The 461,373-nt window shown below is 63.2% G+C and carries 354 protein-coding genes, 12 tRNA genes, 8 pseudogenes and 2 riboswitches (2 of these 376 cut by a window edge); of the genes and pseudogenes, 210 read left to right on the top strand and 164 right to left on the bottom strand.

Annotated elements, in window-relative coordinates:
• Together PMI20_RS21830 and PMI20_RS21825 are read left to right on the top strand one after the other, a co-directional pair.
• Positions 1-345, top strand: the 3' portion of a protein-coding gene (locus PMI20_RS21830) for an excinuclease ABC subunit UvrA (RefSeq protein WP_007932363.1). It extends 2,316 nt beyond the left edge of the window; only the last 345 of its 2,661 coding nucleotides appear in the window; its start codon lies off the left edge, out of view; the stop codon is at positions 343-345.
• Between the two features lie 200 nt (positions 346-545).
• Positions 546-779, top strand: coding sequence for a DUF465 domain-containing protein (locus tag PMI20_RS21825; RefSeq protein WP_007932361.1), 234 nt, complete (start codon positions 546-548; stop codon positions 777-779).
• A gap of 175 nt (positions 780-954) precedes the next feature.
• Here the strand turns inward: PMI20_RS21825 and PMI20_RS21820 are convergent, their stop codons facing one another.
• From PMI20_RS21820 to PMI20_RS21810, 3 genes are all read right to left on the bottom strand, one after another.
• Positions 955-1,092: a PA0050 family protein gene (locus PMI20_RS21820; RefSeq protein ID WP_007932359.1), complete on the bottom strand. Its 138-nt coding sequence runs from the start codon at positions 1,090-1,092 to the stop codon at positions 955-957.
• Positions 1,093-1,231: 139 nt separating this feature from the next.
• Positions 1,232-2,341: an SMP-30/gluconolactonase/LRE family protein gene (locus tag PMI20_RS21815; protein WP_007932356.1), complete on the bottom strand. Its 1,110-nt coding sequence runs from the start codon at positions 2,339-2,341 to the stop codon at positions 1,232-1,234.
• 25 nt (positions 2,342-2,366) lie between these two features.
• The gene (locus tag PMI20_RS21810) at positions 2,367-3,536 is read right to left on the bottom strand and encodes an SRPBCC family protein (protein WP_007932354.1); all 1,170 of its coding nucleotides are present in this window, start codon (positions 3,534-3,536) and stop codon (positions 2,367-2,369) included.
• Positions 3,537-3,630: 94 nt separating this feature from the next.
• On the opposite strand from PMI20_RS21810, the gene bsrA reads away from it, so the two are divergent.
• Positions 3,631-4,569, top strand: a complete 939-nt coding sequence (gene bsrA / locus PMI20_RS21805; protein ID WP_007932353.1) for a LysR family transcriptional regulator BsrA — start codon at positions 3,631-3,633, stop codon at positions 4,567-4,569.
• Between the two features lie 124 nt (positions 4,570-4,693).
• Complete coding sequence (locus tag PMI20_RS21800; RefSeq protein WP_007932349.1) at positions 4,694-5,320, top strand: thiol:disulfide interchange protein DsbA/DsbL; 627 nt, start codon at positions 4,694-4,696, stop codon at positions 5,318-5,320.
• A gap of 108 nt (positions 5,321-5,428) precedes the next feature.
• Here PMI20_RS21800 and PMI20_RS21795 read toward each other — a convergent pair whose 3' ends face one another.
• The 8 genes from PMI20_RS21795 to PMI20_RS21760 form a co-directional block, all read right to left on the bottom strand.
• Positions 5,429-6,841 carry an amidase gene (locus PMI20_RS21795; protein WP_007932347.1) on the bottom strand — a complete coding sequence of 471 codons (1,413 nt, stop codon included), beginning with the start codon at positions 6,839-6,841 and terminating at the stop codon, positions 5,429-5,431.
• Complete coding sequence (locus tag PMI20_RS21790; RefSeq protein WP_007932344.1) at positions 6,838-8,118, bottom strand: Zn-dependent hydrolase; 1,281 nt, start codon at positions 8,116-8,118, stop codon at positions 6,838-6,840. The genes PMI20_RS21795 and PMI20_RS21790 overlap by 4 nt, the downstream gene beginning before the upstream one ends.
• A gap of 13 nt (positions 8,119-8,131) precedes the next feature.
• Positions 8,132-8,827, bottom strand: coding sequence for an ABC transporter ATP-binding protein (locus PMI20_RS21785; RefSeq protein ID WP_007932342.1), 696 nt, complete (start codon positions 8,825-8,827; stop codon positions 8,132-8,134).
• Entirely contained in the window at positions 8,827-9,579 is a 753-nt protein-coding gene (locus PMI20_RS21780) for an ABC transporter ATP-binding protein (protein ID WP_007932340.1), read from the bottom strand. Before PMI20_RS21780 ends, PMI20_RS21785 begins: the two co-directional genes overlap by 1 nt.
• The gene (locus tag PMI20_RS21775; RefSeq protein ID WP_007932339.1) at positions 9,576-10,586 is read right to left on the bottom strand and encodes a branched-chain amino acid ABC transporter permease; all 1,011 of its coding nucleotides are present in this window, start codon (positions 10,584-10,586) and stop codon (positions 9,576-9,578) included. The genes PMI20_RS21780 and PMI20_RS21775 overlap by 4 nt, the downstream gene beginning before the upstream one ends.
• A 2-nt stretch (positions 10,587-10,588) precedes the next feature.
• Positions 10,589-11,449, bottom strand: coding sequence for a branched-chain amino acid ABC transporter permease (locus tag PMI20_RS21770; RefSeq protein WP_007932338.1), 861 nt, complete (start codon positions 11,447-11,449; stop codon positions 10,589-10,591).
• Positions 11,450-11,530: 81 nt separating this feature from the next.
• On the bottom strand, positions 11,531-12,733 hold the full coding sequence (locus PMI20_RS21765) for an ABC transporter substrate-binding protein (protein ID WP_007932337.1): 1,203 nt from the start codon (positions 12,731-12,733) through the stop codon (positions 11,531-11,533).
• 112 nt (positions 12,734-12,845) lie between these two features.
• Positions 12,846-13,616, bottom strand: a complete 771-nt coding sequence (locus PMI20_RS21760) for a FadR/GntR family transcriptional regulator (protein ID WP_007932336.1) — start codon at positions 13,614-13,616, stop codon at positions 12,846-12,848.
• Between the two features lie 216 nt (positions 13,617-13,832).
• On the opposite strand from PMI20_RS21760, the gene PMI20_RS21755 reads away from it, so the two are divergent.
• A complete protein-coding gene (locus PMI20_RS21755; RefSeq protein WP_007932335.1) occupies positions 13,833-14,237 on the top strand; it encodes a DUF488 domain-containing protein in 405 nt (134 codons plus the stop codon).
• A gap of 12 nt (positions 14,238-14,249) precedes the next feature.
• Here PMI20_RS21755 and PMI20_RS21750 read toward each other — a convergent pair whose 3' ends face one another.
• Entirely contained in the window at positions 14,250-14,711 is a 462-nt protein-coding gene (locus tag PMI20_RS21750) for a hypothetical protein (RefSeq protein WP_007932333.1), read from the bottom strand.
• 164 nt (positions 14,712-14,875) lie between these two features.
• Between PMI20_RS21750 and PMI20_RS21745 the strand changes: the two genes are divergently transcribed.
• Positions 14,876-17,563 carry an MGH1-like glycoside hydrolase domain-containing protein gene (locus tag PMI20_RS21745; protein ID WP_284169207.1) on the top strand — a complete coding sequence of 896 codons (2,688 nt, stop codon included), beginning with the start codon at positions 14,876-14,878 and terminating at the stop codon, positions 17,561-17,563.
• Positions 17,564-17,623: 60 nt separating this feature from the next.
• Here the strand turns inward: PMI20_RS21745 and PMI20_RS21740 are convergent, their stop codons facing one another.
• Entirely contained in the window at positions 17,624-19,342 is a 1,719-nt protein-coding gene (locus PMI20_RS21740) for a hydrogenase maturation protein (protein ID WP_007921827.1), read from the bottom strand.
• Between the two features lie 300 nt (positions 19,343-19,642).
• Here PMI20_RS21740 and PMI20_RS21735 point away from each other — a divergent pair, with 300 nt between their 5' ends.
• The 8 genes from PMI20_RS21735 to PMI20_RS21700 all read left to right on the top strand — a co-directional run bounded on the left by PMI20_RS21735 (position 19,643) and on the right by PMI20_RS21700 (position 33,171).
• On the top strand, positions 19,643-20,155 hold the full coding sequence (locus tag PMI20_RS21735; RefSeq protein WP_007921828.1) for a sigma-70 family RNA polymerase sigma factor: 513 nt from the start codon (positions 19,643-19,645) through the stop codon (positions 20,153-20,155).
• Positions 20,152-21,105: a FecR domain-containing protein gene (locus PMI20_RS21730; protein WP_007921829.1), complete on the top strand. Its 954-nt coding sequence runs from the start codon at positions 20,152-20,154 to the stop codon at positions 21,103-21,105. Before PMI20_RS21735 ends, PMI20_RS21730 begins: the two co-directional genes overlap by 4 nt.
• 105 nt (positions 21,106-21,210) lie before the next feature.
• Positions 21,211-24,150, top strand: a complete 2,940-nt coding sequence (locus PMI20_RS21725) for a TonB-dependent receptor (protein ID WP_007921830.1) — start codon at positions 21,211-21,213, stop codon at positions 24,148-24,150.
• Positions 24,151-24,452: 302 nt separating this feature from the next.
• The gene (locus tag PMI20_RS21720) at positions 24,453-27,347 is read left to right on the top strand and encodes a TonB-dependent receptor (protein ID WP_007921831.1); all 2,895 of its coding nucleotides are present in this window, start codon (positions 24,453-24,455) and stop codon (positions 27,345-27,347) included.
• A 273-nt stretch (positions 27,348-27,620) separates the two neighbouring features.
• On the top strand, positions 27,621-29,474 hold the full coding sequence (locus PMI20_RS21715) for an extracellular solute-binding protein (protein WP_007921832.1): 1,854 nt from the start codon (positions 27,621-27,623) through the stop codon (positions 29,472-29,474).
• Positions 29,461-30,525: a microcin C ABC transporter permease YejB gene (locus PMI20_RS21710; protein WP_007921834.1), complete on the top strand. Its 1,065-nt coding sequence runs from the start codon at positions 29,461-29,463 to the stop codon at positions 30,523-30,525. The genes PMI20_RS21715 and PMI20_RS21710 overlap by 14 nt, the downstream gene beginning before the upstream one ends.
• On the top strand, positions 30,525-31,547 hold the full coding sequence (locus PMI20_RS21705) for an ABC transporter permease (RefSeq protein ID WP_007921835.1): 1,023 nt from the start codon (positions 30,525-30,527) through the stop codon (positions 31,545-31,547). The genes PMI20_RS21710 and PMI20_RS21705 overlap by 1 nt, the downstream gene beginning before the upstream one ends.
• A 1-nt stretch (position 31,548) precedes the next feature.
• Positions 31,549-33,171, top strand: coding sequence for an ABC transporter ATP-binding protein (locus PMI20_RS21700; RefSeq protein ID WP_007921836.1), 1,623 nt, complete (start codon positions 31,549-31,551; stop codon positions 33,169-33,171).
• An 81-nt stretch (positions 33,172-33,252) separates the two neighbouring features.
• On the opposite strand, the gene PMI20_RS21695 is transcribed toward PMI20_RS21700, so the two are convergent.
• Together PMI20_RS21695 and PMI20_RS21690 are read right to left on the bottom strand one after the other, a co-directional pair.
• Complete coding sequence (locus PMI20_RS21695) at positions 33,253-33,567, bottom strand: SCP2 sterol-binding domain-containing protein (RefSeq protein WP_007921837.1); 315 nt, start codon at positions 33,565-33,567, stop codon at positions 33,253-33,255.
• 50 nt (positions 33,568-33,617) lie between these two features.
• Positions 33,618-34,328: a histidine phosphatase family protein gene (locus PMI20_RS21690; protein WP_007921838.1), complete on the bottom strand. Its 711-nt coding sequence runs from the start codon at positions 34,326-34,328 to the stop codon at positions 33,618-33,620.
• A gap of 204 nt (positions 34,329-34,532) precedes the next feature.
• Here PMI20_RS21690 and sohB point away from each other — a divergent pair, with 204 nt between their 5' ends.
• On the top strand, positions 34,533-35,555 hold the full coding sequence (gene sohB, locus PMI20_RS21685; protein ID WP_007921839.1) for a protease SohB: 1,023 nt from the start codon (positions 34,533-34,535) through the stop codon (positions 35,553-35,555).
• Positions 35,556-35,718: 163 nt separating this feature from the next.
• On the opposite strand, the gene PMI20_RS21680 is transcribed toward sohB, so the two are convergent.
• Together PMI20_RS21680 and PMI20_RS21675 are read right to left on the bottom strand one after the other, a co-directional pair.
• A complete protein-coding gene (locus tag PMI20_RS21680; RefSeq protein ID WP_007921840.1) occupies positions 35,719-36,213 on the bottom strand; it encodes a DUF934 domain-containing protein in 495 nt (164 codons plus the stop codon).
• Positions 36,197-37,855 carry a nitrite/sulfite reductase gene (locus PMI20_RS21675; RefSeq protein ID WP_007921849.1) on the bottom strand — a complete coding sequence of 553 codons (1,659 nt, stop codon included), beginning with the start codon at positions 37,853-37,855 and terminating at the stop codon, positions 36,197-36,199. Before PMI20_RS21675 ends, PMI20_RS21680 begins: the two co-directional genes overlap by 17 nt.
• A gap of 497 nt (positions 37,856-38,352) precedes the next feature.
• On the opposite strand from PMI20_RS21675, the gene PMI20_RS21670 reads away from it, so the two are divergent.
• Positions 38,353-39,450, top strand: a complete 1,098-nt coding sequence (locus PMI20_RS21670; RefSeq protein ID WP_007921854.1) for an ABC transporter substrate-binding protein — start codon at positions 38,353-38,355, stop codon at positions 39,448-39,450.
• A 7-nt stretch (positions 39,451-39,457) separates the two neighbouring features.
• Here the strand turns inward: PMI20_RS21670 and PMI20_RS21665 are convergent, their stop codons facing one another.
• Complete coding sequence (locus tag PMI20_RS21665; protein WP_007921856.1) at positions 39,458-39,676, bottom strand: DUF2970 domain-containing protein; 219 nt, start codon at positions 39,674-39,676, stop codon at positions 39,458-39,460.
• Between the two features lie 173 nt (positions 39,677-39,849).
• Positions 39,850-43,560, bottom strand: a complete 3,711-nt coding sequence (gene metH, locus PMI20_RS21660) for a methionine synthase (protein WP_007921858.1) — start codon at positions 43,558-43,560, stop codon at positions 39,850-39,852.
• Positions 43,561-43,716: 156 nt separating this feature from the next.
• On the opposite strand from metH, the gene PMI20_RS21655 reads away from it, so the two are divergent.
• Positions 43,717-46,008 (top strand): fatty acid cis/trans isomerase, encoded by a 2,292-nt coding sequence (locus tag PMI20_RS21655; protein WP_007921860.1) that lies wholly within the window; start codon positions 43,717-43,719, stop codon positions 46,006-46,008.
• A gap of 203 nt (positions 46,009-46,211) precedes the next feature.
• Positions 46,212-46,796: a Fe-S biogenesis protein NfuA gene (nfuA, locus tag PMI20_RS21650; protein ID WP_007921862.1), complete on the top strand. Its 585-nt coding sequence runs from the start codon at positions 46,212-46,214 to the stop codon at positions 46,794-46,796.
• A 98-nt stretch (positions 46,797-46,894) separates the two neighbouring features.
• Here nfuA and cobM read toward each other — a convergent pair whose 3' ends face one another.
• From cobM to PMI20_RS21630, 4 genes are all read right to left on the bottom strand, one after another.
• Positions 46,895-47,641: a precorrin-4 C(11)-methyltransferase gene (cobM, locus tag PMI20_RS21645; RefSeq protein WP_007921863.1), complete on the bottom strand. Its 747-nt coding sequence runs from the start codon at positions 47,639-47,641 to the stop codon at positions 46,895-46,897.
• An 81-nt stretch (positions 47,642-47,722) separates the two neighbouring features.
• The gene (locus PMI20_RS21640; protein ID WP_007921864.1) at positions 47,723-48,136 is read right to left on the bottom strand and encodes a cobalamin biosynthesis protein; all 414 of its coding nucleotides are present in this window, start codon (positions 48,134-48,136) and stop codon (positions 47,723-47,725) included.
• Positions 48,133-48,840, bottom strand: a complete 708-nt coding sequence (locus PMI20_RS21635; RefSeq protein ID WP_007921865.1) for a CbtA family protein — start codon at positions 48,838-48,840, stop codon at positions 48,133-48,135. Before PMI20_RS21635 ends, PMI20_RS21640 begins: the two co-directional genes overlap by 4 nt.
• An 11-nt stretch (positions 48,841-48,851) precedes the next feature.
• A complete protein-coding gene (locus tag PMI20_RS21630) occupies positions 48,852-49,040 on the bottom strand; it encodes a CbtB domain-containing protein (RefSeq protein WP_007921866.1) in 189 nt (62 codons plus the stop codon).
• Between the two features lie 98 nt (positions 49,041-49,138).
• Positions 49,139-49,360: riboswitch (cobalamin riboswitch) on the bottom strand.
• 105 nt (positions 49,361-49,465) lie between these two features.
• A riboswitch (cobalamin riboswitch) is annotated at positions 49,466-49,664 on the top strand.
• Between the two features lie 96 nt (positions 49,665-49,760).
• Between PMI20_RS21630 and cobW the strand changes: the two genes are divergently transcribed.
• The 4 genes from cobW (at position 49,761) to PMI20_RS21610 (ending at position 56,464) form a co-directional block, all read left to right on the top strand.
• Positions 49,761-50,828, top strand: a complete 1,068-nt coding sequence (gene cobW / locus PMI20_RS21625) for a cobalamin biosynthesis protein CobW (RefSeq protein ID WP_007921868.1) — start codon at positions 49,761-49,763, stop codon at positions 50,826-50,828.
• 3 nt (positions 50,829-50,831) lie between these two features.
• Positions 50,832-54,605: a cobaltochelatase subunit CobN gene (gene cobN / locus PMI20_RS21620; protein ID WP_284169185.1), complete on the top strand. Its 3,774-nt coding sequence runs from the start codon at positions 50,832-50,834 to the stop codon at positions 54,603-54,605.
• A gap of 177 nt (positions 54,606-54,782) precedes the next feature.
• Positions 54,783-55,790: a magnesium chelatase ATPase subunit I gene (locus PMI20_RS21615; protein ID WP_007930467.1), complete on the top strand. Its 1,008-nt coding sequence runs from the start codon at positions 54,783-54,785 to the stop codon at positions 55,788-55,790.
• Between the two features lie 53 nt (positions 55,791-55,843).
• Positions 55,844-56,464 (top strand): vWA domain-containing protein, encoded by a 621-nt coding sequence (locus PMI20_RS21610; RefSeq protein WP_007930469.1) that lies wholly within the window; start codon positions 55,844-55,846, stop codon positions 56,462-56,464.
• A gap of 104 nt (positions 56,465-56,568) precedes the next feature.
• On the opposite strand, the gene PMI20_RS21605 is transcribed toward PMI20_RS21610, so the two are convergent.
• Entirely contained in the window at positions 56,569-57,792 is a 1,224-nt protein-coding gene (locus tag PMI20_RS21605) for an NADH:flavin oxidoreductase/NADH oxidase family protein (RefSeq protein WP_007930472.1), read from the bottom strand.
• A gap of 77 nt (positions 57,793-57,869) precedes the next feature.
• Here PMI20_RS21605 and PMI20_RS21600 point away from each other — a divergent pair, with 77 nt between their 5' ends.
• Complete coding sequence (locus tag PMI20_RS21600) at positions 57,870-58,283, top strand: MerR family transcriptional regulator (RefSeq protein ID WP_007930473.1); 414 nt, start codon at positions 57,870-57,872, stop codon at positions 58,281-58,283.
• A gap of 20 nt (positions 58,284-58,303) precedes the next feature.
• Here PMI20_RS21600 and PMI20_RS21595 read toward each other — a convergent pair whose 3' ends face one another.
• Both PMI20_RS21595 and PMI20_RS21590 read right to left on the bottom strand, forming a co-directional pair.
• Entirely contained in the window at positions 58,304-59,842 is a 1,539-nt protein-coding gene (locus tag PMI20_RS21595; protein WP_007930474.1) for an MFS transporter, read from the bottom strand.
• Positions 59,839-60,336 carry a GlcG/HbpS family heme-binding protein gene (locus PMI20_RS21590; protein ID WP_007930475.1) on the bottom strand — a complete coding sequence of 166 codons (498 nt, stop codon included), beginning with the start codon at positions 60,334-60,336 and terminating at the stop codon, positions 59,839-59,841. The genes PMI20_RS21595 and PMI20_RS21590 overlap by 4 nt, the downstream gene beginning before the upstream one ends.
• Before the next feature lie 103 nt (positions 60,337-60,439).
• Here PMI20_RS21590 and PMI20_RS21585 point away from each other — a divergent pair, with 103 nt between their 5' ends.
• From PMI20_RS21585 to PMI20_RS21545, 9 genes are all read left to right on the top strand, one after another.
• The gene (locus tag PMI20_RS21585) at positions 60,440-61,315 is read left to right on the top strand and encodes a LysR family transcriptional regulator (RefSeq protein ID WP_007930478.1); all 876 of its coding nucleotides are present in this window, start codon (positions 60,440-60,442) and stop codon (positions 61,313-61,315) included.
• 80 nt (positions 61,316-61,395) lie between these two features.
• A complete protein-coding gene (locus PMI20_RS21580; RefSeq protein WP_007930480.1) occupies positions 61,396-62,118 on the top strand; it encodes an Imm52 family immunity protein in 723 nt (240 codons plus the stop codon).
• A gap of 400 nt (positions 62,119-62,518) precedes the next feature.
• Complete coding sequence (locus PMI20_RS21575) at positions 62,519-64,081, top strand: TerC family protein (protein ID WP_007930482.1); 1,563 nt, start codon at positions 62,519-62,521, stop codon at positions 64,079-64,081.
• 262 nt (positions 64,082-64,343) lie between these two features.
• Positions 64,344-66,455 carry a type I secretion system permease/ATPase gene (locus PMI20_RS21570; protein WP_037035666.1) on the top strand — a complete coding sequence of 704 codons (2,112 nt, stop codon included), beginning with the start codon at positions 64,344-64,346 and terminating at the stop codon, positions 66,453-66,455.
• Positions 66,455-67,837 carry an HlyD family type I secretion periplasmic adaptor subunit gene (locus PMI20_RS21565; protein WP_007930486.1) on the top strand — a complete coding sequence of 461 codons (1,383 nt, stop codon included), beginning with the start codon at positions 66,455-66,457 and terminating at the stop codon, positions 67,835-67,837. The genes PMI20_RS21570 and PMI20_RS21565 overlap by 1 nt, the downstream gene beginning before the upstream one ends.
• 2 nt (positions 67,838-67,839) lie before the next feature.
• Entirely contained in the window at positions 67,840-69,981 is a 2,142-nt protein-coding gene (locus PMI20_RS21560; RefSeq protein ID WP_007930488.1) for a type I secretion system permease/ATPase, read from the top strand.
• 121 nt (positions 69,982-70,102) lie between these two features.
• A complete protein-coding gene (locus PMI20_RS21555) occupies positions 70,103-78,064 on the top strand; it encodes a TcdA/TcdB pore-forming domain-containing protein (protein ID WP_007930490.1) in 7,962 nt (2,653 codons plus the stop codon).
• A 79-nt stretch (positions 78,065-78,143) separates the two neighbouring features.
• Positions 78,144-79,601: a TolC family outer membrane protein gene (locus PMI20_RS21550; RefSeq protein ID WP_007930492.1), complete on the top strand. Its 1,458-nt coding sequence runs from the start codon at positions 78,144-78,146 to the stop codon at positions 79,599-79,601.
• Positions 79,602-79,719: 118 nt separating this feature from the next.
• Positions 79,720-83,289 (top strand): PAS domain-containing hybrid sensor histidine kinase/response regulator family protein, encoded by a 3,570-nt coding sequence (locus PMI20_RS21545; RefSeq protein WP_037035676.1) that lies wholly within the window; start codon positions 79,720-79,722, stop codon positions 83,287-83,289.
• Here the strand turns inward: PMI20_RS21545 and PMI20_RS21540 are convergent.
• From PMI20_RS21540 to PMI20_RS21520, 5 genes are all read right to left on the bottom strand, one after another.
• Positions 83,286-84,203 carry a LysR family transcriptional regulator gene (locus tag PMI20_RS21540; protein WP_007930496.1) on the bottom strand — a complete coding sequence of 306 codons (918 nt, stop codon included), beginning with the start codon at positions 84,201-84,203 and terminating at the stop codon, positions 83,286-83,288. The two genes, PMI20_RS21545 and PMI20_RS21540, sit on opposite strands and share 4 nt — an antisense overlap.
• A gap of 20 nt (positions 84,204-84,223) precedes the next feature.
• Positions 84,224-85,198, bottom strand: a complete 975-nt coding sequence (locus PMI20_RS21535; protein WP_007930498.1) for a response regulator — start codon at positions 85,196-85,198, stop codon at positions 84,224-84,226.
• A 93-nt stretch (positions 85,199-85,291) separates the two neighbouring features.
• Positions 85,292-86,368 (bottom strand): GGDEF domain-containing protein, encoded by a 1,077-nt coding sequence (locus PMI20_RS21530; protein ID WP_007930501.1) that lies wholly within the window; start codon positions 86,366-86,368, stop codon positions 85,292-85,294.
• Positions 86,369-86,475: 107 nt separating this feature from the next.
• Positions 86,476-86,928, bottom strand: coding sequence for a YccF domain-containing protein (locus PMI20_RS21525; RefSeq protein WP_007930508.1), 453 nt, complete (start codon positions 86,926-86,928; stop codon positions 86,476-86,478).
• 67 nt (positions 86,929-86,995) lie between these two features.
• Positions 86,996-88,762 (bottom strand): hypothetical protein, encoded by a 1,767-nt coding sequence (locus tag PMI20_RS21520; protein WP_007930510.1) that lies wholly within the window; start codon positions 88,760-88,762, stop codon positions 86,996-86,998.
• 315 nt (positions 88,763-89,077) lie between these two features.
• Here PMI20_RS21520 and PMI20_RS21515 point away from each other — a divergent pair, with 315 nt between their 5' ends.
• On the top strand, positions 89,078-89,881 hold the full coding sequence (locus PMI20_RS21515; protein ID WP_007930512.1) for a hypothetical protein: 804 nt from the start codon (positions 89,078-89,080) through the stop codon (positions 89,879-89,881).
• A gap of 153 nt (positions 89,882-90,034) precedes the next feature.
• Here the strand turns inward: PMI20_RS21515 and PMI20_RS21510 are convergent, their stop codons facing one another.
• The gene (locus PMI20_RS21510; protein WP_007930514.1) at positions 90,035-91,033 is read right to left on the bottom strand and encodes a bile acid:sodium symporter family protein; all 999 of its coding nucleotides are present in this window, start codon (positions 91,031-91,033) and stop codon (positions 90,035-90,037) included.
• Between the two features lie 84 nt (positions 91,034-91,117).
• Between PMI20_RS21510 and PMI20_RS21505 the strand changes: the two genes are divergently transcribed.
• The 3 genes from PMI20_RS21505 (at position 91,118) to PMI20_RS21495 (ending at position 92,521) form a co-directional block, all read left to right on the top strand.
• Positions 91,118-91,906, top strand: a complete 789-nt coding sequence (locus tag PMI20_RS21505; RefSeq protein ID WP_007930516.1) for an AraC family transcriptional regulator — start codon at positions 91,118-91,120, stop codon at positions 91,904-91,906.
• A gap of 95 nt (positions 91,907-92,001) precedes the next feature.
• Positions 92,002-92,250, top strand: a complete 249-nt coding sequence (locus PMI20_RS21500) for a type II toxin-antitoxin system Phd/YefM family antitoxin (protein ID WP_007930518.1) — start codon at positions 92,002-92,004, stop codon at positions 92,248-92,250.
• On the top strand, positions 92,240-92,521 hold the full coding sequence (locus PMI20_RS21495) for a type II toxin-antitoxin system RelE family toxin (protein ID WP_007930524.1): 282 nt from the start codon (positions 92,240-92,242) through the stop codon (positions 92,519-92,521). The genes PMI20_RS21500 and PMI20_RS21495 overlap by 11 nt, the downstream gene beginning before the upstream one ends.
• 186 nt (positions 92,522-92,707) lie before the next feature.
• Here PMI20_RS21495 and PMI20_RS21490 read toward each other — a convergent pair whose 3' ends face one another.
• The 3 genes and pseudogenes from PMI20_RS21490 to PMI20_RS21480 form a co-directional block, all read right to left on the bottom strand.
• A complete protein-coding gene (locus PMI20_RS21490) occupies positions 92,708-94,357 on the bottom strand; it encodes an FMN-binding glutamate synthase family protein (protein ID WP_007930525.1) in 1,650 nt (549 codons plus the stop codon).
• A gap of 33 nt (positions 94,358-94,390) precedes the next feature.
• Positions 94,391-94,892: pseudogene (locus tag PMI20_RS21485) on the bottom strand (acyl-CoA thioesterase).
• Between the two features lie 465 nt (positions 94,893-95,357).
• Positions 95,358-96,149, bottom strand: a complete 792-nt coding sequence (locus PMI20_RS21480) for a class I SAM-dependent methyltransferase (protein WP_007930528.1) — start codon at positions 96,147-96,149, stop codon at positions 95,358-95,360.
• Between the two features lie 87 nt (positions 96,150-96,236).
• On the opposite strand from PMI20_RS21480, the pseudogene PMI20_RS21475 reads away from it, so the two are divergent.
• Positions 96,237-96,342 (top strand): annotated as a pseudogene (locus tag PMI20_RS21475) (AAA family ATPase); the annotation flags it as partial.
• 698 nt (positions 96,343-97,040) lie between these two features.
• On the opposite strand, the gene PMI20_RS21470 reads toward PMI20_RS21475, so the two are convergent.
• Positions 97,041-97,313, bottom strand: a complete 273-nt coding sequence (locus PMI20_RS21470) for a hypothetical protein (protein ID WP_007927368.1) — start codon at positions 97,311-97,313, stop codon at positions 97,041-97,043.
• Positions 97,314-97,728: 415 nt separating this feature from the next.
• Between PMI20_RS21470 and PMI20_RS21465 the strand changes: the two genes are divergently transcribed.
• From PMI20_RS21465 to PMI20_RS21455, 3 genes are all read left to right on the top strand, one after another.
• Positions 97,729-98,115, top strand: a complete 387-nt coding sequence (locus tag PMI20_RS21465; RefSeq protein WP_007927369.1) for a RidA family protein — start codon at positions 97,729-97,731, stop codon at positions 98,113-98,115.
• Positions 98,116-98,350: 235 nt separating this feature from the next.
• The gene (locus tag PMI20_RS21460) at positions 98,351-99,115 is read left to right on the top strand and encodes an IclR family transcriptional regulator (RefSeq protein WP_007927371.1); all 765 of its coding nucleotides are present in this window, start codon (positions 98,351-98,353) and stop codon (positions 99,113-99,115) included.
• A 37-nt stretch (positions 99,116-99,152) separates the two neighbouring features.
• Positions 99,153-100,370: an amino acid deaminase gene (locus tag PMI20_RS21455; RefSeq protein ID WP_007927373.1), complete on the top strand. Its 1,218-nt coding sequence runs from the start codon at positions 99,153-99,155 to the stop codon at positions 100,368-100,370.
• 78 nt (positions 100,371-100,448) lie between these two features.
• On the opposite strand, the gene PMI20_RS21450 is transcribed toward PMI20_RS21455, so the two are convergent.
• A protein-coding gene (locus PMI20_RS21450; protein WP_238543459.1) for an IS3 family transposase occupies positions 100,449-101,584 on the bottom strand; the annotation gives its coding sequence in 2 pieces (ribosomal slippage) (positions 100,449-101,335 and positions 101,335-101,584; 1,137 coding nt in all).
• Positions 101,585-101,776: 192 nt separating this feature from the next.
• Here PMI20_RS21450 and PMI20_RS21445 point away from each other — a divergent pair.
• On the top strand, positions 101,777-102,694 hold the full coding sequence (locus PMI20_RS21445; protein ID WP_007931044.1) for a sugar kinase: 918 nt from the start codon (positions 101,777-101,779) through the stop codon (positions 102,692-102,694).
• A 187-nt stretch (positions 102,695-102,881) separates the two neighbouring features.
• Here PMI20_RS21445 and PMI20_RS21440 read toward each other — a convergent pair whose 3' ends face one another.
• From PMI20_RS21440 to PMI20_RS21385, 12 genes are all read right to left on the bottom strand, one after another.
• Positions 102,882-103,157, bottom strand: a complete 276-nt coding sequence (locus PMI20_RS21440) for a peptidylprolyl isomerase (RefSeq protein WP_007932676.1) — start codon at positions 103,155-103,157, stop codon at positions 102,882-102,884.
• A 52-nt stretch (positions 103,158-103,209) separates the two neighbouring features.
• Positions 103,210-105,747, bottom strand: coding sequence for a PAS domain-containing hybrid sensor histidine kinase/response regulator family protein (locus PMI20_RS21435; protein WP_037036280.1), 2,538 nt, complete (start codon positions 105,745-105,747; stop codon positions 103,210-103,212).
• Positions 105,748-105,925: 178 nt separating this feature from the next.
• Complete coding sequence (locus tag PMI20_RS21430) at positions 105,926-107,881, bottom strand: acetoacetate--CoA ligase (RefSeq protein WP_007932991.1); 1,956 nt, start codon at positions 107,879-107,881, stop codon at positions 105,926-105,928.
• Positions 107,882-108,038: 157 nt separating this feature from the next.
• Positions 108,039-108,824 carry a 3-hydroxybutyrate dehydrogenase gene (locus PMI20_RS21425; RefSeq protein ID WP_007924463.1) on the bottom strand — a complete coding sequence of 262 codons (786 nt, stop codon included), beginning with the start codon at positions 108,822-108,824 and terminating at the stop codon, positions 108,039-108,041.
• A gap of 7 nt (positions 108,825-108,831) precedes the next feature.
• Positions 108,832-110,223, bottom strand: coding sequence for a GntP family permease (locus PMI20_RS21420; protein WP_007924461.1), 1,392 nt, complete (start codon positions 110,221-110,223; stop codon positions 108,832-108,834).
• 285 nt (positions 110,224-110,508) lie between these two features.
• The gene (locus tag PMI20_RS21415; RefSeq protein WP_007924458.1) at positions 110,509-111,927 is read right to left on the bottom strand and encodes a sigma-54 interaction domain-containing protein; all 1,419 of its coding nucleotides are present in this window, start codon (positions 111,925-111,927) and stop codon (positions 110,509-110,511) included.
• A gap of 275 nt (positions 111,928-112,202) precedes the next feature.
• Positions 112,203-113,777 (bottom strand): ABC transporter ATP-binding protein, encoded by a 1,575-nt coding sequence (locus PMI20_RS21410; protein WP_007924455.1) that lies wholly within the window; start codon positions 113,775-113,777, stop codon positions 112,203-112,205.
• A 17-nt stretch (positions 113,778-113,794) separates the two neighbouring features.
• A complete protein-coding gene (locus PMI20_RS21405; RefSeq protein ID WP_007924453.1) occupies positions 113,795-114,817 on the bottom strand; it encodes an ABC transporter permease in 1,023 nt (340 codons plus the stop codon).
• On the bottom strand, positions 114,817-115,878 hold the full coding sequence (locus PMI20_RS21400; RefSeq protein WP_007924452.1) for a microcin C ABC transporter permease YejB: 1,062 nt from the start codon (positions 115,876-115,878) through the stop codon (positions 114,817-114,819). The genes PMI20_RS21405 and PMI20_RS21400 overlap by 1 nt, the downstream gene beginning before the upstream one ends.
• On the bottom strand, positions 115,878-117,746 hold the full coding sequence (locus tag PMI20_RS21395) for an extracellular solute-binding protein (RefSeq protein WP_007924451.1): 1,869 nt from the start codon (positions 117,744-117,746) through the stop codon (positions 115,878-115,880). The genes PMI20_RS21400 and PMI20_RS21395 overlap by 1 nt, the downstream gene beginning before the upstream one ends.
• Positions 117,747-117,881: 135 nt before the next feature.
• Positions 117,882-118,163: a peptidylprolyl isomerase gene (locus PMI20_RS21390; protein ID WP_007924449.1), complete on the bottom strand. Its 282-nt coding sequence runs from the start codon at positions 118,161-118,163 to the stop codon at positions 117,882-117,884.
• 212 nt (positions 118,164-118,375) lie between these two features.
• Entirely contained in the window at positions 118,376-119,467 is a 1,092-nt protein-coding gene (locus PMI20_RS21385) for a 3-deoxy-7-phosphoheptulonate synthase (protein WP_007924442.1), read from the bottom strand.
• Positions 119,468-120,108: 641 nt separating this feature from the next.
• Between PMI20_RS21385 and PMI20_RS21380 the strand changes: the two are divergent.
• Positions 120,109-120,866: pseudogene (locus tag PMI20_RS21380) on the top strand (carbon-nitrogen hydrolase family protein).
• Positions 120,863-121,309 carry a GNAT family N-acetyltransferase gene (locus PMI20_RS21375; protein ID WP_007924439.1) on the top strand — a complete coding sequence of 149 codons (447 nt, stop codon included), beginning with the start codon at positions 120,863-120,865 and terminating at the stop codon, positions 121,307-121,309. The pseudogene PMI20_RS21380 and the gene PMI20_RS21375 overlap by 4 nt, the downstream one beginning before the upstream one ends.
• Positions 121,310-121,366: 57 nt before the next feature.
• On the opposite strand, the gene PMI20_RS21370 is transcribed toward PMI20_RS21375, so the two are convergent.
• Positions 121,367-121,597, bottom strand: coding sequence for a DNA-binding protein (locus PMI20_RS21370; RefSeq protein ID WP_007924438.1), 231 nt, complete (start codon positions 121,595-121,597; stop codon positions 121,367-121,369).
• 81 nt (positions 121,598-121,678) lie between these two features.
• On the opposite strand from PMI20_RS21370, the gene PMI20_RS21365 reads away from it, so the two are divergent.
• From PMI20_RS21365 to uvrC, 3 genes are all read left to right on the top strand, one after another.
• Positions 121,679-122,044 (top strand): helix-turn-helix domain-containing protein, encoded by a 366-nt coding sequence (locus tag PMI20_RS21365; RefSeq protein WP_007924437.1) that lies wholly within the window; start codon positions 121,679-121,681, stop codon positions 122,042-122,044.
• 145 nt (positions 122,045-122,189) lie between these two features.
• Positions 122,190-122,831: a response regulator transcription factor GacA gene (gene gacA / locus PMI20_RS21360; protein ID WP_020295157.1), complete on the top strand. Its 642-nt coding sequence runs from the start codon at positions 122,190-122,192 to the stop codon at positions 122,829-122,831.
• A 2-nt stretch (positions 122,832-122,833) separates the two neighbouring features.
• A complete protein-coding gene (gene uvrC, locus PMI20_RS21355) occupies positions 122,834-124,657 on the top strand; it encodes an excinuclease ABC subunit UvrC (protein WP_007924433.1) in 1,824 nt (607 codons plus the stop codon).
• A gap of 8 nt (positions 124,658-124,665) precedes the next feature.
• Here the strand turns inward: uvrC and PMI20_RS21350 are convergent, their stop codons facing one another.
• Positions 124,666-125,085, bottom strand: coding sequence for a hypothetical protein (locus PMI20_RS21350; protein ID WP_037034347.1), 420 nt, complete (start codon positions 125,083-125,085; stop codon positions 124,666-124,668).
• Positions 125,066-126,220 carry a polymorphic toxin type 44 domain-containing protein gene (locus PMI20_RS21345; protein ID WP_007924432.1) on the bottom strand — a complete coding sequence of 385 codons (1,155 nt, stop codon included), beginning with the start codon at positions 126,218-126,220 and terminating at the stop codon, positions 125,066-125,068. Before PMI20_RS21345 ends, PMI20_RS21350 begins: the two co-directional genes overlap by 20 nt.
• Positions 126,221-126,539: 319 nt before the next feature.
• Between PMI20_RS21345 and pgsA the strand changes: the two genes are divergently transcribed.
• The 3 genes from pgsA to PMI20_RS21330 all read left to right on the top strand — a co-directional run bounded on the left by pgsA (position 126,540) and on the right by PMI20_RS21330 (position 127,764).
• Positions 126,540-127,100, top strand: a complete 561-nt coding sequence (gene pgsA, locus PMI20_RS21340) for a CDP-diacylglycerol--glycerol-3-phosphate 3-phosphatidyltransferase (protein ID WP_007924430.1) — start codon at positions 126,540-126,542, stop codon at positions 127,098-127,100.
• Between the two features lie 63 nt (positions 127,101-127,163).
• Positions 127,164-127,239, top strand: a tRNA-Gly gene (locus PMI20_RS21335).
• Between the two features lie 225 nt (positions 127,240-127,464).
• Positions 127,465-127,764, top strand: a complete 300-nt coding sequence (locus tag PMI20_RS21330) for an Arm DNA-binding domain-containing protein (RefSeq protein WP_007924429.1) — start codon at positions 127,465-127,467, stop codon at positions 127,762-127,764.
• 206 nt (positions 127,765-127,970) lie between these two features.
• Here PMI20_RS21330 and PMI20_RS21325 read toward each other — a convergent pair whose 3' ends face one another.
• Entirely contained in the window at positions 127,971-128,327 is a 357-nt protein-coding gene (locus PMI20_RS21325) for a type II toxin-antitoxin system RelE/ParE family toxin (RefSeq protein ID WP_007924428.1), read from the bottom strand.
• A gap of 2 nt (positions 128,328-128,329) precedes the next feature.
• Positions 128,330-128,620: a type II toxin-antitoxin system ParD family antitoxin gene (locus PMI20_RS21320; RefSeq protein ID WP_007924427.1), complete on the bottom strand. Its 291-nt coding sequence runs from the start codon at positions 128,618-128,620 to the stop codon at positions 128,330-128,332.
• Positions 128,621-129,814: 1,194 nt separating this feature from the next.
• On the opposite strand from PMI20_RS21320, the gene PMI20_RS21315 reads away from it, so the two are divergent.
• Positions 129,815-130,429 (top strand): sensor histidine kinase, encoded by a 615-nt coding sequence (locus tag PMI20_RS21315; protein ID WP_037034345.1) that lies wholly within the window; start codon positions 129,815-129,817, stop codon positions 130,427-130,429.
• 184 nt (positions 130,430-130,613) lie between these two features.
• On the opposite strand, the gene PMI20_RS21310 is transcribed toward PMI20_RS21315, so the two are convergent.
• The 4 genes from PMI20_RS21310 to PMI20_RS21295 all read right to left on the bottom strand — a co-directional run bounded on the left by PMI20_RS21310 (position 130,614) and on the right by PMI20_RS21295 (position 135,376).
• Positions 130,614-131,615: an AraC family transcriptional regulator gene (locus PMI20_RS21310; RefSeq protein ID WP_037034343.1), complete on the bottom strand. Its 1,002-nt coding sequence runs from the start codon at positions 131,613-131,615 to the stop codon at positions 130,614-130,616.
• Between the two features lie 16 nt (positions 131,616-131,631).
• Entirely contained in the window at positions 131,632-132,729 is a 1,098-nt protein-coding gene (locus PMI20_RS21305; protein WP_007924423.1) for an AI-2E family transporter, read from the bottom strand.
• A gap of 606 nt (positions 132,730-133,335) precedes the next feature.
• Entirely contained in the window at positions 133,336-134,007 is a 672-nt protein-coding gene (locus tag PMI20_RS21300) for a DUF3313 domain-containing protein (RefSeq protein WP_007924421.1), read from the bottom strand.
• A gap of 67 nt (positions 134,008-134,074) precedes the next feature.
• Positions 134,075-135,376, bottom strand: a complete 1,302-nt coding sequence (locus PMI20_RS21295; protein WP_007924419.1) for an OmpP1/FadL family transporter — start codon at positions 135,374-135,376, stop codon at positions 134,075-134,077.
• Positions 135,377-136,126: 750 nt separating this feature from the next.
• On the opposite strand from PMI20_RS21295, the gene PMI20_RS21290 reads away from it, so the two are divergent.
• The 3 genes from PMI20_RS21290 (at position 136,127) to PMI20_RS21280 (ending at position 140,973) form a co-directional block, all read left to right on the top strand.
• Positions 136,127-137,137: an HAD family hydrolase gene (locus tag PMI20_RS21290; protein ID WP_007924416.1), complete on the top strand. Its 1,011-nt coding sequence runs from the start codon at positions 136,127-136,129 to the stop codon at positions 137,135-137,137.
• Positions 137,138-137,221: 84 nt separating this feature from the next.
• On the top strand, positions 137,222-138,802 hold the full coding sequence (locus tag PMI20_RS21285) for an arylsulfatase (RefSeq protein ID WP_007924414.1): 1,581 nt from the start codon (positions 137,222-137,224) through the stop codon (positions 138,800-138,802).
• A gap of 1,244 nt (positions 138,803-140,046) precedes the next feature.
• Entirely contained in the window at positions 140,047-140,973 is a 927-nt protein-coding gene (locus PMI20_RS21280; RefSeq protein WP_007924412.1) for a LysR family transcriptional regulator, read from the top strand.
• Between the two features lie 472 nt (positions 140,974-141,445).
• Here PMI20_RS21280 and PMI20_RS21275 read toward each other — a convergent pair whose 3' ends face one another.
• The 5 genes from PMI20_RS21275 to PMI20_RS21255 all read right to left on the bottom strand — a co-directional run bounded on the left by PMI20_RS21275 (position 141,446) and on the right by PMI20_RS21255 (position 146,191).
• The gene (locus PMI20_RS21275) at positions 141,446-142,375 is read right to left on the bottom strand and encodes a catalase family peroxidase (RefSeq protein ID WP_007924408.1); all 930 of its coding nucleotides are present in this window, start codon (positions 142,373-142,375) and stop codon (positions 141,446-141,448) included.
• A 113-nt stretch (positions 142,376-142,488) separates the two neighbouring features.
• Positions 142,489-143,598, bottom strand: a complete 1,110-nt coding sequence (locus PMI20_RS21270) for an alkene reductase (RefSeq protein ID WP_007924407.1) — start codon at positions 143,596-143,598, stop codon at positions 142,489-142,491.
• Positions 143,599-143,755: 157 nt separating this feature from the next.
• Positions 143,756-143,887 (bottom strand): hypothetical protein, encoded by a 132-nt coding sequence (locus tag PMI20_RS21265; protein WP_007924406.1) that lies wholly within the window; start codon positions 143,885-143,887, stop codon positions 143,756-143,758.
• Between the two features lie 92 nt (positions 143,888-143,979).
• Positions 143,980-144,930 carry a LysR family transcriptional regulator gene (locus PMI20_RS21260; protein WP_007924405.1) on the bottom strand — a complete coding sequence of 317 codons (951 nt, stop codon included), beginning with the start codon at positions 144,928-144,930 and terminating at the stop codon, positions 143,980-143,982.
• 394 nt (positions 144,931-145,324) lie between these two features.
• Entirely contained in the window at positions 145,325-146,191 is an 867-nt protein-coding gene (locus tag PMI20_RS21255) for an alpha/beta hydrolase (protein WP_007924404.1), read from the bottom strand.
• A 650-nt stretch (positions 146,192-146,841) separates the two neighbouring features.
• On the opposite strand from PMI20_RS21255, the gene PMI20_RS21250 reads away from it, so the two are divergent.
• Positions 146,842-149,115 carry an FdhF/YdeP family oxidoreductase gene (locus tag PMI20_RS21250; protein ID WP_007924403.1) on the top strand — a complete coding sequence of 758 codons (2,274 nt, stop codon included), beginning with the start codon at positions 146,842-146,844 and terminating at the stop codon, positions 149,113-149,115.
• A 319-nt stretch (positions 149,116-149,434) separates the two neighbouring features.
• Here the strand turns inward: PMI20_RS21250 and PMI20_RS21245 are convergent, their stop codons facing one another.
• The 19 genes from PMI20_RS21245 to PMI20_RS21155 form a co-directional block, all read right to left on the bottom strand.
• The gene (locus PMI20_RS21245; protein WP_007924401.1) at positions 149,435-150,244 is read right to left on the bottom strand and encodes a DUF2092 domain-containing protein; all 810 of its coding nucleotides are present in this window, start codon (positions 150,242-150,244) and stop codon (positions 149,435-149,437) included.
• 148 nt (positions 150,245-150,392) lie between these two features.
• Positions 150,393-151,700 carry an OmpP1/FadL family transporter gene (locus PMI20_RS21240; RefSeq protein WP_007924400.1) on the bottom strand — a complete coding sequence of 436 codons (1,308 nt, stop codon included), beginning with the start codon at positions 151,698-151,700 and terminating at the stop codon, positions 150,393-150,395.
• Positions 151,701-151,978: 278 nt separating this feature from the next.
• Positions 151,979-154,333, bottom strand: a complete 2,355-nt coding sequence (locus PMI20_RS21235) for a tetratricopeptide repeat protein (RefSeq protein WP_007924399.1) — start codon at positions 154,331-154,333, stop codon at positions 151,979-151,981.
• Positions 154,334-154,439: 106 nt separating this feature from the next.
• A complete protein-coding gene (locus PMI20_RS21230) occupies positions 154,440-156,965 on the bottom strand; it encodes a fused MFS/spermidine synthase (RefSeq protein ID WP_007924398.1) in 2,526 nt (841 codons plus the stop codon).
• Positions 156,966-157,245: 280 nt separating this feature from the next.
• Positions 157,246-158,598, bottom strand: a complete 1,353-nt coding sequence (locus PMI20_RS21225; protein WP_007924396.1) for a BatD family protein — start codon at positions 158,596-158,598, stop codon at positions 157,246-157,248.
• On the bottom strand, positions 158,595-160,172 hold the full coding sequence (locus tag PMI20_RS21220; protein WP_007924394.1) for a VWA domain-containing protein: 1,578 nt from the start codon (positions 160,170-160,172) through the stop codon (positions 158,595-158,597). The genes PMI20_RS21225 and PMI20_RS21220 overlap by 4 nt, the downstream gene beginning before the upstream one ends.
• Position 160,173: 1 nt before the next feature.
• Positions 160,174-161,163, bottom strand: a complete 990-nt coding sequence (locus PMI20_RS21215) for a vWA domain-containing protein (RefSeq protein WP_007924393.1) — start codon at positions 161,161-161,163, stop codon at positions 160,174-160,176.
• Positions 161,150-161,650 (bottom strand): DUF4381 domain-containing protein, encoded by a 501-nt coding sequence (locus PMI20_RS21210; RefSeq protein ID WP_007924391.1) that lies wholly within the window; start codon positions 161,648-161,650, stop codon positions 161,150-161,152. The genes PMI20_RS21215 and PMI20_RS21210 overlap by 14 nt, the downstream gene beginning before the upstream one ends.
• On the bottom strand, positions 161,647-162,582 hold the full coding sequence (locus PMI20_RS21205; RefSeq protein WP_007924389.1) for a DUF58 domain-containing protein: 936 nt from the start codon (positions 162,580-162,582) through the stop codon (positions 161,647-161,649). Before PMI20_RS21205 ends, PMI20_RS21210 begins: the two co-directional genes overlap by 4 nt.
• Positions 162,579-163,568, bottom strand: a complete 990-nt coding sequence (locus PMI20_RS21200; RefSeq protein ID WP_007924387.1) for an AAA family ATPase — start codon at positions 163,566-163,568, stop codon at positions 162,579-162,581. The genes PMI20_RS21205 and PMI20_RS21200 overlap by 4 nt, the downstream gene beginning before the upstream one ends.
• Positions 163,569-164,015: 447 nt before the next feature.
• Positions 164,016-164,393 carry a RidA family protein gene (locus PMI20_RS21195; RefSeq protein WP_157173146.1) on the bottom strand — a complete coding sequence of 126 codons (378 nt, stop codon included), beginning with the start codon at positions 164,391-164,393 and terminating at the stop codon, positions 164,016-164,018.
• A 177-nt stretch (positions 164,394-164,570) separates the two neighbouring features.
• On the bottom strand, positions 164,571-167,753 hold the full coding sequence (locus PMI20_RS21190) for an efflux RND transporter permease subunit (protein WP_007924383.1): 3,183 nt from the start codon (positions 167,751-167,753) through the stop codon (positions 164,571-164,573).
• A complete protein-coding gene (locus PMI20_RS21185) occupies positions 167,750-168,979 on the bottom strand; it encodes an efflux RND transporter periplasmic adaptor subunit (protein ID WP_007924382.1) in 1,230 nt (409 codons plus the stop codon). Before PMI20_RS21185 ends, PMI20_RS21190 begins: the two co-directional genes overlap by 4 nt.
• Before the next feature lie 42 nt (positions 168,980-169,021).
• Positions 169,022-169,690 carry a hypothetical protein gene (locus PMI20_RS21180; RefSeq protein WP_007924381.1) on the bottom strand — a complete coding sequence of 223 codons (669 nt, stop codon included), beginning with the start codon at positions 169,688-169,690 and terminating at the stop codon, positions 169,022-169,024.
• Positions 169,687-170,253, bottom strand: coding sequence for a DUF2165 family protein (locus tag PMI20_RS21175; RefSeq protein ID WP_007924380.1), 567 nt, complete (start codon positions 170,251-170,253; stop codon positions 169,687-169,689). The genes PMI20_RS21180 and PMI20_RS21175 overlap by 4 nt, the downstream gene beginning before the upstream one ends.
• Complete coding sequence (locus tag PMI20_RS21170; protein ID WP_007924379.1) at positions 170,253-170,951, bottom strand: HAD family hydrolase; 699 nt, start codon at positions 170,949-170,951, stop codon at positions 170,253-170,255. The genes PMI20_RS21175 and PMI20_RS21170 overlap by 1 nt, the downstream gene beginning before the upstream one ends.
• A 49-nt stretch (positions 170,952-171,000) precedes the next feature.
• The gene (locus PMI20_RS21165) at positions 171,001-171,807 is read right to left on the bottom strand and encodes an AfsA-related hotdog domain-containing protein (RefSeq protein WP_007924378.1); all 807 of its coding nucleotides are present in this window, start codon (positions 171,805-171,807) and stop codon (positions 171,001-171,003) included.
• Between the two features lie 117 nt (positions 171,808-171,924).
• Positions 171,925-173,103, bottom strand: a complete 1,179-nt coding sequence (locus PMI20_RS21160) for an MFS transporter (protein ID WP_238543415.1) — start codon at positions 173,101-173,103, stop codon at positions 171,925-171,927.
• 162 nt (positions 173,104-173,265) lie between these two features.
• Positions 173,266-173,784, bottom strand: coding sequence for a MarR family winged helix-turn-helix transcriptional regulator (locus PMI20_RS21155; RefSeq protein ID WP_007924376.1), 519 nt, complete (start codon positions 173,782-173,784; stop codon positions 173,266-173,268).
• A gap of 307 nt (positions 173,785-174,091) precedes the next feature.
• Here PMI20_RS21155 and PMI20_RS21150 point away from each other — a divergent pair, with 307 nt between their 5' ends.
• Positions 174,092-176,974 carry an ATP-binding protein gene (locus PMI20_RS21150; RefSeq protein ID WP_007924375.1) on the top strand — a complete coding sequence of 961 codons (2,883 nt, stop codon included), beginning with the start codon at positions 174,092-174,094 and terminating at the stop codon, positions 176,972-176,974.
• On the opposite strand, the gene PMI20_RS21145 is transcribed toward PMI20_RS21150, so the two are convergent.
• Positions 176,944-178,305 (bottom strand): OprD family porin, encoded by a 1,362-nt coding sequence (locus PMI20_RS21145; RefSeq protein ID WP_007924373.1) that lies wholly within the window; start codon positions 178,303-178,305, stop codon positions 176,944-176,946. The two genes, PMI20_RS21150 and PMI20_RS21145, sit on opposite strands and share 31 nt — an antisense overlap.
• A gap of 253 nt (positions 178,306-178,558) precedes the next feature.
• On the opposite strand from PMI20_RS21145, the pseudogene PMI20_RS21140 reads away from it, so the two are divergent.
• Positions 178,559-178,684 (top strand): annotated as a pseudogene (locus tag PMI20_RS21140) (hydrolase); the annotation flags it as partial.
• A gap of 672 nt (positions 178,685-179,356) precedes the next feature.
• Entirely contained in the window at positions 179,357-179,761 is a 405-nt protein-coding gene (locus PMI20_RS21135; RefSeq protein ID WP_007924372.1) for a DUF3077 domain-containing protein, read from the top strand.
• 210 nt (positions 179,762-179,971) lie between these two features.
• Here PMI20_RS21135 and PMI20_RS21130 read toward each other — a convergent pair whose 3' ends face one another.
• Positions 179,972-180,694 carry a pirin family protein gene (locus PMI20_RS21130; RefSeq protein WP_007924371.1) on the bottom strand — a complete coding sequence of 241 codons (723 nt, stop codon included), beginning with the start codon at positions 180,692-180,694 and terminating at the stop codon, positions 179,972-179,974.
• Positions 180,695-180,916: 222 nt separating this feature from the next.
• Here PMI20_RS21130 and PMI20_RS21125 point away from each other — a divergent pair, with 222 nt between their 5' ends.
• The gene (locus tag PMI20_RS21125; RefSeq protein ID WP_007924370.1) at positions 180,917-181,867 is read left to right on the top strand and encodes a GlxA family transcriptional regulator; all 951 of its coding nucleotides are present in this window, start codon (positions 180,917-180,919) and stop codon (positions 181,865-181,867) included.
• A 152-nt stretch (positions 181,868-182,019) separates the two neighbouring features.
• Entirely contained in the window at positions 182,020-183,516 is a 1,497-nt protein-coding gene (locus PMI20_RS21120; protein ID WP_007924369.1) for an ATP-binding protein, read from the top strand.
• Here PMI20_RS21120 and PMI20_RS21115 read toward each other — a convergent pair.
• A complete protein-coding gene (locus tag PMI20_RS21115) occupies positions 183,463-186,279 on the bottom strand; it encodes an ATP-binding protein (RefSeq protein WP_007924368.1) in 2,817 nt (938 codons plus the stop codon). The genes PMI20_RS21120 and PMI20_RS21115 overlap by 54 nt on opposite strands.
• Positions 186,280-186,668: 389 nt before the next feature.
• Between PMI20_RS21115 and PMI20_RS21110 the strand changes: the two genes are divergently transcribed.
• Together PMI20_RS21110 and PMI20_RS21105 are read left to right on the top strand one after the other, a co-directional pair.
• Entirely contained in the window at positions 186,669-187,244 is a 576-nt protein-coding gene (locus tag PMI20_RS21110; protein ID WP_007924366.1) for a flavodoxin family protein, read from the top strand.
• Positions 187,245-187,277: 33 nt separating this feature from the next.
• A complete protein-coding gene (locus PMI20_RS21105; protein WP_007924364.1) occupies positions 187,278-188,102 on the top strand; it encodes an alpha/beta fold hydrolase in 825 nt (274 codons plus the stop codon).
• A gap of 94 nt (positions 188,103-188,196) precedes the next feature.
• Here PMI20_RS21105 and PMI20_RS21100 read toward each other — a convergent pair whose 3' ends face one another.
• Positions 188,197-188,622: a helix-turn-helix domain-containing protein gene (locus PMI20_RS21100; RefSeq protein WP_007924361.1), complete on the bottom strand. Its 426-nt coding sequence runs from the start codon at positions 188,620-188,622 to the stop codon at positions 188,197-188,199.
• A gap of 320 nt (positions 188,623-188,942) precedes the next feature.
• Here PMI20_RS21100 and PMI20_RS21095 point away from each other — a divergent pair, with 320 nt between their 5' ends.
• The 6 genes from PMI20_RS21095 to PMI20_RS21070 all read left to right on the top strand — a co-directional run bounded on the left by PMI20_RS21095 (position 188,943) and on the right by PMI20_RS21070 (position 195,422).
• A complete protein-coding gene (locus PMI20_RS21095) occupies positions 188,943-189,866 on the top strand; it encodes a LysR family transcriptional regulator (RefSeq protein ID WP_007924360.1) in 924 nt (307 codons plus the stop codon).
• 126 nt (positions 189,867-189,992) lie between these two features.
• Positions 189,993-190,409 (top strand): DoxX family protein, encoded by a 417-nt coding sequence (locus tag PMI20_RS21090; protein ID WP_007924357.1) that lies wholly within the window; start codon positions 189,993-189,995, stop codon positions 190,407-190,409.
• A complete protein-coding gene (locus tag PMI20_RS21085) occupies positions 190,402-191,031 on the top strand; it encodes an antibiotic biosynthesis monooxygenase (RefSeq protein ID WP_007924351.1) in 630 nt (209 codons plus the stop codon). Before PMI20_RS21090 ends, PMI20_RS21085 begins: the two co-directional genes overlap by 8 nt.
• Before the next feature lie 118 nt (positions 191,032-191,149).
• The gene (locus PMI20_RS21080) at positions 191,150-192,988 is read left to right on the top strand and encodes an amidohydrolase (RefSeq protein ID WP_037034354.1); all 1,839 of its coding nucleotides are present in this window, start codon (positions 191,150-191,152) and stop codon (positions 192,986-192,988) included.
• A gap of 68 nt (positions 192,989-193,056) precedes the next feature.
• Positions 193,057-193,683, top strand: a complete 627-nt coding sequence (ycaC, locus tag PMI20_RS21075) for an isochorismate family cysteine hydrolase YcaC (RefSeq protein WP_007924341.1) — start codon at positions 193,057-193,059, stop codon at positions 193,681-193,683.
• Positions 193,684-194,516: 833 nt separating this feature from the next.
• A complete protein-coding gene (locus PMI20_RS21070) occupies positions 194,517-195,422 on the top strand; it encodes a LysR family transcriptional regulator (RefSeq protein ID WP_007930389.1) in 906 nt (301 codons plus the stop codon).
• Positions 195,423-195,496: 74 nt separating this feature from the next.
• Here the strand turns inward: PMI20_RS21070 and PMI20_RS21065 are convergent, their stop codons facing one another.
• The 18 genes from PMI20_RS21065 to tssA all read right to left on the bottom strand — a co-directional run bounded on the left by PMI20_RS21065 (position 195,497) and on the right by tssA (position 214,749).
• Positions 195,497-196,753, bottom strand: coding sequence for a TIGR02270 family protein (locus PMI20_RS21065; protein ID WP_007930388.1), 1,257 nt, complete (start codon positions 196,751-196,753; stop codon positions 195,497-195,499).
• A 61-nt stretch (positions 196,754-196,814) separates the two neighbouring features.
• The gene (locus PMI20_RS21060; RefSeq protein ID WP_007930387.1) at positions 196,815-197,729 is read right to left on the bottom strand and encodes a hypothetical protein; all 915 of its coding nucleotides are present in this window, start codon (positions 197,727-197,729) and stop codon (positions 196,815-196,817) included.
• A gap of 103 nt (positions 197,730-197,832) precedes the next feature.
• Positions 197,833-198,840 (bottom strand): PAAR-like domain-containing protein, encoded by a 1,008-nt coding sequence (locus tag PMI20_RS21055; RefSeq protein WP_007930386.1) that lies wholly within the window; start codon positions 198,838-198,840, stop codon positions 197,833-197,835.
• Positions 198,840-199,880, bottom strand: coding sequence for a 3-oxoacyl-ACP synthase (locus PMI20_RS21050; protein WP_085985113.1), 1,041 nt, complete (start codon positions 199,878-199,880; stop codon positions 198,840-198,842). Before PMI20_RS21050 ends, PMI20_RS21055 begins: the two co-directional genes overlap by 1 nt.
• On the bottom strand, positions 199,877-200,989 hold the full coding sequence (locus PMI20_RS21045) for a DUF2169 family type VI secretion system accessory protein (RefSeq protein WP_007930377.1): 1,113 nt from the start codon (positions 200,987-200,989) through the stop codon (positions 199,877-199,879). Before PMI20_RS21045 ends, PMI20_RS21050 begins: the two co-directional genes overlap by 4 nt.
• Positions 200,990-201,004: 15 nt before the next feature.
• The gene (locus PMI20_RS21040) at positions 201,005-201,451 is read right to left on the bottom strand and encodes a DUF6484 domain-containing protein (protein WP_007930364.1); all 447 of its coding nucleotides are present in this window, start codon (positions 201,449-201,451) and stop codon (positions 201,005-201,007) included.
• Positions 201,452-201,581: 130 nt separating this feature from the next.
• Entirely contained in the window at positions 201,582-203,807 is a 2,226-nt protein-coding gene (locus tag PMI20_RS21035; protein WP_007930359.1) for a type VI secretion system Vgr family protein, read from the bottom strand.
• Positions 203,808-203,837: 30 nt separating this feature from the next.
• Entirely contained in the window at positions 203,838-206,561 is a 2,724-nt protein-coding gene (tssH, locus tag PMI20_RS21030) for a type VI secretion system ATPase TssH (protein WP_007930358.1), read from the bottom strand.
• Positions 206,554-207,588, bottom strand: coding sequence for a type VI secretion system baseplate subunit TssG (tssG, locus tag PMI20_RS21025; RefSeq protein WP_502945111.1), 1,035 nt, complete (start codon positions 207,586-207,588; stop codon positions 206,554-206,556). Before tssG ends, tssH begins: the two co-directional genes overlap by 8 nt.
• On the bottom strand, positions 207,570-209,429 hold the full coding sequence (gene tssF / locus PMI20_RS21020; protein WP_007923474.1) for a type VI secretion system baseplate subunit TssF: 1,860 nt from the start codon (positions 209,427-209,429) through the stop codon (positions 207,570-207,572). The genes tssG and tssF overlap by 19 nt, the downstream gene beginning before the upstream one ends.
• Positions 209,426-209,941: a type VI secretion system baseplate subunit TssE gene (gene tssE / locus PMI20_RS21015; protein ID WP_007923472.1), complete on the bottom strand. Its 516-nt coding sequence runs from the start codon at positions 209,939-209,941 to the stop codon at positions 209,426-209,428. Before tssE ends, tssF begins: the two co-directional genes overlap by 4 nt.
• Positions 209,929-210,057 (bottom strand): hypothetical protein, encoded by a 129-nt coding sequence (locus PMI20_RS21010; protein ID WP_007923470.1) that lies wholly within the window; start codon positions 210,055-210,057, stop codon positions 209,929-209,931. Before PMI20_RS21010 ends, tssE begins: the two co-directional genes overlap by 13 nt.
• A 46-nt stretch (positions 210,058-210,103) precedes the next feature.
• Positions 210,104-210,547, bottom strand: a complete 444-nt coding sequence (locus PMI20_RS21005) for a hypothetical protein (protein WP_007923469.1) — start codon at positions 210,545-210,547, stop codon at positions 210,104-210,106.
• Positions 210,544-210,975 carry a type VI secretion system amidase effector protein Tae4 gene (locus PMI20_RS21000; RefSeq protein WP_037005248.1) on the bottom strand — a complete coding sequence of 144 codons (432 nt, stop codon included), beginning with the start codon at positions 210,973-210,975 and terminating at the stop codon, positions 210,544-210,546. Before PMI20_RS21000 ends, PMI20_RS21005 begins: the two co-directional genes overlap by 4 nt.
• 75 nt (positions 210,976-211,050) lie before the next feature.
• Positions 211,051-211,539, bottom strand: a complete 489-nt coding sequence (locus PMI20_RS20995) for an Hcp family type VI secretion system effector (protein WP_007923461.1) — start codon at positions 211,537-211,539, stop codon at positions 211,051-211,053.
• A gap of 97 nt (positions 211,540-211,636) precedes the next feature.
• Positions 211,637-213,130 (bottom strand): type VI secretion system contractile sheath large subunit, encoded by a 1,494-nt coding sequence (gene tssC, locus PMI20_RS20990; RefSeq protein ID WP_007923459.1) that lies wholly within the window; start codon positions 213,128-213,130, stop codon positions 211,637-211,639.
• Positions 213,131-213,145: 15 nt separating this feature from the next.
• Positions 213,146-213,661 carry a type VI secretion system contractile sheath small subunit gene (gene tssB / locus PMI20_RS20985; protein ID WP_087092181.1) on the bottom strand — a complete coding sequence of 172 codons (516 nt, stop codon included), beginning with the start codon at positions 213,659-213,661 and terminating at the stop codon, positions 213,146-213,148.
• Positions 213,662-213,726: 65 nt separating this feature from the next.
• Positions 213,727-214,749, bottom strand: a complete 1,023-nt coding sequence (gene tssA / locus PMI20_RS20980; protein WP_007930432.1) for a type VI secretion system protein TssA — start codon at positions 214,747-214,749, stop codon at positions 213,727-213,729.
• A 380-nt stretch (positions 214,750-215,129) separates the two neighbouring features.
• Between tssA and tagH the strand changes: the two genes are divergently transcribed.
• The 16 genes from tagH (at position 215,130) to PMI20_RS20900 (ending at position 238,849) form a co-directional block, all read left to right on the top strand.
• A complete protein-coding gene (tagH, locus tag PMI20_RS20975) occupies positions 215,130-216,530 on the top strand; it encodes a type VI secretion system-associated FHA domain protein TagH (RefSeq protein WP_007930434.1) in 1,401 nt (466 codons plus the stop codon).
• Positions 216,531-216,637: 107 nt separating this feature from the next.
• The gene (tssJ, locus tag PMI20_RS20970) at positions 216,638-217,108 is read left to right on the top strand and encodes a type VI secretion system lipoprotein TssJ (RefSeq protein ID WP_007930436.1); all 471 of its coding nucleotides are present in this window, start codon (positions 216,638-216,640) and stop codon (positions 217,106-217,108) included.
• A gap of 21 nt (positions 217,109-217,129) precedes the next feature.
• The gene (tssK, locus tag PMI20_RS20965; RefSeq protein ID WP_007930438.1) at positions 217,130-218,464 is read left to right on the top strand and encodes a type VI secretion system baseplate subunit TssK; all 1,335 of its coding nucleotides are present in this window, start codon (positions 217,130-217,132) and stop codon (positions 218,462-218,464) included.
• Between the two features lie 6 nt (positions 218,465-218,470).
• Positions 218,471-219,838 carry a DotU family type VI secretion system protein gene (locus PMI20_RS20960; RefSeq protein WP_007930440.1) on the top strand — a complete coding sequence of 456 codons (1,368 nt, stop codon included), beginning with the start codon at positions 218,471-218,473 and terminating at the stop codon, positions 219,836-219,838.
• Positions 219,835-223,347 (top strand): type VI secretion system membrane subunit TssM, encoded by a 3,513-nt coding sequence (gene tssM / locus PMI20_RS20955; RefSeq protein WP_007930442.1) that lies wholly within the window; start codon positions 219,835-219,837, stop codon positions 223,345-223,347. The genes PMI20_RS20960 and tssM overlap by 4 nt, the downstream gene beginning before the upstream one ends.
• Positions 223,344-224,036, top strand: a complete 693-nt coding sequence (gene tagF / locus PMI20_RS20950) for a type VI secretion system-associated protein TagF (RefSeq protein WP_007930443.1) — start codon at positions 223,344-223,346, stop codon at positions 224,034-224,036. The genes tssM and tagF overlap by 4 nt, the downstream gene beginning before the upstream one ends.
• A gap of 34 nt (positions 224,037-224,070) precedes the next feature.
• Positions 224,071-224,796 carry a PP2C family protein-serine/threonine phosphatase gene (locus tag PMI20_RS20945; protein WP_007930444.1) on the top strand — a complete coding sequence of 242 codons (726 nt, stop codon included), beginning with the start codon at positions 224,071-224,073 and terminating at the stop codon, positions 224,794-224,796.
• Between the two features lie 28 nt (positions 224,797-224,824).
• On the top strand, positions 224,825-227,890 hold the full coding sequence (locus PMI20_RS20940) for a serine/threonine-protein kinase (protein WP_037035647.1): 3,066 nt from the start codon (positions 224,825-224,827) through the stop codon (positions 227,888-227,890).
• Positions 227,890-228,606 (top strand): ABC transporter ATP-binding protein, encoded by a 717-nt coding sequence (locus PMI20_RS20935; RefSeq protein ID WP_007930446.1) that lies wholly within the window; start codon positions 227,890-227,892, stop codon positions 228,604-228,606. Before PMI20_RS20940 ends, PMI20_RS20935 begins: the two co-directional genes overlap by 1 nt.
• Complete coding sequence (locus PMI20_RS20930) at positions 228,606-229,793, top strand: ABC transporter permease (RefSeq protein ID WP_007930447.1); 1,188 nt, start codon at positions 228,606-228,608, stop codon at positions 229,791-229,793. The genes PMI20_RS20935 and PMI20_RS20930 overlap by 1 nt, the downstream gene beginning before the upstream one ends.
• Positions 229,794-229,866: 73 nt before the next feature.
• A complete protein-coding gene (locus tag PMI20_RS20925) occupies positions 229,867-231,531 on the top strand; it encodes a formylglycine-generating enzyme family protein (RefSeq protein ID WP_037035649.1) in 1,665 nt (554 codons plus the stop codon).
• Positions 231,532-231,674: 143 nt separating this feature from the next.
• Complete coding sequence (gene tagQ / locus PMI20_RS20920; protein WP_007930449.1) at positions 231,675-232,616, top strand: type VI secretion system-associated lipoprotein TagQ; 942 nt, start codon at positions 231,675-231,677, stop codon at positions 232,614-232,616.
• Between the two features lie 462 nt (positions 232,617-233,078).
• Positions 233,079-234,854, top strand: a complete 1,776-nt coding sequence (locus PMI20_RS20915) for a type I secretion system permease/ATPase (protein WP_007930452.1) — start codon at positions 233,079-233,081, stop codon at positions 234,852-234,854.
• Complete coding sequence (locus tag PMI20_RS20910) at positions 234,847-236,160, top strand: HlyD family type I secretion periplasmic adaptor subunit (RefSeq protein ID WP_037035651.1); 1,314 nt, start codon at positions 234,847-234,849, stop codon at positions 236,158-236,160. The genes PMI20_RS20915 and PMI20_RS20910 overlap by 8 nt, the downstream gene beginning before the upstream one ends.
• A gap of 3 nt (positions 236,161-236,163) precedes the next feature.
• Positions 236,164-237,561 (top strand): TolC family outer membrane protein, encoded by a 1,398-nt coding sequence (locus PMI20_RS20905; protein WP_037035653.1) that lies wholly within the window; start codon positions 236,164-236,166, stop codon positions 237,559-237,561.
• Between the two features lie 571 nt (positions 237,562-238,132).
• Positions 238,133-238,849 carry a response regulator transcription factor gene (locus PMI20_RS20900; protein ID WP_037035655.1) on the top strand — a complete coding sequence of 239 codons (717 nt, stop codon included), beginning with the start codon at positions 238,133-238,135 and terminating at the stop codon, positions 238,847-238,849.
• Positions 238,850-239,093: 244 nt separating this feature from the next.
• Here PMI20_RS20900 and PMI20_RS20895 read toward each other — a convergent pair whose 3' ends face one another.
• From PMI20_RS20895 to PMI20_RS20865, 7 genes are all read right to left on the bottom strand, one after another.
• A complete protein-coding gene (locus PMI20_RS20895; protein WP_284169038.1) occupies positions 239,094-247,913 on the bottom strand; it encodes a T1SS-143 repeat domain-containing protein in 8,820 nt (2,939 codons plus the stop codon).
• A 342-nt stretch (positions 247,914-248,255) separates the two neighbouring features.
• Positions 248,256-252,845, bottom strand: coding sequence for a T1SS-143 repeat domain-containing protein (locus PMI20_RS20890; RefSeq protein WP_284169036.1), 4,590 nt, complete (start codon positions 252,843-252,845; stop codon positions 248,256-248,258).
• Between the two features lie 272 nt (positions 252,846-253,117).
• Positions 253,118-255,946, bottom strand: coding sequence for a DUF5801 repeats-in-toxin domain-containing protein (locus tag PMI20_RS20885; protein WP_284169034.1), 2,829 nt, complete (start codon positions 255,944-255,946; stop codon positions 253,118-253,120).
• Positions 255,947-256,219: 273 nt separating this feature from the next.
• A complete protein-coding gene (locus PMI20_RS20880) occupies positions 256,220-260,884 on the bottom strand; it encodes a T1SS-143 repeat domain-containing protein (protein WP_284169032.1) in 4,665 nt (1,554 codons plus the stop codon).
• A gap of 172 nt (positions 260,885-261,056) precedes the next feature.
• Positions 261,057-261,521, bottom strand: coding sequence for a VOC family protein (locus PMI20_RS20875; RefSeq protein ID WP_007923400.1), 465 nt, complete (start codon positions 261,519-261,521; stop codon positions 261,057-261,059).
• A gap of 171 nt (positions 261,522-261,692) precedes the next feature.
• Positions 261,693-262,199 (bottom strand): hypothetical protein, encoded by a 507-nt coding sequence (locus PMI20_RS20870; protein ID WP_007923402.1) that lies wholly within the window; start codon positions 262,197-262,199, stop codon positions 261,693-261,695.
• A 318-nt stretch (positions 262,200-262,517) separates the two neighbouring features.
• Entirely contained in the window at positions 262,518-264,272 is a 1,755-nt protein-coding gene (locus PMI20_RS20865) for a dipeptidase (protein WP_007923409.1), read from the bottom strand.
• A 428-nt stretch (positions 264,273-264,700) separates the two neighbouring features.
• Here PMI20_RS20865 and souR point away from each other — a divergent pair, with 428 nt between their 5' ends.
• The gene (souR, locus tag PMI20_RS20860; protein ID WP_007923411.1) at positions 264,701-265,717 is read left to right on the top strand and encodes a transcriptional regulator SouR; all 1,017 of its coding nucleotides are present in this window, start codon (positions 264,701-264,703) and stop codon (positions 265,715-265,717) included.
• Positions 265,718-265,792: 75 nt separating this feature from the next.
• On the opposite strand, the gene PMI20_RS20855 is transcribed toward souR, so the two are convergent.
• The 4 genes from PMI20_RS20855 to PMI20_RS20840 all read right to left on the bottom strand — a co-directional run bounded on the left by PMI20_RS20855 (position 265,793) and on the right by PMI20_RS20840 (position 268,080).
• Positions 265,793-266,173, bottom strand: coding sequence for a c-type cytochrome (locus PMI20_RS20855; RefSeq protein ID WP_081502423.1), 381 nt, complete (start codon positions 266,171-266,173; stop codon positions 265,793-265,795).
• A gap of 52 nt (positions 266,174-266,225) precedes the next feature.
• On the bottom strand, positions 266,226-266,522 hold the full coding sequence (locus tag PMI20_RS20850; protein ID WP_502945121.1) for an immunity protein Imm33 domain-containing protein: 297 nt from the start codon (positions 266,520-266,522) through the stop codon (positions 266,226-266,228).
• Between the two features lie 98 nt (positions 266,523-266,620).
• Positions 266,621-266,743, bottom strand: coding sequence for a hypothetical protein (locus PMI20_RS20845; protein WP_007923415.1), 123 nt, complete (start codon positions 266,741-266,743; stop codon positions 266,621-266,623).
• Positions 266,744-267,030: 287 nt separating this feature from the next.
• Positions 267,031-268,080, bottom strand: coding sequence for an NAD(P)-dependent alcohol dehydrogenase (locus PMI20_RS20840; RefSeq protein ID WP_007923417.1), 1,050 nt, complete (start codon positions 268,078-268,080; stop codon positions 267,031-267,033).
• Positions 268,081-268,247: 167 nt separating this feature from the next.
• Between PMI20_RS20840 and PMI20_RS20835 the strand changes: the two genes are divergently transcribed.
• Positions 268,248-269,156 carry an AraC family transcriptional regulator gene (locus PMI20_RS20835; RefSeq protein WP_007923419.1) on the top strand — a complete coding sequence of 303 codons (909 nt, stop codon included), beginning with the start codon at positions 268,248-268,250 and terminating at the stop codon, positions 269,154-269,156.
• 64 nt (positions 269,157-269,220) lie between these two features.
• Here PMI20_RS20835 and PMI20_RS20830 read toward each other — a convergent pair whose 3' ends face one another.
• A complete protein-coding gene (locus PMI20_RS20830; protein ID WP_007923421.1) occupies positions 269,221-269,664 on the bottom strand; it encodes a helix-turn-helix domain-containing protein in 444 nt (147 codons plus the stop codon).
• Between the two features lie 79 nt (positions 269,665-269,743).
• Here PMI20_RS20830 and PMI20_RS20825 point away from each other — a divergent pair, with 79 nt between their 5' ends.
• A complete protein-coding gene (locus PMI20_RS20825) occupies positions 269,744-270,259 on the top strand; it encodes a DUF2938 domain-containing protein (protein ID WP_007923423.1) in 516 nt (171 codons plus the stop codon).
• A gap of 272 nt (positions 270,260-270,531) precedes the next feature.
• Entirely contained in the window at positions 270,532-271,032 is a 501-nt protein-coding gene (locus PMI20_RS20820) for a GNAT family N-acetyltransferase (RefSeq protein WP_007923425.1), read from the top strand.
• 84 nt (positions 271,033-271,116) lie between these two features.
• Here PMI20_RS20820 and PMI20_RS20815 read toward each other — a convergent pair whose 3' ends face one another.
• Positions 271,117-271,788, bottom strand: a complete 672-nt coding sequence (locus tag PMI20_RS20815) for a class I SAM-dependent methyltransferase (RefSeq protein WP_007923427.1) — start codon at positions 271,786-271,788, stop codon at positions 271,117-271,119.
• Between the two features lie 102 nt (positions 271,789-271,890).
• Positions 271,891-272,874, bottom strand: a complete 984-nt coding sequence (locus PMI20_RS20810) for a TerC family protein (protein WP_007923428.1) — start codon at positions 272,872-272,874, stop codon at positions 271,891-271,893.
• A gap of 426 nt (positions 272,875-273,300) precedes the next feature.
• Between PMI20_RS20810 and lptA the strand changes: the two genes are divergently transcribed.
• The 8 genes from lptA to PMI20_RS20770 all read left to right on the top strand — a co-directional run bounded on the left by lptA (position 273,301) and on the right by PMI20_RS20770 (position 282,503).
• Positions 273,301-273,852 carry a lipopolysaccharide transport periplasmic protein LptA gene (gene lptA, locus PMI20_RS20805; RefSeq protein WP_007923429.1) on the top strand — a complete coding sequence of 184 codons (552 nt, stop codon included), beginning with the start codon at positions 273,301-273,303 and terminating at the stop codon, positions 273,850-273,852.
• Positions 273,853-274,338: 486 nt separating this feature from the next.
• A complete protein-coding gene (locus PMI20_RS20800; protein ID WP_238543408.1) occupies positions 274,339-275,301 on the top strand; it encodes a fimbrial protein in 963 nt (320 codons plus the stop codon).
• Positions 275,302-275,523: 222 nt separating this feature from the next.
• Positions 275,524-276,849, top strand: a complete 1,326-nt coding sequence (locus tag PMI20_RS20795) for an LLM class flavin-dependent oxidoreductase (protein ID WP_007923433.1) — start codon at positions 275,524-275,526, stop codon at positions 276,847-276,849.
• A gap of 187 nt (positions 276,850-277,036) precedes the next feature.
• The gene (locus PMI20_RS20790) at positions 277,037-277,558 is read left to right on the top strand and encodes a sigma-70 family RNA polymerase sigma factor (RefSeq protein WP_007923435.1); all 522 of its coding nucleotides are present in this window, start codon (positions 277,037-277,039) and stop codon (positions 277,556-277,558) included.
• Positions 277,555-278,514 carry a FecR domain-containing protein gene (locus PMI20_RS20785; RefSeq protein WP_007923437.1) on the top strand — a complete coding sequence of 320 codons (960 nt, stop codon included), beginning with the start codon at positions 277,555-277,557 and terminating at the stop codon, positions 278,512-278,514. Before PMI20_RS20790 ends, PMI20_RS20785 begins: the two co-directional genes overlap by 4 nt.
• A 103-nt stretch (positions 278,515-278,617) precedes the next feature.
• Complete coding sequence (locus tag PMI20_RS20780; RefSeq protein ID WP_284169019.1) at positions 278,618-281,098, top strand: TonB-dependent siderophore receptor; 2,481 nt, start codon at positions 278,618-278,620, stop codon at positions 281,096-281,098.
• A 209-nt stretch (positions 281,099-281,307) separates the two neighbouring features.
• Positions 281,308-281,802, top strand: coding sequence for an Hcp family type VI secretion system effector (locus tag PMI20_RS20775; protein ID WP_007929110.1), 495 nt, complete (start codon positions 281,308-281,310; stop codon positions 281,800-281,802).
• Between the two features lie 35 nt (positions 281,803-281,837).
• The gene (locus PMI20_RS20770; protein WP_081502458.1) at positions 281,838-282,503 is read left to right on the top strand and encodes a DUF4225 domain-containing protein; all 666 of its coding nucleotides are present in this window, start codon (positions 281,838-281,840) and stop codon (positions 282,501-282,503) included.
• A 467-nt stretch (positions 282,504-282,970) separates the two neighbouring features.
• On the opposite strand, the gene PMI20_RS20765 is transcribed toward PMI20_RS20770, so the two are convergent.
• Positions 282,971-284,623: a hypothetical protein gene (locus PMI20_RS20765; RefSeq protein ID WP_007929112.1), complete on the bottom strand. Its 1,653-nt coding sequence runs from the start codon at positions 284,621-284,623 to the stop codon at positions 282,971-282,973.
• 56 nt (positions 284,624-284,679) lie between these two features.
• Here PMI20_RS20765 and PMI20_RS20760 point away from each other — a divergent pair, with 56 nt between their 5' ends.
• From PMI20_RS20760 to PMI20_RS20710, 11 genes are all read left to right on the top strand, one after another.
• The gene (locus PMI20_RS20760; protein WP_007929116.1) at positions 284,680-286,053 is read left to right on the top strand and encodes a hypothetical protein; all 1,374 of its coding nucleotides are present in this window, start codon (positions 284,680-284,682) and stop codon (positions 286,051-286,053) included.
• 177 nt (positions 286,054-286,230) lie between these two features.
• On the top strand, positions 286,231-286,716 hold the full coding sequence (moaC, locus tag PMI20_RS20755) for a cyclic pyranopterin monophosphate synthase MoaC (protein ID WP_007929119.1): 486 nt from the start codon (positions 286,231-286,233) through the stop codon (positions 286,714-286,716).
• Positions 286,713-286,958: a MoaD/ThiS family protein gene (locus PMI20_RS20750; protein WP_007929122.1), complete on the top strand. Its 246-nt coding sequence runs from the start codon at positions 286,713-286,715 to the stop codon at positions 286,956-286,958. The genes moaC and PMI20_RS20750 overlap by 4 nt, the downstream gene beginning before the upstream one ends.
• Before the next feature lie 4 nt (positions 286,959-286,962).
• Positions 286,963-287,406, top strand: a complete 444-nt coding sequence (locus PMI20_RS20745; RefSeq protein ID WP_007929123.1) for a CopD family copper resistance protein — start codon at positions 286,963-286,965, stop codon at positions 287,404-287,406.
• Positions 287,407-287,498: 92 nt separating this feature from the next.
• On the top strand, positions 287,499-288,857 hold the full coding sequence (locus PMI20_RS20740; protein WP_007929124.1) for an oxygen-independent coproporphyrinogen III oxidase: 1,359 nt from the start codon (positions 287,499-287,501) through the stop codon (positions 288,855-288,857).
• A gap of 142 nt (positions 288,858-288,999) precedes the next feature.
• Positions 289,000-289,791 carry a CbbQ/NirQ/NorQ/GpvN family protein gene (locus PMI20_RS20735; protein ID WP_007929125.1) on the top strand — a complete coding sequence of 264 codons (792 nt, stop codon included), beginning with the start codon at positions 289,000-289,002 and terminating at the stop codon, positions 289,789-289,791.
• A complete protein-coding gene (locus PMI20_RS20730) occupies positions 289,775-290,374 on the top strand; it encodes a cytochrome c oxidase subunit 3 (protein WP_007929126.1) in 600 nt (199 codons plus the stop codon). The genes PMI20_RS20735 and PMI20_RS20730 overlap by 17 nt, the downstream gene beginning before the upstream one ends.
• Before the next feature lie 10 nt (positions 290,375-290,384).
• Positions 290,385-290,651 carry a cytochrome C oxidase subunit IV family protein gene (locus PMI20_RS20725; RefSeq protein ID WP_007929127.1) on the top strand — a complete coding sequence of 89 codons (267 nt, stop codon included), beginning with the start codon at positions 290,385-290,387 and terminating at the stop codon, positions 290,649-290,651.
• Between the two features lie 97 nt (positions 290,652-290,748).
• Positions 290,749-291,189, top strand: coding sequence for a c-type cytochrome (locus tag PMI20_RS20720; protein ID WP_007929128.1), 441 nt, complete (start codon positions 290,749-290,751; stop codon positions 291,187-291,189).
• A gap of 3 nt (positions 291,190-291,192) precedes the next feature.
• Complete coding sequence (locus PMI20_RS20715) at positions 291,193-292,617, top strand: cbb3-type cytochrome c oxidase subunit I (RefSeq protein WP_007929129.1); 1,425 nt, start codon at positions 291,193-291,195, stop codon at positions 292,615-292,617.
• 393 nt (positions 292,618-293,010) lie between these two features.
• Complete coding sequence (locus PMI20_RS20710) at positions 293,011-294,846, top strand: nitric oxide reductase activation protein NorD (protein WP_284169002.1); 1,836 nt, start codon at positions 293,011-293,013, stop codon at positions 294,844-294,846.
• Positions 294,847-294,976: 130 nt separating this feature from the next.
• Here PMI20_RS20710 and PMI20_RS20705 read toward each other — a convergent pair whose 3' ends face one another.
• On the bottom strand, positions 294,977-295,171 hold the full coding sequence (locus PMI20_RS20705; RefSeq protein WP_007927472.1) for a hypothetical protein: 195 nt from the start codon (positions 295,169-295,171) through the stop codon (positions 294,977-294,979).
• The gene (locus PMI20_RS20700) at positions 295,168-295,851 is read right to left on the bottom strand and encodes a Crp/Fnr family transcriptional regulator (RefSeq protein WP_007927475.1); all 684 of its coding nucleotides are present in this window, start codon (positions 295,849-295,851) and stop codon (positions 295,168-295,170) included. Before PMI20_RS20700 ends, PMI20_RS20705 begins: the two co-directional genes overlap by 4 nt.
• 572 nt (positions 295,852-296,423) lie before the next feature.
• Between PMI20_RS20700 and PMI20_RS20695 the strand changes: the two genes are divergently transcribed.
• Together PMI20_RS20695 and PMI20_RS20690 are read left to right on the top strand one after the other, a co-directional pair.
• A complete protein-coding gene (locus PMI20_RS20695; RefSeq protein WP_007927477.1) occupies positions 296,424-297,614 on the top strand; it encodes an NnrS family protein in 1,191 nt (396 codons plus the stop codon).
• 29 nt (positions 297,615-297,643) lie between these two features.
• The gene (locus PMI20_RS20690; protein ID WP_007927478.1) at positions 297,644-298,084 is read left to right on the top strand and encodes a hypothetical protein; all 441 of its coding nucleotides are present in this window, start codon (positions 297,644-297,646) and stop codon (positions 298,082-298,084) included.
• Positions 298,085-298,125: 41 nt separating this feature from the next.
• Here PMI20_RS20690 and ytfE read toward each other — a convergent pair whose 3' ends face one another.
• Positions 298,126-298,842 carry an iron-sulfur cluster repair protein YtfE gene (gene ytfE, locus PMI20_RS20685; RefSeq protein ID WP_007927479.1) on the bottom strand — a complete coding sequence of 239 codons (717 nt, stop codon included), beginning with the start codon at positions 298,840-298,842 and terminating at the stop codon, positions 298,126-298,128.
• 152 nt (positions 298,843-298,994) lie between these two features.
• Between ytfE and norR the strand changes: the two genes are divergently transcribed.
• From norR to ubiT, 7 genes are all read left to right on the top strand, one after another.
• Positions 298,995-300,521: a nitric oxide reductase transcriptional regulator NorR gene (gene norR, locus PMI20_RS20680; RefSeq protein WP_007927481.1), complete on the top strand. Its 1,527-nt coding sequence runs from the start codon at positions 298,995-298,997 to the stop codon at positions 300,519-300,521.
• 220 nt (positions 300,522-300,741) lie between these two features.
• The gene (gene pdxH / locus PMI20_RS20675) at positions 300,742-301,389 is read left to right on the top strand and encodes a pyridoxamine 5'-phosphate oxidase (RefSeq protein WP_007927482.1); all 648 of its coding nucleotides are present in this window, start codon (positions 300,742-300,744) and stop codon (positions 301,387-301,389) included.
• Between the two features lie 98 nt (positions 301,390-301,487).
• Positions 301,488-302,054, top strand: coding sequence for a molybdenum cofactor biosynthesis protein B (moaB, locus tag PMI20_RS20670; RefSeq protein ID WP_007927485.1), 567 nt, complete (start codon positions 301,488-301,490; stop codon positions 302,052-302,054).
• The gene (locus tag PMI20_RS20665) at positions 302,051-303,286 is read left to right on the top strand and encodes a molybdopterin molybdotransferase MoeA (RefSeq protein ID WP_007927486.1); all 1,236 of its coding nucleotides are present in this window, start codon (positions 302,051-302,053) and stop codon (positions 303,284-303,286) included. Before moaB ends, PMI20_RS20665 begins: the two co-directional genes overlap by 4 nt.
• A 110-nt stretch (positions 303,287-303,396) precedes the next feature.
• On the top strand, positions 303,397-304,392 hold the full coding sequence (gene ubiU / locus PMI20_RS20660; protein ID WP_007927488.1) for a ubiquinone anaerobic biosynthesis protein UbiU: 996 nt from the start codon (positions 303,397-303,399) through the stop codon (positions 304,390-304,392).
• Between the two features lie 10 nt (positions 304,393-304,402).
• Complete coding sequence (locus PMI20_RS20655) at positions 304,403-305,293, top strand: U32 family peptidase (RefSeq protein ID WP_007927490.1); 891 nt, start codon at positions 304,403-304,405, stop codon at positions 305,291-305,293.
• Positions 305,287-305,769: a ubiquinone anaerobic biosynthesis accessory factor UbiT gene (gene ubiT, locus PMI20_RS20650; protein ID WP_087092108.1), complete on the top strand. Its 483-nt coding sequence runs from the start codon at positions 305,287-305,289 to the stop codon at positions 305,767-305,769. Before PMI20_RS20655 ends, ubiT begins: the two co-directional genes overlap by 7 nt.
• A 153-nt stretch (positions 305,770-305,922) precedes the next feature.
• Here ubiT and PMI20_RS20645 read toward each other — a convergent pair whose 3' ends face one another.
• The 3 genes from PMI20_RS20645 to PMI20_RS20635 form a co-directional block, all read right to left on the bottom strand.
• Positions 305,923-306,600, bottom strand: a complete 678-nt coding sequence (locus PMI20_RS20645; protein WP_007928737.1) for a Crp/Fnr family transcriptional regulator — start codon at positions 306,598-306,600, stop codon at positions 305,923-305,925.
• A gap of 113 nt (positions 306,601-306,713) precedes the next feature.
• A complete protein-coding gene (gene narL, locus PMI20_RS20640; RefSeq protein ID WP_007928738.1) occupies positions 306,714-307,361 on the bottom strand; it encodes a two-component system response regulator NarL in 648 nt (215 codons plus the stop codon).
• Complete coding sequence (locus PMI20_RS20635) at positions 307,358-309,172, bottom strand: HAMP domain-containing protein (protein ID WP_007928739.1); 1,815 nt, start codon at positions 309,170-309,172, stop codon at positions 307,358-307,360. Before PMI20_RS20635 ends, narL begins: the two co-directional genes overlap by 4 nt.
• A gap of 313 nt (positions 309,173-309,485) precedes the next feature.
• On the opposite strand from PMI20_RS20635, the gene PMI20_RS20630 reads away from it, so the two are divergent.
• The 11 genes from PMI20_RS20630 (at position 309,486) to PMI20_RS20580 (ending at position 325,405) form a co-directional block, all read left to right on the top strand.
• Complete coding sequence (locus tag PMI20_RS20630; protein WP_007928740.1) at positions 309,486-310,781, top strand: MFS transporter; 1,296 nt, start codon at positions 309,486-309,488, stop codon at positions 310,779-310,781.
• On the top strand, positions 310,768-312,165 hold the full coding sequence (locus tag PMI20_RS20625; RefSeq protein WP_007928742.1) for a NarK family nitrate/nitrite MFS transporter: 1,398 nt from the start codon (positions 310,768-310,770) through the stop codon (positions 312,163-312,165). The genes PMI20_RS20630 and PMI20_RS20625 overlap by 14 nt, the downstream gene beginning before the upstream one ends.
• Positions 312,166-312,234: 69 nt before the next feature.
• The gene (locus PMI20_RS20620) at positions 312,235-316,002 is read left to right on the top strand and encodes a nitrate reductase subunit alpha (protein ID WP_007928744.1); all 3,768 of its coding nucleotides are present in this window, start codon (positions 312,235-312,237) and stop codon (positions 316,000-316,002) included.
• 9 nt (positions 316,003-316,011) lie between these two features.
• On the top strand, positions 316,012-317,550 hold the full coding sequence (gene narH, locus PMI20_RS20615; protein WP_007928745.1) for a nitrate reductase subunit beta: 1,539 nt from the start codon (positions 316,012-316,014) through the stop codon (positions 317,548-317,550).
• Between the two features lie 2 nt (positions 317,551-317,552).
• Positions 317,553-318,308: a nitrate reductase molybdenum cofactor assembly chaperone gene (gene narJ / locus PMI20_RS20610; RefSeq protein ID WP_007928746.1), complete on the top strand. Its 756-nt coding sequence runs from the start codon at positions 317,553-317,555 to the stop codon at positions 318,306-318,308.
• Positions 318,301-318,981 (top strand): respiratory nitrate reductase subunit gamma, encoded by a 681-nt coding sequence (gene narI, locus PMI20_RS20605; RefSeq protein ID WP_007928747.1) that lies wholly within the window; start codon positions 318,301-318,303, stop codon positions 318,979-318,981. Before narJ ends, narI begins: the two co-directional genes overlap by 8 nt.
• A 10-nt stretch (positions 318,982-318,991) precedes the next feature.
• Positions 318,992-319,957, top strand: a complete 966-nt coding sequence (locus PMI20_RS20600) for a peptidylprolyl isomerase (RefSeq protein WP_007928749.1) — start codon at positions 318,992-318,994, stop codon at positions 319,955-319,957.
• A 10-nt stretch (positions 319,958-319,967) separates the two neighbouring features.
• Complete coding sequence (moaA, locus tag PMI20_RS20595) at positions 319,968-320,960, top strand: GTP 3',8-cyclase MoaA (RefSeq protein WP_007928750.1); 993 nt, start codon at positions 319,968-319,970, stop codon at positions 320,958-320,960.
• 1,534 nt (positions 320,961-322,494) lie between these two features.
• Positions 322,495-324,513 carry a ribonucleoside triphosphate reductase gene (locus PMI20_RS20590; protein WP_007920482.1) on the top strand — a complete coding sequence of 673 codons (2,019 nt, stop codon included), beginning with the start codon at positions 322,495-322,497 and terminating at the stop codon, positions 324,511-324,513.
• Positions 324,514-324,545: 32 nt separating this feature from the next.
• Entirely contained in the window at positions 324,546-324,713 is a 168-nt protein-coding gene (gene nrdD / locus PMI20_RS20585; protein ID WP_007920480.1) for an anaerobic ribonucleoside-triphosphate reductase, read from the top strand.
• Positions 324,710-325,405: an anaerobic ribonucleoside-triphosphate reductase activating protein gene (locus PMI20_RS20580; protein WP_178081074.1), complete on the top strand. Its 696-nt coding sequence runs from the start codon at positions 324,710-324,712 to the stop codon at positions 325,403-325,405. Before nrdD ends, PMI20_RS20580 begins: the two co-directional genes overlap by 4 nt.
• 54 nt (positions 325,406-325,459) lie before the next feature.
• Here the strand turns inward: PMI20_RS20580 and soxR are convergent, their stop codons facing one another.
• A complete protein-coding gene (gene soxR, locus PMI20_RS20575; protein ID WP_007923596.1) occupies positions 325,460-325,945 on the bottom strand; it encodes a redox-sensitive transcriptional activator SoxR in 486 nt (161 codons plus the stop codon).
• A gap of 96 nt (positions 325,946-326,041) precedes the next feature.
• Here soxR and PMI20_RS20570 point away from each other — a divergent pair, with 96 nt between their 5' ends.
• The 3 genes from PMI20_RS20570 (at position 326,042) to PMI20_RS20560 (ending at position 330,742) form a co-directional block, all read left to right on the top strand.
• Positions 326,042-327,238: an efflux RND transporter periplasmic adaptor subunit gene (locus tag PMI20_RS20570; RefSeq protein WP_007923597.1), complete on the top strand. Its 1,197-nt coding sequence runs from the start codon at positions 326,042-326,044 to the stop codon at positions 327,236-327,238.
• Between the two features lie 12 nt (positions 327,239-327,250).
• The gene (locus PMI20_RS20565; protein WP_007923598.1) at positions 327,251-330,394 is read left to right on the top strand and encodes an efflux RND transporter permease subunit; all 3,144 of its coding nucleotides are present in this window, start codon (positions 327,251-327,253) and stop codon (positions 330,392-330,394) included.
• A gap of 132 nt (positions 330,395-330,526) precedes the next feature.
• On the top strand, positions 330,527-330,742 hold the full coding sequence (locus tag PMI20_RS20560) for a DUF3079 domain-containing protein (protein WP_007923599.1): 216 nt from the start codon (positions 330,527-330,529) through the stop codon (positions 330,740-330,742).
• A gap of 29 nt (positions 330,743-330,771) precedes the next feature.
• Here the strand turns inward: PMI20_RS20560 and PMI20_RS20555 are convergent, their stop codons facing one another.
• Positions 330,772-331,533, bottom strand: coding sequence for an alpha/beta hydrolase (locus PMI20_RS20555; RefSeq protein WP_007923600.1), 762 nt, complete (start codon positions 331,531-331,533; stop codon positions 330,772-330,774).
• Positions 331,534-331,872: 339 nt separating this feature from the next.
• Here PMI20_RS20555 and PMI20_RS20550 point away from each other — a divergent pair, with 339 nt between their 5' ends.
• Entirely contained in the window at positions 331,873-333,468 is a 1,596-nt protein-coding gene (locus PMI20_RS20550; RefSeq protein ID WP_007923601.1) for a serine/threonine-protein kinase, read from the top strand.
• A gap of 129 nt (positions 333,469-333,597) precedes the next feature.
• On the opposite strand, the gene PMI20_RS20545 is transcribed toward PMI20_RS20550, so the two are convergent.
• The 6 genes from PMI20_RS20545 to PMI20_RS20520 all read right to left on the bottom strand — a co-directional run bounded on the left by PMI20_RS20545 (position 333,598) and on the right by PMI20_RS20520 (position 339,054).
• Positions 333,598-334,410 (bottom strand): enoyl-CoA hydratase/isomerase family protein, encoded by an 813-nt coding sequence (locus PMI20_RS20545; RefSeq protein ID WP_007923602.1) that lies wholly within the window; start codon positions 334,408-334,410, stop codon positions 333,598-333,600.
• A gap of 124 nt (positions 334,411-334,534) precedes the next feature.
• Positions 334,535-335,821, bottom strand: a complete 1,287-nt coding sequence (locus PMI20_RS20540) for a cation:proton antiporter (protein ID WP_007923603.1) — start codon at positions 335,819-335,821, stop codon at positions 334,535-334,537.
• A 12-nt stretch (positions 335,822-335,833) separates the two neighbouring features.
• Entirely contained in the window at positions 335,834-336,277 is a 444-nt protein-coding gene (locus PMI20_RS20535) for an acyl-CoA thioesterase (protein WP_007923604.1), read from the bottom strand.
• Complete coding sequence (locus PMI20_RS20530) at positions 336,267-337,055, bottom strand: glutathione S-transferase family protein (RefSeq protein ID WP_007923605.1); 789 nt, start codon at positions 337,053-337,055, stop codon at positions 336,267-336,269. Before PMI20_RS20530 ends, PMI20_RS20535 begins: the two co-directional genes overlap by 11 nt.
• The gene (locus tag PMI20_RS20525; RefSeq protein WP_007923606.1) at positions 337,052-337,996 is read right to left on the bottom strand and encodes a DMT family transporter; all 945 of its coding nucleotides are present in this window, start codon (positions 337,994-337,996) and stop codon (positions 337,052-337,054) included. The genes PMI20_RS20530 and PMI20_RS20525 overlap by 4 nt, the downstream gene beginning before the upstream one ends.
• Positions 337,997-338,025: 29 nt before the next feature.
• Positions 338,026-339,054, bottom strand: a complete 1,029-nt coding sequence (locus tag PMI20_RS20520) for a cupin domain-containing protein (RefSeq protein ID WP_007923607.1) — start codon at positions 339,052-339,054, stop codon at positions 338,026-338,028.
• A 276-nt stretch (positions 339,055-339,330) separates the two neighbouring features.
• Between PMI20_RS20520 and PMI20_RS20515 the strand changes: the two genes are divergently transcribed.
• Positions 339,331-339,891, top strand: a complete 561-nt coding sequence (locus PMI20_RS20515) for a TetR/AcrR family transcriptional regulator (RefSeq protein ID WP_238543412.1) — start codon at positions 339,331-339,333, stop codon at positions 339,889-339,891.
• A 14-nt stretch (positions 339,892-339,905) separates the two neighbouring features.
• On the opposite strand, the gene PMI20_RS20510 is transcribed toward PMI20_RS20515, so the two are convergent.
• Positions 339,906-340,829, bottom strand: coding sequence for a LysR family transcriptional regulator (locus PMI20_RS20510; protein ID WP_007923610.1), 924 nt, complete (start codon positions 340,827-340,829; stop codon positions 339,906-339,908).
• A gap of 94 nt (positions 340,830-340,923) precedes the next feature.
• Here PMI20_RS20510 and PMI20_RS20505 point away from each other — a divergent pair, with 94 nt between their 5' ends.
• Together PMI20_RS20505 and PMI20_RS20500 are read left to right on the top strand one after the other, a co-directional pair.
• Positions 340,924-341,319: a GlcG/HbpS family heme-binding protein gene (locus PMI20_RS20505; RefSeq protein WP_007923611.1), complete on the top strand. Its 396-nt coding sequence runs from the start codon at positions 340,924-340,926 to the stop codon at positions 341,317-341,319.
• A gap of 35 nt (positions 341,320-341,354) precedes the next feature.
• Entirely contained in the window at positions 341,355-342,134 is a 780-nt protein-coding gene (locus PMI20_RS20500) for an SDR family oxidoreductase (RefSeq protein ID WP_007923613.1), read from the top strand.
• A gap of 67 nt (positions 342,135-342,201) precedes the next feature.
• Here PMI20_RS20500 and PMI20_RS20495 read toward each other — a convergent pair whose 3' ends face one another.
• Entirely contained in the window at positions 342,202-342,978 is a 777-nt protein-coding gene (locus tag PMI20_RS20495; protein ID WP_007923301.1) for an NAD(P)H-dependent oxidoreductase, read from the bottom strand.
• A gap of 85 nt (positions 342,979-343,063) precedes the next feature.
• Here PMI20_RS20495 and PMI20_RS20490 point away from each other — a divergent pair, with 85 nt between their 5' ends.
• Complete coding sequence (locus PMI20_RS20490; RefSeq protein ID WP_007923304.1) at positions 343,064-343,957, top strand: LysR family transcriptional regulator; 894 nt, start codon at positions 343,064-343,066, stop codon at positions 343,955-343,957.
• Between the two features lie 6 nt (positions 343,958-343,963).
• Here PMI20_RS20490 and PMI20_RS20485 read toward each other — a convergent pair whose 3' ends face one another.
• Together PMI20_RS20485 and PMI20_RS20480 are read right to left on the bottom strand one after the other, a co-directional pair.
• The gene (locus PMI20_RS20485; protein WP_007923306.1) at positions 343,964-344,902 is read right to left on the bottom strand and encodes a LysR family transcriptional regulator; all 939 of its coding nucleotides are present in this window, start codon (positions 344,900-344,902) and stop codon (positions 343,964-343,966) included.
• 58 nt (positions 344,903-344,960) lie between these two features.
• Positions 344,961-345,935, bottom strand: coding sequence for a quinone oxidoreductase family protein (locus tag PMI20_RS20480; protein WP_007923309.1), 975 nt, complete (start codon positions 345,933-345,935; stop codon positions 344,961-344,963).
• A gap of 496 nt (positions 345,936-346,431) precedes the next feature.
• On the opposite strand from PMI20_RS20480, the gene PMI20_RS20475 reads away from it, so the two are divergent.
• Positions 346,432-346,505, top strand: a tRNA-Cys gene (locus tag PMI20_RS20475).
• Positions 346,506-346,604: 99 nt separating this feature from the next.
• Here PMI20_RS20475 and PMI20_RS20470 read toward each other — a convergent pair.
• A pseudogene (locus tag PMI20_RS20470) lies at positions 346,605-347,045 on the bottom strand (tyrosine-type recombinase/integrase); the annotation flags it as partial.
• Between the two features lie 20 nt (positions 347,046-347,065).
• On the opposite strand from PMI20_RS20470, the pseudogene PMI20_RS20465 reads away from it, so the two are divergent.
• The 5 genes and pseudogenes from PMI20_RS20465 to PMI20_RS20445 all read left to right on the top strand — a co-directional run.
• Positions 347,066-347,488: pseudogene (locus PMI20_RS20465) on the top strand (phage tail protein); the annotation flags it as partial.
• Positions 347,463-347,669 carry a tail protein X gene (locus PMI20_RS20460; protein ID WP_007923313.1) on the top strand — a complete coding sequence of 69 codons (207 nt, stop codon included), beginning with the start codon at positions 347,463-347,465 and terminating at the stop codon, positions 347,667-347,669. The pseudogene PMI20_RS20465 and the gene PMI20_RS20460, both read left to right, overlap by 26 nt.
• Positions 347,670-347,726: 57 nt before the next feature.
• Positions 347,727-348,779, top strand: a complete 1,053-nt coding sequence (locus PMI20_RS20455; protein WP_284168957.1) for a phage late control D family protein — start codon at positions 347,727-347,729, stop codon at positions 348,777-348,779.
• Between the two features lie 23 nt (positions 348,780-348,802).
• Positions 348,803-349,354: pseudogene (locus PMI20_RS20450) on the top strand (glycoside hydrolase family 19 protein).
• The gene (locus PMI20_RS20445) at positions 349,354-349,893 is read left to right on the top strand and encodes a lysis system spanin subunit (RefSeq protein WP_037035322.1); all 540 of its coding nucleotides are present in this window, start codon (positions 349,354-349,356) and stop codon (positions 349,891-349,893) included. The pseudogene PMI20_RS20450 and the gene PMI20_RS20445 overlap by 1 nt, the downstream one beginning before the upstream one ends.
• A gap of 206 nt (positions 349,894-350,099) precedes the next feature.
• On the opposite strand, the gene PMI20_RS20440 is transcribed toward PMI20_RS20445, so the two are convergent.
• Both PMI20_RS20440 and PMI20_RS20435 read right to left on the bottom strand, forming a co-directional pair.
• Complete coding sequence (locus tag PMI20_RS20440; RefSeq protein WP_157173166.1) at positions 350,100-350,402, bottom strand: hypothetical protein; 303 nt, start codon at positions 350,400-350,402, stop codon at positions 350,100-350,102.
• A 444-nt stretch (positions 350,403-350,846) separates the two neighbouring features.
• Positions 350,847-351,053, bottom strand: coding sequence for a hypothetical protein (locus PMI20_RS20435; RefSeq protein WP_037035324.1), 207 nt, complete (start codon positions 351,051-351,053; stop codon positions 350,847-350,849).
• 369 nt (positions 351,054-351,422) lie between these two features.
• Here PMI20_RS20435 and PMI20_RS20430 point away from each other — a divergent pair.
• Positions 351,423-351,709 (top strand): annotated as a pseudogene (locus tag PMI20_RS20430) (DUF4113 domain-containing protein); the annotation flags it as partial.
• A 489-nt stretch (positions 351,710-352,198) separates the two neighbouring features.
• Here PMI20_RS20430 and PMI20_RS20425 read toward each other — a convergent pair.
• Positions 352,199-352,447 (bottom strand): hypothetical protein, encoded by a 249-nt coding sequence (locus PMI20_RS20425; protein WP_162136177.1) that lies wholly within the window; start codon positions 352,445-352,447, stop codon positions 352,199-352,201.
• 301 nt (positions 352,448-352,748) lie between these two features.
• On the opposite strand from PMI20_RS20425, the gene PMI20_RS20420 reads away from it, so the two are divergent.
• Positions 352,749-352,901 (top strand): hypothetical protein, encoded by a 153-nt coding sequence (locus PMI20_RS20420; RefSeq protein ID WP_157173167.1) that lies wholly within the window; start codon positions 352,749-352,751, stop codon positions 352,899-352,901.
• Positions 352,902-353,608: 707 nt separating this feature from the next.
• On the opposite strand, the gene PMI20_RS20410 is transcribed toward PMI20_RS20420, so the two are convergent.
• Entirely contained in the window at positions 353,609-354,247 is a 639-nt protein-coding gene (locus PMI20_RS20410; protein WP_007928808.1) for an FMN-dependent NADH-azoreductase, read from the bottom strand.
• 94 nt (positions 354,248-354,341) lie between these two features.
• Between PMI20_RS20410 and PMI20_RS20405 the strand changes: the two genes are divergently transcribed.
• The gene (locus tag PMI20_RS20405) at positions 354,342-355,196 is read left to right on the top strand and encodes a LysR substrate-binding domain-containing protein (RefSeq protein ID WP_007928810.1); all 855 of its coding nucleotides are present in this window, start codon (positions 354,342-354,344) and stop codon (positions 355,194-355,196) included.
• Between the two features lie 51 nt (positions 355,197-355,247).
• Here the strand turns inward: PMI20_RS20405 and PMI20_RS20400 are convergent, their stop codons facing one another.
• Positions 355,248-355,736, bottom strand: coding sequence for a hypothetical protein (locus PMI20_RS20400; protein ID WP_007928812.1), 489 nt, complete (start codon positions 355,734-355,736; stop codon positions 355,248-355,250).
• 257 nt (positions 355,737-355,993) lie between these two features.
• Between PMI20_RS20400 and PMI20_RS20395 the strand changes: the two genes are divergently transcribed.
• Both PMI20_RS20395 and PMI20_RS20390 read left to right on the top strand, forming a co-directional pair.
• Positions 355,994-357,556 carry a sensor domain-containing diguanylate cyclase gene (locus PMI20_RS20395; protein ID WP_007928819.1) on the top strand — a complete coding sequence of 521 codons (1,563 nt, stop codon included), beginning with the start codon at positions 355,994-355,996 and terminating at the stop codon, positions 357,554-357,556.
• A 271-nt stretch (positions 357,557-357,827) separates the two neighbouring features.
• Entirely contained in the window at positions 357,828-358,664 is an 837-nt protein-coding gene (locus tag PMI20_RS20390) for an arylamine N-acetyltransferase family protein (RefSeq protein ID WP_007928820.1), read from the top strand.
• A 12-nt stretch (positions 358,665-358,676) separates the two neighbouring features.
• Here PMI20_RS20390 and PMI20_RS20385 read toward each other — a convergent pair whose 3' ends face one another.
• Positions 358,677-359,099 carry a DUF4952 domain-containing protein gene (locus PMI20_RS20385; RefSeq protein WP_007928821.1) on the bottom strand — a complete coding sequence of 141 codons (423 nt, stop codon included), beginning with the start codon at positions 359,097-359,099 and terminating at the stop codon, positions 358,677-358,679.
• A 61-nt stretch (positions 359,100-359,160) separates the two neighbouring features.
• Positions 359,161-359,580: a hypothetical protein gene (locus PMI20_RS20380; protein ID WP_007928822.1), complete on the bottom strand. Its 420-nt coding sequence runs from the start codon at positions 359,578-359,580 to the stop codon at positions 359,161-359,163.
• Positions 359,581-359,818: 238 nt separating this feature from the next.
• Here PMI20_RS20380 and PMI20_RS20375 point away from each other — a divergent pair, with 238 nt between their 5' ends.
• Positions 359,819-361,357: a nucleobase:cation symporter-2 family protein gene (locus tag PMI20_RS20375; protein ID WP_007928824.1), complete on the top strand. Its 1,539-nt coding sequence runs from the start codon at positions 359,819-359,821 to the stop codon at positions 361,355-361,357.
• A gap of 52 nt (positions 361,358-361,409) precedes the next feature.
• Here PMI20_RS20375 and PMI20_RS20370 read toward each other — a convergent pair whose 3' ends face one another.
• On the bottom strand, positions 361,410-362,567 hold the full coding sequence (locus PMI20_RS20370; protein ID WP_284168944.1) for an MFS transporter: 1,158 nt from the start codon (positions 362,565-362,567) through the stop codon (positions 361,410-361,412).
• Positions 362,568-363,129: 562 nt separating this feature from the next.
• Positions 363,130-363,205 (bottom strand) — tRNA-Asn (locus tag PMI20_RS20365).
• 270 nt (positions 363,206-363,475) lie between these two features.
• On the opposite strand from PMI20_RS20365, the gene PMI20_RS20360 reads away from it, so the two are divergent.
• The gene (locus PMI20_RS20360) at positions 363,476-363,709 is read left to right on the top strand and encodes a hypothetical protein (protein WP_007923734.1); all 234 of its coding nucleotides are present in this window, start codon (positions 363,476-363,478) and stop codon (positions 363,707-363,709) included.
• A gap of 6 nt (positions 363,710-363,715) precedes the next feature.
• On the opposite strand, the gene PMI20_RS20355 is transcribed toward PMI20_RS20360, so the two are convergent.
• Together PMI20_RS20355 and PMI20_RS20350 are read right to left on the bottom strand one after the other, a co-directional pair.
• Positions 363,716-363,910 carry a hypothetical protein gene (locus PMI20_RS20355; RefSeq protein WP_007923732.1) on the bottom strand — a complete coding sequence of 65 codons (195 nt, stop codon included), beginning with the start codon at positions 363,908-363,910 and terminating at the stop codon, positions 363,716-363,718.
• A 123-nt stretch (positions 363,911-364,033) separates the two neighbouring features.
• Positions 364,034-365,230 (bottom strand): amino acid aminotransferase, encoded by a 1,197-nt coding sequence (locus PMI20_RS20350; RefSeq protein ID WP_007923727.1) that lies wholly within the window; start codon positions 365,228-365,230, stop codon positions 364,034-364,036.
• A gap of 336 nt (positions 365,231-365,566) precedes the next feature.
• On the opposite strand from PMI20_RS20350, the gene uvrB reads away from it, so the two are divergent.
• A complete protein-coding gene (gene uvrB / locus PMI20_RS20345; protein WP_007923725.1) occupies positions 365,567-367,582 on the top strand; it encodes an excinuclease ABC subunit UvrB in 2,016 nt (671 codons plus the stop codon).
• A gap of 126 nt (positions 367,583-367,708) precedes the next feature.
• Here uvrB and PMI20_RS20340 read toward each other — a convergent pair whose 3' ends face one another.
• Both PMI20_RS20340 and PMI20_RS20335 read right to left on the bottom strand, forming a co-directional pair.
• Positions 367,709-369,259 carry an MDR family MFS transporter gene (locus PMI20_RS20340; RefSeq protein ID WP_007922018.1) on the bottom strand — a complete coding sequence of 517 codons (1,551 nt, stop codon included), beginning with the start codon at positions 369,257-369,259 and terminating at the stop codon, positions 367,709-367,711.
• Positions 369,249-370,310, bottom strand: a complete 1,062-nt coding sequence (locus PMI20_RS20335; protein WP_007922016.1) for an HlyD family secretion protein — start codon at positions 370,308-370,310, stop codon at positions 369,249-369,251. The genes PMI20_RS20340 and PMI20_RS20335 overlap by 11 nt, the downstream gene beginning before the upstream one ends.
• Before the next feature lie 236 nt (positions 370,311-370,546).
• Between PMI20_RS20335 and gltX the strand changes: the two genes are divergently transcribed.
• From gltX to PMI20_RS20275, 12 genes are all read left to right on the top strand, one after another.
• On the top strand, positions 370,547-372,028 hold the full coding sequence (gene gltX / locus PMI20_RS20330; RefSeq protein WP_007922014.1) for a glutamate--tRNA ligase: 1,482 nt from the start codon (positions 370,547-370,549) through the stop codon (positions 372,026-372,028).
• Positions 372,029-372,253: 225 nt separating this feature from the next.
• Positions 372,254-372,329: transfer RNA gene (locus PMI20_RS20325), tRNA-Ala, on the top strand.
• Positions 372,330-372,407: 78 nt separating this feature from the next.
• Positions 372,408-372,483: transfer RNA gene (locus tag PMI20_RS20320), tRNA-Glu, on the top strand.
• 53 nt (positions 372,484-372,536) lie between these two features.
• Positions 372,537-372,612: transfer RNA gene (locus PMI20_RS20315), tRNA-Ala, on the top strand.
• An 80-nt stretch (positions 372,613-372,692) separates the two neighbouring features.
• Positions 372,693-372,768: transfer RNA gene (locus PMI20_RS20310), tRNA-Glu, on the top strand.
• Between the two features lie 182 nt (positions 372,769-372,950).
• Positions 372,951-373,490, top strand: coding sequence for a TetR/AcrR family transcriptional regulator (locus PMI20_RS20305; RefSeq protein WP_007922012.1), 540 nt, complete (start codon positions 372,951-372,953; stop codon positions 373,488-373,490).
• Positions 373,491-373,519: 29 nt separating this feature from the next.
• Entirely contained in the window at positions 373,520-374,353 is an 834-nt protein-coding gene (locus PMI20_RS20300; protein ID WP_007922011.1) for an alpha/beta fold hydrolase, read from the top strand.
• Positions 374,354-374,401: 48 nt separating this feature from the next.
• Positions 374,402-374,839: an acyl-CoA thioesterase gene (locus tag PMI20_RS20295; protein WP_007922008.1), complete on the top strand. Its 438-nt coding sequence runs from the start codon at positions 374,402-374,404 to the stop codon at positions 374,837-374,839.
• A 100-nt stretch (positions 374,840-374,939) separates the two neighbouring features.
• The gene (locus tag PMI20_RS20290; protein WP_007922006.1) at positions 374,940-375,899 is read left to right on the top strand and encodes a tRNA dihydrouridine synthase; all 960 of its coding nucleotides are present in this window, start codon (positions 374,940-374,942) and stop codon (positions 375,897-375,899) included.
• A 120-nt stretch (positions 375,900-376,019) separates the two neighbouring features.
• Positions 376,020-376,466: an Hsp20 family protein gene (locus tag PMI20_RS20285; RefSeq protein WP_007922004.1), complete on the top strand. Its 447-nt coding sequence runs from the start codon at positions 376,020-376,022 to the stop codon at positions 376,464-376,466.
• Between the two features lie 184 nt (positions 376,467-376,650).
• Entirely contained in the window at positions 376,651-377,349 is a 699-nt protein-coding gene (locus PMI20_RS20280; RefSeq protein WP_007922003.1) for a DUF1266 domain-containing protein, read from the top strand.
• Positions 377,346-380,030, top strand: a complete 2,685-nt coding sequence (locus PMI20_RS20275) for a DUF805 domain-containing protein (protein WP_007922002.1) — start codon at positions 377,346-377,348, stop codon at positions 380,028-380,030. Before PMI20_RS20280 ends, PMI20_RS20275 begins: the two co-directional genes overlap by 4 nt.
• On the opposite strand, the gene PMI20_RS20270 is transcribed toward PMI20_RS20275, so the two are convergent.
• From PMI20_RS20270 to PMI20_RS20260, 3 genes are all read right to left on the bottom strand, one after another.
• Positions 380,027-381,718, bottom strand: coding sequence for a molecular chaperone HscC (locus PMI20_RS20270; RefSeq protein WP_007922001.1), 1,692 nt, complete (start codon positions 381,716-381,718; stop codon positions 380,027-380,029). The two genes, PMI20_RS20275 and PMI20_RS20270, sit on opposite strands and share 4 nt — an antisense overlap.
• A gap of 106 nt (positions 381,719-381,824) precedes the next feature.
• A complete protein-coding gene (locus PMI20_RS20265; RefSeq protein WP_007921999.1) occupies positions 381,825-385,103 on the bottom strand; it encodes a sensor domain-containing protein in 3,279 nt (1,092 codons plus the stop codon).
• Between the two features lie 81 nt (positions 385,104-385,184).
• Positions 385,185-386,075 (bottom strand): LysR family transcriptional regulator, encoded by an 891-nt coding sequence (locus PMI20_RS20260; RefSeq protein ID WP_007921997.1) that lies wholly within the window; start codon positions 386,073-386,075, stop codon positions 385,185-385,187.
• Positions 386,076-386,220: 145 nt separating this feature from the next.
• On the opposite strand from PMI20_RS20260, the gene leuC reads away from it, so the two are divergent.
• The 6 genes from leuC (at position 386,221) to PMI20_RS20230 (ending at position 394,773) form a co-directional block, all read left to right on the top strand.
• Positions 386,221-387,639, top strand: coding sequence for a 3-isopropylmalate dehydratase large subunit (leuC, locus tag PMI20_RS20255; protein WP_007921995.1), 1,419 nt, complete (start codon positions 386,221-386,223; stop codon positions 387,637-387,639).
• Positions 387,640-387,649: 10 nt separating this feature from the next.
• Positions 387,650-388,294 (top strand): 3-isopropylmalate dehydratase small subunit, encoded by a 645-nt coding sequence (gene leuD, locus PMI20_RS20250; RefSeq protein WP_007921993.1) that lies wholly within the window; start codon positions 387,650-387,652, stop codon positions 388,292-388,294.
• A 228-nt stretch (positions 388,295-388,522) separates the two neighbouring features.
• The gene (gene leuB / locus PMI20_RS20245) at positions 388,523-389,605 is read left to right on the top strand and encodes a 3-isopropylmalate dehydrogenase (protein WP_007921991.1); all 1,083 of its coding nucleotides are present in this window, start codon (positions 388,523-388,525) and stop codon (positions 389,603-389,605) included.
• Positions 389,606-389,659: 54 nt separating this feature from the next.
• Entirely contained in the window at positions 389,660-390,772 is a 1,113-nt protein-coding gene (asd, locus tag PMI20_RS20240; protein ID WP_007921989.1) for an aspartate-semialdehyde dehydrogenase, read from the top strand.
• A gap of 183 nt (positions 390,773-390,955) precedes the next feature.
• A complete protein-coding gene (locus PMI20_RS20235) occupies positions 390,956-391,966 on the top strand; it encodes an aspartate-semialdehyde dehydrogenase (protein WP_007921986.1) in 1,011 nt (336 codons plus the stop codon).
• 203 nt (positions 391,967-392,169) lie between these two features.
• The gene (locus PMI20_RS20230; RefSeq protein WP_007921985.1) at positions 392,170-394,773 is read left to right on the top strand and encodes a motility hub landmark protein FimV; all 2,604 of its coding nucleotides are present in this window, start codon (positions 392,170-392,172) and stop codon (positions 394,771-394,773) included.
• Positions 394,774-394,851: 78 nt separating this feature from the next.
• On the opposite strand, the gene PMI20_RS20225 is transcribed toward PMI20_RS20230, so the two are convergent.
• Positions 394,852-395,511, bottom strand: a complete 660-nt coding sequence (locus tag PMI20_RS20225) for a M24 family metallopeptidase (RefSeq protein WP_007921984.1) — start codon at positions 395,509-395,511, stop codon at positions 394,852-394,854.
• Between the two features lie 232 nt (positions 395,512-395,743).
• Here PMI20_RS20225 and truA point away from each other — a divergent pair, with 232 nt between their 5' ends.
• The 12 genes from truA to PMI20_RS20165 all read left to right on the top strand — a co-directional run bounded on the left by truA (position 395,744) and on the right by PMI20_RS20165 (position 405,182).
• A complete protein-coding gene (gene truA / locus PMI20_RS20220) occupies positions 395,744-396,568 on the top strand; it encodes a tRNA pseudouridine(38-40) synthase TruA (protein ID WP_016704910.1) in 825 nt (274 codons plus the stop codon).
• Positions 396,569-396,632: 64 nt separating this feature from the next.
• On the top strand, positions 396,633-397,256 hold the full coding sequence (locus PMI20_RS20215; protein ID WP_007921982.1) for a phosphoribosylanthranilate isomerase: 624 nt from the start codon (positions 396,633-396,635) through the stop codon (positions 397,254-397,256).
• A 269-nt stretch (positions 397,257-397,525) separates the two neighbouring features.
• Entirely contained in the window at positions 397,526-398,446 is a 921-nt protein-coding gene (gene accD / locus PMI20_RS20210) for an acetyl-CoA carboxylase, carboxyltransferase subunit beta (protein WP_007921980.1), read from the top strand.
• On the top strand, positions 398,443-399,750 hold the full coding sequence (gene folC, locus PMI20_RS20205; protein ID WP_007921979.1) for a bifunctional tetrahydrofolate synthase/dihydrofolate synthase: 1,308 nt from the start codon (positions 398,443-398,445) through the stop codon (positions 399,748-399,750). The genes accD and folC overlap by 4 nt, the downstream gene beginning before the upstream one ends.
• On the top strand, positions 399,734-400,411 hold the full coding sequence (locus PMI20_RS20200; RefSeq protein WP_007921977.1) for an SPOR domain-containing protein: 678 nt from the start codon (positions 399,734-399,736) through the stop codon (positions 400,409-400,411). The genes folC and PMI20_RS20200 overlap by 17 nt, the downstream gene beginning before the upstream one ends.
• A gap of 98 nt (positions 400,412-400,509) precedes the next feature.
• Positions 400,510-401,067, top strand: a complete 558-nt coding sequence (locus PMI20_RS20195) for a CvpA family protein (RefSeq protein ID WP_007921975.1) — start codon at positions 400,510-400,512, stop codon at positions 401,065-401,067.
• Between the two features lie 41 nt (positions 401,068-401,108).
• Entirely contained in the window at positions 401,109-402,614 is a 1,506-nt protein-coding gene (gene purF, locus PMI20_RS20190) for an amidophosphoribosyltransferase (protein ID WP_007921973.1), read from the top strand.
• Positions 402,615-402,648: 34 nt separating this feature from the next.
• Positions 402,649-403,860: an O-succinylhomoserine sulfhydrylase gene (locus PMI20_RS20185; RefSeq protein ID WP_007921971.1), complete on the top strand. Its 1,212-nt coding sequence runs from the start codon at positions 402,649-402,651 to the stop codon at positions 403,858-403,860.
• A gap of 5 nt (positions 403,861-403,865) precedes the next feature.
• Positions 403,866-404,633 carry an SDR family oxidoreductase gene (locus PMI20_RS20180; RefSeq protein WP_219733791.1) on the top strand — a complete coding sequence of 256 codons (768 nt, stop codon included), beginning with the start codon at positions 403,866-403,868 and terminating at the stop codon, positions 404,631-404,633.
• 159 nt (positions 404,634-404,792) lie between these two features.
• A tRNA-Val gene (locus PMI20_RS20175) sits at positions 404,793-404,868 on the top strand.
• 59 nt (positions 404,869-404,927) lie between these two features.
• A tRNA-Asp gene (locus PMI20_RS20170) sits at positions 404,928-405,004 on the top strand.
• A gap of 101 nt (positions 405,005-405,105) precedes the next feature.
• A tRNA-Asp gene (locus PMI20_RS20165) sits at positions 405,106-405,182 on the top strand.
• A 212-nt stretch (positions 405,183-405,394) separates the two neighbouring features.
• Here the strand turns inward: PMI20_RS20165 and PMI20_RS20160 are convergent.
• On the bottom strand, positions 405,395-406,678 hold the full coding sequence (locus PMI20_RS20160; RefSeq protein WP_007920568.1) for an NAD(P)/FAD-dependent oxidoreductase: 1,284 nt from the start codon (positions 406,676-406,678) through the stop codon (positions 405,395-405,397).
• 183 nt (positions 406,679-406,861) lie between these two features.
• Between PMI20_RS20160 and PMI20_RS20155 the strand changes: the two genes are divergently transcribed.
• From PMI20_RS20155 to PMI20_RS20125, 7 genes are all read left to right on the top strand, one after another.
• Positions 406,862-406,938: transfer RNA gene (locus tag PMI20_RS20155), tRNA-Val, on the top strand.
• 423 nt (positions 406,939-407,361) lie between these two features.
• Positions 407,362-407,829: a DUF3757 domain-containing protein gene (locus PMI20_RS20150; RefSeq protein ID WP_177323769.1), complete on the top strand. Its 468-nt coding sequence runs from the start codon at positions 407,362-407,364 to the stop codon at positions 407,827-407,829.
• A 171-nt stretch (positions 407,830-408,000) separates the two neighbouring features.
• Positions 408,001-408,363 carry an NUDIX hydrolase gene (locus PMI20_RS20145; protein WP_007920559.1) on the top strand — a complete coding sequence of 121 codons (363 nt, stop codon included), beginning with the start codon at positions 408,001-408,003 and terminating at the stop codon, positions 408,361-408,363.
• 156 nt (positions 408,364-408,519) lie between these two features.
• Positions 408,520-408,870, top strand: a complete 351-nt coding sequence (locus PMI20_RS20140) for a hypothetical protein (protein WP_007920558.1) — start codon at positions 408,520-408,522, stop codon at positions 408,868-408,870.
• Between the two features lie 323 nt (positions 408,871-409,193).
• Positions 409,194-409,823 (top strand): lytic polysaccharide monooxygenase auxiliary activity family 9 protein, encoded by a 630-nt coding sequence (locus PMI20_RS20135; protein WP_007920556.1) that lies wholly within the window; start codon positions 409,194-409,196, stop codon positions 409,821-409,823.
• A 117-nt stretch (positions 409,824-409,940) separates the two neighbouring features.
• A complete protein-coding gene (locus PMI20_RS20130) occupies positions 409,941-411,347 on the top strand; it encodes a carbohydrate-binding protein (RefSeq protein ID WP_492571593.1) in 1,407 nt (468 codons plus the stop codon).
• Between the two features lie 135 nt (positions 411,348-411,482).
• Entirely contained in the window at positions 411,483-411,944 is a 462-nt protein-coding gene (locus PMI20_RS20125; protein ID WP_007920552.1) for a DUF2214 family protein, read from the top strand.
• 64 nt (positions 411,945-412,008) lie between these two features.
• Here PMI20_RS20125 and PMI20_RS20120 read toward each other — a convergent pair whose 3' ends face one another.
• Both PMI20_RS20120 and csrA read right to left on the bottom strand, forming a co-directional pair.
• Entirely contained in the window at positions 412,009-412,257 is a 249-nt protein-coding gene (locus PMI20_RS20120; RefSeq protein ID WP_007920551.1) for a hypothetical protein, read from the bottom strand.
• Between the two features lie 347 nt (positions 412,258-412,604).
• Positions 412,605-412,799: a carbon storage regulator CsrA gene (gene csrA / locus PMI20_RS20115; RefSeq protein WP_007920550.1), complete on the bottom strand. Its 195-nt coding sequence runs from the start codon at positions 412,797-412,799 to the stop codon at positions 412,605-412,607.
• 270 nt (positions 412,800-413,069) lie between these two features.
• Here csrA and PMI20_RS20110 point away from each other — a divergent pair, with 270 nt between their 5' ends.
• The gene (locus PMI20_RS20110; RefSeq protein ID WP_037033551.1) at positions 413,070-413,426 is read left to right on the top strand and encodes an SPOR domain-containing protein; all 357 of its coding nucleotides are present in this window, start codon (positions 413,070-413,072) and stop codon (positions 413,424-413,426) included.
• 102 nt (positions 413,427-413,528) lie between these two features.
• Here the strand turns inward: PMI20_RS20110 and PMI20_RS20105 are convergent, their stop codons facing one another.
• From PMI20_RS20105 to PMI20_RS20095, 3 genes are all read right to left on the bottom strand, one after another.
• Positions 413,529-414,218 carry an endonuclease gene (locus PMI20_RS20105; protein ID WP_007920548.1) on the bottom strand — a complete coding sequence of 230 codons (690 nt, stop codon included), beginning with the start codon at positions 414,216-414,218 and terminating at the stop codon, positions 413,529-413,531.
• A 4-nt stretch (positions 414,219-414,222) separates the two neighbouring features.
• Positions 414,223-414,459 carry a DUF1654 domain-containing protein gene (locus PMI20_RS20100; protein ID WP_007920547.1) on the bottom strand — a complete coding sequence of 79 codons (237 nt, stop codon included), beginning with the start codon at positions 414,457-414,459 and terminating at the stop codon, positions 414,223-414,225.
• A gap of 234 nt (positions 414,460-414,693) precedes the next feature.
• A complete protein-coding gene (locus PMI20_RS20095) occupies positions 414,694-415,782 on the bottom strand; it encodes an asparaginase (protein WP_007920539.1) in 1,089 nt (362 codons plus the stop codon).
• A 323-nt stretch (positions 415,783-416,105) separates the two neighbouring features.
• On the opposite strand from PMI20_RS20095, the gene PMI20_RS20090 reads away from it, so the two are divergent.
• From PMI20_RS20090 to PMI20_RS20055, 8 genes are all read left to right on the top strand, one after another.
• A complete protein-coding gene (locus PMI20_RS20090) occupies positions 416,106-416,555 on the top strand; it encodes a hypothetical protein (protein WP_007920537.1) in 450 nt (149 codons plus the stop codon).
• 246 nt (positions 416,556-416,801) lie between these two features.
• The gene (locus PMI20_RS20085; RefSeq protein ID WP_007920535.1) at positions 416,802-417,758 is read left to right on the top strand and encodes a sugar ABC transporter substrate-binding protein; all 957 of its coding nucleotides are present in this window, start codon (positions 416,802-416,804) and stop codon (positions 417,756-417,758) included.
• 57 nt (positions 417,759-417,815) lie between these two features.
• Positions 417,816-419,369 carry a sugar ABC transporter ATP-binding protein gene (locus PMI20_RS20080; RefSeq protein ID WP_007920533.1) on the top strand — a complete coding sequence of 518 codons (1,554 nt, stop codon included), beginning with the start codon at positions 417,816-417,818 and terminating at the stop codon, positions 419,367-419,369.
• A complete protein-coding gene (locus PMI20_RS20075; RefSeq protein WP_007920531.1) occupies positions 419,366-420,343 on the top strand; it encodes an ABC transporter permease in 978 nt (325 codons plus the stop codon). Before PMI20_RS20080 ends, PMI20_RS20075 begins: the two co-directional genes overlap by 4 nt.
• 3 nt (positions 420,344-420,346) lie before the next feature.
• Positions 420,347-421,366: a LacI family DNA-binding transcriptional regulator gene (locus PMI20_RS20070; protein ID WP_007920529.1), complete on the top strand. Its 1,020-nt coding sequence runs from the start codon at positions 420,347-420,349 to the stop codon at positions 421,364-421,366.
• A gap of 22 nt (positions 421,367-421,388) precedes the next feature.
• Complete coding sequence (gene rbsK / locus PMI20_RS20065) at positions 421,389-422,306, top strand: ribokinase (protein ID WP_037033547.1); 918 nt, start codon at positions 421,389-421,391, stop codon at positions 422,304-422,306.
• Complete coding sequence (rbsD, locus tag PMI20_RS20060; RefSeq protein ID WP_007920525.1) at positions 422,303-422,707, top strand: D-ribose pyranase; 405 nt, start codon at positions 422,303-422,305, stop codon at positions 422,705-422,707. Before rbsK ends, rbsD begins: the two co-directional genes overlap by 4 nt.
• 40 nt (positions 422,708-422,747) lie before the next feature.
• Positions 422,748-423,776 carry a nucleoside hydrolase gene (locus PMI20_RS20055; protein WP_007920524.1) on the top strand — a complete coding sequence of 343 codons (1,029 nt, stop codon included), beginning with the start codon at positions 422,748-422,750 and terminating at the stop codon, positions 423,774-423,776.
• A 34-nt stretch (positions 423,777-423,810) separates the two neighbouring features.
• Here the strand turns inward: PMI20_RS20055 and PMI20_RS20050 are convergent, their stop codons facing one another.
• Complete coding sequence (locus tag PMI20_RS20050; protein WP_007920523.1) at positions 423,811-424,023, bottom strand: hypothetical protein; 213 nt, start codon at positions 424,021-424,023, stop codon at positions 423,811-423,813.
• A 163-nt stretch (positions 424,024-424,186) separates the two neighbouring features.
• Between PMI20_RS20050 and PMI20_RS20045 the strand changes: the two genes are divergently transcribed.
• Positions 424,187-424,492, top strand: a complete 306-nt coding sequence (locus PMI20_RS20045; protein WP_007920522.1) for a hypothetical protein — start codon at positions 424,187-424,189, stop codon at positions 424,490-424,492.
• 161 nt (positions 424,493-424,653) lie between these two features.
• Positions 424,654-424,965, top strand: coding sequence for an I78 family peptidase inhibitor (locus PMI20_RS20040; RefSeq protein ID WP_007920521.1), 312 nt, complete (start codon positions 424,654-424,656; stop codon positions 424,963-424,965).
• 73 nt (positions 424,966-425,038) lie between these two features.
• Here PMI20_RS20040 and PMI20_RS20035 read toward each other — a convergent pair whose 3' ends face one another.
• Together PMI20_RS20035 and PMI20_RS20030 are read right to left on the bottom strand one after the other, a co-directional pair.
• A complete protein-coding gene (locus PMI20_RS20035) occupies positions 425,039-425,251 on the bottom strand; it encodes a cold-shock protein (protein WP_003179963.1) in 213 nt (70 codons plus the stop codon).
• 292 nt (positions 425,252-425,543) lie between these two features.
• Positions 425,544-425,843: a hypothetical protein gene (locus tag PMI20_RS20030; RefSeq protein ID WP_007920518.1), complete on the bottom strand. Its 300-nt coding sequence runs from the start codon at positions 425,841-425,843 to the stop codon at positions 425,544-425,546.
• A 385-nt stretch (positions 425,844-426,228) separates the two neighbouring features.
• On the opposite strand from PMI20_RS20030, the gene thrS reads away from it, so the two are divergent.
• The 14 genes from thrS to PMI20_RS19960 all read left to right on the top strand — a co-directional run.
• Positions 426,229-428,151, top strand: coding sequence for a threonine--tRNA ligase (thrS, locus tag PMI20_RS20025; protein ID WP_007920516.1), 1,923 nt, complete (start codon positions 426,229-426,231; stop codon positions 428,149-428,151).
• Entirely contained in the window at positions 428,151-428,702 is a 552-nt protein-coding gene (infC, locus tag PMI20_RS20020; RefSeq protein WP_169914426.1) for a translation initiation factor IF-3, read from the top strand. The genes thrS and infC overlap by 1 nt, the downstream gene beginning before the upstream one ends.
• 60 nt (positions 428,703-428,762) lie before the next feature.
• On the top strand, positions 428,763-428,957 hold the full coding sequence (gene rpmI, locus PMI20_RS20015; protein WP_002553160.1) for a 50S ribosomal protein L35: 195 nt from the start codon (positions 428,763-428,765) through the stop codon (positions 428,955-428,957).
• Positions 428,958-428,987: 30 nt separating this feature from the next.
• Entirely contained in the window at positions 428,988-429,344 is a 357-nt protein-coding gene (gene rplT, locus PMI20_RS20010; RefSeq protein ID WP_007905879.1) for a 50S ribosomal protein L20, read from the top strand.
• Between the two features lie 109 nt (positions 429,345-429,453).
• Positions 429,454-430,470 carry a phenylalanine--tRNA ligase subunit alpha gene (gene pheS, locus PMI20_RS20005; protein WP_007920512.1) on the top strand — a complete coding sequence of 339 codons (1,017 nt, stop codon included), beginning with the start codon at positions 429,454-429,456 and terminating at the stop codon, positions 430,468-430,470.
• Between the two features lie 36 nt (positions 430,471-430,506).
• Complete coding sequence (gene pheT, locus PMI20_RS20000) at positions 430,507-432,885, top strand: phenylalanine--tRNA ligase subunit beta (RefSeq protein WP_007920510.1); 2,379 nt, start codon at positions 430,507-430,509, stop codon at positions 432,883-432,885.
• A 3-nt stretch (positions 432,886-432,888) separates the two neighbouring features.
• Positions 432,889-433,191 (top strand): integration host factor subunit alpha, encoded by a 303-nt coding sequence (ihfA, locus tag PMI20_RS19995; RefSeq protein WP_002553164.1) that lies wholly within the window; start codon positions 432,889-432,891, stop codon positions 433,189-433,191.
• Complete coding sequence (locus tag PMI20_RS19990) at positions 433,172-433,528, top strand: MerR family transcriptional regulator (protein WP_007920509.1); 357 nt, start codon at positions 433,172-433,174, stop codon at positions 433,526-433,528. The genes ihfA and PMI20_RS19990 overlap by 20 nt, the downstream gene beginning before the upstream one ends.
• Positions 433,529-433,619: 91 nt before the next feature.
• A tRNA-Pro gene (locus PMI20_RS19985) sits at positions 433,620-433,696 on the top strand.
• A gap of 1,559 nt (positions 433,697-435,255) precedes the next feature.
• Positions 435,256-436,089: a helix-turn-helix transcriptional regulator gene (locus PMI20_RS19980; protein WP_037033539.1), complete on the top strand. Its 834-nt coding sequence runs from the start codon at positions 435,256-435,258 to the stop codon at positions 436,087-436,089.
• A 271-nt stretch (positions 436,090-436,360) separates the two neighbouring features.
• Positions 436,361-437,002, top strand: a complete 642-nt coding sequence (locus tag PMI20_RS19975) for a hypothetical protein (protein WP_007920507.1) — start codon at positions 436,361-436,363, stop codon at positions 437,000-437,002.
• A 307-nt stretch (positions 437,003-437,309) separates the two neighbouring features.
• Entirely contained in the window at positions 437,310-439,058 is a 1,749-nt protein-coding gene (locus tag PMI20_RS19970; RefSeq protein WP_157173126.1) for a fatty acyl-AMP ligase, read from the top strand.
• Positions 439,059-439,216: 158 nt separating this feature from the next.
• The gene (locus PMI20_RS19965) at positions 439,217-449,953 is read left to right on the top strand and encodes an SDR family NAD(P)-dependent oxidoreductase (RefSeq protein ID WP_007920504.1); all 10,737 of its coding nucleotides are present in this window, start codon (positions 439,217-439,219) and stop codon (positions 449,951-449,953) included.
• Positions 449,950-461,373: the 5' portion of a non-ribosomal peptide synthetase gene (locus PMI20_RS19960; protein ID WP_037033536.1), read on the top strand. The gene runs 3,336 nt beyond the window's last position; only the first 11,424 of its 14,760 coding nucleotides appear in the window; its start codon is at positions 449,950-449,952; the stop codon falls past the right edge of the window. The genes PMI20_RS19965 and PMI20_RS19960 overlap by 4 nt, the downstream gene beginning before the upstream one ends.

Genomic DNA, 461,373 nt, shown 5'->3' with positions numbered 1-461,373 from the left:
ACCGAACTGTCCGGCGGCGAAGCGCAGCGGATCAAGCTGGCCACCGAGCTGCAGCGCAACCCCCGCGGCGCCACCCTGTATGTGCTGGACGAGCCGACCACCGGCCTGCATCCGCGGGATGTCGATCGCCTGCTGGAGCAACTGGACAACCTGGTGCGGGCCGGCCACAGCGTGGTGGTGGTCGAGCATGAAATGCGCGTGGTGGCCCAGGCCGACTGGGTGATCGATATCGGCCCGGGCGCTGGCGACCAGGGCGGTAAAGTAGTGGTCAGCGGGACGCCACAACAGGTGGCCAGGCACCGCAAGAGCCGCACTGCGCCGTTTCTGGCCCAGGCGCTGGGGTGAGTCGCGGCACCCTCCGCGGGGCTTCGCTCGTGGCGGGTTGTGAGGCGGGCGGTGGGGCGCGGGAAATGTCGCTGAAGGCGACGAACGGTTAGCGCTGTGGTCTGATTGACGGTCGACAGACAGCGGTGGTGGAGGTCATTCTGGTAACTGGCGAGTGCCTGTAAGTGCGCTTGCTACCGATCAACAAACGGAGGTGTTTCATGCCGGTGCCCCATGACCTGTATCAGGACCTGAGCTACAGCAAAGAAGACATTCAACAGCGCCGGGCCAGTGACCCGCACTTGAATGCCTTGTTCGACAAATACTCCAGCATTGATGATCAGGTGCTCAAAGCGGAGGCCGCGGCGGCCGCTGACGAGGAGCTGAAACGACTCAAGGAAAAGCGGCTGCTGATCAAGGACGAAATCTCCGAGAAGCTGACCGCCCGCTTCTGACCCCGACCCTGTCCTGAGCGAGATGTCCCGAGGCTTCGGGCGTCTCGCCAGGTTCTACGCAATCCAGAGCATTGGCTGCTCTTTCCGCTATTTGCCCGTTTACTCCCCTGTATCGACCCGCACCCTTGGCGAGACGCGCCCGAGTCGGGCGCGCCTGTTTCAGCGCCTGCCTGCCTCAAGGGCACTCGCAGGTGCTCGGGCCGAATACCGGGCCTGCGCAGGGATCCTCGGACGGTCCGAACACCGGGCACGCGGCCAGCGCCGACAGGGATGAAGTGAGCAGCAGGGAAGCCAGGAGGATTTTGATTTTCATGGGGGATCCACTCTCAATGTGATGGGAATCAATCGGATTCGATTGTTTGTCTTTCCTTGGTGGGCGCCGGTGACGGCGCCGCGCGGGACAGCTTAGATCAGAATCTGGCGAGCATGCCGGTGCCCATGCCGTTATCGCATCAAGGCGCCTTTGACAGCGCGACGCTCAGCGGCAGGCGCGCCATGTGCGTGGCCTTGAGCGAGCCGAAGTACAGGGCGTCGCCGTATTCGCGCACCGTGGTGATCGGCGCGTAGTTGCCGGCGCTGGCGTCCTGCAGGTTGGCGATGACCTGGCCCTGGGTATCCAGGCCGAGGGCGAAGCCGCGTTTTTCCACCGGCTTGGGCAGCACGGTCATGGCCCGCACGATCATCTTGCGCACCAGCGGGTAGGGCGCGGTACCGTCCAGCAGGACATTGCGCGGGGCGTAGAGCGCCACCCAGAAACGCCCCTGGCCGTTGAAGCTGAGGTTGTCCGGCAGCCCCGGCAGGTTGTCGATGAACAGGTCGTGGGTGCCGGCCTTGGCGCCGCTGAGCCAGTAGCGGCTGATCCGGTAGGCGCCGGTTTCGTTGACCAGCACATAGGCTTCCTGAGGCCCGAGGGCCACGCCGTTGGCGAACTCCAGGCCGTCCAGCAACTGCTCGGTCTGGCCCGTCTGGAAGTCATAGCGCAGTAAGCGCCCGTCGCCGCCGTGCTCGATCACCGCCTCGCCATCCTGGCCGTAGCCCCAGCGGCTGGTGGCGTCGCTGAAGTAGGCATAACGCCCGGTGGCGTCCACCGCCACGTCGTCGGTAAAACCGAAGGGCAGGCCGTTGGCGGAGGTGGTGAGGGTGCTCAGTTGGCCCTTGGCGTCCAGCGCCAGCAGGCCCTTGACCGCGTCGGCGATGATCAGCCGGCCATCCGGATGCCGGGCCAGGCCCAGGGGGCGTCCGCCGGTATGGGCCAGTACCTGCAGGGTGCTGCCGTCCAGGGCGGTGCGGATCACCCGCCCGTCATGCAGGCCGCTGATCAGCGAGCCGTCTTCCAGCAACAGGGCTTCCGGCCCGTCGATATTCAGCGCGCCCACCGTCTGCACGCCCTTGAGTTTCTGGTTTTCGGCGTACAGGCCGCTCTTCAGCGAAGGCGCCACCGGCGGGGTCCAGGCCAATGGCTGGACCTTGGTCGGCATCAGCAGCAGAAAGGCGCCGATGGCGATGACCACGACCAACAGCAGATGGCGAAACTTGATCCGACGGGGTGCGACGGGCTTCATTGAGGGCGGCTCCTGGGTGATAGGTTCAGGTCGCGCTCTGCGGCGCGACGTCGGCGCCCCGGGGAATCGCCCGTTGCGCCATCTCGCACAAGGCTAGCAGGGAGTCGGCGGACTCCCGTTCTATCCGCCTGCTGAATAGCAGGCGATTGCCCAGGCGCATCAGCAAGCCGTCGAAGCGGTATTCCAGGGTGCGGATAAAGCGCGTGCGGTGGGCGTCCAGCGCCTGGCACTCGTAGGTGACCACCAACTCCAGGCCATGATCGCCCTTGGCCGCGGCGCTCCAGCGATGCCCGGGCAGGTACTCGTCGACCCGCCAGCTCAGGTGCCCGCTGCGCCCGCCGGCGTGGATGTCTTCCTCGAAGCGCGCGCCGGCGGGCAGGGCCCCGGCCGGACCCTGGACCTTCAGCGACGAGGGGTGCCACTCCGGCCAGCGGCTGGAGGCGCAGGCGTAGTCGAGCAGGGCCACCGGGTTGCGCGGAATATCGATCTGATGCTGCATGCGGGTCATGGACGAGGACCTTGTCGATAGAGAGGAGGTGGTGGGTTCCGGCTCCCAGTACAGGGTGCCGAACAGGTAATCCATCAGCGGCAGGACGATGTTGAAATTGCGCTCTTGCATCAGCTCGCGACGGTGATGCAACTCATGCAGGCGGCGCATCTGGCGGATCCACGGCAGCCGCGCCAGCGGGTGCTCGGCCGGCAGGTGTTCGCAGGCATGGAACACCTCGTAGGCCAGGTAACCGATCAGGGTGCAACTGGCGAACAGCGCCGCGACATTGGCATTCCAGAACTTCAGCAGCCACCACAGCGGCAGGGCGAACAGCAGGCTGTGGACCACGATCAGCCAGGCCGGAAACAGGATCACCCGCCAGTCCCGGGGGCCGTCGTATGTCATGTGTCCGGGCACGAAGAAACTGTGGTGATCGCCGCTGTGGCGGGCGTAGAACATCCGCGCGAAGGCCTGCTTGTGGTGGCCCAGCCAACGGTGCACGACGTAGATGCACAGGTTGAAGAACAGCAGCGCCACTGGCACCGCCAGCCACTCCAGGGGCTGTACCTGGTGCAGGGTGCTCCACAGCAGGGCGATGCACGCCATGCCATAGGCCAGCACGAAACCGCCGTGCAGCCACGGGTTGTAGCGCGGATGAACCGCGGCGCGGTAACGCTCGCGAAATGCCAGGGTGGTTTGCCTCAAGGCCGTTCTCCTGTGGGTTTTATTGTTCTTGTTGACAGAAGATTAGTCCTGCTCGAATTATCCAGCTAATGGATATTCGGAATGGGCATTATTCATGAAGCTGAATTTGCGGCACCTGGATCTCAACCTGCTCTTGGTGTTCGACGCGCTGATGCAGGAGCAGAACCTGTCCCGCGCGGCGGTGCGCCTGAACCTCAGCCAGCCGGCCGTGAGTAACGCCCTGGCGCGCCTGCGCAGCCAGCTCGACGAGCCGCTGTTCATCCGCACCGCCCGGGGCATGCAGCCCACGCCGCGGGCCCATGTACTGCACGGTTCGGTGCGCCAGGCCCTGCGGCTGCTGCAGGAAGGCCTGGACCCGGGCAGCGAGTTCGACCCGGCGGCGGCCGACCAGACCTTTACCCTGTCGATGAACGACTACGCCCAGGCGCGCCTGTTGCCGGCGCTGTCGCGGCGCCTGCAAAGCGCCGCGCCCAAGGTGCGCCTGGCGGTGCGCAGCGATGCCGCCGACTCCCTGCCGGCCTGGCTGACCACCGGGATGCTCGACCTGGCGGTGGACTACCTGTACTTCGACGACCCCGACCTCTGCTACCAGCCGCTGCTGGAAGAACAGCTGGTGGTGATCGGCCGTATCGACCACCCGGCCTTCGAGCCGCAGCTCGGCCTCAAGGCCTATGAGCAGAGTCGGCACGTGGCGATTCCGGACCGGGGCGGGCGCGGCTCGCCGCTGGAGATCGTCCTCGGTTCGGCCAAGGTCCAGCGCCATGTGCAGCTGTTCGTCCCGCATTACCTGAGCATTCCCTTGATCGTCGCCCAGTCGGATTTGCTGGGCACGGTGCCGCGGCGCCTGGCGGAGCACTTCTGCGCGCTGATGCCGATCCGCATCGCCGAGCTGCCCTTGGTGGCGCCGCCGGTGCAGGTCAGCCTGATCTGGCATCGCCAGCAGGAGCGGGTGCCGGGGCATCGCTGGCTGCGCGAGGAAATCATCGCCCTGGCCGCCCGGTTCGCGCAGCAGCCGGAGCTTTCCGGGCGTTGATGACAAAAAACCAACAAAAGATTGGGATTGGTCCGATTGGCACCGTGGACACCGCCTGTATCCTTTGGGGCCCGCTTGACGAGCAGCCGTGCTGACTCAGAGGCGTCAACCCATTGGAGATTGCATGCGTCACTCGATTCTGAACATTGCCCTGGCAGCCAGCTGCCTCTTTGGCTTGGCCGGGCAGACCGCCATGGCGGAGGTGGATGCCAGCCAGTACGTGGAACTCAAGGATGCCGTGCCGCAGGTCGTGCCCGGCAAGATCGAAGTGGTGGAACTGTTTTCCTACGGCTGCGGCCACTGTTACAACCTCGAAGCTTCGATCAACCCCTGGGCCGCCCAGCTTCCCGAAGACGTGAACTTCGTCAAGCTGCCGGCCATGTTCGGCGGGATCTGGGATGTCTATGGCCAGCTGTACCTGACCCTGGCGACCATGGACGCCAAGCCCGAGGCGCATCACGCGGTATTCGAGGCGATCCACGGCGGCAACCGCCTGAAAACCCCCGAGGCCATGGCCGAGCTGCTCAAAGGCCAGGGCATCGAGCCGGCGAAGTTCCTCGCCACCTACAACTCCTTCGCCGTGCAGGCCAAGGTGATGGACGCGAAAAAACGCACCGCGGCCTACCAGGCCACCGGCGTGCCGTCGCTGGTGGTGGACGGCAAGTACCGCTTCGGCATGACCAACGACGGCGCCAAGGGCCTGTTCGCGGTGGCGGACCAGTTGATCGCCCAGGTGCGGGCAGCAAAATAAGCCCTCGATCCCTTGGCCGCTGTCCAGCCGGCGAGGCTCGGCAGCGGCCCAAGGGCATCGAGCGGTAGTCAAAAAGGGCATCGCTAGCGATGCCCCTCATGAGTGCTGTCAGTCCTTGATCCGCGGCGCCTGCGGATGCGGGCTCGGGAACGCCTGCTCATAAGCCCGGCACAGGCGCAGCACCTGATCATCGGCAAACCGCGCGCCCACCACCTGCAGGCCCACCGGCAAACCGTCCTCGGCGAAGCCGCACGGCACCGAGGCGGCCGGTTGCTGGGTGAGGTTGAAGGGGTAGCTGAAGGGCGTCCATTCCATCCATTCGCCCAGGCCGGAACCCGGTGGCACGTTGTGCCCGGCGGCGAAGGCGGTGAGCGGCAGCATGGGCGAGACCAGCAGGTCGTAGCGCCTGTGGAACCCGGCCATGTGCGCCACCAGCGCCGCGCGGGCTTCCAGGGCCAGGGTGTAGTCGTGAAGGCTGATGCCTTCACCCTGCCGGGCAATGCGCAGCAGGCCCGGGTCGAGCTGCTGGCGTTGCTCCTGGCTCAGTTGCCCGGCCAGCCGCGCGGCGCCGGCGAACCACAGGGTATTGAACAGTTCCAGCGGGTCGCTGAACCCCGGGTCGACCTGCTCGACATCGGCACCCAGTTGCGCCAGGCGTTCCACCGCCCGGGCCACCACCCGCGCCACCTGTGGCTGCACCTTCACGTAGCCGAAATCGGCGCTGTAGGCGATACGCAGGCCTTTGAGGTCAGTGCTCTGCGGCAACCAGGGCGTGCTGCGTGGGGCCCCGGCAAGGCCGTCGCGGGCATCCGGGCGAGCGACGGTTTGCAGCATCAGCAGCGCATCGTCGACGGTGCGGGTCATCGGCCCCAGGTGCGAGAGGATAGTCATGGCGCTGGCCGGCCACTGCGGCACGTAGCCGAAGGTCGGCTTGATCCCGAAGGTGCCGGTGAAGGCGCAGGGAATGCGGATCGAACCACCGGCATCGCTGCCCTGGTGCAGCACGCCGAGGTTCAGCGAGGCCGCGGCGGCCGCGCCACCGGAGGAGCCACCGGCGGTGGTGCGGGTGTCCCAGGGGTTGCGGGTGATGCCGTACAGCGGGTTGTCGGTCACGCCTTTCCAGCCGAACTCCGGGGTGGTGGTCTTGCCCAGCAGCACCGCGCCGGCGTTGCGCATAAAGGCCGGGAAGGGTGCATCGACGTCCCAGGGGCCGCTGGCGGAGGTGGTTTTCGAGCCCTTGCGGGTGGGCATGCCACGGGTCAGGGTCAGGTCCTTGATCGAGGCCGGCACGCCGTCCAGCGCACCGCAGGGCTGGCCCTTGAACCAGCGCTGCTCGGAGGCTTTTGCCGCGTCCAGCGCGCCTTGCGGGTCGACATGGCAATAGGCGTTGACCTGCGGGTTGAAGCGCTCGATGCGCGCCAGGGCGTCCTCGGTCGCTTCCACCGGCGACAGGCGCTTGTCACGGTAATGGGCGAGCAGTTCGACGCCGCTCATCTCGGCGATTTCGCGGTGTCGGGTCATGCCGTCGCTCCTGCTTGCGCCGCGTTGACCATGGCCCGCAGCAACACGGCGCAACCGTCGGCCAGGTCCTGGGGCGCGGCGTTTTCGATTTCGTTGTGGCTGATGCCGCCTTCGCAGGGCACGAAGATCATTCCGGCCGGGCCCAGCTCGGCGATGAAGATCGCGTCGTGCCCGGCGCCGCTGACGATGTTCATATGGCTCAGGCCCAGCTGTTCGGCGCCCTGGCGTACCGCGGCGACGCAGGCGGGGTCGAAGTCCAGCGGCGGGAAATCGGCGGTGGGGGTCAGCTCGAAGCCCAGGCCGTGCTGCTGGCAGGTGTCCTCGATCACCTGGCGCACCTCGTCGACCATGGCTTGCAGTTTGTCGGCATGCAGGTGGCGCAGGTCGAGGGTCATCTGCACCTGGCCGGGAATCACGTTGCGCGAGCCCGGGTGCAGGCTCAGGCAGCCGACCGTGCCACAGGCGTGGGGCTGTTGCTCGTGGGCGATGCGGTTGACCGCGCTGATCACCTGGGCGGCGCCCACCAGGGCATCCTTGCGCAAGTGCATCGGCGTCGGCCCGGCATGGGCCTCGACCCCGGTCAGGGTCAGGTCGAACCACTTCTGGCCGAGGCAGCCCATGACCACGCCAATGGTGGTCTGGCGGTCTTCCAGCACCGGGCCCTGTTCGATGTGCGCCTCGAAATACGCGCCCACCGGATGGCCGAGCACCGCCCGCGAGCCGGCATAACCGATGCGCCGCAACTCGCTGCCCACCGACAGCCCCTGTTCGTCCTGCTTGCGCAGGGTGTCGTCGAGGTCGAACTTACCGGCAAACACCCCCGAGCCCATCATGCACGGCGGGAAGCGCGAGCCTTCTTCGTTGGTCCAGACCACCACCTCGATCGGCGCCTCGGTCTGCAGGCCGAGGTCGTTGAGGGTGCGGATCACCTCCAGGCCGGCCATCACCCCGTAGCAACCGTCGAACTTGCCGCCGGTGGGCTGGGTGTCGATATGGCTGCCGGTCATCACTGGCGGCAGCTGCGGGTTACGCCCGGCGCGGCGGGCGAAGATATTGCCGATGCCGTCGATGCTGACGCTGCACCCGGCCTCTTCGCACCAGCGCACGAACAGGTCGCGGGCCTGGCGGTCGAGGTCGGTCAGGGCCAGACGGCACACGCCGCCCTTGGCGGTGGCGCCCAGCCGCGCGAGGTCCATCAGCGATTGCCAGAGGCGTTCGCGGTTGACCAGCGGGGTGCTGTCTTGCAACGGGGGTACGGACACAATCGGACGGTTCATTTCATCTCTCCCCTCAGGCGCTCAGGGCCAGGTAGCGGTTCTTGATGCTCGGGTCGGCGCGGAAGTCGGCGGCGCTGCCCTGGTAGACCACGCGCCCCTGTTCGAGGACGTAATGGCGGTCGGCGAGCTTGTCGCAGACCATCAGGTTCTGTTCCACCAGCAGCACCGGCAGGCCGTCGTCCTTGATCTTGCGCAGGATCTTCACCAGCTCGTCGACGATCACCGGGGCCAGGCCTTCGGTGGGTTCGTCGAGAATCAGCAGCTTGGGATCGTTGAGCAGGGCACGGGCGATGGCGAGCATCTGCTGCTCGCCGCCGGACAGCGCGTGGCCGGCGTTTTTGCGCCGCTCCTTGAGGCGCGGGAACATGCCGTAGACATCCTCCAGCTGCCAGCGGCTGCTCTTGCGCTGGGCGATGCGCAGGTTTTCCTCGACGCTGAGCAGGCGGAAGATGCCGCGGTGTTCCGGCACCAGCGCCAGGCCCTGGCGGGCGATCTCGAAGATCTTCTTGCCCACCAGTTCCTGGCCGTTGAAGCGGATCTGCCCCTGGCGCGGGCAGATGATCCCGAGGATGCTGCGCAGGGTCGTGGTCTTGCCCGCGCCGTTGCGCCCCAGCAGGGTCACCAGCTCGCCGGCGTCGACCTGCAGCGAGACGCCTTCGAGGACGTGGCTCTTGTCGTAGTAGGAATGGATATTCTCGACGGTCAGCATCAGGCGGCTTCTCCCAGGTAGGCGATGCGCACGCGCTCGTCGGCGCGGACGAATTGCGGTGTGCCCTCGACCAGGATCTGGCCGTGGCTCATGACGGTGATGCGTTGGCTGATGGACATGACGATGCTCATGTTGTGTTCGATCAGCAGCACCGTGTGGTCGCGGCCCAGGTCGCTGATCAGCTGGGTCATGATCGGGATGTCGTCGATGCCCATGCCGGAGGTCGGCTCGTCGAGCATCAGCAGCTTCGGCCTGGAGCAGATCGACATGCCGACTTCCAGCACCCGCTGCTGGCCGTGGGACAGTTCGCCGGCGAGGGTGTCGGCGCGTGCCGTCAGTTGCAGGCGTTCGAGCACCTGGTCGGCCATCTCCAGATGTTCGCGGCGGCTGTCGACGTGGCGCCAGAAGTTCAGCGCCGCCAGGCCATCGCGGCCCTGGGCGGCCAGGCGCAGGTTTTCCCGCACGCTGAGGTTCTGGAACAGGCTGGTCAGTTGGAACGAACGGGCCATGCCCAGGCCGACCCGGCCGTGGGCCGGTTTCTTGATGATGTTCTTGCCGTTGAACAGGATCGCCCCGGCGGTGGCCTGACGTTCGCCGGTCAGGCAGTGGAACAGGCTGGTCTTGCCGGCGCCGTTGGGGCCGATGATGGTGTGGATGGTGCCGGCCTCGACCTTCAGGTTGACGCCGTTGACCGCGTGGAAGGCGCCATAGGCCAGCTCCAGGTCCTGGGTTTGCAGCAGGTACTGCGTCATGACAGTTTCTCCTCGGTCGGCAGGGCCGCCTTGCGTGGCCCCCGGATGCGTTCGAACAGGCTTGACAAGCCGCCCCACAAACCGCCGCGCATGAACACCACCACCAGGATCAGGATGATCCCCAGCAGCATCAGCCAGCGTGGCCAGAGGTCGGACAGGAACTCGCCGAGCAGCACGATGGAACCGGCGCCCAGCAGGGAGCCGAACAGCGAGCCGGTGCCGCCGACTATGGTCATGATCAGGATGTTTTCCGACATCGCCAGGTCGATGTTCGACAGCGGCACGAAATGCAGGAGCATGGCGTACAGTGCCCCGGCGATCCCGGTGACCGCGCCGGACAGCATGAACACCAGGATCTTGAAGTGCCGGGTGTCGTAGCCGATGGCGGCGGCGCGGGTTTCGTTCTCGCGGATCGCCATCAGCGTGCTGCCGAACGGCGAGGCGATCACCCGGCGGGCGCCGATGAAGATCAGCAGGAACAGCACCGCGACAAAGGCGTAGAAGTAGCGCGCGTCGCCGAGCGACAGCAGCACGCTGTCGCCGAGGCGGATCTCCGGGCGCGGCACGCTGAGCAGGCCGTTGTCGCCGCCGGTCCAGTCGCTCAGGGTGTAGGCGATGAAGTAGGCCATCTGGCTGAAGGCCAGGGTCAGCATCACGAAGTAGATGCCGGTGCGCCGGATTGCCAGGGCGCCCACCAGCAACGCCAGCAGCGCGCCCACCAGGGCCGCGCCGAACAGGGCGCTGAACAGGCCCAACTGCAGGTGGATCATCAGCAGCGCGGCGCAGTAGGCCCCGGCGCCGAAGAAGATGCCCTGGCCGAACGACAGCAGGCCGGTGTAGCCCAGCAGCAGGTTACAGGCCAGCGCCGCGAGGGCGAAGATCAGGATCTCGGTGGCCAGGGTCGCCGACGGCAGCACCAGCGGCAGGCCGATCAGTACCGCGACCACCAGCCACGGCAGGGCGCGCGACTGGGTCTTGGCGAACGGCAGGGGATTTTTCTCGCTCATGTTCATGCTCTCCCGAACAGGCCGTAGGGACGGACCAGAATCACTGCCGCCATGGCGCCATAGATCATCAGGCTGGCGCCTTGCGGCCAGAGGGTGGTCATCAGGCTCTGCACCACGCCCACCAGCAGGCCGCCCACCAGCGCGCCGCTGAACGAACCCATGCCGCCGATCACCACCACCACGAAGGCCACCCCGAGGATTTCCGGGCCGACAAAGGGCTGGGCGCCACGCAATGGGGCGAATAGCACCCCGGCGATCCCGGCCAGGGCCACGCCGAGGGCGAAGGTCATGGAGAACAGGCGAAAGATGTTGGTGCCCAGCAGCGACACGGTCTCGGTGCTTTCGCTGCCGGCGCGCACCAGGGCGCCGAAGCGCGTGCGCTCCAGCAGCAGCCACAGCGCCAGCCCGACTAGCGCCGAGAAGACGATGAGGAACAGGCGGTAGTAGGGGTAGACGAAGTCGCTGACGATCAGCACGCCGCGCAGCAGTTCCGGCACCGCGACGCTTTTGCCGACGGGGCCCCAGATCAGCACGCTGGCTTCCTGGATGATCAGCGCGATGCCCAGGGTCACCAGGATCTGGAAGGTGTGGGGCAGGTGGTAGATGCGCTGGATCAATAATCGCTCGATGGCCCAGGCCAGGGCCGCGACCACCAGCGGCGCGACCAGCAGCGCCAGCCAGAAGCTGCCGGTGAGGCTGACGGCGGTGTAGCAGATGTAGGCCCCGAGCAGGAAGAACGCGCCGTGGGCGAAGTTGACGAAGTTCAGCAGGCCGAAAATGATCGTCAGGCCCACCGCGATCAGGAAGTAGATCATCCCCAGGCCGAGGCCGTTGAGGATCTGGAACAGGTAAAGATTGAGCATGCGGGTACCCTCGGCAGGGGGCCGGCGACTGTCGTCGGGCGGCCCGCTGCCTCTAGCCAGCGATGAAAAGGTCGGTCGGGGTCAGGCCAGGTTGCAGCCGGTGGCGCCGACATCCGGGAACGAGCGCCCGGAGCTGAGCACTTCGGCCAGGTCGTCCTTGTCGCGCATGTTGGCCGTGGCCTTGCCCTGCAGCAGGTAGTAATCCTTGATCACCTGATGGTCGCCGGCGCGGATGCTTTCCTCGCCGGTCGGGCCCTGGTACGTCAGGCCTTGCATGGCCTTGGCCACGGTCGCGCCGTCGAAACTGCCGGTGGCGACTATGGTGTCGAGCATGATCCGGGTGCCGATGTAGTCGGCGGCCAGCGGGTAGGTGGGGTTGATGCCGTACTTGGCCTGGGTCAGCTTGACCAACTCGCGGTTGAGCGGGGTGTCGACCTGGTGCCAGTACTGCGCGCCGAGGTAGACGCCTTCGAGCACGTCGCTGCCCAGTTCCTGGAACTGGTCGAGCCCGGCGGACCACACCAGCAGCACTTTCATGCGTTCCTTGATGCCGAAGTTGACCGCCTGGCGCAGGGCGTTGGAGGACTGGCTGCCGAAGTTGAGCAGCACCAGCACGTCGGGCTGGGCGGCGATGGCGTTGGTCAGGTAGCCGGAGAACTCCTGCTCCTGCAACGAGTGATAGCTGTTGCCGACGTGCTCGATGCCATGCTCGGCGCAGACCTGTCTGGCGCCTTCCAGCAGTGCTTCGCCGAATACGTATTGCGGGGTGATGGTGTACCAGCGCTTGGCCTCGGGCAGGCGCTTGATCAGCGGCACCATGGTTTCGCGAATGGCGCCGTAGGTCGGCACCGACCAGCGAAAGGTCGAGGCATTGCAGTCCTTGCCGGTGACTTCGTCGGCGCCCACCGGGGTCATGAACACGCCATTGACCTTGCCCACCTCCTTGGCCACCGCCAGCGCCGAAGACGACAGGGTGCAGCCCTGGAAGAATCGCGCGCCGTCCTGGGCAATCGCCTCCTGCACCTTGCGCACCGCCTTGCCGGCGTTACCTTCGGTGTCGATCACCTTGTAGTTCAGCGGGCGGCCGAGCAGGGTCGGGTACTGCTCCACCGCCAGGCGCGAGCCCATGTCGGCGAACTTGCCGTAGCTGGCGAAGGCCCCGGACATCGACTTGAGCCCGTAGAAGGTAAAGGGTTCGGCGGCAAAGGCGTTGCGCACCCCCAGCGGAAGGCTGAGGCCTGCGGCAACGGTCAGACTGGCTTTCAACAACGTACGACGCTGCATGGGGTAACTCCCTGGTTTAGTTATTGGCAGGAGTGGCAATGGCAAAACGGCGCAGCAGCCTGTGTTCAGGCTTTGTTATTGGCGAAGCGGTGTGTGGCGGGTGCGGCGGTTATCAATGGTGGTGGTCGAACTCCAGCAGGAAGTGTTGGGTGACCTCGCCCTCGAGGGCGCTCATATGGTGTTCGGCGTCGCACATGTGTTCGTGCATCAGCTGGCGTACCGCGGTTTCGTCCTCGGCTTTGAAGGCCAGCAACAGGCGCTTGTGGTAATCGAGGTTGGCGGCGTCGAACTGCTTGCGCTTGGGCTTGTAGGCTTTCTTCAGCACCACCAGGTCGCGCAGCAGGTCGTTGAGGAACTGCGCCATGAAACTCAGCAGCGGGTTGGGGCAGGCGCGGCCCAGCAGGTTGTGGAATTCCAGCTCGGCGATGCGCTGTTCGCGCTGGCCGGCCTCGCTGTCTTCCGGGGCGCTGCAGAAGTCGATATTGGCCTGCAGCGCTGCAAAATCGTCAGCACTCAGGCGGCCGATCACCGACACCGCCAGCTCCACTTCGATGACCTTGCGCAGCTGGTACACCTGCTCGCCATCCATGTGCTGGAAGTGCAGGTAATTGCGCAGGGCGCGACTCGCCGGCTCGGTGCCGGCCTGGTTCAGGTAGGCGCCGCCGCTGGGGCCGGTGCGGGTGTTGACCAGCCCTTCGACCTCCAGCGCCTTGAGCGCTTCGCGGGCCGAACCCTTGGAACACTGAAAGCTTTCCATCAGCTCGCGCTCGGTCGGCAAGCGATCGCCGGGACGCAGGGCGTTGATCACAATGGAACGCTTGACCGACTCGACAATCACGTCGGAAAGCTTCTGGCGTTTGCGGCGAACAGGTCGTTTGAGCATGTTTTCGATTTATCGTATTAATGCGGATAAATAGTACTTAATAGGGCTGGGCCCGCTGCGTCAATCGTCCGGGAGGCGAGCTGTCGTTTTCAATGTGGGAGGGTCGTAATCAGAACCAGGGTGAGTGGCGGCGGGGCACTTGTCGAAGGTCATCCACCCTGTGTCCAGTCACTAAGCTGATGGCAGGCCATGCGCTGCCATAGACGGGAGGAAATCATGATTCTGTGCAAACGCGCCTACGAGCCGGCAAGCCCTGACGACGGCTATCGGGTGCTGGTGGACCGGCTGTGGCCGCGCAACTGTCGCAAGGACCGGTTGCCGCTGGATGAGTGGTTGAAAGACCTGGCGCCGTCCAGCGGATTGCGTCGCGCCTTCAAGTCCGGCGAGCTGGATTTCGCCACCTTCCGCAACCGTTACCGCCAGGAACTGGCGGCCCGCCCCGAGCATTGGTGGGCGTTGCTGGAACGCGCGCAAAAGGGCCGCCTGACCCTGGTGTACTCGGCCCACGATGAAGCGCACAACAATGCCCGGGTGCTGGCCGAGTGGCTGGAGGACGAGCTGGACCGCCAGGGCGAGGGCAGTTCGCCGGTGTGCTATGCGCACCTGTCGCCGCCTGAGTGAAGGTGTTGCGCTTCAGGGCTGCTTCAACATCACATAGGCCTCGCCGCCGCGCCGGTCGTGCATCAGCAGGAAGGTCTGCTGGTCGAGGGTGATTTTCGCCGGCAGGTGCTGCGCCACCGGGGTGCTGGAGAACTGCTCGGCCAGCTTGAGAAATTGCGCGGTCAGGGTCTTGTCCCGCTGCGACGGCGTGGTCACCGCGCATTGCTTGCCTTTCTGCACCTGGACCCCAAGGCTGTGGTCCGGCCTGAGCCCCATCCGCGCATACCCGGCATTGTCCAGCCTGGCGATGCCATAGGCCTTGGCCGCGCTGTCGGCCCCGGCGAAGGAGGGCGCGGACTTCAGGCAGATATCGCGAAAGGCCAGCACGCCTTCGGCGATGGCCGCCGCTTCCTTGTCGATGACTTCGGGCGGACTGGCGCAGCCGGCCAACAGGGCCAGGGCCAGGCTCAAAGGGCTCAGGATCGCGCGGTTCATCGGACCTCCCAGGCATTCACGGGGCATGCTTATAGCCTAGCCAAGCTTCTGCCTGCGGGAGGACCTGGGTGATGGGCGCCTCGCACCATGAAACATTTGTCATGGGCCGCCGGCGCCATCAGCCCCTACACTGGCTTTCACCTCCATGGCTCACGGACACCCCCATGACGGCAGCAGCGGCGGCAAGCATCCTCGAAACGGTCGAAGGCCAGCGCCTCAATGGCGAGGCCTGCGAACCCTGGCGCGAGTGGGGGCCGTACCTGAGCGAGCGGCAGTGGGGCACAGTGCGCGAGGACTACAGCGCCGATGGCGATGCCTGGGCCTACTTGCCCCACGACCATGCGCGCAGTCGTGCCTACCGCTGGGGCGAGGACGGGCTGGCGGGGTTCTCCGACAAGGCCCAGCACTGGTGCCTGGGGCTGGCCCTGTGGAACGAGCGCGACAGCATTCTCAAGGAGCGCCTGTTCGGCCTGAACAACGCCGAAGGCAATCACGGCGAAGACGTCAAGGAGCTGTATTTCTACCTCGATGGCGTGCCCAGCCATGCCTATATGCGCATGCTCTACAAATACCCGCAGGCGGCCTTTCCCTATGAGGACCTGCTGCGGGAAAACGCCCGGCGCGGCCTGGACGATACCGAGTACGAGATCCTCGACACCGGGGTATTCGAGGACGATCGCTACTTCGACGTGACCGTGGAATACGCCAAGCACGCGGTCGACGACATCTTCATGCGGGTCACGGTGCACGACCGTTTTCATCAGCCGGCGCGTTTGCGGGTCTTGCCCCAGGTATGGGCGCGCAATACCTGGAGCTGGGGCGGCGACTCGCGCAAGCCGAGCTTGCGCCTGGAGGGCGAGCAATTGTTGGCCCGGCATCCACGGTGCTCGCCGATGCAGGTCAGCGCCTGGGGGCCGGAGCGTTGCGAGTGGCTGTTCTGCAACAACGAAACCAACTTCCCGAGACTCGATGGCCTGGCCGCGCCCGGTCCGTTCAAGGATGGGATCAACGACTACCTGCTGGGAGGTTCCGCCAGCGCCATTGCCCGTGACGGCGGAACCCGCGCCGCCGCCCACTTCACCCTGGAGCTGGCCGGGCTGGAGAGCAAAAGCGTATACCTGCGTTTTGCTCCGGCTGGCTCGCCCCAGGTCAGCGCCCGGCGCCTGTTCGAACAACGGCGGGCCGAGGCCGACGCGTTCTACGCCGCGCTGCAACAGGGCATCGCCGATGCCGACGCACGCAATGTGCAGCGCCAGGCCCTGGCCGGGCTGCTGTGGTCCAAGCAACTCTACGATTTCGACGTCAACCGCTGGCTCGATGGCGACCCCGGCCAGCCCGCGCCGCCGGCGTCACACGCCCATCTGCGCAACAGCCATTGGCGGCACCTGGCGAACTTCGACATCGTGGCCATGCCCGACACCTGGGAATACCCCTGGTACGCCTCGTGGGACCTGGGTTTCCAGGCGGTGGCTCTGGCCTTGATCGATCCGGGCTTCGCCAAGCACCAGCTGTTGCTGCTGGTCAAAGACCGCTTCATGCATCCCAACGGGCAGTTGCCGGCCTACGAGTGGCGCTTCGACGACGCCAACCCGCCGGTGCATGCCTGGGCCAGCTGGCGGGTGTACCAGCGGGAAAAAGCCCTGACCGGCCAGGGCGACATGGACTTTCTCGAACGGATCTTCCACAAGCTGCTGCTGAACTTCTCCTGGTGGGTCAACCGCAAGGACGCCGAAGGGCGCAACCTGTTCCAGGGTGGTTTCCTCGGCCTCGACAACATCGGGCTGTTCGACCGCTCGGCGCCCTTGCCGCCGGGCTACACCCTGGACCAGGCCGACGGCACCGCCTGGGTCGCGGCCTATGCCCTGGACCTGATGCGCATTGCCCTGGAACTGGCCAGGCGCAACCCGGTGTACGTGGACATCGCGGTGAAGTTCTTCGAGCACTTCCTGTACATCGCCGGCGCCATCAACCGGCTGGACAACGGCGACACAGGGCTGTGGGATGAGCAGGACCGGTTCTTCTACGACGTGCTGCATCGCCCCGACGGTGGCAACGAACCGCTGCGCCTGCGCTCCATCGTCGGCCTGATGCCGCTGTTCGCCGTGCAGGTGCTGGAGCAGCATGAACACGAATGCCTGCCGGGGCTGCGTGAGCGTTTGCTGGAGTTCATGCACCATCGGCCGGACCTGGCCAGCCTGGTGTCGCGCTGGAACGAGCCGGGGCAGGGCAATCGCCTGTTGCTCGCACTGCTGCGCGGCGAGCGCACCAAGGACCTGCTCAAGCGCATGCTCGACGAGGCGGAGTTTCTTTCCGAGTTCGGTATCCGCTCGCTGTCCAGGGTCTTCGCCGAACACCCCTTCGCCCTGCAGGTCGACGATCATCAGTTGCGCGCCCGTTACGCGCCGGCCGATTCCGACTCACGGCTGTATGGCGGCAACTCCAACTGGCGCGGGCCGCTGTGGATGCCGATCAACTACATGCTGATCGAGTCGCTGCGCGAGTTTCATCGCTACTACGCCGACAACTTCTCGGTGGAATACCCCAGCGGTTCCGGCTACCTGGCGTCCCTGGAGGAAGTCGCCGACAGCCTGAGCCAGCGCCTGACCCGCCTGTTCCTGCGTGACGAGGACGGGCGCCGCCCATCGATGTGCGCCTACGCGCAGTTGCAGGCCGATCCCCGGGACCGGGATCTGCTGCTGTTCCATGAATACTTCCACGGCGACACCGGCCGCGGCCTGGGGGCCAACCACCAGACCGGCTGGACGGCGCTGGTGGCGTTGTTGTTGCAGCCTGTAGCCGCTGCCGAGCCTGCGAGGCTGCGACAAGGCCCGCAGGGCCTTCAGCGATCTTGAAAACGCCGCGCCCCTGCGGGTCGATCGCAGGCTGCGCCAGCGGCTACAGGGGCGGGGGGATCAGGCGCTCAAGGTGTCTGGCTGTGGCACGGCCCAGTCCTCGATCAACCGCTGCGGGGTGCAGCAGGTCTTGCGCTTGTAGACGAAGCCGGCGCATTTCTCGGCGAAGCCGTGGCGGTTCTGCACCATGTCCAGGTGCATCTGTTCCAGCTCGGCGTTGCGGCAGTGCTGCATCAGTTGCGGGTCGGCGTTGGCCTTGCGCTCGCGCAGGGCCTGGTATTTCGGTTCGGTCAGCACGGCGTTGGCCCGCTGCAGCAGCCACAGGCCGAACTCGTCGGGGCAGCGCGGGCCGACTTCCTGGACCATGCCCATCTGCAGGGCCTGGAAAGCGTTGATCGGCAGGCATTGGTCGGTGAGCTTGTGCGCCATGGCCTGGCCGACCGCGCGGGGCAGGCTGTAGGTCCAGTATTCCGAACCGTACAGGCCCATGCTCTTGTAGTGCGGGTTGTAGACGGTATTGGCCCGGGCCAGCACCACGTCGGCCGCCAGCGCCAGCATCAGGCCGCCGGCCCCGGCATTGCCGGTGAGGCCGCTGACCACCAGCTGGCGGGCGCTGAGCAGCTCCTTGCAGACGTCGTCGATGGCCTGGATGTTGTTCCAGGCTTCCAGGCCCGGCACCGGCGCGGCCTGGATTACGTTGAGGTGCACGCCGTTGCAGAACGCGCCACGCCCGCCCTTGATCAGCAGCACCTGGGTGTCCCGGGCCTTGGCCCATTGCAGCACGCTGACCAGGCGCTGGCAGTGTTCGGTGCTCATGGCGCCGTTGTAGAACTCGAAGGTCAGCTCGCCGACGTGGCCCGACTCGCGGTAGCGGATCGGCTGGTAGGCCTCGTCGCTGAACGGCTCGCTGGCGACCGACCAGTGCAGGTGAGGCACGCCGTCCAGTTGGCCGGCCAGCACATGGCGGGCCGGTAGCTTGAAGTGTTCCGTGCCCGGCCGGGCCTTGCGCTTGAGGGAGCCGATCCACAGGCTGCGGTCGCCGCAGGCCACCAGCACCGCATCGTCGTGCACTGCCAGCAGTTCGCCGGGGATGCCGCTGCGGCTATCCAGGTGCGCGTCATACAGGTAGTACTGCCCGCCGGCGAGGCTGGCCAGGACCCCGGGCTGGCCGTCGGCGGCGTCGATGCAGCGCTTGATGAAGGCGGCGCTGTCGTGCCAGCTGAAGCTGCGGTCGTCCTGTTTCATGTTCGGTTGCAGGCGGCCGCGCACTTGCGGCTGGCTGTAGTCCAGGGGCACAGGGACGAAGTCGCTGCCGAATTTCTCCACCACATCGCGGATGCAGTAGATCGCCGCGTCGGCCACCGGCCCGTTGTACAGCTCGGACTTGCGCACCTGCACGGGCACCTTGAATTCCCTGGTGGACCAGACCGGTCCGGCGTCCATTTCTTCCACCGCCTGCAGGGCGGTGACGCCCCAGCGCTCGAGGTTGTTGCTGATGGCCCAGTCCAGGGCGCTGGCGCCGCGGTCGCCGACGATGCCCGGGTGGATGATGATCACCGGGCGGGTCGGGTGGCGCCACAGTTGCTCGGGCACCCGGTCCTTGAGGAAGGGGCAGATCACCAGGTCGGCGTCCGCCTGTTCGATCTGCCGGCAAACGTCTTCTTCGTTGGTGAACAGCACCACGCTGGGACGATGGCCGGACTGGCGCAGGTCCAGCCAGGCGCGCTGGGTGAGACCGTTGAAGGCGGTGGACAGCAGAATGATCTTCAGCGATTGCATAGCGACTCTTCCTTGAGGATGAAGCGGGGCCGGCCGTTCCGAAAGCCGTCCCTGGCCGATGGAGGCGCCAGAGTAGAGAGGACCTTTGGGCGTCCTGCTGACCGAGATCAATCAAGTGCGTCGGGCGGCGCCGCGAGGCGCCGGATTACATATATTCGTTAGTTAGCCTGGGTAAATTTTTAATTACTTCCAAATGGATTCAGCCCTGTTGCACAGTCGCTCCCCTAATCCTGGGTCGGCAATGTCCCGAACCAGCCAGACGATTTCGAGAGGGGGAGCTGTCTTGTGAGGGAGCCAGGCATGGGTGCGAATCGGAACCCTCATTACTCACTGATCGGGCAGATGTTCAAACGCGACTATCAGTGGCTGTGTGCCTCGGTGGGTCGCGTCCTGGGCTGCCATCACAGCGCCCAGGACATTGCCTCGGAAACCTTCGTGCGGGTGCTGGCCCTGCCGGACCCCGCGGCCATCCGCGAGCCCCGGGCACTGCTGACCACCATCGCCCGGCGCCTGGTCTACGAAGGCTGGCGGCGCCAGGACCTGGAGCGCGCCTACCTGGAAAGCCTGGCCCTGGCGCCAACGCCGGTGCACCCGTCACCCGAGGAGCGGGCGCTGGTGATCGAAGCGCTGCTGGCTGTGGACCGCTTGCTCAACGGTTTGTCCGCCAAGGCCAAGGCGGCCTTTCTCTACCATCAGCTCGACGGCCTGACCTACGCCGAAATCGGCCAGCAGCTGGGGGTGTCCACCAGTCGCGTGCAGCAGTACATGGCCGAGGCGTTCAAGCGCTGTTATCAGGCGATGGTCGACGCATGAGCCGGCCGCGCGCGAACGAGGCGCTGGTGGATGAAGCGGCGCAATGGATGGCCCTCCTGCAATCGGGGCAGATGAACGCCCAGGAACGCCAGGCATTCCACGACTGGCGCGCCGCCGACCCGCAGCACGAGCAGATCATCGCGCTGATGGGCGGCGGCCTGGGGGCGCTGCGCAGTCAGGCGTTGCGCAACCTGTCCCGGGACAGCCTGCTGCACAGCCTGAATGCGCCGTCGAGCCGTCGGCGTTTTATCGGCGGCAGCCTGAGTGTGATGGCCCTGGCCCTGGCCGCGACCTTGCTCGGCCGACGCTACAACCTGCTGCCCGAGGCGGGCGCCCTGTACACCGGCACTGGTGAACGCCGCGATTTCTCCCTGGCCGACGGCAGCGCCCTGACCCTCAACGCCCGCAGCCAGGTCGTGACCTGTTTCGATGCCCAACAGCGGTTGTTGCAACTGCGCAATGGTCAACTGCTGGTGGACGTGGCCAGGGACCCGCAGCGGCCCTTCGTGGTGGAAACCGAACACGGGCGCATGCGGGCTTTGGGCACGAAGTTCCTGGTGGAGCGCGGCGAGGACTGGACGCGCCTGGTGATGCTGCATTCGCAGGTCGAGGTGCTCACCGCCAGTGGCGCGCGGCAGGTGGTCGAGGCCGGCGAAAGCCTGCGTTTCGACGCTCGGCAACTGTTGCTGCTGGAGCGTGCCAAGGGCCATGAAAGCGCCTGGACCTCGGGGGTATTCGAGGCCCGCGACCGCCCCCTGAGCGAGGTGATCGACAGCTTGCGCGGCTACCGGCGCGGCATCATCCGCCTCAGCCCCCAGGTGGCCGACCTGCGCCTGAGCGGCATCTATCCCCTGGACGACAGCGACCGCAGCCTGCAGTTGCTCGAGCGTTCGCTGCCGATCCGCGTCAGCTACCACAGCCCATATTGGGTCAGCATCGAGCCGCGCTGAAGGGCGCGGTTATAACCCCATAACCCCTTGGCCTAACCGCCACCCTATAAAAACCCGTCAGTCGCTGCTCATTCCCTGCAACCGCATTCAACAGGGAATCGCTCCATGCACTCATCGAACCTTTTCAACCCGCCGCGCCTGTCACTGGCGTTGGCCCTGGCGTTCGGCGCTTGTGGCAGCGCCGCCTGGGCCCAGCAGGCAGAATCCCGGCAGCTAGAGGCCAGGCAGATCACCTTCGACATTGCCGCCGGCCCGCTGGACGAGGTGCTGCTGGATATCTCGCGGCAGAGCGGGGTGCCGATTTCCTTCCGCCAGGACCTGGTGCAGGGCAAGCGCAGCCCGGCCATTCGTGGTGCCCTGGGCGGCCAGCAGGCGGTGGACAAGGCCCTGCAAGGCAGCGGCCTGGAGGCCCAGCACAGCGAGCAGGGGCTGACCATTCGCAATGCTCCGGCCAGTGCCAAGGCCAGCCCTAAAGTCAGCACCGTGGCGCCGGTACGCGCGCCGGACCCGCAGCTGGAAAAGGTCACGGTGACCGGCTCGCGCATCGCCCGCGCCCAGTCCGACGGCGCCACTCCGGTGAACGTGATTACCCATGAAGAGATGGAGGCCCGCGGTTACCGCAACGTCTACGACGCCCTGGCGACCCAGACGCAGAACACCGGCATGACCCAGGGCGAGGACTACGGCAACACTTTCCAGCCCGCCGCCAGCGCCCTCAACCTGCGGGGGCTGGGCCCCAACCACACGCTGGTGCTGATCAACGGCCGGCGGGTCGCGGACTATCCGACGGCCTATGGCGGCCAGGTCAACTTCACCAACCTGGCCAACATCCCCTCGGCGATCATCGACCGCATCGAGGTTCTCAGCAGCGGCGCCTCGGCGATCTACGGCTCTGATGCGATTGCTGGGGTGGTCAACATCATCCTCAAGGAGAAGGCCAGCGGCATCGACGTCAACCTGCGTGGCGGCACCACCGAGCGCGGCGGCGGCGATAACCAGCGCCTGCAGATCAGCGGCGGTGGCAGTTGGGGGGATTTCGATGGCCTGTTCGGCCTGGAACTGACCCATCGCCAACCGATCTGGGCCGACGACCGCGGTTTCATGGATCGCGGGCCGGCCCTGGACGTTGGTTATCGGCGCAACCTCGACAGCGGCAAATACATCGGCCCTGGCTGCGGCGCCTACTCCGGGGTGTTTGCCAACCACCTCAGTGGCAGCGGCGGGCGCTGCACCACCGACCAGGTCTACAACGATTACTGGACCTTGCAGACGCAGAAGGAAAACTACGACGGCTACACCCGCGGCACCTGGCATTTCAGCGACAGCGGCAAGGTCTTCGCCGACCTGATGTATGGCCTGGACCATATCCAGAACAACACCCGCGGGCCGAGCTTCACCTCGCCCGACTTCATCAACCGGAACACGGGTAACCTGGAGCGCTGGTTCCGGCGTTTCTCCGAGGAGGAAATCGGCGGCCGCACCAGCAACAACAGCAAGTGGCGCGACACCTCCTGGACCGGCACCCTGGGCCTGTCCGACCGGATCGCCGACACGGCCTGGAGCTATGAGCTGGCGGCCAACCGCTCGGAGTACCGCAGCGTGCGCACCACCCGCTATACGCCGTCGGCCACTATTCGCGATTTCTACCTGGGGCCGCAGCTGGGCGAGCAGGGCGGGTATCCGCTGTTCGCCCCGGATGCCTCACGCCTTGACCGGCCGCTGACCGAAGAGGAATGGCGGCAGTTTCGCCGCAACCTGACCCAGACCAGCAAGTCGGTGTCGCAGAGCTACAACGCCTCGCTCAACGGCGAGCTGTTCGACTTGCCGGCCGGGCCGGTGGGCTTCGCCGGCATCCTTGAGCTGGGCAAGCAGGAATACCGCGTCGACCCGGACGATGGGCTCAACGACGGCAGCTTCTACGGCACCACTCCGGCGCAGAGTTCCGGTGGCTCGCGCAAGCGTTATGCCGCCGGCGGCGAGTTCAGCGTGCCGATCAGCGACAGCCTGCTGGCGTCGCTGGCGGGGCGCTGGGACCAGTACAAATTCAGCGGCCGCACCGAGCAGCAGAAGACCTACAACCTCGGCCTGGAATGGCGCCCGCTGAACAGCCTGCTGCTGCGCGGCAGCTACGGCACCAGCTTCCGCGCCCCGGACCTGAACTACATCTACCAGGCCGACACCAACGGCTATGTGCCGGACCAGATCGACTACTACGGGTGCAGCCAGGGTGTCGAGGGCGCCTGCGATCGCGGGCGGGTGGACTACACCCAGAGCGGCACCGCCGACCTCAAGTCCGAGCGGGGCAAGTCCTGGACCTACGGGTTCGTCTGGTCGCCGTCGCGCAACTTCGATGTGTCGGTGGATTACTGGCGCGTGCAGATCGAAGACCTGCTGACCACTGTCGACCAGAACCGCCTGTTGCAAGAGGAAAACGCCTGCCGCAGTGGCGCCATGGACATCAATTCGGCCAGCTGCCAGGCGACCCTGGCGCGCATCCAGCGCAACCCGGGCACTGCCGCGGTGGACCCGAACCGCTTGCAGCGGGTGCAGATCAATGCGATCAACGCCGCCAGCGAACGGGTCAGCGGGCTCGACCTGAAAAGCAATATCCGCTGGGGCGCCGGGGAGTACGGGGCCTTCAGTTCGACCCTGGGCTACACCCTGGTGCTCTCGCATTTCTACAAGGAATCGGACGACGCGCCGACCCAGGACTGGCGCGTGGACCGCAGCAATCACGACTGGCGCAGCAAGGTCAACGCCAGCCTGACCTGGGATTACCAGCACTACACCGCGACCCTGCTGGGCATCCGCTATGGCAGCGTGACCAACGGCAACTCGGACGGGCGCCTGTCGCCCTGGACCGTGTTCAACGCCAGCGCCCGCTACAAGGTCAACGACCGCGCCAGCGTCGGCCTGACCGTCAACAACCTGCTGAACCAGGTCAAGCGCGACGACTCCGGTGGCTGGCCGTATTACCCCACCGGCAACTACGACCCCTACGGCCGCCAGTGGTGGCTGGATGTGAGTTATCACTTTGGCGGCTGAACCCTCCCTATGGCTGATGGTGTCTGGCCTGATGCACCGCGGCGCCTGCATCGCGAGCAAGCTTCGCTCCTACAGGTTTTGTTGCGCCTGCAAAAATGGAGGCCTTTGCGTGATTCCTCTGTAGGAGCGCAGCTTGCTCGCGATGGCGTCGTATCTGACCCGCCGCTATCGCGAGCAAGCTGTGCTCCTACGGGGCAGACGAACAGGCATAAGCTCATCACCCAACGGTCTAGACCGGCCTCTATAAAAACCTCCGGGCCGTTGCACATCCCTGCATACACCTAATGCAGGGATGGTTGTCCATGAGTCTGTTCGTACCCCGTAGATCCCCTTTGAGCCTGGCCTTGCTGGCGGCGCTGAATGTATTGCCGGCCTGGGCCGCGACCACTCCGTTCAACCTGCCCGCGGGGCCGCTGGACCAGACCCTGCTGCAGATTTCCCGACAGACCGGCCTGCCGATTTCCTTCGAGCAGAAGCTGGTGAGCGGCCGTTATGCGCCGGCGATCCAGGGCCAGCTCGACCAGCACCAGGCGCTGACCCTGGCCTTGCAGGACAGCGGCCTGAAGGAGCAGCAGGACACCCAGGGCGTGACCCTCGTGGCGGACACCAGCACCGCCAGCAGCGCCCCGGCGTTTACTGAGCCCACCACCCAGTTGCAGCGGGTGGAAGTGACCGGCACCGCGATCCGCCGGGTCGATGCCGAGACCGCGGTGCCGGTCACCGTGCTGCGGGTCGAGAAGCTGCGCGAGCAGGGCGTGACCACCACCGAAGAGCTGATCAACCGGATTTCCGCCAACCAGTCCTCGGTCGGCTCCGGGCGCTCAGTGGGCTCCAGCAGTGGCGGCGCGGCCTATGCCGACCTGCGCGGCATAGGCCCGAACAAGACCCTGGTTTTGCTCAACGGCCGGCGCCTGAGCAACAACGCGACCAATGCCATCAACGGCTCCGGGGTCGACCTCAACACCATTCCGTTTGCCGCCATCGACCGGGTCGAGGTGCTGCGCGACGGCGCGTCCGCGCTGTACGGCACCGACGCCATCGGCGGGGTGATCAACTTCATCACCAAGAAGAGCCTGACCCGCGGCCAGGTCAGTACCGGCTACGACACCCCGAGCCATTCCGGCGGTGGCCAGAGCAGGAACTTCAGCGGCAGCTGGGGCATCGGCGACCTGGAGGAAGACCGCTTCAACGTGTTCGGCGTGGTCAGCTACGACAAACAAGAGCGCCTGGCCGCCAAGGATCGCGGCTACACCTACAACTACCAGCCGGGCCGGGGCCTGGACTACACCTCCGGCACCGCTTCGCCGGCCAACTGGAGCCAGGGCGCCAATGCCACCAACCCGCTGGCCGGCTCCGGCTGCAACGCGCCGGGCTTGCTGTCGCGCAACGGCATCTGCCGCCAGAGCCTGTGGAGTTACCTGGACCTGGTGCCGGAAACCGAAAAGACCTCGGCCTTCGCCAAGGCCACCGGCAAGCTCAGCGACGATCACAACGTCAGCCTCGAATACTTCTGGGCGCGCAACGAGAACCGCACCCAGATCGGCCCCGGCACCCTGATGGGCAATCAGGTCAACCCGGGCACGGCCTTTTATCCGGGCAATGGCATCACCCCGGGGCCCAGCGGCTTTGCCCTCGACCCGACGCAACCGGTGGCGGCCAACTGGCGGGAAACCGATGTCGGTGCGCGGCGCCATGAGGATGACAACACTGGCCAGCGTCTGCTGCTGACGTTCGACGGCAGTGTCTCCGGCTGGGATTACAACATCGGCGCCTCGTACAACCAGAACAAGGTGGTCAGCACCATCCGCAGCGGCTACGTGAACGATGTGGCGGTGTCCCAGGGTATCGCCAATGGCGTGATCAACCCCTTCGGCCCGCAGACCGCGGCGGGTAGCGCGCTGTTGGCGGCAAATACGGTGGACGGCGATTACGCCACGGCGGTCGGGCGGGTCAAGGCCATCGACGGGCGGGTCAGCCGCGAGATCGGCGACTGGTTCGGCTCGGGCCCTTCGGCCCTGGCCCTGGGCGGCGAGTACCGCAAGGAAGACTTCCACCAGGATTTCGCCCAGTTCGCCGGCAATGTGCAGAGCCTGGGCATCGACCCCAACGGCAGTGTGTCGGGCGACCGCAGCGTGCAGGCGCAGTACGCCGAACTCAACGTGCCGGTGCTCGACAGCCTGGAGCTGACGGCGGCGATCCGGCATGACAAATACAGCGACTTCGGCAGTACCACCAACCCCAAGTATTCGTTCCGCTTCCAGCCCTTCAAGGAACTGGTGCTGCGCGGCGCCTATAGCGAAGGCTTCCGCGCGCCGTCGCTGTACGAGCTGTACAACCCGACCTTTACCACCTTCACCAACGCCAACTACAACGACCCGCGGCTATGCCCCGGTGGCACCCCGGCCAATGGCGGGATCGGCAACCGCGACTGCGCCCAGCAGTTCAACCGCAGTACCGGCGGCAACACCGAGCTGAAGCCGGAAACCGCGCGCAACGTGACATTCGGCTTCGTCTACCAACCGTTCGAGCGGCTCAATGCCGGGCTGGATTTCTGGTGGATCAAGGTCGCCAACCAGATCGCCGAGTTTCCCGAGTCGGCGCCGTTCGACAATCCCGACCTGTACGCCGACCGGCTGGTGCGCAAGGCCGACGGCTCCATCGATCACGTGGTCACGGGCATGGCCAACCTGGGCAAGCTCAAGACCAGCGGGGTCGATGTCAGCCTCGACTATCGCCTGCCAGCCACTGCCTGGGGCGAGTTCGGCCTGGGGCTGCAAGGCACCTACGTCACCCGCTACGACTACCAGCAACAGCTCAAGGGCGAATACATCGACAAGCTCGGGGATTTTCGCGGCGGCGACTTCGCCTCGGCCGGCGCGGTGGCGCGCTGGCGCCACAGCCTGACCGCGACCTGGAACCAGGGGCCGCTGGGCGCGACTCTGACCAACCGCTACACCAGCGGTTACCACGACTCCGACCGCGACAGCCATAACCGCGTCGGCTCCTACAACGTCTGGGACCTGGCCGGCACCTACACCTGGCGCCAGGCCCTGGGCGTGACCCTCGGGGTGAAGAACCTGTTCGACCGCGAGCCGCCGTTCAGCAACCAGACCTACACCTTCCAGAGCGGCTACGACCCACGCTACTCGGACCCGTTCGGACGGACCCTGTATACGCGGCTCAGTTACAACTTCTGAGTCGACCGGCAATAAAAGGTCCGGACGCTTTTTAGTAACCAAAGGTTCTAAAACCCGCTCTATAAAAATGCCCGGTCAGTTGCACATGACAGGCAGGAGCGGGGTGTTTCGGGTGGAGAGATAAGGCTGGGAGTCGAGTGGCGGCTGGACGATCTTTCGCGAGCAAGCTCGCTCCTACAGAAGTGCACAGGTCCTCTGTAGGAGCAAGCTTGCTCGCGATGACGCCGGTACAGACACCGTCATCCTGGCCCCTGTTCAAAGAGGCATCATTCCATGCTGTTGCAACGCGCTGTGCTGTTCTGGCTCTGCCTGCTGCCGAGCCCCGTGCTGCTGGCCGCCGTGCAACCGTCGCTGACGGTCTACGGCGAAGCCCCGAAATACCCCGCCGGCTTCCAGCACTTCGACTATGTCAACCCGGACGCGCCCAAGGGCGGCAGCCTGCGCCGTTCCTCCCTGGAAAGCGGGCCCTTCGATCATCTGCTTCCGTACATCGACAAAGGCACCGGCGTGGCCGACATCGACGGCTGGCTGTACGCGCCGCTGGCCTATCGCTCCAAGGATGAGCCCTACACCGTGTACGGCCTGGTGGCAGAAGGCCTGGAGCTGGCCGCGGACCGTTCCTGGCTGCGCTTTTACCTCAACCCGCGGGCGCGCTTCGACGATGGCAGCCCGATCACCGCCGAGGACGTGCGCTACACCTTCGAGCTGCTGATGACCCAGGGCAGCTTCAAGTACCGTCAGCAGTTCGCCGATGTCGCCGAGGTGCAGGTGGAATCGCCGACCCGGGTGCGTTTTGTGTTCAAGAACACTGAGAGCCGGACCTTGCCCCTGGACCTGGCATCGCTGCCGGTGTTGCCCGAGCACTGGTGGCGCGGCCGCAATTTCGCCGACGGTGGCGGCTTCGAAGCGCCGCTGGGCAGCGGGCCGTATCGGGTGAGCGTGGTGGACGCCGGGCGCAGCGTGGACTTCGAGCGGGTCAAGGACTGGTGGGGGCAGGACCTGCCGGTGGCCCGCGGACGCTACAACTTCGACCGGCTGCGGGTGGAGTTCTTCGCCGACACCGATGTGTCGCGGCAGATCCTCAAGGCCGGCGGCTACGACTACAACCGCGAGTTCTCCGCCACCGGCTACACCATCGGTTATGCCGGCGCTGCACTGGAGCAGGGGCGGCTGGTGCGCGAACACCTGGCGCCGGGTTCGGCCCTGGGCGCCCAGGGCTTTATTTTCAACTTGCAGAAACCGCAGTTCCGGGACCGCCGGGTGCGCCAGGCGATCGCCATGCTCTGGGACTTCGAGTGGAGCAACCGGCAGATGATGCGCAGCCTGTATCTGCGCCAGCAGAGCTTCTTTTCCCACAGCGAACTGGCGGCAGCGGCGCTGCCGGACGCGCAAGAATTGAAGATCCTCGAACCCTGGCGCGGGCAGGTCCCGGACGAGGTCTTTACCCAGGTGTTCCAGGCGCCGCGCACCGACGGCAGCGGGATCATCCGCCCGCAGCAGTTGCAGGCCCTGAAGCTGCTGGAACAGGCGGGCTGGAAACCCCAGGGCGATCAGTTGCGCAACGCCGCCGGCGAGCCCCTGCATTTCACCTTTCTCAACGGCCAGAAAGGCCTGGAGCGTTTGCTCCTGCCGTTCAAGCGCAACCTGGCGCAGATCGGCATCGGCTTCGATATCCGCCAGGTCGACACCGCGCAATACACCAACCGCGTGCGCAGCCGCGACTACGACATGATCATCGCCGCCTACCCGGTGTCCCAGGCGCCGGGGCGCGAGCTGTTCAACTACTTCGGTTCGGTGAGCGCCGACGACCCGGGCTCGAACAACTACATGGCGCTGCGCGATCCGGCGGTGGACGGGCTGATCAGCGCCCTGGTGCAGGCCGACAGCCGCGCCAGCATGCTGGCCCACGCCCGGGCGCTGGACCGGGTGTTGCAGTGGGGCTACTACTGGATTCCCAATTACTACCCGCCGGGCATTTCCTCGGTGTGGTGGAACCGCTTTGGCCGGCCGGCCATCGCCCCCCTGTACGACGCCGGGCTCGACACCTGGTGGGAGGTCAGCGCCGAGGCACTGACCCTGAGCCAGATGCGCCAACGTAGCGGGGAGGTGGTCCATGCTGGCTTATAGCGCGCGGCGCCTGCTGCTGATCGTGCCCACCTTGCTGTGCATCCTGCTGGTGAACTTCGTCATCGTCCAGGCGGCGCCCGGCGGCCCGGTGGAGCAGGCCATCGCCCGCCTGCAAGGCATTGGCGGCGCCGCGGCGGTGGCCGGCGGGCATGTCGAGACGGTGGGCGGCGAGTCCCGCGCCACCCGTGGCCTGGACCCCAAGCTGCTGGCCGATATTGAGCGCCAGTACGGCTTCGACAAACCCGCCGGCGAGCGTTTGTGGCTGATGCTCAAGCACTATGCGCGGCTGGATTTCGGCGACAGTTTCTTTCGTGGCGCCAAGGTCACCGAGCTGATCGCACAGAAACTGCCGGTGACCTTGTCGCTGGGCCTGTGGGCGACGCTGATCACCTACCTGGTGTCGATCCCGCTGGGGATTCGCAAGGCCATTCATGACGGCTCGGCCTTCGATGTCTGGAGCAGCGCGGCGATCGTCATCGGTTATGCGATGCCGGGGTTCCTGTTCGCCCTGCTGCTGATCGTGGTGTTCGGCGGCGGCACCTTGCTCGACTGGTTCCCGGTGCGCGGTTTGGTCTCGGAGAACTTCGCCCAGCTCTCGGCCTGGGGCAAGGTCGTCGATTATTTCTGGCACCTGGTGCTGCCAGTCAGCGCCCTGGTGATCGGCGGTTTCGCCACCTTGACCCTGCTGACCAAGAACAGCTTTCTCAACGAGATTTCCCGCCTGTATGTGGTCACCGCCCGGGCCAAGGGCCTGAGCGAGCGGCAGGTGCTGTACGGCCATGTGTTTCGCAACGCCATGCTGCTGGTGGTCGCCGGCTTGCCCCAGGCCCTGGTCAATGTGTTCTTCGGCGGCTCGCTGCTGATCGAGGTGATCTTCTCCCTCGACGGCCTCGGGCGCCTGAGCTACGACGCCACGGTGTCGCGGGATTACCCGGTGGTGTTCGGCTCGCTGTTCATCTTCACCCTGTTCGGTCTGCTGATAAAACTGCTCGGCGACCTGTGCTACACCCTGGTCGATCCGCGCATCGACTTCAGTGCAAGGAGCGCCTGATGTTGACCTTGTCTCCCATAGGCCAGCGGCGCTGGCAGCGCTTCAAGTCCCACCGGCGCGGCTGGTGGTCGTTGTGGCTGTTCGTCGCGCTGTTCGCCCTGAGCCTCGGCGGTGAGCTGATCGCCAACGACAAGCCTTTGCTGGTGGCTTACCAGGGCCAGTGGTATTTCCCGGCGTTCAAGCGTTACACCGAGCAGCAGTTCGGCGGCGAGCTGCCGTTCCAGCCGGATTACCGCAGCGCTTCGGTGCGCCAGTTGATCGAAGGGCAGGGCGGCTGGTTGCTGTTCGCGCCGATTCCTTTCGCTTTCGACACGGTCAACTACGACCTGACGCAACCGGCGCCCAGTCCGCCTTCGGCGCAGAACTGGCTGGGCACCGACGACCAGGCCCGGGACGTGCTGGCGCGGGTGATCTTCGGCACCCGGGTGTCGCTGCTGTTCGCCCTGGCGCTGACCGCCGCCAGCGCGCTGATCGGCATCGCCGCCGGCGCCCTGCAGGGCTATTACGGCGGCTGGATCGACCTGTTGGGGCAGCGCTTGCAGGAGGTCTGGTCGGGGCTGCCGGTGTTGTATCTGCTGATCATTCTCTCAGGGTTCGTCGAGCCGGGTTTCTGGTGGCTGCTGGGGATCATGGCGCTGTTTTCCTGGCTGGCCCTGGTGGATGTGGTGCGCGCCGAGTTCCTGCGCAGCCGCGGCCTGGAGTACGTCAAGGCGGCGCGGGCCCTGGGTGTCGGCGATACCCAGGTGATGCTGCGGCACATCCTGCCCAACGCCATGAGCGCCACCCTGACGTACCTGCCGTTCATCCTCACCGGGGCCATCGCCACCCTGTCGGCCCTGGATTTCCTCGGCTTCGGCATGCCCGCCGGCAGCGCGTCCCTGGGCGAGTTGATCGGCCAGGGCAAAAGCAATCTGCAGGCGCCCTGGTTGGGGCTGACGGCGTTTTTCGCCCTGGCGCTGATTCTGTCGTTGCTGGTGTTTATCGGCGAAGCCTGCCGCGACGCCTTCGATCCGAGGCATTGAGATGAGTGAACGACTGATTGAACTGCGCGGCCTGCGGGTGGCGTTCAAGGCCACTGAGGTGGTGCATGGCATCGACCTGGAGATCCGCGGCGGCGAATGCCTGGCGCTGGTGGGCGAATCCGGCTCCGGCAAGTCGGTGACGGCCCACAGCCTCCTGCAATTGCTCGACCCGGGCAGCACGCGCATCGCGGGCAGTATCCGTTATCGCGGCGAAGAGTTGCTCGGCGCCAGCCCGGCGCGCTTGCGCCAGCTGCGTGGCAACCGCATCGCGATGATCTTCCAGGAGCCCATGAGCTCGCTGAACCCCCTGCATAGCCTGGAGCGACAGCTGGGGGAAACCCTGCGCCTGCACAAGGGGGTGGCCGGCAGCCAGGCCCGCGAACGGATCCTGGAACTGCTGCATCTTGTGGGCATCCAGCAGCCGGAGCAGCGCTTGCAGGCCTATCCCCATCAGCTCTCCGGCGGGCAACGCCAGCGGGTGATGATCGCCATGGCCCTGGCCTGCGAACCGGAGCTGCTGATCGCCGACGAGCCGACCACCGCCCTCGACGTGACGGTGCAGCGCAAGATCCTGCTACTGCTCAAGGATTTGCAGCAGCGCCTGGGCATGGCCTTGCTGCTGATCAGCCACGACCTCAACCTGGTGCGCAGCATCGCCCAGCGGGTAGCGGTGATGCGTGCCGGGGAGATAGTCGAAACGGCCGGGTGTGCGCAGCTGTTCGCCGATCCCCGGCATCCCTACAGCGTCCAGCTGCTGAATGCCGAGCCCGGCGGCCAGGCGCTGCGCCGCGGGCCCAGCGAGACTCTGCTGGCAGTGGAGGGGCTGAAGGTCTGGTTCCGCCAGGGCGGTGGCTGGCTGCGGCCCAGGCGTTACCTGAAGGCGGTGAACGGCATCGACCTGCAACTGCAACGGGGCAAGACCCTGGGCATTGTCGGTGAATCCGGCTCGGGCAAGTCGACCCTGGGCCAGGCGATCCTGCGGCTGATCGAGTCCGAAGGCCGCATCCGCTTCAAGGGGCAGGACCTGCACAGCCTCGACGGCAAGCAACTGCGGCCATTGCGTCGGCAGCTGCAAGTGGTGTTCCAGGACCCCTTCGGTAGCCTCAGCCCGCGCCTCAGCGTGCAGCAGATCATTGCCGAAGGCTTGCTGGTGCACAGCGAGCTGAATGCGTGGCAACGCGAGCAGGCGGTGATCGAAGCCTTGCAGGAGGTCGGCCTCGACCCGGCCAGCCGCCATCGCTATCCCCATGAGTTCTCCGGCGGCCAGCGCCAGCGCATTGCCATTGCCCGCGCCCTGGTACTCAAGCCGGAACTGATCCTGCTCGACGAACCGACTTCGGCCCTCGACCGCACGGTGCAGAAACAGGTGGTGGCGCTGCTACGCCGCCTGCAACAGGAGCATGGTCTGACCTACCTGTTCATCAGCCACGACCTGGCGGTGGTGCGGGCGCTGGCCCATGACCTGATCGTGATGAAGGAGGGCGAAGTGGTGGAGTGCGGCGAGACCGAGCAACTGTTCGGCATGGCGCGCCATCCCTATACCCGGGAGCTGCTGGCGGCGTCCTCGGTGATGGCGGCTCCCGTCACCGGTTTGCCGCTGGCCGAGCCCCTTTGCGCCGACTGAAAGCGCGGGCCTGAAACGACGAATCCCGCCGGAAGGCGGGATTCGTGGGCAAGACAAGGGCTTCCCTGGGGAAGCGCTTACTTAGGCCGGGAACAGTTCGCTCAGTTTCATCGCCAGCATCATGTCGCCTTCGGCGCGCAGTTTGCCGCCCATGAAGGCCTGCATGCCGTCGGTTTCGCCGCTGACGATGCCTTGCAGGGTTTCGCCGTCCATTACCAGCGTGACCTGGGCGTCCGGGTTCTCGCCTTCCTTGAGCTCGCAGGTGCTGTCTTTGACGATCAGCGAGAAGTTCTTGGTGTCATCGATACGGAAACCGAAAACCAGGTCCAGGCCGGCAGCGGCAGCTGGGTTGAACTTGGCTTTCATGGCTTGTACGGCGTCGGCTACGGAGGTCATGGTTCGATCCTTTTATGGGTTGTTACAGCAAGGGTCACAGTGATCCGGACTCAGCGGAAAGTGATGAGTTCCGGGGCCTTCAGCAGTTGCAGGTGGGCATGGCTGTTGAAGGAAGCCAGGGCAACCTCGCGACCGCGAAACTTCAGCTGGTTGAGCGAGGTATTGACGATTTGCCAATTCAGTTCGAAGGCCTGGGCGGCAGGCATCCGGGTAATCAGGTGGAGCAGGGCGGTGATGGTGCCGCCGGAGGTGAACACGGCGATTTTCTGGGTGTTGTCGGCCTGTTCCAGAATGCGCTGCAGGCCGGCCTGCACCCGTTCGACAAACCCCAGCCAGCTTTCCAGCCCCGGTGGATCGTAGGTGCCGGCCAGCCAGCGCTCGATGATCAGGGCGAAGATGCGCTGGAATTCGGCGCGGTTCTGCGCGGCGTTGCGCAGGATGTCCAGGGCGTTGGGCTCCTCGGACAACATATCGGGCAGCAAGGCGCGGATCACCGCGTCGGCATCGAATTCGTTGAACGCCGAATCGGTTTCCAGGATCGGCGTGGGCAGGCCCGCGGCGCTGAACTGTTGCAGGGTGGAATTGGCGGTGTGTTGCTGGCGACGCAGGTCGCCCGCCAGGCAGCGATCGAAGTTCACGCCCAGTTCGACCAGGTGTTGACCGAGCACTTCGGCCTGGCGCACACCCGTGGTCGACAGGACGTCGTAGTCGTCCGCACCGAAGGAGGCCTGGCCATGTCGAATCAGATAGATGCTGCCCACGTCCGCGTCATCCCGGTACGTTGAAAGTTTTGCGAGGTTATGAGGATGCCGGTGAGCTGTCAATGAAAAAACATACGCTTGTTTGAAATGCCCGTTAGAGCACGGTAACAGGAGGTTTCGCGACTGGTCGACGCCTGGCTGCGCCGGTATGCTGGAGCCATTCCGCCACGTGTTGGCAGTGATGCACGTCTTTAAGGAGTCCCTGTGGAGTTTCTCTCCGAGTACGCCAGTTTCCTGGCCAAAACCGTCACCCTGGTCATCGCCATCCTGGTGGTGCTGATCACCGCTGCCTCGCTGCGCAGCAAAGGCCGGCGCAAGGGCGCCGGGCAGTTGCATGTGAGCAAGCTCAACGATTTCTATAAGGGCCTGCGTGAGCGTCTGGAGCAGAGCCTGCTCGACAAGGACCAGCTCAAGGCACTGCGCAAGTCCGAGGCCAAGGCCGAGAAAAAACACAAGAAGCAGCACGAGGAAAAACCGCGGGTGTTCGTGCTGGATTTCAGCGGCGACATCAAGGCCTCGGCCACCGAGGGGCTGCGCCACGAAATCACCGCGCTGCTGAGCCTGGCCACGCCCAAGGATGAAGTGGTGCTGCGCCTGGAAAGCGCCGGCGGCATGGTGCACAGCTATGGGCTGGCCTCGTCGCAACTGGCGCGGATTCGCCAGGCCGGCGTGCCGTTGACGGTGTGCATCGACAAGGTCGCGGCCAGCGGCGGCTACATGATGGCGTGCATTGGCGAGAAGATCATCAGCGCGCCGTTCGCCATCCTCGGCTCGATCGGCGTGGTGGCGCAGTTGCCCAACGTCAACCGCCTGCTGAAAAAACACGATATCGACTTCGAAGTGCTGACTGCCGGTGAGTACAAGCGCACCCTGACCGTGTTTGGCGAAAACACCGAAAAGGGTCGGGAGAAATTCCAGGAAGACCTGGATGTCACCCATCAGTTGTTCAAGAACTTCGTTTCCCGTTATCGGCCGCAACTGGTCATCGACGACGTGGCCACCGGTGAAGTCTGGCTGGGTGTCGCGGCGTTGGAAAAGCACCTGATCGACGAGCTGAAAACCAGCGACGAGTACCTGGCCGAGCGCGCCAAGAGCGCCGAGCTGTTCCACCTGCACTACGCCGAGCGCAAGAGCCTGCAGGAGCGGGTAGGGCTGGCGGCCAGCGGTTCCATCGACCGCGTGCTGCTGACCTGGTGGAGTCGCCTGACCCAGCAGCGTTTCTGGTAAGGGGCACCACGGGAACGTGTTTCTTCTGTAGGAGCGAGGCTTGCCCGCGATCGCGGGCACCGCGTTAAAAATGCCGCGCTTAAAGATGCTGCATTTAAAGATGCCGGATACAAAAAAGCCCTGAACCGGTTTCCCGGTCCAGGGCTTTTTGTTGGCGCGGGCCTTAGCGGCGACGGAACAGCGGCAGCGGTTCGTCGGTGGCGGCCTGGTAGGTCACGGAGAAGTCCTTGAGGCTTTCCAGGGCTTCGTACGGGTCCTTGTCGGCGCGCAGGGCGTAAGCGTCGAACCCGCAGCGGCGCAGGTAGAACAGCTGGTCGCGCAGCACATCGCCGATCGCTCGCAGTTCGCCCTTGAAGCCGTAACGGTCGCGCAACAGGCGGGCGTTGGAGTAGTTGCGGCCGTCGGTGAAGGCCGGGAAGTTCAGGGCGATGACCTGGAAGTGCTGCACGTCATCGCCGATCTCTTCGGCTTCTTCATCGGCGTCCAGCCACACGCCCAGGCCGCCGTCGCGGGCCTTGAGGGCGTGAGCGTGCTCGCGCCACAGGGCCAGAGGTACGATCAGGTCGTCGCAGTTGGAAATACCGTCGAGGGTCGCATCCTTGGGCAGCAGGTGCCAGGTTTCGTCGATGACCTCGTTGTTCTTAATGATTCGCTGCATAGACGCGCTCCTTGAAGAGGTCGATGCCAATACGTTGGTAGGTGTCGATGAAGCGCTCGTCTTCGGTACGTTGTTCCACGTACACGTCGATCAGCTTCGAGATCACATCGGGCATGTCGTCCTGGGCGAAGGACGGGCCGAGGATCTTGCCCAGGCTGGCGTCGCGGCTGGCGCTGCCACCGAGGGAAACCTGATAGAACTCTTCGCCTTTCTTGTCCACCCCGAGGATACCGATATGGCCCACGTGGTGGTGGCCGCAAGCGTTCATGCAACCGGAGATGTTCAGGTCCAGCTCGCCGATGTCGAACAGGTAGTCCAAGTCATCGAAACGGCGCTGGATGGACTCGGCGATCGGGATCGACTTGGCGTTGGCCAGGGAGCAGAAATCACCGCCCGGGCAGCAGATGATGTCGGTCAGCAGGCCGATGTTCGGCGTGGCGAAACCTTGCTCGCGCAGCTCGCCCCACAGGGTGAACAGTTGGCTCTGCTCGACGTCGGCGAGAATCACGTTCTGCTCGTGGGAGGTGCGCAGCTGGCCGAAGCTGTAGCGGTCGGCCAGGTCGGCGATGCCGTCCAACTGCTTGTCGGTGACGTCGCCCGGGGCTACGCCCGTGGGTTTCAGCGACAGGGTCACGGCGACATAGCCCGGCTTCTTGTGGGCCAGGGTGTTGCGCGTGCGCCAGCGGGCGAAGCCCGGATATTGTTTGTCGAGTTCGGCCAGCTCGGCGTCCTGGTTGGCCAGGGCCTTGTAGTCCGGATCGACGAAGTGCTTGGCCACGCGATGCACTTCGGCGTCGGTCAGGGTGGTCTGGCCACCGCGCAGGTGAGCCATTTCCGCTTCGACCTTCTCGGCGAACACCTCTGGGGTCAGGGCCTTGACCAGGATCTTGATCCGCGCCTTGTACTTGTTGTCACGCCGCCCGTAGCGGTTGTAGACCCGCAGGATGGCGTCGAGGTAGCTCAACAGGTCCTGCCACGGCAGGAACTCGTTGATGAAGGCGCCGACCACCGGGGTCCGGCCCAGGCCGCCACCGACCAGGACCCGGAAGCCCAGCTCGCCAGCGGCGTTGTGCACCGGCTCCAGGCCGATGTCGTGGACTTCGATGGCCGCGCGGTCCGAGGTCGAACCGTTGATGGCGATCTTGAACTTGCGCGGCAGGTAGGCGAACTCAGGGTGGAAGGTGGTCCACTGACGGACGATTTCACACCAGGGGCGCGGGTCGATCAACTCATCGGCGGCGACGCCGGCGAACTGGTCGGTGGTGACGTTGCGCAGGCAGTTGCCGCTGGTCTGGATGGCGTGCATCTGCACGGTCGCCAGCTCAGCCAGGATGTCCGGGATGTCTTCCAGCGCCGGCCAGTTGAACTGCACGTTCTGCCGGGTACTGATGTGGGCGTAGCCCTTGTCGTAGTCGCGAGCGATCCTGGCCATCATCCGTGCTTGGCGCGAAGTCAGCTGGCCATAAGGCACCGCCACCCGCAGCATCGGGGCAAAACGTTGGATATAGAGGCCATTCTGCAGGCGCAGAGGGCGGAATTCTTCTTCGCTCAGCTCGCCTGCCAGATAGCGCCGGGTCTGATCACGGAACTGCTTGACGCGGTCCTCGATGATCCGCTGATCGTACTCGTCGTATACGTACATATAGATCCTGTTCTCAGGCTTATCAGGTGACGCAGAGGCGGATGTCACCCAAGAAATTCTGCGCGCACGGCCGCGCACTCCCAACGGAGCCGGGCGAAGATACCAGTTTGCAGTTATGCGCAAAAGTGATGTTTGAGTATATGCAAAGAACCAAAACGACTAACGGTATCCGGCCGGCTCAAACCCACATTTGTGGTGAGGGCAATCCTCGGCTTAACTGTGCTCGAGTCTTTGTGCAGTCACCGATAAAACCGACAAGAGGCGATGCTATGAGCAATCCAACCAAGGCAAGGAAAAGCGACAGTGCTGTCGATGCTTGGGCCATTCTCTTTCTGATCATTCTGGTCGTGGGAACGGCGGTGTTCTGGGTCAGTCATCAATAGTTGCGGTCAAGCGATGAGCAGAGTCCGAATTGTCTGTGGGAAATGACGATTTGCCGATATAGGCCAGTATTTTGCCAGTTATACTGCGGGCAATATTCCGGGACTCTGGTCGCAATGTTCAAGGCGTTTGGTAAGTGTCTGCTGCTGGTGCTGCTTGTACTGAGTCCAACGTTCTGGGCCATGGCCCATGCCACCTCGGTAGTGTTTTTGAATCCGGGCTACTCCACTGAAAACTTCTGGGTCGGGTATTCCCAATTCATGCAGGCCGCGGCCAATGACCTCGGCCTGGATTTGCGCGTGCGTTATTCGCAGCGCGATTCGCAAACCACCATCCGCCAGGCCCGGGAAGCCCTGCAGGGCCCGGACCGGCCGGATTACCTGGTGGTGGTCAACGAGCAATATGTCGCGCCGGAGATCCTGCGCCTGTCCCAGGGCAGCGGGGTGAAGCTGTTCGTCGTCAACAACGCGCTGACCGCCGATCAGCAACGCTTGCTGGACGAGCACCAGAGCCGTTATCCCGACTGGATCGGCAGCATGATCGCCAACGACGAAGAAGCCGGCTACCTGATGCTCAAGGAGCTGATCCGTCGTCACGGCCCGTTCGCTCCCGGGCAGTACGTCGACCTGCTGGCGTTCTCGGGCGTGAAGAACACTCCAGTGGCGCAATCACGCGAGCAAGGCTTGCGGCGGGCATTGGCGGAGCATCCCGAGGTGCGCCTGCGGCAGCTGGTGTATGGCGAGTGGAATCGCCAGCGCGCCTTTGAGCAGGCCCAGCAGTTGCTCAAGCGCTATCCGCAGACGCAGTTGATCTGGTCGGCCAACGACGAGATGGCCCTGGGAGCGATGGAGGCGCTGGAGCAGCAAGGGCGGCGGCCGGGCAAGGATGTGCTGTTCAGCGCCCTGAACAGCTCGCCGCAGGCCTTGCAGGCATTGATCGACGGACGCCTGACGGCGTTGATCGCCGGGCACTTCACCCTGGGGGGCTGGGCAATGGTGGTCCTCAACGACGATGCCCGGGGGCTGAACCCTGCGACCCATGGCGGCCCGGACTGGCAACTGGACGTGTTCCAGTTCCTGGACAAGGTCCAGGCGCAGCGTCTGCTGGAGTTGCAGGGGACACAGCAATACGGCGTGGACTTTCGCGGGTTGTCGGCCGAGGGCAAGCCGGCCGGCTACCGTTATCCCTTCTCGCTGAATCTGTTATTGCACTGACAGGCGTTCAAAGCCCCGCCAGGTGCACTACCAGCTTGACGATACCGAACAGGGTCAAGGCGAACACCGCGGTGAACAGAATGCCCAGGATCACGAAATGGCTGGGTTTGCCGTGGGTGAAGTCGCGCTTGCGGTTCTTCCCGCTCTGCACGCCAAAGGCGGCAGCGGCGACGCTTTGCAGCATCTGCCAAAGGGTCGGCGGCTTGTCGTTGATGGGGTCGTCCATAAATCCCTCGACACAAGTGGGTGTGGGGAAAGCATAGACAATTTTCGCGTAGCTCCCGCCCATACACCCTGTAGGAGCGCGCTTGCTCGCGATCAAAACGTCAAGACAGCGCGATTCTTCAGATTCACCGCGTCATCGTTGACGTCTATCGCGAGCAAGCTCGCTCCTGCAATTTAGTTGTCGTAGCCCAGGTTCGGCGCCAGCCAGCGCTCGGTCACGGCCAGGTCCTGGCCTTTGCGTGCGCTGTAGCTGCTGACCTGGTCCTTGTCGATCTTGCCCACGGCGAAGTACTGCGCCTGCGGATGGGCGAAGTACCAGCCGCTGACCGCCGCCGCCGGAAACATGGCGAAGTGTTCGGTGAGGAACACGCCGCTGCGCCCGGCCTTGCCTTCGGATGCCTCGGGGTCGAGCAGGGCGAACAGGGTGCTCTTCTCGGTGTGGTCCGGGCAGGCCGGGTAACCCGGGGCAGGGCGGATACCGCTGTACTGCTCCTTGATCAGCGCCTCGTTGTCCAACTCTTCGTCCTTGGCATAGCCCCAGTAGTTTTTACGCACTTGCTGGTGCAGCCACTCGGCGCAGGCCTCGGCCAGGCGATCGGCCAGGGCCTTGACCATGATCGAGTTGTAGTCGTCGCCCTTGTCCTGATAGGCCTTGGCCACTTCTTCGGCGCCGATGCCGGCGGTGGTGATGAAACCACCGACGTAGTCGGTCACGCCGCTGTCCTTGGGCGCGACGAAGTCGGCCAGGGAGAAGTTCGGCTTGCCGTCGGTCTTGATGGTCTGCTGGCGCAGGTGGTGCAGCCTGGCCAAGGGCTGGCCGTCGGCGCCATAGACTTCCAGATCGTCGTCCTGCACCTGGTTGGCCGGCCAGAAGCCGAATACCGCGCGGGCGCTGATCAGCTTTTCGTCGATCAGCTTGTCGAGCATTTCCCGGGCGTCCTTGTACAGTGCGGTGGCGGCTTCACCCACCACTTCGTCCTCGAGGATGCGCGGGAACTTGCCGGCCAGGTCCCAGGAGATGAAGAACGGCGTCCAGTCGATGTATTCGGCCAGGACCCGCAGGTCGATATTGTCCAGCACCTTGGCCCCGGTGAAGGTCGGCACGGTCGGCTGGTAGCTGCTCCAGTCGAACTGTGGCTTCTTGGCCACGGCCGCCGGGTAGCTCAGGCGCTCGGTGCGGGCACTGCGGTTGGCGGTACGCTCGCGGACTTCCACGTACTCTTCGCGGGTGCGCTCGACGAAACCGGCCTTGAGCTCCTTGGACAGCAGCTGGGTGGCCACGCCCACGGCGCGCGAGGCGTCGGTGACGTAGACCACCGCGTCATTGCTGTACTTGGGCTCGATCTTCACCGCCGTGTGCGCCTTGGAGGTGGTGGCGCCACCGATCATCAGCGGCAGGTGGAAGTCCTGGCGCTGCATTTCCCGGGCGACGTGGACCATCTCGTCCAGCGACGGGGTGATCAGGCCGGACAGGCCGATGATGTCGCACTTCTGTTCCTTGGCCACCTGCAGGATTTTCTCCGCCGGCACCATCACACCGAGGTCGACGATGTCGTAGCCGTTACAGCCCAGGACCACGCCGACGATGTTCTTGCCGATGTCGTGCACGTCGCCCTTGACCGTGGCCATGAGGATCTTGCCCTTGGCTTGCGGCTTGTCGCCTTTTTCCAGCTCGATGAACGGGATCAGGTGGGCCACGGCCTGCTTCATCACCCGGGCGGACTTGACCACCTGGGGCAGGAACATTTTGCCGGCGCCGAACAGGTCGCCGACGATGTTCATGCCAGCCATCAGCGGGCCTTCGATCACTTCGATCGGGCGGGCGAAGGACAGCCGCGACTCTTCGGTGTCTTCGACGATATGGGTGGTGATGCCTTTGACCAGGGCGTGCTCCAGGCGCTTGTTGACGTCCCAGTTGCGCCACTCTTCGGTCTCGGCTTCCTTGACGCTGCCGTCGCCCTTGTACTTGTCGGCGATGGCGAGGAGGGCATCGGTGCCTTCCGGGGTGCGGTTGAGGATCACGTCCTCGACGGCGTCGCGCAGCTCCTGCGGGATCTGGTCGTAGATCTCCAGCTGGCCGGCGTTGACGATACCCATGGTCAGGCCGTTGCGGATCGCATACAGCAGGAACACCGAGTGGATCGCCTCGCGCACCGGGTTGTTGCCGCGGAAGGAGAACGACACGTTGGACACGCCGCCGGAGCTCAGCGCATAGGGCAGCTCGTCGCGGATGTAGGCGCAGGCGTTGATGAAGTCCACCGCGTAGTTGTTGTGCTCCTCGATACCGGTGGCCACGGCGAAGATGTTCGGGTCGAAGATGATGTCTTCCGGCGGGAAGCCGACGTCGTTGACCAGGATGTCGTAGGAACGCTTGCAGATTTCCTTCTTGCGCGCCTCGGTGTCGGCCTGGCCGGCTTCGTCGAAGGCCATCACCACCACGGCGGCGCCGTAGCGCTTGCACAGCTTGGCGTGATGAATGAACTGCTCGACGCCTTCCTTCATGCTGATGGAGTTGACGATGCCCTTGCCCTGGATGCACTTGAGGCCGGCTTCGATCACTTCCCACTTGGAGGAGTCGATCATGATCGGCACGCGCGAGATGTCCGGCTCGCCGGCGATCAGGTTGAGGAAGGTCACCATGGCCTTCTTCGAGTCCAGCATGCCTTCGTCCATGTTGATGTCGATCACCTGGGCGCCGGCCTCGACCTGCTGCAGGGCGACTTCCAGGGCTTCGGTGTAGTTTTCTTCACGGATCAGGCGGGCGAACTTGGCGGAGCCGGTGATGTTAGTGCGTTCGCCGACGTTGACGAACAACGACTGGCGATCGATGGTGAACGGCTCCAGGCCCGACAGGCGGCAGGCCTTGGGAATGTCCGGGATCTGCCGCGGGGCATAGCCGGCGACGGCCTTGGCGATGGCCTCGATGTGCCCCGGGGTGGTGCCGCAGCAACCGCCGACGATGTTCAGGAAACCGCTCTGGGCGAACTCTTCAATGACCTTGGCGGTTTGCGCCGGCAGTTCGTCGTACTCGCCGAATTCGTTGGGCAGGCCGGCGTTGGGGTGCGCGGAGACGTGGGTGCTGGCCTTGTTCGACAGCTCTTCCAGGTAAGGGCGCAGTTCGCTGGCGCCGAGGGCGCAGTTGAGGCCGACGGAGATCGGCTTGGCGTGGGCCACCGAGTTCCAGAAGGCTTCGGTGGTCTGCCCGGACAGGGTGCGGCCCGAGGCGTCGGTGATGGTGCCGGAGATCATGATCGGTAGTTCGAGGCCCAGCTCTTCGAACACGCCCTGCACGGCGAAGATCGCCGCCTTGGCGTTGAGGGTGTCGAAGATGGTCTCGATCAGGATCAGGTCGGCGCCGCCCTCGATCAGGCCCTTGGTGGCCTCGGTGTAGTTCTCCACCAGTTCGTCGAAGGTGACGTTGCGGTAGCCGGGGTTGTTGACGTCCGGCGACAACGAGCAGGTGCGGCTGGTCGGGCCCAGTACGCCGGCGACGAAGCGCGGCTTGTCCGGGGTCTCCAGGGTCTTGGCGTCGGCCACCTTGCGCGCCAGGCGCGCGCCTTCGACGTTGAGCTCGTAGACCAGCGCTTCCATGCCGTAGTCGGCCATGGAAATCTGCGTGGCGTTGAAGGTGTTGGTCTCGAGGATGTCGGCGCCGGCATCCAGGTAGGCTTTCTCGATGCCGCCGATCACGTCCGGACGGGTCAGCACCAGCAGGTCGTTGTTGCCCTTGACGTCGCTCGGCCAGTCGGCGAAGCGTTTGCCACGGTAGTCCTGCTCCTCGAGCTTGTAGCTCTGGATCATGGTGCCCATGCCGCCGTCGAGAATCAGGATGCGCTCTTTGAGGGCTTGCTGAAGGGCTTGGAGGCGCGTGCTGCGATCGGACATGAAAGACTACCTGGAAGGGCCATTACGAAGGGCGAGGATCATAGCAAACCTGTGCGCTTTTAGAGCATGCGGCGCTTTTGCATGAATATCGCTCATGTTGGTGGCCGTGCTGGCCCGGTAGAATCGCCGGATTTTCTTATGGATTGGACCAGGGATATGTCTTACCGCGTTGTCATTGGCAGTGTGCTGCTGCTTTTAAGTTCGCTCGCCAGCGCCCAGGGTCCCGCGCCAGTGATCTCCTACACCCGCGATATCCAGCCGATCTTCACCGAGAAGTGCGTGGCCTGCCACGCCTGCTACGACTCGGCCTGCCAACTCAACCTGGGCAGCGGCGAGGGCGCGGCCCGCGGCGCCTCGAAGATCCCGGTGTACGACGGCGAGCGCAGCAAGGCGCAGACGCCGACCCGCTTGTTCTACGATGCTTCCGGCAAGCACGCCTGGCAGGGCATGGGCTTCTACTCGGTGCTCGACGCCCAGGGCAGCCAGGCGGCGCTGATGGCGCGCATGCTCGAGTTGGGCCACAAGACGCCGTTGCAACCCAACGCCAAGCTGCCGGACAACATCGTCCTGGGCCTGAACCGCGAGAACATGTGCGCGCAACCGGCCGAATTCGACGGTTATGCCCGGGCCCATCCGCGCGAAGGCATGCCGTTGGCGGTGACCGGCCTGACCGATCAGCAATACCAGACCCTGCAACGCTGGCTGGCTTCCGGTGCGCCGATCGACGAGCAGGGCCTGGCGCCGAGCGCCAGGGAAGCGATGCAGGTGCTGCAGTGGGAAAACCTGCTCAACGCCCCAGGCGCCCGGGAAAGCCTGGTGGCCCGCTGGCTGTTCGAGCACTGGTTCCTCGCCCATATCTACTTCGAGGGCGGCGAGCCGGGGCATTTCTTTCAGTGGGTGCGTTCGCGCACGCCGAGCGGCCAGCCGATCGACCTGATCAACACCCGCCGGCCCAACGACGACCCGGGCACCCAGGTGTATTACCGCCTGTGGCCGGTGCAGGGGGTGATCGTGCACAAGACCCACATCACCTACCCGCTGAGCGCGGCGAAGATGGCGCGGATCAAGACCCTGTTCTACAGCGGCGACTATCAGGTCACCGCGCTGCCGGGTTATGGCCCGGGCCGCCGCGCCAACCCGTTCGAAACCTTCGAGGCGATTCCGGCCAAGGCCCGCTACCAGTTCATGCTGGATAACGCCGAGTACTTCGTGCGCACCTTTATCCGCGGCCCGGTGTGTCGCGGGCAGATCGCCACCGACGTGATCCGCGACAACTTCTGGGCGCTGTTCCAGGCCCCGGAGCACGATCTCTATATCACCGACCCGGCCTACCGCGGCCAGGCCACGCCGCTGCTGGCCATGCCCGGGCAGAACGACGACGTCGGCAGCGTGCTGAGCCTGTGGCTGGCCTACCGCGACAAGCGCAACGAATACGAGATCCTGCGTCGCGATTCCTACGCCGATGCGCCGCCGCCAAGCTGGTCGACCCTGTGGGCGGGCAACGACAACGCATTGCTGAGCATCTTCCGTCACTTCGACAGCGCCTCGGTGACCAAGGGCCTGATCGGCGAGGTGCCGCAGACGATGTGGCTGTTCGACTATCCGCTGCTGGAGCGCACCTATTACCAGTTGGCGGTCAACTTCGATGTGTTCGGCAATGTCTCGCACCAGGCGCAGACCCGGCTGTACTTCGACCTGATCCGCAACGGCGCCGAGCAGAACTTCCTGCGTTTGATGCCCGCCGACACCCGCGGGGATTTCCTCGACGATTGGTACCAGAACAGCGGCAAGTTCAAGATGTGGCTGGACTACGAGTCCATCGACGACGACAAGGCCAGCGCCCTGGTGCTGGACGAAAAGGACCCGAAACGCGACTTCGCCAACCAGTTGCTGAACCGTTACGGCGACCTCAATGCGCGGCCCGATCCGATCAACCGCTGTGACGGCGCCTACTGCTCGCGGCCGAATATCGACCCGGCGCTGCAGGATGCCGAACAGGCCCTCAGCGGCCTGGTTTCGCGGCCAGCGGCCGGCATGCGGGTCATCGACCTGTTGCCGGAGGCCACCATGCTGCGCATCCAGGCACCGAGCGGCAAGCGGGTGTTCTACAGCATGCTGCGCAACCGCGCCCACAGTAACGTAGCGTTCCTGCTGGGCGAGTCGCTGCGCTACCAGCCGGGCCTGGACACCCTGACCATCTATCCGGGCGTGCTCAGCAGCTACCCGAACTTCATGTTCAACATTCCCGCCGGGCAGGTGCCGGAGTTTGTGGCCGAGATGGAAAACGCCAAGGACGCCCACCGTTTCGAGAAAATCGTCGAGCGCTGGGGGATCCGTCGCAGCCATCCGCAGTTCTGGCAGTACTTCCATGACCAGACCCAGTACATCCTCGAGACCGATCCGAAAGAGGCGGGCGTACTGGACATGAACCGCTACGAGAACCTCTGAAGGCACCAGGCCCTTGAAATTCCGGGCCGCAGCCCTCAGGTTGCGGCCAGGCCCATCCCGGAAAAGCCTTGTAAAAAATCCCAGGCGTTGCGTCGACCACGCAGCGTGGGCCTATCGACCAAGGTCTATCCCGACAAAAATACTAGGACTTTGTCCGGCACGCCGATTGGCGTAAACTGCGCCCACGCCTGCGAGGAATTTCCATGACCGCTATTACCATTACCGACGCCGCCCACGATTATCTGGCTGATCTGCTCTCCAAGCAGAACACCCCGGGCATTGGCATCCGCATCTTTATCACCCAGCCAGGGACTCAGTACGCCGAGACCTGCATTGCCTATTGCAAGCCGGGTGAAGAAAAGCCCGAAGACAAAGCCCTGGGGCTGAAGAGCTTCACCGCCTACATCGACGCCTTCAGCGAAGGTTTCCTCGATGACGCGGTGGTCGACTACGCCACCGACCGCATGGGCGGCCAGCTGACCATCAAGGCACCCAACGCCAAGGTGCCGATGGTCAACGCCGACAGCCCGGTCAACGAGCGCATCAACTACTACCTGCAAACCGAGATCAACCCGGGGCTGGCCAGCCACGGCGGCCAGGTCAGCCTGATCGATGTGGTCGAGGACGGCATCGCCGTGCTGCAGTTCGGTGGTGGTTGCCAAGGCTGCGGCCAGGCCGACGTGACCTTGAAGGAAGGCATCGAGCGCACCCTGCTCGAGCGCATTCCCGAGCTCAAGGGAGTACGTGACGTCACCGACCACACGCAGAAAGAAAACGCCTACTACTAAGGCGTTCGCTGCGAACATGAAAAACGGCGCCCCGTGAGCGCCGTTTTTTTATGCCCATTATTCCAGGTGTCTTGCGGCGCCTTGCTCGCGATACACCCTCAAGGCCGATACAAATGCGCATGCCCCGCGCGATACAACGACGACTCACTGAAACTGTCCGTGGCCAGCACCCGGCCCACCAGGATCAGCGCCGTGCGCCGAAAACCCTTGGCCTGGACCTTTTCGGCGATGTCCGCCAGGGTGCCCAGCACCCAGTCCTGATCCGGCCAGGTCGCCCGGTGCACCACGGCAATCGGGCAGTCGGCGCCGTAGTAGGGCAGCAGCTCGGCGACAATCTTTTCCAGGTGGTTGACCCCCAGGTGAATCGCCATGGTGGTGCCGTGGGCGGCCAGGCTGGCGAATGCCTCGCCGGCGGGCATCGAGGTCTTGTCGGCATAACGGGTCAGGATCACGCTCTGGGCGACGTCCGGCAGGGTCAGTTCGGCCCCCAGCAAGGCCGCGCAGGCCGCGGTGGCGGTCACGCCGGGGATGATCTCGAAGGGGATGCCCAGCTCGCGCAGACAGCGAATCTGCTCGCCGATGGCGCCGTACAGGCTCGGGTCGCCGGAATGTACCCGGGCCACGTCCTGGCCTTTGCCATGGGCGTCCTTGATCAGCTCGATGATCTGCTCCAGGTGCAGCTCGGCGCTGTTGACCAGCTGTTCGGCGCGATGGCCCTGGAGCACCGCTTCGGGCACCAGGGAGCCGGCATAGATAATGACCGGGCAGCTGTGGATCAGCCGCTGGCCCTTGACGGTGATCAGTTCCGGGTCGCCGGGACCTGCGCCGATAAAAAAGACGGTCATGGCGTTCTCCTGTGAAAAAAGGGGCGAGGCAACCTCACAGATGAAGATTGCTCATGATCAGTGGCGGGGATTATCGAAGATTTACCCGGAGCAGGCCAAGGCGAGGGTTGCCTGGGCGTATTTCTGCCGTGGGACCAGCAGCTTTGCCGGGCTTCGGGCCAGCTGTTCGGCCAGGGCCAGGGCGGCGCTTTCGGCGACGCCGTAACAGCCGGTGCGTTCGTAGGCGATCTGCGAACGATGGCTGAGTTGCAGCACATAAGGCGTCAGCTGGTTACTGCTGAAACAGGTCAGGGGCAAGTCCAGTTGCGCGGCCAGGGCCAGCAGCCCGGGCTCCTCGCGTTTCAGGTCGATGCTGGCCAGGGCCTTGATCTGCCCGGGGTCGATGCGGTGGGTGCTCAGGGTCTGGTCGAGCAGGGCGCGCAAGGTCTCCACCGGGCAGCCCCGCTGGCAGCCCAGGCCGACCACCAGGGTCGGCGCTGTGCTGGCCTGCGTCATGCCGAGTACTGATCGTCGCTCTTGCGGCGGAACAGCCAGGCGCTGATCAGGCCCAGGGCCAGCCAGAACGCGGCGTTGGTCAGCTGCGAAGCGATCTTGAACTGCGCCTCCAACTCCTCCGGGGCGAGCATCGAATGCACTTGCGGCTGTGGCGCGCCGATGAGGTGCGGCACGGCGAGGATGGCCACGCCCAGCGCTTTCAGCAGCCAGTTCCGGGCGAAGACGATCAGGGCAATGCCGACCGCGGTGGAAGCGGCGGTACCGACCCACCAGACCTGCCGTTGCGCCAGGTCCGCGGCGGCGGTGCCCGGCAGTTCGGGCGGCAGGCCGAGGGTCGGCGCCAGGCAGAAAGTGGCATAACCGGCCAGGCCCCAGAGCAGGCCCTGGGAAGTACGGTTCGGCGCGCGCAGGGTGTAGAGACCGGCGAGCATCAGGGCGAACCCCACGGCGACCACCAGGTTGCCGCCGGTGGTGGACAGCACGCGCTGCCAGCCGTCTTCCGGCTCCCAGGCTTCGGCGTCGTGGCTGTGGGCAGCGGTGCCGGCGGCATGCTCATGCGCTTCTTCATGCTGGGTGGCCGGGGCCTTCTCATAGGTTTCCGCCTCCAGGATCAGCGGCGCGACCCAGAAGCTTTGCAGCAGGGTCAGCAACAGGGCCGCCAGCAACCCGGTGAACCCCGCGGTTTGCGCGATACGCTTGATCATGTCGGCAGGTCTCAGTGGCAAGGGAAGGCGGCGCTGTGACGGGTATCGTGGGCGGCGTTGTGCACCGCTTCGATATGGGAGAAGCCGGCGAAATACACAAGGCACGCACCGAGGATCGAGGCGCCGATGGCGGCGACCAGGCGTTGGCTCAGGGTGGCGGTACTGCTGCTGGAATGGCTGGTGCTGCTGATGATCGACATGGCGCTTCCCTCTGGTGTGTCAGCGGGTGAATCGAGCGCAGCAAAACCCCGCGAGACGGGCTCGCGGGGAATTAACAGCGCCCGCCCACCGCGGGTTTGTTATGACTGTGTAGCGGGCCGGTCTCCGGGCTCGCGAGGGGCGGGGCTTGCGCCACGCCTGCAAGAATCGCCTTCCCATGCCGGACTGCTGGCACAGTGGATCTGATTCTTCGCTCGCTTACCGTTGCGGGGGCAGCACCGGACTGATCAAGGCTTTTGGCCTGTGACGCACCGGTTTCCCGTTTCACCCTGTGAAGGGCACCCGTAACAAGGTGTGTAGGAGAGCATGGGCGAGGGAGGGGCGTCAATTGGCAAGGGTTCTCGTTTTCGATCGCAATTGGCCTGTCCTCGCGCTGCATGGACATTGACCGCCCCCCAAGCTCTGCGTAGCCTTGCGCTTTCGAGGTTCTTCGGCGTCTGTCGAAGCTAAGAAGGGAACGCGGTCTAAGCCGCGGCTGCCCCCGCAACTGTAAACGGTGATGAACGATGCAAGGCCACTGCCAGGCGGCGGGAAGGCGCATCGTTGGCCAGTCGAACGACCGGCACGCCGTCAGCCAGGAGACCTGCCTCGGACCTGATTCTCACTACAACCGGGCGGGGTGATCCGGTGGCGAACCCTTCCGTGCAGTTGCCTGCGCGGCTCTCGTCCCGTATGCCCGCCACCTTGCCAAAGGGCATCCGATGAAAACACTGGCCAAACTTCCCGTCACCATCGTTACCGGCTTCCTCGGCTCGGGAAAAACCACCTTGCTGCGGCACATGCTGGACAACGCCCAGGGTCGACGCATCGCGGTGATCGTCAACGAGTTCGGCGAGCTGGGCATCGACGGCGAGATCCTCAAGCAGTGTTCCATCGGTTGCACCGAGGAAGAAGCCAGCGGTCGCGTCTTTGAGCTGGCCAACGGCTGCCTGTGCTGCACCGTGCAGGAAGAGTTCTTCCCGGTGATGCGCGAGCTGGTGGCCCGTCGCGGCGACCTCGACCATATCCTCATCGAAACCTCCGGCCTGGCCCTGCCCAAACCTTTGGTCCAGGCTTTCCAGTGGCCGGAAATCCGCAGCGCCTGCACCGTCGACGCGGTGATCACCGTGGTCGATAGCCCGGCCGTGGCCGCCGGTACCTTTGCCGCCTTCCCGGACCAGGTCGACGCCCAGCGCAAGCTCGACCCCAACCTCGACCATGAGTCGCCGCTGCATGAGCTGTTCGCCGACCAGCTGTCCAGCGCCGACCTGGTGATCCTCAACAAGGCCGACCTGATCAGCCCGGCAGACCTGGCCAAGGTGCGCCTGGAAGTGGCCGAGGAGCTGCCGCCGGCGGTGAAAGTCATCGAAGCCAGCAGCGGTCGCCTGCCGCTGGACGTGCTGCTGGGCCTGGGCAACGGCTCGGAAGAACACATCGACGGCCGCCACAGCCATCATGACCATCACCACGATGGCGACGATCATGATGATCATGACCACGACGCCTTCGATTCCATCTCCATCGAGCTGCCCCAGGCCGACGAAAGCCTGCTGCTGGACGCCCTGACCCAACTGGTGGTGCAGCACGGAATCCTGCGGGTCAAGGGCTTCGCAGCGATCCCCAACAAACCGATGCGCCTGTTGATCCAGGGCGTGGGCACGCGTTTCGACAAGCACTTCGACCGCCAGTGGGGCGCCGACGAAGCCCGTACCACGCGCCTGGTGCTGATCGGCCAGGAACTGGACGCGACCCTGCTCGAAGCGCAATTGCGCGCCGCGCTTAGCGTGTAAGTCATGCACCTGCTCAGGACCCAGCCCGGCGGTTTCGTGTCGGATGACAACATTGCCGACCTTGGACAGACCCCCGCCGAACTGGTGATCCTGTGCAGCGGCGACTCCAGCCTGGCGCTGCTGGCCGAAGCGGCGCAGCAACTGCCGGAGGATTACCCGAGCTTTCGCCTGGCCAACCCGATGCAGGTGCAGAACCATGCCTCGGTCGACCTGTATGTCGACCAGGTGCTGCGCCACGCCAAGGTGATCCTGATTTCCCTGCACGGTGGCATCGCCTATTGGCGTTATGGCATCGAGCAACTGGTGCAGCTGGCGCAGCGCGGCGTGCAGTTGATCCTGGTGCCGGGCGACGATCGTCCGGACCCGGAGCTGAGCGACCTGAGCACGGTGCCCGCCGCCGACCGCGAGCGCCTCTGGCACTTCCTGCGCCAGGGCGGCATGGGCAATGCGCTGAACCTGTACCGCTGCCTGGCCAGTGGCTGGCTGGGGCGCGATTACCACTGGTCCGAGCCGCAGACCCTGCCGCGCACGGCGATCTACCACCCGCACAAAAGCAGCGCCGCCCTCAGCGACTGGCACGCCGATTGGCGGGCCGGCCAGCCGGTGGCGGCGCTGCTGTTCTACCGCTCGCATTTGCAGGCGGCCAACACCGCCTTTATCGATGAGTTCTGCCGGCGCTTGTTGGCGGCGGGTCTGAACCCGTTGCCGATAGCCCTGGCCAGCCTGAAAGAGCCCGGTTGCCTGGCGGTGGTCGAGGAGCTGCTGGATGAAGTCGAGGCCGGGGTGATCCTCAACACCACCGGCTTTGCCCAGTCCAGCCCGGAGGCGCCGCACCTGCAGCCGTTCCGCCGCGATATCCCGGTGATCCAGGCCATCTGCGCCCAGGACAACGAACCCGGCTGGCGCGCCAGCGAGCAGGGCCTGGGCCCGCGGGACCTGGCGATGCACATTGCCTTGCCGGAACTGGACGGGCGCATCATCAGCCGGCCCATCAGCTTCAAGGACCTGGCCTGGCGCAGCGAGCGCAGCCAGTCGGACGTGGTCTGCTATCGCTCCGCCCCCGAGCGCATGGATTTTGTCGCCGAACTGGCGCGGCGCTGGGTTGATCTGGCCCAGCTGCCGAATGCTGAAAAACGCATCGCCCTGATCCTCGCCAACTACCCGACCCGCGACGGCCGTATCGGTAATGGCGTGGGCCTGGATACGCCGGCGGCGGCGTTGAATATCCTGCGCGCGCTGCACGTCGAGGGTTATCCGTTGCCGGCCGAGTTGCCGGACAACGGTACGGCGCTGATCCAGCAACTGCTCGGTGGCGTCAGCAATGACCTGGACAGCCTCGACCTGCGCCCGTGCCAGCAAAGCCTGGCGCTGGAGGAGTACCAGGCCATGTTCGACGCGCTGCCCGAAGCCAACCGCCTGGCGGTGACGGAACGTTGGGGCGGGCCGCAAAACGACCCGATGTTCCGCGGCGGGCGGCTGATGATCGCCGGCCTGCGTTTTGGCCTGACCTTTGTCGGCATCCAGCCGGCGCGCGGTTATCAGGTCGATCCGAGCGCGGTCTATCACGACCCGGACCTGGTGCCGCCCCACGGGTACCTGGCGTTCTACTTCTGGCTGCGCCAGACCTACGGCGCCCACGGGCTGATCCACGTTGGCAAGCACGGCAACCTGGAGTGGCTGCCGGGCAAGGGCGTCGGCCTGTCCGAAAGCTGCTGGCCGGACGTGCTGCTGGGGCCGCTGCCGAATATCTATCCGTTCATCGTCAACGACCCGGGCGAGGGCGCCCAGGCCAAGCGCCGGACCCAGGCGGTGATCATCGACCACCTGATGCCGCCGCTGACCCGCGCCGAAACCTACGGCCCGCTGCGCGACCTGGAACTGCTGGCCGACGAGTACTACGAAGCCCAGTTGCTCGATCCGCGCCGCGCCCGCGAGTTGCAGAAGGACATTCTCAAACTGGTGCGGGTGACCCGGATCGACCGTGAACTGCAACTGGACGGGCAGCTCGACGGCGAGGCCGACGCGGCGCTGTGGCTGCCGCGCCTGGACACCTACCTGTGCGACCTGAAGGAGTCGCAGATCCGCGATGGCCTGCATGTGTTCGGCGAATCGCCCGTGGGCCGTCTGCGTATCGACACCTTGCTGGCCTTGCTGCGCATTCCCCGTGGCGATGGCCGGGGCGCGCAGTCGAGCCTGTTGCGGGCCCTGGCCAAGGCCTTCGAGCTGGGCTTCGATCCGCTGGACTGCGCCTTGGCCGAACCCTGGAGCGGGCGCCGGCCACAGTTATTGCAGGACCTCAGCGAGCAGCTGTGGCGCACTGCCGGCGATACCCGCGAACGCCTGGAACTGTTTGCCGGGCGCTTGATAGAAGCGGCCTTGGCCGGTGAGGTCGAGCAACTGAACGAGCCCGGCTGGAGCGAGGTCAAGGCGATCATCGACAGCCTGCGCGAAGTAGTGGCGCCGCGCCTGGATGCCTGCGGCCCGGCGGAAATGCGTGGCTTGCTGGATGCCCTGGGCGGGCGTTTCGTGCCGGCCGGGCCCAGCGGCGCACCGAGTCGTGGACGCCTGGACGTGCTGCCCACCGGGCGCAACTTCTACTCGGTGGACGTGCGCAACCTGCCGACCACCACCGCCTGGCGCATCGGTTTCCAGTCGGCCAACCTGATCCTCGAACGGCACCTGCAGGACCATGGCGACCACCTGCGCCAACTAGGCCTGTCGGTGTGGGGCACGGCGACCATGCGCACCGGCGGCGACGATATCGCCCAGGCCATGGCGCTGATGGGCGTGCGCCCGGTGTGGGCCACCGGCAGCCAGCGGGTCGACGACTTCGAGATCCTGCCGCTGAGCCTGCTGGACCGCCCGCGGGTGGACGTGACCCTGCGGGTGTCCGGGTTCTTCCGCGATGCCTTCGCCAACCTGATCCGCCTGTTCGACGCCGCGGTGCAGGCGGTGGCCGCGCTGGACGAGCCGGACGACCTCAACCCGCTGGCGGCCAAGGTCCGCGCCGAGCGTGAAGCGTTGCTGCAGTCCGGTCTCGATGCCGAGGCCGCGCAGCGCCAGGCCGGCTGGCGGATCTTCGGCGCCAAGCCCGGGGCCTATGGCGCGGGCGTGCAGGGCGCTATCGACGCTCGCTTGTGGCAGAGCCGCGAGGACCTGGCCGAGGTCTACCTGAACTGGGGCGGCTACGCCTATGGCGGCGCCGACGAAGGCACCGCGGCCCGTGGCCAGTTCGCCCAGCGCCTGAGCCAGGTGCAGGCGGTGCTGCAGAACCAGGACAACCGCGAGCATGACCTTCTGGATTCCAACGACTACTACCAGTTCCAGGGCGGCATGCTCGCGGCGGTGGAAAGCCTCAGCGGCGAAAAGGCCGCCAGCTACCACGGCGACCACAGCCAGCCGGACCTGCCGAAGATCCGCAGCCTCAAGGAAGAGCTGAACCGGGTGATCCGCTCCCGCGCAGCCAACCCGAAGTGGATCGAAGGGGTGAAGCGCCACGGCTACAAGGGCGCCTTTGAAATGGCCGCCACCGTGGATAATCTGTTCGCCTTCGACGCCACCACCGAACTGATCGACGATCACCAGTACGCCTTGCTGGCCGACGCCTATCTGCTGGACCCGGCGACCCGCGAATTCATCCGGCAGCACAACCCCCATGCGTTGCGCGACATGACCGAGCGCCTGCTCGAAGCCCAGCAGCGCGGGATGTGGCAGGCGCCCGGCGAGTACCGCGAGGCCCTGGAAAACCTGCTGCTGGATATCGAAGAAGATGGCTGACGCCCCTGTAGCCGCTGCCGCAGGCTGCGATCGGGTCCGCAGGGCCCGCTGGGGCAGGCGAAGCGGCCCGTCAGATAGCAATGCGTCGTCTGTTTTATGCCGACTGCGTCGTCAATCGCAACTTGCGGCAGCGGCTACACCGATTGATGTTCGTGCATCCCTTTACCGAGAACCGACATGAGCGATACCCCACATTTCCCGCTGTCCGCCGTGGTCGGCGCCGATGACCTGAAACTGGCGCTGTGCCTGACGGCCATCGACCCGAAAATCGGCGGGGTGTTGATCGAAGGCCCGCGGGGCATGGCCAAGTCCACACTGGCCCGCGGCCTGGCGGACCTGCTGGCCAGCGGGCAGTTCGTCACCTTGCCTCTGGGCGCGACCGAAGAGCGCCTGGTCGGCACCCTGGACCTGGACGCGGCGCTGGGCGAAGGCCGGGCGCAGTTTTCCCCGGGCGTGCTGGCCAAGGCCGATGGCGGGGTGCTCTACGTCGACGAGGTGAACCTGCTGCCGGACCATCTGGTGGACCTGCTGCTGGACGTGGCCGCCAGCGGCACCAACCTGATCGAGCGCGACGGTATTTCCCACCGGCATTCGGCCCGGTTCGTGCTGATCGGCACCATGAACCCGGAGGAGGGCGAGCTGCGCCCGCAACTGCTGGACCGCTTTGGCCTGAATGTCGCCCTGAGCGGCCAGACGCCGCCCACTGAACGGGGGCAGATCATTCGCCGGCGGCTGGATTTCGACAGCGACCCCCAGGGCTTCTGCCAGCAGTGGGCCGCCGAGCAGGAGGCGCTGCGCCAACGCTGCCAGCAGGCGCGGGGGTTGCTGGCGGAGATTGCCCTGGACGATCGAGCGCTGGAGCGGATCACCGAGCGCTGTTTCGCCGCCGGTGTCGACGGCCTGCGCGCGGACCTGGTATGGCTGCGTGCCGCCCGCGCCCATGCGGCCTGGCGCGGTGCCCGGGCCATCGAGGAGCAGGACATAGACGCCGTGGCCGAATTCGCCCTGCGCCATCGCCGTCGTGACCACCCGCCGAGCGCGGCCCATCAGCCGCAGCCATCTCCCGCGCCATCCCCGGCCCAATCCAGCCCCGCCGAAGGCCAGGGCCAATGGGGCGAGCTGCCGGCCCAGGCGCTGGCCACCGGCGCCCGGCGTGAAGTGCCGGGCTGGCCAAAAAAGCCCTAGGCATTCGCCCCCGGTCCGACGCGGGGGCGAATGCCAAGTCCCGCGCCGGGCGGTTGGACAAGGGCAGGCAAGGCCGCGCGCGCGCGGCCGTCCATGGCTCGATCAACTGGCCGGGCACCTTGCTCAACGGCCGGCCCCGCCAGCGTGACGATCTGTTGTGGCACCTGCGCAGCCGTTCGCCCCATGAGCTGTGGCTGGTGATCGTCGATGCCTCGGCCTCGACCCGCCGCCATCAGGCGCTGAGCGATGCCAAGGGCCTGCTGGCCCAGCTGTTTGACGATGCCTACCGGCAGCGCGCGCGCCTGGCCTTGCTGACCGCCAGCGGCCGCGCGCCGAACTGGCAGGTGCAGGGCCTGAAGGCCTCGAAGGATCTGCGCGACTGGCTCGACGGGCTGGGAGCAGGCGGCGGCACGCCGTTGCTGGCGGCCTTGGCCGAGGCAGGGCGGTGGCTGCTGTCCCGGCAGAAACGTTACCCGGCCGAGCAGCAGCGGGTGCTGCTGCTCACCGATGGCCGGCTGAAAAGCCTGACTCCCCTGGCGCGCCTGGGTTGCCCGACCCTGTTGGTCGATATCGAACGCGGGCCGATCCGCCTCGGCCGCGCCCGCGAACTGGCGCAGCAACTCAACGCGCAGTACCAGCATATCGACGACCCTTCGCAGCCCCAGCTTCCGTAGGAGCGAGGCTTGCCCGCGATAGCGCTGCACCTGACCCAGCGCAGCGCTTGCATCGTGCGCAAGCTGCGCTCCTACAGGTTCGGCGGTGCCCACGATTATCGTATTTACTTGGCCATTTCCTGTCGGTACTGGCGCGTGCGCCTGGCGCTGTTCAACTGGTCGAGCAGCAGCGCCAGCCAAGGGCGTACTTGAGGTTTGGGCGCGCGCCCGCGACTCAGGCGATGCATCTGCAGGCGGACGATGGCCATGGTCGCCAGGGAGGCCAGGGGCTTGCGTTTCCAGCGTAGCGGCGGCAGTTGCGGATGGCTGTGCTGGCCGCTGCGCCAGAGCCGGGGCAGGGCTGGCTCGAGGGCCAGGGCGGTGGCGATGCCGGCCATCGCGATACCGCTGTCCAGCACTTGCTGCACCACCGGCAGGCGGCGGATGCCGCCGGTGACCATCACCGGCATCCGCGCCACGGGCGCCAGTTCGCTGGCCATTTCGATGAAGTAGGCTTCGCGCGCCAGGGTCCGGCCGTCGCGCACCTCGCCCTGCATGGCCGGGGACTCGTAGCTGCCGCCGGACAGCTCCAGCAGGTCCACCGGCAGGCCGTTGAGCATCTCGATGACCTGGTGCGCGTCCCCGGCATCGAAGCCGCCGCGCTGGAAGTCGGCGGAGTTGAGCTTGACCGAGACACAGAACGTGGCCGAAACCCTCTCCCGTACCGCCTTGATCACCTCTACCAGCAGACGCGCGCGGTTCTCCAGCGAGCCGCCCCATTGATCGGTGCGGCGATTGGTCAGGGGCGAGAGGAACTGGCTGATCAGGTAGCCGTGGGCGGCATGGATCTGCACCCCGGAAAAACCGGCCTGTTCGGCCAGCCAGGCACTGTTGGCGAAGCGCTGGATGATCTCGGCGATGTCCTCTTCGCTCATGGGCCTGGGTTCGGCGAACATTTTCGAGAACTGCCCCATGTCCAGGGCCACCGCCGATGGCGCCAGGGCCTGCTGGCCGAGGTTGGCCATGGTCTGGCGCCCGGGGTGATTGAGCTGCATCCAGAACTGCGCGCCCTTGGCACGACCGGCACGGGCCCACTGGCGGAACTGCTCCAGGTGCTGCTGGTCTTCCAGGGCCACGCCGCCGGGGCCGGTCATCGCGCGGCGGTCGATCATCACGTTGCCGGTCAGGATCAGCCCGGCCTCACCCTCGGCCCAGGTCTGGTAGAGCCGGATCAAAGCCGCGGAGGGTGCCTGCCGGCGGTCGGCGAGGTTCTCCTCCATCGCCGCCTTGGCGATGCGATTGCCGATCGTCTGGCCGTTGGGCAAATTCAAGGCTTGAAAGGGTGACATGCTTGACTCCTCATCAGTGGAGGCCTGAGGCTAAGCTTAAAGTTAACTTTAATGTCAAGCAGGTTATCGAGGTCGAAATGAACATTGGCCAATTGGCACAACTCAGCGGGCTGGCGGCATCGCGCATCCGTTTTTACGAAGCCCAGGGCCTGCTGCCCCAGGTCCAGCGCCAGGCCAACGGCTATCGCCGTTACCCTCCGCAGATCCTGCAGACTCTGGAGATCATCCAGTGCGCCCAGCAGGCCGGGTTCAGCCTGGACGAACTCAAGCAACTGCTGCCGGGCTGCGAGTCGAGTGACCTTGACCATCAGGCCCTGCTGCAAAGCCTGGAGCGCAAGGTCGGGCAGATCGAGGATATGCAGCGGCATCTGGCCCAGAGCAAGGCGCAACTGCTGGAGATCATCGACAACATACGCGATCGTCCGGAAGGCATGGATTGTTCCGAGAACGCCGAGCGGGTCATGGCGTCGATCAAGGGGGGGAAGTCCTGAGCGCTGATCGGGCCATGTCCTTACTCCACGCTCAGGGTCAAAGGCCGCGGCTGCGGGATGGGATTGCGCATCAGCGTACCCACCGTTACCGCCGCCAGCAGCGCCAGCAAGCCGGCCACCCCGAGCACCACGCCGAAACCGTCGACGAAGGCCTGGCGGGCCAGCGGTTCGACCAGCTCTTTCGCCGAGTCGGGCAGCAATGCCAAGGCTGCGGGCATGTCGCCGGCCACCACCCGGGAGGCGATGGCCTGGGCCTGGTCTAGCCATTGCGCGGCGCTTGCGCCCAGGCTGGCGTGCAGGCGTTGCTGGGTATGGCTGCCGAGCAGGGCGCCGAACACGCCGATGGCCAGCATGATGGCGCTGAAGCGCATGGTGGTGCTCAGGCCCGAGGCCATGCCGGCGCGGTCGCGGGGCACGCAGGCCATGATGTTTTTCTGCGTGTCGCCGTTGAGCAGGCCGGCGCCGGCACCGGTCACCGCGATGGCCAGGGCAAAGCTCAGGTAGCCGCCAGCCTGCACGGCCCAGGCGGCGAGCAGGTTGCCGCAACCGACCAGGCTCAGGCCGGCGGCCATCAGGGTCGCCGGGGCATAACGCGTCGCCAGGCGCACGCCGATGCGCGGGCAGATCAGCATGGTCAGGGCGAACGGCAGCATGCCCAGCCCCGAGGCGATCGCCGAGAAGCCCAGGCCGTTCTGCAGGTAGAAGGGCAGCAGGGTCATCATCACCTGGGCGCAGCCGGCGTAGGCGAACATTCCCAGCAGGGCACCGATGAAGCGCGGATGGCGGAACAGCTGCAGGTCGACCATGGGCCGGCGCTGCACCCGCTCGATCAGCACGAACAGCCCGAGCAACGCCACGCCGCCCAATAGTCGGGCGTAGGTCAGCGGGTGGCTCCAGCCGATGCGATTGGCTTCGATCAGGCCCCAGATCAGGCACAGCAGGCTGGCGCTGAAGGCCAGGCTGCCCCAGGGATCGAGGCGGGCGGCCTGGGTGTCGCGGGACTCGGGTATCGCGCGCAACACCATCAGCACCAGCAGCCCGCCCACCGGCAGGTTGAGGTAGAAGATCCAGCGCCAGCCGATGAACTCGGTGATCAGGCCGCCGACGGTGGGCGCGGCGGTCATCGCCACGCCCATGCAGGCTCCCCAGAACGCCCAGGCCTTGGCCCGTTCGACCTCGTCATGGAAGGTGTGGCCGATGGTGGCCAGGGCCGAGGTCAGCAGCAGCGCCGCGCCGACCCCCTTGATCGCCCGGGCGATGTCGAGCAACAGCACGTTGGGCGCGGCGCCACAGCCGAGGGAGGCGAGGATGAACAGCCCGAGGCCGCAGAGCAGGGTACGCTTGCGTCCGAAGCGGTCGGCCAGGCTGCCGGCCGGCAGCAGCAGCGCGGCGAAGGCCAGCATGTAGGCGCTGACCACCCATTCGATATCGGCGAAGTTGGCCCCCAGATCGCGAGCGATGCTCGGCAGGGTCACCGCGACTATGTTGGTGTCGAGCACGATCAGCGAGCACACCCCGGAAGCGGTGAGCAGGGTCAGGCGCGGGCTGGCCGGCCTCATGGCTGCACCCGTTGACCCAGCGCGGCGAGGGCGGCCTGGGCGATTTCATCGTCGTGGGCCGGGGTGTCGGCGCTGATGCCGATGGCGCCGATCACCTGGCCGTCGACGCGGATCGGCTGCGCGCCTTTCATCATCAGCAGGCCCGAGGTGATGGCCGCCTGGCGCCCGCCATTGATGGCGTTTTCCAGGTCGCCGGAAGGGCGCTTGAACAATGCCGAGGTCCGCGCCTTGCCCTGGGCCAGTTCGATGCCGGCCACCACCGGCGCACCGTCCATGCGCGCGCTGAGGATCGGCCAGCCGCCGTCGTCGACGATCGCCACGGCGCAGGGCCAGCCCTTGGCCGAGGCGGTTTCCTGGGCGGCCTTGAGCAGTTGTTGGGCGGTGGCGAAATTGAGGATTGCCTTCTGGGCAACGTCGGCGTCTTTCTCGGCGGCGAAAGTCGTGGGCACGCTGCAGCAAGTGATCATGGCCAGAAACAGTGGTTTGACGTGCATGGCGTGGGCTCTCTACTGTGAAGGTCTGGCCAGCTTATCCCGGGCTTTCGCCCGTTCTGTTAGGCGAGCTGGAGCACTTTATTACCTTTGAGCTAATGCACTTATGGAAATCCGTCATTTCCGCTATTTCCTGGCGGTGGCCCGGCAACGCAATTTCACCCGCGCCGCCGAACAGCTGGGCATCGCGCCGCCAACCCTGAGCCGGCAGATCCAGGACATGGAACAGGCCCTGGGCACCCGCTTGTTTGTGCGCCAGCAGCGCGAGGTCAGCCTGACCGAGGCCGGCGCGGCCCTGGTGCGCGAGGCCGAGGCCACGGTGCGCCAGTTCGAGTTCGCGCAACGTAACGCCCAGCGCGCCGGGCGTGGCGAAATCGGCCATATCGAGCTGGGATACGTGGCCTCGGCGGTGTATTCGGGGCTGCTGCAAAAACAGGTGCAGCGCTTCAGCCAGGACTGCCCGGACGTCAGCCTGAGCGTGCGCGAAAGCCCGATGGCGGCATTGCCCGGATTGGTGGCCGAGGGGCGGTTCGACATCGGTTATATCCGCTCGCCCATGACCCTGCCCGAAGGGGTGGAGGCGGTCCGCCTGGATGGCGAAGGTTTTGTCCTGGCGCTGCCCGCCGAGTCGTGGCTGGGGCGCTTGCCGGAGATCGCCCCGGCCCATCTGCACAACGAGACCTTCGTGCTTCCGGAACAGATCAGCGGCACCTTGCAGGTCGCCGCCGAGGGCGGTTACGCGCCGAAACTGGGGCCGCAGCCCGGCGGCCTGGTGGCGGTGCTGGCCCTGGTCTCCCTGGGGCAGGGGGTGGCCGTGGTGCCGGAATCGGTGGTCGGGCACGTGGGGCTGCCCAATGTGTTGTACCGGCCGATCCAGGGCAGCACGGCTGCGTCCTGGCTGTCGCTGATCCACCGCCGCTTCGAAAAGGCCCCGGCGGTGGCGCGGTATATCGAGCAGGTCAGAAGCCCATTGCGGGGGTAGGTGAATGATGCCCGCGATGCGGCGTTCTATCGGTGTTTCTTGCGCCTACGCAAGATGACTTGAGACCGTACGGAGTGCTCATGGACACATTCAAGCGTTTCAATTTCAAGCTGAGCTTTGATAAGCAGAAGATTGCCCAGGTTACCGAGCAGGAACAAATCGACAGGAGCCTGGCCTTTCTCAAGGCGATAGGCGAGATCGACCCCATTCTCAAGAACTGGTTCTTGTGCGCCGAAGGCAAGGATGACGGCCTGACGCACAATGTGCTCCTCGATCCGAGCAACTTGCGGCGTGAAACAGCCTCCTGGAAAGACTCGGACTTCGACGTCAACGACATGAGTTTTGTGTTGTGGAACGGGATACCCGACCCGCTCAAGGGCGGGCTTTCGATCACCTATCACGCACGAAGCGGCGGTTCGTTGCCCGCGGGCATCGAGTTTTCCGAAGCCGGGACACTGGTCCGTTGCTTGCGGGATCCTCGACAGGGCATTGTCGAGTTGATGAACGCAGTGGTCGATCTCTGGCCGGAAATCTATTGGGGCGTGGTCGCTCCCAACGAGTACTTTCGCAAGCAGCGGGTGTTCCAGGATCGGCAGACCATCGGCTGGATCGGTTATTGCCCGTACCCTCTATCGGCGGCCGATTTTCCGGAAGTCGCCGAGCTGCGTCCCACTCAATCGAAGGGCGCTATTGTCGTTGCCTGCCCCGGCATCATGGACGAGAAGAACGTCCAGCATGTGCAGGTGGTGGGTGACACCGATATCAAATTGGTGGAACTCGGGCTGTTGCCCGGACGCTATTGAGTCGCACGGGCAGGCTGGCTTTTGCTGGGGCGAGCTTGCCTGCGATGGCTGTGGCCAGACACCCCGATAAGATTTTGAAATGATTTCCCCATGGGAAATTCCCCTTGGGGTTGTAGGATTCAAGTCCGTTTTTCTTCACAGGACTTGCATGAACACCCTCTCGGAGCCTCCCAGTCGTCCTTATCCCTGGACGCCTCAGCCTTTCCCCGCTCGATCCGCCTCACGGTGCCTTTCGCCAGTCATAAGGCGCGGACGTTACCCCGAACTCGCTGTTTTTCGCTGCTCGCCGCCGGTCGTCGCGACCGTTGGGCGCTGGCCTGCGTTCGCCGTTCAAAGGCCTTGTGGCCTTGCCTTGCCGTGTCCGGCTGCCTGAATTCACTGGAGAGATAGAGTCGTTTTTATGGAATGGATAATGGACCCCACGGCCTGGCTTGGCCTGTTGACCCTGATCGTGCTGGAGCTGGTGCTGGGGATCGACAACCTGGTGTTTATCGCGATCCTCGCGGACAAGTTGCCGCCCCACCAGCGTGACCGCGCGCGGATCATCGGCCTGTCCCTGGCGCTGATCATGCGCCTGGGCCTGCTGGCGAGCATTTCCTGGTTGGTGACCCTGACCGCGCCGCTGTTCGAGGTGTTCGGCAAGAGCTTCTCCGGTCGCGACCTGATCATGCTGTTCGGCGGTGTGTTCCTGCTGTTCAAGGCCACCATGGAGTTGCATGAGCGCCTGGAAGGTCATATCAGCCAGCGCGCCGGCAATGCCGCTTACGCGCTGTTCTGGCCGATCGTTGCGCAGATCGTGGTGCTCGATGCGGTGTTCTCCCTGGACGCGGTGATCACCGCCGTGGGCATGGTCGACGAACTGGCGGTGATGATGATCGCAGTGATCATTTCCATCGGCCTGATGATCGTCGCCAGCAAACCGCTGACCCGCTTCGTCAACGCCCACCCGACGGTGATCATGCTGTGCCTGGGCTTCTTGATGATGATCGGTTTTGCCCTGACCGCCGAAGGCCTGGGTTTCCACATTCCGAAAGGCTACCTGTACGCGGCCATCGGTTTCTCGATCCTGATCGAGCTGTTCAACCAGATCGCCCGTGCTCGCCGCAAGAAATCCATGCAGGGCCTGCGGCCGATGCGCGAGCGCACGGCCCACGCGGTGATGCGCCTGCTCGGCGGTCGCCAGTTGGCGGTGGAGGAGGTGGGCGAAGAGATCGCCGACCTGCTGGACAATGGCCAAGCGCCGAGCACCGAGCTGTTCGACCGTCGCGAGCGGGTGATGATCAGCGGCGTGCTGCAACTGGCCGAGCGACCGATCCGCACCTTGATGACGGTGCGTGCCGACGTCGACTACATCGACCTGGCCGACGATGCCGAAGCCATCCGCAACAGGCTGATGCATTCGTCCTACTCGCGCCTGCCGCTGATTCGCGACGGCGCGGTGGAAGAGCCGCTGGGCTTCGTGCACAAGAAGGAGTTGCTCAAGGAATACCTGGCCGGCAACGAGCCGAACCTGGAACACCTGGCGCGCACGGCGATCAACCTGCTGGACAGCTTCTCGATCCTCAACGCCCTGGAGCAGATGCGCAAGGCCTCCACCCACATTGCGTTCGTGATCAACGAATTCGGCGATTTCGTCGGCGTGCTGAGCATGACCGACATCCTCGAATCCATCGCTGGCGAGCTGCCCGACGCCAGCGAAATCGAAGGCCCGGACATTGTCGAAGAGCAGGGCGGTTTCATGGTCAGCGGCGCCTTGAACCTGGCGCAGATCCGCCAGCGCACCGGTTTCGACGCCGAGCCGACCGAGGACTACCAGACCCTGGCCGGGCTGGTGATGAGCCTGCTGGACCGCTTGCCGGTGATTGGCGACCGACTGCAATGGCAGGGCTGGACGCTGCAGGTGGTGACGGTGGAAGAGCGGCGAGTGACCCGGGTGCTGCTGCACCGGCAGGATGCCGCCTGAGCCATGAGCTGACAGAAAGCCGGACGCGAGTCCGGCTTTTTTTGGCCTGGAACATGACCCGAGCCAAGGCCAGGCTCCGGCTGATTAAGTTTTACTTAAAAGCTTTCAACCCCGTGGCTGATTATCATTGCCGGGTAGCTGCCGCAGACTGGTTTCGTATCTCCATGCACCCTCGTTCTTGCAGCGCGGGTCTTGAAACGAGCGGTCTATGTCAGTCAATCCCGCAATACCCCCGCAGCCAGCCCTGGTCGAATGCCCGGCCATGGCGGAGCTTTCCGCCACGGCGGCCGTCCACTCGGCCCTGGCCTGTTGCCAACTGCTGCTGCAACTGACCCAGGAGCGTGCGCCACAGGCCGCCGACCCGGGAACCGAACACAACCTGCGCCGGGCGCTCAAGGACTACGCCCGGGACGCCGGTGCCGACCTGCGCCTGGAGCGTCTGGCGCTGGCCCGGCTGACCCCGAAGATGCTGCCCCTGGTCTGGCGCGACCGCAGCGGCGCGTTCATCCTGCTGGCCCGGCTGTCCGACGCGCAGGCGCTGATCCAGCGACCTGCGGCCCACACCCCGGATGTGCTCGACCGTGTGCAGTTGGCCGAAGAGTGGAGCGGCGAGGTGATTCGCCTGCGCCAGGGCGGCCTGCGCTTCGATCTGTCCTGGTTCGTTCCGGAGCTGCTGCGCCACCGGCGGATACTCGGCGAAGTGCTGCTGTGCTCGCTGCTGCTGCAAGTGCTGGCCCTGGCGACCCCGTTGTTCTTCCAGGCGGTGATGGACAAGGTCATGGTGCACCGGGCGCTGTCGACCCTCGACGTGCTGGTGATGACCCTGGTGGTGGTCGGCCTGTTCGAGGTACTGCTCAAGGGCCTGCGCGAATACCTTTCGGCGCACACCGCCAATCGCATCGATATCGGCCTGGGGGTCAAGCTGTTCCGCCATCTGCTCGGCCTGCCGTTGCTGTACTTCAAGCAGCGCCAGGTAGGCGCGATCATCACCCGGGTCCAGGAGCTGGACAGCATCCGCGAGTTCCTCACCGGCTCCTTGCTGACCCTGTGCGTGGATGTGGCCTTCACCCTGGTGTTTTTTGCGGTCATGGCCTGGATCTCCTGGCCGCTGACGCTGCTGGTGCTGCTGACCCTGCCGCTGTATGTGCTGCTGGCCTGGGCCAGCAGCGGCCCGCTGGAGAAGCGCATCGAGCGGCAGTTCTACAGCGCCGCGCGCAACACGGCCTTTCTCAATGAGACCGTGAGCAGCAGCGAAACCATCAAGAGCCTGGCGGTGGAGCCGCGCATGCAGCGGCGCTGGGAGGCGCAGACGGCGGAGATGGTCGAGGCCGGTTTTGCCAGCCAGACCCTCGGCAGCGCGATCAGCCAGATGGTCACGCTGTTGCAGAAAGTCACGGCGGTGGCGGTGATCTGCTGGGGCGCGAGCAAGGTCATCGACCTGCAGATGACCATTGGCCAACTGATCGCCTTCAATATGATGCTGTCCCACGTCAGCCAGCCCCTGGCCAAGCTGATCGAGGTCTGGCAACAGTTCGTCCGGGTGCGGGTGTCGGTGGACAAGCTGGGCGACATGCTCAACCTGCCGGTGGAGCAGGCCGAGGGCGACCAACGCCCGGCGCAGGCCCTGCGCGGCGAGGTGCGCATCGAGCAAGTGACGTTCCGCTACCGCCCGGAACTGGAGCTGGTGCTGCGCGGCCTGGACCTGCACATCGCCGCCGGCCAGACCCTGGGCATCGTCGGGCCGTCCGGGTCGGGCAAGAGCACGCTGACCCGCCTGCTGCAAAAACTCTATACCCCCGATGCCGGGTGCATCCTCATTGACGGCATGCCGCTGCAACAGCTGCAACCGGCCTGGTTGCGCAGCCAGATCGGCGTGGTGCTACAGGAAAACTACCTGTTCAACCGCAGTGTGCGGCACAACATCGCCCTGCGTCATCCCACGGCGTCCCTGGAAAGCGTGATCGCCGCGGCGCGCCTGGCCGGCGCCCACGATTTCATCCTGCGCCTGCCGCTGGGCTACGACACGGTGCTGGCCGAAGCCGGCAGTTCCCTGTCCGGAGGCCAGCGGCAACGCATCGCCATTGCCCGCGCGCTGATGGGCGATCCGCGGATCCTGATTTTCGACGAAGCCACCAGCGCCCTGGACGACGAATCCCAGGCGCTGATCCAGGACAACATGGTGCGCATCGCCGAGGGCCGCACGGTGATCATCATCGCCCACCGGCTGTCCGCGGTCCGCCATTGCCAACGCATCATCGCCCTGGAACAGGGGCGTATCAGCGAGTCGGGCAGCCATCAGCAACTGCTGGCCAACGGCGGTTGTTATGCGCGCTTATGGGCGCTGCAACAGGCGCTGCGCAAGGAGGCCCAATAATGCGCGGCGCATTGACCCATTTGCGACGCGCCTGGCAGCAGATGCGCGAGGTGCCGGCGCTGCGGGGGCGCAGCCGCGACGAATACGAGTTCCAGCCCGGTTACCTGGAGATCGTCGAGCGCCCGCCCGCGCCCTGGGCCCGCGGCACGGCACTGCTGTTGATCCTGTCGATCCTGCTGGCCCTGGGCTGGGCAATCCTCGGTTTCCTCGACATTCATGCCAGCGCCGCCGGGCGCCTGATGGTCTCCAGCTACACCAAGGTGATCCAGGCCCATGAGGCCGGCGAAGTGCGGGCCATCCATGTGCGGGACGGGCAGCGGGTCAAGGCCGGCGACGTGCTGGTGGCGCTGAACCCGATCGGCATCGACGCCGAGTTGAGCGAGTTGCGCGCGCAACTGGCGTTCAAGCGCCTGGAGCTGGCCCGGGCCCGCGCGCTGCTGACCACGGACCCGCTGGGCAGCTACCAGGCGCCTGACGGCCTGGACGCGGAACAGCTCGCGGCGGCGCGGGAACAGTTGGCGAGCACCTGGAAGGAGATCCGCGCCAACCTCGACAGCCTCAATGCCGAGATCGCCATTAACCAGGCCAGCCAGCGGGCCCGCAACAGCGAGATCGCCGCCCTGGGCAAGCTGGCCAGCAACGTCCGCCGGCGCCTCGATGCACGGCGGGCGATGGCGGCCGAACAACTGATGCCCCGGGTCGAATTGCTCGAACAGGAAAAGGAGCAACTGGAGGTCGAACGTTCCCTGGCCCAGCAACATGCCGAGCTGCAGGTGCTCAAGGCCCAGGCGCAGAACCGCCGGGAGCAGCGCGACAGCTTCCTGGCCAGGACCCAGCGCGAACAGCACGACCTGCTCAACCGCAGCCACCAGGATGTCGCCGTGCTCGAACAGCAACTGATCCGCGGTCGCGACCGGCAGCGCCTGCAAACCCTGCTGGCGCCGGTGGACGGGGTGGTCCAGCAACTGGCGGTGCATACCCTGGGCGGCGCGGTGCAGCCGGCGCAGCAACTGCTGGTGATCGTGCCCGAGGGCGCCGAGCTGGATGCCGAGGTCATGGTGCTGAACAAGGACGTCGGTTTCGTCAGGGCCGGGCAGCCGGTGGAGATCAAGGTCGACGCCTTTCCCTACACCCGCTACGGCACCTTGCGTGGCACGGTCGAGCATGTCTCCGGCGACGCCATCAAGGACGAACAGCTGGGCCTGGTATTTCCGACCCGGATCCGCCTGGAGCGCGCCGCGATCGCCGCGGGGCAGGAGTGGATGCCCTTGCAGGCCGGGATGAGCGTGACCGGCGAGATCCGCACGGGCGAGCGGCGGGTGATCAATTATCTGCTGAGCCCGATTCGCGAGTATCAGTCCGAAGCGTTGCGGGAGCGTTGAGCATGACCACAGCCTTCAATCCCGCGGCCGAACAGTCGCCGACTATCCTCGATACCGGCCTGCATGCACTGGCCTGGGCCGCCCGACGGTTTGACCTGAGCATCAGCGTGGCGCAACTGAACCACCGCCTGGGGCGGGTCGAGGGCCTGGCCGACAGCCTCGACTTGCGCCGCTGCGCCGGCTGGATCGGCCTGCGGGCGCGGGCGCTGCAAAGTCAGGTGCAGCGTTTGCAGCACCTGCCGTTGCCGGCCCTGCTGGAAACCTCCCAGGGCTGGGCGGTGCTGGACGCGGTGGACGGCGACCAGGTGCGGCTGTTCTGGCCGTTGCAGGGGCAGTGCCAGAGCTTGTCACGTGAGGAACTGGCAGCGCTCTGGCAGGGCCAGGTGCTGCTGCTGGCCGAGCGGCATGTAGAACCCAGGGCGCGCGGTTTCGGCATCGGCTGGTTCCTGCCGTCGATCCTCAAGCACGCGCGGCAGTTTCGCAGCGTGCTGCTGGTGTCGCTGATGCTGCAACTGGTGGCGCTGGTCACGCCGCTGCTGTTCGAGAACATTATCGACCGGGTCCTGGTCAGCCGCGGCCTGTCCAGCCTGCAGGTGCTGGGCATCGCCATGCTGGCCCTGGCGCTGTTCGAGCCCTTGTTCGGCCTGCTGCGTTCCTGGCTGTTCAGCAACGTGGCGAGCAGGATCAACGCCGAGTTGTCCGCGCGCCTGTACCAGCACCTGATCCAGCTGCCGCTGGGCTATTTCCAGGGGCGGCAGACCGGCGAGATCATCGCCCGGGTCGGCGAGATGCAGCAGATCCGCCAGTTCCTCACCGGCTCGGCCCTGACCCTGGTGCTGGACCTGGCCTTCTGCGGGCTGTTCATCGCCGTGATGTATGCCTACGCGCCACTGCTGACCTGGGTGGTGGTCGGCTCCCTGGCCTTGTACTTCCTGTTCTGGCTGTGCGTGGGGCCCTTGCTGCGCAGCCGGGCCTTGCGCGAATACGAGTTGAACGCGGCCAACACGGCCTTTCTCACCGAGGCCGTGACCGGCATCGAGACCATCAAGACCGGGGCCATCGAAAGCGGCTTCCAGCAGCAGTGGCAACGCCAGCTGGCGGCCTATGTGCGCGCGGCGTTCTACACCCGCATCGTCGGCATCTGGGCCGGCCAGGGCATCGGCGTGATCCAGAAACTCACCGCGGCGCTGTTGCTGTGGTGGGGGGTGATGCTGGTGCTGGACGGCCAGTTGAGCCCCGGCCAGCTGGTGGCCTTCAACATGCTGGCCGGCCATGTGGTGGAGCCGATCCTGCGCCTGGCCCAGGTCTGGCAGGACTTCCAGCACACCCTGATTTCCCTGCGGCGCCTGGGCGACATTCTCGACACCGAGTGCGAAAGCGGCAGCGGCGGCCTGGCTTCGGTGCCGGCGTTGCAGGGCGGGGTGAGTTTCCAGGGCGTGCGCTTTCGCTATGAGGAGGACGGCCAGGAGGTCCTGCGCAGCCTCGACCTGGAGATCCGGCCGGGGGAATTCGTCGGCATCACCGGGCCTTCCGGCTCCGGCAAATCGACCCTGACCCGCCTGTTGCAGCGCCTCTATGTGCCCCAGCACGGCCGGGTGCTGGTGGACGGCATCGACCTGGCCATCGCCGACCCGGTGGCCCTGCGCCGCAACATGAGCGTGGTGCTGCAGGAAAGCGTGCTGTTCGCCGGCAGCGTGGCCGAGAACATCCGCCTGTGCCGGCCCCAGGCCAGCGATGCCGAAGTGCAGCATGCGGCCAGCCTGGCGGGAGCGGCGGCCTTTATCGAAGCCCTGGCCCAGGGCTACGAGACCCAGGTCGGCGAGCGCGGCGGCCAGCTTTCCGGCGGCCAGCGCCAGCGCATCGCCCTGGCCCGGGCGCTGCTGAGCAACCCCGGGATCCTGCTCCTGGACGAAGCCACCAGCGCCCTGGACTACGAGTCGGAAGCGGCGGTGATGGCCAACCTGCAAGGCATCGCCCAGGGCCGCACGGTGATCAGCGTGGCCCACCGGCTCAATACCCTGCGCCACGCCGACCGGATCCTGGTCATCGATCAGGGCCGGGTGCTCGAACAGGGCACCCACGAACAACTGCTCGCCCTGGACGGGCTGTATGCCCGGCAGTGGGCCTTGCAGATGAAGGATTGAACCCACTGACGGCAGGAGTACGCACGAACCAGGCATGTCTCCCCATCCCGGATATTCATAGCGACAGGCAGCCTTTCGCGACACGAAGGGCTTCGCTCAAAACAGACAAAGGATCACTGCAATGGCTTCCATGTCCAAGGACTTCACGCGCCTGCTCAATACCCTGATCGATCAACAGGTCAAGGCGGCAGGCAGGCAAACCGAATGGTTCAACATGAGCGCCGACGAGCGCGCCGCGTACATCGCCCAGGTCGGCGAGCGCCTGCTGGAAATGCAGCAGAGCACCCTGAGCGTGCTGGCCGCCCAGCACTATCAGATGCAGGACAATCCGGTCTCGGTCGGCGACCAGTTGCAGACCCTGCAACAACGCCGCAAACAGATGAACGCCATTCCCGACACCCCGGCCACCAGCGCCTACAAGCTGCAACTGGACCGCGACATCCAGCTGTACAGCCGCCAGCAGACGGCGATCACCCACTATGACAGCACCTGGAACAAGGCCCTGGGCATGCTCAGCCCCGGTGGCGCCAAGCAGTTGGACATCAAGGGCCTGAAGGCCGATGCGCTGGCCAAGCAGGACAAGCTCGACGGGCGGATCAAGCGCCTGGAGCAGCAGTTGACCATCCAGGTGGCCGACTCCACCTTCAGCCAGGCCTACGTGAGACTGTTCTCCGAGCTGCAGGCCTACAAGGACGTCAGCGCCCGCTACCACACCTTGCTCAAGGCCGCGCCCGAGCAGCAGGCCGCGAGCCTCGGCGCGCTGGCCAAGGCGCCCCGGGCCTCCGACGATCTGCCGGTGAACATTTCCCTGCTGATGATGGAAGAGCGCCCCGGCTATATCCGCATGAACGTGGCGCTGGTCAATGCCAGCACCGATGGGCGTTTCAAGGACTTCTTCCTGGAGAACGGCAGGCTGGTGGTGCCCACCGACGGGGTGCTGAACTTCTCCTTCGGCACCGCGGCCCGCTCCCTGGCCTGGCAGCAACAGTACCGGCTGAAGAACGAGCCGCCGTCCTTCCGCTCGCCGACCCACGCGCCGATTCGCTCGGTGCTGGTCAAGACGTCCTTTGTCGAACAGTACTTCACCAATCACCTGGTGTCGGAAAGCTCCTTGCGCGAAGGCTTCAAGGCCCAGGTGCTGGGCAACGGCCACAAGCTGCTGTTGACCAGCGTCGATCGCAAGGTGCCGAACCAGGTCGGCATCCAGGTTTCCGGCCAGTCGCCCAGCACCACCGTCACCCGCGAAGTGCCCCTGGCCGGCGCCTTGAGCGAGCTGATCAACCAGAACGCGGACATCGCCAGCTTCCAGACCATTGGCCTGGAGGGTTTTCGCCAGAACAGCTACCACCCCGACCGTGACGGGGTCTTCGTCAATATCCACGAGCTCGAAGGCTCGGTGGGCCTTGCCGAGCGCCAGTACCTGCTGGAAATGCCTCAGGGCGGCGAGTACCGCGCTGCGACGCCTTTTGCGCTGATGACCGTCGACGGCGACAAGGTCAGCAGCAGCCACCTGAGCAAGGCGCAGACCGACGCCCTGTATCAATACAACGCGGCGTTTTTCGACAAGCTGGAGCAGCTGCGCGATGGTGGCATCAAGGCCAGCCGCCTGTTCGAAGGCAGCCGCGAACGCGCGGCCTTCACGCAGCAGCTGACCCGCTTGCTCGAACGCAACCACATCACCCCGGCCGGGGTGCTGATGCCGGAACACAGCCGCGCCAGCCTGCGCGATATCAAGGGCAACAACCTGAACAAGGTGCTCTGGGAGCAGGCCTTCGCCGCGTCGGTCTGGCTGAGTCGCGACAACGACGCGCTGCTGGAGCAGGCGGCCAAGGACCTGCAACTCAAGACCGGGCTGGCGTCCCTGGGCGCCGGGTTCGAACCGCGCCAGGGCAGCGCCGACATTCGTCAGTTCGCCGCCGACCCTGTGCAGTTCGCCAAGACCCATACCCTGAGTGCCGAGGCGCTGGTCAAGTCGGGACGCCTGCCGGCCCAGGGCAACGTGCAGTTGGTCAAGGTCGCGCCGAACCTGTACGAGCTCGAATACACCGAGCACAGCGCCAATGACATTGCCGGCAGCGGCGTCGACAGCGTGCCGGCGTATTTTCTCGGCTACAACGGCCCGAACCAGGCCAATGCCGCGCCGGCCTATGTGGACATTCCCAAGCACGCGGCCGCGGGCAGCTTCCTCTTCACCGGCACCTTGTCGGGCTGCTCGCTGGTGGTGACCAGCCTGGACGCCAATACCTTCCGGGTCTACCACGACGGCCGGGTCAACAGCTCGCTGCTGTACGACAACGTGGTGATGGCGGTCGACTACAAGGACTATCAGGTCGCCGGCACCGCCGAGGGCCTGGCCGCGGCCTACATGCAGTACGTCGACGGCCAGTGGCAGCTGGTGTTCCAGCGCCAGGAGTACCAGCGCGACGGCCAGATGGTCTGGCCGAAGCTGCGCGACGGCGCGCAACCCCTGCAGATCCAGAACGCCGACCCTCAGGTGGTGGAACGCAACCGGGCCGAGTTCGCCGCCTACCGCGAGCAGGTGCACCAGAACCTGAAGAAAGTCGCGACCCAGTTCGGGGTGTCGGTCGACGGGGTGGCCGACGGTGTCTACCGCGATGGCGCCTTTTCTCCCGAGCATCCGGCGATCGCCGCCTGGAACCAGCTGCGCGAAGCGGTCCAGGCCAAGATCAACGCCGATATCCAACAGTTGGCCGACAAGCGCTACCAACTCCAGCAAGACCGGCGCGGGGCCAGCGACAAGGGCCTGATCGACCAGCAGATCAAGCAGCTCAACCTCACCCAGGACTACTACCGGGCGCAGTACGACCCGGTGTTGCGCGAAGCCGGCTCGGTGGAAAAGACCTGGCTCTGGCAGCAGATCAAGGCCAAGGACGGTAGCGCCGCGGTGGTGCGCACCGACGATACGGCGATCCAGGGCGCAGGCGAGGAGCGCGCCAGCAGCGTCGGCGAGCGTTATGCGATTGCCGAGGCCTATCAGCGCGGCGCGCGGGGCACGGCGTTCAGCGACGGCTTGCGGGATTTTCGCGAGATCAAGATTCCCGGGGTGGACGACCGGATGTCGGCCCTGAAGATGAAGCAGCTGTTTCTCGACGGCACCCTCACGCCCCGCGAGCGTGGCGCCCTGAGCGGGCGCATCACGGAAACCGCCCAGGCCGAGTACATCGACAAGGTGCTGCGCCAGACCGCGGTGTTCAGTGAAGACTTCCACAAGGCCGGCAGTGTCTTCGACCGGCTGGCGCCGCAGGACTTCTACCTGTCGCTGGTGGGCGACCGCTCCGGCGGCCGTTGCTACCCCCTGGTCCGGGCGATGGCCGTGGCCCTGGCCAGCGGTGGCGAGGCGGGCGTCAACAGCCTGGTACAGAAGCTGTTCCTGGCCTCCGCCGACCCTCAGGCCGGCAGCTCGACGCTGCTCAAGAACAGCCTGATCCGCCTGCATTCCAATGTCGAAGCGGTCCAGGCGTCGAAGGAACTGGGACAGTTCAAGCTGGCCGAGGTGGTGTCGCGGCTGGCCGCCGGCAGCGGCACCTCGATGTTCGCCCTCAATACCCAGAACCACTCGATGATGGTGGGCAGCACGCAGACCGCCGAAGGCCGTCGCTACTACTTCTATGACCCGAACGTGGGGATCTTCGCCTTCGACTCCACCAAGGGCTTGTCCAAGGCCATGCAGCAGCACCTGGTGACGCGCAACCTGGCCGCGCACTATGGCTCGCTCGGCACAAAGTCGCTGCCGGCCTTCAACCTGATCGAGATCGACACCGGCAAGATGGCCGAGGTGCCGGTGGGCAACGGGCTGAATGTGGCCGATCTGTCACGGCCCGAAGAACTGGCCGGGGTCATCGGCCAGCGCCGCCAGGTCGAGCAGGCAGTAGACGCCCGGCAGCGCGTCAGCGAAGACCTGCGCCTGGGGGCGGCGTTGACCACCTTCGACGCCGAGCAGTGGGGCGCGCGCTTCGAAGTCGCCAGCACCCGGCTGGCCCGGGAACATCAGTTGGGCAGCCAATGGATACCGATCATTGCCAACACCGAGGAGCTGAAGGACGGTGGCTACCGGGTCCAGTTCATCAACCGTGACCAACCGGAGCTGCAGCCGCGCTGGCTGGACACCCGGGACGGCACCTTCGTTGAGTTCCGGCGTTTCGTCGATGAGCACATGCGGGTGTTCAACGAACACTTCACCCTGGAGCATGGCCAGATACGGCCCCGTGCCGGTGTTAGCGAAGCATCGCCGGTGGACGGCCTGAATGCCGGCTTCGCGGTACAGACGCTGATCCAGTGGTTTGCCAGAAAGAGTCGTAGCGATGAGGCCCAGGGTACGGTTTCGCCGGACCTGGCCACCGCGCTGAAGATCCACAGCTACCTGGGCCTGGCGCAGATCGGCCATGGCACTTTGCAGGACGTGGTCAAGGTCACCGAACTGGTACAGACCGCGTTGCGCGGCGAAGCCATGGCCGCCCAAACCTCGCTCAAGGACTTTGCCTCGACCCTGGGCCACACCGTCAACGAAGGCGCGGGCGTGCTGTTTGGCGGGGCCATGGTCGGCCTGGATGCCTATGAACTGGCCCATGCCGAGAACGACGTGCAGAAGGCGGTGTTCGGCACCCAGCTGGCCTTCGATTCGGCCAGCTTCGTCACCGGCGCGGCCGGGGTCGGCGCCGGGCTGCTCGGCGCCTCGACGGCGGCCGCGGTGCTCGGCGGCGCAGGGGTGATCCTCGGCGGCCTGGCAGTGGGCTTCACCGCGCTGGCCCAGGCCTTTGGCGCGGTGGCCGAAGACGCCAAGGCGGTCGGGCGCTATTTCGATACGGTCGACAAGGCCTACAAAGGCAACGGCTACCGTTATGACGCGGACAAGAAAGTGCTGGTGCCGCTGGCCGGCGCGGTGGTCAAGCGCCTGGACCTGCGCAACAACCAGATCGGTTTCGACAGCCAGTACATTTACCGCACCCACCACGGCTCCACCGGTTCCGGGGCGATCAACTACTTCTTCTGGGCCGGGGATTTCCCGCGGATGATCCACGACCGTGGCCAAGCAATCGAGGTGCGCAGCGGCATCGGCTACAAGGACGCCACGCGCACGCTGGAGCATGGTGACAGCACGGCGGTGATCCTGCCGGGCACGCCCAAGTCCTACATCAGCTACGAGTACATGATCCTGCCGGGGTCCACCACCCGGCATGACACCGGCTTCGACGTGATCCGCCGGCTCGAGGAGGACCGGCGCTTCGACTACGACTTCTACATCTTCCCGAGCGAGGAGACGATCCGACGGATTCGCCAGGAATACGTCGAGACCCCGATCGAGGTGCTGCTCGACTCGCGCGACCGGCAACTGGTGATACCCGAGCTGCCCAAGGAACTGCACGGCTATCTGAACTACCAGATCAAGGGCGCGGGCGGGCGTTATCTGGTCGGCCTCAATGAAGGCACTCGGGTCGATCTGTCCAGCGAGTCCGGCACGCCGTCGCGCTGGATCATCGACAGCAGCCAGCTGGCGAGCGAGAGCATCAGCGTGTCCAAGGACCAGCTGGTGGTCGGCGGCGTGGTGGTCAAGCTCGACCCGGCGCATAACGGCCAGGTGCTGGTGGTCAACGCCAAGGGCGAGGTGCGCGAAGTCGATTTCGCCGGCATGAGCGCCCGAGTGGTGGAGGAAGACGCGAGCAAATGGCAGCTGCCTGGCCAGCGTATCGAACAGCACCTGAGCGAGCTGGCCAAGGCCCATCAGCTGCACGGCCAGTATGTGGTCGTCGATAACTACAGCCATGAAGGGCGCAATGTCGGCCGGGCGTTCTACGACGTCGCCAAGGACCGCATGCTGTTCACCGACACCCAGGTGGAACAGGCCAGGAACGCCCAGTTGGGGGCGGTCATCGGCGAGCATGCCTACTTCGTCGACGCCGAGAACTCCGCGGCGTGGCGGGTCGAGATTGCCACCGGCAAGGTCGACGCGCAGTTCGCCCCGTCGTTCAACCAGAGCGCGGGCCGGATCAGCCGGTTCTGGCAAGAGGGCGAGGCGGTCTACCTGGCCCGTCGTTATCAGCTCAAGGAGCGCGAGGCCGAGCTGAACTTCCGCATCATCGGTGACCGGATGGAGCTGGTCGGGGTGGTCGGCGATGACGCATTGCTGCAACTGTCGGCCCGCACCGACCAGCATGGCGATGCGCTCAAGGCCCTGCTCCAGGGCTACCAGAGCCAGGCCACGCCGCGGGCCACCCCGGTGTACAGCCTGGGCGCGCCGATGATGGAGCCGAGCGCCGCGGCGCTGGTGACGGTGTTTGGCCTGGATAACGCGAAAGTCGCGCACCGCTACTGGGTGCGCACCAGCGACGGCACGGTGATCAAGCCGAACCTGGCGCCCCCGGCGGGTCAGCAGCCGCCGCTGGATGCCCAGGGCAAGCCCCAGAGCGCCTGGCCGATTCCGGCGGACCTGGTGTTCGCCGGCAGCATGCCGCAGCCGGCTGGCCAGGAGGTGTTTTTCTTCTACAGCCAGAAGCAGAAGGTGCTGTTCCGCCAGGAAGGGCCGGGGCAGAAGGTCCTTGACGGTAGCCAGCCGAGCGCCTTGCGCCTGGCCACGCCGGCCCTGGCCAATGTGCTCGAACTCAACGGCCATCTGGTGGCCGTGACCGAGGACGGGCTGGTCGCGCGGATCGAGGCGACAGGGCGCCTGAGCTATGAAGCGGTCAACGAGCACTGGCTCAAGGGTCGCAGCACCTGGTGGCAGGACCTGGCCAGTGTCAACGGCAGCAACGCCACCCTGGCGGTATTCGGGGCCAAGGCCGCCGACGGCAAGAGTGCGCTGCCGGTGTGGTACCACAACGGCCAGGTGATCGTGGCGGCGTCCTCGCTGCAAGGCAAGCCGCTGCAATTTCTCGGCTTCGACAGCGCCAGCTCCAGCGCGCGGCTGTTCGAGCCCGAGAGCGGCAAGCTTTACCTCCAGGCACCGCTGACGTCCGAGGCGTTGGCCGCTGCGTTCGGCGGCGACGAGGTGCTTGAGGCCTCGGCGCAATTGCCCGCCGCCACGCTGCCGATGCCCGAGGTGCAACTGCGTTCGGCGGTCCAGGTGGATGCCGGGCTGCGGTTGACGACGGTGCAGGGCGAGATCCTGCTGCGCGCCAATAACGGCGATGTGCAGCTGGTGGCGCTCGACAAGGGCTGGCAGCAGCAACACCTGGGCAATCTGTCCCAGGCGCTGGCGCAAGTGGCTGGCCAGTGGCGAGCCAAAGGCGTGCTGACCTTGCAAGGCGCCGAGAGCCAGGGCTGGTTCGATGTCGCCAGCGGGCGGATGTTCGCCAGCACGGGCATTCCCGCCGCGAGCGACCTGCGTTTTGTCGGGGTGGCCGCCGAATCGCAGCGCTCGGCCTACGTCTACAGCCCGACGGATCAGGCGCTGTACAAGGTCAAGGAAGGGGCTGCGCAGAAGCTCGGTCGCTACGCCAATGTCGAGCGTATCGGCTCGTCGCTGCTGCAGGGCGGTGGCGGTCGTCAGGACGATCTGGCGCCGCCGCTGATCGCCGGGGTCGACAGCGTGGTGCTGCATGGCGGCGGTGCCAACGACACCTATCGCTTCAGCCCGGCGATGTGGGCGCATTACCGCACGGTGGTGATCGACAACGATGACCCGGGCCAGGCCCTGGACCGCCTGATCCTGCCGGTGGCCGATGGCAAGAACATCCTCGTCAGCCGTCGGGGCGAGGACGTGCTGCTGACCGACGCCGGCTCTGGCACGGCCCTGGTGCTGCGCCAGGTGTTGGGCAGTGAGGCCGCGGCGCACCGGCATCTGCAGATCGAGCTGCAAGGCGACTCATCGGTGATCAGTGTCGATCATCTGGTGAAGGGCTTTGCCCAGGCGGGATCGGCCAAGGACGGGTTGTTCGAGCTGTCCTCGCGCGAGCGCCAGGCCGTGCCGACGGCGAACGACATCGTCTCGGTGACGGAGGCCGAAGGGCCCAGCCTGGCCAAGCTGAGCGGGGCCATGGCGGCCTTCGCCGACACCGGCGGGGCGCGTGAGCACCTGCCGCAAAACCGTCAGGCCGCCCAGGCGGTGCTGGTGCCTTCACTGACCTGACCCCGCGGGAGCAACCACAGGAGGGGCGCCAAGCCTCTCCTGTCTCCTGGCCCACCTTGTTTGGAAACAGAAACAGACCATGACCAACCCCATGATTTCGCGGCAGCGAGCCCTTGCCGGCTGGCTGCCCGTCCTGCTATCGCTGGCCGCGTTGCCGGCGGCCTCCCTGGCGGTGGCCGCCGAACATCCGCGCCAGGCCCTGCCCAGCGACCTGTGGCGGGTGTACCTGGATGCCCAGCACAACAACAGCGAACTGGCGGCGGCCCGTGCCGACCAGGCCGCCCGCGCCGAGGCGGTGCCCCAGGCCCGGGCCGGGCTGCTGCCCACGCTGTCGGCCAGCGCCGAGCTGAACGGCACCAGCACCTCCCTGCAACAGCCACGGCAGGACACCCGGCGCAGCGGCACCAGCTACCAGGCGGTGCTGAACCAGCCGATCTTCCGTGCCGATCGCTGGTTCAGCCTCAAGGCCGCCGAAGCCGAGGACCAGCAGGCCCAGCTGGAGCTGGCGGCAGCCGAACAGAAACTGATGCTCGACAGCGCCCAGGCCTATTTCGGTCTGCTCAAGGCCCAGGACGCCCTGGCGGCGGCCAAGGCGGAAGAGGCGGCGCTCAAGCGCCAGCTGGAACTGGCCGAGAAGGGCTTGCAGCTGGGCCTGTCGGACCGTACCGATGTGCTCCAGGCCGAGGCCGGGCATGACACCGCGCGGGCCAACCGGATCGTCGCGCAGAAGCGCACCGACGATGCCTTTGAAGCCCTGGACACCCTGACGCACCAGCAATACGCGGCGATCCAGGGCGTGCGGCATGACATGCCGGTCTTGTTGCCCGAGCCCAACGATGCCCGGCGCTGGGTCGATACCGCGGTGCAGCAGAACCTGACCCTGCTGGCCAGCCAGCAAGCCCTGGATGCGACGCAGCAGACCCTGAGCGCGCGCAAGGCCGGGCACGCGCCGACCCTCGACGCGGTGCTGCGTTACCAGACCGGCGACAACGACAACCTGGGGTATGGCAACAGCGATATCCGTGGCAGCGGCTACGGCGGCAATGTCGAGCAGCGCTCCGTCGGCCTGCAGTTGAACATTCCGCTGTTCAGCGGCGGCCAGACCTCTTCCCAGGTGCGCGAGGCCCACCAGCGGATGAATCAGCGCGAGTACCTCAACGACAACCTGCGGCGCCAGGTGGTGGAGCAGACCCGCAACCTGCATCGCGGCCTCAACAGCGGCGTCGATCAGGTCAAGGCCCGGCGCCAGTCGATCATCTCCAACCAGGGCGCGGTGCTGGCCTCGCAACTGGGCTTCCAGGTCGGCACCCGCAATATCGTCGATGTGCTGGAAGCCCAGCGCCAGTTGTATAACGCCGTGCGCCAGTACAACGACAGCCGTTATGACTACATTCTCGACACCCTGCGGCTCAAGCAGTCGGTGGGAACCTTGTCGCCCCAGGACCTCAAGGCGCTTGGTAATTACCTCAAGGCCGACTACGATCCCGACCGCGATTTCCTGCCGCCGGAGTTTCCACGCCGGCTGGCGGCGCGTTGAGCTGTTTGTCAGGGCACAGGCGTATGCGCACGGGTTTATCAGGTAAAGGGGCGAGGTGTTGCACAGGCTAACCAACTTCTTCGACAGCCACAGACGGTGTTGCTACGCCCTGGGCGTGGTGCTCGCGGTCGGTGCCGCGGTGGCGCTGGGCAACTACTACCGCCTGCAGGTCGAGGACATCTACCAGGCCAGTATCGAGATGCAGACCCAGGAGTACGCGGCGGATCTGCAGCAGTGGAAGTCCGACGGTTTTGCCATTGGCGCGCTGTCGATCCTGGGGCGCTACAACCCCTCGCTGAAACGGGTGATCCTGGAGCGCGAGCCCTCGGCAGAATTGATGGCGCAGGCGGCGATCCCGTTGAAGACGCTGTCGATGGTGGTGGGCGCCAACCACGCCTTTGTCCTCAACCGCGACGGGGTGGTGGTGGCGGCCCACGATCACCAGGGCCAGGTGCCGCTGGGGCTGAATGTGGCCTTCCGGCCCTACTTCAAGGTGGCGCTCAACGGCGGCAGCAGCGTCTATGGCGCGATCAGCGTCACCACCGGCACCCGCATGTTCTACATGGCGGTCCCGGTCTACGAGTCGCGCACGCGCCAGGACCAGGTGATCGGGGTACTGGTGGCGCGTTTCGACGGCAAGATGCTCGACACCAGCCTGAGCAAGCAGTATGGCGACGACCTGAAAATGATCCTGTCGCCCAGCGGCGTGGTGCTGGCCGCCAGCACCCCGGATTTTCTGCTCAAGGCCGATCGCGCCTGGTCGCTGCGCGAATTCGGCGGCGAGATCCGCCGCCAGTTCGGCGACTACCCGTTCGCCCACGGGGTGCCCGAACGCTTGCCCTTCGATGTCCATCAGCCGCAGGTCAAGCTGGACGGCCGGCGCTACAGCCTGTCCCGGGCCGATTTCGACTGGAACGACCCCAGCGGTCCCTGGACCCTGGTCACCCTGGGCGACCTGGATACGGTGCTGCCGGCCGAGCAGGTGCTGCTGATCAAGGGCTTGAGCGCCGTGGTGTTCCTGCTGTTGCTGTGGGGCGGCCTGCGGCGCCTGGCCGATGCCCGGCAGCACAAGGCCGACGTGGCGCGGATCGAGCAAAGCGAGCGACGCCTGGACATGGCCCTGCAAAGCGGCGCGCTGGGGCTGTGGGACTGGAACGTCAGCCTGGGGATCGTCATCAACAACGATGTCTGGCTGCGGATCCTCGGCTACAGCAAGGAGGAGCTGGACCAGACCTTCGGCAATGGCCTGGATCGCTGGGCCTGCCTGGTCCATCCCCAGGACCATGAGCCGGTCATGGCCAGGCTCAGGGCGCACCTGAACAACGAAGTCGAGGAGTACCGCGCCGAGTACCGCATGCGCAGCAAAAGCGGGCGCTGGTTGTGGGTGCTGGACATCGGCCGGGTCATGCAGCGCGATGCCCATGGCACGCCGACGCGGGTCACCGGCGTGCTGCAGGACATCACCCAGGCAGTCGAGGTGCAGCAGTCGATCGTCGACAGCCAGACCAAGTTGCAATCGATGATCGCCAACATTCCGGGGGTGGTGTTTCGCAGCCTGCCGGACGTCTCGCGGACCATGGTGTTCGTCAGCGAGGCCATCGAGGGCCTGAGCGGTTTTGCGGCGGCGCATTTCCTCGCCGGGCACAGCTATCGCGACCGGGTCCACCCCGACGACCTGGAGATTTTCGCCGGCTGCCTGGGCAGCGCCAGCTACATGCTCGAATACCGGATCATCACCGCCAGCCAGGAGGTGCGCTGGGTCTACGACAAGGGCCAGACCATTATCGTGGACGGGGTGCCGCAGTACCTGGACGGGGTGATTTTCGACATCAGCGAGCGCAAGGCGGTGGAAGCCCAGGTCCAGCAATCGCGGCGCGACGCCGAGCTGGCGACCCAGGCCAAGTCGGAGTTTCTCGACAGCATGTCCCATGAAATCCGCACGCCGCTGAACGCGATCATCGGCATGGCCCACCTGGTGCAGGACATGCCCCTGGAGCGGGTGCAGCGCGACTACATCGAGAAGATCGACCGCGCGGCGCGCAACCTGGTGGGCACCATCAATGGCGTGCTCGACCTGTCGAAGATCGAAGCCGGCAAGCTGAGCATGGAGCAGGTCTGCTTCGACCTGCGCGAGCTGGTGGACGATGTGTTGCTGCTGGTGCGCCAGCGCGCGGAAGAACAGGCGCTGCAGCTGCGCCTGGACATTCCGGCCCTGCTGCCGCGCAGCTATGTCGGCGATCCGCTGCGCCTGGCCCAGGTGCTGACCAACCTGGTGGACAATTCGATCAAGTTCACCGAGGCCGGCCATGTGTGCATCGGCGTGTGCCTGGTGCGCCAGTGGAACGACAAGGCCCTGCTGTGCTTCAGCGTCACCGACACCGGGGTGGGCATCAGCGACGAGCAGCAGGCGCGGCTGTTCAATGCCTTTGTCCAGGCCGACCTGTCGATCAGCCGGCGTTACGGCGGCAGCGGCCTGGGGCTGACCATCTCGAAAAAAATCGTGCAGATGATGCAGGGCGACATCTGGGTGCACAGCAAGCCGGGGCAGGGCGCAGTGTTCAAATTCACCGTGCAGTTGAACGTGCCGCAACAGCGGCCGCAGGCGTTGCCCGCGGCGAGTTGCAGCGCGCCGGCCACGCCATCGGTGGCCGGCGCGGCGGGGCTGTGCACGGTCAACGACTATGCGCGGTTGCTGGCGGGGACGCGGGTGCTGGTGGTCGAGGACAACCGGCTGAACCAGGATGTGTTGCAGGGGCTGCTGCAGCGCGCCGGGGTCCAGGTGGTGCTGGCCGCCAACGGCGCCGAGGCCTTGCAGCGGTTGCTCGAGGACGGGCGCTTCGACGGGGTGCTGATGGATTGCCAGATGCCGGTCATGGACGGCTACGGCACCACGCGTAAGATCCGCGGTTACCCGCACCTGCGCTCGCTGCCGATCATCGCGGTGACCGCCAGCAGCCAGGCCGATATCCAGGGCCGGGTGCTGGCCGCCGGCATGAGCGACCTGGTGAGCAAGCCGCTGGAGGTCACGGCCTTCTATCGGACCCTGGTGCGCTGGATCAAGCACCTAGAACTGCCACCGGGGGAGATTGCGACAAGCCTGCCCAGCGCCGTCTCGACCCCGAGCTACGAGGGCATCGACTCGGCGCTGGGGCTGGCGGTGGTGAACCAGGACCTGGCGCTGCACCAGAAGCTGCTGGCGGATTTTCGCGATGACCAGCAGCAGGTCATCGAGCGCCTGTGGCTGGCCCACGCCGCCGAGGACTTGCAGGCCATCGGCTTTCTGGCCCACAGCCTGCAAGGGGCGGCCGGCAACATTGGCGCCACCGCGGTCCGGCAGGCCGCCAGGCAACTGGAGGAGCAATGTGTCGGGCAGGCCGACCTGGTGCCCTTGATCCGCCAGCTGGCGCGGTGCCTGGAACCGCTGCTGGCCGGCCTGGTGGGCTTGCCAACGGCGGGTGCCGAGCCTCCGGTCCGGGAGAACGAGGCACTGGGCACTGAGCAGCTGTTAAAACTGGAGCGGCTGGCCAAGCTGCTGCACAACCATAATGCGCAGGCCCTGGCGCTGATCGATGAGCTGTGTGAGCAGAGCCGTAGCGGCGCCCTGCGGGCGATTCAGGAGCGGATCTACCGGCTGGAGTTCCAGCAGGCTTATGCGCTGCTGGTCGAGTTGCGCGCGGCCCAGGGCTAGCGCGCGGCGCGGGTCAGTTCGAGGTAGCGGGCCATCCGGTCCGTGCAGTGCTCCACCAGGCACTGGTGCAGGGCCCGCAGCGACTCGGTGATTTGCGAGCGGTGCGATACCACCAGGCTCAGCGGCGCGGCGTCGGCCTGCCAGCCGGGGAGCAGGGGCAGCAGGCGCCCGGCGAGCAGGTCCTCGACCACGTTCAACAGCGGCAGGTAGACCACGCCGTGGCCGGCCACCGCCCAGCGCCGCGCGGCATCGCCATCGTCGCAGCAGAAATGCCCCTGTACCCGCACGTCCTCGACCTGGCCCGGCGCATGGAAACGCCAGCGGCTCTCTGGCCGGCCAATGCTGTGGCAGATGATGCACTCGTGCTCGCTCAGCTGTTCCGGCGATTCGGGCGTGCCATGTTCGGCCAGGTAGCCGGGCGCGGCGCAGGCGATGAAGTGGTGCTGCTTGAGCACCGGCAGTTCGACCAGGTCCAGCGCCAGGCTTTTGCCGTAGCGCAGCGCCGCGTCGAAGCGGCCCTTGAGCAGGTCCTCTTCCTTGTCGCTCAGGGCCAGCTTGATATACAGCCGCGGGCGTTCCTGCTTGAGCCGGGCGAGCAGCTCCAGCAGCAGGTTGCGGCCCAGGTCGGAAGACACCGTGAGCTCCAGCATGCCGTCGTCGTGGGTCAACGAGCGCTTGCCGTTGGCCAGGATCTTCAGGGCGTGCTGCGCGCTTTCCAGGTAACGCACGCCTTCGGGGGTGAGTTTCATGGTGCGGGTGGAGCGGGTGAACAGGCGCACGCCGAGACGGTTTTCCAGGCGCTTGAGCGCCAGGCTGGCGGCGGCCGGGGTGATCGACATGATGCGCGCCGCGGGCGACAGGCCCTGCAGCTCGGCAATCAGCACGAACAGTTCCAGGTCGGCGAGGTTAGGCATGGGCAAGGCTCACTGTCCGTTCACAGGCCGAAAAAGCTCTGTGACGAACTCAGCAAGGCCGCCGAGAGCGACGCCGGGCCGCAGGCGATGCATTGCTCGAACCCCGGCTGTTCATACATCCGCGCCATGGCCTGGGCGTGCCGGCCGGGAAGGTCGCCGCCGGGTTGCAGCAGGCTCAGGTGGTAGTCCAGCGCCAGGGCGAACAGGCGGGCCGAGAGCGGGAGATCGAGGCTTGCCGGGCTGCGGTCGCCCTGGAGCAGCGCCTCGGCATGGGTGATTTTCCAGGCGAGGTTGAGGATGCGGTCTTCCGGGTCGGCGTGGGCGAGAATCTCTTCGATCAGCACCCGGCTGTGGGCCAGGGCCTGGCCGATGCTGCCGCCGGGCTGGTTGAGGCCCATCAGGGCCAGGCAGGCGGCGCTGCGAAACGCCGCGGGGTCGCTCTGGGTCACGCCGCTGTCGAGCAGGATTGACAGGGTGTCGAGCAGCGCCTCGAGGCGGATCCGTGGGTTGCCGGCCAGCTGCAAGGCCAGGGCGCCGACGAAGCCGTCGCGCATGTCGCTGCCGGCCGAGGGCTCGGCCGCCGGTTGCGGGCTGTGCAGGGGTTTGTCGCGGTAACCCAGTTGTGTCGCCACCCGGGCCAGCACCACCGGCGGCGAAATCGGCTTGGCGATGTAGTCGGCGGCGCCGAGCAGCAGGCCCAGGCGCTCGTCTTCGACGCTGCTGCGCGAGGTCAGGAAAATCACCGGAATGGCCGCGGTCGCCGGGTGGCTCTTGAGTTCGCTGAGGACCTGGAAACCGTCCATCTCGGGCATCAGGATGTCGAGGATGATCAGGTCGGGGCTGGCGCTGCGCGCCAGTTCCAGGCCACGCTCGCTGTTCTTCGCCAGCAGCACTTCGTATTCGGTCGTCAGGGTATTGGAGAGCACGATCAACGACTGCGGGTCGTCGTCGATCGCCAGGAGGGTGTAGGGTTTGGGGACGTGCTCTGCGGGCATGGCGCAAGTGCCTGAACAAGATAGGACGGCAGTCTATCTTATTTGACCCGGTGGTCGCGCTGGTGCATTGCCGCGGGCCGTGCTGCGCAGCCGTCACTGATGAAAGGTATAACGATCCTTCCCCGTATGTTTTGACCGATACAGCGCCCGGTCGGCCTTGACCAGCGCCTGGTTCAGGCTGTCGCTGTCCTCCACCCGGGCCAGGCCGATGCTGATGGTCACCGGGTGCCGGCCCGGTGCTTCGCGTACTGTCCGGCACAGGCTGGCGGCCAATTGCTCGACGTCGTCACGATGCACCCCGGACAGGTAGATGGCGAACTCCTCGCCCCCCAGGCGCGCATAGTCGAAGTCGGCCATGACCGCCTTGATATCCGCGGCCACACGCTTGAGCACTTCGTCGCCGATATCGTGGCCGTACACATCGTTGACTGTCTTGAAGTTGTCGACATCGATCATCGCCAGGTAGTGGTCGTGCCGCCGTGGCAGGGTTTCCAGGCGCTCGCTGGCCTGGGCCATGAACGAACGCCGGTTGGGGATACCGGTCAACGTATCGTTGTAGGCCTGCTCCAGCAGCAGCTTGGACATGATGTAGTTGTGCAGCTTGGCCTGGCGCAGGCGCAGAAAGCTGTAGTAGATCAACGAGGTCAGAAACGTCGTATAGAGCAGCGTCAGGGGGGCCCTGGAATCGAATATCGAGATTTCGGTCAGGTAAAACGGATTGAGGATGCTCCAGGTGATCAGCACGCAGATGAAGAACGACCGGCGACTCAAGGGCAGTGCCGAGGCGCTGTAGAGCATGTTGGATGCGGCGAGGATCAGCCATCCGTACTGGAAGTCCGTGGGCAACTGCGTGATCACCAGGCGCAGCGCCAGGGTGAGGACCAGGACGAAGCTCAGGTTGATCCACTGGAAGTGCCGGGCCTGGCGAGCGATAGCCAGCAGGAGGGTAAGAACGCTCAGCGTCGCCAGCAGCAGCCCTGATTGGAGCGTGAACCCCTGGCCGTCGCGAAAACTGACGGTCAGATTGACGGTCAGCCAGATGCCGATGCTGGCGATATAGACAAACAGGCAAAAACTGCGCAAGCGCTCGAAGTCATGTTGGACGAACTCCTTTCTGAAAGCAGGTGTAGTGGTCTGGTTCAGCACTTGCGCTTCAATGGTCTTGAACATTGCAGGCTCTGGGCGTGAGGGGCAGGCAAGCGACTGGCCCGATGGGGAAAGCAGGGATCGTAACGGGCCGGGAACCTCCACCCTCCTGGGGTTTCGAAATCGCTCGGTTACCGCTGTTTCAACGCAGTCTCCTGGGCATTGAACTGCCGCGCGGCGGCCACGACATCCTTGCTCACGATGGTCTTGCCGATCGGCGCCAGGGCGATGCCCGCCAGTTTCAGGTGCTGGATGCCGAAGGGAATGCCGATCACGGTGATAAAGCATAGCAGCGCCGACATCAGATGCCCCAGCGCCAGCCAGATCCCGCCGAACACGAACCAGATCACGTTGCCGATCACCCCCAGGCCGCCGGTACCGATATCGTCCTTGTTGTTCAGCTCGCGACGGCTGATCGCTTCCTTGCCGAACGGAAAGAACGAGAACGCGCCGATCACGAAACAGGCCCGGCCCCAGGGAATGCCGACGATGCTGATAAAGGCCAGGATGCCCCACAGCCACCAGCACAGGCCCATGAAAATGCCGCCGAGGATAAACCAGAGAAAGTTGCCGATGGCGCTCATGTGAAGCTTCCTTGTTGGGTCCATTCAATGTTCGAGACAGCGGGGCATTGTGTGGCCTGGCGGCTCATTATTCATTGTTTCTTTTGCGTATCAGTCCGGATGCCATGCCTACCAGTACCAGGCTGATGCCCCAGCCGATAAGGGTCTGGATCCATGCCAGCAAGCGTGTCACGTGCCCCCAGGTAAAGTTGTCGAACTCTTCCAGCGGGTCCTTCTTGGGGGTAGGCGTCATCGGCCCCCACGACTTTTCCTGTTGCAGGTCAATCAGTGGCAGCAGGATATCCAGCGAATATCCCAATGGGCTGAACCCGGTGTACTCACCGCGAAGCACCTCGCAGGTGTACCAATTGCCGGCGCCCTCGGGTTTTTCGGGCTGGGGTTCGGGCTTTGAAGGAAAACGCCTGGCCCAGGCGGCCTTATGTTCGGGCTGGCAGGTGAGATAGTCGTCGTGTTGAAAAACCACGGGGTCGCTCGGGGCGAAGACCGCTTGCTCCAAGGCCACGTACCAATAAAAGGCCGCCCAAGATAACCAGGTTAAAAAGAAGAACAGAACCAGGCGCATTGGCTTGTAACCGAAGCCGAGCAGAATACCGTACAGATGATGCACCAACGTAGGGTGGGGGCCTATGGTCGAACGACCGGCTAGGCCAGCCTTGTGCAATCGACGTTCAAGTTCCATGCCGAGTTGGTTGGCTTCCTCCGTACGCCCCATCTCCTCAAACACTTTCTGTATCTGTTGCCAGGGTTGTTTCTTGAACTGACTGGCTACTCCCTTTTTTTCGTCGGTTCCTGCATCTCTTGGGTTCTGTTTATCGAGCCACTGGATGCGATCCCGTGCTGTCAGTGGTCTGCTCGTTAACAAATTGTTGTAGGTAAACCTGCTTAGATACAGGCGATCGCCCCAGGAGTCGGGAGAGTCATTCAGAGTTTTGACATTAGCATCGGTAAGAATCACCCAGTCCAGTGGTGTCTCCAGTTTTGTGAGGCGCAATTCTTGCTCGACCTGGAGATTTCTTGCTGATAACGAGGCTCCTTTTTTTCCTTGCAGGCTAGCCCCCGTGAGGCTCAAGGTTCCTGCGATACGAGCATTGGTAAGACGAACGGTACCCTCTGATTTAAAGCCTGGAGACAGGAATACACCACCTCTGGTGGTGGAGTCGGTGATGTTTAAGGTTATCCGATCCATACAGCGGAAATAGCTGTTCTGGATGATCAGCTGATTGTTGAGGGTTGCCCCGCAGAATCGAACTTCACCGATAGCCTGGAAATCGTCTTGTAAACGCACACTGCCCTCGATTATCGCCCGATCTGCGGTGAAGGCGATTCCGTCGGGACCATTGAGCTGGCTACCTCTGCATAGCAGTGATCCACCAATTCTTGAATCTCGCAGGTTGATGGTTTCGGAGGAGACCACTTTGTCGAAACACAATATTCCATCAATCGAAAGCAGCGTCGCAGAGAAACCACGTAGCGCGCTGTGAGACAGGTCGATAAGACCTCGTACTCGTGCGTTTGCCAGTAGAATTTTTTCTGCGAATCGACAGTTACGGAGTTTTAAGTTGCTGGCTATAGTCGCCGACTTGAGATTAAGAACTCCTTCAATGCAGGCCCCACTCAGCAAAATGCCACTTTCGTGAATCTTGACGTTATGGTCCCCACCCAGAATCAAGAAGCGCAGGAACTTAGCACGAATGCTGTTTTGCTTTGTCGCTTCGATCGGGGTGTTTTTATCGAGCCGGGTGAGTTGGCCCAAGGTGCAGCGTGCGAGCAGTTTTTCTTCTGCTTCTCGTAACGGCAGGAAGTGTTCGAGAAGACGACCTTGTACAGCGCTCATTGAGTCATCTCTTTTGTTGATGCAGCACAAGGTACGAGTGGGGAACGCATAAAAACTTCCATGTAGGATCACTGATCGGAAGATAAGTGGCATTATGCCATCTTCTTGTTGGCCCAGACAAAAGCAAAAATCCTCACGCTTTGACGGAGCAACCGCTTGATATTCCTGTAGATCGGCGTCGTCCGATCGACATAGTGATCGACGATGGTTGCTGAGCTGAGTACTAAATAGTGCGCGCTTCAATCGTTAGTGACGTAACGCACTGAGTCTTGTGTCCCCACGCTACTTGCCTGTTCAGCTGAGAGTTTCGAACAAATGGAATTGAGCCTGTCGTCCAGTCCATCGCGCGTTATCGCATCCCGGCTGGCGCTACCGTTGATCCTGGCCAGCCTGTTGTCCCTGGCCGGTTGCCAGACGCCAAAAAGCACCGCGCCGGCCCTTCAGACCACGGCAGAAGCATCGCTACAGCAGAACGCCCGGGCCTTCAGCGATCAGTTCAGGGCCTTGATGGTGCGCAATGCCTTTGCCGCCAACAGCCAGGCGTTGGTAGGGACAGTGGATCTGGTGGTGAAGATCGATCGCCAGAACGAGCTGCGCAGTTGCGAGATCCAGCCCAACGCCCATCTGGCGCCGGTCCCGGCCCTGGAAAGCCTGGCCAGGCAAGTGTGTTGGGACAGCCTGTTTCCCAAGGTGCCGGTCGAAATGTACGGAACCGAGGAGGAGATGGTGATAGTCGCGCCGCTGGTATTTCCGCCCCTCGACGAGCCCGAATCTGAGCGTCAGTGGCGAGCGCGGACGGTCCAGGCTTATGCGCAAAGCCGCTTCTTCTGGACCCAGGCCCTGGGCAAGCAGCCCGTCGACAGCATTGGCAAGGCCCATGTGCGCTTTGTCGCCAATGCCCAGGGGCAGGTGCAGGAGTGCCTGGTGAACCTCGATCCGGTTGCCGAGCGGCGGGACGCTTTCAAGCTGGACAGCAACCTGCAGGCGCGCCTGACTGCGCAGTGCAAGCAGCTGAACCTGAGGCAGATGCCCGGCTTCAAGGTGGATGACAAGGGGCTGGCGCGGGGCAGTGTGCTGGTGGAATACGCGCCGTGGAAAGGCGGTCCGAAATACAACTGACCGCCGTCACAGGGATCTGCAGGAGGAGCCGCTCGACCCTCGATGGCTTGCGATCAGCGAAGCTGAGGCGGTCAGGCGCAGCGCGTTTTCGTTGACGATTTATCGCGAGCAAGCTCGCTCCTACAAAGGCGACATGCAGTTTAGGAGCCGCACTCAGGGATCGACTTGGGCCATCAGCTCCGGGATCGATTCCGGGCGTTTCGCGTAACGCTGGGCCAGCACCGCGCAGACCATCAGCTGGATCTGGTGGAACAGCATCAGCGGCAGGATCAGCACGCCCATGGTGCTGCCGGCGAACAGCACCTGGGCCATGGGCACGCCGGTGGCCAGGCTTTTCTTCGAACCGCAGAAGAGGATGGTAATGCGGTCTTCCTGGTTGAAGCCGAACAGCTTGCTCAGCAGGCTGGAGGCCAGCAGCGCCAAGGCCAGCAGCACGCAGCAGGCCAAGACCAGCCCGCCCAGGTTCCACAACGGAATCTGGTGCCAGATGCCTTCGTTCACCGCCTCGCTGAAGGCGCCGTAGACCACCAGCAGGATCGAGCCCTGGTCGACGAATTTCAGCCAGTTCTTGTTGCGCCCGACCCAGGCGCCGATCCAGCGGCGGGCGATCTGCCCGGCGATAAAGGGCAGCAGCAATTGCACGCTGATCTTGACGATGGCATCCACGGTCGAGCCGGCATCGCCGTGTACATTCAGCAGCAGGGTCACCAGCAGCGGCGTGAGGAAAATCCCGAACAGGCTGGACGCCGCGGCGCTGCAGATCGCCGCCGGCACGTTGCCCCGTGCCAGCGAAGTGAAGGCAATCGCCGACTGCACGGTGGCGGGCAGGGCGCAGAGGTAGAGCATGCCTAGGTACAGCTCGTTACCGATCAGCGGCGACAGCAGCGGCTTGAGCGCCAGGCCCAGCAGCGGGAACAGCACGAAGGTCAGGCTGAAGATCAGCAGGTGCAGGCGCCAGTGGCCGGCCCCGGCGATGATCGCCTCGCGCGACAGCTTGGCGCCGTGGAGGAAGAACAGCAGGGCGATGGCGGCGTTGGTCAGCCAGCCGAAGCCTAGCGCCACCTGGCCGCTGGCGGGCAGGAAGCTGGCCAGCAGCACCACGCCGATCAGGGTCAGGGTGAAATTGTCGGGCAAAAGACGTGAGCGACTCATAACGGGATCATCCAGGGGTTGCCAGGGCGGTGGGCTGACTCTAACGTGATGGCGGACTGCCGACTAACGCCAATGAGCCAGTAAATGCCGCCTAAAGGACATGAAAAGATCGTCCAACGCAGTATTCCCGGTCTGCCGAGCTTGCCGCGACCGGTGTACGGGCGCACCGAATCCCTGCCTAACCGGGCGCTGACCCGGCGCCACAGCCACCCCTGGGTGCAATTGTCCTACGCCATCCAGGGCGTGCTGGAAGTGCAGACCAGCGCCGGGCGTTTCATCGCCCCGCCGCAACGGGCGGTGTGGATTCCCGCTGGCATGCCGCACAAGGTGTTCAGCTCGCCGCGCACTGAAATGCGCAGCCTGTACCTGGATTGCCGTGTCACCGCCTGGGCCGGCGAAACCTGCCAGGTGCTGGCGGTGAGCAGCCTGCTGCGCGAATTGATCCGCGCCTTCAGCGAGCTGCCGGTGGAATACGCCGAAGATGGCGCCGACGGGCGTCTGGCCCAGGTCCTGCTGGATCAACTGGCCGCCGCGCCGCAACTGGACTTGATGCTGCCGTTGCCCCAGGACCCGCGCCTGCGGCAGATCTACCGCAGCCTGCAAGCGCACCCGGACCAGCCGACCACCCTGGGGCAGTGGAGCGAGAAACTGGGGGTGACGGAGAAAACCCTGAGCCGCCTGTTCCTGCGGGACACCGGCCTGACCTTCCGCGCCTGGCGCCAGCGCTTGCGCCTGCTGGGCGCCCTCACGCCCCTGGAGAACGGCGAGCGGGTGACGGACGTGGCGCTGGCCTGCGGCTACGACTCGACCTCGGCGTTCATCGCGGCGTTCCGCCAGCAGTTCGACGCCACGCCCGGGGAGTTTTTTCGCTAGCGCTTTCTTCTGATGCTTCTGGTCTGCTCTCAAGGTACTTGTCTGCACAAAGGTGCTATTTTGAGTGCTCTTAACAGCACTCATGAGAGCACTCCATGACCCATGTCCTTCTGTCCAACGTCGTTGCGAGCATTTCCGAACTCAAGAAAAACCCCATGGGCACTGTTGCGGCCGGTGGCGGCTCCTCCGTGGCCATTCTCAATCGCAACGAACCGGCGTTTTACTGCGTTCCGGCCAAGGAATACGAAGCCATGATGGAGCGCCTGGAAGACATGGAACTGCTCGCCTTGTGCCGTGAGCGAGAGAACGACCCGACCGTCAGGGTTTCGCTCGATGACTTATGAGCTGGAGTTCTCCGAGAAAGCCTGGAAGGAATGGCAAAAGCTGGGCCCCACGCTGAAAGAGCAATTCAAGAAGAAGCTGCAGGAACGCCTCGTCAACCCCCATGTCCCGGCCGATCGCCTGAGCGGTTTGGGCAATGCCTACAAAATCAAACTGCGCACGGCTGGCTACCGTCTGGTGTATCGGGTGGTGGATGAGGTGTTGGTGGTGACGGTCATTGCTGTGGGCAAGCGGGAGCGGGGGAGTGTCTATCAGCAAGCCAGGAAGCGTTAGCCGGCCAGGAGAGCTTCAAGACGCCGCCCAGGCTGTGCGCAATCTAGCCGCTGCCGCAGGCTGCGATCGGGCGCTTGCGCCCGGCACGATCCGGCTTCTGGAGTGCACTGGCGTCGGTGGCCGCCCCTCAACCCTGGACTTTGTACCCGTCATCCAGCGCGAACGGCCACCTCGTCATGCAAAAAACTAAGCCGGCGTCAGCCGCTCGGCCCTGGACGGCGCGGCCACGGCCAGTGGCGCGAAGCTGTGGGGTTGGGCCATGTTCCACATGCGCGCGTAGAACTCCGAACTGATGGGGCGTTGCAGCAGCTCGCCGGGTTCGAGGAACACGTGGATCTGCGAGAACAGCCGGACCTCGGTGGTGGTCAGGCGCCGTACCAGGTGCTTGGCCTGCAACTGCGCCGGGTGGTCGAGGCCGGCGGCGCTGAGCATCTCGCCGAGGGCGACCAGGGTGTTGCGATGGAAGTTGTGCACCCGCTCGGCCTTGTCCGTAACCTGCAGCGCTTTCTGGCGCAGCGGGTCTTGGGTGGCGACGCCGGTGGGGCATTTGTTGGTGTGGCAGCTTTGCGACTGGATGCAGCCGATGGCGAACATGAAACCGCGCGCGGCGTTGACCCAGTCGGCGCCGATGGTCAGCACGCTGGCGATGTCGAAGGCACTGACCACCTTGCCGCTGGCGCCCAGCTTGATCTGCGAACGCAGGCCGGCGCCGACCAGGGTGTTATGCACGAACAGCAGGCCCTCGCGCATGGGCATGCCGATGTTGTCGGTGAACTCGCGAGGCGCGGCGCCGGTGCCGCCTTCCTTGCCGTCGACCACGATAAAGTCCGGCTGGATGCCGGTCTCGAGCATGGCCTTGACGATGGCCATGAACTCCCAGGGATGACCCACGCAGAACTTGAAGCCCACCGGCTTGCCACCGGACAGGTTGCGCAGCTTGACGATGAACTCCAGCAACTGCATGGGTGTGCTGAACTCCGAGTGCCGCGCCGGCGACACACAGTCGTGGCCCATCTGCACGCCTCGGGTCTTGGCGATTTCGGCGGTGACCTTGTGCTTGGGCAGGATGCCGCCATGCCCCGGCTTGGCGCCCTGGCTGAGCTTGATCTCGATCATCTTCACCTGCGGATGGCTGGCCTGCTCGGAGAAGCGCTGGGCATCGAAACGGCCGTCCAGGGTGCGGCAACCGAAGTAGCCGCTGCCGATTTCCCAGATCAGGTCGCCGGCGAATTCCTGGTGATAGGGGCTGATGCTGCCTTCCCCGGTGTCGTGGGCGAAGCCACCGAGCCTGGCGCCTTTGTTCAGGGCGCGGATGGCGTTGGCGCTCAGCGCGCCGAAGCTCATGGCCGAGATGTTGAACACCGAGGCGCTGTAGGGCTGCAGGCAATCCGGCCCGCCGACCACCACGCGGAACTGGCTGGGGTCGCAGGCATCGCCCGGGACCATGGAATGGCTGATGAATTCGAAGCCGGGCTGATAGACGTCGGCCAGGGTGCCAAAGGCCTTCTCCGCGGGCTGGTTCTTGGCGCGGGCGTAGACCATCGAGCGTTGCGAGCGGGAGAAGGGCAGCTTCTCGTCGTCGCCTTCCAGCAGGTACTGGCGGATCTCCGGGCGAATCGACTCGATCAGGTAACGGATATTGCCGATGATCGGATAGTTGCGGCGCACCGCATGGTGGCTTTGCAGCAGGTCGTTGAGGCCGACCAGGCTGAGCACCCCGGCCAGCACGATCAGCCCCTGGCCCCAGAGGCTGGCGGGCCAGAACAACAGGCCGAACAAGGTGAGGGCAAGGCAAAGGATCAGGGTCGCGTAGCGACTGAGCAGCGATATCTTCATGGTCGTTCCTTGGGCAAATCGCAAGACATGGGTTCAGGCGGGCAGGGCGGGCTCAATCCGAGTTGCGGATCTGCCGATAGCGCTCCTGCAGCTCCTGGCGCTGCTGTTTGCGCAGCAAACCCTGGGCGTAGCGGCGTTGTTCGGTGGCGGTTTCCGGCACGAAGGCGCGCACCGGGTGCGGGCGCCCGTCGGGGTCGACGGCGACCATGGTGAAGTAGCAACTGTTGGTGTGGCGCACCGTGCGTTCGTGGATGTTCTCGGTCATCACCTTGACCCCGACCTCCATCGAGGTGCGCCCGGTGTAATTGACCGAGGCGAGGAAAGTCACCAATTCGCCGACATGGATCGGCTCCTTGAAGATCACCTGATCCACCGACAGCGTGACCACATAGCGCCCGGCGTAGCGCTTGGCACAGGCGAAGGCCACCTCGTCGAGCAGCTTCAGCAGGGCGCCGCCGTGCACGTTGCCGGAGAAATTGGCTTTGTCGGGCGTCATGAGCACGCTCATGCTCAATTGATAACTGCCTGGTTCCATGGGTGACCTCATCAGTAATCGATGCTGTCCGCATAGGCAGGCTAGAGCCCCGCGGACAGCATTTGGCTGGAGATCGGAGGGTAATAAGAAGTCTTGATAGTTAGCTAGCTATCTTTTGCAATGAGCTGTTGTGGGGATTGCAATAATGCGTGGGGAGGGGGCGATACCTAGCGCTTGTTATTCAACGGTGAGTCGCTTTGGTTGCAGTCAGGGCTAACAACCCTGTCGAGTTCACGCGCATGGGTAGCAGATTCGTTCACGCCTATCGGTAATACCGCGAACTCTGTAGCCGCTGCCGCAGGCTGCGATCAGGCGCTTGCGCCTGCCAAACCTGATCCACGACTTGAACGACTGTTTCTTTGCATGACACCGACCTGTAGGAGCGAGCTTGCTCGCGATAGAGTCCGTGCTGGCGCTGCCGTTTTTTGGACGGTGTCATAGGTAGCCAAAGAATCGAATACAGGGTCAATAATGATAACGACGGATTGCTTGTTCAAGACGGAATTCCGTCTTCGGAGGATTGTCCACGAGCCGCGCAACAATGAAGAGCTTATCGACATCATCGACCATGTGTCGCATGTAACAGTTGACCATTCGATAGCGTTCTATGGCGAAATAGGTGTTCATTATTTTGATTTTTTCGTCCATATCACCGTCATCGCCTACGTTGCCAGCACCTGGCCCGAAAACATTGTGGCTTTCAAACAGTAGGTAGCCACCCGGCTTTAGAAACGACACCAGGCGCTTCATGTAGTTTTCAAACCCCATATTGAGGTTGCCATCAATGGTGTGATGATTGGAAAACGACAGCACCACATCAAATTTTTTATCTGTGGCAAATACCGAAAAATCGCTTTCTATAAACTCTATATTGTCGCGCTTCAAATAACGCGCGGTATCCTTCGCCACTTTATTGAGAAAAGGGTTGAGTTCGACGGCTGTCACGGATTTTGCCAGTCGCGAACAATAAGCTGAGACGAAACCGCAGTTGCTGCCGATGTCCAGTACGTCAGCGCCCTTCAATTCTTCATCGATGGCGTATTGCTTGAACCGAAAGCCCGTAGGCTTCAGGCCTGTGATTCCCAGTTCTTCCAAGCCCTGATAGAAATATCCTTGGCTGTATTGTTGCTTCTTTGGCCAGTTCTTCTGCTGCTCCTTCAAATGCCCTCGCAAACGTTTCTGGATGAAAAGCGTGCCTTTGAAGAGCCCCTTCCAGAAATCAAAAAATGAAAGCCTGACGCTGTATGGAATTTCCATTGATAACCCTGAAATAAGACGTCGATACTGGTGAACCTTCCAGACTATCGGCCGCAGGTGGATTCACATTAGGCGTGCAGCCTTAACAAGATGACCACGGCGTTGCCGGATCGGCTGACACACCGTCGAAACAGGCAGCAACGAGTCCTACCGCCTGCAACACAGCAGGTTGGTCGCCCAGACAAAGATCAAACACGACATATCCATTGCTGCGGTCACGGCGGCTTATGGTTTCGCTCTTACGGCGGGGCACTTTTTACACGCTTCTGTAGGAGCGAGGCTTGCCCGCGATGGCGTCTGTGCTGGCGCTGCATTTTTTGGACGGGGTACATATCCATTTCCGCGGTCACGGCGGCTTATGGTTTCGCCCTTGCGGTGGGTCACTTTTTACAAGCTTCTGTAGGAGCGAGGCCCAGTTCAGGCTTGCCCGCGATGGCGTCTGTGCTGGCGCTGCATTTTTTGGACGGGGTACATATCCATTCCTGCGGTCACGGCCGCTTATGGTTCCGCCCTTACGGCGGGTCACTTTTGGCAAACGCCCGGAATGCCGGCCCAGCCAAAAGTAACCAAAAGGTCTCGCCCCTGGCGTACGGCCTTCGCTGCGCTCAGGTTCCCTCGCTCCGGCGTCCATCAGGGGGCATCGACTCCGGTCGGCTTCGCTTCGACCTCCATACGATGTCCTCGACTACGTCGAGGGGCGCTGCGCGCCATCCCCCTGATGAACGCCTCCACTCGGCCTCCCGATGGGGCGGGTGGATCAAAGGCCAAAGCCAAAGCACAGCAAGAGCAAGAGCAAGAGCAAGAGCAAGAGCAAGAGCAAGAGCAAGAGCAAGAGCAAGAGCAAGAGCAAGAGCAAGAGCAAGAGCAAGAGCAAGAGCCAAGGCGGTTCGGTTAAGGCTCTGGCAACTCCATCGCCCGTTGTTCAACCACGTGCAACACATCGCACCCGTCCTGCAACAACAAGGTTGCCACGCTGGAGAAGCGCATCAGGTCGAGGTCGTCGGCGTTGCGGCTGGTCATGCCGGACACGCTGTCCAGCATGTCCCGGGCAGCGCGGATGCGCAGGCCGGCGTAGGTCAGCAGGTCAAGCAAGGGGGCTTGAGGGTTGATAAAGGCGACGGGGTGGTCGGTGGTGTTGGAGGAGGTGAGAGGTTGGAAATCCATAACGGTGACGCTCCATGAAGGAATTTTAGGGTGTGCTCATGGAGATTCGGACGGCCAAATCCGGTCGCAGCGTTGGGAGCGACGAAACGGAATATAGGAGGCGTATCGCGGGGTAACAAGCCTGGAGGGCATGTTTACACCAGATACAGAAACGCCTTACACGAACCATCATTAATGGCCGAATAAATGGGGGTAGTAGCATTTATTTCAGGCCTGTTCTCTATCTCCTTGGTTCCAGATGTGTTGCCTATCCTCTGTTATCCCTCTCTTTCCCATGGCACACTCTTCGTGAATTTTCCGTTATTGCATATCTTGATCCGTTATAGTGGAATAAATGTCTCCTGGAATTACGCGAAGCGCCTTTTTAGGAACGGCTTATTCTGCTCAACCTTTCCTTTACTTAGGAGAACACCCCATGAGCATCACTCGCTACGGCACCGGCAGTACCGCCGGCGGTGGTCAACCCCGTCCTTTCGCTCGTGCCGTTGAGGCCGATGGTTGGTTGTATGTGTCCGGCCAGGTGCCGGCACTGGATGGCGAAATTATTCATGGCGGGATCGTTGAGCAGACGCATCAGACGATGCGCAATGTGGTGGCGATTCTGGAGGAGGCGGGGTACGGGCTGGAGGATGTGGTGCGGGTTGGGGTGTGGTTGGAGGATCCGCGGGATTTCTGGAGTTTCAACAAGGTGTTCGGTGAGTACTTCAAGCCGGAGCATGCGCCGGCGCGGGCCTGTGTGCAGGCCAGCATGATGGTGGATTGCAAGGTTGAGATCGATTGTGTGGCTTACAAGAAGAAGTAGGACTGTAGGCCGCTGATCGCGAGCAAGCTCGCTCCTACAGGGGCGGGTTTGTAGCCGCTGCCGAGCTTTGGCGAGGCTGCGATCGACCCCGCAGGGGGCGCGACGATTTCAAGAGCTTGCGCCCGCGTTGCAGTCGATCGCAGCCTCGCGGGCTCGGCAGCGGCTACGGGGATAGGGGCAATGCCGGGGTTTTGGGGCGCCGGAAATTTCGCAGTTTTTTGCAAAAGGCACAAAGATGACCGAAGACACCATCAAGCGCCGGGCCAAGGGGTTGGACCGGGCGTTCGATATTCTCGATTTCCTCAAGGAGATCGGCCAGCCGTTGCGCCCCAACGATATCGCCAAGGGGATCGGCAGCCCCAAGTCCACGGTGTACGAGCTGGTGGCGTCCCTGCTGGAGCGGCGGGTTCTGGAGCCGGTGGGCCAGGATGGGCATGTGTACCTGGGGCGTCAGCTGTACTTTCTTGGGCAGGCCCATCTGCGCCATTTCGACCTGACCCGCGAGGCCGACTCGGCCTTGCAGGAGATCGTCAGCCAGACCCGCGAGACCGCGCAGATGTGCCTGCTCAACGGGCGCAAATACACGGTGGCGCTGATGAAGGAGGGCGAGCGGCATTTCCGCATTTCCTCGAATATCGGCGAGAACGTGCCGATTCCCTGGACCGCTTCCGGGCGGCTGTTGCTGGGGCATTTGAGCGATGAGCAGATCGTCGAGTTGATCGACGAGCGCGACTTCATGCTCCCCGACGGGGAACGCCTGCCTGTGGCGACCTTCCTCAAGGAAATCCGCCAGGCCACGCAGGACGGTTTCTTTTCCTTCGACAGTGTGGCCGACACCTTTACCCATTGCTTCGCCGCCCCGGTGCGGGACGAGCGCGGGGTGTGCATCTGCACCCTGTGCATCGTCGCGCCACGGGCCGATGCCCAGAACAATTACGCCGACTACCGCCGGGTGCTGATCGACAGCGCGAATCGCCTGGCCCGTCGCATCAACGACTAATGTCAGCCCCTGTGGCTGCGCCGTAAGGAGTTCGAATATGCCTTCTGCCTTGATCAATGCCGTGGTGGAAAAGGGCGCCGCCCAACCGGGCGTCAGCCTGGTGCGCGATGTCAGCCTGCCGGCCCTGGTGCTGCACCGCGCGGCGCTGGAACACAACATCCGCTGGATGCAGAAGTTCGTCAGCGACAGCGGCGCCGAGCTGGCGCCCCACGGCAAGACCAGCATGACCCCGGCGCTGTTCCGTCGGCAGTTGGAGGCGGGTGCCTGGGGTATCACCCTGGCCACCGCGGTGCAGACCCGCGCGGCCTATGCCCACGGTGTGCGCCGGGTGCTGATGGCCAACCAACTGGTGGGTACGCCGAACATGGGGCTGATCGCCGAGCTGCTGGCCGACCCGACGTTCGACTTCTATTGCATGGTCGATCACCCGGACAACGTCGCCGACCTCGGGCAATTCTTCGCCGCGCGCGGGGTGCGCCTGAACGTGATGATCGAGTACGGCGTGGTCGGCGGCCGTTGTGGTTGCCGCAGCGAGCAGGAAGTACTGGCGCTGGCGCAGGCGATCCAGGCGCAACCGGCCCTGGCCTTGTGCGGCATCGAGGGCTACGAAGGGGTGATCCATGGCGATCACGCCGTCAGTGGCATCCGTGAGTTTGCCGGGTCCCTGGTGCGCCTGGCGGTGCAGTTGCAGGACGACGGGCTGTTCGCCATCGATAAGCCGATCATCACTGCCTCGGGGTCGGCCTGGTATGACCTGATCGCCGAGTCCTTCGAGGTGCAGAACGCCCAGGGGCGTTTCCTCAGCGTGCTGCGCCCCGGCAGTTACGTGGCCCACGACCATGGCATCTATAAAGAGGCACAGTGCTGCGTGCTCGACCGGCGCAGCGACCTGCACGAAGGCCTGCGCCCGGCGCTGGAAGTCTGGGCCCATGTGCAGTCCCTGCCGGAGCCGGGGTTCGCGGTGATCGCCCTGGGCAAGCGCGACGTGGCCTATGACGCCGGTCTGCCGGTGCCGTTGTTGCGCTACAAGCCGGGCGTGCTGCCGGCCAAGGGCGATGATGTCAGTGCCTGCAAGGTCACGGCGGTGATGGACCAGCATGCGTTCATGACCGTGGCGCCGGGGGTTGAGTTGCGGGTGGGGGACATTATTGCCTTCGGTACTTCGCACCCGTGTCTGACCTTTGATAAGTGGCGCACCGGGTTGCTGGTGGATGAGCGGCTGGATGTGTTGGAGAGCATGGAGACCTGTTTCTAAGGTGGGGCTGGCACCTGCTGCGCAGGTGATCGCGGGCAAGCCTGAACTGGTCAAGTAATCCTGGACACCATTTAAGGTTTACGCAGCCAGTCTTTCTGCTGCGACGGGTGATCGATATTCGTTGTAACTGTGAGGCCGAGTGGTGTTGTAGCGTGTGATGTAGCGCTGCACGTCCATTCGGGCCTCATGTTCCGAGCCGTAGCCGCCCTTAGGCACCCACTCCGACTTCAGGCTTCCAAAAAAACGCTCCATCGGGGCGTTGTCCCAACATTCGCCTTTACGGCTCATGCTCTGGCGATAGCCTTGTTCATTCAATTCATGCCTGAATTTGTGACTGGTGTACTGGCAGCCCTGGTCAGAGTGAAACAGCACGCCCTTTGGGTGTCCTCTCAGTTCAGTCGCCATCCGCAGTGCCTCACAGGTCAGCGTCGCATCAGAAATCGACGAGAACGACCAGCCCACGATACGGCGGGCAAACAGATCCAAAACAGCCGCCAAATACAACCAGCGCTTGCCAGCCTTGATGTAAGTAACGTCCCCACACCACACCTCGTTGGGTGCCTTCACATCAAACTGACGCTTGAGTTCATGCGGTGCCGTCAAAGCCTCCACACCCGATGACCGGTATTTGTGACGCCTGCGCTGCCGGCAGGTTATCCCGGCCTCTCGCATCAGGCTTTGAGCCTTGAATCGACCTATCTGGTGCCCAGCGGCCTGCAGCATTTTGGCCAGGGTACGAGAGCCTGCTGAGGCCCTCGACGCCTTGTGATGCTTGACCAGCTCCGCCTTGAGCCTTTCTCGCTCAGGGCATTGCTGGCCTTGGCGCTGACGCCAGCTGTAGAAGCTGCTGCGGCTGATCTCAAGCACACGACAGCACTCATTTACGCCGTACTGCTCGCCCAACTCATCGATCAGCGCGAGTGATCTTTGGCGTCCAAAAGCAGGAGAGCACTGGCCTTTTTTAGGATTTCGATATCCCGGTCTTTCTGCTTGAGCAGGGCCTGGAGCCGCTGAATTTCCCGCTGATCAGCAGTGATGGCTTTGGCCCCTATCGGAGTTAAACCTTCTCTTTCCTTGCGCAGTTGATCGACCCAGCGCCGCAAGGCCGTAGGACCAATATTTATGCTGGCGCAGACCTCGGGAACCGACTGTCCTTCGTCCAGCACCATGCTGGCTGCTTTGAGCTTGAACTCATTTGAATAAGAGTTGCGCATGTCCAAACACCTCAGATTTGGGCGCCATCATAGCGCCCGATTGAGGTGTCCAGAATTATTAGGCCAGTTCAGCCTCGCTCCTACGGATATGAGGCGTACACGCCTTGGCAAACGACACCAACCTTGTAGGAGCGAGGCTTGCCCGCGAAGACGTTCTTTCTCACAACAAAAAACTCTCAGAGACACCCCACCATGAACACCTGCACCACCGGGAAACGCATCGCCCTGATCGGCGAATGCATGATCGAACTGCAACACCGCGCCGACGGTAGCCTGCAACAGAGCTTCGGCGGCGACACCCTGAACACCGCCGTGTACCTGGCCCGTGAACTGGGCGAGGGCGCCCATGTCGACTATGTCACCGCCCTCGGTGACGACAGTTTCAGCGATGCGATGTGCCAGAGCTGGGCCGAGGAAGGCATCGGCCTGGGCATGGTCCAGCGCCTGCCGGGGCGCTTGCCCGGGTTGTACTGCATCCAGACCGACGCCAAGGGCGAGCGGCGCTTTCTTTACTGGCGCAACGAAGCGGCGGTGCGCGACTGTTTCACCACCCCCGCGGCCGAGCCGATCCTCGCGGCGTTGCCGACCTACGCGGTGCTGTATTTCAGCGGCATCACCCTGGCGGTGCTCGGCGAGTTGGGGCGCAAGAAGCTGATCGAGACCTTGGTTGAAGCACGCAAGCGTGGGGCGCAGATCGTCTTCGACAACAACTACCGGCCACGGCTCTGGGCCTCGGTGGAGCAGGCGCAGGCGGCTTATCGCGAGGCGCTGGCCTATGTCGATCTGGCGCTGTTGACGGTGGATGACGAGCAGGCGCTGTTCGGTTATGCCGACAGCCAGGCGGTATTGGCGGCCTACGCGGACACCCCGGAAGTGGTGCTCAAGCGGGGCGCCGAAGCGTGCCTGATCCGCTGTGGCGGCGAGTCGTTCGAGGTGCCGGCGCAGCGGGTGGAGCAGGTGGTGGACACCACGGCGGCGGGGGATTCGTTCAGTGCGGCGTATCTGGCGTGCCGCTTGAAAGGCGGCAGTCCGCAGCAGGCGGCGCAGGCCGGGCATCGCTTGGCGAGCCGGGTGATCCAGGTGCCGGGGGCCCTTGTCCCAAGACCCTGAGGCAACCCTGTAGCCGCTGCCGAGCCTGCGAGGCTGCGATCGGCACCGCAGGGGCCGCAAAACCTGGCGACGCGGTCTACCTGAAAAATTGGGGATACCGCCCTTGCGCCGGCTGCGCCGTCGATCGCAGCCTCGCAGGCTCGGCAGCGGCTACAGGGGCGTGGTCGAAGCGTGGTGAGCGACGCGGTCAATCGCGGTAGAACACCTGCACCAGGTGATAGCCGAACTTGCTCTTGATCGGCCCGTGCACGGTGCGCAGGGGTTTTTTGAAGATCACCTGGTCGATGGCCCCGACCATCTGCCCCGGCCGCACTTCACCCAGGTCGCCGCCGCGTTTGCCGGAGGGGCAGGTGGAGTACTTCTTCGCCAGCACGTCGAAGGCTTCGCCCTTGGCGATGCGCTGCTTGAGCTGTTCGGCCTCTTCGGCGGTTTTCACCAGGATGTGGCGGGCTTGGGCTTTCATGGGGCAGTTACCTTGGAACGGTGCGGACGGCGGGGGCGGATTATGCCTGAAATCAGCCCTGCCGGCCGATCATCTGACGAATCTTCTGGGCCAGCGCCTCGATGGAAAACGGCTTGGCGATCAGGTCCATGCCAGCGTCGAGAAAGCCCTGGCGCTCGGCGGCCTTTTCCGCGTAACCGGTCATGAACAGCACCTTGAGTTGCGGTCGCTGCTGGCGGGCGATCTCCGCCAGCTGCCGGCCGTTCATGCCCGGCAGGCCGACGTCGGTCACCAGCAGGTCGACGCGCCGCTCGGACTCCAGCAACGGCAAGGCGCTCTTGGCATCCTCGGCTTCGAAGGCGCTGTAGCCCAGTTCGCTCAGCACGTTGAGCACCAGCATGCGCACCGCCGGGTCGTCCTCCACCAGCATCACCGATTCGCCGGCCACCGCGTACGGCGCTTCGACGCTGGCCGGTGCCGGGCTGTCGGTTTGGGCACCGCTGTACAGGCGCGGCAGGTACAGGCGCACGCAGGTGCCCTGGCCCGGTTCGCTGCTGATGGTCAGGTGGCCGCCGGATTGCTGGGCGAAGCCGTAGATCATCGACAGCCCCAGGCCCGTGCCCTGGCCGATGGGCTTGGTGGTGAAGAACGGGTCGAAAGCCTTGGCCAGCACTCGCGGGGTCATGCCGGCGCCGTTGTCGCTGACGCCGAGCATCACGTAGTCGCCGGCCTTGACCGGTTCCAGGGTGCCCAGGTCGCTGCCGTTGAGGTAGCTGTTGGCGGTCTCGATGGTCAGCACGCCGCCGTCGGGCATGGCGTCGCGGGCGTTGATCACCAGGTTGAGCAGGGCGTTTTCCAGCTGGCTGGCGTCGCTGTTGATCGACCAGACGTTGGCGCCCAGGTTCATCTTCAGCTCGATATGCTCGCCCTTGGTGTGGTTGAACAGGTCCTGCAGCGAACGCACCAGCTGGTTCGGTTCCAGCGGCCGGCGGTCCAGCGACTGGCGCCGGGAGAACGCCAGCAGGCGGTGGGTGAGGGCGGCCGCGCGCTTGGCCGAGGACATCGCGGCCTCGGTGAAACGGCCGATCTCCGCGCTGCGGTCGGCGTCGATGTAGCGCTGCATCAGCTCCAGGCTGCCGATGATGCCGGTGAGCATGTTGTTGAAGTCGTGGGCGATGCCGCCGGTAAGCTGGCCCACGGCTTCCATCTTCTGCGCATGGCGCAGGGCGTTTTCGGCGCGCTCGCGTTCGAACATCTCGCTCTGCAGGCGCTGGTTGGCGGCGGCCAGCGCCTGGGTGCGCTCGGCCACCCGTTCTTCCAGGGTTTCGTTGAGGTTGCGCAGGGCTTCCTCGGTCTGTTTGCGCTCGGTTTCGTCGATCACGAAGATGTAGAAACCATTGATCGCGCCGTCGGCGCCGTAGCGCGGCAGGTACTTCATCAGCGCGTGCCGCGCGCGCCCGTCGCGGTGCGGCGAGTTGGCTTCGAAGCTGCAGGGTTTGCCGGCCAGGGCGGCGGCGATCTTGTCGGCGCGGGTGGCGTAGATCTCGTCCCCCACCACTTCGCGGATGGTCCGCCCGTACAGCTCTTGCGGGGTCAGGCCGTACCAGTCGAGGTAGGCGCTGTTGTTCAGGCGAAAGCGCTCTTCGTGGTCGACGTAGCCGATCAGCACCGGCATGGCGTTGATGATCAGCTGCAATTCGGTCTGGCTCTGGCGCAGCGCCTGTTCCATCTGCTTGCGGTCGGTCAGGTCCAGGGCGGCGCCGAGGAAGCGCACCGGCCGGCCATGGTGATCCTTGTAGCAGCGCCCGCGGGCGAAGACCCAGCGGATCTGCCCGTCGGGCTGTTGCAGGCGGTATTCCTCGGCGTATTCGGTGCCGTGGGTGATGCAGTGCTTGATGCTGCGCGCCACCATGCTGCGGTCTTCCGGGTGCACGCCCTTGAGGTAGTCGCTGATGGGCAGTTGCCCGGCCTGGGCCGGGTCGATGCTGTGCAGCTGGGCGAAGTGGGCGTCGGCGATAAAGCGGTCGTCGCCGATGTCCCAGTCCCAGGTGCCGACCGCGTCGGTCGCCGCCAGCGCCAGTTGCAGGCGCTCTTCGGTTTCGTGCTGGGCCTTGAGGCTGGCCGCCGAGCGCTGCTCCAGTTCCAGGGCGATGCGCCGGCGCTCGTTGGTTTCGATGCTGGTGACCAGGATCCCGGCGACTTCGCCGCTTTCGTCGCGGATCGGGCTGTAGGTCAGGTCCAGCCAGACGTCCGACTCGCGGCCGTGGCGCAGCAGGGTGAAGGGTTTTTCGCTGAAGGTGCGCACCTGGCCTTGCAGCACGGCTTGGTAGATCGGCGCGGTGAAGTCCTGGAGTTCCGGCCAGGTCAGGTGGGTCGACTGGCCGAAGGCGCCAGGGTGCTTGTTGCCGGCCAGCAGGGCGAAACCGTCGTTGTAGATCTGTGTCAGTTGCGCGCCCCACAACAGCAGCATCGGCATCGGCGAGTGGATCACGATGTCCACTGCGGTGCGCAGGCTCTGCGGCCAGTGGTCGACCGCGCCCAGCGGCGTGGCGGCCCAGTCCAGCCGGGCAATCAGGGTTTCGGCTTCGCTGCCGGAGGGGGAGGCGTTCATGTCGGGGGTGTCCTGAGCGTGCATCACGCCGGCATTGTAGCCGCTGCCGCAGGCTGCGATCGACGGCGTAGCCGGCGCAAGGGCGGTTTTCCCGATCCAGCAGGTGGACCGCGTCGCCAAGTTTTGCGGCCCCTGCGGTGCCGGGCGCAGCCTGCGGCAGCGGCTACAGGGGCAACGATCAGTCGCGCAACTCGGGGCGATCGCGAAACTGCTCCAGCGCCTCGGGGTTGGCCAGGGCGTCGGTGTTTTTCACCGGCAGGCCGTGCACCACGTTGCGCACCGCCAGTTCGACGATCTTGCCGCTGATGGTCCGCGGGATGTCGCTGACCGCGAGGATCTTCGCCGGCACGTGCCTTGGCGTGGTGTTGGCGCGGATCACCTGGCGGATCTGCTCCTGCAGGGCGTCGTCCAGTTGCACGCCGTCCTGCAGGCGCACGAACAGCACCACCCGCACGTCGTTGTCCCATTGCTGACCGATGGCCAGGCTTTCCAGGACCTGCTCGAGTTTCTCCACCTGGCGGTAGATCTCCGCGGTGCCGATGCGCACGCCGCCGGGGTTGAGCACGGCGTCCGAGCGGCCGTGAATCAGCCAGCTGCCATGGGCCAGTTGCTCGGCGTAGTCGCCCTGGGCCCAGACCCCGGGGAACTGGCTGAAGTAGGAGGCGCGCAGCTTCTCGTGCCGCGGGTCGTGCCACAGGCCGATGGGTATGGCCGGGAAATGCCGGGTGCAGACCAGTTCGCCCTTTTCGCCGACCACCGCCTGGCCCTGGTCGTTCCACACCTCGACCGCCATGCCCAGGCCCTTGCCCTGCATTTCGCCGCGGTGCACCGGCAACAGCGGGTTGCCGATGATGAAGCAGGAAATGATGTCGGTGCCGCCGGACATGGAGGCCAGGCACAGGTCCTGTTTGAACGCGCGGTACACGTAGTCGAAGCTTTGCGGCGACAGCGGCGAGCCGGTACTGAGCAGGGTCTTGAGGCTGGCCAGGGAATGGCTTTGCCGTGGCTGGATGCCGGCCTTTTCCAGGGCCACCAGGTACTTGGGGCTGGTGCCGAAAACGCTGATGCCTTCCTGGTCGATCAGGTCGATCAAGTGTTCGGGCGCCGAGTGGAACGGCGAGCCGTCGTACAGCAGCACCGTGGCGCCCACCGCCAGGGCGGAGACCAGCCAGTTCCACATCATCCAGCCGCAGGTGGTGTAGTAGAACAGCACTTCGCCGGCGCGCAGGTCGGAGTGCAGGCCGTGCTCCTTGAGGTGCTGCAACAGCACGCCGCCGGTGCTGTGGATGATGCACTTGGGCACGCCGGTGGTGCCGCTGGAATAGAGGATGTACAGCGGATGGGCGAAGGGCACGGCGACGAACGCCGGCTCGCCGCCGGGGCGGTAGAAGTCGTCCCACAGCGCGACGCTGGCCGAGGTGCGAAAGTCTTCGGCGCGGGCTTCGGGCCGCGCGTACGGCACGATGATCAGCTGTTGCAGGGACGGCAGGCGTTCGAGGATCTCGTTGACCTTGGCCGTCTGGTCGATCTGTTTGCCGGCGTAGCGGTAGCCGGCGCAGGTGATCAGCACCTTGGGTTCGATCTGGCCGAAACGGTCGATCACCCCCTGGGTGCCGAAGTCTGGCGAGGAGCTGGACCAGACGGCCCCGAGGCTGGCGGTGGCGAGCATGCCCACCAGGGTCTGCCAGGTATTGGGCATGCAGGCCGCGACCCGGTCGCCAAGGCCGACGCCGGCGGCCCGCAGGCTCTGTTGCAGGCCGGCGACATGGGCCGCCAGCTGGTTGTAGGTCAGCTGTTCGCGCTGGCCGTTCTCGTTGATCGCCACCACCGCGACGCCATCGTCACGCCGTTTGAGCAGGTGTTCGGCGAAGTTCAGGGTGGCGTCGGGAAACCACTGGGCGGCGGGCATGCCGCGGCCTTCGATCAGCACCGCGCTGGGGGGCGCATGGAACTCGACATCGAAGAAGTCGACTATGGCCTGCCAGAAGGCTTCGCGCTGCTCGATGCTCCATTGGTGCAGGGCGGGGTAGCCGTCGAGGTCCAGGTCGTGACGGTGATTGATCAAGCGCCGGAAGGCTTCCATGCGGGTCTTGCTGATGCGCTCGGCACTGGGTTGCCAGAGTAATTCGGACATGGGTGGCCTCTTGTTTTTCTAATGCACGCAAAGCGATTTTCAAACGCCCTGTAGCCGCTGCCGCAGGCTGCGATCGACCGGAACGGTCGTGGCGATATCACTGGCGCTGAAAGACCCTTCGGGTCTTATCGCAGCCTGCGGCAGCGGCTACAACGGCTTACTGCGCCAGCCAGCCGCCATCGATATTCCACGCCGCGCCACGCACCTGGCTGCCGGCCTCACTGCACAAGAATAGGACCAACTCGCCCAGCTGCGAAGGCGTGACGAACTCCAGGGACGGCTGTTTTTCCGCCAGCAGGTCGTGCTGTGCCTGTTGCGGATCGACCCCCGCGGCGATGCGGTCGTCGATCTGCTTTTGCACCAGTGGGGTCAGGACCCAGCCCGGGCAGATGGCGTTGCAGGTGACGTTGCTGGTGGCGGTCTCCAGGCCGACCACCTTGGTCAGGCCGATCACCCCGTGCTTGGCCGCCACATAGGCGGCTTTGCCCACCGAGCCGACCTGGCCATGCACCGAGGCGATGTTGACGATCCGCCCCCAGCCCTTGGCGCGCATGCCGGGCAGGCTCAGGCGGGTGCTGTGGAACACCGACGACAGGTTGATGGCGATGATCGAGTCCCAGCGCTCCACCGGGAACTCCTCGACCGCCGCCACATGCTGGATGCCGGCGTTGTTGACCAGGATGTCGACGCCGCCGAACTCGCGCTCGGCGTAGGCGAGCATGTCGGCGATCTGCGCCGGGTCGCTGACATCGGCCGGGTGATGGCCGACCTTGCCGCCGCTGTCTTTGTTGAGACGCGCGACCTCGGCGAGCACCGTCGAGGCATCGCCGAAGCCGTTGAGGATCAGGTTGGCGCCGGCCTTGGCCAGGCTCAGGGCGATCCCCAGGCCAATGCCGCTGGTGGAGCCGGTGACGAGGGCGGTCTTGCCCGCAAGATTGCTCATGAATACCTCACACAATGCCGGTGGCGTAGAAAGTGGCGATCACGACGAAGACGGCCAGGGTCTTGATCAGCGTAATGCAGAAAATGTCCTTGTAGGCTTGGCGGTGGGTCAGCCCGGTGACCGCCAGCAGGGTGATCACCGCGCCGTTGTGCGGCAGGGTGTCCATGCCGCCGCTGGCCATGGCGGCCACGCGGTGCAGCACTTCCAGCGGGATGTTGGCGGCATGGGCGGCGCTGATAAAGGTCTCCGACATGGCCGCCAGGGCGATGCTCATGCCGCCCGAGGCGGAGCCGGTGATGCCGGCCAGCAGGGTCACGGTGATGGCCTCGTTGACCAGTGGGTTGGGGATGCTTTTCAGCCAGTCCGACAGCACCAGGAAACCCGGCAGGGAGGCGATCACCGCGCCGAAACCGTATTCCGAAGCGGTGTTCATCGCCGCCAGCAGGGCGCCGCTGACCGCGCTCTTGCTGCCCTCGGCGAGCCTGCCGCGAATGGCCGAGAAGCCGAACACCAGGACCATGATGATGCCCACCAGCAAGGCGGCCTGGACCGCCCAGATGGCGGTGAGCTTGGCGACGTCGGTCTGCACCGGGGCGGCCATGCCGGCCAGGGCCAGGCTGTGGGTCTTGCCGTACCACTGGGGAATCCAGTGGGTGAACAGCAGGTTCATCAGGCCCACCAGCAGCAGCGGCGACAGGGCGATCCAGGGGTTGGGCAGCTGGATGTCGGCGGCGGTTTCCGGCTCGTTGCGCAGGTCGCTGCCGTAGCCTTCACCGGCCTTGTGCGCCTTGTTGCGCTGGCGCTGGAGAAACAGCATGCCGGCGCAGAACACGAAGACGGTGCCGATCACCCCCAGCCAGGGCGCGGCCCAGGCGGTGGTGTTGAAGAAGGTGCTGGGGATGATGTTCTGGATCTGCGGGGTGCCGGGCAGGGCGTCCATGGTGAAGGAGAACGCGCCGAGGGCGATGGTCGCCGGGATCAGGCGCTTGGGGATATTGCTCTGGCGGAACATCTCCGCGGCGAACGGATAGACCGCGAACACCACCACGAACAGCGACACGCCGCCGTAGGTCAGCAGGGCGCAGACCAGCACGATCACCAGCATCGCCTGGCGGGTGCCGAGCAGGCGGATGGCCGCCGCGACGATCGAGCGGGAGAAGCCCGACAGCTCGATCAGCTTGCCGAACACCGCGCCGAGCAGGAACACCGGGAAGTAGAGTTTGATAAAGCCGACCATCTTCTCCATGAACACGCCGGTGAAGGCGGGCGCCACGGCGGACGGGTCGGTGAGCAGGACGGCGCCGAGGGCGGCGATGGGGGCAAAGAGGATAACGCTGTAGCCACGGTAAGCAGCCAACATCAGCAGCGCGAGGGCTGCTAGGGCAATGATCACACTCATGGTGTGTCTCTCCAGGATTGTTATTTTTGTAGGGTGTTGCGGGTGTGAGAGGGGCTATAGCGAGTTTTGTGCCATATGGTTAAGTGTTTGATTTATAAGGGTATTATTATTTTTATTAGAAGGCTTTTAGGATTTTTGTCTCTGATCTGAGACGTGTTGGCCGGGAGATTTCTATCGCGAGCAAGCTCGCTCCTACAGGTACGCTGCAAACCCCTGTAGGAGCGAGCTTGCTCGCGATGAGCGCGAAGCGCTCAAGGCTGTCTCTACATGGAGATTGATATCTCTTTATTGAGACTCTTCGATCCCCAGCGCCGCCATCTTCTTGTACAGGGTCGAGCGCCCCAGCCCCAGGCGTGCCGCGGCTTGCGCCACTTTGCCGTTGCATTGCGCCAGGACCGACTCGATCACCTGGCGGTCGAAACGCTCCCGCGCGGCGGCGAAGGTTTCGTCGGGCTGCACTTCGGCGGCCTGGGGGCTGGCCGCGCGCGGCACCGGGCTGAAGGTGCCGATGGCCGCGCGCAGGTCGCCGGCGTTGAGCATCAGGTCGTCGCTGAGCAGGGCGGCGCGTTCCAGCACGTTGCGCAGTTCGCGGATATTGCCCGGCCAGGCGTGCTGGCCGAGCAGGGCCAGGGCATCGGGGGTCAGTTCGTGCTGGCTGCGCAGTTCTTCGAGGATGGCTTCGCTGAGGGCCGGCAGGTCGTCCAGGCGTTCGCGCAGCGGCGGCACCTGGATCGGCAGCACATTGAGGCGGTAATACAGGTCGGCGCGGAATTCGCCGCGCTTGATCGCCGCTTCCAGGTCGGTGGAGGTGGCGGCGATCACCCGCACGTCGCTCTGGATCACCTCGTTGGAGCCCACTGGCTCGAACTCTTTCTCTTGCAGCACCCGCAGCAGCTTGCTTTGCAGGGGCAGGGGCATGTCGCCGATCTCGTCGAGAAACAGCGTGCCGCCCTGGGCGATCTGCAGCTTGCCGGCGCGACCCTTGCGGTCGGCGCCGGTGAAGGCGCCGGGGGCGGTGCCGAAGAACTCGGCCTCCAGCAAGGCCTCGGGAATCGCCGCGCTGTTGATGCTGACGAAGGCCTTGTGCGCCCGTGGCGACGCGGCGTGGATGGCCTGGGCCAGCAGCTCCTTGCCGGTGCCAGTCTCGCCTTGCAGCAGCACCGGCGAGTCGGCGCTGGCGCTGCGCCGGGCGCGGCGTTTGACTTCCAGGCTGGCGGCGCTGGTGCCGATGAAGTGGGCGAAGTTGTATTTGGCCTGCCGCGCCCGCAGCAGCGAGCGCGTGGAAGCAAGCTCTTCCTGCATGCTCAGGTAGCGCTTGAGCATCGGCGACAGGCTGCGCAGCTCGTCGAACAGGGCAAAGCCGATGGCGCCGATCACCGCTCCGGCGTCGTCGTGGATCGGCAGGCGCATCACCACCAGCGGGTCCTTGGGGGTGTCCTGCATGTCCAGCAGGATCGGCCGCCCGGTGCGCACCACTTCGCGCAACAGGCTGCCGGGGATCACGCTTTCGCAGGCCTTGCCGATGGCGAACGCCGCCGACTCCAGGCCGAAGCGCCGGGCGTAGCGCTCGTTCATCCAGACGATATTGGCGTCGCGGTCGACGATCACCGTGCCCTCGCTGGATTGCTCGATGATCTCGAACAGCGAACGGATCGCCAATTGGCGGACCCGCTGGTAATCCTTGAGGCTTTCGGTGTCGTTCATGGGGGAGGTCCTGAAGGGAGCGCGGCGCCGATTATGCCGGGAATCCTCGCGGCTGGCTCTTGCCTTGTAGCCGCTGCCGCAGGCTGCGATCGACCGCGCAGCGGGCGCAGGGTCTTGAGGCCGCCGGAGGTCCTTCGGACCTATCGCAGGCTCCGCCAGCGGCTACAGGGATAGCGTCTGTAGGAGCGAGGCTTGCCCGCGATAGGCTTGACGCGGTGGGCCTGCAATACCGCGGCGCCTGAATCGCGGGCAAGCCTCGCTCCTACGGAACAGGGTCAGGCGGGGTGGGCGGCGGCCAGCAGTTCCTGGGTGTAGGGATGCTGCGGCGCGTCGAACACTTCGTGGCTGGGGCCGCGTTCGACCACCTTGCCGTCCTTGATCACGATCATGTCGTGGGCCAGGGCGCGCACCACCGCCAGGTCGTGGCTGATAAACAGGTAGGTCAGGCCGTGGCGTTCCTGGAGCTGGCGCAACAGCGCCACCACCTGTTTCTGCACGGTGCGGTCGAGGGCCGAGGTCGGTTCGTCCAGCAAAATCAGCGCCGGCTTGAGCACCAGGGCCCGGGCAATGGCGATGCGCTGGCGTTGGCCACCGGAAAACTCGTGGGGGTAGCGATGGCGGCTGGCCGGGTCCAGGCCGACTTCTTCCAGCACCTGGATCACCTGCTGCTCGCACTGCTGGGCGGTGGACTGGCTGTGCACTTCCAGGCCTTCGCTGATGATCTGCGCCACCGACATCCGCGGGCTGAGGCTGCCGAACGGGTCCTGGAACACCACCTGCATCTGCTTGCGCCACGGCCGCAGCTGCTTCTGGTTGAGGCCGTCGAGGGCCTCGCCCTGGAAGCGGATGCTGCCTTCGGAATCCAGCAGGCGCAGGATCGCCTGGCCGAGGGTCGACTTGCCGGAGCCGGACTCGCCGACGATGCCCAGGGTCTTGCCCCGTTGCAGGCTCAGGCTGATACCGTCCACCGCCCGCAGGTATTGCTTGCGGCGGAACAGCCCGCCGCCGATCTGGAACTGCACATTGAGGTCGTCCACCTGCAGCACCACTTCGCGCTCGTCCCGGGGCAGGGCTTCGCCTTCCGGCTCGGCATTGAGCAGCACGCGGCTGTAGGGGTGCTGGGGCGCGCTGAACAGGGTTTCGCACGGCGCCTGCTCGACAATCTGCCCGGCCTTCATCACACAGACGCGCTGGGCGATGCTGCGCACCAGGTTGAGGTCGTGGCTGATCAGCAGCAGCGACATGCCCAGGCGTTGTTGCAGGGATTTGAGCAGCAGCAGGATCTTGCGCTGCACCGTCACGTCGAGGGCGGTGGTCGGTTCGTCGGCGATCAGCAGTTCCGGCTCGCAGGCCAGGGCCATGGCGATCATCACCCGCTGGCGCTGGCCGCCGGAAAGCTGGTGCGGGTAGGCCTTGAGCCGTTCCTCGGGTTTCTGGATGCCCACCAGGCGCAGCAGCTCGAGGATCCGCGCCTGGGCCGCCTTGCCGCCCAGGCCCTTGTGCAGCAGCAGGGTTTCGCCGATCTGCTTTTCGATGCTGTGCAGCGGGTTCAGCGAAGTCATCGGCTCCTGGAAGATCATGGCGATGCGGTCGCCACGCAGCTTCTGCAAAGTCCGTGCTTCGGCACCGAGCAATTCCTGGCCACGGTAGCGGATGCTGCCGCTGCTCTGGGTGTCGCAGTCGGGCAGCAGTTGCAGGATCGAATGAGCGGTCACCGACTTGCCCGACCCCGACTCGCCGACCAGGGCCAGGCACTCGCCGGGGCGGATATCCAGGCACAGGTCGCGCACCACTTTCTGACCGTTGAAGGCCACATTGAGGTCGCGGATTTCGATCAGGTTGTCAGTCATTTAACAGTCCGCTTGATTCAGGAGCGTGGATCGAAGGCATCGCGCAACGCCTCACCGATAAACACCAGCAGCGAGAGGATCAGCGCCAGGGTGAAAAACGCCGTCAGGCCCAGCCAGGGCGCTTGCAGGTTCTGCTTGCCCTGGCCGATCAGCTCGCCCAGGGAGGCGCTGCCGGCCGGCATGCCGAAGCCGAGGAAGTCCAGGGCGGTGAGGGTGGAAATCGCCCCGGTGAGAATGAACGGCAGGTAGCTCAGGGTGGCGTTCATCGCGTTGGGCAGGATGTGCCGCACGATCACCTTGCGGTCGTTGAGGCCCAGGGCCCGGGCGGCCTTGACGTATTCCAGGTTGCGCCCGCGCAGGAACTCGGCGCGCACCACGTCCACCAGGGCCAGCCAGGAGAACAGCGCCATGATCCCCAGGAGCCACCAGAAGTTCGGCTCGACGAAACCGGAAAGGATGATCAGCAGGTACAGCACCGGCAGCCCCGACCAGACTTCCAGCAGGCGCTGGCCCAGCAGGTCGACCCAGCCGCCGTAATAGCCCTGCAGGGCGCCGGCGGCGATGCCGATCAGCGCACTGATAAAGGTCAGGGCCAGGGCGAACAGGATCGACACCCGGGCGCCGTAGATCACCCGGGCCAGCACGTCACGGGCCTGGTCGTCGGTGCCCAGCCAGTTGACCGCGGTCGGCGGGCTTGGGGCCGGGCGGCTGAGGTCGTAGTTGGGCGTGTCTTCGCTGAACGGGATCGGCGGGAACAGCAGCCAGCCACCGTCCTGGCGGATCAGCTGTTGCACGTAGTCGCTGCGGTAGTCGGCCTGGAACGGCAGTTGCCCGCCGAACTCCTGCTCGGTGTAGCGCTTGAGCACCGGGAAATACAGAGAGCCCTGGTAGCTGACCACCAGCGGTTTGTCGTTGGCGATCAGCTCACCGCCGAGGGTAAGGATGAACAGGCCGATAAACAGCCACAGCGACCACCAGCCACGGCGGTTTTTCTTGAAGCGCTCGAAGCGCCGGCGTGCCAGCGGGGAGAGCTTGAGCATCAGGCGTTCCTCGCGGCGAAGTCGATACGCGGATCGACCAGGGTGTAGCAGAGGTCGCCGATGAGTTTTATCAGCAGGCCGAACAGGGTGAAGATGAACAGCGAGCCGAACACCACCGGATAGTCCCGCGACACCGCGGCCTCGTAGCTCATGCGGCCGAGGCCGTCGAGGGAGAAGATCACCTCGATCAGCAAGGAGCCGGCGAAGAACACGCTGATAAAGGCCTGGGGAATGCCCGAGACCACCAGCAGCATGGCGTTGCGGAACACATGGCCGTAGAGCACCCGGCGCTCGCTCAGGCCCTTGGCCCGGGCGGTGACCACGTACTGGCGGGTGATCTCGTTGAGGAACGAGTTCTTGGTGAGGATGGTCAGGGTGGCGAAACCGCCGATCACCAGGGAGGTCACCGGCAGCACCAGGTGCCAGAAGTAGTCGGCGATCTTGCCCAGGGTGCTCAGTTGCTCGAAGTTCTCCGAGACCAGCCCGCGCACCGGGAACCAGTTCAGCGAGGTGCCGCCGGCAAAGACCACGATCAGGAACATGGCGAACAGGAAGGCCGGCATGGCGTAGCCGATGATGATCGCGGTGCTGCTCCAGATATCGAAATGGCTGCCGTGGTGCACCGCCTTGCGGATCCCCAGGGGGATCGACACCAGATAGGTGATCAGCGTCGCCCAGAGCCCGAGGGAAAGGGTCACCGGCATTTTCTGCAGGATCAGCTCGGTGACCGTGGCGCCGCGGAAGAAGCTCTTGCCGAAGTCCAGCTGCGCGTAGCTCTTGAGCATCAGCCACAGGCGCTCGTGGGCCGGCTTGTCGAATCCGTACTGTTTCTCGATGTCCTTGATCAGCTGCGGGTCGAGGCCGCGGCTGGCCCGTGAGTTGCCGCTGATGCCATCGCTCGAACCGCCGAGGTTGCCGCCACCGCCTATGCCTTGCAGGCGGGCGATGGCCTGTTCCACCGGGCCGCCGGGGGCGGCCTGGACGATGGCGAAGTTGACCAGCAGGATGATCAGCAGGGTCGGGATGATCAGCAGCAGGCGCCGCAGGATATACGCCAGCATCAGTGCGGTCCTCCGGGCTTGCCGCGCTGGACGCGCTCGGCAGCCATTTGCTCGTTGGTCAGGGGCGTGCGGCTCATTTCCCACCAGCTTTCGATGGCTTCGTCATTGCTGGCGGGAATGGCCGGCATACCGAAGCGGTTCCACCACACGGTGGAGGTGCCCGGCGGGTAGTAGTTGGGGATCCAGTAGTAATTCCATTGCAGCACCCGGTCCAGGGCGTGGGCGTAACTCAGCATCTGTGGCTGGCTGGTGGCCTTGACCAGGCCGCTGATCAGGCTGTCCACCGCCGGGTTCTTCAGCACCATCAGGTTGCTGGAGCCAGGGTCGTTGGCCGCCGCCGAGCCGAAGTAGTTGTACAGCTCCAGCCCCGGCGAGGTGGTCACCGGGTAGCCGGTGACGATCATGTCGTAGTCGCGGGCCATCAGCCGGTTGACGTACTGCGAGGCGTCGATGCGGCGGATCTCCAGGGTGATGCCGATCTGCGCCAGGTTGCGCTTGTAGGGCAACAGCAGGCGTTCGATGCCGTTCTGGCTGTTGAGGAAGGTGAAGCGCAGCGGCTCGCCGTCGGCGTTGACCAGCTGGTCGCCGTCGGGTTTCCAACCGGCCGCTTCGAGCAGGGCCAGGGCTTGCAGCTGTTTATCGCGGATCAGGCCGCTGCCGTCGGTTTTCGGCGCTTCGAAGACCTGGGTGAAGACTTCGTCGGGAACCTGGCCGCGCAACGGTTCGAGGATTTTCAGCTCTTCGGCATCCGGCAGCGCCCGCGCCGCCAGGGCGCTGTTGGAGAAGAAGCTCTGCTGGCGGATGTACAGGTCGCGCATCATCTGCCGGTTGCTCCACTCGAAGTCCCAGAGCATGGCCAGGGCCTGGCGCACGCGGCGGTCCTGGAACATCGGCTTTTGCAGGTTGAACACGAAGCCCTGGGCCGGTTGCGGCGCCTGCTTGGCCAGGTGGGCCTTTTGCAGGCGGCCATCGCTCAGGGCCGGGCTGTCGTAACCGATGGAGAAGCCGGTGGCGGAGAACTCGCGGTTGTAATCGTAGGCGCCGCCGCGCAGTACCTGGCGGGCGACGTCGGTGTCGCCGAAATACTCGATGCTGAAGCGGTCGAAGTTGTACAGGCCGCGGCTGACCGGCAGGTCCTTGCCCCACCAGTCGGCATCGCGGGTGAAGGTGATGCTGTTGCCGTTATCGACCTTGCTCACCTTGTACGGGCCGCTGCCCAGGGGCGCTTCGTAACCACCGCCGCCGGCGAAGTCGCGACTCTTCCACCAGTGCTCGGGCAGTACCGGCAGGGTCGCGATATCCAGGGGCAGGGTGCGGTTTTCATTGCTCTTGAAGTCGAAGCGGATCACCCGCGGCGACTCGACTTCGACGTCCTTGACGTCGGCGAACTGGGTGCGATAACGCAGGCTGCCCTGGGTCATCAGCAGGTCGTAGGTGTAGCGCACGTCTTCGGCGGTGATCGGCTGGCCGTCGGCGAAGCGCGCCTTGGGGTTGAGGTAGAAACGCAGCCACAGGCCGTCGTCGGCGCGCTCCATCTTTTGTGCCACCAGGCCGTACACGGTGTAGGGCTCGTCCAGCGAACGCTGGGCCAGGGGGGAATAGATATAGCCGTCGAGTTGCGAGACGCCGATGCCTTTGTCGATGTAGGGCAACACATGGTCGAAGCGGCCGATCTCGATGGCCGAGCGGCGCATGCTCCCGCCCTTGGGCGCCTGTGGGTTGGTGTAGGCGAAGTGGCTGAAGCCGGCGGGGTACTTGGCCGGTTCGCCATAGACGGTCAAGGCGTGTTGCGGTGCGGCGTCGGCACTCGCGGTGCCCAGCAGCAGGGCCAGGGCGGTGAAGAGCAGGGAGGGGAAAAGCAATCGCATTGTCAGCCTTAAGAGCCGGGTGATCGATGATCACGATTTGTACGCTACCGGCGCGCTGCTGACCAGCGCGGGCCGTAGCCCAAACACAACGGCCCACCAAAGGGCGGGCCGTCGTTCACGCAAATCGCGACAGGATCAGTCCTGGCGGCTGGTCACTTCCAGCAGGTGATAACCGAACTGGGTTTTCACCGGGCCTTGCACGACGTTGACCGGGGCGCTGAACACCACGGTGTCGAATTCCTTGACCATCTGGCCCGGGCCGAACGAGCCGAGGTTGCCGCCGTCACGGCTGGATGGGCAAGTGGAGTTCTTCTTGGCGACTTCGGCGAAGTCGGCGCCGGCTTCGATCTCGGCTTTCAGTTCGTTGCACTTGGCTTCGCTGGCAACGAGGATGTGACGGGCAGTGGCTTTGGCCATGGGGAGTTGCTCCTTTCAAGAAAGTGGTGAGCCTACCGGATTGTGTAGCCTATTTCTCGTCAAAGTTCCGTCAAAGCGTTGCAGCAAGGGATGGTCGGTCGATGGCATTTATTCTGTAGGAGCGAGGCTTGCCCGCGATAACGATGACGCGGTGTACCTGACTTGCCGCGTCGCCTGTATCGCGGGCAAGCCTCGCTCCTACGGGGGCGGGATCAGGCGGAAGCCGGAATGGCTTGCCGGCTGTTGCGCAGTTGCCGGGCGGCATTGCGCAGCAGTTGCTCGGTGGCGTCCCAGCCCAGGCAACCGTCCGTCACCGAAACCCCGTAGCGCAGCGTCGGGCTCAGGGGTTGGCAACCCTCGAACAGATGGCTCTCCAACATCACCCCGACCAGGGACGAGTCGCCCTGTAGGCGCTGCTCCAGGACTTCGTCGAACACCGCCGGTTGGCGAAGCGGGTCCTTGCCGCTGTTGGCATGGCTGCAATCGACCATGATCCGCGCCGGGATCTTCAGTTTCTGCAAGTCGTGCTGGACCTGGGCCACGCTCTGGCGATCGTAGTTCGGGCCGCGATGGCCGCCACGCAGCACCAGGTGAGTGTCGGGGTTGCCCGGGGTCTGGATCACCGCCGGATTGCCCTGGCTGTCGACGCCGAAATGGCGGTGCGGGTGCGCCGCCGAGCGCATGGCGTCGCAGGCGATGCCGACGCCGCCGTCGGTGCCGTTCTTGAAGCCCACGGGCATACCCAGGCCGCTGGCCATTTCCCGGTGGATCTGCGATTCGGTGGTGCGCGCGCCAATGGCGACCCAGCTCAGCAGGTCGTCGAAGTAGCCGGCGGCCATGGGTTGCAGCAGCTCGGTGGCGATCGGCAGGCCCAGGCGGAGGATTTCGCGCATCAGCTCGCGGGACAGGGTCAGGCCGCCGGCCATGTCGTCGCTGCCGTCCAGGCGCGGGTCGTAGGCCAGGCCTTTCCAGCCGACGGTGGTGCGCGGTTTTTCGACGTAGGCGCGCATCACCAGCAGCAGGTCGTCGCTGACCTCGGCGGCCAGGCTGGCCAGGTTGCTGGCGTATTCCAGGGCGGACTGGGGATCGTGGATCGAGCAGGGGCCGACGACGACCAGCAAACGGGAGTCTTCACCGTTGAGGATGGCGCGCACTGCCTGGCGATGGGCGGCGACTTGCTGGCCGAGGGCCGGGCTGAGCGGCAGTTGCTGCTTGAGCTCCAGCGAGCTGGGCAGGCGCTGGCTCAGGGTTTCGTTGGCGCAGTTGCGGGTGGACAGCGGCAGAGCGGATACGGACGAGTTCATGTTCAAGGCTTCCTGGGCAGGCGGCGGGTAGTGTCCCGCGCGCGGCCCTACTGGGGTGTTCGACAATTGGCCGGATTGGCTGTGCAGGTGTGTTTGCCACCAGTAGGTGACCGATCGGAGGCGGCAGGCTGTCCCGAACGGAGGCTGCTAAATCGCCAGGTGGTGCAAGTGTCGTAACGGTAATAGGCGGCGTAGTTCATGGTTTCAATCCTCGGTAAGTTCGGTGTGTTGCTGAAAGTCGTGGTTAAAAATCGTTGGCCCAGAAAAACAAAACCCCCGGTCGGGAGGCCGACCGGGGGTGAGATTTTCTCTGGTAGGCGACCCGTTCAAGTGGGCGCCGTTTGGGTATCAGGCGCGCCAGTGGCTAAACCAATACCCAAAATAAAAGCTCGCCGGAGCACAGGCGTTTTTCACCCAGGCAGCCGCACCGACGCGCGAGGCGCTGGCAGTGTGACGATGCATGGAAAGGGTGAGGGACGACATGCTGTTTCTCCGTGAAGTGGGCCGAGCTTACTAGAGGCCGGGGTGGCGGTTCAATCAGAAATTCCTATTACCTGGCCAGTAAGTGCCTATGAGTGAAGCGTTTTGAAGTTTTATGACACACTCGCCACGCCCTCATTTGTGCTCATTCAGGACGAATCATGACCTCCCTGACCCTTGCCGCCGCCCAATCGATTTCCGTTGCCGGAGACCTGCCGGGCAATATCGCCCGGCACCAGGCCTTTATCCGCGCCGCGGCGGAGCAGGGTGTGCAATTGCTGGTGTTTCCCGAGCTGTCCCTGACCGGCTATGAGCCGGCGCTGGCGGCCGAGCTGGCGGTCTTGCCCCAGAGCCTGTTGTTGCAACCGTTGCGCGACCTGGCCCGGGAGCTGGGGTGACGGCGGCGGTGGGCATGCCCATTCGCCTGTCGGCCGAGGGTCCGTTGTTGATCGGCGCCCTGGTGCTGGCGGCCGATGGTTCGTTGGCGGTCTATAGCAAGCAGCATTTGCATGCCGGCGAGGAGTTGGTGTTCAGCCCAGGCACGGGTGGCGCGAACCTGAGGTTCGCCGAGGACCGGGTGGCCCTGGCGGTGTGCGCCGATTTCTCCCAGGCCAGCCACGCGCATGCGGCGGCGCAGTCCGGTGCCGGCATCTATGCCGCCGGCGTGCTGATCAGCGAAAACGGCTACGCCGCGGACAGTGCCTTGTTGCAGGGGTACGCGGTGGAGCACGCAATGCTGGTGCTGATGGCCAACCACGGCGGACCGACCGGGGGCTGGGTGTCGGCGGGCCGCAGCGCGATCTGGGGGCCGGATGGCGCTCTGATCGTGGCCGCCGCAGGCTGTGGCGACGAGTTGCTGATCGCCCGGCGCGACGCCGGTCACTGGAGTGGTCAACAAGTGACGGTCGAAGCGCCTTGAACGGTTTCCAACTGCGTCCGGCCAGCACCCCGGAGGATCTGCTGTTCGCCCGCGACCTGACCCGCAGCACCATGCTGGGCTATTACATCCGTCACGACCTGTTGTGGTTGGACGAAGCTTTCGATGTGGCCTGGGCCGGGCGGGAGAACCTGCTGATCTGCCAGGGCGCCGAGGTGCTGGGGTTCGTCAGCCTGAGTCGCGATTCCAGGGCCTTGTATATTCGCGAGTTGCATGTGCTCGAAGCGTTTCGCGGGCAAGGTGCCGGAGCCTGGACCATCGAGCAGGTGCGGGCGATGGCGCGCGGCGAACGGCGCGCGCTGCTGCGGCTGACGGTGTTCAAGGACAACCCGGCGCAGGCGCTCTATGGGCGCATGGGGCTGAAGGTGGTTGGGGAAGACGAGTGCTTTCTGCGGATGGAGCGAAGCAGCGCCGCGGATGCGTAGCCGCTGGTTTTTGTGCGGGGCGGCGGTCGTCCCGAGCAGTGTGGCGACAGTCGAGGATCAGGCGGGCGCCTGATCGGGGTCCTCCGGCTCGGCCAGGATGATGCCGTCTTTCATACCCAGCAATACGGCCACCTTGTGCGCCTCTCCGCGTCGTCCTTTCTTGCGGCCGGCCAATACCTGGTAGGTGGTGGCTGGGTCGACCCCGTGTTCACGGGCGAACTGTTGAACCGATTTACCTTGATGTTCAAGCCAGGCCTTGGCTTGTGCGGCAGTGCGGATACCGGGCATAGTTCAAAACCGTTCAAATTTGTTCAATGCTTGAAGGGTGTAACACCCCTAGGGGTGCATAAAAAAGGATCATACATCCAAATGAGTGGAATCGGTTCGCGGTTAAGACAGGAAAGGGAACGCCTGGGGTTGTCGCAGAAAAAATTTGGTGAAGTTGGCGGCGTGGAAGCCAATGCCCAAGGCAGATATGAAAGTGGAGACCGTGTGCCCAAGGCGGATTACTTGTCCCGGGTGGCGGCAAAAGGGGTCGATGTCCTTTATATAGTGACCGGCAGGCGGACCCCGACCAGGGCCGATAACCTCAGCCAGAGCGAAGAGAAAATCCTCGTCAGTTATCGGGCCTTGTACAAGGAAGATCAGGACGCGATCCGGCACCTGACCCATACCCTTGCCGAGCTTTCGGTTTCCAGCCTCATGAAAAGAAAGGCGGACGCCCGAGAGCCTTAGGGCAGGGCGTTCGCAGCGCATCAACCATCCACCGGATACCCCTGGTGAACAAGTGCTTTTTATATGGTGTTTGTCATTAGGTCAGCACGCTGCTTTTTTGCTAAGGTGTCCGGCAACCTATAAGACCAAATCGCGAGGTGTCTGCTTGATTAGGGTGCTAGTAGTCGATGACCATGATCTCGTTCGTACAGGTATTACACGAATGCTGGCTGACATCGATGGCCTGCAAGTGGTCGGTCAGGCCGAATCAGGGGAGGAATCCCTGCTCAAGGCCCGGGAGTTGAAACCCGATGTGGTCCTCATGGACGTCAAGATGCCCGGGATTGGCGGTCTTGAAGCCACGCGCAAGTTATTGCGCAGTCACCCGGATATCAAAGTCGTGGCCGTCACCGTGTGTGAAGAAGATCCGTTCCCGACCCGCTTGCTGCAAGCCGGTGCGGCGGGTTACCTGACCAAGGGCGCGGGTCTCAACGAAATGGTGCAGGCCATCCGCCTGGTGTTTGCCGGCCAGCGTTACATCAGCCCGCAAATTGCCCAGCAATTGGTGTTCAAGTCATTCCAGCCGTCCAGTGATTCACCGTTCGACGCCTTGTCGGAGCGCGAGATCCAGATTGCGCTGATGATTGTCGGCTGCCAGAAAGTGCAGATCATCTCTGACAAGCTGTGCCTGTCTCCGAAAACCGTGAATACCTACCGTTACCGTATCTTCGAGAAGCTCTCGATCAGCAGTGATGTCGAACTGACGTTGCTGGCGGTTCGCCACGGCATGGTCGATGCCAGCGCCTGACAATGACCGACCCGTTTGATCCCAGTGCTTTTCTTTCTACCTGCAGTGGCCGTCCTGGCGTGTATCGCATGTTCGACAGCGATGCACGTCTGCTTTACGTCGGTAAAGCCAAGAACCTGAAGAGCCGCCTGGCCAGCTACTTTCGCAAGACCGGCCTGGCGCCGAAGACCGCTGCCCTGGTGGGGCGCATCGCGCAGATCGAAACCACCATCACCGCCAACGAAACCGAGGCCCTGCTGCTGGAGCAGACGCTGATCAAGGAATGGCGGCCGCCGTACAACATCCTGTTGCGCGACGATAAGTCCTATCCCTATGTGTTTCTGTCGGACGGCGAGTTTCCGCGTTTCAGCATCCATCGCGGGGCGAAGAAGCAGAAGGGCAAGTACTTCGGCCCGTACCCCAGCGCCGGGGCGATTCGCGAGAGCCTGAGCCTGCTGCAAAAGACCTTCATGGTCCGCCAGTGCGAGGACAGCTACTACAAGAACCGCACCCGGCCGTGCCTGCAATATCAGATCAAGCGCTGCAAGGCGCCGTGCGTCGGCCTGGTGGAGGCCGAGGTGTACGCCGAGGATGTGCGCCACTCGGTGATGTTCCTCGAAGGCCGCAGCAATGCCCTGACCGATGAACTGTCGGCGGGCATGGAGCAGGCGGCCAGCACCCTGGACTTCGAGAAGGCCGCCGAGCTACGCGACCAGATTTCCCTGCTGCGGCGGGTGCAGGACCAGCAGAGCATGGAAGGCGGCAGTGGCGACGTCGACGTGGTGGCGGCTTTCGTCAACCCGGGCGGCGCCTGCGTGCACCTGATCAGCGTGCGTGGCGGCCGGGTACTGGGCAGCAAGAACTTCTTTCCCCAGGTGGGTATCGAGGAAGAGGTGGCCGAGGTCATGTCGGCCTTCCTTGGCCAGTACTTTCTCAGCAGCCCGGAGCGCGACCTGCCCAGCGAGCTGATCGTCAACGTGGTCCATGAAGATTTCCCGACCCTGATCACCGCGATCCAGGCCTTGCGCGGCCGTGAGCTGAGCATCAGCCACCGGGTGCGCGGCACGCGGGCGCGCTGGCAGCAACTGGCGGTGACCAACGCCGAGCAGGCCCTGAGCGCGCGGCTGGCCAATCGGCAGCATGTGGCCGCACGTTTCGAAGCCCTGGCTGAAGTGCTGAACCTGGACGAGCCGCCGCAACGCCTGGAGTGTTACGACATCAGTCACTCCAGCGGCGAGGCGACCGTGGCGTCCTGCGTGGTATTTGGCCCGGAAGGGCCGCTGAAGTCCGATTACCGGCGCTACAACATCGAAGGCGTCACCGCCGGCGACGACTATGCGGCGATGCACCAGGCCCTGACCCGGCGCTTCAGCAAGCTCAAGGACGGCGAGGGCAAGCTGCCGGACATCCTGTTGGTGGACGGCGGCAAGGGCCAGCTGTCCATGGCCCGCGACGTGCTCAACGAGCTGGCGGTGCCCGACCTGATCCTCTTGGGGGTGGCCAAGGGCGCGACGCGCAAGGCCGGTTTCGAAACCCTCTACCTCAACGATGCGGCCCATGAGTTCACCCTCAAGGGCGACTCACCGGCGCTGCACCTGATCCAGCAGATCCGCGACGAGGCTCACCGTTTCGCCATCACTGGCCACCGCGCGCGTCGCGGCAAGACCCGCCGCACTTCGACCCTCGAAGGCGTGGCCGGCGTCGGCCCCAAGCGCCGCCGCGACCTGCTGAAACACTTTGGTGGATTGCAGGAGCTGTCTCGCGCAAGCATCGAGGAGATCGCCAAGGCGCCGGGGATCAGTAAAAAGCTCGCCGAACTGATTTATGCGAACTTGCATAGCGAGTAGGGGAGAGTTCAGGGGCGGAAAGGGTCAGGCTCGCCCTCGCATTTCTTCAAGCGAGCAATAATGTCAGGAGCAGTTTTAGTGGTGTCGATCCTGCCTGCTGCATCAAGGTAGATGTCTATCGTTGCCCAGCGCTTCGGTGTGATATCGATGCATTGTTGAAGCCCTTTATCCGTCCACCAAAAGAACATCATAAAGAAGTCCTCGTCAGGAAATATGTAGCTGGACTCAATGGCAGTGCCCCCATGCTTAATGTCGCCTCTATGGATTCTGTCCTGAGTGTTCCAGACATATCGGAACTCTTCCTTGCTATCCGGGGAAAAGTCGACCGATACAACCGGGGAGGCAAAATGCCAAAGTGCTATAGGGAGGATGACAAGAATCAGAAATAGCCAGCGGCCATATCGGACCTTATGTTTCTTTGCAGACATGTACCCGGGCCCCCTTTCTCCATTCTTGAAGCGGTACTGCAAGAACCTCGTCCATGATCATCTTTGCCGTGACGCCTCCGTGGGGGTGTTGTCGATAGAGTTTAATGCCAATACTAATGGATGTTCGGTCAGGCGCATCATCCCATGCCCGCATACCTTCGATATCTGCTGAGCGATGTGGGCCAGGTAGTTCCCATTCTGCTTTAGGTTTTTTATACATCTCTTCAACCTTCCGAGCGGCGTCTGATCCTATTTGTTCTATACCTGCACCGTCCAAGAGGACGCTTTCAGAAAGGCCTCCAGCCATCCCCACATAGCCATAGTGGATGTTCGACCAGATGTCGTAGAAGTAATCGTAGTTACCCTGTTTGTGCCAAATTCCCCCGATGGTCTTGCGAATAATAGGCTTGTGGTCCCACGGTCGATTTTGACCTACTCGTTCTGTCCAGATAGCTAAGGCTTTCGCTCTCTTCCCCAGCGCTAAGCTGTAGAAGTCAGGGCTTTGACCAAGACGAAGATAGAAAGGAAGCTCCTTATACTTCTTTGTCTCAGCAGTTGGGCTAAAGCTGTTGAGGTCCTTCATTTGCCGCACAGACGCGCTATTGATATTGGCGTTCATTTCACCCGCGATGTAGCTCGCCAGTTCCTCCATGCGGTCGGGATCGGTGCAAACCTTCTCCTCTGGCTGCTCTTCAGGCGCCTTAGAGACCGCATTGGGATCAACCAAGGCATTTGCAGCGCCGGCCTTCTCGGTCAGTCTTGGATCGGCCAGCAAGGTCGCCATCTTTTCATCGTCTACCGAGCCGTCCGGGCGAAACACGCCGAGGGCCGCGAAGTTAATGATCACCGCGTCAGGAGTGGGCCCAAGGACAAAGCCACCGAAGGTGTCACCCGACCCCGTGATGATCGTCCCGCCGTGACTGGTCGGGCTCCCTAAATGGGCCATGGGGCGACCATTCAGGAGGATCGAGGGAAACCCCGTGGTGATGACCGCGCCACAGCCGCAAGTGTCACCGACACGGGCTGCGCCCATGGAGTTGATATGGATATCGGAGGAAGCAGAAGCAATCGATGTGATGCCGTGACCGGGAAGCGGGCAGACGTGTTTATCGCCCAGGCGAGCAGAAGAGAGCATTTTATCGTCCTTGCGTTGACTGATCAGCGAAGTTCTTTGTAGAGCTTTGCGAACCTAGCAAGTGGCGATGGGCAGGGCTTTAGGACGATTCTGAACTTGGATGGAGCCTGCCGCGAGCTTGAGCACCTGACATGCGGAGTACCCGTGCCTGATTCTTGTCGCGCTCGTTCAGGTCTCCTGAAGTTGCTCTTTCGAGGCGCTCAAAGTCTTGGAACAGTGTTAGACACGCTGTGCGAGAAGCCCGTAGAATGGCCGTGCCTACCTCATCTGCTGTCTTTTTCGAGTAGATTGCCAACTCACCTCGTAGCCAGTTGTGCCGATGAATATCCCTAATCTGATCACCGTTCTACGCGTTCTGCTCATCCCGATCTTCATTTTGCTGTTTTACCTGCCTTACTCCTGGAGCTACATGGCCGCCAGTTCCGTCTTCGCGTTCGCCGCGGCCACCGACTGGCTCGATGGTTACCTGGCGCGACGCCTGGAGCAAAGCACGCCGTTCGGGGCCTTCCTCGATCCGGTGGCCGACAAGTTGATGGTGGCGGTGGCCCTGGTGCTGCTGGTGCAAGAGCATGGCAACCTGTGGCTGACCCTGCCGGCGGCGGTGATCATCGGGCGTGAAATCGTCGTTTCCGCCCTCCGCGAGTGGATGGCCGAACTGGGTGCCCGCGCGCAAGTAGCGGTATCCAACATGGGCAAATGGAAAACCGCCGCGCAGATGCTGGCGCTGGTGATCCTGCTGGCCAACCCGCCGGCCTTCACCTTCTGGGTGCTGCTGGGTTATGCCTTGCTGTTGATCGCGGGAGGCCTGACCCTGTGGTCCATGCTGCAGTACCTGCGCGCGGCCTGGCCGCATCTGAAGACCGATGTGGAAAAGAAATAAAACTTTTTTGAATCAAGGGGTTGACGCAGTTTCGAATTTCTATAGAATGCACACCACCAAGACGCGGGAATAGCTCAGTTGGTAGAGCACGACCTTGCCAAGGTCGGGGTCGCGAGTTCGAGTCTCGTTTCCCGCTCCAATTATTGTTCTACAGGCTTCTATTGAAGTCTGCAGAAACTGAAAAAAGAGGCTTCGGCCTCTTTTTTCGTTCCAGTAAGTTCTACTCGAAAACACTACCATCCACGTTTTTTTAGTACATCGTTTAGTACATTAATCCGGAGCTTGGTAGATCATTTTTTCGTGGGACTCGCCTTTCTGGAAACTGTACAAATCTCCTCTATTCAAACGAGATGGGGATTGTACGATGGCTCTCACCAATACGGCAGTCCGGCACGCTAAACCCTGTGCCAAGGACTACACCCTCCCTGACTACAACGGCCTGGCCCTTTTCGTGAATACGAAAGGCGCCAAGTGCTGGCACTTCCGTTTTTCCTGGGCGGATAAGCAACCCCGTATTTCTCTCGGTATCTATCCTGAAATTAACTTAGGAGATGCTCGTGCTCTGCGTGATGTTGCGAGGGCACTGGTCGCCAGGGGCATCGATCCGCGTGTCCATCGGCAGCTGGAGCGTAATGCTAGGCGCCTGGCCGCGGAAAATGCCTAAGAAGCGGTTGTTCAGCATTGAAAGTGGTACGCAAAGTTGAGCATCGTGTTTCTGGTCGTGGGTCTCGATAGTCCGGTCGGACCCAGAGCCTCGCGCTTCAATTAGCCGCCGAGTCGGCTGGCAGCGAGGGCGCTCAGGTTGAGATAGAGAGGGCGCGCCTTACCTTCGCTGTGCATGAGTGTTAAGCCTTTGGGCCAGGTCGGTGATCAGTCATTAGGCAAGTGCAACTGCACGTCCATGGCGTCATGAAGGAGTCTGACGACCTCGATCACGTCGTCGTTTGCCACACGATAGAACACGATATGGCGCGGGCTTTTGACTGTCCCATGGAGGTGTTTGGCCTGCTGGCGTGAGTAGATGAGGTGATAGCTGCGAAGGCCCGGCGCAAGCTCATCGCGGTCGTGGCTGCCAATGCAATAGGGCATGCCGGCGATCGCTTGCAGCGCGGTGAGGATCAGCGCCTGGTAGCGCTGGCGTGCTTGATCGCCGAACTGCGTCTGGGAGAGTGTGAGGATGTCGACAATGTCGGCGCGCGCCGCGTTGGAGATCCGATACTGCGGCATGCTCAGTGTTTCTCGCGCGCGGGGAGGGTGGCCTCCAGGCTCAAGCCCTCGAGGTAGTGCTCCAGATCCCCTTCGTTCAACTGAGTAAAGCGCCCGTGCTCAAGATCCATGATGCCGATTGAGGTCGCCTGACGCAGGGCCTCAATTTTGGCCGCCTCTTCGGCGACGCGCTGTTCCAATAGGCGCAAACCTTCTCGCATCACTTCGCTGGCATTCTGATAACGGCCGGACTGCACCAGGTCCTGGATAACCTGTTCCTGGTGAGGGGTGAGCACAACGTTTCGCGTCGCCATAATTAGCTCCAGCTCTGGGCAAACAGGTTCTTTCAATCGTTGGCATATTATGCCATTTCCCCTCAGGAGCATAGCTTAGGGTGGTCATCCCGTAAGCTGGATTGTATGAGTTAACACGCCGCCTCAGCTACTAATCGGAATGCTGGCGCCATCTTGATGCTCGCCTCAGGGCGTTCAAGTGCATAAATAAGGTTTGTCTGAGCGATGTTCACGTGTTCAGTAGCAAGGGCTTGGGCGCGGGTAGGCACGTCAAAAAACACTGCTGGAAAGTGCTTCGCTTTCATCGACAATTTTCTAAGGGTAATTCAAGGGCTGAACCGTACTGCGTTGGCTAAGGGCACGTATGGCTATAGCTAGCGCAACCAGCGAGAGAAGCAATCTTAGAGCGCAGACTGCCGTTCATCTTTCAGAACTACGTTTCCATGTCGTGATCTATCTCCAGGCCCATCAGTCTCTCCTGTGGCAGGGCATTGCCAGCTTCTCTGATCACCTGAAAAGCCGAACGAGTTCAAGGTCAGTTAACGTCTCTAATATGCCGATCCTTCCAATAATCTGCTTCATGTAACGATCATGGGTAGAGACCTGCTTCATCAGTTTTTCAAGAATGCCATTTGCTGGCGTCAGGAAAGGGCTGAACTCACTCGGAAGGAGTCGTCACAGCGAGGGATAATGCAACTTTTATTCTGTCGTCGATGATCGGTGCAGTCTGCCCGTTTGATATCCAAGTTAGTGGGGCACGGAGCCGGACAGCCGGATCGCCCAACACAACATAATTGCGCATGTCGTCACGGGCTATGCGCAGTGACATTAATTCGCGAGTGGGTTGTTTTCCGTAACTCAAGTTATTGAGTAGCACAACGAGCTGGGTACTCAACGTGCCCCATAGGGTATTGAACTGATCGGTAGCGTGGCCAATACGGTTACCCAGCATCAGCCTATGGATGACATCACAAAAGGCCTGAATCTGCGCTATGCCTCGCTGTGACAGGAAGCTTGATGCCCATGCCCAATCCACGTGGCCCAGCGATGCCAGGGCTCCTCCCTGGGGCAGGGACGGGAGTTTCTGGGCGAGTCGGGCAGTGGTCGGTGCATTGGCGATGCGTTTGCGTGGTTCGGTGAATGTGTAGTTATCGTGCTCTGGGGTGCCGGCCCCAGAGCAGGCGAAAAAAAGTGGATCATACCGTGAATGTTTGCATGTTCAGGTACGTCCTGGGCGCAGAACCAATGCTCGGCGGTGAGGTCGCCATAACTCGGCCAGTCCTGGCAGACCAACGCGCCCTGGTGTTCGAGTTAGCGCGGGTCGTCTGCGTTGAATGCCATCCGCAAAGCTCGGACCTGCAGCAACTGGCCGAAGATGTCGCCAACGAACTCCGTGGGGCGGCCACCAGCAAGGGCCTTGAGTACATCGTCGAACTGCATCAGGTGCTGCAGTCCGAGGTTTGGATCGATCCGGATCGCTTCAAGCAATTGCTGCGTAACCTGTTGAGCAATGCCATCAAGTTCACCGATACCGGCTCGGTGGTCTGCAAGCTCCGTGCGATTGGCTGTGGAGAGGGCCTGGTGAAGGTCCGGCTGGTGGTCGAGGATACGGGGATAGGGATTTCCGAAAGTGACCAGATCCGGATATTCGAACCCTTTATTCAAATCCAGGCGGCCGGACGCTATCGGCAAAGTGGCACCGGCCTGGGGCTGGCGCTGTGTCGCCAGTTGGTGGCGCAGATGAAGGGCGAGATCCTCCTCACCAGCCAGCTAGGGAAGGGCACCTGTTTCCAGGTGGACTTTGAAGTGCCGCAGTCCTTGAAACTTTAGGGTGCGGACGTTTCCCATCTTGCGTATCGACGCCAGGGGCATTCGCCCATATCGTGACCAGTGCGACGGCGGGTAATTTTGCAGGGCGGGCGACAGTTCCTGCCGATCCGGGCGCGCTTTCCAAACTGCTTCAGCAGGCATTAACCTGCTTGCGTAAAGCGTCGGGCAGATGGCTGTCTGGTCGCTAGCGATTGGGCATTTGCTGGAGACGATGTTCCAGTGGCGTGCATGCGAACCAGCGCAAGTGCGCCCGGCAAAATGAAGTGGTGCGCCGGTAGCCGAGTTCCTGGGCAATCTGCGCCACGCTGAGGGCCGTATTGGTCAGCAACTGTCTGGCTTGCTGGCGCCGTGTCCGGTCCACCAGTTGTTCGAATTCGATTCCGTCTTCGGCCAAGTGCCTTTGCAGTGTCCTGGGATTAAGGCCCAGGGTTACAGCCACCTGATCCAGGCTGCAACGTTGTCGGGGCAGGAGCATCTGGATCTTCTGGGCAACCTGGTCATGCAGGCTACGATTGGCGGAACAGTTGGCCTCAAGGTAGAAGCGCATGATGTCATGGAGCACGGGATCGAATTGCACGCAGGGCCGTTGCAGATCCTCGGCATGCAGCACCAAGACGTTATGTTCCTGCGAGAAAAGCACCGGGCAGTTGAAATAGCTTTGGTAGATGGCTTGGCTGGCTTGGGGCAGGTGTCGAAACAGTACGGTCTTGGGTTGGAATGGGCCACTCAGCAGTTCGGCGATCAGCAGGCTGCCCTGCAGTACGGACTTCTCGACGATCTGTGGTGTTACCAGATTGCACCCAAGAGCGTTTTTGAAGCACAGCAGCGCCTGGCCGTGTCGGCGTTCCAGGCTGAAGTGAATGGATTGACTATAGACATGCATGTAACGAATGACCGCGACCAGGGCATCGCCCACAGTGGGAGCCGATTGCGCCAGATAGTGCAGGGGCCCCAGCAACGTGGTTCTCTGGCGCGAAGCCAGCTCCATGCCGAATTCCGGCATATGCAAGGCGTGCGCACTGCCTTCGAAGATATGCACCAGGCTCTTGTAGGAGCAGGTTCTTTCATAGTTGCCGACGACGCCCAGATCGATGTGATGGGGCGTCAGGTATTCACGCATCGATGCGCCTCGAACGGCGAGCAACTCACCGTACTGCAGGAAGGCGGTGCCGCGAACACTGTCCATTGAGCTGCCCTGATAATCAATCGTCGACAGGGTCTGCCGCCGGCCCTACCGCGTCTGGTAGTTCCGGGGCCTGGCCAACCCATGTATTGAAGAGTTCGTACCCGATCGCCAAGACGACGGGGCCGATAAACAGACCGATGAAACCATAGCTGATCATGCCTCCCAAGGCACCGATCAAAATCACCGGCATCGGCACCGAAACCCCGCGCCCCAGCAGCAATGGCTTGAGCACATTGTCCGAGAGCCCGGCGGCTATTGTCCAGATGGAGAAAATGACGGTAGGGGTACTGACCCCTTGCTGGCTGATGACGTAAATCACCACCGGCGCAGTAATCAGCAGCACGGGCAGTTGCATGATACCCAGCAGCAGAACCAGCAGTGCGAGCAGTCCGGCGCCGGGAACGCCCATCACCACCAGGCCGATCCCGACCAGCAGCATCTGGATGAACGCAATACCCACCACGCCCTGGGCGACTGCCCGGATGGTGGCGGCGCACAGCGTGGCCATCTCCTCTCCACGTTCCGGATTGAAGATTCGTTTGGAGATGGCAATGCCTTTTCGGGCGCTACTGTCGCCGTGCGCGATAAACAAGCCGGCGATGATCAGCGCCAGGACAAAGATCAGGATGCCAGTCCCGACGCCTGCCAGCTTGAGCAAGAGCATGGTGCTGAAGCCTTTGAGATGAGGCACCACTTGCTGCATCGCCCACGTCAGATCAGAGGAGGCGTGACTCCAGATTTGAAAGAGCGGTTTGCCGATGAGCGGCCATCCCTGCACGGCTTCCGTGGGCGGCGGGAGGCTTAGGTTCCACTCATTGGCTGATTGCAATGCGCCTTGCACCGATACGGCGAGCGACTCGCCGAGAAAACTCAGCGGCACCATCAGGCAGAGCAGTATCAGCAAGACCAGCAATAGGGCGGATTTGCCCGGGGAGATGCCTATGGCATTGGCCATACGGCTATTGAGCGGGTTCAGGGTGACGGCAAGGATCACGGCCCAAAGCATGACTCCGAGGAAAGGCTGAAAGATCTGATAACAGAAGAGGGTCAAGGCGGCGATAAGCCCCGCCCGTATCAATACATCCAGAAGCTCCTTGGCATTGAGGGGCGTCATGGGTTTTCCGGTTGTCATAGCTTTCGCCTTCTTGGGCTGTGCGGGCGCCATATGCCTGCGATCATGCTGCGTGGGCAGCGATAGTATTAATATATAGACACTAAGTATGAACGCTACACAAAAAAATACCGGTTTGTGCGGCGTGTCGTGTAATGAGCATTACGCGTCTGCCGGGCGACTGAACGTGGTTATGTTAGAGTCGTACCGACAACTATAACGTTCAGTGTCATATGCTCAGTATTCTGTAATTAAAGGTTCATCATGTTTTCAACGAACATCGGGTCATATCACCGAATGATTTCGATCATCCGCAGCAATCGACATCCGTCTCAAGGCGTATTAAGAGATCGCCTCGGTCAATAAAATCCAGCTGATTCTCGACAAGCAAAACTTCCAGAGCTTACTTCATTTGCATCATGTGCGAATAAGGATAGCGCGTGAATCCTATCCGTATGGGAGCACAACTTAAGGAGCAAGTAATGGATCCAATAAAGAGGGGTGACAGCCTGTTCCGACAGCTATGGCATAGAGCCATAATTTACCTGGCGCCTGCCGGGACAGACTGATCGATGGGCGCGTGTGAGTCCCCCTCACATGACCGAAGTCTTATTTCGTTTTCAGCATTTCGTAGGACTTGGCCATATCCTTGGCCCAGCCATCGAGTACAGCCTTGACGTCCTTGGCCTGCATGACCTGATCGGAGTTCTCCAGGTCGGCCCCGGCTCCCTTGCGCACGACTTCGGCGACCACTTCATTGCTCTCGGCATCAACGAAGACGGCTTCGGTGGCAAGGCTGGTGTCCTGGTCACGAATACCGGTGGCGGTACTGACACCGGCGGCAACCAGGGCAATCGGGATGACTTCGTAAGGACGCAGCCCCTTGGTCTTCGCACTGACCGCAGTAATAGCCGGTCGCACGATCAGAACGCCTGCGCCAGGGCCTTTGGCCAACGGCAAGACCTTGGTGAATTCGCGCTGTAGCGTTTGGTCGTAGTACTGGGTGATGCCTTGCAACGTGCTGGCCGGGATCTTCTCGGTAGGCTGTGGCCTCGGATACAGTTGGCTAGGTTCGATATAGACCCGGCTGTAGCGACTGACGTCCACACCCGGTTTGATCCAGCGCATTACCGGCGCTCCGGAGGGCGACTTGTCTTCCTTGAGCGTGCTGTAATTTTTTAGAAACCCGGAATACTGCTCGGGATCGACGTATTTGCTGGCGCAACCGGTCAGCGCGAGCGTTGCCGTACACAACGTGGCCAGAAGAAAATTCGACTTCATGGTGGTGCTCCTTATGGACAGATCTACAGTAAATCGCTGGGGGGGGACATCGAACGGTCAATGCACGTCAAAAGCGCCATGTTGCTCCACCGCCAATGATGTGCAGAGCGGCGTTGTGGTAGGTGCCCGAGAGTGTGTCGCCCGAACGGGCCTTGGTTTGCTCATCGTCCATATCACCTAGCCACACCAACGTGTACGCCATGTGCAGGTCAAGACCATCCTCAAGTTGATAATTGATTCCGGTAGACAGGCGCCATGTCTCGCCCATCGGGTTGTCCACCGTCCGGTCTTTGTCGTCCACCGCCGAACTGTCATAGCCCAGCCCCATATTCCAACGCAGTTTGGGGGTCGCCTGGTACTGGGTGCCGATAGAGGCATGCCAGGTGTCTTTGTACTGACGGTCGACGGTGCGACTGACGCCTGCTGCATTGGTATCGACCTCGACCCCGATGCTGCCGAACTCACTCCAGTCCTGCCAGCCGAGGCTGCCAAGCAGCGTCCATTGACTGTCCAGAGCGTGGGCAACGCTAAATAGCACGGTTTGGGGGACTTGCAGATCCAGCTTGAGATCGTCGACACCGAGGCGCCCCAAGGCCGTATTGAGCAGGGGATTGCTGACGTCGCGCAGTTGCGGACTGTCCTTGAACTCAAGGTTGATCTTGCTGGTGTAAGCGAGCCCTAACCGAGTGCGTTCGTTCAGCCGATAGAGCACACCAAGGTTGACGCCCGTACCCACATCAGTGTCCTTGAACTCCAACTGCCCATCTGGCCGGTCGAGCAGGCCGAGTGCGTTATTGTTGATGGCCATCTCGGTGCGATAGTAGGCATACATGAACCGAGGGCCGATCCCGACAGACAAGTCATCAGTGAACTTGTAGGCCAACGTGGGCTGGAAAGACACGCCGATGATTGCCGCTTCCTGGGCAAAGTAGCGCCCGGCCCAGTCATCGTCGTAGTCCAGCGCCAGACCAAAGTTACCGTACATGCCGAAACCGATAGCTGTTTTTTCATCGATTTGGTGGCTGATGAACAGGCTGGCACCCGGCAGATACTGCAGCGCGTTGCCACCTTCGTTACCGTCAAACTGGTTATTGCCATCACGAGAGAAACGGATGTTGCCAAATATCACCTGAGCGTTTGCGCTGATCTGCGTGCCGGATAATTCGGTAATGCCTGCCGGGTTGCTCATCAACACACTAGGGTCGTTTGCCAGGGCTGCTGCGCCGGCATTGGACAAACCATTACCTTCCTGACCCGCCTCGTAAATCAAAATGCCACCGGCCCGGGCTTCACTCGTGAGAAGACCAAGGCCATAGAAAAATATCGAAAGGTAGAGTCGTCGAGAGAGGTGGCGTTTATTCGTCTTCATAACGCTTCCTTGTCGGATCCCATGGCTTGAAAGTTCTGCGGCAGATAAAAATACAGGACTCATATTGCAATACAGTTTTCGATGCACAGATAACTGTTTTGACTATGAATAGTGGAGGCCACGATAACGTAAACCGGCTTAGATGGCGCTCTAGGCGCAGCACGGGAAACAGTCAATATGCTCTTTACGCGACAACTAGGCGATAAGTCTCTAAGGCGAGTGTCTTTATCGCACCAGAGAGAATAAGCAAGAGGTCGTTCTGTTTTTCCCGTATTGAGATGGTTGGCGCCGCAAGTGCTGTCGGCAGGCTGTGCCTCCCCGTGGACTCAATCGGGAGACTTGACTGCGCACCCGGTCTTATTGGCACTCTCGCGGAAAACGGTAGCGGCATATTAGTGGCTATCCTGAGGTGTTTAAGGCTGGAAAAAAGATGACATTCGGCACGGCCGAGCGTCTGCCTGGAGGCGGCTGATCAGGTGAAGAAGAAATCTCCGGGGCGCTTTTCCCCAGTCTCATGGGCTGTACTTATAAATGTATGGAGTAACAGGGTGTCGTGTAATGAATATGGGTTAAAAGACCCTGTTCGGCGCATTACGCAGAACTTTGCTAGTGTTTGTTGGAACTATCAGAGGCGCAACATAACAACTGTGCGTCATCGAACCAGAGAAAAGCAGCGCAAACCCAGCGGTGCCTGGGCGATTCGACTTGTATAACTCGGTTCCAACCTTTTGTATTTATCAAGGAAGTTGCATGTACTTGAGTCCGGCTTCGCTTAAGTTGCGCTGGTTTTTCGCGCTTTTACTGATGCTGCCGCTTTGGGGTCAGGCTGGAGAGATTCTGCCGTCCTGGCGCGACGGTCCTTCACGTGCCGCGATCATCGGTTTCGTCGAGGCGGTCACCGAGGAAGGCGCAAGAGGGTACGTGCCGCCGTCGGAGCGTATCGCTGTATTCGATAACGACGGCACCTTGTGGAGCGAACAGCCCCTCTACTTCCAGATTCTCTTCGCCTTCGCCGAGGTCAAGCGCCTTGCTCCCCAGCACCCGGAATGGAAGACCCAGCTGCCATTCAAAGCCGTGCTGGAGGACGATCAGCAAGCCCTGGCCACCAGCGGCATGCGAGGGCTGATGCAAATCGTAACCGCCACCCATACCGGCATCGATACCGAGGCATTCAGCGAAAACGCGCGCCGGTGGCTGGCCACTGCGGTGCATCCGCGCAGCCACAAGCCCTTCACCGAGATGGTCTTCCAGCCGATGCTGGAGCTGCTCGCCTTTCTGCGGGACAACGGCTTCAAAACCTACATCGTCTCCGGCGGCGAGGTGGCCTTCATGCGGGTTTTCGCTGAAGAGGTCTACGGCATCCCGCCGGAGCAAGTGATCGGCACCACCTTCGCCACACGGTTTCAGGACAAGGACGGACAGTTGTCGATCCAGCGCCTGGCGGAGCTGAAGCACAACGACGATGGTCCGGGCAAGCCGGAAAGCATCGAGGCGATCATCGGCAAGCGGCCGATCCTGGCTTTCGGCAACTCCGATGGTGACCTGCAAATGCTGCAATGGACAGCCGCAGGTTCGGGCAAGCGCTTCATGGGGTTGGTGCGTCACACCGACGCCAAGCGCGAGTGGGCCTATGACCGCCAGTCGCAGGTCGGCCGTCTGGACAAGGCCCTCGACGCAGCAACGGCCAATGGCTGGACTATCGTTGATATGGCATCCGAATGGCGTCGGATTTACCCCTTCGAAGCCACGACAACCGAATAAATTCAACAAAAAGCGTTACGCAAGACCCTTGATAGACGTTAGTCGTGTAACACGACAATTTGAGTGAGCAAAAGGAGCAGTCAGATGACTCGCATACGTAAATGGTTGCCCAAGCTCGCCTTGGTGGTGACCTCGGTTATGGCCGTTTCTGCAACTGCCGCAGCCGCTGAAAAACCCAACATCCTGGTGATATTCGGCGACGATATCGGCCAGACCAATATCAGTGCCTATTCGATGGGCGTGGTCGGCTACAAGACGCCGAACATCGACCGGATTGCCAAAGAGGGCATGATCTTCACCGATTACTACGCGGAGAACAGCTGCACCGCGGGACGCTCCTCGTTCATTACCGGGCAGTCGCCACTGCGTACCGGGCTGACGAAAGTGGGCATGCCAGGCGTGGCAGTCGGCCTGCAAAAGCGCGACATCACCATTGCGCAGGCACTGAAGTCTCAGGGCTATGCCACCGGCCAGTTTGGCAAGAACCACTTGGGCGACAAGGATGAATACCTGCCGACCAACCACGGTTTCGACGAGTTCTTCGGCAACCTGTACCACCTCAATGCCGAGGAAGAACCCGAGCGTCCGTATTGGCCCAAGGACGATGCCGAGTTCGTCAAGGCGGCCTCTCCACGCGGCGTGATCCACAGCTTCGCCGACGGCAAGATCGAAGACACCGGCGCGCTGAACAAGAAGCGCATGGAAACCATCGATGACGAGACCACCGCCGCCGCGCAGGCCTTCATCGAGAAACAGGCCAAGGCGGACAAACCCTTTTTCGTCTGGATGAACACCACGCGCATGCACGCCTTCACGCACGTTCGTGAATCCATGCAGGGGCAGAGCGGCATGCCCGGCAACGAGTATGCCGACGGCATGCTTGAACATGACGGTGACGTCGGCAAACTGCTGAAGACCCTGGATGACCTGAAGATCGCCGACAACACCATCGTCGTCTACACCACCGACAACGGCCCGAACCAGTGGTCGTGGCCGGATGCGGCAACCACGCCATTTCGCAACGAGAAGAACTCCAACTGGGAAGGTGCTTACCGCGTCCCGGCCATGGTCCGCTGGCCGGGCAAAATCAAGGCCGGCGAGGTGTCCACGGAGATGTTCTCCGGTCTTGACTGGTTTCCCACCCTATTGGCCGCCGCGGGCGACACCGGCGTGAAGGAGAAACTGCTCAAAGGCTGGGCTCCGACCTCGGGTGGCAGCAACTTCAAGGTGCATCTGGACGGTTACAATCAACTGCCGTACCTGACCGGCCAGCAGCCGAAAAGCGAACGCAAGGAGTTCTACTACTTCAACGATGACGGCGAGTTGGTCTCAATGCGTTTCAACGATTGGAAAGTCGTGTTTTGCGAACAGCGCAAGCGCGGTGGTTTCGAGGTCTGGAGCGAGCCGTTCGTCTGCCTGCGCGCGCCGAAGATCTTCAACTTGCGCATGGACCCCTATGAAAGGGCCGATGTCGTTTCCGACCAGTATTACGATTGGTCGGCGAAAAACATCTACATGCTGGCAGTCGCCACCATGAAGGCGTCGAAGTTCCTCGAAACCTTCGTTGAATATCCACCTAGCCAGAAACCGGCGAGCTTCAGCATCGATCAGATCCGTGCCGACGTAGACCGGCGGATCGAAGCGAAAATGGGCAAGAAAGAGTAAGCCCGAGTCCCGATACAGCGTGCGGTGGCTTCGCCATTGCACGCTGTATGTTCATGCCCTTCCGTTGGCGATACTGCCCACATGCGCCGTCGGCGCGTGATACTCCAAAGTCCTCATTGCAGATCTTTCACTGCAGTCCGCTGTTGCGCTGGCGCACGATTCAGGCAGCGCAGGTTTTGCCTATCAAGTCTCACCCTCTGTCACTCGATGCGGCACCGGAACGGCTAGCGCCTGTTCGTGGTACGCGCACAATTCCGGGGTTTTGTGCCCCCGTCCCTTTGCCTGACTTGAAGACGATCCTGGCCCGTGGGCCTGGTTGTCGCCTTTCACATGTCGGCGCCCTGACCGCGACTTTTGTGCTGTGCACTCATAGGCCACCAGGTTCAGCGAGATGTTCTGTATTCTCCACGGCGTTTCCCGCTCCTGTTCGACAACAGTGGTGCAGGCATCTGTGCCAGTTTCAGGAATTGGCCCATTACCCGGATGGCTCTTTAGAAGTGAGAGAAATCAGTGACCGGCACCGGGTTGATGCTTTTTCTGACTCCGCTATTGGTTGACCTTCGAGAGGCTTTTTCGAGCGCTTGCTGCCCGCGTTTCACCTGGAGAGCTTGGATCTGCGGAAGCACGGCAGCCATCTCCAGTCGCCTCTTGGACGCTGGCTGAGCACCTCAACGGGGTGATACAGGAAAGATGGCGGCGATAGCGGTAGCGCGCATTTGATCATTACACTTCTACCCATGGTGCAGCATCGAGCGCGTCAGTTCCGCCGTGAACTGGAGCTTACGCCGTATTACCGAAACGGCTGGCACTAGAGGCTGAGAGTGTTCGGCAATTGTTGCAGGCTACTTGCCTGGATATGGCTCAAGAGTGATTTTTGAGTACTGGCCTGACCGCTCTTTTTCTCGGGGAATCCGCGAAAATGGTGTTTGGCCGTTACTCGAAAAATGGCGTGCGCCGTATAAGAGTGTGCCCGGATCGATGGAGATCGTGCGGTTCCTGCGTAGCGAAAAAACCATCCAGATAGAAGAAAAATATTCATTTTAAGAGCATCTTCATCCTGCTGGATTAATCATTGTAATCCTGTGAAACTTCTCATTTTCACCAAAGTCATAGTCCTTTAGCAGCTGAGTTTTTTATTCGCCTTAAATGCGGTGCAGCTAATTTTTTTGGCGTCAGGATTGTGGCTGGCGTAAAAATACCATCAGGCAAAAAATAGTACAAAAAGCGAAAGCACCGAGAGTTATATGAATATATTCATCAACATGAACACCTTTGTCACAGTCGTTGACGCCCTGAGTTTCTCCGAAGCCGCACGTCGCCTGGGTGCAACAAAATCTCAAGTAAGTCAACGTATTCAACAGTTGGAAAAACATCTGGGTTGTACCTTGGTCAGCAGAACTCGGCCAATCTCGGTTACCGATGCGGGGCAGTTGTATTACAGTCAGGCCGTTCATCTTCTGCAAGAACTGAAAAACTCTGAACAATCAGTCAGGCGGGCGAACGCTTTTCTCCAGGGGCGTCTATGCATTTCCGCGCCACTGGCATTCACTCCGCGTTATCTTGCGCCGATTTTCTCGAAATTTGCTAAGAAACATCCTGATCTGGATATTGACGTGCAAAGCACCGATAGCTTTGTCAGCCTCCAGGACCAGCACTTCGATATGGCCATACGTCTTGGTCGACTGGAAGATTCGTCTTTGGTCGCGAGAATCATTACGGATAATCATCACCTGATTTGTGCCAGTCCCGAGTATCTGGAGAGGAATGGCACGCCTCAACATCCAGAGGACCTCCAGCTGCATGATGGGTTGATGTACTACAACCGTGAACCCAATGGTTTCTGGAGGCTCCCTTTTAATGGTCGGCAAGAATCTTTTCGAATTCGCACGCGTTTACGCACCGATTCCGGACATCAACTGCTGGAAAGTGCCAAAGCCGGTATCGGCCTGGCCATTTTGCCAACTTTTCTCGCCGAAGATGCTTTGCTTTGCGGAGAGTTGATACCAGTACTGCAGCCTTATTCACCTTCGGGCGGTCATCTTTCGGTGGTCTACCGGAAAACCATAAAGACTCCTGATAAGATCCTTGCGCTGGCCAAGTTTCTTGGGGATGAAGTTGGTCATCCCGCGCCGTGGGACCGAAGGTTGTTAGAGCGAGGACTGTTTTACTAAGTACTCATGTTTTGTCTAGCAAAGGGGGCGGTCAAGATGCCTGTAGTGTGTTATCAGAAAAAGGCGCTCGCCATAAAGCAGAAAAGCTGCATGAGGTAACTCATGCAGCGTGAGCACAGATTTTCCAAGTTTGAAGAATATAGATTGCGCCGGCCGCGGTCGGCTTATTGAACACTCACAGTTGTAGTAACGGCGATAAAACCCTTGACCACTTCAAGGTGGTCGAGGCGGGCATAACGGGTTCCCCACTCAGTGCGTTCAAACCCTGGGGGCTCAAGTTATCGGCATCTCGTTGAAAGGAAGGTAGGGCAGCGGTGAGTCTGCAGGTTCAATGGCTATCCGCGCTCCGCCAACCCGATAAAAATAGCGGGACAATGCGGACTCCTTTCCTGCTGTATCACTAAACCCGAGTCGATGAAGCCGGAGCTCGACAGGCCTAGCGCTTGCAATAGGGCCCAGCTGTGCAAGTCGCTCATGGCTGACGCCGTCTGCCCATGGCCCGTTCGTAGATACCCTGGCGGGCTTCGATCATCGGATCGGCGCTGGGGGCGATGCCATCCGGCAGGCGACCGGGATTGAAGTCCAGGCGTTGTTGCTCGGTTTGCTGGGCTTCGGGGGAAATCAGCCTGTCGAGGGTGAGGACACCCAGTTCAATCTCTTCGTTGGCTCGCGACCAGGGGATGGAACCGTCTTCGACCGCATCGCCCGGTGCCGCCAGTTGCAGTACCAGGCGGATCTTCGCCGGCCCTTTGCTCAGGCGTGTCGTCAGTTCGTCCCGCAGATAATCGTCAGGCATGGCCGCGGCCTGTTCGTCGCTCAGTGCGGGCTCGCCGACCCAGGGTTCTATACGGTAGCGCCCGATTCGACGCTCGCCTTTGAGGTTGCTGAACTCCAGCGCATTGACGCCGAAGTACTCGGTGGCGATGTAGCTGCGGGGGGCCGGTTTGGGCGTATCGAGAAACTGCCGGGCCCGCGGATGTTCAGCCAGGAAAGCGGCCAGAGGCGCCGGGTCGGGCGGCGTGGCCACGCTGGCCGCGATGCCTTGCAGAAAACTCAGGAAGTCCTGCGCAGTCGCGACCGGAAAGCCGTTGAACGAATGGGCAACGATATCGGTGGACTGCCCGTCGGGCAGAGAGAAGCGGATCGCCAGTCCGTGCGGGCTGGCCGTGGGGTCGCCGTCTCGGGTGCCCGGCAACCCGCTGAAATTGGAAAAGCGTACGCGTATCGGTATCGACCCCCCCTGAAAGTGCACCGCTCGGCTCACATTGGACGCGCTGCTGGTGGCGACGAAGGTTCCCTGCGCCAACACCCCCTTGGCATGAGCCACACGAAACCCCGCATGCCGGCCAAAGGTGGCGTAGAGGGCGTCGAGCAAGGCGTCGTAGAGCGCTTCCTGGCTCATGGCGGGACTCCTGATCGTGGTTGGATTGTCCCCGGCCCGGGCGGTGGCCAGGGGCATGCTCAATATCCCCAGCAGCAACGCGGCAACCAGGCGCCCTGGATGGTCCATAGGGCTCAGCCCAGGGACGGGAGAGAGGGATAGTCGGTATAGCCGCGGGCGTCGCCACCGTAAAAGGTGCTGCCATCAGGCTCCGCCAGAGGGGCGTCGAGGGCAAAGCGTCGTGGCAAGTCGGGGTTGGCGATGAACGGTTTGCCAAACGCCACGGCATCGATGAGCCCCTGCTCCAGCAGGCTTTGCGCGGAGCCCTGTTGATAGCCGCCACAGACCACGATCGCGCCGGTGAACGCCGAACGCAGCTGGCAGCGAAAAGCGGGCGGGTAGGGCGCGCCGGGCCATTCGGCAAGGTGCAGGTAGGCAATGCGCCGCACACTGAGCGCCGCGGCCAGGTACAGGGTGATGTCGCGGGCTTCGATATGGAAGTCCATGTCGTTGACGATTGGAGGGCACCAGGGTGACAGGCGGATTCCCACGCGCTCGGCGCCAATGGCGGCGGACACCGCATCGACGACTTCGAGTACAAACCGTGCGCGATTTTCCAGGGTGCCGCCATAACCGTCGGTGCGCTGGTTAGTGCTGACGGACAGGAACTGCTCGAGCAAATAGCCGTTGGCCCCGTGCAGCTCCACCAGATCGAAGCCGGCGGCCATGGCACGCCTGGCGGCTTGTACAAACTCCTCGATCACAGCGGCAATACCCTCTTCGCTCAACGCTTGGGGTGGGTCGCAATTCACCATGCCCGGCAGGCCGTTCTCGTCGAAGGCGAAGGTCTTGGACCGCGCGCGAACCGCCGAAGGGGCCAGGGGCGCGTGACCCGCCGGCAGTACCGAGTGATGGGAGATGCGCCCGACGTGCCATAGCTGCGCCGCAATCAGCCCGCCATTGGCATGCACCCGATCGGTGACCAGTTTCCAGCCGGCCTGCTGGGCATCGGTATAGATCCCCGGTGTGTAGGCGTAACCCTTGGCTCCGGGAGATATCGGGATCCCTTCGCTGATCACCAGCCCGGCGCCGGCGCGCTGGCCATAGTATTCGGCGTTGAGGGCGGTGGGGATGTCGCCGGGCTGGGCCGAACGCGAGCGGGTCATGGGGGCCATCAGTACCCGGTTGGCCAGGATCACGGGGCCGATGTCCAGGGGAGACAACAGATTCTTGGTGTTCGTCATAGGGCATGTCTCAGCAGTGGTCCCTGCGCCAGAAGCGCAGGCGTATTGACGTTATTGGCGCGGGCCGATGCGTTCGCAGGTCGATGGCATCCGTGTGGTCAACGGTGTCCAGCCATTGGTCGTCGCTCCGGTTTCGTCTCGGGGCGTGCCCATGGCGTCAATTTCTGGTTCCTACGCAAGCACGGGCGATTTTCTTGGCCGCGCCACCGCGTGCCGCCATGGCGGCGGCCATCACCACAACACTGGCGAGTGAGGTACGGCGCTCGGGGTTGTTCAACGTCTTGTTCATGCATCATCTCCCTGTTGGACGCGGGGGTGGAGCGTCTGCGTGACAGAGGCTAAAGCATGCTCAAGGCATCGAATAAGCCAGAAAAAACCGAATCATGGTTTCGCTTTTTGTGAACGCTCAATCGATTGAGCATGAACCGCCAGTTTCTGCTCCCATACCGATGGGCTGCCGATCTGTTCGCTCAGAAAGCTGATCAGGGCTTCGAGTTTGGGCGATGCCCTGTGGGACTGACGATACACCGCCGAGATATTGCCGCCAGGAGGCGCGTGGGGTTCCAGCACCACCTTCAGTTCGCCGGCGATGATGGCGTCCACGGCGAGGAAGGTCGGCAGGATCGCCAATCCCATCCCGGCCTTGGCGCCTTCCATCAGCTGATAAGCGTTGTTGGTGCGCAGGCGGCACTGCACACGAAACGACTCAAGTCCCTCACCGACCGGCAAGCTCCACATGCCGTGGGGTTCGCGATGCACGTACAGCAGGCCATAATGGCCGGCCAGGTCCTGGGGCGTTTGCGGAGTGCCATGGACCGCGAGATAGTCAGGGCTGGCACAGATGACATGGCGGTTGACGGCGATGGTCTTGGCGATCAGGGAAGAGTCTGGCAGTTCGCCGAGGCGGATGGCGGCATCGAAGTTCTCTTCCTGCAGGTTCACGTAGCGGTCATCGAACTCGACGTCCAGGTGCAACTCGGGATAGCGCACGGCGAAAGAGGCCAGGATCGGCGTCAGGTAGCGAATACTGAACGCCATGGGCGCGGACAGTCGCAGGCTGCCGCGCAGGCTTGAGGTGAATGCCAGGACCGCGTCCTCGGCGTCCTCGACATCGGCCAGGATGCGCACGCAATAGCGATAGAACACCTGTCCTGGCTCGGTAAGGCGTAGCCGGCGCCCGCGCTCGAGCAGGATGCTGCCCAGGCGTTTTTCCAGTTGCTGGATCCGTTGGCTGACCATGGATTTGGCCGTCCCCAGAAGCTTCGCGGCTTCGGAAATACTGCCGGTATCGACCACGGCAACGAAGAAGTGCATTTCGGACAGTTTGTTCAAGTTCCTTGCCTCCAGTAGGGGAAGTTCTTTTTTACTCTGGCATGACTGTGGGCATCTCGTCGCCGGGATTGACGCCTGCCTGGTTAGATTAACGGACGAAGTCTGTACCCACTTTGCAGGGGCGGCTCTTTTTATGATTCAGAGATTAAGAATTCACGGATCGGAATGCTCGAAGCCTATAACTTCGGGACGCTATACAGATCTCATGGGATGGGGGATATATGCAAGCGCCACTCCCTGATTTACTTGCCAGGGTTTCAGGCGCTTTTTCAAAGTGGCTCTTTGATAGATTGGCCGGGAAGCCCCTTGTCATGTCAAGAGGCTTTCTGGTTTTGCGCGCGTTAGTGATCAACAGCTCTTTTCGATTGGCATGTAACGATGCTAGCTACTTGCGTCACTTGGACGTTATCGCTTCTTTTATGAAGTCTATGCCTTCATTGATAGCCTGGTACCCCAAAGGGTGTTCTTCTTCATCCTTGAAGAACTGAATAAATCCATGTCTTTGGCCTTTGTAGACTTTTATTACAGTTCCTTCGCAGGCATCGGCATACTTCAATCCAGCATCGACAAGGGGGTCGTTATCGCCAACCGATATCAAGGAGGGAGGTAGATTGCTATGTTCTCCATAGATAGGAGACACAAGGGGATCTTTTTCGTCATAAGCTTCGCTGATGTAACTGTGCTTTATCATGTTCAGCACCTTTAAATCAGGAAAACTATTGCTCAACGCTCGCGTCAATGATGTTTCATCGATATTGACATCCAGCACTGGGTAGATCATCCAGCAGGCGCTAATTTCGTCTTTCTTCAAGAGATGGCTGATGCTCGATACAATATTTCCTCCAGCACTGTCGCCGATAAGGATTATTTTCTTCCCTTTGCCGATGTTCTCCTTTAGCCAGTGGAATGAGGCGATGACATCGTTCAACCCCGCTGGGGCCGGGTTCTCCGGGGCAAGCCTGTAGCCAACCGATAAAGTAGCTGCATTCAGCTTGTTGGCGATGTACCTGATCATGACATCATGGGTTTCAAGGTCCCCGGAAATCCACCAACCACCATGAACAAATAAAATGACGGCTTCATTTTTATCATCGATCGGCTGATAGAGTTTTGTGGGTATCAGCCGATCAGGAGATTGCGCCTTGATGTCGACGTCGTCAATTTTGCCAACCTCGTCTTTGCTTCCGGCCAAGGGAATCAAGGATCTGTAACTTTGCCTAAAGGATAAAGCCAGGTTTAACAAGTCATTGTGGTTTTCCATGTTGCATCCTCGGTGATGGGTACAGGCAAGGCGCTTAGATACAGGCCTTCATTGCCGGTTCCCTGCATCAAACGAAAAATGTCGAAGTGGAGCGCGCCGTCATTTCAAGTAGAGCGGGTTCCAGAGGATAGCACTTGCCCTGATAAAAATACGTATCGCAAAATGATAGGAAGGGAAGGGGGTTTCATGCTATCCATGCCAGGGGTTCACGCGCAGATGGCTGGCTGAAATAATCTAACCATGACCCGTTACCACGACGGAGACACAACTCATGGGCAGCTGGAGCAGGAGCGTTGATAGCGCGCTAGTTCCATCGCTGGATCGCTGCAAAGTAACTCCAGCGACACGTTTAAATGCTCGGGCAAGTTATTGATCCGAGGGCATATTATGAAATGCACACGGAGTGAGTGTCACGCTTGTATAGGCTGGTTCCAGGGCTGGAAGTTTGAACGTTATTGTACTGGGTGATGCCATTTTGCCAGGCTGGCAACTACTGGTTAATTGATTTTGACAGGCGAAAGTGGCGGTGCCAGACTCTTTTCGTTTTATTAAGCCAGATCAAGAAATATCACTCCAAGGACTACTGCGGATGTAGATGCAGATACCTTCGACGCTGGCCAGGCTGGCAGGAATTTTACGAGGAAGCCCCCATGAGCAATCGACGTGAAGTACCAGGTATTCATGACTATGACGGCCCAGCGGGTGGATGGGGAGCGCTCAAAGCCACCGCGAAAGCGGTACGAGAGCAGTGGGATTCGCTGAAGGCGCCTATCACCCTGCTACACACTAACCAGCCTGATGGGTTCGACTGTCCAGGCTGCGCCTGGCCTGACAAAGAACATAAATCCACCTTTCAGTTCTGTGAGAACGGTGCCAAGGCCGTGACCTGGGAGGCAACCAGCAAACGAGCCCCTCCAGAGTTTTTCGCCAGCCACACGGTGACCTCGCTGCTGGACCTCAGCGATTATCAGCTGGAAGACCTTGGGCGCCTGACTCACCCCATGGTCTATGACCGTGCCAGCGATACCTACCGGCCCATCGAGTGGGAAACCGCGTTCACGCGAATCGGCGAGGTACTCCGAGGGCTGGATCCCGCCCAGGTAGAGTTCTATACCTCCGGCAGAGCCTCCAATGAGGCCGCGTATCTCTATCAGTTGTTCGCTCGGGAATATGGGACCAACAACTTTCCAGATTGCTCGAACATGTGCCACGAGCCAACCAGCGTCGGGCTCCCGCGCTCCATCGGCATCGGTAAGGGGACGGTCTCGCTGGACGACTTCGACCTTTGCGAGCTGATCATTTCCATCGGCCACAATCCTGGTACCAACCACCCCCGCATGATGGGGACGCTGCATGAAGCTTCGCGCCGCAAGGTTCCTATCATGGTGTTCAATCCGCTTCGCGAAAGAGCCCTTGAGCGTTTTGCCGATCCTCAGAACATGGTTGAAATGGCCACTTATGGCTCCACCCCGATCGCGTCTGCGTATTTTCAAGTCAAAGCCGGAGGCGACGCTGCCGCAATCAAAGGCATCATGAAGGCGCTGCTGGAGCTGGAGCGCAGCGTCGGCCAAGTGCTGGACCATGAGTTCATCGCCAGTCATACCCTGGGCTTTGACGCCTTGGTGGCTGACCTGGACGCCACCCAATGGCCCGCTATCGAACAAGCCAGTGGGCTGCAGCAGGCCGACTTGGAAACCGTGGCGGCAGCCTATGCAAAGTCCAATGCCACCATCGTCACCTATGGCATGGGCGTCACTCAGCACAATGAGGGTACCGCGAACGTCAGGTTGATCTGCGACCTGCTGATGCTGCGGGGCAACATCGGCAAGCAGGGCGCCGGTATCTGTCCGTTACGTGGGCATTCGAACGTGCAAGGTAACCGGACGGTCGGCATCACAGAGAAACCGTCACTTGGTTTTCTGCAGAACATTGAACAGGCATTCGGCTTCAAGCCACCGACCGCGCATGGTCATGACGCGGTAAAAGCCATGCAGGCGATGGTTGACGGCTCCTCCAGGGCGCTGATTTGCCTGGGGGGCAACTTTGCTGTCGCGCTACCGGATCCTGAGCAGTGTTTTCCGGCGATGGGCACGTTGGACCTGAGTGTCCACATCGGCACCAAACTCAACCGCACGCACCTTCTGGTGGCCAAGGAAACCTACCTCTTTCCTTGCCTGGGCCGGACCGAGGTGGATATGCAGAATGGTGTACCTCAGTCGATTACCGTTGAAGACTCGATGTCAATGGTGCACGCCTCGGCAGGCAAACTCTCCCCCGCGTCTGGCTCCCTGCGTTCGGAGCCGGCGATCATTGCGGGCATTGCCCATGCCACTCTCCCGACCACTCGGGTGTCCTGGTTGGAACTCGTGGCGGATTACGATCGGATCCGTGATCTGATCGAGAAAACCGTCCCAGGCTTCGAGCAATACAATGCGCGGATTCGGGTTCCTGGTGGTTTCCGCATGCCGCTTCCAGCCGCTGAACGCGTCTGGGCCACCCCTTCGGGAAAGGCTGAGTTTTTTGTGTTTGCCGGATTGTATGAAGACCAGAAGGTTGACGGCGATGATGTCCTGCGGCTGATCACGCTACGTAGCCATGACCAATACAACACCACCATTTATGCCCTGGATGACCGATACCGAGGTGTGTTTGGCCGACGCGACGTTTTGTTCATGAATCGGGCTGACTTGGACGCTCGCGGCCTGGCCCACGGTGATCTGGTCGATATCGAAACGGTCTCTCAGGACAGAACGCTGAGGTATGAAAAAATCACCGCAATCGAATACGAAATCTCCCAAGGTTCGATCGGTGCTTATTACCCAGAAGCCAACCGACTGGTCCCGCTGAACTACATCGACGTCGAAAGTGGAACGCCCTCTTATAAATCGGTGCCTGTTCGTGTAGTACGCTCACAGGCCAGTTGAGATAGGCGCCAAGTCCGGACTCCAGGTCAGGTTGCTACGGCCCGGGCTAATGCGGGGAGGTCGGGTGGGTCACCACTACGACCTCTCCGCGCTGAATGAGGGGGGCGAAGCGTGCGGGTCAGCGCTCCCTAGTCATTTCGCCGTGCCGTGCGGCGTGCTACGCCGGCAACGCTGACGGGGGTGAGAGGGCGACCCACGACAGCCTCGGCTGGAGGGATGATGCTGTGCACGCCAGGGATGGACAAGGTCTCGCCAAGTTCAAGGGCACACATCAGAACGAATCCTGTCAGAAGGAAGCCGGCCGATTTCATCATGAGGTTCATTTGGTTTTTCCTCGCACAAAATTGCTGGGCAAGTCCTCGGCGTTGGGCAGATCTTTCAGCTCGATTTTTTTGGCATTTGTCGCGTTGTTGAAGGTGAAATCATCAGGCGCAACAGCAGCGCTGCTTTTCCAGCCACTCAGTTGGATGCTGTACTGCGGACCTCCAGCAATCAGTTTTGAAGTGATGACATAACGGCAAGGGTAGGGTTGGTCGCCCTGGGCAATCCATATCTGCCAATCAATGTCTTTCTTCCTGAAAGCCAGATGATCGCATTCGACACCGCCAATCACACCACTACCCAAATCTTTAATGTCATTCACGCCTGACATCAATTGTTCTTGAGGGTTTGACATGAACAGATCTGCGCCGGGAAGCGGCCTGTTGTATTTGTCTCTTAGTACATCGAGTAGATGGTCAAGCGTGCCGGGGACTTCGATCTGCGTGTAAATGTTTTTGCTTTTTCCGATCAAGGTTAACGTCTTGCCATCAAACACCATCTCGATGTCTGCAAACCCGCTGGAGCGTGTACTCCGCAGTTTGTCAGGTCGGTGAATAACGACAGTGCCGGAGCCCGCCAAGGCAAGTCGTTGCTGATCTTTAGTGACCACTTCAAGGAGGGTGTCATAGTTGAAGGCTATGTCCTTTTGCGCTGACATATAATCGGACATGTTCTTGAGCAAGCTTTTGGCATAGGCTTCATCGGCATGCGCCGCTGTCGCGGCGCCAAATCCGACGATCAGTACAAGTCCTGCTCCAGCTAGGCGGGTTACAGAGGATTCGATTAACTTTCGGGCGATCTTTTCCACGGCAGGTCACCTGCTATAAGGAGGCCGGGTTGGCAGTGCTGATTTATAAAGTTAGCTCTATCTGCAGTGGTTCGCCGTGTATTGATCGACCATTCATCTTCCGAGCGGAGCGCCGTGTGCTGTCAGTCGGCGCTGGTGCATGTCAATGCTAGAAGCGCCAAGTGGCGCCGCCCCCGATGATGTGCAACGCGCTATTACGGTAGGTACCGGAGAGCGTGGTGCCCGAGCGTGCCTTGGTCTGTTCGACGTCCATGTCGCCCAGCCACACCAGGGTGTAGGCCAGGTGCAGATCCAATCCTTCTTCAACTTGATAGTTGACGCCGGTCGCCAGCCGCCAGGTATCGCCCATCGGGTTGTCGACGGTGCGATCCTTTTCATCCACGGCAGAGCTGTCGTAGCCCAGCCCCATGTTCCAGCGCAGTTTCGGAGTGGCCTGGTACTGCGCGCCGACGGAGGCATGCCAGGTGTCCTTGTATTTGCGGTTGACCGTGCGGTCGACGCCGCCAGCGTTGGAGTCGACTTCCACGCCAATCTCACCGAAGTCGCTCCAGTCCTGCCAGCCGAGGCTGCCGAGCAGCTTCCACTGCGGGTCGAGCCGATGCGCCACACTCAGCAGCACCGTCTGCGGCACGTTCATGTCCAGTTCCAGGGCGTCGACCTCGAGACGGCGCAGGGCGGTGTTGATAATGGGGTTGCTGACATCGCGCACCTGGGGGCTGTCCTTGAACTCCAGCTTCACCTTGCTGGTGTAGGCGAGGCCGATCTGCGTGCGCTCATCGAGTTGATAGAGCAAGCCGAGGTTGACCCCCGTCCCGACATCGGTGTCCTTGTATTCCAGTTGGCCGTCCGGGCGGTCGAGCATGCCGAGTAGGTTGTTGTCGATGGCCATCTCGGTGCGGTAGTAGCCGTATACGATGCGCGGGCCAATACCGACCGAGAGCTGGTCGGTGAACTGGTGGGCAATGGTCGGTTGAAACGACACGCCGATGACGGCGGCTTCCTGGGTGAAATAACGGCCGGCCCAATCGTCGTCATAGTCCAGGGCAAGGCCAAAGTTGCCATACATGCCAAAACCCACGGCCGAGCGCTCGTTGATCTGATGGCTGATGAAGAAGCTGGCGCCGGGCAGCCATTGCAGCGCGTTGCCCCCTTCGTTGCCATCGAACTGGTTGTTGGCGTCGCGGGAGAAACCGAGGCTGCCGAGGATCACCTGGGCGTTGGCGCTGATCTGCGTACCGGCCAATTGCGTGATGCCGGCGGGGTTGCTCATCAGCACGCTGGGATCGTCGGCCAGTGCGGCGGCGCCGGCGTTGGCCAGGCCGTTGCCTTCCTGGCCTGCCTCGTAAATCATGATGCCGCCCGCCCAACTGTTGCCACTCGATACACAGAGTGCGCAGAGCGCCAGCAGTCCATGCAGGCGTAAGGGCGAAGTACGGCGCATGTGCATCGAGTTCATGCGGCTTTCCTTGAGAGGCGTCGGGGATCACACGGCGGCAAGCGAACAGAATCGGAATAATCACGAGTCTAGATCAGGCTTGCGTTGTGTGCCTTGCAGCCGCTAGCCGGTCTGCCGTGAGGCAGAAAACCGCTTACCTGCTTTCGATCTCCGGCCTGCTGGCCAGCCATCGCCCTCATCGATCGTCCTGCCTTGAGTCATCTTTATGACCCGGGAAGCGGATTCGACGCTTTGGGGGGCAAACCGTTTCCCTCCCCAGGCGATGGCTGAGCGTGCGATTACTGCAGCGCCGGATCCCCCATGTTCATCTTCTTCCAGCCTTGCAACAGCACCTGGGCTTTCGGTTCCTGGCCGTTATCCAGGTAATACTGGATCAACGACAGCCGCGCATTGCGGTTGGCCGGCTGTACTTTCAACAGGCGCTCCAGCTCTTCACAGGCTTCATCGACCTTGCCGCTGTCGTGCAACGCCACCGCCAGCACGTAGCCGTACTGAGCATTCTGCGGCTCCAGCGTTGCGGCTTTGCGCAGGGCAGGCATGGCCTGGGCGGTTTTACCGGCACGGATCAGCACCAAGCCTTGCGTGTGTTGCAGCAGCGCGGCATCCGGTTGTTCTTTCAGGCGCTGCGACAGCAGCGTCTGCGCCTCCTGGCCGCGTCCGTTCGCCTCCAGCCATTGCACCAGTGTCACCAGGGCCGGGTAGAAGTCCGGGTCGCGTTCGAGGGCGGTGCGCAGCAGCGCTTCGACTTCGCCATTGCGCCCGCTGGCCTGATAGAGCATCGCCAGGTTGAGGTTGGCCTCGGCCCGTTCCAGCAGGCTCTTTTGCACCGCTTCGTATTCGCCGATCGCTGCGTTCCAGCTGATCTGGGCCCCTTGCAGGCCATTGCGCGCCACACTGAGCAGATCCCGGGCGGCAACGATCCTTACTGCTTTCACCGGATCGTCCAGCAAGGGGGTCAACAGCGACACACGCTCCGGCGGCGGCAGCAGCGCGCTGATCGCCCGGACGGCGCTTTCGCGCACTTGCGGGGCCGGGTTGCTCAAGTCCCTGGTTGCCAGTTTCAACGCCTGCTCGCTTGGGTAGAGCGCCAGCTCGGCCAGCAGGGTCGCTCGCTGAATCGCCGGCAAATTGCTCCGTTGCAACTGCTCGTACAAGGCTTGCGCCGCCCCCGGCTGGCCGTTGCGAATCAGCCACAGGCTTTCGTCATAGCGTGGGGCCTGCGCGGCGCTGGCGCTGTTCCAGAGCTTGAACTGTTCGGTGACCTTGTCGCCGGCCTTGCCCTGGTGGCACGTCAGGCAGGCGTCCGGCGTACCCAGTCTTTTCGCGCGCTCGGGATTCGGAATGCTGAAACTGTGGTCATGCCTGAAGTCATTGCCCATGTAGAACTTGCCGGGCATGTGGCAATCCACGCACTGCGAGCCCGGCTGGCCCATGGTGTGGCGGGTGTGTTCGATGGAGTCGTAGTTCTTGGCTTGCAGCCCCTTGCCATCGACGCCTTCCACCGCGGTTTTGCCCGCGCTGTTGTGGCATTGCAGGCATACGCCGGAGCCCGGCGCCTTGAGTTGATTGCTGTGGGGGTTATGGCAGTTGCTGCAGCGCACGCCCTTGTCGGCCATTTTGCTCTGGGCGAAAGAGCCGTGCTCGAACACTTCATCCTTGATCTTGCCGTCCAGCGCATACAGCTCGCGGGTCAGGGGGCTGGGCAGGTAGTCGTCCATCAGCCGTTTGCCGACGATGTAGCCATCCGCCAGCGGCGCGCGGCGCGAATGGCAGCGGGCGCAGGTTTCGATCTCGACGGTGGCGTCCTTGTCCTTGAGGTCGACGGCAAAACCGGCGTGGAGCACATCCGCTTTTTTCGCCGTCCATTCCAGGTGATTGGAGGCCGGGCCATGGCATGCCTGGCAACCGACACCGAGGCTGTTCCAGTGGCTGTCGAAGGTGTTGCTGGCCGCATCGAAGTCACGTTTGAAACCGGTGGTGTGGCACTCGACACACATGAAGTTGGCGTTCTGGCTCGGCTTGCTCCAATGCAACGGATTCTTGAAGTTGACGCCCTGGCCCGGATAAAGGTGGAACCAGCGATGCTTCTCGGTATCCCAGGCCACGCCGAGCGCTTGCAGGCGACCTTCGCCCACCTCGATCAAGTACTGCTGCAACGGTGCGATACCGAAGGTGTAGGCGACTTTGTAGTCGGCGTTCTTGCCGTCGAGGCCGGGCGTGTTGACCCAGAATTCGCCGCCTTTACGCGTGAAACGGGTGGTTTCTTTTTCCGCCTTGAAGGTGACGTTATTGAAGTCGCCCAGCATCGTCTCGGCAGTGGCCTCCTGCATCGCCAATTGGTGATGGGAGCCTTGCCAGTCCTTGGCCTGCTCGTTGTGGCAGCCTTGGCATTGCTGTTCGTCGACCATGGTCGCCGGGGCCATCGCCACCGGCTGCGCTTTGGCCGGCTGAGCCACGGGCATACTGACGGTGGCGGGTTTCGGGACGGCCGGCGTACTGCTGAACAGAAACCAGCCGATGCCCGCTACAGCCAGGAGCAATACGCCGATGGTGACGGGAAACAGGTAACGCTTGATCAGGTTCGGTTGCGAATCAGGTATCAGGCTTTTTGCTTTATTTTTAGGTTTTGGCATTACGACTTCCGTGGTCCAGGTGCGTTTGCCCTAAGGCGCGCGTTCAACTTGACGCAGTTTGCCGGAGGTCCGGCGTGCAAGTGACAGTGTGATCCGACTGCCGGGCTCATTCATCCCTTTTCGGGCTGACGAACCAGCGGAAATACGGGTTGCCTCCATCCCCGCGCATCACTTCGCGCACATCCCTGGCCCAGGCATCCCGGTCACCGTCATAAGCGTGCAGGCTCGCCCGATAGAACTGCATCAAGCGTTGCCGATGGACCTTCATGCGCTCGACAAATGCCGCATCGGCATTCACCAGCACGGGCGGTTGATGCAAGTCGAGCAGGGCCGGCAGTACACGGCTGATTTCCTTGGCGCGCACCCACGGGGCGTATTCGATCCGCGGCTGGTCGTCGGTCACGGGCAGGGCATCGGCGGCAAAACGTTCCAGCCCGGCGCGATCGGTCACCCAGGTCGCCAGCAGGGCGGGCGCTGAGCCGATGCCCACATCCTGCAACGTGCTGCGCACGGTGTCCTGCTGGAAGCGCTGGCTGATTTTCGCGGCATCCAGCTCGATGGGGGCAAGCGATCCCACCAGCAGCATTTCGTGGAACTCGCTGGTCCACAGGGTGGCGTAGGGGAACACATCGAGGAAGCTGCGCACCAGCGAGCGCGAATCGTCGATGTTCTGGGTCGGCAACGGCAGCCACTGAGCGACCAGCCCCTGTTTCTCCAGGCGACTGGCGGCCAATTGGTAGAAGTCCCGGGAGTACAGGTTCACCACCCCGGCAGCGGAGGGCGGTGGCGGTTCGAGGGTGATCAGGTCGTAGTCTTGCGGGCTGCGCAGCAATTCCTGGCGGCCGTCCCGCAGGCGGATATCCACCGTCGAATCGGCGGCGTTGAAGTTGCCTTTGAACAGGGGCGCCGCCTTGACCACTGCAGGCAGCAATTCGGCGACGACGCGATGTTCCAGCCCCGGATAGCGGGTCAGGGCGCCGGCGGTAATGCCCGTGCCGAAACCGATGACCAGCGCCGAACGCGGCTCGCCGTTATGGATCAGTAGCGGCAGCAAGGCCTGCAGGCGCATGTAGCGCAGCGATGGCATGGCGTCGCCGGTGTTGGAAACGCCCTGAATGTACAAGCGCTGGAAGCTGTTCTGCCCCTTGCCCTGGGTGACGACCGCGACGGTGCCGCCGCGTCCTTCTTCGTAGAACGCCAATGTCCCTTTACGAGCGCCGGGGAGCAGGCCGGCGAGTTTGTCGATCGGAGTCAAGACGGCCACGGCCACCGAGAGCAGGCCGATGGCGACCACCGCCTGGCGCCGGCCTTTCTTCACGCCATGACCTTTGCGAACCGCGAACCAGCCAATGGCGGCGGCGACCATCGCCAGCAGTCCCAGCGTCCGGACCAGCCCCAGTAACGGCACCAGCACAAAGCCGCAGAGCATCACGCCGATAATGCCGCCCAGGGTATTGAACGCCACCACGGCGCCGACATCCCGACCGACCCGCTCGCGGCCGACGCTCAAGCGCAGCGCCAGGGGAAACGCTGCGCCCAGCAACAAGGTCGGCACGAATACGATGCTCAACGCCGCCACTGCAAACCGAGCGCTGATGCCCAGCAGATTGCTGCCGCCCATCGCCAGCACGGCCATTTCGGCCTGCGATTGCAAGAGCACCAGCCAGCGTCCGAGCAAAGCGATTTCCAGCAAGGCGATCAACCCGGCCCCGGCGATCAACACGCCGAATGCGCCCCAGGGATCGCGCAGTCGATCCACCCGCCGGGCCAGTAACGCGCTGCCGATGAACAGCCCGGTGAGGTACGTGGCCAGCACCACGGCAAAAGCGTAGGTACGGGTACTCATGAACTGCACGATGGACTGCGACCAGACCACTTCGTATCCCAAGGCCACGCCGCCGGCGATCGAATACAGCCACAAGGCGAGCCGATCCGGCGCTTTGTCCGCGGGGTGCCGGGCCGGGGCCTCTAGCGCTAGCGAGCGATGCCGCTGGAACCACAAGGCTCCCGCAGCGGCCAGCAGGTTAAAGATCGCTGCGACCAACGCGCTGCCGCGCACACCGAAGGTGGCAATCAGCACGAACGCGGCGAGCAGGGTGCCGGCAATGGCGCCGGCGGTGTTCGCGGCGTAGAGCTGGCCGCCGGCCTTGCCCAGTTGCTGCGGGTCGGTGGCCAGCGAGCGCACCAGCACCGGCAGCGTGCCGCCCATCAACAACGCAGGGAGGCCCACCAGGGCAAACGGCAGCACCCAGGCCAACAGCCCGACATGCTGTTCCAGCCAGGCGAAAGGACCCGCCGCCAGGCTCATCGCAAAGGTCGTACCGACACCCAGCACCGCGACCAGCACTTCGAGCCCCGCATAGAGCAGCACCGGTTGCCGCGAGCGATCCGCCCAGCGGCCGAAGACCAGGCCGCCCAACGCCAGGCCCGCAAAAAACGCACTGATCCCGGTGGTAATGGCGTACACCTCGACGCCCACCACCAGCGACAGCTGTTTGATCCACAGCACCTGATACACCAGCGCCGCAGCGCCGGAAACGAACAGCAGCAGGGCAGGGACCCGCAAGGCCAGGGAGGCGGCGGAGCGGGGGGCGGGTACGACCGATGACTTGCTGGCGTCACGTGAGGACATTGCGGATTGCCTTATGCATGTTCTAGCGAAATAAGCCGCTCGCCGGTGAAGGCGAACGACGCTCGGGCAGGGCCTGATTGGCAGCCAGTGCAGCTTTGATTTTTTCAGCATTTTTTGCATCTACCGCCGCGCGGGTCCGATCGATGCGCGCACGGATATTCGACGAAGGCGTCACCGCGGTCACCCCGCAGGCTGGCTAGCCCGTTGCGCAGGCGAGTCATCTGACCGCTCCTTTTATCCGGCGTCAGGCCATGGTAGTCCAGGAACGATATCGGGTCGCTCATGGGCGTTGCTTCTCGGGAACGGGGTTAAGGGGGCGCAACGCGTGAGCTGCCGGGCCCTTGCTGCGTCCGGCCAGGTTACGCAGCGCAGCCAAGCACTGCTTGAGTTGGCGCAGCGCCTGGTCCTCGCTCGGTTCACGGCCGTAACAGGCGCGAAGCACATCTGTCAGACGGGGGTCGAGGGGATTCAGTTCCAGGCCCATGCGCCGGCGTCTGGCCCAGAGGTACAAGGCACTCAATTGCGCGGGCCTGGCAGCGATTTGTGCCGGAATCTGCCGCCAGGCGTAGTCGGCGGACTGCAGCCAGGCGGCCTGCCTTGCGCGGCGCCGAGACTGCCAGGCAACGTAGGCCCGGTGTCCGAACGGGCGGGCGAAGTAGCCCAGTGCGCTTAGCGCAAACAGTAACGCTGCCAGCCCCAACCAACGCCCAGACAGATGCCGGCGGCTTTGCTGGCCGAGCTCTTTCAAGTCTTCGGCGATAGAAAAAAACGGGCGATACGTGTTGTTGGCCACAGCGTCGATGACCACGGCCGGGACTTGCGCGGTGCGGGTCTGCTGGCTGCTTGAATCCCACCATTTCAACTCGATGGGCGGCAAGCGGTGGCGGCCTTCGGTGTCGATCCGATAGGTCGCGGCGTCGATCCTCTGGCCACCGTTGAAATTGCCGCGACCGTCGTCGAGGGTGATGACCTGCGCCGCTTTCGGATAGCGGCTGAGGCCTTCGACATTGGCCAGCGCAGGCGCCGGCAGCGACATGGCCAGGGCGCCGTCGGCCTGCAAGGTCAGTTGCCGGGTGAGGCTGTCGCCCACCTTCAGCGGCGTGGCCGAAGGGATGACTTGCTGAGTCAGGCGCAGCCCTTGTGCCACCAGCACTGGTTCGCCGGGTTTGAACCCCGGTGGTTGCACGGCTCCGAAATGCAGGGGTTGGCTGCGCGCGCTTAATTCGGCGCTGGCCTGTGCCGGTCTGGCGCGCACGGTCAGTGCCGGGATGTCGAAGCCTTGAGCGAGATTTGGGCTGATTCTGTAGCGGTAGCGCATGCCGTTGAAAGCGGCGCCGTCCAACGTCTGGTTAATGTGCTGGGCGCGGCTGTCTGGCGGTGAAACCAGCGCACCGGGCAGCTTCAGGTCGGGCAGCACAGGGGCATCGGTAAACCAGCTGTCGGTGAGGACATCGAGTTGCAGCTCGAGAATGCCGCCGACCATGACCGGGTCGGCAGGTTGCAGTCTGGCCTGGATCCGCAGTTGGGGCTCGGCGGCCAGCGCGGTGGTGGCGAGCAGGCAGAGGCATAGGGCGCCGATTCTATTAGTGATGGCAGCGCCGCCATTGTGGGCTCGCTCTAGCAGGCCGTTCATGGCTGGCTCCCTGCCTGATCCTGCAAGCTGAACTTCTGCTTCAGGAATTTCGCCGGCGATGTGCTCAGGTTCTGTAACCACTGCTCATCCGAAGCCGCTTGCGCGGTTTCCAGAGGTTTGCTCTGCCCCTTGCCCGGCGCCTTGTCCATTTTGACTTCGTCGGGTTTGACCTGGGGCGCGTTCTGTTCGGCGCTTTCGGTGTCTTTCTGCAACGCAATCGCCAACGCCAGATTGGCGGTCGCTTCCGGGAACTGCGGTTGTAGCTTCAGTGCCTGGGTATAGGCGGCAATCGCTTCATCGAACTTGAAGCGGCGCACCTGAATATTGCCCAGGTAGAAATACGCCTGGGGTGTTTGCAGTCGCGCAAAACTGGCCAGCGCTACGTCGAAATCGGCGGCGTGGTAGGCGGCAATGCCTTTCCAGTACGGATCGACAAAACGGGTGGCGGCCTGGGGGAAACGCTCATGCTCGAATGCCCAACGGCCTTGCTGGTCCGGGGTGAAGAAAGCATCGATCAGGGCGTTGGCTTCAGCCGGTGCCGGTTGCAGTCCGATGCCCAGGGCCAGCACCCAACCCGCTGCCCAGTTCAGGCTCCAGCCCTTGCGCACCCCGAAGAAAGCGATCAGCAGCAGCGGCCAGCACAGCCAGTATCCGGCGTCTTTCCAGTGCAGTTCCTGTTCCGCGCCGGCACGCTGGAAATGCCGTTGGGCGTGCAATTCGATCCAGTCCAGATCGTCGGCGTTGAGGGTCAGGCTGCCCAATGGCGCATCCACGGCCGAGGCCAGTTGCTTGAGCGCGGCCTGGTCGAAACTGCCGAGCGCGGGGCGACCGTTGCTGTCGGTGCGCGGCTGGCCGCTGGCGTCATGAATGATGCCGCCGTCCTCACTGCCCACCGCCAGAATCAGCACTTGCAGCGCGCTGTCGTCCAGTTGCTTGTCCAGGGCGTCGAGTTGGGACGTGTCGGCGCCGTCAGTGATCAGCAAGAGCGTGCCCGGACTTTTCTCGGCGGCCAGCAGGCGTTTGGCTTGCTCGATGACGGCGCCCACGTTTTTTCCCCGGCTGGCGATCAGGTCGGTGCTCAGCGCCTGAATAAAGGTGTCGAGCAGAGCCGGGTCGTCGGTCGGCGGCAACACCAGGTGGGCGCTGCCGGCGTAAGCGATCAAGCCGCTATGGGCGCCGGGCCGGCGTTGGATCAGCTCATGCAGCTTGTGTTTGGCGGCCTCCAGCCGGCTGGGCGCTACGTCGTTGGCGTCCATGGATGGCGACAGGTCGATGGCGATGATCAACGGTGCCCGGTTTTCCAGAAAGTCCGGGCGGTCCTGTTCCCAGGTCGGGCCGGCAGCGGCAATGGCGCCCAGGACCCACAACGCGCAGATCAGGTGCACGGGCCGAAAGCGCTGGCGGTCCTGTGGCGTAATCAGCAAATAGGGCAATAAATGCCCGGCGATGAGGCTGCGTAAACGCCGTTGCACATCCCGATGGCGGTGCCAGAGCCACGGCAGCAGCGCGCCGAAAGGCACCAGCAACAGCCATAGCGGACGCAGGAAATGGAAGTCGCCGAAGTTGATCTCCATCTCAGGCCTCCGGTTGACGCGCGAGCGTCAGGCGCGAACGGAGCAGGGCGCACACATGGAAGAGCGCAAGCAAACCGATCGCCGCGCCCAGCGGCCACCAGAACAAATCTTTCTTGGGCCGGTGGCTGAGCGTTTTCACTTGATGCGGGGTGAGCTGGTCGAGGGCGCTGTAAACCTGATCCAGTGCGCTGCGGTCTTCGGCGCGGAAGAACTGGCCGCCGGTGGCCTGGGCGATTTGCTGCAAACCTTGCAGGTTGACTTTGGCTTCGCCTTCGGCGCCAGGGTCGCCGATGCCGATGGTATGGATCACCACGCCTCTGGCGGCGGCCATCGACGCGGCGTGATCCGGCGTGATCGCGCTGCTGGTGTCGTTGCCGTCAGTCAGCAGGATCAGCACTTTTTCCTGTTCGCGGGCCTGCTCGAACAGCTTCAGGCTCAGGCCGATGGCGTCGCCAATCGCCGTGTTGGGGCCGGCCATGCCGATGCCGGTCTCGTCCAGCAACAACGACAGGCTGGCGTGATCCAGCGTCAGCGGTGCCTGCGGATAGGCGCCGCTGCCGAAGACGATCAGGCCCAGGCGATCGTCTTTGCGTTTGTCGATGAAACCCTGCACCACCTCCTTGACCGCCGCCAGACGATTGATTTTCTGGCCGTTGGCATCCGTGAAGTCGCTGGTTTCCATTGACTGGGAAATGTCGAGGGCCAGCATCAGGTCGCGCACCGGCTTCTGCCGCTCGATGGGGTTCTCCAGCCACACTGGGCGGGCGGCGGCGAGCAGCAACAGCACCCAGATCGACAGGTTCAATAACAGCTGCCAGCGATTGCTGCGCGTACCGGCCTGGCTCGGCGCCTGGCCCACCGCACGGCTCATGGCGTCGAAAAACGGCACGCGTAAGGCGCTGCGGGCTTCGCGATAATCGGGCAGGAAGCGGTAGCCGAGCCAGGGCAGCGGTAACAGGAGCAACAGCCACGGGTAATCAAACTGCCACATGGTGCCGCTCCACCCAGCGTTTGCAGGTGTCGAACAACTGCTGGCACTGTTCGTCGGGCAATGCCCGTAGCGTCGCGTCCGGCGCATAAGCCAGTTGCGCCAGTTGCCGGCTGAAGTCGGCAGGCAACGGCTGCGGGCTGTGGCGTACCAGAAAGGCCTGCCAATCCTTGTTCCCAAGCGCGCCGATGTGACCTTGCGGGAGCGAGGAGCAGGGCATCGACAGGGCTACACGTTTGAGCAGTTCCGGAAGTTCACGCAAAGCGCTGACCCGGTCGTCGGCGCTTTGCAGTTCGGCAAGGCGCGCCAATGCCTCCCGCCGATAGCGATCGCGTCGCCACTGCCAATACCGTCGTGCGCTGGCCAGCAACGCAGTCACGACCAGCATCCCGAGCAACACCGCCCAACCCCACGTCTGCGGCGCATAACCGACCGGGGCGGGCAGGCCTATCTCCTGGAGTTGTTCAATGCCCGGGACATTCGGGTTCATCGCCGGGCCCCGCCGAGCTTGCCCAGTTCGGCGCGCAATTGTTCGTGCGCCTCGGTAGCGGTGTTGAACATCATCAGCGGCACCTGGCTGCTGCGCAGCAGCGTCGCGACATCCTTGAGCCGACCGCTGAGAAAATCCCCCAGCGGCTGATGGACGCTGCGGTGCTCGACGGCCAGTTCCACCTGCAATTGGCCTTGAGTCACCAGCACCCGCCCATTCTGCGGCAGGTTCAGCGCCAAGGGGTCGTACACCTGCATCGCAATCACATCATTGTGGGCCGCCAACTGGCGCATCAGTTGCAAGGTGCGTTCGCCCGCGCCGGCAAAGTCGCTGACGATGCAAATCAGATGATCGTGCCCGGCCACCGCCAGGCAATGCTGCAAGACCTTGTCGAGCTGGTCTTCACCTTCGGCGTCCGGATTGGCCGCGTGCAGTGCCCGATTCTGCTCGGTGATGCGACTGCACAGGGCCTCGATCCGTTTACGGCTGCGCAACGGGGCGATGCTGTCGATGCGCTGGTCGTTGAACACCAGGCCGCCGACCCGGTCGCCCGCGTGGAACACCATCCACGCCGCCAATGCGCCCAGTTCGGCGGCGATGGCGGATTTGAAGCTGCGCTGCGAACCAAAGAACATCGACATCCGCTGGTCGACCAGTATCAACGCTGGACGGTCGCGCTCCTCGGTAAAGGTTCGCACCACCGGTTTGCCGGTACGCAGCGACGCGCGCCAGTCCAGATGGCGCAGATCGTCCCCCGGCTGATAGCGGCGCAGCTCATCGAAGTTCAATCCGCGGCCGCGCAGGCGCGAAGCGTGGTTGCCGGCCAGGATGCTGCCGTGCGGCTGACGAGCGAGAAAGCTCAGGCCACGCGCCTTGAACTCCAGCGCCATCAATTGCGCCAGACAGACATGGACCCGGCCATCCGCGTTCATGCCGGAATCGCGACTCTATCGAGCAGTCGGTCCAGCACCTGGTCGGCGGTGACCCCGTCAGCCACTGCGTCATAACTCAGTTGCAGACGATGGCGCAGCACCGGATGCACCACGGCGCGAACATTGTCCGGGGAGACAAAGTCCTGCCCCAGCAGCCAGGCGTCGGCCCGGGCGCAACGGTCCAGGCCGATACCCCCACGCGGGCTGGCGCCGATGGCGATCCAGCGCCCGAGATCGGCGTCGTAGTCCGCCGGGTGGCGCGTGGCGTTGATCAAGTCGATGAGGTAGCGGTCGATGGCGGGGGATACGTGCACCGTCCTGACTTCCTGGCGCGCGGCGAAAATCACCTCCTGCGACAGCGCTGGACCCTGCATCGGGACCGTCTTGGCGCCCAAGGCAAATTCTTCTTCACGCAACAACTGCAGCACCCGGCTCTCGTTTTCCACGCTCGGATAATCGAGCAGGACTTTCATCAGAAAACGATCCATCTGCGCTTCCGGCAGCGGGTAAGTGCCTTCCTGTTCTATCGGGTTCTGTGTCGCCACCACGATAAACAATTCCGGCAACGCATGGCTGTTGCCGGCCACGGTGATCTGCCGTTCTTCCATGGCTTCGAGCAATGCCGCTTGCACTTTGGCCGGCGCCCGGTTGATTTCGTCCGCCAGAATCAGGTTGCCGAACAGGGGGCCGGGCTGGAACCGGATCTCGTTCTTGCCATCGATCTGATGCAGCACCTCGGCGCCAGTGATGTCCGATGGCAGCAGATCGGGAGTGAACTGGATACGGCTCATCTTCGCATCCAGGCGCTTTGCCAACGCCTTGACCGTGCGGGTCTTGGCCAGGCCGGGCAGGCTTTCCAAGAGTAAGTGGCCGTTGGCCAGGAGGCCGAGCAGAATCTGCCGGATCACCTGATCCTGGCCGAGAACCGCTTCGGCGACGTTAGCTTGCAGGACATTGAAGTTGTTGAGTTCAGTCACTGGGAGCATCCGTTTTCAAAAAGCTGACTCAATACATGAACAGACAGTAGTCGATGAAACGAAGGATACATTACCGTCGCACTGGCAATATTTCGCATTTATTTCACCGCCCAAAAAATATTTCATCACTGATATATGGGGGCGCAAATTCATCAGCGCGATGCCCAATAGCCTCTTGGAATAGCGCAGCGGCTTCGGGCACGATTGGGGCGACCCTGTTCGTCGCCGGCGGCGCCTGTCTGAATTAGCTCCTACTTCGTACAAGATAGCAATAAAGTGATCAGCGATATCAATACTAGCGGATCAGTTTCACCCGCAGCGGAGTGCCACCAGATTCAGCGAGTACAGGTTGTACTCGCCCTCAGTAGTCGCTGAATTGCCTCGTGTTGCATTGGTCGAGCTCTGGTTTGAGTCCGACCATATAATGAGGGCCTTCCACAGGTTCGATGGCGGAACTCAGCCAGGTACTGCAAATACCGCCTCGATTTCGATATTGACCTCTGGCGAGAACAAACCGGCCACCCTCACCAGCGAGCTGGCCGGGTAGGCACCGTCATAGTTTTTCGACAGGACTTCACGCAATGCGCCGACTTCGTCCATCGAGGTCACGAAGATGGTCACCTTGATGAGGTCGCGCATGCCGATCCCCTCGGCCTGGGTGACGCGCTTGACCTGTTCGAATATGGCTTCGGCCTGCCTGGCGATGTCCTTGCCCTGGGCCGGCGTACCGAAGGCTGTCATGCCGGACAGGTACAGGGTGCCGTTGTGACGAACCGAAACGGAGTAGGGGCCGGCCGGTTCGGGCAGGGAGGGATAGTTTTTTCGGGTGACCACTGAGGTTTCTCCATTAGCGGAAATGGGGCTATCTGCCGCTGATGCGGGCAGAGCATTGACCAAGCCTGCCAACACACAGGCAACTGCAAGAGCTTTCATAACGCGACTTCTCCTTCCACAAAAAAATGCTGCTTCAACTGGGCTGTCAGCCTCCGCCAAGAGCCGATAGCAGGCGACTCATGCCTTGTCCTCCCAAAACACCTTCTTCATGGTCGCGCGCCGTTGGGCGCGTCTTTCCACCAGGCGACGCAGCCATACATAGAAGACCGGCGTCAGGAGCAGGCCGAAGAAGGTGACACCGACCATCCCCGAGAACACCGCGACTCCCATGGCCCGGCGCATCTCGGCGCCGGCACCGGAGGACAACACCAAAGGCACCACGCCCATGATGAAGGCGATGGATGTCATCAGAATCGGGCGTAACCGCAGATGGCAGGCCTTTAGCACTGCGCTGACGCAATCCAGGCCCTGCTGCTGTTTCTCCCGGGCAAACTCCACCAGCAGGATGGCGTTCTTGCACGCGAGCCCCGCCAATACGATCAGGCTGATCTGGGTGAAGATGTTGTTGTCCCCGCCGCTGAGCAGCACCCCGGCGATGGCTGACAGCAGGGTCATCGGAACGATCAGCACCACCGCCAGCGGCAGGCTCCAGCTCTCGTACTGCGCGGCCAGCACCAGGAAGGCCAGTAGCACACACAAGGGGAAAACCAGCAGGGCGGTATTGCCGGCGAGAATCTGCTGGTAGGTCAGTTCGGTCCACTCATAGGCCATGCCGTTGGGCAGTTCCTGCTGCAACAGCCGCTCCATGGCTGCCTGGGCCTGGCCGGAGCTGTACCCCGGAGCCGGACTGCCGTTGATCTCGGCGGACAGGAAGCCGTTGTAATGCATCACTCGGTCGGGACCGGCCGACTCCCGTATCCGGACGAAGGATGACAACGAAATGAGGTCGCCCTGCCGGTTGCGTACTTTCAGCCTGCCGATCTGCTCCGGCGCCACGCGGTATGCCTGCTCGGCCTGGACATTGACGTGGTAGGTCCGCCCGAAGCGGTTGAAGTCGTTGGCGTACATCGAGCCCAGGTAGACCTGCAGGGTGTCGAAGATTTCGTCGATCGCCACCCCATGGACCTTTGCCTTGTCCCGATCGATATCCGCGTCGATCTGCGGGACGTTCACCTGGTAGCTGGAGAAGACGCCGGCCAGTTCGGGTAGCGCCCTGGCTTTGTCCACCAGCGACTGAATCTGCTGGTAGAGCGCTTCATGCCCCAGGCTGCCGCGGTCCTCGATCTGCACCCGGAAGCCCCCGATGGAGCCCAGGCTTTCCACTGGCGGTGGGGGAACCACCATCACGAAGGCCTCCTGGATCCGGCCATATTCAGCGGCCAAGGCCTGGGCGATGGCGGTGTCGGACATCGAGGCGTCCTTGCGTTCATCGAAGGATTTGAGCGGGATGAACATGAGCCCCGCGCTCACGCTATTGACGAAGCCGTTGATGGACAGGCCGCTGAAACTCACGGTATTGGCCACCCCCGGATGCTTCAGGGCAAGCTCGGACATCTTCAGGATGACGGCCTCGGTACGGTCCAGGCTGGCGCCTTCGGGCAACTGGGCAAAGGCGACCAGGTACTGTTTGTCCTGCTGAGGGATGAAGCCTGTGGGGGTTTTCTCCAGCCCCAGATAGGCCAGTCCCACCAGGCCGACATACAACATCAGGACGATGGCGCCCGCTCGCAGCAGTCGCGTGGCGAGGCTGACATAGCCCGCACTTGCCCGTTGGAACAGTCGGTTGAACGGAGCGAACAGCCAGCCCCCGAACAGTCGGTCGATCAGCTTCGACAGACGATCCTTGGGTGCGTCCTTGCCTTTGAGCAGTATCGCGGCCAGGGCGGGCGACAAGGTCAACGAGTTGAACGCCGAGATCACCGTCGATATCGCGATGGTGAGCGCGAATTGCCGGTAGAACTGCCCGGTGAGGCCGGAGATGAAAGCGCTCGGAATGAACACCGCGCATAGAACCAGGGCGGTGGCGATGACTGGGCCGGTCACTTCCTTCATCGCCTGGCGGGTCGCTTCTACCGGCGACTTGCCCATGTCGATGTTGCGTTCGACGTTCTCCACCACGACGATGGCGTCGTCGACCACGATACCGATAGCCAGCACCAGGCCGAACAGCGATAGCGCGTTGATGGAAAAGCCCAGCAGTTGCATGACCGCGAGCGTGCCGATCAGGGACACTGGCACTGCGGCTAGCGGAATGATCGACGCGCGCCATGTCTGCAGAAAGAGGATGACCACCAGCACGACGAGCGCGACGGCCTCCAGCAGCGTATACACCACCGCGGTGATGGAGCTGCGCACGAAGATGGTGGGGTCGTAGCCGATCGAGTGTTCGACGCCTGGTGGGAAGTCTTGAGCGAGCTCGCTCATCCGCTTGCGAATCCGGTCGGACAACTCGATGGCGTTAGCATCCGCGTCCTGGAAAATCTGCAAGGCGGTGGAGGGGCGACCGTCGAGGTGCGCGCGCAGGGCGTACTGGCTCGAGCCCAGTTCGATGCGCGCGACGTCGCGCAGGCGGACGATTTCGCCGCGCTCGCCGACATGCACGATGATGCGCTCGAACTCGTCCTCGTCGACCAGCCGGCCTCGGGCGTTAATGAGCAACTGGAAGGCGTTGTCGCTGGCGTTTGGCGGTGCGCCGAGCGAGCCGACGGCGACCTCCCGGTTCTGCTCGCGGATGGCGCGTATCACATCCGTCGCGGCCAGATTGTAGGAAGCCACCTTGTCCGGATCCAGCCAGACCCGCAGGGCATAATCGCCCATCCCCAGCAGGCGGATGTCGCTGACACCCTCGATCTTGTACAGCTCGTCGATGACGTGAATGGTCAGGTAGTTGGCAAGATAGGTCGGGTCGTACTGGCCGCTCGGCGAATACAGGTGAACGACCTGGGCCAGTGCCGGCGACGTCTTGTCGACTGTCACGCCCAGCCGCTGGACATCGGGAGGCAGCTGGGTGGTCGCGCGGGTGACCCGGCTCTGCACCTGGACCAGCGCGGCATTGAGGTCCGTGCCCAGCGCGAAGGTCAGGGTCAGGGTCATCGAGCCGTCCGAGGTCGACTGGGAGGACATGTAGAGCATGTTCTCCACGCCGGTGATTGCCTGTTCCAGCGGTGAGGCTACGGTCTTGCCGAGCACGTCGGGGTTCGCGCCCGGAAATTGTGCCCGCACCACAATAGTGGGCGGCACGACTTCCGGATACTCACTGACCGGCAACTGGAACAGAGAGACGATTCCGCCGATCAGAATGAGCAGCGACAGGACGATGGCGAAGATCGGGCGTCGCACAAAGAACTGCGAGATGTTCATGGCGATGTCCTCCGCTCCGGGCCTTGTTGTGCGACAGGCGTCGGTTCGGTAGAGGCATTCAGCCGCGTCAAACGGGCCAGCACCTCAGCGGTCGCCATGGCCACCGGTTCCGGTGCAACCCTGGCACCGGGACGGGCATGCTGCAGGCCATTGACCACGATGCGGTCTCCTGCCTTCAGGCCCTCGCGGATCACGCGCAGGCCTTCGACCTTGGGGCCAAGCTGGACGGCGCGATAGCTCACCACCGCATCTTTGCCCAGCACCAGTACGAAGCGATTGCCCAGGTCGGTGCCAATCGCTTCGTCTCGGACCAGGGTGGCGGGGTAGCGGTCGCTGGCGGGTAATTGCAGGCGAACGTAGAGCCCGGGGGGCAGCTCGTTTTCGCCGTTGTCGATGACAGCACGTGCCTGCAGGGTACCGGTACGTGGATTGACTTGGTTGTCGAGGAAGTCCAGGCGACCTTCATACGCGGGTCGTTCGTCGGTACTCAGTGCCAAATGCACCGGCACACGGGAAGGGGAGAAGGCCTTTTCGCTTCGTATGCGGCGAATCTGCTTCAGGTAGGTGGCTTCGTCGATATCGAAGTACGCATAGAGCTCCTTCGTGCCCACCAGCGTGGTGAGCAGTGTGGCCCCCTCATTGACCAGGTTCCCGGCGGTCACCTGCGCGCGGCCGATGCGGCCGTCGATGGGCGCCGTGATGCGAGTGAAGCTCAGATTCAGGCGCGCGGCGTCGAGTTGGGCGCGGATCGCCGCAACGGCGGAACTGGCTTCGTGGTACGCCGTCTTGCGTGCGTCAGCCAGCTCGGCGGAAATCGCCTGGTTGGCCCTCAGCTTCTCGCCGCGCTGGGCTTCACTGGCGGCGCGGGTCTGTTTGGCGCGGGCCTGCTGAAGTTGTGCGTCGAGGCGATTGACCTCCGCCTGCAAGGGCCTGGGGTCGATCTGGAACAACAGCTCGCCTTTCTTGACGAGCGAGCCGTCTCGAAACAGCACTCGGTCGATATGCCCGGAGACCCGTGGCCGTAGATCGACTGACTCCGGGGCTTGAAGCCTGCCCGAGAATTCGTCCCAATCGGCGAGGGACTGGACGACGACCTCCGCGACGCTGACGACGGGGAGGGGTTGTTCCGTACTCGCTCCCTGGTTGGGCTGGCCGCAAGCGCTCAGCGTGCTGACGGCGACCAGCGCCAAGGCGTGCTTGAGGCTGTTGGAACTGGAGGTGCGCATGATTGACTCCCAAAGATGGTTCACCTGGCCTTGACGGCGGCGTCAGAGCGACTGGGCCCAAGCGCCTGGTTGCTTTGCCAGCCAGCTGTCATGCAGCCATTTCTCGGTCTGGCGCTTGCCGGGGAAGGTGATCCAGACGATGTCGCGTTCGAACACCATGGGCTTCCCGTCGCTGCCGACGATGATCCAGAACCAGCGACCGTCGGCCAGATTGCGTGCCTTCACTTTCATGCCGCTCAAGGTCACGACCTCTTCGTGGCCGTCGCGCGTAACCTTCAACGGTTCATCGTGGGGTTCGATCCAGCTGATCCTCATACGCTCGATCAGGTCGGGGGCATGCTGCTCGAGAAACAGCCTGGCAATTTCCTCGGAGCGTTCGCGCGACGGCAGTGGCTTGCCGACCAGGTCCAGCGACATATTGGCGAAGCCCTTGAGCACGCCGGTGTCCGAAACCACGGTGCTGAAGTGTTCGCCATCCAGTCCTGAGTTGCGGCCATCGCTGCGCACGTAGCGGGTGAGTAGCGCTTGCTCGCCGTCGACAGTCACCTGGCGACGAGCGGACTCCTGGTAGATGGAAGGCACTGCGATCGGGCGGGTGGCGGGCTGGTTCATGGCAGGTTTCTCCTTGGGCGAATCGGTGTTGGCGGTGGCAGTGATCGCTACCAGAGCCATGGCGAGGGCAATGCTTGCGGTGCGAACCGGCGAGTTCATGGAAGGCTCCTTTCGAGTGGTTGACTGCCAGGCGTGGCAGGGGCTGCGGGCTGTACAGCTGGCCATGATTGGGGCTCGCCTTGAACGAAGAGCAGTGCCACCAGGCCTATCAGAACCAGCGTCATGTGCACCGATTGAATGGCGCCCTGCTTCAGCCAGTAGCCGAACCACAGGCCTCCGCAGATGAAGCCGAACCACAGCAACAGGAAGCAGGTCAGGGCGACGACGGCGCGGTTGCGGGCGACGTCCAGCGCGGTACGACTGCCCAGGCGCCAAGCCTTGGCGTAGGCGAATGCCGCATACCAGAGCAGCATCGAAACGACGATCTGGATGCCTGCCACCGCGTACAGCGCTGTTTCGGCCCAGTGCGCTGGCCAGGCGCGCCAGCGTAGGGCCGCGCCCAGCAGTTCCTCTTCTTCCAGCAACGCCATGGAAAGCGTGTTGCCGATATGGAAGCGGTTGGTTTCCGGGTCGGTGAGGTTGTTGAGTACGGCGATGCTCAACCAGAGGGCAAGGCTGGCCACCACCGCCAGGCGGCTGAAGGAGAACGGGTGAAACGACATCATGGTTCTCCTCGATGCAGGGACGCGTCGGGGTAGAGGATGGGCCAGTCACGTTGCTCCGCATGCCTGACCAGGGCCGGGTCGCCCGCCACTACCGTAGGTTTCCCGACGCTCATCAGGAGGGGGAGGTCCGTCAGGTGATCGCCGTACCCATAGCAGTCGGCTGGATCGACGCTGAGCGTATCCATCAGGCGCAAGGCAGCTTGCTGTTTGCCCAGGCCAATGGTTTGCGGCGGGATGAGCTGGCCCGTAAAGCGCCCATCGCGCGTTTCCAGCCGATTTGCCAGGACATGGGGCACACCCAGCTCCGCTGCCAGTGGAGCCAGAAACTCCACGGCCGAACCCGAAACGAAGGCGACGATGTCTCCGTTGCCCTGGTGCTCCTGAAGTGCCCGCAGAACTGGAAGGATGAAGAATTCCGAGCGCGCCCTTTCCTGTACGTACCAGGCCAGGGCCGCCTCGGCCACCAGGTCGGGCTGGTGATCGCGGAAGTCTTCGTAGAACAGCGTGTTGATGGCAGAGCGATCGAAACCTTTCCTGACGTACTCATCGATACGTTTGGCAGCGGCAACTTCCGCCTCACCGCCACGTTCCTCTCCCCATAGCCAGCGAAAGTAGAACGCTCGGAAACTGAACATGCTCTTGAGGTCGATGAGGGTTTCATCGACGTCGAAGAAAGCGATTCTTCGTGCTGTCATTACGATTACTCGAAAGGCGCTTGCACCTGGGTGCAAGCGGGCGATGGGATCAAAGGGTGGGAATCGGCTCGGTCATCAACTGCGCATGCGGGTGCGGGGTCATGCGCAAGCGGCGGCGCAAGGTGTCGACTTGTGAGGACAGGGCGCGCGAGGCGAGCGTGGCCTCGCGCAGACCGAGGCGCTCGGCATCCATGACGCAGAACTTGACATCCACCCCAGTGACGGATTGTTCGCCCTGCCAGACCTCCATCGTCGCCTGCACTTCGACGCGGTCGGGGCGTGGTTGCTTCAGGTCGATCAAGCGATAGCGGATCTGCGCCGGCAGCGGGAAGGCGAAGGCGGTGTAGCGGACATTCATCTCGTTGAGGACGAAGTAGCGTTTATGCGGTTTGTAGTCGTCCAGATGGAAGCGCTCCGTCACCGCCAGGAACATCTGGCGGCACGCTTCGAGCAGCACCATGCCTTGCACATGCTGTCCAGTGAGGTGGTCGAGCATCAGCTCGTTTTCGGCATGGAGCAGGAGGCTGGCGGTATAGAGGCCTTCCTCGTTCCTCTCCGGAACGGAGATCAGCACGTTCTTGCGCTGGCGCTTGTGGGCGAGCTCCTGGCCCGCCAGCTCCGCGCCCGTCCACAGGTCCCAATGATCGAATTCATCGGCATGCCCGCTGGCGATCGCCATGCGATAGGCATGCTGAATTTCCTTGCGGCCAAGCCCCTGCCCGGCAACGACCTTGCAACCTCTCAGCACGGATGGTCCCGGTGTCTTTAGCACCAGCAGCAGCGTGCTGTAGGACATCACGTTTTCATGCCTTGCGAAGTCTTCGAACTGGTTTGCAACTACAACGTAGATACCCATCAATGGATTCCCTTTCTATACCCGGGGCCTTCGGCAGGTCGTTTGGCCGATACCGGATTACTACAAAAACAGACCCGCTTCCCACTGACGTCCTGCGTGGAAACCAGGGCCGCTCGACTAGCGCACACGGGAGCTGTCATCTACCCGTGCAGCGCTGTACAACGCTGCAGCGCCGAGCCCCGCTGCGAGTACCAGAAGAAAAGATTCCACCTGCCAGGCACGACTGATGTTTGCCAGCCACGGTCCAAGGCTCGCCCCGACAAAGAGCACGAAGGTGTAGAAGGACACTGCCAGGCCACGAACATCGGGCGATGCCGCCGCGGCGATTCGAGCGATCAGTCCGGGGACACTGATGGCCACTCCCGCGACATAAACGACACTGGCTACCAGCAGCAGGGGAATGTGTTCTTGACCGGCGCTTGCACAGAGCACCAGTCCAAACGCCGCGACGCCAAGCCCCGTGGTCGCGACCCGCTTGGCTCCCCAGCGACCAATCAATTTGGCAGCGAGCAGTGGCGCGAGAAACGCCGGCAACGCCACGCCACGTGCTTGCATTCTGCTGATGCCCTGGCTTTCGATGAGCTCACCCAGGTGCATATCCAGTCCTATGTAAAAGGCGACGAATGACATCAGCAGCAGGAGTGCGGGCAGATAGACACGGCGCAGGGCCGGGTTACCGAGCAAGGTGAAGATGGGGCGATATCCTTCCCACATCGAGCCCTTCGGACGTACCGCTCGAGCTCCTTCCGGGACTGTGGCCAGGCGCAACGCGGTCGCGGCATAGATCACCACCAGTGGCATGAGGGCGTAACCCAGGCCCCAACGCCCCGCAACGAGACTGCCGTAGATCTGCCCGAGCACACCTGCCGACAGGAACGCCGTACTCATCCAGGCCACCCCCCACACACGTTGCTTGGGGGTACCGCGCTCGGACAAGTAGGCGAGGGCCACGGGCGGGAAGGAGGCGGCGGCGAATCCCTGCAATGCCCGGCCGCAGATGAACAGGGTCGGCGTCTGCGCCCATGCGAGCCCCAGCGTGATGATGGCCAGCAGCACCAGGCCGCCGACCATGACCGTCCTGCGGCCAAGGCGATCGGATAAAGGCCCGAACACCAGAAAACCCGTGGCGTATGCGAACCCGAAGGCGCCCAGTGCGAGGCCAGCCTGTTCCTGCGGCAACTGATAGGCCTGTGCCAAAAGGGGCAGGATAGGCACCGGGATATACAAGAGAGAGACCACGGCGAGCGCGCAGAACACCATCTGCACCAGCAAAGTCGCTGTGGGTTGTTGAGCCATATCCTGTGTAGATGTGTGCATTGCTACATATCTCGATCAATAGAGGCGCCAGGGCATTGAAGTCGCGGCGTTACTGGCCGCGACGCGAGGGAGCCGCCAAAGGTTTAATTTTCTGTAGGTTGCTGTGTAGCGTGCTACATGATTTTTAAAAGACTCGGCCGATCAGCCGAGTTCCGTTTCCAGGCGCATTGTCCGCAGGGCAGGGGCCACCCTCATCATCAGCTTCACCAGAAGCTCGCGCTCATCGTCTTTGAAGTGGCTCATGAACTTGGCGACCCACTCGTAGTGTTTGGGCAGCACCCGGCCAAGGGTGCTGTCGCCCTCCGGGGTCAGCCGGACGATCCAGTAGCGCCCATCGTCCGGGTCCGGATGTTTCGTACAAAGACCGGCAGCTTCCATCTGCTTGATGGCGCGCGTCATCGTCTGCGAAGCCACGGCTACCCCATCAGCCAGCGCGCCGATCGAGAGCCCCCCGGGGTTACGCTTGAGCAGCAGCAGGACGAAGAAGGGTGTTTGGGCAAGATTCTCGTGCGCGAGGTTGGCATTAAACGCCGAGAGCATTTCATCCGTCGCCGACGCCCATACCAGCCAGGTATAGAGCCCTTCGACATCGGGGTTGTCATAGAGCTTGCCGAAGTGCTCGAGGGTTTCGCGCGAAGGCAGGTCTTTCAGTTCGAACATGGTATCTGTGCATGGCTGTGTAGTCGGCTGCATGTTGGTGACCGAGTCGTCGGGATGTCAAGCCAACGCTAATTGGGCTGACCAATTCAGATAAATCATGGAGGGGCAAGAAACAGTCGTACTCATTGTGCGGTATTCGTCTGTCAGCCCCTGCCTTTGATGGTCTAGGATGGGCTATTTGCCGTCGGCAAAGCCGCCAAGACCTAGAGTTGCAATTGAGTTCACGACATTTTCGACCGCGCCGCAGTGACCGCCTGCGAATCGCCATCTGCCGCAAATCCCGCAAGTACCTCAAGGAAGGTTCCCCATGCTACTGAGGTCCCTCGCAGCTATTGGCATTCTATTGCTGGGTTTTCTTTCACCGATATTTCCGGCTCACGCGCAAGACATCGCGTTGTCCGGTCGGATGACCACCAGCAGCCACCCCTGGCTGGACCCCAGGGCGCGGCAGTGGCTGGAAGGGCGGGGGCCGCTCACGGTGGGGGTCGTGCGTCTCGATTATCCGCCCCTGTCAGTGCTCTATGGCGACCGCTACCAGGGCATCACCGCCGACTATCTGGCCCTGATGTTCGAGCGGCCGCCCAAGGTGCGCGCCTACTCGTCGCGGGCATCCGCGCTGGCGGCCTTGCGCAGTGGCGAGATCGACCTGCTGGGCGCGGGCAGCGATGTCGAAGGCCGGGAAAATGGCCTGCTGCTCAGCGAGGCTTACCTGCCCGACCGGCCGGTGCTGGTGACGTCGCAGGCCCAGCCCTTCGATCCCGGCCAGGCCGGTAGCGTTCTGGGAATGACCGTCGGCTATCTTCCGCAACAGGCGGTACAAGAGGTCTATCCCCATAGCAAGGTCGAGCTTTTCGATTCGCCCCAGCGCGCGCTCGAAGCGCTGGTATTGGGGGATGTCGACGCGGTGTTGGGGGATGCGCTGTCCTCGCATTACCTGATTCAAACCCATTATCTGTTGGGCCTGCGCATCGACAACTTCGCTCCTGTCGACAGCCAGGGTTTCCGTTTCCTTCTGCGCCCGGGCGACGAGCCGCTGAAGGGCATCATCGACCGGGCGATCCCCGGGATATCCAGGCGCTATGGGGACGATATCCTGCGCAGTTGGAGCGCCGGCCGCCGCTTGAGCATCGACGAAGCGCGGGTGAAGCTGGCGCCCGCGGAACAGCGCTGGCTGGACAGCCACCCGCAGGTACCCGTGGCCATCAATTACTCGCTTGGGGCGCTGGGCGAGCTGGGACGGGACCGCGACGTGACCGGCATTGGCCGCGACTACCTGGAGTTGATCAGCCAGCGCAGTGGCCTGAAGTTCTCCTACCTGGGTACGCCAAACACCCTTGAAACCAACAAGCTCATCGCCGAGGGGCGCGCGCTGTTGACCCCGGCCATGCCTCAGTCCGAGCTGTTCGAGACGCCACTGGATGTCTTGCCGCCGTACCTGCGCAGCTCCACCGTGCTGATGACCGCGGCCGGTGCTGGCCGCCGCGCCGGCAGGCGTTTCACCGGGCTTGCCGATCTGAATGGGAAGACGCTGGCGACGGGTGAAGGCTACTTTTTCATCGATACCATAAGACGTGACTATCCGGAGATTCAGCTCAAGGTGTACCCCACGTTCCTCGAGGCCATGCGCTCGGTCGATTCGGGGCAGAACGAGGTGTACCTGAGCAGCGACTACACCGGCCGCTATTTGTCGGCCCAGTACTTCGACAATCGCATCCAGGTCACCGGAATCCTGCAAAGCACCTCCACGCCCATCGGCATCGGGGTGGCGAAGAACCAGCCGGAGTTGCGCAGCATCCTGGAGAAGGCGCAGCTGGCAATCGCGCCTGAAGAGGTCGCGGAAATAGTCAAAGCCTGGGCACCGCGTTTCTCCAGGGGCGGGAGCGACTTCTGGCGTGACCATCGCGACAAGATTCTCCAGCTGGGCAGCCTCTTCGCGATCCTGATCGCCATCTCGCTGATCTGGGCCTTCTACCTGCGACGCCAGGTCCGCAGGACCCGGGCGGCCGAGGAACGGGCCGAGGCCGCCAACCAGGCCAAGAGCGTCTTCCTGTCAACGATGAGCCATGAGATACGCACGCCGCTGAACGCGATCATCGGCCTGCAGGAACTCGCCCTGCGCAGAGCGAAACAGGGGGAGGCCGACAGCGTATCCCTGTCCGTGGCCCAGGACGCGGCCCAGGGGCTGCTGTTGCTGCTGGGCAATGTGCTGGATATTTCTCGCATCGAGTCCGGAAAGATCGATTCGTTTCCTGAGCCGGTGCTCATCAAACACCAGATTGAAGGCGTCGTCTCGGTAGTGGCGGGCATGGCGCGACAAAAAGGCCTCACCCTGGACGCCAATGTGGAAGGCGACCTGCAGGCATGGGTGCTGCTGGACCCGCTGCATTTCAAGCAGGTGCTGTTCAACCTGCTCAGCAACGCCATCAAATTCACCGAGCGCGGCGGCGTCACCCTGCAGGCCCGCACCCGCCGTGAGGGGGACAGCTTGTGCCTGGACCTCGATGTCATCGATACGGGCATCGGCATTTGTACCGAAGACATGGGCAAGCTGTTCAAACCCTTTTCCCAGGTGGGCGTACCAGGTACTGAGCAGATGTCCGGAAGCGGCCTGGGGCTGAACATCAGCCGCCGCCTGGTGCAACTGATGGGGGGCACGCTCAACCCGCGTAGCGAACCTGGCAAAGGGTCGTGCTTCAGCCTCGAATTGAACCTGCCCATCTGCGACCCTCCAGCCGCTGTCGAGGGCGAAGCTGCGCAGCAGGCCCAGCCCGTTTCGGCCCAAGTGCAGCCATTGTCCATCTTGTTGGCCGAAGATAACGCCTTCAATCGCGTCACCCTCAACACCCAGCTTGAGACCCTGGGGCATCGGGTCGTGGTCGCGGAAGACGGGCAGGAAGCCTTCAAGCGCTGGCTGAGCGCGGACTTCGACATCGTGCTCACGGACGGCATGATGCCCAGAATGGACGGCTTCGAACTCGCCAGGCGGATCCGCTGGGAGGAGTCCCACAGCGGCCTGCCACGCTGTCGCATCATTGCCCTGACGGCCAGCATTGAGGCGAGTGCGGTGGAGCGCTGCATGGCCGCCGGGATGGACCAGGTCTTGTTCAAGCCTGCAACCCTTGAAACGCTGCGGCAGGCTATCGCGTCTACCGCGCAGGATCAGAACGGCCCGAGCTTGAGCGGGTACTGAATGACGAGGTACAGCCGGTCGATGTCGTCGCCGGCCTGGGCGGCGTTGGCCCGGTGGCTGACGTGGGACAGTTGCAGCGACAGGTCCTTGGCCGGGCCCGATTGCACGATGTAGTGCAGGTCCAGGTCGCGTTCCCAGTGGCGTCCGCCCCGGCCCTGTTGCGGGCTGTAGGTGCCGCTGGCGGGATCGAAGGGGTTGTAGGCGCCGCCTTGGGGCGCGTGGCCGCCGTCGATGCCGCGACCGCTCACATAGCGGGCCATGAAGCTCAGGCCGGGAATGCCCAGGGCGCCCAGGTCGAGGTCGTAGCGCGCCTGCCAGGAGCGCTCGCCGGGGCCGTTGAAGTCGGCGTACTTGATCGAGTTGGCGAGGTAGATGGAGTCGCCGCCGACAAAGTCGAAGGGCGTGTCGCCGTGGACTTTCTGATAGGCCAGGGTGAACGCCTGGGCGTCGATCCGGTATTTGCCGGAGAGGCTGTAGGCCGTGGTGTCGATGGCGCCGGCCGCGGCCTGGCCCTGGTCGCGGGTGCGGTACAGGTTGCCGTCGAGGAACCACTGGCCAAGGCTGGCATGCAGGTTGGCGTAGTACTGGCGCCAGGTGTCGCTCAGCTCCGAGGCGTAGAGGGCGCCGCCCAGCGCCTGGCCGGTGAACAGGTCGGCGCCGATAAAGTCGATGCTGGCGTGGCGGGTCGTCGCCCCGTAGCCGGAAAAGTCGCCCTTGGCGGTCGAGGCGTCCTGGTTCTTGAAGGCGTTGAAGTGACCGGCCTGCAGGTCGAGCCCTTCGAGTTCCCGGCTGGAGAGCAGCAGGCCACTGGCGTATTCCGGTTGCAGGCGTTTGTCGGCGGTGTCGAACACCGGGGTCGCCACGCTCATTTCACCGAGCGCCAGGGTGGTCCGCGAGGCCTTGAACTTCAGCGCGCCGCCGGCGCTGGAATAGCTGCCTTCGCTGCGCCCGTCATGATCCAGCGGCAACAGGCCCGTCCCGGAATGCCCCTTGCCACCGTCCAGTTTCAAGCCCAGGAAACCGTGGGCATCGACCCCCACGCCGAGGGGGCCGGGGGTGAAGCCGGACGCGAACGAGGCGATGAAGCCCTGGGCCCATTCCTGCTGGTAGCTCTTGCCGGCTGGGGTCGAGGAGCGATAGTGGTTGTTGAGGTAGAAGTTGCGGCTGAGCACTTCAAGGCTCGCCCCCTCGAGGAAACCGGGGGTGTCCTGTGCGCTGCTCTGTGCCGCCAGCGCCGGGGCGCCGCCGCTGAGCAAGGCGAGCAGCCACAGCGGCTTCAGGCGGATGTGCATCGGCCCTGGGGCGGTGAGGTGTTTGGAGGCAAGCAGCATGCTGATTTCCCGCGTCAAGGTGGGTGGCCCAGGACGCGGTTGGTCGCGGTTCCGGCAGCTGCCGGCACACCTTTGACCTGCCCGCGTCCGCTCGGCGTGGCCATCGGATCGAGGCGAAGCATGGTTGCCTATTACAGGGCGCGGGGATTGTACGGCTGTGCTGCATTCGGCCATGCGCGGGGGCCGGTAGGCGGCAGGTGCGGTTCGTTGTGGGCTGTGCGGTAGCTTTTGAATTGTCCCTGTTTTGGAATCGATGATTCTAAGCAACTCCGCCCTGATCCTGATCGACCACCAGCCGCAGATGTCCTTCGGTGTGCAGTCGATCGACCGCCAGACCCTGAAGAACAACACCGTGGGCCTGGCCAAGGCGGCGAAGATCTTGCCTGGCCATCGCCGGCGTCCTGGTGAGCCTGGCCGGTCCCTCGTGGCGAGTTGCAGGGCAGCGCGACCCCGTTCAGCGTATGGCTCGGCAGTGTCGGCCAGGGCTGAGCGGGCACCTGGCGCTCGGATGCGAGCTTTCCCGTACCCTGTAGCCGCTGCCGCAGGCTGCGATCGATCTGGGCGGCATTCCGACGTAGCGGGCGTTGGATCTTGAGATCGTCGAAGGCCTTCGGCCTTATCGCAGCCTGCGGCAGCGGCTACAGGAAGCGGTGCGTTCTTACGTTGTACATTCCCTTGCGGGCGCAAGTTCGCTCGCGAAAAAAGCTCGTGGCTTGAGCGGCTTTTCTCTTTGATTTGTAGGGCATTTCCGAGAGAATCGCCGGGTTACATTTCTGCGGTTTTGGCGTCTTGTGCCTGTTGAATGTTCGGGGCTAGGCTGCCCCGGTCGCTGCAAAATCAGCGATCGGGACTGCAAGCCCGAACAAGCAAGAAGCGCTAGACGCACACACGGAATCGTTGAGATGTCAGCTCGATTTATGGTGGCTGCGTGCGGGAGACTTTCGGGTCTGCCGGGTTTGCTTCTTCTTCCCGGTCTTGCAGACCTGCACGTAGCCGCCACCCATCATCTGCAAGTGATGCTGGCGGTCTTCATCAAAGAAGGAGCCGCGTCATGAAAAAGATCGTCCCAGATCCGCCCATTCTTTCGCCCAGCCGCGAGCGGATCGTCCAACTGGAAATCCCCAATCAAACCCTCCGTCAGGCGCTGGAACGCAGCGATGGCGGCGAGCCTTTGTACCGTAGCTTGCAGGAAACCGGCAGCAGCTCTTTCGGCTGTCGCGACGGCAACGGCCGTCCGCTATTCGCCGTTCGCCCTGGCGTCAGCGCCGAGGAGGCGTTGTTGCATGTGTCGTTGTTGCTCAAGTGCGCCGAGGAGACGGCGGATGAGATCACCAGTGCCAGCGGCATCGAGCGGGGCTTGATCTGGTCGATGATCCATTCGGTGGAGATGGCGCGGGCGGTGGTGGATGCGTTGCTGGATGGGGCGCGAAGGCAGGGAGCAGTGCAGACGTTTTGAGGCGGGAGGGCATCGCACACCCGTCGAACGGCCGCAGAGGGGCAGGGGAAAAAGGCGAACGCCCCTTGTGCAACTCGGTCAGGCTGGTTGAAGCGAACGAATAGGCGCTAGCGGCTGTCAGCCGCTGCGGTCGAGGGCTTCCACCGGCCCCTGGGCGCCTGTCAACGTCGAAAAAAGGCTCGGGGACGCAAGCCCCCGGGCCGGTGCCGGTCACGGCATTTCCGGCAGTTCCTGCGCACGCAGATCGAACACCAGCACTTCGGCATCTACGCCGTTGCTCAAGGTCAGCGCCTGCTCCTGGCGCACCCGCACGCCATCGCCTTCCTGCAAGAGCAGGCCGTTGAGGTCGACCGAGCCGCGGGCCACATGCACGTAGGCGTAGCGGTTGGCGTCGAGCTTGAGGGTGGCGCTTTCCTGGCCGTCGATCAGCCCGGCATACACCCGCGCATCCTGGCGCACCTGCAGCGAGCCGTCGGCCCCCTCGGGGGAGATGATCAGTTGCAGGCGGCCGTGTTTTTGCCGCGGGCTGAAATGCTCTTGCTGGTAACGCGGCTTGGCGCCGCTGACATCCGGCACGATCCAGATCTGCAGGAAGTGCACCGGCTGGGTGGCCGAGTGGTTGTACTCGCTGTGCGCCACGCCGCTGCCGGCGCTCATCAGTTGCACGTCGCCAGGACGGATCACCGAACCGGTGCCCAGGGTGTCCTTGTGTTCCAGGGCGCCTTCGAGCACATAGGAGAAAATCTCCATGTCCCGGTGCGGGTGTTGGCCGAAGCCTTTGCCGGCGGCGACCCGGTCGTCGTTGATCACCAGCAGGTCGGAAAAACCCTGTTCCCGCGGGTTGCGATAGTTGGCGAAGGAAAAGGTGTGGAACGACTTCAACCAACCGTGGTTGGCGGCGCCGCGATCAGAGGCTTTGCGAAGGGTCAGCATGAGGGAATCTCCTGTCGGAACGGGAATTCGTCCGGTTGAGGAGAAGGCTAATGTTTACCCTGTGGCGCAATAAGTAGATGGAAACTGAAATACTGTCCGGTTCAGGTTGACAATTTTGTGCGATGAATCACGTATTCTTGCCCGATGAGCGCGCGCCGTCCGGGCATAATGTCCAGGGTCGGCGTTACGCTTCCAACCCTTTGATATCAGTGATATTTACCCATGAAAACCGTGGCAATGGTGTTGTTTCCAGACTTTCTCCTGCTCGACATGGCCGGGCCCATGGAGGTGTTTTCCATCGCCAACCGTTATCTGGAGCCGAAGGACCATTACCAGCTCTCGACGATCGGCACCGAGCACGGCGCGTTGCGCGCTTCCAACGGCGTCAATGTGCAGGCCGATCTGCATATCGACCAGGCGCGCGACAGCTATGACTTGCTGCTGGTGCCCGGGGGGCCGGGGGCCTACAACGAAAAGCACCGCCCCTTGCTCGACTGGCTGTCGGCGGCCGTGCGCCGCTCGGCGGTCTATGGCTCGATCTGCACCGGGGCCTTCATCCTCGGGCACGCCGGGTTGCTCGACGGGTTTCGCGTGACGACCCACTGGCACTACACGGAACGCCTGATCCGGGCCTTCCCCGAGGCGACGGTGGAGACCGACCAGATCTTTGTCGAGGATCGCAACCTGATCACCTCGGGCGGGGTCACCGCCGGCATCGACCTGGCGCTGGCGGTGGTCGCCCGGGACCACGGCAAGAAAGTCGCCCAGGACGTGGCCAAGGTGTTGCTGGTGGTGATGAAGCGCCAGGGCGGGCAGGCGCAGTTCAGCCCGTTGATGGCCACGGTGGCGCCGCAGGAGACGCCGGTGACCCGGGTGCAGAACCATGTGCTCGAACACCTGGAAGAAGCCTTCAGCATCGAGCGCATGGCCAGCCTGGCGAACATGAGTTCGCGGCATTTCGCCCGGGTGTTTGCCCGGGAGGTGAACATGACACCCATGGAGTTCCTGCAAAGCGCACGGATCGACCGGGCGCGGAACCTGCTGGAGAGCAGCGACCTGCCGCTCAAGACCGTGGCCTACAAAAGCGGCTTCGGCAGTGTGCGGCACATGCGCTTCCTGTTCAGCGAAAAGCTCGGCCTGACCCCCACCCAGTACCGCGAACAGTTCAGCTAGCGCCGGCTTGTCCGTCTGGCGCACCGCGATGGCCGTGACGCTCCCTCCAGGGCGGTTGTACCGTCATCGGTGCCTGCCAAGATACCGGGGAACCCTTGGTAAAGGAGGTGCGGGAGCCTGGCGCCGGCCAGGTTTCCAGCATGTGGATACGCATGAACAGCATCAGAGATTTGAACGGCGACGGACTGCTGCGGTTCGGCCCCTACGCCTTCCACCTGCGGCAGCGGCTGGTCCTGGACGGCGACCGGCCGTTGCGCATGGGCGGGCGTGCCCTGGACATCCTGCGGGTGCTGGTCGAGCGCGCCGGCCAGGTGGTGGGCAAGGACGAATTGATCGCTCGTGTCTGGCCGAACTCGGTGGTCGAGGACATCAACCTGCGCGTGCACATCGCCGCCCTGCGCCGCGCCCTCGGCGAGGGCCAGGACGGGCAAGGCTACATCGTCAACATTCCGCAGCGCGGTTACTGCTTCACCGCCCCGGTGCGGCGTGAGGCGCAAGGGGAGCCGGTCGCGCTGGCAAGCCTGCACAAGCCCCAGCACAACCTGCCGGCACGGCTGACCCCGGTCATCGGTCGCGACCCGGTGGTCGGCAGCCTGGTCCGGCAGTTGCCGGTGCGCCGGTTCATGACCCTGGTCGGTCCGGCGGGGATCGGCAAGACCACGGTCGCGCTGCAGGTCGCCGAGCTGCTGTTGCAGCACTACCGCGACGGCGTGTGGTTTATCGACCTGGCGAGCATCGACAACCCGGCGCAATTGGTCGAGCACCTCAGGCACAGCCTCGAACTGGACGCCGGCCTGGAGGCGCTGGCAACCCGGCATGCCTTGCTGGTGCTGGACAATTGCGAGCATCTGCTCGAACGCTGCCGGGCCGTGGTTGAGCCGTTGCTGGCCTCGGCGCCACGGCTGTCGATCCTGGCCACCAGCCGCGAACCGCTGCGGGTTTCGGGGGAGACGGTGCATGGCCTGGCGGCCTTGTCGGTGCCGCCGGCCTCGTCGTTGCACAGCGTGGCGGAAGTCATGAGCCATTCGGCGGTGCAGCTGTTGGTCAGCCGTGCCCGGGCCTGCCAGCAAGGCTTTGCCTTGCGGGAACAGGACCTGGCCGCGGTGCGCGAAATCTGTCGGCGGCTCGATGGCTTGCCATTGGCCATCGAGCTGGCGGCGACGCAGATCGATGCGCTGGCGCTGGTGGGGCTGCAAGCGCAGCTGGACAACTGCTTTCAATTGCTGACCCAGGGCCGGCGCACCGCCGTGGCGCGACATCGGACGCTCGAGTCCGCCCTGGACTGGAGCTATCAGCGGCTGAGCCCGCTGGAGCAAAGCCTGTTGCAGCGCCTGGCGGTGTTCGACATGGCCTTCACCGTGCAGGCCGCCACCGACGTCATCAGCTGTGCGGTGCTGCGGCCCGAGTGCGTGGCCGAGGTGATGGCGCAACTGGCGCGCAAATCGCTGCTGGTGGTGGAGCCCGGCCAGGGCACGACGCATTACCGCTTTCTCAACACTACCCGCGCCTACGCGCTGCAGAAGCTGGAACACAGCGGGCAATTGCGGGTGTTCGAAAGGCGGCATGCCCACGCCATCGGCAAGGCCCGCTGGCTGTCAGTCAGGCACCTGTCGTTGCAGCTCATCGAGCAGCTCCCGGACGCGGGTTAGGTCCGGCGTGGCAAAACCTTCGGTGAAGCGGGCGTAGAGCGGTTCGAGCAGCTCATGGGCGCGCCGGGCCTGGCCCTGGCGCTGCCAGAGCCGGGCCAGCGAGGTGGTGCTGCGCAATTCCCAGGTCAGCGCGCCCTGGGCCCTGGCCACTGCCAACGCCTGGTGCAGCACTGCTTCGGCGGCGTCAGGCGCATTGTCGGTCAGCAGCGCCTCGGCCCGGGTGCGCAGGATCTCCGCCGTGCTCCAGCCCGCGGTGCCGCTTTCGGCCCGTTGCAGCAAGGCGTTGTCGATGAAAGCGCCGTCCAGGGTCACCATGATTTCACCGATCAGCCCGGTGCCGGATTGCGGCGGCGAGAACTCCGGGGCGCCTTCGATGACCTGCGCATAGTGCCGGCCCCAGGTGTAGAACAGCAGCACCGAATGCTTCTGCGCCTGCTCCAGCAGCAGGCGCAGGAGTTCGCGGGCGGTCGCGGCGTCGCCGTTGTAGTGGGCGATCAGGCAGCCGGCCAGGGCCAGGGTGTAGCAGATAGAGGTGCCGTGGTTGATCTGCAGGGCGATGTCCAGAGCCTGGCGCGCGGTGCGCCAGGCCTGTTCCGGATGGCCTTGCAGCCAGAGGATCCGCGCCAGGATCGTCAGGGCGGCGACGCTCTGGTCGTACTGCACGCCAAAGCCGCGGGTGAAGCGGCTCAGATTGCCGCTCTGGGCCATCAGCTGGATGACTTGCTCGGCCTGGTCCCGGGCCCGTGGTTGGTCGCCGGCAAAGTGCAGGGCCAGCACCTGCAGGCGCTGGGTGCTGAGGGACATCGCGGTCGGGCCGGCGCCGCGCCGCGCCAGGTGGTCGAACTGCCGGCTTTGCTCCAGGGCCAGTTGGTAGTGACCGCAACTGAGGTTGACCGCCATGTGCCCGGACACCGCCTTGAGCTGGGCGGCCACATCGTCGGTGCTTTCGGCCAGGGCCCTGGCCGCGACGAAGGCCTCGATGGCCTCGGTACTGCTGCCCTGGGTGTGGTAGCAGGCGCTGCCGAGGGCCAGCTTGAGGGCCTGGGTCAGGCGCGGGCAGGCCTCGCCCGCCGTATGAAGCAGGGCCAGGGCCTGGCGCACATAGCCGCCGTGTTCCTTGAGCAGCGACAGCTCCTGCCACAGCGGTGCGGAGGCCGCGGCCAGGTGGATCGCCAGCTGTTGCGGACCCTGGGCATTCAAGCCCCAGTCGAGTGCCGCGCGGATGTCTTCCAGGCTGCGGGCGTGCCGCTCGACCCACAGCGTCGAGGGCGTCTGCTCCCAGTCGTCCCGGGCCTGATGCATCAAGGCCAGGCAACGCTCGGCGTGGCGCCTGCGGGTAGCCGGCAGTTCGGCGGCCTGCTCGAGTTTTTCCAGGGCATAGCTGCGGGTGGTGTCCAGCAGGCGATAGAACACTTCCTCGTCGCCGACCTCCACGTTCAGCAGGGACTTGGCCACCAACTGGGTGATCGCGGTAAAAACCGTGCTGGCTTCGATGTGCGCGTCGACGATCACCGCCGCGGCCGATGGCAGGGTGAAGCCGCCCCTGAATACGCCCAGCCGGCGCAGGCAGGCCTGCTCGCAGGCGCTGAGCAGTTCGAAGCTCCAGTCCAGGGTGGCGCGCAGGGTCTGATGACGGCCCGGGGTGACCTGGCAGCCCTGGGTCAGCAGGCGGAAACAGCCGTGCAACTGGCTGAGCAAGCCCGCGAGCCCCAGGTTGCCGACCTGGGCAGCGGCCAGCTCGATGGCCAGGGGAATGCCGTCCAGGCGCCGGCAGATCTCGATCGCCAGGGGCAGTTCGTCCTGGCTCAATTCGAAGCTGTCGTGGCTGGCCATCGCCCGCTCGACGAACAATTGCAGGGCCGAGAAAGTCAGGGCCTGGGCGCGGTCCAGCACCGCGATGGGCGGTGGGCAATCCAGGGATTCCAGGCGTTGCAAGAATTCGCCCTCGGCCCGCAGGCTCTCGCGGCTGGTGGCCAGGACATGCACTTGTGGTGCAGCGCGCAGGATGCTTTCGCAGAGCGGCGCGATGGCATCGAGCAGGTGCTCGCAGTTGTCGATCACCAGCAGCATCTGCCGCTCGCGCAGGAAGTTCGCCAGGCTGGCCAGCGGTTCGTCGTCGTGCAGCGCCAGGTCGAGCAGGGTCGCCAGGTGGCTGGTGATCATCCGTGGGTCGTTGAGCGGGGCCAGGTCCAGCAGGCGGATGCCGTCCCGGTACTGGCCGATCAGCTGTTCGGCGACCCGCAGGGCCACGGTGGTCTTGCCGATGCCGCCGGGGCCGACCAGGGTGATGAAGCGCTGGCGCGCCAGTTGCGTCATCACATTGTCCACCAGGGCCTGGCGCCCGATCAGGCGGGTGCGGCGCACCGGCAGGTTATGCCCGCCCGGCTCGGCCGAAGGGGCTTTGGGGCCTTGCTCGAAGCGCTCGGGGGCGAACGGCTCCAGGGAGAAGGGCGCGACGAAGCTGTAGCCGCGCTGGGCCACGGTGACGATGTAGCGCTGGCCGGCCTGGCCGTCGCCCAGGGCCTTGCGCAGCGCCGCCATGTGCACCCGCAGGTTGGTGTCTTCGACCACGCTCCTGGGCCAGACCCGGGCGATCAGTTGCTGCTTGCTGACCACTTCGCCGGCGTGCTCCAGCAGGATCAGCAGGATGTCCATGGAGCGGCGGCCCAGGCGCAAGGGCCGCTCGGCTTCCAGTATCAGGCGTTGCCCGGGGTAGATCCGGTAGGGGCCGAAATGCACGGCCTGTTCGGGGGCTAGGGTCAACGGCTCACTCCTGCTGCTGTGGTCTTTTTCTAGTGCTTCCCGTTGCACCTGGGCGGGAAGGGCGGACGAAGGGCACGGCCTTCTATCCCGCGGTTTTCGAGCATGTTCCTCAGGTTTCCCGAACAACGCAACGCGGCGCGGATGAGCGTGCATCGACTGCATTGGCCGCAGCAATCTTCTTGCCGGCGATGGCGCCTGTATTCATTGACCGCGGCCTTGGCGACGAGCAAGCAGGGGCGGTGCCCGCGCCATTGAAAATTAACAACGTTTAACTCGTCCTGCCTGCGCTCTATGCCCAAAACTCGAGGCCGTCACCTTGGCCAATCGAAGGGACGGTTGTGCGTGCCACGCGAAGAAAAAAGGGATGAACACCTCTGGAGGATGCCGGAATGAGCAAGGTGGTGGTGGTCTATCACAGTGGCTATGGCCATACCCGGGTCATGGCCGAAGCCGTGGCCCAGGGGGTGGAGAGTCACCTGGGCAGCGCCTGCCGGCTGATTCCGGTGGAGGCGGTGCACGAGCAGTGGGAGTGCCTGCACCAGGCCGACGCCATCATCTTCGGCGCGCCGACCTACATGGGCAGCGCCTCGGTGCCGTTCAAGGGGTTCATGGAGGCCACCGCGGCGTTCTACCTGGCCCAGCCCTGGCGCGACAAGCTCGCCGCCGGCTTCACCAATTCCGGTTGCCTGTGTGGCGACAAGCTCAACACCCTAGTGCAGATGGCGGTCTTCGCGGCCCAGCACTCGATGATCTGGGTCGGCCTCGACCTGCTGCCGGCGCGCTCCAGCCGCGGGGTATTCGATGGCCAGTTGAATCGCCTCGGCAGTTCCCTGGGCGCCATGGCCCAGTCGAATGTCGAACAGTCCCCCGAACACGCGCCGCCCCTGGAAGACCGCCGCACCGCCGCGCACCTGGGCGAGCGGGTGGCGCGCCTGGCCGAGCGCCTGGGCCATTCATCGATTTGAGTCACCCACCCCCCCTGAAGGAGCAAAAACGCCATGAGCACATTCACCACCCGCGACGGTACCGAGATCTATTACAAGGACTGGGGCAGCGGCCAACCCATCGTCTTCAGCCATGGCTGGCCGCTGAATGCCGACAGCTGGGAGGCGCAGATGATCTTCCTGGCATCCAGGGGCTACCGGGTCATCGCCCATGACCGCCGCGGGCATGGCCGTTCCAGCCAGCCCTGGTCGGGCAACGAGATGGACACCTACGCCGACGACCTGGCGCAGTTGCTCGAACACCTGGACCTGCAAGACGCGGTGCTGTTCGGCTTCTCCACCGGCGGTGGCGAAGTGGCGCGCTACATCGGTCGCCACGGCACGGCGCGGGTCGCCAAGGCCGGGCTGATTTCCGCGGTGCCGCCGCTGATGCTCAGGACCGCGGCCAACCCCGGCGGCCTGCCGATCGAGGTCTTCGACGGCCTGCGCGAAGCGTCCCTGGCCGACCGTTCGCAGCTGTACAAGGACGTCGCCAGCGGGCCGTTCTTCGGTTTCAACCAGCCTGGCGCCAAGCCGTCCCAGGGCATGATCGACTGGTTCTGGATGCAGGGCATGACGGCGGGCCACAAGAACGCTTATGACTGCATCAAGGCCTTCTCCGAAACCGACTTCACCGAAGACCTGAAGAAGTTCGACGTGCCGACCCTGGTGGTGCACGGCGACGCCGACCAGATCGTGCCGATCGAAGCCGCCGGTATCGCCTCGGCCAGGCTGGTCAAGGATGCGAAGCTGCTGGTCTACCCCGGCGCGCCCCATGGCCTGACCGACACCCACAAGGACCAGCTCAACGCCGACCTGCTGGCGTTCATCGAGGCCTGAGTGGTTCGGCGACCTGCGCCTGATCCATAAAAAAACGCCGGGAGGTTTTGCCCCCCGGCGTTTTTTATTGTCGGCCCTCGAGCGTGCCGCGGCCTTATGCGTTCGCCTGGTTGAGGCAGGGGCGGGCGCGCAGGACCCGGCACCGCCAGGCGAACGGATTGATGCCTTCGCTGTGGGTGAAGATGTGGCAGAAATGCGCCTGGTCGCAGAAGCCGCATTCCAGGCTGATCTGCGTCAGGGTCAGGTTGGTGTTGCGGATCAGTTGCTTGGCCCGGGCGATGCGCTGGCAGCGAATCCATTCCTGGGGCGACAGGCCGGTGCTGCACTTGAAGGCGCGGGAGAAATGGCTGCGGGACAGGGCGCAGGCGCGGGCGAGTTCGGTGACTTCCAGGGTGTCGCTCAGGCCGTCGAGGATCATTTGCTTGACCAGGCTTTCGCGCCAGGGAGAAAGGCCGCCAGGGGTGGTTTTTCGGGGTTGCGGGACGGACGCCCTGACGGCGTTGTGCTGAGCGTGGGCCATGACGAAATTCCGTGTCGGTGGGCATGCGCCGGCGCACCGCGGGGTGAGCCGGGCGCTTCCCGATTTAGAAAACAGGTCTGCGCAGAGGGCTTCATTCTTGGTGGCGGGGCGGTGGGCTTGCGAGTTAAACGTTGTTAATTCCGCTCAGTCGCAGGTCACGTATTCGCGGCAACTGAGCACATGGCTGCAATTTTTCCGTGGGACAGGCGTGCATGCTCCCGCAAGCCGCAAGCCGCAAGCCGCAAGCCGCAAGCCGCAAGCCGGGGCGGCCTACCGCTGGATAGTTCGTACAGGGCTGACAAGACAATGGAACTGCACCGATGAACCGTAACGATCTGCGCCGCATCGACATGAACCTGCTGGTGATTTTCGAGGCCCTGATGTTCGAAAAGAACCTGACCCGGGTCGCCGAAAAACTGTTCATGGGCCAACCCGCGGTGAGCGCCGCGCTGGGCCGCCTGCGCGACCTGTTCGACGATCCGCTGCTGTTGCGCAACGGTCGCGGCATGGAGCCGACGGCCCGGGCGCTGGTGATCCTCAAGGAGCTGCAACCGGCGATGGATGCGATCTCGGGCGCGGTCAGCCGAGCCAAGGAGTTCGACCCGGCGACCAGCTGCGACCTGTTCCGCATCGGACTGTCGGACGATGCCGAGTTCGGTCTGTTTCCGCCGTTGTTGAGCCGGTTGCGCGAGGAGGCCCCGGGCATAGTCGTGGTGGTGCGCCGGGCCAACTATCTGTTGATGCCGGCCTTGCTGGCCTCCGGCGAGATCTCGGTCGGGGTCAGCTACACCACCGAGTTGCCGGCCAATGCCAAGCGCAAGAAGCTGCGGGACATCGGCTGCAAGGTGCTGCGCGGCGACAACCGGCCCGAACCCTTGACCCTCGATGAATACTGCCGGCGGCCCCACGCCATGGTGTCGTTCTCCGGCGACCTGAGCGGCAATATCGACCTCGACCTGGCCAAGGTCGGGCGCAGCCGCCGGGTGGTGTTGGGGGTGCCGCAGTTCAGCGGTCTGCGGGCCTTGCTCGCCGGCACCGAGATGATCGCCACCGTGCCTGACTACGCGGCCTGTGCCCTGGTCGAAGGCTGCGCCTTGCGCGCCGAGGACCCGCCGTTCGCCATCGAGGCGGCGCAGCTGTCCATGGCCTGGAGCGGGGTGCATGACAACGATCCGGCCGAGCGCTGGTTGCGCTCGCGGATCGCCCAGTTCATGTCCGAGCCCTTGAAGATCCACGGCGCCTAGGCGCGGGCGGTCGCTCCGGACCCTGCGGCAAGAGAGCACATACATTCAATTTTTCCCGACCGCGCAGCGGCACCATGCAATCTCGGCGGCGATGCCGGGGATCTTTCAAATTGTGCGAGTGCGCCAATGAACGCTTCACCATGGGATGAACGAGCCCGGGATCTCGGGCTGTTGTTTTTGCGGGTCAGCGCCGGGCTGTTTCTGCTGTGGGTGCACGGCCTGCCGAAACTGCTCGACTACAGCGCGCAACTGCAACGCATCGAAGACCCGTTCCGGCTGGGCGCCAACCTGACGCTGATGCTGGCGATTTTCGCCGAGGTGCTGTGCCCGTTGCTGATTGTCGCCGGGGTGGCGGTGCGCCTGGCGTGCCTGCCGATCCTCGCGGTGCTGCTGGTGGCGCTGGTGGTGGTGCATCCGCAGTGGAGCCTGGCCGAAGGCCAGTTCGCCTGGCTGTTGTTGATCCTGTTCAGCAGCATTTTTATCGCTGGCCCGGGACGGCTGGCCCTCAATGATCGTTTCGCCGGAGCCTTGCGTCATGTCTGATTCCAATCGCCTCGAAGCCACTGCGCGGCCGGACTCCGATGAGGTCGTGACGCTGATCGTCAAGCACCGGGTCAAGGCTGGCCTGGAAGCGCCCTATGAAGCCTGGTTGCGGCGCATTGTCGGGGTGGCCGGGCAATACGAGGGGCACCTGGGCGTGGACGTGATTCGCGGCAAGAGCGGCGGCCTCGACCTGTTCACCTGCGTGCTGCGCTTTTGCTCCACCGAGGCGATGCAGCGCTGGCTCGACTCGCCGCAACGCCGGACGCTGGTGGACGAAGCCGCGCCGATGCTGGCCGACGGCGACCAGACCGAAGTCCACCCGGTCCATGAGTTCTGGTTTTCTATCCAGACCGACGCCGCTTCGCCACCGCCACGCTGGAAGCAGGCGCTGTTGACTATGCTGGTAATTCTGCCGCACACCCTGCTGGTGCCGCTGATCTGGGGGCCTGTGCTGCAACTGAATGCCTGGCTTGGCAATTACGTGGTCGCCACTTTCCTGATCACCCTGACCATCGTGCTCTCGGTGGTCTATCTGTTCATGCCCCTGGCGACCCGGCTGTTCGTCCCCTGGTTGCAAGCCTCTGCCGCCGATCGACACCTGGAGCCCGGCCATGGCCAATAACGATGACCCGACCGATCCGCTGCGCCGCCACTTGCTCGCAGCCGGGTCCTTGCTCAGCGCCGCGGCGGCTTTCTGGCCGCGCCTGTCCCTTGCCTCTTCCCATTCAGAAGGACATCCGATGAACGCCGATCTGATTCTGTTCAATGGTCAATTCCACACCGTCGACCGCGGGAAGCCCCGCGCCAGCGCGGTCGCCATCAGCCAGGGGCGCTTCGTCGCGGTGGGCACCGATGCCGAGGCCATGGCCCTGCGCGGCAGCGCCACCCAGGTCATCGACCTCAAGGGCCGCACGGTGATCCCCGGCCTCAACGACTCGCACCTGCACCTGATCCGCGGTGGCCTGAACTACAACCTGGAGCTGCGCTGGGAAGGCGTGCCGTCGCTGGCCGACGCCCTGCGCATGCTCAAGGACCAGGCCGACCGCACGCCAACCCCGCAGTGGGTGCGGGTGGTGGGCGGCTGGAACGAGTTCCAGTTCGCCGAAAAACGCATGCCGACCCTGGAAGAGCTCAACCAGGCGGCGCCGGACACCCCGGTGTTCGTCCTGCACCTGTACGACCGCGCCTTGCTCAACCGCGCAGCCTTGCGGGTCGCCGGCTACACCCGCAACACGCCGAACCCGCCGGGTGGCGAGATCGTGCGCGACAGCAACGGCGAGCCCACCGGCATGCTGGTGGCGCGGCCGAACGCGATGATTCTCTATTCGACCCTGGCCAAGGGGCCGAAGCTGCCGCTGGAATACCAGGTCAACTCGACCCGCCAGTTCATGCGTGAACTCAATCGCCTCGGCCTGACCAGCGCCATCGATGCCGGCGGCGGTTTCCAGAACTACCCGGACGACTACGCGGTGATCGAGCAACTGGCCCGTGAGCAGCAGTTGACGGTGCGCATTGCCTACAACCTGTTCACCCAGAAGCCCAAGGAAGAACTCACCGACTTCAAGAACTGGACCGGCAGCGTCAAGCTGCACCAGGGCGACGACTTCCTGCGCCATAACGGCGCCGGGGAAATGCTGGTGTTCTCCGCCGCCGACTTCGAGGACTTCCTCGAACCGCGTCCGGACCTGCCGCAGACCATGGAGCAGGAACTGGAACCGGTGGTGCGCCATCTGGTGGAACAGCGCTGGCCGTTCCGCCTGCACGCCACCTACGACGAATCGATCTCGCGCATGCTCGACGTGTTCGAGAAGGTCAACCGCGACATTCCGTTCAATGGCCTGCCGTGGTTCTTCGACCACGCTGAAACCATCACGCCGAAAAACATCGAGCGGGTTCGTGCCCTCGGCGGCGGCATCGCGATCCAGGACCGCATGGCGTTCCAGGGCGAATACTTCGTCGATCGCTACGGCGCCAAGGCCGCCGAACAGACCCCGCCGATCAAACGCATGCTGGCCGAAGGTGTGCCGGTGGGCGCCGGCACCGATGCCACCCGGGTCTCCAGCTACAACCCCTGGACGTCCCTGTACTGGATGGTCAGCGGCAAGACCGTGGGCGGCATGGAGCTGCATGCCGAAGGCCTGCCGCGGCAGACCGCGCTGGAACTGTTCACCCATGGCAGCGCCTGGTTCTCCTCGGAGCAGGGCAAGAAGGGCCAGATCAAAGTCGGCCAGCTGGCGGACCTGGCGGCCCTGTCCGCGGACTTCTTCAGCATCGAGGAAGAGGCCATCAAGTGGATCGAGTCGGTGCTGACCGTGGTCGACGGCAAGGTGGTGTACGCCGCCGGCGACTTCTCCAAGCTCTCGCCACCGATGGTGCCGGTGCTGCCGGACTGGTCGCCGGTGGTCAAGGTGCCGGGGCACTGGCGTCCGACCTCGCCGCTGGTGGCCCAGGTGCACCAGTGCAGCGGCCCGTGCGCGGTGCATGCCCACAGCCACGAGCGGGCGCGCCTGTCGAATGTGCCGGTCAGTGACTTCCAGGGTTTCTGGGGCGCCTTCGGCTGCTCGTGCTTTGCCTTCTGACGATCAACAACAGTGCCGGCCGCAGTGGCCGGCACCCATAGCGACATCCATCCACCTAGGAGTTTCACATGAGCAACGTACCCTACAAACGTCTGGACATTAATGACGCCGTTGTCCTGCTGGTCGATCACCAGACCGGCCTGATCTCGCTGGTCCAGGATTTCTCGCCAAACGAGTTCAAGAACAACGTGCTGGCCCTGGCCGACTGCGCCAAGTTCTTCAAGCTGCCGACCATCCTCACCACCAGCTTCGAATCCGGCCCGAACGGCCCGCTGGTGCCCGAGCTGAAACAGATGTTCCCGGATGCGCCCTACATCGCTCGCCCAGGCCAGATCAATGCTTGGGACAACGAAGACTTCGTCAAGGCGATCAAGGCCACCGGCCGCAAGCAACTGATCATCGCTGGCGTGGTGACCGACGTCTGCGTGGCGTTCCCGACCCTGTGTGCACTGGAAGAAGGTTTTGACGTGTTCGTCGTGACCGACGCTTCCGGTACCTTCAACGAGGTGGTGCAGCAGGCTGCCTGGGCCCGCATGGCCGCCGCCGGCGCACAGCTGGTCAACTGGTTCTCCGTGGCGTGCGAGTTGCAGCGCGACTGGCGCAACGACATGGAAGGCCTGGCCAACCTGCTGTCGCAGCGTATCCCGAACTATCGCAACCTGATGAACAGCTACTCGGCGTTCACTGCCAAGTAAACCTTGCGCTACCGCTGGCACGAATGAATGCCCGCCATTGTGCGGGCATTTTTTTGCCTCGCGGACACCGCGATCCCTGTAGCCGCTGGCGTAGCCTGCGATCGGCGGCGCAGCCGTCGTCAAACCAGGTGATGTGGTTTTCCAGCAGATCGCGGACTCGGGTTTTGCGGCAACTGCGTTACCGTTCGCAGCCTCGCAAGCTCGGCAGGGCTACACAGGCATCGCGGTCCCTGTAGCCGCTGCCGCAGGCTGCGATCGGCGGCGCAGCCGTCGTCAAATCAGGCGAGCTGGTTTTCCAGGCAGATCGCGGACTCAGGTTTTGCGGCAACTGCGTTGCCGTTCGCAGCCTCGCAAGTTCGGCAGCGGCTACACAGGTATCGCGGTCCCTGTAGCCGCTGCCGCAGGCTGCGATCGGCGGCGCAGCCGTCGTCAAACCAGGCGAGCTGGTTTTCCAGGCAGATCGCGGACTCAGGTTTTGCGGCAACTGCGTTGCCGTTCGCAGCCTCGCAAGCTCGGCAGGGCTACACAGGTATCGCGGTCCCTGTAGCCGCTGCCGCAGGCTGCGATCGGCGGCGCAGCCGTCGTCAAACCAGGTGATGTGGTTTTCCAGGCAGATCGCGGACTCAGGTTTTGCGGCAACTGCGTTGCCGTTCGCAGCCTCGCAAGTTCGGCAGCGGCTACACAGGCATCGCGGTCCTTGTAGCCGCTGCCGCAGGCTGCGATCGGCGGCCCAGCCGTCGTAAAACCAGGCGATGTGGTTTTCCAGGTGGAATGAGGTGCCGGAAAGCCAGAAAGCCGCTATAAAGCGTTCAGCTGTCAACCAGAGAGTGACAATGAACCCGTTCGAAGACATGCGTATTTTTTGCCAGGTCATGGATGCCGGCAGCTTCACCGCGGCGGCGGATCAGCTGGGCCTGTCCAAGCAGTTCGTCAGCCGGCGCCTGATGCAGCTGGAAGAGCGCCTGGGTGTGCGCCTGCTCAATCGCTCGACCCGGCGCCTGGACGTGACGCCTCTGGGCCAGAGCTACTACGAGTCGGCCCTGCGCCTGCTCAGCGAAGTCGAACAGGTGGAGCAGGGCATCGCCGGCCAGACCGTCGAACCCCGGGGCACCATTCGCCTGAGCGCGCCGCTGTCGTTCGCCATGGCCCATCTGGGGGAGCTGTTGCCGCTGTTCCTGCGGCGTTATCGCGATGTCGCGGTCGAGGTCGATCTCAGCGACCGGCCGGTGGACCTGCTCGGCGAGGGCTACGACCTGGCCTTGCGCATCGGCGTGCTGGAAGACTCGACGCTGATCGCCCGGCGCATCGCCTCGATCCAGCGGGTGTATTGCGCCAGCCCGGCGTACCTGGCCGAGCGCGGCACCCCGCTCAAGCCCGAGGAACTGCAGGGCCACGATTGCCTGCCTTACGGCCACGGCCGCCAGGTGCAGTGGCGTTTCGAAGGGCAGGGCAATAAGCCCTTGCTGGTCAACGTCACCGGCAGGATGCGGGTCAACAACGGCGAATTGCTCAAGGACGCGGCCATCGCCGGCATGGGCATTACCTACCTGCCGACCTTCATCGTCGAGGCCGCGCTCAAGGACGGGCTGTTGGTGTCGGTGCTGGACGGCTTCGAGCCCGCGCCCCTGGCCTTGTCAGCGGTCTACCCGCAGCACCGCCAGGGTTCGAGACCGGTGCAGGTGTTTATCGAGTTCCTGCGCGAACAGCTGAATCGCGGCGTGGCTTCGGTCGCGCGATAAGGCGTGGGGAGAATGCGCTGGCGTTGGCGGGGGCTGTCCGGTGTAGCCCGGTGCCATCCGGGGCGGTTGCCGGCTCAGCGCCCGAACCCCGCCGGCTCTCCCAACAATGCCTTTTGCCGCCAGGCGGGTGCGCTGGTGGGGAACAGCACTTCGGTCGGCCGCAAGCGAGCGATGCCGCAGGCCGCGGCGATACGCTGGCGTTGCTGGCCCCGGACAAGCGCTTGCCGATAACTGCTTTCGCTCTGTCGCAGCCCCAGCACATAACCCACGCCCGCCTGGAAATCGCCTGCATGGGCTTGCCACCAGGCGGCGATCAACGGTGGGTCGGGCCAGGGCAGGTTCTCATCGGGGTCCATGACGACATTGGCATCCTCAGGGTCGTCGTTCGGCCCGGCATCGAAGTCCGGCAGCTCCTGCAATTCCAGATCGAGCAGCGCCAGGTCGGCGCCAGTCATCAGGCTGAAGGCCTCGCCTGCGACACGGGCATGAGGCAGGTCGCCCATCTGCTGGATCAGCCAGGGCACACTGACCGGGTCGCCCAGCAGCCCGACGGCCTGGATGCCGATGCGCCGCTGCTCGGGGTTCTGCATCAACTGGCGGATCCAGGCGATGCTGTACTCGCGCTTTTGCCAGGCCAGCCATACGCAGAGCGCGCGGTACTGGAATTCGCCCGCTTGCTCGGCGAACTGGCGCAGCGGCTCCAAAGCTTCTTCATCGCCCATCTGCGCGGTGGCCCAGTTGGCCCAGAAGCGTGGGGCTGCCTCCTGATGCTGGCGGTGGGCACGAATCGCCGACATCAGGTCACGACGGCGCAGCTCGCCGGCAGTACGGGCGGCCCGCGCCAGCACGCCGGGGTCGGCATGGGACAGTCCGGCCAGCAGGGCGGAGCCGGGATCGTGGCGGTGCATACCGCAGGCGGCCAGGCCCAGGCGGCGGAACAGGGGCTCGGGGGAGGCGAGCATGCGCTCGATCCAGGGCGATACCCGCTCCCAGTCGAGCCAACCCAAGGCCGCAGCCATAAAGCGCTCGCTGCCCGTATGCAGGCGTACATGCTCGACCAGGATGCCCATGGCTGTCGCATTGTTTGTTTCGAAGGACAGCACCGTGGCGGCAAATACCTCGCCCCGTGCGTTGGGGCTCAGTTGCTGCGACAAGGCCTCCAGTCCGGGTAAACCCGCTATGCGCAGACCATCCAGATGGGCTTCGATGCGGTTGTCCAGGGTGGTCAAGTGCTTGAGGTCATAGTGGGGCGCTCGCACGGCATAGTCGCGCAGGCCGGCGAGGAAGGCGGCTTCTTCGGCATGTTGGTCTATAACCTGAGCGATAAACATATGATCGGTCAGCCTCTGAGGCTTGAGTAAGATGAGCAGAATTGGGGCAGTAGTCGAAGCATTAACTCATGACTGTTTGCCATCGATCGTTCTGAATGAGCCCAACAGTGCGCTCGGCAAATGACCAAACGCCCCAGTCGCTGCTGCGCAGAACGGTGAATTGCAGCTTCTTGCTGTTCGGTATTTTCAGCGCGATGAGGTCTTCCCCCGATACTTTGTCAATCCCCGCAAGATGAGCCGCGTAAATAGAACCGGCATGGGACGCTATACCCCAATAGTGTCGTTCTTCATCGTCATGGTTGAGGACTTGCCACTGGTCGCCCGAGCCAATCAGAACCACGCCATCGCCACCTGAAATTGCATAGCTCTGGCCTGCAAGGGGGCAGATGCTGGTTAGGTCGGTATTGGTCGGAATATCCAGCGTTGCCCAGCGTTTGCCGTTGAAGTGTGCGGCATAGCCGTCGGATGTGACGGCAACGAAATCGTTTCTGCTGGTGCCGGCGATGTCTTCGATGGTGACGTAATTGCCCTCGACTCTGAGGGGCGGTAGTGCTTCGATTTTCTCATTGTTCAACCAGTAAACTTGCCCGACTGAGCCTGCGCAGATCACATCGCTGCCAATGATGCGTATCCGCCGTAACGGTCCTTTGTCGTATACCGGCAGGTTTGGAAACAGCGTTCGGGACGCGCCCAACTCATCCTTGGTTGCAGGGTGCTTCCAATTGAAACGGACAATGGTGCCGTTCTCCCCTAATACATAGGCGAGGCCGTCGGCGCTCGCATCGATCGACAATATCGCTTCGCCGGCCAAGGAAAAGTCGAGCCAGAGGTCACCCTTCTTAACGCCTACTCGGTTCTTGGGGTCGTCATAGTCATCGCCAACAGTGCAAGCGAGGATGAAAACATCGGGTGTGGGGCTTACGCCTTCCTGGATAAAGGCATCTTGGATGAATTCGGAGTCTGAAATGTCATTCATGGGCGGCTTCCTTTATTAAGAATCTGTCTCAAAGTTGCTGCGGTTTGGCGATCCTTCTGCGCTTTTATCCTTGCCTCGCGAGAGCCGAAACAGGTTCCGAGCATCAGGTTCGCATCGGTCGGCGTGGCTGTTTGGCTCGCGGCAGCGGGTCGTTGGGACCTACGGTCAAACTCATCTTGGCGTGGCCTGTATCCAATTGTTTTTTCAAACACTTCTCATCACACCCTTCTGCTCCGCGTGGCACTTTCACTTTGCCCACCGCTGATTTGGCTCCCACAGCGCAGCCCACAGCCAAGGTGTAGGTTTTGTTTTGATTGGCAGGGTCGTTCAGCCAATTGTTTCGCTCAACGGTGTAGTTACAGCCAACCTGGCCGTGTTCCGTGCGTTTTGAGTGGCTGGTTCCTTCCACGCACAGACAGGGCGCTTTGTTGGAAACGTAATTGGTTGCGGCATCCGGCGCTCCACGGCCTTCGTGAGCCACGAACTCTTTGGAGGGTAAGAGGTGATGCCCCGTCATTTGTTTTCCGTCGGAACCATTGCAACAGCGGTTCGGCTCCTTCGGCATGACCAAGCATTTGCGCGCCTTGCAGCATTTGGCGCTGTAGTCGGTGGCGCCCGTGCAGTCGCTTTTAATCTGTTTAGCCATCCCGCGGCAGGGGTGTCTGGCCTTATCCATGGCTATCGCGTCTGAGTAGGGCCAAGGCCCGGTGTTCGAGGTCGAGCCGTGGTTATGGGTGGTCAGGTCGAGATTACGGACCACGTTTTCGCCCTCGAACTTCACATTCATCGACCAAGCGGTGAAGTACACTTTTCCCTTGATTTTGCTGGTGATCACCCCCTTTTTCGGCGCGCATCCGGCCTCGTCGCCGTAACTGGTCTTGAAGTAACTCTTGTCCTTAAGCATCACCTCTTTTCCGGTAATTTTTACTGTACGCGTGCCATTGGTGGTGTCCTTCGCCATACCCGTATTGGGGTAGGGAATGGGCACCCCTGTCGGAGTCGGCGGCGCCTGGGGCGGGGTAAAGCAGACATCGGGGAAACAGGCGATGGATTTCCCATCCGCCGCCTTGCAGGAAACTTCCATATTGTTGGCATACACCTCGTTGCCCATCAGGCGGCCCTCACAGTCTGATAACTGAGCAGCGCGGCGGCGCGTTGGCCGGCGTCGTTGCCGAGGTGGCAGAAGATATTCGGGCCTTCGCCATAGCCCTTGCGGCTGGCGGCCAGGGCCACGGCGAGCATCGCCGGGCCGATGGCGGCGCCGGTTTCGCCGATGCAGTCGGCGGGGTGCCAGAGGTGGAAGAATTCCTTGCGCACCCGCAGGGTGCGGCTCAGGGCCAGGGAGGCTTCCTTGAAGTAGTACTGCTCGCCGGAGATATCGGTCAGGCGGTAGTCCATCTGCTCCAACCCGCAGCCGGCTTCGCTCAGGGCCGCGCGCACGGCCTGGGTCAGGCCGTCGGCGCGCAGCGGAAGGTCTTCGGCCTCCACCGTGGCTTTTTCCACGCCGAACCCCAGGCCGATGCAGGCCAGCTGCGGTGCTTCGCTGGCGGTCGGGGCGTTGACCAGCACGGCGGCGGCACCTTCGCCGGGGATAAAACCGTTGGAGTTCTGGCTGGTGAGCAGGCGTTCGCGCTCTTCGAAAGCCGCCAGGGTCGCTCCGCTGAGGAAGGAGTCGACGCCAGCGATCAGCACGTGGCGATGGCCTTGCTGGTAAATCAGTTTGCGCGCATTGAGCAGGGCGACCGCGCCGCTGACCCGACCACGGGGAATGACATTGGAGCTGCCATGAAAACGCACGCCCAACTCATGTTCAATGTCGTGCAGCAGGCTGAGGTCCAGGCCGTCGAGACGGCCGGGGCGGTCGGCCTCCGCCACCCCGAGCAGCAGCGGGGTTTGCTCCGGGTCGACGCCCGGCGTGCCCTGCAGCGCCTCGGCGATGGCCCGCGCCGCCATCTTGATCAGCTTGCTGCGCCCGCGCCAGGGCTGTTCCAGGGGCACGCTGGCAGCGATCAGCCATTCGCCGCCCTGGTCGATAAAGCGGGTTTCCTGAAAGTTATCGATAGCGCAACGGATCGCCGCGCAGCTCGCGGGGGCGCTAAGGCCTACGGCGCTGACCATGCCGGAGCCGATGATGCACAGCGCGGTCATCAGGGCGTCTCCTCGGGCGTGCGTTTGGCTTTCACCAGGGCCGACAGCGACGGGTAGTAATCCTTGCCCAGTTCGCGGGCGCGCCACCAGCCCGTGGACATGCTGCCCACCAGCACCTGGGCGATTTCGAACAGGTTGCGTTTGAGCGGGCGGCGGGTGCGCCAGGTGATCTCGACGCGTTGCGTGTCGGTATCGATCAGCAGGGTGTCGATCACCGCTTGCACAGTCTCGTGACCGCCTTTCTTCAGAAAGAAGGTCACCGGCACTTCCATCTGGGGAATGCGAAAGCCCGCGCGCTCCTGGGGCGTGAGGTTGAGCAACAGCACATCCTCGCCACCGCGCAGGTAGTGGGTTTGCTGATCCTCAGGGGCCGCCTGAAAGTAGTGGTGGTCGAAATCCGCCGGCAGAAACGGAAAGCAGTCGGCCAGCCAGGCCTCGTCGTAGGTGCCGGCGAAGCGGGCGCGTTGTGGCCAGCCACGGCCAAGGGGGCCGAGGGCCATGGGGCGGAAGTTGCCAGAGGGACTGTCGATCGGTTTGCCCAACTCCTCGGTGCTTGGCATCGGCATGCCGACGATGTCGGCACTGTCGGCGCTGCGCGGGTACCAGCCGCAACCGGTCGGATTGTCCAGGTAGCAGTGGCGTAATTGGGGGTCGTTGGCGATCGGATGGCTGCCGCCAAACGCCCGGGCGTAGGAGATGTCCTGCTCGGTAAACGGCTGCGGCAAGCCGGGAGCAACGCCCAACAGCCCCGATTGCCATTGCCGTGGACCGAGGACGGAAAAGGCCTTGCTCATCCGCCCGACGCGAATGCCCGCGGTCAGTTGCGTCACGGGCCGCCCGCCTGGGGCGTAGGCCTTGCCGCGCACCAGCACATCGCAGCATGGCTTGACCGGGGCGAAGTCCATTTCCTGCAGCGGCGCGCTGAGGCCGGGCTCACCGAGAAAAGTGTCGGCCATCAGCAGCGGTTGCTGGGTGTCGGCGAGGGTGGCCGCGCGGCCGTCCAGAGGCAGGTTGAATGTGCCCTTGGCCACCACCACCAGGGATTCGCGGCCATCGGGCGCCAGGCCCTGGGTATAGGCCGCAAGCAGTTGGCTGGCGTTGAGCAGTTCCATAGGCCGGATACCTGTCTAGTTGATCTGCACCGAACCGCCCTTGATGCGGTTGACCCCGCTGGAGCGGCTGGACAGGTAGGCGCCCTGGATGATCACTTTGCCCGCGCGGGTCAGGGTGATGCTGGCCTTGCCGCAACGCAGCACGATCTCGCGTTCGGCGCTCAGTTCCAGGCACTGCTCGTCCAGCCGCACGCTGGCGACGGGCTCGGGCGGGGCATCCGTGCCGAGCAAGAGGCCGATCACCAATGGGCAAGCCGGGTCGCCGCCTTCGAACATCAGCGCGACCTGGCCGCCGATATCCGCGGGGCCAAGCCGCGCGGTGCAACGGGCAACGACGCCGCTGCCATCCGGGCAACCCGGGTAAACGACCCTGGGCGCACTGGCGTGCGGCAGCTCGAGCAGGGTGCCGATGACCACTGCATCGATGCGGGCCTGTATGGGTAGCGGGTGTTGAACCGTCATATACATACCTCCACTGTGCTGGCTCTGTACGAAAAGTGGCTGTGCGCTGGGCGCCTTCGGCGCTACGCGGGCCATGCTGCGTTAAAAACAGGCTTGCCTGACCTTCGCTCGCCGACTTTTCGTACAGACCCTAGTTCTGCAGGATCTTCTGGCCCTTGACCACCACGTTCCTGTTGGCCTTGATGTTGATGGCGCCGGAGCCGTCGATGGTGATGTCCTTGCCGCGAATCATGATGGTGCCGTCCTTCTTCATGGTGATGCTGGCCGCGCCTGTGGTCAGGGTGATGGAGTCGCCGGCGGTGAGGGAGAAGTTCTTGCCGACGTCCAGGCTGTCGTTCTGCTGGATGTTGGTGGTGCGGTTCTGGGATACGTCGCGGGATTCGTTCTGGCCGATCTGGGTGTTCTGGTTGCCGTTGATCTCGATACCTTCGTTGCCCTTGACCGTTTCATTGCGGTTGCCGGTGATGTCGATGGTCTCGTTGCCGCCCACGTCCTCGGTGCGGTTGCTGACGATGCTGATGGTTTCGTTGGCACCGACCTTTTCCGTGCGGTCCGCGCCGATGGTGATGGTCTCGTTGTTGCCCACCTTCTCGGTGCGATTGGCGCCGATGGTGATTTTCTCGTCGCTGCCGACATCCTCGGTACGGTTCACCCCGATGGAGATGGTCTCGTTATTGCCGACCTTTTCCTTGCGATCGACGCCTATGGTGATGGTTTCGTTGTTATCGACGGTTTCGGTGCGGTCGTGTTTGACGTGCACGGTTTCGTCGTTGTCGATGGTCTTGCTGCGGTCGTGGCCGACCCAGTGGGTCTCGTCGTTCTCGACCTCGATGTCCTGGTTCTTCTCGGCGTGGATGAACAACTGCTCCGCGCCTTTCTTGTCCTCCATGCGGATTTCATTGAAGTTGGCGGGCGAGCCCTCCTTGCTCGAGCGGCTTTTCACCCCGCTCTGGGTGGCATTGGCCGGCAGTTCGTAGGGCACGGTCTGTTCGGCGTTATAGACCCGGCCAGTGATGATCGGGCGATCCGGGTCGCCTTCGAGGAAACCGACTATCACTTCCTGGCCGATCCGCGGGATCTGCACCGACCCCCAGTTCTTGCCGGCCCAGGCCTGTGACACGCGCATCCAGCAGGAGCTGTTTTCGTTGGACTGGTCGTGGCGATCCCAATAGAAATGCACCTTGACCCGGCCATACTGGTCGGTCCAGATCTCCTCGCCAGCGGGGCCTACCACCCTGGCGGTCTGCGGCCCGCGGACAATCGGCAGGGGCGTCAGGGGCAGGGGGCGGAAGGCCTGGCTGGCATCCATGCAGTCCAGTTCGCTGGTGAACTGCTCGGCCAGGTCCAGTTGCCCGCTTTCATAAAGCTCCTGGCGGATCTGATAGCGGGCGACCACCACCAGGTATTCGCGATTCTGGTCGGCGCGCTCGTAGCCGGTCAGCTTGAACAGATGCCCGCAGCCCAGGCCTCGCGCACGACCGCGCAACTGCACGCGCTCGAACTGGCTGTGAATGGCCTGGATACGGGTGCGTGCGTAATGCTCGCCATCCTTGCTCTGGACGTATTCGCCTGGGTAGTCGTAGAGCGGATGGTCGCCGTTGCTGTGGCTGCGCGACACGCTGGAGCGCACTTCGAGGCTGGCGCCGGGGCGCTGGAAGTCGTAGTCGTTCAACGCCAGCGAGCCCGGCTGGACTTCCCGCGCCAGTTGCCAGTCGTAGAAGTGGTCGCGCTCGCGCATCTGCTGGTCGGGCGGGTAGAAGGGCACCGAGGCGTAGTCGGCCACCGTCGAGTGGGCGCCGTAGGCGTCGGCCAGCACCAACACGTGACGCGCTTTCTCATGGCGGAAGTAGTAGTAGATGCCTTCCTGCTCCATCAGCCGGCTGATGAAGTCGAAGCTGGTTTCGCGGTATTGCACGCAGTATTCCCACTCGCGGTAACTGCCGCTCAGGTTGTCTTCGAAATCGGAGAAGCCGAGGTCGCGGAACACTTGCTTGATGATGTCCGGCACCGTCTTGTTCTGGAAAATCCGGCAGTCCGAGGTGCGCGTGAGCAGCCAGAACCAGGGCCGCAGGCTGACCCGATAACCGGCGAACTGGCCGTGGCCGGTCAGTTGCCGGCAGCCGCAGGCAATGCCATGGAAGTAGCGTTTGCCGCCGCCGTGCAGCTCCAGGGTCAGGCCCATCGGCTTGCCCAGCAACTGGTCGAACTTGATCGCCCGATCTTCGGACGTGAGGTCCAGTTCGTAATGGAACAACCGCCCCAGCTCCTCGCTGCCTTCCATGCCCTGCAGCAGCAGGACCTCGCCACCGAGGGGGCTGTCGACCTGCACCAGGCGGGTGCTTTGCGTGATTGCCATAAACGGCTTCCTCCGGCTCGCGTTCGGGCGTCAGTCGGTCGTCTCGCCAACATGCGGGTCGAATGCGTAATGCAGCGCATTGTCCCGTTGGCTGATGCGCACGCCCGCCAGCGGCTTGCCCTCGAGCATGCGGGTGAGAAACTCCCGGCTCATATCCGGCAACAGGGTGTTGGTCAGGATAGCGTCGATCATCCGTCCGCCGCTCTCGATCTCGGTGCAGCGCGAGACGATCAGGTCGACCACGCTGTCGTCGTAGGCGAAGGGCACCTTGTGCCCGCTTTCCACGCGCCGCTTGATCCGTTCCAGTTGCAGGCGGGTGATGGCCTTGAGCATCTCGTCGCTCAGCGGGTAGTAGGGGACGGTCACCAGGCGCCCGAGCAGGGCCGGCGGGAATACCTGGAGCAACGGCTCGCGCAGCGCCTTGGCGATGGCATCGGGATCGGGCAGCCGTTGCGGGTCGCGGCACAGGCTGGCGATCATCTCGGTGCCGGCATTGGTGGTGAGCAGGATCAGGCAGTTCTTGAAGTCGATCAGGCGGCCTTCGCCATCCTCCATCACCCCCTTGTCGAACACCTGGAAGAAGATTTCGTGCACGTCCGGGTGGGCCTTTTCCACCTCGTCCAGCAACACCACGCTGTAGGGTTTGCGCCGCACCGCCTCGGTCAGCACGCCGCCTTCGCCGTAACCGACATAGCCGGGCGGGGCGCCCTTGAGGGTGGAGACGGTGTGCGCCTCCTGGAACTCGCTCATGTTGATGGTGATGATGTTCTGCTCGCCGCCGTACAGGGCCTCGGCCAGGGCCAGGGCGGTTTCGGTCTTGCCCACGCCCGAGGTGCCGGCGAGGAGGAACACGCCAATCGGTTTGCTGGGGTTGTCCAGCCCGGCGCGAGAGGTCTGGATGCGCTTGGCGATCATCGCCAGGGCATGGTCCTGGCCGATGATGCGTTTTTTCATGTGCTCGTCGAGCCTGAGCACGGTGTCGATTTCGTTGCGCGCCATGCGCCCGACCGGGATGCCGGTCCAGTCGGCGACCACCGCGGCCACCGCCTGGTAATCCACGGTGGGCAGGATCAACGGGTTTTCGCCCTGCAAGGTGGCGAGGCGGCTCTGCAGGTCGCCGAGCTTGTCGCGCAATGCCGTGCGTTCGGCTTCAGCCAGCTGTGGCGATGGCGTATCGGCCTCGCTACCGCTGTCGTCCAGCGGTTCGGCGGCGGCGCGCAGGGTGGCGCGGGTCGCCAGCAGTTCATCGACCAGGGCTTTCTCTTCGCTCCAGCGACCTTCCAGGGTCGCCAGGCGTTGGCGCTCCTCGGCGAGGGCCGCCTCGACCTCCTGCTGGCGAGTGCCGATGGCGATGCCAATGGCCTGCTCGCGGCCGATGATCGCCTGCTCGGTGCTCAGCGCCTCGATGCGTCGGCGGCTGTCGTCCACTTGCGCCGGTACCGCATGCAGGCTGATGGCGACCCGCGCGCAGGCGGTGTCGAGCAGGCTCACCGATTTGTCCGGCAGCTGCCGGGCCGGAATATAACGGTGCGACAGCTTGACCGAGGCCTCCAGCGCCTCGTCGAGGATCTGCACCTTGTGGTGCTGCTCCATGGTCGAGGCGACGCCGCGCATCATCAGGATCGCCTTGGCCTCGGACGGCTCGTCGACCTGCACCACCTGGAAGCGCCGGGTCAGGGCCGGGTCCTTCTCGATGTGCTTTTTGTATTCGGCCCAGGTGGTTGCCGCCACGGTGCGCAGGGTGCCACGGGCCAGGGCCGGCTTGAGCAGGTTGGCGGCATCGCCGGTACCGGCCGCGCCGCCGGCGCCGACCAGGGTATGGGCCTCGTCGATAAACAGAATGATCGGCCTGGGCGAGGCCTGCACATCCTCGATGACCTGGCGCAGGCGCTGTTCGAACTCGCCCTTCATGCTCGCACCGGCTTGCAGCAGGCCGACGTCCAGGGTGCGCAGTTCGACGTCCTTGAGGCTCGGCGGCACGTCGCCGGCGACGATGCGCAGGGCGAAGCCCTCGACCACCGCGGTCTTGCCGACCCCGGCTTCGCCGGTGAGGATGGGGTTGTTCTGCCGGCGGCGCATGAGGATGTCGACCAGTTGGCGAATCTCCTCATCGCGCCCGACTATGGGGTCGAGCTTGCCGCTGCGGGCCTGTTCGGTGAGGTCTACGGTAAAGCGCTTGAGCGCCTCCTGCTTGCCCAGCGCGCTGGGCGCCAGGGCACCGCTCGCTTCGCCCGGCGCGGCGCTAGCGTTGAAACCGTCGCTGGCGGCCAGGCCATTTTCCGGCGAGTCGCCAAGGTACTCGTCGAAGCGCTCGATCAGGTGCTCCACCTTGATCTTCTCGAACTCGCGGGAGATGGCCGAGAGGGCGTGGCGCAGGCTCGGTGTCTTGAGCATGCCGACGACCAGGTAGGCGCTGCGCACCTGGCTCTCGCCGAACAGCAAACTGCCATAGACCCAGCCGCGCTCCGCGGCTTCCTCGACCTGCAAGGACAAGTCGGTGATCGAGGTCGAGCCGCGCGGCAGGCGGTCCAGGGCGTCGGTGATATCCCTGGACAGGCGCGCCGGGTCGAGGCTGAACTGGCGGACCAGGCGGTGCAGGTCAGAGTCCTGCAATTGCAGGAGCTGATGCAGCCAATGCACCAGTTCCACATAGGGGTTGCCGCGCAGTTTGCAGAACACGGTGGCGGCTTCGATGGCCTTGTAGGCCGGGCTGTTCAACTTGCCGAACAGCGCGGCGCGGCTGATCTCACTCATGATTGCTGCTCCTTGAGGGGGTGGTATGGCTGGCGTATTCGCGGGCCAGCAGCAGGTCGCCGGCATCCGTCGACGGGCTGCCGAGCCAGGTGTCGAAGCCCAGGCGGGTCTGGCCGTCGAGATCGATGCGCGGCACTTCCTGGTGCTGCAGCAGCAGATTGACTTCCCAATCCAGCTCCTCGCCCTGGTACTCGGCGACCCAGGCGGCCAGTTCGCCGAAGCTTTCCTGGCCGGGCAGCAGGCGGCGGTATTGCTCCAGGCTCAAAGGCCCCAGGCGGATGCGGAATTTATGCTGGCGATCCCAGACGTGGGTGCCCAGGCTCAGGTCGCTGCCGAGCGAGCAGAGCGCCACGCCCAGCTGGCTGCGCTGCGGCAGCTCCAGCCACTGGCCGACGTATTCCTCGATGCTCACCGGCACGCCGAAGTAGTCTTCCAGGATCGCGCGCAAGCCGTCCGGGTAGCGGGTTTGCGCCGCCAGGTGGCCGGTGAAGTGGTAGCGCGCCGAGTCGGCGATCGGGCCCTGGCCGAGCAGGCTGGTCATGCCCCGTCCGGACAGCGCGGCCAGGCGCATCGACCAATAGTCATGGTCGGGGCGGTCATGGCTGACGGTCGGCCGCGCCTCGGCCCAGGCGCGGTAGAACAGGCACAACAAGCGGTGATTGAACACGTCGAGAAAGCGCGTGAAGCTGGCGTCGCCGCTGTTGCGCTGGCGATCGCGGGCGTATTCGGTCAGGTGCAGCGGCAGCGGGCCGTTGGGCCCGGTGAGGCCGAAGAACAACTGCTCGATGCGCGGCGCGGCGCCCTCGGGGTCGGCCTCGATGCTGGCCAGGGTCGAGGGGGCGAAGCCGCAGTCGGGTTTCTGCCCCAGGCGCAGCGGGTCGTCGTGCAAGCGCAGGGAATGGCCGATGCGCGGCCGGTCGCTGGCCTCGCACTCGATGCGCCGTAGCGCCTGGAAGAAGTCGTAGGCCCAGGGCTCGTCGGCCATCCGCTCGATGCTGTGCAGCGGTTTCAGAGGTTCGGTCGACATCCGGGGTGCGCCTGCCATCGCATGATTTCGCCGCGCTCGGTGGTGCGCAGTACGGTTTCGGTGAAGCTGTTGATCGACACGTAACGGGCCAGGAAACGCTCGAACACCGCGCCCAGCAGGTACACGCCGGTGCCGCGGAAGGCGTTTTCGTCGAACTCCAGGCTGATCTCCAGGCCACGGCCAAACACGATCGGTCCCGGCATCGGCAACCGGCGGGTGCAGGGCGTGCTGCGCACCTGGCGCAGGCCCTCGATTTGCAACTGCAGCGCCGCATCGCCGGGGTCGCCGTACAGGCGCAGCAGTTCGCGCAGCGCCGCGGCCCCCTGGCCCTGTTCGCTCAGCGACAGGTAGTTCAGCGACAGCTGGCTGATCAGCCGCCAGGCGCTGGCATCGTGCGCGCGGCTCGGCCGCGGCCGGCTTGGTCCGGCCAGGCAGCGCACGGCCAGCACCGGGGCGCTGTCTTCCAGGGTGAAATCGCTTTTGCCGGTACCCACCGGCATCAGCAGCGGCAGGTCGCGGTTGGTGCACAGGGCGCTGAGACCGAGCTGGCGCAAGTCGTGGCGATAGGGCGCCTGGTTGACATCCACCAGCGAGACGAAGGTTTCGCTGCCGATATAGGTCGAGCGTGGCCCGCGCCGCCGTTGCTGGCTGGACAAGCGGCGCGGCTCACGGCGGACGATGTAGTAGGCCTGCTCGCGGCCATAACGCAGCGGATCGCGGATCGCGTAGAACGGCTGGAACGGCTGCTCGGGGCCGCTGCCATGGCCGGTGACCTGGGTCAGGGAATGGATCTCGAAATCCAGCGGCCGGGTGCGGTCGGCGATCACCTGGTGCTCATGCACCCGCTCGCTCAGGTGAATGCGATCGGTGCGGCGTGCAAACAGGTTCACCGCCGGGGTGCAGAAGGGCACGAACTGGGTCGCCGACACCGTGCCTTCCAGGGTACTGTCGAGTCGATCGAACAGCACCACCAGCTCCAGTTCCTGGCTGGTGCAGCGCTGCACACCGGCGCTCAGCCCGGTGAAGTCGACGAACAAAAAACGATTGGGCAGGGCGAAATATTCCTGCAGCAGGCGATACCCCTGGAAGGCCCGGGGCACCACCGGCAGCACCGCGTCCCGATCGTCGAAGCCGCGCGCCTTGAGGCTTTCCAGAGGCAAGCGCTCGGCCCAGTCGCCATCGATGCTCTTGATAAACACCGCGCAGGCGTTGCCGAGCAGTTGCTCGTACAGACGGAAAGGTTGCTCGTCGGCGCCGTTGAGGTAGAGCGGCAGGCTGTCCAGCGCCAGGGCGTTGAACGGCAACCCGGCGCCGCAGCGCAGGCGCAGGCGCAACCCGGCCTTGGCCTTGGGTTCGCTGGCGGCCAGTCGGCCGAGGGTCGCGGCCGGGTTGCCGAAGTATTCGGCATGGCTGACCTGCAATGGCCACAGCGTCACGGCATGGGCGCTACGGTATTCGCAGGCGGTCTGCTCGCCATGGCCCAGCTGGCCGCGCAGGGCGGCGTGGCGTTCGACCGTGAAGCCGCTGGTCAGCGAGCCCTCGTTGGGGTCGGCGACCAGTTGGACCACCACCACCGAAGGCGTTGGCGCCAGGTAATGGGGGTAGGCGACTTCCAGCAGATTGTGGGTAAAGGTCGGGTATTCGGCGTCCAGCTTCAGGTGGACCCGTGCGCTCAGGTAGGCGAAGCCCTCCAGCAGACGCTCGACATAGGGGTCGGCGCACTCGATGTCGGACAGGGTCAGGCGGCTGGCAATCTTGGGGAACTCCTGGGCGAACTCGGCGGCGCTCTCGCGGATATGCTGCAGCTCCTGGTTGTAATACTCGAGCATGCGCGGGTTCATCGGCGTCTCCTGACGGGCTCGGCCGGCGTCACCTTGACGTGTCCGGTTTCCAGGTCGAGGGCGGTGCTGAGCAGCAAGCGCAGGGGCACCGGCTCGGCCCACAGATCGCCCTCGATCTCGAAGCTCAGGGCGTTGTGACTCATGTCATTGCCGTCGAGTTGCGCGCGAACCTTCAACGAGCCTTTGAGGATGCGCGGCTCAAAGGCGGCGATGGTGTCGCTGAACAAGGCTTCGATGGCCTGTACATCGACACTCGAGGCGGTATGTCCGGCCAGGGGCGGCAGGCCGAAATTCAGCACCGAGTTGCCCGCCGGCATCTGCGCGGCCTGCTCCGGATCGAACAGCACGCAGGTGTTGAACAGCCAGGCCAGATCGCGCAGCACACAAGCTTTCAGTTGGGACATCGACATGACGCGGCGCTCGGCAGCTTCTTTCGGGTTGTGCGGGTCGTCGTCGGTCAGGCGATCGAGCAACGAGGGTTGCAGGCGTTCTTGCAGGGTCAGCTCGGCCATCTTCGGTTATCCCTGTCGGTGAAGCTGAGGCTGTGCCGTTCGAACAGCCCGGTTTCGCCGTTGTCGGTGGTCAACGGGCGCTGGCCGACGGCGTGCACCGGCTCCTCGGCGTTCATCGCCATCTCCTGGTTCGCAGGCTTCGCGCCGAGCCCTGGCGTGCGGTCAAACGTCGGGTTCGAACAAGCCGATAAACATTTTCTCATCCCACTGGAAGGGCGGGCAGGCCGTCACCCGGCTCACCGCCGACGAGGCTTCCAGAGTCTGACCGGAGCCGCTGCGTATCGCCTGGATCTCGGTACGGCAATCCCGACTGGGCGAGGGCAGTTGCTCGCTGCTTTCCACCAATATCACCTGGCGCGTACCCACCTGCTTGGTGCGCAGCGTGCCGCTGGCGTCACGGTGGAACTGGCAAGGCCATTTCAGGCTCAGGTCGATACCGGGTTGCTGCGGGACCAGCAAGCGACAGTTGCCATTGCGCTCTTCCAGCAGCAGATCCCGGGCCAGGAAGCGCGCCTGGATGGCGTTATCGGCCGGGTTCTGCGCGCAGGCGGGCAACATCAAACCCGCCAGGCCCGCGACGATAAGGCGAAGCAGGTGCCGACTCATGACAGCTCCCAGAACCACACCTGGGCGGAGTGGTTGGCCGGGTCGTCGTAGGTCTTGGTGAAACCGCGGCTCCACAGGTCGATATGGTCGCCGGCCGCGCGACTCTCGCCACTTCGGGTAAAGCAATCCTTGAAAAAAATGATCCCGTTCTTCTCATTGAGCTGCAGCTTGGCCTTGGCCGCATCGGTAAAGATGCTGGGCCGGCCCAGATGCTGGCGCCACAGCCAGTTCGCCAGCGACTCGGCACCGCGGGCGTGGCCGTGGCTGCAGCGCGGTTCCGAATAGGTGTGGCCATCCACGAGGATGCTTCGCTCGGCGTTGAGCGTAATGCTCAGGCGGATCGCGCACTGATTTTCCCAACCGCCATCGCAAGGCTGGCTTTCAGCCGGGTAGTTGTTCCACAGATTGATGAACGCGGGTCTGGCCATCATCGAACCTCCTGTTGCGCCGTGGCCCCTGGTACAAGCCGAGCACCCTGCGGCAGGGCTGCAGGGTGGCTGGCGTCACACCTTGACGTTTTGGCGGATATTCCAGCCGTACTTGACCGGGCCGCCGTCCTTGGAACCGTCCTGCTTCTGCGGTTGGTAGTCGACCAGCACCTGGCCGAAATTCAGCGCGATGTTTTCGGTCAGGCGATCCGCGCCGCCGCTGCCGCCGGTGCCGATCGAGGACACCAGGACCTCCTTGAGGGTGATAGTCAGGTACTCGACCGGATCGTCGCCGCCGGCCTTGCGCACCGTCAGCTTGGCCTCGTCGTAATGCTTGCCGCTGGAGCAGGCCATCATCAGGTTGGGGGAGGATTTATCCACCCACTTGGTCAACGTCAGGTCGTGGATATTGACCTTGCCGGCACCGCCGCCACCGCCCACATGCATGTTGCCGGCCTGCGCCATGGCCCAGCTCCAGGAGAGCACGTCGATCTCCTCCTTGTGGTTCTTGTCCTGGGACTCGCCCTTGACGTCGCCGATCTTGATAAACATATCAACAGCCATCATGCCTCCTTAAGTGGTTTGCACCACTGTGTGCCAGTGATTCGCCACGCTGCGTCACAGGGCACCCGCCACCACGGCGAATGCCTCCTGAGATGAATCAAACCGCCTTGGCGGATGGAAGTTTGGATACCAGCCGCAGCGATACCGTGAGCCCTTCGAGCTGGTAGTGCGGGCGCAGGTAGAACTTGGAGCTGTAGTAACCGGGGTTGCCCTCGATCTCCTCGACCACCACCTCCGCCGCGGCCAAGGGGTGCTGCGCCTTGGTGGTTTCGGTGGAGTGGGCCGGGTCGCCGTCCACGTAATTGAGAATCCAGTTTTGCAGCCAGCGCTGCATGTCGTCCTTTTCCTTGAACGAGCCGATCTTGTCGCGAACGATGCACTTCAGGTAATGGGCGAAGCGGCAGGTGGCGAACAGGTAGGGCAGGCGCGCCGCCAGGTTGGCGTTGGCGGTGGCGTCGGGGTCGTCATACTCGGCCGGCTTCTGCAGCGACTGGGCGCCGATGAAGGCGGCGAGGTCAGTGTTCTTCTTGTGCAGCAGCGGCATGAAACCGTTCTTCGCCAGCTCCGCCTCGCGCCGATCGGCGATGGCGATTTCGGTCGGGCACTTCATGTCCACCCCACCGTCGTCGGTCGGGAAGGTGTGCGTCGGCAGGTTCGGCACCTCGCCGCCGGACTCCACGCCGCGAATCCGCGAGCACCAGCCATAGAGCTTGAACGAGCGGTTGATGTTCGCCGCCATGGCATAGGCCGAGTTGGCCCAGGTGTACTTGGAACTGTCGGCGCCGTTGGTTTCCTCTTCGAAGGCGAAGGCGTCCACCGGGTCGGTCTTGGCGCCGTAGGGCAGGCGGGCGAGGAAACGCGGCATGGTCAGGCCGATGTAGCGCGAATCCTCGGAGTCGCGCAGCGAACGCCAGGCAGCGTATTCCGGCGTGGTGAAGATCTTGGTCAGATCGCGCGGGTTGGACAGCTCCTGCCAGGAGCCCATGCCCATCACCGTCGGCGAGGCAGCGCTGATGAAGGGCGCATGCATCGCCGCGCAGACCTTGGCCAGCTCGCCGAGCAGCTCGACGTCCGGCGACGACTGGTCGAAGTAGTAATCGCCCACCAGGCAGCCGAACGGCTCGCCGCCGAACTGGCCGTATTCCTCCTCGTACATTTTCTTGAAGATCGGGCTCTGGTCCCAGGCGGTGCCCTTGAACTTCTTCAGGGTCTTGTGCAGGTCGCCCTTGGCGATGCTCATCACGCGGATCTTCAGCTGATCGTCGGTTTCCGTGTTGTTGACCAGGTAGCTCAAGCCGCGCCAGGCGCTTTCCAGTTGCTGGAAGTCGGCGTGATGCATAATCAGGTTGACCTGCGCGGTGAGCTTGGCATCGATCGCGGCGATGATCGATTCGATGGATTTGATCGCGTCGTTGGAGATCAGCTCGGTCTTGCTCAGGGCCTGTTCGGCCAGGGTGCGCACGGCGCTTTCCACCGCCTCGCGGGCGTGCTCGGTCTTGGGTTTGAACTCTTGCAGGAGCAAGGCGGCGAAGTCGCTCGGTGCGGTCGCGGCGTCTGCCTGGGCCTGCGGGTCTTTCATCAAGTCGGCCATGGTCTGCGTCCTCTGTCAGGCTTGCGGCTCGGGTTCGGTCGGTTTCGGCGCACTGGCCAACGCCTGCAACAGCGCCGGGTCCTTGATCACCTTCATGATCATGTCCTCGGCGCCGGTCTTGCCGTCCATGTAGGTCAGCAGGTTGGCCAGCTGGGTGCGGGCTTCGAGCAGTTGGTTGAGGGCATCGACCTTGCGCGCCACCGCGGCAGGGCTGAAGTCGTCCATGCTCTCGAACGTGATGTCCAGGCTCAGGTTGCCTTCCCCGGTCAGGGCATTGGGCACGTTGAACGCCACCCGCGGTTTCATCGCCTTGAGCCGCGAGTCGAAGTTGTCGACATCGATCTCCAGGAACTTGCGGTCGGCCACCGCCGGCAGCGGCTCGGCAGGCTTGCCGACAAGGTCGGCCATCACCCCCATGACGAAGGGCAACTGCACCTTCTTCTCCGCACCGTAAAGCTCTACGTCGTACTCGATCTGCACCCGGGGAGCACGGTTACGGGCGATGAATTTCTGGCTGCTGGTGTTAGCCATTTTTCCTCCTGCGCTGCCTATGCGGCTGTGTTGGATGGGCATCGGTTAAAGCGTTTTCACTCGGACTATTCACCCTCGGGCCCGCGCAATTTTTCGAACTGGGAAAAGCCGTCCGGAATCAGGTTGCTCACGATGGTGGCGAAATCGGCGCTGACCAGTCTCTTGGCGCGGCTCAGGAGCACCGGCACCGGGCTTGAGGGCTCGTGCCTGGCGTAATAACCGAGGATCCGGTCGAGGCTGCGCAGCACATCGTCACGGCTGCCGATCTCGCCGGCGATACGCGGCGCGGCGGCGCCGGGGGCCGAGGACATGGCGGCATCGACAGGCTCGCCGGCCTGCGCGACAGCGCCGGGAGCGTCTGGCTGAGGGGCGTGCTCGGCGATGATTTGCACGGCATGCCGAAGCAGTTGCTTGATCGTGCCCAGGTCCGCGCCGTGGGTGGAGCCGACCCGTTCGTTGACCTCACGCTCTATGGTCAACAGCGTGCCATGGGCATCGTTCAGGGCGGCGCGGCAGGCCTCGAGCTGTTCGCCCGCGCAGTCCTGAAAGGCCGCGCCGAGCTGGTCCGGGCTGAGGCTTTCACTGGCGAAGCGCTGCAAGCCCGCGGCATTCAGCGCGGCCCGCAGGCCGACGCTGCCAAATGCCCGCGAGCTGATCAGCGGCATGCCCCAGAGCAGGTGAATGACCGGCTCGGCGTTGAGGCCGGCGAGGGCGTTGATCCTAAAGGTGGGGTCATTGCCGTCCTCTGCATCCAGCTTGGGATGCAGGTCGTCCCAATACTGCGCGAGCAGCTGCTGGATCAGCTGTAACCCTTGCACCAGGCCGGGCAAGCCGTGCAGGGCAATGGCGCTTTGCAGGAAGTAGTTGGCGATGCGCAGGTCTTTGCTGCGCGTGAACAGCTCGATGCAGAGGTCGCGGACCTGGCGCCATTCCGGCGGTGCGGCGGGTAACACGGCATCGCCCATCTGCCGTTCGGGTTGGCCTTGCGCCGCGCGCTCAAGCTCGAGAAAGGCGGCGTCGTACTCGAGGTCGCCGCCACAGGGGGAGTCGGGGGAAATGGTTTCCAACAAGCGCTGTACATCCACCACGGACGTGATCTCCATATCGGCCCGGCAATCGGCGCCCGGTCAGGGTGAGCGCACGACTAAATCCCTTTTGCTGCGGATGAGTGTTCTATCCAGAGACACTGTTTGGCGTCATTTCTAAATTCAACAATTGACCTGAAGTTTTAGCCCAGTTCAATTGTTGTCAAGAAACTCTCCGACCAGTGGGGAACACTGTGATGTTTGAAGATAGGTGGTCGGCGGTGGTTTTTTTAGTTTCTTTTGTTATAGGGCTTATTTGAAAAAAGCGAATATAAGCGCAGGAACTTTGAGGGCACGGAAATCTTTTAGGGGGCTATACTCGCTTTGCACTCGCTGGCATGCCCGAGCTGTTGTTATTGAGCAATACCGTACAAGGAGTTCCAATGCCGCTGCGTTTGACAATCACCAGTTATCACAAGCTGACCCCCGGCCAACGCGCGGAGTTCGAGCTTGATCGCGGTGAGCTGAAAATCGGTCGCAACCCCGAGAACGACTGGATACTTCCAGACCCGGAGCGCCTGGTGTCCGGCCAGCATTGCGTCATTCAACTGCGTGACGGCACCTACTACCTGACCGACACCAGCACCAATGGCGTACAGCTGGTGAATGCCGGCGTGCGCATGCACCGTGGCAACAGCGAACCCTTGCGCGACGGCGAACTGCTGCGCGTCGGCGAGTACGACATCCTGGTGCAGATCAACGGCGCCCCACAGATCGCCAACGGCACGCCCGGGATGAGCGATCCCTTTACCGGCTTCGATGCGCTGATCAAGCGCCAGGCGCCCGGCGAGATGCCCGGCGCAGCGGCGGCGCCCCCCGCCAGGGTGCAGATCCATGCGGGCGGTTCGCCCCTGGACACCAAGCCTGACCTGTTCGATTTTCTCGCGTCCCCGGCCGTCCCCCCTCCGGCCCTGGCCGACCACGTGCCGCCCGAACGCCATGATTTTCGCCCGCCTGAGCCACAACGCCCGAGTGCCCCAGCGGCCAGCGAAACCGGCGCGGCACCGGCGATTCCGGCGGATTGGGACCCTTTCACCGAACTGAGGGCGGGCCCGACGCCGGTGACGCCGCCCCCTGAGCAAGCCCAGCCGCAACCATTGCCAGCGGCATCGGAGAATATTGCCGGCAGCGCACCCGAACCGGCCGTGCAACGGGCCGCGGTTGCGCCTCCGGCGCCGGCAAGCGGGGGCGACAAGGAAGAGGTGCTGGAAGCCTTTCTCAGGGGCGCGGGGCTCGAGCCATTGCGTATCGACAGAGGAGAAACCCGCGCGCAAATGGAGGCCATCGGCCGCAGCTACCGGCATATGGTCGAGGGGTTGATCGAGGTGCTGCGCGCCCGTGCCAGCCTCAAGGGTGAGTTCCGCATGGCCCAGACCATGATCCGCCCGGTGGAGAACAACCCCCTCAAATTCGCCCCCAATGTCGATGAGGCGCTGCTGTTATTGCTGCGTTCCGGCAACCAGGCCTTCATGCCGGCCGACCAGGCGATCAAGGAAAGCTTCGACGACCTGAAAGCGCATCAACTGGCCGTCATGGCGGGCGTACAAGCCTCGATCCAACACCTGCTCAAGCGTTTTCAGCCCGCGGTACTGGAAGCGCGTTTAAGTCAACCTTCGGCTATTGGCGCTTTGCTGCCCGGTAGACGTCAAGCGCAATACTGGGAGTTGTTCACGGAACTCTATGCGAGCATTTCCAGGGAGGCCGAAGATGATTTCGAGGATTTGTTCGGGCGCGAATTCAGTCGTGCCTATGAGGAACAAAATACCAAGTTGCGAAAAGGCTGAGCGCCATCGGTTAGTTGGATAAAGGCCAATGGCTATTAAATAGTGAGTTGATCTTGTTTGGCGATCGGTAGTTTCGATTTGGAATAATAAACGTCATGGAGGACGACATGCCAAAGTTCTTGTTGTTCGCAACAGTACTACTGCTGACTGCCTGTTCTTCGAGCCCGCCGCCGCCCGCTGCGCCTACTGTCGTTGTCATGCATATCCAGGCCGCTGCCGATCTGAATCTTTCGGCGGGCGGCCAGGCGACGCCGGTGCGGGTGCGTTTGTATGAGTTGAAGAGCGGTGGAGCTTTCAGTCGCGCCGACTATTTCTCCCTGGTGAATGCCACCGGCACGACCTTGTCCGCGGACCTGGTGGCGCAGGACGAATTACTGGTCCAGCCGGGTCAAAGGCTGACCCTGGAGCGCACGCTCGACGAGCAGAGCCGTTTGCTCGGCCTGGTGGTGTCCTACCGTGAACTGGACAGCGCCGTGTGGCGCCAGGTGGTCAATATCCCGAGCCATGCAACCACGCCATTGACGGTTTCCCTGACAGCCAGGGCGATCAGCGCGGCCGCCACGAAACCTGCGAATTAGTCCTGTCGAGGAAGCCAGTCCATGTCCTGGAATAACCGTGTGGTGTGGTCCGAAGGAATGTTTCTGCGGCCGCAGCATCTCCAGCAGCATGACCGCTACATGGAAGCCCTGATCGATGGCCGTTGCCGCCCGTTGAGCGCCGGGGGCTGGGGGTTCTCCGAGCTGCGCATCGACGAGTCCCTGCTCGGCCAGGGCAAGGTGGCGATTGTCAGCGCGCGCGGGGTGCTACCCGATGGCACGCCTTTCGACATTCCCGGCGACGATCTGCCGCCGCCGCCATTGAACGTCAACGACAACCTGCGCGATGCGCAGGTCTTCCTGGGTTTGCCGCTCAAGCGTGCCGGCAGCCGCGACACCGTGGGGGAGGGCGAAGCTCCGGGCGGTGCGCGCTATATCAGCCAGGTGCGTGAGGTGCGCGATGACAACGCCGCCTTCGAGAGCCGGGCGTCGCTGGCGATCGGCGGCAAAGCCCTGCGCCTGCTGACCGAGCGCGACGGCCTCGGCGAATATGCCTGCCTCGGTTTGCTCCGGGTGCTGGAAAAACGCGCGGACAATGCCGTGCAACTGGACGAGGACTATATTGCGCCGCTGCTCGATGTGGCCGCCTCCAGCGTGCTGGCGGCCTTTCGCAGCGAGCTGCAAGGGTTGTTGCACCAGCGCGGCGAGGCCCTGGCCGGTCGGGTGGTGGCCTCGGGGGCCGGCGGCGCCTCGGAGATCGCCGACTTTCTGCTGCTGCAACTGGTCAATCGCGCCGAGCCCTTGCTCAGCCACCTGGCCCGGTTGAGTCCCTTGCACCCGCAGGACTTCTATCGCGAGGCGGTCTGCCTGGCGGGGGAGTTCGCCACCTTTTCCGCTGCCGGGCGTCGCCCCAGCGACTACCCGGCCTATGCCCACGACGACCTGGCGAGCAGCTTCGCCCCGGTGATGCATGACCTGCGGCAAGCCTTGTCGATGGTCATCGATACCCGCGCCACGCCGATTCCGATCGTCGAGAAATCCTACGGCGTGCATGTGGCGATGCTGGCCGACAAGAGCTTGCTGGAGATGGCCAGCTTCGTCCTGGTGGTGCGTGCCGAGGTGCCGGCCGAAACCCTGCGCACGCATTTCCCCCAGCAGGCCAAGATCGGCTCGGTGGAACACATCCGCGACCTGGTCAATCTGCAGTTGCCCGGCATCGCCTTGCTGTCCATGCCCGTGGCGCCGCGGCAGATTCCCTATCACGCCGGTTCGAGCTATTTCGAACTGGACCGTGGCAGCGAACACTGGAAACAGCTGGCCCACTCAGGGGGCTTCGCCTTTCACATTGCCGGCCAGTTCCCGGGCCTGAACCTGGCCTTCTGGGCCATTCGAGGATAGTTCGTCATGCACCCGATCGATGATCCCTTCGGCAGCTCTGGCATAGGCGGCACTTCAGGCGGCGCCTCGCCGGGCGGCAACGACCATACCCTGATCATGCCGCGGCCTGGCGGGCGCTCCGTCGATGCCTCTGCCCCAAGGAAGGATGGCGCCAGCGCCGCCGATCCGCACATTGCGATGCCGGGCGCACCGGTGGCGAGCAGCCTGGCCCAGGGCCTCAACCCGCTGGAGCGGGCGGCCGGCCCGATACTGGCGCTGCTGGCCCGCTTGCGCAGCACCCTCGCTCACCCGCAACCGGCCAGCCTGCGCGCCCAGTTGCTGGCCTACCTGCGCCAGTTCGAGGAGCAGGCGCGCGCCGCCGGCGTCGCCCAGGATGAGGTGATGCTCAGCCGTTATGTGCTCTGTACCGCGCTGGACGAAGCGGTACTCAGCACCCCCTGGGGCAGTACCAGTGACTGGGGCAAGCAGAGCCTGCTGATCACCCTGCACAACGAAGCCTGGGGCGGCGAAAAAGTCTTCCAGTTGCTCGAACACTGTCTGCAGAACCCGCAGCAGCGCCTGCACATTCTCGAGCTGCTGTACCTCTGTATCTGCCTGGGTTTCGAGGGCCGTTACCGGGTCATGAATGACGGCCGCAGCCAGCTGGAAGCCTTGCGCGAACGCACCAGCGCGACCATTCGCAGCGTGCGCGGCGAATTCGAGCGCGAGCTGTCGCCGCATTGGCGGGGGCTCAGCGTGGTGCGCGATCGCTTGTCGCAGTTCCTGCCGCCCTGGGTTGGCGTGGCCATTTGCCTGGCCGTGCTGTTGCTGCTGCTGTTCGGCTTGCGCCTGAAGCTGGCGGCCGACGCCGAGCCGGTGTTTCGCAATATCCACGCCCTGGGCGAGATCCCGGTGCAAACCATCGACCGTCCACCGCAGCAGCCCAGGTTGATCGAACGCCCACGCCTGGCGCGCTTCCTCGCCGAGGACATCAAGGCCCAGCGCGTTGCCGTGGAGGATGCACTGGATCGCTCGGTGGTGACCATCCGTGGCGACGAGTTGTTCGCCTCGGGCAGCGCGAGCATTTCCGAACAGTTGCAGCCCTTGCTGCTGCGCGTCGCCGATGCCCTGCGCCAGATCAAGGGCACGGTGCAGGTCACCGGGCACAGCGATAACCGACCGATCGCCACCTTGCGCTACCCCTCGAACTGGAAGCTGTCGCAGGATCGCGCGCAGCAAGTGATGGAGATCCTCGCCGCCCGCAGCGGGCAACCCGAGCGCTTCACCGCCGAAGGGCGCAGCGACGCCGAACCTGTCGCCTCCAATGACAGCGCCGCCGGACGCGCCAGGAACAGGCGCGTGGAGATCACCGTGCTAGCGGAGGGCAACCAGTGAAGGCCTTTATCAATTTTCTGGTGCGCTGGGTGGTGCCGCTGCTCGGCCTGCTCGCCCTGAGCCTGGTGATCTGGTTCCTCGGTCCGCTGATCATCGTCGCGGCCTATGAACCCCTGGCCCCGGCGGCCGTACGCTGGGCGCTGATCGGCCTGTTGTTCCTGGCCTGGATCGGGGTGCGCGTATTGCGCATCGTCCAGGCCCGGCGCAACGCCGCCAAGGTCATGCAGGGCCTGGCAGCGGTGGCGCCGGATGCGGCCAGCGTCGCCACCGCCGAAGAGCTGGCGACCCTCAAGCAACGCATGGACGAAGCGCTGCAATTGCTCAAGCGCAGCAAGCTCGGCGGTAACGAGCGGCGCAACCTTTACGAGCTGCCCTGGTACGTGATCATCGGCCCGCCGGGCTCGGGCAAGACCACCGCGCTGGTCAATTCCGGGATGCACTTTCCGCTGGCCGAACAGATGGGCAGTGGGGCGATCCGCGGAGTCGGCGGTACGCGCAACTGCGACTGGTGGTTCACCGACGAAGCGGTGCTGCTGGACACCGCCGGGCGCTACACCACCCAGGACAGCCATGCGGCGGTGGACAAGGCGGCCTGGCTGGGCTTTCTCGACCTGTTGAAGAACCAGCGCAAGCGCCGGCCGATCGATGGCGTCTTCGTCGCCATCAGCCTGTCCGACCTGCTATTGGGCAGCGAGGCCGAGCGCAGCGCCCATGCCCGGGCCATCCGCACGCGGGTACAGGAGTTGTATGGCCAGCTCGGTGTGCGCTTCCCGATCTACGTGATGCTCACCAAGTTCGACCTGGTGCCGGGGTTCATGGAGTTCTTCGACGCGCTGAGCAAGGAAGAGCGCGCGCAGGTCTGGGGCGTCACCTTTGCCCTGGACGATGGCAAGAGTCCCCAAGGCCCGCTGGCCCGTTTCGACGAGGAATTCACCGCCCTCGAGGCGCGTCTTACCGAGCGCTTGGTCGAGCGCCTGCAACAGGAGCGCGACTCCAATCGACGCGACCTGATCTACGGCTTCATCCAGCAGTTCGCGGCGTTGCGTCACAACCTGTCGTCCTTCCTCGAGGGGGTATTCAAGCCCAATCCCTATGAAGAGCGGGCGCTGTTGCGCGGGCTGTACTTCACCAGCGGCACCCAGGAAGGCAGCCCCATCGACCGTCTGATCGGCAGCATGGCGCAAAGCATGAACCTGGATCGCCAGCACCTGGCGCGCCAGACCGGCACAGGCCGCAGTTACTTCATCACCCGCCTGTTCCGCGATGTCGCCTTCGGCGAGCGCGGCCTGGTCGGCAGTAACCCCAAGGTCGAGCGCCGGTATCGCTGGATCAATCGTGGCGTACTCGCCGCCAGTGCCTTGGTCTTGCTGACGGTGACGGCCATCTGGGTCGCCAGCTACCGCGCCAACCAGGCCTATATCGCCGAGGTGGACGCGCGCCTGGCGCCGCTCAAGGGGCAGGTCGAATCCCTCAGCCCGGCGCAGCGTGAGGTATTGGCCGTGCTGCCGCTGCTCAACGCCGTTCGCCATGTCGCCGACAATTCGCTGTCCTGGGCCGAAGGCTATGGCCTGTTCCAGGGCGACATGCTCGGCGCCGAAGCCGCCAGCGTGTACCGCAAGCTGCTGATCGCGGTGCTGGCGCCGCGTCTGCTGACCCGCATCGAGGAACAGTTGCGCAGCGGCGGCAACACCGAGTTTCTCTACGAAGGCCTCAAGGTCTACCTGATGCTGGCCAGCGCCGAGCACTATGACGCCGATGCCATCAAGACCTGGATCAACCTCGACTGGGACCACAGCCTGCCGCGCGACCTGGCCCCGGAACAGCGCCTGGCCCTGGCCGAGCATCTCAATGCGCTGTTCGCCCACAAGCCACCGCCGGCGAGGCTGGATGAGGAACTGCTGGCCGACCTGCGTCGGCAGTTGCAACAGATGTCCGTGGCGCAGCGGGTCTACAGCCGGGTGAAACGCCAGAAGCTGCCCGAGGGCGTAGCGGATTTTCGCCTCAGCGAAGCGGCCGGGCGCGACGCCGCCCTGGTGTTCACGCGCAAGAGCGGCAAGCCGCTGAGCGATCCGTTATCCGGTTTCTATACCTACCGTGGCTACCGCCAGGCGTTCATGGTCGCCAGCCTCAGCCAGTCCGGCGCCCTGGCCGAGGAACAGTGGGTACTCGGCCGGCCATTGAACGACAACCAGGATGTCGCCAGCCTGGCCCTGGAGGTGCGTGCCCTGTACTTCCAGGATTTTCTCAACCAATGGGAAACACTGCTCGGCGATCTCGATTTCGTCACGATCAACGGCATCGCCCAGGCCGCCGATGTGCTGCGGGTGCTCTCCGGGCCAAACTCGCCACTGAAGAAACTGCTCGATGCGGTGGCCAGGGAAACCAACCTGCAACAAGAAGATCGCCTGCTGGCCGAGAAGCTCAAGGCCGCCGACGGCACCGTGGACAAACTCAAGCAGCAGCTCGGCTCGCTGGTCGGACAAGCGGCCCAGGAAGATTCCTCGGCAACCTCGCAGGTCGACCCCATCACCGCGCGCTTCGCCGAGCTCAATAGCCTGGTGACCAGCCATGGGGATGGGCCAGCGCCGATCGACGATCTGCTGGCCCAGCTCAATGAGCTTTATGTGCAGGTCAGCGCCATGAGCGGCGCCAGCGGCGAGGCCTTGCTGGGCGAGGCGAAGAACCAGGCGGTGGCCACGGCATCACGGGTCAAGCTCGGCGCCGAACGTCAGCCGCCACTGGTGCAGAAGCTGGTCAACTCGGTGGTCAGCGCCACCACCAGCAGCATGATGGGCAGCATCCGCACCCAACTCAACGCGGCCTGGATCAGTGAGGTGGTGAATGTCTACCGCCAGTCCCTGGCTGGCCGTTACCCCATGGTCAACTCCAGTTCGCGGGAGGCCACCCTGGAGGACTTCGGCAACTTCTTCGGCGTGGGCGGGGTGATGGACAACTACTTTCGCAAGTACCTGCAACCCTACGTCAACACCTCGACCAGCAACTGGCGCTGGCAGCCGGGCGCCGCGGAAAAACTCGGCATCGGCCCGGGCGTGCTGCAAACCTTCCAACGCGCCGCGGCCATTCGCGATGCCTACTTCCGCGCCGGAGGCACCCAGCCGGCGGTACGCTTCGAGCTCAAGCCCGTGGCCATGGACGCCTCCATCAGCCAGTTCCTGCTCGATCTGGACGGCCAGCAGCTCAGCTACGACCATGGCCCCAGCCGGCCGATGGCGATGCAATGGCCCAGCCCCAACAGCCTGGGGGTGGTGCGCCTGTCCGTCACGCCGCCCACCAGCGCCGGTCGTTCGGGACTGACCCTGGAGGGACCCTGGGCCTGGTTTCGCTTGCTGGAGCAGTCCGACCTGACCCAGGGCAATGCCCCGGACCGCTTTACCCTGCGGATGCGCGTCGACACTGCGAGCATCTCCTGCGAACTGCGCGCCAGCAGCGCGTTCAACCCGTTCAAGGGTCGGCTGGTGTCCGGCTTCAGCCTGCCGGAGCGCTTGTGAGCAGCCCGGGTTTCTACGGCAAGCTGGCCGGCCGCGGGGATTTCATCCACCGCGGCCTGTCGCCGACCTTTATCGAGCGCTGGGATGTCTGGCTCTCCGCCGGCATGGCCAGCAGCCAGGCGGCGCTGGGGGCGGCCTGGCTGGACGCCTACCTGGTCAGCCCGCTGTGGCGCTTTGCCGTGGCGCCGGGCCTGCTCGGCAGCGAGGCGGCGGTGGGGGTGATGATGCCCAGCGTCGACCGGGTCGGGCGCTACTTCCCGCTGACCATCGCGCTGCTGCTGGAGGCCGATACCGATCTGGGCGCGCTGGTGGCCGGCCCGGATGACTGGTTCGAGGCCGCCGAGGTCCTGTTGCTCTCGACCCTGGAGCCCGAGGCCGCTGTCGAGGCCTTCGAGGCCACGGTGCCGGCTCTCGGTAGCCCGGTCTGTAGCACCCAGGTGCCGGGCATGCAGGCGCTGCAGGGGCAGGTGCGCTTCGCCGCCACGACTGCGGCGGCGCGCGGGGCGGTGCTGATGCAGCACGCCTGCGAGGGCGCGAGCCTCTGGTGGGGCAAGGGCTCCGGACGGGTCGCCGCTGGCCTGCTGCGTTGCCAGGGGTTGCCGGCGGCGCAGGACTTCAGCGGTTTTCTGCTGGGCGAGGGCGGCTACGCGGCGCTTGCGCAAACCGCGCAGTTCGATTTCGGGAGCTGATTTTGGAAATTAGGGACATTTCGGGAGCCAGGGCATGTCGTCAGCCGTAACGCGTTACGAATCCGCCAGTCACAGCCATGTCGGCATGGTGCGTCAGGTCAACGAGGACGCCTGCCTGGATGCGGTGCAAGCCGGCCTCTGGGTGGTGGCCGACGGCATGGGCGGGTATACGGCGGGCGATTTCGTCAGCAGCCTGATCGTCGATACGCTGCGCGCCATCCCGCCCGAGCCCTCCTTGGCGGCCTATGTCCAGGCATTGCGGGCGGGACTGGAGCAGGCCAACGCGGCGGTTCGCCAGGAAACCGCGCAGCGCGGGGTCGGCATCATGGGCAGCACCCTGGTGCTGCTGGCCGCCCGAGCAGACAAGGCCACCTGCCTGTGGGCCGGCGACAGCCGCCTGTATCGCCTGCGCGAGGGCCAGCTGGAGGTCATCAGCCACGACCACAGTTATGTCCAGGAGTTGCTGGACAGCAGGCTGCTCAGCGAGGACGAGGCGCGGGAGCACCCCATGGCCAACATCGTCACCCGCGCCGTGGGCACCCAGGACCGGCTGGAACTCTCGGCCGTGGACCTGGAGGTGCGTCCCGGCGACAGCTTCCTGCTGTGCAGCGACGGGCTGACCAAGACCGTCGAGGACCATGAACTGCGCGAGGTGCTGGGCAACGCGAGCCCCTATGAGGTGGTCCGCAGCCTGGTGCACCTGGGGCTGACCCGGGGCGCTCCCGACAACATCACGGCGGTAGTCGTCAATGCCCACTGAAAACGCATCAGCCGAAGAACGCTCGAGCATGGACATGGACATTCCCGGCTATGGGATCGAGCGCGAGCTGGGCGAGGGCGCCATGGCCACGGTCTACCTGGCGACCCAGCGCTCGCTGGAGCGCAAGGTGGCGCTCAAGGTCATGGCCGCCGCGCTGGCCGCCGACCGCAGCTTCTGCGAGCGCTTCCTGCGCGAGGGCAAGACCCTGGCGCGGCTCTCCCACCCGCACACCGTGACCATTTACGACATCGGCAATGCCGGCCACTTCTATTACATGGCCATGGAGTACCTGCCGAACGGGACGCTGAAGGAACGGATCGCCGAGGGGCTCAGCCCGCAGCAGGGACTGGTCTACCTGCGCCAGATCGCCCTGGCCCTGGGGTATGCCCATGCCCAGGGCCTGGTGCACCGGGACGTCAAGCCGGCCAATATCCTGTTCCGCGCCAACGGTTCGGCGGTGCTCTCGGACTTCGGCATCGCCAAGTCCCTGGAGGACAGCACCCAGTTCACCCAGGCCGGTTTCGCCGTGGGCACACCCAGCTACATGAGTCCTGAACAGGCCCGCGGCCAGCAGATCGACGGGCGCACCGATCTCTACGCCCTGGGGGTGGTGCTCTACGAGATACTCACCGGCAAGCTGCCCTATACCGGCAGCGACTCGCTGTCCACGGCCCTGGCCCACTTGACCGAGCCGCTGCCCGAACTGCCCATGACCCACGGCCGTTACCAGGGGATTCTGCGCAAGCTGCTGGCCAAGGACCCGGCCGAGCGTTTTGCCGATGCCGATGCCCTGATCGCCGCGCTGGACAACCTGCCGCCCGCCGGGCCGGCCGATGCCGAGGCGACGCAGATCCGCCCATTGCCGTTGCCCGCCGCGGCGGCCGCCGGCCAATCCGCGACGACCGGCCTGGGCGGGATGACGCCGGTTTCCCTGGACATGCCGCCGCTCGCTGCGCCAGAGCCTGAGCCAGCCGCCACGGCCGGATCCGAACAGGCCGCAAGCCTCGGCGCACAGCCGCCGGCCGGGTCGCGCGGGCCGTTGCTGGCGCTGCTCGGTGTGGCCGTGGCCGGCGCACTGGCCCTGGCTGGCGGGGGCTACTGGTGGCTGCGCTCGGCGCCGCCGGCGGAACCGGAAAACGGTCAGGTCGAGGCCAAAAAAACGCCGGCTGGCGAGGTGCGGGACTCGCCCGCCAAGACGGCCAGCGCAGCGCAACCGCCGCTGACGACGAACGCCGACGGCGGCGACCGGCCGCTGCTGATGCCGGGCAAGAAAACCCTGTTCCAGCGCGTGCTGAGCAAGCCCGGCGCACAGGTATCCAGCCAGCCGGGAGCGGCGCCCAGCGGTGCCGCGCTGCCGGCGTTCTCGGTGCTGTATGTCTATCAGCGCCAGGCGGTGGCGGGTGGCACCTGGCTGGAGGTCGGTGCCGCCAGCGATGGCCAGCGCGATGGCTGGTTGCTGGCCGAGCAGGTCAGCGACTGGAAGCAGAGCCTGGTGCTGAAATTCACCGAGCGCTCCGGTCGTTCGCCGGTCATGTTCCTGCGCGAAGCAAGCACCCTCGAACGGTTCCTGGCGGACACGGCCCAGGCCCGCGCGGCCCTGCACAAGGCGCAGAACGAAGGCAGCGTGGACCCGCAGATCGTCGCGCTGGAGCCTGTGGCCAGCGCCATTCCCCAGGACCAGTTCTACCTGCTGCCGATTTTCGAGGCCCGCGAGAGTTTCGATGCCGACGGTCAGCCGGTGCAACTGCTCAACGTGGCCTCCATCGACCCCGGCAATACGTCCCTGGGCAAGGCCGGGGGAGCGGCCAAGGCCGCCAGCGATGCCTTCCGCACGGCGATCGTGCTGGTGGTCGACACCTCGGTGTCGATGCAGCCCTACATCGACCGGGTGCGCCAGGTGGTGCAGGCGTTGCATCGGCAGATCGCCAGCCGTGGCGACCTGGACAGCGTCAGCTTCGGCCTGGTGGGGTTTCGCAGCAATGTCGAGAAAACCCCGGGCCTGGAATATGTGGCGCAAACCCTGGTGAGCCTGGAGCAGGGCCGCGATCCACAGCGCTTCCTCGAGCTGGCTGGCCAGGTCAAGGCCGCCCAGGTGTCCAGCCACGCCTTCAATGAGGATGCCTTCGCCGGTGTGATGGCGGCGGTCGAGGGCATGGACTGGAGTCCCTATGCCGGGCGGCTGATCCTGCTGGTCACCGATGCTGGCGCCCTGCGCAAGAACGATCCGCTGGGGCACACCCAGATGAACGAAGCCGAGGTGCGCGAAGCCGCCCTCAGTAAACGGATCAAGCTCTATGCGCTGCACTTGCGCACCGAGGCCGGTCGGAAAAACCATGACTTCGCCGAGCAGCAGTACCGCAGCCTGACGGCCGACGCCAACCCGCAGATCGGCGACCTGTACATTCCGGTGGCGGGCGGCGATGTCGGTCGCTTCGGCGATACGGTCGCCGAGATCGGCTCGGTATTCGCCGAACAGGTGCATCAGGCGCGCAACAACCAGCTGCCGAGCCTGCCGCCGCCACAGGGGGCACCGAGCGTCGCGAGCAAGGCCACGGCCATCGGCTACGCCATGCAAATGGACTTTCTCGGTCGCCAGTCGGCGGTCCGTGCACCGCAGCTGATCACCGCCTGGACCTCCGACCATGACCTGACCAACCCCTCGCTGCCGGCCTTCCAGGTCTGCGTACTGCTGACCAAGCTGCAACTCAACGACTTGCAGCAGTCGCTGAAACTGATCGTCGATGCGGCCCGTCGTACCCAGACCTCGCCCAAGGATTTCTTCCAGGAAATCGCCAGCGCCAGCGCCCACATGAGCCGCGACCCGACGCGGTTGAAGCAGGGCGGCAACCTGGTCGAAGGCGGCATCCTCGGCGAGTACCTGGACGGCCTGCCGTATCGCAGCAAATCGCTGACCATGACCCAGGACCTCTGGCTGTCCCTGAGCGTGGCCGAGCAGCAGGACTTCATCGACGAACTGGAGTCGAAGATCCGCCTGTACGAGACCTTCCACAACGACAGCGCCAACTGGGTCCGCTTCGGCGAGGCCCAGCCGGGCGATGCCCTGTATCGCGTGCCCCTGGCGACGCTGCCCTGATGCTCAAGCTCAGGGATATCCGCAAGACCCGCGGCGAGGGACCACAGCGCTACAGCCTGGTGGTGCCCCAACTCGACCTGCGGCCGGGCCAGCGCCTGGCCCTGGTAGGTCCCAGCGGCAGCGGCAAGAGCACCCTGCTGGACCTGCTGGCCCTGGTGCTGTCCCCGGACCCGGGCGGCGTTTTCGAATGCCGCGCCGACGACCGGATGCTGGATGTCGCCGGGCTCTGGCGCAGCGGCCGCCAGGATGTGCTGGCCGGGCTGCGCAGCCGGGTCATGGGCTATGTGCTGCAGACGGGCGGGTTGCTGGGGTTTCTCGACGTGCAGCGCAACATCGGCTTGTCACGGGCGCTGCTCGGCCTGCCGGCCGATGCCACGGTCTGGCGCCTGGCCGAACAGCTGGAAATTGCCGACCAGTTGCACAAGCTGCCGGCGGCACTGTCCGTGGGCCAGCGCCAGCGGGTGAGCATCGCCCGGGCCCTGGCCCATGGGCCGAGCATCGTGCTGGCGGACGAGCCCACCGCCTCGCTGGACCCGCTGAACGCCGAACGGGTCATGCAACTGCTGGTGGCCCAGGCCGAGGAGCGCGGCGTGTGCATTCTGGTCGCCACCCATGACGAGGCGCTGGCCCGGCGCGTCGGGCTGCAGCTGCATCCCTTGCAGGTGCAGCGCGGCGCGGATGGCGGGGTCACCGCGACCCTGGCGGGAGGTGGCTGATGCGGCTTGCCCTGATGGCCCTGCTGGCCTGGCACGACTACCGCGCCGAGGTGCGCCTGTCGGTTTGCGCGGTTTTGGCCCTGGTCGCCGTGCTCGCGCCCTTGCTGGTGCTGTTCGGCCTCAAGTTCGGCCTGGTCACCACCCTGACCGAACGCCTGGAGCGCGACCCCGCGGTGCGGGAAGTGGTGCCCATGGGCGGCGGGCGCTTCAGCGCCCAGGCCATCGCCGAACTGGCCGCGCGTCCCGAGGTTGCCTTCGTCGTGCCGCGTACCCGACAGATCGCCGCGACCGCCGACCTCTACCCGGACTCGGCCGGCCAGGCGTTGACGGTCGAGATGATCCCCACCGCCGCGGGCGACCCGCTGGTGGCGCCTGCGCTGCTGCCCCAGGCGCCGGACCAGGTACTGCTCAGCCAGCGGGCGGCGGAGAAACTCGGGGTCCAGGGCGGCGACGTGCTGAGCGCCGCGTTCGGCCGTCAGGTCGGCGGGCGCCAGGAATACCAGCGCACCCGCCTGCGGGTGCAGGGGGTCTTGCCACTCGCGGCCTTCCCGCGTGATGCGCTGTTCGCGCCCCTGGCACTGCTGGAAGCCGCCGAAGACTACCGCGACGGTCAGGCCTGGCCTGGGTACGAGCCACAAGCGAACACGGCGCGGGTGTATCCGGGGTTCCGTCTCTACGCCGCGGACCTGGACGGCGTGGAGCGCCTGCGCCGGTATTTCGCCGAGCGCCAGCTGGAAGTCGCGACCCAGGCCGGCGTCATCGCCCAGGTGCGCTCCCTCAGCCACAACCTGACCCTGGTGTTCTGGGTCATCGCCAGCCTGGCCCTGGCCGGGGCCTTCGCGGCCATGACCGCCAGCGCCCTGGCCGCCGTCGAGCGCAAGCGCAGGGCCTTGTCGGTGTTGCGCCTGCTGGGTTTTTCGACCGGCGCCCTGATCGCCTTCGTCGTACTGCAGGCGCTGTACACCGGGGTGTTCGGCTTGCTGCTGGCCTGGGGCTTGTACGGCATGGCCGAAACCGGGCTGAACCGGCTGTTCGCACCGGCGACGGGGGAGTTCGCCTGCCGGCTGCTGCCGGTCCACTACCTGCTGGCCCTGCTGCTGACGCTGCTCTGCTGCCTGCTGGCGGCGGCCTCCGGTGGCTGGCGCGCGGCGCGGATCGAAGCATCGGAAGGACTGCGCGATGTGTAACTGGCGGAGGGTTCTGGTCTGGCGGAAGGGCCTGGTCTGGCTGAGGGGCTTAGTCTGGCTGAAGGCTCTGGTCATGCTGGCGCTGGCCGGCGCGGCGCAGGCGCAGGACGCCCCTGCGGATAACCCGAAACCGCTGCCCGATGACCTCAGCCTGCCGCTGCCTTGCGAAGGCGAATTGGTGTTCCGCTACGTCTATGTCCTCGCCAAGGGCACCCTGGACGACCGTGAGGTCAATCTTGGCTATCCCTTCAGCGATGACGATCCGGGCTACCGGCAATCCTTCATCTCCGGTTATCGGCGCGACTACATCAACGGTCAGTTCGTCCTCGACGACCTGCCGGCCGACTGGCAAGCCCGAATCGCCCCGACCCTGCCCAAGAGCGAGGCCGACAGCCTGCTCAAGCCGATGTTCTATTTTGTCGGCAAATACGAGGTCACCGAGCGCCAATACGCCCTGGTCATGGCCCAGGAGGCGGCCTTGGCGGGACAGGGCGAGGCACCGGCCTGCGCCCCCATGAGCGACATGTCCGCGCGCTTGCCCAAGGTCAAGCTGTCGCGCCTCGAGGCCGAGCGCTTTGCCGCGGTGTACAGCGCCTGGTTGCTCAAGCACCACCGCGACCGGTTGCCGGTCAGCGGCCGCGGCAAAGCGGCCGAGGACGGCGGGATGGGCTTCGTCCGTCTGCCGACCGAAGTGGAGTGGGAATTCGCCGCCCGCGGTGGCCATGCGGTCAGCCGCCAGGCGCTGGAAGCGCGCTTGTTTCCGCGCAAGGTGCAAGGCAGCGACAGCGATGGCCCGCTAGGGGACTGGGCGGTGTTCAGCCAGGTCGCCGGGGGCACGGGGCAGGGCGCGCGGCTGTTGCCGGTCGGGCTGAAAAAGCCCAATCCACTGGGACTGTTCGACGTGATTGGCAATGCCGCGGAGATGGTCCAGGAGTCCTTCCAACTGGTCCACGCCGGCCGCCGCCAGGGCAGTTACGGCGGTTTTGTGGTCAAGGGCGGCAACTACCTGGAAGGCGAGCTGACGCTGTTCACCGGCATGCGCCGGGAATACCCGCTGTTCGCCGCCGACGGCAGCGAACAGCGCAACGCCACCACCGGTTTCCGGGTGGCCCTGGGCGCGTTGTCGGCACCGCGCTCACGCTTTGATGAGCTGTTCGAGCAGTGGCAGAAGGAGGGCCGCCTGGCAGGCCTGACCGATGAAATCGAGGCTGCCGAAGACCCGACCCAATTACTCGATAGTCTCATCGCCAGCAGCACCGACCCGAACCTGCAGGCCCGCCTGGCGCGGGTGAACGAAGAGCTCAAGCGCAATGTGTCGCTGATCGCCCGGCAGCGCGAGGAGGCCGCAGGCAACCTGATCCAGTCGGCGGCCCTGGTGGCCGAGACCGTCAACAACTACAACATTCGCCTGACCAACCTGAAGAAGGATCGCGATCAGGCGCGGGCCTCCCAGGACGAAGCCACCGCCAAGCTCTATGAAACGGCCATCGCCAATGGGCGCAGTGCGCTCGAGGGGGCCCTGGCGATCTACATCGACAACCTGGCGACCGGAACGCGCTACACCGACGAGGTGATCCAGACGCAGTTCCAGCGGACCCGGGAAGAGCTCAATCACAAACCGGTGCTGGGAAAAAGCCTCATGGCCCGTGCCACGCTTTTCGTCAGGCATGTGGGGCAGTTTCGCCAGCAGCACCGAGCCGATCCGGAGACGATCCTGAAGGAGCTTCTTGCACCCTGAGCAGGGTGTCGGAACGGTCGTCGGTGGCGGCGAAGACCAGCTAGGCTGGATGTAGCGTCGGCAGGCTTCGCTCACGCTGGACGCAGCCCGCTCTGCGCGAAGCCGAAACGGAATTGACCCACAAAACAAGGAGAGACACGACCATGGATACTTCACTCAAGAACTGCGTTTCGATCCTGGCTCGTACCCTGCCGTTGCCTGGCGTGGTCTGCTGCGCCCTGCTGCTGAGCGGATGCGCGGGCTTCGGGGCTCCAAGCTCGAAGGTCGCGGCCCAAACCAAGGTCGAGTACTACCCGCAATGCTATGAGCCGGTCAGCCAGCTGCGCAGTTCCGACAAGTCGATGACCAAGTCGGTGGCCACTGGCGCCATCGCCGGTGGCCTGCTCGGCGGCCTGACCGGGGCCCTGGTCGGCAATAGCGGCGATGCCGGTCGCAATGCCCTGATAGGCGCTGCCGCCGGGGCTCTGGTCGGGGGCGCGACCGGCTACTACAGCGAACGCCAGAAGCAGATCAGCGACGACCGTGCGCGCATTGCTTCCTACGCCAGCGACTTCGACCAGAGTACCGGCGAAATCGACCGCAGCATCAGCTACACCCGTACCGCACAGAACTGCTACCAGCGTGAGTTCACCTCACTGCTCAATGCGCGCAAGGCGAAGAAGATCGGCGACAGCGAAGGGCGCCTGCGCTTGGCCGAGATCGTCAGCGGCCTGAAGGAAACCAACGAGCTGATGGCCGCCGTGGATGGGCGTGCCGGCGAGAGCATCGATGTCTACACCCAAGCCTATGAGAAAGACTTGCAGACGGTCGGTGTGCAACGCCAGGACGTCGCTCAGGTGGCCGCCGTGAAGCCGCCGGCCGCCACCGATAAGAAGGCGTCGACCCGCAAGAAGGCCAGCACCAAGCCAGCGACGAAGACGAATGTGCCCAAAGAAGCCGTCACCACCGAGCGCACCTTGCAGCAAGCGACGGCCAAGCGTGCGGAAGGCCAGAAAATCGCCGCTCGTGGCCAGACCATGGTCAACGACGTATGCAGCAACCCCGACATGGGTGACTGGGCACCGCCTGCCTGCTCGAAAGCCTGATGCGGGAAAAGGGGGGCGGGATCCTGTCTATGCCGATCATCAGCCCCGCCTACCCGATATCCGCCGCGAATGCACCGCTGGTCCTGGCAACGCCGTCCGGCCAATCCAGCGACTAGACTCATCGGAATACCCAGGCTCGGCGTGCGCTGCAGCTGTCGCTACCGACAATCGGATTCTCCAGGGCGAAGCGGGGCGCACGGCGAACTTGTCGCGCGCCTGGAAGGCCTGTCCCGGCATCCCGCGGCGCCCCTGCAGCAGCCTCCTACAATCTGCCCACTATGGCGCCAAAAGCCCGTGCCAGAGCCCTCTGGTTTCCAAACTGCGGGGCGCTTGCGCGTGCTTGCCCGTCTGGCCGTTGCCGGGGGCATTGCGGGTGCCCGAGGCGATCCGGCCAATGGCTGCGCGCAGCTGTCCGGGGTGATCTAAGCTCCACAAAGGCTGGCCTTTCGAGCAGAGGTTTCAATGCAAAGCACACCAGAAAACAGTCTGAAAAATGCGTTGAAGGTCTGTAGAGACAGCTTTGTTTTCGTCGGCTTTTTCAGTTTCTTCATCAATGCGCTGATGCTGGTCCCGACCTTCTACATGCTTCAGGTGTATGGACGGGTGATGACCAGCGGCAGCCTGACCACCCTGACCATGTTGACGTTGATCATGACCCTGCTGGTGATCACCCTCGGCTCCCTGGAATGGGTTCGTTCGCGCATCATGGTCCGGGTCAGTACCCGGCTGGATGTGCTGCTCAGTCGTCAGGTCTACAAGGCCAGTTTCAAACGGGCCCTGGACAGCGGCGGCATGGATGCCTCGGCCCAGTCGCTCAACGACCTGACGGGCTTGCGCCAGTTTCTTTCCAGCAGCGGTCTGTTCGCCTTTTTCGACGCACCCTGGCTGCCGATCTACATCGCCGTGATGTTCCTGTTCCACCCCTGGTTCGGCTGGGTCGCGACGGGCAGCGCGTTGCTGTTGATAGTGCTCGCCTTCGTCAACGAGAAGCTCACGGGGCCGGTACTGGCCCAGGCCAACAGGGAGCATATCGGCGCGACCCTCCATACCACCAAGAACCTGCGCAACGCCGAAGTCATCGAGTCCATGGGCATGCTGGAAACCTTGATGGATCGCTGGGGGCGCCGGCAAAGAAACGTTCTGCTGCTGCAATCCCTGGCGAGCGACCGGGGCGGCATGGTCACCACGCTTTCGCGGACTTTCCGCCTGCTGGTGCAATCGCTGGTGCTGGGCCTGGGGGCCTACCTGGCGGTGGACCATCAGGTGGGGGCCGGCCTGGTGTTCGCCGGGGCCGTGCTGCTGGGGCGGGCACTGGCGCCCATCGACCTGATGATCGGCAGCTGGAAGGGCTTTATCGCGGCCCGTTCGCAGTACAACCGCTTGAATGACATCCTTGGCAAGCAACAGGCGCAACCCGAGCGTCTGTCCTTGCCCGCGCCTGAGGGCCAGGTGCAGGTCGAGAACCTGGTTGTCGCGGCACCTGGCTCCAGTACCCCGATCCTCAAGAACATCAGCTTCAGCGTACCGGCCGGTTGTGTGGTGGGCATCATCGGCCCGAGCGCCTCGGGCAAGTCGACTCTGGCCAGGGCGCTGATCGGCGTCTGGCCGCCGCAGCATGGGGTGGTCCGGCTGGATGGCGCGGACATCAGCACCTGGGACAAGCATGAGCTTGGCCCGTATATCGGTTACCTGCCCCAGGACATCGAATTGTTCGAGGGCAGCATCGGCGAGAATATCGCCCGCTTCGCCGAGATCGATTCGGCGAAGGTCATCCAGGCCGCCAGGACCGCTGGCGTCCACGAAATGATCCTGCTGTTGCCCGATGGCTACGACACCGTCATCGGCAGCGAGGGCTTCATGCTCTCGGCAGGGCAGCGCCAGCGCATCGGGCTGGCCCGCGCGCTGTACGGCAACCCGCGGCTGATCATTCTCGACGAACCCAATTCCAATCTCGACGAGGTCGGCGATCGTGCCCTGGCGGCCGCCATCGGGCAGATCAAGCACACCGGCGCGACCCTGTTCGTGATTACCCACCGCACCAACATCGTGTCGCAACTCGACCGGCTGCTGGTGATGAAAGCCGGGATGGTCGGCCTTTACGGGCCGCGCGAGGAAGTGCTGGCCGAACTCAGCGGGCAGCAACCGCCGGTACCCAAACATGCCGGGCCAGTACCGGTGGTGACCAACGTGGCGTCGATCGATGCCCGCAAGGACGATGGCGGTGAATCCTATGCCTAGTCGTCAAATCGAAAGCTTTTCCGACCTGCCGGTGTCCGATCGCAAGGCCCACCGCCTGGGCATGGGCATTGTCGGCGTGACCTTCGGCCTGTTCGGCACCTGGGCGGCACTCGCGCCCCTGGACGGTGCCGCCTACGCGCCGGGGGTGGTCACCGTGCAGACTTACCGCAAGACGGTCCAGCACCTGGAAGGCGGTATCGTCAAATCCGTATTGGCCCATGATGGCGACATCGTCAAGCGTGACGATCCGCTGATCATCCTCGACGATGCCCAGCTGCGCTCCGAGTACGAGGCGACCCAAAGCCTGCTGATCGCGGCCAGGGCCATGGAGTCGAGGCTGATTGCCGAGCGCGATGGGTTGCCGGCGATCGACTTCGGGCCGATGAGCGATCCCGCCAGCGTGCGGGGAGAGGAGGCGCGCCAGGGTGAGACCCAGGTATTCAACGCACGGCGGGGCTCGCGGCTGGGCCAGATCGCGGTGCTGCGCGAGCGCATCGGCCAATTGCACCAGCAGATCAAGGGCCTGGAGTCGATGATCGCGGTCAAGGTGCGCCTTGAGAAATCCTACAGCGGCGAAATCGGTGAATTGTCCGACCTGCTCAAGCAGGGGTTCGTCGACAAGCAACGCCTGCTCGAGCAGGACCGCAAGCTGGGGATGCTCAGGTCGGAGGTGGCCGATCACCGTTCCACCATCGACAGGATCCGTCTGCAGATCAACGAAACCCAGTTGCAGATCCTCCAGGTCGACAAGGATTTCGATTCCGACGTGGCCAAGCAGCTGGCCGAGGTGCAGACCAAGATCTACGACCTGCAAGAGAAGAACTCGGCCCTGGAAGACCGCCTCAGCCGTATCGTCATCCGCGCCCCCGACGCGGGCATGGTGATTGGCATGACGGTGCACACCATTGGCGGTGTCGTGCGTTCGGCGACGCCCTTGCTGGACATCGTGCCCTCGGTGTCCGAACTGGTCATCGAGGCCCAGGTGGCGCCGGTGGACATCGACCGTGTCGCCATCGGCAAGCGCGCCGATATCCGTTTCGGCGCGTTCAAGAGCTCGACCACGCCGGTGATCGAAGGCGAGGTCAGCAGCGTCTCGGCCGACCGGCTGACCAACGAAAAGACCGGGACCGCCTATTACCTGGCGCGGGTCCGGGTCACCGAGCACGGCGTGCGCACCTTGGGGGAGCGCAAGTTGTTGCCGGGGATGCCGGCGGACGTGTTGATCGTCACTGGGCAGCGCACGCTGTTGCAGTACCTGATGCAGCCGGCCAGGGATGTGATGTCTCAATCAATGATCGAGGAGTGATCCGTGGGAGCGTCGTCAATTCTGCTAGGGAGTGCATTCATGCTGGCAGCGGGGGCCGCCTTGGCGCAAACCGCTGCAGGAACATCAACCGGGGTCAATGCCTCGACCTATTCCACCGACCTCATGCAGCTGTACCGCGAGGCGCGGCTGGAAGATCCACAGGTCCTGGCCTCTTTTGCGCAAGCGCAGGCCGGCAAGGAACATCAACGCGAGGCGCTGGGGTCGCTGTTGCCGCAACTGTCGCTGAATGCCGGGGCGAACCGGATCCACCAGGAAAACGACCTGATACAGCAGCGCAGCTTCGATAGCGAAAGCTACAGCCTGGTGCTGCGCCAGTACCTCTACAACAAGGCCGCGTGGGAGAACTACCAGAAGTTCAAGAGCCTGGCCAAGCAGTCCGAATCCGAAGCGCTGGATGCCCAGGCCGAGGCCGCGGTGGAGCTGGCGCGGCGTTACTTCACCGCGCTGGCGGCCGAGGATGAGCTGGAGCTGGTGAGGGCCGAGCGCCGGACCACGCAAAAGAGCCTGGACCGGGTCAATGCGTTGTACGAAAAGCAGATGGCGATGATTACCGACCAGCTCGACCTCAAGGCCCGGGTGGACCTGCTCGCGGCCCAGGAACTGGATGCCCGCAACCAGGCCCGCATCAGTCGCGAGGCGCTGGCGGAGCTCGTCGGCCGGCCGGTCAAGGAGAAGCTCAACCGGATTCGCGATGGCGCGCAACTGCGGGTTTCGGCGCAGAGTCTGGAGTCCTGGGTGCGCGATGGCATGGAGCTGAACCCGACGCTCAAGGCCAGCGAAAGCGGCGCCGAAGCTGCGAACGCAGCGTTGCGCAGTGGCAAGGGCGGGCACTATCCGACGGTGAGCCTGAACCTCAGCGCGCAACAGACCAACGAGGGCTACAACAATACCCTGGCGCCCCGCACCGACAGCTATGTCGCCGGTATCGGCGTTCAGGTGCCGCTGTACAGCGGCGGCTCGACCTCGGCGCGGGTCCGTGGGCTCTACCAGGACCAACTGGTCGCCGAGCAGCAGCTGGAAGCGATCCGGCGCCGGGTGGTCAAGGAGATCACCAGCGCCTACCTGACCGCCAATTCGAACGGCGAAAAGATCGACGCCAGTCGTTCGGCCCTGGCCTCGGCACAGCTGTCCAGGGTGGCGGCAGAGAAGGGGCTGAGCTACGGCATGGTCAACGCCGTCGATGTACTGACCAGCGTGCGCAACGAGTTCCGCGCCCGGCGCGATCTGCTCAAGACGCAATACGAGTTCCTCAGCAACGTCTTCACCCTCAATCGCTGGGCGGGAAAACCACCGGTTGAAAGTGTCGAGAATGTGAATGCCTGGCTGAGTCCCGGTAGCGCCGGCCAGGCCATGGGTGTTGGCATCGAGGACCAGGAGTAAGGCACCGGGGCATTTCTGCCCCGGCTGAAGAGTCGCTTGCGCAGAGGATCGGCTTGAGCCAGCGATCCATGGTGCTGCCGGATCCGTCGATAAATTGACGCTCTCATTACGTACAGGCTTATCTGCGCGCCATTCGTCTGTTACTTGACGAGCCTGGTTGGATCCGACTTTGCCCGCGGCTCGCTCGTGGCGAGCCTAAGAGCTTGATTTGCGGGGGATAGGGCGCCCCAGGGGAACCTCGGTCCAGCGACCCGCACCAGGCTTGGGTCGAAGACCGACGGATGGGTTGGCAGGCAGCGCAGTGGGCTGGCCTAGACTCAGTTGAGGGCTCGCGGATGCCCTGCGACACGTGCAAGTTATTGATAGTTATTCTTATTTATACCGTTTCGATAGCTTTGCCCGGCTGTGGGAAACCTCCGCAATTTCTGCCTGCACCCCGGGTCGCCAAGACCCGGGCGGGCACGTTTCAGAGCCTTTCGGCGCTCGCATCCGTCCTTCAAGAGCGAGTGGCCGATCAAGGAAGGCCAACGCGTATGAAGGTCATCGTTTTTCAAGGGGAGGCAGGAAGATCATGCCAGACCATACAAAAACGATACGCGTGATGCTGATCGATTGCCGCCCCCTCGTGCTTATGGGGCTCCATGATTTGATCAATGCGAGGAGGCCCCGGATGGAGGTGAGTGGCCAGGCCACCACCTACACCAATGCGCTGGACCTTGCCGATCAGCTGCGTCCCAATGTGATCTTTTTCAGTTTCTTTCCGGATGCGCTGAACCCCCTGGAGGTCGTCGCAGGGCTGACCCGCAGCCCGGAAATCAAACTGCTGGTGCTCAAGGGCCTGTACGAATCCGTTCCGGTTGCCCAGGTGATCGAGGCGGGCGCGCGCGGCATTGTGCTGGCGGAAGACCCGACGGAGTCGATCGTCCGGGCCATCATCAAGGTCCACCATTACGACGTCGGGCTGGACCGTGCCTGGTCCGGCGGGCTGTCCGGCTATGCCGCGACCCGGCATGTACCCGTGCGATGCAACCTGGAACAGGCGAAGCAGGCGCGGCTGACATTGCGCGAGCGGGAACTGATTCGCGCCATCGTCGGCGACCCGTCCGCCAAATACATGAGCATCGCCGAGCGCCTGGGCATCAGTGAGCACACCGTACACAACCACCTCAGCAACATTTATCAGAAGCTCAACCTGATCAACCGCATCGACTTGCTGATGTACGCGCTCAAGCACGGGCTCACCGATAATGAAGAACCGCCCGACTCCACGTGGGTGGAACTGAAATGAGCTGATCAAGACAAGCCAGCCCTGTGGCTGTCCTTGTCGCTGTCCAGGCTGCCCGGATCGAGGGTGATGCCGTTCTTGTCGTTTCCTGCCCCATGAATGCGCAGGCATGTCGCCGTGTTCTGTGAGCCTTGGGCTGCCTGGGCGTTTGGCGTGGAGGCGAGTGAGAGCGTTTCGGACGGTAGCGGCAAAAAAAAGCGAGGGTGGTTTCCAGGCCACCCTCGCTTTCATTCGCATGTGCGAGGTTTCAGACGCTGCCCATCACAATGTCGGTATTGAGCAGATCGACCCCGACCAGGGTAATGGTCGTTATCTGTCCGCCCGTCTCGGCCACCGTCACGATGCTGTCGGCGCCGGCATTGTTGATCGACTGCACAACGGCCCCCGCGTCACCAATGAGCACCACTGCATCGCGCTGGCCGGCTCCGGCATCGAAGCCTGTGACCTGGTACTGGTTCTCGGCGGCCGACAGGTCGATGTTGAAGGCATCCCGTTCACCCGTGGTGCCCACCAGCCTGAAGTCGAAGAGCACGTCGGTCGTGTCGTTGGCGAACAGGTTGGCGTCGAACGCGCTGGTCGCCGTGTCGCCATCCTTGTCCGTCACCGTCGCGTTGAACGCCAGCTTGACGTCGCTGGCCAGGCTCTCGGTCTCGTGGGTGAACTCGATCGTCGGGATCTTGATCTCGCCCCGGGCCATCGTCAGCTGGACCGCATCGATCAACGATGTAGCCGATTGCTCGACGGTGAAGGACACCTGTCCACCAGCCTCTGGCGTCAGGGTATTGACCTCGATGAGGTTGGAGAAGGTGCCATCTTCGTAGAAGACCCTGTAGTACAGGTCCTCGGTGGCCGTGTTGTACCCGCCCACGGAGTTGTCGATAAATACCTTCATGCTTGTCAGCAGACTTTCCGGGTTGACCACGAAGCTTTCATCGGCCGCGCCGATTGCCGCCTGGTTGTCTCCCTGGAGCAGGTTGTTGGCGATGCCGATGCCAGCCGTGCTGACGTTCAAGGCCGCCGAGCCGATGTAGGACGGCAGCGGGTTGGTCTGCAACTGCGCTTCGGTAGGGTCGGACGCTCCAAGCCCGATACCGGTGAGGATGCTGTTCGCTCCGCTTGCCGGAGCCAGCGGGTTGGCGCCGAAGAACACGATATGCTCGCTGCCGATGGTCAGCGTACGCACCGGATCCGGGCCACCGGCATCCAGCGAGCCGTCGGCACTGCTGAGGACGATGGTCGAACGGAAGCCTTCCTCCAGATCCAGGGCATAGGTGCCATTGGCGTTGGCGGTCAGCGTGTAGTGGACGGTGGTGTTGGCCGTTGCCGCGTTGTTGTCGAAGTCACCGGTCAAGGTGCCCGCGAACTGATACGCGCCATTGGCGTCCGGTGACGGCGACTGCTCGACCAGCGTACCGGTGCCGGTGGTGGTCGTGTCGTCCGGCCGGACCAGGGTGAACTGGCCGTTCACCAGCGAGATGTCCAGGCCGGTCGCACCCAGCCCGTCGGCGCCGGCCGCCATATCCCAGTAGCCTTGTTGCGCGTGGTCGGTCCCTGTACCGATCAGGTTGCCGAAGGCCAGGGTCGGGGTGTCGTCATCGACGGTGATCACCAGCTTGTCGGCCGCGGCGGTCACCGTGTCGCCATCCTTGTCGGTGGCTTGCAGCAGGGTTCCCAGGTTGAGGGTGAGGTCGTTTTCATCGTTGCCCGTCGCGTGGTCCAGGTGCTGGAGCAGGCTGAAGGTGTAGGCACCCGCTACCGTCAGGCTGAGGGTGAACACGTCAGTCGCGCCGGCCTTGGCGGTCAGGGTGCTGCCCAGGACGCTGTAGGTCAGTGCCACTCCGCCGGAGCTCAGGGCTGGCAAGCTGCTGGTGTTACTCGACAAGGAGTAGCTCAGCGGCACGTCGGCCCCGGACTGGAAGATGCCGCTGACGTTGCCGCTGACCGTGGTGACCTCGCCCGGTACATCGCCGATACCCCCGGCGATGCCATTGGCCAGGCCGTCCTCGTCGACGGTGCCGGCCGCGGCGGTGCCATTCGCCGTTGGCGTGTCGTCATCGACGGTGATCACCAGCTTGCCGGGCGCCGCGGTGACCGTATCGCCATCCTTATCCGTGGCTTGCAGCAAGGTGCCCAGGTTGAGGGTGATGTCGTTTTCATCGTTGCCGGCTGGGTGATCCAGCGGCTGCAGCAGGGTGAAGCTGTAGTCACCGGCGGCGCTGAGGCTGAAGGTGAATACATCGGTTGCGCCAGCCTTGGCCGTCAGGGTGTCGCCAGCGATGCTGTACACCAGTGCCACTCCGCCGGAGCTCAGCGCCGGCAGACCGCTGGTATCACTCGACAAGGCGTAAGTCAGCGGTACGTCGGCCCCGGACTGGAAGATGCCCGTGACGCTGCCGTTGGCTGTCGTCGCTTCGCCAGGCACATCACCCAGGCCACCAGCAATGCCATTGGCCAGGCCGTCCTCATCGACGGTGCCGGCCGCAGCGGTTCCGGCGGCGGTTGGCGTGTCGTCATCGACGGTAATCACCAGTTTCTCGGCCGCGGCGGTCACGGTGTCGCCATCCTTGTCCGTGGCCTGCAGCAGGGTGCCGAGGTTGAGGGTGATGTCGTTTTCATCGTTGCCGGCTGGATGATCCAGCGGTTGTAGCAAGGTGAAGCTGTAGTCACCGGCGGCGCTAAGGCTGAAGGTGAACACATCGACCGCGCCAGCCTTGGCCGTCAGGGTGTCGCCAGCGATGCTGTAGACCAGTGCCACTCCACCCGAACTCAGGGCCGGCAGGCCACTGGTATCGCTCGACAGGGCATAGCTCAATGGCACGTCGGCCCCGGACTGGAAGATGCCCGTGACGCTGCCGCTGGCATTGGTGGCTTCGCCAGCCACGTCACCCACACCACCGGCGATGCCATTGGCCAGGCCGTCTTCGTCGACGGTGCCGGCCTCCGCGGTTCCGGCGGCTGTAGGTGTGTCGTCATCGACGGTGATCACCAGTTTCTCGGCCGCGGCCGTCACGGTGTCGCCATCCTTGTCCGTGGCTTGTAGCAGGGTGCCGAGGTTTAGGGTGATGTCGTTTTCATCGTTACCGGCCGGATGATCCAGCGGTTGCAGCAGGGTAAAGCTATAGGCGCCTGCGGCACTGAGGCTGAAGGTGAATACCTCGGCCCCACCCACGCCCGCATTCGCGGTCAGGGTGTCGCCGGCAACGCTATAGACAAGGGCGACTCCGCCCGAACTCAGCGCTGGCAGGCCGCTGGTATCACTCGACAAGGCGTAAGTCAGCGGTACGTCGGCCCCGGACTGGAAGATGCCCGTGACGCTGCCGTTGGCTGTCGTCGCTTCGCCAGGCACATCACCCAGGCCACCAGCAATACCATTGGCCAGGCCGTCTTCGTCGACGGTGCCGGCCGCGGCAGTTCCAGTGGCAGTTGGCGTGTCGTCATCGACGGTGATCACCAGCTTGTCGGCGGTGGCGGTCACCGTGTCGCCGTCCTTGTCGGTGGCCTTCAGCAGGGTCCCCAGGTTGAGGGTGATGTCGTTTTCATCGTTGCCCGCTGGGTGATCCAGCGGTTGCAGCAGGGTAAAGCTGTAGTCACCGGCGGCGCTGAGGCTGAAGGTGAATACATCGGTTGCGCCAGCCTTGGCGGTCAGGGTATCGCCAGCCACGCTATAGACCAGCGCCACTCCACCCGAACTCAGGGCTGGCAGACCGCTGGTATCACTCGACAAGGCGTAAGTCAGCGGTACGTCGGCGCCGGACTGGAAGATACCGGTCACACTGCCGCTGGCATTGGTGGCTTCGCCAGCCACGTCGCCCACACCACCGGCGATGCCATTGGCCAGGCCGTCTTCGTCGACAGTGCCGGCCTCCGCGGTTCCGGCGGCTGTAGGTGTGTCGTCATCGACGGTGATCACCAGTTTCTCGGCCGCAGCCGTCACGGTGTCGCCATCCTTGTCCGTGGCTTGTAGCAGGGTGCCCAGGTTGAGGGTGATGTCGTTTTCATCGTTACCGGCCGGATGATCCAGCGGTTGCAGCAGGGTGAAGCTGTAGTCACCGGCGGCACTGAGGCTGAAGGTGAATACATCGGTTACGCCCGCCTTGGCCGTCAGGGTGTCGCCGGCAACGCTATAGACAAGGGCGACTCCGCCCGAACTCAGCGCTGGCAGGCCGCTGGTATCACTCGACAAGGCGTAAGTCAGCGGTACGTCCGCCCCGGACTGGAAGATGCCCGTGACGCTGCCGTTGGCCGTCGTCGCTTCACCCGCCACGTCGCCGACGCCACCAGCGATGCCATTGGCCAGGCCATCCTCGTCGACGGTTCCGGCCCCAGCGGCGCCATTCGCCGTTGGCGTGTCGTCATCGACGGTGATCACCAGCTTGTCGGCGGCGGCCGTCACGGTGTCGCCATCTTTATCCGTGGCCTGGAGCAGGGTTCCCAGGTTGAGGGTGATGTCGTTTTCATCGTTGCCCGCTGGATGATCCAGCGGTTGCAGCAGGGTAAAGCTATAGGCGCCTGCGGCACTGAGGCTGAAGGTGAATACCTCGGCCCCACCCACGCCCGCATTGGCGGTCAGGGTGTCGCCCGCGACGCTATAGACCAGCGCCACTCCGCCGGACGTCAGGGCTGGCAGGCCACTGGTGTCGCTCGACAAGGCATAAGTCAGCGGTACGTCCGCCCCCGACTGGAAGATGCCCGTGACATTGCCGCTGACGGTGGTTGCTTCGCCAGCCACGTCACCGACACCACCGGCAATACCATTGGCCAGGCCGTCTTCATCGACAGTGCCTGCTTCGGCGGTGCCGGTGGCGGTTGGCGTGTCGTCATCGACGGTAATCACCAGTTTCTCGGCGGCAGCCGTCACCGTGTCGCCGTCCTTGTCGGTGGCTTGCAGCAAGGTGCCCAGGTTGAGGGTGATGTCGTTTTCATCGTTGCCCGCTGGGTGGTCCAGTGGCTGCAGCAGGGTGAAGCTGTAGGCGCCCGCTGCACTGAGGCTGAAGGTGAATACCTCGGCCCCACCCACGCCCGCATTGGCGGTCAGGGTGTCACCGGCGACGCTGTAGACCAGCGCCACTCCGCCCGAGCTCAGGGCTGGCAGACCGCTGGTATCGCTCGCCAAGGCGTAAGTCAGCGGTACATCGGCACCCGACTGGAAGATACCCGTGACGTCGCCGCTGGCGGTGGTGGCCTCGCCAGCCACGTCGCCGACGCCACCAGCGATGCCATTGGCCAGGCCGTCTTCATCGACAGTGCCCGCTTCGGCGGTGCCGGTGGCGGTTGGGGTGTCGTCATCGATGGTGATCACCAGTTTCTCGGCGGCAGCCGTTACCGTATCGCCGTCCTTGTCCGTCGCTTGCAACAGGGTTCCCAGGTTGAGGGTGATGTCGTTTTCATCGTCGCCCGCCGGGTGATCCAGCGGCTGCAGGAGGGTAAAGCTGTAGGCACCTGCAGCACTGAAGCTGAAGGTGAATACCTCGGCGCCACCCACGCCTGCATTGGCGGTGAGGGTGTCACCGGCGACGCTGTAGACCAGCGCCACTCCGCCGGACGTCAGGGCTGGCAGGCCACTGGTATCGCTCGACAGGGAGTAAGTCAGCGGCACGTCGGCACCGGACTGGAAGATTGCAGTCACATTGCCGCTGGCCGTGGTGGCTTCGCCGGGCACATCGCCGACACCACCGGCGATGCCATTGGCCAGGCCGTCTTCATCGACGGTTCCGGCCTCGGCGGTTCCGGTGGCGGTTGGGGTATCGTCATCGACGGTAATCACCAGTTTTTCGGCGGCAGCCGTTACCGTATCGCCGTCCTTGTCCGTGGCTTGCAGCATTGCACCCAGGTTGAGGCTGATGTCGTTTTCATCATTGCCCGCTGGGTGATCCAGCGGTTGCAGCAAGGTGAAGCTGTAGTCACCGGCGGCGCTGAGGCTGAAGGTGAATACATCGACCGCGCCGGCCTTGGCCGTCAGGGTGTCACCGGCAACGCTGTAGACCAGCGCCACTCCGCCTGAACTCAAGGCTGGCAGACCGCTGGTATCACTCGACAGGGAGTAAGTCAGCGGTACGTCGGCTCCGGACTGGAAGATCGCCGTGACGCTGCCGCTGGCCGTTGTCGCTTCGCCAGGTACGTCGTCCACACCACCGGCAATACCGTTGGCCAGGCCATCTTCATCGACGGTGCCGGCTCCAGCGGTGCCATTCGCGGTGGGGGTGTCGTCATCGACGGTGATCACCAGTTTGTCGGCCGCGGCGGTTACCGTGTCGCCATCCTTGTCGGTGGCTTGCAACATCGCGCCCAGGTTGATCGTGATGTCGTTTTCATCGTCGCCCGCCGGGTGATCCAGCGGTTGCAGCAGGGTAAAGCTGTAGGCGCCCGCCGCGCTGAGGCTGAAGGTGAACACATCGACCGCGCCGGCCTTGGCGGTCAGGGTGTCACCTGCGACGCTGTACACTAGGGCCACTCCGCCCGAACTCAGGGCTGGCAAGCCGCTGGTATCGCTCGACAGGGCATAGCTCAGCGGTACGTCGGCCCCGGACTGGAAGATGCCCGTGACATTGCCGCTGGCCGTCGTTGTTTCGCCCGCCACGTCACCGACACCACCAGCAATGCCGTTGGCCAGGCCGTCCTCATCGACGGTTCCAGCCTCGGTGGTTCCGGCGGCGGTGGGCGTATCGTCATCGACGGTGATCACCAGTTTCTCGGCGGCGGCCGTCACCGTATCACCGTCCTTATCCGTGGCCTTCAGCAAGGTGCCCAGGCTGAGGGTAATGTCGTTTTCATCGTTACCGGCTGGATGGTCCAGCGGTTGCAGCAGGGTAAAGCTGTAGTCACCTGCAGCATTGAGGCTGAAGGTGAATACATCGGTTGCGCCGGCCTTGGCGGTGAGGGTGTCGCCGACCACGCTATACACCAGCGCCACTCCACCGGAGGTCAGGGCTGGCAGGCCGCTGGTGTCGCTCGACAGGGAGTAAGTCAGCGGTACGTCGGCCCCGGACTGGAAGATCCCGGTGACGGTGCCGCTGGCCGTGGTGACCTCGCCAGGCACGTCGCCGACACCGCCGGCAATGCCATTGGCCAGGCCATCCTCATCGACGGTTCCGGTCGCGGCGACGCCGGTCGCGGTGGGGGTGTCGTCATCGACGGTGATCACCAGTTTCTCGGCCGCGGCCGTCACCGTATCACCGTCCTTATCCGTGGCCTTCAGCAGGGTGCCCAGGTTGAGGGTGATGTCGTTTTCATCGTTGCCCGCTGGATGATCCAGCGGTTGCAGCAGGGTAAAGCTATAGGCACCGGCGGCGCTGAGGCTGAAGGTGAACACATCGACGGTGCCCGCCTTGGCGGTCAGGGTGTCGCCCACCACGCTGTACACCAGTGCGACGCCGCCGGAAGTCAGGGCCGGCAGGCCGCTGGTGTCGCTCGACAAGGAGTAAGTCAGTGGCACATCGACGCCGGACTGGAAGATGGCGGTCACGCTGCCGCTGACGCTGGTGACCTCGCCAGGCACGTCGCCGACACCGCCTGGGATGCCATTGGCCAGGCCGTCCTCATCGACGGTGCCGGCCGCCGCGGTCCCGGCCGCGGTCGGTCCATCGTCCTCGAAGATCATCTTCGAGCCGATTTCGGTGGTGATCGTGGAGGGGTGGCGCAGCGAGAAACCACCGATATCGAAGTCGGCGTGGTTATCGCCCCTGGCGTTGACGGCGGCCCCGTTCTCGATCAGCACGCGGTTGTGATTCGCGCTGGTGGTGTATTCGATCTGGTAGCCGGCCTTGACGCCGGTGATGGTGGCCACGCCGCCGGTAAAGCTGATGGCAATGTTCGGATCGTTCACCGAGCCGTCGGAGTTCTCGATCACCAGCCCGGTGCTTTTATCGAAGATGCGCACATTGGTGATGGCCACCGACGTATCGTTCGCATAGCCGTTGACGAAGTTCACGCCGCTTTCAACCGCAGTGCTGTAGGCACTGATCTTGACCATCGCGGTCTTGCCGCCTTGCAGCTGCACGACATCGAAACTGGCCGTCGTCGCATTAAACATCGCGGTGTAGTCGATATTGGCTTCGACGTCGGCTTCGTTCTGGCTCAGGTTGGGCACGGTCACATCCAGCCGGGCGCCGGTGACAAAGGTCAGGCGGATGCCTTCCTGTTCCACGATCATCTGGTTGTTGGTACCAATGGTGGTCGGGCCACCGCCCTGGCTGGTATTGACGGTGTCACCGGTGTTGATGTTGGCGCCCGATGACTGGTCCGCAGGGTCTTTACCGGTGGCGATGATCGTCGGATCGCTGACCCGCAACACACCGCCGTCGTTGACCACCGTCGGGTTCGACCCCGTGAACATCAGGAACAGGTTCTGCCCGGAGGGGGCGTTGGTCAGGTCGAATCCGTCCTTGAGGGTGCTGACGAACACCTTGTCCAGCAGGCTGAGGGCATCGTCCGGGTTACTCGCGTCCGGGTGCTTGAGCGGTTGATATTCCACGGTCCAGATCTTGCCGCCGCTGACTGGCGATCCGGTTTCCTCGATATAGGCGGCGAACACGATTGCGCCGGCAGGGCCTCCGGCCCGGCCCAGCAGGATGTTGTTGTTGGTATCGGTATACAGCAGGATGCTGGTGCCATCGAGGGTATCCAGCCCGCTGTCCAGGCCGTTGAGCGCCGCGCCCAGGCTGTCGGTGAACTTGATATCGAGGATGTTGGTACCGGGCGTCAGGTTGAGGGTGAAGGCATTGCTGCCGGTGTTGCCCACGGCACCGGTGTAGCCACTCAAGGCGGCGTCCATGGCGGTACCGACGCCAAGGGCGCTCAGGCGGGTGGCGAAGGTCGAGGGCAGGGCGGACAACAGGATGTCATTGTCGTTAGCGTCTCCCGCGGGGCTTGGCGTGGCGGTGGCGTTCTGCAATCCGCTGGTTTCGTCCAGGGTCACGCTCGCACCGGTCACCAGGATGGACGAGGCGCTGCTCGCCTGGGCAGTGCTGACGGCCAGCGTGTCGGCGCTGGGGAACACGGGGTAGAGAGCGGTACTGGTGTCAGCGCTCAGGTCGTTCGTGGGGGATGGGGTTTTTTTAGAAATAGTCATGACATTCTCCCGGGCAATTCCAGTCGTTGAGGCCGCACCTCGGCCCTCTGTTAGCAGATACAACCACTATGGGGATGTCGCGCAGGTTGCGCATTGGCCGATACTCCCAGGCAGGATGGGAGTTTCAGCCTATTCAGGAAGTGACGCGGGATAAGGCGCAGCAGTGCTCGCAAACAGGACCCTGAGGGGGGCTTCAGGGGTAGCCCGCGATGGCGGCCACAGGCCGTCGTCGAGCGGCTCGACGGGCTGCTCGAGCGCTCGCCGCGGTTCTCATATGGGCGCGCAAAAAAAAGCGCGGGTGGTTTCCAGGCCACCCTCGCTTTCATTCGCCTGCGCGAGGTTTCAGACGCTGCCCATCACAATGTCGGTATTGAGCAGGTCGACCCCGACCAGGGTAATGGTGGTGATCTGTCCGCCCGTTTCGGCCACCGTCACGATGCTGTCGCTGCCGGCATTGTCGACCGACTGCACAACGGCCCCGGCGTCGCCAATGAGCACCACGGCATCGCGCTGGCCGGCGCCCGCATCGAAGCCTGTGACCTGGTACTGGTTCTCGGCGGCCGACAGGTCGATGTTGAAGGCATCCCGCTCACCCGTGGTGCCCACCAGCCTGAAGTCGAAAAGCGCGTTGGCCGGGTCGTTGGCGAACAGGTTGGCGTCGAACGCGCTGGTGGCCGTGTCGCCATCCTTGTCCGTCACTGTCGCGTTGAACGCCAGCTGGATATCGCTGGCCAGGCTCTGGACCTCATGAATGAACTCGATGGTCGGAACCTTGATCGTACCTTTGCCCATGGTGAGCTGGACGGCGTCGATCAGGTGGGTGCCGTCCCACTCTACGGTGAAGGAGGTCTGGCCTCCCGCTTCCGCCTGCAGGTCGGCGGCCTGGACCTTGATGGGCGCGCCCGAGGTCGTGCCGTTGTCGTAGTAGATCGTGTAGTACAGCTCTTCCGTGGCCGGGTTGTAGCCTTGCACCGAGTTGTCGATATAGACCTTCATGGCCGTCAGCAGCGTCTCGGGGTTGACCACGAAACTTTCGTCACCGGCGTTGATGCCCGCCGTATTGTTGCCCTCCAGGTTGTTGTTGGCGATGCCGATGCCGGAGGTGCTGACGTTCATGGCCGAGGAGCCGATGAACGATGGCAGCGGGTTGGTCTGCAACTGGGCTTCGGTAGGGTCGGGCGCCCCGAGCCCGATACCGGTGAGGATGCTGTTCGCGCCGGTTTGCGGCGCCAGCGGGTTGGCGCCGAAGAACACCACATGCTCGCTGCCGATGGTCAGGGTGCGTACCGGGTCCGGGCCACCGGCATCCAGCGAGCCATCGGCACTGCTGAGGACCACGGTCGAGCGGAAGCCTTCTTCCAGGTCCAGGGCATAGGTGCCGTTGGCATAGGCGCTCAGGGTGTAGTGGATGGTGGTATTCGCCGTGGCCGCATTGTTGTCGAAGTCACCGGTCAAGGTGCCTGCGAACTGATACGCGCCATTGGCGTCCGGTGACGGCGACTGCTCGACCAGCGTACCGGTACCGGTGGTGGTCGTGTCGTCCGGCCGGACCAGGGTGAACTGGCCGTTCACCAGCGAAATGTCCAGGCCGTTGGCATCCAGCCCGTCGGCACCAGACCCCATGTCCCAGTAGCCTTGTTGCGCCAGCTGGGTACCGGTGCCGATCAGGTTGCCGAAGGCCAGGGTCGGGGTGTCGTCATCGACGGTGATCACCAGCTTGTCGGCCGCGGCGGTCACCGTATCGCCGTCCCTATCGGTGGCTTGCAGCAAGGTACCCAGGTTGAGGGTGATGTCGTTCTCGTCGTTGCCTGCCGCGTGATCCAGGGGCTGCAGCAGGGTGAAGGCATAGGCCCCCACGGCATTGAGGCTGAAGGTGAACACATTGACCGCGCCAGCCTTGGCCGTCAGGGTGTCGCCCAGGACGCTGTAGGTCAGCGCCACCCCGCCCGAGCTCAGGGCCGGCAGGCCGCTGGTATCGCTCGACAGGGCATAGCTCAGCGGCACATCGGCACCGGACTGGAAGATCCCGGTCACGCTGCCATTGGCGGTGGTGGACTCGCCCGCCACATCACCGACACCTCCGGCGATACCATTGGCCAGGCCGTCCTCATCGACGGTGCCGGTCTCGGCGCTGCCATTGGCGGTGGGTGTGTCGTCATCGACGGTAATCACCAGCTTCTCGGGCGCGGCCGTCACTGTGTCGCCATCTTTATCCGTGGCTTGCAACAGCGTGCCGAGGTTGAGGGTGATGTCGTTTTCATCATTGCCGGCCGGATGATCCAGCGGTTGCAGCAGGCTGAAGCTATAGGCACCCGCGGCGCTGAGGCTGAAGGTGAATACATCGACGGCACCCGCCTTGGCCGTCAGGGTATCGCCGGCGACGCTATAGACCAGCGCCACCCCGCCCGAACTGAGGGCCGGCAGGCCGCTGGTGTCACTCGACAAGGCGTAATTCAGCAGTCCATCGGCACCGGGCTGGAAGATCCCGCTGACGCTGCCGCTAGCGGTGGTGATCTCGCCAGGCACATCACCGACCCCACCGGCAATACCATTGGCCAATCCGTCTTCATCGACGGTTCCGGCCTCGGCGGTTCCGGTTGCGGTGGGCGTATCGTCATCGACGGTAATCACCAGTTTCTCGGCGGCGGCCGTTACCGTGTCGCCGTCCTTATCCGTGGCTTGCAGCAGGGTGCCGAGGTTGATCGTGATGTCGTTCTCGTCGTTGCCCGCTGGATGATCCAGCGGTTGCAGCAAGGTAAAGCTGTAGGCACCCGCGGCGCTGAGGCTGAAGGTGAACACATCGACGGCGCCGGCCTTGGCGGTCAGGGTGTCGCCGGCAACGCTGTAGACCAGCGCGACCCCGCCCGAACTCAGGGCTGGCAAGCCACTGGTATCGCTCGACAAGGCATAGCTCAGCGGTACGTCGGCCCCGGACTGGAAGATCCCCGTGACGCTGCCGCTGGCCGTGGTGGATTCACCCGCCACATCACCGACACCCCCGGCGATGCCGTTGGCCAGGCCGTCTTCATCGACGGTGCCGGTCGCGGCGGTCCCGGTGGCGGTTGGCGTATCGTCATCGACGGTGATCACCAGTTTCTCGGCCGCGGCAGTCACGGTGTCGCCATCCTTGTCGGTGGCCTGCAGCAGGCTACCCAGATTGATCGTGATGTCGTTCTCATCGTTGCCGGCTGGATGATCCAGCGGCTGCAGCAGGGTGAAGCTGTAGGCGCCCGCGGCGCTGAGGCTGAAGGTGAACACATCGACCGCGCCGGCCTTGGCGGTCAGGGTGTCGCCGACCACGCTGTACACCAGCGCCACACCACCGGAGGTCAGCGCCGGCAGGCCGCTGGTGTCGGTGGACAAGGCATAGCTCAGCGGCACATCGACGCCGGACTGGAAGATGCCCGTCACGCTGCCGCTGGCATTGGTGGATTCGCCAGGTACATCACCGACGCCGCCGGCGATGCCACTGGCCAGGCCGTCTTCGTCGACGGTGCCGGCCTCAGCGGTTCCGGCTGCGGCCGGCCCATCGTCCTCGAAGATCATTTTCGAGCCGATTTCGGCAGTCGCGGTGGAGGCTTGGCGCAGGGTGAAGCCACCGATGTCGAAGTCAGCATGGGTATTGCCCCTGGCGTCGAGCGCCGCGCCGTTCTCGACCAGTACGCGGTTGTGGTCCGCGCTGGTGGTGTATTCGATCTGGTAGCCGGCCTTGACGCCGGTAACGGTGGCCACGCCGCCATCGAAGCTGATGGCAATGCTCGGATCATTCACCGAGCCGTCGGAGTTTTCGATCACCAGACCGGTGCTGTTGTTGATCACGCGAACATTGGTAATGGCCACCGACGTATCGTTCGCATAGCCGTTGATGAAGTCCGTTCCGGTTTCAACCGCAGTGCTGAAGGCACTGATCTTGACCACCGCACTCTTGCCGCTTTGCAACTGCACGACATCGAAACTGGCCGTCGTCGCATTAAACACCGCGGTGTAGTCGATATTGGCTTCTACGTCCGCTTCGTTCTGATCCAGGTTGGGCACGGTCACGTCCTGCCGGGCGCCGGTGACAAAGGTAAATCGAATGCCTTCCTGTTCCACGATCATCTGGTTGTTGGTGCCGAAGGTGGTCGGGCCACCGGCCTGGCTGGTGTTGATGGTGTCACCGGTATTGATGTTGACCCCCGTCGACTGGTCGGCGGGGTCCTTGCCGGTGGCGATGATCGTCGGGTCGCTGATCCGCAGTACACCGCCATCGTCGACCACCGTCGGGTTGGCCTTGGTGAACATCAGGAACAGGTTCTGCCCGGAGGGGGCATTGGCCAGGCTGAACTTCAGGTCCTGGCTGGCGCCGATAAACACCTTGTCCAGCAGGTTGAGGGCATCGTCCGGGTTACTGGCATCCGGGTGCTTGAGCGGCTGGTATTCCACGGTCCAGATCTTGCCGCCCGACAGCGGCGACCCGGTTTCCTCGATATAGGCGGCGAACACGATCGCCCCGTCAGGGCCTCCGGCCCGGCCCAGCAGGATGTTGTTGTTGGTATCGGTATACAGAAGGATGTCGATGCCATCGAGGGTGTCCAGGCCGCTGTCCAGGCCATCGAGCGGAGCGCCCAGGCTATCGGTGAAGCTGATATCGACGTTGATTGCATCGGGCGCCAGGTTGAGGGTGAAGGCATTGCTGCCGGTGTCGCCCACGGCGCCGGTATAGCCGCTCAAGGCGGCGTCCGTCGCGGTACCCGCGCCGAGGGCGGTCAGCCGGGTGGCGAAGGCCGAGGGCAGGGCGGCCAGCAGGATGTCATTGTCGTCGGCGTCTCCCGCAGGGGCTGGCGTGGCGGTGGCGTTCTGCAGCCCGGTGGTTTCGTCCAGCGCAACGTTGACGCCGGTCGCTACCACGAGCGGGTCGCTCGTGAGGGATAGGTTTTCTTGCAGGGTGGTCATGACATTCTCCTAGGCAGTTCCAGTCGCTGGGGCCGCACCCGGGCCCTCTGCTGGCAGATGTCACAACTATGGGGACGCACAGGAGGTTGCGCATTGGCCGATACTCCCAGGCAGCCTGGGAGTTTCAGCCTATCTGGGAGGGAAGCGGGGGAGGCGAAGGCGCCGGTCCATGAGGTGCACTTCAAACCTTGGGCCGCTTGAGCGTGCGGCGCGGCAGAAAAAAGCGAGGGCGGTTTCCAGGCCACCCTCGCACGGGTTTGATGCGCCAGGTTTCAGACGCTGGCCATTACAATATCGGTATTGAGCAGGTCGACCCCAAGCAGGGTGATGGTCGTCAGTTGTCCGCCGGTCTCGGCAATCGTCACGATGCTGTCGGCGCCGGCATTGTCGATCGACTGCACAGTGGCGCCCGCGTCACCAATGAGCACCACCGCATCGCGCTGGCCTGCGCCCGCATCGAAGCCTGTGACCTGGTACTGGTTTTCGGCCACCGACAGATCGATGTTGAAGGCATCCCGTTCACCGGCGGTGCCCACCAGCCTGAAATCGAAGGCCTGGTCGCTCGGGTCGTTGGCGAACAGGTTGGCGTCGAACGCGCTGGTGGCCGTATCCCCATCCTTGTCCGTCGTCGTGGCGTTGAACGACAGCTGGATATCGTTGGCTAGGCTCTGGGTCTCCTTGATGAACTGGATTACCGGGATCTTGACCGTGCCCAGTCCCATCGTCAGCTGGACGGCGTCGATCAGATGGCTGCCGTCCCACTGGACGGTGAAGGATTTCTGGCCACCCGCCTCTACGTGCAGGTCGGCGGCTTGCACCTTGATGGGCGTGCCCGAGGTCGTGCCGTTGTCGTAGTAGATCGTGTAGTACAGCTCTTCGGTGGCCGGGTTGTAGCCCTGCACCGAGTTGTCGATAAAGATCTTCATGCTGGTCAACAAGGTCTCGGGGTTGATCACGAAACTTTCGTCGCCGGCATTGATACCCGCGGTGGTGTTGCCCTCCAGGTTGTTGTTGGCGACACCGATGCCCGAGGTGCTGACGTTCATGGTCGACGAGCCGATGAACGACGGCAGGGGGTTGGTCTGCAACTGCGCTTCGGTAGGGTCGGGCGCGCCGAGCCCGATACCGGTCAGGATGCTGTTATCGCCGGTCTGCGGTGCCAGCGGATTGGCGGCGAAGAACACTACATCCTCGCTGCCTATCATTAGCGTGCGCACCGGGTCCGGACCGCCGGCAGCCAGCGAGCCGTCGGCACTGCTGAGGACCACGGTCGAACGGAAACCCTCTTCCAGGTCCAGGGCATAGGTGCCGTTGGCATAGGCGCTCAGGGTGTAGTGGACGGTGGTATCGGCGGTGGCCGCGTTGTTGTCGAAGTCACCGGTCAGGGTGCCGGCGAACTGATAGGCGCCATTGCCATCCGGCGAAGGCGACTGCTCGACCAGCGTACCGGTGCCGGTGGTGGTGGTGTTATCCGGCCGGACCAGGGTGAACTGGTCGTTCACCAGCGAGATATCCAGGCCATTGGCATCCAGCCCGTCGGCGCCAGCCCCCATGTTCCAGTAGCCTTGTTGCGCCAATTGGGTCCCGGTGCCGATCAGGTTGCCGAAGGCGAGGGTCGGTCCATCGTCCTCGAAGATCATCTGCGAGCCGATTTCGGCGGTCGTGGTGGAGGCCTGGCGCAAGGTGAGGCCACCGATATCGAAGTCGGCGTGGGTATTGCCCTTGGCGTCCAGGGCGGCGCCGTTCTCGATCAGGACGCGGTTGTGGTCCGCGGCCGTGGTGTATTCGATCTGGTAGCCGGCCTTGATGCCGGTGACCGTGGCCACGCCGCTGGCAAAGCTGATGAGGATGCTTGTGTCATTCACCGAGCCGTCCGAGTTTTCGATCACTTGTCCCGTGGCGATGTTGATCACGCGAACATTGGTAATGGCCACCGACGTATCGTTCGCATAGCCATTGACGAAACTCGCGCCACTTTCAACCGCGGTGTTGAAGGCACTGATCTTGACTACCGCACTCTTGCCACTTTGCAGCTGCACGATATCGAAATTGGCCGCCTTGGCATTAAACATCGCGGTGAAGTCGATGTTGGCTTCGACATCGGCTTCGTTCTGATCCAGGTTGGGAATGGTCATGTCCTGCCGGGCGCCGGTGACGAAGGTAAAACGAATGCCTTCCTGTTCCGTGATCATCTGGCTGTTGGTGCCGAAGGTGGTCGGGCCACCGGCCTGGCTGGTGTTGATGGTGTCGCCGGTGCTGATGTTGACGCCCGATGACTGGTCGGCGGGGTCCTTGCCGGTGGCGATGATCGTCGGGTCGCTGATCCGCAATACGCCGCCGTCGTTGACCACCGTCGGGCTGGCCTTGGTGAACATCAGGAACAGGTTCTGCCCGGACGGCGCATTGGCCAGGTTGAACGTCAGGTCCTGGCTGGCGCCGATAAACACCTTGTTCAGCAGGTTGAGGGCATCGTCCGGGTTGTTGGCGTCCGGATGCTTGAGCGGCTGGTATTCCACGGTCCAGATCTTGCCGCCCGACAGCGGCGACCCGGTTTCCTCGATATAGGCGGCGAACACGATCGCGCCGGCAGGGCCTCCGGCCCGGCCCAGCAGGATGTTGTTGTTGGTATCGGTATACAGCAGGATGTCGATGCCATCGAGGGTATCCAGCCCGCTGTCCAGGCCATTGAGCGCCGCGCCCAGGCTGTCGGTGAAGCTGATATCGACATTGATCGCGCCGGGCGCCAGGTTGAGGGTGAAGGCATTGCTGCCGGTGTCGCCCACGGCACCGGTGTAGCCACTCAAGGCCGCGTCCGTTGCGGTACCGGCCCCGAGGGCGGTCAAGCGGGTGGCGAAGGTCGAGGGCAGGGAGGTCAGCAGGATGTCATTGTCGTCGGCATCCCCCGTTGGGCTGGCCGTGGCCGTGGCGTTCTGCAACCCGCTGGTTTCATCCAGCGCAACGTTGGTTCCGGTCGCTACCACGAGCGGAGCGCCATCCGCCAGGGCGGTGAGGGTCAGTGTGTCGTCGCTGGGGAAGACGGGGTACAGATCGGGAGAGGTATCGGTGGTCAGGTCGTTCGTGGGGGATTGGGGTGTGGTCATGACAGGCTCCTAGGCAGTTCCAGTCGTTGGGGCCGCACCTGGGCCCCTCTGCTGGCAGATGTCACAACTATGGGGATGCGCAGGAGGTTGCGCATTGGCCGATACTCCCAGACGGTCTGGGAGGTTCAGCCTATCTGGGAGGGAAATGGGGGAGGCGAAGGCGCCGGTCCAGGAGGTGCTCTTCAAACCTTGGGCCGCTTGAGTGTTAGGCGCGGCAAAAAAAGCGAGGGTGGTTTCCAGGCCACCCTCGCTTTCATTCGCACGCGCGAGGTTTCAGACGCTGCCCATCACAATGTCGGTATTGAGCAGGTCGACCCCGAGCAGGGTGATGGTCGTCAGCTGTCCGCCGGTCTCGGCAATCGTCACGATGCTGTCGGCGCCGGCATTGTTGATCGACTGCACAGTGGCGCCCGCGTCACCAATGAGCACCACCGCATCCCGTTGGCCTGCGCCTGCATCGAAGCCAGTGACCTGGTACAGGTTCTCGGCCACCGACAGATCGATATTGAAGGCATCCCGTTCACCGGCGGTGCCGACCAGCCTGAAGTCGAAGCTCTGATCGCTCGGGTCGTTGGCGAACAGGTTGGCGTCGAACGCGCTGGTGGCCGTATCCCCATCCTTGTCCGTCGTCGTGGTGTTGAACGACAGCTGGATGTCGCTGGCCAGGTTCTGGGTCTCCTGAATGAACTGGATCACCGGGATCTTGATCGTACCCTTGCCCATGGTGAGCTGGACCGCATCGATCAGGTGGGAATCGTCCCACTCCACGAGGAAGGACTTCTGTCCTCCCGCCTCCGCGTGCAGGTCGGCGGCCAGCACCTTGATGGGCGCGCCCGAGGTCGTGCCGTTGTCGTAGTAGATCGTGTAGTACAGCTCTTCGGTGGCCGGGTCGTAGCCCTGTACCGAGTTGTCGATAAAGACCTTCATGGCCGTCAGCAGCGTCTCGGGGTTGATGACGAAACTCTCGTCACCGGCGTTGATGCCCGCCGTGGTGTTGCCCTCCAGGTTGTTGTTGGCGATACCGATGCCGGAGGTGCTGACGTTCATGGCCGCCGAGCCGATGTAGGACGGCAGGGGATTGGTCTGCAACTGCGCTTCGGTAGGGTCGGGCGCGCCAAGCCCGATGCCGGTGAGGATGCTGTTCGGACCGGTCTGCGGCGCCAGCGGGTTGGCACCGAAGAACACCACATGCTCGGTGCCGATGGTCAGCGTGCGCACCGGGTCCGGACCGCCGGCATCCAGCGAGCCGTCGGCACTGCTGAGGATCACGGTCGAGCGGAAGCCTTCCTGCAGGTCCAGGGCATAGGTGCCGTTGGCGTTGGCGGTCAGGGTGTAGTGGACGGTGGTGTTGGCCGTGGCCGCGTTGTTGTCGAAGTCACCGGTCAGGGTGCCGGCGAACTGATAGGCGCCATTGGCGTCCGGTGAAGGCGACTGCTCGACCAGCGTACCGGTGCCGGTGGTGGTCGTATCGTCCGGCCGGACCAGGGTGAACTGGCCGTTCACCAGGGAAATATCCAGGCCGGCCGCCCCTAGTCCGTCGGCACCGGATCCGATGCTCCAGTAACCTTGTTGCGCATGGTCGGTACCCGTGCCGATCAGGTTGCCGAAGGCCAGGGTCGGGGTGTCGTCATCGACGGTGATCACCAGTTTGTCGGCCGCGGCGGTCACTGTGTCGCCATCCTTGTCGGTGGCCTGTAATAGTGTGCCGAGGTTGAGGGTAAGGTCGTTCTCGTCATTGCCGGCCGCGTGATCCAGAGGCTTGAGCAGGGTGAAGGTGTAGGCACCCGCTACCGTCAGGCTGAAGGTGAACACATCCGTCACGCCGGCCTTGGCGGTCAGGGTATTGCCCAGGACGCTGTAGGTCAGTGCCACCCCGCCGGAGCTCAGGGCTGGCAAGCCGCTGGTGTTGCTCGACAAGGAGTAGCTCAGCGGCACGTCGGCCCCCGACTGGAAGATCCCGCTCACGCTGCCGCTGGCGACAGTTGCCTGACCCGCCACATCCCCGACCCCACCGGCGATGCCATTGGCCAGGCCGTCCTCGTCGACGGTGCCGGCCGCGGCGGTCCCGGTCGCTGTGGGTGTGTCGTCATCGACGGTAATCACCAGCTTCTCGGCCGCGGCCGTCACCGTGTCGCCATCTTTATCCGTGGCTTGCAACAGCGTGCCGAGGTTGAGGGTGATGTCGTTTTCGTTATTGCCTGCGGGGTGATCCAGCGGCTTGAGCAGGGTGAAGCTGTAGGCACCGGCTGTGCTGAGGCTGAAGGTGAATACATCGACGGCGCCGGCCTTGGCGGTCAGGGTGTCGCCGACGACGCTATAGACCAATGCCACTGCGCCGGAAGTCAGGGCCGGCAGGCCGCTGGTATTACTCGACAGGGAATAGGTCAGTGGCACGTCGGCCCCGGACTGGAAGATACCGGTGACGCTGCCGCTGGCATTGGTGGCCTGACCCGCCACATCACCGACCCCGCCGGCGATGCCATTGGCCAGGCCGTCCTCGTCGACGGTGCCGGTCACGGCGGTCCCGGTTGCGGTGGGCGTATCGTCATCGACGATGATCACCAGCTTCTCGGCCGCGGCCGTTACCGCGTCACCGTCCTTGTCGGTGGCCCGCAACAACGAGCCCAGGTTGATCGTGATGTCGTTCTCGTTATTGCCGGCCGCGTGATCCAGAGGCTTGAGCAGGGTGAAGCTGTAGGCACCGGCGGCGCTGAGGCTGAAGGTGAACACATCGACGGCGCCGGCCTTGGCGGTGAGGGTGTCCCCGGCAACGCTATACACCAGCGCCACTCCGCCAGACGTCAGGGCTGGCAGACCGCTGGTATCGCTCAACAGGGTATAACTCAGCGGCACGTCGGCCCCGGACTGGAAGATACCGGTGACGCTGCCGCTGGCATTGGTGGCCTGACCCGCCACATCCCCGACCCCGCCGGCGATGCCATTGGCCAGGCCGTCCTCGTCGACGGTGCCGGTCACGGCGGTCCCGGTCGCTGTGGGGGTATCGTCATCGACGGTGATCACCAGTTTCTCGGCCGCCGCGGTGACCGTATCGCCGTCCTTGTCGGTGGCCCGCAACAACGAGCCCAGGTTGATCGTGATGTCGTTCTCGTCGTTGCCGGCGGCGTGATCCAGCGGCTTGAGCAGGGTAAAGCTGTAGGCGCCTGCCGTGCTGAGGCTGAAGGTGAACACATCGACGGCGCCGGCCTTGGCGGTCAGGGTATTGCCGACCACGCTGTAGACCAGCGCCACCCCGCCGGACGTCAGGGCCGGCAGGCCGCTGGTGTCGGTGGATAAGGAATAGCTCAGTGGCACATCGACGCCGGGCTGGAAGATCCCGGCGACGCTGCCGCTGGCCACGGTGGCCTCGCCGGCCACGTCACCGACACCGCCGGCCACACCGCTGGCCAGGCCGTCCTCGTCGACGGTGCCCGCCACGGCGGTTCCGGCCGCTGCCGGACCATCGTCCTCGAAGAGCATATGCGAGCCGATTTCGGCGGTCGTGGTGGAGGCTTGGCGCAGGGTGAAGCCACCGATATCGAAGTCGGCGTGGGTATTGCCCTTGGCGTCCAGGGCGGCGCCGTTCTCGATCAGTACGCGGTTGTGGTCCGAGGTGGTGGTGTATTCGATCTTGTAGCCGGCCTTGATGCCGGTGACGGTGGCCACGCCGCTGGCAAAGCTGATGAGGATGCTCGTGTCATTCACCGAGCCGTCCGAGTTTTCGATCACTTGTCCCGTGGCGTTGTTGATCACACGAACATTGGTGATGGCCACCGACGTATCGTTCGCATAGCCATTGACGAAACTCGCGCCACTTTCAACCGCGGTGTTGAAGGCACTGATCTTGACTACCGCACTCTTGCCGCTTTGCAGCTGCACGATATCGAAATTGGCCGCCTTGGCATTAAACATCGCGGTGAAGTCGATGTTGGCTTCGACATCGGCTTCGTTCTGATCCAGGTTGGGAATGGTCATGTCCTGCCGGGCGCCGGTGACGAAGGTAAAACGGATGCCTTCCTGTTCCGTGATCATCTGGCTGTTGGTGCCGAAGGTGGTCGGGCCACCGGCCTGGCTGGTGTTGATGGTATCGCCGGTGCTGATGTTGACGCCCGATGACTGGTCGGCGGGGTCCTTGCCGGTGGCGATGATCGTCGGGTCGCTGATCCGCAATACGCCGCCGTCGTTGACCACCGTCGGGCTGGCCTTGGTGAACATCAGGAACAGGTTCTGCCCGGACGGCGCATTGGCCAGGTTAAACGTCAGGTCCTGGCTGGCGCCGATAAACACCTTGTTCAGCAGGTTGAGGGCATCGTCCGGGTTGTTGGCGTCCGGATGCTTGAGCGGCTGGTATTCCACGGTCCAGATCTTGCCGCCCGACAGCGGCGACCCGGTTTCCTCGATATAGGCGGCGAACACGATCGCGCCGGCAGGGCCTCCGGCCCGGCCCAGCAGGATGTTGTTGTTGGTATCGGTATACAGCAGGATGTCGATGCCATCGAGGGTATCCAGCCCGCTGTCCAGGCCATTGAGCGCCGCGCCCAGGCTGTCGGTGAAGCTGATATCGACATTGATCGCGCCGGGCGCCAGGTTGAGGGTGAAGGCATTGCTGCCGGTGTCGCCCACGGCACCGGTGTAGCCACTCAAGGCCGCGTCCGTTGCGGTACCGGCCCCGAGGGCGGTCAAGCGGGTGGCGAAGGTCGAGGGCAGGGAGGTCAGCAGGATGTCATTGTCGTCGGCATCCCCCGTTGGGCTGGCCGTGGCCGTGGCGTTCTGCAACCCGCTGGTTTCGTCCAGGGCAACGTTGGTGCCGGTCGCTCCCACGAGCGGAGCACCATCCGTCAGGGCGGTGAGGGTCAGTGTGTCGTCGCTGGGGAAGACGGGGTACAGATCGGGAGAGGTATCAGCGGTCAGGTCGGTGGTGGGGGATTGGGGTGTGGTCATGACATGCTCCTAGGCAGTTCCAGTCGTTGGGGCCGCACTTGGGCCCCTCTGCTGGCAGATGTCACAACTATGGGGATGCGCAGGAGGTTGCGCATTGGCCGATACTCCCAGGCGGCCTGGGAGTTTCAGCCTATACGGCAGGAGAAACGCGAGAGCGCTGGCGCCTGTCGCCTTACCTGTCCTCGGCGAATGCTTCCTCGATGAAGGCCTCCAGCTCCGCCTCTTCAAGCAGCTCGATGGAGAAATGCCCGAAGCGTTTCGGTAGCCAGAGGATGCGTGTGCCGCTGGGGGACTGGAGGTTGTCGCGCGACAGGGGGGTGCCGTTCTCGTCTTCCGGCTGCACCCCCGCGGCCAGCAACTCGTCGTAGGCGGCCTCGATGTCCGGAGTGCTATAGCAGTGACGGTAGATCGTGCCTTCGCCGTTGGCGTCCATCAGCGCCTTGAGATTGCCGGCAAAGGGTTGCACCAGCATCAGGCGTTCCGTGCCAAACCTGACGATCGCATAACGCACCTGCAGACCGTCGCGCTGCCAATCCAGGGTCCTGGAAATCCTTGCGCTGAAGATTCGGGCGTAATACCCACAGGCTTGCTCGAGGTCTTTGACGAGCACATCGACGTGGCTGAACTTTAATTTCAAGGGGCTCTCCTTTATTTCCCAGATGCGATGCGTTTGCCGCAGGTCCAGGTAGGCTACCCATTTGCTGCCTCAGGGGGCACAAAAAAGCCACTCGCTAGAGTGGCCTTTTTTATGCCCAAGACCTGACCCTGCAGCCAAACAGCCTTGCCGCAGGACGCTCGAAGCCTCGGCTCAAGGTTTTGGCGGTGGGGTAAAGGTGCCTGGGCAATAGGCTGCCTCCCCATAGCCCTGGGTTCGCTTGACGACTTCAGCCAGGTCCGCCTGGCTGTTGAAGTCATAGGCATAGATCCCGAACTCGGGGTCGAAGAAGAACAGGTTGGTGGTGTTCTTGTAGATGCCCATCGCATGCCCGCCGGCGGTCACACTCTGGCCCTGGGCGGAAACGAAGAGGAAGTTCCCGGCCTTCAGGGCCTTCAGCGAATCCACGGTGGTCGGCACCGGGTTGAAGGGGGAGAAGCTCGAGGTGGGAAGCAGCAGGGGAGGCAGCAGAAAAACGAACGTCTCGCCGTCTTCCACCTGATCCTGCAGGTCGTCGCATTGCTGTGGTGTCAGCTTCATGGCCTGGACCAGGCCGTTGTTGTCGATCGCCGCCAGCCACTTCATCACGGCCGCCTCGCAGACACCCTTGGGGTGCCGGTCGGTTCTGTTGACCCATTTGACTAATAGTTTTCCGCTCATGACCGCTCCTTGGTGATGCCACTGTCCAGTTGTCCGGTTGGTTGAATACCTGGCTTGCCATGCAGGCGGCGAAGCCCGGGTTGTTTGCGCCGTTGCAAATAGCCTGTTGAGGTATAGATCGGCTCTTTTGCCTTAACAAGAACCTCGCCATGGCGGCGCGATGACCGGTGTCGTGGCCGGGGCGGCGCGCGGTTGTCAGGGCGCGCGCTGCGCCAACGCCGGATGGATCAGGTCGGGGGAGGGCGTGCGAAGGCCGCCCATGGTGGCGCGACCCGATTGGCACGAGTGGACCCGCCAGGGCGGCGGGTCCGCAAGGGCTCAGAGTTTCGGCAACTGGCCGATGCGACCGAACATCTCGGTGACGATCTGCAGGTCCAGCTGGAACTGCTCGACGGTCTTGAACTCGTTGTCGTTGTGGCCGGTGTACTTGACCTCGGGACGGGCCAGGCCGAATTGCACGCCGTTGGGCAGTTCATGCACCGAGGTGGCGCCGGCGGAGGTGCCGAACTCGTGCTTCATGCCAAGGTTTTCGCTGGCCACCGCCAGCAGCGCCTTGACCCATTCACCCTCGGGGTTGCGGTACATCGGCTCGGCGATCGAATAGTCGAAGTTCACCGCGACCTGGTTCTGCTTGCTCCAGGCGGCCAGCTTGTCGGCAATTTCCTTTTTCAACACCTCCGGGGTCTTGCCCTTGGGCACGCGCAGGTTGACCGCCAGCTTGAAGGCTTTTTCGTCCTGGCCGACATAGGTCAGGGAGGTGGTCAGCGGGCCCATGAAGTCATCGGCGAAACCGACCCCCAGCGTGTTGCCCAGGTAGTCCAGGCCCCAGTTGTCGGCGGCATAACGCGCCGCGTCGGTGATCGGGTTGTGCTTGAGCGCGACCTTGCCGTCGAGGCCGTTGATGAAGTCGAGCATGCGCGCCACCGGGTTGACCCCGGACTCGGGCTCGGAGGAGTGGGCGGACACGCCGGTGACCGTCAGCTTGACGTCCTTGCCTGTGACCTTGGCGGCCACGCTGAAGTCGCCGCCATGGGCCTTGGCGTATTCGGCGCCGGCCTTCTGCAGGCTGGCCGCCAGTTCCGCGGGTTGGTCGGTCACCAGGGTGGCGACCGAGGCGCCCGGAATCTGGTTGGTGGCCAGGCCGCCGGTCATCGAGACGATCTCCGCGCCTTTGCCCTCGGCGGCACGCCGCGGGAAGCTGGCCATGACGGTGCCGTAGCCTTTCTCGGCGATCACCACCGGGTAGCCGCCGTCCAGCGCCAGGTTGTAGTTGGGTGTCGGGTTGCGTTCGAAGTAGTAGGGAATCGCGTCGCCGCTGGTTTCCTCGGTGGTGTCCACCAGCAGCTTGAAGTTGCGCGCCAGGGGCAGCTTCTCTTCCTTGATGATCTTCATGGCGTACAGGGCCACGACTATGCCGTTCTTGTCGTCCTCGGTGCCGCGGCCGTACATGCGGTCGCCGACCAGGGTGACCTTGAACGGGTCGAGCTTGGTGCCGTCCTGCAGCACCCAGTTCTCCGGCGTCACCGGCACCACGTCGGCATGGGCGTGGATGCCCACCACTTCTTTGCCGCTGCCTTGCAAGGAGATCTCGTAGACGCGGTTGTCGATGTTGCGAAAGTTCAGGTCGAAGGCCTGGGCCAGGGCCTTGATTTTGTCGGCGATCTTGAGGAACTCAGGGTTCTCGTGCTGCGGCACGCCATCGACACGCACGGTGGGGATCGCCACCAGCTCGCGCAGGGTTTCGGTGGCGGCCTTGCCGTACTTCACCCGCGCATAGAGGCCCAGCAGGCGATGGATCTCGTTCTGCTGCTCGGCGGAAAGCGCCTTGTTGTCGAGGAAGGCATTGATGGCCGGGCCGAGGTTGGCTTCTTTGACCACCTCGCTCTTGGCCGCCTCATTTTTGCTCAAGGTGCCGAGAAACTGGCGGAAATCCGTGACCGAGGCATCGGCGAAGCGCTTGAGAATCGCCGCGTTCTGCTGCGGGGTGATGTTGGCGTGGGCGGCGGTGGTGAAGGCTGACAGGCTGGCCAGCACCAGGGTGGCCGCGGCCAGTTGCTTGAGGGAGAAATCCATTGCGGGAGGCGTTCCTTGCAGATTGTTAGGAAATATCTGACCTCCCAACCTAACACCACAAGGGAAGGGTACGGGAGCCCCCGAAGTGGGATCTGTCGCACAGAAATGCAAAAGCGGCGCAGAAACGAAAAAAAAACGGCCCCGGGGCGCCTGGCAGATCGGCTGCTTTTTAGCCGGCACGCAAGGCTCAAACTCGAGGCTTGGCGGCCGTTTTTCCAGGCTGCGCCCTGGCCGATATTTTCTGTCCCTGTGGGCCTGCGGGGCAGTAGAATTCCGTCGCCCGGTAACGCCTGCGAGGTTGACACGGCAGACCACGGCGGCGTTGTTGGCGCTGGCGTCCGGGCAGGTTTCTTGGTGTGGGCAGTGCCGGGTTTCTCCGGTGATTTACACTGAAACCGCATTGGGTCGGGTAAGACAGGCGAGGGCGTATGGCGGTTGAACGACGGGATTTCAGTGGCGGCATGAAGGGCAAGAACCTGCGTTACCTGGAAGAGGCGCGGGTGGCGCCCGCGGCCCATGCGCGGGCGGGCTTCCTGCTGCTCGAGCACTTCTCGTTGCCGGCCTTCACCCAGGCCCTGGATACCATCGTCACCGCCAACCTGCTGCGTCCCGCCTTGTTCTCCTCAACGACCTTCGGCTTGCAGGACGGCGAGGTCACCAGCGACCTCGGGCTGGTGATCCGCCCCGATGCGCGCCTGACCCCGGTGGCGCTCAAGGACCTCGACCTGCTGGTGATCTGCGGCGGCTATCGCACGGAGCTCAAGGCCGATCCCCGGCTGAGCAGCCTGCTGAAAACCGCCGCCGAACTGGGCATCACCCTGGCCGGGTTGTGGAACGGGGCCTGGTTCCTCGGCGTTGCGGGGCTGCTTGAAGGCTACCGTTGTGCGATCCACCCGGAGCATCGTCCGGCGCTGGCGGAGATTTCCAAGGTCACCCATGTCACCAGCGAGGCCTTTGTGGTGGACCGCGACCGGCTCACGGCGTCCAGTCCCGCCGGCGCCTTCCATATGGCCCTGGAATGGATCAAGGGGCTGCACGGCAAGGCGCTGGTCGAGGGCATCGAGGACATCCTGTCGTTCGAGGAATCCCGCTACCGGCGCATCAAGCCGACGATGCATGTGTCGTTGAGCGCGCCCTTGCGTGAGGTGGTCAACCTGATGGACGCCAACCTCGAGGAACCGCTGCAAATGGACCAGCTGGCGGAGTATGCCGGGCGTTCCCGGCGGCAGATCGAGCGCTTGTTCAAGGAGCAACTGGGCACCACCCCGCAGCGCTACTACCTGGAATTGCGCATCACCGAAGCGCGTCGATTGCTGCAGCACACCGAACTGTCCCAGGTCGAGGTGCTGGTGGCCTGCGGCTTCGTCTCGCCGAGCCATTTCAGCAAGTGCTACAGCTCGTATTTCGGCTATCGGCCGTCGAAGGAAAAGCGCCTGGTGAAATGATCGCGGGCGATTTACCCGGCAGCCAAATGAGGGGGGCATGTCGCCCATCTCATATTTCATCAGCTTTTCGCTGAGTCATCGATTTTTTGAAATCACACCGTTCATGTATTGATTCAAATCGCGCAGGTCCTTAACGCTCCAGGCGTGCGGCGGTATCTTTACGCCATTCTCTCGCAAGGTTCTTGGAATCAGGTCGCCATTTGGGCGAAGTATTATCGATGACACGATAACGCCCGGATAATCGTTGAGCCGTTTCTTGAAAGTGGGTGTTGTAAGGTCAGGTGTTGGAGGGTTGCTTTTATTGGCCAGTGGTCCGCTTCCTTTGATATCGGCTCCGTGGCACACGGCACATCGCTGCGAATAGAGGTTTTTCCCATTGTTATCCGCGAAGGACAGTGATGTTTGAGTGAGCGATAGAACGCCTAGCGAAGCGATGAGCAATACCTTTACTTTCATTTTTCATACGTCCTTGTTGTGTCAATCAGCCTGAATCGAGGGCAAAGGTTTGTCAGCCTTCCATCCAGACATCTTCGTAGCCTTGGTTGTCGATGATGAACTTGGCGCCAGCGGGCAGGCAAAGGTAATTCATCACCTGTGGCAGCATTTCACTGAGATGCTCAGTGTGAACCGCTTGATAAAAATCATCAGCGTTCGAATGTTCTCCGCAGTGAATAAACCAACTGATATTCCCCCCCTCCGGCAGCGAAATGCGTGCGCCATAAATAGGTGACTTGCCCAGAGTGGCAATCGCGATGGCGACCATTTCGTCTGGAGGAAGTACGGGCAGTCCGTATTTTTTACAGATGTCTTTCTGGTGGAAAGCCTTATTCAGCGCCTGACGGCGGCCAGATCATCGACAGCGCGCGCTGACACCCGGCCCTGTTTTGTCGCGCCCACCAGCGCTCACGCCGCCATGTTCGCTGCCATGAAAGGCTTGCGCGTGGCGGCGTGGGCGGCCAGTACCGCCAGCACGGCGCCCCAGGTGTGTCGGGGGTCGGGCGATTCGGCGTGAGAGGTAGCGGTCATGGCGACAGGTTTCCTGTGTGGCTGGAAGCGTCCGTGCTGACCGCTGGGCGTTGCCGGCCGGGTCTTGCGGACGCTTCGATGCATAAATGGGTGCACGCCGCCGGTGGAAGACCGGGCAGGCGCGTGAATGGCGATCGGGGCCGGCCCGGTGCTGGAGCGGCTCCGGTCGCGGCAGAAGGAAAACGCGACACCGGATTCGGTGCCGCGAAGCGAAGGGGGCCCAAGCCGGGCACCCAACGGACTACCAGAGGTTGTTCTGCATGAGCGGGATCAGGCGCTTGCCGCGCTCAGCCCGCCAGGGTGGCGTTGTCGATGACGAAGCGGTACTTGACGTCGCCCTTGAGCATGCGTTCGTAGGATTCATTGATCTGGTCCGCGCGCACCAGCTCGATGTCGGCGACGATGCCGTGCTCGGCACAGAAATCGAGCATCTCCTGGGTCTCGGCAATGCCGCCGATCATCGAGCCGGCGAGGGTCCGGCGTTTCATGATCAGGTTGAACACATTGGGCGAGGCATGCGGAGTCGCCGGGGCGCCCACCAGGGTCATGCCACCGTCGCGCTTGAGCAGCACCAGGAAGGCGTCGAGATCGTGGGGCGCGGCCACGGTGTTGAGGATCAGGTCGAAGCTCTTGGCGTGGGCGGCCATTTCCTCGGCATTGCGCGACACCACCACTTCGTCGGCGCCCAGCTGGCGAGCGGCCTCGCGCTTGGAGTCGGAGGTGGTGAACGCCACCACGTGCGCGCCCAGGGCATGGGCCAGTTTGATGCCCATGTGGCCCAGGCCACCGATGCCGACCACGCCGACTTTCTTGCCTGGCCCGACCTTCCAGTGGCGCAGCGGCGAATAAGTGGTGATGCCCGCGCACAGCAGCGGCGCGACGGCGGCCAACTGTTCCTCGGGGTGGCGGATGCGCAGCACGTAGCGTTCGTGGACCACGATCTGTTGCGAGTAGCCGCCCAGGGTCCAGCCCGGGGCGTCCGGCGTCGGGAAGTTATAGGTGCCGATCATGCCGTCGCAGTAGTTCTCCAGGCCATCCTCGCAGTCGGCGCAGTGCTTGCAGCTGTCGACGATGCAGCCGATGCCGACCAGATCGCCCGGGCGGAAGCCGTGCACATGGGCGCCGACCGCCGCGACCCGGCCGACGATCTCGTGGCCGGGCACGCAGGGAAACTGCGTGCCTTGCCACTCGGCGCGCACCTGGTGCAGGTCCGAGTGGCAGATGCCGCAGAAGGCGATGTCGATCTGCACGTCATGGGCGCCGGGGGCGCGGCGGGTGATCTGCAGTGGTTCCAGAGGTTGGTCGCCCGCATGGGCGCCATAGGCGTTGACTAACATTGCACACTCCATCCAGCGTTACGTTGGACGGTCATTTTCCCGGGCAGGTGCAGGCGGCCAGTAGTGCATTTCGCTGGAATTCTTGCCTGATTCTCTGGACTTTGGTTTTTTCGGTAGGAGCGGCACCGGGGCCGGGTTAACGTCTGGCAAGGAGGGTCCATACCGACATGACACGCCCACACGACACCCGCGCCCAGGCGCCCCAGGAAACCCTCACGCGTCTCATTGGCGCCTGGATCAAACACTCGGGGGACTGCCCGACAGCGATCCCCGGTCTGGGTTTGTTTCGCCGCGAGATCCCTTCGCCGCCCGCCGTGTGCATGGCAGAGCCGAGCATCGTCCTCGTCGCCCAGGGAGCAAAACAGCTGTGGGTCGGCGGCGAAGCCTACCCGTACGACCCCTCGCGCTTCCTCGTGACCTCACTGGACCTGCCGGCCAATTCGCAAGTGACGACGGCCAGTCTGGAGCAACCCTGCCTCGGGCTGGGCTTCAAGCTCGACCCGCGCATGCTGGCGGAACTGGCCGCCCAGGGCGGGCTGCTGCAACCTCGCGATCGAGGCACAGGCAAGGGCGTGGGCATCGGCACCGCGACCCCGGCCATGCTGGCCTCGTTCGTGCGCCTGCTGGAGTTGCTGGACGAGCCCGAAGCCATCCCGGTGCTGGCGCCGCTGATCCAGCGCGAGATTCACTACCGCTTGCTGCTGAGCGACCAGTCGGCGCGGCTGCGGCAGATCGCCTCCGTCGACGGCCAGGGCCACCGCATCGCCAGGGCCATCGACTGGCTGAAACTGAATTACACCGCGCAACTGCGGGTCGACGAACTCGCCGCCCGGGTGCAGATGAGCACGCCGACCTTTCACCACCACTTCCGCCAACTCACCGCCATGAGCCCGTTGCAGTACCAGAAATGGCTACGCCTGACCGAAGCCAGGCGCCTGATGATGAACGAACACCTGGACGTCTCCAGCGCCGCCTTCAAGGTCGGCTATGAAAGCCCGTCGCAGTTCAGTCGCGAATACAGCCGCCTGTTCGGCGCAGCACCCAGGAGGGATATTGCGCAGTTGCGGGGGAGGTAGGAGGGGGGAGTAAGAGTATTAGGGTTTAAGGGGCGCTTGAATTGAAAAAGGTGCGCGACCGTGACTAAGGCTTTTTTCGTCTGTGCAGGTCGCCTTTTCTGGTTTTTCTCTGGATATCCCCCGTCCTGACGGCATTGAGCATTTTCTGAAACTTTGAGCATTCAATGTGACGAGCAGCGGGGCAGGACGCGACTCGACGAAGCTCGTCGCGTATGGCGCGGAGTCGCTCGATGGTACGGTCCAGTTCGTCAGCCTTGTCGTTAAGCCGCTGGCGATCAATGTCAGGCTGACCCTCCGCGTCCAGCATGGCGACGAGATCGTCCAGTGAAAACTCTGCCGACTGCCCGAGCGCGATCAAGGACAATCGCTGGAGTACATCGGCACGAAACACGCGACTCAGGCCACGACGACCTATCGAACTGATAAGACCTTTCTCTTCGTAGTAGCGCAGCGTTGAAGCCGGTAGGCCGGAACGCCGTGCCACTTCACCAATATCCAGCTCTTTCATGCTTGACCTCAAGTCGACTTGAACCTGCAGACTGCTCGGATCAAACCGCCAAAACAGGTTCAAGGCAAGGAGCAATACCATGGGAGCAGCCGAGACAGCACTGCGCATTCTGTTTGTTGGAATGGGGGCCACGCTGATCATGGACGTATCGGCTTTTATTCAAGCACGAGTGTTTGGCCTGGCGTCGCTTGACTATGGCCTGGTCGGTCGTTGGCTGGGCCACATGTTCCAGGGGCGGTTTCGTCATTCCCCGATCATGACGGCGGCTCCTGTCAGGAATGAACGCCTGATGGGGTGGGTGTTCCATTACGTCACGGGTATTGTCTTCGCGATGATGCTGATCGGTGCGAAAGGGCTTGTCTGGATCTGCAACCCCACGCTGGCGCCTGCGCTGGTGATGGGGTTGGTCAGTGTGATTGCGCCTTTCTTCATCCTGCAGCCCGCGTTCGGTTTCGGCGTTGCCGCTTCGAAAACAGCGGCACCGAACGTGGCAAGGCGCAGAAGCGTCACTGCGCATCTGACGTTCGGGCTGGGGCTTTTTGTGGCGGGATGGCTGTTGATACTGCTCTTTCCGGCATCGTTATGCCTAAGTTGAGTGCCTTTTGGGGCAGCGGCGGGGCTCAGGGTAAGAGCGTAAGTCCTGAGTGCATATTGCTGGCCGGTTTCTGCCTGTCGCCACCGACGGCATGGGTAGCGGCCTGCCGATCATGAAGGCTCTTCTTGATGCCGACGCGCCGTGCGTTCAGTTGGCTGACTGTGGCATTTGGCATAGGATCATGGACGACAGTTCTGTCGCTCAACGGCCACCGCCTAAACACCGACATACCGATACAGTTCGCTTCCGGCCCGAGAAAAGCAGAGGTGTGTATGCCGCCATTCAAAATGCGCGAGCTAAGCCGTACCGATACGCAAGCGCTGCTGGCCTTCGAAACCCTGAACCGTGAGTGGTTCGAATCCCATATCGAGGCGCGTGCCCCGGCCTTTTATTCGTTGCAGGGCGTCGCCGAGCATATCGAGGGCTATCTGGCCGCTTTCGCGGCCGGCACCTGGCACCCCTTGGTGATCGAGGACTGCAGCGCAAACATCATCGGTCGCGCCAACCTGAAAAACATCGATACCGCGCAGCGCTCCGCCGAAGTCGGCTATCGGATTGCCCAGAGCGCCTGCGGCCAGGGGCTTGCGACACAGGCGCTGCGGCAACTGATCGAGCAAGCGCGGACGCGCTGGCAACTGACGCAGCTGGTGGCTTATGTCTACCCGGAAAATCTCGGCTCGACCAAGGTCGTGGAACGCTGCGGGTTCTTGCCGGAGCAGCCCGCAGAAGACAGCAAGGCGGGAGCCGAGCGCCGGTTCGTTCTCCCGATCTAGATAAGGGTTGTGGCCCTTTACCGCACTCGCGACTCTGACTGCTGGCCTGTAACCGCTACGTCGTGTCAGTCAGCCGGATAGCGCTTACCCGCGCCGCTCGGCCACCAACAGCAATGACTGTGGCACCGGGCTTTGTGGGTGTTGCGGTTCCTGCAGGCTGGCGAGCTGGAAGCCGGCCATGTCCAGGGCGTTGAGCCAGCTGGACAGGGTGCGGAAGTACCAGGGCATGGGTTGCCACTGACCCTTGAAGCCGGCGAAGGTCTCTTCGCGCCAGCCATCCTGGTAGTCGCCGGCCGCGGCACTCCAGGGATGCAGGGTCTGGATCGCCAGCGCGCCGCCCGGGGCGAGCAGGGCGTGCATGGCGGCCAGCAGCGGGATGATGTCCTGGTGCAGCAGGGCGAAGTTGGCGCAGATCAGCTCGTAGTCGCGGCCGATGTCTACTTGCGCTTCCGCCAGTGCTGCATAGCTGGCCACATGCACCGTTGCCGAGCCCGCCGCCCGCGCCGCCTCCACCAGGGCCGCATCGCCATCCACCCCGACCGCCTCGATGCCCCGTTGCGCCAGGGCGCGCAACAGCCAGCCCTCGCCGCAACCCAGATCGAGCACGCGCTCGGGCTGGCGGCCCAGCACCGCCAGCAGGATCGCCTGGTCGGTGACCTCGACGCGGCTTTGAATGGCGCCGCCGCGGATGGCGTCGATCCAGGCCTGGGCGTTGTACTGCCAGCTGTGCAGCAGGGTGGATTCGGGAGTGGGCATGTCGGTGTCCAGCGTCAGTGGTGGGGGCTACGGAGTCGCTAGCGCTGACGTTAGCAGGCGGGGCGCCCGGGTCCAATACGTCGTTCGCCGCTCAGGCGCTTTCTAGAGGATGCGCATCCGGTCCTCGTCAGGCGACTTGTTGCGACTGGTGATCAGGCTCAGCAGCACCGAAGCCAGAATGATCCCGCCGACAGTGGCCAGCGACCATTCCACCGGCATGTGCAGCCAGGGCATCAGCGTCATCTTGCTGCCGATGAACACCAGCACGATCGCCAGGCCGTACTTAAGCAGGTGGAAGCGCTCGGCCATGTCGGCCAGCAGGAAGTACAGGGCACGCAGGCCCATGATCGCGAAGATGTTCGAGGTGAACACAATGAACGGGTCGGTGGTGATGGCGAAGATCGCCGGGATGCTGTCGACCGCGAACATCAGGTCGCTGGCCTCGATCAGCACCAGCACCAGGAACATCGGCGTGGCCCAGCGCCGACCGTCCTGCTTGACGAAAAAACGCTCGTCATGAAAGCCGCTGGTGATCCGCAGATGGTCCTGTATCCAGCGCAACAGGGGGTTCCTGGCGAGGTCGGGCTGCCGATGGGCGAACAGCAGCATCTTGATCCCGGTGATGATCAGGAACACACCGAACGCATACAGCAGCCACGCGAACTGCGACACCAGCCACACGCCGGCGAAAATCATCGCCCCGCGCATCACGATCGCCCCGAGCACACCGTACAGCAACACCCGGCGCTGCAACTCCGGGGGCACGGCAAAGTAGCCGAAGATCATCACGAAGATGAACATGTTGTCGATCGACAGCGACTGCTCGATCAGATAGCCGGTAAGGAATTCCAGGGTCTTGCGTTGGGCGATCTCAGGCCCGAACTCGCCCTGCAGATACCACCAGAGCAATCCCGCGAAGGCCAGCGCCAGCGTGGACCAGGCAATCACCCAGCACGACGCTTCGCGTACCGAGACGCGATGGGCCTTGCGCCCGCCGAGGACAAACAGGTCCAGGGCCAGCATGGCCAGAACGAAGATGATGAAGGCGAACCACATCCAGGGTTCGCCGATGTGCAGGGACTGCATGCCGTTCTCCCGGTCCGGGCGTGTGCTGAAGCCACGGTTCATGCTAGTGGGGAGATCGCGGTGAAGAAAAATCGATTATTCCTCACCCATGGTTCGTTATTTACGAAGTGTCGCTGAAGGTTCTCCCGCGAGGTTCATTCGGTCAGCAAAAAAAGATCACTCCAGCCCGACGTTGTGGTGACCTGAGGGGGGCAGGGGAAAATCGGGCCCAGCTCGGTGGGCCTTTGCCTCAGTGAGCGCCAGCCGACTTGTTCAAGTCGCTTTCGGCCCATTCGGTATAGAAGCAGGCGTCGGTTGCTAGCTGTTGCTGTCCAGCGTTCTTCAGAACAATCTGAATCTCCATTCCCACGTTTTTTGCAAGATCAAGATCGTGCATTGTGGCAGCTCGAATCAGTGGCGCTTTCAAGGGGTGATTGAGTGGATGGCATGAAGTTCGTTAAATCTTTTCCTGTTTTGCTTGGCTTGAGCATGGCACTGGGAAGCATGAACGCCTGGGGGCTGCCGAACGACAGTGAGCAACTCATTCGAGTTCAGGCCGACCGCAGTCAAATTGATAACAGGCAAGGTTTTGCTACTTATACCGGCAACGTCATCATTACCCAGGGTTCGATGAAGATCACCGGCGACACTGTGACTGTCACCATGAAAAAGGGCAGCCACAACGAGGTCGATGTCGTCACCTCCGTGGGCAACCTGGCCTATTTCGAACAATTGCAAAAAGCTACAGACCCTGAACCGGTCCAGGCATATGCCATGACCATTCAATATCTGACCCAGCAGAACCGCATCATTCTGATCGACAGAGCCAAAGTAATCAGCGCAGGCAATACCACCTTGGGTGAGAAAATTGTCTACGACACCGTCAAGCAGATTGCCAGTGTTGGTCGCGCCACCGGTAGCAAGATCACCGAGTCGCGCCCTCGGACCGACATGGTCATCCAGCCGAAAAAGAAAAATGAGATGCAAAGGGCCCAGTAATGGGCACTGACAAGATCCGCCGCATCGAGGGACTGCCCCCTTCAGGCGATGTGGCTCATAACCATAGTTGGAAACGCGAAAGTTTTGGTGCTGTCGTTTCGTTCTCTAAAACAACAAAGAAATGGACTTGCCCATGATCAAAAAGGCGTTGTTCCTATCGTTTGCCAGCAGTCTTGGTCCTGGGTCCGCGCTCAAGCGATCGCAACTTCCTCTCCCTGTTCCAGCTTTATAGTCTTCGGCGATAGCCTCAGCAGTTCCGGGCAGATTGCTGACCCCGGCGGTCGCGCGGAGACTTCATTATTTCCATGTGCAAGATTCACTAATTGATCATGGAGAATGAAGCTGATTTTTAGGAAATATCTTATATCGACTGCCGAAGCTTCTATGTAGCGTTGCCGCACAAGTCGTTCAATTCCTGAGGAGTATTTCTTGTTCCGCATTTGTGGGCTCAGTGCCTGGACTGTAGGGCTTACGGCGGCCGGCAGCATGTTCTCCCCGTACTCGGTCGCCGCCCTTTCCGATGTCTGCCTTCCTTTAGGTTCCGCTGTTATCAGTGTTCCTTTTTCCAGCTCGCTGGTTGTGCAACGGGACGTCCCGGTTGGCGGCGTACTGGCGTCCGTGGAGGTCAAGACCCCTATTCGATGTAATAACCGCTTCTTTCCAACCGGGAGCTATGCCCAATACTTCAAGTCGTCTTCCAATGCGGCGGTTGGGGTCAGTCGTGGGGCATTCAGGACGAGCAACAGTGGGATCGGATTGAGGTGGAACCTGTCGTCGCCCCTGGGAAACTATGCGTTCAGCAGTACCGATCTCAACAGCACCAGTCCCATGACTGGCGTCGCCTTTCCCTATCTGGGAGGGGACAAATATTACTCGCTCCAACACACCTTCGAGTTGATCAAGCTGGGGGATGTGGCGGGGGGGAGTTTTCGATTTCCAGACTTCTCCGTGATGAGCAGCCCTGACTCTGTCCTGGGTGGCCTGTATGACAAGAAGCTCAACACCTTCACTTTTCCCCTGGTCAATGTGGCGGTGTCGTCCTGCTTCGTGATGGAGAACAGCATCCTGGTGAAGATGGGCAGGGTGGATGCGAACAGCTTTCGCGGCCCGGGCAGCATGACGCAGGAAAAGAACTTCTCCATCAACCTGCGCTGCGATGCGGGAGCCAGGGTCAACCTGACCCTGGATAATACCTATCAGGTCGGTGGCTACCCGGGGACCATCAGGTTGGCCTCTTCGGCGCAGTCGGCGACAGGGGTCGGCATCCAGGTACTCAATGCTTCCACGGCAAACCACACGCCAATGCTCCTGGGGCAGCCGCAGATGATGGGGCTGGCCAGCGGCGGGATCAATTCGTTGAAGCTGGCGGCCCGGTACATCCAGGTTGCCAATCAGGTTTCCAGTGGCAAGGCCGACGGCACGCTGACCTTCGTCCTCAGCTACCTTTGAAGGCTGGGCTGCCGATTGCGGTTTCTGCGTGCCGAGCCATCCTCAACCCGCCGCGAATGCTTGCCGCCCTCCAGGCGTCCGCGGCGGCGGGGCTGTCCAGGGCCGGACAGCGCGCTGCGCTATAACGGCATAAGCCAGCACCTTTGATTATTGGACAGGCCAAGTTCGCCCGGTCGATGCTGCGGGGCCGCTTGACCCAGGAGCCGTCACAAGGAGCTTGCCATGCCTGCGCAACGCCAACTCAAGCTGGGCGCCTTCATGCGTCCGGTCAGCATCCACACCGGCGCCTGGCGCTACCCGGGTGCCTATCGCGATGCCAACTTCAACTTCGCCCATCTCAAGCGTTTCGCCCAGACCCTGGAGCGGGCGCGCTTCGATGCGTTTTTCATGGCCGATCACCTGGCCTTGCTCAACATGCCCATCGACGCCTTGAAGCGCAGCCATACCGCCACCTCGTTCGAACCCTTCACCCTGTTGTCCGCCCTCAGCCAGGCGACCGAACGCATCGGCCTGGTGGCGACGGCCTCGACCACCTACGACGAGCCGTTTCATATCGCCCGGCGCTTTGCCTCCCTCGATCATTTGAGCAACGGTCGCGCCGGCTGGAACATCGTCACCACCGCCAACCCCGACGCCGCGCTGAACTTCGGCCTGGAGCAGGCCTTTGCCCACGACCAGCGTTATGCCCGGGCGCGGGAGTTCTATGAGGTGGTCACCGGGCTCTGGGACAGCTGGGCGGACGATGCTTTCGTGCGCGATGCCGACAGCGGGGTGTATTTCGACCCGGACAAGCTGCACCGCCTCGACCATGCCGGCCGCCACCTGAACGTGCGCGGACCGCTGCACATCGCGCGCCCGGTGCAGGGCTGGCCGGTGATTGTGCAGGCCGGCGCGTCGGAGCCCGGGCGCCAGCTGGCCGCGGAAACGGCGGAGGTGATTTTTGTCGCCCCCGGCACGCTGGAGGAGGGCCGGGCGTTCTATGCCGATATCAAGCGGCGCATGCTCGCCGTCGGCCGCGACCCCGAACACCTGAAGATCCTGCCCGGGGCCTTTGTGGTGGTCGGCGACACCCTCGAGGAGGCGCGGCGGATCCGCGCGCACCTCGACAGCCTGGTGCACTACGAGAGCGCGATTGCCTCGCTGTCCATCGCCCTGGGCACGGACGCAACGAAATTCGATCCGGACGCTTTCCTGCCGCCGATTCCCGAGACCAATGCCAGCCAGAGCGCCCGCGAGCGCGTATTGGCCCTGGCCGATCGCGAACAGCTGACGGTCCGCCAACTGGCCCAACGCCTCGGTGGATACGCCGGCCTGTCGTTTGTCGGCACCGCCCGGAGCATCGCCGACGACATGCAGCAATGGCTGGAGACGCGCGGCAGCGACGGTTTCAACATCATGTTTTCCTGGCTGCCGGGCGGCCTCGACGACTTCGTCGCCAAGGTCGTTCCCGAGTTGCAGGGGCGGGGGATTTTCCGCCGCGAATACGAGGGCGCCACCTTGCGTGAAAACCTTGGGCTGCCACGTCCGGCGAACCGGTTTTTTGCCTAGGCGAGCGATTGCACGGGTTAGCCGTCAGGGCGGTTCCGCGGCGCGATCAAGGACAGCCAGCCCCAAGGTCGAAGGGGAAGGTTGTCGCTCCAACGCGGCTGGAGCCGCGGCCACAGGTATTTGTTGCAAGCCGCGATGGCGTACATGACAATGCGAGTCATTATCAGTCGCGAATTATTCCATCGTCATGCCCGCCAACGACTTGTCCTTACGCAGTGCTGTCAACGATCTGTATTGTGACCATCACGGTTGGCTCCAGGGCTGGCTGCGCAAGCGCCTGGGCAACGCCTTCGATGCCGCGGACCTGGCCCAGGACACCTTCGTCCGGGTGATCAAGGCCCGCTCCGCGCTGGACATCCGCGAGCCGCGCTCGTACCTGTCGATGATTGCCAAGGGCCTGCTGATCGACCTGTTTCGCCGGCGTTCGCTGGAGCAGGCCTACCTCGACGTGCTGGCCGCCATGCCCGAAGCCCTGCAGCCGTCGCCGGAGGAACAGGCGATCCTGTTCCAGGCGCTGATGGAGATCGACCGCCTGCTGCAAGGGCTGGGGCCGCGGGTCAAGCAGACCTTTATCCTGTCGCAGTTCAGTGGCCTGACCTACCCGCAAATCGCCGAGCAGTTGGGCGTCAGCGTGCGCACGGTGAACAACCACATGGCCAAGGCCATGGAGCATTGCTGCCTGATGCAGATCCAGTTGCAACTCCCATGAGCCTGCCCGCCGAAGAAATGAAAGCCATCGGCGTCGCCGCGCGCTGGTATGCCCGCCTGCATTCCGGCACCGCGACCGACGCCGACCGGGCCGCCTGGGGCAACTGGCTGGTGGCCGATCCACTGAATCGCCAGGCGTGGCAGAGAATGGCCGCGGTGGCCGAGCAGATGGCCAGCGTGCCGGGCGCCCTGGCGGCGCCGACCTTGAGCCAGGCCGGCAATAGTTCCCGCCGCCAGGTGCTGCGCAGCGCCTTGCTGCTGACCTGCGCCGGTTCCCTGGGCTGGCTGGGCTGGCGCAGCCAGGCCGCGCAGAACCTGATGTGCGACTACCGCACCCGGGTGGGCGAGCGCCGCGAATTGCGCCTGGCGGACGGCAGCAGCCTGCTGCTCAACACCGACACCTCGGTCAACCTGCGCTTCGATGGGCGCCAGCGGGTGCTGGAGCTGCTGTGGGGCGAGATCCTGGTGAGCACCGCGCCTGATCCATTGCAGCGGCCCTTCAAGGTGGTCACCCGCCACGCCGAGGTGCTGGCGCTGGGCACGCGTTTTATCGTGCGCAGCCAGCCCGGGGGCGGCGAGGTGGCGGTGCTGGAAAAGGCGGTGGAGGTTAGTGTGCCGGGCGGCAGTCCGGCGATGCGGGTCGAGGCCGGCAAGCGGCTGGCGTTCGACGAGCGCAGCCTGGGCACGCCACGGGGCAACGATGTCTCGGTGGGCGCCTGGCAGCAGGGCAGCATCATCGCCATCGACCGGCCGTTGGCGGCGCTGCTCAACGACCTGTCGCGCTATCGCCCCGGGGTGCTGCGTTGGGACCCGGCCATCGGCGACCTGAAAGTCTCCGGGGTCTTTCCCATCGACGATACCGACCTCGCCCTGGCGGCGCTGGAGAGTGGGTTTGCCTTGCGCGTGACCCGCTACAGCCGTTTCTGGGTCCAGGTCGCCCGGGCCGATTCGCGCTGAATAGGCGCCTTGGATAAAAAATTCTGCGGCGCCTGCACTTTTCGAGCGCACCGTTCGGCTCATCCCTCAGTGAGTTGTTATTGACTGTTTTGGGGGAGGGAGCATGTCTCGGGTGAACGCGCCAGGTCGTCTGGCGAACGCAGTGAAAGTCGCTTTGCTGGCAACCACCATGGCCAGCGCCTGTTCGGCGAATGCCGACCCGGCCACAGGGGCCGCGGCGCAGCAGAGTCAGGTCCGGGCCTACGACATCGGCGCCGGCAGCCTGGTGGATGTGCTGACCCGTTTTTCCAGCGCCGCCGGGGCGGCGATTTCCTTTGACGCGCAGCAAACCCAGGGCCGGCAATCGCCCGGGCTCAAGGGCCAGTTCGGGGTCGACGAAGGTTTTGCGCGGATTCTGCGCGGCAGCGGCCTGCGCGCCGAGCCCCAGGCCAACGGCAGCTATGTGCTGCGCGCGGTGCCGGTGCTCGGCTCGGCGCTGGAACTGGGCGCCACCAACATCGACGGCCAATTGCTGGGGACAACCACCGAGGGCAGCGGCTCCTACACCACCGGGGCGGTGACCATCGGCAAGGGCCAGCACTCGCTGCGCGAGACCCCGCAATCGGTGACGGTGATGACCCGCAAGATGCTCGACGACCAGAACCTGCACAGCATCGACCAGGTCATGGAAAAGACCCCGGGCATCACCGTCTACGACTCGACCATGGGCGGCAAGTATTTCTACTCCCGCGGCTTTCGCATGTCGGGCCAGTATCAGTACGACGGCGTGCCGCTGGACATGGGCAACCAGTATGTCCAGGCCGACAGCTTCAGCGGCGACATGGCCTATTACGACCGGGTGGAAATCCTCCGTGGCGCCGCCGGGATGATGAAAGGCGCGGGCGGCACCGCCGGCGGGGTGAACTTCGTGCGCAAGCGCGGCCAGAGCACGCCGCAGACCGAAGTCACCTTGTCCGGCGGCAGCTGGGACAACTACCGCGGCCAGGTCGACACCGGCGGCCCGCTCAACCAGTCCGGCACCCTGCGTGGCCGCGCGGTGGTGGCCGAGCAGAGCCGGCGTTACTTCATCGACGACGCCAGTCGCAAGGACCAGGTGTATTACGGCGCGCTCGACTTCGACCTGAGCCCCGACACCACCCTCGGCCTGGGCATCGCCTATGAAGACGTCGACGCCAACCCGTGCTGGGGCGGCCTGCCGCGCTACAAGGACGGCAGCGACCTGAAACTCAGTCGCTCGACCTGCCTCGACCCGTCCTGGAACACCTGGCGCAGCAAGCGCACCACGGTGTTCGGCGACCTCAAACACCAGCTCAACGACGACTGGGCGCTGAAGGTCGCCGGCGTCTACACCAAGAACACCCAGGACATCAAATACGCCTTCGCTTCCGGCGCGGTGACCCCCGGCGTCGACACCACCGGCATGCTCGGCAGCCTGTACGACTACGACCAGGTCGATTACGGCCTCGATGCCTACCTGGATGGCAAATTCACCGCGTTCGGCCTGCAGCATGAGCTAGTGGTAGGGGTCAACGGCAGTCGCGCGGACAAGGACGATTTCTTCTCGGTGGCCTTCCTGCCGCAGCAGCAGAACGTGTTCAATCCGGACCGGCATATCCCGAAACCGGACGACAGTTACTTCATCGAGAACTCGACCCGCGGTGGCCCGGTGAAGACCGTCACCGAACAGCGCGGCCTGTATTCGACCCTGCGGCTCAAGCTGGCGGAACCCCTGACCTTCGTCGTCGGCGGCCGGGTCAGCTGGTACCGCTCGAAAAGCGATTCGGTGTTCCTCAACTCGGGCACTTCGGAGCACGCCAGAAGCACCGAGACCGGCCAGGTCACGCCCTTTGCCGGCCTGTTGCTGGACCTCAATGACAACCTGACCGCCTATGCCAGCTACGCGGAGATCTTCACGCCCCAGGGCAACTACCGCTCGCAAAGCGGCTCGGCGCTCAAGCCGCTGGTGGGGGAAAGTTACGAGCTGGGGATCAAGGGCGAATGGTTCGACGGGCGCCTGAACAGCTCCTTCAACCTGTTCCAGACCGTGCAGAAGGACCAGGCGCAGACTGACTACAACTCCAGCTGTGCGTCATCGGACGGCTACTGCTACCTGAACTCCGGCAAGGTCCGCGCCCAGGGCTTCGAAGCCGAAATCAGCGGCGAGGTCATCGAGCGCCTGCAACTGCTGGCCGGCTACACCTATACCCAGACCAAGACCCTGGACGACATCGACAGCGGGCTCAATGGCGCCGCGTTCAACAGCTATGTGCCGCGCCATATGCTGCGCCTGTGGGGTGACTATGCCCTCGATGGCGCGTTCGAGCGCTTCAGCATCGGCGCCGGGGTCAACGCGCAAAGTGACAACTTCCGGGTCTCGCAGGTCACCAACGAAAAAATCACCCAGGCCGGCTACGCGGTGTGGAACGGCCGTATCGGCTACCGCATCGACGACACCTGGTCGCTGGCGCTCAACGGCAACAACCTGTTCGACAAGCGCTACTACTCCACCATCGGCATCGAAAGCTTCGGCAACTACTACGGCGATCCACGCAACTTCACCATGACCCTCAAGGCGCAGTTCTAAGTCGCTCAGGCAATAAAAAAACGCCACTCCCGGGAGTGGCGTTTTTGTCTGCGGCCGACTCAGCCGATTTCCACCCATCCCCGGGTATTGCCAGCGCCCAGCAGATCAGCGACCGGCTGCTGAGGACTGCACAATTTTCGGAAATTCCCTACAACACGCCTGTAACTTCTTTCAATAGGATGGCCAGCTGACTAAAAGGAGGGGCACGTATGGCTAATCACGGTTACATGACCATAACCGGCAAGGCCCAAGGACTGATTTCTGCGGGCTGCTCAACCCAGGACTCCATCGGCAACAAATGCCAGGCGGCGCATACCGACGAAATCATGGTGCTGTCTTACAGCCACAACATGGTCAATATTGGCAATATCAATAAGCCAACACACAGACCAATTACCGTCACAAAAAATATTGACAAGTCATCTCCCTTACTTGCTCAAGCGCTCTCAAGCAGAGAGGAAATAGCCTGTTCAATTAGTTTTTACCGAATTTCTTCATTTGGTTATCAGGAAAAATTTTACACGGTAGAAATTAGCGGTGGAATTATTGCCGACCTGACCGTTGAGATGCCTCACATTATTTTGCAGAACGACGCTGAGCCTCAAGAACATCTTGCGATTCGCTATCGCGATATTACTTGGACGCATCACGTAGCAGGAACCAGCGGACATAGCTCGTGGGGGAGTAACGAGTGGGACCTTTAAGGGAGAGTTGCACGCCAGGCAGTTGTGATTATTGGATGGTAAGCAAGGCCGCAGGAAACCTGGCGAATCAAGCCTGCACGCTAGGTGCGCGACACATTAAAAATGGCACTTTGCGTTTGCAGTTCAATCGTGAGGTTTCTTATTACGCAAGCAGCATTGTTAGTGATGTAGCACAAGGCAAAAAAAGTCCTGAACAGGGTCTGGCGGATATAAAAAACGAACAGAGCAGTTTGCTGAGTCAGTCCTGGGAAATAGCCAAGAAAGGTGCAGGTACCATCGCTGGGGCAATGCAAATTGTAACAGGCGCAGGGATCTGCTACGGCTCGGCCGGGACGCTGTGTCTTGTGGCGGGTGTGCCGATGATGGCCCATGGAGCAAATAACGTTTATGAAAACGGGCGTAATCTTTTAGAGGACCGCATTGATACAGAAGGCCCAGTCAGGAAGGGGTATCAAGCTGCAGCCAAGGCAGTCGGTTACGGGGCCCGCGAAGGAAATATGGTCTATGGTTCGGCCGACTTAGGGCTGTCTACATATGCTCTTGGTCGATTTGTATTAAAACCAGATGCCTGGCGCTTGTTTCGATACGTCAGAGCAGACTATGTACGATCCTATAAAAACATGGGGGCAGGCGCGATGGGTTTTGAAATATATACCGACTTCCAGACAGGAATGCAGGTATACAGAGAGTCAGGAAAATGATTCTGTGGGTTTTCCCTGTTTTGGCCGCTTGTGGCATTAGTGTTGCCTACTTTCTGAAGGTGCGCCTCTCTAGCTGCGATTTGAATTACGCCAGGTTTTATTTCTGTTTGGTGCTCAATGGTCTTTTTGTCGTGCCTTACATGGACATTCTTCAGAATGATGACTTTCTGTTCTTGGGGCATCGGCCCGAGATAATTTCAGAGCATCCATTTATTGGGTGGATTGCTTTTTCTTGCATATTTATTCATCTGTTTGCGCTCCCGGTTAAACGAAAAGTCAAGGTGTGGTTTTCACAAAAGTAAGCGCATGCGAATAAATGATTTCTGGATTACGCAGTGGCCGCAATTCACCTTGGGCGAGCTCTTTCGGTACTGCGAAGAAGCACTGTCCTGATCTGAGAACCTCGGCCTGCCGCGCCCAGAGAATCGGTTTTTACCTGGGCGTGCAGGCCTGGAGAGAGGCGTGACTCAGCCGATCTCTACCCATCCCCGGATGTCATTGGCGCCTAGCAGATCAGCGACCGGCTGCACCGTAATCCGGCCATCCACGGTGCCCAGCGCCAGTTGCCCGGCGTGGGCGTCCATGGCGTGGATGAGGGTCGGCAAACCGTCGATCCGCGCCTTGGCGTTCAGCCGTAGCTGCCCGCTGCGGGCATCGATCAGCATGAGCGTTCCGTCCAGGAAAGCCGCCGCCACCAGGCCGGCTTCGGGCAGGTGGACGATCGCGCTGGGCGAGGCCGGGGTGGGATGCCGCCACAGTTCCTGGCCGCGCTCCAGGTGCCGGCGGTAGATGAAGCCCTGGTACGCATCGCCGACCGAAGGGTTGTAGTGCTGGCCGGCGATGACCACGCCCGCGCCCAGGGTATCCGCCACATAAGCGCCGCGGCATTCCATGGCGTGGCTGGCCCGGGTGCCGTCCTGCTTGAGCAGCGGCCAGAGCCTTTGCAGCGTGCCGTCGGGTTGGACGATGCACAGGTACTTGTGTTCGTGGGAACTGGCCGGCGTGCCCTGCAGTGCGAACAGATGGGGCGCGCCGCTGATGCCGATGTAGTGGTTGAAGCAGTCGTAGTGGCCGATATCGACGGGCTGCACGTTGTCGCGAGCGGGGTCCAGCAGCAGATCGACGGCCTTCGAACCGGGGCTTCTCAATCGGTTGCGCCGCCCCAGCAGACGGCCGTCGCGGGCAGCCGAAAAGGTGTATTCATCGTCGTATTCCTGTACCAGCACCAGGCCGTTGTCTGTCAGGGCATACAAGCGGGAATCGCGGCGATAGGCCTCGGGCCCGTCCTGCACCTGCACCCCGTGCACATGCACGCCGGCCCCGCGCAGGATCTCGGCGCCGTAGCCCGAACCGCCATAGTGAGCGAGTCGGCTGCCATCCGTGCCGTAGATATCCAGCAGGCAGCCGTCGTGGGTGACGCCCAGGCGGTCCGGGCCGAGCCAGGCGATATCGCGGATCGCGCCCCGGCATGCCAGCTCGGGCAGACCCAGCCAATGGGCCAGGCGCATGGCTGGTGGGCGCTGGTCATCTGCGGCAAGGCCCGAGGCAGCGACGGTCGCGGCCGGGTCCAGTTCCAGCACTGGCGGCGTCCTGGTCGCCCAGGTCGCTTCGCTGTCATCGGCCTGAACCAGGAACAGGGTGTCGAGGATCACCGACCAGTCGCTGTCGTCCAGCCCGTCCCATTCTTCGTTCCATGGCCGCACCCAGGCTTCGATCCGCTCGCCGCTGGCGTCGTAGCGGCAGCGCGCCACTTCGGGGATATCGGCAAAAGGGCGACGGCTCTGGCCGGTCTGCCAGTTCCACGCCGCCAGCTCGCCTTCGAACAGGTAGCCGCCGTCATAGCGGCCGGCGCCGATCACGATGCGGGGCAGGGTGGGGTGGAAACCCACATCGTTGATCGGCAGGCACAGTTCGTCGAAGATGGCGAACGGCACCGGCTCGCCACGTCGGTACAGGCCGAGCCGATAACGCAAGCCGGTGCCGCCATAGGCCGCGCGCGCGGGCGGATTGACCAGCAATGCAAACTCCGAGACCACCGCGGCGATATCCCCCGCCGGGTTGAAGAACGCGCCGCTGATCCTGCCGGTTCCGCGCAAGGTGGGGTCCATGATGCTGGTCATTGCTGCTTCCTGAGTGGTGCTGTATCGATGTGTCGTTTCATTTCCATGGAGGGAGAATGCTCATTCAAACAATCCTGTTTTTCGCCAATTCGGCTAGCAGAACGACCCTGCGGCGCGCCATCGCGACCGCTGCATTGCTGGAGGCCTCATCTGTTGTGCCCCTGCAGGCGGCGTCGCTGTCATTGGAGGTCGAACTGGCCGACAGCTCCATTGCCTACCTCGATGAATCGACCCAGGCGCGATTGTGGCCGCAAGTATGGACGGGGGCTGAGCTCGTTGCCTATTACTTCCCCTCTATCGGTAGCAAGGGCAAGACGCAGAAGACGCGGCCCAGCTTGCAGCTGTTCACCTGCATGGTCGGTACCTTCTGTGTCCCGGCGCCTCGTTTCGAGATGGAAAGCTTGCCGGTGCGGCGCCAAGTGACGGTTCGCGCACAGGTGTTGCAGGGCAGTGCGGGGCAGCCGCTGAAGCTGCGCTTCGAGTTGCCCGAAACACCTGCCGAGCATTACAGCTTCAGCCATGCCGAATTGCGCGCACCGGCGGAGGCGCTGTGGCGCGAGCCCTTGTTTACAAGCTGGGCCCGCGATTTGTCGTGGGAGGCACGGCGGGGGTTCTCCAAGCGACGCAAGCAACCCCTGAGTATTGCGCTGGTCTTCCCGAAGCAGGATGTACCCGGTTATCAGATGGTGGACCTGGCCGTCAGAACGCCAGGGGGAGATAGCCACCCTGGCGATCCTATGGCGGTGACGACCCTGCGTGCCAACCTGAAGGCACCGGACGGCAGCGTGCGACAGCTGGCATGGCCGGGGCACTTGAGCCTGGACCTGCAGGAGCGGCTTGAGGCATCGCCGGACTGGGCCAGGACCGGCCGCGTGCCGGCTGCCGTCAAGCTCAATCAGTTTCCCAGGCGACTCTCTTCGTATAGTGCCAAGGAACGCATCAGCACCGTCGTGATGCCGGACAGCACACCGCGCTGGTACGGCTTGAAGCACTACAACGCGCCCAAGGGTGTGTTGTTGCATCTGACCCAAAGCGGTCCCCTCGCGCAGGTGGAACTGCTGGCCGAAGCGGGCGATCGAGGGGCAGGTAGCGGTCAAGCGCGAAACCTGGCTGTTCTTTGCAGGCAAGCTGATGCGCTACCGCGGGCAATTGCATTACGGCAACGGTGCCGAACACTTGCCCGACACCGAGTGGCGGATGGATTGGAGCAATGGCGAGCGATTGGAGGCGAGCGCCGCGAATGTGTCGTCCAACTCACTGAGCAAACAGCTGCCGGATTGCCGCTGGGATGGTTGCCGGAAAAACCTGGCCGAAGCTCAGGCCCAGTTGGCGGCAAGCGATGCGCAGCTGCAATCGGAAGGCGAACGCTACCTGCGGCTTGCGGGTTATCGCGATTGAAGCGGCGGATCATGGGTGCGGTCGCTCTTTAGGCCTTACACAGTGAATGGGGTGATGACGACCCTCTCGGGGACTTGTGGCTTTCTTGATTGACGTCAACCGCGCCAGCGGGGTGGGGCGGTAGTCTCGCGGCAACGTGCGAGGCCGGGGCGATTCCGTCTGGTCCGAGCCCATCGCATCCTTAGTCGAAACCACAAGGCTTCTTGTCCATGAACGACGCGGTACTGACCCACCTCGATTCCCTCGGCCGTGCGCGCATGGTCGATGTCACCGATAAACCTGTGAGCTTTCGCGAGGCGGTGGCCGAGGCCTGGGTGCATATGCGCGCCGAGACCGCGCGGCTGATCGTCGGCGGTGGGCATCCCAAGGGCGATGTGTTCGCGGTAGCGCGCATCGCCGGCATCCAGGCGGCCAAGCGCACCAGCGAGCTGATCCCGCTCTGTCATCCGTTGCTGCTGAGCAGCGTGGTGGTCGAGTTGAGCCTCGAGGATGAGCATCGCGTGCGCATCGTTTCGCGCTGCAAGCTGGCCGGGCAGACCGGGGTCGAGATGGAGGCGCTGACCGCCGCCAGCGTCGCCGCCCTGACGCTGTACGACATGTGCAAGGCGGTGGACCGCGGCATGCATATCGAATCGATCCGGCTGTTGCGCAAGTCCGGGGGCAAGAGTGGCGATTACCAGGCGCCGTCGGCATGAGGCTGCAGGTGCAGTATTTCTCCCGCTACCGGGAAACCCTGGGCTGCGCGAGCGAGGTGGTCGAAGGCGATTTCGCCTGCCTCGAGCACCTGCGCCGGCACCTGGCGAGCCGCTGCGGTATCTGGCGGGTGCTGGACGAACCGAGCCTGATGTGTGCCCGCAACCAGGACCTGTGCGGGCTCGACGAGGCGCTGGACGACGGCGACGAGGTGGCGTTTTTCCCTACGGTGACCGGAGGCTGAAGCGATGATCTATCCGCTGCTGCTCACTCTGCACCTGTTCGCCGCGCTGGTCTTCATCGGCACGGTGTTTTTCGAAGTGCTGTTCCTGGAACACATCCGCCAGCAACTGCCGGCCAAGCTTATGGTGCTGCTCGAACAGGGTATCGCCGGCCGTGCCCGCCAGCTGATGCCCTGGGTGCTGCTGGTGCTGTTCGGTGCCGGGCTGGGCATGGTCTGGGCGCGTTATCTGCCGGTGCTGGCAGCGCCCTTGGCGTCGTCGTTCGGCACCTTGCTGCTGCTCAAGATCCTGCTGGCCGCCAGCGTGCTCGGGCATTTCCTGGTGGCCATGCTGCTGTTCCGGAGCGGGCGCATGAATGCCCGCTATTCGCGCTTTATCCATCACAGCCTGTTCGGCCATATGCTGCTGATCGTGCTGCTGGCCAAGGGCATGTTCTACCTGAACTGGTAGGTCGGCGCCGACCCCACGCTTGATGCAAGTCAAGGAGCCCCGGGCGTTAACGCCGGACACTGACCCTCCACCGCCAGCCATGGAGCCCAGTCATGCCCGATCTACTCCCGCACCGCAGCGAGCCGGTCGTTCGACGCGATCAAGGTGTGCTCGACCCCAACTGCCATGTCGACACCCGCCGCTTTCACGGCGGCATCGGCTCCCTGGACCTGCTGCGGGCATTGCGCAACAGCCGGCAGAAGCGCCGGCCGCTGTCCTTGAACGTGCAGTTCCCGCCGCGCCTGGCGGGCACGCCGGTGGACGCTGGCGAAAGCTACCTGCGGCGGCTGGAACGCGAGATCGACCTGGTGGGCTGCCACCTGGCGCCGGAGCAGCGTATCGAGCAGTTCCACCTGGGCGGCGGCACCCCGGAGGCGGCGCAGCTGCAACGCTTGATGCAGCACCTGCGCCAGCGCTTTCACTTCCTCGAACACGATTGCGGCGACTACAGCATCGACGTCGACTTGCACCACACCGACTGGGCGACCATGGGCCTGCTTCGCGACCAGGGGTTCAATCAGGTCAATATCGGAGTGCCGGATATCGGCAGCGACAGCCAGTTGTCGGTGGCCTGCTACCAGAACCCGGCGCCCATCCATTCGCTGATCGATGCGGCGCGGACCTTTGGCTATCGCTCGGTGAATGTCGACCTGGGGTATGGCCATGCCTGGCAGACCCCTTCGAGCTTCGCCTTGAAGCTGGGCACCCTGATCGAGCTGGAGCCCGACCGCCTGCAGGTGTTCGACTACGCCCAGCCGCCGTTGCGCTACCGGCGCCAGAGCCAGGAGCGCCCCGCGGCGGCCTGCAGCCAGGAGGCCAAGGAGACGATGCGGCGCATCTGCTTCGAGCGCCTGCTGGCGGCGGGTTACCAGTACATCGGCCTGGGCCAGTTCGTGCGCCCCGACGACGACCTGATGATGGCCCAGGAGCGCGGCCGGCTGCGCCGCAACTGCCAGGGGTTTACCTGCCACGGCTACTGCGACCATGTGGGCTTCGGCCTGGGCGCCATCAGCCAGTTCGACGAGCTGTATACGCAGAACAGCGAGCGGCTCGACGACTATCTGCAACAGCTGGACCTGGGCCAACTGGCGACCCGTCGCGGCTGGCGCTGCGAGGCCGGCGACCAGGTCCGGCAGTTGGTCATGGAGCGCCTGGCGTGCGACCTGGAGCTGGACATCCTGGCCATCGAAAGCCGCTACGGGCTGATCTTCCGCCAGTATTTCGCGTCCGCCTGGCTGCGCCTGCAACAGCTGAGCTGGAACGGCCTGGTGGAGCTTTCGGAGCGCTTTATCAGCATCCTGCCCGCCGGCCGGCTGGAGGTGGACAGCATCTGCCAGCTGTTCCAGGAGGACCTGGACAGCCCGGGGCAAGCCTCTGGTTGCGAGTGCGTCGAGCCCGATTGCGAGCGTTGATTGCAGGCAGTTATTTCGAGGCCTGAGCGCAGCCCGGCGCGGCACGCTTGACGGCGATCAAGTTTGCCCGCCGGTTCGCTTGCCGCTCCCTTGCGTGGCGCCTTAGCGTGGTCCCCGAACCCCGCTGTGAATCAGGTAGCCCATGGATCTCGGAACGGCTTGCGAACCCTTCTATCAACCCTTGAACAATGAACAGGCGCTGTTCGAACAGGCCTGGCGGCACGGCATGCCGGTGCTGATCAAAGGCCCCACAGGCTGCGGCAAGACCCGCTTTGTCCAGCACATGGCACACCGCCTGAACCTGCCGCTGCACACCGTGGCCTGCCACGACGACCTCAGCGCCGCCGACCTGATCGGCCGCCATCTGATCGGCGCCCAGGGCACCTGGTGGCAGGACGGGCCGCTGACCCGGGCGGTGCGCGAGGGCGGCATCTGTTACCTCGACGAAGTGGTCGAGGCGCGTCAGGACACGGTCGTGGTCCTGCACCCCCTGGCCGACGACCGTCGCGAGCTGTTCCTGGAACGTACCGGCGTAGTGCTGCGGGCGCCGCCGTCCTTCATGCTGGTGGTGTCCTACAACCCCGGTTACCAGAACCTGCTCAAGGGCATGAAACCCAGCACCCGCCAGCGCTTCGTGGCGATGCGCTTCGACTATCCGCCGCCGGCCGAGGAGGAGCGCATCGTCCAGCGCGAGGCGCAAGTGGATGCTGCGCTGGCGCGGCAGATCGTAGGGCTGGGGCAGGCCCTGCGCCGCCTGGAGCAGCATGACCTGGAGGAGGTGGCGTCCACCCGGCTGCTGATCTTCACCGCGCGCATGATCGGCGCCGGCATGCCGCCGCGCGAAGCCTGCCTGGCGTGCCTGGCCGAACCCCTGAGCGACGACCCGGTGACGGTGGCGGCGCTGATGGACGTGGTCGATGTGCACTTCGGCTGACTCCGCCGCGGCAGCCACCGAGGCCTCGCGGCGCCACCTGCCGGGGGACCTGGCGATGTGGTTGTTCATCCTCGCCGAGCTGTCGGTGTTCGCCATCCTGATCCTCGTGTTCGCGGTGACCCAGCGGCTCAAGCCGCAGCTGTTCGCCGAAAGCCGCCAACTGCTCGACAGCTCCACCGGCCTGGCCATGACCCTGAGCCTGCTCAGCGCCGGGCTGCTGGCGGCGCTGGCCCAGGAACGGGTGCGTCGGGCGCAGCCACGCCAGGGCGCGGCGCTGCTGCTGGCGGCCGTGCTGGTGGCCACGGTCTACCTGCTGCTCAAGCTCGGTGAGTACCGGCACCTGCTGGGCCTGGGCTTGGGGCTGGAGCACAACACCTTCTTTACCCTGTACTGGATCCTCAGCGGTTTTCATTTCCTCCATGTGCTGCCGGGCATGCTGATTTTCGCCTGGCTGGCACAGCGCTGCCTGCGTGGCCGCTATGGCGCCGACAACTGCTCGGGTTTCGAATCCGGGGTGCTCTACTGGCACATGGTCGATCTGGTCTGGGTGCTGCTGTTTCCGCTGGTCTACGTTCCGGATTGACGAGGTGCGCATGTCCGCTGGCAGGTTCTTGCTGAGCTGTTGGGTCGCCCTGGTCGGTCTCAGCGTCGGCACGGTGTGGCTCGGCAGTTGGCTGGGGCCGGGCGCGCCGCGCGGGTTGGCGCTGCTGATCCTGCTGCTGGCGGTGGCCAAGGCCTGGCTGATCGCCGACGGCTTCATGGAGCTGCGCCACGGGCCGCGCCTGTGGCGCTGGCTGCTGCTCGGCTGGCCGCTGGCGCTGGCCTTGCTGCTGGGGTTGATCCTCAGTCTGGGCCGGTAATACCCGAGTAAAACCATCGGCGTTTCTTGATTGCCATCAAGCAGGTTTACGCCCCGCGCTTCCTATCATGGCCGGGCCAAGCCAAGAGGAAGCGAGCATGTCGCAGAACTTCACCAAAGGCATGGCCAGGAACATCTATTTCGGGGGAAGCGTGTTCTTCTTCCTGATCTTCCTGGCCTTGACCTATCACACGGAGCAGACCTTTCCCGTACGCAGCAACGACGCGCTGTTGAGCGCGGCGGTGGTGCGCGGCAAGACGGTCTGGGAACAGAACAACTGCATCGGCTGCCACACGCTGCTGGGCGAGGGCGCCTACTTCGCGCCGGAGCTGGGCAACGTGTTCCAGCGTCGCGGCGGCGAGGAGGGCTTCAAGCCCTTCCTGCAAGCCTGGATGAAGATGCAACCCCTGGGCGTACCCGGACGCCGGGCCATGCCGCAATTCAACCTGAGCCCGCAGGAGGTCGACGACATCGCCGAATTCCTCAAGTGGAGTTCGAAGATCAATACCAATGGCTGGCCGCCAAACAAGGAGGGCTGAACGATGCGTCTTGCCAATCCACACCTGAAATTCGCCTCGCAGGCCGTGGCCAAACCCTACTTCGTGTTTGCCCTGATGCTGTTCCTCGGCCAGGTGCTGTTCGGTTTGATCATGGGCCTGCAATACGTGATCGGCGATTTCCTGTTCCCGATCATTCCCTTCAACGTGGCGCGCATGGTCCACACCAACCTGCTGATCGTCTGGCTGCTGTTCGGCTTCATGGGCGCGGCCTACTACCTGATCCCGGAAGAGGCCGACCGCGAACTGCACAGCCCGAAACTGGCGCTGCTGCTGTTCTGGGTGTTCGCCGCCGCCGGCGTGCTGACCATCCTCGGCTACCTGCTGGTGCCCTACGCGGGCCTGGCCCGGCTGACCCACAACGAGCTGCTGCCGACCATGGGCCGCGAGTTCCTCGAGCAGCCGACCATCACCAAGATGGGCATTGTGCTGGTGTGCCTGGGCTTTCTCTACAACATCGGCATGACCCTGCTCAAAGGCCGCAAGACCACGGTCAGCATGGTGATGATGACCGGGCTGATCGGCCTTGCGGTGTTCTTTCTGTTCTCCTTCTACAACCCGGCCAACCTGGCCCGCGACAAGTTCTACTGGTGGTGGGTGGTGCACCTGTGGGTGGAGGGTGTGTGGGAGCTGATCATGGGCGCGATGCTGGCCTTCGTGCTGATCAAGGTCACCGGCGTGGACCGCGAAGTGGTGGAGAAATGGCTCTACGTGATCATCGCCATGGCGCTGATCAGCGGGATCATCGGCACCGGCCACCACTTCTTCTGGATCGGCGCGCCCGAGGTCTGGCTGTGGGTCGGCTCGATCTTCTCGGCCCTGGAGCCGCTGCCGTTCCTGGCCATGGTGATCTTCGCCTTCAGCCTGGTGAAGAACCGCCGCCGCCAGCACCCCAACCGCGCCGCCACGCTGTGGGCCAAGGGCACCACGGTGACCGCGTTTTTCGGCGCCGGGGTCTGGGGGTTCCTGCATACCCTGGCGCCGGTCAACTACTACACCCACGGCACGCAACTGACCGCGGCCCACGGCCACCTGGCGTTCTACGGCGCCTACGCGATGATCGTCATGACCCTGATCAGCTACGCCATGCCGCGCCTGCGCGGGCTCGGCGAAGCGGCGGACGAGCGCTCGCAGACCCTGGAAGTCTGGGGCTTCTGGCTGATGACCCTGTCGATGGTGATGATCACCCTGTTGCTCACCGCCGCCGGCGTGGTCCAGGTGCTGCTGCAACGCTGGGCCGAGGACGGCACGGCGATGCCGTTCATGGCCACGGTGGAGCATCTCAATGGGCTGTTCTGGGCACGCCTGGTCAGCGGGCTGGGGTTCTTCGCCGGGCTGCTGTGCTACCTGCTGAGCTTCCGCCAGCGCGGCCGCGCCGCCTTGCGCGTCGCCACCTCTGTGACCCCTTGATATGTAGCCGCCTGTAGCCGCTGCCGAGCGCAGCGAGGCTGCGATCGGTTTGGGCGGCATTCCGACGCAGCGGCCGCAAACCGGGCCATGCGGTCTTTCCGGTAAACCGCGCGCGCAGGTTTTGCGAGGACTACGTCCTCGAACGCAGCCTCGCAGGCTCGGCAGCGGCTACAGAACAACGCACGACGACGGTCTATGTAGCCGCTGTCGAGCGCAGCGAGGCTGCGATCGGCTGCGCAGCGGCCGCAAGCCGGGCCATGCGGTCTTTCCGGCAAACCGCGCGCGCAAGTTTTGCGAGGACTACGTCGGAATGCCGCCCATCTCGTTCGCAGCCTTGCGGGCTCGGCAGCGGCTACAGCGCACCGTTTTCCTGCATTCGAAAAAGGAGGCTCCATGGCCTTTACCCTGGAACTGGAAGAGTGGGTCGGCAGTGTCTGGCATCGTTTCATCACCCGTCGCGCCAGCGTGGACTTTCCCGAGGCGCGAATCGAGCTGGCGCCGCGCCAACGTTCCCTGGCCCTGCTGTTGCGGGCCATGGGCGGCGCCGGCCGCGGCGTCGAGGCGGCCAGCGAGCGCGACCTGCTGTTGCGCCGCAGCCTGTTGCAGCAGATCGCCGGCACCTGCCGGCAAACGCCCTTGGCCTGGTGCGACACCGACAACCTGCGCCTGCCGGCCAGCCTCGCGGTGTTCCCCGAGGCGGCGTTGAACGAGGAGCTGTATCGCTGGCTGGCCCTGCTGGCGGCGCAGTCCGGGCCGATGCGCCATTGGGGCCGGGACAATCAGCGCTGGACCCGGCGCCTGCTGCAACGCTACCCGGCGTTGCGTGAGCGCTACCGGCGGCTGGTGGAGGCGTACCTGCAACTGCGCCCCGATCCAACCTCGCTGAGCCGTCCCGAGGCCGCGCTGGAGCGCGCCCTGTGCCAGGCCCTGCGCGAGCCCGGCAGTGTCGCCGAGTTTCCCCGCAGCGAACGCGCGGCCTGGCCCGTGCCGCTGTGGCTGTACCCGCCGCTGCACCTGGCCAGCCCGCTGGCCGCCGATCTGGAGGACTCGGCGGAGGACCTGGCCACCGCTGCCGGCGAGCAGGCGGGCGGGCGCAAGCGCGCCAGCCGGGTCGAGGACCACAGCCGCGACGGCGGCCTGCTGATCGTGCGCCTGGAGAACCTGTTCAGCTGGACCGAGCATGTGGACCTCGACCGCTGGGCCGACGACAGCCAAGACCCGGACGCAGCCCGGGTCGCCGCCGACCTGGATGAGCTGACCCTGTCGCGCACCCGCCTGCGCAAGGGCGGCGGCCTCAAGCTGCACCTCGACCTGCCGCCGGCCGACGTCGACGACATTCCCCTGGGCGAGGGCATCCACCTGCCGGAATGGGACTACCGCAAGGGCCGCCTGCAAGAGCACTTCGTCAACCTGCAGATGCTGGTGCCGCGCGATTGCCAGGCGCAGCCGCTGCCGTTGCGTCTGAAACCGTCGGCGCAGTTGTTGCGGCGGCAGTTCCAGCAGTTGCGCAACGAGCGCCAATGGTTGCGCCAGCAGCCCCAGGGTTCGGAACTGGACCTGCAGGCCTGGCTGGATTTTCACGTCGAGCGCGCCCATGGCGCCTGTGCCGAGCGCGGCCTGTTCATGGAGCAGCGCCAGACCCGGCGCGACCTGGCGTGCCTGTTGCTGGCCGATGTCTCGATGTCCACCGACGCCCACCTCAACGACGAGCACCGGGTGATCGAGGTGATCCGCGACAGCCTGCTGCTGTTCGGCGAAACCCTGGCTGGCCTCGGTGATGACTTTGCCCTGTACGGGTTTTCCTCGTTGCGCCGCCAGCAGGTGCGCATGCAGGAACTCAAGGCCTTCGACCAGCGTTACGACGACCATACCCGCGGGCGCATCCTGGGGCTCAAGCCGGGTTTCTACACGCGCATGGGCGCGGCGATTCGCCAGGCCACGCGCCTGCTCGGCAACTGCAAGCGCCAGCGCAAGCTGTTGCTGTTATTGACCGACGGCAAGCCCAACGACCTGGACCTCTACGAAGGCCGTTATGGCGTCGAGGACACCCGCGAGGCGGTACTGGAAGCGCGGCGCCAGGGGCTGACACCGTTCTGCATCACCATCGACCGCGAGGCCGCGGCTTACCTGCCGTACCTGTTCGGCGTCAATGGCTACACCCTGATCCGCCGGCCCGAGCAACTGCCGCTGCGTCTGCCGCAGTTGTATCGGCAGCTGACCCAGCCTTGAGGCGCCCGCCGCCTGGGACACCTTCGCCGGCCAGGGCAGCTGAGGGGGAAGGGTTCAATGTTCCAGGCAAACCAGATGTGCAGGCATTCCGACGTAGCGGCCGCAACGGTGTTTCAGGCAAAAGCGTCCGCTAGGAACGCGGCAACCAGAAAAACATCGCCACGCAAAAGATCGTCAGGCCAATACAGAACAATCCGAAGCGCCGCAACCGGCGTTGTTCGGCGTGCGCTGCGGTGGCCGGCAGGGGCATGCCGCAATGGCGGCAGGAGGTTTGCCCGGGCGGGTTGGGGCCTTGGCAATACAGGCAGACCGGCCCGGCGCTCATTCGAATTGCTCCAGCCGCGGACGGTCGAGAATGACGATCTGGCGGCCGTCCTGGCTGATGATCTTTTCATCGATCAGGCGCCGGATGATCCGCGAGAAGGTCTCCGGCTGGATCGCCAGGTGGCCGGCGATCAACTGCTTGGCCATCGGCAGTTCGAACTGGCGCTCCACCGGTTGCAACTGCATCAGTTGCGTCAGCAGATAACGCACTACCCTGTGGGTGGCGTTCTTCAGCGACAGGGTTTCGATCTCGTCGACCCGCTGGTGCAGGCGCACGCAGAGCTTGCCGAGCAGGGCGAAGGTCAGGCGGCTGTTGCTTTGCAGCAGCCGCAGGTAGGTGTCGTTGGACAGCCGATAGAGCTGGGTCGGGCCGATGGCTTCGGCGCAGGCCACATAGTCCGGCGTGTCCATCAGCATCATCGCCTCGGCGAAGGTCTGGCGCGGGCCGATGACCTCGAGCACTTTTTCCTGCCCATCCGGCGTCAGGCGGTAGACCTTCACCGCGCCGGCGATCACGAAATAGAAAGCTTCGGCCGGCTCGCCCTGGCGGAACAGCGGGTCGCCCTTGTCGAGGCTGAGCAACTGGCTGGCCGCCATCAGCTCGTCCAGCTGTTCCTCGTTCAGGGGCTCGAACAGGTGATGGCTGCGCAGGATCTGGTGATGCACGCGATGTAGCACCATGAATATTCATCCTTATGGCTGGGGGAAAGGTGCTGCCGTGGTTCAGACGAGGCCCAGGGCGACGCGGCTGGCGAGGGCCAGGATCGCGCCCAGGACGACAAACCACGTCAGTGGCTGGAGGGTCTTTTTCAGGGTGGCTCCGGCGGTATTCATGGTGGCTCCGGTCATTTGGGAGGGATTTGGGTGCCCTGTGTTCAGCAAGACCCGGGCCAGGCGCCAGGGCCCCTGTAGGCGGGGGATCTGCGGCTGCATGGTCAAAAAGACCTGGCGATTTCGGGTGTAAATGACTAGCGAATGGTCATTTTGACCCTCGCGCTGTAAGGCGAGCCCCGGCACCGCGCCGGCCGCAACCCCGGCCCGCCGGCTTATGGCCGTTCCTGGTGGTGATCGGACCCCGGGGCACGGCCCTTGCACTGCCAGACAGGACAGCGGGCACAACAGCCCGCTGCATCCCGGGCAAGCTTGATTTGCGACAACGGCAAGGGCGCGCCAATGGCCGATGATGGCCGGGGATTTCATTCGCCGCGTGTCGACCGTCGCCGGGTCGCACGCTGGGTAAAGGAGTGGGCTTGATGCAAGTACTTGAGCGTCGTGCGGCGATGGCAATCGTGCCGCTGTTACGCCTGGCCTTCCGGCCGTTTTTCCTCGCCGGTTGTGTCCTGGCGCTGCTGGTGGTGCCGCTGTGGCTGGCGGCGCTGCAGGGCGCCCTGGGCGACTGGCAACCGGCGGGAGGCTGGCTGGGCTGGCACCGCCACGAACTGCTGTTCGGTTTCGGCCTGGCGATCATCGCCGGCTTCCTGCTGACCGCGGCGCAGACCTGGACCGGCCAGCCGGGCCTGAGCGGCAAGCCGCTGGCGGCCCTGGCCTTGCTCTGGCTGGCCGCGCGCCTGGCCTGGCTGGGCAGTGCGCCCTGGCCGTTGCTGGCCGTGCTGGAACTGGGGTTTCCCCTGGCGCTGGCCGGGTTGATGGGCCGCATGCTGTGGAAGGTGCGCCAGCAGCGCAACTACCCGATTGTCCTGGTGCTGCTGTTGCTCGCCGCGGCGGACGGCCTGTCGGTGGCCGGCCTGCTGCAAGGCCACGAAGGCTGGCAGCGCCAGGGCGTGCTGAGTGGCCTGTGGCTGGTGGCGGCGATGATGAGCCTGATCGGCGGGCGGGTGATTCCGTTTTTCACCCAGCGCGGCCTCGGTCGGGTCGCGGCCGTGGCGCCCTGGCCATGGCTCGACTATTTGCTGCTGGCGGGCTCGGCCCTGGTGGCGCTGCTGTATGCCGCCGGGCCGGCGCTTATCGCCAATACCTGGGTTGGCGCGCTGTTCCTGCTGCTGGCGGCCGCGCATCTGCTGCGGTTGTGGCGCTGGCAGGACCGCGGGCTGTGGCGCGTGCCGCTGCTGTGGTCGCTGCACCTGGCCTACGGCTGGCTGGCGCTGGCGTGCCTGGGCATGGCGCTGTGGCATTTCGGCGCGCCGCTGAACCCCAGCCTGGCCGTGCACGGCCTGACCGTCGGCGCCATGGCCGGGCTGATCCTGGCGATGATCGCCCGGGTCAGCCTGGGCCATACCGGGCGGCCGCTGGAGCCGCCAGCGGGCATGACCCTGGCGTTCATCCTGCTCAATCTGGCCTGCCTCAGCCGGGTACTGCTGGTGCTCTGGCTGCCGGTGGCGGCGTTGTGGCTGGCGGGCCTGTGCTGGGCCCTGGCCTTTGCCCTGTACGTCTGGCGCTACGGGCCGATGCTGCTGCGGGCGCGGGTCGACGGGCACCCGGGCTGAGCCCTGAATGCGGAGCAAGGAGAAGGGCAATGATTTATCCCTGGTTAGTGGTTATCCACCTGCTGGCGGCCATCGGTTTTATCGGCACGCTGTTCTTCGAGGTGTGCATCTGGCACACGGCGCGCCGGCAACTGGCGACGGACGCCCAGGTGGCGGCGGACCAGGCCATCGCGGTGCGTTCGCGCAAGGTCCTGCATGGCGTGGTGCTGCTGTTGTACGGCGCCGGTATCGGCCTGGCCTGGCAGCATCGCGGGGCCTTGGGCCAGCCCTTGAGCAGCAGTTTCGCCAGCCTGTTGAGCCTGAAGATCGTCCTGGCCCTGAGCATCATCGGCCATTATCTGCTGCTGGCGTACTGGCTCAAGACCGCGCGGCTGAGCGCCGGCCGCGCCTGCTGGATCCGCCGCAGCGTGCTGGGGCACATGCTGCTGATCGTGGTCCTGGCCAAGGCGATGTTCTATTGGCATGGCTGAATGAACGTGCCAGCCACCGGGCTGGCACGCAGGGGCGGGGGTCAAGCGTTCAGGGCGTTGGCGAACAGCACGTTGTTTTCCAGATGGATGTGCTGCATCAGGTCGTCGCGAAATTCGCTCAACCCGCGGTACAGCGCGCGCCAGGTGTTGCAGGCATCGGTGGGCGGGGTGATGTGGTCGGTCAGCACCAGCAGTTTTTCCAAGGCCTCGCCATGTTGCTCGTGCTCCAGGCGCAGCACATGGATCGGCGGCGCCGCCCGGCGGCCCAGGCCCTGTTGCAGCATCGGGAACAGCACCTGTTCTTCCTTGAGCATGTGGCCTTCGAGTTCCTGCTGCATGTCCCGCAGGTGATCGGCCAGGCCGTTGGGGCAGGTGTCGCGGGCGCCATGCACTTGCTCCACGCGACAGGCCAGGCGGATCAGTTCCGGCAACTGTTCGCGGTGGCGGGCGTGGTAGCGGGTGAGGATATGGGCGATCAGCGCCTCGCTCGGTTCATCGCGCCAGTCGTGTCGCCGGGCGTCGCTGTCTTGCAGCAGGTGCAGGGCCTCGGCGATCTGCACGGGGTCGAGGCCTTTGCCGAGGGCGGCGTCGCGCAGGGTTTTCTGCCCGCCGCAGCAGAAGTCCAGGTTGAACTCATGAAACACCCGGCTGGCGCCGGGGATGTCGCAGGCCAGTTGGCCGAGGCTTTGTTCCAGGAGGTTGGGCTGCGAAGCGTCTTGTCGGGCAAGACCGGGTCGTTCCAGCAGTGTCGGGGTCATCAGGTTTTCCTTGTTGTGGCAACGGTTCCCCTGGGCCGTTGCATCCGCCATGCCAGCTGTAACTTATTGAAAATAATGGACTGATTTTTTGTCGTGGTGCGGATGACCCTGAAATCTCGGGGTCGGAACCACCAGAAAGGGTGATGACTACCATGTTGCGTGAAAGTCTGGCGGCCGACCTGATTGTCGAGTTGCCCAATGCCGTGCGGTTGCAGCGTCTGGTGCAGACCCTGCGTGAGTACTTCAAGGCCGGGGCCGTGGGCCTGCTGCGCCTGGACGACGACAGCCTGCGGCCGCTGGCCACCGTCGGCCTGGTGCATGAAGCCCTCGGGCGGCGCTTCGTGATCGCCCAGCACCCGCGCCTGGCGGCGATCATGGCGTCCCGCGAGCCCACCTGGTTCGAGCCCGACAGCCGCCTGCCGGACCCTTATGACGGGCTGCTCGACCACCCGGACAGCGGGCCGCTGGCGGTGCACGACTGCATGGGCGTGAGCCTGTATGTGGAAGGGCGGGTCTGGGGCGCCATCACCCTCGATGCGCTGCGGCCCGGGACCTTCGACCGCCGGGCGCGGGATGAGCTCAAGCGCTGCAGCCTGCAGATCGAGGCGGCGCTGCGGGTCACCCGCCTGGAGCAGGAAAACCGCAGCCTGCGCCTGTCGCGCAGCGAGCCGCAGGATGCCCGCGGGCCAGTGGAGGAGGGCGAGATCCTCGGCCAGAGCGAAGTCCTGCATCAGTTGCTCAACGAGCTGGACGTGCTCGCCGATTCCGAGCTGCCGGTGTTGCTGCTGGGCGAGACCGGGGTCGGCAAGGAGCTGTTCGCCCGGCGCCTGCATCGCCTGTCCCGGCGCGCCCACAAGCCGCTGGTGCAGGTCAACTGCGCGGCGCTGCCGGAATCCCTGGCCGAGAGCGAGCTGTTCGGTCACGTCAAGGGCGCCTTCTCCGGCGCCACCAGCGACCGCGCCGGGCGCTTCGACGCGGCCAACGGCGGCACGCTGTTTCTCGACGAGGTCGGCGAGCTGCCGCTGAGCGTGCAGGCCAAATTGCTGCGTACCCTGCAGAACGGCGAGATCCAGCGCCTGGGGGCGGACAAGCCGCTGCATGTGGATGTGCGCATCATCGCCGCGACCAACCGCCACCTGCCGGAGAGCATTCGCGACGGGCTGTTTCGCGCCGACCTGTACCACCGGCTTTCGGTGTACCCGGTGCCGATCCCGCCGCTGCGCGAACGCGGCTCCGACGTGTTGCTGCTGGCCGGGCATTTCCTCGAACTCAACCGCAGCCGTCTCGGCCTGCGCGGCCTGCGCCTGTCGCCGGCGGCTGAACGGGCGCTGCTGGCGTACCCCTGGCCGGGCAATGTGCGCGAGTTGGAACACGTGATCAGCCGCGCCGCGCTCAAACAGCTCAGCCGTGGTGGCAGTCGCAACCTGATTTTGACCCTGGAGCCGGAAGTTCTCGATCTCGATAGCACGCTGAAGGGCGCGGAGCCGCTCGAACAGTCGCCGCCGGCGGCCGACGACGGGCCGTTCCAGCCCCTGAGCGAAGCCGTCGACGAGTACCAGCGGCAGAAGATTCACCAGGCCCTGAGCCGCTGCCGCAACAACTGGGCGCGCGCCGCCCGGCTGCTGGAGGTCGACCCGAGCAACCTGCACAAACTGGCCCGGCGCCTGCGGCTCAAATAGCAGGCCGACCGACGTTCGATTGCTTGCGATGAACCCGCCTCTGCAGGCGCAGCCGGTCGCAGCCTCGCAGGCTCGGCAGCGGCTACGGAACATGGGTGTCTTGGAGGGGGCGGTGCAGTTGCTACAGAAGATAGGGATCGGCCGCTGCCGTTGATGGCGATCAAGGTCATGCGGGGCGGCTCCTCGCAGACTGCGGCAAACCCCAACGGAGATCACCCTCATGCCGCTTTCCCTGGCCCAGATGCGCCGTAACTATTGCCGCGATGGCCTGGCCGACGAGGCCGCGCCGGACGATCCGCTGCCGCTGTTCCGTCAGTGGCTGCAACAGGCCCGCGACACCGAGCAGGCGCCGGTGGAGGCCAACAGCATGTGCCTGGCCACGGTCGACGAACAGGGCCAGCCCCATTGTCGGGTGCTGTTGCTCAAGGGCCTGAGCGATGAAGGTTTCACCTTCTTCGGCCACTACCAGAGCGCCAAGGGCCTGGAGCTGGCGGCCAATCCCCGGGCCGCCATGACCTTCTTCTGGCCGGCCCTGGAGCGCCAGGTGCGGATCGAAGGATGGGTATCGCGGTTAGCGCCGCGGCTGTCGGATGTGTATTTCGATTCGCGCTCCCTGGCCAGTCGCCTCGGTGCCTGGGCCTCGCCGCAAAGCCAGCCCTTGGCCAACCGGCTGCAACTGGAATCCCTGCTGGCCAGCACCACCAGCCGTTTCGACGGCCAGCCGCTGCCGCGCCCGGAACACTGGGGCGGCTACTGCCTGCGCCCGCAGCGCATGGAGTTCTGGCAAGGGCGCAGCGACCGTCTGCATGACCGCCTCGACTACCGCCTGCACCAGGGCGTGTGGCGCCACGGCCGGCTGGCGCCCTGAGGGTCGTCGTCCCGTCGAGGTACCTCCTTGGAGGAATAGGTTCGTCGGCGGATTCGGTTCAGGCTGGGGCCAATCTCAATTCACGGGAAGGCTTGGATATGGCCCATCTGGCGCAACGCACGTTTCAACCCCTGAACATCGCCGTGCTGACCATCAGCGATACGCGCACCCTGGAAACCGACACCTCGGGCCAGACTCTCTGCGACCTGTTGCAGAGCGCCGGCCATGTGCTGGTCGATCGTGGCCTGGTGCCGGACGACATCTACCAGATCCGCGCCAGCGTCTCGCGCTGGATCGCCGACCCCCAGGTGCAGGTGGTGCTGATGACCGGCGGCACCGGATTCACCGCGCGGGACAACACGCCCCAGGCAGTAATGCCGCTGCTGGACAAGCATGTGGAAGGTTTCGGCGAGCTGTTCCGCCAGGTGTCGGTGGAAGAAATCGGCATGTCCAGCCTGCAGTCGCGGGCCCTGGCCGGGGTCAGCAACGGCGTGCTGGTGGTGTGCGTGCCGGGCTCGCCGGGGGCCTGCCGCACGGCCTGGAACATGATCCTGCGCCCACAGCTGGACAGCCGCACCGGTCCGTGCAATTTCGCCCCCCACCTCAAGCCGCAGACCCATGAGGGACCGCCACAGAACATCGAGGCCTGTGGGGCGCGGTCGTGACCGGCTGTGGCTGCGACAGCGGCCAACTGATCCCGGTGGACCAGGCCATCGCCCATCTGCTGGACCAGGCGCCGCCACCACCGACGACCCAGATCATCGCCCTGGAGCAGGCCCTGGGCCGGGTGCTGGCGGCGGACCTTCATTCGCCGCTGGACCTGCCCGGCTGGGACAACAGCGCCATGGACGGCTACGCCTTGCGCGCCGCCGACCTGCCGCCCGCCGGTGGCCGCCTGACCCTGGGGGGACGGATCGCCGCCGGGCAAGCGGGTGAGACTCCCTTGGCGGCGGGGCAGGCGGTGCGCATCTTCACCGGCGCGCCCTTGCCGCCGGGGGCCGATACGGTGGTGCCCCAGGAGAACTGCCAGGTCGAGGACGGGCAAGTCTGGTTGCCGCCGACGACTGTCGGCGCTCACGTGCGCCAGCAGGGCGAGGAGGTCACCCGCGGCGATCTGTTGCTCAAGGCCGGCAAGCGCCTGCGCGCCCAGGAACTGGGCTTGCTGGCGGCGGCCGGGATCGCCCGGGTCGAGGTCTATCGGCCGTTGCGCGTGTGCCTGCTGAGCAGTGGCGACGAGCTGCGCGAACCCGGCCAGCCCCTGGCGCCGGGGCAGATCTACAACAGCAATCGCTATTGCCTGTCGGCGTTGCTGCGCGGCTGGGGCGTGGAGGTGCACGACTACGGGGTGATGGCCGACGAGCTGGCGGCCAGCCGCCACGCCTTGAGCCTGGCCTCGTCGGAGTGCGATCTGTTGCTGACCTCGGGCGGGGTGTCGGTCGGCGAGGAAGACCACCTCAAACAGGCGATCGAGGAGCTGGGCCATGTGGATTTCTGGCGCCTGGCGATCCAGCCGGGCAAGCCCCTGGCCTTTGGCGCAGTGGCCGGCAAGCCGTGGCTCGGCCTGCCGGGCAACCCCTCGGCGGCGCTGGTGACCGCGCTGGTGGTGGTGCGCCCATTCCTGCTGCGGGCCCAGGGCGTGACGGATGTGCTGCCGCGGCCCATGGCGTTGCCGGCGGGCTTCGAGTGGTTGCAGCGCAACCGCCGGCGCCAGTACCTGCGGGCCCGCCTGGTGCCCGGCGACGATGCCCAGGTTCGTGTGCAACCGCACCCGCAGCAAAGCTCGGCGATGCTCGCCGCGGCCTGCTGGGCCGAGGGCCTGGCGCTGGTGGAAGGCGAGCGCTTGGTACGTCCGGGCGACCCGGTGCCGTTCCTGTCGTTCGCCGAACTGATGCAGTGACGGCAATTGATTGCGGTCAAGGCCGTGGCTGTCGGTCTGGCTAGACTGGCAGCGCATTTCCGATCGCTGCGCACGCGTCGCTCCGGCGCGTTCTTTGATGAGGAACCCCCATGCAACTGGTCTGCCCCGCAGGCAACCTGCCTGCGCTCAAAGCGGCGGTGCGTCAAGGCGCCGATGCCGTCTACGTCGGCTTTCGCGACGACACCAACGCCCGGCATTTCGCCGGCCTGAACATGGACGACAAGCAGTTCGACGCGGCGGTCGCGCACATTCGCCAGCACCAACGCAAACTCTATGTGGCGGTCAACACCTACCCCCAGCCCCAGGGCTGGGCGCGTTGGCAACGGGCGGTGGACCGCGCCGCCGAGCATGGGGTCGACGCGCTGATCGCCGCCGATCCCGGGGTCCTGGCCTATGCCAGCCAGCGCCATCCGCAATTGAACCTGCACCTCTCGGTGCAGGGCTCGGCGACCAATGCCAGCGCCCTGGCGTTCTACGCCCGGCACTACAACATCCGCCGCGCCGTCCTGCCGCGGGTGCTGTCCCTGGCCCAGGTGCGCCAGGTGGCGGCCAGCAGCACGGTGCCGATCGAAGTATTCGCCTTTGGCAGCCTGTGCATCATGGCCGAAGGGCGTTGCCACCTGTCTTCCTACATCACCGGCGAGTCGCCGAACCTGTGCGGCGTCTGCTCGCCGGCCAAGGCGGTGCGCTGGAGCGAGGACGCCGAAGGCTTGAGCGCGCGCCTCAGCGAAGTGCTGATCGACCGCTATCAAGCCGACGAGCCAGCCGGCTACCCGACCCTGTGCAAGGGCCGCTTCCTGGTGGAGGGCAAGCGCTTCCATGCCCTGGAGGAACCCACCAGCCTCGACACCCTGGACCTGCTGCCGGAGCTGGCGGCCATCGGCGTCGAGGCGGTGAAGATCGAAGGCCGCCAGCGCAGCCCGGCCTATGTCGAGCAGGTCACCCGGGTCTGGCGCGCGGCGCTGGATGCCCATCGCGCCGCGCCCGCCAGTTTCACGGTCAAGGACCAGTGGCGCCAGGTGCTGGCCGGCCTGTCCGAGGGCAGCCAGACCACCCTGGGTGCCTACCATCGATCATGGCAATGAGGAATTCGCGATGAAGCTCAGCCTGGGCCCCGTCCTGTTCTACTGGGACAAGGAACAATTGGGACGTTTTTATGCCGAGATGTCGGCCTTGCCCCTGGATGTGATTTACCTGGGGGAAACCGTGTGTTCGAAACGCCGGGCGCTGTCCCTGGACCAGTGGCTGGGCCTGGGGCGCGAACTGCAGGGCTGCACGTCGGCGCAGATCGTGCTCTCCAGCCTGACCCTGATCGAAGCCGCCTCGGAGCTGTCGAGCCTGCGGCGCCTGTGCGACAACGGCGAGCTGCTGGTGGAGGCCAACGACATGGGCGCGGTGCAGTTCCTCGCCGAGCGCAAATTGCCCTTCGTCGGTGGCCCGGCGCTGAACCTGTACAACGGCCACGCCCTGGCCCAGTTGCAGGGCTGCGGGATGATCCGCTGGGTGCCGCCGGTGGAGTGTTCGGCGGCGCTGATCCGCGCGGTGCTGGATCAGGTGCGCGAGCTGGGCCAGGCGTTGCCCGAGGTCGAAGTCTTCGCCTATGGGCATCTGCCCTTGGCGTATTCCGCGCGCTGCTTCACCGCCCGGGCCCAGGACCGGCCCAAGGACGACTGCCAGTTCTGCTGCATCCAGTACCCCGACGGCCTGGCGCTGAGCAGCCAGGAAGGCCAGGCGCTGTTCACCCTCAATGGCATCCAGACCCTGTCCGCCGAGGTCACCAATCTGCTGGCGGACTATGCCGGGCTGGTGGCCTGCGGCGCCGACCTGCTGCGCCTGAGCCCGCGGGCCCAGGGCATGGGCGAGGTGATCGAGGCCTATCAGCGGGTGCGCCAGGGTGCGACGCCACCGCTGTTCGTCGAGGGCTGCAACGGTTATTGGCATGGCCAGGCCGGGATGTTGCGCGTCGAGGAGGTGGGCCTGTGCTGAGTGGCAAATCCAAACGCAAGGACTGGCTGCTGCGCAGCGCCGACCGGCTGCTGCCGCTGCTGCGGCGGGTGCCGTTCGGCGTGCAGCGCCTGGCCTTGCAGCAGGGGCTCAACCGCTGCCTGGCCGAGCCGCTGCGCGCCGGCGAATTCGACCTGCTGCGCCGGCGCTGGCTGTGCCTGCGGATTCCCGACCTGGGCCTGGCCTGGTACCTGACCCGCGACCGCGACGGCCTGCGCATTGCCGAACGCGCCCGGGCCGACGTGACCATCAGCGGCAACTGGCGCGAGTTCCTGCTGCTGGCCAGCCGTCAGGAAGACCCGGACACCTTGTTCTTCCGCCGGCGCCTGGTGATCGAGGGTGATACCGAGCTGGGCCTGACCCTGAAAAACCTGATCGACAGCCTCGATCCGGACGTATTGCCGGTCTGGCTGTGGCGCAATCTGGAACGGGCGGGCAAGGGGTTGGCCGCAGGCTGAAGGCGTCGGCTCGTCAGTGCCAGGATGCACCGCCGGCAGGTCAGCTTCTGTAGGAGCGAGCTTGCTGGCGATTCTGGCGCCGCAGTATGCCTGGGACGCCGCCATCGCGAGCAAGCTCGCTCCTACAGGGAATAGGGGCGGGCCTGCTGCCGCTCAGCCCTGGTAGGCGGCCAGTTCCTCGGCGCCGGGGATCTGGATAGTGCGCCGCTCCATGGCGATCAGGCCGCTTTCCACCAGGCGATGGAGGATGCGCGAGAAGGTCTCCGGCTGGATTCCCAGCTTGGAGGCCACCAGGCGCTTGGACACTTGCAGCACCACCTCGCCGCTGTGCGGGTCGCGCTCCTGCAACAGGAAATTCACCACCCGCCGGCTGGCGCTGCCCAGGGTCAGGGTGTCGATGTCCTTGAGGCGCTGGTGCAGGTGCACGCTCATGCTCGCCAGGATCGCCAGGCACACCTGCGGCTGGTCCTCCAGGGCGTGGCGGTAATGGTTGCCGTCGATGCTGACCAGCACGCTGTCTTTCAGCGCAGTGGCGTTCACCGGGTAGAAGCGCGCCTGGCTGAACAGCAGGGCCTCGGCGAAGGTCTGCCCGGGCTGGATGATTTCCACCAGGTTCTCCTGGCCTTCGCCGGTGATGCGGTACAGCTTGACCTGGCCGCTGACCAGCAGGAAAAAGCGCTTGGCCGGGTCGCCCTGGTGCATCAGGGTGTTGTGGCTGGGCAGGCGCCTGAGCATGGCCCGGGCACAGACCTCCTCGAAGACCTTGTCCGGCAACTGGCTGAACAGATGATGGCGACGCAACAACAGCACGATGGAAGGGTGGGTCAGCATGGGTACCTCCGCTGCCGGCCATGGTAGAGCGCGCGGCTGCCAGGGCCTATGCCTCCACCGGCGTACCTCCAAAGGGGCAGGGGGCCAAAGGGGCAGGAGGGGCTAAGCGCGGCTCAGCCGGCGTTGCGCAGGTGCTCCATGGCCCACACCGCGGCCTCGACCCGCGAGCGCAGGCCGAGCTTGTGCAGCAGGTTCTTCACATGGACCTTGACCGTGCCTTCGGTGATACCCAGCTTGTGGCCGATGACCTTGTTGCTGTAGCCGCTGGCGATGGTGCGCAGCACCTGGCGCTCGCGTTCGGTCAGCTCGACCTCCGGCTGGCGCGGCGGCGAACGCAGGGCCTGGGCCATGACCCGGGTCAGCCCCGGGCTGATCACCAGGGCGCCGCTCAAGGCATCGCGCAAGTACTGGATCAGCAACTCGGGCTCCATGTCCTTGAGCAGGTAGCCGTCGGCGTCCAGGCGCAGGGCGTCGCGAATGTCGTCCTCGGCGTCGGACACGGTGAACAGCAGCACCTTGCCGCGGTAGTCCATGGCCCGCAGGCGGCGCAGGGTCTCGATGCCGTTGAGTTGCGGCATGTTGTTGTCGAGCAGCACCAGGTCGGGCTGCAAGGGTTCGATCAGGCCCAGGGCTTCCTCGCCGTGGCTGGCCTCGCCGACGATCTGCAGGTCGTCTTCCAGTTCGAGCATCTGGCGGATGCCGCGACGCATCATCGGATGGTCGTCGACCAGCAGGATCCGGTAGGTGGGGGATGGGTTCATGCGGCGCTACCTTGTGTGGGGACGGCGAGAAACTCCGGACGGAATTCCATCTGCACCAGGGTGCCCTGGGGCGTCCTGGAAGAAATCTGCAACTGGCCATGCAGGCTGCGGGCCCGCTCATCCATGATGTTCAGGCCGTGGTGTTCGCGCTGGTTGCCACTGTTGTCGTGGTCGCCGCTGAAGCCGCGGCCATCGTCCTCGATCGACAGGCGCAGGGTTTCGCCATGCTGGCGCAGTTGCAGCCAGACATTCTCCGCGTGGGCGTGGCGCAGGCAGTTGGAGAGCGCCTCGCGGGTGATCTGCAGCAGGTGGATCTGCTCGCTGGCCGACAGCTCGAAAGCCAGGCTGTCGAGCTGCACATGCACCTGGAAATCGCCGCGGCGCGAGAACTCCTCGGTGGTCGCCTCAAGCTCGCGCACCAGACCGGCGTCGTGGATCTGCAAGCGAAAGGTGGTCAACAGTTCGCGCAGCTGGCGGTAGGCATTGTTCACCCCCTCGCGCAGTTCGGCGGTGACGTTCTCCAGGGTGCTCAGCGGTTCGCCACGGCGCATCAGGGTCTGCATGCGGCTGACCTGCAGCTTCATGTAGGACAGGGCCTGGGCCAGGGAGTCGTGCAGCTCGCGGGCGATGATCGCGCGCTCTTCGAACAACAGCAGGCGATGGTCCTGTTCGCGCTGGCGCTTGAGCGACAGCGAGGTGCCGATCAGGTTGGCCAGGGCCTGGATCAGTTCGGTTTCCCAGGCTTGCGGGGCATGGCCGTCGACGAAGTGCGCCTTGAGCTCGCCCAGTTCGCTGCCCTGGTTGCTGATGCTGAAACGCTGCCGGGCGACCGGCTGCTGCCGTTGGCAGCTGGCGCAATCACTGACCGCGCAGACCTCCCGGCTGTCGGCGCCATGCAGGGCGATCAACTGCTGCGCCGGGGCCTGCAACTGGCCTTGCAGGCACAGCGACAGGCGCAACCCCGGCAGGCGCTGCTGGAAGCGCCGGATCAGTTCGTCCAGGCCTTCGGCGTTGGCCAGCCGCGTGGCCAGGCTGCGGCTGCTCTGGTACAGCAGCTCGAGGGCGGCGTTGGCCTGTTGCAGGTTGTGGGTCTTTTGCCGCACCAGGGTTTCCAGGGTGCGGTGGGATTGCTCGATGGTCTCGGCCATGGCGTTGAAGCTGGTGGCCAGTTGGCCCAGCTCGTCCCGGGACTGGTGGTTGACCCGCACCTGGAAGTCGCCACGGCGAAAGCGCTGGGTGGCTTCCACCAGTTCCTGCAAGGGCGTGACCACGCCGTATTGCAGTTCGTACAGGCCCAGCAGCAGGACGAACAGGGTGGTGAACAGCGCCGCGCCCTGGATCAACTGTTGCCAGGTCTGCTTATGTTCGCTCTGGCGTTGCAGCAGGCTGACGAACTGGTTCAGCTGTTCGACGAAGGGCAGGGCCAGGGCCTGGAACGCGGCGGCATCGCGTTGTTCCAGGGCTGGCTGCAACTCAGCGTTCCAGCGTTGCTGGATCTGCCGGTAGCTGTCCACCAGCTCGGGGTCGGCGCCGTCTTCCAGCACCGCCCTGAGCGACTGGCTGTCGAGGCGCTGTTGCAGGCTCTGGCGGATCTGCTCGATCTCTTCGGCGCTGGCGCCCGCGGCCAGCTTCCAGCTCAGGTGGTAGGTCTCCATGCGCACCGAGCCCGCGGTGTTGATGGCCGCCGCGTCGCCCTGGCTGAACCAGGCGATCAGCCCGGCGCTCAGGGAACTGGCCAGCGCCAGCACGGCGATCAGGATCACCGCCAGGCCGGCGCGGGCGGGCAGGGAACTGCGCAGCCAGCGGATCAAGGGCGCGGGCCGGATGTGAACGGGGGAAGGGCGGGCATAGCAGGCTCCAGGGACGACTGGCGATGGTTTTGCAGCCGGTCCCTGGCGCTCTACCTCTAAAGAGTTGTTGTTCATCGGATCCGTGCAACCGCCTCGTGGAGCCAAGGCAAGAGCCTGATAAACAAAGGGTTCAGAGGTTTTTCGGCACTACCTCGTTGGAGGTAGGCGGCGCAAGCATAGGCCCATGAGGCCCCGGGCTTCCTTGACCCGGGTCAAGTTTTTACCGGGTTCGCCTCTCTAGTCTGCGGCCATGAATGACTGACTGGAGAGCGAGATGACCCAACCGCGTGTACGACAAGGCCTGGTGCTGGGCATGAGTACGCTGGCCTTCACCGTGTGCTTCATGGTCTGGATGATGTTCGCGGTGCTCGGTGTGCCGATCAAGGCGCTGCTTGCGCTCAACGAAACCCAGTTCGGCCTGCTGGCCGCCACTCCGGTGCTCACCGGTTCGCTGGCACGCCTGCCGCTGGGCCTGCTGACCGATCGCTTTGGCGGGCGCAGCGTGTTCTTCCTGCTGATGCTGTGCTGCGTGTTGCCGCTGTACTTGATCAGCCACGCCACGGCCTACTGGCAGTTCCTGGTCCTGGGCCTGTTCGTCGGCCTGGCCGGCGGTTCGTTTTCGGTGGGCATCGCCTACGTCGCCAAGTGGTTCGACCAGGACAACCAGGGCTTCGCCATGGGCATCTTCGGCGCGGGTAACGCCGGTGCCGCGCTGACCAAGTTTCTCGCCCCGGCGCTGATCGCCGCCGGCAGCTGGCAGCTGGTGCCGAAAACCTTCAGCGCCATCCTGTTCATCACCGCGCTGCTGTTCTGGTTTCTCAGCGCCGACAACAAGGCCCATCGCAGCGCCTCTGGCGCCACCCTGCGCGAGCAGTTGGGCGCGTTGAAGGACCCGGCGGTGTGGCGCTACTGCCAGTACTACTCGATCGTCTTCGGCGGCTATGTGGCCCTGGCGCTGTGGATGACCCAGTACTACGTGCAGGAATACGGCTTCAGCCTGCAGAGCGCGGCGCTGCTGGCCGCCTGTTTCTCGCTGCCGGGCGGGGTGCTGCGCGCCGTCGGCGGCTGGATGTCGGACCGCTGGGGCGCCCAGAGCGTGACCTGGTGGGTGCTCTGGGTCAGCTGGATCTGCCTGTTCCTGCTGTCCTACCCGCAGACCCAGCTGCAAGTGCGCACCGTCGACGGCGCCCTGGATTTTCACATCGGCCTGAATCCTGCGCTGTTCACCGTGCTGCTGTTCGTCATGGGCATCGCCTTCGCCTTCGGCAAGGCCTCGGTGTTCAAGTACATCGCCAACGACTACCCACAGAACATGGGCGCGGTGTCCGGCATCGTCGGCTTGGCCGGCGGCCTGGGCGGCTTCGTCCTGCCAATCCTGTTCGGCGCCCTGGTGGACCTCACCGGCGTGCGCTCTTCCTGCTTCATGTTGATGTACGGCGTGGTCTGGGTGTCGCTCACCTGGATGTACTTCAGCGAAATCCGCAAGCGCCCGCTGCTGGGCAAACAGCCGCCGGCCACCTCGTCCCCGTTTTCCAGCATTGCCCAAGGAGAAGAACATGTCGGTTCTTGATAAGCCCGATTCAGGCCCGTTGATTCATGACTGGCGCCCGGAAGACCCCGCTTTCTGGGGGCGCAGCGGCAAGCAGACGGCGACCCGCAACCTGTGGATCTCGATTCCCGCGCTGCTCTTGGCCTTTGCCGTGTGGATGGTCTGGAGCACGGTGATCGTGCGCCTGAACGCCATCGGCTTCAGCTTCAGCACCGACCAGCTGTTCTGGCTGGCGGCGTTGCCGGGGCTGTCCGGCGCCACCTTGCGGGTGTTCTATTCGTTCATGGTGCCGATCTTCGGCGGCCGCCGCTGGACCGCCCTGAGCACTGCCTCGCTGCTGCTGCCGTCGCTGTGGATGGGCTTTGCCGTGCAGGACCCGAACACCCCCTACAGCGTGTTCGTGCTGATCGCGCTGCTTTGCGGTTTCGGTGGCGGCAACTTTGCCTCGAGCATGTCCAATATCAGCTTCTTCTACCCCAAGTCGCAGCAGGGCACGGCCCTGGGCCTGAATGCCGGGCTGGGCAACCTCGGGGTGTCGGTGATGCAGTTCTGCGTGCCGCTGGTGATCACCTTCGGCCTGTTCGGCTGGCTCGGCGGGCAAGCCCAGGTACTGGCCGACGGCAGCCAGCTGTGGCTGCAGAACGCCGGGTTTGTCTGGGTGCCGTTCATTATCGCGGTGACCCTGCTGGCCTGGTTCGGCATGAATGACCTGTCCAGCGCCAAGGCTTCGTTCAGCGAGCAGGCGGTGATCTTCAAGCGCAAGCACAACTGGCTGATGTGCTGGCTGTACCTGGCGACCTTCGGTTCGTTCATCGGCTTCTCGGCGGCTTTTCCAATGCTGATCAAGACCGCGTTCCCGGACGTGGTGGCGCTGAAGTTCGCCTTCCTCGGCCCGCTGGTGGGCGCCCTGGTGCGGCCGCTGGGCGGCTGGCTGGCGGACAAGCTCGGCGGTGCCCGGGTGACCTTGTGGAACTTCGTGGCGATGATCGTGATGGTCTTCGGGGTCTTGCACTTTCTTCCGCATAACGGCGCCGGCGGCAACTTCTACGGCTTCCTCGGCCTGTTCATGCTGCTGTTCATCACCACCGGCATCGGCAACGGCTCCACCTTCCGCATGATCCCGGTGATCTTCCGCACCCTGCACGAAAAGGCCGCCGCCGGGCAAAGCGCCGCGGTGCGCGAGCAGGCGCTGAAGAACGCCGGCAAGGAGTCGGCCGCGGTGCTCGGCTTCAGCTCGGCCATGGGCGCCTTCGGCGCGTTCTTCATCCCCAAATCCTTCGGCACTTCCATGGCCCAGACCGGCGGCCCGGAGATGGCCTTCTACATGTTCGTCGGCTTTTACCTGAGCTGCATCGTGGTGACCTGGTGGTGGTACGCGCGCAAAGGCGCGGCGACTCCCTGCTGACACGACCCGAATCCAAACCTTGCCCGGTCGGGGCATAGAACCCCGCGGCAAGCCTGAGAGGAAAGCACCATGAGTCATTTGTTGGATCAACTGCGGTTTTTCAACCGCAAGCAAAGCGAGTTCGCCGAGGGCCACGGGGAAACCCGCAAGGAGTCCCGCGACTGGGAAAACGTCTACCGCTCGCGCTGGCAGTACGACAAGATCGTGCGCTCCACCCACGGGGTCAACTGCACCGGTTCCTGCTCGTGGAAGATCTACGTGAAGAACGGCCTGATCACCTGGGAAACCCAGCAGACCGACTACCCGCGCACCCGCAACGACCTGCCCAACCACGAGCCGCGCGGCTGCCCGCGGGGCGCCAGCTACAGCTGGTACATCTACAGCGCCAACCGCCTGAAGTACCCGAAGATCCGCAAGCCGCTGCTCAAGCTGTGGCGCCAGGCGCGGCAGACTATGGCGCCGGTGGAGGCCTGGGCGAGCATCGTCGAGGACCCGGCCAAGGCCGAGTCGTACAAGAGCAAGCGCGGCATGGGCGGCTTCATCCGTTCCAGCTGGGATGAGGTCAACGAGATCATCGCCGCGGCCAACGTTTACACCATCAAGCAGTACGGCCCCGACCGGGTCGTCGGCTTCTCGCCGATCCCGGCCATGTCGATGGTCAGCTACGCCGCCGGCGCCCGTTACCTGTCGCTGATCGGCGGTGCCTGCCTGAGCTTCTACGACTGGTACTGCGACCTGCCACCGGCCTCGCCGATGGTCTGGGGCGAGCAGACCGACGTGCCGGAATCGGCCGACTGGTACAACTCCAACTACATCATCGCCTGGGGTTCCAACGTTCCGCAGACCCGCACCCCGGACGCGCACTTCTTCACCGAGGTGCGCTACAAGGGCACCAAGACCGTGGCCATCACCCCGGACTATTCGGAAGTGGCCAAGCTCACCGACCTTTGGCTCAACCCCAAGCAGGGCACCGACGCGGCGCTGGCCCAGGCCTTCAACCATGTGATCTTCAAGGAGTTCCACCTCGACCGCCCGAGCGCCTATTTCACCGACTACGCCAAGCGCTACACCGACCTGCCGGTGCTGGTGCTGCTCAAGCCGATGCTCGGCACCGCGCCGGGGGCCGGCTACCAGCCGGACCGCTTCCTGCGCGCCTCGGACCTGGCCGGCAACCTCGGCCAGGACAACAACCCGCAATGGAAGACCATCGCCATCGACGCCAGCGGCGAGCTGGTGTCGCCCCAGGGCTCCATCGGCTACCGCTGGGGCGAGCAGGGCAAGTGGAACATCCTCGCCCGGGAAGGCGGCGCGGGGCGTGAGATCGACCTGAGCCTGAGCCTGATCGGTGGCGATGTCGCCGAAGTGGCCTTCCCGTATTTCGCCGGGGAAATCCAGGAGCACTTCCAGCATGTGGCCGGCGACGCCGTGCAATACCGCCGCGTGCCGGTGCGCAGCCTGACCCTGGCCGACGGCAGCCAGGTCAAGGTGGCCACGGTGTTCGACCTGTCGGCGGCCAACCTGGCCATCGACCGTGGCCTGGGCGGCGCCAATGTGGCCAAGGACTACGACGACGCCAGCGTGCCCGGCACTCCGGCCTGGCAGGAGCAGATCACTGGCGTCAGCCGCGAGAAAGCCATCCAGATCGCCCGCGAGTTCGCCGACAACGCCGACAAGACCCGTGGCCGCTCGATGATCATTGTCGGTGCGGCGATGAACCACTGGTACCACATGGACATGAACTACCGCGGGCTGATCAACATGCTCATGCTCTGCGGTTGCGTCGGCCAGACCGGTGGCGGCTGGGCCCACTATGTCGGCCAGGAAAAACTCCGTCCGCAATGCGGCTGGCTGCCCCTGGCCTTCGGCCTGGACTGGAGCCGGCCACCACGGCAGATGAACGGCACCAGCTTCTTCTACGCCCACAGCTCGCAATGGCGCCACGAGAAGATGAGCATGCACGACGTGCTCTCGCCGCTGGCCGACAAGAGCCAGTTCCCCGAACACGCCCTGGACTACAACATCCGTGCCGAACGCGCCGGCTGGCTGCCCAGCGCGCCGCAGCTCAACAGTAACCCGCTGCACATCTGCCGGGACGCCGCAGCACTCGGCATGACGCCCAAGGACTATGTGGTCAAGTCGTTGCATGAGGGCTCGCTGCGTTTCGCCTGCGAGCAGCCGGACAGCCCGCAGAACTTCCCGCGCAACATGTTCATCTGGCGTTCCAACCTCCTGGGCTCCTCGGGCAAGGGCCACGAGTACATGCTCAAGTACCTGCTCGGCACCCGTAACGGGGTGATGAACGAGGACATCGGCCAGGTCGGCGACTGCAAGCCGCAGGAAGCCGAATGGGTGGACCAGGGCGCCATCGGCAAGCTCGACCTGGTCACCACCCTGGACTTCCGCATGTCCTCGACCTGCGTGTATTCCGACATCGTCCTGCCGACCGCGACCTGGTACGAGAAGGACGACATGAACACCTCGGACATGCATCCCTTCATCCACCCGCTGTCGGCGGCCATCGACCCGGCCTGGGAATCGCGTTCCGACTGGGAGATCTACAAGGGCATCGCCAAGGCGTTCTCCAGCATGGCGGTGGGGCACCTGGGCGTGGAGCAGGACCTGGTCACCGTGCCGCTGATGCATGACAGCGTCGGCGAGCTGGCCCAGCCGTTCGGCGGCACCGACTGGAAAACCGCGGGCGTGGCCCCGCAGCCGGGCAAGAACGCGCCGAACCTGCAAGTGGTGGAGCGCGACTACCCGAACATCTACAAGCAGTTCACCTCCCTCGGGCCGCTGCTGGAAAAACTCGGCAACGGCGGCAAGGGCATCAACTGGAACACCGAGGAGGAGGTGAAATTCCTCGGCGAGCTGAATTACCGCGAGGGCGCGGCGGGCATCAGCCAGGGCCGGCCGAAGATCGACACGGCGATCGACGCCGCCGAGGTGATCCTGTCCCTGGCCCCGGAAACCAACGGCCATGTGGCGGTCAAGGCCTGGGCCGCGCTGTCCGAGTTCACCGGCATCGACCACAGCCACCTGGCGCTGTCCAAGGCCCACGAGGCGATCCGCTTCCGCGATATCCAGGCGCAGCCGCGCAAGATCATTTCCAGCCCCACCTGGTCGGGCCTGGAGGACGATCACGTCAGCTACAACGCCGGCTACACCAACGTCCACGAGAACATCCCGTGGCGCACCATCACCGGCCGCCAGCAGTTCTACCAGGACCACCCGTGGATGCAGGCGTTCGGCGAACAGCTGATGAGCTACCGGCCGCCGGTCAACACCCGGACCATCGAGGCGGTGAAGGGCAAGCGCAGCAACGGCCACCCGGAAATCGTCCTCAACTGGATCACCCCGCACCAGAAATGGGGCATCCACAGCACCTACAGCGACAACCTGCTGATGCTCACCCTGAGCCGTGGCGGGCCGATTGTCTGGCTCTCGGAAATCGATGCGAAGCGCGCCGGCATCGAGGACAACGACTGGATCGAATGCTTCAACGCCAACGGCGCGGCGACCGCCCGGGCGGTGGTCAGCCAGCGGGTCAAGGAGGGCATGGTGATGATGTACCACGCCCAGGAACGGATCGTGAACGTGCCCGGCTCCGAGACCACCAAGACCCGCGGCGGCCACCACAACTCGGTCACCCGGGTGGTGCTCAAGCCGACCCACATGATCGGCGGCTATGCCCAGCAGGCCTACGGTTTCAACTATTACGGCACGGTCGGTTGCAACCGCGACGAGTTCGTCGTGGTGCGCAAGATGGCCCGCGTCGACTGGCTCGATGGCTCGGACGGCGATGAGCTGCCACGCCCCCTGCCGACCGAGATGGATTGAGGAGTTGTCATGAAGATTCGTTCACAAATCGGCATGGTCCTGAACCTGGACAAATGCATCGGCTGCCATACCTGCTCGATCACCTGCAAGAACGTCTGGACCAGCCGCGAAGGCATGGAATACGCCTGGTTCAACAACGTCGAGACCAAGCCCGGGATCGGCTACCCGAAAGAATGGGAAAACCAGGACAAGTGGAAGGGCGGCTGGGTGCGTAACGCCAACGGCTCGATCAACCCGCGCATCGGCGGCAAGTTCCGGGTGCTGGCGAACATCTTCGCCAACCCCGACCTGCCGAGCCTCGACGACTACTACGAGCCGTTCGACTTCGATTACCAGCACCTGCACACCGCGCCCCTGGGCGACCACCAGCCGACCGCGCGGCCGCGTTCGGTGGTGTCCGGCAAGCGCATGGAAAAGATCGAGTGGGGGCCGAACTGGGAGGAGATCCTCGGCAGCGAGTTCGCCAAGCGGCGCAAGGACCGGAACTTCGACCAGATCCAGGCGGACATCTACGGCGAGTACGAAAACACTTTCATGATGTACCTGCCGCGCCTGTGCGAGCACTGCCTGAACCCGGCGTGCGCGGCGTCCTGCCCGAGCGGGGCGATCTACAAGCGCGAGGAGGACGGCATCGTCCTGATCGACCAGGAGAAGTGCCGCGGCTGGCGCATGTGCATCAGCGGCTGCCCGTACAAGAAGATCTATTTCAACTGGAAGAGCGGCAAGTCGGAGAAGTGCATCTTCTGCTACCCACGGATCGAGGCGGGCATGCCCACCGTGTGCGCCGAGACCTGTGTCGGGCGCATCCGCTACCTCGGCGTGCTGCTGTATGACGCCGACCGCATCGCCGAGGTGGCGAGCACCGCCAGCGAGCAGGACCTGTACGAGAAGCAGCTGGAAATCTTCCTCGATCCGCATGACCCGGCAGTGATCCGCCAGGCCCTGGAAGACGGGGTGCCGCAGTCGGTGATCGACGCCGCGCAGCGTTCGCCGGTGTACAAGATGGCGGTGGACTGGAAGCTGGCGCTGCCGCTGCACCCGGAATACCGCACCTTGCCGATGGTCTGGTACGTGCCGCCGCTGTCGCCGATCCAGAACGCGGCGGCCGCCGGCACCGTGGGCATGAACGGGGTGATCCCGGATGTCGACAGCCTGCGCATCCCCCTGCGTTACCTGGCCAACCTGCTGACCGCGGGCGACGAAAAGCCGGTCAAGCGCGCCCTCAAGCGCCTGCTGGCGATGCGCGCCTACAAGCGCGCCGAACAGGTCGAAGGCGTGCAGGACCTGCAAGTGCTGGAGGAGGTCGGCCTGAGCGTGAGCCAGGTCGAGGAGATGTACCGCTACCTGGCCATCGCCAACTACGAAGACCGCTACGTGGTGCCCAGCGCGCACCGCGAGGAAGCCATGAGCGATGCCTTCGCCGAGCGTTCCGGTTGCGGCTTCAGTTTCGGCAGTGGCTGCAGCGGCAGCTCCGACACCAACATGTTCGGGGCGAAGAAGGCCAACCGCCGCGACGTCCTGAAAACCGTGCAACTGTGGGAGGAATGAGCATGCGCATCCTGAAAGTGATTTCGCTGCTGCTCGACTACCCGAGCGCAACCCTGGTCGAGGGCCGCGACGAACTGGAGCAGGCGATCATCCAGGCCCGGGAAATCAGCCCGAAGCAGCGCGGCGCGCTGTTCGAGCTGTTGGAACTGCTCTGCACCAACGACCTGATGGATGGCCAGGAGCACTACGGCGCGCTGTTCGGTCGTGGCCGCTCGCTGTCGTTGCTGTTGTTCGAGCATGTGCACGGCGAGTCCCGCGACCGCGGCCAGGCCATGGTCGACATGCTCGCCCAGTATGAAGCCGCGGGCTTTGCCATCGGTATCAAGGAGCTGCCGGACTACATCCCGCTGTACCTGGAGTTCCTTTCCACCCGCGACGATCTTGAGGCCCGCGAGGGCCTGGCCGATGTCGCGCACCTCTTGGCCTTGCTCGCGGCGCGCCTGGAGGAGCGTGAGAGCGCCTACGCCAGTTGCTTTCGCGCCTTGCTGCAGATCGCTGGCGCGGAGCCGCACCAGGCGGTGGCCGACCTGCGCGAACAGGTGGCGGCCGAACCGCGCGACGACTCCCTTGAGGCCCTGGACAAGATCTGGGAAGAGGAGGCGGTGGACTTTCTCCAGGCCGAGCAGCAGGAGCGTTGCAGCTCAATGCCGAGCGCGCCGGGCAAGGCCCGGGAGGAAAGCGCGGTACCGCTGCACTGGGTGGATTTTCAGCATCAGGGGCTGGCCGCCGCGCCAGCCGGGGAGGTGGGCAATGTCTAAGTGGAATCTGTTGGTGTTCGGGATCTATCCCTATGTGGCCCTGGCGATCTGCCTGCTGGGCAGCTGGGCACGCTTCGACCTTTCGCAGTACAGCTGGAAGGCCGGCTCCAGCCAGATGCTCGACAAGCGTGGCATGCGCGTGGCCAGCAACCTGTTCCATGTCGGCGTGCTGTTCGTGCTGGCCGGGCACTTCGTCGGCCTGCTGACCCCGGCCTCGGTCTATCACCATGTGATCAGCACCGAGCACAAGCAGTTGCTGGCGATGGTCTCCGGCGGCTTCTTCGGCCTGCTGTGCCTGGTCGGCCTGCTGATGCTGATCAAGCGCCGTCTCACCGACCCGCGGGTGCGCGCTACCTCCAGCCCTTCGGACATCCTGATCCTGCTGGTGCTGCTGGCGCAGTTGCTGCTCGGCCTTTTGACCATAGTCGCCTCCACCGCCCATATGGACGGTTCGGTGATGGTGATGCTCGCCGACTGGGCGCAGAGCATCGTGCTGTTGCGGCCCATGGACGCGGCGGCGGCTATCGCCCCGGTCGGTCTGACCTACAAGCTGCACGTGTTTCTCGGCCTGACCCTGTTCGTGCTGTTCCCCTTTACCCGCCTGGTGCACATGGTCAGCGCGCCGGTCTGGTACCTGGGGCGGCGTTATCAAATCGTTCGGCAGAAAATCTGAGGAGGCAGTCATGTCAGGTGGATGTGGATGTGGCGGCGGTAACGGCGGCAGCGGCGGTTGCGGGTCTTCGGCCCGCGAGGAAACGCTGGTGCCAGAGAGTGAAGTGGAGGTGGGCGTGCAGGCGTTCACGCCGCCGGGGCATGAGCCCGTGGCCGCGGACGAGGCGCCTGTGCAACTGATCGCCAGCAGCGAGCAGGAGTGGCCGATCATCAGCGTCAACCAGGTGCCGATCACCCCGCAGGCGCTGGCCCAGGAGCTGCAATATCACCCGGCGGCCAGCCGCGAGGAGGCGGTGTACCTGGCGGCCAGGGCCCTGGTGATCCGCGAGCTGTTGCAGCAGCGCATCGCCGAACTCGGCCTGACGTTGCAGATCGGCGCCGGCGAGAACCAAGAGGAGGCTGCCACCCGTTTGTTGCTCGAACGCGAGGTGCAGGTGCCGGAGTGCGACGAGGCGGCGTGCTGGCGTTACTACGACAACAACCGCGGGCGTTTTCACAGCGCGCCGTTGCTGGCGGTGCGGCACATCCTGCTCGAATGCGCGCCGGACGATGCCGGGGCGCGCAGCACGGCCCAGGTCCAGGCGGAGATTTTGCTGCAACGCCTGGACGAGCAGCCCGACAGTTTCGCTGCACTGGCGCTGAAGTATTCGGCCTGCCCGTCGAAGGCCCAGGGCGGTTCCCTGGGGCAGATCAGCAAGGGCCAGACCGTGCCGGAACTGGAGCGCCAGCTGTTCAGCCTGCCGACGGGGCTGGCGGCCAAGCCGCTGGAAAGCCGTTATGGCTGGCATGTGGTCTGCGTCGATCAGCGGGTCGAGGGCCAGGCCTTGCCCTATGAGGCAGTGGCTTTGGTGATCCGCAACCAGCTGCAACAGGGCGTCTGGCAAAAGGCCGTGGTGCAGTACCTGCAAACCCTGGTCGGGGCCGCGGACATCCGGGGCATTCATCTGCAAGGCGCCGACTCGCCGCTGGTGCAGTAAGGGGAAGGCCATGAGCAATGTGATGCAGGACGGCTTCGGGCGGCAGATCGACTATCTGCGGATGTCGGTGACCGACCGTTGCGATTTTCGCTGCGTGTATTGTATGGCGAAGAACATGACCTTCCTGCCGCGCCAGCAGGTGCTGACCCTGGAAGAGCTGCGGCGGTTGGCGGCGCTGTTCGTCGGCCAGGGCGTGCGCAAGATCCGCCTCACCGGCGGCGAGCCGCTGATTCGCCCGGGCATCGTTGGCCTGTGCCGCGACATCGCCGCCTTGCCGGGCCTGCGCGAACTGGTGATGACCAGCAACGGCTCGCAGCTGGAGCGCCTGGCCCGGCCGCTGGCGGAAGCCGGGGTCAAGCGGATGAACATCAGCCTCGATAGCCTGGACGGGCAGAAGTTTCGCGCCATCACCCGCAACGGCGATCTCGACCAGGTGCTGCGCGGTATCGAGGTGGCGCGCGGGGCGGGGTTCGAGCGGGTCAAGCTCAACTGCGTGGTGATGAAGGGGCGCAACTTCGAGGAAGTGCCGCAGCTGGTGCGGTACGCCATCGAGCAGCGCATCGATATCAGCTTTATCGAGGAAATGCCCCTGGGCGACGTCGGCCGTTCCCGGGGCGAATCCTTCTGTTCCAGCGACGAGGTACGGGCGCTGATCGCCAGCCGCCATGCCTTGCTCGACAGCGCCGAGAACAGCGGCGGGCCGGCGCGTTACGTGCGCCTGGAGCGCCATCCGCAGACACGCATCGGTTTTATCTCGCCCAACAGCCACAACTTTTGTGGCAGCTGCAACCGGGTACGCATGACCGTCGAAGGCAAGCTGTTGCTGTGCCTGGGGCAGGACGATGCCCTGGATCTGCGTGGCCTGCTGCGGCGTTATCCGCTGGACGACCAGCCGCTGATCGATGCCTTGCAGCAGGCTTTGCGGCGCAAGCCGTTGCGGCATGATTTTAGTCCGCAGGGGACGGTGCAGGTGGTGCGGTTTATGAATATGAGTGGGGGGTGAGATTGGGGGGATATCCGTTGCTGCGGTAACGGCTACTTAGGGTTCCGCTCTTACAGCGGCTTACTTTTGAAAAGCGCAAAAGTAAGCAAAACGCTCTTGCCCCACCACTCGGCACCTCGCTGAGGCTCGGTGTGCCCGAACGGAGGCATTACGGAGCGGGCCGCCGCCACGGGCCATCCATGGCCCGGGGCGGCTAAACCGGCATCCCTGCCGGTTTACCCGCTCCGTAATACCTCCGTTCGGCCAGCGTGGTTAACGGGGCGTTGGAGATCAAGATCAAAAGCCAGAGCCAAAACAAAGCCTTCGCCGGGCGGAGCTTGCTGTTTTTGCCACACTACGGCTCTTCTGCCGGACATGCTTTGTGTAGCCGCTGCCGAGCGCAGCGAGGCTGCGATCGGCCCGCAGGGCCGCTAAACCTGACGCCTCGCAGGGTCTGGGGATACGCGGTGCCCGCCTGACGAGTCCTTCGGCCTCGATCGCAGCCTCGCTGCGCTCGGCAGCGGCTACAGGGAATGCGTTCTCAGGCCGGCAGGCCGCCGTCCTGCTTTTGATCTGAGCACCCCGTTAACCGCGCTGGCCGAACACAGGCATTGCTCCGGGGGCACGCCGCCACAGGCCATCGCTACGCTACAGCTCTTCTGCCGGACACGCTTTGTGTAGCCGCTGCCGAGCGTAGCGAGGCTGCGATCGGCCCGCAGGGCCGCTAAACCTGACGCCTCGCAGGATCTGGGGAAACGCGGTGCCCGCCTGGCGAGTCCTTCGGCCTCGATCGCAGCCTCGCTGCGCTCGGCAGCGGCTACAGGGAATGCGTTCTCAGGCCGGTCGGCAGGCCGCCGTCCTGCTTTTGATCTGAGCACCCCGTTAACTGCGCTGGTCGAACGCAGGTATTGCTCCGGGGGCACGCCGCCACAGGCCATCGCCACGCTACGGTTCTTCTGCCGGACATGGCTTTGTGTAGCCGCTGCCGAGCGTAGCGAGGCTGCGATCGGCCCGCAGGGCCGCTAAACCTGACGCCTCGCAGGATCTGGGGAAACGCGGTGCCCGCCTGGCGAGTCCTTCGGCCTCGATCGCAGCCTCGCTGCACTCGGCAGCGGCTACAGGAAGCACACCCACCCCCAGGCCGGCCGGCAGGCCGCCGTCTTGCTTTTGCTTTTGATCTGAAAGCCCCGTTAACCACGATGGCCGAACGCAGGCATTGAGCCGTGGGTAACCCGGCAGGGATGCCGGGTTAGCCGCCCCAGGCCATGGATGGCCTGTGGCGGCGGCCCACGGATCAATGCCTTCGTTCGGGCATGCCGAGCCTTAGCGAGGCACCGAGTGGTGGGGCAAGAGCGTTTTGCTTACTTTTGCGCTCTTCAAAAGTGAGCCGCCGTAAGGGCGGAACCCTAAGTCGCCGTTACCAAAAAAATGGATATGTACACAAACCAAAAAATACTTGATCACGATCAATGGCAACCCAACCGCCACTCCGTAATCTCACTGCATCTTGTGTTTTAAGAATTAAAAACATCTATATGTAGTATGCGGAGGTCAAATGCACAGCACGCTGATCAGGGGGGGCAACAACCGCCTGCACAAACGCGATGGCAGCCGGGTTGCCTTCGATGCGGACAAGATCCGCCAGGCGTTGATCGCCGCCGGCAAGGCCAGCGGCGAGTACGCCGAAGTCGAGGCCGAGGGCTTGCTCAAGGCGGTGCTGGCCCACCTTGAGGGGCATGCGCGGCTGCATGTGGAGCAGATCCAGGACCGGGTCGAGCGGGTGCTGATGGACGCCGGATTCTTCTTGGCCATGCGCGCCTACATCGTCTACCGCGAACAGCACGGGCGCCTGCGTCGCGACCGCAAGACCCTGGTCGAAGTGGCGGCCTCGATGAACGAGTACCTCGACCGCGAGGACTGGCGGGTGCAGGCCAACGCCAACCAGGGTTATTCCCTGGGCGGGCTGGTGCTCAACGTGTCCGGCAAGGTCACCGCCAACTACTGGCTGGATGAGGTCTACAGTGAAGCCATCGGCCGCGCCCACCGCGAGGCCGACCTGCATATCCACGACCTCGACATGCTCGCCGGCTACTGTGCCGGCTGGTCCCTGCGCACGCTGTTGCATGAAGGCCTCAATGGCGTGCCGGGGCGGGTCGAGGCCGGGCCGCCCAAGCACCTGAGCAGCGCCCTGGGGCAGATGGTGAATTTCCTCGGCACCCTGCAGAACGAATGGGCCGGGGCCCAGGCCTTCAGTTCCTTCGACACTTATCTGGCGCCCTATGTGCGCAAGGACCGCCTGAACTACCCGCAGGTGCGCCAGGCGATCCAGGAGTTCATCTACAACCTCAACGTGCCGTCGCGCTGGGGTACCCAGACGCCCTTTACCAACCTGACCTTCGACTGGGTCTGCCCGGAGGATCTGCGCGAGCAGGTCCCGGTGATCGGCGGCGAGGAAATGCCCTTTGCCTACGGCGAGCTGCAAGCGGAAATGGACCTGCTCAACCGCGCCTATATCGAAGTGATGCAGGCCGGCGACGCCAAGGGCCGGGTGTTCACCTTTCCGATCCCGACCTACAACATCACCCATGATTTTCCCTGGGACAGCGAGAACGCCGACCGCCTGTTCGAGATGACCGCCCGCTACGGGCTGCCGTACTTCCAGAACTTCCTCAATTCGGACATGCAGCCCAACCAGGTGCGCTCCATGTGCTGCCGCCTGCAACTGGACGTGCGCGAGCTGCTCAAGCGCGGCGGCGGCCTGTTCGGCTCGGCGGAGCAGACCGGCTCGCTCGGCGTGGTGACGCTCAACTGCGCGCGCCTGGGCCATGTGTTCAAGGGCAATACCAGCGGCCTGCTGCAACGCCTGGACGCGCTGATGGAACTGGCGATGGAGAGCCTGGAGGTCAAGCGCAAGGTGATCCAGCACCATATGGACGCCGGCCTGTATCCCTACACCCAGCGTTACCTGGGCACGCTGCGCAATCACTTCTCGACCATCGGCCTCAATGGCCTGCACGAAATGCTGCGCAACTTCAGCGGCGACGAGCAGGGCATGCACACCGAACAGGGGCGCCAGTTCGCCCTCAGGCTGCTGGACCATGTGCGCGCGACCCTGGTGCGCTTCCAGGAGGAAACCGGCCATCTCTACAACCTCGAGGCGACCCCGGCCGAAGGCACCACCTACCGCTTCGCCAAGGAAGACCTCAAGCGTTACCCCGGCATTCTCCAGGCCGGCAGCCGCGAGGCGCCGTACTACACCAACTCCTCGCAGTTGCCGGTGGGCCATACCGACGATCCGTTCGAGGCCCTGGAGCTGCAGGACGAACTGCAATGCAAATACACCGGCGGCACCGTGCTGCACCTGTACATGGCCGAGCGGATTTCCTCGACCGCGGCCTGCAAGCAGCTGGTGCGCAAGGCCCTGGGGCGCTTCCGCCTGCCGTACCTGACGGTGACCCCGACCTTTTCCATCTGCCCGGTGCACGGCTACCTCGACGGCGAGCACGAGTTCTGCCCCAAGTGCGACGAAGCCCTGCTGCAGGCCCAGGCCACGGGCATGGCCACCGCGCACTGACCTGTCTTCCCCCAACCGCAAGGAGTTCCACCATGAACGCACAATCCACATTGCCCCAGGCGCAACGCCAGCGCTGCGAAGTCTGGACCCGGGTGATGGGTTATCACCGCCCGGTCTCGGCCTTCAACCCGGGTAAACAGTCCGAGCACCGCGAGCGCGTGCACTTCACCGAACAGGTCACCGCGGCCGGTTGCCAATGAGCCGAAAGATGCGGGTCGGGGGCATGGTGCCCCTGACCACTCTCGACTACCCGGGGCTGCTCGCCTGCGTGCTGTTCTGCCAGGGCTGCGCCTGGCGTTGCCGCTACTGCCACAACCCGCAACTGATCCCGCCGCGCGGCAGCGAGGAGCTGGACTGGTGCCGGGTCCTGAGTTTCCTGCAACGCCGCCAGGACCTGCTGGACGCGGTGGTGTTCAGTGGCGGCGAGCCGACCCTGCAGGACGGTTTGCCGGCGGCGATGGATGAAGTACGGGCCATGGGTTTCCGCATCGGCCTGCACAGCGCCGGCATCAAGCCGGCGGCCTTTGCCCGGGCGGTGGCCGGCGCCGACTGGGTCGGCTTCGACGTCAAGGCCCTGGCCGAAGACGGCCCGATGATTACCGGCGTGCCGGGCAGCGGCAAGGCCAACTGGCGCAGCCTGGAGCTGCTGCTGGCCAGCGGCGTCGACTACGAATGCCGCACCACCGTGCACTGGCACCTGTTGCAGCCGGCCCGCCTGCTGCTCCTCGGCCAGCGCCTGCAAGCCCTGGGGGTCAGGCGCTTCGCGGTGCAGATGGTGCGCACCGCGCGCATGCTCGACCCGCAATTGCCGAGCACGCCGCAACAGGTGCTGGTGCCGGACCTGTGGCAGCACCTGCGCGAGATGTTCCCGGTGTTCGTGCTGCGCGGCTGAGGCGCTGGCGCGGATCGAACGGTCGCCGCCGGGGAGGGCAGGCGACCCCCACGATCAATCGGCCTGCGGCTCGCCGGGGATCGCGATTTTCTGGTCCCCCAGCCAGCGCCGGGCGCCGCAGCCGTTGCGCGAGTAGATGTCCTCGGGGTTGTTGAGCTGGCAGTGTTCCATCGACATGCAGCCGCAACCTATGCATTCCTCCAGGCTCATGTTCAGCCGTTCGAGTTCGGCGATGCGTTGCTGCACCCGGGTTTTCCAGGTGGCGGTCAGGCGCCGCCAGTCCGCGCCCGCCGGGGCGGTGTTGATGGGCAGGCCGGTCAGTTGCTGGATGATTTCATCCAGCGAGAAACCGATGCGCTGGGCGAACACGATATAGGCGACCCGCCTGAGGATCGAGCGCGGGTAGCGGCGGTGGCCGCTGCCCACGCGGATCGAGTGGAGCAACCCGCGGGTCTCGTAGAAACGCAGTGCCGAAGCCATGACGCCACTGCGTCGGGCCACTTCGGTGATGGTCAGCAGCGGTTCGCTGGGCTTTTTCATGGGGCCTCCGAAGGGGCTTTACTTAAAGTTAACTTTAACTTTTATATTCCGTCTGCCTATAAATCAATACCTCTGGTGCAGCGGGAGTCCACGTTCATGAATCGAATTCGCCGAGTAGTCGGTCGAGGCTGTTCTTCAACCCATCGATTGGGCGCGTTGTGCCTCCTCTTGGCGCTGGGCGGCTGTAACGAAAAGGGCGAGCCGGTCGCCGCCGCGGCGCCGGTGGTCGAGGTGACGACCGTGAGCGTGCAGGCGGTGCGTGAGTGGGACCTGTTCAATGGCCGTATCAGCGCGATCGACGCGGTCGACCTGCGGCCACGGGTCAGCGGTTATGTCGACCGGGTGGCGTTTCGCGAGGGCGACGAGGTGGAAAAGGGCCAGACCCTGTTCGTCATCGATCCGCGCCCTTACCGCGAGGCGCTGGCCAGCGCCCAGGCCCGGCTGGCCCGGGCCCGCGCCACGGTGCGTCTGGCCACCGAGCAGGACCGCCGCGGCCAGGCCCTGGTCAAGCAGTCGGCGCTGTCGCGGGAGGAGGGCGACATTCGCAGCGCCTCCCTGGCCCAGGGCGTGGCGGATGTGAACGCGGCCGTCGCCGAGGTGGCCACGGCCCAGCTCAACCTCGACTTCACCCAGGTCCGCGCGCCGTTTTCCGGGCGTGTCGGCCGGGCCATGCTGACCCTCGGTAACCTGGCCCAGGCCGACCAGAGCGTGCTGACCAGCATCGTTTCCCAGGACCCGATGTACGTCTATTTCGACGCCGATGAGCAGAGCCTGCTGCGCTACACCGAGCTGCTGGGCAAGGGCCAGCGCCCGGGGGTGAGCAATACCGTGCGGGTCGGCCTGGCCAACGATGTCGGGACCTTCCCCCTGACCGGCACCGTGGACTTCCTGGATAACCAGGTCGACCCGGCCACCGGCACCATCCGTGTGCGCGCGGTGCTGCCCAACCCCGACCGCCGGCTGACCGCGGGCCTGTTCGCCCGGGTGCGTCTCGAAGGCGGCAGCGAGACCCGGGCGGTGCTGATCGACGACCGCGCGGTGCAAACCGACCAGGACCGCAAATACGTGTACGTCATCGGCCCGCAAAACCAGGCCCTGCGCAAGGACGTGACCCTGGGCCGCCAGCTTGATGGCCTGCGGGTGATCAGCGCCGGGCTGGCCGCCGGTGATCGGGTGGTGCTGAACGGGGCGCAGAAGATCTTCTACCCGGGCATGGCGGTGGAACCCAAGGAAATCGCCGCGCCGACGCAGCAGGCCTCAACCGCCGCGCCCCAGACACCCTTGGCGAAATAAGGAAGAGCGGCCATGGATTTTTCCAAGTTTTTCATCGACCGACCGATCTTCGCCATCGTGCTGTCGATCATCATTTTCGCCCTCGGCCTGATTGCCATCCCGGTGCTGCCGTCGGGGGAATACCCCGAGGTGGTGCCGACCAGCGTGGTGGTGCGCGCCACCTATCCGGGGGCGAACCCCAAGGAGATCGCTGAGTCGGTCGCGGTGCCCCTGGAAGAGGCGATCAACGGCGTCGAAGGGATCATGTACATGAAGTCGGTCACCGGCTCCAACGGTAGCCTGGCGCTGAGTATCACGTTTGTCCCCGGCGTCGATCCGGACACCGCCGCGGTGCGCGTGCAGAACCGCGTGAGCCAGGCGTTGTCGCGGCTGCCGGAAGAGGTGCGGCAGTATGGCGTGACCACCCAGAAGCAATCGCCGACGCCGCTGATGTACGTCAGCCTGCTGTCCCCGGACAACAGCTACGACTCGCTGTACCTGCGCAATTACCTGACCTTGCACGTCAAGGACGAGCTGTCGCGGTTGTCCGGGATCGGCGATGTCGGGGTCTACGGTTCGGGCGACTACGCGATGCGCATCTGGATGGACCCCAACAGCCTGTCGGCCCGGGGACTGACCGCGGCCGACGTGGTGAACGCGATCCGCGAGCAGAACGTGCAGGTCTCGGCCGGCCAGCTGGGCGCCGAGCCTTCGCCCCAGGGCGCCGACTTCCTGGTGTCGATCAGCGTGCGCGGGCGCTTGCGCAGCGAGCAGGAGTTTGCCGATATCGTCCTCAAGAGCGGGGCGGACGGGCAGTTGGTGAAGCTGTCGGACGTGGCGCGGGTCGAGCTCGGCGCGGGCGACTACACCCTGCGCGCGCGCCTGGACGACCGCAACCAGGCGACGGTGGGGATTTTCCTCTCGCCGGGGGCCAACGCCTTGCAGGTCGCCGAGGCGGTCTACGGCAAGCTTGACGAGTTGTCCCAGCGTTTCCCCGAAGGCGTGGCCTACAAGGCGGTGTGGGACCCGACGGTGTTCGTCCGGGAATCCATCAGCGCGGTGCAGCACACCCTGATGGAAGCGGTGGTGCTGGTGGTGCTGGTGGTGATCCTGTTCCTGCAGACCTGGCGCGCCTCGATCATCCCGCTGATCGCGGTGCCGGTGTCGGTGATCGGCACCTTCGCCTGGCTGTATTTGCTGGGGTATTCGATCAACACCCTGACCCTGTTCGGGCTGGTGCTGGCCATCGGCATCGTGGTCGACGATGCGATTGTGGTGGTGGAAAACGTCGAGCGCTTCATCGAGAAGGGCTATGACCCGCGGGAGGCCGCGCACCGGGCGATGAAAGAGGTGTCCGGGCCGATCATCGCCATCGCCCTGGTGCTGTGCGCGGTGTTCATTCCCATGGCCTTTCTCTCCGGCGTCACCGGCCAGTTCTACAAGCAGTTCGCGGTGACCATCGCGATTTCCACGGTGATCTCGGCGATCAATTCCCTGACCCTGTCGCCGGCCCTGGCGGCCAAGCTGTTCAGGCCCCACGGCGCGCCGCAGGACTGGCTGGAGCGGGGCATCCAGAAGGTGTTCGGGGGCTTTTTCCGCGCCTTCAATCGGATGTTCAAACGCCGCTCCGACGGTTATCACGGCCTGGTGTCCTACTCCCTGGGGCGGCGCGGCTCGGTGTTCTTCCTCTACGCCTTGCTGCTGATCGGCACGGCCTGGCTGTTCAACCTGGTGCCGGGCGGGTTTATCCCGACCCAGGACAAACTCTACCTGTTCGCCGGCGCCAAGCTGCCGGAAGGCGCGTCCCTGGCCCGCACCGATGCGGTGACCAGCGAGCTGATCGAGACGGCACTCTCGGTAGAGGGCGTGGAGACCGTGCCGGCCTTCAGCGGCTTGAATGCCTTGCAATCGGTCAACACGCCGAACGTCATGGCCGCCTACGTGATCCTCAAGCCGTTCGACCAGCGTCAGCGCGGCGCGGTGGAGATCAATGCCGAACTCAACGCCAAGCTGTCCCAGGTCCACGAAGGTTTTGCCTATGCGCTGTTGCCGCCGCCGATCCAGGGGCTGGGCAACGGTTCGGGCTATTCGCTGTACCTGGAAGACCGCGCGGGCCTGGGTTACGGCGCCTTGCAGAATGCCTTGAGCGCCTTCCAGGCCGCGGTGGCGCAGACCCCGGGCATGACTTACCCGGTCAGCTCCTACCAGGCCAACATCCCGCAGCTGGAAGTGCAGGTGGACCGGGTCAAGGTCAAGGCGCAAGGGGTGTCGTTGAGCGATGTGTTCAATACCTTGCAGACCTACCTGGGCTCGGTCTATGTCAATGACTTCAACCTGTTCGGCCGGGTCTACCGGGTCATGGCCCAGGCCGACAGTTCCTATCGGCAGACCGCCGAGGACATCACCAGCCTGCGGGTGCGCAACGACCGGGGCGAGATGGTGCCGCTCGGTGCGATGATCACCGTGACGCCCAGCTATGGCCCCGACCCGGTGGTGCGCTACAACGGCTACCCGGCGGCCGACCTGATCGGCGACTCCGATCCCAAGCAGCTGTCGTCGGGCCAGGTGATCGCCAAGCTGGAAGAGATCGCTGCCCGGGTATTGCCCCGCGGCATCACCCTGGAATGGACCGACCTGAGCTACCAGCAGGTCACCCAAAGCCATGCCGCGGCGGTGGTGTTCCCGCTGGCGGTGATGCTGGTGTTCCTGGTCCTCGCCGCCCTGTACGAGAGCTGGACGCTGCCCCTGGCGGTGATCCTGATCGTGCCGGTGTGCATGCTCGCGGCCTTGTCGGGGGTGTGGCTCAGCGGCGGCGACAACAACGTTTTCGTCCAGGTGGGGCTGGTGGTGTTGATGGGCCTGGCCTGCAAGAACGCGATCCTGATCGTCGAGTTCGCCCGGGAGCTGGAGCTGCAGGGCAAGGGCATCATCGAGGCGGCGCTGGAGGCCTGCCGCTTGCGCCTGCGGCCGATCGTCATGACCTCGGTGGCGTTTATCGCCGGCTCCGTGCCCTTGCTCATCGGCAGCGGCGCGGGCAGCGAGATTCGCCGCGCCACCGGGGTCGCGGTGTTCTCCGGCATGCTCGGGGTGACCCTGTTCGGCCTGTTCCTGACCCCGGTGTTCTACGTCGCCTTGCGCAAGCTGGCGGTGCGCTACGCGCCGGCGGTCACGGCGTAACAGGTGGCCCGGGGTGCCAAGACGGGCGCCCCGGGCCTGTCATTCTTGACCCCGATCAAGGGCCTTTCCCTGTGGGCGTCGTAGCCTGGGAGCCATTCCCACTCTCACCTGCACCCGCACCCGGGGAACGCCATGGCCAAGCACTTTCCCATCAGCCCCAAGCACCCCGAACGCATCTGCTGGGGCTGCGACCGCTACTGCGCGGCCAATGCCCTGGTCTGCGGCAATGGCGCGGACCGCACCATGCACCCGGCCGAGATGCTCGGCGACGACTGGTACCTGCACGGCGACTGGGGCATCGAGCCGCCGATCGCGTCGGACAAGGCGCTGGACGAGGAGCGGTCCTGAGCCGGCGCCTTGCCGGAAGGCCGGCGCGCTCACAGCCCGCTGCGGAGCAGTTCCAGGAACCGCGGGCTCGCGTCTATCGAATTGTGCCCCGCGCCCGGGACGACCTCGAGCCTGGCCACGCCGGGGGCGAAATGCGCATAGAGCGTCTCGGTGCTCGAACGCGGGATGACTTCGTCGTGTTCGGCGGCGATCAGTAAAGTCGGCACGGCGATGCGCGGTGCGTATTTCCAGGATTCGAACTTGTCCCGCAGCAGCCACCTCACCGGAAGATAGGGAAACCGGCTGGCGGCGAACTCCTGCAGGCTGTGGAACGGCGTGATCAGCACCAGGCGCGATGCCGGACGCTGGCTGGCCAGGCGCACGGCGACAGCCGCGCCGAGGCTGCGCCCGACCACCACGATATGCGGGTGGGCGGCTTGCACCTTGTCGAACAAGGCCATGGCATCGCGCGCGATGGCCGCCTCGGAGGGCGATCCGGAACTGCCGCCATAGCCTCGGTAGTGCAGCAGATAGAGTGCATGCTCGGGAAAGGCCCGGGTAAATTCCGGCAGGTTGAGGGACACGTCCTCGGCGTTGCCGCCGAAGTAGAGCAACGCCTTCGGGCCGTCGTGGGGCCTCACGGAAACCAGCACCTCTGCGTCGGCGACCGGCAGCCTGAGCAGCGTGGCGGGGCTGGCGATGGCGCGGGGCTGGGGGAAGTAGATGAGCGAACGCTGCAACGCCCACGCCGCGACGCAGAGCGCCAGGTACAAGGCGCCGAGCAATGCCAGGAGCGAAACCATTCGTGACATGTGGCTCACCTCCGTTGGGCGACGAAGCGCTGCTGAACGACCGCCGGCGGTCGCTTGCGGCGCCCCAGGATAGGCTCATATGCCGGCATTGCGCACTCGACCCGGCGCCCGGGGGTTGGCGTCGGCGCCTGCTCCGCTAAACTTGTGGCATTGCTCACCGCCAGAAGGATCTTCCCCAGCCAGGAGCAGCGCGAAATGCCAGGACGGCGGTAGACGGCGAGCCGGGAACTATCGGAAAAGTTCCCCGCTCTTAATTGATTAGAGACCTGATCCGACGGGTGACATTCGGCCCGACAGTATCGGCGATCCCCCAATCAGTGGCTGCGCACGGATTCTTTCATGGACGAACGATTACCCGAGATACCCGGCTACAGCGTGCATAGCCGGCTTGGCCAAGGCGGGATGGCCGAAGTCTACCTGGCAACCCAGGAGTCGCTGCACCGCAAGGTGGCGGTGAAGGTACTGCTCAACGCCAATGACGAGGCGTTCAGCAAGCGCTTCATCCGCGAGGGGCATATCGTCGCCTCGTTGCACCACCCCACGATCATCACCATCCACGACATCAACAGACTGGCCGATGGCCGCTACTACCTGGCCATGGAGTTCGTCGGCGGCGGCGACCTGGCCCGGCACAAGGGCGAGGTGTTCGAGCCGACGCGTGCCCTGGATATCGTCCGGCAGATCGCCACCGGCCTCGCCGTGGTGCATGAGCAGGGCCTGATCCACCGTGATATCAAGCCGGCGAACATCCTCTTCCGCAGCGACGGCACGGTGGTGATCACCGATTTCGGCATCGCCAAGGCGCTGGAGATGGACAGCGAGCTCACCGGGCTCGGCATCGCGGTCGGCAGCCCGGCCTACAGCAGCCCGGAACAGACGCAGTGCCAGCCGCTGGATATCCGCACCGACATCTACAGCCTGGGCGTGATCTTCCTGGAGATGCTCATCGGCACCAATCCGTTCCGCGGTGCCAGCTATACCCAGACCGTGATGAACCACGTGCAGATGCCGGCGCCGAGCTTGCCGGCGCACATCAGCCCGTACAAGGCGCTGCTCGAGCGGATGCTGGCGAAGGACCCCAATCAGCGCTTCGCCGACTGCCGGGCGCTGCTGCAGGCACTCGATGAGCTGGACCAGCCAGAGCAACCGGACGAACCGGACGAGCCCAGCGAGGTGGAGCTGGAATCTACCCGCTTCGTGCCGGCCCTGATCGATCCTGCGCCGCCCCAGGCCGAGGCCGAGCCTGAGCCCGCCCGCCGGCGCAGCCCGAATAGGCGCCTGGCGCTGTGGGCGCTCGGCAGCCTGCTGCTGCTCGGCGCTGCCAGCGGCACTGGCCTGTACCTGCAGCAGCGGATCAAGATCGCCGAGCTGCTGGCACGTGGCGAACAGCGCCTGGCGACGGGCCAGCTGTTCGAGCCGGCGCAGGACAATGCCGAGTATTTCTTCAACCAGGCCTTGCAGCTCGACGAAGCCAGCGCGCAGGCCCGGCAAGGACTGCAACGGGTAGCCGCGGCGCGGATCGCCGGCTACCGGCAACTGGCCGAGCAGCGCATCGCCGAAGAACACCTGCTGGAGCCCGAGGATGACAGCGCGGTGTTCTATTACCGGCAGATACTCGACCTGGAGCCGAGTAACGCCCAGGCGCTGTCCGGGTTGAACCAGGTGGCGCTGCTCTACGCCGAGATGAGCGAAAGCGCGTATGCCAAGGGCGATAAAGACCTGGCGCGGGCCTATATCAAGCATGGCCTGGAGGCCCGTCCGGACAGCCCCGAACTACTCGCACTCCGGGACCAGCATGAGCAGCGCAAACGCAGTGGCCAAGCGCCGCGCCCGTCCGCTGCGCCGCCTTCCCCGCGGCCCTCGGCACCTCAATCGACCGGCGAGCGGGCGGAACAGCCGAGTGCGGTCAAGCGCCTGTGGAACAGGCTCTTTTGAGGTGACCAGGGCACGCGGAGCCGAGGCCGAGACATAAAAAAGGCTATGTCTCAATAGCCTGTTGCAAGAACCCGTCTGAAAGGTAGGCATCCACCCAGGAGGCCTACCGATCATGGATACGCAAGCCTTTCACCACTGACTGGCGTCGTCGCGCAGGTCCGGGTGGTCGCGCTCGCGGAAGCGGCGCAGTCCTTCCTGGGTTTCCGGCTCATGGATGGAGCGGTTGAAGCACTCGGCTTCGATGCGCAGGCCCTCGGCCAGGGGCTGGCCGTAGCCGCGGATGACCGCCTCCTTGTCCGAGCGCATGGCGGGCTGGGGCAGGGTGCAGAGAAGATGCGCCAGTTCCAGCGCGCGCTCCAGCGAGCGGCCCTTGGCGACGACCTCGTTGACCAGGCCGATAGCCAGCGCCTCGCTGGCGCAGATCACCTTGCCGGTGAGGATCAACTCCAGCGCCCGGCCCATGCCGACGATACGTGGCAGGCGCTGGGTGCCGCCATCGCCCAGGCCGATGTTCCAGCGGCGGCAGGTCACGCCGAAGGTGGCGTGTTCCTCGGCGATGCGCATATCGGCGAAGCAGGCCCACTCCAGGCCGCCGGCGTAGGCCACGCCATTCACCGCGGCGATCACCGGTTTATAGATATCCGTCCAGCGGCTCGGGCCGATGATCCCGGGGCGCTCGCCGCGATTGTGCGCGGCGATCTCGTCCGGGGTGGTGGGCACCAGGTCGAGCGCCGCCTTGAGGTCGCCGCCGGCACAGAAGGCCTGGTCGCCGGCGCCGGTGATGATGGCCACGAGGGCGTGCGGATCGTCGCGAAAACGGCTCCAGGCCTCGATCAGTTCCAGGTGAGTGGTGGGGCCGATGCAATTGCGTTTCTGCGGCCGGTTGAAGCGGATGATCCTGATCGGTCCCTGGGTTTCGTAGTCGATTTCGGTGAAGGCCATGGCCGCCGCACCTCCTGTGGTTGGCGAGGGATATCCAGTACCCGGCCAGGCTTTCGGGCGCAGGCGAGGCACAACCTGCGAGTGTAGCCGGAGGGTTTTCCCGGTCTCCCCGGTCGGCCGATGCTTACCGATCGGAAGTCTGCAGGCCGCCTTTCGCCAGGGTGGATGGAACGGCCTCGATCCTGGCCAGGCGCCGGAGCAGCGGGGTGGTCATCAGGGTGGTGGCGATGGCCACCATCAACAGCAGGAAGAACGCGCTCTGGGAGATCAGCCCCATGTCCAGGCCCACGGAGAGCACGATGATCTCGATCAGGCCACGGGTGTTCATCAATATCGCGACGCTGCGCGAGACCTCCACGGAGAGGCCGGCCAGGCGTCCGGCGAGGTAGCAGCCGGCGGTTTTGCCCAGCACCGCGGCGGCGAAGAAGGCCAGCAGCCACAGCCAGCTGTCGAGCGGCGCCAGGGCGCCGAGGTCCATCTTCAGCCCGGTGGCGGCGAAGTAGAAGGGCACCAGAGCGATGTTGACGAAGCCTTCCATATGGCGGTGCCAGTGCTGGCGCCGCTCGCGCAGCAGCCAGCCGGCGATCAGCCCGCCCAGGGCGCTGTGCAGGCCGATCAGGGTGGTGATCCAGCCACACAGCAGGGCGGTCGCCAGCATCAGCGCCATGCTCATATCGGCGGCGGGGGCCGCGCTGCGGCTCGCGAGCAGCCGGGTAAACAAGGTGTGCAGCAGCGGGCGCAGGCCCCAGCGGGCGAGGGCGAGGAACAGGACGATGAAGCTCAGTTGGCGCAGCACCCCGAACAGCGAGCTGTCGCTGCTGGACAGGGCGACGATGATCGTCAGCAGCACCCAGCCAATGATGTCGGTGATGGCGGCGGCCGCGATGCCCAAGGTTCCGGCCAGCGAGTGTTCCAGCCCCAGGTCGCTGATGATTCGCACCAGCACCGGCAGGGCGGTGATCGACAACGCGATGCCGCAGAACAGCACATAGCCGAGCCGGGGTTGGGCGGGCGCCAGGGCGCTGTGGGAGAGCAGCCCGACCATGGCCCCGAGGGCGAAGGCCAGGATCACCCCGCCGGCGGCCACCGAGAGGGCGCTGAAGCCGATCTTCTGGTTGCCCAGGTGATTGCTGTCGAAGCGCAGGCCGATCTGGAACATCAGCAGGACCAGGCCGATATTGCCCAGGGTCTCGATGCCCAGGCGGATGGCCGCCGGAAAGACCGCGGCATGCCACTGCGCGCCGAGGGCCAGCAGCAGGCAGGGGCCGAGCAGGATGCCCACGCAGATTTCGCCGATCACCCGCGACTGCCCCCAGCGGGCCAGCAGCGCGCCGCACAGCTGGCTGGCGACGATGATCACCGCCAGTTGGAAAAACGGCAGGGCCGAGAACAGTTGCTGGAGCGTCGACATGGCGTCCTCCGCCTATTTTTCCGCGAACGACTCCGCGGCTGTGGTCAGGGCGCCCAAGCGGCGCCGCGCCGTTTCGCCAAAGGGTTTCGAGCGCCGGCTCTGGGCGTCGATCTGCACGATCACGGTGCTGGCCAGGGCCGCGCAGCGCCCGTCCTGGAACAGCGCCTGCTCCAGGGTCATCGAGCTTTTGCCGAGGGTGGCGACCCGGGTGCCGATCTGCACCGTGCCGGGCCAGCGCAGTTCGGCGCGCAGGTCGAGCTCCAGGCGCGCGATGACAAATTCGCTGCCGGGCTCGGCGAGCGGCGCATGCGGGTCGTAGATGATCTCCACCCGCCCGGTTTCCAGGAAGGTGGCGAACACCGCGTTGTTCACATGGCCCTGGCGGTCGGTGTCGGCGTAGCGGATCTTGTCCGAGGAACGGACGGCGAAGTCGTGCAGGGCGGGATCATTGGACATGGCGTGCTCCAGTCTCGAGGGGGGTGGCCAGGGTGGCCGCGCGCGCCAGACCGCCAAAGGCGTCCAGCAGGCGTTCGCACCAGGCATGCAGGGCGTCGTTGGGGCCCAGCAGTTCCTCACTGCTGGTGCAGCGCGCCCACATGAACATGCCGAACACACAATAGTCGGCGTAGGCCGGGGCTTCGCCGGCCAGGAAGGGCTGGCCCTTGAGGGTCTGGCGAAGCGGGGTCAGGACCTGGCGCAGCTGTTCCAGATGCTGGGCCCGGGGGGCCACCAGCTGTTCCAGCGAGGTGCCGAAGTGCGCTTCGCGGGAGCTGCGGAAATAGGCCCGGTCCTCGGCGGCCAGTTGTGCGTAGACATCCAGCAGGATCACCCGGGCCACGGCGGGCAGCAGCAGGCTGTCGGCCCAGCGGTTGACGAAAGCCGACAGCGCGAGGGCCTCGCGGCCACCGAACAGGGACGGGCGCTCGGGGTAACGCTGTTCCAGGTGCAGGGCGATGCGCCAGGAGTCGCTGATGCTCTGGTCGCCATCCACCAGCACCGGAACCGCGCCTTGTCGGGAGAAGGCGATACGCGTCTTGTCGCTGAAACGCCAGGCGATGCGCTGGCTTTGCAACCCCTTGTGGGCCAGGGCCATGCGGGTTTTCCAGCAGTGCGGGCTGAAGCGCAGGTCCGGGTCGGCGCCGGCCAGTTCGTAGAGGGTCAGGGATGCGCTGCTCATACCGGATTTTCCTTGATTGTGGACAGTGGCCGCTGTCCGCTCATGCAGGTCGTTCATGGCGTGGGTCCTGGTGGCCGGGGTGTCGGCTGGCCGATGGCGCCCGGCAGCGGGCGCGGGCGTTGCGGCAGCAGGGTCAGGAGCATGCCGGCAGTCACCACCAGCAAGCCGGCGATGACGCTGCTGTCCGCGCGCTCGCCGAGCAGCAGGGCGGCCAGCACCATGGCCGTGCCCGGCACCAGCGCGGCGAAGGTGGAACCGAGCGAAGCGCCGAGCAACTGGACCGAGCGGCTGTAGAAGAACAACGCCACCGTCGACACCAGCAGGCCCTGGTAGACCACCTGGATGCCGATATCCCAGAGCGGCGCCTGGAGGATCCGCAGCCCGCGGCTGGCCAGGTAGACCGGCAGGTACAGGACCATCGAGCACACCGAGACGATCGCCGTGGCGTGCAGCGCGGCGCTGCCGGACCATTTCGACACCAGGGTGTAGATCGCCCACAGCAGGCCGCCGAGCAGGAACATCAGGTAGGCGTAGGGCGAGGCCTGGGCCCCGGCGAAACTGTGCCAGCCGGCCAGCAGCACGCCGCCGATGATCAGTGCGGTGCCGGCGTTCGCCCGGGCGCCGAGGCGGGTGCCGAACAGCCGCGCGCTGATCAGGATCGACAACAGGATCATGCTGCCGGGAGTCACCACCGCGAACAGCTCCACCGGGGCCAGGGCCAGCCCCTGGGCCACCACCAGCATGTACGGCGCGCCGATGCCGATGACCATCAGGCCGATGCTTGTCCAGCTCAGGCCCCGGCGGCCATGGCGGAGCAGGTACGGCAGCAGGATCAGCCCGGAGACGCTGTAGCGGATGCAGGTGATGTCGTAGGCATCCAGCGGCGTGCGGGTCAGCCCCAGCCGGGTGACCACCGGGAACGCGCCCCAGATCAAGGCCGCGGCGAGGCCGCACAGAATGCCGGCCCAGCGCTGTTCGGGACTGACGGTAAGCGTCATGAGCGGGTCCTCGCTGCGGCGCCTAGGGGCTAGCGGTGGCCGATCTTCACCGAGCCGGCGTTGCCGCGCTTGCGCAGGTAGGCGTACTCGATGTCGTTGAGCAGCATCTGCGCCCGGTTGATGTGGCGCGAGGCGTAGTTGACGCTGGTGAGGAAGTGCGCCAGCTCCTCGGTCTCAGCAAAGTGGCCGTTGTCATGGGCGACCTTGGAGAGGTCCAGGTTGCGGCGGTTCTCCAGCTTGTCCAGGTAGTCGATGTCGATCACCCGGAACGCTGCGCCGATGCTCAGGCCGCGGGCATTGAGCACCTTGTGCCATTCGAAGGGCGGGTTGATCAGCACGTCGCCCGGCTCGACGTAGACGGTGTCGGCCTCGTAGTCGCCGCCTGGCGCTTCGCGGCCGCTGCTGGTTTCGAACATCAGGTCGTAGTCGCGGAACTGGTCGCCCAACTGGGGTGGGCGGGTGCTCCACTTCTTGGTGCCGGCAATCATCACGAAAATATTCAGGGTCGGGAAAATGTGCCAGTCGCTGCCCACCGCGCCGCGGGCCGGCTCGCCGTATTCCTGGGTGCTGTAGCCGAGGAACATGTGGCCGGTGACTTTCCAGGCGTCGATGTTGAACCAGGGTTTGCTGAAGACGTGCTGCTTGACCAGGTTGAAGGCGTCCTTGCCCCACTCGTAGGGGTCGTTGTAGCTCGAGGAAATGGTGCCCAGGTGCGAGTAGACGTCGAGGTGGTGGGTGAAGATGTCGTCGAGGAATTCCTGCCCGGTGCCGACGCGGCCGGTGACGTAGTTGTAGTCCGAGGCGCCGTTCTCGTCGCGCATCGACACCGGCTGGTCGCCGGACTTGACCCGCCATTGCAGGTTTTTCCCCGAGCCGACCTGATCGAAGAATGCCCGTTGCGAGAATTCCTCGCCGATGGGCGCGAGTTTGCGCAGCAGGGCCGGTTTGCTGAACCCCTCGGTGAAGCGCTCGACCTTGTCGCGGGTGAGCTCGCCCTTGTGCTCGGAGGGCTCGATGACGTTGATGTAGCCATACTGGATACGACTGTTCGAAACCATTTCGAAGACTCCTTTTTCCTGACGTAAAAAGAGAAAACCGCTCGCGCCCACGACCGCTGTTACCGGGCGTGACTGCGCAGGTGAAGCCGACTTCCTTCCGTGGCGCGGAACGAAAGTCGTGGACCAGTACATCAAGCATGCTTACCGGACAGCGCCTATCGGCTATGATTGACAAGGCTGTCAAAGATCGCAGTGTTGGTATCTTTGACAACGTTGTCAACAATTATGTGAGCAGTGATTTTTATGGCGGGTGTCAGGCAGTTTGACGAAGAAAAAGTGTTGTCGGCGGTCCTTGAAGTGTTCTGGCGCAAGGGCTGGCAGTCCACCTCCATGGCCGACCTGGCCGAGGCGGCCGAGGTCCAGCGTGGTTCGCTGTACCATGCCTACGGCGGCAAGGAAGCGTTGTTCCTGCTGGCGTTCGAAGCCTACGCCACGCGCTTTTTGGGCAACGCCGCCAAGGCCCTCGAGGCTGCGGACGCCGAGACCGCGCTACGGCGGTTTTTCCAGGTGGCGATCAGCAACATGACCAGCGGCACGCCGGCCAAAGGCTGCCTGACCACCAAGACGGCCACCGAAGCCGATGCGATCGGCCCGCGCATCCAGCAACGCTTGCGCGAGCTGCTGGACGCCCTGCAACTGACCATCAGCAGCGCGTTGTCGGCCGAGCGGATCCGGGACGACCTGGTCCTGGCGCCGGATGAAGCAGCGCAGGTCATGGTCACCTTCACCCGCGGGCTGGCGGTGATGGAACGCATCTACCAGGAGCCGGAGCGCTTGCGCAGCACGGCCGACTCCCTGGTGCGCATGCTGGTGCCGAGCGTCCAGGCGCGGGCCTGAGCCTCTGCGCCGTTTTAGCGGTTGTCGCGCCCGAGGGACTGCTTCCAGTCCCGCAGCACCTCGATCAGGGCGCGCAGCTTGGGCGGGACGTGCCGGCGGTTGGCGTAGTACAGCCACATGGCCGGCAGCGGCTGGCAGGTGCCGGGCAGGACTTCCACCAGTTGGCCGCTGTCGAGGTCGGCGGCGATCCGTTCGCGAATGAACACATGGGCAATGCCCACGCCGGCGCGGGCGGCCTCGATCACCGCCTGAGTGTCGGTGCTGATGAAGCGCCCGGGCACATCCAGCTTCACCTCGTGCTGGCCGTCGTGCAGCTGCCATTTGTGCATCTGCCCGCTGCTGGGAAAACGAAAGCGCACACAGGAATGCTGGTGCAGCTCGTCGATGCTGCGCGGCGCCGGGTGGCGCGCCAGGTACTGCGGGCTGGCCACCAGGGCGCATTGCAGCGGCGGGGTGATCTGCACCGCGTGCATGCCCGGGTGCAGGGCGTCGGCCAGGCGGATGCCGGCGTCGAGCTGTTCCTTGACGATGTCCACCAACTGATCTTCGTAGCGTATTTCCAGGGTGACCCTGGGGTAGCGCTGGAAGAAGTCCTCGAGCAGCGGGGCGACGATCAGGTGCTTGGCCATGTGCAAGGCACTGATGCGCAGATGCCCTGAGGGCTCGCCCTGGGTTTCCCCCAGCTCCTCCCTGGCCTGCAGCAGGCTGCGGTAGCCGGCTTCACTGCCTTGGTGAAAGCGCTGGCCGCTTTCCGTCAGGCTGACACCACGGGTGGTGCGGTGGAACAGCCTGGTCTGCAGTTCGCTTTCCAGTTGGTTGATGGCCAGGCTCACGGCCGCCGGGGTTACGCCCAGCACGGCGGCGGCGCGGGTGAAGTTGCCGGTCTCGACCACCGCCATGAAGAGGTGCAGCCCGGCCAGTGGATCGCGTCGGCTCATTGTTAGGAATACTTAATAGTCTTGTAGGGAGAATGTGGATTCTCTTAAAGCTACGAGCTTCATAGACTCTTTTCAACCGCAAAGGAGTCCTGCCATGCACTGGCCCGTCACCCTCAAACCCGCCCGGCAGATGCTCGACAAAGGCATCGCCAAAGCCCTGCAGATGCAGCTGTCGGTGTGCATCGCCATCGTCGATTCGGGCAGCAACCTGCTGGCGTTCGTGCGCATGGACGACGCCGTGCCGGGGGCGATCGACCTGGCCCAGCGCAAGGCCCGGACTTCGGCGCTGTTCCGGACCGCCAGCGCCGAACTCGGCGCCTTGTCCGGGCCGGGGCAGTCGTTGTGGTCGATCGAGCAGAGCAACGGCGGCTTGACCAGCTTTGCCGGCGGCCTGCCCGTGGTCGATCAGGCGGGGCGCTGCCTGGGCGCCATCGGCGTCTCCGGCGGCACCGCGGTTGAAGACGACATCATCGCCCGGGCTTGCCTCTGAGCCCTGGCCCCCGACATTTTCCTGGAGAAACCGAGATGAGCAAAAAACGCATTCTGGTCACCGGCGCCGGTTCGGGCTTTGGCCGTGAGGTGGCGCTGCGCCTGGCCGCCAACGGCCATGAAGTGATCGCCGGGGTGCAGATCACCCCGCAGGTTACCGAGCTGCGCCAGCTCGCCGACCGTCTCAACCTCAAGCTGCGGGTGGAGAAGCTCGACATCACCTCGGCCCGCGACCGGGCCCATGCCTGGCAGTGGGACATCGACGTGCTGCTGAACAACGCCGGCGACGCCGAGACCGGCGCCATCGCGGAAATCCCGGTGGATATCCTGCGTTCCCAGTTCGAGACCAACGTGTTCGCCAACCTGGAGCTGACCCAGGGCTTCGTGCGGCAGATGGTCGAGCGGCGCAAGGGCAAGATCGTCTTCGTGTCGTCGATCGCCGGCCTGCTCACCGGGCCCTTCACCGGCGCCTATTGCGCCTCCAAGCATGCCCTGGAGTCCATCGCCGAGGCCCTGCACATGGAGCTGGCGGAGTTCGGCATCCAGGTCGCGACCGTCAACCCCGGGCCGTATTCCACCGGCTTCAACGACCGGATGATGGAAACCTGGAAAAGCTGGTACGACCCGCAGAAACACTTCACCGATCACTCCGGGCTGAAGTTCCCCTTCGAGCAATACGATCCCGAGGAAATGGTGGCGAAGATGGTCGAGGTGGTGGAGGCGGATGGTGGGGCTTTCAGGAACCTGCTGCCGGCGCACTTCGTCGACATCGTCAAGCAGGACCAGCAGGACGCCTGGACGCGCCAGCAGTCGTAGGTGAATGCCGACGCTTGCGTCTCGGCAGCCAGCCGGTACGCGCCTGGCCGAGCAGTGAGCGCACGGCCTATATCAGGTGGGCGGCGAAGCCTTGCTGGCCGGTGGCGATCTCCGGCTGCAAGGTAAGCTCCGGGATCCGGTAGGCGCCGGCGTTCTGTGGGCGGAAGGCGATGGGCGCGGTCCGTTGCAACTGGTCGAGGCGCTGCCCGAGCTGGTCGCAGATCGTGGCGAAACGCGCCGCGTCGATGCGCCCGGTGCGGTAGATCACGAAGGGCGGCAGAACGTCGAAGCCCGGGTAATAGAGGATGCCGTGGTGGATCGGGAACAGCAGGTCGTCCATCGGCCCGTTGATGCCCCGCGGGCCATAGTGGGATTCCCAGCCGCCGGCGCTGACGATCAGCATCGCCCGCTTGCCGGCCAGGGTGCCTTCGCCGTAGCGATCGCCCCAGCGCGCATCCGAATGCTCGCCCACGCCATAGGCGAAACCATAGGCGTAGACCCGCTCCACCCAGCCCTTGAGAATCGCCGGCATGGAGAACCACCACAGGGGAAATTGCAGCAGCACGGTGTCGGCCCAGAGCAGTTTTTCCTGCTCGCGGGCGATGTCCGCCGACTGCAGGCCTTCTTCGAAGGCGCGCTTGGAGTCCAGGGACGGATCGAAGCGGCTGTTGTCCGCCCGGCCCAGGCTGTCGTCGGCATCCAGCGGCGCCTTCCAGTTCATCGCATACAGGTCCGAAACCTGGACCGCGTGGCCGGCGGCCTGCAGGCGCTTGATCGTGAAGTCCTTGAGCGAGCCGTTCAAGGAGCGGGGTTCGGGGTGGGCATACACCAGCAGTACATTCATCACAGGGTCTCCAATGTCGGGAGACAGCAGGATCGGTCGCTGCCAGGTATATTGGAAATGAATATCCAATATCCCAGGTATTGTCGTGAATAATTTAAGGCGCTTGGACATCAACCTGCTGCTGACCCTGGATGTGCTGCTCGCCGAGCACAACGTGACCCGCGCGGCGCAACGCCTGAACCTGTCGCAACCCTCGGTCAGCGTGCATCTGGCCAAGCTGCGGGAGATTTTCGGCGACCCGTTGTTGCTGCCAGGGCCGCGGGGTATGCGGCCCACTGCCAGGGCCGACGAATTGCGCGAGCCGTTGCGCCGGGCGCTGGAAGCATTGGAGCTGGCGGTGTCGCCGGCCAGCCCGTTCGACCCGGGCGCGGCGGCCAATACCTGGAGCGTATCGGCGTCCGACTACGGCGAGTCGACGGTGATCCTGCCGGCGCTGGCCGGCTTGCGCGCGGCGGCCCCCGGAACCCGGCTGGCGGTGCTCGAACTGGAGCCGGGGCGTCTGGTCCAGCAGGCCGAGCAGGGCATCATCGACCTGGCCCTGCACACCAGCGAGGACTCGCCGCCGGGGCTGCGCCGCCGCGTGCTGTTCAGCGAGCGTTACGTGCTGGCGGGCCGCGAGGGCCATCCACGCCTGCAACGACGCCCAAGCCTGGCGCAGTTCGCCAAGCTGGAACACGTGGTGGTGTCGCCCGATGGCCGCGGTTTCCAGGGTGTCACCGACAGCGCGCTGGGCGAGGCGGGCCTGACGCGCCGGGTGGTGCTATCAGTGCCGCACTTCTTGTTTGTCCTCTCGGCGCTGGCGAGCACCGACCTGGTGGCGATGCTGCCGTCGCGCCTGGTGCGCGACAACCCGGCGCTGAAGGTGGTCGAGCCGCCGCTGGAAGTCCCGGGTTATGACATGGCCATGCTCTGGCACGAGCGCTGCCACCGCGACCCGGCCCATCAATGGCTGCGGGAGTTCATCGTCGCTTCGCTGTGAACAGTGCTACGGCTCGTCCCTGGCCGGCGTTTCCCAGGGCGCGCCCTGGGCAAAGCGCGCCTCGATCCAGTGCTTGAAGGCCTGGGTGGTGGCGTTGCTGAAACGCGCCGACGGGCGCAGCAGGAAGATCCCCGAGTCGCTGTCCAGCTGCCACTGCGGCAGCACCCGGACCAGATGCCCCGAGGCGAGGTCCTGGTTCATCAGCCAGTCGCCACCGGCAAGAATGCCGACGCCGGCCCGGGCCGCGGCGAGCAGTGCTTCGTTGTCGTTGCTCTGCAAGGTGCCGTGGATACGCACGGTTTCCAGCCGGCCCTGGCGGGTCAGCCGCCAGTCGGGCCAGGAACGCAGGCCGGTAAAGCCCAGGCAGTTGTGGCTGGCAAGTTCGGCGGGCACCTGCGGTTCGCCATGGCGTTGCAGGTAGTCGGGCGACGCGCAGAGGATGCGCCGGTGCGCACAGAGTTTACGCGCCACCAGCTGGCTGTCGGCCAGTTCGCCGATGCGGATCGCCGCGTCGAAACCTTCGCCGACGATGTCGACGAAACGGTCCGAATATTCGGTCTCCAGCATCACCCCGGGATGGGCCAGGGCGAATTCTGCAAGGATCGGGCTGAGCCAGCGCCGGCCCATGGCGGCCGGCAAGGCCAGGCGCAGGCGCCCGCGGATCTGCGCGGCGCCCTGGGAGGCTTCGTGTTCGGCTGCGCTGATCAGGCCCGCCGCCTGCCGCAAGTGCTCCACTAACCGCGCGCCTTCGTCGGTGAAGCGCAATTGCCGGGTGGTGCGTTGCACCAGGCGAATGCCCAGGCGGCTTTCCAGTGCCGCCAGGCGCTTGGACAGCACCGAAGGGTGGCGCTGCAAGGCACGCCCGGCGGCGGCGAAAGAGCCGTGCTCGAAGAGCGCCATCAAGGTGGCGAGTTCATCGGCCTGTCGGCTGTCGAACAGATCCATGTGCCTGGGCTGCCTCGTGGTGCGGCCAAATGGCCGGAAGGGACGGAAAGGATCGGCCTCAAGGTATCAGCACGATGGCGCCTTGCGCGCGTCCGTCGTGCAGGTCTGCGTGGGCCTGGGCCACGTCGGCCAAGGGATAACGCTGCCAGATCCGCGGCTGGATGATACCCGCGGCGAAGGCGTCCAGCACATCGGCGGCGCGCACCTGGTATTCGCTGGCGCTGGCGGTGTGGGCGGCGAGGGACGGGCGGGTGAGAAACAGCGAGCCCTTGGCGTTGAGCGTGCCGACCTGCACCGCCTCGGGAGCGCCCGACGCCGCGCCGAAGGACACCAGCAGGCCGCGGGGGCGCAGGCTGTCGAGGGAGGCTTCGAAGGACACCCGGCCGATCGGGTCGTACACCACATCGACCTTGTGCCCTTGAGTGACCTCGACGACCTGTCGGGCGAGGGTCGCGGCGTCGAACACCAGCACCTCGTCGCAACCGGCGGCCCGGGCCCGCTCGACGCTTTGCGCCTTGGAGACGACGCCGATGACCGTGGCCCCCAGGTGCTTGGCCCAGGGCACCATCAATTGGCCCAGGGCACCGGCGGCGCCATAGATCAGCACCCGGGTGCCAGGGCCAACGGGGTAGGTGGTCTTGAGCAGGTACTGGGCGGTGATGCCCTTGAACAGCAGCGCCGCGGCGGCGTCCGAGGCCAGCGCCGGCGGCAGCTTGACCAGACGCTCAGCCGGGTACAGGCGGGCGCTGGCATACGCGCCGAGGGGCCCGGTGGCATAGGCGACGCGGTCGCCCACCTGGACCTGGGTGACGCCAGGGCCGATCGCCTTGACCAGCCCCGCGCCTTCCAGGCCGAGCCCGCAGGGCAGGGCAACCGGCACCGCGCCGCTGCGCTGGCTGAGGTCCAGCGGATTGACGCCGATGGCCGTCTGCTCCAGCCAGACCTCGCCGGCACCGGGCGCCTGGGCTTGCACCTGCTCGAACTGCAGGACCTGAGGGGCGCCGACTTGGTGAAGCTGTACGCGGGTGACCATGCTCGATCTCCTTGGAAGCTTTGCGGTAGGAAGCTGGTGTAGGAAACGAGGATAGGGATACGCTCCATGATCAACAATCCGGCCATTTTGCATTTAACTGCTGCATGCAGTGCAGCAGTCAATTGAGAGCCTCGCTACGCGAGCCAGGGCAGTTGGACCGTCGTTCGCCGCTTATCGCGGGCCCTGATAGCGCGGGTGGACTCTTTCGACCGGTAAGGTGGGGGCGCGGGTGGGGGGAGCCTGTCGAAGCCTCGCCGCAAAGCCAAAAGATGCAAGCAAGCGGCTTGCGCTAGTGATGCCCCATGCAGGCGCAACGCATTGAATTATTTTATTCCTGTTCTTGACATGCCCGGCGAACAAGTCCAGAATTGCGTCCATTCCTGATTCAGGAACGCGAAAAACCCCTTAGAATTCAAAGGGTTGGAAGCTAGATCAAGTTCAGGTTTCCAGCTTCGAGTTGTATGCCTTTGATGCGGTTGCAAAGCATCGAAAGTTTGGCCGAGTAGCAAAATGGTTATGCAGCGGATTGCAAATCCGCCTACGCCGGTTCGATTCCGACCTCGGCCTCCAAACTGAAAAGCCCGTAGATCAACGATCTACGGGCTTTTTTATTGGCTGAAATTTACAATGTGTTCCGCATCTTTTGGCAAGTGTTCCGCAACCCCCCCTCTATTTTGTCGGTTTGACGACTTCCCCGACACGGCGATAAACCCTCTTGGTGATCTCTTCGGAGGTATGCCCAAGCAGCTTGCTGGCATGCTCCAGAGCGATCTCGCTGGCTGCCTTTGGCCGGATATCCCTGAACTGAAATTGACGGATGCTGGCCGCGAGCGCGGTATCGCCCTCTGCCGTGGCCTTGATGGCTGCTTTCTCCCTGGCCTCGTCCCAGCGGTTGCGTAGCATTTGCTGGCTCATCCGCAGGCCTGAGGCGTTGGTGATCAGGATCGACGTCCGGATTCCGTTCATTGCTCGACGTTCCAGCAGGTTCTCAAGAAACGCCGCCAGATCAGATTGCTTGCCGGCGTCCTCAAGGAAAATGCGCAAGCGCTTCTCCGTCTTGCCCTGGCCGACACGGAGGAAACCATCGCTCAAGTCCGTTTTGGCGGCCTTGAGTACGTCGGCAGGGCGCTCCCTTTCCGCACTTGCTGATCCTGCAGCCGCTCGATGCCAAGCAGCAGCCGTATTACTTCAACCTGGACACCGCCGCGTTCGACGAGCTGCGACGACAGACGGCAGCGCGCTGGGCCGGCCAGGAGCGCCTGACGCGGGATATCGCGCAGCAGGCGGTCGGGCAGGGCGAGGACAAGATCACGTTGAAGGGGGTGATCTATCCCGGCTTTAAAGGGGGAATCAAGCAGCTGGACACCCTTCGCACCATCGTCCGCCGGCTGCAGCCAGTCAGCCTGGTTACGGGCTATGGCGACGTGCTCGGCACCTGGTGCTTGCTGAGCATTGATGAAGAACAGGGCGCGCTGTTGGCTGGCGGCATCCCACGCAAGCAGGGGTTCTCACTGGAGTTCGTGAAGTATGGCAACGACATGCAGAACGTCTGAGGGGGATCTGCTCGACACCCTGTGCTACCAGCACTACGGGCACCTTAACGGCACGGTCGAGTTGGTGCTGCAGGAGAACCCGGGCTTGGCTGATGAACCGCAGCCCTACCGCACCGGGGTGGTGATCGTGCTGCCCGACCTTGCTGCACCATCGATCGAAACCATCGAGCTGTGGGGGTAACCCCCCAGCCCTCAACGAGCCCCGCCTAGTGCGGGGCTCTTTCATTCTGGAGTGCCTATGCAACCTACCTTTCGCATCGTCGCTGATGGCGCGGACATCACGGCGCTGATCAATGACCGGTTGTTGTTACTGAGAACAACCGACAAGCCTGGTATGGACTCCGACGAGTTCGAGCTGCGGATCGATGACCGTGATGCAGCGGTCGCCTTGCCCGCTCGAGGAGCGCGGATCGAGGTCTACCTGGGCTATAGGGGGCAGGCGCTGGCCCGCCTCGGACGGTACACCGTTGACGAGATCGAGGTCTCGGGGCCGCCGAGCACGATGGTGATCCGGGGCAAGGCCAGCGACATGCGTGGCAGCGGCAAGACCACGCGCAGCGGCAACTGGGAGGGCGTGCCGCTGTCGCAGATCGTCCGCGACATTGCGGCTCGCAATGGCTGGGCACCGGCCTGCCCCGTGCAGACCAAGGTCGAACGAGTCGACCAGCGTAACGAGTCGGACTTCAACTTCATCACCCGCCTGGCCAAGCAATACGACTGCACCGCGAAAGTCGCCGACGGCAAGCTGCTGGTCCTACCCCGTGAGGCCAGCCAGGGGGCCAGCGGCAAGGCCTTTGGGGTGGTCACTATCACGCTGGCGGACGTGAGCCGGTGGCAGTTCCGCCTCGGGGATCGCAGCGCACAGAAGGCCGTGAAGACCCAGCACCAGGACAAAAAGACCGGAAAGTTGACGGTGGTCGAGCTGGGGAATGACGACGCCCCGTCCGGTCTGCCGGGCGTACACACCGATCGACACATCTACCCGAACAAGTCAGCAGCCGAGCAGGCGGCCAAGGCGAAGCTCGCGGCGTTCAACCGCACCACTGCCAGTGTGCGCTTGCAGATGCCCGGGTGCACCGACCTGTTCGCCGAGCGCTTGATCAACGCCTGGGGTTTCAAGGTAGGGCTGAATGGTCAGTACCTGGTCGACAGCGTCGAGCAGACTTTCGATGCCTCCGGCTGGTCGACCGCGGTGGAGTGCAACGGCGGCAAGAAGGGCAAGGCAAAGGCCAAGGGCAAGAAAAAGAAATCCGACACGCCACTGAAGGTGGTTGATGTGAAACCGGCCTGAGTGGCCATTATTGGAGATTCAAGATGACTGTCACCCTCAAGCAGCTGCAGCAGATCCTCCCCAACGCCGGCACCCAAGCCGGCGTTTTTCTTCCTGTACTGAACGCGTCGATGGTGAAGTGGGGCATCGTCACCCCGTTGCGCAAGCGTGCGTTCCTGGCCCAGGTTGGCCATGAGTCTGGCCAGCTGCGCTATGTCCGTGAACTGGGCGGCGATCAGTACCTGGCCAAGTACGACACCGGCAAGCTCGCCGCGCAACTGGGTAACACGCTCGAAGCCGACGGCGACGGCCAAAAGTACCGCGGCCGTGGCCTGATCCAGGTGACCGGTCGTGCCAACTACCAGCGTTGCGGCGAAGCGCTGGGCCTCGATCTGCTCAACCATCCCGAATTACTCGAGCGTCCGGAGCACGCTGCCGACTCGGCCGGCTGGTTCTGGCACCTAGCCGGCCTCAATTCGCTGGCCGACAAGGGGCCGTCGGCGTTCGAGGCCATCACCTGACGGATAAACGGCGGACTCAACGGGCTGGATGATCGCGTGGCGATCTACAGGCGTGCTGAGCAGGTGCTGATGTGATGTCCCTGGGCTGGAGGTGGGGCGTGCTGGCCCTGGTGTTCGGCGCTGCGATTGGTGCGCGCCTCGCGTGGTTGTGGCAGGCCGATGAACTGGAAAGGCAAGCGGCAGGGTATGAGCAACAGCTTGCGGCAAAAGATCTGGCGCAAGGGCACGAGCGTGAACAGGCCGCAGTAGCAGCACTCAGGCAGTTGGAGTCGCAGCAGGCCCAGCGCCGCGAGCTGGAGGATCGCATGCAAACCCAAGATCAAACTCACTGGAAGGAGATGAACAATGCTCAACAAGCTCAGGCTCGCCTGCGCGACCGGCTGGCTACTATTGATCTGCGGCTGTCAGTCCTTGTCGACGCCGCGGATTCAGCCAGTGGCTGTAAAGTGCCTGCCACCGCCACCACCGGCGGCCTGGTTCATGAAGCCCCGCGAGCCCGACTTGACCAAGCGGCTGCTCAACGAATTGTCGTCATCGCGGGAGATGGCGACGAAGGATTAATAGCTCTGGCTGCGTGCCAGTCTTATGCGAGGGAAGCTGCTGCACAGAGATAGTCGCTCTGGTTTCTATTTGGCATTGAGATCGCTTAGCCTGGGAGGGAGGAGTTAACGTACATAATTCTGGTGTCGCTGATGGGACGATCAAATAGCGATTTTTGATGTATATGTAGTCGTGTTATTTATCTGTTAGGGTGTTAGATCAGAATTGGTTTGTAGTGACTCTTAATTCTGATCTAACAAGTGGAGTTGACTTCAGCTTGCTATGCAGCGATTGTAATGTTGCTGATGTAGCCGAAGCCTTCTCCGTTAATGTATCCTGTCGTACCTACCGATACAGTGACTTTTGATGTTAGTGCGTTAAGTAATGTCAGGTAAAGTCCAAGCCCCAGCGGTTGGTCAATGCCAGTCGCAAGGAGGAGTTTGTCATTGTTATTAATTGTAACTTGAACATTATTGCTTCCATTGGAAGGGATGCAGATAAGTCTTTTTACAGTTCCTGAGTAGACTGCCAGTTGACCTGTAGCTGTTTTCGAGTCCTGATTTCCTTCTGACATATTAGTCATGAGTAGCTCCTTGCTTTTGGGTTAAACAGCACTATTTGTTTGTTTCAAGCTCTAGGTAATACATATTTTTGAGCTTTATAGCTCTACAATGGGTGCCAGCAATGAAACAACTACTAGAGTAGAAGAGATCCGGGCACGACGATGACCGCTTGTCGGAATGGTTATTTTGGAGAGCTGCAAAGATTAATGGTGGCCACTTCTTGAGGGGGTCGAAGCTGGAAAATGTATTTCCTGGTCAGTAGGTGGCCTTGGGATATGCCCACTAAGTCGTTTCATGCATTCGAGGAATTGATGGAATGGCAAAGGAACCCTCTGACATGATCCTGCCCGACGATCCGCTGATGCTGGAGGTGGTTGGTGCGATGCGGCGATATCACGAGGCCAAGCATCGGACTGCTCGGAAATTGAGCTAGAGCGTCTGCGCGCCCTGGCCGAGTCCCTCTTTCAGGCATTCGCTGCTTCAATCTGCGAGTTCTCAAGCAGCGCTCCGTGCTGTGTTGCTATTTCGAGAGGCGTGGGGATACCCAGCCAGTCGTCTGTGTCGTCGATGTGCACGGTACTGCCCCACATGCTTTTTTTGCTGTATTTGCATACAGTAATCGAGGCAGTGGCGGTGAGCGATTTGAGGCGACGAACTGTATCGGCACTCATGGGTACACCCAGTCGGTGCTGGGATAATGGAGCTTCAAGGTTTTATATTGGCCATCGTTAGGAAATCCTGAGTTCATCCTGATATCCATTCAAGGAACAGGCCTGCGATCCTTTGTCGATCTCCGTAACCTGGGTAAGCCTTGCTGGAGATATGGAAAACGGGGCAGCGGTTAGGGCAAATTTAGGGCATAACTGAGGCCTAAATAGGTCGCGACAGCCCACAGGTACTGATTTTTTACCCCGCAAATACAGGCCTATCGCGGCCTGCCAAGTCCTTCGGTCGGGTTCGAATCCCTATCGCTCAAGTACCCCCTGAAAAGGCCTCAAAACTGTTGGAAGCGATTTTTTCAACTTCATTAGGCTGGCTGGATCAGGTTTTGCCCCCGCACAGGTTTCTTCAACCCAGAGGAAGCAAAGTATGCGAACGGCGTGGTGGTCGATCTGACGTACTCGACCGACGATCTGTTTGCCACTTTGCAACCGGTCGAGGCCTCCAGGGTGATGGCGGCGCTGGATTGGATCAACGGTCGATGGGGTAGGGGGTACTCAGATCGGCCAGTGTGCCGAGCAATCCGGACTGGGGGATGCGGCGTGAGATGATGAGCTCGAGCTACACCACCAAGCTTGATCAGTTGTGGAAGGTGAGTTGCAGGTAGTTATGGAAAAGCTCTCAATAATGGTACAACTCAAGGAGTTGCATTCATTGATGAGAGCTATGTAAAGTTCTACTACCAGTTTCTTGTAAGGTTGATTTGGTTATTGTCTTGGATAGGCGGAATTAATTACTAATTCTTTGCATGTTGCGCTTTTACTTGTAAATTTTTGTGCTGTCTGAATGATTATTGTGAATTGTTGGTCCAGGGCGTAACAGTACTTCGAATTTGCTGGGGTGGGACCTGATAGTCCGCTGCTTTGGGCGTTACGGCCGTAAGCATATAGAATGCTATTGTTAATTTGATCCTCAGTGCAGTTGTCTGGGAACATTGAGCTGGTGTCAGGGGAATCTTTATCTTTGAAACTTGAGTGTAGTGTGTCTTTTACCGCTACTTCTCTTATAGAGTATGTCTCGTTGTTAGCAGCTGGTACTTCTGGGAGTTTGCCTGTGGCTGAATCCGGGACCTTGCTTGCAGATTTTGCATGAAGACCTACCGCTGCTGTTTTTTTGTTGTGTTGGAAATGACCTCTCCACAATAAATGTGTTTTCTGTTTATTTTGATTTTATGTTCTGGCGGTGACTCCGGTATCTGTAGATCTTCTGTAAACATATAATCAGCAAAACAATTGTTTGGCACACTGCCGGTTGCGGCTGAGGTGTTGCTGTATAGATATAATCCTAAGCCCAGAAGTGGGATAAGTGCGGAAGTGCAAAATAAACGTTTTTTAAAGGAAGACATGGTATCGCTCCATTTTCAGTGAGTGCTGGGCTTGTAGATAAATGCAGTGACTGACTTGTGGTCTGCATTCATTGTCCATCAATCTACGGTGCACGCAGTGTTGCTCCATTTTTATATGTCTTGCAGGTTTGGTCACTTTCAGTGATCCGTTAATGGACTATAGATTTGAAAAGAAGACTGTCAAAAGGAGTATCTTGAAAGCGGGAAGGACAAGACGAGTGGTAGGTTCAGTTGATGGAGAGAGAGGCAGTGCCAGAGCTACGTCAGTCTGCTTGATCAGCGTTGTAGGGGGAGCGTATAGGTGATGGGGATTGAATGGCTATTAGGAAAAGTCGATGGTACGAAAATGGTACGCGTAAAAATTGGTAGCGCTACAGGCTTTGGTTTTAAAGGTGCTCAGGCGCGGTGTTTCCAACCCCATCATCAGAATACTGGAGAGAAAGATTTTATTTGACCATCGCTAGGTAACCCTGAGGCTATCCTGAAATCCCTTCAGGGAGCCAGTCTGCGCCCCCTAGTCGATCTCCCTTCTCCGTAACCTGGCCAAGCCCTGCTTGATATATCCCGCGTTGTCACTAATCGTCTCCAGCACGCTTCGGACGTTTTGATCAACCTCTACTGAATCCGTCTGCTCGACTCGCAGTGTTCACTCCATCAAGGTTGCCTTCAGAGCTAACTGGTTGCGGTAGATCCTCTCCAATATTCACCGACATGGCGTCGACCCTTTCGAGAAAAGTACAAGCATAATACCGGCAGTACCCCTGTCAGGCAGTTATTACAGCTTGCTTGGAAGTTGCTACAAAGCGATTTGGTTGCAGCGGATTAGGCAGTGTGGTCGGGGTGTTGAGGGATTGTTAGGCCCAATCCATCATCGGCGCCACGGAGAAGCGGCGGGAGAGGGCTAGTGAGGCAGTTGGAGCAGGAGATAAGAGCATTGGGCAATCTGGATGGGTGAGGCGAAGGAGGGGAAGTTTATCAGGAATGGAGTTCCGGGGTTGCAAGGGCGCGCGTACCAGGAAGATGAATGGTCTTCGGTTCCTATATTCCGGTCGGTTGTATGAACAACGGCAGGCTAATAAAAAGCGGGCGATCTTAAGGTCGCCCGCTTTTTATGTGTGATTCGATAGCCGCATGGCTAGGCGAATGTTCGCTGCATTTAAATCACTTGAAGTTGTCCGCCAGTTCCCTGGCCCGATTCCCGGCCTCTCGCCGCGCTACCTGATCCACCTCATGCCCCAGGATGGTCTTTTCCACGATCAGCGCGTGGACCTGGGTGACGCCGACGAACTTCAGCCAGGCCTCGACGTAGGGCTTCTGGAAGTCAAAGCGTTCCGCAGGCGTGTCGGATAGCGGCGAGAAGTCGAGGCCGCGGGCGTAGGCGACGACCGCGGTTTTGTTGTGCAGCAGGCCGCGCAGGCCGTGTTCGGCGGTGAAGCTGAAGAGGATGTCTTTCTGCGTGACCAGGTCGATGAAGTGCTTGAGCTTGTAGGGGATGCTGTAGTTCCACAGGGGTACGGAAAGTACCAGCAGATCGGCATGGTGCAGGTGGGCGGCGAGAGTTTCGAGGGTGTTCCAGGCGTCTTGCTGGTCGGGGGACAGGGCCATGCCTTGCAGGCCGGCGTACTTGGCGTCCATGGCGTGCTGGTCGAATTCCGGCAGGTCCAGGCTCCACAGGTCCAGGGTGCTGACTTCGGTGTGTGGATGGTGGGTCTGATAGCGGTCGATAAAACCTCGGGCGATTTGTTGCGAGGCGGAGCGCTCTTTGCGGGGGGAGCATTGGATATGCAGCAGGCGGGTCATGACGGCATCTCGGATGAGGAATGCCGACATTGCAACATAGCGATTTATGGAATATAAATTGTAAATAAATGGCTGATTGATCACGTATCTTTATATGTTCGATGTTCTGTTACTCAAGACCTTTGTAACAGTGGTGGACGAGGAAGGCTTCAGCCGTGCCGCCGAACGGCTGCACCTGACGCAGTCGGCGGTCAGCGGGCATCTGCGACGCCTGGAAGAGCAGGTCGGCAAGCCGCTGCTGACCCGTACCACGCGTTCCCAGCACTTGACCGCCGATGGCGAGCGCCTGATGGCCTATGCGCGAGCCATCCTCGCCTTGAACCGCGATGCCTGGGCCGAGCTGACGCGTTCGCCATTTCACGGCCGGGTGCGGATCGGCATGTCCGAGGACTTTGTCGAGCGCCGCCTGCTGCGCCTTTTGCAGGAGTTCGCGGCGCAGTATCCGGGCATGGAAATCGATATACAGGTGAATATTCCCGGCACGCTGCTGGAGCGCATGCAGCAGGGCGGCCTTGAGGTGGTCATAGGTTCGCTGTGTGAAACCCGTGAGCCGGGCCTGCTGTTGTGGCAGGAGCCGCTGGTATGGGCCAGTTCCGCGTATCTGGTGGGTCGCTTGCCGACTCCGCTGCCACTGGCGCTGTTTCCCGAGCCATGCCCTTATCGGGCGGTAGCCCTGCAGCGTCTGGCGCAAGCGGGAATCGCCCAGCGCACGGCAATGCTTTGCCCGAGCACCGCGGCGTTGCGCACGGCGGCCCTCTCCGGGTTCGCGGTGGCGCCGATAGCCACCAGCCAGTTGGGGCAAGGGCTTGCGGTATTGGGGGCTGAACATGGCTTGCCGGTACTGCCTGACGCGGAGTTTCGGCTGTTCACGGCCAAGGATGCCGATCAGGGCATAGTGGCTGCGTTGTCCCAGGTGATAGTGGCGTATTGTGCGGCGCGGCGGCTCTAGCCGTCGGCTTCAGCGGCGCGACTGCCCGAGGGGCAGTCGCTTGAGCGGAGTTCAGAGGTCCAGGCCTTCCTGGATCACGGACAACAAGGTGTCTTCATTGAGTTCGAACGGGTCCGGCCTGGATTTACCGGAGCCGGGAACCGTCTGGATCAGCCAGTGCCCCTCTCCATGTTCGCTGCCGTTGCGCAGCAGGTAGCGTTCAGGGCCTTTGCCGTGGATTTCGACACGCCCGGCGCCACCCGTGGTGAAGCGGGCGATAGGGTCGAGGAGGATGCTTTTATGGTTGCCCTCGATCAGCAGTTGATCGATGGCGTAGTTGAAGGTGGCGCCAGAGGGGTGGCTCTCGAACACGCGAGTGGGGACGCGCCGGATATTCAGGCCGACCTCTGAAAGTGGAGTCAGCCAGGTCTCGACCTGGTGGTACATCTCATAGACCTGTGCAGGCCACAGCTCGATGGCCTTGTCTGCCGAGATGTCTTCCTTGGCCCAGCTGTCCTGTTTTTGTTTCAGCCTTGCGGCGAGTTCATCGACCTTACTCATTCCGACTTCCTATCGTGATGTGAGGGTAAGTGTAGTCTCGGAAGGTACTTTACCTTAGCGGAGGGTGGCCAGCGATTCATGACCCTCTGCTGGATGCCGATGTTTGTATTGTGGCAGGGTGTTTTTTATATATCCCTGATGATCATCAGAAAAATGCTCTACATTTTCAGACGTCGCCACCCTGAACTGTTCGCTATTACCTCTTAGGATTGGCCGGCCCGGCTGCATTGGATGCCTTACCCTGCCAGGATGATGCTTTGCCTATCCCGATTCACGATCCTCACCATGCCTCCGATCGAACCTTGAAACGGCTTCCGCTGCTCAAGGCCGCGGTGGTATTCATTTCGATGGTTTGCCTGTGCCTGTGCGGCCTGCTTTATCTGCAACTGGCGCAGTCCTATCACTACGATATGGCGCGGGCGCAGGTCGCCTCGTCGAACCTGACCCGGGCCATGGCGCAACAGGCCGAGGACACCTTCATCGAGGCCGACCTGGTGCTGGCCAGCCTGGCCGACTGGATTCAGAAGGATGGTTATGGCCCTGAGCAGAAGCCTTTCCTGCAGAAGATCTTTGCGCAGAGGGCGCAAGCGCTCAAACAGCTGCATGGCCTGTTCCTGTTCGACCGGGCGGGGCATTGGGTGGTCACCTCGTTCGAGCGCTTGCCACGCAGCGCAGGCGTGGCCCATCGAGATTATTTCCGCTTTCATCAGCAGAACGCTTCCTTGCTGGCCCACGTCGGGCCAGCGATCCGCAGTCGGGAAAACGGCGAGTGGATCATTCCGCTGACGCGGCGCCTGAACGACAAGCAGGGCAATTTCGAAGGCGTGCTGCTGGCCGGTATCCGGCTGGCCTATTTCGACCAGTTCTTCAAAAGCTTCGACATCGATGACAACGGCAGCATGTTCCTCGCCCTGTCCGATGGCACCCTGCTGGCGCGGCGTCCGCTGGAGGAGCGGCAGATCGGCGCATCCCTGGCGCGCGGGGAAATTTTCAGCAAGTACTTGCCTGAGTCTTCTTCGGGCACTGCGATGATTCGTTCGCTGGTCGACAGAAAGATGCGGCTCTACGGCTATCGGCAACTGGACGCCTACCCGCTGGTGGTGAGCGCGGCAAGTTCGAAGGATGCGGTCCTCAAGGACTGGTACGCCAGCGCCTACCAGTCCAGCGCCATTGTCGCCCTGGTGGTATTGGGGATCGGCTTGTTCGGCTGGGTCTTCGTGCACCAGGTACGCAACGGCGAGCGTATCGAGGCCGACCTGCGGACCGCACAGGCAGCGCTGGAGGTGATCGCGACCCATGACAGCCTGACCGGCCTGGCCAATCGTCGGCTGCTCGAGCGGGCGTTGGAAACCGAGTTCGGGCGCGGCGGGCGGCAGGCGAGCCCGCTGAGCCTGATCATGCTCGATATCGATTTCTTCAAGCGCTACAACGACACCTACGGCCATGTCGCCGGGGATCAGTGCCTGGCCGAGGTGGCGCAGGTGCTGAGGGATTGCTGTCAGCGCAAGGCCGACCTGGCGGTGCGGTATGGCGGGGAGGAGTTCGTGATCCTGTTGCCCGATACCGAGATGCACGGGGCGCTGGCCATGGCCGAGCAGATTCGCTGCGGCGTCATGGAGAAAAACATCCCGCATACCGGCTCGCCCTTTGCACGAGTCACCCTCAGCCTGGGTTGCTACTGCTTCGTGCCGAACGGGCACGACAGCATCGAAGCGTTCCTCGAGCACGCCGATGCCGCGCTGTACCAGGCCAAGAAATCCGGACGCAATCGGGTGGCGATCGAGAGCGTCAGCCAACCGTTGGCTCGCTCGGATCGCTGATTGCTCGTTGTCCTAATTCGGGTAATCCAGCGGCTGTTCGAGACGTTGCCTCACTCCGGTCCATGACGCACGATTCCTGCCTGCTTCGCCTCCGGATGCAGGGTTGCGTTGCGCGTCTTCTGGTTGATAGGGCAGGTTTTTCCGGCAGCGGAGGCGGTCCATTAACGGGCTGTTTCGAGCAGGGATATTGGCCAAATCAATTGTCGGTTCGGGGCTTCAATGGCTTATACATAGCGCCGATACGCGACACCTCATGCATAAGGACAACTCCATGAGTCAGCCCCACCTGATGAACTTCGCGCTTTACCTGCAACGGCTCGGCTATGACAGCGCACCGCCACCAACCCTGGCGACCTTGTGCGAGCTGCAGTTGCGCCACACCAGCACCTTCGCTTTTGAAAGCCTGTCGACCCTGTTGCGCGTGCCGGTGCCGATCGACCTGGCTTCGGTGGAGCACAAGGTCCTGCATGAGGGCCGTGGTGGCTACTGCTACGAACTCAACCAGATGTACCAGGTGCTGTTGCAGCACCTGGGCTATGAGGCGCGGGGCATTACCGGGCGAGTGGTGATGGGCGGGCCGGAAGATGCCTGGTCCGCGCGCGCTCACCGCCTGGTGCTGCTGACCCTGGACGGCGTGCGTTATGTTTCGGATGTCGGCTTTGGCGGCATGGTGCCCACCGCGCCGCTGCTGCTCGATACCGAGGACGAGCAGGCCACGCCCCACGAGCCCTATCGAATCACCGAGCGTGATGGCAGTTACACCCTGCGCGCCAAGGTCGCCGGCGAGTGGCGGGCGATGTATGTATTCGACCTGCAGCGGCAGGAAGCCGTGGATTACGAAATGGGTAACTGGTTCGTCTCGACCCACAAGAACTCGCCGTTTCTCGGTCAGCTGAAAGTCGCGCTGATGGGCGAAGGCCTGCGCCGGACCCTGAATAACGGCAGCTACGCCGTGCATCGCCTGGGCCAGGACAGCGAGCGCCGGCAGATCACCGACCCCGACGAGTTGATTGCCCTGTTGCGGAACGAGTTCGCCATTCGGGTACCGCAGCATCCGCGGCTGCGAGAGGTCCTTGGCGAATTGCTCGCGCTGCCGCAACCGGCCTGATCGGTCCGGGCTTCAGGGTTCCTCGGTGTCGAGGTCGATAGTCAGATAGAAATAGTCGATATCCCCCCAGGCTTCGCGGCGATCGACGAAGGTTTCCGCCGACCCCATGAACAGGCTGTAGCCCAACTGGCCGCGCGGGTCACGGTAGAAGCCAGGCGGCGCATCCCAGACACAACAGGAGCGCCGCAGGGGCGGCATCCGGAACTGCTCGCCCAGGTAGCGTTCGGCAGCCTGGGCATCACGCCCCGCCAGGCGATAGGTGGCGCGCAGCGGCTTGGTCTGCAACTCGGGTTCGGCGTGACATTCGAGGAACTCGATATAGGTGGGTTTGTTGCCGATCCGTGCCAGGAAATCGCCGCAGACCAGCGCGGCCTGGGCGCCGGACGCCAGTATCAACAATGCAGGGCTGATCAGGATCGAGAGGCATCTGTTCACGTGGCGATTCCTTCCAGGCTGAGCACTCTTTTGCTGAGCAAAGCCCCCAGGCAGCTCAGGGTCAGCGCCATAAAAGCATCTGCTCATAACCATCCTTCAGTTGGCGGCGATACGTCCAGTGAGTCAGCAGCGCAATCAACGCACTGTCCAGCAGCCAGAGCGGCATCAGCAGGCGCAAGGCTGGGTGAAGGCAAAGTACACCTGCGATCGACAGCCCCAGCAGCAGGCTGCTGAACCAATTGGCCAGGCCTTTGGCGCAGAGCAGGGCGTACAGCGGGGTAAACACCAGTGCCATGGGCAGAAAGCCAAACAGCAGGCCACCGCTGATGAACAAGGCGAATGCCCCAAGGGCAAACCAGAACCCTTGCCACAGGCTATCGGCGAAACACGCACTGAATACTGCAACTGCGAAGCCCTGTAGCACTATGACTGTGCGGAAGCTGCCATAGGCGAGGATAAAGGTTTGCCATAGATGATTCATTCAAGCGCTTCCATGCGTAGACGAAGGGCGGTGCCTGGGTAGGCGCCCTTTGGAGGCGGGGGATTCTATCAGGGTGTCTGGCGCAGTGTTCGGCAGGTGAAAGGCGGGGGCGGGTTATCGGGTATCGCGGTTTTATGAGGTTGGGCGGTGCCGAATAAAGTGTATACAACTCTATAGACATTTGTCCCAACTGTTGAATACAGTGTGCCCATAACAAAAACCAGGGAACCCCCCAACCATGAAAACGCCCTCTGTTTCACCGCAACGGCCTGAAGATGAAAACCTGGGTCTTGGCGCGAATATGGCTTACGGCCTGCAACATGTCCTGACCATGTACGGCGGTATCGTTGCGGTGCCTTTGATCGTTGGCCAGGCCGCCGGCCTGGCGCCGGCGGACATCGGTCTGCTGATCGCGGCGTCGTTGTTCGCCGGCGGTCTGGCGACTCTCCTGCAAACCCTCGGCCTGCCGTTTTTCGGCTGTCAGCTGCCGCTGGTCCAGGGCGTGTCCTTCTCGGGCGTGGCGACCATGGTGGCGATTGTCAGCAGCGGTGGCGAAGGGGGCTTCCAGTCGATTCTCGGGGCGGTGATCGCCGCCTCGTTGATCGGTCTGCTGATCACTCCGGTGTTTTCACGCATCACCAAGTTCTTTCCACCGCTGGTCACGGGCATCGTGATTACCACCATCGGCCTGACCCTGATGCCAGTGGCGGCGCGCTGGGCCATGGGGGGCAACAGCCATGCGGAAAACTTCGGCAGCATGGCCAATATCGGCCTGGCGGCGATCACCCTGGTCCTGGTGTTGCTGCTGAGCAAGATTGGTAGCGCGACCATTTCGCGGCTGTCGATCCTGCTGGCCATGGTGGTGGGCACGATCATCGCGGTGTTCCTGGGCATGGCCGATTTCTCCATGGTCACCCAGGGGCCGATGTTCGGCTTCCCGACACCCTTTCATTTCGGCATGCCGACTTTCCATTTCGCCGCCATCCTGTCGATGTGCATCGTGGTTATGGTGACCCTGGTGGAAACCTCGGCCGACATCCTCGCGGTGGGTGAAATCATCGACACCAAGGTTGACTCCAAGCGCCTGGGCAACGGCCTGCGCGCCGACATGCTGTCGAGCATGATCGCGCCGATCTTCGGCTCCTTCACCCAGAGCGCCTTTGCCCAGAACGTCGGGCTGGTGGCGGTGACCGGGATCAAGAGTCGTTATGTGGTGGCCACCGGCGGGGTGTTCCTGGTGATCCTCGGTCTGCTGCCGTTCATGGGGCGGGTGATTGCCGCCGTACCGACTTCGGTGCTCGGCGGGGCCGGTATCGTGCTGTTCGGCACCGTGGCGGCCAGCGGTATCCGGACCCTGTCCAAGGTCGACTACCGCAACAACGTCAACCTGATCATCGTTGCCACCTCGATCGGCTTCGGCATGATTCCCATCGCCGCGCCGAACTTCTACGACCATTTCCCGAGCTGGTTCGCCACCATCTTCCATTCCGGCATCAGCTCCTCGGCGATCATGGCCATTGTGCTGAACCTCACCTTCAACCACTTCACCCTGGGCAACTCGGACCAGCAATCGGTGTTTGCCGTGGCGTCCGAGCGCACCCTGCGCTACCAGGACCTGGCAGCGTTGCGTGAGGGCGATTATTTCAGCGGCGGCAAGCTGCACGATGCCGAGGGCAACGAGATTCCGGTGGTGGATACGTCCCATGGCGAGCATGCTCCGGCTGCTCATCAGGTGTCGTCCCATGCCTCGGGCGCGGTCGAAACCAGCAAGGTCTAGGGCCGGCCGAATCGCCAGGCTGGATGCAATCAATCCAGGCCTGGCCGGCTAGCTACTCCGCGATCCGCTCCGGCAGCCCTTGCCGGACCAGCGCCAAGGCGAACAGCACCACCACGGCGGCTGCCGCCGATAGCGTCAAGGGCAGGCCGTGGGCGCCACCGCTCATGGCTGCACCGCTGAGCAGCGGCCCCAGCAGGCTGCCGATACCCCACAACAAGCCCGCGCTGGCGTTGGCCGTGACCAGGTCGGGGCCGCTGAACTCCTGGCCGATCAGGATGATCGCCAGGGTGTACACCCCGCCGGCCGCCGCGCCGAGTATCACCAGGCTCGGCCAGAGCAGCGCCGGGTAGTTCATCAACAGTGGCAGCCCCAGGCCGATCACCAACGACACCACGCCGCAGCCCAGGTAGATGGCGGCGCGTCCGGCCTTGTCCGACAGCCAGCCCAGAGGAAACTGGAACGCCGCATCCCCCAGCAGAATGATGCTGACCATCAGCGCCGCGAGCTTGATGGCGTAGCCGTGGGTCGCGGCGTAGACCGGAAACAGCGAGAGAATCACCGTATCGAAGAAGGCGAAGAACAGGATGCCCACGCACAGTGCCGGCGCCACCCGGATAAAGCCCAGCACCGAGAAGCTTTTGTTTGTGGCGTGTCCGGCAACGGGGCGCTGGCGTGGCAGGGTCAGCCAGATCACCGCAATGGCCAGCAGGTAACCGGTGCTGACCGTGGCGATCACCGCCGGCCCCTCGGTGCCGAGCAGGGCCACCAGGCCGGGGCCGATCATCTGGAACACGGTGAAACAGGTGGTGTAGACCGCGATCACTCGGCCGCGCACGGCGTCCGCGGCCATCTCGTTGACCCAGGTTTCTCCCAGGATGATGATCAGCCCGGCGCCGAAGCCCATGACAATCCGCGCCAGCCCCAGGCCGGTCAGGCTGATCCCGGGGAGTTCCAGGGCACCGATGCTGAGGGCGCACAGGCTGAAACACAGCAGGTAGATCTGCCGGCGGCTGAGTCTCTGGCACAGGCCGTTCACCAGGAACGCCGACAGCATCATGCCGGCGGCGGGAAGGGCCGACATGATGCCGATCTGGGTGTTCGAGGCGCCGGCCTGATACAGGCGCAAGGCAATGACCGGTACGGTGGAGCCGATGCTCAGGCCGACAATCGAGATGCCGAGGATCAGTGCGGCCAACAGGGTTTTATTCATGGAATACACCTGCACCCGATGGGGCGGGTGCTTAAAGACGGTTTGTTGTGGCGCGGCGCTTTTGCTCGGGCAGGGTTGCGGTTCGGTATACGCGGGCGTAGGTCGGGCCGGGGTTCTGCGGTGCAAAGCGGCGGATGGGGCAGTGCGCGGCGAACGAGAGCCGCAGCTGTATCAGGTCCGCGCCGGCTTCAGGCGCAACGGTGGGGGTCAGGCGTGAGGGGAGAAAGTGAAGGCGAACAGCACGCTGCGGCGGCGTCGATTGATCGCGCAGTCGGATTGCGACACCGCGAAGGTCTGCGATGGGCTCATCGAGAGAAAGCTGTGAGGGGGTTGTGCGGGGAAAAACATGAGTCGTGACGGCTGGCGTGAGAAGGGGCACAGCCTACTTCAGGCGCTGGCGCCAGGCAATCGGAGACAGGCTGGAATCGGGCGCAGCGCAAACGTTTATCCGCATGCCGGTCTGGCATGCGCTGAATCGATCTTGGGGAGGGTGACACTGAACTGATTCGCCGCAGGAGCAGGGCGCTCCTTGAAGTGTTGCTGGCCAATCAGTGTAGGAAGATGGCTCCACGACCTGGACTCGAACCAGGGACCCAGTGATTAACAGTCACTTGCTCTACCAACTGAGCTATCGCGGAATGCGGCGTATCTTACTGATTAAGAAGGAGAAGTCAAGCATCCCCAAATAATTTTTCGCTTGAGTGAGCCTGGTCGACCCTGGCCATTGTGCCAATCCGCGGCTATTTGGCCGTTGGCGGTTACCGGAATCGCGGCACAGGTCTACCATGGCGCCCCGGCAGTGGTTTCACGCGCTCCCGGCTTCCAGCCGAAAAGGTAACGCTCATGACCCTGTTCAAGTTTTTACCCGCCACACTGCTTGCCCTGTCGCCTCTGTCTGAGGAGGTTTTATGAGCATCGAGCAGATCAGCCTGCCCAAAGGCGTCGGTCCCCAGGCCATGAAACTGTGGGATGCCATTACCCAGGCCGGATCGGCCGCTGAATTGAACCGCGCGGGCGGCAAGGCCGAAGGTTTTGTCCTCGGGCTGGAAAGCGCCAAGGCCATCAAGAGCCAGGTCGCCGAGTCGCTGTACGTGGCCTTCGATGATGCCGCCAGCCAGCGCAGCGCTGAACTGGCCGGTTGAGCGTTCTCAACCGCCGAAAGTGAAGGTGCCCAGCATGAACTTTGCAGCCAGCGAGGTGGCGGCCAGTTGCACCAGCCACAGCGCCAGGCCACCGAGAAATACCCCCAGGGCAATTTGCAGGACCAGGTTCCTTTCGCGTTTCTGCGGGCGGGGGAAGTGGTCCAGTTCGTCGCGGTCGGCTCGCAGGTCGTCGTGTCTCATGGGGTGTTCTCGATAGGGAAGAAGGCAAGCTGAATTCAGTCTAGTGGGCATCGGGTCGGCGAGGGCGGCCCACAAAAAAGGGGGAAGCCCAAAGGCTTCCCCCTTTCACTCACCGCGCGTGGCTCAGATCACCTGGATGATGGCCTTGGTCACGACGTCGATGTTGTTCTGGTTCAGCGCGGCCACGCAGATACGGCCGGTGTCCAGGGCGTAGATGCCGAACTCGTTGCGCAGGCGTGTCACTTGTTCGACGGTCAGGCCGGAGTAGGAGAACATGCCGCGCTGACGGGCCACGAAGCTGAAGTCGCGCTGTGGCGCGCCCTTGGCCAGCAGGTCGACCATCTGCAGGCGCATGCCGCGGATCCGCAGGCGCATTTCGGCCAGTTCGGCTTCCCACTGGGCGCGCAGTTCCGGGCTGTTGAGCACGGCGGCGACGATGCTTGCACCGTGGGTCGGCGGGTTGGAGTAGTTGGTGCGGATCACGCGCTTGACCTGCGACAGCACGCGCGCGCTTTCTTCTTTCGATTCGCTGACGATCGACAGGGCGCCAACGCGCTCGCCGTACAGCGAGAACGACTTGGAGAACGAGCTGGAGACGAAGAAAGTCAGGCCCGATTCGGCGAACAGGCGCACGGCGGCGGCGTCTTCGGCGATGCCGTCACCGAAGCCCTGGTAGGCCATGTCGAGGAACGGCACCAGGTTTTTCGCCTTGATCACCTGCAGCACGTTTTTCCAGTCTTCCGGGCTCAGGTCGACGCCGGTCGGGTTGTGGCAGCAGGCGTGCAGGACCACGATCGACTGGGCTGGCAGGGCATTCAGGTCTTCCAGCAGGCCGACGCGGTTCACGTCGTGGGTGGCAGCGTCGTAGTAGCGGTAGTTCTGCACCGGGAAACCGGCGGTTTCGAACAGCGCGCGGTGGTTCTCCCAGCTTGGGTCGCTGATGGCCACGACTGCGTCAGGCAGCAGCTGCTTGAGGAAGTCGGCGCCGATCTTCAGCGCGCCGGTACCGCCGACGGCCTGGGTGGTGACCACGCGACCGGCGGCCAGCAGCGGCGAGTCGTTGCCGAACAGCAGCTTCTGCACGGCCTGGTCGTAGGCGGCGATACCGTCGATTGGCAGGTAGCCACGGGAGGCATGTTGAGCGGCGCGGATCGTCTCGGCTTCGACAACGGCGCGCAGGAGTGGAATTCGCCCCTCCTCGTTGCAGTAAACACCGACCCCCAGGTTGACCTTGTTGGTACGGGTATCGGCGTTGAATGCTTCGTTGAGGCCCAGGATAGGATCGCGTGGTGCCATTTCGACAGCGGAGAACAGGCTCATTATTACGGCGGCTCTGAATGGAGTGTGGAGGGACGTGTCGCGCTCCAGCCGAATGCACTAGAGCGGTGCACAAACGGGGAGCTAGTATAGAGGCACATCACTGCGCGCGGCGACAGCTGAAAGGGCTTTTCCGGCAAGTTTTTCGGTTTATTTTTCGACCGTTAGTCTTATTGCAACGTCAAAGTCGTACAGGGCCCAGGGACCTTTGCCTTGAAAGCTGTGGAATTTGCCTCCACATCCAGCACAATCCAGTATTTTCCCGGCGACACTCGTCGTTTGTGGTCTTTCTCGTTCCTGTGCGGCGGCGTCGTGCTGGAGTGAACCCAGAGGTACGTTATGTCTGAATTCCAGCTAGTCACCCGCTTCCAGCCCGCCGGCGACCAGCCGGAGGCCATCCGGCTGATGGTCGAGGGCATCGAGGCCGGGCTGGCGCACCAGACGCTGCTCGGTGTGACCGGCTCGGGCAAGACCTTCAGCATCGCCAACGTGATCGCCCAGGTACAGCGCCCGACCCTGGTGCTGGCGCCGAACAAGACCCTGGCCGCGCAGTTGTACGGCGAGTTCAAGGCGTTCTTCCCGAACAACGCGGTGGAGTACTTCGTTTCCTACTACGACTACTACCAGCCGGAAGCCTATGTACCTTCGTCCGACACCTTTATCGAGAAAGATGCCTCGATCAACGACCATATCGAGCAGATGCGCCTGTCGGCGACCAAGGCGCTGCTGGAACGCAAGGACGCGATCATCGTCACCACGGTGTCGTGCATCTACGGCCTGGGCAGCCCGGAAACCTATCTGAAGATGGTGTTGCACGTCGATCGCGGCGACAAGCTCGACCAGCGCGCCTTGCTGCGCCGCCTGGCCGACCTGCAGTACACCCGCAACGACATGGATTTTGCCCGCGCCACCTTCCGCGTGCGCGGCGACGTGATCGATATCTACCCGGCGGAATCCGACCTGGAAGCGATCCGCATCGAGCTGTTCGATGACGAGGTGGAAAGCATCTCCGCTTTCGACCCGCTGACCGGCGAAGTGATCCGCAAGCTGCCGCGCTTCACCTTCTATCCCAAGAGCCACTACGTGACGCCGCGGGAAACCCTGCTGGATGCCATCGAGGGGATCAAGGTCGAGTTGCAGGAGCGCCTGGAGTACCTGCGCAGCAACAACAAGTTGGTGGAAGCCCAGCGCCTGGAGCAGCGCACCCGTTTCGACCTGGAGATGATCCTCGAGCTGGGTTACTGCAACGGCATCGAAAACTACTCGCGCTACCTGTCCGGGCGGCCTGCCGGGGCGGCGCCGCCGACCCTGTATGACTATTTGCCGGCGGACGCCTTGCTGGTGATCGACGAGTCCCACGTCAGCGTGCCGCAGGTCGGCGCCATGTACAAAGGCGACCGCTCCCGCAAGGAAACCCTGGTGGAGTACGGTTTCCGCCTGCCCTCGGCATTGGACAACCGGCCGATGCGCTTCGACGAGTGGGAAGGGGTCAGCCCGCAGACCATCTTCGTCTCGGCCACACCGGGCAACTATGAAGCCGAGCATGCCGGCCGCGTGGTCGAGCAGGTGGTGCGCCCGACCGGCCTGGTCGACCCGCAGGTGGAAGTACGTCCGGCGCTGACCCAGGTCGATGACCTGTTGTCGGAAATCACCAAGCGCGTGGCCGTGGAAGAGCGGGTCCTGGTGACCACCCTGACCAAGCGCATGGCCGAGGACCTGACCGATTACCTCGCTGATCACGGTGTGCGGGTGCGTTATCTGCACTCGGACATCGACACCGTGGAGCGGGTCGAGATCATCCGCGACCTGCGCCTGGGCACCTTCGATGTGCTGGTGGGGATCAACCTGCTGCGCGAAGGCCTGGACATGCCGGAAGTGTCGCTGGTGGCGATTCTCGATGCGGACAAGGAAGGTTTCCTGCGCTCCGAGCGCTCGCTGATCCAGACCATCGGCCGGGCCGCGCGTAACCTCAACGGCCGGGCGATTCTCTACGCCGACCGCATCACCGGCTCCATGGAGCGGGCGATTGGCGAGACCGAGCGCCGTCGCGACAAGCAGATCGCCTTCAACCTGGCCAATGGCATCACCCCCAAAGGCGTGTTCAAGGACGTCGCCGACATCATGGAAGGCGCCACCGTGCCCGGTTCGCGCAGCAAGAAGCGCAAAGGCATGGCCAAGGCTGCCGAGGAAAACGCCCGCTATGAAAACGAACTGCGCTCGCCCAGCGAGATCACCAAGCGCATTCGCCAGCTCGAAGAGAAGATGTACCAGTTGGCCCGCGATCTGGAGTTCGAAGCCGCGGCGCAGATGCGCGACGAAATCGGCAAGCTGCGCGAGCGTTTGCTGACGGTTTGAGCCTCACCTGTAGCCGCTGCCGCAGGCTGCGATCGGCCGGTACGGCCGTGGCGGTATCACTACCGCTGAAGGTCCTTCGGACCTATCGCAGCCTGCGGCAGCGGCTACAGTGGTTACCCTGGCAAGTCAGTGTGCTTCCCCGGCCTTGATCCCGGCCGGCAACGCCTTGGTCAGCAGAATCGCCAGCATGCTGACGCCCAGGGCGATCCCGACAAAATGGAAGGCGTCGTTGTAGGCCATGATCAGCGCCTGCTGGTGGGTAATTTCGCTGAGTTTGCCGAGGGCGGCGGTATCGCTGCCGAACTTCTCGGCCAGGGTCGCCAGGCGTTCGGCCACTTGCGGGTTGCTCGGCACTATGGATTCGCGCAGGTAGTCGAAGTAAGTCTTGGTCCGCGCATCCAGCAGGGTCGCGAGCAGGGCGATGCCGATTGCACCGCCTAAGTTGCGCAGGATGTTGAACAGGCTGGAGGCCGAGCCGGCGTCCTGCGGCAGGATGTAGGCGGTGGCGATCAAAGAAATGGTGACCATGATCAACGGCTGCCCCAGGGCGCGGATGATCTGGATCTGGTTGAACTGCGGTCCGGCGAAGTCCGGGTTGAGCACCCCCGAAGAAAAACTCGCCAGGCCGAACAGGCCAAAGCCCAAGGTGCACAGCCATTTGGGCGAGATGAACTGCATTAGCTTCGGCACCAGCGGAATCAGGAACAGCTGCGGCACCCCCATCCACATGATCACTTCGCCGATCTGCAAGGCGTTGTAGCTCTGGATCTGCGCCAGGTACAGCGGCAACAGATAGATGGAACCGTACAGCCCGACGCCCATGCCCAGGCTGGAAATGCTCGACAGGCCGAAGTTGCGGTTGCGCAGGATGCCCAGGTTGATCAGCGGGTTGGGTTTGGACACCTGGACAATGACAAAGGTGATCAGGCTCAGCAGGGCGATGCTGCCCAGGCTGACGATCAGGTTCGATTCCAGCCAGTCCTTGCGGTGACCTTCCTCGAGAAACACCTGCAGGCAACCGAGGCCGACACCCAGGGTAAGAATGCCGGTGTAGTCGGTGCTTTTCAGCAGCTCCCAATGGGCTTCCTTCTTCTCCAGGCCATAGAGCAGGCCGGCGATCATGATCAGGCCGGGCGGGATGTTGATATAGAAGATGTATTCCCAGCCCCAGTGCTCCGTGAGCCAGCCACCCAGGGTCGGGCCGATGGACGGGGCGAAGGTGGCGGTCATGGCGAACATGGCCATGCCCTTGGCGCGATGGTGCTCGGGGAGCTTGATCAGGGTCAGGGTGAACGCCAGCGGGATCAGCGCGCCGCCGGTAAAGCCCTGCAGGGCGCGGAACACGATCATGCTTTCCAGGCTCCAGGCCATGGAGCAGAGCAGGGAGGCGATCAGGAAACCCGCCGACACCCAGACCGCCAGGCGCCGCGCCGACAGCAGCTGCACCAGCCAGGCGGTGAGGGGGATCATGATGATCTCCGCCACCAGGTAGGAAGTGGAGATCCACGAGCCTTCTTCGAGGGTTGCCGACAGCGCGCCCTGGATGTCCTTGAGCGAGGCGTTGGTGATCTGGATGTCCAGCACCGCCATGAAGGCGCCGAGCATCACGCTCATCACCGCGATCCAGTCGCGCCGGGTCGGTTCGCCGACCGGGCGCAACAGTTGGTCACCGGCCATCGTTCGAGGGTTCTGGGTTCAGGGGCTGGATATTCACTTTGACAGTGACTGACATGCCCGGGCGGATCTTGCCGTGCAGCGGGTTGTCGGCGGCAAAGGTCAGTTTCACCGGAATGCGCTGCACCACCTTGGTGAAGTTGCCGGTGGCATTGTCCGGCGGCGGCAGGCTGAACTGCGCGCCCGAGGCGGCGAACAGGCTGTCGACGCGGGCTTCGATGGGCGTGTCGCCGTAGGCGTCGAACAGCAGCTCGGCCTTTTGTCCCGGTTGCATATGGCCGATCTGGGTTTCCTTGAAGTTGGCCTGAACCCAGATGTCCTGGTCCGGCACGATCGACAGCAGATAGGCCCCAGCCTGCACGTACTGGCCGTTACGCGCCGCGCGCTGGCCGATCAGGCCGCTGATGGGGGCGTGGATGTCGCTGCGGGTCAAGTTCAGCTCGGCCTGGGCCAGGTCGGTGCGGGCATTGGTGATCTGCGCGTCGAGGCGCTTGATCTCGGCACTCAGGGCATTGACCTGCTGGCGCTGGCCTTGCAGGTCGGCCTGGGCCTTGGCCACTTGCGAGCGGGCGATATGGTTGTCGGCGGACAGGGTGGTGACCCGCTCTTCCGAGACATAACCCGGTTTGCGCAGGGTTTGCGCGCGGGACAGGTCGATCTGCGAACGCCCGAGGCTGGCCTGGCTGGAAGCCACCTGGGCTTCGCCGGCGGCGATCAGGCTGGCCTGTTGCGTGAGTCTGCTCTGGGCTTGCAGGCGTTCGGCCTCGCGGGTGGCCAGGGTGGCATTGGCGCGATCCACGGCGAGGTGGAAATCATCGCCTTCGAGCCTGATCAGCAGTTGGCCTTTTTCGACGTGCTGGTTGTCCTGCACCAGCACCTCGTCGATGCGCGCGCCAAGCTGGCTGGAAACGCGGGTGATTTCACCCTGGACATAGGCGTTATCGGTGCTTTCATAAAAGCGTCCATGGAAAAACCACTGCGCCAGAAAGCCCAGGGCAATCAGCAGGACCAGGAACAGGAAAATAAACAGGCGACGCTTGAGTTGAACTGGCATGGGGCGGCAGGCTGAGCTCAGGTAAATGTAAGGAAATTTGTCAGAGGGCGAATCTGGCATACGGCCGACCAGTGGTAAATGCCACGGGCGGACAATCGACGGTTCGGCGGCCCGGGCGACTCGAGTAGCCTCAACCTTGGCTTAAATGCCCTGCTCACTGGAGCGGGGCCGGTATCGCCTGTTACCATTCGCCTCTTGTTTGATCTTCGCTTTTCATATTCTTTCCGAGACATGCCATGACCACCGTCCGCACGCGCATCGCGCCATCGCCTACCGGGGATCCCCACGTAGGTACCGCTTACATCGCCTTGTTCAACTACTGCTTCGCCAAGCAGCATGGCGGTGAGTTCATCCTGCGCATCGAAGACACCGATCAACTGCGTTCGACCCGCGAGTCCGAGCAGCAGATTTTCGACGCCTTGCGCTGGTTGGGCATCAACTGGAGCGAAGGCCCGGACGTAGGTGGCCCGCACGGTCCTTACCGGCAGAGCGAGCGTAGCGAGATCTACCAGAAGTACACCCAGCAGTTGGTCGACATGGGCCATGCCTTCCCGTGCTTCTGCACTGCCGAAGAACTGGACCAGATGCGCGCCGAGCAGATGGCCCGTGGCGAGACGCCGCGCTACGACGGTCGCGCGCTACTGCTGTCCAAGGAAGAGGTCGCGCGGCGCCTGGCCGCTGGCGAGCCGCACGTGATCCGCATGAAGGTGCCGAGCGAAGGCGTCTGCGTGGTGCCGGACATGCTGCGTGGCGATGTCGAGATCCCGTGGGATCGCATGGACATGCAGGTGCTGATGAAGACCGATGGCCTGCCGACCTACTTCCTGGCCAACGTGGTCGACGACCACCTGATGGGCATCACCCACGTATTGCGTGGCGAAGAATGGCTGCCTTCGGCGCCGAAACTGATTCTGCTCTACGAGTATTTCGGCTGGGAGCAGCCGCAGCTGTGCTACATGCCGCTGCTGCGCAACCCGGACAAGAGCAAGCTGTCCAAGCGCAAGAACCCGACCTCCGTGACTTTCTACGAGCGCATGGGCTTCATGCCGGAAGCCATGCTCAATTACCTGGGCCGCATGGGCTGGTCGATGCCGGACGAGCGCGAGAAGTTCTCGCTGCAGGAAATGGTCGACAACTTCGACCTGTCGCGGGTCTCCCTGGGCGGGCCGATCTTCGATATCGAGAAACTGTCGTGGCTCAATGGCCAGTGGTTGCGCGACCTGCCGGTGGAAGAGTTTGCCAGCCGTGTGCAGACCTGGGCGCTGAACCCCGAATACCTGATGAAGATCGCGCCGCACGTGCAAGGCCGGGTGGAAACCTTCAGCCAGATCGCGCCGTTGGCCGGGTTCTTCTTCGCCGGTGGCGTGACCCCGGATGCCAAGCTGTTCGAGTCGAAGAAGCTTTCGGGCGATCAGGTGCGGCAACTGATGCAACTGATCCTGTGGAAGCTGGAAAGCCTGCGCCAGTGGGAAAAGGACAGCATCACCGCGACCATCCAGGCCGTGGTCGAATCCCTGGAGCTGAAGCTGCGTGATGCCATGCCGCTGATGTTCGCCGCGATCACCGGTCAGGCCAGCTCGGTCTCGGTGCTCGATGCCATGGAAATTCTGGGCCCGGACCTGACCCGTTTCCGCCTGCGCCAGGCCATCGACCTGCTGGGTGGCGTGTCGAAGAAAGAAAACAAAGAGTGGGAAAAGCTGCTGGGCGCGATCGCCTGATTCAGCCTGCTGATTCGCGGGAGCCGGCATGCTGGCTCCCGCGGACCTGCGCAAGAAGTGAGATCGCGACCGTTGCTGGAGGGCACAACGGTCGGAAAAAGCCCCGAATTTACGGGGGAGGGCGGTAAGTGATTGTTATGCCGGCAAATTTTTTTAAAAAAAGCTGAAAAAAAATTTGACAGCTTTCCGATACGCCCTTAAGATTCGCCCCGTCCTCACCGATGAGGGGCTATAGCTCAGCTGGGAGAGCGCTTGCATGGCATGCAAGAGGTCGACGGTTCGATCCCGTCTAGCTCCACCAATTTACAGTTCAAGGTCTGGCCACACCGGTCTTGAATCGATCAGTTCTCAGCGCTGATCAGTTGTTAGAAGGGTTTGCGTCCCCTTCGTCTAGTGGCCTAGGACACCGCCCTTTCACGGCGGTAACAGGGGTTCGAGTCCCCTAGGGGACGCCAGTTTTACAGAAGCGATATTGCAAGATATCGCTCCGCCGCGAGGCGAAAAATCTGGGGCTATAGCTCAGCTGGGAGAGCGCTTGCATGGCATGCAAGAGGTCGACGGTTCGATCCCGTCTAGCTCCACCAATTTTACAGTTCAAGGTCTGGCCACACCGGCCTTGAATCGATCAGCTCTCAGCACTGATCAGTTGTATAGAAGGGTTTGTGTCCCCTTCGTCTAGTGGCCTAGGACACCGCCCTTTCACGGCGGTAACAGGGGTTCGAGTCCCCTAGGGGACGCCACGATTACCCGCTCTGCGGGATTTATAAGGGTCATTCAATTATTGAATGGCCCTTTTGTTTGTCTGGCGTTTAGCCAATTCTCCCTTTCTCCCCACACTGTTCTCCTGACCGACGGTCACACTAACGACTTGCGAAAATTTATTATGAGAATAATATTTTGATCGTAATATTCGGAGGCAACGATGAACGATAAAAAAGCTCAAACCCGCGAGCGCATTCTCCAGGCCGCCAGCACCGCGCTGGTGCAGCGTGGCCCGGCCGAGCCGAGCGTGGGCGAAGTGATGGGTGCCGCGGGCCTGACGGTCGGTGGCTTCTACGCGCATTTCGAAAGCAAGGACGCCCTGATGCTGGAAGCGTTCAGTCAATTGCTGGCCCAGCGCCGGGGCCTGATTGCCGATATGGACGCATCGTTGACCGGCGAGGAGCGGCGAGCGCTGGTGGCAGCGTTCTATCTGTCGCGCAAGCACCGCGATTCCACCGAGCAGGCCTGCCCGATCCCCGCGTCGGTCGGTGAAATGGGGCGCCTGCCGGACGATTTCCGCAAAGTCCTGAATGAACACATCGAGCTGATGCTGGCTCAGTTGGCGACCACCCCCGAAGACACCGACAAGGCCCTGGCCGATCTGGCCCTGATGGTGGGCGGCTTGTCCCTGGCCCGGGCGCTGGGAGCCGGTGAGCTGTCGGACCGTTTACTGCGCGCTGCCAAGTCGGCGGTGCTATGACCTGAGGCGCTGGCCTGAGGAGAGAAGCGATGAGCACGTTAAGTTGGGTTCGTGGCGTTAACGGCACCTTGGGCTGGGTTGCACCGAAGCTGGTCGCCAGCAAGATGCGACTGGCCTTCATGACGCCGCGCGAGCGGCTGCCGCGTGACTGGGAGCTGCCGCTGCTGGCGCGTTCGGAGCGCATTACCCTGCGCTTCGGGCTCTCGGCATTGCGCTGGGGCCAGGGGCCGGCGGTGCTGCTGATGCACGGTTGGGAAGGCCGCCCCACGCAATTTGCCAGCCTGATCGATGCGCTGGTGGGCGCCGGCTACAGCGTCGTGGCGCTGGACGGTCCCGCCCACGGGCGTTCTCCCGGTCGCGAGGCCAATGTGGTGCTGTTTGCCCGGGCCATGCTCGAAGCCGCCGCGGAGTTGCCGCCGCTGCGCGCGGTCATCGGCCATTCCATGGGGGGCGCTAGTGCCATGCTGGCGGTACAGCTGGGCTTGCGTACCGAGACCCTGGTCAGCATCGCCGCCCCGGCGCGGATACTCGGCGTCCTGCGCGGCTTCGCCCGTTATGTGCGCCTGCCACCCAAGGCACGCTCGGCCTTTATCCGCCAGGTGGAGCAGGATGTCGGCATGCGCGCCGCGGCCATGGATGTCGCGCATTACCAGTTGGACATGCCCGGGTTGATCGTGCATGCCGAAGATGATTGCTTTGTCCCGGTCAAGGAGTCCGAACTGATCCACGACGCCTGGTTCGACAGCCGCTTGTTGCGCCTGAAGGAGGGTGGGCATCAGCGCGTATTGGCCGATCCGCGGCTGATCGAGGGTGTGCTGACGCTGTTGGCCGGCCGCAGCCTGCAAGCGCGCCAATCCGCCTGAGCAATCCGTTACACTGCCCCGGTCGAATAATCTGACCGGGAGTGGGGCATGGGCTGGGATCTGGCAACGCCGTTTATCATCGATCTGCAGGTGGGTGCCGAAGACATCGACGGCTTGGGGCATGCCAACAACGCGGTGTACGTCACTTGGCTCGAGCGTTGCGCCTGGCGTCATTCCCAGCGCCTGGGCCTGGACCTGAGCGAATACCGCCGCCTGGATCGGGCCATGGCGGTGGTACGCCACGAGATCGACTACCTGGCGGCGGCCTATGAAGGCGACGAGCTGCAACTGGCGACCTGGATCGTCGACTGGGATCAGCGCCTGAAGATGTCGCGACGCTTCCAACTGGTGCGTCCGAGCGATGGCGCTACCTTGCTGCGGGCCCAGACCACCTTTGTCTGCATCGAGCTGTCCAGCGGCAAGCCCAAGCGCATGCCGGCGGAGTTTCTCGAGGGTTATGGGCCGGCGTTGCAAGGGGCGAGCTGAACCGGCCCGCGACCATCCACCCGTTGAAATACCTGCTTCCCAGCGAAACCCAGTAAACTGCCGCACGTTTTTTTACCGCGTTTTACGTTGAGTGTGATTCATGCAAATTGCTTTGGCGCCCATGGAAGGGTTGGTCGATGACATCCTGCGGGATGTACTGACCCGGGTCGGTGGTATCGACTGGTGCGTGACCGAGTTCATCCGGGTCAACGATCAGTTGCTCACACCGGCCTATTTCCACAAGTTCGGCCCCGAGTTGTTGAACGGCGCCCGTACCAAGTCCGGCGTGCCGCTGCGGGTGCAACTGCTGGGTTCCGATCCGGTGTGCCTGGCGGAAAACGCCGCCCTGGCCTGTGAGCTCGGTTCCGAAGTCATCGACCTGAACTTCGGCTGCCCGGCCAAGACCGTCAACAAATCCCGTGGCGGTGCGGTGCTGCTCAAGGAGCCGGAGCTGCTCAACCAGATCGTCGAGCAGGTGCGGCGTGCCGTGCCTGCGCACATCCCGGTGACCGCCAAGATGCGCCTCGGCTTCGATAGCCCGGATGGCTCGCTGGTGTGTGCCACGGCGCTGGCCGAAGGCGGCGCGGAACATATCGTGGTGCATGCGCGGACCAAGGTCGACGGCTACAAGCCGCCGGCGCACTGGGAGTGGATTCCGCGGGTGCAGGACGTGGTCAAGGTGCCGGTGTTCGCCAACGGTGATATCTGGAGCGTCGAAGACTGGCGCCGCTGCCGCGAAATCAGCGGCGTGGAAGACATCATGCTCGGCCGTGGCCTGGTGTCGCGTCCGGACCTGGCCCGGCAAATCGCCGCCGCGCGGGCCGGGGAAGAGGTGGTCGAGATGACCTGGGCCGAGCTGATGCCGCTGATCCAGGACTTCTGGCTGCAAGCCAAGGCGCAGATGACGGCTCGCCAATCGCCGGGTCGCCTGAAGCAGTGGCTGGCCATGCTGACCCGCAATTATCCCGAGGCGGTGGAGCTGTTCACCGTCCTGCGTCGCGAAACCGAGCCGGATCAAGTCTCGCGTTTGCTGGGCTTGCCGGTGGCCGAGGCGGCCTGAAAAAATCTGCGAAAAGTCTCTTGAAATGCAATCGGCGGTCCCTATCTAAGGGTTACGCGATGCCGAATTCGGGTCGCGGAGACAAAAAAACTTGCTGATTGTTTTCAGGAGATTTGAACCATGAGTACTGCATTTTCCCTCGCACCACTGTTCCGTTCTTCGGTGGGTTTCGACCGTTTCAATGACCTGTTCGAAACCGCTCTGCGCAATGAGCCAGGCAGCACCTATCCGCCCTACAACGTCGAAAAGCACGGTGACGACCAGTACCGCATCGTCGTGGCTGCCGCCGGGTTCCAGGAAGAAGACCTGGAGCTGCAAGTCGAGAAGGGCGTGCTGACCATCAGTGGCGGCAAACGTGACGCGAACGAAGGCGTCACCTTCCTGCACCAGGGCATCGCCCAGCGTGCCTTCAAGCTGTCCTTCCGTCTGGCCGATCACATCGAGATCAAGGCCGCCGGCCTGAGCAACGGTCTGTTGAGCATCGACCTGTTGCGGGTGATCCCGGAAGAGGCGAAAGCCAAACGCATCCCGATCAACGGGACGCAGAAGCCAGCCCTGCAGCATTGATCCATGCGCCGCCACACAGGCGTTTGATCGAGCGCTGAGTCGCTGAAAAAGGCCCCGACAAGTCGGGGCCTTTTTTATGCCTGGGAAAATCATCGTTCGCCTTTGCCGCGTTGCGGCGCTTTCTCTACAATCCGCCGCAGTTTTGCCGACCCCCCTCCTTACCGGTCGGCCTGGAGCCTTTTTCATGGACGAGATACAACAGCGCTGGCTGTGGGGCCTTTCTGCGCCGATGGTTGCGCTCAACCCTCGCGCCGAATACGACAACCCCGCGTTCTACCCCGGCCCGGACTCCATCGACCTGCAAGGCAGTTGGGGCATCGGTGACCGACGGCAGTTGCTGGACATGCTGGAAAAGATGACTGACAACGGTCATGCCGGCCATCTCGACGATGCCTATCGCGCCTGGCAGCGTTGCCTGCCAAGCGAATGGCAAGCCTTGCTCGACACCCTCGAACCTCGCGAGCGCATCCTGCATGAGCTCGCCAGCCGGACCTTTGGCGCTTGCGGCCCGGGCGGGATTCTTTCCTGGGATTACGGGCGCATGGGGTTTCTCTTGCGTTGCGGCGTGCGCAACCGGTGGATCGATCTGACCGAAAGTCTTTGGCTGCACAGCCGATTGGCGGTCAGAGCGCAATACCACTACGGCAGCTGGTTCGCCTATTTCAATGGGTTTCTGGTTGGGCGCTCGTTTTGGGCCTGCCTGGGCAGCAGCGATGAAGAACTGGCGTACGAGCTGGATCGGCAAGGAGAAAATCCCCTCAGCCAGAGAATCGCCCGGGGCCTTGCTCAAAACATGCCGGAGTGCCTGGCGGACCTGCCTTGGCATCTGGAGCTGGATATGCCGCAGCGTCCGGCGTCGCTTGAGGAGTTCGCCTGGTCATGAGTTGCTGGATACAGTTGGGGATCGACCCTACCACCGATGAAACGCTGATTCGCAATGCCTATCGTGCCCGTCTGCCGGAGCATCACCCGGAGACCGATCCCGAAGGATTCCAGGCACTGCGCCAGGCCTACGAGAGTGCCCTGCGGCTGGTGCGTGACAAGGAGCAGGAACTTGAAGCGGCGCAGGAGAACGAGCCTGAGCCTGCGCAGGCCATCCTCGATTTTGATGCGCTGCTGAGTGATCCGGCGCGACGCTTCAATCCTGAGGCCTGGCGGGCTTTTATCAAGACACTGGATCAACTGCCGCTCGGCATGCTCGATGACCTGCGCTGGGAGTTGTTCGGGCGGACGGCCAACGCCGGGCCGCTGTCCCATCGTTGCGCGGGCCTGCTGGCCCAGCGCATGGGCTGGGAGCGTCAGTTGCTGGAGCTGGGGTTCGATCAGGCCCGTCATGTCGAGGATTATCTGAACCGGATCAAGACCCCGGACCCATTCGACACGGTGCTGATGGGGAATTGGTCGGAACCGGCGCAGACCGAAAGCCTGTGGTACGCGCGCAGTCTCGACTTCATCTTCGACCGGCGACCGCTCCACGAGTACGAAGGCTTCGCCAGCCAACACACCTGCCTGCCGTTGCCGAACGATGCGCTCTTCATCAAGCGCTTGCTGGTGCAATTCACCCAGGCGGGCATCGGTGGCCAGGGGCTGTTGCAGTTGTGTATCGAGCAGCAGTGCCAAGCGCCGGATGATGTGGACTGGCTTTACCTGCTGGCGTGCCAGAACAGCCTGCTGGGGCTGGACGATCAGGCGTTGCCTTGCTGGGTCCGGCTTTGGCAGGAGCATCGTCATCCCAAGGCCGAGAGCCAATTGCTGGCGTTGTGCGCCAAGCGTCAGCCGGACTTTTTGCCGCTGCTGATCCAGGCATTTGATCGTCTGGAGCATTTCAGCGGCTGGTCCACCGATCTCGCCCATGTCACCCAGGAATACGGCAGCCCTTCACAACGTCCCGAGACGCTGATCCGCTGGCTCGGCGTTGGCCGGCTCGAGCTGCAGGGGTTGGCGCAGGCCTTTATCGATTGGCGGATGACCGGCGACGAGTTGCCCTTGCTAGCGCAGTTGCTGGGCCAGCACACCGACACCCGGTTGTTGCGCCTGTACCGGCATGCCTGGGCCTTGCACCGTGGCGCAGCAGACCTGTTGCAACAGGTGCTGGACGAGCCGCAGCCGCTGGATGCCCTCGAAGGCCTGGTGCTGAGCGGGTTCAAGGATCAGGCCGGGCAGCACCTGCGCTGGTTGAGCCAGGCGCCGATTCCGTTGGCGATGAATGCCTTCATCGATGAGGGCGCGGCTTCGGCACAACTGGCCGATGCGCTGACAACCGGTGAGCCGCATAAGATCTGCCGTGTGTGGCTGCGCCGATTGCGTCCTTACGGTCACGCTGCCCTGGAGCGTATCGCCGAGTCTTTCGAATTGAGCGATACGGATGCCGCTAGCGATTTGTCGGAACTGAACCTGCTGCTGCAACTGAGCCAGCATGGCGTAGTGTTGCCGCCGCCAGGGACGGGAGAGGCGGTCTGGCACTGGTACGCCCATACGCGGTTCCTGATGGCGTTGCTGGAGCAGCCGGAACGCTGGTGGCAATTGATCGACTCGCGGTGCCTGGAGCGCCTGGCGCTCAATCCGTCCCATCCGCTCAGCCGGCTGCAGCCGCAGCTTGCCCAATTGCAGCGCGAACAGGGCGACCTGAGCGGTTTGCTCGGCTGGCTGCAATTGGCGGATCCGCTGCATGCCTTGCTCGACCGGCAATTGCTTGGCGTCCAGGAAGCGCTCGACAGTGCGCGGTTGTTGAGCAATGAGCGCTTGTTCGCATGCCTGCGCAGCGACCTGCACGCCTTCGCGGACGATTTGCTCGGGCGCATGCTCTTGAGCGGTGTGCTGTATCACGACCCGGTGATCGATGCGCAGCAGCGTCGATATCTGCTCGACCGGATTACCGAAGTCACCAATCCCCAGGACTGGTTCGACGGCTTCCGCCACGGCTTGATCAAGGGCGAGCCGCCACGGCCGCCGCAGCAGACGCTGGTCGAAGACGAAGGGATCGACAGCGAGGCCTTTTATCTGGCCCTCGATGTGCTCAAGGGGCTGGTGCGTTACGGCAGTGCCGGTGTGCCTCGGCAGAAAGTGCTGCTGCGCATGCAGCGGGCCAAGGACAATCCGGAACACGGGCTCGGCCTGCGGTTTGCCTTCAGTGCGCTGCTGTCCTGGAGCGAGCGTCTGCTGCTGGCCAAGGGTGACAGCCGTCCGACGCCCGCCACGGCGTTCTGGCGCCTGGGCACACGGCTGGGACGCGGGGCGTTTTTCTGGCAGGTGCTGGGCGCTGTGCTGATCACCCCGCTGGCCGCGTTGTTCAGCGGCACGTCGCTGTCCGCGATCGTTGTGTCATTGCTGGGCAGCCTGTTTTTACTCGGGGTGATTCTGCGCCGCCTGCATGACATGGGGCGTGGTATCCCGACCTTGCTGGTGCTGGGTGGTCTGTCGGTGTTCTTTCCATTTCTGTCGCTGATCCTGTTCGCCTTTCCCGGCGACAAGCTGCCCAACCGCTATGGCGTACCGCCGGACAGCGCGGGTGAAGACGCGCTGCCCGGTGGTTTGCAGGCCTGTTTACGGCGGCTCAACGGCTAGAGACGCAGTTGGTCCAGTGCCTTGTTCAGCTGGGTTCGATGGCTGGCGATTTGCGCTGGTTGCTGGTCGCCGAGCACGGTGGTGAAGGTGTCCAGCCAGTCGGCGATCTGTTCGCGCTCGTCGCCCAGGCTTTGCGCCCACGCCCGTTCCAGGCGTGCCAGCAGGGTGCGGTTGGGCAGGGCGTCGCGCGGGTGGATTTTCAGCGCGGTCAGCCGCTCATGGCTGGTTTGCCGGGATTGCGCATCGAGCCCGGTGGGGCTGCGGTCAATGCTGTGGCTATGGCGTTCGCCGCTGGCCAGCAGGGTGACGTCGACTTCGAGCAGGCCATTGATGTCATAGCTGAAGCGCACGTCCAGGGACTGGATCTGCTCGCTGGGTGTCAGAGGCACGTCGAAGGCGTCGATGAAAATATTGTCCCGTACCCAGGGCCGCTCGCCCTGGTACACCTCGATGCGGATAAACGCCTGATGCGGATGTGTGGTGTAGAACTGCTGCACCCGTGAGGTCGGGATTACCGTGTTGCGTTCGATGATCGGCGAAAAAGCCCCACTGACCTGTTCGCCGCGACGGGTGGAAATCCCCAGGGTGTAGGGGCAGACATCAGTCAGGATCAGTTCTTCGATGGCCCCGTCCCGGGCCTTGCAGGCGGCCTGGGTGGCGGCGCCCAGCGCGACGATTGTATCCGGGTCGAGATGGCGGTAAGGCAGGCGGCCGAACAGGGTGGCGACCATCTGCTGCACCGCCGGCATCCGGGTGGCGCCGCCTACCAGCACCAGGCTGTCGAGGTCGCGAGGCTTGAGGCGGGCATCGCGCAGGGCCTGTTCGATGGGCGCGCGCAAGCGGGCCAGCAGCGGTTCCCAGATCTTCAGTGCCAGCGCTTCGTCCAGCGTCCATTCATACGAGGTGTCCCCATGGCGCCAGCTCAGTGACTGAGTGCCTTCGGCGAGTGCGCACTTGAGCTGCTCCAGGGCGTCGCCCAGGCTGGCCATGCCCTGGGCGTCGATCTGCGCCGGGGTGAGTTGCCAGTCCTTGAGGCAGGCCTGCAACAAGGCCTCGGTAAAGTCCTCGCCGCCCAGGAAGTTGTCGCCGGTGGAGGCATGCACCTCAATCAGCGGCAGTGCGTATTCCAGCACCGTGACGTCGAAGGTACCGCCGCCCAGGTCGAAGATCAGCGTGCGTTCGAACTTCTGTTCGTGCAGCCCGTAGGCCATGGCGGCCGCGGTCGGCTCGTTGATCAGCCGCGACACCGTCAGGCCCGCCAGTTCGGCGGCGAACAGCGTGCGCTTGCGTTGTTCGTCGCTGAAGTAGGCGGGCACCGAAATCACCGCTTCCTGCACCGGATGGCCGAGAAAGGCTTCGGCATCCTGTTTGAGCGAGCCGATCACCAGCGCCGAGAGTTCTTCCGGGCTGAACGGCCGGCCGCCCAGTTCGAGGCGCTTGTCGCTGCCCATGAAGCGCTTGAAGGCCGCGGCCGTGCGTTCCGGGTGGGTCGTCAGGCGGGCCCGCGCGGCCTTGCCCACCAGGATGCTGTCGTCTTCATCGAGGCTGACCACCGACGGGGTCAGGACATCGCCGAGGGCGTTGGGGATCAACTGGGCGCGGCCGTCCTGCCAGACGGCGATCAGGCTGTTGGTGGTGCCAAGGTCAATGCCCAGCAGGGCCGGGCGGGGGAGGGTTGCATCCTGCATGATCGATCTCGTGGGCGTCACAAAAAACGCGACCCTACAGGTTGTGCCAAACACTGGCAATTGCTCCCCCGTTGATCTGTCAGGCCGGCGATTGCATGTCGCCCGCTCAGACCAGCAGGGCTTTCAAACCCTCCAGCGGCAGCGGTCGGCTGTGCAGGTAACCCTGATACAAGTGGCAGCCCAGGCCTTGCAGGAACTCGAGCTGCTCCGCGGTTTCCACGCCTTCGGCGATCACCTTCAGGTCCAGGCTGCGGGCCATGGCGACGATGGCGCGCACGATCTCCGCGTCGTTGGGGTCGTGGGTCGCATCGCGGACGAAGGACTGATCGATCTTCAGCGCATCCACCGGCAAGCGCTTGAGGTAGGTCAGCGACGAATAACCGGTGCCGAAGTCGTCCATGGCGAAACTCACGCCGAGTTTTTTCAGGCGACGCATCTTGCCGATGGTGTCTTCCAGGTTCTGGATCACGATGCCTTCGGTGATCTCCAGCTTCAGCAGCGAAGGCGGCAGCTGGTAATGGCTCAGGCTGTGCTCTATACGCTCGACGAAGTCGTTCTGGCGGAACTGTCGCGGGCTGATGTTCACGCACAGGCTGAAGTCGAACGGGTCCACCAGGCCTTCGGCGATCAGCTGGCTGAAGGCCTGGCAGGCTTCGTCGAGAATCCAGGTGCCGACCTCGAGGATCAGGCCGCTGTCTTCCAGGACCTTGATGAACTCGGTGGGCGATTGCGCCCCCAGTTCGGGGTGGTGCCAGCGCACCAGGGCCTCGGCGCCGACGATGCGGTTGTCGCGGGCATCGACCTGGGGCTGGAAATGCAGGCTGAACTCGCCCCGGGACAGGGCCAGGCGCAGGTCGGTTTCCATGCGCATGCGCTCGCTGGCGGCTTTCTGCATGGTGTTGTGGAACATCTGGGTGGTGTTGCGCCCGGAGTCCTTGGCCCGGTACAGCGCGATGTCGGCGCGCTTGAGCAGGTCGGTGGGGGTCGAGCCATGATCGGGAATCAGCGCCACGCCGATGCTGGGGGTCACCTGCAGGCGCTGGCCATCGAGGAACATCGGTTCGGAGAGCAGCTCGCGCAGGGTATCGGCCAGTTCACGCACCTGCTCGCTGACTTCGCTGCGGCTGCCTTCCAGGCCGCTGAGCAGGACCACGAACTCATCGCCGCCCAGGCGTGCCACGGTGTCTTCCATGCGCACGCTGGCTTCGAGCCGCGCGGTGACGATCTTCAGCACGGTGTCGCCCACCGGATGGCCGAGGGAATCGTTGATGTGCTTGAAATGGTCCAGGTCGAGAAACAGCAGGGCGCCGCGCAGGTTGTGGCGCTTGAGCAGGGCGATCTGCTGGCTCAGGCGGTCCATCAACAGCGCGCGGTTGGGCAGGTTAGTCAGCGGGTCGTGGTAGGCCAGGTGGCGAATCTGCGCCTGGGCATTTTTCAGCAGGCTGACGTCCCGCGCGGTGAACAGCAGGCAGGGGGTTTCATTGAGGGTAATGGGTTCGATCGAGGCCTCGACTGTCAGGATATCGCCACGCTTGTTGCGGCCGAGCATTTCCAGGTGATTGACCCGACCTTTGAGCTGCAGCTCGGCGAGCAGGATCGAGCGCTGTTTTTCCTCGGCCCAGATACCGACCTGATACACGGTGCGGCCGATCACTTCTTCGGCGCGGTAGCCGGTCAGCCGGCAGAAGCCGTCGTTGACCTCCAGGTAGCGCCCGGTGTCGCGTTCGGTGATGGTGATGGCGTCGGGGCTGGAGTGGAACGCCTTGGCGAACTTCTCTTCGCTGGCCTTGAGCGCGGCCTCGGAGCGTTGTTGCTGGGTGATGTCGCGCAGCGTGGTGACAATGCACGGCTGTTTGTCGACGGTGATCTGCCGGCTGGAAATGATGCAGGCCAGGGGGTGCCCGTCCTTGTGCCGGACCACCACCGCGACGTTGTTCAGCGCCTGTTCGCGGATTACCTGTTCGACCCGTTGCAGGCGCTGGGCGGAGTCGTCCCAGAGACCGATTTCGTCGGCGCTGCGGTTGAGCACTTCGTCGGCGGTCCAGCCGAAGGTCTGGGTGAAACTGGAGTTGATCTCGATGAACTGCCCGGTTTCCTGGAGCGTGACGCAGATCGGGTCCGGGCTGACCTGGAACAGGCTGGCGAACTTTTCCTCGGACGTCGCCAGGCGCTGCTCGCGCTCGACCTGTTCGGTAATGTCCAGCAAGGTCCCGGCCATGCGCAGCGGATGGCCCTGCTCATCGCGGTAGAGGCGGGCGCGGCTTTCCAGAAAGCGTGACGAGCCATCGGCCAGTTGCACGCGGTAGGTCAGTTGATAATTGCCGGCCGGGCCTTCGCGCAGGCTGCGGTAGGCATCGCGCATACTGTTGCGCTCTTCGTCGGGCACGCCCTCGAAAAATGCATCGAAGGACTCATGGAACGGCATCGGCTCCAGGCCGTGCAACTGCGCGGCGCGGGCCGAGCCGTAGAGCATGCCGCTGGGAATGTGCCAGTCCCAGGTGCCGAGCTGGGCCGAGTCCAGCGCCAGGTCGAGGCGCTCCTGGCTGTCCTTGAGGGCCTGTTCGGCGAGCTTGCGTTCGCTGGTGTCGAGAAAGGTGCTGAGCAGGTAGGCCTGGCCTTCCAGCTCGACTTTCTGGGCACTGAGAATACCGTCGTGAATCTGCCCGTTGCTGGCGCGCAGTTGCACCTCGAGGGTGGCGGCCTGGCCGCGCTTTTGTACCGCCTTGACCATTTGCGCGCGTTGTTCCGGGTCGACCCACAGGCCCAGTTCGAGGGTGGTGCGGCCGATGACATGCTGCACCGGCCAGCCGAAGAGGCTTTCGAAGTACTGGTTGGCTTCGCTGATCAGGCCGTCTTCCAGGCGGGTCAGCAGCACCATGTTCGGGCACAGGTGAAACAGCGTGGCAAAGCGTTTTTCCGAACTGCTGAGGGCTTGTTCCCGCTGGCGTTGGTGGGTGATTTCGCGAATCACCCCGATCATTCGGGGCTTGCCATGTTTGTCCGGCAGCACGCTGCCATTGATTTCCAGCCAGTGCAGGCTGCCGTCGGGCCAGCGGATGCGGTGATGCATCGCCTGTTCCAGCGGCGCGCCGGCCAGCACCGAATGGAAGGCGCGAATGGTTTTGGCGCGGTCTTCCTCGGGCAGCAGGTCGAGGTATTCCAGGTCTTTGGGCAGCGGCTGGCGCGGATCGAAGCCAAACAGCGCCTGGGTGCCCCGCGACCAGCTGATTTGCCCGCTTTCGATGTCCCAGTACCAGGCGCCCAGCCGTGCGCCATTGAGTGCGGCAAGCAACTGCGGGGCGCTCTCCCAGCTTTGCTCCGACTGTTTCGGGTCGAGCGCGTGAACGCGCGGCATGGGCGGTAGACGGTCAGCGGGTTTTGGCATGAGCAGCGGGCCTTGGGCTGAAAAGAGCGTTAGGCGCAGGTTCAGGCAAGCAAAGAGGTGGCATAAGTCATGCCGGGACGCTTACGCCTTGGTCCCTGGCCAATCGACTTGTGCATCCAGTAAGGCCATGAAAGCCCGCGCAGCATTCGACAGCGTCCGTTCGGTATGCAGGATATAGCCTAGCTGGCGAGTGAGCTGTATGCCCGGTAAAGGAATGCGCGCCACCTGATCGTCGAGCATGGTGCGCGGCAGTACGCTCCAGGCCAGGCCGATGGACACCATCATCTTGATGGTTTCCAGATAGTTAGTGCTCATGGCGATGTTCGGTGTCAGGCCCTGGGCCTCGAACAGGCGCTGGACAATATGGTGAGTGAAGGTGTTGCCGCCAGGAAATACCGCCGGATGCAGGGCGATATCGGCCAGGCTGACCGTGCCGTTGCTCACCAGCGGATGCTCGGGGGCGGCGACGAAGTCCAGCGGGTCGTTCCACACCGGCGTGGCCTTGACCAGCGTATGGGGCTCGGGGGCCAGGGTGATCACCGCCAGCTCGGCGCGACCATGGAGGATCTCTTCATAGGCCACTTCCGAGTCGAGAAACTGGATGTCCAGGGCCACTTCCGGGTATCGGCGGGTAAAGGCGCGCAGCAGGGGCGGCAGGCGGTGCAGACCGATATGGTGGCTGGTCGCCAGGATCAGGCGGCCGCTGACTTCGCCGGTCAGGTTGGTCAGCGCCCGGCGGGTGTCGTCCAGCACGTTGAGGATCTGATAAGCCCGCGGCAGCAGGGCGCGTCCGGCCTCGGTCAGGCCCACTTCGCGGCCCAGGCGATCGAACAGCCGGACATTGAGCTGTTGCTCAAGGCCGGCGATGCGCTTGCTGATGGCCGGCTGGGTCAGGTGCAGGCGCTCGCCGGCTCCAGAGAAGCTGCCGGTTTCGGCAATCGCGATAAAGGCATTGAGGTTGGCCAGGTCCATGGTCGTATTCCAGTAGGTTATCCAAAGTATAAAAAATATGAATTTGAGTTATTTAATCTAACGCCATAGCATCAGCCTCACAAGCCAAGGGGTTATTGACCGGTGTCAGAGACCCGCGGCATAGAAAATGATGAGGAACCGTCTGATGGCCGGCAAAACGCTCTACGACAAGCTCTGGGATTCGCATTTGGTCAAGCAGCGCGACGATGGCTCGGCGCTGATCTATATCGATCGTCACATCATCCACGAAGTGACCTCGCCGCAAGCCTTCGAAGGCCTGCGTCTGGCCGGGCGCAAGCCTTGGCGCATCGATGCCAACATCGCGACCCCGGACCACAACGTACCGACCACGCCGGAGCGCAAGGGCGGCATCAGCGCCATCGCCGACCAGGTCTCGCGTTTGCAGGTTCAGACCCTCGACGACAACTGTGACGAATACGGCATCGTCGAATTCAAGATGAGCGACGTGCGTCAGGGCATCGTTCACGTCATCGGCCCGGAGCAGGGCGCCACTTTGCCCGGCATGACCGTGGTCTGCGGCGACTCCCACACCTCGACCCACGGTGCCTTTGGCGCCCTGGCGCATGGTATCGGTACCTCCGAGGTCGAGCATGTGCTCGCCACCCAGTGCCTGGTCGCCAAGAAAATGAAAAACATGCTGGTGCGGGTCGAGGGCAAGTTGCCATTTGGCGTGACCGCCAAGGACATCGTCCTGGCCGTGATCGGCAAGATCGGCACCGCTGGCGGCAACGGCCATGCCATCGAGTTCGCCGGCAGCGCGATTCGCGACCTGTCCGTCGAAGGCCGCATGACCATCTGCAACATGTCCATCGAAGCCGGCGCCCGTGTAGGCCTGGTGGCCGCGGACGAAAAGACCGTGGAATACGTCAAGGGTCGTCCATTCGCCCCCAAGGGCGCGGAATGGGACCTCGCCGTCGAAGCCTGGAAGGACCTGGTGTCCGACGCCGATGCCAAGTTCGACACCGTGGTCGAGCTGGATGCCGCGCAGATCAAGCCGCAAGTCAGCTGGGGCACTTCGCCCGAGATGGTGTTGGCGGTCGATCAGAACGTGCCGGACCCGGCCAAGGAAATGGACCTGGTCAAGCGCGACTCCATCGTCCGTGCCTTGAAATACATGGGTTTGACCGCCAACCAGGCGATCACCGACATCCAGCTGGACCGGGTATTCATCGGTTCCTGCACCAACTCGCGGATCGAAGACCTGCGCGCCGCGGCGGTCATCGCCAAGGGCCGCAAGGTGGCTTCGACCATCAAGCAGGCGATCGTGGTCCCGGGTTCGGGCCTGGTGAAGGCCCAGGCGGAGTCGGAAGGCCTGGATAAGATCTTCCTCGAAGCGGGCTTCGAATGGCGCGAGCCGGGCTGCTCGATGTGCCTGGCGATGAACCCGGACCGTTTGGAGTCCGGCGAGCATTGCGCTTCGACCTCGAACCGCAACTTCGAAGGTCGCCAGGGCGCCGGTGGCCGTACTCACCTGGTCAGCCCGGCCATGGCCGCGGCCGCCGCCGTCAACGGTCGTTTCGTCGACGTCCGTGAATTGATCTAAGGAGCGCAGCATGAAAGCTTTCACCCAGCACACCGGTCTTGTCGCGCCTTTGGATCGTGCCAACGTCGACACCGATCAGATCATTCCCAAGCAGTTCCTCAAGTCGATCAAACGCACCGGCTTCGGCCCGAACCTGTTCGACGAGTGGCGCTACCTGGATGTCGGCCAGCCGTACCAGGACAACTCCAAGCGTCCGTTGAACAAGGATTTCGTGCTCAACGCCGAGCGCTACCAGGGCGCCAGTGTATTGCTGGCCCGGGAAAACTTCGGCTGCGGCTCCAGCCGTGAGCACGCGCCTTGGGCGTTGGAAGAATATGGTTTTCGCAGCATCATTGCCCCGAGCTACGCTGACATCTTCTTCAACAACAGCTTCAAGAACGGCTTGCTGCCGATCATCCTCAGCGATGCTGAAGTCGATGAGTTGTTCCAGCAGGTCGAGGCCAATCCGGGCTACCAGTTGCAGATCGATCTGCAGGCCCAGACCGTGACCCGTCCCGATGGCAAGGTGTTGAAATTCGAGATCGATGCGTTCCGCAAGCACTGCCTGCTCAACGGCCTGGACGATATCGGCCTGACCTTGCAGGACGGCGACGCGATTGCCGCCTTCGAGGCCAAGCATCGTGCCAGCCAGCCGTGGTTGTTTCGCGACGCCTGATCGGCGTTAAAGTGATGCATTGATGGCGAGCCAGCTCGCTCCGGCAGGAGAGGACACAAAACCTGTAGGAGCGAGCTTTTTGCTCGCCGCAACCGCCCAAAAAAGCCATGACGGCTTGATATTCGGGCCAGCGCTTCGTTCTCTACGGGGGAGCGGACGCCGCAGGCCAGGCAACAGCATTTTTCCGGGCGTGCCAACCAGCACACCGACAGAGCAAATGAGGAAAGCATGAGCAAGCAGATTCTGATTCTCCCAGGCGACGGTATCGGCCCGGAAATCATGGCCGAGGCGGTCAAGGTGCTGGAACTGGCCAACGACAAGTACAGCCTGGGCTTCGAGCTGAGCCATGACGTGATCGGCGGCGCGGCCATCGACAAGCACGGCGTGCCGCTGGCCGACGAGACCCTGGATCGTGCGCGGGCTGCCGACGCGGTCCTGCTGGGCGCCGTGGGCGGCCCGAAATGGGACAAGATCGAGCGCGATATCCGCCCTGAGCGCGGCCTGCTGAAAATTCGCGCGCAGTTGGGCCTGTTCGGCAACCTGCGTCCGGCGATCCTTTATCCGCAACTGGCCGATGCTTCCAGCCTCAAGCCGGAAATCGTGTCCGGCCTGGACATCCTCATCGTTCGCGAGCTGACCGGCGGCATCTACTTCGGCGCGCCACGTGGCACCCGCGAGCTGGAAAACGGCGAGCGTCAGTCCTACGACACCCTGCCGTACAGCGAGAGTGAAATCCGCCGCATCGCCCGGGTCGGCTTCGACATGGCCCGTGTGCGCGGCAAGAAGCTCTGCTCGGTGGACAAGGCCAACGTCCTGGCGTCCAGCCAGCTGTGGCGCGAAGTGGTCGAGCAGGTGGCCAAGGATTACCCGGATGTCGAACTGAGCCACATGTACGTCGACAACGCCGCCATGCAGTTGGTGCGTGCGCCGAAGCAGTTCGACGTGATGGTCACCGACAACATGTTCGGCGACATCCTTTCCGACGAAGCGTCGATGCTCACCGGTTCCATCGGCATGCTGCCGTCGGCGTCGCTGGATGCCAACAACAAGGGCATGTACGAGCCATGCCACGGTTCGGCGCCGGACATCGCCGGGCAGGGCATAGCCAACCCGCTGGCGACCATTCTGTCGGTGTCGATGATGCTGCGTTACAGCTTCAACCTGAACGACGCGGCGGATGCCATCGAGCAGGCCGTGAGCCTGGTACTGGACCGGGGATTGCGCACCGGCGACATCTGGTCGGCCGGTTGCACCAAGGTGGGTACGCAGGAAATGGGCGATGCAGTAGTCGCCGCGCTGCGGAATCTGTAATCTTTCGGGCCCACCGCTCAGACGGTGGCCCACTTTTGTATAGGTGTAGTTGCGATGAAACGTGTAGGTCTGATCGGTTGGCGCGGTATGGTCGGTTCCGTGCTCATGCAGCGGATGCTGGAAGAGCAAGACTTCGATCTTATCGAGCCGGTGTTTTTCACCACTTCCAATGTCGGTGGCCAAGGCCCGTCCGTGGGCAAGGACATTGCTCCGCTCAAGGACGCTTACAGCATTGAAGAGCTGAAGACCCTCGACGTGATTCTGACCTGCCAGGGTGGCGACTACACCAGCGAAGTCTTCCCCAAGCTGCGCGAAGCCGGCTGGCAGGGCTACTGGATCGATGCCGCTTCCAGCCTGCGCATGCAGGACGATGCGGTGATCATCCTCGACCCGGTGAACCGCAAGGTCATCGACCAGCAGTTGGACTCCGGCACCAAGAACTACATCGGCGGCAACTGCACCGTCAGCTTGATGCTGATGGGCCTGGGCGGCCTGTTCGAAGCCGGTCTGGTGGAGTGGATGAGCGCCATGACCTATCAGGCGGCCTCCGGTGCCGGCGCGCAGAACATGCGCGAACTGATCAAGCAGATGGGGGCGACCCACGCCGCCGTGGCGGATGACCTGGCCAATCCGGCCAGCGCCATTCTCGACATCGACCGCAAGGTCGCCGAAGCCATGCGCAGCGATGCCTACCCGACCGAGAACTTCGGTGTGCCGCTGGCCGGCAGCCTGATCCCGTGGATCGACAAGGAACTGCCGAACGGCCAGAGCCGCGAAGAGTGGAAGGCCCAGGCCGAGACCAACAAAATCCTCGGTCGCTTCAAGAGCCCGATCCCGGTCGACGGCATCTGCGTGCGGATTGGCGCCATGCGCTGCCACAGCCAGGCGCTGACCATCAAGCTGAACAAGGACGTGCCGATCGCCGATATCGAAGGGTTGATCAGCCAGCACAACCCTTGGGTCAAGCTGGTACCGAACCAGCGCGACATCAGCATGCAGGAGCTGAGCCCGACCAAGGTCACCGGCACCCTGAACATCCCGGTGGGCCGTCTGCGCAAGCTGAACATGGGCTCGCAGTTCCTCGGCGCGTTCACCGTCGGCGACCAACTGCTGTGGGGCGCCGCCGAACCGCTGCGCCGCATGCTGCGGATCCTGCTCGAGCGTTGATGCTGTGATGCGTTGAAAGAGCCCGCGCCTTGCAAGAGGCGCGGGCTTTTTTCATATCGGAGCAGCTCTGATTGCTGGCTATGAGCATGTTTGCGAAAAGTCTGATGTGCCAGATCTGATAAATTGCCTCGCCCCCAAGCGCCGGGTAAAGTGCCGCTCCCCCGTTCCGCCAGAGGTAGCACCATGAACCAGTCCTTCGATATCGCCGTGATCGGTGCCACCGGTACTGTCGGCGAAACCCTCGTCCAGATTCTCGAAGAGCGCGATTTTCCGATCGCCAACCTGCACCTGTTGGCCAGCAGCGAGTCGGCGGGGCACTCGGTGCCGTTTCGTGGAAAAAATGTGCGCGTGCGTGAGGTCGACGAGTTCGATTTCAGCAAGGTGCAGCTGGCGTTTTTCGCTGCCGGCCCTGCGGTGACACTGAGCTTCGCCCCTCGGGCGACGGCGGCCAATTGCGCGGTGATCGACCTGTCGGGCGCATTGCCTTCGGCCCAGGCACCGAATCTGGTGCCGGAAGCCAACGAGCGGGTGCTGAGCGGCCTGGAAAAGCCCGTTCAACTGAGCAGCCCCAGCGCCGCAGCCACGTCGCTGGCGGTGGTCCTGGCGCCGTTGCAGGCCCTGTTCGAGATCCAGCGGGTCAACCTGACCGCCAGCCTCGCGGTGTCCACCCAGGGCCGTGAAGCGGTAACCGAGCTGGCGCGGCAGACCGCCGAACTGCTCAATGCGCGTCCGTTGGAGCCGCGATTCTTCGACCGGCAGATGGCATTCAACCTGTTGGCACAGGTCGGCACGCCCGACGAGCAAGGTCACACCTTGTTGGAAAAACGCCTGGTCCGGGAGTTGCGCGAGGTGCTGGCGCAGCCTTTATTAAAGATTTCTGTCACTTGTGTTCAAGCCCCGGTGTTTTTTGGCGATAGCTATAGCGTGACTCTGCAGTCAGCCACGGCGATCGACCTGGATGCGGTCAATGCCGCGCTCGAAGCGGCGCCCGGCATCGAGTTGGTGGAGGCGGGCGACTACCCGACCGCGGTGGGCGATGCGGTGGGGCAGGATGTGGTCTACGTTGGTCGGGTGCGCGCGGGGATCGACGACCCGGCGGAACTTAATCTCTGGCTGACGTCAGATAACGTACGCAAAGGGGCTGCGCTCAACGCCGTGCAGCTGGCTGAGTTGTTGATAAAAGACCTTCTGTAAAAGATACTTGGCAACAATTTGCAGAATGATTCTAGCTGGGCGCTATGCTTGGCTGGTTGCTGGAGGTGAGCTGCTGTCGCGGGCTTCCAAGGCATGCAGACATATATCGCGCGAAGCGGCCCTTCAGGCCGCACGCAATGCCTTACGGCAGCGCTACAACACCTTCTCGCTGGCCGAGGAATGTTCAAACAAAGGATGAGGCTATGGTTCAAGTTCGCAAACTGGTGTTAGCAATAGCGGCCGCGTCGGCGCTGTCCTCCGGTATGGCGCAGGCGCTTGGGCTCGGGGAGCTGACCCTGAAGTCGACTCTGAACCAGCCACTGGTTGCAGAAATCGAGTTGCTGGACGTCAAGGATCTCACCGCCGCCGAGGTGGTGCCGAGCCTGGCCTCGCCTGAAGATTTCGCCAAGGCGGGCGTCGATCGCCAGGCCTTTCTCAATGACCTGAGCTTTACGCCGGTGCTCAATGCCAGCGGCAAGAGCGTGCTGCGGGTCACATCGAGCCAGCCGCTCTCCGAGCCGATGGTCAAGTTCCTGGTGCAGGTGATGTGGCCCAATGGCCGTCTGCTGCGCGACTACAGCGTCCTGCTCGACCCTTCCAAGTTTTCCCCGCAAACCGCTGAAGCGGCCGCGCAATCCGCGGCACAAACTCCAGCGGTTGCCGCGCCGGTCACCGGTGCCGGCAAGCCTGCTCAATACACCACCTCGGCCCGCGATACCCTCTGGGAGATTGCGGCCAAGGCCCGCAATGGCGGTTCGGTCCAGCAAACCATGCTGGCCATCCAGGCGCTGAATCCGGATGCCTTTATCGACGGCAACATCAACCGGCTGAAGACCGGGCAGGTATTGCGCCTGCCCGATGCCGTGCAGAGCACCAGCCTGCCGCAGCCGCAAGCGATCGCCGAGGTCGCCGCGCAGAATACGGCGTGGCGTCAGGGGCGCCGCCTGGCGCCGCGTGGCGCTCAGCAGCAACTGGATGGCACCCGGCGTGCGGGCGCGGACAAGGCGCCTGCACAAGGCGCGGCCAAGGATAATCTGAGCCTGGTGTCTGCCGAGTCCGGCAAGGCGCGGGGCAAGGGTGCGGCTGGCGACAGCCAGGCACTGAGCAACAAGCTGGCGGTGACTCAGGAAAGCCTCGATACGGCCCGGCGTGACAACGCCGAGCTGAAAAGCCGTCTGACGGACCTGCAAAGCCAGTTGGACAAGCTGCAACGCCTGATCGAATTGAAGAACGACCAGTTGGCCAAATTGCAGGCGCAAGGGGCGGGTGCCGTGGCGCCAGCACAACCGACCGCGGCCATGCCGGCACAACTGGCCGAGCAGCCTGCGACCCCGGCGGCGCCAGTGACCGATCCTGCGGCAGCGTCGGGCGAGGCCCCGGCTGAAGCGGAACCGGCCCAGGCGCAAACACCGGCGTCCAATGAGGACGCATTCAACGACCTGCTGACCAATCCAATCCTCCTGGGGCTGGCGGGCGGCGGGGCAGTGCTGGTGCTGTTGTTGCTGCTGTTGCTGGCTCGCCGTCGCAAGGCTCAGCAGGAGGCGGAAAAGCATCTGCGCATGGCTCGCGCCCTGTCCGAAGAATCTGAGCTGTCCAAGGATCTGGATCTGCCGGAAAGCAGCTTCGAAGGCCTTGAAGTTCCGCCGCCGAGCGTCAAGCTCGCTCCAGCTCCAGCTCCAGCTCCAGCTCCAGCTCCGGTCGTGGCGCCTGTGGTGGACGCGGCGCCGGTAGCTGCTGCAGTCGAGCACCCGGCCGATGTGCTGGATCAGGCCCAGTCCCATATCGATGGCGGTCGCCTGAACCAGGCGGCGGCGATCCTGGAGGAGGCCGTCAAGCTGGAGCCGCAGCGTAGCGAGTTGCGCTTGAAGCTGATGGAGGTCTACGGTCATCAGGGCGATCGCAGCGCCTTTGTGGCCCAGGAGCGTCAGCTGGTGGCCAATGGCAAGAATTACGCTGAAGTCGAACAGCTGAAAAGTCGCTTCCCGGCAATGGCTGCTGTGGCGGCCGCGGGTCTCGGCGCAGCAGCCGTGGCGGCGGCGCTGGATGCTCAGTACGTCAAGGAACTGTTGCTCGACGAGCCGCAGGAGCCAGCGCCGGCACCGGTTGTCGACGACCTGGATACCGACTTCGATCTGAGCCTGGACGATCTGGAGGCCGCCTCTGCGGCGTCGCCGGTTGCTCCGGCTGTTCCTGCTCAAGTTGAGCCCGAGCTGGACGACTTCCCGCTGGATGACGACCTGAGCTTCGAGTCGGTGCTGCAGCAGCAAACCGAAGCCAAGGAAAGCCTGGACGATCTGTCGGATTTCGACCTGGATCTGGGTGAGGATCTTCCTGCCGCGGCGCAAGCCGATGAGGACTTCCTGCTCAGCCTGGATGACGACCTGAAGGATCTGCCGGCTGCCGAAGTGCCTACGGTGACCGAAGCCGCGCTCGACGATCTTGAGCTGCCAGCGGACTTCGACTTGTCCCTGGCTGACGAGATGGATGCGCAGCCCGCTGCCAAGGATGCTTTCGCTTCCGAGCTGGACGATGTCAATGCCGAGCTGGATCGCTTGTCGCAGAGCCTCGAGCAGCCGGACCTGGCCGAGCCGACCTTTACCGCGGAAGACGCCGCGGGCAGTGCCGACGAAGGGGATTTCGATTTCCTTTCCGGCGCCGATGAAGTGGCGACCAAGCTCGATCTGGCCCAGGCCTACATCGACATGGGCGATAACGATGGCGCGCGGGATATTCTCGGCGAAGTCATCAGCGAAGGTAACGACGGTCAGAAAAGCGAAGCCAGGGAAATGCTCGCGCGTCTGGCCTGAGTCGACGCTAGCAGCAAAAAAACGGCAGCCATCGAGGCTGCCGTTTTTGTTTCTGGGCCCATGGCAGCGCTTGCGCGGTTAGGCCAGCAGGTCTTCGTAGAAGGCGCCGAACGGCCGGGTAGGGTGGGCGATCTGGATTTCCAGAATCCACAGGCCAACGTTGGGGCATGCGTCGAAGGTGCCCAGGTCACCCGCTCGATAAATGGCATGGGGGAAGTCGCTGACCCGGTGCCCCTTGATCTCCAGGTTCAGCACCCAGCCCATGGCGCTCGCCTGTTCTTCGGCATAGCGATACAGGGCAGGGCCGGCCACCTTGTGCTCACTCCAGTGATCACGAACCCGTTCGAACAGGGTTTGGGCCGCCGTGGCACAGGCTTGCATCTCGGGATCGTTGCCGGTGACGAAGGTGGTGCCGCAATCGCCTTCGTGGCGGTCCCAGACCACCCCCAGGTCGATAAAGAAGATGTCGTTGTCGCCCAGTATCGGATCGCCTTCGGAGCGTTGCTTGAAGGTCTTCAGGGTGTTTTCGCCAAAGCGCACCAGCGCCGGGTGCCAGATCCGGTCCATGCCCAATTCCGCAAGCACCTCCAGCCCCAAGGCGCGAGCCTGGGATTCGAGCATGCCTGGCTGGATGTGCGCGGCTATCTGCGCAATGGCTTCCCAGGTCTTGCGCTTGGCGTGGAGCATGCCTTGCAGGCTGTAGGCGAGGCCCACGGCCTCCTTGTTGATGGCGGTCATTGGTCTCAGGTCCCGGTCGAGTGGATTTATGGTTTTCGCTATATATTCATCTATATAGCGTTTGTCCTGGTTTTCACGCAATCCTGTTTACGCTCGCTGGCGCTTAGTGGGCAAACATCAACTAAAAGCGGGTCGCGCATGGCGTCTGCTTGCGCGCGCCTTATAATGGCCGCCTTTGCGCATATCAGCAGGCTGTAAGTTCTTGGCAAATATAGATAACGCGGCCGCCGAAATGGCGGCCGCAGGCTTTTTCAGAATCGCGTTGGGTGTCGAATACAAGGGTTCGCGTTATCGCGGCTGGCAGCGTCAGGCTTCCGGTGTCCCGAGTGTCCAGGAAACCCTCGAGAAGGCGTTGTCCCGGGTGGCGGACTCGCCGGTGCTGCTGTCTTGCGCTGGGCGTACCGACGCCGGCGTGCACGCCTGCGGGCAGGTGGTGCACTTCGATACCCAGGCCGAGCGGTCGATGAAGGCGTGGGTGATGGGGGCCAATATCAACCTGCCCCACGACATCAGCGTGAGCTGGGCCAAGGTCATGCCGGCGCATTTTCATGCGCGGTTCAAGGCGATTGCCCGCCGCTATCGCTACGTGATCTACAACGACCAGATCCGTCCGGCGCACTTGAACGAGGAGATCACCTGGAATCATCGCCCGCTGGATGTCGAGCGGATGGCCGAGGCTGCCCAACATCTGGTGGGCACCCATGATTTCAGTGCATTCCGTGCAGGGCAGTGCCAGGCCAAGTCGCCGATCAAGGAAATCCACCATCTGCGGGTCACCCGGCACGGCAAGATGATTGTCCTGGATATCCGTGCCAGCGCGTTCCTGCATCACATGGTGCGCAATATCGCCGGAGTGCTGATGACCATCGGCGCGGGCGAGCGTCCGGTCGAGTGGGCCAGGGAAGTGCTGGAGAGCCGGATTCGCCGCACGGGCGGGGTGACGGCGCATCCTTTCGGACTGTATCTGGTGCAGGTCGAGTATCACGATGAGTTCGAGCTGCCCGAGCGATACATCGGGCCACATTTCCTCACCGGCTTCTCGGAACTTGACGGCTGACGCCCGGAAAAGCATTTGCTACCATCCGGGACTTTCCCCGGATTTGCCCTGAGGTTTAAACGACATGTCAGCCGTTCGCAGCAAAATTTGTGGGATTACCCGCATTGAGGATGCGTTGGCGGCGGTCGAGGCCGGGGCGGATGCCATCGGGTTGGTGTTCTACGCCAAGAGTCCGCGGGCGGTGAACGTCCAGCAGGCGCGGGCGATCGTTGCCGCGCTGCCGCCGTTCGTGACCACCGTGGGCCTGTTCGTCAATGCCAGCCGCTGCGAGCTGGGCGAGATCCTCGATGCGGTGCCGCTGGACCTGTTGCAGTTTCACGGCGATGAAACACCGGCGGACTGCGAGGGCTATCACCGGCCCTACATCAAGGCGCTGCGGGTCAAGGCCGGCGACGATATTGCCAGCCGTTGCGCGGCTTATGCGCGGGCCAGCGGCATCCTGCTCGATACCTACGTCGAGGGCGTGCCGGGTGGAACTGGCGAAGCCTTCGATTGGTCACTGGTACCGCAAGGCTTGAGCAAGGCGATTATCCTGGCCGGTGGCTTGACTGCCGAGAATGTCGGCCAGGCGATAGCGCAGGTTCGCCCGTACGCCGTGGATGTCAGTGGCGGGGTGGAGCAGAGCAAGGGCATCAAGGATCACGCAAAGATTCGCGCATTTATGCAGGCCGTTCGCGGCAGCTGTTAGTCGATGTGACGGCTGGCAGTCTGCCGCCGTCCATAACACCACTGTACAAAACAGGCCGGCACCGTCGCTGGGCGGGCCGTAAATCGAAGTGGCAGCCGCTCTATCCGGGGGTTGTCGGGATGGCTGAGGAGCCGTTCGGTACAGGCAGGTCAAGCTCGCGCTGACCGCGGTAGCGAACAGATCATCGCCGCACACATGAATTTAGCTCAAGGGCATACGCGGGGCCGCGAACCAGAGCGTTCGGGCCGCCGGTACTGGAGAAAGAAAGCATGAGCAACTGGTTAGTAGACAAACTGATCCCTTCGATCATGCGTTCCGAGGTGAAGAAAAGCTCGGTGCCTGAAGGTCTGTGGCACAAGTGTCCGTCCTGCGAGGCGGTGCTGTATCGTCCGGAGCTGGAAAAGACCCTGGACGTCTGCCCCAAGTGCAACCACCACATGCGTATCGGTGCTCGCGCCCGTATCGACATTTTCCTCGACGCTGAAGGCCGTGCCGAACTGGGCGCCGACCTGGAGCCGGTAGACCGTCTGAAATTCCGCGACGGCAAGAAGTACAAGGATCGCCTGACCGCGGCCCAGAAGCAGACCGGTGAAAAGGACGCGCTGATTTCCATGAGCGGTACCCTGCTGGGGATGCCGGTGGTGGTATCGGCGTTCGAGTTCTCCTTCATGGGCGGCTCCATGGGCGCCATCGTTGGCGAGCGTTTTGTGCGTGCTGCCAACTACGCGCTGGAAAAGCGTTGCCCGATGGTCTGCTTCTCCGCTTCCGGCGGTGCGCGGATGCAGGAAGCGCTGATCTCCCTGATGCAGATGGCCAAGACCTCCGCGGTGCTGGCGCGTCTGCGTGAAGAAGGCCTGCCATTCATTTCCGTGTTGACCGACCCGGTCTACGGTGGCGTTTCCGCCAGCCTGGCGATGCTGGGTGACGTGATTGTCGCCGAACCCAAGGCCCTGGTCGGTTTCGCCGGTCCTCGCGTGATCGAGCAGACCGTGCGTGAAAAACTGCCGGAAGGTTTCCAGCGTAGCGAGTTCCTGCTGGAGCATGGCGCTATCGACATGATTATCCCGCGCCAGGAGCTGCGTCCGCGCCTGGGTAACCTGCTGGCTCAACTGATGGGCTTGCCGACGCCTGAGTTCGTGGCCGCGCCTGTCGAGGCGATCGTGGTGCCACCGGTGCCTGCAAACATATGACCGAGCGTACCCTTGGCGACTGGCTTGCCTACCTTGAGCAGTTGCATCCGTCAGCCATCGACATGGGGCTGGAGCGCTCGCAAGAAGTAGCGTCCCGCATGGGATTGGGCAGGCTGGCGCCTCGGGTCGTCACGGTGACCGGTACCAACGGCAAGGGTTCTACCTGCGCGTTCGTGGCGTCCTTGCTGCGAGCCCAGGGGCTGAAGGTCGGTGTCTACAATTCCCCCCATCTGTTGCGCTACAACGAGCGCGTGCAGATCGATGGCGTCGAAGCCAGCGATGCCGAGCTGTGCGAGGCCTTTGTCGCGGTCGAAGCCGGGCGCGGTGAAATTTCCCTGACCTATTTCGAGATGGGTACCCTGGCGGCCTTCTGGCTGTTCCAGCGGGCCGGTCTCGATGCCGTGGTGCTGGAAGTCGGCCTGGGTGGGCGCCTGGATGCGGTCAACCTGGTGGATGCGGATCTGGCGCTGGTCACCAGTATCGGCGTCGACCATGCCGATTATCTGGGTGACACCCGTGAGTCTGTGGCCTTCGAGAAGGCCGGGGTTTTCCGCCAGGGCGCGCCTGCACTCTGCGGTGACCTGAATCCCCCTCAGCCCCTGCTGGATAAGGCGCGTGAATTGAACTGCCCGTTCTTCCTGCGCGGTCGTGATTTCGACCTGGGGATCACCGAGGCGAACTGGCAGTGGCGGGGTCTCGATGCGCGGGGCAATGCTGTCGAGCTGCGCGACTTGCCGCTGCTCGATCTGCCCATGGAGAACGCCGCGCTGGCCTTGCAGGCCTATTTGTTGCTGGGGCTGCCTTGGCAGGCCGAACGCATCGCCGAAGCCTTGCAGCAGACGCGAGTGGTCGGGCGCCTGGATCGCCGTCAGTTCGAATGGCAGGGCAAGCGCCTGAACCTGTTGCTGGATGTCGGGCACAACCCCCATGCCGCGGAGTATCTGGCCGAGCGCCTGATGCGCCGACCAGTGGCGGGCAAGCGCTTGGCGGTATTCGGCCTGTTGGCGGACAAGGACCTGGAGGGCGTGGTTGCCCGCCTGGATGCCTGTGTCGAGCATTGGGCGGTGGCGCCGCTGGATTCTGTCCGTGCGCGTCCCGTTGCGGACTTGCAGGCGGCACTGCAGAACCTTGGGGCTTCGGTAGCGTCTTATGAAAGTGTCGCCGCAGCCTTGGAAGGGCAGTGTGCGCAGGCTACGGGCGAAGACGAGATTCTGCTGTTCGGATCTTTTTATTGTGTTGCCGAGGCGCTCGAGTGGCTCGCTCGGCGCTCCACGGAGGAAGCTGCACATGGCTATGCTGGATAACGTCTACAAGCAGCGAATGGTTGGGGCCTTGGTTCTGGTGGCGTTGGCGGTGATTTTCCTGCCGATGCTGTTTTCCCGCGAAGATGAGCAGCGGCATATCAATGTCGAGGCGCCAGCAGTGCCTCAGGCGCCTGCTGTAACCCAGGTGCAAGTCGAGCCTGTGGTGGTGCCAGAGCCGCAGGCGCTGCCACAGGAGCCGGTACCCAGCGATGCAGAAGTGGCCCAGCAGGCCGCGCCTTCGATGCCGATTGCGCCAAGCGCTCCGGTTGCTCCGGCTCCAGTCCCGGTGGCACCGCCAGTCGCCGCGAGCAAGCCCGTGGCTCCACCTCCGGCGCCAGCCCCCAAGCCGGCTCCAGCCCAGCCGATTGCCGCAGCGCCAGCCAAGCCCGATGCGACCCCAAGCCGTGTCGATGCAAACGGCCTGTCGGTCAGTTGGTCGGTGCAACTGGCCAGCCTGTCCAGTCGGGAAAGCGCCGAGAACCTGCAGAAAACCCTGCGCAGCCAGGGGTACAACGCTTATATCCGTTCCGCCGATGGCAAGAACCGGGTATTCGTTGGTCCATTGATCGAGCGGGCCGAGGCAGACCGCCTGCGCGATTTGCTGAGCCGTCAGCAGAACCTCAAGGGTTTTGTCGTGCGCTTCCAGCCTGAGCGCGGTTAAGGCTATCGCCTTGATTTGCAAAGCACAGTGAATCGCAGCTTACCGACGGCCATGCGCTCTGTTAAAATGCGCCGCCTTATCCGTCTGTAGGCTGCACTGTGCCATTTACCTGGGTTGACTGGGCGATCGTTGCAATCATCGCCATCTCCGCTTTGATCAGTTTGAGTCGCGGCTTCGTCAAAGAAGCGCTGTCGCTGCTTACCTGGATCGTCGCAGGAGTCGTTGCCTGGATGTTTGGTGGCTCTCTGTCCGAATACCTCAGCGGATACATCGAGACTCCCTCGGCTCGCGTGATCGCGGGCTGTGCCATCATGTTTGTCGCCACTTTAATCGTGGGCGCAATGATCAATTATCTTATCGGCGAATTGGTTCGCGTCACCGGGCTATCCGGGACCGATCGATTCCTCGGCATGGCCTTCGGCGCGGCGCGTGGCGCATTGCTGGTGGTCGTGGCCGTCGGGCTGTTGAGCCTGGGGCCGGTACAACAGGATTCCTGGTGGCAGCAGTCGCGACTGGTGCCACAATTTCTATTGGTTGCAGACTGGTCAAAAAACCTCATATTGGGGTGGAGCAGTCAGTGGCTGGCCAGCGGTATCAGCGTACCCGCTGAAATACCGTTCAAGGAACAACTCTTACCGGCCAAAACGCCTCAGTAAGATGTGTTCAGTTCAGTTTCATTAAGTAGGGGTTGCGTCGCATGTGTGGCATCGTCGGTATCGTCGGTAAGTCGAACGTCAATCAGGCGCTGTATGACGCGCTAACCGTCCTCCAGCACCGCGGCCAGGACGCTGCCGGTATCGTGACCAGCCATGATGGCCGGTTATTCCTGCGCAAGGACAACGGCCTGGTCCGTGACGTTTTCCATCAACGGCACATGCAGCGCCTGGTCGGTCACATGGGGATCGGCCATGTGCGGTATCCGACCGCTGGCAGCTCGACTTCGGCCGAAGCTCAACCGTTTTACGTCAACTCGCCTTACGGCATCACACTGGCGCATAACGGTAACCTGACCAATGTTGAACAGCTGGCCAAGGAGATCTACGAGTCTGACTTGCGCCACGTCAACACCAATTCCGATTCGGAAGTCCTGCTCAACGTCTTCGCTCACGAGCTGGCCCAGCGCGGCAAGCTGCAACCGACCGAAGAAGACGTATTCGCCGCCGTGACCGACGTGCACAACCGTTGCGTTGGCGGTTATGCGGTAGTCGCCATGGTCACCGGTTATGGCATCGTTGGCTTCCGCGACCCTCACGGTATTCGCCCGATCGTTTTCGGTCAGCGTCACACCGACGAAGGCGTCGAATACATGATCGCCTCTGAAAGCGTGTCCCTGGATGTGCTGGGCTTCACCCTGATTCGCGACCTGGCGCCGGGCGAAGCGGTCTACATCACTGAAGACGGCAAGCTGCACACCCGTCAGTGCGCGACCAATCCGAAACTGACTCCGTGCATTTTCGAACATGTCTACCTGGCGCGTCCGGACTCGATCATCGACGGCGTGTCGGTGTACAAGGCGCGCCTGCGCATGGGCGAGAAGCTGGCCGAGAAGATCCTGCGCGAGCGTCCGGATCACGATATCGATGTGGTCATCCCGATTCCGGATACCAGCCGTACCGCGGCGCTGGAGCTGGCGAACCACCTGGGCGTCAAGTTCCGCGAAGGCTTCGTGAAGAACCGCTACATCGGCCGGACCTTCATCATGCCGGGCCAGGCCGCGCGGAAAAAATCCGTGCGCCAGAAACTCAATGCCATCGAGCTGGAGTTCCGCGGCAAGAACGTGATGCTGGTGGATGACTCGATCGTTCGCGGCACCACCTGCAAGCAGATCATCCAGATGGCCCGTGAAGCCGGCGCGAAGAACGTCTACTTCTGCTCCGCGGCGCCTGCCGTGCGTTTCCCGAACGTGTACGGCATCGACATGCCGAGCGCTCACGAACTGATCGCACACAATCGTTCGACTCAGGATGTGGCTGATCTGATCGGCGCCGACTGGCTGATCTACCAGGATCTGCCTGATCTGATCGAGGCGGTCGGTGGCGGCAAGATCAAGATCGAGAACTTCGACTGCGCGGTGTTCGACGGCAAATATGTCACTGGCGACGTCGACGAGGCCTACCTGAACAAGATCGAAAACGCACGTAACGATGCCTCCAAGGCCAAGACCCAGGCGGTCAGTGCGATCATCGATCTGTACAACAACTGATCTAGAGCATTAGAAGACATAAGGAGTAGGCGGCATGAGTCAGGATTGGGATGCCGGTCGGCTGGACAGCGACCTTGATGGCGTAGCTTTCGACACCCTGGCCGTGCGCGCCGGCCAACACCGTACCCCGGAAGGGGAGCACGGTGATCCGATGTTCTTCACCTCCAGCTACGTGTTCCGCACGGCCGCCGATGCGGCCGCGCGGTTCGCCGGCGAGGTGCCGGGCAATGTCTATTCCCGCTACACCAACCCGACCGTGCGGGCGTTCGAAGAGCGTATCGCCGCCCTGGAAGGCGCCGAGCAGGCTGTGGCCACGGCCACCGGCATGGCGGCGATTCTCTCGGTGGTCATGAGTTTGTGCAGCGCGGGCGACCATGTATTGGTTTCGCGCAGTGTGTTTGGCTCGACCATCAGTCTGTTCGAAAAGTATTTCAAGCGCTTCGGTATCGAGGTCGATTACGTGCCCCTGGCGGACCTGTCCGGCTGGGATGCGGCGATCAAGGCCAATACCAAGTTGCTGTTCGTTGAATCGCCGTCCAACCCGCTCGCCGAGCTGGTGGATATCGCTGCATTGTCCGAAATCGCTCACGCCAAGGGCGCAATGCTGGTGGTCGACAACTGTTTCTGTACTCCAGCGTTGCAGCAGCCGCTGAAGCTGGGCGCGGACGTGGTGGTGCACTCGGCGACCAAGTTCATCGACGGCCAGGGTCGTTGCATGGGCGGTGTGGTGGCTGGCCGCAGCGAGCAAATGAAGGAAGTGGTGGGTTTCCTGCGTACCGCGGGGCCGACCCTGAGCCCGTTCAACGCCTGGATCTTCCTCAAGGGTCTCGAAACCCTCAACCTGCGTATGCGTGCCCATTGTGCCAATGCCCAGGCCCTGGCCGAATGGCTGGAGCAGCAGGACGGCATCGAGAAGGTGCATTACGCCGGTCTGCCAAGCCATCCGCAATACGAGCTGGCCAAGCGTCAGCAGCGTGGTTTCGGCGCGGTGGTGAGCTTTGAAGTCAAGGGCGGCAAGGACGGGGCCTGGCGTTTTATCGACGCTACTCGCCTGATTTCCATTACCGCCAACCTGGGCGATAGCAAGACCACCATCACTCATCCGAGCACCACCTCTCACGGCCGTCTGGCACCGCAAGAACGTGAAGCGGCGGGCATTCGTGACAGCCTGATTCGTATTGCTGTCGGCCTTGAGGATGTGGTGGACCTGCAAGCCGACCTGGCGCGCGGGTTGGCAGCCTTGTGATCGAGTTGTCCGAACAGCAGAGCATTGCCAACGGCCGCGTCGCGCTGGTGACTGGCGCGGCACGCGGTATCGGCCTGGGCATCGCTGCCTGGTTGATCAGCGAAGGCTGGCAGGTGGTGCTGACCGATCTGGATCGTGTACGCGGCTCCCAGGTGGCCAAGGTCCTGGGTGATAGTGCCTGGTTCATTGGCATGGATGTGGCGGATGAAGCGCAGGTCGCCCTGGGGGTCGCCGAAGTGCTGGGGCAGTTCGGGCGCCTCGATGCGCTGGTGTGTAACGCAGCAGTCGCTGACCCGCGCAACATCACCCTGGAAAGCCTCGACCTGGCTTACTGGAATCGGGTGCTGGCGGTGAACCTCAGCGGTCCGATGCTCCTGGCCAAGCACTGTGCGCCATATCTGCGCGCTCATGGCGGAGCCATCGTCAACCTGGCATCTACCCGTGCCCGGCAATCGGAACCGGACACTGAAGCCTATGCGGCGAGCAAGGGCGGTCTGCTGGCCTTGACCCATGCATTGGCCATGAGCCTGGGGCCGGAGATCCGGGTCAATGCGGTCAGCCCCGGCTGGATCGACGCTCGGGACCCGGCGGCGCGTCGGGCCGAGCCTCTGAGCGATGCCGATCATGCCCAGCATCCGGCGGGCAGGGTAGGGACGGTCGAGGATGTGGCGGCGATGGTGGCGTGGTTGTTGTCGAAGAACTCCGGTTTTGTCACTGGTCAGGAGTTCGTGGTCGACGGCGGTATGAGCAAAAAAATGATTTATCGCGACTGATGGCGTGTGGAGGGCGCAACGAGCACGGCTTTAGGTCGTCGGTGTTGTTGATTCCTTTTTCAGGCGTTGTCGTGATTTTGTCTTTTTCAGAAAAACTTCAAGCAGGGTATTGACTTAGCATCGGTATCTGCGTAAATTTCGCGGCCTCAACGAAGCAAAGGGTGATTAGCTCAGCTGGGAGAGCATCTGCCTTACAAGCAGAGGGTCGGCGGTTCGATCCCGTCATCACCCACCACTTCTTGAGTGCCTTTCGAAAGAAAGGCGGAGGCTTCCACGGAAGCATCCAACCGACGCGCAGCGGTAGTTCAGTCGGTTAGAATACCGGCCTGTCACGCCGGGGGTCGCGGGTTCGAGTCCCGTCCGCTGCGCCATATTTTCCAGGTCAGGTGTTCCTGCTCTGAGATTGAAAAGCCTAGAAGTTTTTCAGTCAGACGATTTAAACGGTTCACATGGGCGAAAGTCCAAGCGATACGCAGCGGTAGTTCAGTCGGTTAGAATACCGGCCTGTCACGCCGGGGGTCGCGGGTTCGAGTCCCGTCCGCTGCGCCATATCTACTTGAAGGAACACTGAACGCCTTCAAGTGACGAAGAAGCCGCAGGCTTTTCGGATCGATAGCAAAGACCCTGGTCGAAAGACCGGGGTTTTTTGTTTTCGGAATCCGGCTTTTTTCGATGCCGCTCAGGCAGTCGATATTTCCCCTCTGCAAAGCCCCAAAAAAACCGCCTGATGGGCGGTTTTTTATTTGGAGAGGGTAGGGTTATCAGAACCCCAGCTTGTCTCGCAGGCTGTAATACCAGGCGCCCATCGCGGTGAATGGGGTGCGCAACAACTGGCCGCCAGGGAAGGGGTAGTGTGGCAGCTCGGCAAAGGCGTCAAAGCGCTCTGCCTGGCCACGCAGGGCCTCTGCCAGTACCTTGCCGGCCAGGTGGGTATAGGTGACGCCATGGCCGCTGCAGCCCTGGGAGTAATAGATGTTGTCCCCCAGGCGTCCGACTTGTGGCAGGCGCGACAGGGTCAGCAGAAAGTTGCCGGTCCAGGCGTAGTCGATCTTCACATCCTTGAGTTGCGGGAAGGCCTTGAGCATCTTCGGTCGGATGATTGCTTCGATATTCGCCGGGTCGCGAGCGCCATACACCACGCCGCCGCCGAAGATAAGGCGCTTGTCGGCGGAAAGACGGTAGTAATCCAGCAGATAGTTGCAGTCCTCGACGCAGTAGTCCTGGGGAAGCAGGCTTTTTGCTAACTCATCGCTCAATGGTTCAGTGGTGATGACCTGGGTGCCGCACGGCATCGATTTAGCGGCCAGCTCCGGCACCAGGTTGCCCAGGTAGGCGTTGCCCGCGACTATGGCGAACTTGGCCCTGACCTTGCCTTGTGGGGTATGTATCACCGGATTGGCACCGCGTTCGATACGTACCGCCGGGGATTGCTCGTAGATAACACCGCCCAGGGATTCCACGGCTGCCGCTTCGCCCAGTGCCAGATTGAGTGGGTGGATATGCCCGCCGCTCATGTCGAGCATGCCGCCCTGGTACAGCTCACAAGCGACGACTTCGCGAATGCGGCGCTGATCCAGCAATTCCAGCTGGGTGTGGCCGTAGCGCTCCCACAGGCGCTTCTGCGACTCCAGGTGACCCATCTGCTTGCTGGTGATGGCGGCGAACACTCCGCCATCTTTCAGGTCGCACTGGATTTGATACTTGGCGACCCGCTCACGGATGATCCTGCCGCCTTCGAAGGCCATCTGGCCAAGCAGTTGAGCTTGCTTGGGGCCGACACTGCGTTCAATCACATCAATGTCGCGGCTATAGCTATTGACGATCTGTCCACCGTTACGCCCGGAAGCGCCGAAGCCAACCTTGGCCGCTTCCAGGACGGTGACTTTAAAGCCATTCTCAAGCAGGAACAGGGCGCTGGAGAGGCCGGTGTAGCCGGCACCGATCACGCAGACATCGGTTTCCACATCATCTTGCAGTAGCGGGCGGGCTGGAGCAGCGTTGGCTGACGCTGCGTAATACGATTGTGGGTAAGGTGTGTTCGCCATCCTGCAACCTCTGTTTAATATTCTTGACGATTGCGTGGATCCTACCTGAGTTGAAAAACGCCTACCAGCCATCGAAAAATCTTCTTGGCAGGCTCAAAAAATAAAAATTCGCATATTCAGAGGGTTAGCTGCAAAAAAGGTGTTGACACCCCTCCGGAATTCCGTAGAATGCCGCCTCACAGCAGGCACGTAGCTCAGTTGGTTAGAGCACCACCTTGACATGGTGGGGGTCGTTGGTTCGAGTCCAATCGCGCCTACCAAACAAAATCCGCTCTGCTGGGCGGTCTGGAAGGGCCCACCGAAAGGTGGGCCCTTTTTTGTTGTCCGCGGTTTTCAAAACCTTTGTAAAGCCGCCACTCAAAAGGCCAAGTCGGCACCTGCCTCCAGGTACACGATCTCCTTTTTCGGCGTGCCCTTCCTGATAGTGTTCTTTCAAGGTCCACCGATGACTTCAAGCTAGCGATCTTCGCGGCGTTGGAGGCTGGCCTGGTCCAGGTGGATAGCACGCTTTAGTCAGGGGCGTCGTTGTGACTGCACTTTGCAACTGACCACCAAGAGCGGGCGCTTCGATGTAGAGACTGCTGGTCTTAAGAGAAAAATCTAATATTTTAGGAATCGTCCTACATTCTAAAGTTGTTCTAGTTGATAGAACCTTCCTTCTGATATTCACGAAGGAATGGAACGTGTCTAGATTGTTGGGTTGGATGTTGCTGTGTTCGCAGCTATTTACATTCGTGCATGCTAGCAATTACCTCAATATCCCTGACTGGCCGGGTGATCAGGAATCATGTCCTTCGCCGCGAGATATCAAGGGCATGATGGGCATTTTTAGCGCGCCAGCTAAAAGTGAGGGTGCTGAATGGGTAGGTGTGCTGGTTGACGGTGCCATGGAAGCTGTTACCAACTTCGAGAAAAGCTATTTTGTATTGACTCACCAAGGTGTCGATAAAGTTGGTTTTATAAATAGCTGTATCTATGTAACCTCCGGTGGCCGATATTTGAATATGCATCTTGATCTCGGCGGTCATTACAAACAGGTCATGTGGATTGGGAACTCATTGTCATGGAAAGAGTCTCGAGACTTCTCCTCATCAACAATCCTGGAATGCACGGATACCTATAGAGATGCATGCAGTTTTTATTTGAAGTGAATGTGTCCGTCTGTATGGATGGGTTTTGTTCCATGCTATGCCGTTGTCTTTTTGGCATCCTTAATGCTTATGCATTTCATGACATTTTTGTGACACTTTTAAGTCGGTTTTCGGTCTGTATGCACGTTCCCTGCGCAATACGGGCAGGATGTGGTCGGGTAGGGTGCAGGTATGAAGAGTAGAGCAACGGTGATTTGTGCGCATGGAGGGCAAATTCTTTTTGTCCGCAAGGATCGCGCAAAATGGTCTTTACCGGGCGGCAAGGTCGAGCCTGGGGAGTCTCTCGCTGCTGCCGCGATACGTGAGCTGCGTGAGGAGACAGGGCTGGATGCCAGTGAGCCTCTTTACATCCTGGAGTTCGACGCCGGCAATGTGCGGCATCACGTATTCGAGGTTGCCGTGGCCAATGCCGAGGATGCCCGGCCCTTGAATGAAATTGCGGCCATCGCTTGGCATGCCTATGGGGCTGCCCGTGAGCTGGATGCAACGGCCGCCACCAAGAGTATTGTGAGTTCGTTTTTACGCCGCCTTTAACCGAGGTGTTATCGATTCATGAAGAAGCCCGCCTTGCGCGGGTTTTTGTTTTTCCGACCAGTGCGCGAAATGGTCCGCGAGCGGTTTTCTCGCAGCCGAGTGCCAATGGTTTGTCATGTGAGTGATACAGTCGCGTTTTTACGGCGAGGTAGCGTGATGCGGGTGTTGATGGCGGTAATGGTCGTGGCGTTGCTGGCGGGGTGTGCCGGCTCGGCGATGAATGAGGCGCGTTCGAAGAGCCCCTACAAGGTGCTCTCGTCGGCCAAGGCAGAGCAAATCGTGGCGCAGTGTGTGCAGTTTGCCTGGCAGGACGAAGCGGTGTTCGGTGTGGATGCGTCGGCCTATCTGGAGTCTGCCAAGGTGGGTGGATACACGGTCTATACCCGTTCGGCGGAGTCCTTTGCCGATATTCGGGGGCAGGCTTCGGGTACCACCGTCAATTATTACGCGGTCCAAGACAACTGGGTCGCCAAGCGTAGACTGGCTGCATTGGCGACTTGCCTGTAATTCCTTTTTGAACGTTATCCAGTAAACAGATCATGAACCCGGCTCTTGCCGGGTTTATGGTTTATTGAAGATCTCCATTGTTTTTCCTGAAAGGTTGATTAACAAGATGCCAGTTGAGTATTCATTTATTGGCTTGTGTAAGTTATTTGCCTTTCTCCCTGTAGGTTTGTGCTGTAATTATTGGTTGATGTTCCGGCTTTGTTGCGGTGCGACAATTTGCTCGGCATTTTGTATGCGGGAATCAGTAGACAAAACACTGATTTGGACTAGTTTAAAAGTTCTCCTCAAGAAGGAGTTTTATCTAATCAAAGGAGTGAACAATAATGAATAAGCCATTGGTTCAACCGAAACACGGGCGTGTCGTATCCCCCTCCAGCCGTGGTGCTGTCGCCGTTGAGCTGGGGCTGCTCGGCACCTGGCAGGTCAATGAGTTGGAAGGTGGTAAAAATTTCCCGGCCCTGGTGGGCGGACCTTTTCAGAAACCATACGAGAGCGACGTCGCCAGCGTTGTGCCACCGGCTGATGGGCATATCCTCAGCGGCGGCAAGACCGACGAGCGTGACTGCCTCAACTTCACCAATGAAGAAATGTCGAGGAAGCTTGGGCATTCGTTCTCCTGGCCGTTGCTCAACGTCGATCCGGGGCAGGTGTTTCAGGTCAAGTGGGAGTACACCGCTCCTCATGTGACCCGCGGTTACAGCTGGTTCATCACCAAAGATGGCTGGGACACGAGACAGCGTATCAGCCGTGCGCAACTGGAGCCGCAGGCGTTCTTCAAGGACTTCTACACACAAGTTCCGTATGACCAGCACGGCGATGAAATGAAGGCCAAGGTCGAACATCAAGTGACACTGCCCAAGAACAAGAAAGGCCATCACGTGATTGTTCTGGCGTGGATTGTCGCCAACACCGGCAATGCGTTCTATCAGGCGTTCGACGTCGACTTCAAATAGTCGACTTTGAATAACAGCAGAAGTTGTCATTCTCTTTAAATGGTTCTGAAGGATTAGAACGTGAACAAGATCAACTTTGCAGCGGTAAAGACTCAGGCGAATGATTCGGCATCGTTGATGCCGTCGATCGCAGGCAAGAAGATCCTCATGGGCTTCTGGCACAACTGGCCGGCAGGCCCCAGTGACGGCTACCAGCAGGGGCAGTTCGCCAACCTCGACCTGGTGGATGTACCCAGGGAATACAACGTGGTGGCGGTAGCCTTCATGAAGGGCAACGGCATTCCCACCTTCAAGCCCTACAACCTGTCGGACGAGGAGTTCCGGCGTCAGGTTGGCGTGCTCAACAGCCAGGGGCGGGCGGTGTTGATTTCCCTTGGCGGTGCGGACGCTCATATCGAGTTGCACAAGGGCAATGAGCAAGCGCTGGCCAACGAAATCATCCGTCTGGTGGAAACCTATGGTTTCGACGGGCTGGACATCGACCTCGAGCAAAGCGCCATCGATTTTGCCGACAACAAGATCGTGCTGCCGGCGGCGCTCAAGCTGGTGAAGGATCACTACGCAGGCGAGGGCAAGCACTTCATCATCAGCATGGCGCCGGAGTTTCCCTACCTCGCCACCGGCGGCAAATACGTCGGTTATATCCAGGCGCTGGATGGCTACTACGATTTCATCGCGCCGCAATACTACAACCAGGGCGGCGACGGTCTGTGGGTCCAGGAAGCCAACGGCGGGCAGGGTGCCTGGATTGCCCAGAACAACGACGCGCTGAAGGAAGACTTTCTGTTTTATCTGACCGAGAGCCTGGTCACCGGTACGCGTGGCTATATCGCCATCCCTGCCGACAAGTTCGTGATCGGTCTGCCGGCCAACGTCGACGCGGCAGCGACCGGGTATGTCATTGACCCAGCGGCGGTGAGCAATGCCTTCAAGCGTCTGGATCGTGCCGGATTGTCGATCAAGGGCCTGATGACCTGGTCGGTCAATTGGGATGACGGCCTCAACAAGTACGGCGTCCGTTACAACTGGGAGTTCCGTGATCGTTATGCGCCGCTGATCCATGGTGGCAGCGGCGAGGAGCGACCTTCGGCGCCGGGCAACCTGTTTTCTCCCGCGCAGACAGAAAACAGCGTGACCTTGAGCTGGAGTGCTGCCCACGGTGTTCGTCCGATCGAGTTCTACACCCTGTTTCGCGATGGCAAGCCGGTGGCCCAGACGGCCTCGCTGACCTTGACGGACGAGGGGCTGAAAACCGATACGCTGTACAGCTACTTTGTCAGCGCCACGGACGCCCAGGGTAATCAGTCGCTGCCCAGTACCAACCTGAACATCAAGACCGCTGGCGGGGTGCCTGACCCGCAATACCCGGAATGGCAGTTGAATCATCACTATCGCAAAGATGATGGTGTGACTTATCAGGGCAATCTGTATCTGTGCTTTCAAGAGCACACCTCGAACGCCGGCTGGACTCCGGATGTCGCCTTCACCCTTTGGGCCAAGGTGGCGGTTCAGCGTCGTGCGTGAGCGCGGCTAGGAGCAGTACAGAGGCGCCCCGATGACGGGCGCCTTTTTTATTGGGTGTCGGGCAAGGCAAAGCTGCGGGTTATGGGCTAATACTCACAGGCCTTTTTTTGTCATCCGTCAATGGAGAGTGGAGCGATGCTCATGCACTGGTTTCTCGCAGCCGTACACCTGTTGGCCTTTGCTGTCGCCTTTGCGGCGGTGCTCAATCGCGGTACAGCGTTGCGCCGCGTGGTCACCGAAGGGGCGGATGTGCGCCGGGCTCTGCTGGCCGACAATGGCTGGGGGCTGGCCGCCGCGGTGTTGTTGATCACCGGCTTGCTGCGCGCCTTTGCTGGCTACGAAAAAGGCACGGACTACTACCTGCACCAGCCGCTGTTTCACATCAAGATGACCTTGTTCGTCATCATCCTGTTGCTCGAAATATGGCCAATGGTTGCGCTGATCAAATGGCGAATCGCCCTGGGGCGCGGGGCGTCGATCGATAGCGGTCGCGCCACGCTGTTTGCGCGCATCAGCCACCTGCAGGCGCTGCTGATTGTGCTGATAGTAGTGGCGGCCAGTGGCATGGCACGTGGGGTCATGCTCGGCCAGTCATGAGGTGAGGAGTCGCGTGTGCTCGGGCTCGCTGCGGGCTGTTGCGCGTCATCGAGCACCGCGCGCTCTAGCAGAGTTGGCTGAAAGCCTTGCTGATGGTGGCCCGGTTGGTTTTGAACTCGGCCTGCTGCACGGGAATGATGCCGAACTCATCGCTGACGATAGCCAGCACGCGGTGCAGGTAGTCGACGTTGGCCTCGGAGCGGAAGGTGAATATTCCGCGTTTGACTTCGTAGAGCCCCTCCGTCGAGCAGGCGGCAATGGTCCGCATCGCATTCAGGTCGTTGGTGATCAGAAGGTAAGCGAACTCTTGCATATGACCGCTCCTTGTTCGTAAAGCATCTGCCGATGGCAAGGGGGGAGCCTCGGCGGGTTCGCGGAGGCGGTAGGTCTTGAAATTACTCCTCCTGCTCATTGCCACGCTACTGAGTATTTATACAAAAACGAGGAAGGGCTTTCTCCCGGCCGAGTCGTATCGACAGATTGCCGGGATGGAGCGCTATCAGTGAAGGGCTTGGGTAGTGCACTTTTGCCAGGGCTGGCGCTGGCGGCCTGAACTGCGCCGCTGCCATATGAAGAGGGGGAGGATGCTGCGGGGAATCAATCAACGATGACGCTGCGCCAGCCATTGTGATGAGACAAAGGGCTGGCCGCTCATGGCGCTCAAGGTGTTTCGCGTTTGTCCGGGGCGGTGAGGCCGGCTTGGATCCGTTGGTAGATTTCTTCGCGATGGACTGCGACGTCTTTCGGGGCATTGATGCCGATCCGGACTTGCTGGCCGCTAACGCCCAGAATGGTGATCGTGATGTCGTCACCGATATTTATGCTTTCACCGACCTTGCGGGTGAGTATCAGCATGATCTTCTCCTTGATTGCTTAGTAGTAGGGCACCTGATTCAGACAGTGCAGATGTCGGTAGTAGTGCGTATAGATTACTGCGAAGTACCACTGTGTGGGTGCCTCTTTCTGACGCGCAGACGCTGTATTAATTCCCGAGGTGCAACTATACAGAGGCGATAAATATCATTCTCCTTGTTTTGCGCTGATTTTGTGGCGTTTGTGCAGGGGATTGGGGTGCTAAAATCGCCGCCTCAGACTTTCAAGGGGTAGGTTGTGCGCACAGTAGCGATGATGACGGCGGTCCTGGCATTGGCGGGATGCGGTGAAGGCAAGCATGCCGAGGTGGACAAGAAGGTGGCGCCGGTTGTCCAGGCACAGCCGCCGCAGACCGCCACGACGCCGCAATGGGATGTACTGGTCGCCGGCACCCTGCCTCAGGCGACGAGCGATCTGGCCGGCTGGCTGATCGAACACGGGATCATTTCCTATGTCGTCGTCGAAGATGGCAAGGATCGGGTGCTGATCGGCCCGTTCGATTCCCAGGCCGAAGCCGAAGCCAAGAAAGCCGAGCTGGTCGAGAAGCTGACCAAGGCCAAGAAGCGCAATATCGAGCCGCAGGTAATCGAGCACCGCGTCGCGCAATAAGCCGTTCTTTTGGGTGCCGGGTCAAGGCCAGTCTTGCCGGCGCTCAATCATCCTTGAGGGGCTGTCCATGCCCCGGACGTTTATCGGCAACCCGGACGGATATCAGCCGCAGGCCTTCAGGTTGACCGGGCCGACGAACTCGTTGCCACGCCCCATCACACAAGCCACGCTCTGATTGCGCTGGCGCTCCCAGGGTTGTACCGGATAGGTTTTGTTCCAGGCTTCGTACAACTGACGATCCTGTTTCGACAGGCGCAGGTTGTACTGCTTGCTCATATAGAAGTAGGTCCGGGCGATCATGCCGCGAATGGATGGGCGCGGCATGACCTTCTTGGCCTTGAAGTCGACCTGAGTCAGACATGAACCGTACTGGCCGGACCGCGCCGGCAGCCAGCCGAAGCTGAAGTTGTTACGGTCGCCATTGACCTCGCCGATGCTCGGCACCAGGTTGTGCAGGTCGGCTTCGGCGCGTTGATAAATCGGGTCGTGGCGCGTGCAGTTCTTGCGCCCGCCTTGCTGCCAGCATTGACGCTGATGGCCGATCTGCCAGGCGGGAACGATGTGCTCCCATTCGATGCGCGCGGCGCGATTGGCGTTCTTGCGGGGGACATAGCCGCAGGCGGCGAGGTTGACCCGATTGCCGCTGTACTTGCAGCCACAGTAGAACTCGGTGGATTGCGGGGCGTACAGCTTCCAGGCGATTTTCTTCGCTTCGTTGAAGGTGCGGGGCGCATCGGCGTGGGCATTCAGGGCAACGCAAAACAGCAGCACAGCAAAACAGCGGGCAATCATCGACTCAGTCTTCCTTCGGCACAACCCAGAAAATCTGCACACCGCCGTCATCGCGATAGGCGAGGGTGACGTTGTCGTTTTCGGCGATTTCTTCGAGCAGGCGCTCCCACTCGTCGACCGCTTCGTCGGGCTGACGGAAGATCAGGGCGGCCTTGGCTTTTTGTGCGTTGGGCGAGTTGATGATTTTCTGAACGCGCAAACCGAGGCGTTCATAAGAGCTTGGTGGTGCTGCGGCGGGCACGGAACATTCCTTATTAAGCTGTATGCGCGTACAGTATTTTACTGTAGGAAATTTCGCAACCGCTTAAAATTCAAGAGGTTCTTCTGACAGCGATATCCGCGGATTGCTGCAAAACGATTGAGTTTTTATCTGCGGGATAAAGAAGAGGGCAGGCCAACCGGGGCGGAGCACTCGCCCAGGGCGGGCGAGTGCGGGGTAGAGCGGTGCCCGACCAGAACAGGTCGGGCGGGCCAATCAGTATTCCCAGAACATCCGCTGCAGTTCCTTGCTGTCCTGGGTCTTGGTCAGAGCGACCATGGCCAGGATGCGGGCTTTCTGCGGGTTCAGGTCGTTGGCCACGACCCAGTCGTATTTGTCGTCAGGCTGTTCCGCGTTGCGCAGTACGAAGCCGCCGGCATTGACGTGGGACGAACGAATGATCTGTACGCCATTCTTGCGCAGCTCCTGCAGGGCCGGCACTACGCGGGAAGACACCGAGCCATTGCCGGTACCGGCGTGGATGATGGCTTTGGCGCCGGACTGGGCCAGGGCTTTGTAGGCGGTGTCGCTGACGTTGCCATAGCCATAGGCGATTTCGACGTCAGGCAGGCTCTTGATGGTCTTGATGTCGAATTCCGAATCCAGGGTGTGACGCTTGGCCGGCAGGCGGAACCAGTAGGATTTGCCTTCCACCACCATGCCCAGCGGGCCCCATGGGCTCTTGAAGGCTTCGGTCTTGATATTGATCATTTTGCTGACGTCGCGACCCGACTGGATCTCGTCGTTCATGGTGACCAGCACGCCCTTGCCATGGGCTTCCTTACTGCCGGCGACGGCGACGGCGTTGTACAGGTTGAGCATGCCGTCGGCGGACATGGCGGTGCCCGGACGCATGGATCCGACCACTACGATGGGCTTGTCGGTCTTTTCCACCAGGTTCAGGAAGTACGCGGTTTCTTCCAGGGTGTCGGTGCCGTGGGTGATGACGATGCCGTCGACGTCCTTGCTGTCGGCCAGTTCGGCGACGCGACGGCCCAGTTGCAGCAGGTTTTCGTTGGTGATGCTTTCAGAGGCGATCTGCATGACCTGTTCGCCGCGCACATTGGCGACCTGGCTCAGCTCGGGGATCCCGGCGATCAACTGCTCGATGCCGACTTTGGCGGCCTGGTAGGTGGCGCTGTTGGCGGCACTGGCGCCAGCGCCGGCAATGGTGCCGCCGGTAGCGAGCACGACCACGTTGGCCAGCTTCTGTTTGGTTTCGACTTCCTTGGCCTGCAATGCAGTCGGAAGGAGCAAGAGGAGGGCCAAAGCGCCCGGAACAAGGGTGTTGAAAGCAGATTTCATTATTTTCTCTCTAGTAGTGAGACGGTGCTGGTGCAGGTTCATCTAGATACACCCGAGACAGATCTGAATGCCGCGGGCGAAAGGGAACAGCAGGATCTGTACCAGCCGGACTGTGGTCGAAAAACTCTTTTAACTTAATGATTTATATCAACTTATTTTTAGTTATCGGATTCGATGGCCGTTTCGTTGTCCGGTTTTCCGAATGCTCGGAAGATTTGCGTTCGGTTGTCCGACAGTTCTGGTTGGCATGAGGAAAATGCTGAATTAAAGAGATGGTCCTTGCAGCCGATGCCCTCCAAGGATCGTTTCTTTATGGAGCTCACATGTCTATTTCTGTCGGTTTTCCCGCTGCCGGGGCCATCACCATCAACGGTAAATCACCGGCCACTATCGAGGCTCTGAGCCAGGGCGCCGCCGATAGCGCTGCGCAAGCCCTGGGGGTCGATGAAGAGGGCAAGCTGCGAGTGGCATCCGCTTCCGAGGCCGAGAAGGCAGAGGCCCAAGGCTCTGAAGGGGACAATCAAAGCCTGGTGGTGAAAATGCTGCTCAAGCGCATGAAAGAACTGCAGGCCCAATTGCAGGAGCAACAGCAGCAGTTGGCCGCTGCCCAGGCGGCGAGTTATCCGACCCCTGAAGCCAAGGCGACCGTGGTGATGGCGATTCAAGGCCAGATCGTCGATACCAACGGCGCGCTGCAGGAAGTGGCGGGGAAGCTGGTCAAGGAACTGAGTAAGGACGCTTCGTCAGGCACACTGGTCAGTACCACCGCATGATTGTGTGATGTCGTACGGGGCGTCTGTCCTGGCGTTCCGGGCGGCTCATGGGCTTGGCTTCCCCGTTGACAAATAGCGGCAGGGTTCGCATAGTTCGTTTTACGCAAACGTTTGCGCAGGCCCTGGGCGATAAAAGTCATACACCTCTCAGGTTCGCTTCAAGCCGCGTTAATCGGGGTCTGAAGGTTGTCGAGCGTACTCCGGCGCAAGCGTTGCTCACAATAATCATAAGATCGGAGTGAATCCATGAAGCTGCCATTCGCTGGACGTCTTCTCGCTGTCGCTGTTCTGGCTGCCGCATCCGCTACGCTTCCCCTCTCTTCGGCATTCGCCGAGGCCCCGGAAAAACCCAAGGTCGCCCTGGTCATGAAATCCCTGGCCAACGAATTTTTTCTCACCATGGAAGACGGCGCCAAGGCTTATCAAAAAGACCATGCCGCCGATTTCGACCTGGTTTCCAACGGCATCAAGGATGAAACCGACACCGCCAACCAGATCCGTATCGTCGAGCAGATGATCGTTTCCAAGGTCAACGCGCTGGTGATCGCCCCGGCGGACTCCAAGGCCATGGTGCCGGTGATCAAGAAGGCGGTGGACGCCGGTATCACCGTGATCAACATCGACAACCAGCTGGATCCGGCCGTACTCAAAAGCAAAAACATCAGCGTGCCTTTTGTCGGCCCCGACAACCGCAAGGGCGCGCGCCTGGTGGGCGAGTACCTGGCCAAGGACCTGAAGGCCGGGGACGAAGTCGGCATCATCGAAGGCGTGTCGACCACCACCAACGCCCAGCAGCGCACCGCAGGCTTCAAGGATGCGATGGCGGCCGCGCAGATCAAGGTGGTCTCGCTGCAATCCGGCGACTGGGAAATCGATGCCGGCAACCGCGTCGCCGCCGCCATGCTCAGCGAATACCCGAACCTCAAGGCGCTGCTGGCCGGCAACGACAGCATGGCCGTCGGTGCCGTCTCGGCGGTGCGCGCGGCGGGCAAGGCCGGCAAGGTCAAGGTGGTCGGCTACGACAACATCAATGCCATCAAACCGATGCTCAAGGACGGTCGCGTGCTGGCGACCGCCGATCAGTTCGCCGCCAAGCAGGCGGTCTTCGGTATCGAGACGGCGCTGAAGATCCTCAAGGGCGAGAAGGTGGACGGTGGCGCCAATGGCGTGATCGAAACTCCGGTTGAGCTGGTCACCCAGTAATCTTTCTGGCGGCGCAACGGCGCCCGCCTGAACAGGCGGGCGCATGGAGAGTTTCTTATGTCAGTTTCCGCTGTGAACGCTGTCCTTTCGGTCAGCGGTATCGGCAAGACCTATGCGCAACCGGTATTGACTGGCATCGACCTGACGCTGATGCGTGGGGAAGTGCTGGCGCTGACCGGGGAAAACGGCGCGGGCAAAAGCACCCTGTCGAAAATCATTGGTGGCCTGGTGACCCCGACCACCGGCGAGATGCGCTTCAACGGCCAGGCTTACCGTCCTGGCAGTCGCACCCAGGCCGAAGAGCTGGGCATCCGCATGGTCATGCAGGAACTCAACCTGTTGCCGACGCTATCGGTGGCCGAGAATCTGTTCCTCGATAACCTGCCCAGCCTCGGCGGCTGGATCAGTCGCAAACAGTTGCGCAAGGCGGCGATCGAAGCCATGGCCCAGGTCGGCCTGGAGGCGATCGACCCCGATACCCTGGTCGGCGAACTGGGGATTGGCCACCAGCAGATGGTGGAGATCGCGCGCAACCTGATCGGCGACTGCCATGTGCTGATCCTCGACGAGCCGACTGCGATGCTCACGGCTCGCGAAGTCGAGTTGCTCTTCGAACAGATCACTCGTCTACAGGCCCGTGGCGTGGCCATCATCTATATCTCCCATCGCCTGGAAGAGCTGGCCCGGGTCGCGCAGCGCATTGCGGTGCTGCGCGATGGTTGCCTGGTCTGTGTCGAGCCGATGGCCAATTACAACAGCGAGCAACTGGTCAACCTGATGGTAGGGCGCGAGCTGGGCGAACACATCGATCTCGGCCCGCGCAAGATTGGCGCGCCGGCCCTGACGGTCAGCGGCCTGAGTCGTTCCGACAAGGTTCTGGACGTGTCTTTCGAGGTGCGCAGCGGCGAGATATTCGGTATTTCCGGGTTGATCGGGGCAGGGCGCACCGAACTGTTGCGACTGATCTTCGGCGCCGACAAGGCTGACAGCGGCACGGTGGCCCTGGGTTCTCCCGCGCAGGTGGCAAATATCCGTTCGCCGGTCGACGCGGTGGCCCACGGCATTGCCCTGATCACTGAGGACCGCAAGGGCGAAGGCCTGCTGCTGACGCAGTCCATCAGCGCCAATATCGCCCTGGGCAACATGCCGGAAATCTCCAGTGGCGGCCTGGTCAATGGTCGTGACGAATCGGCGCTGGCGCAGCGGCAGATTGATGCCATGCGCATTCGCAGTTCGGGGCCGGCGCAATTGGTGTCCGAGCTGTCTGGAGGCAATCAGCAGAAGGTGGTCATCGGCCGCTGGCTGGAGCGCGATTGCGCGGTGCTGCTGTTCGACGAGCCGACCCGGGGCATCGATGTCGGCGCCAAGTTCGATATCTATGGCCTGCTTGGCGAACTGACCCGCCAGGGCAAGGCGCTGGTGGTGGTCTCCAGCGACCTGCGGGAGCTGATGTTGATCTGCGATCGCATTGGCGTGCTGTCCGCCGGGCGCCTGATCGATACCTTCGAGCGCGACAGCTGGACCCAGGATGAACTGCTTGCCGCCGCTTTCGCCGGCTATCAAAAACGTGATGCGTTGCTCAACGAAGCGGCGCCTAGGGACCTCCCATGAAAACTGCATCTTCGGCCGGCAAACGTGGCGGCAACTATTACGGCCTCGGCACCTACCTGGGGCTGGCCGGTGCCTTGCTGGCAATGATTGCGCTGTTCTCGACACTGAGCAGCCACTTTCTTTCCTATGACACCTTCAGCACCCTGGCCAACCAGATCCCGGACCTGATGGTGCTGGCGGTGGGCATGACCTTTGTCCTGATCATCGGCGGCATCGATTTGTCCGTCGGCTCGGTGCTGGCCCTGGCGGCCTCCACCGTCAGCGTGGCGATTCTCGGCTGGGGCTGGAGTGTCATCCCGGCGGCATTGCTGGGCATGGGCTGCGCGGCATTGGCCGGGACCATCACCGGTTCGATCACTGTCGCCTGGCGTATTCCTTCGTTCATCGTCTCCCTTGGTGTGCTGGAAATGGCCCGCGGCGTGGCTTACCAGATGACCGGTTCGCGCACCGCCTATATCGGCGATGCCTTCGCCTGGTTGTCGAATCCGATCGCCTTCGGTATCTCGCCATCGTTCATCATTGCCTTGCTGATCATCTTCATCGCCCAGGCGGTGCTGACGCGCACGGTGTTCGGCCGTTACCTGATTGGCATCGGCACCAACGAGGAAGCGGTACGTCTGGCAGGCATCAACCCCAAACCCTACAAGATCCTGGTGTTCAGCCTGATGGGGCTGCTGGCGGGCATCGCCGCACTGTTCCAGATTTCCCGCCTGGAGGCCGCGGACCCGAATGCCGGTTCCGGCCTGGAGCTGCAAGTGATCGCGGCCGTGGTGATCGGCGGCACCAGCCTGATGGGCGGACGCGGGTCGGTGATCAGCACCTTTTTCGGGGTATTGATTATCTCGGTGCTGGCCGCGGGGCTGGCGCAGATCGGCGCGACCGAGCCGACCAAACGCATCATCACCGGCGCGGTCATCGTGATTGCGGTGGTACTGGATACTTATCGCAGCCAGCGCGCAAGCCGGCGGAGCTGAGTCATGGCAACGATCAAAGATGTGGCGGCGCTCGCAGGGATTTCCTACACCACGGTTTCCCATGTGCTGAACAAGACGCGTCCGGTCAGCGAGGAAGTGCGGATCAAGGTCGAGGCGGCGATCCAGCAGCTCGACTACGTGCCCAGCGCCGTGGCGCGCTCGCTGAAGGCCAAGACCACGGCGACCATCGGCCTGTTGGTGCCCAACAGCCTCAACCCGTATTTCGCCGAGCTGGCCCGAGGGATCGAGGATTATTGCGAGCGCAACGGCTACTGCGTGATTCTCTGCAACTCCGACGACGACCCGGAAAAACAGCGCAGCTACCTGCGGGTGCTGCTGGAAAAACGTATCGACGGCCTGATCGTGACCTCGGCCGGTGGTGACGGCGGGCTGGCCAAGGGCCTGGCCGCCGTGCGCACGCCGATGGTGATCGTCGACCGCGGGCTGGAAGGGGTGGATGCGGACCTGGTGCGGATCGATCACGAATACGGCGCGTACCTGGCGACCCGTCATCTGCTCGAGTTGGGCCATCGCGATATCGCCTGCATCGGCGGCCCGGACTACACCAGCGTGGCGCAGCTACGTCTGGCGGGGTTCCAGCGGGCGTTGCGCGAAGCCGGCGTGGAGGTGCCTGCGCAGCGCATCCTGCAGAGCGACTTCACCAGTACCGGCGGTTATCACGCGGCGGCCCAGCTGTTGGAGCGCAACCGGCCCAGCGCGATCTTCGCCGGCAACGACATGATGGGCATCGGTGTGCTGCGCGCGGCGGCGGAGCGCAATATCCGGGTGCCGAGCGAACTGTCGGTGATCGGCTTCGACGATATCCAGATGAGTCGTTATGTGTATCCGGCGCTGACTACAGTTGGCCAGTCAATCCTGCAACTGGGCGAGCAGGCGGCGGAGCTGTTGCTGCGCCGCATTGCCACCCCTGGATTGCCGACCGACCAGCGTATCGTCACCCCAAGCATTGTCCTGCGCGAGTCGACGGCGCCCGTGGCCGGCGCATTCGCCGAGTACCGTTGAATCGAATTGTGAGTATCGATGTATGCCAGCAAAAGTAGTGGTAGTAGGCAGTCTCAATATGGACCTGGTCACTCGGGCCGAGCGGTTGCCGCGTGCCGGTGAAACCCTGATCGGCCAGTCGTTCGCCACGGTTTCCGGTGGCAAGGGGGCGAACCAGGCGGTGGCGGCGGCCCGCCTGGGTGCCCAGGTGTCGATGATCGGCTGCGTCGGTGATGATGCCTACGGCGAGCAATTGCGCTCGGCGTTGCTCGCCGAGCGGATCGATTGCCAGGCCGTCACCGTTGTCTCGGGCTCCAGTGGGGTGGCCTTGATCGTGGTGGACGACAGCAGTCAGAACGCGATCGTGATCGTGGCCGGTGGCAATGGTCGGCTCACGCCAGAAGTGGTCAGCGGCTTCGACAAGGTGCTGCAGGCGGCCGATGTAATCATCTGCCAGCTCGAAGTGCCGCTGCCCACTGTGGGGCATAGCCTCAAGCGCGGCCGTGAACTGGGCAAGACAGTGATCCTCAACCCTGCACCGGCCAGTGGCCCGTTGCCGGCGGACTGGTACGCGTCCATCGACTATCTGATTCCCAACGAAAGCGAGGCCGCGGCCCTCAGCGGCTTGCCGGTGGATTCCCTGGCGAGCGCCGAAGCCGCGGCCGCCCGCTTGATCGCCGCCGGGGCCGGCAAGGTCATCATCACGCTCGGCGCCCAAGGCTCGCTGTTCGCCAATGGCACGAGCTTCGAGCATTTCCCGGCGCCCAAGGTCAAGGCGGTCGATACCACGGCTGCCGGCGATACCTTTGTCGGTGGTTTTGCCGCCGCGCTGGCCGCCGGCAAGAGCGAGGCCGAGGCGATTCGTTTCGGTCAGGTCGCGGCAGCGCTGTCGGTGACCCGCCCAGGTGCGCAACCTTCCATTCCCACGTTGTCCGACGTACAGGCGTTCTCTCCCGCATGAAAAAAACACCCTTGCTCAATGTCGCCCTGTCGCGACTGATTGCCTCCCTGGGGCACGGCGATATCGTGGTTATCGGCGATGCCGGCCTGCCTGTACCGCCGGGCGTCGAATTGATCGACCTGGCCTTGACCCAGGGTATTCCGGATTTCCTCAGCACCTTGCAGGTGGTGCTTTGCGAGATGCAAGTGGAAGGCCATGTGCTGGCGCAGGAGATCCTGGATCGACAATCCCCGACCCTGCAAGCGCTCGAGGCGTTGAGTGCCGAGGGGGCGCTGGGCGCGCGCAAGCTGTTGAGCCACGGTGAGTTCAAGGTGCTCAGCCGCCAGGCGCGGGCAATCGTTCGCACCGGGGAGTGTCAGCCTTATTGCAACATCGCTTTGATTGCCGGGGTGACGTTCTGAGCGTTGCCCCTCTCTGTTCAACCACGCAAAGGAGTGCGCCATGCACCGCTATGCTCAGCTACTGAAGCACCTGATCCGGAGTGTTCTGCTCGTGTCCCTGTTCACTGCTACCAGCGCCCATGCGGCAGAAAAAATCGATCTGATCATCGATACCGATCCGGGTGCCGATGATGTGGTTGCGTTGCTGTTCGCCCTGGCGTCGCCGGAAGAACTGCAGATCCGCGCGCTGACCACGGTGGCCGGCAACGTGCGCCTGGACAAGACCTCGCGTAATGCGCGCCTGGCCCGTGAGTGGGCGGGGCGCGAAGAGGTGCCGGTGTACGCCGGCGCGCCTAAGCCGCTGCTGCGCACGCCGATCTATGCCGAGAATATTCACGGCAAGGAAGGCATTTCCGGGGTCACGGTGCATGAGCCGAAAAAGGGCCTGGCCGAGGGCAGTGCGATCAATTATCTGATCGACACCCTGCGCGCCGCCAAGCCCCACAGCATCACCATCGCCATGCTGGGGCCGCAGACCAACCTGGCGCTGGCGCTGATCCAGGCACCGGATATCACTCAAGGCATCAAGGAAGTGGTGGTCATGGGCGGGGCGCATTTCAACGGCGGCAATATCACCCCGGTGGCGGAGTTCAATCTGTTCGCCGACCCGCAGGCCGCCGAGGTGGTGCTCAAGAGCGGCGTGAAGCTGACTTACCTGCCGCTGGACGTTACCCACAAGGTGCTGACCAGCGACGCGCGCCTGCAGAAAATTGCGGCCTTGAACAACAATGCCAGCAAGGTGGTGGGCGATATCCTCAACGAATACGTCAAGGGTGACATGGAGCACTACGGCATCCCGGGTGGCCCGGTGCATGACGCGACCGTCGTTGCCTACCTGCTCAAGCCCGAGCTGTTCAGCGGGCGCCAGGCCAACATGGTGATCGACAGCCGTGAAGGGCCGACCTTCGGCCAGACCATCGTCGATTGGTACGACGGCCTGAAGCAGGAGAAGAACGTGTTCTGGGTGGAGAATGGCGATGCCCAGGGCTTCTTCGATCTGCTGACCGAGCGCCTGGCTCGCCTGAAATAAGTGATATTCCCGGCAGGTGCCAGCCTGCCGGGCGTTACGCCTTCTCTGTATCCGGCGTGCCCGAGTGCTCGCCGGGATACTTCTCGAATATCTGCTCGATGAATGTCTGGGCCGCTTCGGTGCCCAGCTCCCTGATCAGTAAGTCGATGCCGATGATCGCCAGCTCTTCGGGGCTGCCGGGGCTGTAGGAGCAGTGGCCTTCGGGCCATTTGGCTTTGATGTCGGCGTCGATCGTCACGGTGGCCATGGAAGTCTCGCGAGCTCGGAAAGGATAGGGCCGGACAGGCGCTTGTCGAGGGCTTCCGGTTTTGTAGAGTTAAACACCTTGGCGGGCTTTTCGCACTCCGACTTAGGCATGAGGGGAGGGCTGTGCGACACTTGGTCATTGTCTGTTTTCAAAGGGTGCCAGTGTGCAGATCGATTTGAACAACCCTGATGCCTTGACCTTCGAGGCGGTGCGCCAGTTGCTGGCGTCGGCCAGTGACGATGTGCATACCCAGCTGCGAGTGACCAAGGCGGGCATTGCCTATATCTCGTCGGGCGTGGTCGGTGGCGCGGACATCGACGGCCTGCTGTTCAGGCTGGAGACCTGGGCCGCCGGTTCTGGTTATGTCGGGCGGGTAGCGGCCAGCGATGAGGTCTGGGTGACGCAGATTTTTAACGCGTTGAAACAGAACTGGCCGAAGCCACCATTCGATTACATCGATATTTACTGAGGCTGTTCATATCCGGTCACGATTGCTGCATGAAAACGTGGCCGTACCTGATGCAGACTTGCCCGCTGCCTGGCCAAGAGGCCATTGGCCAGTCCGTTTGTGAAACCAATAGTCAGAGCGGTTGTCGCACTATCTCTGCTTATTTTTGAAAAGGAGGCTTCATGCCTTGGAAGCTCGCGTCATTCGGTACCTTGTTGGCTGCAGTCGTTTTGACGGGGTGCAGCACTTCTTCGCCGGATAAGGATCCGGTAGCGACCGAGAGCGGCCATAGCCGCTGTGAGGCTAAGGCGGCCGAATTCGCCATCGGCAAAAAAGCTTCGCCTGAGCTGCTGGAACAGGCGCGTACTCGCGCAGGTGCGCAGAACGCCCGTATTCTCAAGCCGAACGACATGATCACCCTGGAATACCGTTCCGATCGGCTGAACCTAAACACCGATACTAATCTGGTGGTCACCCGGGTCAACTGCGGCTGATCGCGTCAGCGCTTTTGCACCTTGCATAAAAAACCCCGTCACATGGACGGGGTTTTTTTAGCTCGCTGAGAAATTACTCAGGACGAACTTGTGCAGCTTGCATACCCTTTTGGCCTTTCTCAGCCACGAAGGAAACGGTCTGGCCTTCTTTCAGGCTTTTGAAACCGTCGCTTTCAATAGCTTTGAAGTGTACGAACAGGTCGTCACCGCCACCTTGAGGAGTGATGAAGCCGAAGCCTTTTTCATCGTTGAACCATTTTACGGTGCCGGTTTGGCGATTAGACATGGTGTATCTCCAAGAAACATATATTTTCAGTAGTACTGTGCTGCTCAGGCCAACTGGGCACACCGGGCTATCATAGTCGAAATGTTCGACTTGGGAGCCCCCCGGACGTGCCGATTCCCAGGTGGTTGAGTCCGTTTTGTTGCTCCGATCGGCTGAAGGCCCGGTTTAAGGGGCTTTCACCGAAAATATTCGGTGATAAAAAAAGCCGTAAAAGCTGCGTAAATTGTGAAAAAAGGCCGGTTTTCAGATCGCATCGAGCCTGAAGCAGGACCGTCTCTCGCGCATTAAAGACTTATTTCACCACCCGGCAAGCGGCAATAGCGTCCAGGGCCTTGGCTCTCAGCGCCGGATCCGGTTGAGTCTGCTTGCTCATGAGTTGTTTGATTTCGTCTGTAGTGAATTTCTCATTGAGCTTGTCCGCACCACAGGCGCAGTGCTTTTCCGCACTTTTCACATCAACGCTCTGGCTGGCGGCAGCCGTGCAATCCTTCATGTATTCGGCACGTACCCCGGCTGGCCAGGCGGCCTGCGCGCTCAGTGGCAGCAGCAGGGCGAAAGGGGCGGCAAGGGCGAATAGTTGGGTGAGGCGCATGAGTCGAGCTCTCCTGGGATTGGTACAAGAATGGCGATTCTCGGTGTATTTGAGGCCTTGCGTACACACCAAGTTCACTTTCTCGAAAGAAAGCGCGGATACGCTGGTCCCGGTGGGAAGTACGGCGCGATGACCGTTCATCTGTGCTAGCATGCCCGGCTTGGGTGTTTTCAGGCTCTGGGCGAGTTTCAATCCCACCGCGGTCTATGCCTCTATTTTTTCTGATTTGAACTCCAGTCACTCTGGTTCGTTTTACCGGTTGGCCGCAAGGCTCCTGCCACTGTGAGGCAGGCGTTCGTCACGAACGGCCTGGATCGAACCGCGTACTGGCTCATCCCAACCCACGTGACCTTTGGTAGGGGTCACCACTAGGAGAGGAGGCGCCATGCCCACTATTACTCTTCCCGACGGCAGTCAACGTTCATTCGATCATCCGGTTTCCGTAGCCGAGGTCGCCGCATCCATTGGTGCAGGTCTGGCCAAGGCCACCTTGGCCGGCAAGGTCAATGGCAAACTGGTCGACGCCTGCGATCTGATCGACAGCGACGCGACCCTGCAAATCATCACGCCAAAGGATGAAGAGGGGCTGGAGATCATTCGCCACTCTTGCGCTCACCTGGTTGGCCACGCGGTCAAACAGCTGTATCCGACAGCGAAGATGGTTATCGGTCCGGTGATTGATGAAGGCTTCTATTACGATATCGCCTACGAGCGTCCTTTCACCCCGGACGACCTGGCGGCCATCGAGCAGCGCATGCAGCAGCTGATCGAGAAAGATTACGACGTCATCAAGAAGGTCACTCCGCGCGCCGAAGTGATTGAAGTGTTCAAGGCTCGCGGCGAAGACTACAAGCTGCGCCTGGTCGAGGACATGCCGAACGAACAGGCCATGGGCCTGTACTTCCACGAAGAATACGTCGACATGTGCCGTGGTCCGCATGTGCCGAATACTCGTTTCCTCAAGTCCTTCAAACTGACCAAGCTGTCCGGCGCCTACTGGCGCGGCGATGCCAAGAACGAGCAACTGCAGCGCGTCTATGGCACTGCCTGGGCGGACAAGAAGCAACTGGCGGCGTACATCCAGCGTATCGAAGAAGCCGAGAAGCGCGACCATCGCAAGATCGGTAAGCGTTTGGGTCTGTTCCATACCCAGGAAGAAGCGCCGGGCATGGTGTTCTGGCATCCGAACGGCTGGACCCTGTACCAAGTGCTCGAGCAGTACATGCGCAAGGTGCAGCGCGACAATGGCTACCTGGAGATCAAGACTCCGCAGGTGGTCGATCGCAGCCTGTGGGAGAAATCCGGGCACTGGGCCAACTACGCCGAAAACATGTTCACCACCGAGTCGGAAAGCCGCGACTATGCCATCAAGCCGATGAACTGCCCGTGCCACGTGCAGGTATTCAATCAGGGCCTGAAGAGCTACCGCGAGCTGCCGATGCGTCTGGCCGAGTTCGGTGCCTGCCACCGTAACGAGCCGTCCGGTGCATTGCACGGCATCATGCGTGTGCGTGCCTTCACCCAGGACGATGCGCATATCTTCTGCACCGAAGAACAGATGCAGGCTGAATCCGCTGCGTTCATCAAGCTGACCATGGATGTCTATGCCGACTTCGGCTTCAAGGACATCGAAATGAAGCTTTCCACCCGCCCTGAAAAGCGTGTGGGTTCCGACGAGCTGTGGGATCGCGCTGAAAATGCCTTGGCTGCCGCGCTTGATAGCGCCGGGCTGCCGTATGACCTGCAACCGGGCGAAGGGGCGTTCTACGGTCCGAAAATCGAGTTCTCGCTGAAAGACTGCCTGGGTCGTGTCTGGCAGTGTGGTACCTTGCAGCTCGATTTCAACCTGCCGATCCGTCTGGGTGCCGAATACGTTTCCGAAGATAACAGCCGTAAACATCCGGTGATGTTGCACCGGGCGATCCTCGGTTCTTTCGAGCGTTTCGTCGGGATTCTGATCGAACATTACGAAGGGGCATTCCCTGCGTGGCTGGCTCCGACCCAGGCCGTAGTGATGAATATCACTGATAAACAGGCAGATTTTGCCCTCGAAGTGGAAAAAACCCTCAACCAAAGCGGATTTCGTGCCAAGTCTGACTTGAGAAATGAAAAGATCGGCTTTAAAATCCGCGAGCATACTTTGCTCAAGGTTCCCTATCTCTTGGTTATTGGAGATCGGGAAGTCGAGACGCAGACTGTCGCTGTGCGTACCCGTGAAGGTGCTGACCTGGGCTCGATGCCCGTCGCCCAATTCTCGGAGTTCCTTGCACAAGCGGTTTCCCGGCGTGGTCGCCCAGATTCGGAGTAATTATTATTAAGCGTGAAATGAGACAAGATAAACGAGCTGCACCGAAAGCCCCGATCAACGAGAATATCTCGGCACGCGAGGTTCGGTTAATTGGCGCTGACGGCGAGCAGATTGGCATCGTCTCGATTGATGAAGCGCTTCGTATTGCTGAAGAAGCCAAGCTTGATCTGGTGGAAATCTCCGCCGACGCAGTCCCACCGGTTTGCCGTGTGATGGACTACGGCAAGTCGATCTTCGAGAAGAAGAAGCAGATTGCCGCGGCGAAGAAGAACCAGAAGCAGATTCAGGTAAAAGAAATCAAGTTTCGTCCAGGGACGGAGGAAGGGGATTACCAGGTAAAACTGCGCAACCTGGTACGTTTCCTGAGTGACGGGGACAGGGCCAAGGTATCCTTGCGATTCCGCGGCCGTGAGATGGCCCACCAGGAGCTGGGGATGGAACTCCTCAAGCGGGTTGAAGCTGACCTGCAAGAGTACGGTTCGGTCGAACAGCATCCTAAGATGGAAGGACGCCAGCTGATCATGGTCATCGCCCCGAAAAAGAAGAAGTAATCAACAGGGCACGGCAGGCCTTCTGATTATGTTTATCAACTGAATGCGGAGTATCCGAACATGCCAAAGATGAAAACCAAAAGTGGTGCTGCTAAGCGGTTTCTGAAAACTGCTAACGGTATCAAGCACAAGCACGCTTTCAAGAGCCACATCCTGACCAAAATGTCGACCAAGCGTAAGCGTCAACTGCGCGGTAGCAGCTTGCTGCATCCGTCTGACGTGGCAAAAGTCGAGCGCATGCTGCGCCTTCGTTAATTTTTGGATCAAGAATAGAGGAAGTAACTCATGGCTCGTGTAAAGCGTGGCGTCATTGCCCGTAAACGTCACAAAAAAATTCTGAAACTTGCTAAAGGCTACTACGGCGCGCGCTCCCGCGTATTCCGTGTCGCCAAGCAAGCGGTAATCAAGGCAGGCCAATACGCCTACCGCGACCGTCGTCAGAAAAAACGTCAGTTCCGCGCTCTGTGGATCGCTCGTATCAACGCTGGTGCTCGTATCAACGGTCTGTCCTACAGCCGTTTCATCGCCGGCCTGAAAAAAGCGTCCATCGAGATCGACCGTAAGGTTCTGGCTGATCTGGCAGTGAACGAAAAAGCGGCGTTTGCTGCGATTGTCGAGAAAGCTAAAGCCACTCTGGCTTAAGTACCCCCGACAGTCACCCGGGCTCACCTCTGTGGGCTCAGGTGTTAAACGTCATAAATAGGGGAAGAGCCTACAAGCTCTTCCCCTATTTTGTATCTGGAGTCTGTACATGGAAAACCTGGATGCGCTGGTCTCTCAAGCACTAGAGGCTGTGCAAAGCGCTGAAGATATCAATGCCCTGGAGCAAATCCGGGTTCAGTACCTTGGCAAGAAGGGTGAATTGACTCAGGTGATGAAGACCCTGGGGAATTTGCCGGCAGAGGAGCGCCCGCAGGTCGGCGCCCTGATCAACGTTGCCAAGGAGCGTGTTACAGAGGCTCTCAATACGCGTAAGGCTTTGTTTGAAGAAGCCGAGCTGGCTGCCAAACTGTCCGCTGAGTCCATCGATGTGACCCTGCCTGGCCGTGGCCAGGTCTCCGGCGGTCTGCATCCTGTGACCCGGACTCTGGAACGTATTGAACAGTTCTTCACCCATATCGGCTACGGCATCGCCGAAGGCCCTGAGGTCGAAGACGACTATCACAACTTCGAGGCGCTCAACATCCCAGGCCACCACCCGGCCCGTTCGATGCATGACACCTTCTATTTCAATGCGAACATGCTGTTGCGCACCCATACCTCTCCGGTACAGGTCCGCACCATGGAATCGCAGCAGCCGCCTATCCGCATCGTCTGCCCAGGCCGTGTGTACCGTAGCGACTCCGATATCACCCACTCGCCGATGTTCCATCAGGTCGAAGGCCTGCTGATCGATCGCGACATCAATTTCGCCGACCTCAAAGGGACCATCGAAGAGTTCCTGCGGGTGTTCTTCGAAAAAGAACTGGCAGTGCGTTTCCGTCCTTCGTACTTCCCGTTCACCGAGCCGTCCGCCGAAGTCGACATGGAATGTGTGATGTGCAGCGGTAAGGGCTGCCGTGTCTGCAAGCAGACCGGTTGGCTGGAAGTCATGGGCTGCGGCATGGTTCACCCGAATGTGCTGCGCATGTCCGGGATCGATCCGGAAGAGTTCCAGGGCTTTGCCTTCGGCATGGGCGCCGAGCGTCTGGCCATGCTGCGTTACGGCGTGAATGACTTGCGCCTGTTCTTCGACAACGACTTGCGGTTCCTCGCGCAATTTCGCTAGGTCGCACGCCCGTAACGAATCTTTCAGGAGAGCAGGATGAAATTCAGTGAACAATGGCTGCGTGGCTGGGTAAGCCCGCAGGTAAGTCGCGACGAGCTGGTTGCTCGTCTGTCGATGGCCGGTCTTGAGGTCGATAGCGTAACGCCGGCCGCCGGTGTTTTCAGTGGCGTGGTGGTGGGCGAGGTGCTGAGCACCGAGCAACACCCTGATGCCGACAAACTACGTGTTTGCCAGGTCAGCAACGGTGCGGAAACCTTCCAGGTCGTGTGCGGTGCACCAAACGTGCGTCCGGGCCTGAAGATCCCTTTCGCCATGATCGGCGCTGAGCTGCCTGGTGACTTCAAGATCAAGAAGGCCAAGCTGCGTGGCGTCGAGTCGAACGGCATGCTGTGCTCCCAGGCAGAACTGCAGGTGGGAGAGGGCAATGACGGTCTGATGGAGCTACCGGTGGATGCGCCGGTAGGCAAGGATTTCCGTGAGTACCTGGAGCTGGACGACGCCAGCATCGAGGTCGACCTGACCCCGAATCGTGGTGATTGCCTGTCGCTGGCGGGGCTCGCCCGTGAAGTCGGCGCGCTCTACGCAGCGCCTGTCGCCCGTCCGGTGGTGCTATCTGTGGCACCTGCGCACGACGAAGTGCGTCCGGTTGAAGTACTGGCACCCGCAGCGTGCCCGCGTTATCTGGGCCGGGTTATCCGTAATGTTGATCTGTCCAAGCCGACCCCACTGTGGATGGTCGAGCGTCTGCGTCGCGCTGATGTACGCAGCATCGATGCGGCTGTAGACATCACCAACTACGTGATGCTGGAGCTGGGGCAACCGCTGCATGCTTTCGACCTCGCCGAAATCAACGGTGGCATCCGTGTGCGGATGGCCGAAGAGGGCGAGAAGCTGGTCTTGCTCGACGGCCAGGAAGTGGCCCTGCGCAGCGATACCCTGGTTATCGCCGACCATACCCGTGCCCTGGCGATTGCCGGTGTCATGGGCGGCGAGCACAGCGGCGTAACGGCAACTACCCGCGACGTTTTCCTGGAAAGTGCCTTCTTCGACCAGATCGCTGTCGCTGGTAAAGCCCGTTCCTATGGCCTGCACACCGACGCCTCGCATCGCTACGAGCGTGGTGTGGACTGGCAATTGGCCCGTGAAGCCATGGAGCGCGCCACCGGCTTGCTGCTGGAGATTACTGGTGGCGAAGCTGGCCCGATCATTGAAACCGTCAGCGAGCAGCACCTGCCTTCGATCGCTCCGGTCACTCTGCGTGCCGAGCGCATCACCCAGATGCTGGGCATGGAAATCGAAGCGGCAGAAGTCGAGCGTCTGCTCGGTGCTCTGGGTCTGAAGATTTCCGCCGATGGAGCAGGGCAGTGGCGCGTTGAGGTGCCAAGTCATCGCTTCGACATCAGCCTGGAAGTCGATCTGATCGAAGAGCTGGCTCGCCTGTACGGCTACAACCGCCTACCGGTTCGCTACCCTCAGGCACGTCTGGCTCCACAAGCCAAGGCCGAAGCTCGTAGCGATCTGCCAGAGCTGCGTCGTTTACTGGTGGCCCGCGGTTATCAGGAAGCCATTACTTACAGCTTCATCGATCCGAAACAGTTCGAGTTGTTTAATCCGGGAGTCGAGCCGCTGTTGCTGGCCAACCCGATTTCCAACGACATGGCTGCCATGCGTTCCTCGCTGTGGCCGGGGCTGGTCAAGGCGCTTCAGCACAACCTGAACCGCCAGCAGGACCGTGTCCGTCTGTTTGAGAGCGGTCTGCGTTTCGTCGGTCAACTGGAAGGCTTGAAGCAAGAGCCGATGCTGGCCGGTGTGGTATGCGGTACCCGTCTGCCGGAAGGCTGGGCACAAGGCCGCGATGTTGTGGACTTCTTCGACGTCAAGGCTGATGTGGAAGCGGTGCTGGGTTTTGCCGGTGCACTCGATGCGTTCACTTTCGCGCCTGGCAAGCACCCTGCGTTGCACCCGGGTCAAACCGCGCGCATCGAGCGTGAAGGTCGTCTGGTTGGTTATATTGGCGCTATCCACCCTGAATTGTCGAAAACCCTCGGTCTTGACCGTCCGGTCTTCGTTTTCGAGCTGGTTCTGGCCGAAGTAGCCTCGGGAAAAATGCCTGAATTCCGTGAGTTGTCGCGCTTTCCTGAAGTGCGTCGTGACTTGGCCTTGCTGGCTGATCGCGATGTCGCTGCCAGTGCGGTACTGGATGTAATCCGTGAGAATGCAGGCGAATGGCTGACAGACCTCAGGTTGTTTGACGTGTACCAGGGTAAAGGCATTGATCCTCATAGAAAAAGCCTTGCAGTTGGCTTGACCTGGCAGCATCCATCGCGCACTCTTAATGACGATGAGGTGAACTCCACGACGCAAAATATCCTCACCTCGCTCGAACAAAGGTTGAACGCCACGTTAAGGAAGTGACGTATGGGGGCTCTGACGAAAGCTGAAATGGCCGAACGTCTCTACGAAGAGCTGGGCCTGAATAAACGTGAGGCCAAGGAATTGGTCGAGCTGTTTTTTGAGGAAATCAGGCACGCTCTCGAAGATAACGAACAGGTCAAACTGTCCGGTTTCGGTAACTTCGATCTTCGGGATAAACGCCAGCGACCTGGCCGCAACCCGAAGACGGGTGAAGAAATCCCGATCACGGCACGCCGTGTGGTCACCTTTCGTCCAGGGCAGAAGTTGAAGGCCCGAGTTGAGGCTTATGCTGGAACCAAGTCATAACGACGAGCTCCCGGTCATTCCGGGCAAGCGCTACTTCACCATCGGTGAAGTCAGCGAGCTCTGTGCGGTCAAGCCGCATGTGCTGCGTTATTGGGAGCAGGAGTTTCCTCAACTCAACCCCGTCAAGCGCCGCGGAAATCGCCGGTATTATCAGCGCCAGGATGTGCTGATGATCCGGCAGATCCGCGCGTTGCTGTATGATCAGGGATTCACCATCGGTGGAGCACGCCTGCGCCTTTCCGGTGATGAAGCCAAAGACGACACCACCCAGTACAAGCAATTGATCCGTCAGATGATCTCCGAACTGGAGGACGTTCTGGTAGTACTCAAGAAATGATTTTCAGCCTTTAAAATACTTCCATATTTCAAAAGCTTGCGATATATTCTTGAACGCTTCGTTAAGAAGCAAACCCAGTAACACGCCTAGTCGGGGCGTAGCGCAGTCCGGTAGCGCACTAGCATGGGGTGCTAGGGGTCGAGTGTTCGAATCACTCCGTCCCGACCATATAATTCAATGACTGAGCCCAATCTTCACAGGTTGGGCTTTTTCATGCGCATGACTTTTACGTTATTTCTCGGCTTTTCAGGCCGGCCTCCTTTTTAAGAACGCTGGCGCCTAGTTGCGCTTCTGTTCTTGTGGTTCGGGAGCTGCCTACAGCTGTAGCCCTTCTCCGAGGGCTCGCGCAGGAGTGAAGATCCTCTCTCTTCAGGCCTTTGCTCTGCAATCCTCACATTCTTCCTGGCTGTGGTGTGCATTCGCTGAATCATGACCTGATTCTCTTTCTCATCCTTCCGCCAGGGCGGGAATACAGGTTTTCATGAGGTTCGTGGGCTTTGTTGGTCGCCGATTTGGTTTCTGCTGCGTGACGTCAGCAAATCCAGGCGTCATGGCCCCTGCTGCTGGATCTTTTCCTGGGGTACCGCTCTGTGACGCGTCTCTGTGCCTCATCGTTGATTTGTCATTTGGCAGATACCGGTGTCGGTTGTCGCGCCATCGTGCGTCTCCTTTATGGTGTTCGTTGTGGTGGCGACTGTATTTTTCATCAATTGCCTTCGCCTCGACGTAGATCTATGCCTGTCCCCGCAGTCGAATCCTGCGCTGCGCTTGCCAACCGAGCGTTGCGCGTAGGTAGGGCCTTGTGGGGAGTTTAAGAGGGGGAGAGGCTCATGGTCTGATCCCGGGTGGGCGGTGCATCATGTCATGCGCGGCGATGAGACGAGGGGAGGACGCGGATCAGAAGAACCAGAGCAGGATGATCGGCAGGCATTCGCTCGAGCCCCGGTTTTCTCCTTGTCGATAGCAGAGGGGTAGGGTGATCGATGAACCACTTTTGTTGGGGGTAAAAATGGGGTGTTCGGAGGCCCGTCCAGGGAGAGGGTCTTTACCAATGGGGTACTTGGCTTGGGTGGAGAGGGAGCCTGTACGCTTGTAAAGCATGAAGCATGCATCAAGCGCTAGTTTGAAGTTATAAGATGGATTCATTGTAAGATTTTGTGATTACTTCATGAGAAAGGCTGCGAGTAGATGTGGCTTTTTTTTTAAAATATAAGTCTGTCAGTGACAAAGTGCTTCGTACCTTGCGTGTTAGCATTCAATGGACAAGAGGTGGGCGCAGTAGTTTCTTGGTTGCCGGATTTAGTTGGCTGAGAGGCAAAAGAGGAGTGGCTTGCGAGACTGCGCTTAATGATTAGATGGTGCTTGGCATTTTATGAGGAGCCGCTAAGGTCAAGGGCGATGATGGCTATATGCTATCTGTTGGTTTGGTAATAATCTCGAGCAGGTTGAATGTCAATAATAATTTAAATATTTGTCCAAGGCCTTCCTGTCTGCTTCCTGTCTGTACTACCCAAAAGGTTAATAATCTATAGTTGCTTGTGCGTAAGATATACACCGCTGCCGGCTGCTGGGGTAATAAGAGCTATTGCACTAAATCATGAATACGCGTAGTCGGCCCAGGTTGATGATGCGCTGCAAAAAAATTGTAATAGTATATAGGGGTGATGTTGGCATGCTGTTTAAGCATGGCGGCATAGGGGTGCTGTACAAGTTGGGGTTATAATGATATGCAAGGTGCTAACACGCTTGATCAGAAAGTATCTTCGTGTCGATGGTGTATTCCTGCGTTTCAGTCACTATCCATCTCTGTAGAAGGTGTTTATGTTCTGATGAGGGGGGAGCTGACAATTCGAGATGTTAACGTAACAAGGCACATTGAAGCTGGCGAGCTATTGGTTGTCAGGCGGGGTAGCTATCTGGTGAGAACTGGGGAGCAGCGAAGTGACTTGTTATGGATTCCATTGTCAGATCAGTTCCTGCAAGGCTTTATCCAGCGCTTCGGCGCATTGCTGGGTGAGGTTGAGCGGAGGGAAAAATCAGGTGTAAATATTATCGCTTTTGAGAGCAATCCATTGCTCGCTGATTGTGTAAAAAGTTTGAAGAATTTGCTTGTGCACGAGCACCCACCGATGCTGGCATCGTTGAAGGTGGAAGAGTTGCTGATTCTGTTTGTCTTTGGTCCTCAAGGCGCAGAGTTGATGTCATTACTGCGTCAGCAGAGCAACAGGAACGTCGAGCGATTGCAGCTTTTTATGGAGCAGTACTTCCTGAAGGAATGGCGGATAAGTCAGTTTTCCAGGGAGTTTGGCATGGGCTTGACGACGTTCAAGGATCTTTTTGGAGTTGTGTATGGCGTCTCTCCCAGGGCCTGGATCAGTGAGAGACGAATTTTGCATGCCCATCATTTGCTCCTTAATAGCGAGCTGAGCATTGTGGATATTGCGATGGCAAGTGGTTTTTCCAGTCAGTCGTACTTTACCCAGAGCTACCGGCGTCGATTCGGTTGTACCCCAAGTCGCTCCCGGCAGTGCAAGGAGTCCGCGTTGAGTGCGGAGGCGTAATATGTCGATCCATCTGTCTGGAGGATGTGTCTAGATATGAGAGTGTATCGACGCGAGCACTGATTAAAAATGATAAAAAAACGCCGATTTATATAAGGTCTTGAAGAGTATCTTTGATAGAGTTGGGTCGTTGGTGGTTGATTTGAAAAACGATGGCGTATGAAAAGTATGCGACTGGCTTAAGATTGATGAAGTCGCGCTATCATGCCTGTCAACGGTTAACTGGTATGGAATCATGAAATATGCAGGGATGTAATTTCAGGGGTTTCCTATGAAAGCCCATCTGCCTGATGGTTATCGAGACGGGGCTTTGATCTTGTCTTTGATACATCGGATCTACAGCCTTTCTGTAGAGGGCTTTAAACCGTTGCATCGTGGGACTCTTGTTCGTGTTGTGGTGCCTGGGCAGTTGCACGCATTGTATGATACAGGCTTCGCTCGAGTGGTTATGGCTGAGCGTAGGCGTTTTTCCGGTTGTAGGCAGGGTATTGAGGTGCTTTTCATCAACCATGGAAATGCTGTCCTGACTGTGGCGCATGTAGCATGGAAGTGGCAGCGCGGGTTGGTTCAGCGTTACTTCATGGGGAGCGGATTAACGACGTATTGCTGCAAAGTGAAATGCCCTGCTCGTAAGGCCATTAGTGCCTTGTCAATGAATGTGACGATAGATCATGAATATGCAAATGATCCGCTCGCCATCGACGCCTCTCCCTTTAGCGCTCCTTGCTACCTCCTGCCTGCTGGAAGCGGTTCGCTTCCGGTAAAATCCGATAAGTTTACGTATCTAGTGGTTTGTCTTTCATTCCGGTTCTGGGAGTGGATGCCTCTATACCTGTATCTCGCCGTAATTGAGGCAGTGTTGCGCTGGGTGATCTCATTAGCGCTTCTTGAACGACGATTAATTTCACGATAAAGATTATAAAGTTTAACTCGAATAACGCTTGAGTTCGACTGGCGGGTGGGGTTCGTCTGAAAACATCATTGGCATTGACTATGTTATGCAATGGTAACTTCCATTGTTGATGTCTTGTCTTCATTGAATCTGGAAGTCGGCGCGCCCTGGTTGTAGTGAATAAATGATCTTGTGATTTTGATAGAGCTGGGCCTAATTCATCGTTTGGTATGAGCGATGGACGGTTTGTCGTTGCCCAAAAAAATCGATAGCAGTGATGAGTGCCGAGAGTACCTACTTAAATAGTTGCCTGAAGGGGGTGATACTTATGAGTTCGATCATTGATAAACTTTGCGAGCGCGCCAGAACTTCTTCCTCACAGAGAGCGTTCGAATTTTTGTCGTCGAAGGGTGTGTCGGAGCAGGTTCTGGATTACGCGGAACTGAAGCGTTCCGCAAGTCGAGTGGCAGCCATGCTCAAGGCTGCCGGAGCGGGTGTTGGGGAACGCGTCCTGATTCTCTGTCAACCTGGGCCGGAGTACGTCACGGCGTTTTTTGGCTGTCTTTATGCGGGTGCTGTTGCCGTTCCTTTATTTCCGCCGCGCAATCGTTTGCATGTCTCGCGCGTCGTCAGCATTTTGAACGATGCCCAGGCTTCCTTGTTGCTCTGCAACGCCAAGGGGATGGGGCGTTACGGTGAGTTTTTTTCCGAAATGGGCGTCCCCGACTCCGCCTTGCTGACTATTGAGGCAAGTGAGCGATACGTCGAGGGGCTGCCCGAACCTGCGGTTCAACTTCCTGAAAACACCGCATTCCTGCAATACACCTCAGGAAGTACGGGAAACCCCAAAGGGGTGATGGTTTCCAACCGGAATATTGAACACAACCTGGGGATGCTCAACGAATGGCTGGGGGGGAAGCCTGGCGAGGTCATGGTCAGCTGGCTTCCGCCTTACCACGACATGGGGTTGATCGCGGGTCTGTTGGCGCCGGTCATGGCTGGTTATCCGTGCGTGTTGATGCCACCGGAAACCTTTGCCCATAGCCCGTTTGTCTGGTTGGACGCGATCAGTCGGTATCGAGCGACGATCAGCGGTGCTCCCAACTTTGCCTACAGCATGTGCTGTCAGCGCATCAGCAATGAGCAATTGTCTACGTTGGATCTTGGCAGTTGGCGGCATGCTTTTAATGGCGCGGAGCCTGTCAGGGCCCGGACCATGGCTGGGTTCTCCTCGCGTTTTGCTGCCAGCGGCTTCGACCCCTTCGCTTTTGCACCGTGCTACGGACTGGCTGAGAGCACATTGATCGTTACCGGCTATGCCGGTGATAAACAGCCTTCCAGTCTGCTGGTCGACCGGCAGATTCTGCAGGATGAAAAGCACGCAATCATCAACCAGCAATTCGAGACTCCACAGGCCCAGGACAGTCCGGTATGGCGTTCGTTGGTCAGCGTCGGACCGGTAATCGGCCAGCAGAAGTTACTGATTGTCGATCCCGAGACGGCCTCGCCGTGCGCCGAGCGCTGTGTCGGTGAGATCTGCGTATCGGGGCCGAGCGTTGCCCGTGGGTATTGGCAGCAGGCGCAAGCCAGCAACCACGCGTTCCAGTCCGTCAGCGATCAGGCGGGAGAGGTTTACCTTCGCTCCGGTGATCTTGGATTTCTGCATGAAGGGGAGCTGTACGTGACCGGTCGCTTGAAGGACATGATCATCATCGCCGGGCGCAACTTCTATTCGGAAGACATCGAGCAGTCGGTCGTGACGAGTCAGCCCAAGGTGGTCGCTAATGGCTGCGCTGCATTCGTCAGCGAGCATGACGTTCAGGAAAGCCTGGTGATTGTCGCCGAAGTCGAGCGCACGCAACGTCATGGCAATTTGCAGGACATGATGATGGATATCCAGAAGGAAGTCTGGATGAAACACGAAATCAATCCGCAAGCCGTGGTGCTGGTATCTCCCGGCCAGGTACCGCGGACATCGAGCGGCAAAGTCCGCCGCAAAGCCTGTCGCCAGGCCTGGGAAAGCGGCGAACTCAAGGTGCTCGACCACTGGGCGCGCGAGCCGCTGATGGCTGACTGAGTTCACGCCAAGAGGTCGTCGTTCCAAAACCGGAATCAACGTCGCATTAACCCTGCCTCTGGATGAAGCCCGACTGTGGCCCGTCCTGGTGGTATAGGCGGCCTGTGCCCGATGGAAACCTCAACCTCCTACTATTTGAATAACTTTCGGGTGGCATCATGAATACACCAGCATTTTTTCCAGATAACGAGAAGGTCGGCGGTCCCCAGGCGGACTTTCAGGACATCGCGATCATCGGCGTCTCCGGTCGTTATCCCATGGCTGAAAACCTTGATGAGTTCTGGCGCAACCTGGCCTCAGGTCGCGACTGTGTATCCAGGCTGCCCGAAGATCGCTGGCAACAGGGACACCCGCAACGAGAGCACTCTGGCGATACCTGGGGCGGTTTCCTGAAGGATGTCGATTGCTTCGATTCGCTGTTCTTCAACATCACTCCGCGGGATGCCGCCAAGCTCGATCCGCAGGAACGGCTTTTCCTGCAATGTGCCTATGCTGCCATCGAGGACGCCGGCTACACCCGAAGGACCTTGGGCAAGTCGGTGGCCGAGCGGCATTCCAGGCAAAGCCGGGTGGGGGTCTTCGCGGGAGCCATGTATCAGGAGTATCAACTCTACGGAGTTGAAGCTTCATTGGTCAGCGATGGCACGGCGGCGAATGGTGTGGCCGCATCCATTGCGAACCGGGTCAGTTTTTTCTGCGGTTTCAATGGCCCGAGCCTGACGCTCGATACCATGTGTTCGTCCTCGATTACCGCCATCCACCTGGCTTGCCAGAGCCTGCAATTGCAAGAGTGCGAAGTGGCGTTGGCCGGTGGTATCAATCTCTCTTTGCACCCCAACAAGTACCGCTTGCTCAAGGACAACAAGTTCCTTTCGCAAAAGGGGCGCTGTCGCAGTTTCGCCAGGGGAGGGGATGGCTATATTCCCAGCGAAGGTGTCGGTGTCGTGGTGCTCAAGCCCTTGGCCAAGGCTGTGCTCGATGGTGACCGAATCCATGGGGTCATCAAGGCCAGTGTGATAAATCACGGCGGGCACTCCACGGGTTACTACGTGCCCAACGCCGAGCAGCAATCGGCGTTGATCAGGGAGGCCATCGACAAGGCAGGTATCGATCCCCGGCACATCCAGTATGTCGAAGCGCATGGCACCGGCACGCCGGTAGGCGACCCGATCGAGTTACAAGGACTGAGCACCGCCTTTGGCGCCTATACCCAGGATAAACAGTTCTGTGCAATCGGATCGGTCAAGTCGAACATTGGCCATTCTGAAAGCGCCGCCGGTGTTGCGGCGCTGAGCAAAATCCTGCTGCAGATGAAACATGGGCAGTTGGCACCCTCGCTGTATGCCGATGAAATCAATCCCGATCTCAACTTCACCGACTCTCCCTTCTATGTGCAGCGGAATCTGGAGGCATGGCCGTGTGCGGTCGACGAGCAGGGCCGTCGGCGTCCGCGCATGGCCAGCCTGTCTTCATACGGCGCCGGAGGCTCGAATGCCCACCTGATCATTGCGGAGTATCTGCCGTCGCAGGCGGTCGCTCAGCAAGGCCCGCAGGTGCCTCCAGTCCTGGTGTTGTCCGCACCCAACCAGGTGGCCTTGCAGCTCCAGGCCAGGCAGTTGTTGCAGTTCTTCCAGGCGGGCGGTGCCGCTACCTCCCAGGAGCTGCTTGAGTGTGCCTACACCTTGCAAGTGGGCAGGGAGGCCTTTGATTGGCGCCTCGGATTCGTGGCCCAGGATGTGGATGCGGCGATTGCGTCACTGGAGCAGTTCCTCGATGGGGCCCATGAGCAGGTTGCCCATATTCTGCACGGCAGGATAAACGAATCGACAGCCCGTCCGGCGGTGCCCGGGGACACCCATGGCGGCGCTGACCCACAGCAATGCCTGCGCGCCTGGATCGATGGCGCGGATATCGACTGGGCGAACCTGTACGGCAAGGTTCGTCCGGCTCGCGTCAGCCTGCCGACGTATCCGTTTTCCCGGAACAAGCTCTGGTTGAAAACCGATACCCGGCTTTCACCTTACCCGTCGCCAGTGGTAGATGGACCTCATGCCCATCCCCTGCTCGGACAGCATCAGTCTGGAACACTGATGTTTTCTTCAGTGTTCAGCGGTCAGGAGCCTTTCCTGGCCGATCATCAAGTCAACGGCAGCCCGATACTGCCGGCCGTTGCCTATCTGGAGATGGCCAGAGCGGCACATGAGGCATTGACGCCCGATAAGGCGCCACTGAGCCTGCACAAACTGCTCTGGTCCAGGCCGGCACAAGTGGCAGACGCAGTACTCGACACACGTATTACCCTGAGCGTCCAAGACAGCGCCCATCAGTCATTCATCATTGAAAGCACGGACGCCTCGGGTGACTACCTGACATGCGCCAGGGGCACGATCGGCAGGCTGCAGCAATCCGCGCCGCCAGCGCTCGATGTACCGGCATTCATTGGCCAGCACTGTCATCGGCGGTATGAGGGGGCTGAGTGCTATCGCCACTTCGCGAGCATCGGCCTGGACTACGGGCGCAGCCACCAGACCATTGAATACCTGCACCGCGGGGCGCACCACGTAGTTGCCAGACTGAACCTGGCGCCATTCGACACAAGCTACCAGCTCCATCCTTCAATGGCGGATGGGGCGTTCCAGGCGATCATCGGGTTTTATCTGGGGGCCGATCATAGCGACTGGCTACCGGTGCCTTTTGCCCTGGAACGGGCGGATCTGCATCGTGCCTGTTCATCCGAGATGTGGTGCATTGTCTCGCATGCGGCACAAGGGGACGGCAAGGTCTTCGATATCCAGCTGCTCGATGTCGACGGGCGGCTTTGCGCGCTGTTCAGCGCATTGACGATCAAGGATTTCTCTGCGGCGAAACGTGTCCCGGTCGAGGTCGCCCCGGTCGCTGTCACGCCGGGTAGGAATGTGTCCTTGGCGGTCGAGTGGCAACCTTGTGAATGGCTTGCCACGCCAGCACCCGCGCCTCTCAAGGTATTGCAGATCGGCACGCAGGATGGAATCGAAGCCGAGCTGTCCAGGCTGTTGCCGCAGCGTGTTTATGCCGACCATCAGGAGCTGGCCAGTCGCGAGTCGTGTGATCGCCTGCTGGCCCGCGCAGGGGCGTTCGATGAAATCCTGTGGATTGCTCCAACGCCTGGAGCCGACCTGATACAAGAACAGGAAACAGGCATGATGAACCTGTTCCGACTGGTCAAGGCGCTGCTTTCGCAAGACTGCCATACCCGTCAGTTGTCATTGACGCTGGTCACATCCCAGGCTCAATCGGTGCACGAGGCCGAGCCGGTCTTTGCCGCCCATGCCTCCGTCCACGGCTTGGTAGGGGTGCTTGCCAAGGAAATGCGTAAATGGCGTTTCCGGATGATTGACCTGGACGGGACTCGCCCCTGGCCAGTGGAGCAACTGCTGACGCTGCCCTTCGACTCGAAAGGGGAAACCTGGGCCTTGCGTGCAGGCCGTTGGTACCGGCAATGCCTGATGGCGTGCCATGAGCCGCTGGCGAAAGAGGCCTGGGCGTTCCGTCGGCATGGGGTGTATGTGATCCTCGGTGGCGCCGGTGGCATCGGCAAGGCCCTGAGCCGTTATCTGATCGAACACTACAGCGCCAACGTGATCTGGCTTGGCAGGCGCAGCCTGGAGCAAGGCATCACCGCGGAACTGGACAGTTTCCGCGACCTGTCTCATGTGCCGATCTATTTTCAGGCTGATGCAACCGACCCGGCGGCGCTTGCCGAGGCCCATCGGCAGATCAAGCAACGCTTTGCGCACATTCATGGCGTGATCAATTCGGCCATCGTGCTCCACGATCAGAGTGTCCTGAGCATGGAGGAGCGAACGTTCGCCCTGGTGCTAGGCACCAAGGTCGCAAGCAGTGTGAACATGGCGCAGGTGTTCGGCCATGAACCGCTCGACTTCATGTTGTTCTTCTCCTCTCTGGCGGCCTTCCTCAAGACCGCGGGGCAGAGCAATTACACGTCAGGGTCGGTATTCCAGGATGCCTTTGCCCATCACTTGCGCAACGTTTGCCGGTTCCCGGTCAAGATCATGAACTGGGGCTACTGGGGCGAGTTCGGCGCGGGTGCTTCCGAGCACTATCGTCAGCGGATGGCGAACATCGGCGTTGCTTGCATTGATACCGCCGAGGGCATCGCGGCCGTCGAGTTCCTGCTGCGCAGTTCGCTTTCGCAACTGGGCTTCATCCGCATGCTCGATTTCAACGCGCTCAATATCTTGCCGGGCATGCTGCTGGATCGTGCGCTGGAAATCGGCGATCGGTACGCCACGGTGAGCGATGTGGCCGGGGTACTGGCCCGCGCGGACCTGCAGATGCAGGCACTGCTGCCGCAGCCCCTGGGCGCGGCCATGGCCGTTGCACCTCAGGTCGCCGCCCTGGCTGCGTCGTTGCCCGCCGAAGCGAATGGGGGGCTGGCGCCGTTGCCAGCGAGAGACTCGGCAAAGCCGGTGCGTGATCTGCGCGACAGGGCGTTGGCTCATATGAAGACTCTGGTCAGTGAGGCCCTACAGGTGCCTGTTGACGAGTTGGATCTCGGTACGCCGCTGGTGCGTTATGGCGTCGACTCGATCTCGGCGGTGTACATCACCAACGCCTTGGGTGAGGTGTTCGGCAAGGTCGATGGCACCTTGTTGTTCGACCTGCAGACGATTGAAGAGCTGGCCGACCATTTTCTTTCGGTTCAGCCTCAGGTCTACGCAGGGCTTTTCGGCAGTGTGACGGCCGAGGATCCTCCCTCCGCCAGCAGCCAGCCCGCGGTGTCGTCTGGCGCGGATTTGCGCAGCAATACGGTGCTGCGCATGAGAGCCCTGGTCAGCAATGCCCTGGAGGTTCCGCTCGATCAACTCGATGACAGCACGCCATTGGTGCGCTATGGAGTTGACTCGATCTCGGCGGTGTACATCACCAATGCCCTGGGCGAGTTGTTCGGTAAAGTCGACAGCAGCCTGCTGTTCGATGTCCAGACCATCGACGAAGTGGCGGACTATTTCCTGGCTCACGAGCCCGATACCTGCGCCAGGCTGTTCGGGGCTGAGACGGACGTTAGCGACACCAACCGCGTTCAAGGCCCATTGCTCGAGACACCGCAGCAGGGGGCAGCGACTTCAGTACAGGCCTCGTCTGCGGCACCGCGGTTGCCGATGCTGACAATCAACCGTGACGACGATATCGCGATTGTCGGCATGGCCGGTCGTTATCCCCAGGCGCTCGATCTCCCCGCGTTCTGGCACAACCTGCTCAAGGGGGTGCACTGCATCGAAGAAATTCCCGCGCAGCGCTGGGATTGGCGCACCGGCTTTTCGAGCGACCCCGAATTGATCGGCGGCTGCTATACGCGCTGGGGCGGTTTCATCGAGGGGCATGACGAATTCGATCCAGTCTTTTTCCATATTTCTCCGGCCGAGGCCGAGTTGATGGACCCGCAGGAAAGGCTGATTCTGCAGCACGCCTACAGTTGCATCGAGGATGCCGGCTACACCCCCCAAGGGCTTTCGAACGGAGGGGATGTCGGGGTGTTTGTCGGCGTCATGAACAGCGACTATCCGCTGGTTTCGCGCTATTGGTCGATCGCCAACCGCGTGTCCTACGTCTTTGACTTTCGAGGTCCCAGCATTGCGCTGGATACGGCCTGTTCTTCGTCCCTGAGTGCGCTGCACCTGGCTGCCGAAAGCATCCGTTGCGGCAGCTGCGCCAGCGCCCTGGTGGGCGGGGTCAACCTGATTACCGACCCGGTGCATCTCTCCAGCCTGTCCTACATGCAGATGCTCTCCCACGGCGATGCCTGCCGTGCCTTCGGCGATCGGGCGGACGGTTTCGTCGCCAGTGAAGGCGTGGGCGTGGTGATGCTCAAATCCCTGGGGCAGGCCAGGCGAGAAGGCGACCATATCTACGGGGTGATCAAGGGCAGCATGATCGGCGCCGGGGGACGCACGTCGGGCTACACCGTACCGAGTCCACGATCCCAGTCCCAGCTCATGGTCAAAGCGCTCGAGCGTGGGGGAATCGCGGCCCAGGATGTCAGCTACATCGAGGCCCATGGCACCGGGACCGCCCTGGGCGACCCGATTGAAATCAAGGGGCTGGTAGGTGCCTATACGGGGCTGACGGCATCCGGCCAGACCTGCGCGCTGGGCTCGGTGAAGTCCAATATCGGCCACGCGGAAAGCGCCGCCGGCATGGCGGGCCTGAGCAAAATATTGCTGCAGATGAAACACGGCATGCTGGCGCCGACCCTGCATGCCCACCCATGCAACCCGCGTATCGATTTCAGCCAGACGCCGTTGTACCTCGTGGAGACGGCTCAAGCCTGGGAGCGTCGGACCAGGCAACAGGACGGCCAGACCTGGCTGGTGCCGCGGATTGCCGGCCTGTCCTCCTTCGGGGCAGGAGGGGCCAATGCCCATCTGTTGATCGCCGAGGATGATCAGGCTCCAGCCCACATGCCTGGCGCTGTCGTGAGTGCGATTGTGTTGTCGGCGCAAAGCCGTGAACAACTGCGGCAACGCGTCGACGATCTGTCGCGGCACCTGCACAACGAAAGGCTCGACGACACTCACCTGAGTCGTCTGGCATTCACATTACAGACAGGCCGCGAGACCCTGGAGTGGCGCCTGGGGTTCGTCGTTCGGGACATGGCCCATTTGAGCCAATGCCTGGGCCAGATACTGGATACCGACTGGTCGCAACTGGCCTGGCTGGCCATCGGCGATACTCCGCCCCGCAGCAAGCCCACGTTGCCGCCGGTGCATAGCGCAGCGCCATGGACCAGCCAGGCGCTGCAACAGCAGATCGACAACTGGGTGCAGGGCGACCCGGTGGATTGGGCGCAGTGCCATGTCCGGCAACCGCAACGCCTGAGTTTGCCCGGTTATCCGTTCCGTCGTGACCGCTATTGGCTTGCACCGAGCCATGACCTGCGCCGCCTGACTCCGACGGCAGTGGGGAACTCGTCTTCACCGCTCAGGGAAAGCGCGCAGGTGGAGGCGCGTGCCAAGCAACCGGTGCTGACTTACCGGGAAGTCTGGCAGCCACAGGAACGGCAGAACCGTCATTCGTCGGCGCAGGTGCGGCGAGTCCTGTGTCTGGTCGATCGTGCGGAGCGCGGCCAGGCGCTGAACCTGGTCATCGAACAGGCGCACCCGGGTTGCGCGGTGATGTTCCTGGTCTGCGACGGCGAAGCCACTGGCCTGAGCAATGGGGTGGCGCTCGCCCGTGACGACCTGGAGGGCTTCACCGCGGCCTTTCAACAGGTGCGCCAACGCTGGTCCGACGTGGATATCTGCTACCACGCACTGGGCGCCTGCGATCTCTATTACTGCGAGCGTTATGAAGGATTGCTGTACAGCATCCAGGCAATGATGGCGGCACAGTTACCGGTCCATCGACTGTTCCTGCTGGCTCGTTATCCACTGCCGAGGTTGCAGGCCCAGGTCGAGAGCTGGATGGGGTTTGTGCGTTCGCTGCCGATGGTCATGCCGCAGACGCGGGTCAGCCTGCTGGCCTGCCAGGACACCCCCGGCACAGGTGCATTGTCGATGGCGGACTGGTTCGCCCTTCATGTGTTGCCAGAGGCGCTGGCCGCTGAAGAGGACAGCGTGTTCTATCGGGATGGCATTCGCCATGTGGCTGTTACCGAGGCCTTGGCGCTGGTCGACAGCCCCCCGGTCGAACAGGCGGGAAAGACCTGGTTCATCACCGGCGGGATGGGGGCTCTGGCGCAGCTTCTATGGCGTCGCCTGCATGCCCAGGGAGCGAACCTGGTCCTTGCCGGGCGTTCAGCGCTGACACCGGCCCTCGTCAGGGACATCGAGGCGCTGGATCGAGGTGTCGGGCGCCTGCTTTATGTGCAGGCCGATGTCAGCGATGAAATCAGCCTGCGTCGCGCCGTACAGCAAGCCAAAGCGCGTTTTGGGCAGGTTCATGGGGTCATCCATGCGGCGGGGGCTGCACCGACCACCACGCTGGAGGCGATCGACCTGGCTGACTTCCAGCGCGTGCTCGCGGCCAAGGTCGAAGGAACGCGCGTCCTGTCCCGGGTGTTCGAACCTGAAGGGCTGACCTGGCATGTGCAGTTTTCGTCGTCGTCCGCGATTCTGGGGGACTTCGGTTCCTGCAGCTATGCCGTGGCGAACCGTTACCAGAGCGCATTTGCCCTGGCCAAGAACCTCGACAGTCAGACGCGCCACATCGTCATCAACTGGCCGTTGTGGCGCGATGGGGCAATGGGGCTCAACAGCCGCCGCGAAGAACGCTTTTACCTGGACGGTAGTGGCCAGGACTATCTGGAGACCCCCGACGGCCTGGCGCTTTTCGAGCAGATTCTCGCCTCGGCCGTGCCTCAGGCGATCGTTCTGGTAGGTGGCAACAACCCATTGCAGCGTCGCCTGTCGGGCCATGCGCCGGCAGCGGAGCCTGCACCGGGCGTTTCCATACCGGTTCAACCGTCGTCGGCCCCGGTCGACGCGCGGCAGGTGCGCCAATGGGTGTTCGAGGCTATCGAAGAGCAGATAAAGCTGCCGGCGGAGCGTGTCCGGACGAGCCTGAACTGGACAGAGCTGGGTTTCGACTCGATCAAGCTGGCTCAACTGGGCAAGCAACTGTCGCAACGACTGGGCTGCGCACTGACCCCCGCGACCTTTTTTGCTAATCCGAGCGTCGATGATCTGCTGGCTTTCCTGACGCGCGACCCGGCGCCGCAGAGTCCCCCAGTTGTCCCGGCAGACAAGCCGCACATGGCGCCGCAATCGGCGTCGTCGAACACGCCCGAAACCTATGAGCCGATCGCGATCATCGGCGTCAGCGGTCGTTTCCCCGGTGCGGATTCGGTGGAGCAGTTGTGGCGGAACTGGGTCGAGGGCACATCGGCGATTCAAGCCGCCTCGGCGTGTCGCGGTTTGCGGGCCGAGAGCGCCGGTTTTGCCACGCAGTCCCGGCTCTACGCAGGTTTTATCGATGGCGTGGAGGCGTTCGACCCGCTGTTCTTCGAACTCTCGCCCCATGAAGCGGCAGTGATCGATCCCCAGCAACGTCTGTTCCTGCAAGCCGCCTGGCATGCGTTCGAGGACGCCGGTTACCTCGGCGCTTCGATCCGTGGCAGCCAGTGTGGTGTGTTTGTCGGTGCCGAAGAGAGTTTCTACGGCGAGCAACTGGCAGATGCAGGCCGCATCAACGCTAACCGCAATGCCACCTTGTCGGCGCGAATTGCCTACGCTCTGGACCTCAATGGCCCCAACTACAGCCTGACCTCTTCATGCTCCTCCGGTCTGATGGCGATACATCAGGCGTGCCGCGCCTTGCATAACCGTGAGTGCACCATCGCCCTGGCTGGTGGCGTCAGCCTGATGATTTCATCCAGGGAGCTGGGGGTATTGGCCGATGTCATGCCGTTGGCACAGGAGCCTGCGTGCCGGGTGTTTGATCAGGACGCCAGCGGCCTGGTTCCGGCCGAAGCGGTGGCTGCCGTGGTGCTCAAGCCGTTGAGCCAGGCGCTGGCCGATGGCGATCAGGTTTACGGCGTGATTCGCAGCAGTGCGGTGAACTACGACGGGCGTACCAACGGCATTCTGGCGCCGAATCCGGCCCGTCAGGCCGAACTCTTCGCTCAGGCCCTTGCCACCGGAGGGCTTGAGCCAGGGCAGATCCAGCTGGTCCTGGCCCATAGCATCGGCATGCACCTGGGCGATCCGGTCGAAGTACAGGCGTTGCAGCAGGTATTTGCTCAGGACAACCGGCAGCCCTGTTCACTGAGCTCGATAAAACCGGGGTTGGGCCATAGCTTCGCCGCCTCGGGGGTCGTGGACCTGCTGGCCATGTTGATGGCGCTGCGGCATGCCTGTAAGCCTGCGTTGCAAGGCTTGCGACAGGTCAACGAATACATTGGCTTCGACCGGTCCGGCATTGCTCCGGTACTCAGCCGGCAATCCTGGCAGGTGGCACCAGGAGAGCGTCGCCGCGGCCTGGTCAGCACCACCGGGATCAATGGTTCGAATGCTTGTGTCCTGATCGAGGAAGCCCCACAGCCTTGCGAGACGGCACCCGCGCCAGCCTATACAGCGCACCTGGTGCTGCTGTCTGCGCCGGATGCACCGCGCCTGGCGCAACTCGCCGAGTGTTTGTTGCAGCAGATCACGGATAACCCTGAGCTGCGGCTCGAGGACGTTGCGTTCACCTTGATGCAGGGCCGCGAGCCGCTGGAGTGTCGTGCCGCCTGGGTGGTGCATTCGCTTGACGAATTGCGCACGGTATTGGCCGGTTTCGACGACGTATCGCTGGGGTATCGCGGCCATAACCCGGTGCTGGAGTCTCTGGCGCCCGCGGCCTGGCCCGATTCGCCGAGCAGTGACGCTCTGCATGCCTTGGCCGCGGCTTGGGTGGAGGGAACACCGATGCCGGCTCGCCCTGCGCTTGAAGGCCGGCGCATCTCGTTGCCCCTGACCGCTTTCCTGCGGACCCCGTGCTGGTCGGCCAATACCTTGCCCGGCCCGATCACCCAGCCGGTGCGAGCGGAACCTTCCCGCCAGGCTAACGAGGATGTCCATGCCTTCATCCTGGCATTCCTCGAACAACACCTGGGGCTGAGCCCTGCGCAACTGGTGGTGGACAAACCGCTGCGCCAGTACGGCATGGACTCGGTTCTGGCCATCAAGCTCGCCCACGCCCTGGAGCAGCGTTTCCAGGTGCGACTTTCCGCGCGAGCCTTTCATGAGAACCCATCGCTGGCGGCGCTGAATGCGCATATCCAGCAGCACCCCGACTTCGCCCATGGGGCCGGGAGCGAGGTTGCGCCGTTTCAGGATGCACAAGTCATCGCGATGCTCGATCAGATTATCCAAAACGAGAAATCCTTGGACGACGTTAAGGAACTGTTGAAATGAATGCAGTCGCCACTAAAGAACAGCTTCTGGCCGCGTACAAAGCGGGAGAAATTTCGACCGCACAATTGAAGAGTCTGCTATTTGCCGCCGAACCCATGCCCCTGTCCGCCGGGCAAAAAGGGTTGTGGGCGTTGCACAAGACGCTGCCGGACATCACGGCCTATCAGATTCCCTTGTGTTTCCGTTGCGACCGAGCACTGGACCTCGAGGCGCTGCAACAGGCTTACCGGCGTGTCCTGACCAGCTATCCGTTGCTGACCAGCGTTCTGCATGAGGTGCAGGGCCAGCCGAGCCTGCGACCGCAGGCGGTTTCACGGTTCGGCCTGGTGCTGGAGGACGTTCGCGGGATGCCCACGCCACAGGTGCTGGACAGGTTGCGCGGGTTGAGCAAACAGCCCCTGCCGCTGGAAGGGACTGCGTTGATCGATGGTCATGTCTTCCAGGCGGACGAGCAATGGTGGGGGTTGTTCCGGGTTCATCACATTGTCTTCGACGGCACGTCTGCCTTGCTGTTTCTGAATCACTTGTTCGATGCCTACCAGAGTCTTGTCAGCGGCCTGCCGCCGCGCGTCGAGCAACCGTCCGCGCACTTCGCTGAGTTTGTCGCCTGGCAAAACGAAATGCTCGCGGGGCCTGCCGCACAGCCGTTGCTCGACTATTGGCAAGGCGCGCTGGAACAAGTACCGCCGCCCCTGGAGCTGACGACGGACTTCGCCCGCAGCAGCACGGTGTCGTTCGAAGGCAGCAGTCTTCGCCAGCCGGTGCCTGAGGCACTGAATGCACGTCTGGAGTGCTTTTGCTCCGAACATGGATTGACCAGGGCGGTATTTTTCCTGGGGGTCTTCAATGGGTTGCTCAGCCGGTACACCCAGCAACAGGACATCGTTGTCGGCATGCCGACGCTGGGGCGCCCCAAAGAGTGTTTTGGGCAAAGCATCGGCTACTTCATGAACATGGTGCCGATTCGCAGCCGCGATATCGAAAGCGGTAGCGCGCGTGACTATTTGCGACGCCTGCAAGAGACGATGATCGATGCCGTCGACCATAGCGATTATCCTTTCCCGACGCTGCTCAAGGCACTCAAGGTGCCCCGCAACCATCGACAGCGCCCGCTGTTCAACATCGCGTTCGCCCATCAGAACTTCGCCAGCAGTCATTGGCTGCAGCACCTCGAGCATCAATACACCACGCCGCTGGGCATCACGATGGTCGAGCAGTTGCGCCAGGAAGGCGAATACGAGCTGGAACTCGAGATCATCGAAAGCGCCGAGGGTGCGCTGATCAACTTCAAATACGCCACCGCTCTGTTTGAACCGGCACGCATCGAACGGATGCTCGCGCACTACCTGCAATTGGTGGAAGGGGTCCTGGCCGACCCGCAGCGTTCGCTGGCGGACCACGACATTGTGGCGGCGCAGGAGCGGGCACTGCTGCAACGCTGTAACGACACTGACCTGAAGGTGCCGGCGGTCGCGAGCCTGCTGGAATGGGTGCAGCAACAGGCCGAACGTGACCCGGAAAAAACAGCCTTTCGGTATCAGGAACACAAGCTCGGTTACCGCGCGCTGATGCAAGGCGCGAAGGCGCTGGGCAACTTCTTGAACGCACGGGGGATCGGGCCGGGGGCGAAGGTTGCGATTTGTGTCGAGCGCTCGCTGGATCTGCCGTTGGCCATCCTGGGTGTCCTGCACAGCGGCGCGGCCTATGTCCCCCTGGACCCGACTTATCCCGGCGAACGCCAGCGCTACATGCTGGAAGACAGCGGTTCCAGTCTGTTGTTGAGCCAGTCGACGATCACCCGCGACTGGCCCGTGCCTTGTGACGTCCTGTGCCTGGACGAGCAGCGCGCCCGCATCGCAGAGTATGCCGACAGCCAGGTACCGCAACTCAAGGTCCGCAGTGACAGCGATCTGGCGTACCTGATCTACACCTCGGGCTCCACCGGCAAGCCCAAGGGCGTGATGGTGCCCCACAGCGCGCTGAACAACTTCCTCCACGGCATGGCTGAGATGCTGCAGGTCGATGAGCGCGACCGTTTACTGGCCGTGACCACCTTCAGTTTCGATATCGCGGGGCTGGAGCTGTTTCTCGGGCTTGTTCGCGGTGCCGAATGTGTCCTCTGCGATGCCGCCGTGGCCAGTGATGCCGAGCGCCTCAAGGCGTTGATCGAGCACAGCGATCCAAGCCTGATGCAGGCGACACCGACGACCTGGCAATTGCTGTTCCAGGTCGGCTGGCAGCCTTCCTCGCGGTTGAAAGTGCTGTGCGGCGGAGAAGCGATGCCGGTGGCGTTGTTCCAACGCTTTCAGGCGTCGTCGGCGCAGGTCTGGAATCTCTATGGGCCGACCGAAACCACGATCTGGTCCAGCGCCAAGCGTCTCGATCACGCCAAGGGCGTGACCATCGGCGGCCCGATCGCAAACACCCAGCTGCATGTTTTCAATCAGTATCGACGCCTGCAGCCGATAGGCGTGCCGGGTGAACTGGCGATTGCCGGGGCCGGGCTGGCAACGGGTTACCATCGACTGGCTGAACAAACGGCGGACAAGTTCGTCGCCGACCCGTTTCGCCCGGGGCAGCGAATGTTCCTTACCGGCGACAGTGCGTTGCGCCTGGAGGACGGCGAGATCCGGTGTCTGGGACGCCAGGACCTGCAAGTCAAAGTGCGGGGGCATCGGATCGATGTCGAGGAAATCGAGACCTGCATCGTCGCGCAGTGCCCGGTGCGGTCGGCGGTCGTCGTACTGCATCAGGCGAGTGAGCACGCCTCGATGCTGGTGGCCTACCTGCAGGCCGACAGTGCTGCTATCGACCAGCAGCAACTGATCGCAACGGTCAAGGCCGAGCTGGGCAAACACCTTCCCGGGTACATGATGCCGCAGCGCTTTGTCTGCGAGCAGGCGCTGCCCATGACTGCCAACGGCAAGGTCGACCGCAAGGCGCTGATGGCGCGGATGTTGCCAAAGGCGCCGGACGAGGTTGTCGCGACAGTACCGCCAGTCAGCCAGCCGCAGAGGGTAGAGCAGGTCCGGCAGGCCTGGCAGCAGGTACTGGGTTATCCCGTGGAGGATGACGAGACCGGCTTTTTCGATTTCGGCGGTGATTCGGTCAGCGCGGTGCAGGTCGCACAGCTGCTGAGTGAGCGGTTGCAGCACAAGGTGGCGGTGACGCTGCTGTTTCAATACCCAACGGTGAGCCTTCTGGGGGCGGCGCTGAATCAACTGGCACCGGTCCTGAGCGACGATGGCGCGCCGAGCACGGCGGACGCAAGCCTGACCCAGACGCCCGAACGCTTGCCGGACGCGCTGGAGGGGGCCGCGGCGGTCATCGGCATGTCCTGCCAGTTTGCACAAAGCGTGGACCTGGAGGCGTTCTGGGACAATCTCTGCCAGGGCCGCGCCTGCGTCACCCGTTGGAGCGATGCCCAGCTGCGTGAGCTGAACGTCCCGGAGTCCATGATCCGGAACCCGCAATTCGTTCCGGTCAAGGCGATCCTGGACGATAAGCATGCGTTCGACGCGACCTTCTTCGGACTCTCGCCCAGGGACGCGGGCTTCATGAGTCCGGCGTTCAAGCACCTGCTGATGCATGCCTGGCGGGCGTTCGAAGATGCCGGTTATATCCCTGAACAGACCCCGAGCACGGCGGTATATATCTCGGCCGGGCAGAGCATGAGCGGCCAGCAGGGAGCGGCGGACGCGGCGTACTTTATCGAAGACGCCGATGAGTATGTCCGCTGGTTGATGGGGCAGGGCGGCAGCATTCCGACCATGATCTCCTACAAGCTCGGCCTGTCGGGGCCCAGCGTATTCCTGCAGACCAACTGTTCGTCGTCGCTGGTGGCATTGCAGGCGGGGCTGGACAGTATCCGCAGCGGCGCCGCGGATTACGCCCTGGTGGGCGCGGCAACGGTATTTCCGGTGTCGATGGCCGGTTATCTCCATCAGCCCGGGCTGAACTTTTCCAGCAGCGGCCAGTGCCGCGCATTCGATGCCGAAGCCGACGGCATGGTGAGCGGTGAGGGGGTCGCCATGCTCTTGCTCAAGCGCGCCAGCCTGGCGCTGGCCGATGGCGACCCGACCTACGCCTTGCTCAAGGAAGTACAGGTCAATAACGACGGGGCCCTCAAGGCTGGTTTTTTTGCCCCCAGCGTCGCGGGACAGGCGGCGGTCATCGGCCGCGTGCTGGACAAGGCGGGTGTCGAGCCGCAAGAGGTCGGTTACATCGAGACCCACGGCACGGGCACCGCGCTGGGCGACCCCGTGGAATTCGCCGCGCTCAGCGACGCCTACGCCAGCAGCGCCGGAGCGCTACGGTTTTGTGGCCTGGGCTCGGTGAAAAGCAACATCGGGCACACGGACACGGCTGCGGGGCTCGCCGGCTCGATCAAGGCCATCCTCAGCCTGGCCCACCAGAAGATCCCACCGACACTGCATATCGACTCGCCAAACCGGCAGATCGACCTTGAGCACTCGCCGTTCTTTCTGGTGGACCGCTTGCGGCCGTGGCCGGCGCAGCCGGGGCGACCACGGCACGCGGCCGTCAGCTCTTTCGGGGTGGGCGGTACCAATGCCCATGCGTTGTTCCGCAGCGCCGACGACTTGCCCGCGCGTCCGGCGTCCGTGGGCTCGGGCCCTTATCTGGTGTTGCTGTCGGCCAAGACCGAGGACAAGTGCCGGGTGGCCGCGCAGCAGTTGCTGGCCTTTGTGCAAAACAGCGCTCCCTCACTCGATCTCGGCGATCTCGCCTACACCCTGCAAGTCGGCCGCAAAGCCTGGCCGCAGCGTATTGCCATGGTTGTGAGCGACCGTAACGAGCTCTGCCGCACCCTGGCGAACTGTATCGAGGGGCGTGCCGACGATGCGTTGCATCGAGGGCGGGCGAGTCGCCAGCTGGCCGCCCGCGAAGGGCTCGCCTCCGCTGCGAGCGACGTACACAGCCTTGCCCTGCACTGGGTCCAGGGTGGCCACCTCGAGGGCTACCAAGCACCAACCGGCGACAGACCGCCACGGCGCATTCACCTCCCGACTTATCCCTTCATCACTGACCGCGAAAGGCACAGTATGCCGACCACTTTGCAGAACACTGTCGAGCCTGTTCCACAGCCCGTTCTCGCGCCGCCGGCCGGAACGGCCAGCCATGCCCTGCAGGGCGCTGTCTGCTGGGTCCGCGAGCCTTCACCCGCTGGCGAGTCGCAGCAGGGCGGCAGGACGGCGATCGTTTGCGACGCGCTCGACTTGCCCGGCGCACCGGGCGAGATGCTGCACATCGACCCTCGGGTCTTCAGCGACCAGGCCGCCTTGGCGACACTGTTCGAACAGCACGCGCACCTTGAACACCTGATCTGGCTACTGCCCGAGGACCGTATCGGTACATTGGCGGGCATGCAGGCCGAGCAGCACCGAGGGGTGTTATGGGGCGCCACCTTGCTGCAGGCACTGGGGGGAAGCTACCCCGGCAAGGCGCTCAAGTTTACGGTGGTGACCCGGCGCAGCGTGGCGATTTTCGACCAGGACCCTCTGGTGGCCACCCACAGCGGGGCCCATGGACTGGTCGGGACGGTGGTCAAGGAACACCCGCACTGGCAGGCGCGGATTGTCGATGTCGAGGACCTTGGCGTGGTGTGGACGACAGCCTTCGCCGCATTGCCCTTCGAGCGTAGCGGCAGGCCCTGGGCGTACCGCGCGGGCGACTGGTTCCGGCCTTCGTTGCACCTGCTGGACGACAGCCTGGGCAGCCCCGATCGGCTTGCCGGGTCGACGTACCGCCAGGGTGGGGTGTATGTGATCGTGGGCGGCGCCGGCGCTATCGGGCAGGACTGGAGCGCTTACCTGCTGCGCAACTATCAGGCGCAACTGGTGTGGATCGGTCGCAGCGCGGCAGACGCACAAGTGCAGGCCAGCATCGAGCGGCTGGCGGCCCTGGGCCCCGCGCCGCTGTATGTTCAGGCCGATGCGACGGACCTGGAGCAATTGCAGCGGGCCTGTGACGCCATTCGCCAGCGCTTTCCCCGGATTCACGGTGTCGTGCACTCGGCGATGGTGCGTGAGAATCAGGTCTTGCAGCAGCAGACGGCGCAAGACTTCGAACGTCAGGTCAATACCAAGGTTGCCATCGCGCTGAACCTGGCACAGCTGTTCAGCGAGGAGCCTCTCGATTTCCTGTTGTTTTTCTCATCGATCAACGCCTTCTACCTGGCCCCCAACAGTTGTGCATACGCCGCCGGAGGCAGCTTCATCGGCGCGTTGGCCGACCAGCTCAATCAGCGCAGGGATCGTTGCGCGAAAGTCGTCTACTGGCCGCATTGGGAGACCGCGCAACTGCGCGAGGACTCCCAGGGTGTCCGGCAGCACCTGGCACGGTTGGGGTTCGGGGTGTTGCCTGTCGAGCAAGGCATGGCCCAGCTCGAAACTTTCCTGGCGCAGCCGTTCACGCACATGGCCAGTTTGCGGCTGACCAGTGAAACCAAGCTGCAACAGCTGAACTTCAGCGGTTTCGGCGTGTACGCCAAGCAGCAGGCCTGTGCTGCCGACGTGGTGCCTGCGACGACGCTCGAGCTGGACCAGGCGCAACGCTTGATTGAAATCACCTATGGCCAGCTGGATGAAATCGCACCGCTGCTACGGGCGTTGATGTGGCGACAGATCGACCTGTTCCTTGGCGAAGCGGGTCTGACTTCGGGCAACCGTCGCGGCCGCTATTCATTGAAGCACCTGCAATCGGCGCTCAGCGACGGTCACTACCTGCTGCGTTGGCTCAACGCCAGCCTGCGCATTCTCGAAGACCGCGAGGAAATCACCCTTTCAGGCGATCAAATCATACTGTCCAGCGCCCTGGAAGATCGGGTCGACAGCAGCTGGGAGCGTTGGCAGACAGTCAAGGCCGAGCTGGAAAAAGATCCGTTCCTGGCATCGGTCAGCCGTTTTATCGACGTGGCGCTGCAAGCCACTCCAGATGTGCTGGGCTCGCGCAAGAAAGCCACCGACGTGTTTTTTTCCAACAGTTCGATGGCACTGGTGGAGTCCATCTACAAGGAAAACCCCGTCGTCCACTACTACGGTTCGGTGGTCGGCAAGCTGGTCGCGGCCCAGATCGAGGCGATTGTGGCTCGACAACCGGACGCCAGGATTCGCCTGCTGGAAGTGGGCGCCGGCACCGGCAGTTGTACCGAGCATGTGTTGGCCGCTCTCAAGCCGTTTGCCGAAAATATCAGCGAATACTGCTTCACCGATCTGTCGCAGTTGTTCCTGCAGCGAGCCGAGCGTCGCTACCGCTCCGAGCATCCGTACCTGGCCACGCGGATTTTCAACGCCGAGAAAGAGCCGCAAGCCCAGGGGATGACGCCTGAACACTACGATGTGGTGATCGCCGCCAACGTGATTCACGCGACTCAGGACATTCGCACCTCGGTGCGCCATATCCAGTCGTTGATGAAGACTCATGGTCAGTTCCTGCTGTTGGAGCTGACTGAAAACTCACTGTTCTCCCACCTGACGTTCGGCTTGCTTGAGGGCTGGTGGCGCTTCACCGATCCTGAGTTGCGGATGCCTTATGGCCCGGCATTGTCGGCCGCGAGCTGGCGCAGCGTCTTGCTGGATCAAGCCTTCGATCGCGTCAGCTTTCCCTGTGCAGCCCTCAAGCGCAGCGACCTGCAGGTAGTCGTCGGCCGCAGCAGCGGGTTCGGTCTCGGTCCGCAGTCCCCGCGCCGCTGGACATCGGTGCAGGCGCCCGAAGCTACGGCCCCGGCACAGCCCCATGCCCCGGCAGCCAGCCCAGGTGCGGCGCTGGCACGTACCGTTGCCTGCCAGGCCGCTCCGGCGCAGGTGGCCGTATCGTCGGCGTTCGCTCAGGTGCGCAGCACCCTGGCGCAGGTCTTCAGCCAGGCCCTGGGGGTTCCCACCAGTGATATCGATGGCGACGAGTCTCTGGGCGATTACGGTCTGGACTCCATCATCGGGGTCAAGCTGGTACAGCAGATCAATGCCCAACTGAACGTGGAGCTGGTGGCGGGGGTTCTGTTCGAGTTCAACACCCTGAACCTGCTGGCCAGCCACGTAGCCGGCTTGTTGCCCGAGTCGAGGGTCACGCCTGCGCCTGCCGTCGAGCCGGTTTGCGCCGCTGTCGCGCCGCCGGTTCTCCGGCAGCCGGCCCAAGTGCTGACGCCGAGCCACAAGCCTCGCCCTCATGATGTCGCCATCGTCGGCATGAGCGCGCAATTTCCCGGGGCAAATTCGCTGTCGGCGTTCTGGAACAACATCGAGGAGGGAATCGACTGCACCCAGGAGATCCCGGAGGAGCGTTGGGACTGGCGGCAGTTCTTTGGTAAAAGCGACGGCGCGAACCCCCGCACCGAGTCACGTTGGGGCGGCTTTATCGACAATGTCTACCACTTCGATCCGCTGTTCTTTGAATTGTCGCCCTATGAAGCGGCATTGATGGACCCGCAGCAGCGCCTGCTGCTCAAGCACGCCTGGCTGGCGATCGAGGATGCCGGTGTCGCGCTCAAGCGGTTTGCCGCGAAGAAAACCGGTGTGTTCATGGCGGTCGGGGCATCCGAGTATGCGTACACCGTGCAATTGCCGGTGGGCAATCCACTGGTGGCGTCGTCGATTTCATCGGCGATGGTCGCCAACCGGATTTCCCACCTGTTCAACCTGCGCGGGCCGAGCGAGCACTACGACACCGGCTGTTCGTCCTCGCTGGTGGCTCTGCACCGGGCACTGGTGGCGATGGCCAACGGTGAGTGCGAGCAGGCCCTGGTCGGCGGTGTACAACTGGTGTTGTCGCCCCTGGGCGCGATCAACCTGGGGGCCGTGGGCTTTCTCAGCAGCGATGGCCAGTCCCGTTCATTCCAGGCCGGCGCGGACGGTTTTGTCCGTTCCGAAGGCGTGGGGGTACTGGTACTTAAATCCCTGGAACAGGCGATCGCCGACCGGGACGATATCTACGCGGTGCTCAAGGGCAGTGGGGTGGCCCACGGCGGCAAAGGGGTTTCGCTGACGTCCCCGAATGCCCAGGGCATGAAGGAGGCAATCGTCCAGGCGCTGGACCGTGCTGGCGTGGAGCCCGGCTCCCTGTCCTATGTCGAGACCCACGGCATCGCCTCGGAAATCGGCGACAGCATTGAGATTCAAGCGCTGAAGTCGACCCTCGACGATGGGGCGGCGCCGGAAGATTGCGTCTTGAGCAGTCTCAAGCCGGTGATTGGCCACGCCGAAATCGCTTCGGGGATCGGTGCGCTGATGAAAACCGCATTGGCCTTGCGCAACCGCCTGCGCCCGGGGGTTCCCGGTTTCTCGCAGGCCAGCGAGCACCTGTCGCTGGCCCATAGTCGCTTGAGCATTGCCGCGCAGCCGCGCGACTGGCCGGTGCCGGCGAGCGGCCACCCACGCCGTGCCGGGGTCAACAGCTTCGGTTTTGGTGGGGTCAATGCATTTGCCGTGCTTGAAGAATATGTCCATGAACCCAGTGCGTGGCCAAGCCAGGCAGGCGAGCGGCAGTTGCTGGTCCTCAGTGCCAAGCAGGACCCGGCGTTGCGTCGCAGTGCGGCAGCGCTGCTGGACTTTCTGGAAAACAACGCAGCCCTGGACCTGGCGCAACTGGCCGCCGCCCTCTGGCGCAAGACCGCGTTGCCGGTGCGATTGGCGATGGTCGTGAGCGATCTTCAGGAAGCCGTCACCCACTTGCGTGCTTTTGTTGCCAGCGAGCCGGGACAAGCGGGGCCTCTGCCGGGTTGTCATTATGGTGATGAGAGCAACCGTTCGCCGGCCCTGCACGAGTTGCTTGAAAGCCCCTCGGGCGCGGCATTGTTGCAGGGGGTGCGTGAGCAGCGCGATTACCCTCGGCTGGCGAGCCTGTGGTGCTGCGGCGTGGCCCTGGACATTGATCCGGCCCTGAGCGAGCAGCCTGGGCTGCGACTACCGGCCTACGTCTTTGATGAACGCATCTGCAAACTGCCCGCCCACACGGACGGCTTCAGCATGCCGAACCTGTCGGCCCCAGGCCGTGCCGCCACGCCGAGAGAGGCCGAGCGGGTAAGGCATGACGGCGCCGCGCCGCAGGACGCCGAAGCTCAGTTGCGGCTGATGCTTGCCAGCTTGTTGCAACTGGAACCCGATGAGCTGGATTTTCAGCGGCCTGTTGCGCAGTACGGTGTCGACTCGCTGACCGCGGTGATGTTGCAGAACCGGATTTTCGAGCACTACGGGATCCGGCCCGGGCTGCCGCAGTTGTTGAACTGTCGAAATTTCGCCGAGCTGGCCCGCAGCTTGCCCCAGGTCCCGGCGACGGTCGCTGTTCAACCTCGCGAGTCGGCGCTGGCCGAGCATCCGCCGAGTGTCGGCCAGCAAGGTCTGTGGACCGAGCAACGGTATTTCGCACAACAGGCCGGTTACAACATCCCCTATGCGTTCCGGCTTGATGGCCGGGTGGACGCCCGACGGCTGTTCGCTGCCGCCGAAGAAACCGTCGCCCGCCACAGCTTGCTGGGCGCAAATTTCGAGTTGCGAGGCGAGAGCCTGTGGGTTCGTAACAACGCCCACCCACGTCCGCAATGCACGGTTCATGAGTACCAGGGCGCCGACGATCAGGCACTGGAAGCGTCCATGCGGGCGATTGCCAGAAAGCCGTTCAAGCTGGAGAGCGATGCGTTATTGCGTGTCGATCTGTTTGTCCAGGCACCCGACCAGGACAGCACGGTCCTGATGTTGACGTTCCATCACTCGGTGTTCGACGGCAGCTCGTTGCCGATCTTCCTGGGCACCTTCCTGGCGCTTTACGAACAAGGTCCAGAGGCCGACGTACCGGCACCGCGCAGCAATTATTCCGCCTTTGTCGAGTGGCAGCAGCGCTGGCTGCTCAGTGAGGAGGGCGTGCGCGCCGGTCGCTTCTGGCATTCGCGGCTGAGTACCCCGCATATGCCGCTGGCGCTGCGTGGCCAGCAGCCAGGCGAAGGGCGCGACAGGCAGCCCGAAATGCTCAAGGTGGCGTTACCGGCCCGTACCCTTGAAGGGTTGGCACGGATGGCCGAACAGCACAACGTGAGTAGCTACAGCTTGATGCTGGCGGCCTTTGGCCTGTTGTTGCGACGTCTGGGGGCGACCAGGCAACTGCGTGTAGCGACTCCTTTTTTCGGCCGTCCGCATACGCAGTTCGAAGACCTCGTGGGCTACTTCGTCAATTTGTTGGTGATGCCCCTGGATGTTCCCGAGGAGTCCGCGCTGGGGGACTGGTTGCCGACCTTGCAGCAGGAGCTGCTCGAGGCACTGGAGCATGGCCATTATCCGTACCCGCGCCTGCACCAGGAACTGGCGCGTCCGGGACAGCCGCTTTACGACGCGGTGTTCATGTACCAGAACTGGGTGCGCTCGACCCAGCGTCGACTGGCATCCAGTGGACGACACCTGCAGCCCATGCTGCAG

Origin of the sequence: Pseudomonas sp. GM17, assembly GCF_000282175.2 — a bacterium.
Taxonomy (GTDB): domain Bacteria; phylum Pseudomonadota; class Gammaproteobacteria; order Pseudomonadales; family Pseudomonadaceae; genus Aquipseudomonas; species Aquipseudomonas chlororaphis.
Note: the sequence above shows the minus strand (reverse complement) of the source record. Positions and strands in the feature narration are given on the sequence as shown.

Excerpts from the sequence above, each read along its gene's own strand:
- PMI20_RS21825 (WP_007932361.1), top strand. The coding sequence starts at position 546 with ATGCCGGTGCCCCATGACCTGTATCAGGACCTGAGCTACAGCAAAGAA.
- PMI20_RS21820 (WP_007932359.1), bottom strand. The coding sequence starts at position 1,092 with ATGAAAATCAAAATCCTCCTGGCTTCCCTGCTGCTCACTTCATCCCTG.
- PMI20_RS21815 (WP_007932356.1), bottom strand. The coding sequence starts at position 2,341 with ATGAAGCCCGTCGCACCCCGTCGGATCAAGTTTCGCCATCTGCTGTTG.
- bsrA (WP_007932353.1), top strand. The coding sequence starts at position 3,631 with ATGAAGCTGAATTTGCGGCACCTGGATCTCAACCTGCTCTTGGTGTTC.
- PMI20_RS21800 (WP_007932349.1), top strand. The coding sequence starts at position 4,694 with ATGCGTCACTCGATTCTGAACATTGCCCTGGCAGCCAGCTGCCTCTTT.
- PMI20_RS21795 (WP_007932347.1), bottom strand. The coding sequence starts at position 6,841 with ATGACCCGACACCGCGAAATCGCCGAGATGAGCGGCGTCGAACTGCTC.
- PMI20_RS21790 (WP_007932344.1), bottom strand. The coding sequence starts at position 8,118 with ATGAACCGTCCGATTGTGTCCGTACCCCCGTTGCAAGACAGCACCCCG.
- PMI20_RS21785 (WP_007932342.1), bottom strand. The coding sequence starts at position 8,827 with ATGCTGACCGTCGAGAATATCCATTCCTACTACGACAAGAGCCACGTC.
- PMI20_RS21780 (WP_007932340.1), bottom strand. The coding sequence starts at position 9,579 with ATGACGCAGTACCTGCTGCAAACCCAGGACCTGGAGCTGGCCTATGGC.
- PMI20_RS21775 (WP_007932339.1), bottom strand. The coding sequence starts at position 10,586 with ATGAGCGAGAAAAATCCCCTGCCGTTCGCCAAGACCCAGTCGCGCGCC.
- PMI20_RS21770 (WP_007932338.1), bottom strand. The coding sequence starts at position 11,449 with ATGCTCAATCTTTACCTGTTCCAGATCCTCAACGGCCTCGGCCTGGGG.
- PMI20_RS21765 (WP_007932337.1), bottom strand. The coding sequence starts at position 12,733 with ATGCAGCGTCGTACGTTGTTGAAAGCCAGTCTGACCGTTGCCGCAGGC.
- PMI20_RS21760 (WP_007932336.1), bottom strand. The coding sequence starts at position 13,616 with ATGCTCAAACGACCTGTTCGCCGCAAACGCCAGAAGCTTTCCGACGTG.
- PMI20_RS21755 (WP_007932335.1), top strand. The coding sequence starts at position 13,833 with ATGATTCTGTGCAAACGCGCCTACGAGCCGGCAAGCCCTGACGACGGC.
- PMI20_RS21750 (WP_007932333.1), bottom strand. The coding sequence starts at position 14,711 with ATGAACCGCGCGATCCTGAGCCCTTTGAGCCTGGCCCTGGCCCTGTTG.
- PMI20_RS21745 (WP_284169207.1), top strand. The coding sequence starts at position 14,876 with ATGACGGCAGCAGCGGCGGCAAGCATCCTCGAAACGGTCGAAGGCCAG.
- PMI20_RS21740 (WP_007921827.1), bottom strand. The coding sequence starts at position 19,342 with ATGCAATCGCTGAAGATCATTCTGCTGTCCACCGCCTTCAACGGTCTC.
- PMI20_RS21735 (WP_007921828.1), top strand. The coding sequence starts at position 19,643 with ATGGGTGCGAATCGGAACCCTCATTACTCACTGATCGGGCAGATGTTC.
- PMI20_RS21730 (WP_007921829.1), top strand. The coding sequence starts at position 20,152 with ATGAGCCGGCCGCGCGCGAACGAGGCGCTGGTGGATGAAGCGGCGCAA.
- PMI20_RS21725 (WP_007921830.1), top strand. The coding sequence starts at position 21,211 with ATGCACTCATCGAACCTTTTCAACCCGCCGCGCCTGTCACTGGCGTTG.
- PMI20_RS21720 (WP_007921831.1), top strand. The coding sequence starts at position 24,453 with ATGAGTCTGTTCGTACCCCGTAGATCCCCTTTGAGCCTGGCCTTGCTG.
- PMI20_RS21715 (WP_007921832.1), top strand. The coding sequence starts at position 27,621 with ATGCTGTTGCAACGCGCTGTGCTGTTCTGGCTCTGCCTGCTGCCGAGC.
- PMI20_RS21710 (WP_007921834.1), top strand. The coding sequence starts at position 29,461 with ATGCTGGCTTATAGCGCGCGGCGCCTGCTGCTGATCGTGCCCACCTTG.
- PMI20_RS21705 (WP_007921835.1), top strand. The coding sequence starts at position 30,525 with ATGTTGACCTTGTCTCCCATAGGCCAGCGGCGCTGGCAGCGCTTCAAG.
- PMI20_RS21700 (WP_007921836.1), top strand. The coding sequence starts at position 31,549 with ATGAGTGAACGACTGATTGAACTGCGCGGCCTGCGGGTGGCGTTCAAG.
- PMI20_RS21695 (WP_007921837.1), bottom strand. The coding sequence starts at position 33,567 with ATGACCTCCGTAGCCGACGCCGTACAAGCCATGAAAGCCAAGTTCAAC.
- PMI20_RS21680 (WP_007921840.1), bottom strand. The coding sequence starts at position 36,213 with ATGCAGCGAATCATTAAGAACAACGAGGTCATCGACGAAACCTGGCAC.
- PMI20_RS21675 (WP_007921849.1), bottom strand. The coding sequence starts at position 37,855 with ATGTACGTATACGACGAGTACGATCAGCGGATCATCGAGGACCGCGTC.
- PMI20_RS21670 (WP_007921854.1), top strand. The coding sequence starts at position 38,353 with ATGTTCAAGGCGTTTGGTAAGTGTCTGCTGCTGGTGCTGCTTGTACTG.
- PMI20_RS21665 (WP_007921856.1), bottom strand. The coding sequence starts at position 39,676 with ATGGACGACCCCATCAACGACAAGCCGCCGACCCTTTGGCAGATGCTG.
- metH (WP_007921858.1), bottom strand. The coding sequence starts at position 43,560 with ATGTCCGATCGCAGCACGCGCCTCCAAGCCCTTCAGCAAGCCCTCAAA.
- PMI20_RS21655 (WP_007921860.1), top strand. The coding sequence starts at position 43,717 with ATGTCTTACCGCGTTGTCATTGGCAGTGTGCTGCTGCTTTTAAGTTCG.
- nfuA (WP_007921862.1), top strand. The coding sequence starts at position 46,212 with ATGACCGCTATTACCATTACCGACGCCGCCCACGATTATCTGGCTGAT.
- cobM (WP_007921863.1), bottom strand. The coding sequence starts at position 47,641 with ATGACCGTCTTTTTTATCGGCGCAGGTCCCGGCGACCCGGAACTGATC.
- PMI20_RS21640 (WP_007921864.1), bottom strand. The coding sequence starts at position 48,136 with ATGACGCAGGCCAGCACAGCGCCGACCCTGGTGGTCGGCCTGGGCTGC.
- PMI20_RS21635 (WP_007921865.1), bottom strand. The coding sequence starts at position 48,840 with ATGATCAAGCGTATCGCGCAAACCGCGGGGTTCACCGGGTTGCTGGCG.
- PMI20_RS21630 (WP_007921866.1), bottom strand. The coding sequence starts at position 49,040 with ATGTCGATCATCAGCAGCACCAGCCATTCCAGCAGCAGTACCGCCACC.
- cobW (WP_007921868.1), top strand. The coding sequence starts at position 49,761 with ATGAAAACACTGGCCAAACTTCCCGTCACCATCGTTACCGGCTTCCTC.
- cobN (WP_284169185.1), top strand. The coding sequence starts at position 50,832 with ATGCACCTGCTCAGGACCCAGCCCGGCGGTTTCGTGTCGGATGACAAC.
- PMI20_RS21615 (WP_007930467.1), top strand. The coding sequence starts at position 54,783 with ATGAGCGATACCCCACATTTCCCGCTGTCCGCCGTGGTCGGCGCCGAT.
- PMI20_RS21605 (WP_007930472.1), bottom strand. The coding sequence starts at position 57,792 with ATGTCACCCTTTCAAGCCTTGAATTTGCCCAACGGCCAGACGATCGGC.
- PMI20_RS21600 (WP_007930473.1), top strand. The coding sequence starts at position 57,870 with ATGAACATTGGCCAATTGGCACAACTCAGCGGGCTGGCGGCATCGCGC.
- PMI20_RS21595 (WP_007930474.1), bottom strand. The coding sequence starts at position 59,842 with ATGAGGCCGGCCAGCCCGCGCCTGACCCTGCTCACCGCTTCCGGGGTG.
- PMI20_RS21590 (WP_007930475.1), bottom strand. The coding sequence starts at position 60,336 with ATGCACGTCAAACCACTGTTTCTGGCCATGATCACTTGCTGCAGCGTG.
- PMI20_RS21585 (WP_007930478.1), top strand. The coding sequence starts at position 60,440 with ATGGAAATCCGTCATTTCCGCTATTTCCTGGCGGTGGCCCGGCAACGC.
- PMI20_RS21580 (WP_007930480.1), top strand. The coding sequence starts at position 61,396 with ATGGACACATTCAAGCGTTTCAATTTCAAGCTGAGCTTTGATAAGCAG.
- PMI20_RS21575 (WP_007930482.1), top strand. The coding sequence starts at position 62,519 with ATGGAATGGATAATGGACCCCACGGCCTGGCTTGGCCTGTTGACCCTG.
- PMI20_RS21570 (WP_037035666.1), top strand. The coding sequence starts at position 64,344 with ATGGCGGAGCTTTCCGCCACGGCGGCCGTCCACTCGGCCCTGGCCTGT.
- PMI20_RS21565 (WP_007930486.1), top strand. The coding sequence starts at position 66,455 with ATGCGCGGCGCATTGACCCATTTGCGACGCGCCTGGCAGCAGATGCGC.
- PMI20_RS21560 (WP_007930488.1), top strand. The coding sequence starts at position 67,840 with ATGACCACAGCCTTCAATCCCGCGGCCGAACAGTCGCCGACTATCCTC.
- PMI20_RS21555 (WP_007930490.1), top strand. The coding sequence starts at position 70,103 with ATGGCTTCCATGTCCAAGGACTTCACGCGCCTGCTCAATACCCTGATC.
- PMI20_RS21550 (WP_007930492.1), top strand. The coding sequence starts at position 78,144 with ATGACCAACCCCATGATTTCGCGGCAGCGAGCCCTTGCCGGCTGGCTG.
- PMI20_RS21540 (WP_007930496.1), bottom strand. The coding sequence starts at position 84,203 with ATGCCTAACCTCGCCGACCTGGAACTGTTCGTGCTGATTGCCGAGCTG.
- PMI20_RS21535 (WP_007930498.1), bottom strand. The coding sequence starts at position 85,198 with ATGCCCGCAGAGCACGTCCCCAAACCCTACACCCTCCTGGCGATCGAC.
- PMI20_RS21530 (WP_007930501.1), bottom strand. The coding sequence starts at position 86,368 with ATGTTCAAGACCATTGAAGCGCAAGTGCTGAACCAGACCACTACACCT.
- PMI20_RS21525 (WP_007930508.1), bottom strand. The coding sequence starts at position 86,928 with ATGAGCGCCATCGGCAACTTTCTCTGGTTTATCCTCGGCGGCATTTTC.
- PMI20_RS21520 (WP_007930510.1), bottom strand. The coding sequence starts at position 88,762 with ATGAGCGCTGTACAAGGTCGTCTTCTCGAACACTTCCTGCCGTTACGA.
- PMI20_RS21515 (WP_007930512.1), top strand. The coding sequence starts at position 89,078 with ATGGAATTGAGCCTGTCGTCCAGTCCATCGCGCGTTATCGCATCCCGG.
- PMI20_RS21510 (WP_007930514.1), bottom strand. The coding sequence starts at position 91,033 with ATGAGTCGCTCACGTCTTTTGCCCGACAATTTCACCCTGACCCTGATC.
- PMI20_RS21505 (WP_007930516.1), top strand. The coding sequence starts at position 91,118 with ATGCCGCCTAAAGGACATGAAAAGATCGTCCAACGCAGTATTCCCGGT.
- PMI20_RS21500 (WP_007930518.1), top strand. The coding sequence starts at position 92,002 with ATGACCCATGTCCTTCTGTCCAACGTCGTTGCGAGCATTTCCGAACTC.
- PMI20_RS21495 (WP_007930524.1), top strand. The coding sequence starts at position 92,240 with ATGACTTATGAGCTGGAGTTCTCCGAGAAAGCCTGGAAGGAATGGCAA.
- PMI20_RS21490 (WP_007930525.1), bottom strand. The coding sequence starts at position 94,357 with ATGAAGATATCGCTGCTCAGTCGCTACGCGACCCTGATCCTTTGCCTT.
- PMI20_RS21480 (WP_007930528.1), bottom strand. The coding sequence starts at position 96,149 with ATGGAAATTCCATACAGCGTCAGGCTTTCATTTTTTGATTTCTGGAAG.
- PMI20_RS21470 (WP_007927368.1), bottom strand. The coding sequence starts at position 97,313 with ATGGATTTCCAACCTCTCACCTCCTCCAACACCACCGACCACCCCGTC.
- PMI20_RS21465 (WP_007927369.1), top strand. The coding sequence starts at position 97,729 with ATGAGCATCACTCGCTACGGCACCGGCAGTACCGCCGGCGGTGGTCAA.
- PMI20_RS21460 (WP_007927371.1), top strand. The coding sequence starts at position 98,351 with ATGACCGAAGACACCATCAAGCGCCGGGCCAAGGGGTTGGACCGGGCG.
- PMI20_RS21455 (WP_007927373.1), top strand. The coding sequence starts at position 99,153 with ATGCCTTCTGCCTTGATCAATGCCGTGGTGGAAAAGGGCGCCGCCCAA.
- PMI20_RS21445 (WP_007931044.1), top strand. The coding sequence starts at position 101,777 with ATGAACACCTGCACCACCGGGAAACGCATCGCCCTGATCGGCGAATGC.
- PMI20_RS21440 (WP_007932676.1), bottom strand. The coding sequence starts at position 103,157 with ATGAAAGCCCAAGCCCGCCACATCCTGGTGAAAACCGCCGAAGAGGCC.
- PMI20_RS21435 (WP_037036280.1), bottom strand. The coding sequence starts at position 105,747 with ATGAACGCCTCCCCCTCCGGCAGCGAAGCCGAAACCCTGATTGCCCGG.
- PMI20_RS21430 (WP_007932991.1), bottom strand. The coding sequence starts at position 107,881 with ATGTCCGAATTACTCTGGCAACCCAGTGCCGAGCGCATCAGCAAGACC.
- PMI20_RS21425 (WP_007924463.1), bottom strand. The coding sequence starts at position 108,824 with ATGAGCAATCTTGCGGGCAAGACCGCCCTCGTCACCGGCTCCACCAGC.
- PMI20_RS21420 (WP_007924461.1), bottom strand. The coding sequence starts at position 110,223 with ATGAGTGTGATCATTGCCCTAGCAGCCCTCGCGCTGCTGATGTTGGCT.
- PMI20_RS21415 (WP_007924458.1), bottom strand. The coding sequence starts at position 111,927 with ATGAACGACACCGAAAGCCTCAAGGATTACCAGCGGGTCCGCCAATTG.
- PMI20_RS21410 (WP_007924455.1), bottom strand. The coding sequence starts at position 113,777 with ATGACTGACAACCTGATCGAAATCCGCGACCTCAATGTGGCCTTCAAC.
- PMI20_RS21405 (WP_007924453.1), bottom strand. The coding sequence starts at position 114,817 with ATGCTCAAGCTCTCCCCGCTGGCACGCCGGCGCTTCGAGCGCTTCAAG.
- PMI20_RS21400 (WP_007924452.1), bottom strand. The coding sequence starts at position 115,878 with ATGCTGGCGTATATCCTGCGGCGCCTGCTGCTGATCATCCCGACCCTG.
- PMI20_RS21395 (WP_007924451.1), bottom strand. The coding sequence starts at position 117,746 with ATGCGATTGCTTTTCCCCTCCCTGCTCTTCACCGCCCTGGCCCTGCTG.
- PMI20_RS21390 (WP_007924449.1), bottom strand. The coding sequence starts at position 118,163 with ATGGCCAAAGCCACTGCCCGTCACATCCTCGTTGCCAGCGAAGCCAAG.
- PMI20_RS21385 (WP_007924442.1), bottom strand. The coding sequence starts at position 119,467 with ATGAACTCGTCCGTATCCGCTCTGCCGCTGTCCACCCGCAACTGCGCC.
- PMI20_RS21370 (WP_007924438.1), bottom strand. The coding sequence starts at position 121,597 with ATGCCCGGTATCCGCACTGCCGCACAAGCCAAGGCCTGGCTTGAACAT.
- PMI20_RS21365 (WP_007924437.1), top strand. The coding sequence starts at position 121,679 with ATGAGTGGAATCGGTTCGCGGTTAAGACAGGAAAGGGAACGCCTGGGG.
- uvrC (WP_007924433.1), top strand. The coding sequence starts at position 122,834 with ATGACCGACCCGTTTGATCCCAGTGCTTTTCTTTCTACCTGCAGTGGC.
- PMI20_RS21350 (WP_037034347.1), bottom strand. The coding sequence starts at position 125,085 with ATGTCTGCAAAGAAACATAAGGTCCGATATGGCCGCTGGCTATTTCTG.
- PMI20_RS21345 (WP_007924432.1), bottom strand. The coding sequence starts at position 126,220 with ATGCTCTCTTCTGCTCGCCTGGGCGATAAACACGTCTGCCCGCTTCCC.
- pgsA (WP_007924430.1), top strand. The coding sequence starts at position 126,540 with ATGAATATCCCTAATCTGATCACCGTTCTACGCGTTCTGCTCATCCCG.
- PMI20_RS21330 (WP_007924429.1), top strand. The coding sequence starts at position 127,465 with ATGGCTCTCACCAATACGGCAGTCCGGCACGCTAAACCCTGTGCCAAG.
- PMI20_RS21325 (WP_007924428.1), bottom strand. The coding sequence starts at position 128,327 with ATGCCGCAGTATCGGATCTCCAACGCGGCGCGCGCCGACATTGTCGAC.
- PMI20_RS21320 (WP_007924427.1), bottom strand. The coding sequence starts at position 128,620 with ATGGCGACGCGAAACGTTGTGCTCACCCCTCACCAGGAACAGGTTATC.
- PMI20_RS21315 (WP_037034345.1), top strand. The coding sequence starts at position 129,815 with ATGTTCAGGTACGTCCTGGGCGCAGAACCAATGCTCGGCGGTGAGGTC.
- PMI20_RS21310 (WP_037034343.1), bottom strand. The coding sequence starts at position 131,615 with ATGGACAGTGTTCGCGGCACCGCCTTCCTGCAGTACGGTGAGTTGCTC.
- PMI20_RS21305 (WP_007924423.1), bottom strand. The coding sequence starts at position 132,729 with ATGACGCCCCTCAATGCCAAGGAGCTTCTGGATGTATTGATACGGGCG.
- PMI20_RS21300 (WP_007924421.1), bottom strand. The coding sequence starts at position 134,007 with ATGAAGTCGAATTTTCTTCTGGCCACGTTGTGTACGGCAACGCTCGCG.
- PMI20_RS21295 (WP_007924419.1), bottom strand. The coding sequence starts at position 135,376 with ATGAAGACGAATAAACGCCACCTCTCTCGACGACTCTACCTTTCGATA.
- PMI20_RS21290 (WP_007924416.1), top strand. The coding sequence starts at position 136,127 with ATGTACTTGAGTCCGGCTTCGCTTAAGTTGCGCTGGTTTTTCGCGCTT.
- PMI20_RS21285 (WP_007924414.1), top strand. The coding sequence starts at position 137,222 with ATGACTCGCATACGTAAATGGTTGCCCAAGCTCGCCTTGGTGGTGACC.
- PMI20_RS21280 (WP_007924412.1), top strand. The coding sequence starts at position 140,047 with ATGAATATATTCATCAACATGAACACCTTTGTCACAGTCGTTGACGCC.
- PMI20_RS21275 (WP_007924408.1), bottom strand. The coding sequence starts at position 142,375 with ATGAGCCAGGAAGCGCTCTACGACGCCTTGCTCGACGCCCTCTACGCC.
- PMI20_RS21270 (WP_007924407.1), bottom strand. The coding sequence starts at position 143,598 with ATGACGAACACCAAGAATCTGTTGTCTCCCCTGGACATCGGCCCCGTG.
- PMI20_RS21265 (WP_007924406.1), bottom strand. The coding sequence starts at position 143,887 with ATGAACAAGACGTTGAACAACCCCGAGCGCCGTACCTCACTCGCCAGT.
- PMI20_RS21255 (WP_007924404.1), bottom strand. The coding sequence starts at position 146,191 with ATGGAAAACCACAATGACTTGTTAAACCTGGCTTTATCCTTTAGGCAA.
- PMI20_RS21250 (WP_007924403.1), top strand. The coding sequence starts at position 146,842 with ATGAGCAATCGACGTGAAGTACCAGGTATTCATGACTATGACGGCCCA.
- PMI20_RS21240 (WP_007924400.1), bottom strand. The coding sequence starts at position 151,700 with ATGAACTCGATGCACATGCGCCGTACTTCGCCCTTACGCCTGCATGGA.
- PMI20_RS21235 (WP_007924399.1), bottom strand. The coding sequence starts at position 154,333 with ATGCCAAAACCTAAAAATAAAGCAAAAAGCCTGATACCTGATTCGCAA.
- PMI20_RS21230 (WP_007924398.1), bottom strand. The coding sequence starts at position 156,965 with ATGTCCTCACGTGACGCCAGCAAGTCATCGGTCGTACCCGCCCCCCGC.
- PMI20_RS21225 (WP_007924396.1), bottom strand. The coding sequence starts at position 158,598 with ATGAACGGCCTGCTAGAGCGAGCCCACAATGGCGGCGCTGCCATCACT.
- PMI20_RS21220 (WP_007924394.1), bottom strand. The coding sequence starts at position 160,172 with ATGGAGATCAACTTCGGCGACTTCCATTTCCTGCGTCCGCTATGGCTG.
- PMI20_RS21215 (WP_007924393.1), bottom strand. The coding sequence starts at position 161,163 with ATGTGGCAGTTTGATTACCCGTGGCTGTTGCTCCTGTTACCGCTGCCC.
- PMI20_RS21210 (WP_007924391.1), bottom strand. The coding sequence starts at position 161,650 with ATGAACCCGAATGTCCCGGGCATTGAACAACTCCAGGAGATAGGCCTG.
- PMI20_RS21205 (WP_007924389.1), bottom strand. The coding sequence starts at position 162,582 with ATGAACGCGGATGGCCGGGTCCATGTCTGTCTGGCGCAATTGATGGCG.
- PMI20_RS21200 (WP_007924387.1), bottom strand. The coding sequence starts at position 163,568 with ATGCTCCCAGTGACTGAACTCAACAACTTCAATGTCCTGCAAGCTAAC.
- PMI20_RS21190 (WP_007924383.1), bottom strand. The coding sequence starts at position 167,753 with ATGAACATCTCGCAGTTCTTTGTGCGACGCCCGATCTTCGCCATCGTC.
- PMI20_RS21185 (WP_007924382.1), bottom strand. The coding sequence starts at position 168,979 with ATGCGCACCTCCAGTTCCAACAGCCTCAAGCACGCCTTGGCGCTGGTC.
- PMI20_RS21180 (WP_007924381.1), bottom strand. The coding sequence starts at position 169,690 with ATGAACTCGCCGGTTCGCACCGCAAGCATTGCCCTCGCCATGGCTCTG.
- PMI20_RS21175 (WP_007924380.1), bottom strand. The coding sequence starts at position 170,253 with ATGTCGTTTCACCCGTTCTCCTTCAGCCGCCTGGCGGTGGTGGCCAGC.
- PMI20_RS21170 (WP_007924379.1), bottom strand. The coding sequence starts at position 170,951 with ATGACAGCACGAAGAATCGCTTTCTTCGACGTCGATGAAACCCTCATC.
- PMI20_RS21165 (WP_007924378.1), bottom strand. The coding sequence starts at position 171,807 with ATGGGTATCTACGTTGTAGTTGCAAACCAGTTCGAAGACTTCGCAAGG.
- PMI20_RS21160 (WP_238543415.1), bottom strand. The coding sequence starts at position 173,103 with ATGGCTCAACAACCCACAGCGACTTTGCTGGTGCAGATGGTGTTCTGC.
- PMI20_RS21155 (WP_007924376.1), bottom strand. The coding sequence starts at position 173,784 with ATGTTCGAACTGAAAGACCTGCCTTCGCGCGAAACCCTCGAGCACTTC.
- PMI20_RS21150 (WP_007924375.1), top strand. The coding sequence starts at position 174,092 with ATGCTACTGAGGTCCCTCGCAGCTATTGGCATTCTATTGCTGGGTTTT.
- PMI20_RS21145 (WP_007924373.1), bottom strand. The coding sequence starts at position 178,305 with ATGCTGCTTGCCTCCAAACACCTCACCGCCCCAGGGCCGATGCACATC.
- PMI20_RS21135 (WP_007924372.1), top strand. The coding sequence starts at position 179,357 with ATGAAAAAGATCGTCCCAGATCCGCCCATTCTTTCGCCCAGCCGCGAG.
- PMI20_RS21130 (WP_007924371.1), bottom strand. The coding sequence starts at position 180,694 with ATGCTGACCCTTCGCAAAGCCTCTGATCGCGGCGCCGCCAACCACGGT.
- PMI20_RS21125 (WP_007924370.1), top strand. The coding sequence starts at position 180,917 with ATGAAAACCGTGGCAATGGTGTTGTTTCCAGACTTTCTCCTGCTCGAC.
- PMI20_RS21120 (WP_007924369.1), top strand. The coding sequence starts at position 182,020 with ATGAACAGCATCAGAGATTTGAACGGCGACGGACTGCTGCGGTTCGGC.
- PMI20_RS21110 (WP_007924366.1), top strand. The coding sequence starts at position 186,669 with ATGAGCAAGGTGGTGGTGGTCTATCACAGTGGCTATGGCCATACCCGG.
- PMI20_RS21105 (WP_007924364.1), top strand. The coding sequence starts at position 187,278 with ATGAGCACATTCACCACCCGCGACGGTACCGAGATCTATTACAAGGAC.
- PMI20_RS21100 (WP_007924361.1), bottom strand. The coding sequence starts at position 188,622 with ATGGCCCACGCTCAGCACAACGCCGTCAGGGCGTCCGTCCCGCAACCC.
- PMI20_RS21095 (WP_007924360.1), top strand. The coding sequence starts at position 188,943 with ATGAACCGTAACGATCTGCGCCGCATCGACATGAACCTGCTGGTGATT.
- PMI20_RS21090 (WP_007924357.1), top strand. The coding sequence starts at position 189,993 with ATGAACGCTTCACCATGGGATGAACGAGCCCGGGATCTCGGGCTGTTG.
- PMI20_RS21085 (WP_007924351.1), top strand. The coding sequence starts at position 190,402 with ATGTCTGATTCCAATCGCCTCGAAGCCACTGCGCGGCCGGACTCCGAT.
- PMI20_RS21080 (WP_037034354.1), top strand. The coding sequence starts at position 191,150 with ATGAACGCCGATCTGATTCTGTTCAATGGTCAATTCCACACCGTCGAC.
- ycaC (WP_007924341.1), top strand. The coding sequence starts at position 193,057 with ATGAGCAACGTACCCTACAAACGTCTGGACATTAATGACGCCGTTGTC.
- PMI20_RS21070 (WP_007930389.1), top strand. The coding sequence starts at position 194,517 with ATGAACCCGTTCGAAGACATGCGTATTTTTTGCCAGGTCATGGATGCC.
- PMI20_RS21065 (WP_007930388.1), bottom strand. The coding sequence starts at position 196,753 with ATGTTTATCGCTCAGGTTATAGACCAACATGCCGAAGAAGCCGCCTTC.
- PMI20_RS21060 (WP_007930387.1), bottom strand. The coding sequence starts at position 197,729 with ATGAATGACATTTCAGACTCCGAATTCATCCAAGATGCCTTTATCCAG.
- PMI20_RS21055 (WP_007930386.1), bottom strand. The coding sequence starts at position 198,840 with ATGGGCAACGAGGTGTATGCCAACAATATGGAAGTTTCCTGCAAGGCG.
- PMI20_RS21045 (WP_007930377.1), bottom strand. The coding sequence starts at position 200,989 with ATGGAACTGCTCAACGCCAGCCAACTGCTTGCGGCCTATACCCAGGGC.
- PMI20_RS21040 (WP_007930364.1), bottom strand. The coding sequence starts at position 201,451 with ATGACGGTTCAACACCCGCTACCCATACAGGCCCGCATCGATGCAGTG.
- PMI20_RS21035 (WP_007930359.1), bottom strand. The coding sequence starts at position 203,807 with ATGGCAATCACGCAAAGCACCCGCCTGGTGCAGGTCGACAGCCCCCTC.
- tssH (WP_007930358.1), bottom strand. The coding sequence starts at position 206,561 with ATGAGTGAGATCAGCCGCGCCGCGCTGTTCGGCAAGTTGAACAGCCCG.
- tssG (WP_502945111.1), bottom strand. The coding sequence starts at position 207,588 with ATGTCGACCGAACCTCTGAAACCGCTGCACAGCATCGAGCGGATGGCC.
- tssF (WP_007923474.1), bottom strand. The coding sequence starts at position 209,429 with ATGAACCCGCGCATGCTCGAGTATTACAACCAGGAGCTGCAGCATATC.
- tssE (WP_007923472.1), bottom strand. The coding sequence starts at position 209,941 with ATGGCCGAGCTGACCCTGCAAGAACGCCTGCAACCCTCGTTGCTCGAT.
- PMI20_RS21010 (WP_007923470.1), bottom strand. The coding sequence starts at position 210,057 with ATGAACGCCGAGGAGCCGGTGCACGCCGTCGGCCAGCGCCCGTTGACC.
- PMI20_RS21005 (WP_007923469.1), bottom strand. The coding sequence starts at position 210,547 with ATGAGTCGGCACCTGCTTCGCCTTATCGTCGCGGGCCTGGCGGGTTTG.
- PMI20_RS21000 (WP_037005248.1), bottom strand. The coding sequence starts at position 210,975 with ATGGCCAGACCCGCGTTCATCAATCTGTGGAACAACTACCCGGCTGAA.
- PMI20_RS20995 (WP_007923461.1), bottom strand. The coding sequence starts at position 211,539 with ATGGCTGTTGATATGTTTATCAAGATCGGCGACGTCAAGGGCGAGTCC.
- tssC (WP_007923459.1), bottom strand. The coding sequence starts at position 213,130 with ATGGCCGACTTGATGAAAGACCCGCAGGCCCAGGCAGACGCCGCGACC.
- tssB (WP_087092181.1), bottom strand. The coding sequence starts at position 213,661 with ATGGCTAACACCAGCAGCCAGAAATTCATCGCCCGTAACCGTGCTCCC.
- tagH (WP_007930434.1), top strand. The coding sequence starts at position 215,130 with ATGCCGCTGCGTTTGACAATCACCAGTTATCACAAGCTGACCCCCGGC.
- tssJ (WP_007930436.1), top strand. The coding sequence starts at position 216,638 with ATGCCAAAGTTCTTGTTGTTCGCAACAGTACTACTGCTGACTGCCTGT.
- tssK (WP_007930438.1), top strand. The coding sequence starts at position 217,130 with ATGTCCTGGAATAACCGTGTGGTGTGGTCCGAAGGAATGTTTCTGCGG.
- PMI20_RS20960 (WP_007930440.1), top strand. The coding sequence starts at position 218,471 with ATGCACCCGATCGATGATCCCTTCGGCAGCTCTGGCATAGGCGGCACT.
- PMI20_RS20945 (WP_007930444.1), top strand. The coding sequence starts at position 224,071 with ATGTCGTCAGCCGTAACGCGTTACGAATCCGCCAGTCACAGCCATGTC.
- PMI20_RS20940 (WP_037035647.1), top strand. The coding sequence starts at position 224,825 with ATGGACATGGACATTCCCGGCTATGGGATCGAGCGCGAGCTGGGCGAG.
- PMI20_RS20935 (WP_007930446.1), top strand. The coding sequence starts at position 227,890 with ATGCTCAAGCTCAGGGATATCCGCAAGACCCGCGGCGAGGGACCACAG.
- PMI20_RS20930 (WP_007930447.1), top strand. The coding sequence starts at position 228,606 with ATGCGGCTTGCCCTGATGGCCCTGCTGGCCTGGCACGACTACCGCGCC.
- PMI20_RS20925 (WP_037035649.1), top strand. The coding sequence starts at position 229,867 with ATGCTGGCGCTGGCCGGCGCGGCGCAGGCGCAGGACGCCCCTGCGGAT.
- tagQ (WP_007930449.1), top strand. The coding sequence starts at position 231,675 with ATGGATACTTCACTCAAGAACTGCGTTTCGATCCTGGCTCGTACCCTG.
- PMI20_RS20915 (WP_007930452.1), top strand. The coding sequence starts at position 233,079 with ATGCAAAGCACACCAGAAAACAGTCTGAAAAATGCGTTGAAGGTCTGT.
- PMI20_RS20910 (WP_037035651.1), top strand. The coding sequence starts at position 234,847 with ATGCCTAGTCGTCAAATCGAAAGCTTTTCCGACCTGCCGGTGTCCGAT.
- PMI20_RS20900 (WP_037035655.1), top strand. The coding sequence starts at position 238,133 with ATGCCAGACCATACAAAAACGATACGCGTGATGCTGATCGATTGCCGC.
- PMI20_RS20895 (WP_284169038.1), bottom strand. The coding sequence starts at position 247,913 with ATGACTATTTCTAAAAAAACCCCATCCCCCACGAACGACCTGAGCGCT.
- PMI20_RS20890 (WP_284169036.1), bottom strand. The coding sequence starts at position 252,845 with ATGACCACCCTGCAAGAAAACCTATCCCTCACGAGCGACCCGCTCGTG.
- PMI20_RS20885 (WP_284169034.1), bottom strand. The coding sequence starts at position 255,946 with ATGACCACACCCCAATCCCCCACGAACGACCTGACCACCGATACCTCT.
- PMI20_RS20880 (WP_284169032.1), bottom strand. The coding sequence starts at position 260,884 with ATGACCACACCCCAATCCCCCACCACCGACCTGACCGCTGATACCTCT.
- PMI20_RS20870 (WP_007923402.1), bottom strand. The coding sequence starts at position 262,199 with ATGAGCGGAAAACTATTAGTCAAATGGGTCAACAGAACCGACCGGCAC.
- PMI20_RS20865 (WP_007923409.1), bottom strand. The coding sequence starts at position 264,272 with ATGGATTTCTCCCTCAAGCAACTGGCCGCGGCCACCCTGGTGCTGGCC.
- souR (WP_007923411.1), top strand. The coding sequence starts at position 264,701 with ATGGCGGTTGAACGACGGGATTTCAGTGGCGGCATGAAGGGCAAGAAC.
- PMI20_RS20855 (WP_081502423.1), bottom strand. The coding sequence starts at position 266,173 with ATGAAAGTAAAGGTATTGCTCATCGCTTCGCTAGGCGTTCTATCGCTC.
- PMI20_RS20845 (WP_007923415.1), bottom strand. The coding sequence starts at position 266,743 with ATGACCGCTACCTCTCACGCCGAATCGCCCGACCCCCGACACACCTGG.
- PMI20_RS20840 (WP_007923417.1), bottom strand. The coding sequence starts at position 268,080 with ATGTTAGTCAACGCCTATGGCGCCCATGCGGGCGACCAACCTCTGGAA.
- PMI20_RS20835 (WP_007923419.1), top strand. The coding sequence starts at position 268,248 with ATGACACGCCCACACGACACCCGCGCCCAGGCGCCCCAGGAAACCCTC.
- PMI20_RS20830 (WP_007923421.1), bottom strand. The coding sequence starts at position 269,664 with ATGAAAGAGCTGGATATTGGTGAAGTGGCACGGCGTTCCGGCCTACCG.
- PMI20_RS20825 (WP_007923423.1), top strand. The coding sequence starts at position 269,744 with ATGGGAGCAGCCGAGACAGCACTGCGCATTCTGTTTGTTGGAATGGGG.
- PMI20_RS20820 (WP_007923425.1), top strand. The coding sequence starts at position 270,532 with ATGCCGCCATTCAAAATGCGCGAGCTAAGCCGTACCGATACGCAAGCG.
- PMI20_RS20815 (WP_007923427.1), bottom strand. The coding sequence starts at position 271,788 with ATGCCCACTCCCGAATCCACCCTGCTGCACAGCTGGCAGTACAACGCC.
- PMI20_RS20810 (WP_007923428.1), bottom strand. The coding sequence starts at position 272,874 with ATGCAGTCCCTGCACATCGGCGAACCCTGGATGTGGTTCGCCTTCATC.
- lptA (WP_007923429.1), top strand. The coding sequence starts at position 273,301 with ATGAAGTTCGTTAAATCTTTTCCTGTTTTGCTTGGCTTGAGCATGGCA.
- PMI20_RS20800 (WP_238543408.1), top strand. The coding sequence starts at position 274,339 with ATGTTCTCCCCGTACTCGGTCGCCGCCCTTTCCGATGTCTGCCTTCCT.
- PMI20_RS20795 (WP_007923433.1), top strand. The coding sequence starts at position 275,524 with ATGCCTGCGCAACGCCAACTCAAGCTGGGCGCCTTCATGCGTCCGGTC.
- PMI20_RS20790 (WP_007923435.1), top strand. The coding sequence starts at position 277,037 with ATGCCCGCCAACGACTTGTCCTTACGCAGTGCTGTCAACGATCTGTAT.
- PMI20_RS20785 (WP_007923437.1), top strand. The coding sequence starts at position 277,555 with ATGAGCCTGCCCGCCGAAGAAATGAAAGCCATCGGCGTCGCCGCGCGC.
- PMI20_RS20780 (WP_284169019.1), top strand. The coding sequence starts at position 278,618 with ATGTCTCGGGTGAACGCGCCAGGTCGTCTGGCGAACGCAGTGAAAGTC.
- PMI20_RS20775 (WP_007929110.1), top strand. The coding sequence starts at position 281,308 with ATGGCTAATCACGGTTACATGACCATAACCGGCAAGGCCCAAGGACTG.
- PMI20_RS20770 (WP_081502458.1), top strand. The coding sequence starts at position 281,838 with ATGGTAAGCAAGGCCGCAGGAAACCTGGCGAATCAAGCCTGCACGCTA.
- PMI20_RS20765 (WP_007929112.1), bottom strand. The coding sequence starts at position 284,623 with ATGACCAGCATCATGGACCCCACCTTGCGCGGAACCGGCAGGATCAGC.
- PMI20_RS20760 (WP_007929116.1), top strand. The coding sequence starts at position 284,680 with ATGCTCATTCAAACAATCCTGTTTTTCGCCAATTCGGCTAGCAGAACG.
- moaC (WP_007929119.1), top strand. The coding sequence starts at position 286,231 with ATGAACGACGCGGTACTGACCCACCTCGATTCCCTCGGCCGTGCGCGC.
- PMI20_RS20750 (WP_007929122.1), top strand. The coding sequence starts at position 286,713 with ATGAGGCTGCAGGTGCAGTATTTCTCCCGCTACCGGGAAACCCTGGGC.
- PMI20_RS20745 (WP_007929123.1), top strand. The coding sequence starts at position 286,963 with ATGATCTATCCGCTGCTGCTCACTCTGCACCTGTTCGCCGCGCTGGTC.
- PMI20_RS20740 (WP_007929124.1), top strand. The coding sequence starts at position 287,499 with ATGCCCGATCTACTCCCGCACCGCAGCGAGCCGGTCGTTCGACGCGAT.
- PMI20_RS20735 (WP_007929125.1), top strand. The coding sequence starts at position 289,000 with ATGGATCTCGGAACGGCTTGCGAACCCTTCTATCAACCCTTGAACAAT.
- PMI20_RS20730 (WP_007929126.1), top strand. The coding sequence starts at position 289,775 with ATGTGCACTTCGGCTGACTCCGCCGCGGCAGCCACCGAGGCCTCGCGG.
- PMI20_RS20725 (WP_007929127.1), top strand. The coding sequence starts at position 290,385 with ATGTCCGCTGGCAGGTTCTTGCTGAGCTGTTGGGTCGCCCTGGTCGGT.
- PMI20_RS20720 (WP_007929128.1), top strand. The coding sequence starts at position 290,749 with ATGTCGCAGAACTTCACCAAAGGCATGGCCAGGAACATCTATTTCGGG.
- PMI20_RS20715 (WP_007929129.1), top strand. The coding sequence starts at position 291,193 with ATGCGTCTTGCCAATCCACACCTGAAATTCGCCTCGCAGGCCGTGGCC.
- PMI20_RS20710 (WP_284169002.1), top strand. The coding sequence starts at position 293,011 with ATGGCCTTTACCCTGGAACTGGAAGAGTGGGTCGGCAGTGTCTGGCAT.
- PMI20_RS20705 (WP_007927472.1), bottom strand. The coding sequence starts at position 295,171 with ATGAGCGCCGGGCCGGTCTGCCTGTATTGCCAAGGCCCCAACCCGCCC.
- PMI20_RS20700 (WP_007927475.1), bottom strand. The coding sequence starts at position 295,851 with ATGGTGCTACATCGCGTGCATCACCAGATCCTGCGCAGCCATCACCTG.
- PMI20_RS20695 (WP_007927477.1), top strand. The coding sequence starts at position 296,424 with ATGCAAGTACTTGAGCGTCGTGCGGCGATGGCAATCGTGCCGCTGTTA.
- PMI20_RS20690 (WP_007927478.1), top strand. The coding sequence starts at position 297,644 with ATGATTTATCCCTGGTTAGTGGTTATCCACCTGCTGGCGGCCATCGGT.
- ytfE (WP_007927479.1), bottom strand. The coding sequence starts at position 298,842 with ATGACCCCGACACTGCTGGAACGACCCGGTCTTGCCCGACAAGACGCT.
- norR (WP_007927481.1), top strand. The coding sequence starts at position 298,995 with ATGTTGCGTGAAAGTCTGGCGGCCGACCTGATTGTCGAGTTGCCCAAT.
- pdxH (WP_007927482.1), top strand. The coding sequence starts at position 300,742 with ATGCCGCTTTCCCTGGCCCAGATGCGCCGTAACTATTGCCGCGATGGC.
- moaB (WP_007927485.1), top strand. The coding sequence starts at position 301,488 with ATGGCCCATCTGGCGCAACGCACGTTTCAACCCCTGAACATCGCCGTG.
- ubiU (WP_007927488.1), top strand. The coding sequence starts at position 303,397 with ATGCAACTGGTCTGCCCCGCAGGCAACCTGCCTGCGCTCAAAGCGGCG.
- PMI20_RS20655 (WP_007927490.1), top strand. The coding sequence starts at position 304,403 with ATGAAGCTCAGCCTGGGCCCCGTCCTGTTCTACTGGGACAAGGAACAA.
- PMI20_RS20645 (WP_007928737.1), bottom strand. The coding sequence starts at position 306,600 with ATGCTGACCCACCCTTCCATCGTGCTGTTGTTGCGTCGCCATCATCTG.
- narL (WP_007928738.1), bottom strand. The coding sequence starts at position 307,361 with ATGAACCCATCCCCCACCTACCGGATCCTGCTGGTCGACGACCATCCG.
- PMI20_RS20630 (WP_007928740.1), top strand. The coding sequence starts at position 309,486 with ATGACCCAACCGCGTGTACGACAAGGCCTGGTGCTGGGCATGAGTACG.
- PMI20_RS20625 (WP_007928742.1), top strand. The coding sequence starts at position 310,768 with ATGTCGGTTCTTGATAAGCCCGATTCAGGCCCGTTGATTCATGACTGG.
- PMI20_RS20620 (WP_007928744.1), top strand. The coding sequence starts at position 312,235 with ATGAGTCATTTGTTGGATCAACTGCGGTTTTTCAACCGCAAGCAAAGC.
- narH (WP_007928745.1), top strand. The coding sequence starts at position 316,012 with ATGAAGATTCGTTCACAAATCGGCATGGTCCTGAACCTGGACAAATGC.
- narJ (WP_007928746.1), top strand. The coding sequence starts at position 317,553 with ATGCGCATCCTGAAAGTGATTTCGCTGCTGCTCGACTACCCGAGCGCA.
- narI (WP_007928747.1), top strand. The coding sequence starts at position 318,301 with ATGTCTAAGTGGAATCTGTTGGTGTTCGGGATCTATCCCTATGTGGCC.
- PMI20_RS20600 (WP_007928749.1), top strand. The coding sequence starts at position 318,992 with ATGTCAGGTGGATGTGGATGTGGCGGCGGTAACGGCGGCAGCGGCGGT.
- moaA (WP_007928750.1), top strand. The coding sequence starts at position 319,968 with ATGAGCAATGTGATGCAGGACGGCTTCGGGCGGCAGATCGACTATCTG.
- PMI20_RS20590 (WP_007920482.1), top strand. The coding sequence starts at position 322,495 with ATGCACAGCACGCTGATCAGGGGGGGCAACAACCGCCTGCACAAACGC.
- nrdD (WP_007920480.1), top strand. The coding sequence starts at position 324,546 with ATGAACGCACAATCCACATTGCCCCAGGCGCAACGCCAGCGCTGCGAA.
- PMI20_RS20580 (WP_178081074.1), top strand. The coding sequence starts at position 324,710 with ATGAGCCGAAAGATGCGGGTCGGGGGCATGGTGCCCCTGACCACTCTC.
- soxR (WP_007923596.1), bottom strand. The coding sequence starts at position 325,945 with ATGAAAAAGCCCAGCGAACCGCTGCTGACCATCACCGAAGTGGCCCGA.
- PMI20_RS20570 (WP_007923597.1), top strand. The coding sequence starts at position 326,042 with ATGAATCGAATTCGCCGAGTAGTCGGTCGAGGCTGTTCTTCAACCCAT.
- PMI20_RS20565 (WP_007923598.1), top strand. The coding sequence starts at position 327,251 with ATGGATTTTTCCAAGTTTTTCATCGACCGACCGATCTTCGCCATCGTG.
- PMI20_RS20560 (WP_007923599.1), top strand. The coding sequence starts at position 330,527 with ATGGCCAAGCACTTTCCCATCAGCCCCAAGCACCCCGAACGCATCTGC.
- PMI20_RS20555 (WP_007923600.1), bottom strand. The coding sequence starts at position 331,533 with ATGTCACGAATGGTTTCGCTCCTGGCATTGCTCGGCGCCTTGTACCTG.
- PMI20_RS20550 (WP_007923601.1), top strand. The coding sequence starts at position 331,873 with ATGGACGAACGATTACCCGAGATACCCGGCTACAGCGTGCATAGCCGG.
- PMI20_RS20545 (WP_007923602.1), bottom strand. The coding sequence starts at position 334,410 with ATGGCCTTCACCGAAATCGACTACGAAACCCAGGGACCGATCAGGATC.
- PMI20_RS20540 (WP_007923603.1), bottom strand. The coding sequence starts at position 335,821 with ATGTCGACGCTCCAGCAACTGTTCTCGGCCCTGCCGTTTTTCCAACTG.
- PMI20_RS20535 (WP_007923604.1), bottom strand. The coding sequence starts at position 336,277 with ATGTCCAATGATCCCGCCCTGCACGACTTCGCCGTCCGTTCCTCGGAC.
- PMI20_RS20530 (WP_007923605.1), bottom strand. The coding sequence starts at position 337,055 with ATGAACGACCTGCATGAGCGGACAGCGGCCACTGTCCACAATCAAGGA.
- PMI20_RS20525 (WP_007923606.1), bottom strand. The coding sequence starts at position 337,996 with ATGACGCTTACCGTCAGTCCCGAACAGCGCTGGGCCGGCATTCTGTGC.
- PMI20_RS20520 (WP_007923607.1), bottom strand. The coding sequence starts at position 339,054 with ATGGTTTCGAACAGTCGTATCCAGTATGGCTACATCAACGTCATCGAG.
- PMI20_RS20510 (WP_007923610.1), bottom strand. The coding sequence starts at position 340,829 with ATGAGCCGACGCGATCCACTGGCCGGGCTGCACCTCTTCATGGCGGTG.
- PMI20_RS20505 (WP_007923611.1), top strand. The coding sequence starts at position 340,924 with ATGCACTGGCCCGTCACCCTCAAACCCGCCCGGCAGATGCTCGACAAA.
- PMI20_RS20500 (WP_007923613.1), top strand. The coding sequence starts at position 341,355 with ATGAGCAAAAAACGCATTCTGGTCACCGGCGCCGGTTCGGGCTTTGGC.
- PMI20_RS20495 (WP_007923301.1), bottom strand. The coding sequence starts at position 342,978 with ATGAATGTACTGCTGGTGTATGCCCACCCCGAACCCCGCTCCTTGAAC.
- PMI20_RS20485 (WP_007923306.1), bottom strand. The coding sequence starts at position 344,902 with ATGGATCTGTTCGACAGCCGACAGGCCGATGAACTCGCCACCTTGATG.
- PMI20_RS20480 (WP_007923309.1), bottom strand. The coding sequence starts at position 345,935 with ATGGTCACCCGCGTACAGCTTCACCAAGTCGGCGCCCCTCAGGTCCTG.
- PMI20_RS20460 (WP_007923313.1), top strand. The coding sequence starts at position 347,463 with ATGGCAACGACATGCAGAACGTCTGAGGGGGATCTGCTCGACACCCTG.
- PMI20_RS20455 (WP_284168957.1), top strand. The coding sequence starts at position 347,727 with ATGCAACCTACCTTTCGCATCGTCGCTGATGGCGCGGACATCACGGCG.
- PMI20_RS20445 (WP_037035322.1), top strand. The coding sequence starts at position 349,354 with ATGTCCCTGGGCTGGAGGTGGGGCGTGCTGGCCCTGGTGTTCGGCGCT.
- PMI20_RS20440 (WP_157173166.1), bottom strand. The coding sequence starts at position 350,402 with ATGACTAATATGTCAGAAGGAAATCAGGACTCGAAAACAGCTACAGGT.
- PMI20_RS20435 (WP_037035324.1), bottom strand. The coding sequence starts at position 351,053 with ATGAGTGCCGATACAGTTCGTCGCCTCAAATCGCTCACCGCCACTGCC.
- PMI20_RS20425 (WP_162136177.1), bottom strand. The coding sequence starts at position 352,447 with ATGTCTTCCTTTAAAAAACGTTTATTTTGCACTTCCGCACTTATCCCA.
- PMI20_RS20410 (WP_007928808.1), bottom strand. The coding sequence starts at position 354,247 with ATGACCCGCCTGCTGCATATCCAATGCTCCCCCCGCAAAGAGCGCTCC.
- PMI20_RS20405 (WP_007928810.1), top strand. The coding sequence starts at position 354,342 with ATGTTCGATGTTCTGTTACTCAAGACCTTTGTAACAGTGGTGGACGAG.
- PMI20_RS20400 (WP_007928812.1), bottom strand. The coding sequence starts at position 355,736 with ATGAGTAAGGTCGATGAACTCGCCGCAAGGCTGAAACAAAAACAGGAC.
- PMI20_RS20390 (WP_007928820.1), top strand. The coding sequence starts at position 357,828 with ATGAGTCAGCCCCACCTGATGAACTTCGCGCTTTACCTGCAACGGCTC.
- PMI20_RS20380 (WP_007928822.1), bottom strand. The coding sequence starts at position 359,580 with ATGAATCATCTATGGCAAACCTTTATCCTCGCCTATGGCAGCTTCCGC.
- PMI20_RS20375 (WP_007928824.1), top strand. The coding sequence starts at position 359,819 with ATGAAAACGCCCTCTGTTTCACCGCAACGGCCTGAAGATGAAAACCTG.
- PMI20_RS20370 (WP_284168944.1), bottom strand. The coding sequence starts at position 362,567 with ATGAATAAAACCCTGTTGGCCGCACTGATCCTCGGCATCTCGATTGTC.
- PMI20_RS20360 (WP_007923734.1), top strand. The coding sequence starts at position 363,476 with ATGAGCATCGAGCAGATCAGCCTGCCCAAAGGCGTCGGTCCCCAGGCC.
- PMI20_RS20355 (WP_007923732.1), bottom strand. The coding sequence starts at position 363,910 with ATGAGACACGACGACCTGCGAGCCGACCGCGACGAACTGGACCACTTC.
- PMI20_RS20350 (WP_007923727.1), bottom strand. The coding sequence starts at position 365,230 with ATGAGCCTGTTCTCCGCTGTCGAAATGGCACCACGCGATCCTATCCTG.
- uvrB (WP_007923725.1), top strand. The coding sequence starts at position 365,567 with ATGTCTGAATTCCAGCTAGTCACCCGCTTCCAGCCCGCCGGCGACCAG.
- PMI20_RS20340 (WP_007922018.1), bottom strand. The coding sequence starts at position 369,259 with ATGGCCGGTGACCAACTGTTGCGCCCGGTCGGCGAACCGACCCGGCGC.
- PMI20_RS20335 (WP_007922016.1), bottom strand. The coding sequence starts at position 370,310 with ATGCCAGTTCAACTCAAGCGTCGCCTGTTTATTTTCCTGTTCCTGGTC.
- gltX (WP_007922014.1), top strand. The coding sequence starts at position 370,547 with ATGACCACCGTCCGCACGCGCATCGCGCCATCGCCTACCGGGGATCCC.
- PMI20_RS20305 (WP_007922012.1), top strand. The coding sequence starts at position 372,951 with ATGAACGATAAAAAAGCTCAAACCCGCGAGCGCATTCTCCAGGCCGCC.
- PMI20_RS20300 (WP_007922011.1), top strand. The coding sequence starts at position 373,520 with ATGAGCACGTTAAGTTGGGTTCGTGGCGTTAACGGCACCTTGGGCTGG.
- PMI20_RS20295 (WP_007922008.1), top strand. The coding sequence starts at position 374,402 with ATGGGCTGGGATCTGGCAACGCCGTTTATCATCGATCTGCAGGTGGGT.
- PMI20_RS20290 (WP_007922006.1), top strand. The coding sequence starts at position 374,940 with ATGCAAATTGCTTTGGCGCCCATGGAAGGGTTGGTCGATGACATCCTG.
- PMI20_RS20285 (WP_007922004.1), top strand. The coding sequence starts at position 376,020 with ATGAGTACTGCATTTTCCCTCGCACCACTGTTCCGTTCTTCGGTGGGT.
- PMI20_RS20280 (WP_007922003.1), top strand. The coding sequence starts at position 376,651 with ATGGACGAGATACAACAGCGCTGGCTGTGGGGCCTTTCTGCGCCGATG.
- PMI20_RS20275 (WP_007922002.1), top strand. The coding sequence starts at position 377,346 with ATGAGTTGCTGGATACAGTTGGGGATCGACCCTACCACCGATGAAACG.
- PMI20_RS20270 (WP_007922001.1), bottom strand. The coding sequence starts at position 381,718 with ATGCAGGATGCAACCCTCCCCCGCCCGGCCCTGCTGGGCATTGACCTT.
- PMI20_RS20265 (WP_007921999.1), bottom strand. The coding sequence starts at position 385,103 with ATGCCAAAACCCGCTGACCGTCTACCGCCCATGCCGCGCGTTCACGCG.
- PMI20_RS20260 (WP_007921997.1), bottom strand. The coding sequence starts at position 386,075 with ATGGACCTGGCCAACCTCAATGCCTTTATCGCGATTGCCGAAACCGGC.
- leuC (WP_007921995.1), top strand. The coding sequence starts at position 386,221 with ATGGCCGGCAAAACGCTCTACGACAAGCTCTGGGATTCGCATTTGGTC.
- leuD (WP_007921993.1), top strand. The coding sequence starts at position 387,650 with ATGAAAGCTTTCACCCAGCACACCGGTCTTGTCGCGCCTTTGGATCGT.
- leuB (WP_007921991.1), top strand. The coding sequence starts at position 388,523 with ATGAGCAAGCAGATTCTGATTCTCCCAGGCGACGGTATCGGCCCGGAA.
- asd (WP_007921989.1), top strand. The coding sequence starts at position 389,660 with ATGAAACGTGTAGGTCTGATCGGTTGGCGCGGTATGGTCGGTTCCGTG.
- PMI20_RS20235 (WP_007921986.1), top strand. The coding sequence starts at position 390,956 with ATGAACCAGTCCTTCGATATCGCCGTGATCGGTGCCACCGGTACTGTC.
- PMI20_RS20230 (WP_007921985.1), top strand. The coding sequence starts at position 392,170 with ATGGTTCAAGTTCGCAAACTGGTGTTAGCAATAGCGGCCGCGTCGGCG.
- PMI20_RS20225 (WP_007921984.1), bottom strand. The coding sequence starts at position 395,511 with ATGACCGCCATCAACAAGGAGGCCGTGGGCCTCGCCTACAGCCTGCAA.
- truA (WP_016704910.1), top strand. The coding sequence starts at position 395,744 with ATGGCGGCCGCAGGCTTTTTCAGAATCGCGTTGGGTGTCGAATACAAG.
- PMI20_RS20215 (WP_007921982.1), top strand. The coding sequence starts at position 396,633 with ATGTCAGCCGTTCGCAGCAAAATTTGTGGGATTACCCGCATTGAGGAT.
- accD (WP_007921980.1), top strand. The coding sequence starts at position 397,526 with ATGAGCAACTGGTTAGTAGACAAACTGATCCCTTCGATCATGCGTTCC.
- folC (WP_007921979.1), top strand. The coding sequence starts at position 398,443 with ATGACCGAGCGTACCCTTGGCGACTGGCTTGCCTACCTTGAGCAGTTG.
- PMI20_RS20200 (WP_007921977.1), top strand. The coding sequence starts at position 399,734 with ATGGCTATGCTGGATAACGTCTACAAGCAGCGAATGGTTGGGGCCTTG.
- purF (WP_007921973.1), top strand. The coding sequence starts at position 401,109 with ATGTGTGGCATCGTCGGTATCGTCGGTAAGTCGAACGTCAATCAGGCG.
- PMI20_RS20185 (WP_007921971.1), top strand. The coding sequence starts at position 402,649 with ATGAGTCAGGATTGGGATGCCGGTCGGCTGGACAGCGACCTTGATGGC.
- PMI20_RS20160 (WP_007920568.1), bottom strand. The coding sequence starts at position 406,678 with ATGGCGAACACACCTTACCCACAATCGTATTACGCAGCGTCAGCCAAC.
- PMI20_RS20145 (WP_007920559.1), top strand. The coding sequence starts at position 408,001 with ATGAAGAGTAGAGCAACGGTGATTTGTGCGCATGGAGGGCAAATTCTT.
- PMI20_RS20140 (WP_007920558.1), top strand. The coding sequence starts at position 408,520 with ATGCGGGTGTTGATGGCGGTAATGGTCGTGGCGTTGCTGGCGGGGTGT.
- PMI20_RS20135 (WP_007920556.1), top strand. The coding sequence starts at position 409,194 with ATGAATAAGCCATTGGTTCAACCGAAACACGGGCGTGTCGTATCCCCC.
- PMI20_RS20130 (WP_492571593.1), top strand. The coding sequence starts at position 409,941 with ATGCCGTCGATCGCAGGCAAGAAGATCCTCATGGGCTTCTGGCACAAC.
- PMI20_RS20125 (WP_007920552.1), top strand. The coding sequence starts at position 411,483 with ATGCTCATGCACTGGTTTCTCGCAGCCGTACACCTGTTGGCCTTTGCT.
- PMI20_RS20120 (WP_007920551.1), bottom strand. The coding sequence starts at position 412,257 with ATGCAAGAGTTCGCTTACCTTCTGATCACCAACGACCTGAATGCGATG.
- csrA (WP_007920550.1), bottom strand. The coding sequence starts at position 412,799 with ATGCTGATACTCACCCGCAAGGTCGGTGAAAGCATAAATATCGGTGAC.
- PMI20_RS20110 (WP_037033551.1), top strand. The coding sequence starts at position 413,070 with ATGATGACGGCGGTCCTGGCATTGGCGGGATGCGGTGAAGGCAAGCAT.
- PMI20_RS20105 (WP_007920548.1), bottom strand. The coding sequence starts at position 414,218 with ATGATTGCCCGCTGTTTTGCTGTGCTGCTGTTTTGCGTTGCCCTGAAT.
- PMI20_RS20095 (WP_007920539.1), bottom strand. The coding sequence starts at position 415,782 with ATGAAATCTGCTTTCAACACCCTTGTTCCGGGCGCTTTGGCCCTCCTC.
- PMI20_RS20090 (WP_007920537.1), top strand. The coding sequence starts at position 416,106 with ATGTCTATTTCTGTCGGTTTTCCCGCTGCCGGGGCCATCACCATCAAC.
- PMI20_RS20085 (WP_007920535.1), top strand. The coding sequence starts at position 416,802 with ATGAAGCTGCCATTCGCTGGACGTCTTCTCGCTGTCGCTGTTCTGGCT.
- PMI20_RS20080 (WP_007920533.1), top strand. The coding sequence starts at position 417,816 with ATGTCAGTTTCCGCTGTGAACGCTGTCCTTTCGGTCAGCGGTATCGGC.
- PMI20_RS20075 (WP_007920531.1), top strand. The coding sequence starts at position 419,366 with ATGAAAACTGCATCTTCGGCCGGCAAACGTGGCGGCAACTATTACGGC.
- PMI20_RS20070 (WP_007920529.1), top strand. The coding sequence starts at position 420,347 with ATGGCAACGATCAAAGATGTGGCGGCGCTCGCAGGGATTTCCTACACC.
- rbsK (WP_037033547.1), top strand. The coding sequence starts at position 421,389 with ATGCCAGCAAAAGTAGTGGTAGTAGGCAGTCTCAATATGGACCTGGTC.
- rbsD (WP_007920525.1), top strand. The coding sequence starts at position 422,303 with ATGAAAAAAACACCCTTGCTCAATGTCGCCCTGTCGCGACTGATTGCC.
- PMI20_RS20055 (WP_007920524.1), top strand. The coding sequence starts at position 422,748 with ATGCACCGCTATGCTCAGCTACTGAAGCACCTGATCCGGAGTGTTCTG.
- PMI20_RS20050 (WP_007920523.1), bottom strand. The coding sequence starts at position 424,023 with ATGGCCACCGTGACGATCGACGCCGACATCAAAGCCAAATGGCCCGAA.
- PMI20_RS20040 (WP_007920521.1), top strand. The coding sequence starts at position 424,654 with ATGCCTTGGAAGCTCGCGTCATTCGGTACCTTGTTGGCTGCAGTCGTT.
- PMI20_RS20035 (WP_003179963.1), bottom strand. The coding sequence starts at position 425,251 with ATGTCTAATCGCCAAACCGGCACCGTAAAATGGTTCAACGATGAAAAA.
- PMI20_RS20030 (WP_007920518.1), bottom strand. The coding sequence starts at position 425,843 with ATGCGCCTCACCCAACTATTCGCCCTTGCCGCCCCTTTCGCCCTGCTG.
- thrS (WP_007920516.1), top strand. The coding sequence starts at position 426,229 with ATGCCCACTATTACTCTTCCCGACGGCAGTCAACGTTCATTCGATCAT.
- rpmI (WP_002553160.1), top strand. The coding sequence starts at position 428,763 with ATGCCAAAGATGAAAACCAAAAGTGGTGCTGCTAAGCGGTTTCTGAAA.
- rplT (WP_007905879.1), top strand. The coding sequence starts at position 428,988 with ATGGCTCGTGTAAAGCGTGGCGTCATTGCCCGTAAACGTCACAAAAAA.
- pheS (WP_007920512.1), top strand. The coding sequence starts at position 429,454 with ATGGAAAACCTGGATGCGCTGGTCTCTCAAGCACTAGAGGCTGTGCAA.
- pheT (WP_007920510.1), top strand. The coding sequence starts at position 430,507 with ATGAAATTCAGTGAACAATGGCTGCGTGGCTGGGTAAGCCCGCAGGTA.
- ihfA (WP_002553164.1), top strand. The coding sequence starts at position 432,889 with ATGGGGGCTCTGACGAAAGCTGAAATGGCCGAACGTCTCTACGAAGAG.
- PMI20_RS19990 (WP_007920509.1), top strand. The coding sequence starts at position 433,172 with ATGCTGGAACCAAGTCATAACGACGAGCTCCCGGTCATTCCGGGCAAG.
- PMI20_RS19980 (WP_037033539.1), top strand. The coding sequence starts at position 435,256 with ATGCAAGGTGCTAACACGCTTGATCAGAAAGTATCTTCGTGTCGATGG.
- PMI20_RS19975 (WP_007920507.1), top strand. The coding sequence starts at position 436,361 with ATGAAAGCCCATCTGCCTGATGGTTATCGAGACGGGGCTTTGATCTTG.
- PMI20_RS19970 (WP_157173126.1), top strand. The coding sequence starts at position 437,310 with ATGAGTTCGATCATTGATAAACTTTGCGAGCGCGCCAGAACTTCTTCC.
- PMI20_RS19965 (WP_007920504.1), top strand. The coding sequence starts at position 439,217 with ATGAATACACCAGCATTTTTTCCAGATAACGAGAAGGTCGGCGGTCCC.